Annotated in this window: 424 protein-coding genes, 6 tRNA genes, 4 rRNA genes, 1 other RNA gene and 2 pseudogenes (1 of these 437 running past the window's edge); 192 read left to right on the top strand and 245 right to left on the bottom strand. The window is 52.9% G+C overall.

Translation table 11 applies throughout. From position 1 onward, the window contains the following. Positions 1–155: 155 nt before the first annotated feature. The 3 genes from rpsU (at position 156) to rpoD (ending at position 4,558) form a co-directional block, all read left to right on the top strand. Positions 156–371: a 30S ribosomal protein S21 gene (rpsU, locus tag WHR59_RS03265; protein ID WP_001144069.1), complete on the top strand. Its 216-nt coding sequence runs from the start codon at positions 156–158 to the stop codon at positions 369–371. Between the two features lie 237 nt (positions 372–608). Continuing rightward, positions 609–2,354, top strand: coding sequence for a DNA primase (dnaG, locus tag WHR59_RS03260; RefSeq protein ID WP_003828467.1), 1,746 nt, complete (start codon positions 609–611; stop codon positions 2,352–2,354). Positions 2,355–2,713: 359 nt separating this feature from the next. Continuing rightward, a complete protein-coding gene (gene rpoD, locus WHR59_RS03255) occupies positions 2,714–4,558 on the top strand; it encodes an RNA polymerase sigma factor RpoD (protein ID WP_043017666.1) in 1,845 nt (614 codons plus the stop codon). Between the two features lie 45 nt (positions 4,559–4,603). Here rpoD and mug read toward each other — a convergent pair whose 3' ends face one another. Further along, a complete protein-coding gene (mug, locus tag WHR59_RS03250) occupies positions 4,604–5,110 on the bottom strand; it encodes a G/U mismatch-specific DNA glycosylase (RefSeq protein WP_047408510.1) in 507 nt (168 codons plus the stop codon). 125 nt (positions 5,111–5,235) lie between these two features. Between mug and WHR59_RS03245 the strand changes: the two genes are divergently transcribed. Then, positions 5,236–5,311 (top strand) — tRNA-Ile (locus tag WHR59_RS03245). Between the two features lie 475 nt (positions 5,312–5,786). Here the strand turns inward: WHR59_RS03245 and WHR59_RS03240 are convergent. Beyond that, entirely contained in the window at positions 5,787–6,455 is a 669-nt protein-coding gene (locus tag WHR59_RS03240; RefSeq protein ID WP_125461436.1) for a hypothetical protein, read from the bottom strand. A 473-nt stretch (positions 6,456–6,928) separates the two neighbouring features. On the opposite strand from WHR59_RS03240, the gene WHR59_RS03235 reads away from it, so the two are divergent. Further along, entirely contained in the window at positions 6,929–7,780 is an 852-nt protein-coding gene (locus tag WHR59_RS03235; RefSeq protein ID WP_032950251.1) for a hypothetical protein, read from the top strand. A gap of 74 nt (positions 7,781–7,854) precedes the next feature. Here the strand turns inward: WHR59_RS03235 and WHR59_RS03230 are convergent, their stop codons facing one another. The 9 genes from WHR59_RS03230 to WHR59_RS03190 all read right to left on the bottom strand — a co-directional run bounded on the left by WHR59_RS03230 (position 7,855) and on the right by WHR59_RS03190 (position 36,748). Further along, complete coding sequence (locus WHR59_RS03230) at positions 7,855–9,030, bottom strand: HlyD family type I secretion periplasmic adaptor subunit (RefSeq protein WP_032950253.1); 1,176 nt, start codon at positions 9,028–9,030, stop codon at positions 7,855–7,857. After that, entirely contained in the window at positions 9,027–11,219 is a 2,193-nt protein-coding gene (locus tag WHR59_RS03225; RefSeq protein ID WP_105179655.1) for a type I secretion system permease/ATPase, read from the bottom strand. Before WHR59_RS03225 ends, WHR59_RS03230 begins: the two co-directional genes overlap by 4 nt. Positions 11,220–11,397: 178 nt before the next feature. Continuing rightward, entirely contained in the window at positions 11,398–29,445 is an 18,048-nt protein-coding gene (locus WHR59_RS03220; RefSeq protein ID WP_338843575.1) for an Ig-like domain-containing protein, read from the bottom strand. Positions 29,446–29,573: 128 nt separating this feature from the next. Beyond that, positions 29,574–30,854, bottom strand: a complete 1,281-nt coding sequence (locus WHR59_RS03215; protein ID WP_051642772.1) for a TolC family outer membrane protein — start codon at positions 30,852–30,854, stop codon at positions 29,574–29,576. A 940-nt stretch (positions 30,855–31,794) separates the two neighbouring features. Continuing rightward, a complete protein-coding gene (locus WHR59_RS03210) occupies positions 31,795–32,118 on the bottom strand; it encodes a DUF1889 family protein (protein ID WP_338843574.1) in 324 nt (107 codons plus the stop codon). Positions 32,119–32,231: 113 nt separating this feature from the next. Further along, a complete protein-coding gene (locus tag WHR59_RS03205) occupies positions 32,232–34,043 on the bottom strand; it encodes a diol dehydratase reactivase subunit alpha (RefSeq protein WP_047408499.1) in 1,812 nt (603 codons plus the stop codon). 10 nt (positions 34,044–34,053) lie between these two features. After that, positions 34,054–34,482 carry a diol dehydratase small subunit gene (locus WHR59_RS03200; RefSeq protein ID WP_075145608.1) on the bottom strand — a complete coding sequence of 143 codons (429 nt, stop codon included), beginning with the start codon at positions 34,480–34,482 and terminating at the stop codon, positions 34,054–34,056. A gap of 2 nt (positions 34,483–34,484) precedes the next feature. Beyond that, positions 34,485–35,069: a propanediol/glycerol family dehydratase medium subunit gene (locus WHR59_RS03195; RefSeq protein WP_043017711.1), complete on the bottom strand. Its 585-nt coding sequence runs from the start codon at positions 35,067–35,069 to the stop codon at positions 34,485–34,487. Between the two features lie 11 nt (positions 35,070–35,080). Then, positions 35,081–36,748 (bottom strand): propanediol/glycerol family dehydratase large subunit, encoded by a 1,668-nt coding sequence (locus WHR59_RS03190; protein WP_043017712.1) that lies wholly within the window; start codon positions 36,746–36,748, stop codon positions 35,081–35,083. Between the two features lie 392 nt (positions 36,749–37,140). Here WHR59_RS03190 and WHR59_RS03185 point away from each other — a divergent pair, with 392 nt between their 5' ends. From WHR59_RS03185 to WHR59_RS03170, 4 genes are read left to right on the top strand one after another with little or no spacing between them, the layout of a single operon-like run. After that, complete coding sequence (locus tag WHR59_RS03185) at positions 37,141–37,569, top strand: heme-binding protein (RefSeq protein WP_338843573.1); 429 nt, start codon at positions 37,141–37,143, stop codon at positions 37,567–37,569. Between the two features lie 22 nt (positions 37,570–37,591). Beyond that, complete coding sequence (gene dhaT / locus WHR59_RS03180) at positions 37,592–38,755, top strand: 1,3-propanediol dehydrogenase (protein ID WP_043017714.1); 1,164 nt, start codon at positions 37,592–37,594, stop codon at positions 38,753–38,755. A gap of 16 nt (positions 38,756–38,771) precedes the next feature. After that, complete coding sequence (locus WHR59_RS03175) at positions 38,772–39,125, top strand: glycerol dehydratase reactivase beta/small subunit family protein (protein ID WP_047408493.1); 354 nt, start codon at positions 38,772–38,774, stop codon at positions 39,123–39,125. Further along, on the top strand, positions 39,126–39,656 hold the full coding sequence (locus tag WHR59_RS03170; protein WP_100193652.1) for a cob(I)yrinic acid a,c-diamide adenosyltransferase: 531 nt from the start codon (positions 39,126–39,128) through the stop codon (positions 39,654–39,656). It abuts the gene before it with no gap. Here the strand turns inward: WHR59_RS03170 and dhaR are convergent. Continuing rightward, a complete protein-coding gene (gene dhaR / locus WHR59_RS03165; RefSeq protein ID WP_043017717.1) occupies positions 39,634–41,559 on the bottom strand; it encodes a dihydroxyacetone kinase operon transcriptional regulator DhaR in 1,926 nt (641 codons plus the stop codon). The genes WHR59_RS03170 and dhaR overlap by 23 nt on opposite strands. 91 nt (positions 41,560–41,650) lie before the next feature. Next, positions 41,651–42,748, bottom strand: coding sequence for a glycerol dehydrogenase (locus tag WHR59_RS03160; protein WP_080626071.1), 1,098 nt, complete (start codon positions 42,746–42,748; stop codon positions 41,651–41,653). Between the two features lie 562 nt (positions 42,749–43,310). On the opposite strand from WHR59_RS03160, the gene WHR59_RS03155 reads away from it, so the two are divergent. Continuing rightward, entirely contained in the window at positions 43,311–44,969 is a 1,659-nt protein-coding gene (locus tag WHR59_RS03155) for a glycerone kinase (RefSeq protein ID WP_047408481.1), read from the top strand. Positions 44,970–45,062: 93 nt separating this feature from the next. Here the strand turns inward: WHR59_RS03155 and cfa are convergent, their stop codons facing one another. Then, a complete protein-coding gene (gene cfa / locus WHR59_RS03150; protein WP_087051150.1) occupies positions 45,063–46,217 on the bottom strand; it encodes a cyclopropane fatty acyl phospholipid synthase in 1,155 nt (384 codons plus the stop codon). Positions 46,218–46,284: 67 nt separating this feature from the next. On the opposite strand from cfa, the gene WHR59_RS03145 reads away from it, so the two are divergent. Further along, positions 46,285–47,133 carry a helix-turn-helix domain-containing protein gene (locus tag WHR59_RS03145; protein WP_043017720.1) on the top strand — a complete coding sequence of 283 codons (849 nt, stop codon included), beginning with the start codon at positions 46,285–46,287 and terminating at the stop codon, positions 47,131–47,133. Here the strand turns inward: WHR59_RS03145 and WHR59_RS03140 are convergent, their stop codons facing one another. Next, the gene (locus WHR59_RS03140; RefSeq protein ID WP_043017721.1) at positions 47,134–47,907 is read right to left on the bottom strand and encodes a siderophore-interacting protein; all 774 of its coding nucleotides are present in this window, start codon (positions 47,905–47,907) and stop codon (positions 47,134–47,136) included. It lies immediately after the preceding gene. A 236-nt stretch (positions 47,908–48,143) separates the two neighbouring features. On the opposite strand from WHR59_RS03140, the gene WHR59_RS03135 reads away from it, so the two are divergent. Then, positions 48,144–48,815, top strand: coding sequence for a PadR family transcriptional regulator (locus tag WHR59_RS03135; protein ID WP_167373421.1), 672 nt, complete (start codon positions 48,144–48,146; stop codon positions 48,813–48,815). A 53-nt stretch (positions 48,816–48,868) separates the two neighbouring features. Here WHR59_RS03135 and WHR59_RS03130 read toward each other — a convergent pair whose 3' ends face one another. Next, positions 48,869–50,389: a methyl-accepting chemotaxis protein gene (locus WHR59_RS03130; protein ID WP_043017723.1), complete on the bottom strand. Its 1,521-nt coding sequence runs from the start codon at positions 50,387–50,389 to the stop codon at positions 48,869–48,871. A gap of 430 nt (positions 50,390–50,819) precedes the next feature. Between WHR59_RS03130 and ygjG the strand changes: the two genes are divergently transcribed. Then, positions 50,820–52,199, top strand: coding sequence for a putrescine aminotransferase (gene ygjG / locus WHR59_RS03125; RefSeq protein ID WP_167373420.1), 1,380 nt, complete (start codon positions 50,820–50,822; stop codon positions 52,197–52,199). Positions 52,200–52,276: 77 nt separating this feature from the next. Here ygjG and WHR59_RS03120 read toward each other — a convergent pair whose 3' ends face one another. Continuing rightward, on the bottom strand, positions 52,277–52,609 hold the full coding sequence (locus WHR59_RS03120) for a tRNA-binding protein (RefSeq protein WP_043017725.1): 333 nt from the start codon (positions 52,607–52,609) through the stop codon (positions 52,277–52,279). 209 nt (positions 52,610–52,818) lie between these two features. Between WHR59_RS03120 and ebgR the strand changes: the two genes are divergently transcribed. The 7 genes from ebgR (at position 52,819) to WHR59_RS03085 (ending at position 64,806) form a co-directional block, all read left to right on the top strand. Continuing rightward, positions 52,819–53,802, top strand: coding sequence for a transcriptional regulator EbgR (gene ebgR, locus WHR59_RS03115; protein WP_043017726.1), 984 nt, complete (start codon positions 52,819–52,821; stop codon positions 53,800–53,802). Between the two features lie 207 nt (positions 53,803–54,009). Continuing rightward, on the top strand, positions 54,010–57,102 hold the full coding sequence (gene ebgA / locus WHR59_RS03110) for a beta-galactosidase subunit alpha (RefSeq protein ID WP_043017727.1): 3,093 nt from the start codon (positions 54,010–54,012) through the stop codon (positions 57,100–57,102). After that, positions 57,099–57,548 (top strand): beta-galactosidase subunit beta, encoded by a 450-nt coding sequence (locus tag WHR59_RS03105; RefSeq protein WP_003828536.1) that lies wholly within the window; start codon positions 57,099–57,101, stop codon positions 57,546–57,548. The genes ebgA and WHR59_RS03105 overlap by 4 nt, the downstream gene beginning before the upstream one ends. A gap of 65 nt (positions 57,549–57,613) precedes the next feature. Beyond that, entirely contained in the window at positions 57,614–59,047 is a 1,434-nt protein-coding gene (locus WHR59_RS03100) for an amino acid permease (protein ID WP_043017728.1), read from the top strand. An 81-nt stretch (positions 59,048–59,128) separates the two neighbouring features. Next, positions 59,129–60,190, top strand: coding sequence for a protein YgjJ (ygjJ, locus tag WHR59_RS03095; RefSeq protein WP_338843572.1), 1,062 nt, complete (start codon positions 59,129–59,131; stop codon positions 60,188–60,190). A gap of 16 nt (positions 60,191–60,206) precedes the next feature. After that, positions 60,207–62,558: an alpha-glucosidase gene (gene ygjK, locus WHR59_RS03090; protein WP_338843571.1), complete on the top strand. Its 2,352-nt coding sequence runs from the start codon at positions 60,207–60,209 to the stop codon at positions 62,556–62,558. Positions 62,559–62,787: 229 nt separating this feature from the next. Beyond that, positions 62,788–64,806 carry an FAD-dependent oxidoreductase gene (locus WHR59_RS03085; protein WP_043017731.1) on the top strand — a complete coding sequence of 673 codons (2,019 nt, stop codon included), beginning with the start codon at positions 62,788–62,790 and terminating at the stop codon, positions 64,804–64,806. Between the two features lie 53 nt (positions 64,807–64,859). Here WHR59_RS03085 and rlmG read toward each other — a convergent pair whose 3' ends face one another. Continuing rightward, complete coding sequence (gene rlmG, locus WHR59_RS03080) at positions 64,860–65,996, bottom strand: 23S rRNA (guanine(1835)-N(2))-methyltransferase RlmG (protein ID WP_043017732.1); 1,137 nt, start codon at positions 65,994–65,996, stop codon at positions 64,860–64,862. Positions 65,997–66,198: 202 nt separating this feature from the next. On the opposite strand from rlmG, the gene WHR59_RS03075 reads away from it, so the two are divergent. The 4 genes from WHR59_RS03075 (at position 66,199) to sstT (ending at position 70,495) form a co-directional block, all read left to right on the top strand. After that, positions 66,199–66,699 carry a M48 family metallopeptidase gene (locus tag WHR59_RS03075; protein ID WP_338843570.1) on the top strand — a complete coding sequence of 167 codons (501 nt, stop codon included), beginning with the start codon at positions 66,199–66,201 and terminating at the stop codon, positions 66,697–66,699. A gap of 72 nt (positions 66,700–66,771) precedes the next feature. After that, positions 66,772–67,770 (top strand): Gfo/Idh/MocA family oxidoreductase, encoded by a 999-nt coding sequence (locus WHR59_RS03070; protein WP_338843569.1) that lies wholly within the window; start codon positions 66,772–66,774, stop codon positions 67,768–67,770. A 271-nt stretch (positions 67,771–68,041) separates the two neighbouring features. Further along, a complete protein-coding gene (locus WHR59_RS03065) occupies positions 68,042–69,010 on the top strand; it encodes a TerC family protein (protein ID WP_043018010.1) in 969 nt (322 codons plus the stop codon). Positions 69,011–69,250: 240 nt separating this feature from the next. After that, complete coding sequence (gene sstT / locus WHR59_RS03060) at positions 69,251–70,495, top strand: serine/threonine transporter SstT (protein ID WP_043017734.1); 1,245 nt, start codon at positions 69,251–69,253, stop codon at positions 70,493–70,495. A 15-nt stretch (positions 70,496–70,510) separates the two neighbouring features. Here sstT and WHR59_RS03055 read toward each other — a convergent pair whose 3' ends face one another. From WHR59_RS03055 to uxaC, 3 genes are all read right to left on the bottom strand, one after another. Then, positions 70,511–71,065, bottom strand: coding sequence for a YgjV family protein (locus WHR59_RS03055; RefSeq protein WP_043017735.1), 555 nt, complete (start codon positions 71,063–71,065; stop codon positions 70,511–70,513). Positions 71,066–71,173: 108 nt separating this feature from the next. Beyond that, positions 71,174–72,661, bottom strand: a complete 1,488-nt coding sequence (locus tag WHR59_RS03050) for a UxaA family hydrolase (protein ID WP_047408444.1) — start codon at positions 72,659–72,661, stop codon at positions 71,174–71,176. 161 nt (positions 72,662–72,822) lie between these two features. Beyond that, entirely contained in the window at positions 72,823–74,235 is a 1,413-nt protein-coding gene (gene uxaC, locus WHR59_RS03045; RefSeq protein WP_338843567.1) for a glucuronate isomerase, read from the bottom strand. A 473-nt stretch (positions 74,236–74,708) separates the two neighbouring features. On the opposite strand from uxaC, the gene WHR59_RS03040 reads away from it, so the two are divergent. From WHR59_RS03040 to WHR59_RS02990, 11 genes are all read left to right on the top strand, one after another. After that, on the top strand, positions 74,709–76,010 hold the full coding sequence (locus WHR59_RS03040) for an MFS transporter (RefSeq protein ID WP_043017738.1): 1,302 nt from the start codon (positions 74,709–74,711) through the stop codon (positions 76,008–76,010). 134 nt (positions 76,011–76,144) lie between these two features. Continuing rightward, positions 76,145–76,921: a transcriptional regulator ExuR gene (gene exuR, locus WHR59_RS03035; protein ID WP_006687952.1), complete on the top strand. Its 777-nt coding sequence runs from the start codon at positions 76,145–76,147 to the stop codon at positions 76,919–76,921. A gap of 348 nt (positions 76,922–77,269) precedes the next feature. Continuing rightward, positions 77,270–77,932, top strand: coding sequence for a DedA family general envelope maintenance protein YqjA (gene yqjA, locus WHR59_RS03030; protein ID WP_003024820.1), 663 nt, complete (start codon positions 77,270–77,272; stop codon positions 77,930–77,932). A 3-nt stretch (positions 77,933–77,935) separates the two neighbouring features. Further along, positions 77,936–78,319 (top strand): EnvZ/OmpR regulon moderator MzrA, encoded by a 384-nt coding sequence (gene mzrA / locus WHR59_RS03025; RefSeq protein ID WP_043017739.1) that lies wholly within the window; start codon positions 77,936–77,938, stop codon positions 78,317–78,319. A 147-nt stretch (positions 78,320–78,466) separates the two neighbouring features. Continuing rightward, positions 78,467–78,835, top strand: a complete 369-nt coding sequence (locus WHR59_RS03020; RefSeq protein ID WP_043017740.1) for a DUF1090 domain-containing protein — start codon at positions 78,467–78,469, stop codon at positions 78,833–78,835. Between the two features lie 33 nt (positions 78,836–78,868). Continuing rightward, positions 78,869–79,174: a DUF883 family protein gene (locus WHR59_RS03015; RefSeq protein WP_003024832.1), complete on the top strand. Its 306-nt coding sequence runs from the start codon at positions 78,869–78,871 to the stop codon at positions 79,172–79,174. A gap of 2 nt (positions 79,175–79,176) precedes the next feature. Next, positions 79,177–79,572: a phage holin family protein gene (locus tag WHR59_RS03010; RefSeq protein WP_043017741.1), complete on the top strand. Its 396-nt coding sequence runs from the start codon at positions 79,177–79,179 to the stop codon at positions 79,570–79,572. Continuing rightward, positions 79,572–79,871, top strand: coding sequence for a YqjK-like family protein (locus tag WHR59_RS03005; protein WP_003024845.1), 300 nt, complete (start codon positions 79,572–79,574; stop codon positions 79,869–79,871). Before WHR59_RS03010 ends, WHR59_RS03005 begins: the two co-directional genes overlap by 1 nt. Before the next feature lie 175 nt (positions 79,872–80,046). Continuing rightward, positions 80,047–80,439 carry a DoxX family protein gene (locus WHR59_RS03000; protein WP_047408436.1) on the top strand — a complete coding sequence of 131 codons (393 nt, stop codon included), beginning with the start codon at positions 80,047–80,049 and terminating at the stop codon, positions 80,437–80,439. Between the two features lie 72 nt (positions 80,440–80,511). After that, positions 80,512–81,498, top strand: coding sequence for a glutathionyl-hydroquinone reductase YqjG (gene yqjG, locus WHR59_RS02995; RefSeq protein ID WP_172862419.1), 987 nt, complete (start codon positions 80,512–80,514; stop codon positions 81,496–81,498). Between the two features lie 125 nt (positions 81,499–81,623). Beyond that, on the top strand, positions 81,624–81,989 hold the full coding sequence (locus tag WHR59_RS02990) for a DUF805 domain-containing protein (protein WP_043017744.1): 366 nt from the start codon (positions 81,624–81,626) through the stop codon (positions 81,987–81,989). 108 nt (positions 81,990–82,097) lie between these two features. Here WHR59_RS02990 and yhaJ read toward each other — a convergent pair whose 3' ends face one another. Continuing rightward, positions 82,098–82,994 carry a DNA-binding transcriptional regulator YhaJ gene (gene yhaJ, locus WHR59_RS02985; RefSeq protein ID WP_003024855.1) on the bottom strand — a complete coding sequence of 299 codons (897 nt, stop codon included), beginning with the start codon at positions 82,992–82,994 and terminating at the stop codon, positions 82,098–82,100. Positions 82,995–83,098: 104 nt separating this feature from the next. Here yhaJ and WHR59_RS02980 point away from each other — a divergent pair, with 104 nt between their 5' ends. Beyond that, the gene (locus tag WHR59_RS02980; protein ID WP_043017746.1) at positions 83,099–83,800 is read left to right on the top strand and encodes a pirin family protein; all 702 of its coding nucleotides are present in this window, start codon (positions 83,099–83,101) and stop codon (positions 83,798–83,800) included. 26 nt (positions 83,801–83,826) lie between these two features. Further along, on the top strand, positions 83,827–83,976 hold the full coding sequence (locus WHR59_RS02975; protein ID WP_286518701.1) for a hypothetical protein: 150 nt from the start codon (positions 83,827–83,829) through the stop codon (positions 83,974–83,976). A 54-nt stretch (positions 83,977–84,030) separates the two neighbouring features. Here WHR59_RS02975 and WHR59_RS02970 read toward each other — a convergent pair whose 3' ends face one another. The 14 genes from WHR59_RS02970 to garP form a co-directional block, all read right to left on the bottom strand. Next, a complete protein-coding gene (locus WHR59_RS02970) occupies positions 84,031–85,341 on the bottom strand; it encodes a serine dehydratase subunit alpha family protein (protein WP_338843566.1) in 1,311 nt (436 codons plus the stop codon). Between the two features lie 24 nt (positions 85,342–85,365). Beyond that, positions 85,366–86,697, bottom strand: coding sequence for an amino acid permease (locus WHR59_RS02965; protein WP_087052410.1), 1,332 nt, complete (start codon positions 86,695–86,697; stop codon positions 85,366–85,368). Positions 86,698–87,078: 381 nt separating this feature from the next. Continuing rightward, the gene (gene tdcG, locus WHR59_RS02960) at positions 87,079–88,443 is read right to left on the bottom strand and encodes an L-serine ammonia-lyase (RefSeq protein WP_043017749.1); all 1,365 of its coding nucleotides are present in this window, start codon (positions 88,441–88,443) and stop codon (positions 87,079–87,081) included. Between the two features lie 87 nt (positions 88,444–88,530). Next, complete coding sequence (locus tag WHR59_RS02955; protein WP_003828585.1) at positions 88,531–88,926, bottom strand: enamine/imine deaminase; 396 nt, start codon at positions 88,924–88,926, stop codon at positions 88,531–88,533. A gap of 13 nt (positions 88,927–88,939) precedes the next feature. Further along, positions 88,940–91,234 carry a 2-ketobutyrate formate-lyase/pyruvate formate-lyase gene (gene tdcE, locus WHR59_RS02950; RefSeq protein ID WP_080626059.1) on the bottom strand — a complete coding sequence of 765 codons (2,295 nt, stop codon included), beginning with the start codon at positions 91,232–91,234 and terminating at the stop codon, positions 88,940–88,942. A gap of 28 nt (positions 91,235–91,262) precedes the next feature. Then, positions 91,263–92,471 carry a propionate kinase gene (tdcD, locus tag WHR59_RS02945; RefSeq protein WP_043017751.1) on the bottom strand — a complete coding sequence of 403 codons (1,209 nt, stop codon included), beginning with the start codon at positions 92,469–92,471 and terminating at the stop codon, positions 91,263–91,265. A gap of 31 nt (positions 92,472–92,502) precedes the next feature. Continuing rightward, positions 92,503–93,834 (bottom strand): threonine/serine transporter TdcC, encoded by a 1,332-nt coding sequence (tdcC, locus tag WHR59_RS02940; protein ID WP_100193668.1) that lies wholly within the window; start codon positions 93,832–93,834, stop codon positions 92,503–92,505. A gap of 22 nt (positions 93,835–93,856) precedes the next feature. Then, complete coding sequence (gene tdcB / locus WHR59_RS02935) at positions 93,857–94,846, bottom strand: bifunctional threonine ammonia-lyase/L-serine ammonia-lyase TdcB (RefSeq protein WP_003828594.1); 990 nt, start codon at positions 94,844–94,846, stop codon at positions 93,857–93,859. 98 nt (positions 94,847–94,944) lie between these two features. After that, complete coding sequence (gene tdcA / locus WHR59_RS02930; protein WP_047408417.1) at positions 94,945–95,883, bottom strand: transcriptional regulator TdcA; 939 nt, start codon at positions 95,881–95,883, stop codon at positions 94,945–94,947. Positions 95,884–96,739: 856 nt separating this feature from the next. Further along, positions 96,740–97,116, bottom strand: an RNA gene (gene rnpB / locus WHR59_RS02925) — RNase P RNA component class A. A 32-nt stretch (positions 97,117–97,148) separates the two neighbouring features. After that, the gene (gene garK, locus WHR59_RS02920; RefSeq protein WP_043018011.1) at positions 97,149–98,294 is read right to left on the bottom strand and encodes a glycerate 2-kinase; all 1,146 of its coding nucleotides are present in this window, start codon (positions 98,292–98,294) and stop codon (positions 97,149–97,151) included. Between the two features lie 65 nt (positions 98,295–98,359). After that, positions 98,360–99,250 carry a 2-hydroxy-3-oxopropionate reductase gene (gene garR / locus WHR59_RS02915; RefSeq protein ID WP_043017754.1) on the bottom strand — a complete coding sequence of 297 codons (891 nt, stop codon included), beginning with the start codon at positions 99,248–99,250 and terminating at the stop codon, positions 98,360–98,362. A gap of 28 nt (positions 99,251–99,278) precedes the next feature. Next, positions 99,279–100,049 carry a 2-dehydro-3-deoxyglucarate aldolase gene (gene garL / locus WHR59_RS02910; protein WP_005131731.1) on the bottom strand — a complete coding sequence of 257 codons (771 nt, stop codon included), beginning with the start codon at positions 100,047–100,049 and terminating at the stop codon, positions 99,279–99,281. 15 nt (positions 100,050–100,064) lie between these two features. Beyond that, a complete protein-coding gene (gene garP, locus WHR59_RS02905; protein WP_003024898.1) occupies positions 100,065–101,399 on the bottom strand; it encodes a galactarate/glucarate/glycerate transporter GarP in 1,335 nt (444 codons plus the stop codon). A 403-nt stretch (positions 101,400–101,802) separates the two neighbouring features. Here garP and garD point away from each other — a divergent pair, with 403 nt between their 5' ends. Further along, the gene (garD, locus tag WHR59_RS02900) at positions 101,803–103,374 is read left to right on the top strand and encodes a galactarate dehydratase (protein ID WP_043017755.1); all 1,572 of its coding nucleotides are present in this window, start codon (positions 101,803–101,805) and stop codon (positions 103,372–103,374) included. A 61-nt stretch (positions 103,375–103,435) separates the two neighbouring features. On the opposite strand, the gene WHR59_RS02895 is transcribed toward garD, so the two are convergent. Continuing rightward, positions 103,436–104,245 carry a DeoR family transcriptional regulator gene (locus tag WHR59_RS02895; protein ID WP_043017756.1) on the bottom strand — a complete coding sequence of 270 codons (810 nt, stop codon included), beginning with the start codon at positions 104,243–104,245 and terminating at the stop codon, positions 103,436–103,438. A gap of 267 nt (positions 104,246–104,512) precedes the next feature. On the opposite strand from WHR59_RS02895, the gene kbaZ reads away from it, so the two are divergent. The 12 genes from kbaZ (at position 104,513) to WHR59_RS02835 (ending at position 114,937) form a co-directional block, all read left to right on the top strand. Next, on the top strand, positions 104,513–105,790 hold the full coding sequence (gene kbaZ, locus WHR59_RS02890; protein WP_338844052.1) for a tagatose-bisphosphate aldolase subunit KbaZ: 1,278 nt from the start codon (positions 104,513–104,515) through the stop codon (positions 105,788–105,790). A 19-nt stretch (positions 105,791–105,809) separates the two neighbouring features. Beyond that, complete coding sequence (gene agaV, locus WHR59_RS02885) at positions 105,810–106,283, top strand: PTS N-acetylgalactosamine transporter subunit IIB (RefSeq protein ID WP_003024925.1); 474 nt, start codon at positions 105,810–105,812, stop codon at positions 106,281–106,283. A gap of 10 nt (positions 106,284–106,293) precedes the next feature. Next, on the top strand, positions 106,294–107,073 hold the full coding sequence (gene agaW, locus WHR59_RS02880; protein WP_003839998.1) for a PTS N-acetylgalactosamine transporter subunit IIC: 780 nt from the start codon (positions 106,294–106,296) through the stop codon (positions 107,071–107,073). Further along, positions 107,063–107,941 carry a PTS N-acetylgalactosamine transporter subunit IID gene (gene agaE / locus WHR59_RS02875; RefSeq protein ID WP_043017758.1) on the top strand — a complete coding sequence of 293 codons (879 nt, stop codon included), beginning with the start codon at positions 107,063–107,065 and terminating at the stop codon, positions 107,939–107,941. Before agaW ends, agaE begins: the two co-directional genes overlap by 11 nt. Positions 107,942–107,957: 16 nt before the next feature. Continuing rightward, entirely contained in the window at positions 107,958–108,392 is a 435-nt protein-coding gene (gene agaF / locus WHR59_RS02870; RefSeq protein WP_038634146.1) for a PTS galactosamine/N-acetylgalactosamine transporter subunit IIA, read from the top strand. After that, entirely contained in the window at positions 108,389–109,522 is a 1,134-nt protein-coding gene (gene nagA / locus WHR59_RS02865) for an N-acetylglucosamine-6-phosphate deacetylase (protein WP_043017759.1), read from the top strand. The genes agaF and nagA overlap by 4 nt, the downstream gene beginning before the upstream one ends. Before the next feature lie 300 nt (positions 109,523–109,822). After that, a complete protein-coding gene (locus WHR59_RS02860) occupies positions 109,823–110,977 on the top strand; it encodes an AgaS family sugar isomerase (protein ID WP_100193670.1) in 1,155 nt (384 codons plus the stop codon). A gap of 12 nt (positions 110,978–110,989) precedes the next feature. Beyond that, positions 110,990–111,865 carry a tagatose-bisphosphate aldolase subunit KbaY gene (kbaY, locus tag WHR59_RS02855; protein ID WP_043017761.1) on the top strand — a complete coding sequence of 292 codons (876 nt, stop codon included), beginning with the start codon at positions 110,990–110,992 and terminating at the stop codon, positions 111,863–111,865. Between the two features lie 180 nt (positions 111,866–112,045). Next, positions 112,046–112,522, top strand: a complete 477-nt coding sequence (agaB, locus tag WHR59_RS02850; RefSeq protein ID WP_043017762.1) for a PTS galactosamine transporter subunit IIB — start codon at positions 112,046–112,048, stop codon at positions 112,520–112,522. Between the two features lie 54 nt (positions 112,523–112,576). Next, entirely contained in the window at positions 112,577–113,383 is an 807-nt protein-coding gene (gene agaC / locus WHR59_RS02845) for a PTS galactosamine transporter subunit IIC (RefSeq protein ID WP_043017763.1), read from the top strand. Then, positions 113,373–114,164 (top strand): PTS galactosamine transporter subunit IID, encoded by a 792-nt coding sequence (agaD, locus tag WHR59_RS02840; RefSeq protein ID WP_047408388.1) that lies wholly within the window; start codon positions 113,373–113,375, stop codon positions 114,162–114,164. The genes agaC and agaD overlap by 11 nt, the downstream gene beginning before the upstream one ends. 53 nt (positions 114,165–114,217) lie before the next feature. Further along, entirely contained in the window at positions 114,218–114,937 is a 720-nt protein-coding gene (locus tag WHR59_RS02835; RefSeq protein ID WP_080626052.1) for a galactosamine-6-phosphate isomerase, read from the top strand. 141 nt (positions 114,938–115,078) lie between these two features. On the opposite strand, the gene rsmI is transcribed toward WHR59_RS02835, so the two are convergent. Next, positions 115,079–115,942 (bottom strand): 16S rRNA (cytidine(1402)-2'-O)-methyltransferase, encoded by an 864-nt coding sequence (rsmI, locus tag WHR59_RS02830; RefSeq protein WP_003024942.1) that lies wholly within the window; start codon positions 115,940–115,942, stop codon positions 115,079–115,081. A 63-nt stretch (positions 115,943–116,005) separates the two neighbouring features. Here rsmI and WHR59_RS02825 point away from each other — a divergent pair, with 63 nt between their 5' ends. The 4 genes from WHR59_RS02825 to dolP are packed head-to-tail and all read left to right on the top strand — an operon-like array spanning position 116,006 to position 119,617. Next, positions 116,006–118,054, top strand: coding sequence for a penicillin-binding protein activator (locus WHR59_RS02825; protein WP_338843563.1), 2,049 nt, complete (start codon positions 116,006–116,008; stop codon positions 118,052–118,054). After that, positions 118,012–118,407, top strand: a complete 396-nt coding sequence (locus WHR59_RS02820) for a YraN family protein (RefSeq protein ID WP_047408379.1) — start codon at positions 118,012–118,014, stop codon at positions 118,405–118,407. Before WHR59_RS02825 ends, WHR59_RS02820 begins: the two co-directional genes overlap by 43 nt. A 34-nt stretch (positions 118,408–118,441) precedes the next feature. Beyond that, positions 118,442–119,032 (top strand): DnaA initiator-associating protein DiaA, encoded by a 591-nt coding sequence (diaA, locus tag WHR59_RS02815; RefSeq protein WP_003024948.1) that lies wholly within the window; start codon positions 118,442–118,444, stop codon positions 119,030–119,032. A 9-nt stretch (positions 119,033–119,041) separates the two neighbouring features. Continuing rightward, positions 119,042–119,617, top strand: a complete 576-nt coding sequence (gene dolP / locus WHR59_RS02810) for a division/outer membrane stress-associated lipid-binding lipoprotein (RefSeq protein ID WP_043017769.1) — start codon at positions 119,042–119,044, stop codon at positions 119,615–119,617. 92 nt (positions 119,618–119,709) lie between these two features. Here dolP and WHR59_RS02805 read toward each other — a convergent pair whose 3' ends face one another. Beyond that, entirely contained in the window at positions 119,710–120,345 is a 636-nt protein-coding gene (locus WHR59_RS02805) for an NAD(P)H-binding protein (RefSeq protein WP_043017770.1), read from the bottom strand. A 128-nt stretch (positions 120,346–120,473) separates the two neighbouring features. On the opposite strand from WHR59_RS02805, the gene WHR59_RS02800 reads away from it, so the two are divergent. Beyond that, a complete protein-coding gene (locus WHR59_RS02800) occupies positions 120,474–120,992 on the top strand; it encodes a type 1 glutamine amidotransferase domain-containing protein (RefSeq protein WP_047408372.1) in 519 nt (172 codons plus the stop codon). On the opposite strand, the gene WHR59_RS02795 is transcribed toward WHR59_RS02800, so the two are convergent. Continuing rightward, complete coding sequence (locus WHR59_RS02795) at positions 120,972–121,415, bottom strand: YhbP family protein (RefSeq protein ID WP_047408370.1); 444 nt, start codon at positions 121,413–121,415, stop codon at positions 120,972–120,974. The genes WHR59_RS02800 and WHR59_RS02795 overlap by 21 nt on opposite strands. A 52-nt stretch (positions 121,416–121,467) precedes the next feature. On the opposite strand from WHR59_RS02795, the gene WHR59_RS02790 reads away from it, so the two are divergent. After that, positions 121,468–121,767, top strand: coding sequence for a GIY-YIG nuclease family protein (locus tag WHR59_RS02790; protein ID WP_043017773.1), 300 nt, complete (start codon positions 121,468–121,470; stop codon positions 121,765–121,767). On the opposite strand, the gene WHR59_RS02785 is transcribed toward WHR59_RS02790, so the two are convergent. Together WHR59_RS02785 and ubiT are read right to left on the bottom strand one after the other, a co-directional pair. After that, entirely contained in the window at positions 121,754–122,257 is a 504-nt protein-coding gene (locus WHR59_RS02785) for a GNAT family N-acetyltransferase (protein ID WP_003024966.1), read from the bottom strand. The genes WHR59_RS02790 and WHR59_RS02785 overlap by 14 nt on opposite strands. After that, positions 122,251–122,775, bottom strand: a complete 525-nt coding sequence (gene ubiT, locus WHR59_RS02780) for a ubiquinone anaerobic biosynthesis accessory factor UbiT (RefSeq protein ID WP_043017774.1) — start codon at positions 122,773–122,775, stop codon at positions 122,251–122,253. The genes WHR59_RS02785 and ubiT overlap by 7 nt, the downstream gene beginning before the upstream one ends. Before the next feature lie 220 nt (positions 122,776–122,995). On the opposite strand from ubiT, the gene ubiU reads away from it, so the two are divergent. The 10 genes from ubiU to WHR59_RS02730 all read left to right on the top strand — a co-directional run bounded on the left by ubiU (position 122,996) and on the right by WHR59_RS02730 (position 133,402). Then, positions 122,996–123,991 (top strand): ubiquinone anaerobic biosynthesis protein UbiU, encoded by a 996-nt coding sequence (gene ubiU / locus WHR59_RS02775; RefSeq protein ID WP_016154661.1) that lies wholly within the window; start codon positions 122,996–122,998, stop codon positions 123,989–123,991. An 8-nt stretch (positions 123,992–123,999) separates the two neighbouring features. Then, on the top strand, positions 124,000–124,878 hold the full coding sequence (locus WHR59_RS02770) for a U32 family peptidase (RefSeq protein ID WP_418221933.1): 879 nt from the start codon (positions 124,000–124,002) through the stop codon (positions 124,876–124,878). 512 nt (positions 124,879–125,390) lie between these two features. Further along, positions 125,391–125,948: a fimbrial protein gene (locus WHR59_RS02765; RefSeq protein WP_043017776.1), complete on the top strand. Its 558-nt coding sequence runs from the start codon at positions 125,391–125,393 to the stop codon at positions 125,946–125,948. Positions 125,949–126,128: 180 nt separating this feature from the next. Next, entirely contained in the window at positions 126,129–126,839 is a 711-nt protein-coding gene (locus WHR59_RS02760) for a fimbria/pilus periplasmic chaperone (RefSeq protein ID WP_338843561.1), read from the top strand. Between the two features lie 38 nt (positions 126,840–126,877). Then, a complete protein-coding gene (locus WHR59_RS02755) occupies positions 126,878–129,463 on the top strand; it encodes a fimbrial biogenesis usher protein (RefSeq protein WP_338843560.1) in 2,586 nt (861 codons plus the stop codon). A 506-nt stretch (positions 129,464–129,969) separates the two neighbouring features. After that, the gene (locus WHR59_RS02750) at positions 129,970–130,518 is read left to right on the top strand and encodes a fimbrial protein (protein WP_338843558.1); all 549 of its coding nucleotides are present in this window, start codon (positions 129,970–129,972) and stop codon (positions 130,516–130,518) included. Positions 130,519–130,538: 20 nt separating this feature from the next. Further along, entirely contained in the window at positions 130,539–131,060 is a 522-nt protein-coding gene (locus WHR59_RS02745; protein ID WP_051642752.1) for a fimbrial protein, read from the top strand. A 9-nt stretch (positions 131,061–131,069) separates the two neighbouring features. After that, positions 131,070–131,603, top strand: coding sequence for a fimbrial protein (locus WHR59_RS02740; RefSeq protein ID WP_172862431.1), 534 nt, complete (start codon positions 131,070–131,072; stop codon positions 131,601–131,603). Continuing rightward, the gene (locus WHR59_RS02735; protein WP_193145480.1) at positions 131,596–132,300 is read left to right on the top strand and encodes a fimbria/pilus periplasmic chaperone; all 705 of its coding nucleotides are present in this window, start codon (positions 131,596–131,598) and stop codon (positions 132,298–132,300) included. The genes WHR59_RS02740 and WHR59_RS02735 overlap by 8 nt, the downstream gene beginning before the upstream one ends. Before the next feature lie 94 nt (positions 132,301–132,394). Continuing rightward, a complete protein-coding gene (locus WHR59_RS02730; RefSeq protein ID WP_080626042.1) occupies positions 132,395–133,402 on the top strand; it encodes a luciferase-like monooxygenase in 1,008 nt (335 codons plus the stop codon). Positions 133,403–133,490: 88 nt separating this feature from the next. Here the strand turns inward: WHR59_RS02730 and mtr are convergent, their stop codons facing one another. The 12 genes from mtr to WHR59_RS02670 all read right to left on the bottom strand — a co-directional run bounded on the left by mtr (position 133,491) and on the right by WHR59_RS02670 (position 147,491). Then, the gene (mtr, locus tag WHR59_RS02725; protein WP_043017782.1) at positions 133,491–134,735 is read right to left on the bottom strand and encodes a tryptophan permease; all 1,245 of its coding nucleotides are present in this window, start codon (positions 134,733–134,735) and stop codon (positions 133,491–133,493) included. Between the two features lie 269 nt (positions 134,736–135,004). Continuing rightward, positions 135,005–136,933: a DEAD/DEAH family ATP-dependent RNA helicase gene (locus WHR59_RS02720; RefSeq protein WP_003828643.1), complete on the bottom strand. Its 1,929-nt coding sequence runs from the start codon at positions 136,931–136,933 to the stop codon at positions 135,005–135,007. Beyond that, complete coding sequence (gene yrbN, locus WHR59_RS02715; RefSeq protein ID WP_010723222.1) at positions 136,926–137,006, bottom strand: protein YrbN; 81 nt, start codon at positions 137,004–137,006, stop codon at positions 136,926–136,928. The genes WHR59_RS02720 and yrbN overlap by 8 nt, the downstream gene beginning before the upstream one ends. A gap of 106 nt (positions 137,007–137,112) precedes the next feature. Next, on the bottom strand, positions 137,113–137,997 hold the full coding sequence (nlpI, locus tag WHR59_RS02710; protein ID WP_003024982.1) for a lipoprotein NlpI: 885 nt from the start codon (positions 137,995–137,997) through the stop codon (positions 137,113–137,115). A gap of 109 nt (positions 137,998–138,106) precedes the next feature. Next, on the bottom strand, positions 138,107–140,239 hold the full coding sequence (gene pnp / locus WHR59_RS02705) for a polyribonucleotide nucleotidyltransferase (protein WP_338843557.1): 2,133 nt from the start codon (positions 140,237–140,239) through the stop codon (positions 138,107–138,109). A gap of 246 nt (positions 140,240–140,485) precedes the next feature. Next, positions 140,486–140,755 (bottom strand): 30S ribosomal protein S15, encoded by a 270-nt coding sequence (gene rpsO, locus WHR59_RS02700; protein WP_000059465.1) that lies wholly within the window; start codon positions 140,753–140,755, stop codon positions 140,486–140,488. Between the two features lie 273 nt (positions 140,756–141,028). Beyond that, positions 141,029–141,973, bottom strand: coding sequence for a tRNA pseudouridine(55) synthase TruB (gene truB / locus WHR59_RS02695; protein ID WP_043017783.1), 945 nt, complete (start codon positions 141,971–141,973; stop codon positions 141,029–141,031). After that, positions 141,973–142,377, bottom strand: coding sequence for a 30S ribosome-binding factor RbfA (gene rbfA / locus WHR59_RS02690; protein WP_003024988.1), 405 nt, complete (start codon positions 142,375–142,377; stop codon positions 141,973–141,975). Before rbfA ends, truB begins: the two co-directional genes overlap by 1 nt. Positions 142,378–142,523: 146 nt before the next feature. Beyond that, positions 142,524–145,214 carry a translation initiation factor IF-2 gene (gene infB, locus WHR59_RS02685; protein ID WP_003828710.1) on the bottom strand — a complete coding sequence of 897 codons (2,691 nt, stop codon included), beginning with the start codon at positions 145,212–145,214 and terminating at the stop codon, positions 142,524–142,526. 24 nt (positions 145,215–145,238) lie between these two features. Then, positions 145,239–146,726 (bottom strand): transcription termination factor NusA, encoded by a 1,488-nt coding sequence (gene nusA / locus WHR59_RS02680; RefSeq protein WP_043017784.1) that lies wholly within the window; start codon positions 146,724–146,726, stop codon positions 145,239–145,241. 28 nt (positions 146,727–146,754) lie between these two features. Next, positions 146,755–147,207: a ribosome maturation factor RimP gene (rimP, locus tag WHR59_RS02675; protein ID WP_003024996.1), complete on the bottom strand. Its 453-nt coding sequence runs from the start codon at positions 147,205–147,207 to the stop codon at positions 146,755–146,757. A gap of 207 nt (positions 147,208–147,414) precedes the next feature. Then, a tRNA-Met gene (locus WHR59_RS02670) sits at positions 147,415–147,491 on the bottom strand. A 334-nt stretch (positions 147,492–147,825) separates the two neighbouring features. Here WHR59_RS02670 and argG point away from each other — a divergent pair. Then, on the top strand, positions 147,826–149,169 hold the full coding sequence (gene argG / locus WHR59_RS02665; RefSeq protein WP_100193678.1) for an argininosuccinate synthase: 1,344 nt from the start codon (positions 147,826–147,828) through the stop codon (positions 149,167–149,169). 196 nt (positions 149,170–149,365) lie between these two features. Here the strand turns inward: argG and WHR59_RS02660 are convergent. The 3 genes from WHR59_RS02660 to WHR59_RS02650 form a co-directional block, all read right to left on the bottom strand. After that, positions 149,366–149,452 (bottom strand) — tRNA-Leu (locus tag WHR59_RS02660). Between the two features lie 9 nt (positions 149,453–149,461). After that, on the bottom strand, positions 149,462–149,794 hold the full coding sequence (gene secG / locus WHR59_RS02655; protein WP_003025000.1) for a preprotein translocase subunit SecG: 333 nt from the start codon (positions 149,792–149,794) through the stop codon (positions 149,462–149,464). 167 nt (positions 149,795–149,961) lie between these two features. Then, positions 149,962–150,855 carry a LysR family transcriptional regulator gene (locus WHR59_RS02650; RefSeq protein WP_043017786.1) on the bottom strand — a complete coding sequence of 298 codons (894 nt, stop codon included), beginning with the start codon at positions 150,853–150,855 and terminating at the stop codon, positions 149,962–149,964. A 148-nt stretch (positions 150,856–151,003) separates the two neighbouring features. On the opposite strand from WHR59_RS02650, the gene iadA reads away from it, so the two are divergent. Together iadA and dcuC (WHR59_RS02640) are read left to right on the top strand one after the other, a co-directional pair. Beyond that, positions 151,004–152,137, top strand: a complete 1,134-nt coding sequence (iadA, locus tag WHR59_RS02645) for a beta-aspartyl-peptidase (protein ID WP_043017787.1) — start codon at positions 151,004–151,006, stop codon at positions 152,135–152,137. A 10-nt stretch (positions 152,138–152,147) separates the two neighbouring features. Then, positions 152,148–153,614, top strand: a complete 1,467-nt coding sequence (dcuC, locus tag WHR59_RS02640; protein WP_338843556.1) for a C4-dicarboxylate transporter DcuC — start codon at positions 152,148–152,150, stop codon at positions 153,612–153,614. Between the two features lie 45 nt (positions 153,615–153,659). On the opposite strand, the gene glmM is transcribed toward dcuC (WHR59_RS02640), so the two are convergent. From glmM to rlmE, 4 genes are all read right to left on the bottom strand, one after another. Continuing rightward, positions 153,660–154,997 carry a phosphoglucosamine mutase gene (gene glmM, locus WHR59_RS02635; RefSeq protein ID WP_043017789.1) on the bottom strand — a complete coding sequence of 446 codons (1,338 nt, stop codon included), beginning with the start codon at positions 154,995–154,997 and terminating at the stop codon, positions 153,660–153,662. Further along, positions 154,990–155,838 (bottom strand): dihydropteroate synthase, encoded by an 849-nt coding sequence (gene folP, locus WHR59_RS02630; RefSeq protein ID WP_005121305.1) that lies wholly within the window; start codon positions 155,836–155,838, stop codon positions 154,990–154,992. Before folP ends, glmM begins: the two co-directional genes overlap by 8 nt. Before the next feature lie 98 nt (positions 155,839–155,936). Then, positions 155,937–157,871: an ATP-dependent zinc metalloprotease FtsH gene (gene ftsH / locus WHR59_RS02625; protein WP_043017790.1), complete on the bottom strand. Its 1,935-nt coding sequence runs from the start codon at positions 157,869–157,871 to the stop codon at positions 155,937–155,939. A 99-nt stretch (positions 157,872–157,970) separates the two neighbouring features. Continuing rightward, the gene (gene rlmE, locus WHR59_RS02620) at positions 157,971–158,600 is read right to left on the bottom strand and encodes a 23S rRNA (uridine(2552)-2'-O)-methyltransferase RlmE (RefSeq protein WP_003025015.1); all 630 of its coding nucleotides are present in this window, start codon (positions 158,598–158,600) and stop codon (positions 157,971–157,973) included. Between the two features lie 125 nt (positions 158,601–158,725). Between rlmE and yhbY the strand changes: the two genes are divergently transcribed. After that, the gene (yhbY, locus tag WHR59_RS02615; RefSeq protein ID WP_003025016.1) at positions 158,726–159,019 is read left to right on the top strand and encodes a ribosome assembly RNA-binding protein YhbY; all 294 of its coding nucleotides are present in this window, start codon (positions 158,726–158,728) and stop codon (positions 159,017–159,019) included. Between the two features lie 153 nt (positions 159,020–159,172). Here yhbY and greA read toward each other — a convergent pair whose 3' ends face one another. Next, entirely contained in the window at positions 159,173–159,649 is a 477-nt protein-coding gene (greA, locus tag WHR59_RS02610) for a transcription elongation factor GreA (protein ID WP_016154674.1), read from the bottom strand. Positions 159,650–159,897: 248 nt separating this feature from the next. Between greA and dacB the strand changes: the two genes are divergently transcribed. Beyond that, complete coding sequence (gene dacB / locus WHR59_RS02605) at positions 159,898–161,331, top strand: serine-type D-Ala-D-Ala carboxypeptidase (RefSeq protein ID WP_043017791.1); 1,434 nt, start codon at positions 159,898–159,900, stop codon at positions 161,329–161,331. A 105-nt stretch (positions 161,332–161,436) separates the two neighbouring features. On the opposite strand, the gene cgtA is transcribed toward dacB, so the two are convergent. The 4 genes from cgtA to rplU all read right to left on the bottom strand — a co-directional run bounded on the left by cgtA (position 161,437) and on the right by rplU (position 164,306). After that, on the bottom strand, positions 161,437–162,609 hold the full coding sequence (gene cgtA, locus WHR59_RS02600) for an Obg family GTPase CgtA (RefSeq protein ID WP_043017792.1): 1,173 nt from the start codon (positions 162,607–162,609) through the stop codon (positions 161,437–161,439). A 15-nt stretch (positions 162,610–162,624) separates the two neighbouring features. Then, positions 162,625–163,590, bottom strand: a complete 966-nt coding sequence (locus WHR59_RS02595; protein ID WP_043017793.1) for a DMT family transporter — start codon at positions 163,588–163,590, stop codon at positions 162,625–162,627. A 127-nt stretch (positions 163,591–163,717) separates the two neighbouring features. Further along, positions 163,718–163,975: a 50S ribosomal protein L27 gene (gene rpmA, locus WHR59_RS02590; protein WP_003025030.1), complete on the bottom strand. Its 258-nt coding sequence runs from the start codon at positions 163,973–163,975 to the stop codon at positions 163,718–163,720. A 19-nt stretch (positions 163,976–163,994) separates the two neighbouring features. Then, positions 163,995–164,306 carry a 50S ribosomal protein L21 gene (gene rplU / locus WHR59_RS02585; RefSeq protein ID WP_042325074.1) on the bottom strand — a complete coding sequence of 104 codons (312 nt, stop codon included), beginning with the start codon at positions 164,304–164,306 and terminating at the stop codon, positions 163,995–163,997. Positions 164,307–164,564: 258 nt separating this feature from the next. On the opposite strand from rplU, the gene ispB reads away from it, so the two are divergent. Then, positions 164,565–165,536 (top strand): octaprenyl diphosphate synthase, encoded by a 972-nt coding sequence (gene ispB / locus WHR59_RS02580; protein ID WP_043017794.1) that lies wholly within the window; start codon positions 164,565–164,567, stop codon positions 165,534–165,536. Between the two features lie 221 nt (positions 165,537–165,757). Beyond that, a complete protein-coding gene (sfsB, locus tag WHR59_RS02575; protein ID WP_043017795.1) occupies positions 165,758–166,042 on the top strand; it encodes a DNA-binding transcriptional regulator SfsB in 285 nt (94 codons plus the stop codon). 59 nt (positions 166,043–166,101) lie between these two features. On the opposite strand, the gene murA is transcribed toward sfsB, so the two are convergent. From murA to mlaF, 7 genes are all read right to left on the bottom strand, one after another. After that, positions 166,102–167,361: a UDP-N-acetylglucosamine 1-carboxyvinyltransferase gene (murA, locus tag WHR59_RS02570; RefSeq protein WP_003839949.1), complete on the bottom strand. Its 1,260-nt coding sequence runs from the start codon at positions 167,359–167,361 to the stop codon at positions 166,102–166,104. 53 nt (positions 167,362–167,414) lie between these two features. After that, positions 167,415–167,669, bottom strand: a complete 255-nt coding sequence (gene ibaG / locus WHR59_RS02565) for a BolA family iron metabolism protein IbaG (RefSeq protein ID WP_003025040.1) — start codon at positions 167,667–167,669, stop codon at positions 167,415–167,417. A 169-nt stretch (positions 167,670–167,838) separates the two neighbouring features. Beyond that, positions 167,839–168,132, bottom strand: coding sequence for a lipid asymmetry maintenance protein MlaB (gene mlaB / locus WHR59_RS02560; RefSeq protein ID WP_005121315.1), 294 nt, complete (start codon positions 168,130–168,132; stop codon positions 167,839–167,841). Then, positions 168,132–168,767, bottom strand: coding sequence for a phospholipid-binding protein MlaC (gene mlaC / locus WHR59_RS02555; protein WP_043017796.1), 636 nt, complete (start codon positions 168,765–168,767; stop codon positions 168,132–168,134). Before mlaC ends, mlaB begins: the two co-directional genes overlap by 1 nt. A gap of 18 nt (positions 168,768–168,785) precedes the next feature. After that, the gene (mlaD, locus tag WHR59_RS02550) at positions 168,786–169,343 is read right to left on the bottom strand and encodes an outer membrane lipid asymmetry maintenance protein MlaD (protein ID WP_003025050.1); all 558 of its coding nucleotides are present in this window, start codon (positions 169,341–169,343) and stop codon (positions 168,786–168,788) included. A 4-nt stretch (positions 169,344–169,347) separates the two neighbouring features. Next, positions 169,348–170,130: a lipid asymmetry maintenance ABC transporter permease subunit MlaE gene (gene mlaE, locus WHR59_RS02545; protein ID WP_003025053.1), complete on the bottom strand. Its 783-nt coding sequence runs from the start codon at positions 170,128–170,130 to the stop codon at positions 169,348–169,350. A gap of 7 nt (positions 170,131–170,137) precedes the next feature. After that, the gene (gene mlaF, locus WHR59_RS02540) at positions 170,138–170,950 is read right to left on the bottom strand and encodes a phospholipid ABC transporter ATP-binding protein MlaF (protein WP_006687865.1); all 813 of its coding nucleotides are present in this window, start codon (positions 170,948–170,950) and stop codon (positions 170,138–170,140) included. Between the two features lie 214 nt (positions 170,951–171,164). On the opposite strand from mlaF, the gene WHR59_RS02535 reads away from it, so the two are divergent. From WHR59_RS02535 to npr, 11 genes are all read left to right on the top strand, one after another. Beyond that, complete coding sequence (locus WHR59_RS02535) at positions 171,165–172,142, top strand: calcium/sodium antiporter (protein ID WP_043017797.1); 978 nt, start codon at positions 171,165–171,167, stop codon at positions 172,140–172,142. A 13-nt stretch (positions 172,143–172,155) separates the two neighbouring features. Beyond that, the gene (gene kdsD / locus WHR59_RS02530) at positions 172,156–173,142 is read left to right on the top strand and encodes an arabinose-5-phosphate isomerase KdsD (protein ID WP_043017798.1); all 987 of its coding nucleotides are present in this window, start codon (positions 172,156–172,158) and stop codon (positions 173,140–173,142) included. A gap of 20 nt (positions 173,143–173,162) precedes the next feature. Next, positions 173,163–173,729, top strand: a complete 567-nt coding sequence (gene kdsC, locus WHR59_RS02525) for a 3-deoxy-manno-octulosonate-8-phosphatase KdsC (RefSeq protein WP_047408330.1) — start codon at positions 173,163–173,165, stop codon at positions 173,727–173,729. Continuing rightward, positions 173,726–174,301, top strand: a complete 576-nt coding sequence (lptC, locus tag WHR59_RS02520) for an LPS export ABC transporter periplasmic protein LptC (RefSeq protein ID WP_043017800.1) — start codon at positions 173,726–173,728, stop codon at positions 174,299–174,301. Before kdsC ends, lptC begins: the two co-directional genes overlap by 4 nt. Beyond that, positions 174,270–174,818, top strand: coding sequence for a lipopolysaccharide ABC transporter substrate-binding protein LptA (gene lptA, locus WHR59_RS02515; RefSeq protein WP_032945118.1), 549 nt, complete (start codon positions 174,270–174,272; stop codon positions 174,816–174,818). The genes lptC and lptA overlap by 32 nt, the downstream gene beginning before the upstream one ends. A gap of 6 nt (positions 174,819–174,824) precedes the next feature. Continuing rightward, positions 174,825–175,550: an LPS export ABC transporter ATP-binding protein gene (gene lptB / locus WHR59_RS02510; protein WP_003828761.1), complete on the top strand. Its 726-nt coding sequence runs from the start codon at positions 174,825–174,827 to the stop codon at positions 175,548–175,550. Between the two features lie 46 nt (positions 175,551–175,596). Then, positions 175,597–177,030, top strand: a complete 1,434-nt coding sequence (gene rpoN, locus WHR59_RS02505; protein WP_043017801.1) for an RNA polymerase factor sigma-54 — start codon at positions 175,597–175,599, stop codon at positions 177,028–177,030. Between the two features lie 22 nt (positions 177,031–177,052). Then, a complete protein-coding gene (gene hpf, locus WHR59_RS02500) occupies positions 177,053–177,340 on the top strand; it encodes a ribosome hibernation promoting factor (RefSeq protein WP_003025078.1) in 288 nt (95 codons plus the stop codon). Between the two features lie 83 nt (positions 177,341–177,423). Then, positions 177,424–177,915 carry a PTS IIA-like nitrogen regulatory protein PtsN gene (ptsN, locus tag WHR59_RS02495; RefSeq protein ID WP_006687857.1) on the top strand — a complete coding sequence of 164 codons (492 nt, stop codon included), beginning with the start codon at positions 177,424–177,426 and terminating at the stop codon, positions 177,913–177,915. 45 nt (positions 177,916–177,960) lie between these two features. After that, positions 177,961–178,815 (top strand): RNase adapter RapZ, encoded by an 855-nt coding sequence (gene rapZ, locus WHR59_RS02490; RefSeq protein WP_003025085.1) that lies wholly within the window; start codon positions 177,961–177,963, stop codon positions 178,813–178,815. Further along, the gene (gene npr, locus WHR59_RS02485) at positions 178,812–179,084 is read left to right on the top strand and encodes a PTS phosphocarrier protein NPr (RefSeq protein WP_003828770.1); all 273 of its coding nucleotides are present in this window, start codon (positions 178,812–178,814) and stop codon (positions 179,082–179,084) included. The genes rapZ and npr overlap by 4 nt, the downstream gene beginning before the upstream one ends. A gap of 66 nt (positions 179,085–179,150) precedes the next feature. On the opposite strand, the gene mtgA is transcribed toward npr, so the two are convergent. The 4 genes from mtgA to WHR59_RS02465 all read right to left on the bottom strand — a co-directional run bounded on the left by mtgA (position 179,151) and on the right by WHR59_RS02465 (position 184,219). After that, positions 179,151–179,870 carry a monofunctional biosynthetic peptidoglycan transglycosylase gene (gene mtgA / locus WHR59_RS02480; protein WP_080626038.1) on the bottom strand — a complete coding sequence of 240 codons (720 nt, stop codon included), beginning with the start codon at positions 179,868–179,870 and terminating at the stop codon, positions 179,151–179,153. Beyond that, complete coding sequence (elbB, locus tag WHR59_RS02475) at positions 179,867–180,520, bottom strand: isoprenoid biosynthesis glyoxalase ElbB (RefSeq protein ID WP_043017803.1); 654 nt, start codon at positions 180,518–180,520, stop codon at positions 179,867–179,869. Before elbB ends, mtgA begins: the two co-directional genes overlap by 4 nt. Before the next feature lie 229 nt (positions 180,521–180,749). Further along, positions 180,750–183,086 (bottom strand): aerobic respiration two-component sensor histidine kinase ArcB, encoded by a 2,337-nt coding sequence (gene arcB, locus WHR59_RS02470; protein ID WP_043017804.1) that lies wholly within the window; start codon positions 183,084–183,086, stop codon positions 180,750–180,752. A gap of 203 nt (positions 183,087–183,289) precedes the next feature. Next, entirely contained in the window at positions 183,290–184,219 is a 930-nt protein-coding gene (locus WHR59_RS02465) for a TIGR01212 family radical SAM protein (RefSeq protein WP_221922887.1), read from the bottom strand. Between the two features lie 684 nt (positions 184,220–184,903). On the opposite strand from WHR59_RS02465, the gene gltB reads away from it, so the two are divergent. The 5 genes and pseudogenes from gltB (at position 184,904) to WHR59_RS02440 (ending at position 193,587) form a co-directional block, all read left to right on the top strand. Then, entirely contained in the window at positions 184,904–189,364 is a 4,461-nt protein-coding gene (gene gltB / locus WHR59_RS02460) for a glutamate synthase large subunit (RefSeq protein ID WP_123915741.1), read from the top strand. A 12-nt stretch (positions 189,365–189,376) separates the two neighbouring features. Then, a complete protein-coding gene (locus WHR59_RS02455) occupies positions 189,377–190,795 on the top strand; it encodes a glutamate synthase small subunit (RefSeq protein ID WP_003828781.1) in 1,419 nt (472 codons plus the stop codon). Between the two features lie 90 nt (positions 190,796–190,885). Continuing rightward, positions 190,886–190,948, top strand: a pseudogene (locus tag WHR59_RS02450) (hypothetical protein); the annotation flags it as partial. 118 nt (positions 190,949–191,066) lie between these two features. After that, positions 191,067–192,317 (top strand): cytosine permease, encoded by a 1,251-nt coding sequence (gene codB / locus WHR59_RS02445; protein WP_338843553.1) that lies wholly within the window; start codon positions 191,067–191,069, stop codon positions 192,315–192,317. Further along, entirely contained in the window at positions 192,307–193,587 is a 1,281-nt protein-coding gene (locus tag WHR59_RS02440; RefSeq protein ID WP_220771788.1) for a cytosine deaminase, read from the top strand. Before codB ends, WHR59_RS02440 begins: the two co-directional genes overlap by 11 nt. Before the next feature lie 58 nt (positions 193,588–193,645). On the opposite strand, the gene nanQ is transcribed toward WHR59_RS02440, so the two are convergent. The 5 genes from nanQ to nanR all read right to left on the bottom strand — a co-directional run bounded on the left by nanQ (position 193,646) and on the right by nanR (position 198,636). Next, positions 193,646–194,113 (bottom strand): N-acetylneuraminate anomerase, encoded by a 468-nt coding sequence (gene nanQ / locus WHR59_RS02435; RefSeq protein WP_338843552.1) that lies wholly within the window; start codon positions 194,111–194,113, stop codon positions 193,646–193,648. 2 nt (positions 194,114–194,115) lie between these two features. Then, positions 194,116–194,985, bottom strand: a complete 870-nt coding sequence (gene nanK / locus WHR59_RS02430; RefSeq protein ID WP_338843551.1) for an N-acetylmannosamine kinase — start codon at positions 194,983–194,985, stop codon at positions 194,116–194,118. Between the two features lie 105 nt (positions 194,986–195,090). Further along, on the bottom strand, positions 195,091–196,581 hold the full coding sequence (locus tag WHR59_RS02425) for an MFS transporter (RefSeq protein ID WP_043017810.1): 1,491 nt from the start codon (positions 196,579–196,581) through the stop codon (positions 195,091–195,093). Positions 196,582–196,691: 110 nt separating this feature from the next. Further along, positions 196,692–197,585: an N-acetylneuraminate lyase gene (gene nanA, locus WHR59_RS02420; protein ID WP_047408311.1), complete on the bottom strand. Its 894-nt coding sequence runs from the start codon at positions 197,583–197,585 to the stop codon at positions 196,692–196,694. Between the two features lie 259 nt (positions 197,586–197,844). Continuing rightward, positions 197,845–198,636 (bottom strand): transcriptional regulator NanR, encoded by a 792-nt coding sequence (nanR, locus tag WHR59_RS02415; RefSeq protein WP_075145571.1) that lies wholly within the window; start codon positions 198,634–198,636, stop codon positions 197,845–197,847. A gap of 359 nt (positions 198,637–198,995) precedes the next feature. On the opposite strand from nanR, the gene dcuC (WHR59_RS02410) reads away from it, so the two are divergent. Next, positions 198,996–200,363 carry an anaerobic C4-dicarboxylate transporter DcuC gene (gene dcuC, locus WHR59_RS02410; RefSeq protein WP_338843550.1) on the top strand — a complete coding sequence of 456 codons (1,368 nt, stop codon included), beginning with the start codon at positions 198,996–198,998 and terminating at the stop codon, positions 200,361–200,363. Positions 200,364–200,406: 43 nt separating this feature from the next. Here dcuC (WHR59_RS02410) and sspB read toward each other — a convergent pair whose 3' ends face one another. The 5 genes from sspB to zapE form a co-directional block, all read right to left on the bottom strand. Further along, complete coding sequence (sspB, locus tag WHR59_RS02405) at positions 200,407–200,910, bottom strand: ClpXP protease specificity-enhancing factor (RefSeq protein WP_043017814.1); 504 nt, start codon at positions 200,908–200,910, stop codon at positions 200,407–200,409. Between the two features lie 5 nt (positions 200,911–200,915). After that, the gene (gene sspA, locus WHR59_RS02400; protein WP_003025132.1) at positions 200,916–201,554 is read right to left on the bottom strand and encodes a stringent starvation protein SspA; all 639 of its coding nucleotides are present in this window, start codon (positions 201,552–201,554) and stop codon (positions 200,916–200,918) included. Positions 201,555–201,869: 315 nt separating this feature from the next. Then, complete coding sequence (rpsI, locus tag WHR59_RS02395; protein ID WP_003025138.1) at positions 201,870–202,262, bottom strand: 30S ribosomal protein S9; 393 nt, start codon at positions 202,260–202,262, stop codon at positions 201,870–201,872. Positions 202,263–202,277: 15 nt separating this feature from the next. After that, entirely contained in the window at positions 202,278–202,706 is a 429-nt protein-coding gene (gene rplM, locus WHR59_RS02390) for a 50S ribosomal protein L13 (protein WP_003025141.1), read from the bottom strand. A 218-nt stretch (positions 202,707–202,924) separates the two neighbouring features. Then, positions 202,925–204,052: a cell division protein ZapE gene (gene zapE, locus WHR59_RS02385; protein WP_075145568.1), complete on the bottom strand. Its 1,128-nt coding sequence runs from the start codon at positions 204,050–204,052 to the stop codon at positions 202,925–202,927. 192 nt (positions 204,053–204,244) lie between these two features. Here zapE and zapG point away from each other — a divergent pair, with 192 nt between their 5' ends. From zapG to degS, 3 genes are all read left to right on the top strand, one after another. Further along, positions 204,245–204,643: a Z-ring associated protein ZapG gene (zapG, locus tag WHR59_RS02380; protein WP_003025147.1), complete on the top strand. Its 399-nt coding sequence runs from the start codon at positions 204,245–204,247 to the stop codon at positions 204,641–204,643. Between the two features lie 168 nt (positions 204,644–204,811). Then, entirely contained in the window at positions 204,812–206,179 is a 1,368-nt protein-coding gene (gene degQ / locus WHR59_RS02375; RefSeq protein WP_043017816.1) for a serine endoprotease DegQ, read from the top strand. An 89-nt stretch (positions 206,180–206,268) separates the two neighbouring features. Next, positions 206,269–207,336 (top strand): outer membrane-stress sensor serine endopeptidase DegS, encoded by a 1,068-nt coding sequence (degS, locus tag WHR59_RS02370; RefSeq protein WP_003025154.1) that lies wholly within the window; start codon positions 206,269–206,271, stop codon positions 207,334–207,336. 146 nt (positions 207,337–207,482) lie between these two features. Here degS and mdh read toward each other — a convergent pair whose 3' ends face one another. Next, positions 207,483–208,418: a malate dehydrogenase gene (gene mdh, locus WHR59_RS02365; RefSeq protein ID WP_003025158.1), complete on the bottom strand. Its 936-nt coding sequence runs from the start codon at positions 208,416–208,418 to the stop codon at positions 207,483–207,485. Between the two features lie 436 nt (positions 208,419–208,854). Between mdh and argR the strand changes: the two genes are divergently transcribed. Both argR and yhcN read left to right on the top strand, forming a co-directional pair. Next, positions 208,855–209,325: a transcriptional regulator ArgR gene (gene argR, locus WHR59_RS02360; RefSeq protein WP_003025162.1), complete on the top strand. Its 471-nt coding sequence runs from the start codon at positions 208,855–208,857 to the stop codon at positions 209,323–209,325. A gap of 375 nt (positions 209,326–209,700) precedes the next feature. Next, positions 209,701–209,967 carry a peroxide/acid stress response protein YhcN gene (gene yhcN, locus WHR59_RS02355; RefSeq protein ID WP_003025165.1) on the top strand — a complete coding sequence of 89 codons (267 nt, stop codon included), beginning with the start codon at positions 209,701–209,703 and terminating at the stop codon, positions 209,965–209,967. A gap of 57 nt (positions 209,968–210,024) precedes the next feature. On the opposite strand, the gene WHR59_RS02350 is transcribed toward yhcN, so the two are convergent. The 4 genes from WHR59_RS02350 to aaeX all read right to left on the bottom strand — a co-directional run bounded on the left by WHR59_RS02350 (position 210,025) and on the right by aaeX (position 213,539). After that, positions 210,025–210,303, bottom strand: a complete 279-nt coding sequence (locus tag WHR59_RS02350) for a barstar family protein (protein ID WP_043017817.1) — start codon at positions 210,301–210,303, stop codon at positions 210,025–210,027. A gap of 119 nt (positions 210,304–210,422) precedes the next feature. Next, a complete protein-coding gene (gene aaeB, locus WHR59_RS02345) occupies positions 210,423–212,390 on the bottom strand; it encodes a p-hydroxybenzoic acid efflux pump subunit AaeB (RefSeq protein ID WP_199994675.1) in 1,968 nt (655 codons plus the stop codon). Between the two features lie 5 nt (positions 212,391–212,395). Then, positions 212,396–213,328, bottom strand: coding sequence for a p-hydroxybenzoic acid efflux pump subunit AaeA (gene aaeA, locus WHR59_RS02340; RefSeq protein ID WP_043017819.1), 933 nt, complete (start codon positions 213,326–213,328; stop codon positions 212,396–212,398). 7 nt (positions 213,329–213,335) lie between these two features. Beyond that, positions 213,336–213,539, bottom strand: a complete 204-nt coding sequence (aaeX, locus tag WHR59_RS02335; protein WP_003025177.1) for a p-hydroxybenzoic acid efflux pump operon protein AaeX — start codon at positions 213,537–213,539, stop codon at positions 213,336–213,338. A gap of 184 nt (positions 213,540–213,723) precedes the next feature. Here aaeX and aaeR point away from each other — a divergent pair, with 184 nt between their 5' ends. Continuing rightward, a complete protein-coding gene (aaeR, locus tag WHR59_RS02330; protein WP_047408302.1) occupies positions 213,724–214,638 on the top strand; it encodes an HTH-type transcriptional activator AaeR in 915 nt (304 codons plus the stop codon). 228 nt (positions 214,639–214,866) lie between these two features. Next, positions 214,867–215,481: a YagU family protein gene (locus WHR59_RS02325; RefSeq protein WP_043017821.1), complete on the top strand. Its 615-nt coding sequence runs from the start codon at positions 214,867–214,869 to the stop codon at positions 215,479–215,481. A 48-nt stretch (positions 215,482–215,529) separates the two neighbouring features. Here WHR59_RS02325 and tldD read toward each other — a convergent pair whose 3' ends face one another. From tldD to csrD, 8 genes are all read right to left on the bottom strand, one after another. Continuing rightward, positions 215,530–216,975, bottom strand: a complete 1,446-nt coding sequence (gene tldD / locus WHR59_RS02320; protein ID WP_003828819.1) for a metalloprotease TldD — start codon at positions 216,973–216,975, stop codon at positions 215,530–215,532. Between the two features lie 163 nt (positions 216,976–217,138). After that, the gene (yhdP, locus tag WHR59_RS02315; RefSeq protein ID WP_338843549.1) at positions 217,139–220,939 is read right to left on the bottom strand and encodes an AsmA2 domain-containing protein YhdP; all 3,801 of its coding nucleotides are present in this window, start codon (positions 220,937–220,939) and stop codon (positions 217,139–217,141) included. A 114-nt stretch (positions 220,940–221,053) separates the two neighbouring features. Further along, positions 221,054–222,523 carry a ribonuclease G gene (rng, locus tag WHR59_RS02310; RefSeq protein WP_003025190.1) on the bottom strand — a complete coding sequence of 490 codons (1,470 nt, stop codon included), beginning with the start codon at positions 222,521–222,523 and terminating at the stop codon, positions 221,054–221,056. Then, positions 222,513–223,106, bottom strand: a complete 594-nt coding sequence (locus WHR59_RS02305; RefSeq protein WP_080626033.1) for a Maf family protein — start codon at positions 223,104–223,106, stop codon at positions 222,513–222,515. The genes rng and WHR59_RS02305 overlap by 11 nt, the downstream gene beginning before the upstream one ends. 7 nt (positions 223,107–223,113) lie before the next feature. Further along, complete coding sequence (gene mreD / locus WHR59_RS02300) at positions 223,114–223,602, bottom strand: rod shape-determining protein MreD (RefSeq protein WP_003025196.1); 489 nt, start codon at positions 223,600–223,602, stop codon at positions 223,114–223,116. Beyond that, complete coding sequence (gene mreC, locus WHR59_RS02295; RefSeq protein ID WP_047408294.1) at positions 223,603–224,625, bottom strand: rod shape-determining protein MreC; 1,023 nt, start codon at positions 224,623–224,625, stop codon at positions 223,603–223,605. A 64-nt stretch (positions 224,626–224,689) separates the two neighbouring features. After that, on the bottom strand, positions 224,690–225,733 hold the full coding sequence (mreB, locus tag WHR59_RS02290) for a rod shape-determining protein MreB (RefSeq protein WP_000913396.1): 1,044 nt from the start codon (positions 225,731–225,733) through the stop codon (positions 224,690–224,692). A 306-nt stretch (positions 225,734–226,039) separates the two neighbouring features. After that, positions 226,040–227,980, bottom strand: a complete 1,941-nt coding sequence (csrD, locus tag WHR59_RS02285; protein WP_043017825.1) for an RNase E specificity factor CsrD — start codon at positions 227,978–227,980, stop codon at positions 226,040–226,042. 225 nt (positions 227,981–228,205) lie between these two features. On the opposite strand from csrD, the gene WHR59_RS02280 reads away from it, so the two are divergent. The 12 genes from WHR59_RS02280 to WHR59_RS02225 all read left to right on the top strand — a co-directional run bounded on the left by WHR59_RS02280 (position 228,206) and on the right by WHR59_RS02225 (position 238,679). Continuing rightward, positions 228,206–229,180: an MDR family oxidoreductase gene (locus tag WHR59_RS02280; protein WP_043017826.1), complete on the top strand. Its 975-nt coding sequence runs from the start codon at positions 228,206–228,208 to the stop codon at positions 229,178–229,180. Positions 229,181–229,299: 119 nt separating this feature from the next. Continuing rightward, positions 229,300–230,304 (top strand): protein-methionine-sulfoxide reductase catalytic subunit MsrP, encoded by a 1,005-nt coding sequence (msrP, locus tag WHR59_RS02275; RefSeq protein WP_043017827.1) that lies wholly within the window; start codon positions 229,300–229,302, stop codon positions 230,302–230,304. Further along, positions 230,305–230,904 carry a protein-methionine-sulfoxide reductase heme-binding subunit MsrQ gene (gene msrQ / locus WHR59_RS02270; protein ID WP_286518686.1) on the top strand — a complete coding sequence of 200 codons (600 nt, stop codon included), beginning with the start codon at positions 230,305–230,307 and terminating at the stop codon, positions 230,902–230,904. Positions 230,905–231,296: 392 nt separating this feature from the next. Next, positions 231,297–231,767 carry an acetyl-CoA carboxylase biotin carboxyl carrier protein gene (accB, locus tag WHR59_RS02265; RefSeq protein ID WP_003025210.1) on the top strand — a complete coding sequence of 157 codons (471 nt, stop codon included), beginning with the start codon at positions 231,297–231,299 and terminating at the stop codon, positions 231,765–231,767. A 10-nt stretch (positions 231,768–231,777) separates the two neighbouring features. After that, entirely contained in the window at positions 231,778–233,127 is a 1,350-nt protein-coding gene (gene accC, locus WHR59_RS02260; protein WP_043017829.1) for an acetyl-CoA carboxylase biotin carboxylase subunit, read from the top strand. 107 nt (positions 233,128–233,234) lie between these two features. Next, positions 233,235–233,477, top strand: coding sequence for a YhdT family protein (locus tag WHR59_RS02255; protein ID WP_087052973.1), 243 nt, complete (start codon positions 233,235–233,237; stop codon positions 233,475–233,477). Beyond that, positions 233,467–234,918 carry a sodium/pantothenate symporter gene (gene panF / locus WHR59_RS02250; RefSeq protein ID WP_047408282.1) on the top strand — a complete coding sequence of 484 codons (1,452 nt, stop codon included), beginning with the start codon at positions 233,467–233,469 and terminating at the stop codon, positions 234,916–234,918. The genes WHR59_RS02255 and panF overlap by 11 nt, the downstream gene beginning before the upstream one ends. 11 nt (positions 234,919–234,929) lie before the next feature. Continuing rightward, entirely contained in the window at positions 234,930–235,811 is an 882-nt protein-coding gene (gene prmA / locus WHR59_RS02245; RefSeq protein ID WP_043017832.1) for a 50S ribosomal protein L11 methyltransferase, read from the top strand. A 360-nt stretch (positions 235,812–236,171) separates the two neighbouring features. Beyond that, positions 236,172–237,137, top strand: coding sequence for a tRNA dihydrouridine synthase DusB (gene dusB / locus WHR59_RS02240; protein WP_043017833.1), 966 nt, complete (start codon positions 236,172–236,174; stop codon positions 237,135–237,137). A 25-nt stretch (positions 237,138–237,162) separates the two neighbouring features. After that, entirely contained in the window at positions 237,163–237,459 is a 297-nt protein-coding gene (gene fis, locus WHR59_RS02235) for a DNA-binding transcriptional regulator Fis (protein ID WP_000462905.1), read from the top strand. An 88-nt stretch (positions 237,460–237,547) separates the two neighbouring features. Beyond that, positions 237,548–238,432, top strand: a complete 885-nt coding sequence (gene yhdJ, locus WHR59_RS02230) for an adenine-specific DNA-methyltransferase (protein ID WP_043017834.1) — start codon at positions 237,548–237,550, stop codon at positions 238,430–238,432. 82 nt (positions 238,433–238,514) lie between these two features. Next, a complete protein-coding gene (locus tag WHR59_RS02225) occupies positions 238,515–238,679 on the top strand; it encodes a DUF2556 family protein (RefSeq protein WP_003025279.1) in 165 nt (54 codons plus the stop codon). Positions 238,680–238,725: 46 nt separating this feature from the next. Here the strand turns inward: WHR59_RS02225 and envR are convergent, their stop codons facing one another. Further along, positions 238,726–239,382 carry an acrEF/envCD operon transcriptional regulator gene (gene envR / locus WHR59_RS02220; protein ID WP_075145562.1) on the bottom strand — a complete coding sequence of 219 codons (657 nt, stop codon included), beginning with the start codon at positions 239,380–239,382 and terminating at the stop codon, positions 238,726–238,728. 413 nt (positions 239,383–239,795) lie between these two features. On the opposite strand from envR, the gene WHR59_RS02215 reads away from it, so the two are divergent. The 7 genes from WHR59_RS02215 to WHR59_RS02185 all read left to right on the top strand — a co-directional run bounded on the left by WHR59_RS02215 (position 239,796) and on the right by WHR59_RS02185 (position 249,191). After that, positions 239,796–240,956, top strand: coding sequence for an efflux RND transporter periplasmic adaptor subunit (locus WHR59_RS02215; protein ID WP_043017837.1), 1,161 nt, complete (start codon positions 239,796–239,798; stop codon positions 240,954–240,956). Between the two features lie 11 nt (positions 240,957–240,967). Beyond that, entirely contained in the window at positions 240,968–244,081 is a 3,114-nt protein-coding gene (locus WHR59_RS02210; RefSeq protein WP_105179654.1) for an efflux RND transporter permease subunit, read from the top strand. Between the two features lie 271 nt (positions 244,082–244,352). Continuing rightward, on the top strand, positions 244,353–244,574 hold the full coding sequence (locus tag WHR59_RS02205; RefSeq protein ID WP_043017839.1) for a lipoprotein: 222 nt from the start codon (positions 244,353–244,355) through the stop codon (positions 244,572–244,574). Between the two features lie 461 nt (positions 244,575–245,035). Beyond that, positions 245,036–246,061, top strand: coding sequence for an amino acid ABC transporter substrate-binding protein (locus WHR59_RS02200; RefSeq protein ID WP_047408269.1), 1,026 nt, complete (start codon positions 245,036–245,038; stop codon positions 246,059–246,061). A gap of 69 nt (positions 246,062–246,130) precedes the next feature. Next, positions 246,131–247,312: an amino acid ABC transporter permease gene (locus tag WHR59_RS02195; RefSeq protein ID WP_075145560.1), complete on the top strand. Its 1,182-nt coding sequence runs from the start codon at positions 246,131–246,133 to the stop codon at positions 247,310–247,312. Positions 247,313–247,321: 9 nt separating this feature from the next. Further along, the gene (locus WHR59_RS02190; RefSeq protein ID WP_338844051.1) at positions 247,322–248,425 is read left to right on the top strand and encodes an amino acid ABC transporter permease; all 1,104 of its coding nucleotides are present in this window, start codon (positions 247,322–247,324) and stop codon (positions 248,423–248,425) included. 7 nt (positions 248,426–248,432) lie between these two features. After that, a complete protein-coding gene (locus tag WHR59_RS02185) occupies positions 248,433–249,191 on the top strand; it encodes an amino acid ABC transporter ATP-binding protein (RefSeq protein ID WP_047408260.1) in 759 nt (252 codons plus the stop codon). Between the two features lie 256 nt (positions 249,192–249,447). On the opposite strand, the gene rrf (WHR59_RS02180) is transcribed toward WHR59_RS02185, so the two are convergent. From rrf (WHR59_RS02180) to WHR59_RS02150, 7 genes are all read right to left on the bottom strand, one after another. Beyond that, positions 249,448–249,563 (bottom strand): 5S ribosomal RNA (rrf, locus tag WHR59_RS02180). A 38-nt stretch (positions 249,564–249,601) separates the two neighbouring features. After that, positions 249,602–249,677: transfer RNA gene (locus WHR59_RS02175), tRNA-Thr, on the bottom strand. Between the two features lie 14 nt (positions 249,678–249,691). Beyond that, positions 249,692–249,807 (bottom strand): 5S ribosomal RNA (gene rrf, locus WHR59_RS02170). A gap of 98 nt (positions 249,808–249,905) precedes the next feature. Further along, positions 249,906–252,811, bottom strand: a 23S ribosomal RNA gene (locus WHR59_RS02165). A gap of 203 nt (positions 252,812–253,014) precedes the next feature. Then, positions 253,015–253,090, bottom strand: a tRNA-Ala gene (locus WHR59_RS02160). Between the two features lie 108 nt (positions 253,091–253,198). Beyond that, a tRNA-Ile gene (locus WHR59_RS02155) sits at positions 253,199–253,275 on the bottom strand. Positions 253,276–253,346: 71 nt separating this feature from the next. Beyond that, a 16S ribosomal RNA gene (locus WHR59_RS02150) occupies positions 253,347–254,888 on the bottom strand. The 16S, 23S and 5S rRNA genes sit together here with 3 tRNA genes alongside, the layout of an rRNA operon. A gap of 472 nt (positions 254,889–255,360) precedes the next feature. On the opposite strand from WHR59_RS02150, the gene WHR59_RS02145 reads away from it, so the two are divergent. Further along, positions 255,361–255,915 (top strand): gamma carbonic anhydrase family protein, encoded by a 555-nt coding sequence (locus WHR59_RS02145; RefSeq protein ID WP_043018529.1) that lies wholly within the window; start codon positions 255,361–255,363, stop codon positions 255,913–255,915. On the opposite strand, the gene WHR59_RS02140 is transcribed toward WHR59_RS02145, so the two are convergent. Genes WHR59_RS02140 through dprA form a run of 6 tightly spaced genes read right to left on the bottom strand, consistent with a single transcriptional unit; the run spans position 255,891 to position 259,683 of the window. Next, the gene (locus WHR59_RS02140; RefSeq protein ID WP_043018530.1) at positions 255,891–256,148 is read right to left on the bottom strand and encodes a DUF1488 domain-containing protein; all 258 of its coding nucleotides are present in this window, start codon (positions 256,146–256,148) and stop codon (positions 255,891–255,893) included. The two genes, WHR59_RS02145 and WHR59_RS02140, sit on opposite strands and share 25 nt — an antisense overlap. After that, the gene (gene aroE / locus WHR59_RS02135; RefSeq protein ID WP_043018531.1) at positions 256,145–256,966 is read right to left on the bottom strand and encodes a shikimate dehydrogenase; all 822 of its coding nucleotides are present in this window, start codon (positions 256,964–256,966) and stop codon (positions 256,145–256,147) included. The genes WHR59_RS02140 and aroE overlap by 4 nt, the downstream gene beginning before the upstream one ends. A 1-nt stretch (position 256,967) precedes the next feature. Further along, a complete protein-coding gene (tsaC, locus tag WHR59_RS02130) occupies positions 256,968–257,540 on the bottom strand; it encodes an L-threonylcarbamoyladenylate synthase type 1 TsaC (RefSeq protein ID WP_043018532.1) in 573 nt (190 codons plus the stop codon). Between the two features lie 4 nt (positions 257,541–257,544). After that, positions 257,545–258,087, bottom strand: a complete 543-nt coding sequence (locus WHR59_RS02125) for a DNA topoisomerase family protein (RefSeq protein WP_338843548.1) — start codon at positions 258,085–258,087, stop codon at positions 257,545–257,547. 26 nt (positions 258,088–258,113) lie between these two features. Further along, a complete protein-coding gene (gene smg, locus WHR59_RS02120) occupies positions 258,114–258,587 on the bottom strand; it encodes a DUF494 family protein Smg (RefSeq protein WP_003031162.1) in 474 nt (157 codons plus the stop codon). Beyond that, complete coding sequence (gene dprA, locus WHR59_RS02115; RefSeq protein WP_181634256.1) at positions 258,559–259,683, bottom strand: DNA-protecting protein DprA; 1,125 nt, start codon at positions 259,681–259,683, stop codon at positions 258,559–258,561. Before dprA ends, smg begins: the two co-directional genes overlap by 29 nt. Positions 259,684–259,812: 129 nt before the next feature. Here dprA and def point away from each other — a divergent pair, with 129 nt between their 5' ends. From def to mscL, 5 genes are all read left to right on the top strand, one after another. Beyond that, positions 259,813–260,322, top strand: coding sequence for a peptide deformylase (def, locus tag WHR59_RS02110; protein ID WP_003031159.1), 510 nt, complete (start codon positions 259,813–259,815; stop codon positions 260,320–260,322). 14 nt (positions 260,323–260,336) lie between these two features. Continuing rightward, a complete protein-coding gene (gene fmt, locus WHR59_RS02105; protein ID WP_075145559.1) occupies positions 260,337–261,284 on the top strand; it encodes a methionyl-tRNA formyltransferase in 948 nt (315 codons plus the stop codon). Positions 261,285–261,335: 51 nt separating this feature from the next. Further along, positions 261,336–262,625 carry a 16S rRNA (cytosine(967)-C(5))-methyltransferase RsmB gene (gene rsmB / locus WHR59_RS02100; RefSeq protein WP_043018536.1) on the top strand — a complete coding sequence of 430 codons (1,290 nt, stop codon included), beginning with the start codon at positions 261,336–261,338 and terminating at the stop codon, positions 262,623–262,625. A gap of 21 nt (positions 262,626–262,646) precedes the next feature. Beyond that, a complete protein-coding gene (gene trkA, locus WHR59_RS02095; RefSeq protein ID WP_003031153.1) occupies positions 262,647–264,023 on the top strand; it encodes a Trk system potassium transporter TrkA in 1,377 nt (458 codons plus the stop codon). Positions 264,024–264,164: 141 nt separating this feature from the next. Beyond that, on the top strand, positions 264,165–264,578 hold the full coding sequence (gene mscL, locus WHR59_RS02090) for a large-conductance mechanosensitive channel protein MscL (RefSeq protein WP_043018537.1): 414 nt from the start codon (positions 264,165–264,167) through the stop codon (positions 264,576–264,578). Here the strand turns inward: mscL and arfA are convergent. From arfA to rpsJ, 31 genes are all read right to left on the bottom strand, one after another. Then, positions 264,575–264,793, bottom strand: a complete 219-nt coding sequence (gene arfA / locus WHR59_RS02085) for an alternative ribosome-rescue factor ArfA (RefSeq protein ID WP_047408242.1) — start codon at positions 264,791–264,793, stop codon at positions 264,575–264,577. The genes mscL and arfA overlap by 4 nt on opposite strands. A gap of 57 nt (positions 264,794–264,850) precedes the next feature. Then, entirely contained in the window at positions 264,851–265,276 is a 426-nt protein-coding gene (gene zntR / locus WHR59_RS02080; RefSeq protein WP_043018539.1) for a Zn(2+)-responsive transcriptional regulator, read from the bottom strand. 10 nt (positions 265,277–265,286) lie between these two features. After that, positions 265,287–265,655, bottom strand: coding sequence for a DUF1992 domain-containing protein (locus tag WHR59_RS02075; protein WP_087052148.1), 369 nt, complete (start codon positions 265,653–265,655; stop codon positions 265,287–265,289). Between the two features lie 107 nt (positions 265,656–265,762). Beyond that, positions 265,763–266,146: a 50S ribosomal protein L17 gene (gene rplQ / locus WHR59_RS02070; protein WP_001216370.1), complete on the bottom strand. Its 384-nt coding sequence runs from the start codon at positions 266,144–266,146 to the stop codon at positions 265,763–265,765. Between the two features lie 40 nt (positions 266,147–266,186). Beyond that, positions 266,187–267,176, bottom strand: a complete 990-nt coding sequence (locus WHR59_RS02065; protein WP_003031139.1) for a DNA-directed RNA polymerase subunit alpha — start codon at positions 267,174–267,176, stop codon at positions 266,187–266,189. A 25-nt stretch (positions 267,177–267,201) separates the two neighbouring features. After that, positions 267,202–267,822 carry a 30S ribosomal protein S4 gene (rpsD, locus tag WHR59_RS02060; RefSeq protein WP_003031138.1) on the bottom strand — a complete coding sequence of 207 codons (621 nt, stop codon included), beginning with the start codon at positions 267,820–267,822 and terminating at the stop codon, positions 267,202–267,204. 33 nt (positions 267,823–267,855) lie between these two features. Beyond that, complete coding sequence (gene rpsK, locus WHR59_RS02055; RefSeq protein ID WP_003031137.1) at positions 267,856–268,245, bottom strand: 30S ribosomal protein S11; 390 nt, start codon at positions 268,243–268,245, stop codon at positions 267,856–267,858. 16 nt (positions 268,246–268,261) lie between these two features. After that, positions 268,262–268,618, bottom strand: a complete 357-nt coding sequence (gene rpsM, locus WHR59_RS02050; RefSeq protein WP_003031135.1) for a 30S ribosomal protein S13 — start codon at positions 268,616–268,618, stop codon at positions 268,262–268,264. A gap of 146 nt (positions 268,619–268,764) precedes the next feature. Next, positions 268,765–268,881: a 50S ribosomal protein L36 gene (gene rpmJ, locus WHR59_RS02045; protein ID WP_000868187.1), complete on the bottom strand. Its 117-nt coding sequence runs from the start codon at positions 268,879–268,881 to the stop codon at positions 268,765–268,767. A gap of 30 nt (positions 268,882–268,911) precedes the next feature. Then, a complete protein-coding gene (secY, locus tag WHR59_RS02040; RefSeq protein WP_001118864.1) occupies positions 268,912–270,243 on the bottom strand; it encodes a preprotein translocase subunit SecY in 1,332 nt (443 codons plus the stop codon). A gap of 7 nt (positions 270,244–270,250) precedes the next feature. After that, positions 270,251–270,685: a 50S ribosomal protein L15 gene (rplO, locus tag WHR59_RS02035; RefSeq protein WP_003031132.1), complete on the bottom strand. Its 435-nt coding sequence runs from the start codon at positions 270,683–270,685 to the stop codon at positions 270,251–270,253. Positions 270,686–270,688: 3 nt separating this feature from the next. After that, entirely contained in the window at positions 270,689–270,868 is a 180-nt protein-coding gene (gene rpmD / locus WHR59_RS02030) for a 50S ribosomal protein L30 (protein ID WP_001140434.1), read from the bottom strand. Between the two features lie 3 nt (positions 270,869–270,871). Beyond that, positions 270,872–271,375 carry a 30S ribosomal protein S5 gene (gene rpsE, locus WHR59_RS02025; RefSeq protein WP_003031131.1) on the bottom strand — a complete coding sequence of 168 codons (504 nt, stop codon included), beginning with the start codon at positions 271,373–271,375 and terminating at the stop codon, positions 270,872–270,874. A gap of 14 nt (positions 271,376–271,389) precedes the next feature. Continuing rightward, complete coding sequence (gene rplR, locus WHR59_RS02020) at positions 271,390–271,743, bottom strand: 50S ribosomal protein L18 (protein ID WP_000358960.1); 354 nt, start codon at positions 271,741–271,743, stop codon at positions 271,390–271,392. 9 nt (positions 271,744–271,752) lie between these two features. Further along, complete coding sequence (gene rplF / locus WHR59_RS02015) at positions 271,753–272,286, bottom strand: 50S ribosomal protein L6 (RefSeq protein ID WP_003031129.1); 534 nt, start codon at positions 272,284–272,286, stop codon at positions 271,753–271,755. Positions 272,287–272,298: 12 nt separating this feature from the next. Next, positions 272,299–272,691 carry a 30S ribosomal protein S8 gene (rpsH, locus tag WHR59_RS02010; RefSeq protein WP_003031127.1) on the bottom strand — a complete coding sequence of 131 codons (393 nt, stop codon included), beginning with the start codon at positions 272,689–272,691 and terminating at the stop codon, positions 272,299–272,301. A gap of 30 nt (positions 272,692–272,721) precedes the next feature. Continuing rightward, positions 272,722–273,027, bottom strand: a complete 306-nt coding sequence (gene rpsN / locus WHR59_RS02005) for a 30S ribosomal protein S14 (protein ID WP_003031125.1) — start codon at positions 273,025–273,027, stop codon at positions 272,722–272,724. A gap of 14 nt (positions 273,028–273,041) precedes the next feature. Then, on the bottom strand, positions 273,042–273,581 hold the full coding sequence (gene rplE, locus WHR59_RS02000; protein WP_003031123.1) for a 50S ribosomal protein L5: 540 nt from the start codon (positions 273,579–273,581) through the stop codon (positions 273,042–273,044). Positions 273,582–273,595: 14 nt separating this feature from the next. Beyond that, complete coding sequence (rplX, locus tag WHR59_RS01995) at positions 273,596–273,910, bottom strand: 50S ribosomal protein L24 (protein ID WP_003031122.1); 315 nt, start codon at positions 273,908–273,910, stop codon at positions 273,596–273,598. A 10-nt stretch (positions 273,911–273,920) separates the two neighbouring features. Then, the gene (gene rplN / locus WHR59_RS01990; protein WP_000613954.1) at positions 273,921–274,292 is read right to left on the bottom strand and encodes a 50S ribosomal protein L14; all 372 of its coding nucleotides are present in this window, start codon (positions 274,290–274,292) and stop codon (positions 273,921–273,923) included. Positions 274,293–274,455: 163 nt separating this feature from the next. Further along, complete coding sequence (rpsQ, locus tag WHR59_RS01985; protein WP_003031120.1) at positions 274,456–274,710, bottom strand: 30S ribosomal protein S17; 255 nt, start codon at positions 274,708–274,710, stop codon at positions 274,456–274,458. Continuing rightward, complete coding sequence (rpmC, locus tag WHR59_RS01980) at positions 274,710–274,901, bottom strand: 50S ribosomal protein L29 (RefSeq protein WP_000644742.1); 192 nt, start codon at positions 274,899–274,901, stop codon at positions 274,710–274,712. Before rpmC ends, rpsQ begins: the two co-directional genes overlap by 1 nt. Beyond that, a complete protein-coding gene (gene rplP / locus WHR59_RS01975) occupies positions 274,901–275,311 on the bottom strand; it encodes a 50S ribosomal protein L16 (RefSeq protein ID WP_000941208.1) in 411 nt (136 codons plus the stop codon). The genes rpmC and rplP overlap by 1 nt, the downstream gene beginning before the upstream one ends. Before the next feature lie 12 nt (positions 275,312–275,323). After that, a complete protein-coding gene (rpsC, locus tag WHR59_RS01970; protein ID WP_000529945.1) occupies positions 275,324–276,025 on the bottom strand; it encodes a 30S ribosomal protein S3 in 702 nt (233 codons plus the stop codon). A gap of 17 nt (positions 276,026–276,042) precedes the next feature. Next, a complete protein-coding gene (gene rplV / locus WHR59_RS01965; protein WP_000448832.1) occupies positions 276,043–276,375 on the bottom strand; it encodes a 50S ribosomal protein L22 in 333 nt (110 codons plus the stop codon). Between the two features lie 14 nt (positions 276,376–276,389). Continuing rightward, positions 276,390–276,668: a 30S ribosomal protein S19 gene (rpsS, locus tag WHR59_RS01960; RefSeq protein WP_001138115.1), complete on the bottom strand. Its 279-nt coding sequence runs from the start codon at positions 276,666–276,668 to the stop codon at positions 276,390–276,392. Positions 276,669–276,684: 16 nt separating this feature from the next. Then, positions 276,685–277,506: a 50S ribosomal protein L2 gene (gene rplB / locus WHR59_RS01955; RefSeq protein ID WP_000301869.1), complete on the bottom strand. Its 822-nt coding sequence runs from the start codon at positions 277,504–277,506 to the stop codon at positions 276,685–276,687. Between the two features lie 17 nt (positions 277,507–277,523). Next, positions 277,524–277,826 (bottom strand): 50S ribosomal protein L23, encoded by a 303-nt coding sequence (gene rplW / locus WHR59_RS01950; protein WP_000617546.1) that lies wholly within the window; start codon positions 277,824–277,826, stop codon positions 277,524–277,526. Then, positions 277,823–278,428 (bottom strand): 50S ribosomal protein L4, encoded by a 606-nt coding sequence (rplD, locus tag WHR59_RS01945; RefSeq protein WP_003031119.1) that lies wholly within the window; start codon positions 278,426–278,428, stop codon positions 277,823–277,825. The genes rplW and rplD overlap by 4 nt, the downstream gene beginning before the upstream one ends. A 10-nt stretch (positions 278,429–278,438) precedes the next feature. Then, positions 278,439–279,068 carry a 50S ribosomal protein L3 gene (gene rplC / locus WHR59_RS01940; protein ID WP_003031117.1) on the bottom strand — a complete coding sequence of 210 codons (630 nt, stop codon included), beginning with the start codon at positions 279,066–279,068 and terminating at the stop codon, positions 278,439–278,441. A 32-nt stretch (positions 279,069–279,100) separates the two neighbouring features. After that, a complete protein-coding gene (gene rpsJ / locus WHR59_RS01935) occupies positions 279,101–279,412 on the bottom strand; it encodes a 30S ribosomal protein S10 (RefSeq protein ID WP_001181005.1) in 312 nt (103 codons plus the stop codon). A 379-nt stretch (positions 279,413–279,791) separates the two neighbouring features. Between rpsJ and WHR59_RS01930 the strand changes: the two genes are divergently transcribed. Then, positions 279,792–280,259, top strand: coding sequence for a prepilin peptidase (locus WHR59_RS01930; protein WP_087050983.1), 468 nt, complete (start codon positions 279,792–279,794; stop codon positions 280,257–280,259). Here WHR59_RS01930 and bfr read toward each other — a convergent pair. The 11 genes from bfr to fkpA all read right to left on the bottom strand — a co-directional run bounded on the left by bfr (position 280,256) and on the right by fkpA (position 288,463). Further along, complete coding sequence (gene bfr, locus WHR59_RS01925) at positions 280,256–280,732, bottom strand: bacterioferritin (protein ID WP_003031113.1); 477 nt, start codon at positions 280,730–280,732, stop codon at positions 280,256–280,258. The two genes, WHR59_RS01930 and bfr, sit on opposite strands and share 4 nt — an antisense overlap. Before the next feature lie 71 nt (positions 280,733–280,803). Beyond that, positions 280,804–280,998, bottom strand: coding sequence for a bacterioferritin-associated ferredoxin (gene bfd, locus WHR59_RS01920; protein WP_003031111.1), 195 nt, complete (start codon positions 280,996–280,998; stop codon positions 280,804–280,806). A gap of 185 nt (positions 280,999–281,183) precedes the next feature. Further along, the gene (tuf, locus tag WHR59_RS01915; RefSeq protein ID WP_003031109.1) at positions 281,184–282,368 is read right to left on the bottom strand and encodes an elongation factor Tu; all 1,185 of its coding nucleotides are present in this window, start codon (positions 282,366–282,368) and stop codon (positions 281,184–281,186) included. A gap of 69 nt (positions 282,369–282,437) precedes the next feature. Further along, on the bottom strand, positions 282,438–284,552 hold the full coding sequence (gene fusA / locus WHR59_RS01910; protein WP_003023659.1) for an elongation factor G: 2,115 nt from the start codon (positions 284,550–284,552) through the stop codon (positions 282,438–282,440). A 96-nt stretch (positions 284,553–284,648) separates the two neighbouring features. Further along, a complete protein-coding gene (gene rpsG / locus WHR59_RS01905; protein ID WP_016154763.1) occupies positions 284,649–285,119 on the bottom strand; it encodes a 30S ribosomal protein S7 in 471 nt (156 codons plus the stop codon). Positions 285,120–285,214: 95 nt separating this feature from the next. Then, positions 285,215–285,589 (bottom strand): 30S ribosomal protein S12, encoded by a 375-nt coding sequence (rpsL, locus tag WHR59_RS01900; RefSeq protein ID WP_003023654.1) that lies wholly within the window; start codon positions 285,587–285,589, stop codon positions 285,215–285,217. Positions 285,590–285,714: 125 nt separating this feature from the next. Then, entirely contained in the window at positions 285,715–286,002 is a 288-nt protein-coding gene (gene tusB, locus WHR59_RS01895; protein WP_047408236.1) for a sulfurtransferase complex subunit TusB, read from the bottom strand. 7 nt (positions 286,003–286,009) lie between these two features. Continuing rightward, a complete protein-coding gene (gene tusC / locus WHR59_RS01890) occupies positions 286,010–286,369 on the bottom strand; it encodes a sulfurtransferase complex subunit TusC (RefSeq protein WP_047408233.1) in 360 nt (119 codons plus the stop codon). Continuing rightward, positions 286,369–286,755, bottom strand: coding sequence for a sulfurtransferase complex subunit TusD (gene tusD, locus WHR59_RS01885; protein ID WP_003023646.1), 387 nt, complete (start codon positions 286,753–286,755; stop codon positions 286,369–286,371). The genes tusC and tusD overlap by 1 nt, the downstream gene beginning before the upstream one ends. Next, on the bottom strand, positions 286,755–287,477 hold the full coding sequence (locus tag WHR59_RS01880; protein ID WP_003023643.1) for a helix-turn-helix transcriptional regulator: 723 nt from the start codon (positions 287,475–287,477) through the stop codon (positions 286,755–286,757). Before WHR59_RS01880 ends, tusD begins: the two co-directional genes overlap by 1 nt. Positions 287,478–287,644: 167 nt before the next feature. After that, a complete protein-coding gene (fkpA, locus tag WHR59_RS01875) occupies positions 287,645–288,463 on the bottom strand; it encodes an FKBP-type peptidyl-prolyl cis-trans isomerase (RefSeq protein ID WP_003023641.1) in 819 nt (272 codons plus the stop codon). A gap of 232 nt (positions 288,464–288,695) precedes the next feature. Here fkpA and WHR59_RS01870 point away from each other — a divergent pair, with 232 nt between their 5' ends. Further along, entirely contained in the window at positions 288,696–288,914 is a 219-nt protein-coding gene (locus WHR59_RS01870; RefSeq protein ID WP_003023639.1) for a protein SlyX, read from the top strand. A gap of 198 nt (positions 288,915–289,112) precedes the next feature. Here WHR59_RS01870 and slyD read toward each other — a convergent pair whose 3' ends face one another. The 4 genes from slyD to kefG form a co-directional block, all read right to left on the bottom strand. Then, a complete protein-coding gene (gene slyD, locus WHR59_RS01865; RefSeq protein WP_008786294.1) occupies positions 289,113–289,724 on the bottom strand; it encodes a peptidylprolyl isomerase in 612 nt (203 codons plus the stop codon). Positions 289,725–289,818: 94 nt separating this feature from the next. Further along, on the bottom strand, positions 289,819–290,019 hold the full coding sequence (locus tag WHR59_RS01860) for a YheV family putative zinc ribbon protein (protein WP_016154768.1): 201 nt from the start codon (positions 290,017–290,019) through the stop codon (positions 289,819–289,821). 8 nt (positions 290,020–290,027) lie between these two features. Continuing rightward, entirely contained in the window at positions 290,028–291,833 is a 1,806-nt protein-coding gene (gene kefB / locus WHR59_RS01855; RefSeq protein WP_286524353.1) for a glutathione-regulated potassium-efflux system protein KefB, read from the bottom strand. Beyond that, positions 291,833–292,384, bottom strand: a complete 552-nt coding sequence (kefG, locus tag WHR59_RS01850) for a glutathione-regulated potassium-efflux system ancillary protein KefG (protein WP_003023629.1) — start codon at positions 292,382–292,384, stop codon at positions 291,833–291,835. Before kefG ends, kefB begins: the two co-directional genes overlap by 1 nt. Positions 292,385–292,516: 132 nt before the next feature. Here kefG and WHR59_RS01845 point away from each other — a divergent pair, with 132 nt between their 5' ends. The 4 genes and pseudogenes from WHR59_RS01845 (at position 292,517) to WHR59_RS01830 (ending at position 296,800) form a co-directional block, all read left to right on the top strand. Further along, positions 292,517–294,418 (top strand): ABC transporter ATP-binding protein, encoded by a 1,902-nt coding sequence (locus WHR59_RS01845; RefSeq protein WP_003023627.1) that lies wholly within the window; start codon positions 292,517–292,519, stop codon positions 294,416–294,418. A 175-nt stretch (positions 294,419–294,593) separates the two neighbouring features. After that, positions 294,594–295,662, top strand: a pseudogene (locus tag WHR59_RS01840) (hydrolase). Beyond that, positions 295,659–295,877: a YheU family protein gene (locus tag WHR59_RS01835; RefSeq protein ID WP_003023615.1), complete on the top strand. Its 219-nt coding sequence runs from the start codon at positions 295,659–295,661 to the stop codon at positions 295,875–295,877. The pseudogene WHR59_RS01840 and the gene WHR59_RS01835 overlap by 4 nt, the downstream one beginning before the upstream one ends. A 53-nt stretch (positions 295,878–295,930) precedes the next feature. Beyond that, on the top strand, positions 295,931–296,800 hold the full coding sequence (locus tag WHR59_RS01830; RefSeq protein ID WP_087051958.1) for a phosphoribulokinase: 870 nt from the start codon (positions 295,931–295,933) through the stop codon (positions 296,798–296,800). 68 nt (positions 296,801–296,868) lie between these two features. On the opposite strand, the gene WHR59_RS01825 is transcribed toward WHR59_RS01830, so the two are convergent. Beyond that, positions 296,869–297,273, bottom strand: coding sequence for an OsmC family protein (locus tag WHR59_RS01825; RefSeq protein ID WP_043018552.1), 405 nt, complete (start codon positions 297,271–297,273; stop codon positions 296,869–296,871). A gap of 308 nt (positions 297,274–297,581) precedes the next feature. On the opposite strand from WHR59_RS01825, the gene crp reads away from it, so the two are divergent. Both crp and WHR59_RS01815 read left to right on the top strand, forming a co-directional pair. Then, a complete protein-coding gene (gene crp / locus WHR59_RS01820; RefSeq protein ID WP_000242758.1) occupies positions 297,582–298,214 on the top strand; it encodes a cAMP-activated global transcriptional regulator CRP in 633 nt (210 codons plus the stop codon). Between the two features lie 51 nt (positions 298,215–298,265). Further along, positions 298,266–300,353 carry a YccS/YhfK family putative transporter gene (locus WHR59_RS01815; protein ID WP_087051957.1) on the top strand — a complete coding sequence of 696 codons (2,088 nt, stop codon included), beginning with the start codon at positions 298,266–298,268 and terminating at the stop codon, positions 300,351–300,353. Between the two features lie 90 nt (positions 300,354–300,443). Here the strand turns inward: WHR59_RS01815 and argD are convergent, their stop codons facing one another. The 5 genes from argD to ppiA form a co-directional block, all read right to left on the bottom strand. Next, positions 300,444–301,661, bottom strand: a complete 1,218-nt coding sequence (gene argD / locus WHR59_RS01810; RefSeq protein ID WP_043018553.1) for a bifunctional acetylornithine/succinyldiaminopimelate transaminase — start codon at positions 301,659–301,661, stop codon at positions 300,444–300,446. Between the two features lie 85 nt (positions 301,662–301,746). After that, complete coding sequence (gene pabA, locus WHR59_RS01805; protein ID WP_043018554.1) at positions 301,747–302,310, bottom strand: aminodeoxychorismate synthase component 2; 564 nt, start codon at positions 302,308–302,310, stop codon at positions 301,747–301,749. A gap of 31 nt (positions 302,311–302,341) precedes the next feature. Further along, positions 302,342–302,944, bottom strand: coding sequence for a putative adenosine monophosphate-protein transferase Fic (locus WHR59_RS01800; RefSeq protein WP_338843547.1), 603 nt, complete (start codon positions 302,942–302,944; stop codon positions 302,342–302,344). After that, positions 302,934–303,101: a YhfG family protein gene (locus tag WHR59_RS01795; RefSeq protein ID WP_003827708.1), complete on the bottom strand. Its 168-nt coding sequence runs from the start codon at positions 303,099–303,101 to the stop codon at positions 302,934–302,936. Before WHR59_RS01795 ends, WHR59_RS01800 begins: the two co-directional genes overlap by 11 nt. 106 nt (positions 303,102–303,207) lie before the next feature. Further along, positions 303,208–303,780, bottom strand: coding sequence for a peptidylprolyl isomerase A (gene ppiA, locus WHR59_RS01790; RefSeq protein WP_003023595.1), 573 nt, complete (start codon positions 303,778–303,780; stop codon positions 303,208–303,210). A gap of 264 nt (positions 303,781–304,044) precedes the next feature. Between ppiA and tsgA the strand changes: the two genes are divergently transcribed. From tsgA to WHR59_RS01760, 6 genes are all read left to right on the top strand, one after another. Next, positions 304,045–305,226: an MFS transporter TsgA gene (gene tsgA, locus WHR59_RS01785; RefSeq protein ID WP_043018556.1), complete on the top strand. Its 1,182-nt coding sequence runs from the start codon at positions 304,045–304,047 to the stop codon at positions 305,224–305,226. A gap of 271 nt (positions 305,227–305,497) precedes the next feature. After that, positions 305,498–308,041 carry an NADPH-nitrite reductase large subunit gene (gene nirB, locus WHR59_RS01780; RefSeq protein WP_043018557.1) on the top strand — a complete coding sequence of 848 codons (2,544 nt, stop codon included), beginning with the start codon at positions 305,498–305,500 and terminating at the stop codon, positions 308,039–308,041. After that, positions 308,038–308,364, top strand: a complete 327-nt coding sequence (nirD, locus tag WHR59_RS01775) for a nitrite reductase small subunit NirD (protein ID WP_043018558.1) — start codon at positions 308,038–308,040, stop codon at positions 308,362–308,364. Before nirB ends, nirD begins: the two co-directional genes overlap by 4 nt. 183 nt (positions 308,365–308,547) lie before the next feature. Beyond that, on the top strand, positions 308,548–309,357 hold the full coding sequence (gene nirC / locus WHR59_RS01770; RefSeq protein ID WP_043018835.1) for a nitrite transporter NirC: 810 nt from the start codon (positions 308,548–308,550) through the stop codon (positions 309,355–309,357). A gap of 11 nt (positions 309,358–309,368) precedes the next feature. Further along, a complete protein-coding gene (gene cysG / locus WHR59_RS01765) occupies positions 309,369–310,742 on the top strand; it encodes a siroheme synthase CysG (RefSeq protein WP_043018559.1) in 1,374 nt (457 codons plus the stop codon). Between the two features lie 269 nt (positions 310,743–311,011). Further along, the gene (locus tag WHR59_RS01760) at positions 311,012–311,182 is read left to right on the top strand and encodes a YhfL family protein (RefSeq protein WP_003827690.1); all 171 of its coding nucleotides are present in this window, start codon (positions 311,012–311,014) and stop codon (positions 311,180–311,182) included. 69 nt (positions 311,183–311,251) lie between these two features. On the opposite strand, the gene WHR59_RS01755 is transcribed toward WHR59_RS01760, so the two are convergent. The 20 genes from WHR59_RS01755 to WHR59_RS01660 all read right to left on the bottom strand — a co-directional run bounded on the left by WHR59_RS01755 (position 311,252) and on the right by WHR59_RS01660 (position 329,010). Then, complete coding sequence (locus tag WHR59_RS01755; protein WP_338843546.1) at positions 311,252–312,346, bottom strand: aminotransferase class I/II-fold pyridoxal phosphate-dependent enzyme; 1,095 nt, start codon at positions 312,344–312,346, stop codon at positions 311,252–311,254. 13 nt (positions 312,347–312,359) lie between these two features. Beyond that, positions 312,360–313,664: a YhfT family protein gene (locus WHR59_RS01750; RefSeq protein ID WP_075145553.1), complete on the bottom strand. Its 1,305-nt coding sequence runs from the start codon at positions 313,662–313,664 to the stop codon at positions 312,360–312,362. Between the two features lie 11 nt (positions 313,665–313,675). Next, positions 313,676–314,029: a DUF2620 domain-containing protein gene (locus WHR59_RS01745; RefSeq protein WP_087051954.1), complete on the bottom strand. Its 354-nt coding sequence runs from the start codon at positions 314,027–314,029 to the stop codon at positions 313,676–313,678. Positions 314,030–314,039: 10 nt separating this feature from the next. Beyond that, complete coding sequence (locus WHR59_RS01740; RefSeq protein ID WP_043018562.1) at positions 314,040–314,918, bottom strand: phosphotriesterase-related protein; 879 nt, start codon at positions 314,916–314,918, stop codon at positions 314,040–314,042. After that, a complete protein-coding gene (locus tag WHR59_RS01735; RefSeq protein ID WP_227093520.1) occupies positions 314,915–316,141 on the bottom strand; it encodes a phosphopentomutase in 1,227 nt (408 codons plus the stop codon). The genes WHR59_RS01740 and WHR59_RS01735 overlap by 4 nt, the downstream gene beginning before the upstream one ends. Next, positions 316,141–317,304, bottom strand: a complete 1,164-nt coding sequence (locus tag WHR59_RS01730; protein ID WP_199995018.1) for a YhfX family PLP-dependent enzyme — start codon at positions 317,302–317,304, stop codon at positions 316,141–316,143. Before WHR59_RS01730 ends, WHR59_RS01735 begins: the two co-directional genes overlap by 1 nt. An 82-nt stretch (positions 317,305–317,386) precedes the next feature. Beyond that, the gene (locus tag WHR59_RS01725; RefSeq protein ID WP_003847975.1) at positions 317,387–317,749 is read right to left on the bottom strand and encodes a hypothetical protein; all 363 of its coding nucleotides are present in this window, start codon (positions 317,747–317,749) and stop codon (positions 317,387–317,389) included. Positions 317,750–317,764: 15 nt separating this feature from the next. Beyond that, positions 317,765–318,670 (bottom strand): GntR family transcriptional regulator YhfZ, encoded by a 906-nt coding sequence (yhfZ, locus tag WHR59_RS01720; RefSeq protein WP_043018565.1) that lies wholly within the window; start codon positions 318,668–318,670, stop codon positions 317,765–317,767. A 165-nt stretch (positions 318,671–318,835) separates the two neighbouring features. Next, the gene (trpS, locus tag WHR59_RS01715; RefSeq protein ID WP_043018566.1) at positions 318,836–319,840 is read right to left on the bottom strand and encodes a tryptophan--tRNA ligase; all 1,005 of its coding nucleotides are present in this window, start codon (positions 319,838–319,840) and stop codon (positions 318,836–318,838) included. Further along, positions 319,833–320,591 carry a phosphoglycolate phosphatase gene (gph, locus tag WHR59_RS01710; protein WP_047408202.1) on the bottom strand — a complete coding sequence of 253 codons (759 nt, stop codon included), beginning with the start codon at positions 320,589–320,591 and terminating at the stop codon, positions 319,833–319,835. Before gph ends, trpS begins: the two co-directional genes overlap by 8 nt. Further along, entirely contained in the window at positions 320,584–321,261 is a 678-nt protein-coding gene (gene rpe, locus WHR59_RS01705; protein WP_003023561.1) for a ribulose-phosphate 3-epimerase, read from the bottom strand. Before rpe ends, gph begins: the two co-directional genes overlap by 8 nt. 17 nt (positions 321,262–321,278) lie before the next feature. Then, a complete protein-coding gene (gene dam / locus WHR59_RS01700) occupies positions 321,279–322,115 on the bottom strand; it encodes an adenine-specific DNA-methyltransferase (protein ID WP_043018568.1) in 837 nt (278 codons plus the stop codon). 117 nt (positions 322,116–322,232) lie between these two features. After that, positions 322,233–323,531, bottom strand: coding sequence for a cell division protein DamX (gene damX, locus WHR59_RS01695; protein WP_227093522.1), 1,299 nt, complete (start codon positions 323,529–323,531; stop codon positions 322,233–322,235). A 96-nt stretch (positions 323,532–323,627) separates the two neighbouring features. After that, positions 323,628–324,716, bottom strand: coding sequence for a 3-dehydroquinate synthase (gene aroB, locus WHR59_RS01690; protein WP_043018570.1), 1,089 nt, complete (start codon positions 324,714–324,716; stop codon positions 323,628–323,630). Positions 324,717–324,773: 57 nt separating this feature from the next. Then, entirely contained in the window at positions 324,774–325,295 is a 522-nt protein-coding gene (gene aroK, locus WHR59_RS01685; RefSeq protein WP_003023552.1) for a shikimate kinase AroK, read from the bottom strand. A gap of 404 nt (positions 325,296–325,699) precedes the next feature. Further along, the gene (gene hofQ / locus WHR59_RS01680; protein ID WP_338843545.1) at positions 325,700–326,947 is read right to left on the bottom strand and encodes a DNA uptake porin HofQ; all 1,248 of its coding nucleotides are present in this window, start codon (positions 326,945–326,947) and stop codon (positions 325,700–325,702) included. Continuing rightward, positions 326,850–327,263: a HofP DNA utilization family protein gene (locus tag WHR59_RS01675; RefSeq protein WP_087050813.1), complete on the bottom strand. Its 414-nt coding sequence runs from the start codon at positions 327,261–327,263 to the stop codon at positions 326,850–326,852. Before WHR59_RS01675 ends, hofQ begins: the two co-directional genes overlap by 98 nt. Continuing rightward, positions 327,253–327,708 (bottom strand): hypothetical protein, encoded by a 456-nt coding sequence (locus tag WHR59_RS01670; protein WP_338843544.1) that lies wholly within the window; start codon positions 327,706–327,708, stop codon positions 327,253–327,255. Before WHR59_RS01670 ends, WHR59_RS01675 begins: the two co-directional genes overlap by 11 nt. Next, on the bottom strand, positions 327,692–328,231 hold the full coding sequence (locus WHR59_RS01665; RefSeq protein WP_043018574.1) for a PilN domain-containing protein: 540 nt from the start codon (positions 328,229–328,231) through the stop codon (positions 327,692–327,694). The genes WHR59_RS01670 and WHR59_RS01665 overlap by 17 nt, the downstream gene beginning before the upstream one ends. Continuing rightward, on the bottom strand, positions 328,231–329,010 hold the full coding sequence (locus WHR59_RS01660) for a DNA utilization protein HofM (RefSeq protein WP_338843543.1): 780 nt from the start codon (positions 329,008–329,010) through the stop codon (positions 328,231–328,233). The genes WHR59_RS01665 and WHR59_RS01660 overlap by 1 nt, the downstream gene beginning before the upstream one ends. Before the next feature lie 120 nt (positions 329,011–329,130). Between WHR59_RS01660 and mrcA the strand changes: the two genes are divergently transcribed. Then, positions 329,131–331,683 carry a peptidoglycan glycosyltransferase/peptidoglycan DD-transpeptidase MrcA gene (mrcA, locus tag WHR59_RS01655; protein WP_047408184.1) on the top strand — a complete coding sequence of 851 codons (2,553 nt, stop codon included), beginning with the start codon at positions 329,131–329,133 and terminating at the stop codon, positions 331,681–331,683. A 112-nt stretch (positions 331,684–331,795) separates the two neighbouring features. On the opposite strand, the gene nudE is transcribed toward mrcA, so the two are convergent. After that, a complete protein-coding gene (gene nudE / locus WHR59_RS01650; RefSeq protein WP_003827667.1) occupies positions 331,796–332,356 on the bottom strand; it encodes an ADP compounds hydrolase NudE in 561 nt (186 codons plus the stop codon). A gap of 322 nt (positions 332,357–332,678) precedes the next feature. Between nudE and igaA the strand changes: the two genes are divergently transcribed. The 5 genes from igaA (at position 332,679) to pckA (ending at position 339,060) form a co-directional block, all read left to right on the top strand. After that, positions 332,679–334,814 carry an intracellular growth attenuator protein IgaA gene (gene igaA, locus WHR59_RS01645; RefSeq protein ID WP_047408180.1) on the top strand — a complete coding sequence of 712 codons (2,136 nt, stop codon included), beginning with the start codon at positions 332,679–332,681 and terminating at the stop codon, positions 334,812–334,814. Between the two features lie 62 nt (positions 334,815–334,876). Then, entirely contained in the window at positions 334,877–335,545 is a 669-nt protein-coding gene (gene yrfG, locus WHR59_RS01640; protein ID WP_003023533.1) for a GMP/IMP nucleotidase, read from the top strand. Positions 335,546–335,555: 10 nt separating this feature from the next. Continuing rightward, positions 335,556–335,957 carry a ribosome-associated heat shock protein Hsp15 gene (hslR, locus tag WHR59_RS01635; RefSeq protein ID WP_019078146.1) on the top strand — a complete coding sequence of 134 codons (402 nt, stop codon included), beginning with the start codon at positions 335,556–335,558 and terminating at the stop codon, positions 335,955–335,957. Positions 335,958–335,981: 24 nt separating this feature from the next. Beyond that, positions 335,982–336,860, top strand: coding sequence for an Hsp33 family molecular chaperone HslO (hslO, locus tag WHR59_RS01630; protein ID WP_016157640.1), 879 nt, complete (start codon positions 335,982–335,984; stop codon positions 336,858–336,860). A gap of 577 nt (positions 336,861–337,437) precedes the next feature. Continuing rightward, on the top strand, positions 337,438–339,060 hold the full coding sequence (gene pckA, locus WHR59_RS01625) for a phosphoenolpyruvate carboxykinase (ATP) (RefSeq protein WP_043018578.1): 1,623 nt from the start codon (positions 337,438–337,440) through the stop codon (positions 339,058–339,060). Positions 339,061–339,134: 74 nt separating this feature from the next. On the opposite strand, the gene envZ is transcribed toward pckA, so the two are convergent. Together envZ and ompR are read right to left on the bottom strand one after the other, a co-directional pair. After that, positions 339,135–340,487: a two-component system sensor histidine kinase EnvZ gene (envZ, locus tag WHR59_RS01620; RefSeq protein WP_043018579.1), complete on the bottom strand. Its 1,353-nt coding sequence runs from the start codon at positions 340,485–340,487 to the stop codon at positions 339,135–339,137. After that, on the bottom strand, positions 340,484–341,203 hold the full coding sequence (gene ompR, locus WHR59_RS01615; protein WP_001157751.1) for a two-component system response regulator OmpR: 720 nt from the start codon (positions 341,201–341,203) through the stop codon (positions 340,484–340,486). Before ompR ends, envZ begins: the two co-directional genes overlap by 4 nt. Before the next feature lie 225 nt (positions 341,204–341,428). Between ompR and greB the strand changes: the two genes are divergently transcribed. The 6 genes from greB to WHR59_RS01585 all read left to right on the top strand — a co-directional run bounded on the left by greB (position 341,429) and on the right by WHR59_RS01585 (position 348,719). Further along, positions 341,429–341,902 (top strand): transcription elongation factor GreB, encoded by a 474-nt coding sequence (gene greB, locus WHR59_RS01610; RefSeq protein WP_016154802.1) that lies wholly within the window; start codon positions 341,429–341,431, stop codon positions 341,900–341,902. 98 nt (positions 341,903–342,000) lie between these two features. Continuing rightward, positions 342,001–344,334 (top strand): Tex family protein, encoded by a 2,334-nt coding sequence (locus WHR59_RS01605; RefSeq protein WP_181634241.1) that lies wholly within the window; start codon positions 342,001–342,003, stop codon positions 344,332–344,334. Positions 344,335–344,766: 432 nt separating this feature from the next. Further along, positions 344,767–344,994, top strand: coding sequence for a ferrous iron transporter A (gene feoA / locus WHR59_RS01600; RefSeq protein ID WP_003023519.1), 228 nt, complete (start codon positions 344,767–344,769; stop codon positions 344,992–344,994). An 18-nt stretch (positions 344,995–345,012) separates the two neighbouring features. After that, positions 345,013–347,331, top strand: a complete 2,319-nt coding sequence (gene feoB, locus WHR59_RS01595; protein WP_043018581.1) for a Fe(2+) transporter permease subunit FeoB — start codon at positions 345,013–345,015, stop codon at positions 347,329–347,331. An 11-nt stretch (positions 347,332–347,342) separates the two neighbouring features. Further along, the gene (gene feoC / locus WHR59_RS01590; protein WP_043018582.1) at positions 347,343–347,579 is read left to right on the top strand and encodes a [Fe-S]-dependent transcriptional repressor FeoC; all 237 of its coding nucleotides are present in this window, start codon (positions 347,343–347,345) and stop codon (positions 347,577–347,579) included. Positions 347,580–347,768: 189 nt separating this feature from the next. Further along, a complete protein-coding gene (locus WHR59_RS01585; protein WP_213733442.1) occupies positions 347,769–348,719 on the top strand; it encodes an Rpn family recombination-promoting nuclease/putative transposase in 951 nt (316 codons plus the stop codon). Between the two features lie 44 nt (positions 348,720–348,763). On the opposite strand, the gene bioH is transcribed toward WHR59_RS01585, so the two are convergent. Beyond that, positions 348,764–349,534, bottom strand: a complete 771-nt coding sequence (gene bioH / locus WHR59_RS01580) for a pimeloyl-ACP methyl ester esterase BioH (protein WP_043018584.1) — start codon at positions 349,532–349,534, stop codon at positions 348,764–348,766. Positions 349,535–349,571: 37 nt separating this feature from the next. Between bioH and gntX the strand changes: the two genes are divergently transcribed. From gntX to gntT, 3 genes are all read left to right on the top strand, one after another. Then, complete coding sequence (gene gntX, locus WHR59_RS01575; protein WP_043018585.1) at positions 349,572–350,255, top strand: DNA utilization protein GntX; 684 nt, start codon at positions 349,572–349,574, stop codon at positions 350,253–350,255. A 58-nt stretch (positions 350,256–350,313) separates the two neighbouring features. Further along, a complete protein-coding gene (nfuA, locus tag WHR59_RS01570; protein ID WP_003023509.1) occupies positions 350,314–350,889 on the top strand; it encodes a Fe-S biogenesis protein NfuA in 576 nt (191 codons plus the stop codon). Positions 350,890–351,262: 373 nt separating this feature from the next. Continuing rightward, positions 351,263–352,579 (top strand): gluconate transporter, encoded by a 1,317-nt coding sequence (gene gntT, locus WHR59_RS01565; protein ID WP_003023507.1) that lies wholly within the window; start codon positions 351,263–351,265, stop codon positions 352,577–352,579. Positions 352,580–352,668: 89 nt separating this feature from the next. Here gntT and malQ read toward each other — a convergent pair whose 3' ends face one another. Continuing rightward, on the bottom strand, positions 352,669–354,756 hold the full coding sequence (malQ, locus tag WHR59_RS01560; protein ID WP_047408156.1) for a 4-alpha-glucanotransferase: 2,088 nt from the start codon (positions 354,754–354,756) through the stop codon (positions 352,669–352,671). 9 nt (positions 354,757–354,765) lie between these two features. After that, entirely contained in the window at positions 354,766–357,159 is a 2,394-nt protein-coding gene (gene malP, locus WHR59_RS01555) for a maltodextrin phosphorylase (RefSeq protein WP_338843542.1), read from the bottom strand. A 611-nt stretch (positions 357,160–357,770) separates the two neighbouring features. On the opposite strand from malP, the gene malT reads away from it, so the two are divergent. Then, the gene (gene malT, locus WHR59_RS01550) at positions 357,771–360,476 is read left to right on the top strand and encodes an HTH-type transcriptional regulator MalT (protein ID WP_181634239.1); all 2,706 of its coding nucleotides are present in this window, start codon (positions 357,771–357,773) and stop codon (positions 360,474–360,476) included. Between the two features lie 37 nt (positions 360,477–360,513). Here the strand turns inward: malT and WHR59_RS01545 are convergent, their stop codons facing one another. The 3 genes from WHR59_RS01545 to glpE all read right to left on the bottom strand — a co-directional run bounded on the left by WHR59_RS01545 (position 360,514) and on the right by glpE (position 362,520). After that, positions 360,514–361,272, bottom strand: a complete 759-nt coding sequence (locus WHR59_RS01545) for a DeoR/GlpR family transcriptional regulator (protein WP_003023499.1) — start codon at positions 361,270–361,272, stop codon at positions 360,514–360,516. A 15-nt stretch (positions 361,273–361,287) separates the two neighbouring features. Next, positions 361,288–362,118, bottom strand: coding sequence for a rhomboid family intramembrane serine protease GlpG (glpG, locus tag WHR59_RS01540; RefSeq protein WP_043018837.1), 831 nt, complete (start codon positions 362,116–362,118; stop codon positions 361,288–361,290). Between the two features lie 75 nt (positions 362,119–362,193). Further along, the gene (gene glpE / locus WHR59_RS01535; RefSeq protein ID WP_003827629.1) at positions 362,194–362,520 is read right to left on the bottom strand and encodes a thiosulfate sulfurtransferase GlpE; all 327 of its coding nucleotides are present in this window, start codon (positions 362,518–362,520) and stop codon (positions 362,194–362,196) included. A 198-nt stretch (positions 362,521–362,718) separates the two neighbouring features. On the opposite strand from glpE, the gene glpD reads away from it, so the two are divergent. After that, positions 362,719–364,227: a glycerol-3-phosphate dehydrogenase gene (glpD, locus tag WHR59_RS01530; RefSeq protein ID WP_087050803.1), complete on the top strand. Its 1,509-nt coding sequence runs from the start codon at positions 362,719–362,721 to the stop codon at positions 364,225–364,227. A gap of 142 nt (positions 364,228–364,369) precedes the next feature. On the opposite strand, the gene glgP is transcribed toward glpD, so the two are convergent. From glgP to asd, 6 genes are all read right to left on the bottom strand, one after another. Continuing rightward, the gene (gene glgP, locus WHR59_RS01525; protein WP_075145537.1) at positions 364,370–366,817 is read right to left on the bottom strand and encodes a glycogen phosphorylase; all 2,448 of its coding nucleotides are present in this window, start codon (positions 366,815–366,817) and stop codon (positions 364,370–364,372) included. Positions 366,818–366,836: 19 nt separating this feature from the next. Then, positions 366,837–368,270 (bottom strand): glycogen synthase GlgA, encoded by a 1,434-nt coding sequence (glgA, locus tag WHR59_RS01520; protein WP_047408145.1) that lies wholly within the window; start codon positions 368,268–368,270, stop codon positions 366,837–366,839. Then, positions 368,270–369,565 carry a glucose-1-phosphate adenylyltransferase gene (gene glgC, locus WHR59_RS01515; RefSeq protein ID WP_043018592.1) on the bottom strand — a complete coding sequence of 432 codons (1,296 nt, stop codon included), beginning with the start codon at positions 369,563–369,565 and terminating at the stop codon, positions 368,270–368,272. Before glgC ends, glgA begins: the two co-directional genes overlap by 1 nt. A gap of 13 nt (positions 369,566–369,578) precedes the next feature. Next, positions 369,579–371,555, bottom strand: a complete 1,977-nt coding sequence (glgX, locus tag WHR59_RS01510; RefSeq protein WP_338843541.1) for a glycogen debranching protein GlgX — start codon at positions 371,553–371,555, stop codon at positions 369,579–369,581. Then, positions 371,555–373,738: a 1,4-alpha-glucan branching enzyme gene (gene glgB / locus WHR59_RS01505; protein ID WP_043018594.1), complete on the bottom strand. Its 2,184-nt coding sequence runs from the start codon at positions 373,736–373,738 to the stop codon at positions 371,555–371,557. The genes glgX and glgB overlap by 1 nt, the downstream gene beginning before the upstream one ends. Positions 373,739–374,011: 273 nt before the next feature. Beyond that, a complete protein-coding gene (gene asd / locus WHR59_RS01500; RefSeq protein WP_043018595.1) occupies positions 374,012–375,118 on the bottom strand; it encodes an aspartate-semialdehyde dehydrogenase in 1,107 nt (368 codons plus the stop codon). A gap of 190 nt (positions 375,119–375,308) precedes the next feature. On the opposite strand from asd, the gene yhgN reads away from it, so the two are divergent. Together yhgN and WHR59_RS01490 are read left to right on the top strand one after the other, a co-directional pair. Continuing rightward, positions 375,309–375,902: an NAAT family transporter YhgN gene (gene yhgN / locus WHR59_RS01495; protein WP_003023480.1), complete on the top strand. Its 594-nt coding sequence runs from the start codon at positions 375,309–375,311 to the stop codon at positions 375,900–375,902. 460 nt (positions 375,903–376,362) lie between these two features. Then, on the top strand, positions 376,363–376,809 hold the full coding sequence (locus tag WHR59_RS01490) for a hypothetical protein (protein ID WP_047408133.1): 447 nt from the start codon (positions 376,363–376,365) through the stop codon (positions 376,807–376,809). A gap of 95 nt (positions 376,810–376,904) precedes the next feature. Here the strand turns inward: WHR59_RS01490 and gntU are convergent, their stop codons facing one another. The 5 genes from gntU to WHR59_RS01465 all read right to left on the bottom strand — a co-directional run bounded on the left by gntU (position 376,905) and on the right by WHR59_RS01465 (position 381,992). Then, a complete protein-coding gene (gene gntU / locus WHR59_RS01485; protein ID WP_047408130.1) occupies positions 376,905–378,245 on the bottom strand; it encodes a gluconate transporter in 1,341 nt (446 codons plus the stop codon). Next, entirely contained in the window at positions 378,245–378,775 is a 531-nt protein-coding gene (gene gntK / locus WHR59_RS01480) for a gluconokinase (RefSeq protein WP_003023475.1), read from the bottom strand. Before gntK ends, gntU begins: the two co-directional genes overlap by 1 nt. Before the next feature lie 141 nt (positions 378,776–378,916). Then, the gene (gene gntR, locus WHR59_RS01475; RefSeq protein ID WP_016157654.1) at positions 378,917–379,912 is read right to left on the bottom strand and encodes a gluconate operon transcriptional repressor GntR; all 996 of its coding nucleotides are present in this window, start codon (positions 379,910–379,912) and stop codon (positions 378,917–378,919) included. Between the two features lie 223 nt (positions 379,913–380,135). Then, on the bottom strand, positions 380,136–380,831 hold the full coding sequence (gene yhhW, locus WHR59_RS01470; protein ID WP_003023472.1) for a quercetin 2,3-dioxygenase: 696 nt from the start codon (positions 380,829–380,831) through the stop codon (positions 380,136–380,138). Between the two features lie 123 nt (positions 380,832–380,954). After that, positions 380,955–381,992 (bottom strand): oxidoreductase, encoded by a 1,038-nt coding sequence (locus WHR59_RS01465; RefSeq protein WP_338843540.1) that lies wholly within the window; start codon positions 381,990–381,992, stop codon positions 380,955–380,957. A 416-nt stretch (positions 381,993–382,408) separates the two neighbouring features. Between WHR59_RS01465 and yhhY the strand changes: the two genes are divergently transcribed. Together yhhY and WHR59_RS01455 are read left to right on the top strand one after the other, a co-directional pair. Then, a complete protein-coding gene (gene yhhY, locus WHR59_RS01460; RefSeq protein ID WP_019078130.1) occupies positions 382,409–382,897 on the top strand; it encodes an N-acetyltransferase in 489 nt (162 codons plus the stop codon). 46 nt (positions 382,898–382,943) lie between these two features. Further along, positions 382,944–383,828: a hypothetical protein gene (locus WHR59_RS01455; RefSeq protein ID WP_043018599.1), complete on the top strand. Its 885-nt coding sequence runs from the start codon at positions 382,944–382,946 to the stop codon at positions 383,826–383,828. Positions 383,829–383,875: 47 nt separating this feature from the next. On the opposite strand, the gene ggt is transcribed toward WHR59_RS01455, so the two are convergent. Further along, positions 383,876–385,621: a gamma-glutamyltransferase gene (gene ggt / locus WHR59_RS01450; protein WP_043018600.1), complete on the bottom strand. Its 1,746-nt coding sequence runs from the start codon at positions 385,619–385,621 to the stop codon at positions 383,876–383,878. A 118-nt stretch (positions 385,622–385,739) separates the two neighbouring features. Between ggt and WHR59_RS01445 the strand changes: the two genes are divergently transcribed. Beyond that, positions 385,740–386,180: a DUF2756 family protein gene (locus tag WHR59_RS01445; protein ID WP_043018601.1), complete on the top strand. Its 441-nt coding sequence runs from the start codon at positions 385,740–385,742 to the stop codon at positions 386,178–386,180. Here the strand turns inward: WHR59_RS01445 and ugpQ are convergent. The 11 genes from ugpQ to livK all read right to left on the bottom strand — a co-directional run bounded on the left by ugpQ (position 386,177) and on the right by livK (position 396,635). Further along, positions 386,177–386,920, bottom strand: a complete 744-nt coding sequence (gene ugpQ / locus WHR59_RS01440) for a glycerophosphodiester phosphodiesterase (protein ID WP_080626003.1) — start codon at positions 386,918–386,920, stop codon at positions 386,177–386,179. The two genes, WHR59_RS01445 and ugpQ, sit on opposite strands and share 4 nt — an antisense overlap. Continuing rightward, the gene (locus WHR59_RS01435; protein ID WP_087050798.1) at positions 386,917–387,987 is read right to left on the bottom strand and encodes a sn-glycerol-3-phosphate import ATP-binding protein UgpC; all 1,071 of its coding nucleotides are present in this window, start codon (positions 387,985–387,987) and stop codon (positions 386,917–386,919) included. Before WHR59_RS01435 ends, ugpQ begins: the two co-directional genes overlap by 4 nt. A 1-nt stretch (position 387,988) precedes the next feature. Next, positions 387,989–388,834 (bottom strand): sn-glycerol-3-phosphate ABC transporter permease UgpE, encoded by an 846-nt coding sequence (ugpE, locus tag WHR59_RS01430; RefSeq protein ID WP_003023450.1) that lies wholly within the window; start codon positions 388,832–388,834, stop codon positions 387,989–387,991. Further along, the gene (gene ugpA, locus WHR59_RS01425; protein ID WP_043018604.1) at positions 388,831–389,718 is read right to left on the bottom strand and encodes a sn-glycerol-3-phosphate ABC transporter permease UgpA; all 888 of its coding nucleotides are present in this window, start codon (positions 389,716–389,718) and stop codon (positions 388,831–388,833) included. The genes ugpE and ugpA overlap by 4 nt, the downstream gene beginning before the upstream one ends. Positions 389,719–389,820: 102 nt before the next feature. Further along, a complete protein-coding gene (gene ugpB / locus WHR59_RS01420; protein ID WP_043018605.1) occupies positions 389,821–391,137 on the bottom strand; it encodes a sn-glycerol-3-phosphate ABC transporter substrate-binding protein UgpB in 1,317 nt (438 codons plus the stop codon). 248 nt (positions 391,138–391,385) lie between these two features. Then, positions 391,386–391,667, bottom strand: a complete 282-nt coding sequence (locus tag WHR59_RS01415; protein WP_075145532.1) for a hypothetical protein — start codon at positions 391,665–391,667, stop codon at positions 391,386–391,388. A 101-nt stretch (positions 391,668–391,768) separates the two neighbouring features. Then, complete coding sequence (gene livF, locus WHR59_RS01410) at positions 391,769–392,482, bottom strand: high-affinity branched-chain amino acid ABC transporter ATP-binding protein LivF (protein WP_087050797.1); 714 nt, start codon at positions 392,480–392,482, stop codon at positions 391,769–391,771. A gap of 17 nt (positions 392,483–392,499) precedes the next feature. Further along, a complete protein-coding gene (gene livG / locus WHR59_RS01405; protein WP_047408088.1) occupies positions 392,500–393,267 on the bottom strand; it encodes a high-affinity branched-chain amino acid ABC transporter ATP-binding protein LivG in 768 nt (255 codons plus the stop codon). Beyond that, positions 393,264–394,541: a branched chain amino acid ABC transporter permease LivM gene (livM, locus tag WHR59_RS01400; protein ID WP_043018609.1), complete on the bottom strand. Its 1,278-nt coding sequence runs from the start codon at positions 394,539–394,541 to the stop codon at positions 393,264–393,266. The genes livG and livM overlap by 4 nt, the downstream gene beginning before the upstream one ends. Then, positions 394,538–395,464 (bottom strand): high-affinity branched-chain amino acid ABC transporter permease LivH, encoded by a 927-nt coding sequence (gene livH, locus WHR59_RS01395; protein ID WP_221922606.1) that lies wholly within the window; start codon positions 395,462–395,464, stop codon positions 394,538–394,540. Before livH ends, livM begins: the two co-directional genes overlap by 4 nt. Positions 395,465–395,525: 61 nt before the next feature. After that, complete coding sequence (livK, locus tag WHR59_RS01390) at positions 395,526–396,635, bottom strand: high-affinity branched-chain amino acid ABC transporter substrate-binding protein LivK (RefSeq protein ID WP_221922605.1); 1,110 nt, start codon at positions 396,633–396,635, stop codon at positions 395,526–395,528. 422 nt (positions 396,636–397,057) lie between these two features. On the opposite strand from livK, the gene panM reads away from it, so the two are divergent. Further along, positions 397,058–397,441 carry an aspartate 1-decarboxylase autocleavage activator PanM gene (panM, locus tag WHR59_RS01385; protein ID WP_003827573.1) on the top strand — a complete coding sequence of 128 codons (384 nt, stop codon included), beginning with the start codon at positions 397,058–397,060 and terminating at the stop codon, positions 397,439–397,441. Between the two features lie 104 nt (positions 397,442–397,545). Here the strand turns inward: panM and WHR59_RS01380 are convergent, their stop codons facing one another. The 5 genes from WHR59_RS01380 to ftsY form a co-directional block, all read right to left on the bottom strand. Beyond that, on the bottom strand, positions 397,546–398,649 hold the full coding sequence (locus WHR59_RS01380) for a branched-chain amino acid ABC transporter substrate-binding protein (RefSeq protein ID WP_338843539.1): 1,104 nt from the start codon (positions 398,647–398,649) through the stop codon (positions 397,546–397,548). Between the two features lie 320 nt (positions 398,650–398,969). Then, positions 398,970–399,824: an RNA polymerase sigma factor RpoH gene (rpoH, locus tag WHR59_RS01375; RefSeq protein WP_003023425.1), complete on the bottom strand. Its 855-nt coding sequence runs from the start codon at positions 399,822–399,824 to the stop codon at positions 398,970–398,972. A 270-nt stretch (positions 399,825–400,094) separates the two neighbouring features. Further along, positions 400,095–401,153 (bottom strand): permease-like cell division protein FtsX, encoded by a 1,059-nt coding sequence (gene ftsX, locus WHR59_RS01370; RefSeq protein ID WP_075145530.1) that lies wholly within the window; start codon positions 401,151–401,153, stop codon positions 400,095–400,097. Then, positions 401,146–401,814, bottom strand: a complete 669-nt coding sequence (gene ftsE / locus WHR59_RS01365) for a cell division ATP-binding protein FtsE (RefSeq protein WP_003023420.1) — start codon at positions 401,812–401,814, stop codon at positions 401,146–401,148. Before ftsE ends, ftsX begins: the two co-directional genes overlap by 8 nt. Before the next feature lie 2 nt (positions 401,815–401,816). Next, positions 401,817–403,331 (bottom strand): signal recognition particle-docking protein FtsY, encoded by a 1,515-nt coding sequence (ftsY, locus tag WHR59_RS01360; RefSeq protein ID WP_338843538.1) that lies wholly within the window; start codon positions 403,329–403,331, stop codon positions 401,817–401,819. Between the two features lie 151 nt (positions 403,332–403,482). On the opposite strand from ftsY, the gene rsmD reads away from it, so the two are divergent. Next, positions 403,483–404,079 (top strand): 16S rRNA (guanine(966)-N(2))-methyltransferase, encoded by a 597-nt coding sequence (rsmD, locus tag WHR59_RS01355; RefSeq protein ID WP_043018614.1) that lies wholly within the window; start codon positions 403,483–403,485, stop codon positions 404,077–404,079. Beyond that, positions 404,069–404,344: a DUF1145 family protein gene (locus WHR59_RS01350; protein WP_043018615.1), complete on the top strand. Its 276-nt coding sequence runs from the start codon at positions 404,069–404,071 to the stop codon at positions 404,342–404,344. The genes rsmD and WHR59_RS01350 overlap by 11 nt, the downstream gene beginning before the upstream one ends. 100 nt (positions 404,345–404,444) lie before the next feature. Here the strand turns inward: WHR59_RS01350 and WHR59_RS01345 are convergent, their stop codons facing one another. Further along, the gene (locus tag WHR59_RS01345) at positions 404,445–404,804 is read right to left on the bottom strand and encodes a DUF2500 domain-containing protein (protein ID WP_075145527.1); all 360 of its coding nucleotides are present in this window, start codon (positions 404,802–404,804) and stop codon (positions 404,445–404,447) included. Positions 404,805–404,945: 141 nt separating this feature from the next. On the opposite strand from WHR59_RS01345, the gene WHR59_RS01340 reads away from it, so the two are divergent. Together WHR59_RS01340 and zntA are read left to right on the top strand one after the other, a co-directional pair. Beyond that, the gene (locus WHR59_RS01340) at positions 404,946–405,572 is read left to right on the top strand and encodes a lysoplasmalogenase (RefSeq protein WP_043018617.1); all 627 of its coding nucleotides are present in this window, start codon (positions 404,946–404,948) and stop codon (positions 405,570–405,572) included. A gap of 74 nt (positions 405,573–405,646) precedes the next feature. Further along, the gene (zntA, locus tag WHR59_RS01335; RefSeq protein WP_043018618.1) at positions 405,647–407,845 is read left to right on the top strand and encodes a Zn(II)/Cd(II)/Pb(II) translocating P-type ATPase ZntA; all 2,199 of its coding nucleotides are present in this window, start codon (positions 405,647–405,649) and stop codon (positions 407,843–407,845) included. A 94-nt stretch (positions 407,846–407,939) separates the two neighbouring features. On the opposite strand, the gene tusA is transcribed toward zntA, so the two are convergent. Then, the gene (tusA, locus tag WHR59_RS01330; protein WP_003827551.1) at positions 407,940–408,185 is read right to left on the bottom strand and encodes a sulfurtransferase TusA; all 246 of its coding nucleotides are present in this window, start codon (positions 408,183–408,185) and stop codon (positions 407,940–407,942) included. A gap of 168 nt (positions 408,186–408,353) precedes the next feature. Between tusA and WHR59_RS01325 the strand changes: the two genes are divergently transcribed. Both WHR59_RS01325 and WHR59_RS01320 read left to right on the top strand, forming a co-directional pair. After that, complete coding sequence (locus tag WHR59_RS01325) at positions 408,354–409,019, top strand: 7-cyano-7-deazaguanine/7-aminomethyl-7-deazaguanine transporter (RefSeq protein WP_019078120.1); 666 nt, start codon at positions 408,354–408,356, stop codon at positions 409,017–409,019. Positions 409,020–409,091: 72 nt separating this feature from the next. Then, positions 409,092–409,649 carry a DcrB family lipoprotein gene (locus WHR59_RS01320; RefSeq protein WP_016154847.1) on the top strand — a complete coding sequence of 186 codons (558 nt, stop codon included), beginning with the start codon at positions 409,092–409,094 and terminating at the stop codon, positions 409,647–409,649. A gap of 3 nt (positions 409,650–409,652) precedes the next feature. Here the strand turns inward: WHR59_RS01320 and WHR59_RS01315 are convergent, their stop codons facing one another. Further along, the gene (locus tag WHR59_RS01315; protein WP_047408076.1) at positions 409,653–410,870 is read right to left on the bottom strand and encodes an MFS transporter; all 1,218 of its coding nucleotides are present in this window, start codon (positions 410,868–410,870) and stop codon (positions 409,653–409,655) included. A gap of 133 nt (positions 410,871–411,003) precedes the next feature. Between WHR59_RS01315 and WHR59_RS01310 the strand changes: the two genes are divergently transcribed. From WHR59_RS01310 to nikR, 3 genes are all read left to right on the top strand, one after another. Next, on the top strand, positions 411,004–412,053 hold the full coding sequence (locus tag WHR59_RS01310) for an AI-2E family transporter (RefSeq protein WP_043018840.1): 1,050 nt from the start codon (positions 411,004–411,006) through the stop codon (positions 412,051–412,053). Between the two features lie 62 nt (positions 412,054–412,115). Then, the gene (acpT, locus tag WHR59_RS01305; RefSeq protein WP_043018620.1) at positions 412,116–412,694 is read left to right on the top strand and encodes a 4'-phosphopantetheinyl transferase AcpT; all 579 of its coding nucleotides are present in this window, start codon (positions 412,116–412,118) and stop codon (positions 412,692–412,694) included. 49 nt (positions 412,695–412,743) lie between these two features. After that, positions 412,744–413,145, top strand: coding sequence for a nickel-responsive transcriptional regulator NikR (gene nikR / locus WHR59_RS01300; protein ID WP_043018621.1), 402 nt, complete (start codon positions 412,744–412,746; stop codon positions 413,143–413,145). Positions 413,146–413,258: 113 nt separating this feature from the next. Here the strand turns inward: nikR and WHR59_RS01295 are convergent, their stop codons facing one another. From WHR59_RS01295 to hpaR, 6 genes are all read right to left on the bottom strand, one after another. Continuing rightward, entirely contained in the window at positions 413,259–413,618 is a 360-nt protein-coding gene (locus WHR59_RS01295; protein ID WP_087051931.1) for a type II toxin-antitoxin system HicB family antitoxin, read from the bottom strand. Then, positions 413,615–413,890, bottom strand: a complete 276-nt coding sequence (locus WHR59_RS01290; protein ID WP_003837806.1) for a type II toxin-antitoxin system HicA family toxin — start codon at positions 413,888–413,890, stop codon at positions 413,615–413,617. The genes WHR59_RS01295 and WHR59_RS01290 overlap by 4 nt, the downstream gene beginning before the upstream one ends. Before the next feature lie 77 nt (positions 413,891–413,967). After that, complete coding sequence (locus WHR59_RS01285) at positions 413,968–415,092, bottom strand: ABC transporter permease (protein ID WP_075145524.1); 1,125 nt, start codon at positions 415,090–415,092, stop codon at positions 413,968–413,970. Then, complete coding sequence (gene rbbA, locus WHR59_RS01280) at positions 415,092–417,839, bottom strand: ribosome-associated ATPase/putative transporter RbbA (RefSeq protein ID WP_338843537.1); 2,748 nt, start codon at positions 417,837–417,839, stop codon at positions 415,092–415,094. The genes WHR59_RS01285 and rbbA overlap by 1 nt, the downstream gene beginning before the upstream one ends. Beyond that, complete coding sequence (locus WHR59_RS01275; protein ID WP_043018624.1) at positions 417,836–418,903, bottom strand: HlyD family secretion protein; 1,068 nt, start codon at positions 418,901–418,903, stop codon at positions 417,836–417,838. The genes rbbA and WHR59_RS01275 overlap by 4 nt, the downstream gene beginning before the upstream one ends. 442 nt (positions 418,904–419,345) lie before the next feature. After that, positions 419,346–419,786, bottom strand: coding sequence for a homoprotocatechuate degradation operon regulator HpaR (gene hpaR, locus WHR59_RS01270; protein WP_043018625.1), 441 nt, complete (start codon positions 419,784–419,786; stop codon positions 419,346–419,348). A 283-nt stretch (positions 419,787–420,069) separates the two neighbouring features. On the opposite strand from hpaR, the gene WHR59_RS01265 reads away from it, so the two are divergent. From WHR59_RS01265 to WHR59_RS01215, 11 genes are all read left to right on the top strand, one after another. Continuing rightward, the gene (locus WHR59_RS01265; protein ID WP_043018626.1) at positions 420,070–420,702 is read left to right on the top strand and encodes a fumarylacetoacetate hydrolase family protein; all 633 of its coding nucleotides are present in this window, start codon (positions 420,070–420,072) and stop codon (positions 420,700–420,702) included. Continuing rightward, complete coding sequence (locus WHR59_RS01260; RefSeq protein ID WP_080625996.1) at positions 420,699–421,463, top strand: fumarylacetoacetate hydrolase family protein; 765 nt, start codon at positions 420,699–420,701, stop codon at positions 421,461–421,463. The genes WHR59_RS01265 and WHR59_RS01260 overlap by 4 nt, the downstream gene beginning before the upstream one ends. Continuing rightward, positions 421,460–422,926, top strand: a complete 1,467-nt coding sequence (gene hpaE / locus WHR59_RS01255; RefSeq protein WP_043018628.1) for a 5-carboxymethyl-2-hydroxymuconate semialdehyde dehydrogenase — start codon at positions 421,460–421,462, stop codon at positions 422,924–422,926. The genes WHR59_RS01260 and hpaE overlap by 4 nt, the downstream gene beginning before the upstream one ends. Position 422,927: 1 nt before the next feature. Further along, positions 422,928–423,785 (top strand): 3,4-dihydroxyphenylacetate 2,3-dioxygenase, encoded by an 858-nt coding sequence (hpaD, locus tag WHR59_RS01250; protein WP_075145523.1) that lies wholly within the window; start codon positions 422,928–422,930, stop codon positions 423,783–423,785. A 10-nt stretch (positions 423,786–423,795) separates the two neighbouring features. After that, the gene (locus tag WHR59_RS01245; protein ID WP_047408060.1) at positions 423,796–424,176 is read left to right on the top strand and encodes a 5-carboxymethyl-2-hydroxymuconate Delta-isomerase; all 381 of its coding nucleotides are present in this window, start codon (positions 423,796–423,798) and stop codon (positions 424,174–424,176) included. 107 nt (positions 424,177–424,283) lie between these two features. Beyond that, positions 424,284–425,087 carry a 2-oxo-hept-4-ene-1,7-dioate hydratase gene (gene hpaH / locus WHR59_RS01240; RefSeq protein ID WP_172862480.1) on the top strand — a complete coding sequence of 268 codons (804 nt, stop codon included), beginning with the start codon at positions 424,284–424,286 and terminating at the stop codon, positions 425,085–425,087. 10 nt (positions 425,088–425,097) lie between these two features. Continuing rightward, a complete protein-coding gene (gene hpaI / locus WHR59_RS01235; protein WP_043018632.1) occupies positions 425,098–425,889 on the top strand; it encodes a 4-hydroxy-2-oxoheptanedioate aldolase in 792 nt (263 codons plus the stop codon). 71 nt (positions 425,890–425,960) lie between these two features. Further along, positions 425,961–427,337 carry a 4-hydroxyphenylacetate permease gene (gene hpaX / locus WHR59_RS01230; protein WP_043018633.1) on the top strand — a complete coding sequence of 459 codons (1,377 nt, stop codon included), beginning with the start codon at positions 425,961–425,963 and terminating at the stop codon, positions 427,335–427,337. 9 nt (positions 427,338–427,346) lie between these two features. Then, positions 427,347–428,237 carry a 4-hydroxyphenylacetate catabolism regulatory protein HpaA gene (gene hpaA, locus WHR59_RS01225; protein WP_043018634.1) on the top strand — a complete coding sequence of 297 codons (891 nt, stop codon included), beginning with the start codon at positions 427,347–427,349 and terminating at the stop codon, positions 428,235–428,237. A gap of 179 nt (positions 428,238–428,416) precedes the next feature. After that, the gene (gene hpaB, locus WHR59_RS01220; RefSeq protein WP_087050786.1) at positions 428,417–429,979 is read left to right on the top strand and encodes a 4-hydroxyphenylacetate 3-monooxygenase, oxygenase component; all 1,563 of its coding nucleotides are present in this window, start codon (positions 428,417–428,419) and stop codon (positions 429,977–429,979) included. 19 nt (positions 429,980–429,998) lie between these two features. Continuing rightward, on the top strand, positions 429,999–430,511 hold the full coding sequence (locus WHR59_RS01215; RefSeq protein WP_043018636.1) for a 4-hydroxyphenylacetate 3-monooxygenase reductase subunit: 513 nt from the start codon (positions 429,999–430,001) through the stop codon (positions 430,509–430,511). Positions 430,512–430,654: 143 nt separating this feature from the next. Here WHR59_RS01215 and WHR59_RS01210 read toward each other — a convergent pair whose 3' ends face one another. Further along, positions 430,655–431,860, bottom strand: a complete 1,206-nt coding sequence (locus tag WHR59_RS01210; RefSeq protein ID WP_043018637.1) for an NAD(P)/FAD-dependent oxidoreductase — start codon at positions 431,858–431,860, stop codon at positions 430,655–430,657. A 229-nt stretch (positions 431,861–432,089) separates the two neighbouring features. On the opposite strand from WHR59_RS01210, the gene pitA reads away from it, so the two are divergent. Continuing rightward, positions 432,090–433,589 carry an inorganic phosphate transporter PitA gene (pitA, locus tag WHR59_RS01205; protein WP_043018638.1) on the top strand — a complete coding sequence of 500 codons (1,500 nt, stop codon included), beginning with the start codon at positions 432,090–432,092 and terminating at the stop codon, positions 433,587–433,589. Positions 433,590–433,653: 64 nt separating this feature from the next. Here the strand turns inward: pitA and uspB are convergent, their stop codons facing one another. Continuing rightward, the gene (gene uspB, locus WHR59_RS01200) at positions 433,654–433,989 is read right to left on the bottom strand and encodes a universal stress protein UspB (RefSeq protein WP_003023371.1); all 336 of its coding nucleotides are present in this window, start codon (positions 433,987–433,989) and stop codon (positions 433,654–433,656) included. 392 nt (positions 433,990–434,381) lie between these two features. On the opposite strand from uspB, the gene uspA reads away from it, so the two are divergent. Together uspA and dtpB are read left to right on the top strand one after the other, a co-directional pair. Beyond that, positions 434,382–434,819 carry a universal stress protein UspA gene (gene uspA, locus WHR59_RS01195; protein ID WP_003023368.1) on the top strand — a complete coding sequence of 146 codons (438 nt, stop codon included), beginning with the start codon at positions 434,382–434,384 and terminating at the stop codon, positions 434,817–434,819. A 281-nt stretch (positions 434,820–435,100) separates the two neighbouring features. Continuing rightward, positions 435,101–436,573 carry a dipeptide/tripeptide permease DtpB gene (gene dtpB / locus WHR59_RS01190; protein ID WP_043018639.1) on the top strand — a complete coding sequence of 491 codons (1,473 nt, stop codon included), beginning with the start codon at positions 435,101–435,103 and terminating at the stop codon, positions 436,571–436,573. An 86-nt stretch (positions 436,574–436,659) separates the two neighbouring features. Here dtpB and WHR59_RS01185 read toward each other — a convergent pair whose 3' ends face one another. Beyond that, a complete protein-coding gene (locus WHR59_RS01185; protein WP_003023361.1) occupies positions 436,660–437,163 on the bottom strand; it encodes an RrF2 family transcriptional regulator in 504 nt (167 codons plus the stop codon). Positions 437,164–437,395: 232 nt separating this feature from the next. Here WHR59_RS01185 and WHR59_RS01180 point away from each other — a divergent pair, with 232 nt between their 5' ends. Beyond that, a complete protein-coding gene (locus tag WHR59_RS01180; protein WP_043018641.1) occupies positions 437,396–438,595 on the top strand; it encodes an NAD(P)/FAD-dependent oxidoreductase in 1,200 nt (399 codons plus the stop codon). A 43-nt stretch (positions 438,596–438,638) separates the two neighbouring features. Here the strand turns inward: WHR59_RS01180 and rsmJ are convergent, their stop codons facing one another. Then, entirely contained in the window at positions 438,639–439,388 is a 750-nt protein-coding gene (rsmJ, locus tag WHR59_RS01175; protein ID WP_172862483.1) for a 16S rRNA (guanine(1516)-N(2))-methyltransferase RsmJ, read from the bottom strand. 8 nt (positions 439,389–439,396) lie between these two features. After that, entirely contained in the window at positions 439,397–441,439 is a 2,043-nt protein-coding gene (gene prlC / locus WHR59_RS01170; RefSeq protein ID WP_172862484.1) for an oligopeptidase A, read from the bottom strand. 214 nt (positions 441,440–441,653) lie between these two features. Between prlC and WHR59_RS01165 the strand changes: the two genes are divergently transcribed. Further along, on the top strand, positions 441,654–442,496 hold the full coding sequence (locus WHR59_RS01165; protein ID WP_043018644.1) for a 23S rRNA (adenine(2030)-N(6))-methyltransferase RlmJ: 843 nt from the start codon (positions 441,654–441,656) through the stop codon (positions 442,494–442,496). Positions 442,497–442,600: 104 nt separating this feature from the next. Beyond that, positions 442,601–443,953 carry a glutathione-disulfide reductase gene (gorA, locus tag WHR59_RS01160; protein ID WP_043018645.1) on the top strand — a complete coding sequence of 451 codons (1,353 nt, stop codon included), beginning with the start codon at positions 442,601–442,603 and terminating at the stop codon, positions 443,951–443,953. Positions 443,954–443,994: 41 nt separating this feature from the next. Here gorA and WHR59_RS01155 read toward each other — a convergent pair whose 3' ends face one another. Further along, on the bottom strand, positions 443,995–445,389 hold the full coding sequence (locus WHR59_RS01155) for a cytochrome-c peroxidase (protein ID WP_047408047.1): 1,395 nt from the start codon (positions 445,387–445,389) through the stop codon (positions 443,995–443,997). A 425-nt stretch (positions 445,390–445,814) separates the two neighbouring features. On the opposite strand from WHR59_RS01155, the gene WHR59_RS01150 reads away from it, so the two are divergent. Then, positions 445,815–447,464: an alpha,alpha-trehalase gene (locus WHR59_RS01150; RefSeq protein WP_043018647.1), complete on the top strand. Its 1,650-nt coding sequence runs from the start codon at positions 445,815–445,817 to the stop codon at positions 447,462–447,464. A 27-nt stretch (positions 447,465–447,491) separates the two neighbouring features. Here WHR59_RS01150 and WHR59_RS01145 read toward each other — a convergent pair whose 3' ends face one another. Beyond that, the gene (locus tag WHR59_RS01145) at positions 447,492–449,081 is read right to left on the bottom strand and encodes an STY4199 family HEPN domain-containing protein (protein ID WP_087050779.1); all 1,590 of its coding nucleotides are present in this window, start codon (positions 449,079–449,081) and stop codon (positions 447,492–447,494) included. 353 nt (positions 449,082–449,434) lie between these two features. Between WHR59_RS01145 and WHR59_RS01140 the strand changes: the two genes are divergently transcribed. Next, entirely contained in the window at positions 449,435–449,785 is a 351-nt protein-coding gene (locus WHR59_RS01140) for a glycoside hydrolase family protein (protein ID WP_043018649.1), read from the top strand. Between the two features lie 18 nt (positions 449,786–449,803). On the opposite strand, the gene WHR59_RS01135 is transcribed toward WHR59_RS01140, so the two are convergent. The 4 genes from WHR59_RS01135 to WHR59_RS01120 all read right to left on the bottom strand — a co-directional run bounded on the left by WHR59_RS01135 (position 449,804) and on the right by WHR59_RS01120 (position 454,180). Further along, positions 449,804–450,406 carry a helix-turn-helix transcriptional regulator gene (locus tag WHR59_RS01135; protein ID WP_043018650.1) on the bottom strand — a complete coding sequence of 201 codons (603 nt, stop codon included), beginning with the start codon at positions 450,404–450,406 and terminating at the stop codon, positions 449,804–449,806. 360 nt (positions 450,407–450,766) lie between these two features. Then, positions 450,767–451,615 carry an EAL domain-containing protein gene (locus WHR59_RS01130; RefSeq protein WP_338843536.1) on the bottom strand — a complete coding sequence of 283 codons (849 nt, stop codon included), beginning with the start codon at positions 451,613–451,615 and terminating at the stop codon, positions 450,767–450,769. 51 nt (positions 451,616–451,666) lie between these two features. Next, complete coding sequence (locus WHR59_RS01125) at positions 451,667–453,604, bottom strand: methyl-accepting chemotaxis protein (RefSeq protein WP_075145516.1); 1,938 nt, start codon at positions 453,602–453,604, stop codon at positions 451,667–451,669. A gap of 135 nt (positions 453,605–453,739) precedes the next feature. After that, positions 453,740–454,180 (bottom strand): winged helix-turn-helix domain-containing protein, encoded by a 441-nt coding sequence (locus WHR59_RS01120; RefSeq protein WP_043018653.1) that lies wholly within the window; start codon positions 454,178–454,180, stop codon positions 453,740–453,742. Positions 454,181–454,747: 567 nt separating this feature from the next. Between WHR59_RS01120 and WHR59_RS01115 the strand changes: the two genes are divergently transcribed. Beyond that, positions 454,748–455,542, top strand: a complete 795-nt coding sequence (locus WHR59_RS01115; RefSeq protein WP_051642800.1) for a winged helix-turn-helix domain-containing protein — start codon at positions 454,748–454,750, stop codon at positions 455,540–455,542. Beyond that, positions 455,529–455,993 (top strand): hypothetical protein, encoded by a 465-nt coding sequence (locus WHR59_RS01110; protein WP_338843535.1) that lies wholly within the window; start codon positions 455,529–455,531, stop codon positions 455,991–455,993. Before WHR59_RS01115 ends, WHR59_RS01110 begins: the two co-directional genes overlap by 14 nt. Positions 455,994–456,008: 15 nt before the next feature. Here WHR59_RS01110 and WHR59_RS01105 read toward each other — a convergent pair whose 3' ends face one another. Beyond that, the gene (locus tag WHR59_RS01105) at positions 456,009–456,767 is read right to left on the bottom strand and encodes an SDR family NAD(P)-dependent oxidoreductase (RefSeq protein ID WP_043018655.1); all 759 of its coding nucleotides are present in this window, start codon (positions 456,765–456,767) and stop codon (positions 456,009–456,011) included. 119 nt (positions 456,768–456,886) lie between these two features. Between WHR59_RS01105 and WHR59_RS01100 the strand changes: the two genes are divergently transcribed. The 3 genes from WHR59_RS01100 to WHR59_RS01090 all read left to right on the top strand — a co-directional run bounded on the left by WHR59_RS01100 (position 456,887) and on the right by WHR59_RS01090 (position 460,531). Continuing rightward, positions 456,887–457,786: a LysR family transcriptional regulator gene (locus WHR59_RS01100; protein ID WP_047408029.1), complete on the top strand. Its 900-nt coding sequence runs from the start codon at positions 456,887–456,889 to the stop codon at positions 457,784–457,786. A 47-nt stretch (positions 457,787–457,833) separates the two neighbouring features. After that, positions 457,834–458,859 carry an inner membrane protein YhjD gene (gene yhjD, locus WHR59_RS01095; RefSeq protein ID WP_047408025.1) on the top strand — a complete coding sequence of 342 codons (1,026 nt, stop codon included), beginning with the start codon at positions 457,834–457,836 and terminating at the stop codon, positions 458,857–458,859. A 349-nt stretch (positions 458,860–459,208) separates the two neighbouring features. Next, entirely contained in the window at positions 459,209–460,531 is a 1,323-nt protein-coding gene (locus WHR59_RS01090) for an MFS transporter (protein WP_087051921.1), read from the top strand. A gap of 43 nt (positions 460,532–460,574) precedes the next feature. Here the strand turns inward: WHR59_RS01090 and WHR59_RS01085 are convergent, their stop codons facing one another. Next, positions 460,575–461,373 carry the end of an AsmA family protein gene (locus WHR59_RS01085; RefSeq protein ID WP_043018658.1) on the bottom strand. The gene runs 1,262 nt beyond the window's last position, so the window shows 799 of its 2,061 coding nt (coding positions 1,263–2,061); its start codon lies off the right edge, out of view; its stop codon occupies positions 460,575–460,577.

Raw genomic sequence — 461,373 nt, 5'->3', positions numbered from 1 at the left:
CGCTCGTGTATACTCCTTGTCCTTATAAAAGTCCCTTTCAAAATCGCGTCGGTGCTTTACAAAGCAGCAGCAATTGCAGTAAAATTCCGCACCATTTTGAAATAAGCTGGCGTTGATGCCAGCGGCAAACCGAATTTATTAAAGGTGAGAGTTACATGCCGGTAATTAAAGTACGTGAAAACGAGCCGTTCGACGTAGCACTGCGTCGCTTCAAGCGTTCATGCGAAAAAGCAGGTGTTCTGGCGGAAGTTCGTCGTCGTGAGTTCTATGAAAAACCGACTACCGAACGTAAGCGCGCTAAAGCTTCTGCTGTGAAACGTCACGCGAAGAAACTGGCTCGCGAAAACGCACGCCGTACTCGTCTGTACTAATCCATTGAGAGCTAAAGCTCTCAATTCAGACTGAGTTGTAGTTGTAAGGCCGTGCTTCCGGAAGGAATGCGCGGCTTATTTTCGTTTATACACGTCATCATTCAAGCTGCCTCTGCGTTGGCTGCAGTCGTTCACCCCAGTCACGTACTTATGTACGCTCCTGAGGATTCGCTCCATTGCCGCCTTGATGCATCCTGAATGATTTTGTGTATATGAGTCATCAAAAAACAGGGGCTTATGGCTGGACGAATTCCTCGCGTTTTTATTAATGACCTGCTGGCAAGAACCGACATCGTCGATCTCATCGACGCACGGGTGAAGCTGAAAAAGCAGGGCAAAAATTATCACGCGTGCTGTCCGTTCCATAACGAAAAAACCCCCTCTTTCACCGTAAACGGTGAAAAACAGTTTTATCACTGCTTTGGGTGTGGCGCGCATGGCAACGCCGTCGACTTTCTCATGAACTACGACAAGCTCGAGTTTGTGGAAACCGTCGAAGAATTGGCCGCAATGCACAACCTTGAAGTGCCCTATGAAGCAGGCAGTGGCCCCAGTCAGATAGAGCGCCATCAACGGCAAAGCCTTTATCAATTGATGGACGGCCTGAACACTTTTTATCAACAGTCTTTGATGCAACCCGCCGCTACCCCCGCGCGCCAGTACCTGGAAAAGCGAGGATTAAGTAGCGACGTTATCACCCGTTTTGCTATTGGTTTTGCGCCCCCCGGCTGGGACAACGTCCTGAAACGGTTTGGCGGCAATGCTGAGAATCGCAAATCGCTGGTCGATGCGGGGATGTTGGTCACCAACGATCAAGGACGCAGTTACGATCGCTTCCGCGAACGGGTGATGTTCCCCATCCGCGACAAACGCGGTCGGGTCATTGGTTTTGGTGGACGCGTGCTGGGCGATGCCCTGCCGAAGTATCTCAACTCCCCGGAAACCGATATTTTCCATAAAGGTCGCCAGCTATATGGCCTTTATGAAGCCCAGCAGGATAACGCCGATCCGCAGCGCCTGTTAGTGGTAGAAGGCTATATGGATGTGGTGGCGCTGGCGCAATACGGCATTAACTACGCCGTGGCATCCCTTGGGACGTCAACCACCGCAGATCACATCCAGCTGTTGTTCCGCGCGACGAACAACGTAATTTGCTGTTACGACGGCGACCGTGCCGGACGCGATGCAGCATGGCGCGCGCTGGAAACCGCACTGCCCTATATGACAGACGGACGCCAGCTACGCTTTATGTTTTTACCTGACGGCGAAGACCCCGATACGCTGGTGCGTAAAGAAGGGAAAGAGGCCTTTGAAGCCCGGATGGAGCAGGCGCTGCCGCTCTCCGCGTTTTTATTTAACAGCCTGTTGCCGCAGGTAGATTTGAGTACCCCGGACGGACGCGCACAGCTCAGCACGCTGGCATTACCGCTGATTACTCAGGTACCAGGCGAAACGTTGCGCATTTATTTGCGACAGGAGTTGGGAAACAAGCTCGGCATTCTGGATGACAGCCAGCTTGAACGTTTAATGCCAAAACTGGCAGAAAATGGAGCTTCCCGTCCTGTTCCACAGCTAAAACGTACGACCATGCGTATACTTATAGGGTTGCTGGTGCAGAATCCGGGCCTCGCCCCGCTGGTTCCACCGTTAGGCGCACTGGATAGCAATAAGCTGCCTGGTCTTGGCTTATTCAGAGAACTGGTCAACACTTGTCTGGCTCAGCCAGGTCTGACCACCGGGCAACTTTTAGAACACTATCGTGGCACAAATGATGCTGCGACCCTTGAAAAACTGTCGATGTGGGACGATATAGCAGATAAAGATATCGCAGAAAAAACCTTCACCGACTCACTCAACCATATGTTTGATTCGATGCTTGAACTGCGCCAGGAAGAGTTGATAGCTCGTGAGCGCACACACGGTTTAAGCAGCGAAGAACGCCGGGAACTCTGGACGCTGAACCAGGAACTGGCCAAGAAATAAGCGAAAGACAAAACAAAGACAAAATCATTCGCGTTGTATCAAGGCAGCAAGTGAACGAACGCCAGGGAGTGTACATAAGTACATGACCAGGATGACAAATCCGCCGGGAGCGGATTTGAACGCTGCTTGCGGCGGCCCCGTAAGGGGCGAGGCTCAGGATGAGCCGAGTAACGAACGCAGCTAACGCAGAAACAACGTGAAAGATGAAGTATTTAACGGCTTAACTGCCGAATATCGATCGGGAAGCCCCCGACAGCCGCACGGAGAGGCAGCGGCAAAATATAAGTATGCCCTCGTTTTGCCGTTGGCGGTTTTACCGCCCAACACCAATCAAACGAATTAAGTGTGGATACCGTCTTATGGAGCAAAACCCGCAGTCACAGCTGAAGCTTCTTGTCCAACGTGGTAAGGAGCAAGGCTATCTGACCTATGCCGAGGTCAATGACCATCTGCCGGAAGATATCGTCGATTCAGATCAAATCGAAGACATCATCCAAATGATCAATGACATGGGTATTCAGGTGATGGAAGAAGCACCTGATGCCGATGATCTGCTGCTTGCTGAAACCTCCAACAGCACCGATGAAGACGCGGAAGAAGCGGCTGCCCAGGTTCTGTCCAGCGTTGAGTCCGAAATCGGTCGTACAACTGACCCGGTTCGCATGTACATGCGTGAAATGGGTACCGTTGAACTGTTAACCCGTGAAGGCGAAATCGACATCGCTAAACGCATCGAAGACGGGATTAACCAGGTTCAATGCTCCGTTGCCGAATACCCGGAAGCCATCACCTACCTGCTTGAGCAATACGATCGCGTAGAAGCTGAAGAAGCGCGTCTTTCCGATCTGATCACCGGCTTTGTCGATCCGAACGCGGAAGAAGACATGGCGCCAACGGCGACGCACGTCGGTTCTGAACTCTCTCAGGAAGAGTTGGATGACGATGAAGACGAAGATGAAGAAGAAGACGACGACAGCAGCGATGACGACAACAGCATCGATCCTGAATTAGCGCGTGAAAAATTTGGTGAACTGCGTACTCAGTACGAAATCACTCGCGACACCATCAAAGCGAAAGGCCGCAGTCATGCTGCCGCGCAGGAAGAAATTCAGAAGCTGTCTGAAGTGTTCAAACAGTTCCGCCTGGTGCCGAAGCAGTTCGACTACCTGGTAAACAGCATGCGCGTCATGATGGACCGCGTGCGTACTCAGGAACGTCTGATCATGAAGCTCTGCGTTGAGCAGTGCAAAATGCCGAAGAAAAACTTCATCACTCTGTTCACTGGCAATGAAACCAGCGAAACCTGGTTCAACGCGGCAATCGCGATGAACAAACCGTGGTCTGAAAAACTGCACGATGTAGCAGATGACGTTCACCGCGGCCTGCAGAAACTGCAGCAGATTGAAGAAGAAACCGGCCTGACCATCGAGCAGGTTAAAGATATCAACCGTCGCATGTCCATTGGTGAAGCGAAAGCCCGCCGAGCGAAAAAAGAGATGGTTGAAGCGAACTTACGTCTGGTTATCTCTATCGCCAAAAAGTACACCAACCGTGGTCTGCAGTTCCTGGATCTGATTCAGGAAGGTAACATCGGTCTGATGAAAGCGGTTGATAAGTTTGAATACCGTCGTGGTTACAAGTTCTCCACCTATGCAACCTGGTGGATCCGTCAGGCGATCACCCGTTCGATCGCGGATCAGGCGCGTACCATCCGTATCCCGGTACATATGATTGAGACCATCAACAAGCTCAACCGTATCTCCCGTCAGATGCTGCAAGAGATGGGCCGCGAGCCGACGCCGGAAGAACTGGCTGAACGCATGCTAATGCCGGAAGACAAGATCCGTAAAGTGCTGAAGATCGCTAAAGAGCCTATCTCCATGGAAACGCCGATCGGCGACGATGAAGATTCGCATCTGGGTGATTTCATCGAGGATACCACCCTCGAGCTGCCGCTGGACTCTGCGACCACCGAGAGCCTGCGTGCCGCAACGCACGACGTGCTGGCTGGCCTGACCGCCCGTGAAGCGAAAGTTCTGCGTATGCGTTTCGGTATCGATATGAATACCGACCACACGCTGGAAGAAGTGGGTAAACAGTTCGACGTTACCCGTGAACGTATCCGTCAGATCGAAGCAAAGGCGCTGCGTAAACTGCGTCACCCGAGCCGCTCTGAAGTACTGCGTAGCTTCCTCGACGATTAATCTCGCCGCATAAGCATAAACGCCACCGCAAGGTGGCGTTTTTCTTTATAGTCCTCGCCTGAGCAAGGCGTCATTCACTTCCCGATACGCCTCCACCAGTTTATCCAGCGTGATCCGGCTTAACCCGCTGGGATTCGGCAATACCCATATTTGCGTCGCGCCAATGGTCAACGTCTGTTTCCCCCACTGCGCCCCACGCTGGCTAAGACCCTGCTCAAATGCCTGCTTGCCAAGGATAGCGAGCGCCGCAGGCTGATACTCCTCAATTTTCTCAATGAGCAGACGACCGCCGCTACGCATCTCCTGCAGCTTCACCTCATTGGCTTGCACCGTTGGTCTGTCGACAAATTTAGTCACGCCGCAGCGGAAGTCCAGCAGGTGCTGTGCCTCTTCAGGTTTTAGCTGACGATCGGTAAATCCCGCCTGATGGATGACCTTCCAGAAGCGATTAGCGGGGTGTGCAAAGGGGAATCCTGTACCTGCGGAAGACAGCCCTGGGTTAATGCCGCAAAACACCACCCGTAGCCCCGGCGCCAGTATGTCCTTAACCATAATTACTCCGAACAATACATCAAGGGAACAAGTATAACGGACTGAAAATACATTGTTTATAAAAACAGCATCCGTACGCTTATGTCTGGATTGCAACGCAGAGTTACTTTATAATCCACCGCCACGGCCCCTTAGCTCAGTGGTTAGAGCAGGCGACTCATAATCGCTTGGTCGCTGGTTCAAGTCCAGCAGGGGCCACCAAACTTCAAGGACTTGCGAGAAATCGCAGGTCCTTTTTCTTTGGGTGCCATTTGGGTCAGGAAAGTTATTGCCTCCGAGTCCTGTTCATCTCGCTGCCAGCGTTCGCGTAAAGTGCAGGGCGATGATGTCATGCAGTTTATCGATAGGTACGTTGATGGCCCCGGCTTCTGCCGGCTCATACATGAATACTTTGAAGAATAATCTGTCGTCGGGTGAACGGAAGCAACGCCAGCGATTGTTCTATGATCTGCAGGCCGTCAGATTTATTCCTACGGGATCTCAGCGTGAAAAATCATTACGCTCCGGTAATGGACGTAGGGGATTCACAAAAATAATATCTATCTGATATTATTTTTGGTGCATATATAATCGTGATTACAAGCCCAGCGCTCTATCATCTCAGATAAAAAGATTGATAGAATCTGAATTTGTAGACAATACAAACAGGACCATGGTGTGACACCAGGCATTCATATTATTTGAAACTTTGTTTAGCACGTTCATTATTTAGCCATTGCTTAAGCGCTGTAAGCTTAGCCACACCATTTCTTCTATAGACGTATACAGACTTTGCCGGGAGTCCCAAAGTTTGAGAAAAATTTTTCACTGTCTCTCCTCGGTAGTAACGGATGGCGACAGCCAACTCCCTTAAAGATAACCTCTTGATTTTTCTGTTTTTATATTTAATCCCTTCACTGAGAATTGACTCAACTCTGATAAAGTCCTGACTCAGGAGCTGTTCACAGGATAAATTAGCATCCGTGCAAAAAACTTTTGACAAAAGGGTTTCATTATTAATCAGCGGGCTTAAAATAAAGCTAACCCATGCAGGAGGAAAATCAGAAATAATATATACTGATGAACTACACTTTGTGTTGCAAATAATACTCGCTGTTTTTTTCAGCGCACTAAGAATAGTATCAATATTACCATTCAGATACACAAAAATGCATACTTCACCACTCTCTGGAAACAATAGCAATTCATCACCGGAGAGATACTCCTGGTCACAGGATATTCTCTTAGGTGCCTCACTCTCATGCATGAAAAGTGCTGTGGCGCCTTCACAAGCATAACTACAACAAGAGATGATATAATAGTGATTATATTTTTTAATTGAAGGCAAAGATGAATTACAAATCATATTCATTCCCTATAATAATAGTTATAATGAAAAATTGAACAGGAATCTACCCAATAATAAAAATGTTACCTTTTTCTAATAAATGTAACAAAGCAATAATTTAAAACTTAATTCAAGCATAACAAACATAAAACAAGAGGACCACACAATTATCAACAAAAAACATCAAAAAAAGCCATTACCTTTAACCCTTAGTATAAAAGATAATAAAGATCACATCACTTATCATTATTTGCCATGTACATTTCTGATCTTATTTCGCTGCAAAATAAACCCAATAATCTACAGCCCATTTTTGGAAAGTTGGCATACCAGACTTCGTGTTTCCCGTATAAAATATCACCTTATGATCAGAATATGATTAGATATTAAAAGTATTATTATTATTCTCAATGTATAATAAGTGGCGACTAACCATCTGAAAGGACCAATATACCAACGTTATTTAAATAATTAAACATAGGGGCTACCATATGGAAACAAAAATTTCCCCAGAGGCATTGCTTCATCGAAGAAACCTTATAAAAGCTAACCCTAAATTTAAAGAAGCCATAAGAGAACACTATCAAATCAATGATAAAATTTATAAGAAACAACCTTTGTTCTACAAAGTAATGCTTCAGGAATCAAGATTCAACATCGCACTCTCAATGTGTTGTTTTGTTTTTGGTAACCAGGCATCATGTATATCAGAGATTAAAGAGCTCTGCTCCAGATATCAAATCGCCAGTCCTAATAGCGTTATTGCAATCATTACGCTATTAAAAACAACGAACAGAATTAAAACATGGCGTAGCCAGGAAGACAGAAGGAAAATCCTGATCACGCCAACGCAAAAAGGAATCGATGAACTTAAAAGATATATGTCTGGCGCGTTTTCGCCGTTGAATCTGCTCTACCCTGAATATAATATTTCAGTAGATTCACTGGATGATGAAGCGCCACGGTATGATTTTTTCAAACGCGCATCCCAATATCTTTTTCGCGGAGTAACCTTCAAAAAAATCCTGCCTGAAGTCGGGATATTTATTGAAAAAGATGGTGGGCGAATGATTATGCTTTATCTTTACTTGCAAGCTATAGAAAAACTGACCAGTCGTGGTGCAGTCATTAATTATTCATCAAATGTACTGGCCAAAGAATTCTTTGTGTCACGGATTCATGTCAGCAGGATTATAAAGGTTGCCCAGGACACTGGTTACCTGAGAGAAAGAGCAGACGGATTGATTGAGATTTATCCTTCATTTATTCAGCTTGTCGAAAACTATGCAGGTCTGTATTTTGCTTATGTCATGCACTATCTGAATATACATCCTGAAAAATAGTTAAATCACCCCCCATTCTTTCGTGCTAGCTTGTGGTAAGTTACAAGCGATCGATTTGCGTCGATCGCTTTTTTTTATCTTTCGCGTAACGCCTCTTTTGCTTTGTTCAATGGCTTTAACAAATAATCAAGAATCGATTTACTACCTGTTTTTATATCTACAGTTGCAATCATGCCAGGAAATATAGGAAACTCTTTACCCTGCTTATTTTCAAGATGATTAGTGTTTGTTCTGATATAGACACGATAAAAATAGACATCACGTTTTACATCATCCTGGATTGTATCCGGTGAAATCATCGTCACTTCACCCTGCAGACCACCATAAATAGAATAATCATAAGCGGTAATTTTAACTAACGCTTTCTGTCCTGGGTGAATGAATGCAACATCTCTGGGAGAGATTTTTGCTTCAATAACCATTTGGTCATCCAGTGGAACCAGAGTCATCAGTTTTCCATTCGGCGGAATAACACCACCGACTGTCGTCACATCGATATCTTTAACAATACTTCTCACCGGTGCATTGAAAGTCAGTCGGGTTAATGAATCCTCACGGCCTTTCATTACAGAACGTTGCGCTTCAATTTCGGCATTCGCTTTAGCTAATTCTTCGCGTGCGCGCACAACGTATTGATTCTGCATTTCTGTCACTTTATTATCTAATTCGTTCTTTTGCCGTTGCAGACGAAGAACTTCCACATTACTGGCAGCGCCCTGCTTTACCAAAGGCTGGGTGAGAGCCAACTCTCTTTGAATCAACGCCATCCCCTGACGCAATCCAGCAACCCCCTTTTCCAGACTTTCGCGGCGTGAAGTAAAAAGTGCTGTCTCTTGTCTGACCAGGTCGACATCATCATCCAGTTCAGCCGGAAAAGTAAGTTCTGTACCATTCACTTCGGCAGTCAAACGTGAAGCAGTTGCCAGCGCCGCATTTAACCGGGATTCACTTTCCAGAACACTGGATTCTGTTTTTGTGCGATCCAGTTGCGCAACCTGCTGCCCGCGTTCAACGATGTCGCCTTCCTGAACAAGCAATTTATGGATGATTCCACCTTCCAGCGACTGGATAACCTGCTCATGTGAAGAAGGCACTACTTTACCGCTTCCGGTTGTAACTTCATCAAGTTGAAACCACCCCGCCCATGCGATGAAAACAACAAGCATAGACACCACGCTCCATACCACCAGACTCGAGCGAGGAAGATGAGGCTCCTGAAGACGACTGTTAAAACGACTGAAATCGCTCATACGCCCTCCTCATTAACTACCGTTTTTTGAGAAGTGGCTTTTTTCATTGTTACCGTACGTTGGCCCGCTTTTTGTGGAGCCATACCATGTTCACGAAGAATGCTATCTCGTGGTCCATCCATAACAATTCGGCCGTTATCCAGCACAATGATGCGGTCAACCAGTTCAAGGATAGGTAAGCGGTGTGTAGCGACAATGAGTGTGCGCGTTTTTCCCAACCAGCCTTTCAGACTGCCGATAAACTGTTTCTCACTCACCTCGTCTAGCCAGGCCGTCGGTTCATCAAGCAGCAAAATATTAGGTGATGTTAAGAGTGCGCGAGTGAGCAATAGCGCCTGTCGCTGACCGCCAGACAGACCAGCCCCGCCTTCATTTACAATGTAATTCAGACCCATTTTCTGTTTACGAACGAAATCCAATGCTCCTGTTATCGCCAGCGCCTGATGGATCTCCTCATCAGTCGCTAAGGGATTGCCCATTATAATATTGTCGCGCACTGAGCCAAAGAACAGACGAGCCTGCTGGCTGAGTAGCTGCATGTCCCGGCGTAAATCAGCAGGATCAAGATGATTGAGTGAGATATCGTCAAGTAAGATGGAACCTTGCTGGGGTTCCTGCATACCCGCAAGAAGTTGCAGAAGCGTACTTTTTCCTGAGCCGTTACGTCCCAGCAGGGCAATACGTTCCCCGGCTTGAATTTGGAGACGTGATATATTTAATACATCAAGTTTTTCTTCCTCATCGTAATAGAAACTCACATCTTCCATGACGTAATTTCCACGCAGATGGGCTTTATGGACTTTCTTGCCGGATTGCGGATCGTCAATTGGCCGTTGCATCAGATCATCAAGCCCTTTGCGTGCAACTTTCGCTGACTGCCAGCGTGAAAGCACGCCGGAAATTTGCGAAAGTGGAGCAATTGTGCGCGATGCAAGGATAGAGGTACCCACTAACGCGCCGGTAGTCATATCTCCACTAATCACCAGATAACAACCTATCAGCAGCACCACAGCATAAACGATGGATTGAACCTCCTGGGTCCAGGTCAGGAGTAACCCCGTTAGCCAACGCTGTTTCATCGCCACATTAGCGGCGACATCATTGGTGTTATTCCACTGATTTTGAAAACGCTGCTCAGCACGCATCAGTTTGATATCTTCAAGGCCCTGTACCGCCTCTACCAATGTGGCGTTACGAATCGCCGACTCGCGCATCCCTTCGCTGGAGAGCCGTCCTAATGGACGTTGTACCAGCAGTCCAGGGATTAGCAGCAGCGGAACGGCCAGCAATACCACCAGCACAAGCGGCCCGCCGATCATCCAGAGGATAAAAACGAACAACAGGAAAAAGGGGAGATCGGAAATTGCCGCAATAGTCGTGGAGGTAATCAACTCTCGCACTGATTCCAGCTCGCGGATTTGAGCGATGAAAGAGCCCGTGGATTTTGACCGCGCACCATTTTTAATTCTCAGAGCATGAGCAAATACGCGTTCAGAGATCCGCAGGTCTGCGCGTTTACCAATTACATCTGAAAGATGGACGCGTAGCATACGCATGATGAACTCAAAGGTAATAGCCACCATGACCCCACCAAAGAGGACCCATAGCGTTGCTTCCGACTGTGACGGTACTACGCGATCGTACACCTGCATAGAAAACACCATGCCTGAAAGCGCCAGTACATTCGCGATCATCGCCACCAGCATGATATCGCCATAACGGCGCCAGTCTTTCAGCGCCAGCTGCCAGAACCAGTTTTTCTCATAAGGTTTGATATAGTCATCAACGCGTGCGTCCGGCGTTGACTCAAGAGGGCGAAGCACGAACCCCCCTAGCAGGCGCGTCGCAAGCTCCTCTCGCGTTAATACTGTTTCGAGACCGCTATCGCCGCTGAATTGAAGACTAACATTCCCCTCTTTATCCATCCGGTTGATAACTGCAATTTGACCGCCAGTAAACTCAGCAATCAACGGCAAACGCCAGGGATCGAGTAATTCGGCATTCACCGCAACTTTCCTCAATCCTAATCCCAAATGGCGAGCCATATCTTCGAGGACCAGTTGACGCGGTGACTGGCTTTCGTGATTAATCACCACCCGAACATGTTCTAACGAAAAATCAAGCCGGTAATGTTTCGCAATAATAAGCATGGCTTGTAACCATGGCTCATAAAGCGGATGAGTCTTCATAGTGCTACTTCCTATCCAACAACATTGTCACGCATAGAAATTATGTCATTTAATTGATATATCAATACGAACAGAATCCTAATAAAAATGAAAAAAATCTTTATTTTTCTGTTTGTTATCAATTTTTATGTAAAGAAATGAATAGCTGCGAGAGTTTCTCCCCTCGCAGCTCATTTGATTACGCTAATAACAATTGATGATTTGCCAACAACGTGGCCAAATCGGTTTGCACACCATTAAGCGTCACGACGGTGGTCGGGTCGAACTGGCTACCCGTACCATCTCTGTCGATCTGAATCTCAGTGTTGCTCCCATTTTGTACCACCCGGATATAGTCAGTGAGATTGCTCGCCCCACTGTCCAACGTCGCCACGCCATTCACATAGCTCGCCGATCCCGTGCCGGTATAGCCGCTATCGGAAAGCAGATCGCGCAGGTCAATACGGTCAGTATCCGCCGTCCCCTCCCAGGTACCGACGGTAAAGCCGTTGACCACATCACTGCCATTGCCCCCCGTGGCATCCGAAGCGTTGATCAGCTTATAAAGCAACGTATCGTGACCGCCGCTGCCTATATTGAAAGTGTCATTACCGCCGCGCCCTTCGAACTGGTTATCGCCGCTGTTGCCGGTAATAACGTCGTTGTAGTTGGAACCATTAATCCCTTCAATGTTAACCAGCGTCGCGGTATCGAAACCGGTACTTTGGGCCGTAGACCGCCCAAGATCGACGGTTACACCGGAAGTAGCATGGCGATAATCCACGACATCCATGCCGCCTGTACTGCTCCACGTGTCGTGTTCAGAGGTTGTCGTCCAGCCACCAGAACCGTTGTAGGTATAAGTACCCGCCTCAGCTATAAAGGTATCGTTGTATCCAGTACCTGTCAGGGTTCCGTGGTGTCCGCCTGTGGCAGCATCAGCCGTCAGGGAATAACTCTCTTTACCGTCTCCTGCCGTCAGTCCATCCCAGGTTGCATTACTTGAAACACCGTTAATGGCACGAACCAGCACCGCACGGTAAGTTTCACTGGGGTCTAAACCGTAAAAACTGATGAGTGACGAAGAATCATTTATGCCGATCCCGGACTGAGCATTGATGATTTCGCTGGCGACCAACTGACCTGCCGAGTTGTACAGTTGGACAGTGTTGCCAAAGAAGGCGTTAATGCCTTCGCTGTCGACGATCTTCAAATGCAATGCGGTTCCTGGCGCAACCGTATTGGTATTACGCTCCAGTAAAACCGTACCGTTTTGACGGAAAATCAGCAGGTCTTGTGCACCATCCCAGTCGTAATCCAGCAGAGCCGCTCCGGATACCTGGGTTGACGTAGCGGTACTGAACTTTGAAGCTGTAAAACTTGCTGTCCCCGCCAGTCCATCGTTGGTGTAAAGATAGGACTGCCCACTGTTCGCCAGTTTGATGATGTCCATGTTACCGTCGAGGTTCCAGTCCACCGCCACGCTGACGTTACCCACAAACTTATCCGTGGTCGCTGTTCCAACCGCAGTACCGGCAAGAAGGTTACCGCTACCATCGTTCAGCATTAACACGCCGCCCTGGCTGGTTCCGCTGGAGGTACGGGACATGCTCATATACAGGTCCATGTAACCATCACCATTAAAGTCGGCCCAGGTCATACTTACCGCACTGGAAGCCGCGCCAGAACCATAGCCGCTGTACATGGTATTGGTAAAATTTTGCCCCCATGTGAAAGAACCATTGCCCTGGTTAAACATGGTCGACAGCGCATTGTTGTTCCCCCCATTGGTCGTATGCTGGGCAATATCCACTTTTCCGTCGTTATTCAAATCCACACCGGACGCTTCAATCAGGCTGACGTAGTTACCTACCGTCGAGCCTGATACAAAGTTGGTGTATGCCCCGGCCTTAGAACTACCGGTCAGCACACCTTTGTTATTGAGCATGAAGGTGCTGGAGTCAGGCCCCCCCGCATCACCAATAACGAAATCGGTGTAACCATCTCCCTGAATATCAATGGCGACCACCGCGCCATACCACACCGCAGCGCCCATATTGGTCAGCGTACTGGAGGTGTATGTACCATCTCCATTGTTAGTTAGCTGCACCATGTACGAGTAGCTTGTCCCTTCAGCCAGCACGTCTGCCAGCCCGTCGCGGTTGATATCTGCGTAAGTACCCGTGGTGTAACTCCCCGTCATAGAGAAATTACCTGAAACGGTGTAAGAGTTACGGCTACTGGAGTTCGCCGAGGCGAACTGCTGATTAGCGATAATCGTCCACAGCCCATCCGAATCCAGCATATAACTGGAAGAATAGGAATAATTCGCGGCGGTAAATGACCAGGCTGGTGTCAATGAGGCTTCATTACCCACGACCAGGCTGCCGGTGGTCAAATCAGCAGTATTTCCGTTGCCGGCGCTACTTTTCACCTGTGCGGTGACATCATAATTCTTCACGCTCAGCGCATCGCTGTCCGGGATCTGCAAATACCAGGTGTTATTATCCGGATCGACCACTACCGCACCGCCTGATTCAGAGGTGTAAGTTTTACCGTTCACGTTGATAACGAGATACTCGCCGTTAGTCAGTTCCGCCGATACCAAACCACTCAGAATGGGGGTAGTGTCTGTCGTCGTTTGGGCGGTGATGCTCACAGTGGTAGTAGGGATGCGAGTGTCCACTTTCAACACGAAATTATCTGAATCGGTGTGGTTACCCGCCAGATCGGTGACACGCAGCGTATAGGTGTGATTACCGTCATTCAGACCACTGTCCTGGAAATACCAACTGGTGGCACCGCTCATCGTCACCAATCCCAGCAGCACACCATCACGATACAACTGCACAATCTCGCCATTGTCCGGCGCACGGTTAAGTGTCCCGTTAATGACTGGGGAACTGTCATCTGTTGCCACCGATGCGCCAAAACTGCCCTGGCGTTCGCCTTCTCCGTCGGTATAGCTGACGACTGTACCGACCGTGGCTGGCGGCGTGGTATCGACCGTCACCACCTGCGAAGAGGTCGAGCCGACGTTGCCTGCCTGGTCGACGATCCGCACCTGGTAAGTGTAATCACCGTCAGCCAGATCGCGGGTATCAGTGTAGCTCCAGCGCTGGTTAGTTACGGTTGTGTCAACCCAGGTATTGCCGCCGTCGAGGCTTATCTGCACGCGCTCATCGCTTGCCAGCGCGCTGCCCAGAGAACCGTTAATGGTCAGCGTGGTGTCCATGGTGATGAAGTCGCTGCTGGATTGCCCGGTATCTTCGCTAATGCTGTCAATAGTGATGCCATTCTGCGGTGCCACGGTATCGACAGTAACTACCTGAGAGGTCGTCGCCCCTACGTTACCGGCCTGATCCACCACGCGAACCTGATAGCGGTGATCGCCATCGCTGAGCGTGCGGGTATCGGTATAGCTCCAGCTTGTTCCATTCACCGTGGCGTAGGCCCATGTAGCCCCACCATCAAAGCTCACCTGGACATACTCATTTTTGCCAGGTTCCGCACCCAGCGTACCGTGCAGAGTGTATGACGTTGAGCTGGTCAGGAAATCATTATTATCGAAGCCAGTATCAACAGTAATGTTATCCACTGTTACTGTGATAGCCGCGTCAGGAGCGACCGTATCAACGGTCACCTGTTGATGCGCGGAAGCACCAATGTTTCCGGCAACATCCACTACCCTCACATAATAATCGTAGGTGGCGTTTTGCAGCGTGCGCCCATCAACGTAGTACCAACTGTTGCCAGTCACAATTACGTTCTGCCAGGTCACACCGCCATCAATACTGATCTGAACGTATTCATCAGCGGCCAGAGTCGCCCCCAGCGAACCGTGCAGCGTCAGCGAGGTATCGTTAGTGATAAAGTCGCTGCCGCTCAGGCCGGTATCGTCGCTGATGCTATCAATAGAGATCGTTTTGCTGGCGTCAGGTACGACGGTATCAATGGTGACCACCTGGCTTGTGGTCGCGCTGACATTACCTGCGTTATCAATAACTCGCAGTTGATAGTTGTAATCACCATCGGCCAGCGTACGGCCATCGACATACGTCCAGCTCAGACCACTGACGCTGACGTCAGTCCATGTGAGACCGCCATCCAGGCTAATCTGCGCGTGGTCGCCATTGCCCAGCGCCGCGCCGAGCGTCCCTTTCAGGCTGATCTGGTTGTCGCTGGTAATAAAGTCGTTGCCAGACAGTCCGGTATCCTGAATAACAGAATCCACAGTAATGGTCGTGGCCGCTGGCGCAGTCAGGTCAACCACCACGTCCTGGCTATCCGTTGCGCCAACGTTACCCGCATTGTCGATCACACGAACCTGGTACTGGTACGTACCGTCTGTCAGGGTGCGGCCGTCGGTGTAACGCCATTGCAAACCAGTAACGGTCAGATCAATCCAGGTCGTACCGCCATCAAGACTGATCTGCGCTTTCTCGTTATTACCAAGTTGTGCGGTCAGTGAGCCGTTAACGATGACCTTACTGTCGTTAGTGATGAAATCACTCGCACTCAGGCCGGTGTCGTTTTGCAGCGAATCAATGCCGATCCCCATTGATGGTGCGGTCAAATCAACTGTCACGGTGTGGTCGGCGCTGGCGCTGTTACCAATGGTATTGCTCACCACGGCATGAATCACATATGACCCGCCGTCTGCCAGCGCTGTCACGTCCGCGCTGCCAACGGTGTAGCTCCAGGTGCCGTCATTCTGCACAGTTGCGGTGTAGGTTTTGCCGTTGAGCGTAATGGTCACTGTCTGACCCGCAGGTGCGTCGGTGGTACCGCTGACGACCAGAGGCGTACCGTGCTCCGCCGCGCTAACGATGTCATCTTCAGCAAAGGTGTTAATAGCAATCGTCGGCACGTCACCGCTCAGCGTCACGTCGTGCGTGGCGCTGCCCGGGTTGCCCGCCTTATCGCTCACCGTCGCGGTGAGGGTGTAATCCCCATCGGTCAGGCCGAGGAAATCACGGCCCGGTACGAAGACCGACCACGCACCGTTCGCCGCCACGGTCGCCTGATAGCTATGCCCGTTGAAGGAGACCGTCACCGTCTGGCCCTGTTCCGCCGTAGTGGTACCACTGATGGTCTGGCCCGCCAACTGCTCGGCGTTGTTGACGATATCATCATCTGCCACAGTGCTGATGGTGACGGTTGGTGCCACGGTATCAACCGTCAGGGTATGCGTGGTCTGGCCGTTGTTACCGGCTTTGTCGTTCACCGACGCGCTGACGGTCAACGCGCCTTCACTCAGGTTGGCAAGGTCGGTTGCCGGAACATTGAGCGTCCATGTGCCGTCGTTTGCGACCGTCGCGGTATAGGTTTTGCCACCCAGCGTCACGGTCACCGTCTGGCCCGCTTCCGCGCTGGAAGAGCCGTGTACGGTCAGCGGCTGCTGCACCTCAGCCGCATTCAGAACATCATCACTGGAAATCGTGGCAATGCTGACGACTGGCGCCGTGGTATCCACGCTGATGCCATGCGTTGCCGAAGCACTGTTGCCTGCGCTGTCCCGCGCCGAAACAGAGACTTGATAGCTCGCGCCATCGGCCAGTGCGCCCACGTCTGCAGCCGGTACCGTTGTGCTCCAGGAACCGTCGTTTTGAATGGTGGCCGTGTAGTTCTTGCCGTTCAGGGTAACGGTCACCTGCGTGCCGCTGGCAAACTGCGCGCTGGAGCCATTAATCACCAGCGCATTGCCCGCTTCCGCCGCGTTGATCACGTCATCACCGCTGAGGGTGTTGACGGTCAGCGCCACGGAGGCGGTATTCACCACGACATTGTGTGTCTGGGTGCTGCTGTTACCCGCGCTGTCGGTGATAGTTGCGCTGATGGTTACGGTGCCGTCAGTCAGGGCAGAAATCACGCTGGCCGGTACGCCCACGCTCCAGTTACCACTGGCATCAACGGTGGTGGTGTACTGGTTTGAGCCAATGGTGATGACCAGCTTATCGCCGACGTTCGCGCCGGTTGCTGTCCCGCTGACAATCTGCGCCTGGGTATGCTCCAGACTGTTAATCACGTCATCGCCCGCCACGATATTAAAGCTGACGGTTGGCGGCGTAGTGTCGAGCGTAATCGCTTTATTCGCACTGCCGGTGTTACCTGCCGCATCGCTCACGCTCACCTGTACGGTGTAGCCGTTGTCCGCCATAGCCGTCAGGTCACCCGCTGGCACGTTAACGCTCCAGATACCACCCTGCAGAACCTGCGCGGTATAACTATTTCCGCCAAGCGTCACGGTCACCGTCTGACCAACTTCGGCCGTTGTCGAGCCGGAAATTGTGACACCCGTCCCCGCTTCACTGCTGTTGATCACGTTATCGCCCGCAACCGTATCGATAGTCACGGTTGGCGCAGTCGCATCCACGCTGTACTCACGACCCGCAGAGGCGATGTTGCCGTTCACGTTGGTGACACTCACCTGCACGCTGGCGTCGCCATCTTTCAGTCCGGTGAGATCGGCGGGCGGCACGGTTGCCGTCCAGTTGCCGTCGGCATCAACTTTCGCGGTGTAAGACTTGCCGCCAAAGGTGATGGTTACGGTCTGGTTTTCTTCCACGTTGGACGTGCTGCCCGAAAGCACCAGTTCCGCACCTTTTTCAGCCGCGTTGATCACGTCGTCGGTGGCAATGGCATCGATGCTGATGGCTACCGTCGCCAGGTCGACAGTGACGTCATGGCTGATAGTCACCGGGTTACCCGCCGTGCTCTGGCCTTCTACGGTAACGGTTACCGTCCCCGCAGTCAGGGCGCTGACATCTGCCGCCGGGATTGCCGCGCTCCAGGTGCCGTCTGCCAGCACGGATGCTGCATAGGTTTTGCCATTGATCGTTACGGTAAGCGTGGTACCAACAGCAAGACCGTCGCTGGAACCGGTGATGATCAGGTTTTGACCGTGCTCGATGCTGTTGATCACATCATCGCCCGCCACGGTGTCCACACGCAGACCCGGTAGATTAGCGTCGATAGTCACATCACGCTCGCCAGAACCGGTATTGCCGTGGCTGTTAGTGACGGTTGCTGTAACGGTCAGTTCGCCATTCCCCAGCGCCGTCAGGACGGCCTCAGGCACGTTAACGGACCAGCTCAGATCGCTCTGAACCGTTGCGATGTAATCATTCCCACCGATAGAAACCGTTACGCTACTGCCCGCCTCTGCGTTGGCGACTTTACCGCTAATAGTCTGGCCTGCAGCCACTTCGGAGGCATTGATAACGTTGTCACCCGCAATGGTATTGATGGTGACGGTTGGCAGCGCGGTATCCACCAGCAGGTTTGCGGTATTGCTGACGCTGTTACCCACCGCGCTAGTCGCCGTCGCGCTCAGAGTGTAATTTGCTTCACCCAGAGCAGTCAGATCCGCCGCCGGTACCGTCAGGCTCCAGCTTCCATTTGCAGCGGTTGTCGCCGTGTATTGTTTACCGTTCAGCGTCACTGTGATCAGAGTGCCTTCCGCCAGGTTGGCGCTGGTACCGCTCACGTTCAGATCCTGGCCTTTCTCCACTGCGTTCAGCACGTTATCGCCGCTGAGGGTGTCGAAGCCAACTGACGGCAGCCCGGTATCAACGGTCACATTGTGCGTACCGCTGCCGGTATTGCCCGCCGCGTCGGTCACTGACGCAGTGACGGTCACGCTGCCATCGCTGAGGCCGGCAATCACGCTCGCCGGAACGCCCACGCTCCAGTTGCCCGCCGCGTCCAGCACGGTGGTGTAAGTCTGGCCGCCAATGGTGACGGTGACTTTATCCCCCGCTGCCGCGCCGGTGGCGGAGCCGCTGATAATCTGTGCCTGATTGTGTTCAGCCACGTTAATGACGTCATCGCCCGCGATGGTGTTGATCGTCACCGCAGGCACGGTCACGTCCACCGTCAGGTTGTGGTCAACCGACGCCGGGTTCCCCGCCTTGTCACTGACGCTCGCGGTGACGGTCACGCTGCCGTCGGTTAATCCCGCCAGGTCCGCCGCCGGAACGTTCAGCGTCCAGTTGCCGTTAGCGCCTACGGTGGTGGTGTAGTTTTTACCGTTCAGGCTCACGGTCACCGTCTGGCCCGCCTCGGCGGTACTGGTGCCGGAGATGGCGAGGTCTGACTGCGCTTCCGTGGCGTTCAGGATATCGTCAGCCGCAAGGGTACTGATGGTCACGGACGGTGCGGTCGCATCCACGCTGTACTCGCGGCCCGCAGACGCGCTGTTGCCGTTGACGTTGGTCACGCTCACCTGCACGCTGGCATCGCCGTCTTTTATGCCCGCCAGGTCAGCCGATGGGATGGTCGCCGTCCAGTTGCCACTGTCATCAACGGTGGTGGTGTAGATTTTACCGTTCAGGCTCACGGTCACGGTCTGCCCGGCTTCGACGTTGGTCGTCGCGCCGGAAAGCACCAGATCAACACCTTTTTCAGCGGCATTGATCACGTCGTCGGTGGCGATGGCATTGATGCTGATCGCCACGCTCGCCAGATCGACGGTCACGTCGTGGCTGATGGTGATGGGGTTACCCGCCGCGCTGTCGCCGGTGACGCTGATTTTCACGGTGCCTTCCGGCCACGCGCCCACATCTGCCGCCGGAACCGCTGCGCTCCAGGTGCCGTCTGCCAGTACTGTGGCGGAATAGTCTTTCCCGTTCACGTTCACGGTCAGCGCGGTGCCGGGGGTCAGACCGTCGCTGGAACCGGTCACGATCAGGTTCTGATTGTGTTCAATACTGTTGACCACATCATCACCCGCCACGGTATCGACACGCAGACCCGGGAGGTTGGCGTCGATAGTCACATCACGCTCGCCGGAGCCGGTGTTACCGTGGCCGTTGGTCACGGTGGCGGTCACGCTCAGGCTGCCGTTGCCCAGCGCCGTCAGCACGTCAGACGGCACATTCACTGACCAGCTCAGATCGCCCTGCACCGTCGCGGTATAGGTGTTGCCGCCAATCGTCACGGTTACGGTGTTGCCCGCTTCCGCATGGGCCACGGTACCGCTCAGGGTCTGCCCCGCAGCCACTTCCGCCGCGTTGATGACGTTATCGCCCGCCACGGTATTGATGGTGACGGTTGGCAGCGCGGTATCGACCAGCAGGTTTGCGGTATTGCTCACGCTGTTACCCACCGCGTTGGTCGCCGCGGCGTTCAGGGTGTAGTTAGCTTCACCCAGGCCCGCCAGATCGGCTGCCGGTACCGTCAGGCTCCAGCTTCCATTTGCAGCGGTTGTCGCCGTGTATTGTTTACCGTTCAGCGTCACTGTGATCAGAGTGCCTTCCGCCAGGTTGGCGCTGGTACCGCTCACGCTCAGATCCTGGCCTTTCTCCACCGCATTCAGCACGTTATCGCCGCTGAGGGTGTCGAAGCCAACTGACGGCAGCCCGGTATCAACGGTTACATTGTGCGTACCGCTGCCGGTATTGCCCGCCGCGTCGGTCACTGACGCAGTGACGGTCACGCTGCCATCGCTGAGGCCGGCAATCACGCTCGCCGGAACGCCCACGCTCCAGTTGCCCGCCGCGTCCAGCACGGTGGTGTAAGTCTGGCCGCCAATGGTGACGGTGACTTTATCCCCCGCTGCCGCGCCGGTGGCGGAGCCGCTGATAATCTGTGCCTGATTGTGTTCAGCCACGTTAATGACGTCATCGCCCGCGATGGTGTTGATCGTCACCGCAGGCACGGTCACGTCCACCGTCAGGTTGTGGTCAACCGACGCCGGGTTCCCCGCCTTGTCGCTGACGCTCGCGGTGACGGTCACGCTGCCGTCGGTTAATCCCGCCAGGTCCGCCGCCGGAACGTTCAGCGTCCAGTTGCCGTTAGCGCCTACGGTGGTGGTGTAGTTTTTACCGTTCAGGCTCACGGTCACCGTCTGGCCCGCCTCGGCGGTACTGGTGCCGGAGATGGCGAGGTCTGACTGCGCTTCCGTGGCGTTCAGGATATCGTCAGCCGCAAGGGTACTGATGGTCACGGACGGTGCGGTCGCATCCACGCTGTACTCGCGGCCCGCAGACGCGCTGTTGCCGTTGACGTTGGTCACGCTCACCTGCACGCTGGCATCGCCGTCTTTTATGCCCGCCAGGTCAGCCGATGGCACGGTCGCCGTCCATTTTCCATCTGCATCCACGGTCGCGGTGTAGCTCTTACCGCCGAAGGTGATGTTGACGGTCTGGTTCTCTTCGACGTTGGAGGTGGTACCCGAAAGCACCAGATCCGCGCCCTTCTCGACAGCGTTAATCACATCGTCAGTCGCGATAGCATCAATGCTGATGGCCACGGTCGCCAGATCCACCGTCACGTTGTGGTCGATAGAGACCGGGTTACCGGCGCTGCTCTGGCCTTCAACGGTCACAGTGATAGTTCCCGCAGCTAAGGCACTCACGTCCGCTGACGGGATCGCCGCGCTCCAGGTGCCATCCGCCAGCACGGTTGCCGGGTAGGTTTTGCCGTTGACGGTCACGGTCAGCACTGTACCTGTGCTCAGGCCATTGCTGGAGCCGGTGATAATCAGATTCTGCGCATGCTCAATGCTGTTGATTACGTCATCGCCTGCTACCATGTCAACGCGCAGCCCTGGCAGGTTCGCGTCGATGGTGATATCGCGCTCCCCGGTACTGCTGTTGCCAATGCCGTTGGTTACGCTGGCGGTTACAGTCAGTTCACCGTTACCCAGCGCCGTCAATACGGATTCCGGGACGTTAACGGACCAGCTCAGATCGCTCTCTACCACCGTGGTATAGGTGTTGCCGCCAATCGTTACGGTCACAGTGTTGCCCGCTTCGGCATTCACCACTTTACCGCTGATGGTCTGGCCGTTCGCCAGCTCGGCGGCGTTGATCACATCGTCGCCTGCAATGGTGTTGATGGTCACGCCAGGCAATACAGACTCCACATTCACTGTGTGTGACGTGCTGGTGCTGTTGCCCACGCTATCCGTTGCCGACGCGGTGACGGTGTACAAGGCTTCACCCAGCGCTCCCACCTGGTCCGCCGGAACGGTGGTAGTCCACTGTCCGTTGATATCGACGGTGGCGCTGTAGGCTTTACCGTTGAGCATCACGGTAACGACGGTACCAACCGCCAGACCGGATGCCGTGCCCGAAAGGGTCAGTTCCTGCGTTTTTTCGGTACTGTTGATGACGTCGTCACCAGAAATTACGTCGATGGTCAGCACCGGCGCGGTCAGATTCACTTCCACGTCGTGTGTGGTGCTGTTGCTGTTACCGGCTTTATCGGTCAGCGCCGCTCTGATGGTGTAATCTCCGGCAGTCAACGCATTGACGTCTGCCGCAGGCACCCCCACACTCCAGTTGCCTGAAGCATCCAGGGTCGCGGTGTAATTTTTGTTGTTGATGGTGACAGTCACTACATCACCCGCTGCCGCGCCGGTCACAGAACCGGTGACAATCAGCGCCTGCGCATGTTCAGCGCTGTTGATAACGTCATCGTCAGAAACGGTATTGATGGTCAGTTTCGGCACCGTGGTATCGACCAGCACGTCGCGATCCGCCGAGGCCGGGTTGCCCGCTTTATCGGACACCGCTGCGGTGATGGTATAGTCGCCGTCAACAATCGAGCCGAGATCCGCAGAAGGTACGGTCACGCTCCAGCTACCGTTGGCCTGTACGGTGGTGGTGTAATTCTGGCCGTTCAGGGTCACGGTCACGGTCTGTCCGGCTTCGGCATTAGTCACGCCGTTAACAACCAAATCGACCTGTGCTTCTGCCGCATTGATGATGTTGTTATCGCTAATAATCTCAATAGACACCGTCGGCGCGGTCGCATCCACACTGTACTCACGACCGGCGGAAGCATTGTTGCCGTTCACGTTGGTCACGCTAACGTGTACGCTGGCATCACCGTCTTTCAGGCTGCCCAAATCTGCCATCGGCACGGTTGCCGTCCAGTTACCACTGGCATCTACACTTGCAGTATAAGATTTGCCGCCAAAGGTGATATAGACGGTCTGGTTCTCTTCCACATTGGTCGTTGAGCCAGACAGCACCAGGTCCGTCCCTTTTTCCACTGCGTTAATCACGTCGTCCGTGGCAATGGCATCAATGCTGATGGCAACTGTCGCCAGATCGACCGTGACGTTGTGAGTAATGGATACAGGGTTACCCGCCGCGCTCTCGCCTTTAACGGTGACCGACACGGTTCCCGCCGCCAGTGCGCTAACGTCTGCCGCCGGGATGGCTGCACTCCAGGTGCCGTCTGCCAACACCGTGGCGGCGTAGGTTTTGCCGTTCACGGTTACCGTCAGCGCGGAGCCTGCTGCAAGGCCCTCACTGGAGCCGGTGACGATCAGGTTCTGCGCGTGTTCGATGCTGTTGATCACATCGTCGCCCGCCACGGTATCAACGCGCAGGCCAGGCAGATTGGCATCAATGGTGATGTCGCGCTCGCCAGAGCCGCTATTGCCGTGGCCGTTAGTCACGCTTGCTGACACAGTCAGTAAGCCGTTACCGATAGCGGTTAAGACGTTCGCTGGAACATTTACCGACCAGCTCAGGTCATCCTGAACCTTCGCCGTGTACGTATTACCACCAATATTAATCGTGACAACATCACCACTCGCCGCGCCGCTGACTTTACCACTCAGAGTCTGCCCCGTGGCTACTTCTGCCGCGTTGATCACGTCGTCGGTAGCGATAGCGTTGATGGTTACCACTGGGATCGCGCTGTCCACCAGTACGCCATGGCTGGTACTGGCGCTGTTACCTGCGGTATCGGTCACGCTGGCCGTGACGCTGTAGTTCGCTTCGCCCAATGCGGAAACATTTGCCGCCGGAACGGTCACGCTCCAGTTGCCGCTGGCGTCAGTGGTGGCGGTGTAGTTAATGCCGTTCAGGGTCACCGTGATAGTGGTGCCGTCCGGCTGGTTGCTGGTTCCGGAGAGCTGAAGATCCTGGCCCTTCTCGGTCGCGTTGATCACGTCATCGCCCGCCAGGGTATTAATGGTAATCACCGGTGCCGTCAGGGAGACGTCAACGTCATGCGTTGCTGTGGTGCTGTTGCCCGCCTTGTCGGTGAGGGTTGCGGAGATCGTGTGGTCACCGTTCACCAGCGCGCCAACGTCAGAGGCTGGTACGCCAATGCTCCAGTTACCTGAACCACCGAGCATTGCAGTGTAATCTTTGCCGTTCAGGGTTACGGTGATGACGTCACCCGCCTGCGCGCCGCTCACGTTGCCGGAAACGATCAGCGCCTGGCCGTGCTCGGCGACATTAATGATGTCGTCGCCTGCCACGATGTTAAAGCTGATCTGCGGCACGGTGGTGTCGACCAGCACGGATGCGCCCGCGCTCGCCGGGTTGCCCGCTTTATCCGACACCGTCGCCGTTACCGCCGCATTGCCGTCGGCGATACCTGCCATGTCGGCTGCCGGAACGTTCAGCGTCCAGATACCGTTCGCCTGAACCTGCGCGGTGTACTGGTTGCCATTGAAGGTTACAGTGACCGTCTGACCGGCTTCGGCGCTTGAGGTACCGCTCAGGGTCAGATCCTGCGCCGCTTCAGCCGCATTCAGCATATTGTCGCTGCTGATGGTGTTGATGGTGACCGTCGGCGCGGCGGTATCGACGCTGTATTCCTGCGCGGAAGAGGCCGAATTGCCGTTCACGTTGGTCACGCTGACCTGCACGCTGGCGTCGCCATCTTTCAGGCCGTTCAGGTCTGCCGCTGGAACCGTGTAGGACCAGTCGCCACTGGCATCGACCGTGGTGGTATAGGTTTTACCGCCAAAGGTGACGGTGACGGTCTGCCCTGCCTCAACGTTGCTTGAGGTGCCGCTCAACACCAGGTCCTGGCCTTTTTCCGCCGCGTTCAGCACGTTGTCAGCGGTCACGCTGTTGATGCTGATTGCCACCGCGGAGAGATCCACATCCACGACGGTGCCGATGTTCACCGGGTTGCCGGAGGTATCCTGCGCACTGGCGCTGATGGTGAGCGAACCGTCCGCCCACTGGGAGACGTCCGCCGCCGGAACCGACGCCTGCCAGGTACCATCTGCCAGAACCGTTGCAGCGTAGTCTTTACCATTGATGGTCACGGTAACGGTGCTGCCCGCCGCAAGGTCGGTGCTGGTGCCTGACACAATCAGATTCTGCGCGTGTTCAATCACGTTGATCACGTCGTCACCGGCGACGGTATCAATACGCAGACCCGGCAGTTGGGCGTCAATGGTGAAGTCCAGGGAAGAAGAACCGGTATTGCCGTGTGCGTTAGTTACGCTTGCCGATACGGTCAGTTCGCCGTTGCCGAGCGCGCTTAACTGGCTCTCGGTTAACGGCAGGCTCCAGGTGAGATCGCCCTGCACGGTAACGGTGTACGTCTGGCCGCCGAGGATAATCGTAACGGTATCGCCCGCCGCCGCGTTGCTCACCTTACCAGTCAGGGTTTGCCCTGCCGTAACTTCCGAGGCGTTAACAATGTTATCGCCCGCGAAGGTGTTGATGGTCACTACCGGCAGCGAGCTGTCCACCAGCACGTTGTGGGTGGTCGAGGCACTGTTGCCAACGCTGTCGGTGACGCTGGCAGTCACGGTGTAGTTCGCTTCGCCAAGCGCGCTCACCGCAGACGCAGGTACGCTAACACTCCAGTTACCGCTGGCATCGGTGGTGGCGGTGTAGTTGATGCCGTTCAGGGTCACCGTGATAGTGGTGCCATCAGGCTGATTACTGGTGCCAGAGAGCAGCAGATCTTCGCCTTTCTCAGTGGCATTGATCACATCATCCGCCGCCAGGATATTGATGCCGATTTGCGGCGTCACGGTGTTAACGACAACGTCCAGCGAATTGCTGCCAGTATTGCCGGATTGGTCCGTTACGGAGACATCAATCGTCAGGGTACCGTCGGCCAGCCCCTGAACAACAGACGCTGGCAGACCGAGACTCCAGTTGCCCACCGCGTCTACCACAGTGGTGTAGTCGACGTTATTGATGGTGATGGTGACCAAATCACCCGCTGCTGCGCCGGTGACGGAGCCGCTGAGGATCTGCGCCTGAGAATGGGCGATTTGGTTAACGGTATTAGTATCGGTGACAAAATCGTTGATCGTCACCTGCGGCACGGTGGCATCCACCAGCCCCACGCGATCGGCGCTACTGCTGTTGCCCGCCACATCGCTCACAGTAGCCGTGACCGTCACCGTACCATCTACCAGCGCGCCTACGTCGGCGGCCGGTACATTGAGGGTCCAGGTTCCGTCCGTCTGGACGGTGGTCTGGTAAGATTTACCGTTCAGCGTCACGGTAACAGTCTGTCCCGCCTGGGCATTACTGGTGCCGCTGACCGCCAGATCCTGCTGCGCTTCCGCCGCATTGATGATGTTATCGGACGTCAGGTTGTCCAGCGTGATAGTCGGTGGCAACGTATCCACGGTGACGACGCGCGAGGCTTCTGCGCTATTGCCGTTCACATTGGTGACACTGACGCTCACCTGCGCACGTCCGTCGATCAGGGTTTCCATTGCGCTCGCCGGAACGGTCAGGCTCCAGGAACCATCCTGCTGCACCTGCGCAGTAAAGGTCTGGTCGGCAAATTTAACCACCACGGTCTGACCGGCCTCCACGCCCTGCGTCTGACCTGACAGCGTCACCTCAGCCCCTTTTTCGGCCGCGTTCAGCATGTCATCGCTGCTAATGATATCAATGGTGACCGCTACGGCGTTCAGATCCAGTTCGATGGGGTGCTCAGCAGAAACGGTATTGCCCCACGCGTCCTGCGCGCTAACGTTGACCGTAATATCCCCTGCCGTCCATGCCTGAAGATCGGACGCAGGAACACCAATTTGCCAGTTACCGCTGGCGCTCACCACGGCGGCGTAGTCAACGTTGTTGATGGTAACGGTAATCTGCGTGCCTGCAGCCAGATGGGTACTGGAGCCGGTGACGGTCAGATCCTGCTGCTGTTCGATGGCGTTGATCACGTCATCGCCAGAAATCGTGTTCACGCGCAGGCCAGGCAGCTCAGCGTTGACGTTGATATCACGTTCGCCGCTGCCGGTGTTGCCGTGCGCATTGGTGACCGAAGCGCTGAAGGTCAAATCGCCGTCGCCAAATGCCTTGAGATCCGCTGACGGGATAGTCACGCTCCAGGTCAGATCGCTCCCTACTGTGGCGGTATAGCTCTTGCCACCAACGGAGATAGAAACGGTATCGCCCGCCGCCGCGCCAGTGACGCGCCCACTCAGGGTTTGGTCCATCGCCACTTCGGCGTTGTTGACCAGGTTGTCGCCCGCAAAGGTATTGATAATCACCTGTGGCAGCACCGTATCGACCAGCAGGTTAGCGTCTGCAGAACCGCTATTACCCACGCTGTCCGTGCCGCTCACGCTGACGGTGTAGAGGGTATTTGCCAGATTCAGAACGTCGGAAACCGGCACCTGGACACTCCAGATGCCGTTTTCAACGGTGGCCGGATAGTTGACGTTGTTCAGTGTAACGGTTATGTCGCTGCCGTTCGGCAGATTGCTGGTACCGCTCAGACTCAGCGGCTGCATAGCCTCCTGAGCATTAAGAACATTGTCCTGGCTGATGGCGTCAATCGTGAATTCTGGCGGATTGCCGCTCAGCGTCACGCCGTGCGTCGCGCTGCCGGTATTGCCCGCGGCATCGGTAACGGAGACAGAAATGCTGTGGTCGCCCTCACCCAGCGCGCCGATGACGGAGGCAGGGACGCCAACGCTCCAACTGCCGTCGGCCTGTACGACACCGGTAAAGGTCTGGCCGCCCAGGGTAACCGTGACCACGTCGCCCGCTGCCGCGCCGCTCGCCTTGCCGGAGATAATTTGCGCCTGGCTCTGCTCGCTGGTATTGAGAACATCGTCGCCCGCTACGGTATCGATCGTAACTACGGGTGCGGAGGTATCAACGGTGAAATTGGCGGTGGTTGAAGAACCGTTACCCGCCTTGTCGCTGACGTTCACGGTCAACGAATGGTTGCCGTCAGCCAGCTCTTGTACTTCACTGGCAGGAAGCGTAACGGACCAGGTGCCGTCGCTGCCTACCGTTGCTGTGTGGTTTTTGCCGTTCAGCGTCACGGTTAAAATCTGGCCCGCTTCCGCGTTCGTTTTACCGGTAAGGGTCAGGGTCTGGTTGTGCTCTGCGGCATTGACGATGTTGTCCTGAGAAATCGCATCGACCGATAATGTCGGCTGCACGGTATCCACGCCAATCGTCTGACTACCGCTTACGGTATTACCCGCTGCATCTTTGCCGCTGACGTTGACCGTCCAGGTTCCATCACCCAGCGCCTGTGCGTCTGCTGCGGGCACCTTCACGCTCCATGCGCCATTTTCGCCCACTTCTGCGGTATAGGTTTTACCGTTTAACGTGACGGTGAGCGCCGTTCCCTGCGCGAGATTTTTGCTCGCACCGGAGAGGGTAAAGCCTGCGGACTGCTCACTGGCGTTAATCATGTTATCGCCTGCGGTGGTGGCGAGCGTAACGGCCGCGTCAGCCGTTGAGACAGTCACGGTAATGCTGCCTGCAGTCGTGGTTTTACTGCCGTCGATCTGCACCACGGACCAGGTGTGTTCTCCGTCCGTCTGCGTCGGAAGCTTTACCGTCCAGGTCCCGTCTGTACCGACCATGGCGCTGGCAATGGTGCTGCCGCTGCTATCTTTGATCTGAATGGTCGCACCAGGTTGCCCGGTACCGCTGAAGGTTGGGGTGTTATCATCCGTGACCTCTTTTGCACTCAGCACACCCTGCTTGTCACCCGCTTTGTCCGTTACCAAAAAGGTCGGCGTTGCGCTCTCAACTTCTTTGGTGTTATCAATGACTTTGGTTTTGCCATCACCACCATTTGCCAGCAATGCGCCAATCGCGCCGCCGCCTAATGCCGCGCCTGCAATCCAGCCCCAAGGCGCATCGCTCAGGGCACTGCCTTGCTCGAGAAAAGGTTCGATACTGGATATGGTTGTCGCATGAGAAGTCAGTTCAGTAGTCGCAAGCCCAGACGCTTCTCCGGTCTCAGCAAACGATATATGGGTAAGTTGATCCTCATTGTTGAAGACCAACTCTGAATGGTTTTTACCTTCAGGATCTTCCATGAAATAATTGTTGCAGCGGATCACGCTGCCATCTTTCATGTAAAGCAAGAGATCCTTACCCTGTCGCACGTAGCGTGCCACATCCTGTGCAGAACCATGGACTTCGATAACGCTGGGTGCAGAGACAGAAACAGAGAGGTTCCCTTCACCTGTCAGAACTGTTTTTTCAGCCGTCTTTCGGATAATGACATCAACAATTTTTACTGAACTCATATTTTTTCTCCTTACAGGCGCCCCCATCTTTCACAGATTGCCAACATTCAGATGTAGCAATCTCTGGGAAAGACTCCCATTGTCTTCAGTTTTTTTTCAGCAATTTTTGCAGCGTTTTCTTTTCGTTACTAACTTAGATCAGGTAATTTCGCCGCAGCATTTTTTTCAACACCTATAGCAGGCAATAAATTATCCAGGGCAGTGGCATAATTAATTGCGGCACTCCAGCTATCATATTCAGCCATTATTTTTGATAGCGTTGCTTGCCAGACGTCTTGTTCAACGCTTAGTAAGTCATTAATACTTCTTTTGCTAAGGGTATATTCATTTTTATAAACCTCGCGAGCACGCAGAGCGCTCTGCAATTGTATATTCCCGGCATTCATTCTACCGTGTGCTCCAGACCAGTCCGCCATAGCAACTGACGCTTTTTGTAGTACATCAAATCGAGCCTGATCGACTTGCGACATCGCCATTGTTCTTGCGCCTTCAGCCTGGTGAACTCGCGCTGAAACCGAACCGCCCTGGTAAATAGGGGCATCAATATTTAGCTGAATCTGATCGTCCCAATAGCTTCGGTTATCCGATTCATAACGCGTACGTCCACCTTTAAGGCTTAGAGTCGGCCAGTGCTGTGATTTTGCTTTTTCAACGGCATACTGAGCAGACGTTTCCATTGTCCTTGCGGCGAGCACAGATGGAATTAATGAATAATCAATATTATCAAGAGAATCCTCTCGAACGACTAATGCCTCAGGCACGGGTTGCAACTGCTCTGCATCAATACCGCTTAAAACAGCCAGTCTTGCCCGCGCGCTACTCAGCGCTGCATTGTATTGTTCAAACGTTGCCTGCATTCCCGCGACACGCGCTTGCGTCTGAAGCTCATCGGACGTAGAACTCAAACCAGCCTCTGCGCGCAATCGCGCCATATGCTGAACATTTTTAAGCGCAGTAATATTTTCTTTCGCTGCTTGTGTCAGTTCGGTATAGCGTCTGACTTCAACGTAGCTGAGAGCCGTTTTCTCAGCGACACCAGTCAATGTAGCCATAAGCTGGTACCGGTAACTATCTCGTTGTGCTTCAGACTGACTGATTGCGCTATTCGTTTTGCCAAAATCATAGACAAGCTGCGTCAGACTTAGCCCCCATGCTGCTGAGTTTTTTAGTGAGCCGCTTGAGTCTGTCGTCTGGCTATGCCCTGTATTGCCATTAAGTGATATTTGCGGCATCCAACCACTGCGTGCTTCGTCTATTTGCGCCTGGCCGATTCCCATTTGCGCGGCCTGCTGACTTATTGATGGGTCACGGTCAAAAGCAAAAAGAATACTTTCCTTCAGTGTCACAGACGCAACTCGGGCTGTGTTCGGTGTACCGTTATAGGCTTTCGCAGTACCACATACGATCATACCTGCAAATAAAAAATAAAATATTGTGTGCCTTAGGGGTACAAAAATCCGCACATGAGCCTCCATATTAATAGGGTAGATTCTCCTCCAGGATTCGTTTTTTAACCATTTGTCAAATAAGGAATAAATTTCCTTTCTCAACAATGAGCTCATTTATCAAGAAATGGTGAAATAGGATTTTCCCTAGTGAATATTATTAATTGACTTGGAGCATAACAAATACTGTACACCCTAACCATACCCACAATGTTAATGTGATGTTAATAGAATAAAGAATATTGCGGGATCTTTATAAAAGTCTGAAAGGTTGTTTTTTATACAAACATGAAAACTCTTTGTTATAAATAGGATTATTACCTCCCAGTAAATGAACATTTTTGCGTTAATTTCACAGCGTACTTAACACAAAGATTTTCAAACAAATGTCAATTTGTACCAAGACTATAGAATTTATTGACAAATATTTTTTGAATGGTCTTTTACTCAGGAGAGAAAAATAGTTGTAGATTTGATTGATACACATGGGCCACTATCGCTGAAGTGAAGGAAAATTGTGGGCTTTGGATTGAAAATAACAGGTGTGCTGGATGCTGCTGCTCGGGCTGCGAATGCAAATATTATTCAGCAACGGACTTGCTAATGACTATCAATAATCTGTGGAAAATTTAGTAATAAAAGAATATTTCAGTAAATATAATGAGGTTGACGCAATATAATTCTGATTATTGAGTCTTCTTTGTGAGGTGAGTCGCCACGGATAATCCAGGTACTACTGAGAAGTTGATAATATCTCTATGTGCAGGAGTTAAAGAAAAGCTATTAGATTACCTCGCTTTTGCGGTGCGAAACGCCTGCCTGGCAACAAGCATGTCACTAGCCCTCCTTTGGACGCCCCATCCAGAGATGGAAACGTCCGTTAGCGTTTGATTCGATAGTCAGCTCACACTAGCTCTTTGAGCTGCTCCTGCATATAGGTTGAAAAATACTCTGGATTCTTGATAAGGATGCGGTTACCGGAGGCGACTTTTTCTGCCCATCCGGCCACTTTTTTCGTGAACTCGGGATTCCATCCCTCCTGCTCACCTCGTGCCATTACAGCTTCCGGACTCGCTGGCACATTTAAGTCATGCAAATACTTTAAGATTCCCTTAGCGGTACTTTCGTCCATTGAATGGGGTACTGACGCCGAAGTGTTCATACCACCAATAAAATCCAATGCTTTCTCAATTGCTGTTGGCATGCTCTTATCCTTAAAATTAACCACGTGAGAGACACATTTATACTATGTACCCAACTTCGTCGGGATATCAAAGAGAACATCGCCTTTATTTGATTTACCCCGCAGCTAAACGCTTGCGGTGGCTGTTTTCTGCACGATTAATTCGCGATTCCGGCCAAAACCAGCCCGGTTGCCACCGCATTACGCGGCCCTTCGCTACCACGGATGTTGCCCTGTCCGGCGACAACGCCGTAGTGCGCCAGCGCATCGGTGATCATCTGCGGGATTTCGAAATCCAGCGAGGAGCCGCCCACCAGCACTACAAAAGCAATATCGCGAATGGAGCCACTGGGTGAAACCTGAAGCAATGCGCGCAGGCAGTTGGTCACAAAAACCTTCTCTTTGGCCTGTCGGCGCACCAGACGAATTTTTTCCAGCGAGGTGAGGTTATCTACCGGGATCAGCTCCCCCTCTTTCAGATACACCACTTTGGCGAAGACTGTCGGGCTGAGCGGTTCGCGGAAAAACTCTACCGCGCCGTTCTCATGGCGAATACTGAACAGGCTTTCCACTTTTGCCAGCGGGTATTTTTTAATCTCCTCCGCCAGAAACGCATCGTTTAGGCCCAGCTCAGTTTGAATTAACAGGCTAACCATATTTCCTGCACCGGCCAGATGCACCGCTCTCACTACGCCGTCGCTATTGATAATGGCGGCATCGGTAGATCCTGCGCCTAAATCGAGGATCGCCAGCGGTGCGGCGCATCCGGGCGTTGTTAGCGCCCCCGCTACGGCCATGTTGGCCTCCACGCCGCCAACTTCAACCGGCGTGTTTAACCGGGCGCTCAGCTCACTGGCGATGGCCTGCATCTGTAAGCGATCGGATTTCACCATTGCCGCAATGCCCACGGCGTTCTCCATTGAACACTCTCCAGCGATGCCGCCCTGCACCTTGCGCGGAATAAACGTATCGACCGCCAATAGATCCTGAATATGCACCGTGTTCATGTCATGACCGGTCAGTGAGGCCATCACCTTACGCACCCGCTCCAGCATGCCGCCTGCGTGCGTGCCTGCTTCACCACGAATATCGCACACGGGCGCACAGGCGCTTATCGCCTGCATAATGGCCTGCGCGCCTTGCGCTACGTCGGCTTCGCCGCCACGCTTTTCACCACGGATAAAGATCTTGCCCGCCGGGATCACCCTTGATCGCACATCACCCTGCGGGGTTTTCAGCACCACGGCGGAACGGTTGCCGATCAGCGCTCTGGCGATGGGGACGATAGTTTGCGTTTCCTCGGGCGTCAGGGCAAAGAAGGTCGCGATGCCGTAAGGATTCGACAATACCCGCACCACCTGCCCGGCGGCCGCCACTTCCACCGCCGCCAGCACCCCTTCCGGCACCTTCTCAAGTAAGGTGACTTCATCAACCACCGGCATTGGCCGACGCAGGCGATTGTTCACCAGCACGCCATCATCCTTTTTCAGGATCGCCGCCACCACGTTGATGCCGCGATCCAGCGCCGCATTGATAAGCCAGACCGCCTCGAGAAAATCCATTTCCTCGCCTACCAGCGGGATCCAGCCCTCGGCAAACCGATCCTCGCTTAACGCCGCCAGCTTCTCCACGGCGATAGTTGTCCCCATTCCCACGCCAACGCCGCCGGGCGTTTGCGGGTTATGGCCAATCATTGTCGATTCAGTAATGATGGTTTCAGTGATGGTTTCCATCGCCACATCGCCAATCACCGGCGCGGCCTCGTTGATGCAGATTTTCGCCACATCCTGAAGCGACCACGGGGTGCTATTCAGAGCCTGCTGCAGAGAAGCCACCACCCCGGCAATATTGTCCCGCGTGCCTTTCATACCGGTAGTGGCAACAATCCCGCTGGCGATAAAATGCCCATGCTGTGCCAACGCCACTTCGGTGGTGGCGTTGCCGATATCGATCCCTGCAATTAACGGCATGTTGCCTCCGTCACTGGCTGCCTTTACGCAGCTTGTTTCTCTGCTGATATATCTCTGCCGACTCGCGGACAAACCCGGCGTTCACCGTAGCGTGCCAGATATGCTCCAGTTCATCGGCAATAGCCTGCAGCTCAGCGAACGAAGAACGAAACGGGCGCAGCGCGTTGTAGATCTCCAGAATGCGGGCATCCGGGATCGCAATCAGCTCTGCCGCACGTCGGAAATTGCGCGCCACGGCATGACGCTGCATCTGTTCGGCAATCTGCGCCTGGTACTCCAGCGTTTGCTGAGAAATCCGCACATCCTGCGGTCCTACGCGGCCCGCCAGCACATTCTCAAGGGTAATGTCGGTTAGCGGCTTACCGCCAGGAGTCTGGATTTTCTCCGGGCAGCGGGTCGCTAATGGGTAATCCTGCGCGGTCATGATGTTGTCGTTCATGGTCATTCTCTTACCAGTGCAATATGCAGCGTGACGGGTGCAGCATCCTGCACCACGTGTTTGGTTTCTTTGATATGAAACAGCGCGGCCTTGGCCATAAATTTGGGCCGCACCATCTGGTCATTGACCACCGGCACCGGCGAAGGCGACTCTTTACGCGCATAGCGCGCGGCGTTTTTACCAATCTGGCGATAGGTTTCCAGCGTCAGCAGCGGAGCCTGAGAGAACAGCTCGAGGTTGCTCAGCGGCAGCAGATCGCGCTGATGAATCACCGTGGTTCCTTTCGACTGGATACCAATCCCGATGCCTGAACCGCTGAGATTTGCCGCATCCCATGCCATAAAAGAAACATCCGAGGTGCGCAGCACTCTCACCACTCGCGCATGCAGTCCCTCTTCTTCAATTCCGGCAACCAGCTCTTTCAAAATCGCGTTGTGCGGCATATCAATCAGGGTTTTATGCTGATACTTATCAAAGGCCGGGCCGACGCCAATCACCACCTCATCCACGCGTTCGTCCGCTTTAGCCGCCTCGCCTTCGCTCACCTGCAAGGTGAAAACCGGCTTACGTTCAGTTGTGTATTCCACTGTGTTCCGCCTTATTCGATCGAGCCGGGCTGAACCACGCCCGCAATATTTTTAATTTCCGCCCAGCGTTCGGCACTGATGCGATAGCCGGTACCGGGTCCCTGATAATCGTTAATGTCATTGACGGCGCTGACGACATCGAACTGGCGATCCAGAATCGCCGACGTTTGCAGATAATCCCCGGTGACGCGCTGCCTCAGCATGTTGAGGATATTGCTGGCGATATCTTCGAAGCCGCTGCAACTCAACGCGCTGACAATATCCAGCCCGGTGATATTGCGCTTCATCATCTCTTCCACGGCCGCCAGATCCTCCACCACATTGCGCGCGGGCATATCTTTGCTGCCGTGAGCATAAGTGGCGGCCTCCACTTCCTCATCGCTAATCAGCGGCAGGCCCAGTTCGCGGAACACCGCCTGAATGGCGCGTGCGGCCTTATTGCGAATGGCGATGGTTTCTTCTTCAGTCACCGGACGCAGACCGCCGTCAACCATCAGATCGCGTTGCAGAATGTTGTAATCATCGAAATCTTCAGCGTCGAAGTTCGACCCGGCAAACATGTTGTCGTAGTTGGGTACCGCGCTGTAACCGGAGAAAATAAAGTCGGTGCCCGGCAGCATCTGCATCAAGGTGCGGGCAGTTCGGCGAATATCGGAGTGGGAAAAGGTCTGATCATTGGCGGAGGCCACTTCAAGGTCGAGCATTGAGGCAATCAGGTTTTCCGCCAGCACCGCGCGGATCCCCGACGGCACAGCGCCGGTCATGCCGATACAGCTGACCGCGCCGTTTTGCAGCCCCTGTACGCCCGCGCCTTTGGTGATAAAAATGCAGCGCGACTCCAGATAAAGCATCGATTTACTTTCGGAGTAGCCCATCAGCGCTTCCGAGCCGGTGCCGGAGGTGTAGCGCATCTTCAGGCCACGCGACGCATAAGCCGAGGCGAGAAACGCTTTGGACCACGGCGTGTCATCGCCATCGGTAAACACCGATTCTGTGCCATAGACCGACACCGTTTCGGCGTAGCTGGTTAGCCCGCGCATTCCCAGCTCAAGCTCAGTGGCCTCTTCAACAGAACATTGCGTCAGCACACCGGGGCGACCACACTGGGAACCCACCAGCAGCGCCAGGGCGTTAAACGGCGCGTAGCGGGCGATCCCGACCGTCGTTTCCTGCTCGGAAAAGCCACGGATCCCCGCTTCAGCCGCGTCGGCGGCAATCTGTACCGGGTTATCTTTCAGGTTGGTGACATGGCACTGATTAGAGGGCGTGCGTCTGGCGCGCATTTTTTGCAGCGCCATCATCATCTCCACCACGTTCATTTGCGCCATTACCTCCACCGCTTTCGCTGGGGTGATAGCAGTGGTAATGGCAATTATCTCTTCCCGGCTGACGTGGATATCCACCAGCATTCTGGCGATCTCCAGCGCGTCGAGCTGCATGGCGCGCTCGACCTCGGCCACGTTAATGGCGTAGTCGGCAATGAAACGGTCAATCATGTCGAACTCGGCGCGACTTTTGCCGTCCAGCTCAACAATACGACCCTTTTCCACCTTCACCGACGAAGCCGGATCGTAGGGGCTTTCCATGGCGATCAGCCCCTCTTCAGGCCATTCGCCAATCAGGCCATCCTGATTTACAGGGCGCTTCGCAAGCACTTCGAATCGTTTTGATCTTCTCATAGTTTATGGACTCAAAAGATAAAAAATAGGGACGCCGGGCCGCATTGCCGGGGACACAACACCCAGCATTCGCCTTTCATCAGCAATGGCCGAACTCTAAATGAGCAGGACAATAAAAAAATAAAATTAATTTCGTTCCAATTTGGCACCGAATAAAAACGCATCGTTTCATATTGAAACGCAGCTCAGGAATATCCGCCGTGAATTGTGACGAGGTTAAATGATCATTATCAATAAACGTAAAAATGGGAAGATGAATTTAAATTTCCTGAAATGCATGCCCTATTGACTTAATAACGTGCGGCGAGAAAATAAGGTAAAGCCAATGATAAAAATAGCTGTCGCGCGATTTTTTTCGTGACCTCAGCCCTACAATATTTTCAGGAGAGACTGTGAATAAAAGCCAAAAAATCGCCACCATTACGCTGGCGGCTGCAAAGAAAATGGCGCAGGCCGTCGAGGCTAAAGCGTTTGATATCAACGTTCCGGTGGTCTTTTCTGTGGTGGATCGCGGCGGAAACACGCTGCTGATGCACCGTATGGACGACGCGTTTGTCACCAGTTGTGATATCTCTCTTAATAAAGCATATACCGCCTGCTGCCTGCGCCAGGGCACCCATGAAATTACTGATGCAGTACAACCTGGCGCTTCGCTATATGGTTTGCAGCTTACCAACCAACAGCGTATCGTTATTTTCGGTGGCGGTTTACCCGTCATGTTAAATGGGGAATTAATTGGAGCCATTGGCGTTAGCGGCGGCACCGTCGAACAAGACAGATTATTAGCAGAAACCGCGCTAAGTTGTTTCTCTGAATTATAATTTAAATCTAAGAAGGTATATTATGAGCTATCGTATGTTTGATTACCTGGTGCCAAATGTGAACTTCTTTGGCCCCAATGCTATTTCCGTTGTTGGCGAACGCTGCAAACTGTTAGGCGGTAAAAAAGCGCTACTGGTTACTGATAAAGGTCTGCGGGCTATTAAAGACGGTGCAGTAGATAAAACCCTCGCCCATCTGCGTGAGGCCGGTATTGACGTGGTGGTTTTTGACGGCGTTGAACCGAATCCCAAAGACACCAACGTGCGTGACGGTCTGGACGTCTTTCGCAAAGAGCATTGCGATATCATCGTTACCGTCGGCGGCGGTAGTCCACATGACTGCGGTAAAGGCATCGGTATCGCGGCGACCCACGAAGGCGATCTCTATAGCTATGCCGGGATTGAAACTCTGACCAATCCACTGCCGCCGATCGTCGCGGTGAATACCACTGCCGGTACCGCCAGCGAGGTCACCCGCCACTGTGTGCTGACCAATACCAAAACCAAAGTGAAGTTTGTGATTGTCAGCTGGCGCAACCTGCCGTCGGTCTCCATTAACGATCCGCTGCTGATGCTCGGCAAACCCGCCCCGCTGACCGCAGCGACCGGGATGGACGCCCTGACCCACGCCGTGGAAGCCTATATTTCCAAAGATGCCAACCCGGTTACCGACGCCGCCGCTATCCAGGCTATTCGTCTCATCGCGCGTAACTTGCGCCAGGCCGTAGCACTGGGCAGCAACCTGAAAGCACGCGAAAACATGGCCTACGCCTCTTTGTTGGCCGGCATGGCCTTTAACAACGCCAACCTTGGCTACGTTCACGCGATGGCGCATCAGCTTGGCGGTCTGTACGACATGCCGCACGGCGTGGCGAATGCCGTACTGCTGCCGCACGTGGCGCGCTATAACCTGATCGCTAACCCGGAAAAATTTGCCGATATCGCAGAATTTATGGGCGAAAACACTGACGGCCTTTCCACCATGGATGCCGCCGAACTGGCCATTCACGCCATTGCCCGTCTCTCCGCCGACATCGGTATCCCGCAGCATCTGCGCGACCTGGGCGTCAAAGAAGCCGATTTCCCGTACATGGCGGAAATGGCGCTGAAAGACGGCAACGCCTTCTCTAACCCGCGCAAAGGGAACGAGAAAGAAATCGCCGAGATCTTCCGTCAGGCATTCTGATAACCCAGGGGGCGCAATGTCACTTTCATCACCGGGCGTACATCTGTTTTATCACTCACGCTGGCAGGAGTCTCGCGTGCTTGATGAGCTGTGCTGGGGATTGGAAGAGCAAGGCGTCCCTTGCCGGACAATCTGTTGCGACGAGCATGACTGCGCGCTGGCCCTCAGCAAGCTGGCGGCTAAAAGCTCAACGCTACGCGTGGGTCTTGGGCTCAACGCCAGCGGCGATATTGCCTTAACCCATGCTCAGTTGCCCGAAGATCGGGCACTGGTCCGTGGGCATACTCACGCCGGGGCTGCCCAGCTCCGCACGCTCGGCGCCAATGCCGGTCAACTGGTTAAAGTTCTTCCCTTCAGCGAGATAAAATAAATGTACCGCATCTATACCCGAACCGGCGATAAAGGCACGACCGCGCTATTTGGCGGCAGTCGTATCGACAAAGACGACATCCGCGTTGAGGCCTATGGCACGGTGGATGAACTGATTTCCCAGCTAGGCGTCTGCTATGCCAGCACGCACCAGGCCGAACTACGCCAGGAGCTGCACGCCATGCAGAAGATGCTGTTTGTACTGGGTGCGGAACTCGCCAGCGATGAGAAAGGACTGACTCGCTTAAAACAGCGTATTGGCGAAGAGGATGTTCAGGCGCTGGAGCAGCTAATTGACCGTAATATGGCGCAAAGCGGCCCGCTCAAAGAGTTTGTTATTCCGGGGAAAAATCTCGCATCGGCACAGCTACACGTTGCGCGAACCCTGACGCGTCGGCTGGAGCGGGTCCTCATCGCGATGAGCAGAACGCTGACGTTACGCGATGAACCCAGGCGTTATATCAACCGACTGTCGGATGCGCTGTTCTCGATGGCGAGAATTGAAGAAACTACTCCAGATGTTTGCGCTTAAACTGGCTGGCATCAATGTCGTATTGCTTCATCTTGCGCCACAGGGTGGTGCGACCAATGTTCAGCAGCTGCGACATCTCCTGCACGCGCCCACTGGTGACGCGAGCGGCATGGATAATCGCCTCTTTTTCGATAGCGGTAAACGTCAGGCTGGCAGGCAGCAGTGAAGACGCCGTCTCCAGACCCGGACGTTCGGCAAACAGATAATCCGGTAGATTGCTCAGCCGAATATGGCCGTTATCACTGCTGATGGCGATGTTTTCGATAATACTGTTCAATTCAAAGTCATTGCCCGGCCACGAATAGGCCACCAGCTGTGCTAGCGCGTCGTCGTCGATCTTCAGACTGGATGAAAAGCGTTTTTTCAGGCTGTTCAGCCGTGTATAAATCAGCGAGGGAATACTGTTACGCCGCGCCCGCAGCGGTGGGATCACTATCTCAAAAGAGTGCAGCGCATAATACAGCTGGCGGCTAAAGCGGTTTTGCTCCACCAGATTGGCGAGATCAACCGTGGTGGTGGCGATCACTTTGACATCCACCGGGATCAGCCGGCGGGCATCCAGGCGGGTGAGTACCCCCTGCTTAATCACCTGTAACAACGCGGATTGCAGCTCCGGCGCCAGATATTCAATTTTTTCCAGAAACAGCGTGCCGCCGTTCGCCAGTTCAAGACGGCTCAGCCGACCGTTTTCATCATCGGTGGGCGCGCTGCCCATAAAATCCTGCCCCAGCACGCTGTTGGCATACAACTGACAGTTCACGGCAATATATGGTCCGCTGGCACGCTCGCTTTCGTTGTGAATAGCCTGACTCAGCAGCTCTTTACCAACACCCTCTTCTCCACACAGCAGGATCGGGAAACTTCCTCTCGCCGCCTGGCGCCCAAAATGGATCAAGCGGCGGGTTTCAGGATCGTCTGTCGACATCTGCTCAAAGGTATGGCTCACCTTGCCGAGCTGGCTGGTCATCAACTGGCGCATTTGCTCCACCGGATGCAGCAGCAGGATAAAGCTGTTGCCCTGCTCCTCAACAATCGGTTTCAGGGTAATGACGGCATCAACAAATTGATGCTGGCTTTCAAAAGTGACTTCAACGTGGTTCAGACCGCGGGCATGTTTGATCGCCCGGCGCAGCAGCATGGGTAGATTGAGCAGGTCGTGAATATTTTTCCCCTGACTGGCCTGCGCGTCAAGATGCAAAAGCAGCGCCGCGCGCGCATTGAGGAACTGCAAAACGCCCTGTTCGTTCCAGGCCATTACGCCATCATCCATGCTCTCCAGCAGGCCGTACATCTGGTTCAAATGTCGATTAGATTCAGCCAGCAGGCTGTCGGTCAGCAAAGAGTTACCGACTTCTCTGGCAATCGCCAGCGTCAGGGATAAATCAGAAACGCACTCATGTTCCACCAGACAGCACAGCGAGATGGAGCCGAACAGTCGACCATGGTTATCGAAGACCGGCGTCGAGCAGAACGACCAGGGATGCAGCGCCTGTTTAAAGTGCTGATCGCCAGAAGTTTTTGTCGGCTGCCCCGGCATCGTCGCCAGAGAAAGCGCACAGCTGCCAATAATGCTTTCGGCACAGTAACTGCCGTCGCGAAACCCAAGCTCCGCCAGCTGTTCAACCGTCTGCGGATCGCCGCAACGGCTGAGAATACAGGCTGACTCATCCAGAATCAGCAGCGCGCACGGACGGCCATCCATAAACTCCCAGGCATCTTCCAGCGCGGCCTGGGCAATCGTCAGCAGCGCCGTCTTGCGACGACAAATCGACTCAAAGGTCAGCCCTTGCGCCTGATGCGGCGCCTGCCAGGTTTCCCGCTGCATAAACTTGCTGCAACGATGCCATGACTGGGCAATGACCGAAGAGACTTCCTTCCCGATGCTATGCGTGTGCGCCGTCATATCCCTTTCCGCTGTTTAACCATAGACAACCCCTCCGGCAGAGACTGTCAGAGGGGGAGAAGATGCCGGATAAAAACCTACCGACGACTGATTAACGCGCCAGCCACTGCTGTCCCAGCAGGTCTGCCGTCAAAATAGCGGCATGTACGCTTTCAGGCGTTACCGGGAACGGCATATTGTGGATGGTTTCACCTTCTGCACAGGTCGCTTTTGCTACGGCCATGATCTTGCCGTCAACGTCTTCTTTCACGCCCATTTCCGCTAACGTTACCGGCAGGCCTACTTTCTGACAGAAATTCAGCACGGTTTCGATCTCTTCCATCGGGCTGTTTTGCAACACCAGTTGCGCCAGCGTACCAAAGGCGACTTTTTCACCGTGGTACAAATGGTGGCACTCTTCCAGAATCGTAAAGCCGTTGTGGATCGCATGCGCCCCTGCCAGACCGCTGCTTTCAAAGCCGATGCCGCTGAGGTAAGTATTAGCTTCGACAATACGCTCCAGCGCATCGGTCACCACGCCAGCCTGCGCGGCAAAGCGTGCCTTCTCGCCTTCCGCCAGCAGGGTATCATAGCACAGGCGCGCCAGGCTCAGCGCCGCCACGGTGGACTGTCCGCCCGCCATGCTGGTCGCTCTGGCGTCATAACAGGCTTTCGCTTCAAACCAGGTCGAGAGCGCATCGCCCATCCCGGCCACCAGCAGACGTACCGGCGCTTTAGCAATGATTGCGGTATCCATCACCACCATATCCGGGTTTTTCGGGTAGATCAGATACTCTTCAAACTCACCGGCTTCGGTATAGATTACGGACAGCGCACTGGTTGGCGCATCGGTAGACGCGATAGTCGGGATCACCACCACCGGCAGCTTCTGGTAGTAGCCAATCGCTTTGGCGGTATCCAGCGTTTTCCCGCCGCCAATCCCAACAACACCGCGGCAACCGTGCTGTTTCAAAATGGCAATCAGACGATTAATTTCAGCATGGCTGCATTCGCCGTTGAAGCGTTCCGCGTGGCAGCTAATGTCGTGGTTGTGCAGGCCGTTGAGTACTTTCTCTCCCGCCAGCTTCATCACGAAGTCATCCGCGATCACGAAAAAGCTGTCCGCCAGATTTTTAGCGTATTGACCAAACAAGGTGGAAGCGTCAGGACCCTGGAGATATTTGGCTGGAGATTGAATAACTTTTAGCATTCCTTTCATCCTCAAATAAGTACATGTTTTTACATGGTGAGCCCTGGCGTTAACCTGTTTGGCCTGATGCTGATGGCGAAAACGGGAGGTACCGGAGCGATGCAATAACTGTATGGCGAGGCGTGCACAAAAAGATCTTTCGTCTTTTTGTTCTGATATGAAACAGATAAAAACGGAGTACGTTTCATATTGGAACACTTATCCATAAAAAATATAAGGTTTGCGATCCTGATCCGTTCATTTACCGCCAAATATCCAGCACACATGAATCTCACTTTCTCTTTTACCCACTCGCTTGTCTTAAAATCCGCACAAAAAGGCTGATGGTGCCGGATAACCAGCGCCGTGCGCCGGTGAAAAAAGTCGAGCGAGCTCGCATTGTGATCGTTCCTTGCTTTTTTCAGTTTCATTTCGGAACAAAAAACAACAATCACGTTCCGTAATGAAACTCATTTTAAGGTTGTTTTTTTCCGCGCTGACTTCGCCAGAATCTCTTCATCGCCTCCGCACCATGACCTAAGTATTCGGGGGTTTGTCTTTCACTCAACCTCGAGGAGCCGTTATGTCTCAATTCTTTTTTAATCAACGCCCCCATCTCGTGAGCGATGTCATCGACGGTACGATTATCGCCAGCCCGTGGAATAACCTGGCGCGTCTGGAAAGCGATCCGGCCATTCGTATCGTAGTCCGTCGTGATCTCGATAAAAATAACGTGGCGGTCATTTCCGGCGGCGGTTCGGGACACGAACCCGCGCACGTTGGATTTATCGGTAAAGGCATGCTAACCGCTGCGGTCTGCGGCGACGTTTTCGCCTCCCCGAGCGTGGATGCGGTACTGACCGCCATTCAGGCGGTAACCGGTGAAGCGGGCTGTTTGTTGATCGTGAAAAATTACACCGGTGACCGTCTTAATTTCGGTCTCGCCGCCGAGAAAGCGCGTCGCCTTGGCTATAACGTTGAAATGCTGATTGTTGGCGACGACATCTCTCTGCCGGATAACAAACACCCACGCGGCATTGCGGGAACCATCCTGGTGCATAAAATCGCGGGTTACTTTGCCGAACGCGGCTACAACCTCGCCACCGTTCTGCGTGAAGCGCAGTACGCAGCCCACAACACCTTCAGCCTGGGCGTTGCGCTTTCCAGTTGTCATCTGCCGCAAGAAACCGACGCGACCCCGCGTCATCATCCGGGTCACGCGGAGCTAGGGATGGGCATTCACGGCGAGCCAGGTGCTTCGGTTATCGACACTCAGAACAGTGCACAGGTGGTGAACCTGATGGTGGATAAACTGCTGGCCGCCCTGCCTGAAACCGGCCGTCTGGCGGTGATGATTAACAATCTTGGCGGTGTTTCTGTTGCCGAAATGGCCATCATTACCCGCGAGCTGGCCAGCAGCCCGCTGCACTCGCGTATCGACTGGCTGATTGGCCCGGCCTCGCTGGTCACCGCGCTGGATATGAAAGGCTTTTCTCTCACGGCCATCGTGCTGGAAGAGAGCATCGAAAAAGCGCTGCTCACCGAAGTGGAAACCAGCAACTGGCCGACGCCGGTCCCACCGCGTGAAATCAGTTGTGTTCCGTCATCTCAGCGTAGCGCACGCGTGGAATTCCAGCCCTCGGCAAACGCCCTGGTGGCCGGGATTGTGGAGCTTGTCACCGCAACCCTTTCCGATCTGGAGTCCCATCTTAATGCGCTGGATGCCAAAGTCGGCGATGGCGATACCGGTTCAACCTTTGCCGCTGGCGCACGCGAAATTGCCAGCCTGCTGCATCGCCAGCAGTTGCCGCTGGATAACCTTGCCACGCTGTTCGCGTTGATTGGCGAACGCCTGACCGTGGTGATGGGCGGTTCCAGCGGTGTGCTGATGTCGATCTTCTTTACCTCAGCCGGACAGAAACTGGAACAGGGAGCAAATATTGTCGAAGCATTAAATACGGGCCTGGCGCAGATGAAGTTCTACGGCGGCGCAGACGAAGGCGATCGCACCATGATTGACGCGCTGCAACCGGCCCTGACTTCACTGCTCGCGCAGCCGCAAAATTTGCAGGCCGCATTCGACGCCGCGCAAGCGGGAGCCGAACGAACCTGTTTGTCGAGTAAAGCCAATGCCGGTCGCGCATCGTATCTGAGCAGCGAAAGCTTGTTGGGTAATATGGACCCCGGCGCGCATGCCGTCGCAATGGTATTTAAAGCGCTGGCAGAGAGTGAATTGAGCTAAGCCATAAATGCCTGATGCGCTTCGCTTATCAGGCCTACGAGTACAAACCTATGTAGGCCGGATAAGGCGTTTACGCCGCCATCCGGCAGAACGTTAACGATAAACGCGGATCCCGCCCTCTACGCCGCGGCTAAACAGTACCTGCCAAAGCTCGATATCTCGGGCGCGGAAAGCCCCGGCGCAGGCGCATAAATAGTAATTAAACATTCTTCTGAAGGTGGCGGAATAACGTGACGACAGCTCCGGCCAGGCCTGATTAAAGCGCTCGTGCCAGGCCATCAGCGTTTTATCGTAATCGCTGCCAAAGTTATGCCAGTCCTCCATCACAAACCGTGATTCGCTGGCCTCGGCAATATGGGAAATCGACGGTAAGCAACCGTTGGGGAAAATGTATTTGTTGATCCATGGATCGACGCTCATCCCTTTTTTATTGCTACCGATGGTATGCAGCAGGAAGAGCCCGTCCGGTTTTAAACAACGGTCGGCGATGCTGAAATAGGTATCGTAGTTTTTCGGCCCGACGTGTTCAAACATCCCCACGGAGACAATGCGATCGTAGTGTTTATCAAGGTCGCGATAATCCTGCAGCAGAATGTTAACGTCCAGACCTTCACAGCGCTGCTGCGCCATTTTCTGCTGCTCTTTGGAAATGGTAACGCCTTCTACCACCGCGCCATAATGACGTGCCGCATACTCCGCCAGCCCGCCCCAGCCACAACCGATATCGAGTAAACGCATACCCGGTTTAAGCTGCAGCTTCTCGCAGATCATTTTTAATTTGGCATTTTGCGCATCTTCTAATGTGGTCGCATCTTTCCAGTAACCACAGGAATATTGCATATGCGGATCAAGCATCAGCGCAAAGAGATCGTTACCAATATCATAATGTTCTTTGCCGACTATCCATGCCCGACTCCGCGACTGCAAATTAAACAGGCGCGCACAGGCAATGCGTAAAATATCTTTCAGATTTCCCGGCATCTGCTGGTCGAGTTTTGCTTTGAGGATTTTGCAGAACAGAATATCGAGCCGCTCACAGTCCCACCAGCCTTCCATATAGCTTTCACCAAGTCCTAATGAGCCTTGTTGCAATACCCGTTTAAAGAAACCGGTGTGATGAAGTTGAATGTCCCACGCTCGCGAGCCATTAATTCTGATATCCGCTTGCGAAAGCAGCTCTTTTCCCATTCGGGTCCAGTTATCATTTATTTCATTGACGATCACAGCATCTGAACAAAGCGAATTCATGGTATTTACCAAAAGTGGGCTAAAAATTCTTACACAAGATTATTATGGAAAAAAAGGTGTATGTATTATGATCTGCGGACAAGATCTATCGAGTAGCAGACACATCATCGGGATCATTGACGATTCATTTATGGAAACTCTCGCGCAAAAGCAGTGGAACTTCTACCCGGATAACTCCATGACGGAACTGCCGCAGGACGTGTACTTTCGCTCTTATGTCCTGGAAGCTAACCATCATGTTCCACAGCATTCACACTCTTTTATACAGTTTCATTTCGCCCGTAAAGGCAGTATGCGTATTGATGTTGCCGGTAAGTGCTGGATAATTCCGGCACATTATGGCATCTGGATTCCGAATAATACGGAGCATACGGTTTGGGCACTGGATGATGTGTATTTAGAAAATCTGGATATTAATCCGGGCTTTCTTGAAGAGAGCATTAATGAATGTAAAGTGGTGGCAATCAGTGATTTCGCCAGAGAGTTTATTCATTACGCCACGAATTCAATTTCAGGCCATTATGATAGCCAGTCAAAAGAGGGCAAGCTGGTCAGCGTCCTGGTCGACATTATTCTGCAGCTCCCGGAAGTCGCTTTTGTATTACCCTGGCCGCAGGATCGCGAATTAAACAAAGTTTGCCGAACCATACAAGAATCTCCCGCACTGGAGCATTCGGTTGAATACTGGTCGCAGCATCTGGGTATGTCTGCCCGTACCTTTTCACGCCATTTCAAAAAAGAAACCGGATTGCCTTTCAGCGTCTGGAAGCAAAAAATGCGTATTCTGGAATCCGTATTAATGCTGAAGAAAAATAAAAGCGTAACCGCCGTGGCGCTCGACGTGGGGTATTCAAGCACCGCGGCATTTAGCTACGCATTCCGCCAGGCGTTTGGCGTTCCGCCGTCTAATTACTGATTAACGGCGCTGATGCCAGTAAGCCGCTGCGCGAACCCGTTGCTGATCGAACGCCTCGGTTTCAAAGCGAGCACTCAGGTTTTTGACCACCTTCCCTTCGCCAGTGATCCAGATGTAATAATCGTCTGCTGGCACGCTTAGCCGCGATAAGTGTTCATTCACCGCCTGCTCGTCATGACCGATAAACCACTGAATAGTAAACCCGTCGAGGTGGGCAAAATAGTCCTGGTATGCTGCATCTTGCACGCTGACCAGCGCCGTGACGTGCGGACGTACCGCTAAACGACTGAGCGACTCCAGGCGTCGGCGCAGCGCGGGCATTCCCGATTCATCACACACATAAACCTGATACGCATAATCCTCTGGCACCACCAAAGAACCGCGCGGTCCGCCAATTGTCAGCTTGTCCCCCTCACGGGCATTCATCGCCCACGTACTTGCCACGCCACCGTCATGGATATAAAAATCCAGCGCCAGCTCATGGCGCGCTTCGTCATACAACGGCGTGTAATCACGGGATAACGGACGTACGCCATCAGCCCAGACAATGCCTTCATCGGTGACGACAGGCGGCACAAAATGGCTGCCCGGTTCAGGGAAAAAGACCTTGGTATGGTCGTCAAACCCGTGTGAGCTAAAACCGTCCAGAGCGTCCCCGCCCAGTACAATGCGCTGAAAGCCCGCGCTAATACGTTCTACGCGCAGGACGGTAAGTTCCCGAAAGCGCAGTTCATTACGAACGCGCTGGGGGTAGCGTGAGGTGTTTTTTGTCATTTTTTTCGCCTTGTGAAGATAATACGATATATCTAAATACATTTTTAAATGATAATGATTGCTAATCAAGAGGATTGCAAGCACTTTTTTGATATAGTCACCGTCAGATTAGACTGACAGCACCAACCAATAAAAACTGTTAATAATCATCACATTAAACAAAATACAATTTGTAGACTTGCAAGGTGACAATTTTTAGATATAAATTAGATATATCTAAACAACATCAGGAGACGATGATGCAAAACCATCATGAAGGTTGCTGCAAACATACTGAGCACCAACACGAAGGCTGCTGCAAGGGTGAAGGACATCACCACGAAGGCCGCCACAACGAGCACCATGCAGGTTGCTGCAAAGGTGAAGAACATCGCCATGAAGGCTGTAACAAAGAACATCACCACGAACAGGGTTGTGGGCACCGTCGCGGGGGCGGTGGTCGTCGCCAACGCTTCTTCGGTCACGGAGAATTACGCCTGGTCATTCTGGATATCCTGACCCGCGACGCCAGCCACGGCTATGAGCTGATTAAAGCAATTGAAACCCTGACTCAGGGTAACTATACCCCGAGCCCGGGCGTTATCTATCCGACGCTGGATTTCTTGCAGGATCAGGCACTGATCACCATCAGCGACGAGGAAGGTGGGCGTAAACAGATTGCGATCACGACTCAGGGCCAGCAATGGCTGGATGAAAACCGTGAGCATCTGGAACATATCCACGAACGTATTAAAGCCCGCTGCGTGGGTTTTGAATTACGCAAGAATCCGCAGATGAAACGCGCGCTGGAAAACTTCAAAGCCGTGCTGGACCTACGGGTTAATCATGGTGATACCAGCGATGCGCAGATCAAAAAAATCATCGGTATTATCGATCGCGCTGCGCTGGATATTACTCAGCTGGATTAATTTACACTGCAGGCGGGACCCGTTTGCCCGCCGTTCCGCCTGTAGGGTTTATATTAATGTAGCACCGTGACAGCATCTTCCAGTCGACCAGCGCGATGCTTCACCATCGCAGAAATCTGGGCGCTCTCTTCAACCAGTTCGGCGTTTTTCTGCGTAATATTGCTCAGTTCATTCACTGCCCGAGTCAGGCTGGAAAGGCCATCTGACTGCTCCAGCGTTGAGTGGCTGATTTGGGCGATCAGCTGAGTGACGTTTTGCACCTGCGCCACAATATCGTCCATCGTGCGCCCTGCAGCGTGAACCTGATCGGAGCCGGACTGCACTTTATCGGCGCTGGCATCAATCAGCTTGCGGATATCATTGGCCGCACTGGCGCTGCGACTGGCAAGATGACGCACTTCTCCCGCCACCACGGCGAACCCTTTCCCTTGCTCACCTGCCCGTGCAGCTTCAACGGCGGCGTTCAAAGCCAGAATGTTGGTCTGGAAAGCAATATCGTTAATCAGCGTCGTAATGGTGCCGATCCTCTGGGTGCTGTTGGCGATATCGTCCATGGTTTTGATGACGGTATCCATCGCCTCACCGCCGTGCGTTGCCGCGCTGCTGGCGGCGATGGAGAGTTTATCGGCTGCGGCGGCGGTCTCAGAGTTTTGTTTTACCGATGCAGCCATCTGATTCATGGTGGTCACCGTTTCCTGCACATTCTCTACGGTCTGCTGCGTATGCTTGTTTAAATCATCACTGCCTTTCGCCAGCGTTTCACTGTCGCTGCGTACACAACTCACCTGGCTGGAGACATCATGGATGAGCCAACGGCACATTAGCCCCAGTTGCCCGACCGCTCGCAGCATCAGGCCCAGCTCATCACTGCGGTTAAGATGCGACACGCTGTTCCGCTCACCGGTCGCCACTTTAAGCGCCTGACGGGCGACATTCTCAATAGGACGCACAATCTGCCATTCGAAAATAGCCGTTCCTAAAAGCATCACCAAGACGCTCGTCAGCAGTAACGGCCATTCGGCGCCCATTTGCTTCAGTGCGGCCGCCAGTAAAATAAACATAAACGCCATTACGCTGCGCACTCGCCAGCGAACCGGCAGCGCCGGGAGTTTGCCCAACCAGCCTTTGCGTACCACCAGGCCTTTATGAATTCGTCGATTGCAACGCCCTTCATTCAGCGCTTTATATAAAGGCTCTACCGCCGCAATCTCCTCGTCAGTTGCCCGGGTACGGATCGACATATACCCGGTTACACGCCCTTCCCGCACCATCGGCACCGCATTGGCCCTTACCCAGTAGTGATCGCCATTCTTACGCCGGTTTTTCACAATCCCGCTCCATGGCTCACCCTGCTTCAGGGTGTACCACATATCCGCAAACGCCGCTTTTGGCATGTCCGGATGACGAACCAGGTTGTGCGGTTTTTCGAGCAATTCATTTAGTTGATAGCCACTGACCTGGACAAAGGTATCGTTCGCATGGGTGATATAGCTTTGTAAATCGGTAGTCGACATGAGGGTGATATCATCATCCAGCGGTGTATTTTGCTGACTAACGTAGGGATGAGAAGACATGATTGCGTCCTGTGCAGGTTATCTGGTTGTTAACTCTTTCGGCTTATGTTATTTCGGCGATAATTTTTTTATCTTTAGTTGTTAAATTTGATTTAGATCGCAATTTGCGATTAAACCTCAAAATTTGTACGCATTCTAATCCATTGATTTAAAATACTTTCAATCAGTAACTATTCAATTCCACTTCTACCAATGCACCGTTACAGGGCGAGTATTGCTCATTTTTAGCGCAGAAAAGGGGTTTTCCGATCTGTTTTCTCAGTCTGAACGTGGGCAAAATGCCAGCAAATGTTAAAGATTGGCATTAAATGTTGCGCAAATAAGATGTTTCCTGGTGTTTATCCCGATTTTTGCTAAGCGCGCCGGAATGGCGCAATCCCTGCAATACTTAAATCAGTATCATGTGATACGCGAGCTCCGGGAGCATATTTTGAACAGGTTACCTTCCAGCGCATCGGCCCTGGCCTGCAGCGCACACGCACTGAATCTCATCGAAAAGCGCACGCTTGATCATGAGGAAATGAAATCACTAAACCGAGAGGTGATTGAATACTTCAAGGAGCATGTCAATCCGGGGTTCTTAGAGTATCGAAAATCTGTAACAGCAGGCGGGGATTACGGAGCCGTAGAGTGGCAAGCGGGAAGCCTGAATACGCTTGTCGACACCCAGGGGCAGGAGTTCGTCGATTGCCTGGGTGGTTTTGGAATTTTCAACGTGGGGCACCGTAATCCAGTCGTGGTTTCCGCCGTACAGAATCAACTCGCGAAACAACCTCTGCATAGCCAGGAGCTACTCGACCCTCTGCGGGCCATGCTGGCAAAAACCCTCGCCGCACTGGCCCCAGGTAAGCTGAAATACAGTTTTTTCTGTAACAGCGGGACCGAGTCGGTTGAAGCCGCTCTGAAGCTGGCGAAAGCGTATCAATCACCGCGCGGTAAATTTACGTTTATTGCCACCAGCGGCGCATTCCACGGTAAATCGCTGGGCGCGCTGTCCGCCACGGCTAAATCCACCTTCCGCAAACCCTTTATGCCGCTGCTGCCGGGTTTCCGCCATGTACCGTTTGGCGATATTAACGCGATGCGCACCGTGCTCAGCGAGTGTAAAAAAACCGGTGACGACGTCGCTGCCGTGATCCTCGAACCGATCCAGGGTGAAGGGGGCGTGATCCTGCCGCCGCAAGGGTATTTAACCGCCGTTCGTAAACTTTGCGATGAGTTTGGCGCGCTAATGATCCTTGACGAAGTGCAGACCGGCATGGGTCGTACTGGCAAAATGTTCGCCTGCGAACACGAAAACGTGCAGCCCGACATTATGTGCCTGGCTAAAGCGCTGGGCGGCGGCGTGATGCCCATTGGCGCAACCATTGCCACCGAAGAGGTATTCTCCGTCCTGTTCGACAATCCTTTCCTGCATACCACCACGTTTGGCGGCAACCCGCTTGCTTGCGCGGCTGCGCTGGCCACCATTAACGTCCTGCTGGAGCAAAATTTACCGGCTCAGGCGGAGCAGAAAGGCGATATGTTGCTGGATGGTTTCCGCCAGCTTGCGCGGGAATACCCGGACCTGGTACATGATGTACGCGGTAAGGGCATGCTGATGGCGATTGAGTTTGTTGATAATGAAATCGGCTACAACTTTGCCAGTGAGATGTTCCGCCAGCGGGTGCTGGTAGCCGGCACGCTGAACAATGCAAAGACGATCCGTATCGAACCGCCGTTGACGTTAACGATCGAGCAATGCGATCTGGTATTGCGAGCAACGCGCAAAGCCCTGGCAGCATTACGGGTGAGCGTGGAGCAGGTGTAACAACCTTACCCGGCCTATAAAAGACACCCTTTTGTAGGCCGGATAAGGCGTAGCCGCCATCCGGCAATTAGCCTAACTCAAACAATCCGCACACCCACTGGCATCACCCGTTCTGGCGTTAACAGCACGCTTTCGCTGCCATCATCCGTCTCAGCGCACAGCAGCATACACTCAGATGTTTCACCGCGCATTTTGGCCTTTTGCAGGTTACACAGCACCACTACCGTTTTCCCCATTAGCTCCTCTTCGCTGTAATAAGGAACCAGGCTGGTCACGGTTTGCAGCGTACGCTCTCCAACATCTACCTGTACGATATACAGCTTATCGGCATTGTCATGGCGCTTTACCTGTGCGATTTTTCCAACACGTATTTCCATTCGGGCAAAATCAGCAAATGCGACGATATCCATTGTTTTCTCCTCTGGTAAAATTTTACTAAATATTAGCAAAATATTTTCCAGGCATTGTTCTCAAAAGCGGGAAAATGACGTACTCATCACACTCTGAAAGCCCGGTTTTACCCCGAACATGTCAATTAAACATGCTTTTTTTACTGAAAACAGATGAATAGATAAGCACTTCATTTACAATGCGCAGGTAACTCAGGGAAAAGGTAAACATGGCAACACTTAAAGACATCGCAATCGAAGCTGGCGTGTCCCTGGCGACAGTGTCCCGGGTTTTAAACGATGACCCCACGCTGAATGTAAAAGAAGAGACTAAGCATCGCATTCTGGAGATCGCGGAAAAGCTGGAGTACAAAACCAGCAGCGCCCGTAAGAACCAGACCAATGCGCTCGGCCCCCAGCATATTCTGGCGCTCTACAGCTATCAGCAGGATTTGGAAATCAACGATCCTTACTACCTCGCGATCCGCCATGGGATTGAAACCCAGTGTGAGAAACTCGGGATCGAACTGACCAACTGCTATGAGCACAGTGGACTGCCGGAGAGCAAACACATTACCGGCATTCTTATTGTCGGCAAACCTTCTCCCGCTCTGCGCGAGGCGGCAACAGCGCTTACCGACAACATCTGCTTTATCGATTTCCATGAACCCGGCAGCGAATATGACGCCGTCGATATCGATCTGGCCCGCATCAGCAAAGAGAGCATCGACTTTTTCATTGCCCAGGGCGTCACCCGCATTGGCTTCATCGGTGGTGAAGACCAGCCGGGCAAGGCCGATATCCGCGAAGCCGCGTTTGTCGAATACGGTCGTCTGCAGCAGGTCGTTTCTGAACAGGACATCTATCGCGGCGGTTTCTCCAGTTCATCAGGCTATGAACTGGCTAAAGAAATGCTGGCAAAACCCGACTATCCCAGCGCCCTGTTTGTGGCTTCAGATTCGATTGCTATTGGCGTTCTGCGCGCCATCCACGAGCGTGGTCTTAACATTCCACAGGATATTTCGCTGATAAGCGTTAATGATATTCCAACGGCGCGTTTCACCTTTCCTCCGCTTTCCACCGTTCGCATTCATTCTGAAATGATGGGCAGTCAGGGCGTCAACCTGCTGTTCGAGAAAGCCCGCGACGGGCGTGCGCTTCCCCTGCTGGTTTTTGTTCCCAGCAAGCTGAAACTGCGCGGCACCACCCGCTAAAATCCCCCGTTAACCCGCCCGGTTTCTTCTGATGCCGGGCGCGCATTGTCATGCATTCTTTTCTGCGTCCGAATTATTTTCGTGATCCAGTTAAAGTAAATCACTTCATCCGCTATATTTTAGTAAAACTTTTACTAAAATCACCATCAATTACACTTACTCACCATTACAATGAATGGTTCCGATTTTTCTCCACCGGGAGGCCTTATGAATCGCTGGGAAAACATTCAGCTCACCCACGAAAATCGACTGGCGCCACGCGCATATTTTTTCTCTTATGACTCCGTTGCACAGGCTCGCTCGTTTGCCCGCGAAACCAGCAGCCTCTTTCAACTGTTAAGCGGTCAGTGGAATTTTCAGTTCTTTGAGCATCCGCTACAGGTGCCGGAAGCCTTTACGTCGCAATTTATGAACGACTGGGGCAGCATCACCGTCCCAGGCATGTGGCAGATGGAAGGACACGGTAAGCTGCAGTATACCGACGAAGGTTTTCCTTTCCCGATTGACGTCCCCTACGTTCCGACCAATAACCCCACCGGAGCCTACCAGCGCATTTTCTCCCTCAGCGAAGGCTGGCAAGGCAAACAGACGCTGATAAAGTTTGATGGCGTAGAAACCTACTTCGAAGTTTACGTGAATGGTCAGTACGTTGGCTTCAGCAAAGGCAGCCGCCTGACGGCCGAATTTGATATCAGCGCAATGGTGCGCACCGGTGACAACCTGCTGTGCGTTCGCGTAATGCAATGGGCTGACTCCACCTACGTTGAAGACCAGGACATGTGGTGGTCGGCGGGAATTTTCCGCGACGTCTATCTGGTAGGCAAACAGGCGACCCATATTCAGGATTTTACCGTTCGCACCGAGTTCGATGATGACTATCGCGACGCCACCCTCTCTTGCGACATTGCGCTGGAAAACCTGGCCGCCACGCCGGCGATAGCGTCGCTCGAATACACCTTGTTTGACGCTGAGCAGGCGCTGCATAGCGGCGTGATTAATACCCTGAAGGTGGATAAACAAACGCAGACCGCGTTTAATTTCAAGGTTAGCGCGCCGCAGCAGTGGTCGGCGGAATCGCCGTATCTCTACCATCTGGTGATGACGCTGAAAGATGCCAGCGGCAACATCCTTGAAGTCGTGCCACAGCGCGTCGGATTCCGCGATATTAAAGTTCGCGACGGTCTGTTTTACATCAATAATCGCTACGTGATGCTGCATGGCGTTAACCGCCACGATAACGATCATCTTAAGGGCCGCGCGGTCGGTATGGATCGCGTTGAAAAAGATCTGCTGTTAATGAAGCAGCACAATATCAACTCCGTACGCACCGCCCATTACCCGAACGATCCGCGCTTCTATGAATTGTGCGATATCTACGGTCTGTTCGTGATGGCCGAAACCGACGTTGAATCTCACGGCTTCGCTAATATCGGCGATATCAGCCGGATAACCGACGATCCGCTATGGGAAAATGTCTACGTTGAGCGCATCGTGCGCCACGTCCATGCGCAGAAAAACCACCCGTCGATCGTCATCTGGTCACTCGGCAACGAATCCGGATACGGCTGTAACATCCGCGCCATGTATCACGCTGCAAAAGCGCTGGATGACACGCGTTTGATCCATTACGAAGAAGATCGTGACGCCGAAGTGGTGGATATCATCTCCACCATGTACACCCGCGTGCCGCTGATGAATGAGTTTGGTGAATATCCGCATCCTAAGCCACGCATCATCTGCGAGTATGCGCACGCCATGGGTAACGGTCCCGGCGGGCTAACGGAATATCAGAACGTCTTCTATCAGCATGATTGCATTCAGGGGCACTATGTCTGGGAGTGGTGCGATCACGGGATTCAGGCCAAAGATGACGACGGCAACGTCTGGTACAACTATGGCGGCGACTACGGCGACTATCCGAACAACTACAACTTCTGCCTTGATGGCCTGATTTATTCCGATCAAACCCCAGGACCAGGACTGCAAGAGTACAAGCAGGTAATTGCGCCAGTGAAAGTACGCGCACAGGATCTGGCTCGCGGCGAACTGCGGGTAGAAAACAAACTGTGGTTCACCACGCTTGACGACTACACCTTGCATATTGAGGTTCGCGCCGAAGGAGATACGCTCTCTGTTCAGCAGATAAAACTACGTGACGTTCCTCCCAACAGCGATGCGCTCCTGCAATGCGCACTGCCGGAGCTGGATGCGCGCGAAGCGTTCCTTAACGTCAGTGTGACGAAAGATTCCCGCACGCTATACAGCGAAGCCGGGCATCACATCGCGACGTATCAGTTTCCACTGAAAGCCAGAACGGCGGCTACCGTACCGTTTAGTCTGCAAAATTCCACCCCTCTGACGCTGGAAGACAGCCGCCAGAGCTGCACCGTTCGCGGTTATAACTTCCATCTGACCTTCTCAAAGCTGACCGGTAAGCCGATCGCCTGGAACGTCAATGGCGAAGAGCTGATTACCCGCGAGCCGAAGATTAATTTCTTCAAACCGACCATTGATAACCACAAGCAAGAGTTCGAAGGCCTCTGGCAGCCGAATCATTTACAGATTATGCAGGAGCATCTGCGCGAGTTTACCCTTGAGCAAACCGATGATGCGCTGCTGATAACCAGCCAGACCATTATCGCCCCGCCGGTATTCGATTTCGGTATGCGCTGCACCTATCGCTGGCGCATTGCCGCGGACGGTCAGTTGAACGTAGAGCTTTCCGGCCAGCCTTACGGAGAGTACCGGGACATCATTCCTTGCATCGGCTTCACGATGGGCATCAACGGTGATTTGGGCCAGGTGGCATATTACGGACGTGGTCCCGGTGAAAACTATGCCGATAGCCAGCAGGCCAACATCATCGACATCTGGCGCAGCAGCGTGGATGAGATGTTCGAAAATTATCCGTTCCCGCAAAACAACGGCAATCGTCAGGACGTGCGCTGGGCAACGCTAACCAACCGCCACGGCAACGGTCTTCTGGTGGTTGGGCAGCGCCCTGTCAACCTGAGCGCCTGGCGCTATACGCCAGAAAATATCTTCGCCGCACAGCACTGCAACGCGCTACAGCGTAGCGATGACATCACCCTGAATCTGGACCACCAGTTGTTGGGACTAGGTTCCAATTCGTGGGGAAGTGAGGTGCTCGATTCCTGGCGCGTCTGGTTTACATCATTCAGCTACGGCTTCACGTTGTTGCCGTTTTCCGGCAGCGAGTCTGGCGCTCAAACCACCGCCAACCGCGCCTTTGGCACCGGATTCTTTTCCACGAATTTGCACAGCGAGAATACAAAATGAGGATCATCGACAACTTAGAGCAGTTCCAGCAACGCTATGCTTCGGGTCGGAAATGGCAACGCTGCGTCGAGGCTATTGAAAATATTGACAATATTCAGCCAGGCGTCGCCCACTCGATCGGTGATTCCCTGAGCTACCGCGTGGAAACAGACTCCGCGACCGATGCGCTGTTTACCGGCCATCGTCGTTATTTTGAGATCCATTACTACCTGCAAGGACAGCAAAAAATAGAGTATGCCGCCAAAGAGGATCTCCAGGTGGTTGAATACTATCGCGATGAAACCGATCGCGAATATCTGAAAGGTTGTGGAAAAACCGTAGAAGTGCACGAAGGACAAATGGTTATTTGTGACAACCATGAGGCCTATCGTTTTATTTGTAATAACGCAGTGAAAAAAGTCGTACTCAAAGTCACCATCGAAGATGGTTATTTTCATAATAAATAAAAACACAGGCGGCGCCGACGTTGCGCCGCCAGTACCCTATAATAATCAGGAATCGGAGATGTGCTATGTCTGATACCAAACGTAATACCATCGGCAAGTTCGGCTTACTTTCACTCACTTTTGCCGCGGTTTATAGTTTTAATAACGTAATCAATAATAATATTGAGCTTGGTCTGGCATCCGCACCGATGTTTTTCCTCGCGACGATTTTCTACTTTATTCCATTCTGTTTAATCATCGCCGAATTTGTTTCGCTGAATAAAAACTCCGAAGCCGGTGTCTACGCATGGGTAAAAAGTTCGCTGGGCGGACGTTGGGCATTTATTACCGCCTACACCTACTGGTTCGTTAATCTGTTCTTTTTTACCTCGCTTTTGCCCCGCGTTATCGCCTACGCCTCATATGCTTTTTTAGGCTACGAATACATTCTGACGCCGTTCGCGACTACCGTGTTAAGTATGGTGCTGTTTGCCTTCTCCACCTGGGTTTCGACCAACGGCGCAAAAATGTTAGGACCAATTACCTCAGTCACCTCCACGTTGATGCTGCTGCTGACGCTATCCTATATCTTACTGGCGGGTACTGCGCTGGTTGGCGGCGTACAGCCTGCTGACCCTATCACCGTAGACGCAATGATCCCGAATTTTAACTGGGCCTTCCTGGGTATCACCACCTGGATCTTTATGGCGGCAGGCGGCGCAGAGTCGGTGGCGGTGTACGTCAACGACGTCAAGGGCGGTTCCAAATCATTCGTGAAGGTCATTATCATTGCCGGGATTTTTATCGGCGTGCTCTATTCCATCTCCTCGGTGCTGATCAACGTCTTTGTCAGCAGCAAAGAGCTGAAGTTCACCGGTGGTTCGGTGCAGGTATTCCACGGCCTGGCGGCATATTTCGGCCTGCCGGAACTGGTCGTGAACCGCTTTGTCGGCCTGGTCTCCTTTACCGCGATGTTCGGCTCTCTGCTGATGTGGACCGCCACGCCGGTGAAGATCTTCTTCTCTGAAATTCCGGCGGGTATTTTCGGTAAAAAAACCGTCGAACTGAATGAAAATGGCGTTCCGGCCCGCGCAGCGTGGATCCAGTTCCTGATCGTTATCCCGCTGATGATTATCCCAACCCTTGGCTCCAATACCGTGCAGGATTTAATGAACACCATCATCAACATGACCGCCGCCGCATCGATGCTGCCGCCGCTGTTTATTATGCTGGCTTACCTGAATCTGCGCGCAAAACTGGATCACTTACCGCGTGACTTCCGTATGGGTTCACAAAAAACCGGCATTATTGTGGTCTCGATGCTGATTGTTCTTTTCACCATCGGATTTATCGCCTCTACCTTCCCGACCGGCGGTAACATCATAACCATTATTTTCTATAACGTTGGTGGCATTGTTATTTTCCTCGGCTTCGCCTGGTGGAAATACAGTAAATACATCAAAGGGCTGACCAAAGAAGAAAAAGCTATTGAGGCGGCCCCTGCTTCAGATATCAATTAATGACTAAAACATAATAACAATAAACAATATTCGCCAAGGCTATAACAATAAAAATTAAATTTTATTTGCTTAGGATAAAGCATGAAAAACATTAGCCATTGTTGCAGGGCAATTATTGCCCTGCCCTTTTTCTGCGTCTCCTCTCTGGGTGCAGAAGAAGTTCGCCCTGCAGAACACGACGACACGAAAACGCCCGAAATATCTTCCCCGTCATTTCGTTTTTATGGCGAATTGGGCATGGGTGGATATATGGATTTAGAAGGAAAAGATAAACATAAGTACAGCGATGGTACCTATATAGAAGGTGGCCTGGAGATAAAACACGGCTCGTGGTTTGGTCTGATCTACGGCGAGGGCTGGACCGTACAAGCGGACCATCAGGGCAATGCCTGGGTTCCTGACCATAGCTGGGGCGGATTCGAAGGCGGGATCAACCGCTTTTACGGTGGTTACCGCACCGATGATGGCACGGAGCTGATGCTCAGCCTGCGCCAGGACTCTTCGCTGGATGACCTGCAATGGTGGGGGGATTTCACTCCAGACCTGGGCTACGTCATTCCTAATACCCGCGACATCATGACCGCCATTAAGGTGCAAAACCTGACCGGTCCTTTGCGCTACAGCGTGACCGCGACGCCCGCCGGACACCACGACGAGAGCAAAGCCTGGCTGCACTTTGGTAAATACGATCGCTACGACGATAAATATACCTATCCGGCCATGATGAACGGCTACATCCAGTACGATCTGATCGAAGGCGTAACCTGGATGAACGGCCTGGAGATAATGGATGGTACCGGACAGTTGTTCCTGACCGGTATCCTCTCGCCCAACTTCGCCGCCCGCGCCTGGCACCACACGGGCCGCGCCGACGGGCTGGATGTGCCCGGCACCGAGACCGGCTATATGGTCAGCGCGATGTATGAAGCACTAAAAGGCGTTTACCTCTCCACCGCTTATAGTTACGCCAAACACCGACCGGATAGCTATGAGGACGAAACCACTTCCTTTATACAGTTCGGTATCTGGTATGAATACGGCGGCGGGCGTTTCGCTACCGCCTTCGACAGCCGGTTCTATATGCAGAATGCATCTGGCGACCCGAGCGACCAAATCTTCCTGATGCAATATTTCTATTGGTAACAAGGACCGGAACACCATGAACATGAAACCTCTTCTTACGCCGCTGGCCTGCATCCTGCTGATGAACGTCTCCGCGCATGCCGCCAGTGCTGACGACTTTAAAAACATCATTAATCGCACCGGTGCGCCGGGCTACATGCATGACTACGATCACGACGACCACCAGCGCTTTAATCCCTTTTTCGATCTTGGCGCCTGGCACGGTCATTTGCTGCCGGACGGTCCCGCCACGATGGGCGGCTTTCCGGGCGTGGCATTGCTGACCGAAGAATACATCAATTTTATGGCCAATAATTTTGACCGTCTGACGGTGTACCAGCACGGTAAAAAGGTCGATTTCGCACTTGAGGCCTACAGCATTCCGGGCGCGCTGGTGCAAAAGCTGTCATCTAAGCATGTGCAAATAGAGATGACGCTGCGTTTTGCCAGTCCCCGCACCTCGCTGCTGGAAACCAAAATCACCAGCGACACGCCGCTGGATCTGGTGTGGGACGGCGACCTGCTATCGAAGCTGGAAGCCAAAGAGGGAAAAGCGCTGTCAGATAAAACCATTGATGGCGAATTCCCTGGCTATCAGCGCAAAATCACCGCCACACACGATGGCCTGAAAGTCACCTTCGGCAAAGTGCGCTCAACCTGGGATCTGCTCACCTCCGGTGAGTCGGAGTATCAGGTGCATAAATCTGTCGCCATGAAAACGACGGTTAACGGTCATCGCTTCATGGGGAAGGCCCATATCAAAGGTTCAACCACTTTCTACACCACCTATTCTCATCTGCTTACCGCCGAGGATGTGGCGAAAGAGCAGCCGCAGATCCGCGATATTCTGGCGCGCCCGGCCTGGTATCTTGCGGCATCGCAAAAGCGCTGGGCAGATTATCTGCAAAAAGGCTTAACCAACCCGGATGCCACAACGGAACAAACCCGGGTCGCGGTTAAAGCTATTGAAACGCTGAACGGCAACTGGCGCTCGCCAGGCGGGGCGGTAAAACACAATACCGTGACGCCTTCGGTCACCGGCCGCTGGTTCTCCGGCAACCAAACCTGGCCGTGGGACACCTGGAAGCAGGCCTTCGCCATGGCGCACTTTAACCCGGATATCGCCAAAGAGAACATTCGCGCCGTCTTTTCATGGCAGGTTAAACCTGGCGATCCGGTTCGTGCGCAGGATGCCGGATTCCTTCCCGACCTGATTGCCTGGAATCTCAGCCCGGAACGCGGCGGCGACGGCGGTAACTGGAACGAGCGCAACACCAAACCCAGCCTGGCGGCCTGGTCGGTGATGGAGGTTTACAACGTCACCAAAGACAAGGCCTGGCTCGAAGAGATGTATCCAAAACTGGTGGCGTATCACGACTGGTGGCTGCGTAACCGCGATCACAACGGCAACGGCGTGCCGGAATACGGTGCTACGCGCGATAAAGCCCACAATACCGACAGCGGTGAAATGCTGTTTACGGTGAAAAAAGGCGACAAGGAAGAAACCCTCTTTGGACTGAACAACTACGCCGCCGTGATCGATAAAGGCCAGTATGACAGCCTGGAGATCCCGGCACAGGTTGCCGCCTCGTGGGAGTCCGGTCGTGATGATGCGGCAGTATTCGGTTTTATCGATAAAGATCAACTGGATAAATACGTCGCGAGCGGTGGAAAACGCAGCGACTGGGTGGTGAAATTTGCCGAAAACCGCAGTAAAGACGGTAAGTTGCTGGGTTACTCGCTAATGCAGGAGTCGGTGGATCAGGCCAGCTACATGTACAGCGACAACCATTATCTGGCGCAGATGGCGACCCTGCTCGGTAAACACCAGGAGGCGCAGCGCTACCGCCAGTTGGCGCAAAATCTCGCGGATTACATCAATACCTGTATGTTCGACCCTGACACCCAATTCTTCTATGACGTCAGGATCGAAGATACCCCGCTGGCAAACGGCTGTGCGGGTAAACCGATCGTCGAACGCGGCAAAGGGCCGGAAGGCTGGTCGCCGCTGTTTAACGGTGCGGCGACGCAGACCCATGCGGACGCGGTAATTAAGGTGATGCTCGACCCCAAAGAGTTCAACACCTTTGTCCCGCTTGGCACGGCGGCGTTGACCAACCCGGCTTTCGGCGCGGATATATACTGGCGCGGGCGCGTCTGGGTGGATCAGTTCTGGTTCGGGCTAAAAGGGATGGAGCGTTACGGCTATCGCGATGAAGCGTTAAAACTGGCGGATACCTTCTTCAGCCACGCCAAAGGCCTGACCGCAGACGGTCCGATTCAGGAAAACTATAACCCATTGACCGGCGCCCAACAGGGCGCACCGAACTTCTCCTGGAGCGCGGCGCATCTCTATATGCTGTATAACGATTTTCTTAAAAAACAGTAATCGGTAGCATTTTGCCGGATGACGTTTCGCTCATCCGGCCCACAAAGACACATTTTCACCGGCCGGGTTAGGTGCTTGCACCGACATTCGGCAAATTCATTCTCTGCTCCCACTCCTTTTTTGAATCCCATCACAATCACGGCATTCCCCTTTTCCCTTTTACGCGGCGACGGCTAAATTATTAACTCATCCGACCACATAACAATAATTTTACATACTGGACACCTTTATGAGCTATCCGTCGCTGTTTGCCCCGCTCGATTTAGGCTTCACCACGCTTAAAAACCGCGTGCTGATGGGTTCAATGCATACCGGGCTGGAGGAGTATCCCGACGGTGCCCAACGGCTGGCCGCGTTCTACGCCGAACGCGCCCGTCACGGTGTGGCTCTGATTGTGAGCGGAGGCATTGCGCCTGCGCTTTCCGGCGTAGGGATGGAAGGTGGCGCGATGCTCAACGACACCAGCCAGCTTGCACACCATCGTGTCATTACCGATGCCGTGCATGATGAAGGCGGCAAAATCGCCCTGCAAATTCTGCATACCGGGCGTTACAGCTACCAGCCGCATCTGGTGGCGCCTTCTGCCATTCAGGCGCCAATCAACCGCTTTACGCCGCATGAACTGACGCACGATGAAGTGCTGCAGTTGATTGAAGATTTTGCCCACTGCGCGCAGCTGGCACGGGAAGCGGGCTACGATGGCGTAGAAGTGATGGGTTCGGAAGGGTATCTCATCAACGAATTCCTGACTCTGCGTACCAACCAGCGCGATGACCAATGGGGCGGTGAGTATGCCAACCGCATGCGTTTTGCCGTTGAGGTGGTGCGAGCGGTACGCCAGCGTGCCGGGAATGACTTTATTATTATCTTCCGCCTGTCGATGCTCGATCTGGTGGAAAACGGTGGAACCTTCGACGAAACCGTCCAGTTGGCGCAGGCTATAGAAGCCGCCGGGGCCACCATTATTAACACCGGTATTGGCTGGCATGAGGCGCGTATTCCCACTATCGCTACCCCGGTACCGCGCGGCGCGTTTAGTTGGGTGACGCGTAAGCTAAAAGGGCATGTGACGATCCCACTGGTCACCACCAACCGCATTAACGATCCCCAGGTCGCCGATGACATTCTGGCCCGTGGCGACGCCGATATGGTGTCGATGGCCCGTCCGTTCCTCGCCGATGCCGAACTGCTGTCAAAAGCGCAGACCGGACGAGCAGATGAGATCAACACCTGTATCGGCTGTAACCAGGCCTGTCTCGATCAGATCTTCGTCGGCAAAGTCACCTCTTGTCTGGTGAATCCGCGAGCCTGCCATGAAACCAAAATGCCGATCGTTGCGGCAACTGTGCAGAAAAATCTGGCGGTTGTCGGCGCAGGCCCTGCCGGCCTCGCCTTCGCTATTAATGCTGCTGCACGCGGACATCACGTCACGCTGTTTGACGCGCATGGCGAGATTGGCGGGCAGTTTAATATCGCCAAACAGATCCCCGGCAAAGAAGAATTCTATGAAACCCTGCGCTACTACCGCCGGATGATCGACGTGACTGGCGTGACGCTAAAGCTGAATCACTTTGTCAGCGCACGCGATCTGCACACCTTCGACGAAGTGATCCTTGCCAGCGGGATCGAGCCGCGCATGCCGCCGATCGAGGGGATCGAACATCCTAAAGTGCTGAGCTATCTCGACGTCCTGCGCGATAAAACGCCAGTGGGCAAACGCGTGGCAATCGTTGGCTGCGGCGGGATCGGTTTCGATACTGCCATGTATCTGAGCCAGCCCGGCGATCCCACCAGCCAGAACATTGCGGAGTTCTGCGTGGAATGGGGGATCGACACCAGCCTGCAACAGCCTGGCGGTTTACGCCCGGAAGGTCCGCACTTATCCCGCAGCCCGCGCCAGATAGTGATGCTGCAGCGCAAAGCCAGCAAACCGGGACAAGGTTTAGGTAAAACGACGGGGTGGATCCATCGCACCACCCTGCTCTCACGCGGCGTAAAAATGATCCCTGCAGTCAGTTATCAGAAGATTGATGATGATGGGTTACACGTCGTGCTGAACGGTGAACCGGTGATCTTTAACGTGGATAACGTGGTGATTTGCGCCGGACAAGAGCCGCGCCGTGAGCTGGTCGATCCGCTCCATGCGGCAGGTAAAACGGTGCATCTGATCGGCGGCTGCGATGTGGCGATGGAACTGGATGCCCGACGTGCTATTGCGCAAGGCACCCGACTGGCGCTGGAAATTTAACAGGATGTAATTCGTAGGCCGGATAAGGCGTTAGCCGCCATCCGGCATCCCTGTTAGCGACGACGACCGGTTTTAACCGCCTTCAGCACCACAAATTTATTATTGGTGGCAATGGTTACGCAGTTGCCGAAAATCTTCTTCAGCTTGTGGAAGTAGTCGAGGTGACGGTTAGCCACAATGTACAGCTCACCGTTGATTTTCAGGCAGCGGCGGGCGTGGTGGAACATCTCCCAGGCAATGTTATCCGTCAGCGCGTGCTTTTGATGGAACGGAGGGTTGCACAGCACGGCGTTAAAGCGGAACGGTTCGACGCCAGACAGCGCGTTGTTGATCATAAACTCGCAGCGATCCAGCGCTTCAGGCATGTTACTTTCCACGTTCAAACGGCTTGAAGCCACCGCCATCGGCGATTCATCAACAAATACCACGCTGGCTTCCGGGTTCTTCGCCAGCAGCGTCATACCGATAACGCCGTTACCGCAGCCGAGATCCACAATCTCCCCCTCGAGGTTTTCCGGCAGATGCTCGATAAAAAAGCGCGCGCCGATATCCAGCCCGGTACGGGAGAAGACGTTAGCGTGGTTATGGATAGTCCAGTCGGTACCTTCCAGCTTCCAGCTCAGCGTTTGCGAGGCAGCGGCCAGCTCAGGTTTGCTGAATGTACAGTTGATTAGACGCGCTTTTTTCCACGCCAGCGTCGTGGTGGTTGGACCCAGCACTTTTTCAAACAGTTCCAGCGTCGAGGTATGCACATCACGCGCTTTTGCCCCAGCGATGATGCGCGTTTGCGGCGTTACCACTTCGCGCAGCGCGCGCAGCTGCTGCTCCAGCAGCGCCATGGTTTTTGGCAGCTTTATCAGCACCACGCCCGGCGCCTGCGGATACTCCGCGGTGCTGTCGAGGAATTTGACGCTCGACTCGGCGATATCGTTGTGGCGCAGGTTCTCGCGTGTGGCAAGCTCGCTGAGATAGGAGTCGCCAATGCTGTACGGCGTATGTTCCGCCAGCGCACAGCCCAGCGCGCCGAAGGTATCATTCAGGATCAGCACCGGGCCGCTAATCTCGGTATCGTCCAGCTGTTGCAGCAGATATTCATCCGCCGCTTCCCACGCCAGCAGCGGGTTAACGTCGTCCGTTTCCGGGAAACGTTTAAGTGTCAGTGAACGGAAACCGTTGTCTGTGTGGCTCATCGGCCCTCCTGAATGGTAAAATTTCGGCGTATCCCTGAAAAGGGTGCGTGAGTATACAACATTTTGAATACACAAAATCATTCAAGTTGCATCAAGGCGGCAAGTGAGCGAATCCCCGGGAGCGTACATTTAGTACGTGACTGGGGTGCGCGAACGCAGCCAACACAGAGGCAGTTTGAAGGATGAAGTGGATGGGACATGAATGAACCAACTAACTTACCTCCAGGGCTATCCGGAACATTTGCTTTCTCAGGTGAGAACGCTGATAGCTGAACAGCGCCTGGGCGCAGTGCTGGAAAAACGCTATCCTGGCACCCACAATTTCGCCACCGACAAAGCGCTCTGGCAATATACTCAGGATCTGAAAAATCAGTTTCTGCGCAATGCCCCGCCGCTGAATAAAGTCATGTATGACAGCAAAATCCACGTTCTGAAGAATGCGCTGGGACTGCATACTGCCGTTTCTCGCGTGCAGGGCGGCAAACTCAAAGCTAAAGCGGAGATCCGCGTCGCCACCGTCTTTCGCAATGCCCCGGAACCCTTTTTGCGTATGATCGTCGTTCATGAACTGGCGCATCTGAAAGAAAAAGAGCACGACAAAGCGTTTTACCAGCTGTGCTGTCATATGGAACCTCAGTATCATCAACTGGAGTTCGATACCCGCCTGTGGTTAACGCAACAATCGTTAAAGCAAACTGCGTAGTCGCGCACTGGCTTTGTCTTCAGGGCATGCTAAATTGACGAAAGAATCCCTTTTCGCAGCCTGAAGGCCTTTATGATACGTTTTGCAGTAATTGGCACAAACTGGATCACTCGCCAGTTTGTCGATGCCGCCCATGAAACCGGCAAATATAAGTTAACCGCAGTTTATTCCCGTAGCCTTGAGCAGGCGCAGACCTTCGCCAACGATTACCCCGTCGAGCATCTGTTTACTTCGCTGGAAGCGATGGCGCAAAGTGAGGCAATCAACGCTGTCTACATCGCCAGCCCAAACTCCCTGCACTTCCCGCAGACCGAGCTGTTTTTGCGGCATAAAAAACATGTTATTTGCGAAAAGCCGCTGGCCTCAAACCTGACGCAAGCCGAAGCCGCTATCTCCTGCGCGCGCGAAAATCAGGTTGTACTGTTTGAAGCGTTTAAGACCGCCAGCCTGCCTAACTTCCTGCTGTTGCAGCAATCGCTCCCCAAAGTTGGAAGAATCAGGAAAGCGTTTATCAATTACTGCCAGTACTCCTCGCGTTACCAGCGCTATCTGGACGGTGAAAATCCGAACACGTTTAATCCGGCATTCTCCAATGGCTCGATTATGGATATCGGTTTTTACTGCCTGGCCTCGGCGGTTGCGCTGTGGGGCGAGCCGCAGAGCGTTCAGGCCAGCGCCAGCCTGCTGGAAAGCGGCGTGGACGCTCACGGCGTGGTGGTGCTGAATTACGGTGATTTCAGCGTTACGCTCCAGCACTCAAAAGTAAGCGACTCGGTATTAGCCAGTGAAATTCAGGGCGAGTCGGGATCGTTGGTCATCGAGCATATCTCCGAGTGTCAGAAAGTGTGCTTCGTTCCTCGCGGGGGGAAAACGCAGGATCTGACGACGCCTCAACACATCAATACTATGCTGTATGAGGCAGAGGCTTTTGCTCATTTGGTTGAATCCGGCGAAGTGGATCACCCGGCACTGACCGTCAGTCGTATCACCGCCAAACTGCAAACGGAGATTCGCCGCCAGACCGGCGTGATTTTTCCGGCAGACGAAGCGGTAGCATCGCTGACTGCGTAAAGGTGTGTAAAACGAATGTTGCAGGCCATTGACTGAATGCATGGCCTGTAATATTTTGTAACCCGCAAAGGGGAGTAACTTCGTTGTCGGTTGATCGTCATTACGATGTGTGAAAAACCACATCCGGTCGCCGGGCGATAACAAAGGAATACGCCATCGTATTCCTTTGTTGTTGTAAGTGAGACCTTGCCGAATGGCAAGGTCTATGCATAAAAAGCAGCGGCTAATGCCATTCGGCGTTGGCCGTTTTTTTTATGCATGGGGAAATACAATGAATACTGTCGGCACACCGTTATTATGGGGTGGCTTCGCTGTCGTGGTGGTTATTATGCTGGCCATCGACCTGCTGTTACAGGGTCGTCGTGGCGCGCATACGATGTCGATGAAGCAGGCTGCGGCCTGGTCAATCGTCTGGGTAACGCTGTCGTTACTGTTTAACGCCGCCTTCTGGTGGTACCTGGCCCAAACCCAGGGCCGCGCCGTTGCCGACCCGCAGGCGCTGGCGTTCCTTACCGGCTATTTGATCGAAAAATCGCTGGCGGTAGATAACGTCTTTGTCTGGTTAATGCTGTTCAGCTACTTCTCCGTACCGCCTGCGTTGCAGCGTCGGGTGCTGGTGTATGGCGTGTTGGGCGCGATTGTTCTGCGTACGATCATGATCTTCGCCGGCAGTTGGCTTATCACCCAGTTTGAGTGGTTGTTGTACGTGTTCGGCGCATTCCTGTTGTTTACCGGCGTGAAGATGGCGCTGGCGAAAGAAGATGCCTCCGGTATTGGCGACAGACCGTTAGTACGCTGGCTGCGCGGCCATTTACGCATGACCGATACCATCGAAGATGAAAAATTCTTTGTGCGTAAAAACGGCCTGCTGTTTGTCACGCCGCTGATGCTGGTGTTGATTCTGGTTGAACTGAGCGACGTTATTTTTGCCGTCGACAGTATCCCGGCTATCTTTGCCGTCACCACCGACCCGTTCATCGTGTTGACCTCGAACCTGTTTGCTATTTTGGGTCTGCGCGCGATGTACTTCCTGCTGGCAGGCGTGGCGGAGCGTTTCTCCATGCTGAAGTACGGTTTGTCGGTCATTCTGGTGTTTATCGGTATTAAGATGCTGATCGTCGATTTCTACCATATCCCGATCGCTATCTCGTTAGGCGTGGTATTTGGCATTCTGTTTGTGACGCTGATTGTGAACGCGTGGGTCAACCACCAGCACGATAAAAAGCAGCAAATTCAGTAAGTTTCATCTGCTAGCTGAAAAGCCCGACAGCACACTGCGTGCGTCGGGCTTTTTGTTTATCATGTCAAAACAATGTTAATCCAAAGTTATAAAATATGATCTCAACGCGGAATCCAGGATATTTATCTTCCCGACCCCCGTTCTTTCCTTATACTCAGCCATGCAAACATTTGCCCCCCTGAAAGATGCGTCAACAGAACGCACAAAGGTAAGGCAACAACACAATCAAAGGATGACTACATGACTACGCAACGTTCATCGGGGCTATTCTCGCGTTTGGCGCAAGGGAGCCTGGTTAAACAAATTCTGATCGGTTTGGTACTGGGAATTTTACTGGCACTGGTGTCAAAACCAGCGGCAGAAGCCGTTGGTCTGCTGGGTACGCTGTTCGTCGGCGCATTAAAAGCTGTCGCGCCAATTCTGGTTTTGATGCTGGTGATGGCTTCTATCGCCAACCACCAGCACGGGCAAAAAACCAATATCCGCCCAATCCTGTTCCTCTATCTGCTCGGAACATTTTCCGCAGCGTTAGCAGCTGTTGTCTTCAGTTTCGCCTTCCCATCCACACTGCATCTTTCCAGCAGCGCCGGTGATATTGTGCCGCCGTCTGGTATCGTCGAAGTGATGCGCAGCCTGCTGATGAGCATGGTTTCTAACCCAATTGATGCCCTGCTTAACGCCAACTATATCGGTATTCTGGTATGGGCCGTCGGTTTGGGCTTTGCGCTGCGCCACGGCAATGAAACGACCAAAAACCTGGTTAATGATATGTCCAACGCCGTCACCTTTATGGTAAGGCTGGTGATTCGTTTCGCGCCGATCGGGATCTTCGGCCTGGTTTCCTCCACGCTGGCAACCACCGGTTTTGCCACGCTTTGGGGCTACGCTCAACTGCTGGCCGTGCTGGTAGGTTGTATGCTGCTGGTAGCGTTGGTAATCAACCCGCTGCTGGTATTCTGGAAAATTCGCCGTAACCCGTATCCGCTGGTGCTGGCTTGTCTGCGCGAAAGCGGCGTGTACGCTTTCTTTACCCGCAGTTCCGCGGCAAATATTCCGGTGAATATGGCGCTGTGTGAGAAGCTGAATCTGGATCGTGATACCTATTCGGTCTCTATCCCGTTGGGCGCCACCATCAATATGGCAGGCGCGGCGATCACCATTACCGTGCTGACGCTGGCGGCGGTGAATACGCTGGGTATTCCGGTCGATTTACCGACGGCGCTGTTACTGAGCGTGGTGGCTTCGCTGTGCGCCTGTGGCGCATCGGGCGTGGCGGGGGGTTCTCTGCTGCTGATCCCACTGGCGTGTAATATGTTCGGTATCCCGAACGACATCGCCATGCAGGTTGTTGCCGTTGGCTTTATCATCGGCGTATTGCAGGATTCCTGTGAAACGGCGCTGAACTCTTCGACAGACGTCCTGTTTACCGCTGCGGCCTGCCAGGCTGAAGACGAGCGCCTGGCAAATAACGCCCTGCGCGGCTAATCTCCGCTCCCTCCGTCATCGGGCGGAGGGGTTCTCTTCTTGTACGCTTTTTTCTATTTTGAATGGATCAATGCCGCGTTTTTGCATCCGCCGGAAGCGAATAATGTTCAGGCCGTTCATCACCAGAAAGCTACCTTCGATCATCGTCCCGCCAATCGACCCTAACCAAAAATTATGGATAACCCAGCAGGCGGTTGCGCACCACATTACGCAGCGCACGGTTAACCCCTGGCAGCGAAACAGCGCCCAGGTGCTGGCCAGCGTGCCGATTATCGGCAACAGTTCCATCGCATGCTGTAATTTCGCCAGCCCGAGAACCAGGGTGAGGATAATAAAAACGGTCATTACCCACAGTTTGCGGGTATGCATCGAGACGAGTGTGCGGATGGTGTTAAGCTCGGCACTCATTCCTGCAGGCCAGGCGCCCATCAGGAAAAAATGCACGCCAATGGTGGCGCTATAGACGGCGAGTTGCAGCCGGAACCGGCGCTCATCGCGATTGAAAAAGGTGGTAATGCCGATCAGAAAGGCGATGACACCTACGCCCTGGGCCAGCCAATACGCGGTCATGCAAGCAACCCCAATTCTATCTCGTAGGCCGGATAAGGCGAGTTCGCCGCCATCCGGCAACGGTTTGTGCCTGATGGCGCTGCGCTTATCAGGCCTACGTCTTTACAATTAAAGTGTTACGCCGCTTTTAAATATCGCTAACTCTCTAAAATCATTCCGCTCGTTGCAGGTTTGCTTGCCGTTAGCGAAATCGACGATGGTATCGACAAATTCTTCCAGTAACTGCGGCATCGCTTTGCCGTGGATCAGCTGTCCGGCGTCAAAATCGATCCAGTGCTTTTTCTTCGCTGCCAGTTCGCTGTTGGTGGCAATTTTCACCGTCGGCACAAAACCGCCGTACGGCGTACCGCGACCGGTACTGAACAGCACCATATGACAGCCCGCGCCCGCGAGAGCACTGGTCGCGACAGCATCGTTGCCCGGCGCGCTCAGCAGGTTCAGGCCGTGCGTCTTCAGGCGTTCGCCATAGCGCAGTACGTCCACCACCTGGCTGGAGCCCGCTTTTTGCGTGCAGCCCAGAGATTTGTCTTCCAGCGTGGTGATACCGCCCGCTTTGTTACCCGGGGATGGATTCTCGTAAATCGGTTGGTCGTGGGCAATGAAGTACTGCTTGAAGTCATTGACCATGGTAACCAGCTTGCCAAACGTTTCTTCGTCACGGCAGTGGTCCATCAGCAACTGCTCGGCGCCGAACATTTCCGGCACTTCGGTCAGCACGGTGGTGCCGCCGTTGGCAATCACGTAGTCGGAAAAACGGCCCAGCATCGGGTTGGCGGTAATACCGGACAGGCCGTCAGAGCCGCCGCATTCCAGACCAAACTTCAGCTCGCCCAGTTTACCTGGCTCACGCTTATCGTTACGCATCACGTTGTACAACTGATGAAGATGTTCAATCCCCGCTTCCACTTCGTCTTCCTGATGTTGGCAGACCATGAAGTGAACGCGCTCAGGATCGTACCCACCTAAGGTTTCACGGAAGGCATCAACCTGGTTGTTTTCACAACCAAGGCCCACCACCAGCACCGCACCCGCATTCGGGTGACGCACCATGTTTTGCAGCATGGTGCGGGTGTTAATGTGGTCGTCGCCCAGTTGCGAACAGCCGTAGGTGTGACTGAAAAGATGTACGCCATCGATACCTTCGGCGTCGTTGGTCTCTTTCAGAAAACGGTTCTGCATCTGACGCGCCATGGCGTTGACGCAGCCTACCGTCGGTAGGATCCACAGTTCGTTACGTACCCCGACATCACCGTTCGCGCGGCGATAAATCTGTACATCGCGATCCGCCGGTTGGGCAACTTCCGCCTGAAAATCAGGGTGGTAGCTATACGTGTCCAGGTCGCTCAGATTCGTGCGCGTGTTGTGGGCATGAATATGCTCACCCGCCGCAACGTCCACCAGCGTATGGCCAATTGGCAAACCGTATTTAATGACGTTTTCGCCTTTTGCAATATCGCGCAAAGCGAATTTATGGCCACGAGAGACCGCCTGACGCAGGGTTACCGCCTGCCCATCAACGGTGACTTCGGTTCCTTCAGCCAAATCAGCGAGCGCTACCACGACGTTATCCAGCGCATGGATCTTGATGTATTGCATATCAATCCCGGACCTTAGAGCCTATTTCAGTAGGCGTATATTGTCGCAGCCCGTTTGGACACGGACAGCGCGCAAAAACCGGAGCGTACACGTAGTACGTGAGGATTTTGAGCACTGCCCAGGTTCAAACTGGCAAGTAAAATAGCCTAATGGATAGGCTCTTAGTTCAGTTCAATGGCGAAGTAATCACGCGCATTGTTAAAGCAAATATTTCTGACCATTTCGCCCAGCAACTGGATATCTACCGGTGCTTCACCTGCCGCAACCCAACGGCCAATCATCTGGCACAGGATACGACGGAAGTATTCATGGCGCGTGTATGACAGGAAGCTACGGCTGTCGGTCAGCATGCCGACAAAACGGCTCAGCAGGCCAAGCTGGGCCAGTTGCGTCATCTGACGTTCCATCCCATCTTTCTGATCGTTGAACCACCAGCCGGAACCGAACTGCATTTTGCCCGGCATACCTTCGCCCTGGAAGTTGCCGATCATGGTGCCCAGCACTTCGTTATCGCGCGGGTTCAGGCAGTACAGAATGGTTTTCGGCAGCAGGTTCTGTTCGTTCTGCTTGCTCAGCAGTTTGGACAGCTCTTCGGCCATCGGACGGTCGTTGATGGAGTCAAAGCCAACATCCGCGCCCAGCAGTTTGAACTGACGCAGGTTGTTATTACGCAGCGCGCCGATGTGGTACTGCTGTACCCATTCGCGACGCGCGTATTCTGCGCCGAGGAACACCAGTACGGCAGTTTTAAACTGGGCAACTTCATGCTCGCTCAGGGTTTCACCCGCCAGGCGGCGCGCCAGAATACTATCCAGTTCAGATTCGTTAGATTCAGCAAACAGCACCACGTCCAGCGCGTGGTCAGAGACTTTACAGCCGTGAGCCGCGAAGTGATCCAGACGTTTGGTCAGCGCGGTCTGCAGGTCTGCGAAGCGACGAATGTCGGTGTCGGATACTTCGCCCAGCTTCGCCATATAGTCATTAAAGGTTGCCAGTTCGATGTTGAAAGCTTTATCCGGACGCCAGCTCGGCAGCACTTTCACATCAAAGCTTCCGTCTTTAGCAACGGCCGCGTGATGCTCCAGAGAGTCGATCGGGTCATCGGTGGTACCAACCATTTTCACGTTCATCTGCTGCATGATGCCGCGCGCGGAGAATTTATCCTGCGCCAGCAGTTCGTTGCATTGGTTCCAGATTTCGTCCGCAGTCGCAGGAGACAGCAGCTTACCTGTAATACCAAACGGACGACGTAGTTCGAGGTGGGTCCAGTGGTACAGCGGGTTACCGATGGTGTGCGGTACGGTCGCGGCCCAGGCGTCAAACTTCTCACGATCGGACGCATCGCCGGTACACAGGCGCTCAGCGACGCCATTGGTGCGCATCGCACGCCACTTATAGTGGTCGCCCTTCAGCCAGATGTCATACAGGTTATTAAAACGGTAGTTTTCAGCGATTTGTTGCGGTGGTAAATGGCAGTGGTAATCGAAGATCGGCTGGTCTTTGGCGTAATCATGATACAGACGGCGGGCAAATTCGGTGTCCAGCAGGAAATCTTCAGTCATAAACGGGGTCATTATCGTCTTCCTCTCAGCGAGTGCGTCAGATTGCTTATGTTTTGATGTTGACAAAGTTATCACACCAATTTCCATACACTGAAGATATTTTCGTGAGTTAGATCAACAAATGGTGACAAAAAAATTACTCTCAAAGAGGTAAATTACGCGTCAAGCCGCGCCAGTACTGGCTTTGCTGAATCGAAATAATGACCACACGAAGATTCACACTTTTGTGATGGCACTCACCTTTTAAAGCTGTATGACAAGTTATCTTTTGGCCGTCGCGATACATAAGCCGACGGAATGCAAATTACCGATGTATCACCATCGGATTGACCGGTACGGAAACCGAATTAGCACAATTATTGACATGGCAAAGTTCGGGGAGTGCCGGCTTTTTTTTCGGTTACCCCCTCGTAAAAGAACATCCTCCTCCCTGAACTGGAAGATGACCGCTCGTTCGCGGAAATAACAAAACGATGAGGTTTTACATGCGTAAAATTAAAGGGTTACGTTGGTACATGATCGCACTGGTGACGCTTGGCACCGTGCTGGGTTACCTGACACGTAACACTGTGGCGGCAGCTGCGCCAACTCTGATGGAAGAGTTACACATCTCCACTCAACAGTATTCCTATATCATCGCAGCGTATTCTGCTGCTTACACCGTAATGCAACCCGTTGCCGGCTATGTGCTCGATGTGCTCGGCACTAAAATTGGTTACGCGATGTTCGCCGTTCTGTGGGCCGTCTTCTGCGGCGCGACCGCATTGGCTGGCAGCTGGGGTGGACTGGCGCTGGCGCGTGGCGCGGTAGGTGCCGCTGAAGCCGCGATGATCCCCGCAGGTCTGAAAGCCAGCTCCGAATGGTTCCCGGCTAAAGAGCGTTCAATTGCCGTAGGTTACTTTAACGTGGGTTCTTCTATCGGCGCGATGATTGCTCCGCCGCTCGTCGTCTGGGCTATCGTCATGCACAGCTGGCAGATGGCATTCATTATTTCCGGTGCACTGAGCTTCATTTGGGCGATGTCCTGGCTGGTGTTCTACAAACACCCACGCGACCAGAAAAAACTGTCTGATGAAGAACGTGATTACATTCTGAATGGTCAGGAATCACAGCATAAAAACAGTACCGCGAAGAAAATGTCCCTCGGTCAGATCCTGCGTAACCGTCAGTTCTGGGGTATCGCGCTGCCGCGTTTCCTGGCAGAGCCGGCCTGGGGTACTTTCAACGCCTGGATCCCGCTGTTCATGTTTAAAGTCTACGGCTTTAACCTGAAAGAAATTGCGATGTTTGCCTGGATGCCAATGCTGTTTGCTGACCTGGGTTGTATCGTAGGGGGTTATTTACCGCCGCTGTTCCAGCGCTGGTTCGGGGTTAACCTGATCGTTTCGCGTAAAATGGTCGTCACCATGGGCGCATTGCTGATGATTGGCCCAGGGATGATCGGCCTGTTCACCAGTCCGTACATTGCTATCGCTCTGCTGTGCGTCGGCGGCTTTGCTCACCAGGCGCTGTCTGGTGCCCTGATTACGCTCTCTTCTGACGTATTTGGTCGTAATGAAGTGGCAACCGCAAACGGTCTGACCGGTATGTCCGCCTGGCTCGCAAGTACGCTGTTTGCACTGGTCGTTGGCGCGCTGGCTGACACCATCGGCTTTAGCCCGCTGTTCGCCGTACTGGCGGTATTCGACCTACTCGGCGCGTTAGTCATCTGGACGGTATTGCAGAACAAATCGGCCAGCGAGGTAGATTCGGGTTCACAAACCGGCGATCCCGCGACGCAAAATTAACCCGATGTTATTCATCAAGGGTATATAATGTGAAGCCGCCAGTTATCTGGCGGCTTTTTTGTCGCCGCGAGTGGAGCCGTATTCGCAAAAGTGGTATAACAAATATAGTCTGCCGTATCATGCCTGGAGCGCATATGGAAATCACCGAACCACGACGTTTGTACCAACAACTTGCCGCTGATCTGAAAGAACGCATTGAGCAGGGCGTCTACCTGGTGGGTGATAAACTCCCCGCCGAGCGCTTTATCGCCGATGAAAAAAATGTCAGCCGCACCGTGGTTCGTGAAGCGATCATCATGCTCGAGGTTGAGGGCTACGTTGAAGTGCGTAAAGGATCGGGGATCCACGTCATTTCAAACCAACCTAAACATTATGTCGCGCCAGATGAAAATCTGGAGTTCGCCAGCTACGGTCCTTTTGAGCTGCTCCAGGCTCGCCAGTTGATTGAGAGCAACATTGCCGAGTTTGCCGCCACTCAGGTGACCAAACAGGACATCATGAAGCTGATGGAAATTCAGGAGAAGTCGCGTAACGAAAAAAGCTTTCGTGACTCCGAGTGGGATCTCCAGTTCCATGTGCAGGTCGCGCTGGCAACGCAGAACTCTGCTCTGGCCGCGATTGTTGAAAAAATGTGGACTCAACGTATTCACAACCCCTACTGGAAGAAACTACACGACCACATCGACCTGCGTACGGTAGATAACTGGTGTGACGACCATGACCAGATCCTGCGGGCGCTGATTCGCAAAGATCCCCATGCCGCCAAACTGGCAATGTGGCAGCACCTTGAGAACACCAAACAGATGCTGTTTAACGAAACCAGCGATGATTTTGAGTTCAATGCTGACCGTTATCTTTTTACTGAAAATCCCGTTGTTCATCTCGATACGGCGGCTAACGGCGCAAAATAAACAATCTAAGCGATGCAGGCGCGACAAAGCGCCTGTTTCTGACGCTTGGTAAGCGTTAGGTATAAAGTGTCAGCCTGTGTAAATCCTCTCGCCTCCCTCCATTGCGATAAGCAAAATCACAGTTCAACAACCGTAATTTCTATAACGGACAACGTTGACCTTTGTTACAATTAGTTGTTATTTGAATTTTTGTGTTTGAGAGCTTGCTTACTTCACAACTTTACAGGGAATAGTTCAGGCCGTGAATTTGTGTCAGACCGCGATCCATGTAAAAAACACCAATTAAATTGCGGCGTTACAAACTCCAGAAAACCGGCATGACGACAACCGATTCTCCAGGAATATTGAATGGAACTACTGACTCAATTACTGAATGCTTTATGGGCTCAGGATTTTGAAACGCTGGCCAATCCTTCCATGATTGGCATGCTCTATTTCGTACTATTTACCATTTTGTTTCTGGAAAACGGACTGCTGCCAGCAGCCTTTTTACCTGGCGACAGTCTTCTGGTACTGGTCGGCGTACTTATCGCCAAAGGCGCGATGGGTTTCCCGCAAACAGTACTGCTGCTTACCACCGCAGCCAGCCTCGGTTGCTGGCTCAGCTATATCCAGGGGCGATGGCTGGGAAATACCCGCACCGTACAAAACTGGCTGTCCCATCTGCCAGCGCATTATCATCAGCGTGCGCATCATCTGTTCCATAAGCATGGCTTGTCTGCGCTGCTGGTCGGTCGCTTTATCGCGTTTGTCAGAACACTACTGCCGACCATCGCAGGATTGTCCGGCCTGAACAATGCGCGCTTTCAGTTCTTTAACTGGATGAGCGGACTGCTTTGGGTTCTGATTCTCACAACGCTTGGCTATCTGCTGGGCAAAACGCCAGTGTTTCTCAAATATGAAGATCAGCTGATGTCTTGCCTGATGCTGCTTCCCGTGGTGTTACTGGTGTTTGGTCTGGCAGGTTCACTGGTTGTGCTTTGGAAAAAGAAATACGGGAACCGAGGGTAAATTATGCTGAAATCACGCATAACGCTCCGACGACTTGCCTGGACCACTACCTTTATGCTTTTTATTGGCGCGCTGCTCCTGACCTGGTCGGTCATCCGCCAGCAGGAGTCAACGCTTGCCATTCGTGCAGTAAATCAGGGAGCCACCATGCCTGATGGCTTCTCTATCTGGCATCACCTGGACGCCAACGGTATTCGCTTTAAAAGCATTACTCCGCAAAATGACGCGCTGCTAATCACCTTTGATTCCAGCGCGCAGAGCGCAGCCGCAAAGGTCGTGCTGGACCGAACGTTACCGCATGGTTTCGTTATTGCCCAGCAGGATGATGATAATCAGGCGGTACAGTGGTTATCCCGCTTACGTGATAACCCGCACCGTTTTGGTTAATCTCCAGGATTCTGAATTAGATCACTCACTTTGGTGATTTCATCATTTAACGCCTATGATTAATAAACTGGGTTTATGACTCAACGCTTTATTACTCTGGAGCATCGGCCTTAGCCACCAGGTCGAATCACAATGGAAGGTTCAAGAATGAAATACCGCATCGCTTTAGCAATTAGTCTTTTCGCTCTCAGTGCCGGCAGTTACGCCTCCACCCTCTGTCAGGAAAAAGAACAGGATATTCAGCGGGAGATTAGCTATGCCGAAAAGCACAACAATCAAAACCGCATCAATGGCCTGAACAAAGCACTCAGCGAAGTTAGGGCTAACTGTACTGACAGCAAACTGCGCGCCGACCATCAGAAAAAAATTGCTGAGCAGAAAGACGAGATAGCCGAGCGTCAACGTGATTTGGCCGAGGCGAAGCAAAAAGGCGATGCGGATAAGATAGCAAAGCGCGAGCACAAGCTTGCTGAAGCTCAGAAAGAGCTGAAAGAACTCGAGACCCGCGATTACTAAGTACGGTAACTAGCCACTCAACTGGAGAAAACTATGTCGAAAGATAATGCTACGGAAAACCTGCGCGCTGAGCTGAAATCTCTTGCGGATACGCTTGAAGAAGTACTTAGCTCCTCTGGCGATAAGTCGAAGGAAGAGATGAGTAAAATTCGCAGCAAAGCCGAACACGCTTTGCGCGAGAGCCGCCATCGCCTGAGCGAAACCAGCGATGTGATTGCCAAACAGACCCGTGAGGCAGCGGCTAAAGCCGATAACTACGTGCGCGAAAACCCATGGACAGGCGTCGGCATTGGCGCTGCAGTCGGTGTGGTGCTTGGTGTACTGCTGTCGCGCCGTTAATAATGGCAGATTCTCAACACGCACAAGGTCCAGGCAAAGGCGTACTGGGTATTGGACAGCGGATCCTGACGATTCTCGTTGAGATCGTAGAGACGCGGTTGCGGCTGGCCGTCGTTGAGCTGGAAGAGGAAAAATCCAATCTCATCCAGATCCTGCTGATGCTTGGGCTTACCATGCTGTTCGCGGCGTTTGGACTGATGAGCCTGATGGTGCTTATCATCTGGGCTATAGATCCACAATATCGTCTGAACGCCATGATTGCCACCACCGTTGTGCTGTTGCTTTTAGCGCTTATCGGCGGGCTATGGACGCTGCGTAAGGCACGTAAAACAACGCTGCTGCGCCATACGCGCAATGAGCTCGCTAACGACAGGCGTGCCCTGGAGGATGATGCATAATGAGCAGTAAAGTCGAACGTCAACAACGTAAGGCGCAACTGCTTGGACAGATCCAGCAGCAACGGCTGGATCTGTCTGCCACTCGCCGCGACTGGCTGGAAGCCACCGAAGTTTACGATCGTGGCTGGAAAACGCTGTTGAACCTGCGTGGCTGGGTGTTAGTCGGGAGCAGCATTATGGCGGTTCGCACCATTCGTAACCCAAATCTGCTGGTACGCTGGGCCAAACGCGGTTTTAGCGTCTGGAGCATCTGGCGTCTGGTTAAATCCACCATCAGACAGCAGCAACTGCGTGGCTAAAACCCCTCTTTCCCCCCTAACCTCAAAATTTTTGAAAAATATTGACAGTTTTCCTTGCTAACAATTGTCACTAAGCACGTTTATGATTCTCTCCATCGACAGCAACGACGCGCTCTGCAGCGCCGATGCACAAAAAAACACAATAAGCCGCCTGAGTGGTTTCCTGGAGAGTATGATGAAGAAATTAGAAGATGTTGGTGTACTGGTAGCGCGCATTCTGATGCCAATCCTGTTTATTTCCGCAGGTTGGGGAAAAATCACCGGATATGCGGGTACCCAACAGTACATGGAAGCCATGGGCGTCCCAGGATTTATGCTACCGCTGGTGATTCTGCTTGAGTTTGGCGGCGGTCTGGCAATTCTGTTCGGTTTCCTGACCCGTACGACCGCGCTGTTCACCGCAGGCTTCACGTTGCTGACAGCGTTCCTCTTCCACAGCAACTTTGCGGAAGGTGTGAACTCTTTGATGTTCATGAAAAACCTGACTATCGCAGGCGGTTTCCTGCTGCTGGCTATCACCGGTCCGGGCGCCTTCAGCATCGACCGTGTACTGAATAAAAAGTGGTAAGCAAACTATACTGAACACATCAAAAAGCGAGGAGATATCTCCTCGCTTTTGCTATCTGAGGAGGCGAAAATCATGGGACAACTGATTGACGGCGTCTGGCATGACACCTGGTACGATACCAAATCAACCGGGGGAAAATTTCAACGTTCTGCATCGGCTTTCCGTAACTGGCTCACCGCGGATGGCGCGCCTGGCCCAACCGGTGAGGCTGGCTTTGCTGCCGAAAAAGATCGCTATCATCTGTACGTTTCGCTGGCCTGTCCGTGGGCGCATCGCACGCTGATTTTGCGAAAACTTAAAGGGCTGGAACCGTTCATTTCCGTTTCCGTAGTACATCCGTTGATGCTGGAAAACGGCTGGACCTTTGACGATAACTTCCCGGCGGCAACCGGTGATACCCTGTATCAGCACGACTTTCTTTATCAGCTCTATTTACACGCCGATCCTCACTACAGCGGACGGGTGACCGTTCCGGTGCTGTGGGATAAAAAGAACCACACCATTGTCAGCAATGAATCTGCAGAAATCATCCGCATGTTTAATACTGCGTTTGATGCGCTGGGCGCGAAAGCCGGGGATTACTATCCACCAGCCTTGCAAAGCAAAATCGATGAGCTGAACGGCTGGATTTATGACAACGTCAATAACGGCGTGTATAAAGCCGGATTTGCCACCAGTCAGGAAGCCTACGACGACGCAGTGGAAAAAGTCTTCCAATCGCTGGCGAGACTGGAACAAATCCTTGGACAACATCGCTACCTGACCGGCAACCAGTTAACCGAGGCCGATATTCGCCTGTGGACCACGCTGGTGCGTTTTGATCCCGTGTATGTAACCCACTTCAAATGCGACAAACACCGGATTAGCGACTATCTGAACCTTTACGGTTTCCTGCGCGATATCTACCAGATGCCAGGTATTGCGGAAACCGTCAATTTCGATCACATCCGCAATCACTACTTCCGTAGCCACAAAACCATTAACCCGACTGGTATTATTTCTATTGGGCCGTGGCAGGATCTAAGCGAACCTCATGGGCGTGACGAGCGTTTCGCATGATTTACACTGGCCCTCATCTGGGGGCCAAATAATTAATACCACAAATATTTACCATCATTTCATTCACGGCTATTCTTAATTTGATTGCTTTAAAAACAAGTAATTGAATGCAGAACGAGGCAAAAATGGATTGGTATTTAAACGTATTAAAGAACTACTTTGGTTTTGGTGGCCGCGCGCGTCGTAAAGAATACTGGATGTTTGTGTTGGTCAACATCATATTCACGTTCGTGCTGGGTATTCTGGACAGAATGCTTGGCTGGGAGCGCGCCGGGGGAGAAGGTATATTAACGACGATTTATGGGGTTCTGGTATTTATCCCCTGGTGGGCAGTGCAGTTCCGGCGTTTGCATGACACCGATCGTTCAGCCTGGTGGCTGCTGGTGCTGCTGATCCCGATCGTAGGCTGGTTGGTGATCATCATTTTCAACTGTCAAAACGGGACTCAGGGGAGTAACCGCTTTGGGCCCGATCCCAAACAGTTATCCTGACGTAGCATATGTAGATGCCTGATGGTGCTACGCTTATCAGGCCTACAACATACTCCGTCTTCCAGGCCGGATAAGGTGCTTAGCACCACATCCGGCGTAACAGTCCAGCTATTTACCTGCAAACAGCTTGGGGATTTCTCGCAGACACCAGGATTTCGCCTCGCCCATGCTGTCCCGACGCCAGGCCATAATAATATCAATTTCGCTTGTCGATTCCGGACTAACTACCCGCAGCCGACCAGCCGCAATATCCTCTTCCACCAGCGGGTACGGCATCGTCGCCACGCCAAGACCGGCCAACAGCGCCTGGCGTTTATCTTCTATCGTACTCACCGTCAGACGCGGCTGTTTATCCAGCAGTTGGACGGTCAGCACCGGACGTTCACGGGCGGTATCCGCCACCGCGATCCCGCGGTATTTCACGCGGGTGACTTCCGATAACGGTTCCGGCTCCTGATGGATGGGATGATCCGGGGCCGCTACATAGACGTTCATCAGCGAGTATAGCTTACGCGAGTTGATTTCTGAGGATGAGCGAAAATGCATATCCGGCGCAATCACGATATCCGCCCGCCCCTGCTCCAGACGCTCCCACGCCCCAGCCAGAACTTCGGTAATAACGGAAAGCTGGGTATTGGCCTTCCCGGCAAGCCTGTCAATCAACGGGAAAAATGCCGCCGTCGGCACCAGCGCTTCGGTGACGATGGTCAGATGCGTTTCCCAACCGCGAGCCAATGCTTCGGCATCGGTGGTCAGTTTATCCGCAGCTTCCAGCAGTACACGCCCACGCTCCAGCAGCATACGCCCGACGTTGGTGAATTTTGTGCGATGACCTGAACGGTCAAACAGCACCACGTCCAGCTCCTCCTCCAGCTTCTGCATGGTATAGCTGAGCGCAGAAGGAACACGCCCCAGTTCGTCCGCCGCTGCGGCAAAGCTGCCGCGTCGGTCTATTGCGTCCATGACGCGTAACGCTTCAAGCGTTAAAGCCCTTTCTTTGGCCATCTCGTTCTCATTCAGGAAATTTGAACATACCGGGCAGAATATCTGGCTAACAATGCAGCGTCTAGCCATTTAACATAAAAGGAAGTAAAGAGAGGTCAAGAACTATGATTACTACCCGTACAGCCAAACAATGCGGGCAAGCAGACTACGGCTGGCTGCAGGCCCGTTATACCTTCTCCTTTGGACACTATTTTGATCCTAAACTGCTGGGTTATGCCTCGCTGCGTGTTCTGAACCAGGAAGTTCTGGCACCGGGGGCCTCTTTCCAGCCACGGACCTATCCGAAGGTGGATATCGTCAATCTGATCCTCGAAGGGGAAGCGGAGTACCGCGACAGCGAAGGCAACCATATTCAGGCCAAAGCGGGAGAAGTTTTACTGCTCGCGACACAGCCAGGAATCAGCTACAGCGAACACAATATCAGCAAAGATAAACCATTAACCAGAATGCAGCTCTGGCTGGACGCCTGTCCGCAGCGCGAAAACGCCTGCGTACAGAAAGCCACGTTGAGCGCCGGTAAGCATCAGCTGTTGGCCTCGCCAGACGGTGAGCAAGGCAGCCTGCATCTGCGCCAACAGGTTTGGGTGCACCACGTTGAACTGCAACAGGGTGAATCGCTGAGTTTTCAGTTACATGGGCCGCGGGCTTACTTACAGTCGATTCACGGCAGATTCCATGCGGTAACATCTGGCGCCGAAAAAGAAGCGCTCACCTGCGGCGATGGCGCATTTATTCGTGACGAAACTAACATAACGTTAGTCGCTGATACCCCGCTGCGCGCTTTGCTGATAGATTTGCCCGTATAGTCAGGGAAAACAACGGAGTACGACTATTGGGCAAGAAATCATCAAAAAAACGCCAGCCGCAGACTGAGCCTAAAAAGCAGGAAACGGTTACCTTCGGTTATGAAGAAATGCTGACGGAGCTGGAAGCGATTGTGGCCGATGCCGAGCTACGGCTGGAAGACGAAGAAGCCGCCTGAGAAGGCGGCTCAGGCTGATGCCGGGTAGCGGCTGCGCCTTACCCGGCCTACAGATTAATGCGCTTTACTGGCCATGATCTCAATGATCTGCTTGTCGGTTTCCTGCATAGAACGACACGCCAGCGCGCACAGGTTACTGATAGATTGCTCCACGTTATGCGCCACAATCCCTTCATTGCCGGTTACAGCGGTATCATCCAGCGCCATCAGCACCGCTTTCCACGCCGCAGATGCACTGGTTGAGACTTTCATCGCACAGCTGTTCGAAGCGCCATCACAAATCATCCCGCTTACGTCGCCAATCATGCTGCTGATCGCCATCGCGATAGTGTTGTAGCGACCATCAACGATCCATGCCATCCCCGCCGCGGCGCCCATCGCCGCCGTGGTTGCCGCACACAGTGCAGACAAACGCGGGAGCTGATGATGGATGTAGATAGCACTCAGGTGAGACAACATCAGCGCACGCGCCAGTTTCTCTTCATCCGCGCCAAAGTGCTCGGCCACCACCATGACCGGAACGGTGGCGGTAATCCCCTGATTACCGGAGCCGGAGTTGCTCATGGCCGGCAGCGTCGCCCCGCCCATTCGCGCATCCGATGCCGCGCTAGTACGGATCAGAATAGAGGTGGAGAGATCGTTCGCCAGCAGGCCACGCGCACATTGCTTCTCAAGCGTGGTTCCGATGTGCAAGCCCCAGTTACCGCGCAGCCCTTCCTGAGACAGTGCACCGTTCAGTTTTGCCGCATCGAGAATGAAGCGGATTGACTCAAACGGTACCGCGTTCACGAACGCCAGAATCTCTTCCAGCGACGTGTGAGACAGTACCGCCAGCGGTGACTCCTGCTCCTCTTCCTCAGCGTTCTGTTCTGTGGTGAACACCACGCCTTTATTGGTCTCGATGCGCACAATGTTGGTATGACCGCCCACAATCGTTACGCACGCCCATCCTTCAGTGCCGTAAACCTTCGCGCGGGAAAAGAGGATATCCTCGCAAGGCTCCTGCAGCATCACAGCAACCTTCCCTGCGGTCAGCATCGCTTTCGCATCGGCGATCGCTTGTGGCGACGCGTCTTTCAGTACCTCTAAACCGGCGCGGGCATTTCCACCCAGCGCACCCAGCGCTGCCGCGACAGGCAACCCGACCATTCCGGTACCCGGCACGGTAACGCCCATGCCGTTTTTCATCAGGTTCGGTGAGACCCACGCATCAATGCGTTCAACCGCGCCGCCCAGCTCAGCGGCTGCGACCGCTGCCGCCAGAGCCAGAGAGATAGGTTCCGTACAACCCAGCGCAGGCTTAACTTCTTCCTGCACCGCGCGGATAAAACTATCCCATAATGGATTCAATGTAGTCTCAAACATAACAACAACCTTTGCTCAGATATCTCAGGAAAATGCCAGGAACGGAGAAATGCACAGCAGCAGGCCCGTGATAATAATCAGATACAGGGAAGCGCCTTTGTATTTGTGCAGTGCAGGAACTTTGTAAACCAGCCAGGCCGGGATCAGACAACCCACCATGCCGAAAATAGGGCTACAAATAGAGGTGAAGCTCAGTACCGGTGCATTCAGCACAATTGCGCTCCACGCCAACAGGATGGCGAAAACCATAATGCCGCGCTGAACCAGGGTCTCATTGATTTTCTCTGCTGGCATTTTACGACGCAGAATGTTCATCACGATCCCCTGAGTGGCTTCACGGAAACCTAAGTAAACGCCGAAGAAAGCGGTCATAACGGCGAAAATGTTCAGAATAACGCTAACAATTTTCACCCAGCCCGCACCCGCACCGTTGATAAACTGCGCGGCAATCGCCAGAGCGGAAATGTTCTGCTCGTAGGCTTTAACCGCTTCGTCATGGCCCATCGCCAGCGTGAAGGAAACGGCGTAGAAAAAGACGGTAACAAACAGGATACCGAACGCAATGTTCATAGCACGCAGGGCTTTATGGCGCGCCACTTCAATGGATTTATTGCGAGAACGGTATGAGATAACCATCGGGCTTAAGGTCTGAATAAACAGAATCGAGGTCAGCGTGAACGGCAGCGTGATGATCGCATTTTTGATCAGCAACGCCATCGGCGGCAGTGAACCTGCGTTATGCAGATGCCACATCCCCACCATTGATACGCCAAGCGCTGCAACCACCAGTAGCTTGGTCAGTACCATGCCAGTGGAGATTTTAAACAGCATTTGTTCACCGCGTGACGAGAGGGCAACCAGGATGCAAATCAGCACCAGTCCATAAAACGGGCTGTCGGACAGCAAACCTTCAGTAACGCCAAAAGTGTGCAGGTAGGAGGCGCTATCGTTGGTAATGGCGGTGGAATAAACAAACATCCAGATAACCAGCATCACAAAATACAACGCACCTAACAGGATGCCCCAGTTCTTACCCAGATAGCCGCTGATCACGCTCGGATAGTCTTTACACTCTGGGGACTCAGCCAGCGTATTAATAAACAGCCGCTGGAACAGATACATGGCTGGGTAGCCGATGATAGAGGAGAGCAAGAACACCCACAGCCCCATCAGCCCTACCTGGACAGGAAGAAAAACAATCCCCGCGCCAATTGCCATACCGATACTCATAATGACCCAGCCGGTGTCCGTGCTATCGAATTTAATGGCTTCGCGCCATTCACTTTCGGTCATTCCCGCCCGGCGAGCCGGAGCAGACGCGTCGAGTATTACGCTGTTATTTGTTGTTGTTTCCATAATTTCCCGCTCAATGTGTAGGTAGAGGTTTTTATATTTTTTTCGTACTGCCTCAATGCGATACGCAGTACTAAGGTGCAGGCGAGCTATTGGAGTAATGAGGAAATCATACGCGCAGGGTCAGAGAAAAACTTCACAAACAAACCCCTGTAATTTCTAAAAGTTAAGAAATAATTTCTCTTTTAAACTCACATAAAGAATTTAATTTCTAATTTTGAAGCCGATCACAACAAAAAAGGTGCACTAAAGTGCACCTTTTTATTCTGCTATGTTGATTAATTCATTCATGGCCGGATGGCGGCGCTTGCGCCTTATCCGGCCTACAAACGCGCGCAAACCATAGGCCTGAAAGCTGGGCGCCATCAGGCTCGGCTTTTAACCTCAGGTACAAACCACCTTAATCGCCAGGCCACCGCGTGACGTTTCACGGTATTTGTCGTTCATATCTTTGCCTGTTTCATACATGGTCTCGATCACCTTATCGAGCGACACGCGTGGCTCTGACGTCCGACGTAGCGCCATACGCGCGGCGTTGACGGCTTTTACCGCGTTGATCGCATTACGCTCAATGCACGGTATTTGCACCTGTCCGGCGACCGGGTCGCAGGTCAGCCCCAGGTTATGCTCCATGGCGATTTCAGCCGCAATACAAACCTGCGACGGGCTACCGCCAAGCAACTCTGTCAGCCCGGCTGCCGCCATTGAACAGGCCACGCCAATCTCACCCTGACAGCCCACCTCAGCACCAGAAATAGAGGCGTTCATCTTATACAGCGCGCCTATCGCCCCCGCGGCCAGCAAATAGCGGGCAATGGAGTTCGCATTCACCGGACGACGGAACTTGTCGTAATAGGCCAGGACAGCAGGGATAATCCCACATGCGCCGTTGGTCGGTGCCGTGACAACCCGGCAACCGGCGGCATTTTCTTCGCTCACGGCCAGCGCGAACATGTTGATCCAGTCAATCACGTTCATCGGGTCGCTGGACAAATTATCACTGGAAACCAGCAACCGACGTAATGCCACGGCGCGACGCGGAACGTTAAGCGGGCCCGGCAGGACGCCTTCGGTGTTCATACCGCGCTCGATCCCGGCGTGCATGACGTCCCAGATGGCGGCAAAGCCAGCATCAATTTCTTCTTTGCTGCGCATCGCCAGTTCGTTTTGCATCATCAGGCCTGAAACAGACAGCCCGTTGCGCTCACACAGTTTCAGCAGTTCGCTGGCGGAATGAAAATTGTAGGGCACGTGTGCTTCAACATCATGCGCCTGACCAAATTGTTCCTCTTCAACGATAAAACCACCGCCGACGGAGTAATAGGTTTTGCTTAGCAGCGTCTCGGTGCCGTTCCACGCGGTGATACGCATGCCATTTTCATGGCGCGGCAGCGTTTCGCTATGAAAGAGAATATTTTTATCTGGAGTGAAATCGACAACATGCGTGCCCTCTGCAACCGGTAAACGTCCGGTACGGGCCAATTCCTGAATAAAGCCAGCGATTGAATCTATATTAACGTTTTGCGGACTGTTTCCGGCCAGTCCCATTATGATGGCGACATCTGTCGCATGACCTTTTCCGGTCAGGGAGAGCGAGCCGTAAAGATCGACCACAATATGCGTGGTTCTGGGAAGTTCTCCGCTGCTGACCAACAGATCGATAAAGCTTTTACCAGCGTTCATTGGCCCCACGGTATGGGAGCTGGAAGGTCCAATGCCAATCTTAAAAATATCGAATGCGCTAATCATATCCACACCCTCGGATTGCCGTTCAGTGAAGACCAGGTTTCACACTCATTAAGGATCAGGGCGATCCTGCGATCGCCCCGCAAGGGATTACAGCGTGTCGCCACGTACGGCGATGGCTTCAATCTCGAGCTTCACATCCTTGGGTAAGCGGGCGACCTGTACGCAGCTGCGCGTAGGGTAAATTGCCTTATGCTCATCAAAGAACTGCTGGTACACCTGGTTAATGGTGGCGAAATCGTTCAGGTCGGATACGAAAACGGTCGTCTTCACGATATCGCTCACTTTCAAACCTGCGGACTCGACGATCGCTTTCACGTTTTCCAGGCTTTGACGCGCCTGATCGGCCACGTTTTCTGCCACTTCACCGGTCTGTGGACATACCGGGATTTGACCTGACGTCAACACCATACTGCCCAGATCCACACCCTGTACGTAAGGCCCGATGGCCCCTGGCGCACATTCGGTTGCAATAACTTTTCTCATAGTCCCTCCGGCGTCAGAGCGCCTGGGTGAAAGTACGTGAAATAACATCCTGCTGCTGTTCGCGGGTCAGCGCGTTGAAGCGCACCGCATAGCCAGACACGCGGATCGTCAGGTTCGGATAGTTTTCCGGGTGCTCAATGGCATCCATCAACATTTCACGGTTCATAACGTTAACGTTCAGATGCTGCCCGCCTTCCACATGCGCTTCATGGTGGAAGTAACCGTCCAGCAGACCGACCAGGTTGGTTTTACGCACCCCATCCTCTTTGCCCAGTGCAGCCGGCACAATGGAGAAGGTGTACGAGATACCATCTTTGGCATAGGTGAACGGCAGTTTGGCGACCGACGTTAACGACGCCACCGCACCTTTACGATCGCGGCCGTGCATCGGGTTAGCCCCTGGCGCAAACGGCGTACCAGCGCGACGTCCGTCCGGCGTGTTACCGGTTTTCTGTCCGTACACCACGTTGGAGGTGATGGTCAGAATAGACTGCGTTGGCACCGCGTTACGGTAGGTTGGCAACACCTTAATTTTCTTCATAAAGCGTTCGACCAGGTCGCAGGCAATACTGTCTACGCGCTCGTCGTTGTTGCCGTATTGCGGATAGTCGCCTTCGATTTCGAAATCAACGGCCAGACCATTTTCATCGCGAATCGGTTTCACGCGAGCATATTTGATAGCCGACAGAGAATCCGCCGCCACGGACAGACCCGCCATACCACAGGCCATCGTGCGATAGACATCACGATCGTGCAGCGCCATCAGCGAAGCTTCGTAGCTGTACTTGTCGTGCATGTAGTGGATGATGTTCAGCGCGCTGATGTACTGCACGGCCAGCCAGTCCATAAAGTGGTCCAGGCTCTCCATCACCGTGTCGTAGTCCAGCACGTCATCCATCAGCGGAGCCGTTTTCGGGCCGACCTGGATTTTCAGTTTCTCATCCACGCCGCCGTTGATTGCGTACAGCAACGTTTTGGCGAGGTTGGCACGCGCACCGAAGAACTGCATTTGTTTGCCGATAACCATCGGGCTGACGCAGCAGGCAATGGCATAGTCATCGCTGTCAAAGTCGGCGCGCATCAAATCGTCGTTTTCATACTGCAAAGATGAAGTGATGATAGACACCTGGGCGGCGTACTTTTTGAAGGCAATCGGTAGCTGCTCAGACCACAGTACAGTCAGGTTCGGCTCAGGCGCCGGGCCCATGGTGTGCAGAGTATGCAGGTAACGGAACGAGTTTTTCGTCACCAGCGTGCGGCCATCCAGCCCCATGCCGCCGATAACTTCGGTCGCCCAGATAGGGTCGCCTGAGAACAACGTGTCGAATTCCGGCGTACGCAGGAAGCGCACCATACGGATCTTCATAATGAAGTGGTCGATCAGCTCCTGCGCCTGCTGCTCGTTTAAGATACCCGCTTTGAAATCGCGCTCAATGTAGATGTCGAGGAACGATGCGGTACGGCCCAGCGACATAGCGCCGCCGTTCTGCGATTTCACCGCAGCCAGGTAAGCAAAGTACACCCACTGCACCGCTTCCTGCGCATTACGCGCCGGACGGGAGATATCGCAGCCGTATTTCGCCGCCATTTCCTGCATTTGCAGCAGAGCGCGGCGGTGCTCAGACAGTTCTTCGCGCAGACGAATCGTGGCTTCAAGATTCTGGCCCCACTCCAGGTTAGACTGGAGATCGGCAAACTGCAGTTCACGCTCGCGCACCAGGTAGCGGATACCGTACAGCGCGACGCGGCGATAATCACCGATGATACGACCACGACCGTAACCATCCGGCAGGCCGGTCAGCACGCCGGATTTACGGCAGCGCAGCATATCCGGAGAGTAGGCGTCGAATACGCCCTGGTTATGGGTTTTACGCAGTTCAGTAAACTGGTATTCAAAATCAGCATCCATCTCACGACCATAAGCATCAAAAGAGCTTTTGATCATGTTGATGCCGCCGAACGGATGCAGGGCACGCTTGAGCGGCGCATCTGTTTGCAGACCGACGATTTTTTCCAGTTCTTGTTCAATATAACCGGCGTCATGCGCGGTTATCGTGGTGGCAATATTGGTATCGAAATCAACCGGCGCATGGGTCGAGTTTTCAATACGGATGCCCGCCATAACTTTTTCCCACAACGCAGTGGTCGCAGGCGTAGCTTCGGCGAGGAAAGATTCATCCCCTTCATAAGGCGTATAGTTGTGCTGAATAAAATCACGGACATTAATTTCTTCTTTCCAGTCCGTACCTTTAAAGCCATTCCAGGCTTCGGCATACAGCATATCGCTGGTATCGATATTTACCTTCATGAAAAATAATCTCTCTGCTGAAAATTAATTATGCAAATTCTACTGGTGTATTAATTTTGCCTAACGCAATGGCATCACGCGCAATCATTTTCTCTTCATTTGTGGGAATTACCGCACAAATAACACGAGCATCTTTATTAGAGATAATTCTTTCGCCATGGGAATTTGGCAGGCTATTCATCTCGCTGTCGATATTCACCCCTAAAACGGCGAGGTGTTCAATAACCAGACGACGAATTAATACCGAGTTCTCACCGATTCCACCGGTGAAAATAATCCCATCAAGACGATGCAGTGATGCGGCATGTCCAGCGATATGACGTGCAATACGATGCACAAACGTTTTAATCGCCAACTGCGCACGCTCATGTCCCTCGTGCCAGGCTTTTTCTAACGTACGTAAGTCAGAGGACAAACCGGAAATACCCAGTAAACCGGACTCTTTATTCACTACACGCTCAAGGTCGCTCAGCGTCTGGTTGGTTTCGCTGGCAATCCACGCCATCGCGCCGAAATCGACGTCGCCGCTGCGTGTGCCCATCATCAGCCCTTCCAGAGGCGTCATGCCCATTGAGGTATCAACGCTCTGTCCGTTACGTACCGCACAAATTGACGCGCCGTTCCCCAGGTGCGCCACAACCAGACCTGAGTCATCGTGTTGCAGCTCGAGAAGCTCATGCGCTCGCTGAGAAACATAGCGGTGCGACGTGCCGTGGAAACCGTAACGACGAACGCCCAACTCCTCAAAATACTTCCACGGTAAACCGTACAGATAGGCCTCAGGAGCCATCGTCTGGTGGAAGCTGGTATCAAATACCGCGACCTGCTGCACGCCTGGGAAAAGGTGCTGAGCGGACTCGATCCCACTGAGGTTCGCATAATTATGTAACGGCGCTAAAGGCGATACCCGGCGAATATTGTCGATAACTTCCTCAGTAATAATTGCTGATTCGGTAAAGATATTTCCGCCGTGGGCAATGCGGTGGCCAATTAAGGCCACGCTGTCCATTAAATTACGTTTCTCCAGTTCAACGGCAATTGCTTTTAATGCGTCTTCGTAGCTGTGGTGAGCCAGCTTAGCTGGCTCTCCTCCATTAATTGCTATGAACGCATTTTCAGAGTTAATACCGTCTGCAATTCCCGCCATTAAAACGTCACAGTTTGCTGCATCCAGCACTGAGAATTTAATGGAGGATGAACCACAGTTAATAACCAGTACTACCGGAAACTCATTCATTTCACTACTCCGCTCATCCTGAGCTTAAGGATTAAAACAGTTTGTAGACGATGTTCAGGATGGTCAGCAGACCAATCGCGGTAACAAACACGTTATCCAGACGGCCACGGTATTTCGCCAGTGATGGCGCTTTACGGATGGCGTACATCGGCAGCAGGCAGAGCAGAGAGGCAATAATCGGCGCGCCCATTGCTTCAATCAGGTCCAGGATGTTCGGGTTGGCGTAAGCCACAACCCAGGTAGAACCCATGATGAAGATCATGCTGATGGTATTAAGTTTGCCGGCAGAAACTTTTGTTTTATCGCCTTTGTAACCAAACTTCAGCACCAGACCGTTCAGTCCTTCCAGCGTGCCCAGATAGTGGCCGAAGAAAGATTTGAAGATAGCAACCAGTGCGATGATTGAAGCACCGTATTCCAGAACGGTCGCGAAGGTGGACTTCGTACCGGACAGTGAAGCGAAGTGGTTTGCCAGGTAAGACAGTACCGGAATGTTTTGCGCTTTCGCATCCGCCATGTTTGCCGGAGACAGCGTGAACAGGCAGCTAAAGGCGAAGAACATAACCACGGCAACCATCAGCATACTGGCGCGGGAGATGATTTTAGAACACTTCTGCTCGGTGAACTCGCGACCAAAATCTTTCTCATACTCTTCACGTTTGGAGACCACGAAGGAAGAAACAATCGGTGAGAAGTTGAAAGAGAACACCATGATGGAAATACCCAGCCACACGGTAACCAGGATGCCGTCATGACCGGTCAGTGCGATATTGCTGAGATCAACCTGATCGATAACCGCAGAGTTCCAGTATGGGATCAAGGACAGAGAAATAAGCACTAGGCTGGCAATGAACGGCCATACCAGGTAGCTCATCACTTTAACCATCAGATCTTTACCAAACCAGATGACGAATGCCATCAACAGCAGCAGGAACAGTGCCACGAAGCCACGGTTTAACGCGGGCATCTGCAACTGGTTTTCCCAGAAGGTCATAAAGGTGTTGGTAATGGTGACGCCATAAATCCACAGCAGCGGACAAATCGCAAAGAAGTAGAGGAACGTGATAACCACGCCGCCCGTTTTACCAAAGTGCTCTTCAACCGTTTCTGTGATGTTACCGGAAGGATTAGAACCGGAAAGACACAGGCGTGCCAGCGCACGGTGGCAATAGAAGGCAATGGGGTATGCCAGCACCAGCATGATCAGAATGGGGATCAGTCCGCCAAAACCTGCGCGGATAGGGAAGAACAGCACCCCTGCGCCGATGGCTGTACCAAATAAACCCAGTGTCCAGGTGGTGTCCGATTTGCGCCAGGACGACTGTTTTGTCTGGCTGGATACAATGCTATCAGTAGTACTCATATCCTATCCTCAACGAAGTATATTAAGCGTCAACTAAACCAGTAATTTGAGATACACGAGAAAGGTCGATATTACCGCCAGAAATAATGCTGACTGTTTTTCTGTTCTGGATATAGCTATCTAATTTCCCGCTTAATAATGCTGCGCATGCCAGCGCGCCGGCACCTTCAGTCACAACTTTATTTCGCTGAATTAATGCCACCATGCTGTTGCGAATTTCATCTTCGCTGACCAGGACAATGTCATCCACCAACTCACGAACAATTTCATACGTTAAAGTACCCGGGCGGGAAACGTCACAACCATCCGCCAGGGTGCCGGTCGTTCGGTGCGTGGTTATTTCTCCAGCGTGGAAAGAAGCCGCCATGCCGTGAACGTTTTCAGACTGCACGCCAATAATTTTAATGGTCGGGTTAATAGACTTAATTGCCACCGCAATACCAGCAATCAGTCCGCCACCGCCAATTGGCACAATCACGTTATCGACATCGTACAGATCTTCCAGAATTTCCAGACCAATAGTCCCCTGACCAGCGATGACTTTCGGGTCATCATATGGCGGAATAAAGATACGGCCTTCCGTTTCCACAATCTCGCTAACCTTAGCGATGGTGTCGTTGAAGTTGTCGCCGTGCAGCACAACTTCTGCAGAATAATCACAGGTTGCAGCAACTTTAGACTTCGGCGCGCCTTTCGGCATCACCACTTTGCCGTCGATTCCGAGCATAGCGCAGGAGAGAGAAACGCCTTGCGCATGGTTACCTGCAGAGCAAGCCACCACACCCTTACATCTTTCAGCTTCGGTTAATGAACTGAGCTTGTTAAACGCGCCACGGATTTTAAATGAACCGGTACGCTGCATGTTTTCAAACTTGAGGAAAATTTCCCCTTTGCAACGTTCACTAAAATAGTTAGAGCGAGGCATTCCCGTTTTATAAATTTTCCCCGCCAGTCTTTTTTTCGCTTCGAGGATATCTTCAATTGCAACTGGGAGATCGTATGTAATGTGCATTAGAACCTCTTACTAGGGTATTAAAGTAAATAGATAGCCGTGACCATTGTCAGATATAGACAGATGGCGTTGATTTCGTGTTAAAACAAATTCAATCTTTAATCAATTTCAATTAATTGCCTTCGTCTCCGACAATTATATGATGAATATTCTTTGGCTAATTCCACCAAAATAGATGCTGCTTTTTTAATTCGATAATTTTTCGACCATACGGCGGCATAACGCGCGACGGGTAAGGTTTCTTCTACCGGGATAGTAATAAACTGGTTTGAGCCAAACGGTGTGGTCATATCGCAGGGAATTACTGTTAAGAAATCAGCACTGAGAACAAGATTATAAATCGTAACGACGGAGTCTGTATTAACGATGTTTTCACTGCTGATGCCATTATTCTGTAACGTGGTAAGAAGTTCGCTGTAGTAACCCATATTCGTTTGTGGCAACACCCACTGTTCGTTTTTCAACGCGCTCAGCGAGGTGATGCCGGTGCATGTTCGGGACTTGCTGGCGACCAGGATAAAGTCTGACTCAAAGAGCGGCTCAACGTGCAGATCGTGCAGTTTCATCTCATCACTCAGCGTACCGATGGCGAAGTCCAGACGTCCGTCACGAATCGCCGGTAAGAAGGAGGAGAGCTGAGCTTCATACATAGAAACCTGCGCTTTCGGAAACACTTCTTTGAATTTTTTAATCATGCCGGACATGATGGTGAAGGCAATCAGTGAAGGAAAGCCAAACGACACATCAACGACCGCGTTGCTCGTCATGCTGTTCATCTCATCAACCATGTTTTTCATTTCACGGGTAATAGATTCAGACCATGAGAGCATCACCTGACCTGCCTGAGTTAATGTCACACCAGTATTTTTACGTACAACTAACTCAATACCGAAATAAGCTTCTACATCATTAATGATTTTGCTGACAGCCGGTTGAGTTAAACCTAATTCTTTTGCAGCTGAGCCGATAGAACCACTTCTAATGACTTCCTGAAAGACCACTAAGTGCTGTGTTTTAGGGAGTGTAATAGTATTCATATCGACCTACGCTAATTACTTTGTTGACGGCAGGAAGTGTACCAAATTAAGCGAACAAGGATATGTGCTACCACTCACAAATCCCCTTGACTTACATTTTGTAAGACTATTATGAAAATTGAAATCACTTAATAATCATATAGATATGAAATATTGATCTCACTTTATCCTGACTTTAATCAAAAAAAGATGGGGGGATAACGATTTTTTATGGCTATAACGACATCATTTTCCCTGCTATTTCTTAAATCCATGAAAGGCTATATTTCAATCAATTACAGAGTAATTATCAGGCAAAACGGTGCTTAAATTTAATAAGCAATTTATCAAAAATAATTTGATTTTATTGTTTATAGTGATTAAATAACGTTATGCATCACGTTTTTTGGCCTTATTTGTTTGTAAAGAAACATTGCATTTATTAATATTTAAACCTAAACAAACAAACCATTATCACATGCAACATTGCATTAACAGTTATTTTGTGCAATTTATTAGCAAGTAATTTTGTGATGGCGATCGATTGCGTTCGATTATTCTCGATAAAAACGTATCGCTCAGCGTTTTGTGCTAGTCATCACAAAAAATGAAATATCCCACCAGACATTCCCTCAGATAAATGAAGTTCAGCGCGTAAATAAAGGTCAAATAAAGGTTAGATAAAGGGAAATAAACGCCATAACTGTGGTAAACCCAGCGTAACAACAGCCCAGAAAGCAAAAACCCCGCCGAAGCGGGGTTTTATAAAGAGTGAAGCTGATCGATAAGCCGCGTTCTTTTGAGCATAGCGTCGTGGACAGTCATTCATCCAACCTACCCAGAAAGCAAAAACCCCGCCGAAGCGGGGTTTTATAAAGAGTGAAGCTGACCGATAAGCCGGGTTCTGTCGTGGACAGTCATTCATCTAGGCCAGCAATCGCTCACTGGCTCAAGCAGCCTACCCGGGTTCAGTACGGGCCGTACCTTGTGAACCCCTATTTGGCCTTGCTCCGGGTGGAGTTTACCGTGCCACGGACTGTTACCAGCCGCGCGGTGCGCTCTTACCGCACCCTTTCACCCTTACCTGATCCCACTTACGTGGGCCATCGGCGGTTTGCTCTCTGTTGCACTGGTCGTGGGTTTCCCCCCCAGGCGTTACCTGGCACCCTGCCCTATGGAGCCCGGACTTTCCTCCCCTCCGCCCGTCTCCCCCGAAGAGGACGACGACGAAGCGGCGACTGTCTGGTCAGCTTCGGCGCGCAGTATAGAGGGTTTGCGGAGCAATGTCACCCCGCACTGCGTATTCCTATCGCCAACGTGGCGGCGATGTTTCTTGAAGCGCGATAAATATTATCAAATGCCCCACGGAAGGCCTCTTCCAGCGTGCCGATGCTGGTCAATACGCTAAACACCGCATCGATACCATATTGATGCACCACCTCTACATCGCGCGTCAGGCTGCCGCCAATACCAATGACTGGCTTGTGGTACTTCTTCGCGACGTTCGCCACACCCACCGGTACTTTGCCGTGAATGCTCTGGCTGTCGATCCGCCCTTCGCCGGTCACCACCAGCGTACAGTCGTGAATATGCTCTTCCAGATTGAGCGCCTGGGTCACAATCTCGATACCGCTGCGCAGCTCCGCGCCTAAAAAAGCCATTAACGCTGCGCCCATTCCGCCAGCCGCACCGGAGCCGGGCACGTCTTTCACATCAACTCGCAGAGACTTTTTAATAATGTCAGCATAGTGAGACAGATTACGGTCCAGTTCGAGAATGCGTTCTTCCGTTGCCCCTTTCTGCGGTCCAAAAATGCGCGAAGCGCCAGAATCGCCAATGAGTGGATTAGTCACATCGCAGGCCACGCGAATGGAACAGGTTTTTAAGCGCGGATCCAGACCCGAGATATCGATAGTATTCAGACTCATCAGGCTTCCGCCACCGTAGCCAATCTCTGTCCCATTGGCATCGCAAAGTTTCGCCCCCAGCGCCTGCACCATACCCGCGCCACCGTCGTTAGTCGCACTGCCGCCAATGCCTATAATGATGCTCTGCGCACCGCTATCCAACGCCTGCAAAATCAACTCCCCGGTGCCACGCGACGTAGTGACTAAAGGGTTGCGCTTTTCAGGAGGAACCAACGCCAGACCACTGGCTGCCGCCATTTCGATAAACGCGGTTTTACCGTCCCCGGACATGCCCCAGCAGGCATTCACTTTTTCGCCCAGCGGCCCCGTCACCCATGCTGAATGTTCACTCCCTTGCGTCGCGGCAATCATGGCTTCGACCGTTCCTTCACCGCCATCGGCAACCGGAACAGAAACATATTGCGCATCGGGGAAAATTTCCCGAAATCCTTTTTCTATCGCCTGAGCTACCTCGGTGGCAGAAAGGCTTTCTTTATAAGAGTCTGGGGCAATTACGATTTTCATAGTTATGTAGCCTGACTGTGCCGCGCAAGGCAAGAAATACAGGGCGCGCATCCGCGCCCTTCTTGTTAGCGAGTGACTTCCACTTTCGCCAGTTTTTCGTAGTAGCATGCGAGTGCGCTGTGATCGGCTGTCCCCAATCCATCTGCGCGGAGCGCCTGCATCATCTCCATAACTGCAGCAGTCAGCGGCAACTGGGCGCCAACGCCATGAGAGGTATCCAGCGCATTCGCCAGATCTTTGATATGCAGGTCAATACGGAAGCCTGGTTTAAAGTTGCGGTCCATCACCATCGGTGCTTTCGCGTCGAGCACGGTGCTTCCCGCCAGCCCGCCACGGATCGCCTGATACACCAGATCCGGGTTCACACCCGCTTTGGTCGCCAACGTCAGCGCTTCAGACATCGCGGCAATGTTCAGCGCCACAATGACCTGATTCGCCAGCTTGGTGACGTTACCCGCGCCAATTTCACCGGTATGCACCACGGAGCCTGCCATCGCTTTCAGCAGATCGTAGTACTTGTCGAAGATCGCTTTATCACCGCCAACCATCACCGACAACGTGCCGTCAATCGCTTTTGGCTCGCCGCCGCTGACCGGCGCATCCAGCATATCCACGCCTTTCGCTTTCAGCGCATCGCTAATTTCACGGCTGGCTAACGGCGCGATGGAGCTCATGTCGATAAGCACTGTGCCCGGCTTCGCCCCTTCAATAATGCCGCCTTCACCCAGCGCCACTTCTTTCACATGCGGAGAGTTCGGTAGCATGGTGATGATCACGTCGCACTGCTCGGCAATTTCTTTCGCCGTGGCGGCAGTTTCAGCGCCTGCGGCAATCACTTGTGCAATGGATTCCGGGTTACGGTCAGCAACCACCAGCGAGTAACCTGCCTTGAGGAGGTTTTTACTCATTGGTTTACCCATGATACCGAGGCCAATAAAACCAACTTTCATTGTCATATCTTTATCTCTCTACTGTCGATGGTGGTTATTTCTTAAAAGAATCAGCCAGTTTCTGCGTGGCTGAACGGAACACGCCAAGGTCGCTGCCAACGGCAACAAACGTCGCGCCCCACTCCAGATAACGACGTGCATCCGCCTCTACCGGGGCCAGAATGCCGCTTGGTTTGCCATGTGCTTTCGCGCGGGCAAAAATGTGCTGGATAGCTTTCTGCACATCAGGATGTGACGCATTGCCAAGGTGGCCTAGCGCCGCAGCCAGATCGCTTGGGCCGACGAAGACACCGTCGACGCCTTCTGTCGCCGCGATTGCGTCAACGTTATCAACGCCCTGCTGACTTTCGATCTGCACGATGATCGTGATGTTCTTATTCGATTGCGCAAAGTAGTCCGGTACGGTGCCAAACATATTGGCGCGATGGGATACGGACACGCCGCGAATACCTTCCGGCGGATAGCGGGTCGATGCCACGGCGTTTACCGCCTCTTCTTCTGTCTCAACGAACGGGATCAGGAAGTTGTAAAATCCGATATCCAGCAGGCGCTTGATGATTACCGGCTCGTTGGTCGGTACGCGCACTACCGGTGCGCTGGCGCTGCCTTTCAGCGCCATCAATTGCGGGATAAACGTCGAGATATCGTTCGGCGCGTGTTCGCCGTCCAGCACCAGCCAGTCAAACCCCGCCAGGCCTAAAACTTCAGTGCTGATTGGGCTGGCTAATGCAGACCAGCAGCCAATCTGAATCTGTTGCGCCGCGAGAGCCGCTTTAAACTTATTCGGGAAAATCGTGTTATTCATCGCCTATACCTTTGTTTATTTCTGCAATTCCATACGTTTAATGTCACCGACAATAAACAGGTAGCAAACCATTGCCATCAGCGCCGAACACCCTACAAACATCAGCGCAGCATTAAATGAGTGCAGCTCGCTCACCAGATACCCAATCACCAGCGGAGTGACGATGGAAGCCACGTTACCAAATACGTTAAATACCCCACCGCACAGACCGACAATCTCTTTCGGCGCGGTATCGGAAATCACCGGCCATCCCAGCGCCCCGAAGCCTTTGCCGAAGAACGCCAGCGCCATCAGTGCGACCACCAGGGTGGTGTTATCGGTGTAGTTACACAGAATAATGGTCGACGCGAGCAGCATGCCGAGCACAATCGGCAGCTTACGCGCCAGTGTGATACTGAAGCCACGTTTAATCAGATAATCAGAGAACACGCCGCCAAGCACACCACCGGCGAATCCGCACAGCGCCGGAATCGAAGCTACCAGGCCAACTTTGAGGATCGACATGCCTTTTTCCTGTACCAGGTAAATCGGGAACCAGGTGAGGAAAAACCAGGTAATTGTGTTGATAAAATACTGGCCGAAGAACACGCCAAGCATCATACGGTTAGTGAGCAACTGCTTGATATAATGCAGTTTAGGACCACCTGACTTCACATCGCCCGGCTTTTTGTGGTCCATATCCACGACCGCGCCGTTTTCCGAGATAAACTTCAGTTCTTCTTGCGACATACGCGGATGATCGGTTGGGTTATGAATAAACTTTACCCACAGCCCGGTGAGCACAAAACCAATCACGCCCATTACGGTAAACACGTGCTCCCAGCCCCAGGCGAAGGTCAGCCAGCCGAGCAACGGAGAAAACAGCGCCAGGGAAAAATACTGCGCGGAATTAAAAATTGCGGATGCCGTACCGCGCTCTTTCGTCGGGAACCAGGCCGCCACGATACGAGCATTCGCCGGAAAGGACGGCGCTTCCGAGAAGCCCAGCATAAAGCGCATGATGAACATTGAAATACCCGCCCAGGCCAGCGGGAACATGTCCACAAAGCCTTGCAGGAAGGTGAACAGTGACCAGAAGAACAGACTGTATGTGTAGACTTTCTTCGAGCCGAATTTATCCAACAGCCAGCCACCGGGGATTTGCATCAACAGGTAAGCCCAGCCGAAGGCGGAGAAAATGTAACCCATAGAGATGGCGCTGAGCTGCAACTCTTTCGCTACTTCCGTGCCGGCAATAGATAGCGTCGCACGGTCCGCATAGTTAACGGCGGTAACGATAAATATTATCAGCAATATTAAATAACGGGTGTGCGTACCTTTCTTTTTCTCGACAACTGTATCCAGAATCATTCTAATTACCTCGGGTACATTAAATTTTTATTATTATTGAGTAGATATTCCTGGTGATAAATTACTGATAATTAGAACGCATAATAATTTATCAGACGCTATAAAACCGTGATTCAGTATAATCAGCAGCGTAACGTTAATCATTGTGCAAGCGCTCATTTATAACGCGTTATTAAATTAATGTTTTGGGCATATGCCCACACGCATGGGCGCTAATGCACACATTTACGTATTGCTGCCCCTGGTAGCCCGGCCTTGCTGAGTTTAAGTGATCATCGTCACATTCTTGGCATTAAACTCCTGACATTCTTATTTCACGATATCGAATCTTTATTACTTACAATTAGATTCAAAATATAAATATTCACACTATTATCACCACCTTGTTGGAGAATACTGGACAATGGCCGACATCGAAATCAGACAAGAATCGCCAACGGCGTTTTATATTAAAGTTCACGAAACAGATAATGTGGCGATAATTGTCAATGACAATGGTCTGAAAGCCGGGACGCGTTTTCCGGACGGACTGGAACTCATTGAACATATTCCCCAGGGCCATAAAGTGGCGCTACTGAATATTCCTGTTCACGGCGAAATCGTGCGTTATGGCGAAGTGATAGGCTATGCCGTTCGCGATATCCCACGCGGCAGCTGGATTGATGAATCAATGGTTGAACTGCCCAAAGCTCCACCGCTGGAGACGCTGCCGCTGGCAACCAAAGTGCCAGAGCCGCTGCCGCCTCTGGAGGGCTATACCTTCGAAGGTTACCGCAATGCTGACGGTAGCGTCGGCACCAAGAATCTGCTCGGCATCTCGACCAGTGTGCACTGCGTGGCGGGTGTGGTGGATTATGTGGTGAAAATCATTGAGCGCGATCTGCTGCCCAAATACCCGAACGTTGATGGCGTGGTGGGGCTCAATCACTTGTACGGCTGCGGCGTGGCGATCAATGCCCCAGCCGCCATTGTGCCGATTCGCACCATTCACAATATTGCGCTTAACCCGAATTTTGGCGGTGAAGTGATGGTCATCGGCCTCGGTTGTGAAAAACTACAGCCAGAGCGCCTGCTCGAAGGTACGCACGATGTGAAAAGTATTCCGGTCGACAGCGCCAGCGTCGTCAGCCTGCAGGATGAAAAGCACATTGGCTTTCAATCGATGGTTGCCGATATTTTGCAGGTGGCCGAACGCCATCTGGCAAAACTCAATCAGCGACAGCGTGAAACCTGCCCGGCATCAGAACTGGTGGTCGGCATGCAGTGCGGCGGCAGCGATGCATTTTCTGGCGTGACGGCCAACCCGGCGGTGGGTTATGCCTCCGACCTGTTAGTACGCTGCGGCGCGACTGTGATGTTCTCTGAAGTTACCGAAGTGCGCGATGCCATCCACCTTCTGACCCCAAGGGCGATTAACGAAGAAGTAGGTAAACGCCTGCTCGAAGAGATGGCCTGGTACGATAACTACCTGGATATGGGCAAAACGGATCGCAGCGCCAACCCTTCTCCGGGCAATAAGAAAGGCGGTCTGGCAAATGTGGTGGAAAAAGCGCTGGGCTCTATTGCCAAGTCCGGCAAGAGCGCCATTGTCGAAGTATTGTCGCCGGGTCAGCGTCCAACCAAACGTGGTCTGATTTACGCCGCAACACCCGCCAGTGATTTTGTATGCGGTACGCAGCAGGTCGCTTCCGGGATCACCGTACAGGTGTTCACCACCGGTCGCGGTACGCCGTACGGCCTGATGGCCGTGCCGGTGATAAAAATGGCGACGCGTACTGAGCTGGCCAACCGTTGGTTTGACCTGATGGACATCAACGCAGGCACCATCGCCACCGGAGAAGAAACCATTGAAGACGTGGGTCTGAAACTGTTCGAGTTTATTCTCGACGTCGCCAGCGGACGTAAGAAAACCTTCTCAGATCAGTGGGGGCTGCACAACCAACTGGCGGTGTTTAACCCAGCGCCAGTGACTTGATTCCTGAAAGTTAAATTCGATTACAGGTCGGGGAAGTTCGCAAACTTCCCGGCCTTTTTTATCAGATACTCACCAGAACCACCTCAATCCCATGCTTACGTAATCCTTCCAGACTCTCCTCTGGAATACCTTCATCGACAATAATCATATCAATCCGCTGAGTATCAATGATCTTATGCAGGCTCGAGCGGTTAAATTTCGTCGAGTCGGTAACAACAATTATGCGCTCAGCCACTTCACACATCCGGCGGTTGAGGCGCGCTTCATCTTCATTATGAGTGCTCACACCACGTTCTAAATCGATAGCATCAACGCCAAGAAACAGCATGTCGAAGTGATAATTTTGTAGCGATTGCTCAGCCTGATCGCCATAAAACGATTGCGACTGACGACGCAAATGGCCACCAGTCATCAACAGCTCAACTCCTTCGGCTTCCAGTAACGCATTGGCGACATTCATACCGTTGGTCATAGCAATAACATTGGAATGCTGGCGCATCAGGCGGGCAATTTCATAGGTGGTGGTGCCGGAGTCAAGGATCACGCGGTGTCCCGGTTGAATCAACTCCGCGGCAGCTCTGGCAATACTGCGTTTGACCGCCGTATTGAGCGAACTCTTATCTTCAACAGAAGGCTCCGCAACCGGCGCATTACCTTCGCAAATCAGCGCTCCACCATAGGCGCGTACCGCAATTCCCTGCTTTTCCAGAAAAGCGAGGTCATTGCGAATAGTGACCGTGGAGACGCCAAAAAATAAGGAAAGATCGTTAACCTGAACGCTTCCCTGCTGCCGTAACCGCTGGATGATCTGCTCACGTCTTTCGCTGGTACCGATAACGCGCTTGTCTGCAGAAGACTCGGTGTTACTCATAAGAAATCCTTTAGTTGAATCTTTCGTTTTATTTCGTTTTGTCTATTAACGCCTTTCTTTTGTACGAATGCAAGCCCCGCAAGCAGGGAGGAGCCGGATGGACTTATGCTGAAACCTTTCATTGTGTTTCTTTTGTGAAACAGATCGGAAATCCATTATCTTTCGTTTTATTTTTATACCACCATCATGCAGTATTAAATGAAACAAAACGAAAGATTGATGTCGAAGTTATCTGACCTGGAGAGGAAAGTGAAACATCTAACTAAAATGGTCGAGCAGCATAAACGGGGGAAAGCAAACGGGATTTATGCCGTTTGTTCTGCGCATCCAGTCGTACTGGAAGCCGCAATACGCTACGCCCATGCCAATCATACACCGCTGTTGATCGAAGCAACCTCTAACCAGGTTGATCAGTTTGGCGGCTATACGGGTATGACACCAGCCGATTTTCGCGGTTTTGTCTGCCATTTAGCCGGCTCGCTTAATTTTTCTCAGGATATGCTGATTCTCGGCGGAGACCATCTTGGGCCAAACCGTTGGCAAAATTTGCCAGCAGAAGAGGCAATGGCCAACGCTGACGATTTGATTAAAAGCTATGTCATCGCAGGCTTTAAAAAAATCCACCTCGATTGCAGCATGTCTTGTGCTAACGACCCGGTTCCACTGACGGATGACATCGTCGCCGAGCGTGCTGCGCGCCTGGCAAAAATTGCCGAAGAAACCTGTATGGCACATTTTGGTGAGTCTGACCTGGTCTATGTGATTGGCACAGAGGTTCCGGTTCCTGGCGGCGCCCACGAAACGTTAACCGAGTTGGCGGTAACAACGCCGGATGCTGCACGCGCAACATTACAGGCCCACTATCACGCCTTTGAAAAGCGCGGGTTGGAAGGTATCTGGCCACGTATTATTGCCCTGGTGGTGCAACCTGGCGTTGAATTCGACCACACACACATCATTGATTATCAACCACAGAAAGCCGTGGCGCTCAGCAAAATGGTGGAAGACTACGACACGCTGGTTTTTGAAGCGCATTCTACCGATTACCAAACGCCACAGTCCTTGCGCCAACTGGTGATAGACCACTTCGCTATTCTGAAAGTGGGGCCTGCGCTGACCTTCGCCCTGCGCGAAGCGCTGTTTTCGTTAGCTGCCATTGAAGAAGAATTGCTGCCTGCAAAAGCCTGCTCAGGCCTGCGACACGTGCTGGAAAGCGTGATGCTTGATCGACCAGAGTACTGGCAGAGCCACTATCACGGCGATGGCAACGCACGCCGTCTGGCCCGCGGATATAGCTACTCCGATCGGGTTCGTTACTACTGGCCGGACAGCCAGATTGATGAGGCATTCGAACGTCTGGTGCGTAACCTGGCGGATGATCCCATTCCACTGCCGCTGATAAGCCAGTATTTACCTTTGCAATACGTAAAAGTACGCGAGGGAGGTCTCAGCGCTACGCCGCGAGAACTCATCATTAACCATATTCAGGACATACTGCAGCAATATCACTGCGCCTGCCTGGGTGCTCCAGATCGTAACGCATAACAAAAAAGAGAAAAATACCATGCCAAACATTGTATTAAGTCGCATTGATGAACGTCTGATTCACGGTCAGGTTGGTGTGCAATGGGTTGGGTTTGCGGGGGCAAACCTGGTGCTGGTCGCTAATGATGAGGTAGCAGAAGATCCAGTGCAGCAAAACCTGATGGAAATGGTACTGGCAGAAGGGATCGCGGTACGCTTCTGGTCACTACAAAAAGTGATCGACAATATTCACCGTGCCGCCGATCGCCAGAAAATTCTGCTGGTCTGCAAATCGCCAGCGGATTTCTTTCGTCTGGTCGAAGGCGGTGTTCCTGTTAACCGCATCAACGTTGGCAATATGCACTACGCCAACGGCAAGCAACAAATCGCCAAAACGGTTTCTGTAGACGCTGCCGATATTACCGCGTTCAACGGACTTAAAGCCGCTGGGGTGGAATGCTTCGTTCAGGGCGTTCCAACAGAACCCGCCCAGGACCTCTATAAACTTCTCTGAGGGATTCACAATGGAAATCAGTCTGTTGCAGGCTTTTGCGTTGGGTATTCTCGCCTTTATTGCAGGGCTGGATATGTTCAACGGGTTAACGCACATGCACCGCCCGGTTGTTCTCGGGCCGCTAGTCGGTCTGATTCTGGGCGACTTGCATACCGGTATTTTAACAGGTGGTACGCTGGAACTGGTGTGGATGGGTCTGGCCCCGCTGGCTGGAGCTCAACCGCCAAACGTGATTATCGGTACTATCGTAGGAACCACGTTTGCCATAACAACCGGAGTGAAACCCGAAGTTGCCGTGGGTGTGGCGGTACCGTTCGCCGTAGCGGTACAGATGGGAATTACCTTCCTGTTCTCAGTGATGTCAGGGGTGATGGCTCGGTGCGATCGCATGGCAGCGAATGCCGATACTGCAGGGATTGAGCGGGTCAACTATCTGGCGTTGCTGGCGCTGGGGACCTTCTATTTTTTATGCGCGTTCCTGCCGATTTACTTTGGTGCAGAACATGCCAAAACCGCTATAGATGTTCTGCCGACGCGTCTGATTGACGGCCTCGGGGTGGCAGGCGGCATCATGCCAGCTATCGGCTTCGCCGTACTGCTGAAAATCATGATGAAAAACGTCTATATCCCCTACTTCATCCTGGGTTTTGTTGCCGCAGCCTGGCTCAAACTCCCCGTGCTGGCTATTGCCGCAGCAGCACTGGCAATGGCGCTGATCGACTTTCTGCGTAAATCACCTGAACCTACAGCTCCTGCAGCACAAAAAGAGGAATTCGAAGATGGCATCTAATCAAACGGCTCTGCCGAACGTTTCCGAAACCGAAGAAACACTACTGTCCGGCACCAATGAAAACGTCTACGAAGACCAGAATATCGGTGCCGAGCTGACGAAAAAAGATATCAACCGTGTTGCCTGGCGTTCAATGTTATTACAAGCCTCTTTTAACTACGAACGTATGCAGGCATCAGGATGGTTGTATGGCCTGTTACCTGCACTGAAAAAGATCCATACCAACAAACGCGATCTGGCGCGTTCGATGAAAGGCCACATGGGCTTCTTCAACACGCACCCGTTCCTGGTCACGTTTGTTATCGGGATTATCCTGGCGATGGAACGCTCCAAGCAGGATGTGAACAGTATTCAAAGCACCAAGATTGCTGTAGGTGCGCCACTTGGCGGTATAGGTGATGCCATGTTCTGGTTAACTTTATTGCCTATTTGCGGCGGTATCGGGGCCAGTCTGGCGTTGCAAGGCTCTATTCTTGGCGCAGTTGTCTTTATTGTTATGTTTAACGTGGTTCATCTTGGACTGCGCTTTGGGTTGGCACACTATGCTTATCGAATGGGCGTTGCTGCCATCCCGCTAATTAAAGCTAACACCAAAAAGGTTGGGCATGCAGCATCCATCGTTGGGATGACGGTGATCGGCGCGCTGGTAGCAACCTATGTTCGTCTAAACACTACGCTGGAAATTACTGCTGGCGATGCGGTTGTGAAACTGCAAACAGACGTGATAGACAAGCTGATGCCTGCATTTTTGCCGCTGGTCTACACGTTGACTATGTTCTGGCTGGTCCGTCGTGGCTGGAGTCCTCTGCGCCTTATCGCCATTACCGTGGTGCTCGGCGTCGTAGGTAAGTTCTGTCACTTCCTGTAAACATAAGGGGTTGTAGATGTTAGGTATTATTTTGACGGGTCATGGCGGGTTTGCCAGCGGAATGGAAAAAGCGATGAAACAGATTTTGGGTGAGCAAACTCAGTTCATTGCCATCGACTTTCCTGAAACCTCAACCACTGCCTTACTCACCTCGCAACTTGAACAGGCGGTGAGTGAACTGGATGCTCAGCAAGACATCGTGTTTCTGACAGATCTGTTGGGCGGGACGCCATTTCGCGTCGCTTCCACGCTGGCCATGCAAAGGCAAGGCACTGAAGTTATCACCGGTACCAATCTACAACTGCTACTGGAGATGGTGCTGGAGCGCGACGGCCTGAGCAGCGAAGCGTTTCGTTTACAGGCGCTGGAGTGCGGACACCGGGGTTTAACCAGCCTGGTGGATGAGCTGGGACGCTGTCGCGAGGAAAAACCCGTTGAGGAAGGGATATGACACAGCAACTGCGTGCCAGACGTCTACTGACCGAACAGGGCTGGCTGGACGATCATCAATTACACATTGAAGACGGTATCATTGCTGCCATAGAGCCAATTCCTTCCGGCGTTATGGAACGCGACGCTGAACTGCTTTGTCCGGCTTACATTGATACCCACGTGCACGGTGGTGCGGGCGTCGATGTGATGGATGAGTCACCAGATACGCTCGACAAACTGGCGATGCACAAAGCGCGTGAAGGGGTAGCCAACTGGCTACCCACCACCGTCACCGCTCCACTACCGGATATTCACAAAGCGCTGGAACGTATCGCCCGTCGCTACCATTCTGGTGGGCCTGGCGCACAGGTGCTGGGCAGTTATCTTGAAGGCCCGTACTTTACGCCACAGAACAAAGGTGCGCATCCGCCTGAGCTTTTCAGGGAACTGGAACTCAGTGAACTGGATGAACTGATTACGATTTCCCAGCAAACATTGCGCGTCGTTGCGCTGGCGCCAGAAAAAACCGGTGCATTGCAGGCTATCGAACATCTGAAGCGGCGCAACGTACGGGTAATGCTGGGCCACAGCGCAGCCACCTGGGAACAAACCCGCGCGGCCTTTGACGCCGGTGCTGACGGATTGGTTCACTGCTATAACGGTATGACTGGCTTACATCACCGGGAGCCCGGAATGGTTGGCGCAGGGTTAACCGACCCTCGTGCCTGGCTGGAGCTTATTGCTGACGGACACCACGTCCACCCGGCGGCCATGAAACTGTGCTGCTGCTGCGCGAAAGACAGACTGGTGCTGATCACCGATGCCATGCAGGCTGCAGGAATGCCAGACGGGCGCTATACGCTCTGCGGCGAGGAAGTGGAAATGCGCAGCGGAATTGTGCGTACCGCGTCCGGTGGACTGGCTGGCAGCACGCTCTCGGTTGATACAGCAGTACGTAATATGGTCGAGTTGACCGGGGTAACGGCAGAAGAAGCAATTCATATGGCCTCTCTCCACCCCGCACGTCTATTGGGCATCGATCGCCTACTGGGGTCGTTAGCGGTGGGCAAACGTGCCGACGCGATCGCGCTAAATAGCGGGCTGCATTTACAACAGATTTGGATTCAGGGTCAGGCTCTCCCCCTTTGACCTTTCATTATATCTTCTATTGGCCTGCGGTCTTCGATCGCAAGGCCTTTCTTTTCCTTTCGCTTGAGTAAATGCCTGGCCACCTTTCAACAAATCTCATCCTTATAGATCAATAAGATAATCGCATCCTTCGTTCTCACGATCACAAATTTCGTTTTATTTCATTTCGAATCATTGCTCTTTCGATTTCTTTCCTATAGATTTTAATCAATCAACATGATGAACAAATGAAACGAAACGAAAGATGGCGATAAATCGCCAGTGTCTTAAGTGGAGTTTACGAGACTAAGGACTTAAGTTATGCCAGAAACCTATACCCCTGTTACTGCGGTAACAGGCACCTGGACCGAAGAAGAGATCCGTCAACAACCTGCCAGTTGGATCCGTTCTCTCACCAATATCGACAATATTCGATCCACCATTGATAGCTTTCTTGCGCCATTGTTGCGCAAAAACGATCTGCGGATCGTACTGACCGGGGCCGGGACCTCAGCGTTCATTGGCGACATCATCGCTCCGTGGCTGGCAAGCTATACCGGAAAAAATATAAGTGCTGTGCCGACCACAGACCTGGTCACCAATCCGATGGATTACCTGAGTCCCGCACATCCGCTGTTACTAGTTTCTTTCGCTCGCTCAGGTAACAGCCCAGAAAGCGTTGCGGCAGTGGAACTGGCTAATCAGTTTGTGCCTGAGTGTTATCACCTGCCGATCACCTGCAACGAAGCAGGTAGCCTGTATCAAAACGCAGTCGCAAGCGACAACGCCTTTGCTCTGTTAATGCCCGCAGAAACGCATGACCGCGGTTTTGCCATGACCAGCAGCATTACCACCATGATGGCCAGTTGCCTGGCAGTATTCGCCCCAGAGAAATTCAACAGTCAGACCTTCCGCGACGTGGCCGATCGGTGCCAAACGATCCTGACTTCCCTGGGCGATTTCAGCGACGGTGTATTTGGCAATGAGCCCTGGAAACGGATCGTCTATCTCGGTAGCGGTGGATTACAGGGGGTGGCACGAGAATCTGCACTGAAAGTCCTGGAGCTGACAGCGGGCAAACTTACTGCATTCTATGACTCTCCGACCGGTTTTCGTCACGGTCCAAAATCGTTGGTTGATAACGAAACGCTGGTAGTGGTCTTTGTTTCCAGCCACCCCTATACACGCCAATATGATCTCGATCTGTTAGCAGAGTTACGCCGCGATCGGCAGGCGCTGCGGGTTGTCGCGATTTCTGCACAAACCCATGAGGTGATTGAAGCTGGTCCACATATTTTGCTGCCGCCAGCACGCTCTTTCATCGATATGGAATTGGCGTTCTGCTTCCTGATCTATGCCCAGGTTTTTGCTTTGACGCAATCCATCAATATCGGCAATACACCAGATACACCTTCTGCCAGCGGCACTGTTAACCGCGTTGTACAGGGCGTTGTTATTCATCCCTGGAACGCCTAAAAGGATCGTTTTATGAGCATTATTTCTACTAAATATCTCCTGCTGGATGCACAAAAAAAAGGCTACGCCGTACCCGCCTTCAACATTCATAACGCTGAGACTATCCAGGCGATCCTTGAAGTGTGCTATGAAATGCAATCGCCGGTTATCCTTGCCGGAACACCGGGTACCTTTAAACATATCGCACTGGAAGAGATCTATGCGCTGTGCAGCGCTTATTCCATCAGCTACGGTATACCGCTGGCGCTGCACCTCGATCACCATGAGTCGCTGGACGATATCCGCCGTAAAGTAAATGCTGGTGTACGCAGCGCAATGATTGACGGCAGCCACTTTCCGTTTGAAGAAAACGTGAAACTGGTGAAATCCGTTGTGGATTTTTGCCATGCCAAAGATTGCAGCGTGGAAGCTGAGCTGGGCCGCCTCGGTGGCGTAGAAGATGATATGAGCGTGGATGCGGAAAGCGCCTTCCTTACCGATCCACAAGAAGCCAAACAGTTTGTTGAGCGTACCGGCGTAGACAGCCTTGCCGTTGCCATCGGCACTGCACACGGGTTGTATACCAAAACGCCCAAAATCGATTTCCAGCGACTGGGTGAAATTCGTGAAGTGGTGGATATTCCGCTGGTACTACATGGTGCAAGCGATGTCCCTGACGAATACGTTCGTCGCACGATCGAGCTTGGCGTGTGCAAAGTTAACGTTGCTACCGAACTGAAAATTGCCTTTGCCGATGCGGTCAAAGCGTGGTTTGCGGAAAATCCACAAGGTAATGATCCTCGTTATTACATGCGGGTCGGTATGGATGCGATGAAAGAGGTGGTGCGTAGCAAAATCAATGTATGTGGTTCTGCAAACAAATTGATGGCTACCTGCGAATTATCGTGATTATCATTATATTTCTTCGCGAGTGCTATCTGCATGATGTCAGGTAGCGCTCATCGTTAGAATAGTAGAGGATAATTATACCTTAATATCACATTGAATGAATTTATATATTTGATACTGCAATAATAATATATTTCAATAATCTATGTTATTCAATCTTTTTATGGCGAGGATTTAAATATGACTAGTCCAAATATTCTATTAACCCGCATTGATAATCGATTAGTACATGGACAGGTTGGCGTCACATGGACATCCACGATTGGCGCTAACCTGTTGGTCGTTGTTGATGATGACGTTGCTCAAGATGAGATCCAGCAGAAATTAATGGGCATCACTGCTGAAACTTACGATTTTGGCATCCGTTTTTTTTCCATAGAAAAAACCATAAACGTCATCGGTAAAGCCGCGCCACATCAGAAAATTTTTCTTATTTGTCGGACTCCGCAAACGGTAAGACGATTGCTTGAAGGCGGCATTAAACTTGACGACGTCAACGTGGGCAATATGCATTTTTCTGAAGGAAAAAAACAGATCAGCAGCAAAGTTTACGTTAACGGGCAAGATCTTGATGACCTTCAGTTTATAAAAAAACAGGGCGTTAACATTTTTATTCAGGATGTCCCTGGAGATCAAAAAGAACAGATTCCTGATTAAAAGACCATACAACTTTTTCATAATAAAAGGATTTATTTACTTGAGGTGATCTATATGCATGAAATAACCCTTATTCAGGGTATATCCCTGGCTGCATTAGTCTTCTTTTTAGGAATTGATTTTTGGCTGGAAGCCTTATTTTTATTCAGACCGATTATTGTATGTACTTTAACTGGCGCGATTCTGGGTGATATTCATATTGGCCTGATAACGGGTGGTTTGACCGAATTGGCTTTTGCTGGCCTGACCCCCGCAGGAGGTGTACAGCCACCCAATCCAATCATGGCCGGTTTAATGACCACGGTTATCGCATGGTCTACTGGCGTGGATGCCAAAACGGCCATCGGCCTTGGTTTGCCCTTCAGCCTTCTAATGCAATACGTAATATTATTCTTTTACTCAGCATTCTCTCTGTTCATGGCAAAAGCTGATAACTGTGCGAAAGAAGCAAACACAAGCGCATTTTCGCGTCTGAATTGGCTGACAACGCTGATTGTTGCTTCTTCATACGCCATCATCGCCTTCTTATGTACATATCTGGCCCAGGGCGCTATGCAGTCTCTGGTAAAAGCCATGCCCGCCTGGTTAACACATGGATTTGAAGTGGCCGGAGGCATTTTGCCCGCAGTCGGTTTTGGTTTGTTGCTCCGTGTGATGTTCAAAGCACAGTACATACCTTATCTGATAGCTGGCTTCCTCTTCGTTTGCTACATCCAGGTTAATAACCTTCTGCCCGTCGCGGTATTGGGCGCAGGCTTCGCCGTATATGAGTTTTTCAATGCGAAAGCCAAACAGCAGGCTCAACCTCAGCCTGTCACTAATAAAAACAATGAAGAAGAGGACTATAGCAATGGGATCTGAAATCAGTAAAAAAGACATTACTCGCCTTGGCTTTCGCTCGTCACTTCTTCAGGCCAGCTTTAACTATGAAAGGATGCAGGCAGGTGGTTTTACCTGGGCTATGCTCCCGGTACTGAAAAAAATCTATAAGGGTGATAAAGCCGGTCTCAGCGCGGCGATGAAAGATCATTTAGAATTTATCAATACCCACCCTAACCTGGTCGGTTTTCTGATGGGATTGTTAATCTCAATGGAAGAAAAGGGAGAAAACCGAGATACCATTAAAGGCTTGAAAGTGGCGCTTTTTGGACCTATCGCCGGGATCGGCGATGCCATTTTCTGGTTCACCTTACTGCCTATTATGGCGGGGATCTGTTCCTCTTTCGCCAGCCAGGGAAACATACTGGGTCCCATTTTGTTTTTCGCCGTTTATTTGATGATCTTTTTCCTGCGCGTCGGCTGGACGCATGTCGGTTATTCAGTAGGAATAAAGGCCATCGATAAAGTACGTGAAAATTCGCAGATGATAGCCCGCTCAGCAACGATCCTCGGGATCACTGTTATTGGCGGACTTATCGCATCCTATGTGCACATTAACGTTGTAACTTCTTTTGCGATCGATAGCACCCACAGCGTGGCATTACAGCAGGATTTCTTCGATAAAGTATTCCCGAATATTTTACCGATGGGCTACACGTTGCTGATGTACTACCTGTTAAGAGTGAAAAAAGCACATCCAGTACTGTTAATCGGCGTGACGTTTGTACTGTCTATTATCTCGTCAGCACTTGGCATTCTTTAAACGAAAAGAGGATGAAGCGGCCTGCAACATCCTCCTTCAAAAGGACTCGAAAAATGCAATATACCCAGTACTGCGACAATTATGACGTATTAAGCGATCGCGCCAGCGAACTGTTAATTACGCTGATACAGAACAAACCTGATGCAACCATCTGTCTGGCAACAGGAGGCACGCCGCTTCTCACCTATCGCTACTTTGTCGAGAAAATTAACCAACGTAAGATCGATCATGAGCAGGTGGTTTTCGTGAAACTGGACGAGTGGGTCGGTATTCCGTTGAACTCACCTGCAACGTGTGAATCTTTCCTGCAACAACACATCGTTCAACCATTGGGTTTACGAGCAGAACAGTTGGTCGGTTTTCAATCTGAAAATGTTAACGAGCAGGAATGCGAACGCGTCACAGAGATTATTGCCAGCCGGGGCGGCCTCGATTTATGTCTGCTCGGAATCGGAAAAAATGGTCATTTGGGGTTGAATGAACCGGCAAAGTCCCTGGAACCGTTTTGCCATATCAGCGTCCTTGACGAAGAAACGCGCCATCACGACATGTTAAAAACGGCTGCTAATCGCGTAACTCACGGTATTACGCTGGGTTTGAAGGACATCCTGAATGCAAAAGAGATCTTGCTGCTGATAGCAGGTGAAGGGAAGCACGACGCGGTAGAAAATTACCTGGCCGCCACCGTTACTACGACTATTCCTGCTTCATTTTTATGGTTACACCGCAATGTGAGTTGCCTGATTGACGGCTCACAATATCCTGATAAGTAGAATTTACAACACTTGCCACATCCCCCCTTTTGTCGCGCCAACGCGTTGCAGTTTGCCTTTTAGCTGCAACGCTTTCAGCGAGTTCTTCCGACATTTCTTCCGACATTTCTTCCGACAAGCCGACAATTAATACAGGCCCTCTTACTCCCCCTGCTGTTCCAGCGCGTGCTTGTACAATGCATTCTTCTTCACGCCATGGATTTCAGCAGCCAGCGCGGCGGCCTTTTTAAGCGGCAGTTCTGCCTGCAATAAGGCCAATGTACGGAGCGCATCGGCAGGAAGGTCGTCTTCTTGCGCTTTATGCCCTTCGACGATCAGCACCATTTCGCCTTTACGACGGTTTTCATCTTCCTTGACCCACGCCAGCAGTTCGCCAACCGGTGCGCCGTGAATAGTTTCCCAGGTTTTGGTCAACTCACGCGCCAACACCACGTAGCGGGATTCGCCCCAAACGGCAACCATGTCTTCCAGGCTATCCAGCAAACGGTGGGTGGATTCATAAAAAATGAGCGTACGTGGTTCGGCCTCAATGGCTTTCATCGCATCACGACGCCCTTTCGACTTGGCAGGCAGAAAACCTTCATAGCAAAAGCGGTCTGAAGGCAGACCAGCAGCGCTCAGGGCAGCAATCGCCGCGCAAGGGCCTGGTAGGGGAACAACGCGGATCCCCGCTTCGCGACAGGTACGCACCAGATGGTAGCCAGGATCGTTAATCAGCGGCGTTCCGGCATCGGAAACCAGCGCAATGTTTTGCCCTTCTTTGAGCTTTGCCACCAGCGTTTCAGCCTTTTGCTGCTCGTTGTGGTCATGCAGGGCGAACAATCGCGCGTTAATCGCGAAGTGTTGTAACAATAGTCCTGTATGACGAGTATCTTCAGCGGCAATCAAATCAACGGCTTGTAAAACTTCGAGCGCTCGTTGGGTAATATCAGCCAAATTTCCTATAGGAGTAGGTACAATAAAGAGTTGGCCTTGAGAATTATCCGCCGATTCGTGTTGTTTCATTGTGTCGTCCGTATTGCCGATTTAATATTGAGCATTGAGTAAAAAAATATCACTGGATACAGTATGGTACCCTCAACATTTTCTCGTTTGAAAGCCGCACGCGCGCTGCCAGTCATTCTGGCAGCACTGATTTTCGCAGGCTGTGGCACCCAGGCGCCAGACCAGAGTGCAGCCCATATGCAGGGCACTGCGCAGGCTGATTCCGGCTTTTATCTGCAACAAATGCAGCAAAGCTCAGATGATAGCAAGACCAACTGGCAATTACTCGCCATTCGTGCACTGCTGAAAGAAGGCAAGAGCCAGCAGGCCATCGAGCTGTTCAGCCAGCTACCGCAGAAACTAAGCGATACCCAGCGTCGTGAGCAGTCACTGCTGGCCGTCGAGATTAAGCTTGCGCAGAAAGATGTCGCTGGCGCACAGGCTCTGCTGGACAAACTCACCCCTGCCGATTTCGATCAAAACCAGCAGGCACGGTACTGGCAGGCGCAAATCGACGTCAACCAGGGTCGCCCGTCGTTGACACTACTGCGCGCCCTGATCGCCCAGGAACCGTTGCTGGCCGCGAATGCTAAGCAGAAAAACATGGACGCCACCTGGCAGGCGCTGTCATCCATGACCCAGGAGCAAGCGCAGGCGCTGGTCATCAATGCGGATGAAAACGTGCTGCAAGGCTGGCTGGATCTCCAGCGCGTCTGGTTCGATAACCGTAACGATCCGGACATGATGAAAGCCGGCATTGCTGACTGGCAAAAACGTTACCCACAGAACCCGGGGGCAAAACTGTTGCCAACGCAGTTGGTTAACGTGCAGAGCTTTAAGCCCGCCTCCACCAGCAAAATTGCGCTGCTGCTGCCACTGAACGGTCAGGCCGCTGTATTTGGCCGTACTATCCAGCAAGGCTTTGAAGCTGCGAAAAACATGGGCACTCAACCCGTAGCAGCCCCAGCTGTTGCCGCGCCTGCTGCAGATACAGCAGCCATGGCGACCACGGAACAGCCGCAAACGACTGACGGTGTTGCCAGCCCTTCTCAGGCGTCAGTAAGCGATCTAACCAACGAGACGTCAGCGCAACCAGAAGCTGCAGCCCCGCAGCCAACAGTGCCTGCACAGCCAACGACCGCCAGCGCGCCGGCGAATCCGTCCGCTGAGCTGAAAATCTATGACACCTCATCACAGCCGCTGAATCAGATCCTGGCTCAGGTTCAGCAGGATGGCGCCAGCATCGTGGTTGGCCCGCTGTTGAAGAATAATGTTGAAGAGCTGATGAAAAGCAACACGCCATTAAACGTCCTGGCGCTTAATCAGCCGGAGGCGGTGAAAAACCTGCCGAACGTCTGCTACTTCGCCCTGTCGCCAGAAGATGAAGCGCGCGACGCCGCGCGTCACATCCGCGATCAAGGAAAACAGACGCCGCTGCTTTTGACCCCGCGGAGTGCGTTAGGCGATCGCGTTGCCAACGCCTTTGCGCAGGAGTGGCAAAAGCTGGGTGGCGGCGTAGTGCTGCAGCAGAAGTTCGGCTCCACTGCTGAGCTGAAAATGGGCGTCAACGGCGGCTCGGGGATTTCCCTGACGGGCAGCCCGGTGGCCTCCTCTGTACCCACGCAGCCTGGTGTAACCATTGGCGGTCTGACGATACCGGCAGCGCCAACCGATGCGCAAATCACCGGCGGTGGTCGTGTTGATGCCGTGTATATTCTGGCGACGCCGGAAGAAATTGCATTTATTAAGCCGATGATCGCTATGCGTAACGGCAGCCAGAGCGGTGCCACGTTGTACGCCAGCTCCCGCAGCGCGCAGGGAACTGCCGGCCCGGATTTCCGTCTGGAAATGGAAGGCTTGCAGTACAGCGAAATTCCGATGCTGGCAGGCGCTAATGCGCCTCTTATGCAGCAGGCGCTTGGCGCGGTGCGTAACGACTACTCGCTGGCGCGTATGTACGCCATGGGCGTCGATGCCTGGTCGCTTGCCAACCACTTCTCGCAAATGCGTCAGGTGCAGGGTTTCGAAATTAACGGCAACACCGGGGCCTTAACCGCAACGCAGGATTGTGTGATTAACAGGAAGTTATCATGGCTCAAATACCAGCAAGGACAAGTCGTCCCCGCCAGTTAACGAGTAAACAGACCGGTGACGCGTGGGAATCCACCGCGCGTGACTGGCTGCAGAGCAAAGGACTGCATTTTATCGCCGCCAACGTGCGTGAACGTGGCGGCGAAATTGACCTGATAATGCGTGAAGGCAACACCACCGTATTTGTTGAGGTTCGCTACCGACGCTCAGACTTGTTTGGCGGTGCGGCGGCGAGTGTGACCCGGAGCAAACAACACAAATTATTACAGACCGCCCGCTTGTGGCTTGCGCGCCACAATGGGAGTTTTGATACTGTGGATTGCCGGTTCGATGTGTTAGCCTTCACCGGAAATGATGTTGAGTGGTTTAAGGACGCGTTCAACGACCGCTCATAGTTGAAGATTCAGAGCCTGGTTCTTAAGGATTAGCGTGTTAGATAGAATTAAAGTCTGCTTTACAGAAAGCATTCAAACTCAGATAGCTGCGGCTGAAGCTCTTCCGGATGCGATCTCCCGTGCAGCCATGACGCTGGTTCAGTCCCTGCTCAATGGCAACAAAATTCTCTGTTGTGGTAATGGGACGTCCGCTGCCAATGCACAGCATTTTGCTGCCAGTATGATCAATCGTTTTGAAACAGAACGGCCAAGTTTACCTGCGATTGCACTAAACACTGATAATGTGGTCTTAACTGCGATTGCCAACGATCGCCTGCACGACGAAGTTTATGCAAAACAAGTCCGTGCGCTGGGACATGCAGGTGATGTTCTGCTGGCAATCTCTACGCGTGGTAATAGCCGCGATATCGTAAAAGCCGTTGAAGCCGCCGTAACACGCGACATGACAATCGTCGCGCTGACCGGGTATGACGGAGGGGAGCTGGCCGGATTACTGGGGCCGCAGGATGTTGAAATCCGTATTCCCTCACACCACAGTGCCCGCGTTCAGGAAATGCACATGCTGACGGTCAACTGCCTTTGCGATCTCATCGATAACACGCTTTTCCCTCACCAGGATGATTAAGGAGTACACATGAAGGCATTTTCGCCGCTTGCTGTGATTATCGCTGCACTGCTGCTGCAAGGCTGTGTCGCTGCTGCCGTTGTCGGAACTGCTGCTGTCGGCACTAAAGCCGCGACGGATCCCCGCAGCGTCGGCACCCAGGTAGATGATGGAACCCTGGAATTACGCGTCAATACGGCGTTGTCGAAAGATGCCCAAATCAAGAAGGAAACGCGAATCAACGTGAGCGCGTATCAGGGTAAAGTGCTGCTGGTTGGTCAGTCGCCGAATAGCGAACTGTCTGCGCGGGCAAAACAGATTGCGATGGGCGTAGAAGGTACGACTGAGGTCTTTAATGAGATCCGTCAGGGCCAGCCAATTGGCCTGGGCGATGCGTCCAACGATACCTGGATCACCACCAAAGTACGTTCCCAGTTGCTGACCAGCGATCAGGTGAAATCCTCTAATGTGAAAGTCACCACCGAAAACGGGGAAGTGTTCCTGTTGGGTCTGGTAACTGAGCGTGAAGCGAAGGCGGCGGCGGACATCGCCAGCCGGGTAAGCGGCGTGAAACGCGTCACTACGGCATTTACGTTTATTAAGTAATACAGATGCCGGATAGCGACGCATGGGCGTCTTATCCGGCCTACAGGCATAATCGTTTGTAGGTCAGATAAACGCCAGCGCCATCCGGCATTTTATTTGGCCCTTTCGCGTAGCTCGGAAGAGGTCAGGATCGAAACCCCTTCATGCCCAGGCGCCAGTGCCTCCGCCAGCATTGCCCGCGCAACATCGCGTGCTTCAATCGACTTCCAGTTACCCGGCAGCAGCCTGAACAACGGCGCTAAAAACATCTCATTCGTCCGCTGTTTGTCCCTATCCCCCAGTAGCATTGAAGGTCGGACAATCGTCAGCCGTGGCCAATTCTGCGCGATCAGCGCCTGCTCCATTTCACCTTTCACCCGGTTATAGAAAAACGGTGAATTCGCATTGGCGCCCATCGAACTCACCACCAGCATATGCTGGGCGCCTAACCGGCGTCCCGTCAGGGCCGTATCCACCACCAGCGTATAGTCAGCATGGATAAACGCCTCTTTGCTGCCCGCTTCACGTCGGGTGGTCCCCAGGCAACAAAAGACAATATCGACCGGTTCGGTAACCTGCGCCAGAGCATCGGTTAGCTGCGGATCATGGGGGTTATAGATGCCAACCGTATCAGCCAGCGGTCGACGCGTTGGTGCCGTGATGGCATTGACCCGGGGTTCATTGAGCAGCATACGCAGCAAATTTCCGCCTACCAGCCCCGTTGCGCCCGTTATTAACACCTGACTCATCCTCGCTCCTTTACAGATTTGTCCGTCTTGCGCTCTCAGCCTCAGCGACCAGACTTAATAGTTCGTGAGGTAATTATCCATCAACATGGAAATTCTGCCTCATCCGCATGCCATTCAACGGAGGAAACATGAGCAAGAAAATTGCCGTTTTAATCACTGATGAGTTTGAAGATTCAGAATTTACATCGCCAGCTGCAGAATTTCGTCAGGCCGGGCATGAAGTCATCACCATTGAAAAACAGGCGGGCAAAACGGTGAAGGGGAAAAAAGGAGAGGCCAGCGTAACCATCGACAAAGCGATCGAAGATGTACGCCCTTCTGATTTTGACGCCCTGCTGTTGCCTGGCGGTCACTCACCGGATTACCTGCGCGGTGACGAGCGTTTCGTGACCTTTACCCGGGATTTTGTTAACAGCGGCAAACCGGTGTTTGCTATCTGCCACGGTCCACAGCTGCTTATCAGCGCGGATGTCATTCGCGGACGTAAGCTTACCGCTGTGAAGCCTATCATCATCGATGTGAAAAACGCCGGCGCCGAATTTTACGATCAGGAAATGGTGAATGATAACGATCAGTTGGTAACCAGCCGTACCCCAGACGATCTCCCGGCGTTTAACCGTGAGGCATTACGTATTCTCGGCGCGTGAGTCACGTAGCCAGAGCATCTTTTTACCGAAGCCCAGCGTGTTGTCCGTGAATTTGACTTCATCCAGTCGAATCTCCCACACGGGCGCAGGCAGCATTCTGGCGACGGGGAAACGGCGGTTGTAGGCCTTACGCGCAACTTCGCTCTCTTGCCCTTCAAGACGCCGGATTTCCCCTTTGAACTGTACGCCACGAATCAGGGCGACCGTTTTGGGCTGACCATTTACCGTGCCGGCAATCGGTGCGCGGGGTCCGGACATCTGCGCATGGCGCGTTTTCTCTTCAGTCAGCACATAGAACACCATCTTCTGCGCATCAAACAGGTAAAACGCATTGGCGCACCATAATTCACCTTCATGATGTACGCACCAGGTCACGACGTGCTGCTTTGCCAGCCAGCGGGTCACCGCAGTCAGTGTTTCCATTTCTGTTCTCTTTTATACTGTAGGCCTGAAAATTATCACGTCGATGGTGACAATGACACCCTGGTATCTGTACCTGATCCGTACCGCAGACAACGCCTTATACACCGGAATAACCACCGATGTGCAACGCCGCTATAAGCAGCATCAAAGTGGGAAAGGCGCGAAGGCGCTACGCGGAAAGGGGGAACTCACCCTGGCATTTGCGGCGCAGGTTGGCGACCGTTCGCTAGCCCTGCGCATAGAGTATCGCGTCAAACAGCTCACCAAGCGGCAGAAAGAGCGCCTTGTCGAAGGCGAAGGGTTTGAGGCGCTACTGAGCAGCCTGCAAACCCCGGAGCTTAAAAACGATTGAAGTGGTCGTGGTATTCCACAAGGCCCGTCACGCCTTCCAGCGCATCGTCCGCCAGGCGATGAACCTGGAACGCGCTTTCGGTGCCCGGCCAGCGGCAGCGCAGGTCATGATGTGCTGCCAGCTCAAAGCCAAAGCGGCTGTACAGTGCTGGATCCCCCAGTGTGACCACCGCGGCGTAGCCAAACTCGTTCAGTGAATCGAGTCCTTCATAGACCAGCTGACGCGCCAGCCCCTGCCCCCGGTAGTTTTCATCCACCGCGAGCGGCGCCATGCCGACCCATTGCAGATCTTCGCCCTGAACATCGACAGGACTAAACGCGACGTAACCCACTACCTGACCTTCGTCATCGGTCGCAACCAGACCCAGCGTTAAGAAGCCATCTTCACGCAGGTCGTGCACTAATTTCGCTTCCGCATCGCTCTCAAATGAACGGCGTAACAGCGCATCAATACCAGGGGCATCAATGGGAATTTCAACTCGAATCAGCATGGCTCACCTACCGAAGTCTGTTTGGTTTCTGGCGGCGTTTTCATCCCCGCCTCAACAAAATCCGCCAACTGCATCAGCATGACGCGCAACGCTTTAGGCATCTGATCCAGTTCGATGGCGTCCATCAGATTTTTTACATACAGCCCTAATTCTGTATCACCTTCAATCACCAGGCGACGCTGGAAGAAAAGCGTATCCGGATCCTGCTTGCGCGCCGCGATCATCAGCAGATCGCTGGCATCGGCGCTAAAACTTACATCCGCATCTGCATTCTGGCTGACAATAAGTTTATCGTTCTCAACAGAGGTATACCATTTGAGGCCAATGTCACGCACATGAATGCTCAGCCAGCGGCCGTCGAGAAACTCCAGCTCCCCATCGGCCAGCGCCTGACTAAACTGCCAGCTCAGGACCTGTTCCAGAACCTGGCGCTTTAGCGCAAAGGGCGTCAGTTTAACCGGTACACTCATCAGAGAAGGACCAAAATGTACTAAGCGTGAACGCAGTTTATCCAACACGAGCTTTACTCCCTGTTTCAATAGTCCTGCTATTTTGCCATATCAAATAAACGACATAGCGGCATAAATCAACAATTCGCTACGAAATTGTTACCTCTTTATTGGTGTCACCAATACGACTTTAACTGCCTCAAATCAAAAATTGTCTCAGCAAGGTTAACTAAAATCCCTCTTCGTTAACATTTCTGCGCCCTTCACGGCGCAACGTTCAGGATAAATTATGGAGCTGCTCTGCCCTGCCGGAAACCTCCCGGCGCTTAAGGCGGCCATCGAGAACGGCGCTGATGCTGTCTACATCGGGCTGAAAGATGATACCAACGCCCGTCATTTCGCCGGCCTTAATTTTACCGAGAAAAAATTGCAGGAAGCGGTGAGTTTTGTTCATCAGCACCGCCGTAAGCTGCACATCGCGATTAACACCTTTGCGCATCCGGATGGTTACGCGCGCTGGCAACGTGCCGTGGATATGGCGGCGCAACTGGGTGCAGATGCGCTAATCCTCGCCGACCTCGCCATGCTTGAGTATGCCGCAGAGCGCTACCCGCATATTGAGCGCCATGTCTCTGTTCAGGCATCTGCAACCAATGAAGAGGCGATTAATTTCTATCATCGCAACTTTGACGTCGCCCGCGTGGTGTTGCCGCGCGTGCTGTCTATTCATCAGGTGAAGCAGCTCGCTCGCGTCACGCCAGTTCCCCTGGAAGTGTTCGCCTTTGGCAGCCTGTGCATTATGGCGGAAGGCCGTTGCTATCTTTCGTCCTATCTGACGGGCGAGTCGCCTAACACGGTTGGCGCCTGTTCTCCAGCCCGTTTTGTACGCTGGCAGCAGACCCAGCAAGGGCTGGAATCCCGCCTTAATGAAGTGCTGATCGACCGCTATCAGGATGGAGAAAACGCGGGTTATCCCACGCTGTGTAAAGGCCGTTATCTGGTTGACGGCGAGCGCTATCATGCGCTGGAAGAACCCACCAGCCTGAATACGCTGGAGCTGCTGCCGGAGCTGCTGGCGGCCAATATTGCCTCGGTAAAAATCGAGGGACGCCAGCGTAGCCCGGCCTATGTTAGCCAGGTGGCGAAAGTGTGGCGTCAGGCGATCGACCGCTGTATGGCCGACCCGCAAAACTACGCCCCACAGGCCGCGTGGATGGAAACGCTCGGTTCAATGTCCGAAGGCACGCAGACCACGCTTGGCGCGTATCACCGTAAATGGCAGTGAGAGAAGCAATGAAATATTCCTTAGGACCGGTGCTGTGGTACTGGCCAAAAGAAACGCTGGAAGATTTTTATCAGCAGGCCGCCGTAAGCCAGGCCGACGTTATCTATCTTGGCGAAGCGGTATGCAGTAAACGCCGCGCCACCAAAGTGGGCGACTGGCTGGATATGGCGAAATCATTGGCCGGTAGCGGCAAGCAGGTGGTGCTTTCGACCCTCGCGCTGGTGCAGGCATCGTCGGAGCTGGGCGAACTCAAACGCTATGTTGAAAACGGCGATTTTCTGGTGGAAGCCAGCGATCTTGGCGTGGTAAACATGTGCGCCGAGCGTAAGCTGCCGTTTGTCGCCGGACATGCGCTCAACTGCTACAACGCGGTAACCCTGCGTTTGCTGCTCAAACAAGGTATGGTGCGCTGGTGTATGCCGGTAGAACTGTCCCGCGACTGGCTGGTAAATCTGCTCGACCAGTGTGATGAGCTGGGTATTCGCAATCAGTTTGAAGTAGAGGTGCTGAGCTACGGGCATCTGCCGCTGGCGTACTCTGCACGCTGCTTTACCGCACGCTCTGAGGACCGTCCGAAGGACGAGTGTGAAACCTGCTGCATCAAGTACCCGAACGGGCGCGATGTACTGTCGCAGGAGAATCAGCAGGTCTTTGTCCTCAACGGGATCCAGACCATGAGCGGCTATGTTTACAACCTTGGCAACGAGCTGACGTCGATGCAGGGGCTGGTTGATATTGTGCGTCTGTCCCCTTCAGGAACCGAAACTTTCGCCATGCTCAATGCCTTCCGTGCCAATGAAAATGGTACGGCCCCATTACCGCTTGCCGCCCACAGTGACTGCAACGGCTACTGGAAACGTCTGGCAGGGCTGGAGTTACTAACTTAAATTCAACAAGTTGCTGATAATTTAATCGTGCCGGATATTTAATATCTCAATATTTGGCACTATTTTAGTAAGCGTTATAAATACTTTCCTGCATATTATTTTAATTAATTAGGTCCTCTATTAATAACATTCTGACATTATTTTTTATTAGCCATCACCACGTAAATACATTCTAATAAAACATATAGCCCCCCACAGCCATCCACTCAACAAATACAACCGAAGCTGTGCACTGCCTTTATTGCGAGAAAAAACAATATATAACAACAACATAAGACATCCAATTAACACAAAAGAAATGAAATGTACAACCATTATTTTGACAATCGATATTAAGTTTAAATACGTTTATAAATATTACCATGCAAATAAAATCACCCAGCTTGAGATGTAATCTTAAACTTAAATTAGATTATTTAAGATTCTCGAACAGGAATGGAAAAGAATATTTAAATGGAAATACATATAATATTCAATCCTGGATGTATTTAATTCGTAGTCAGGAAATATCTATGAACAAGAAGTTAATTGCGACCGTATTTGCTACCTCTTTGAGTCTTTTTGGAATGACCTCTGCGCAAGCAGAAGAAACAGCGACAGATGTCACTGCACCGGGTGGTACTGTACATTTTGTTGGGCAGGTAGTGAATGCGGGCTGCTCTGTAGCCTCTGATTCTCTCGATTTTACCGTTTACCTTGACCAGGTTCGTGCAACGCATTTAGCCACAGCAGGCACCGCTGCCGGTCAGCCAAAAAGCTTTGAAATTCACCTGGTAGATTGCGACGCCAGCATTGTTAAAACTGCGGCCGTCACCTTCACCGGCCAGACTGACGCTGATGTACCGGCTGCACTGGCGAATACCGCAGGCGCAGGCGCGGCTAAACACGTTGCACTGCAACTGTACGGACCGGACAGCAAAGCCGTTGATATGGGCGTAAAATCAAGCTCTATCGCCGTACTGGATGGTGAAAACACCATTCCGATGAGCGTTGACTACATTGCCACCGACGCCGCAGGCGAAGCGGGTAGCGTAGAAGCCACCGCAACATTCCACATGAACTACGCGTAATGTAGTTCAGCCTTTGCCGCTTTGCGCAATGATGGCGCAGAGTGGCACTGACTCTCCCCATGGACCGAAGCGTTTTCTGTTATAGCGCCCCCGGATTTATTTAATCCATTCGCTTATACAGGCTTCGCGTCCATTTATATTGCACTTCTGAATGTTATTTTTGATATAAAGGAATATGTCATGGTTACCTCATTTGCTAATAGAAAGCAGACCGTTAAAATAGGTTTAGTCCACATGACCGTGGGCGCGTTATCAATAATTTCTTTTGCCGCCAGCGCCGGGGGCGTTTCACTTGGCGCAACGCGCATTGTCTACCCCTTGACTGCGCAACAGGTTTCACTGCCCGTCAGAAACTCTGATAGCCAAAATACGTTTTTAATTAAATCATGGGTGTCCAATCCGGATGACACTAAATCTGATGAATTTGTCGTAACGCCACCGCTTTTTTCCATTTCGGCAAAACATGAAAATATCGTACGTATCATGTATATCGGTAAACCACTACCGACCGATCGCGAAACAGTATTCTATTTTAACAGTAAAGCCATTCCACCGGTTGCCAAAGAAAAGATTAAGCAAAATACCTTACAGATTGCCACTCAAAGCACAATCAAACTGTTTATGCGCCCGGAAAACTTAGCCAGCGCGTCGGTAGATGCCCCGCGCACTCTGCGTTGTAGTATTGCAGGCGGAAAAGCCAGCATGAACAACCCTTCCCCCTATTACGTTACGCTGGTTAATTTCCGTATCGGCGAAAACAAAATCAAAAATACGATGTTGGCGCCGATGTCCACCAGCAGCGTCGACTTTTCCGGCAAGGGTGGCAGCATAAAATTTCAGACGGTAAATGATTTTGGCGCACTGACGCCAGAACAAACATGTAGCAGTTAAAAATAATATAACTATTTATAATGATGTGGCTGATATAAATGCAAAAAAACTTTTATATTAATAAATTTAAAATTGCACCTCTGACGACAGCACTCATCGCTGTCTTCACGTCATTCTTTACGGGGGCAGAGAATTATTTCAACCCGGCATTTTTTTCAGACGATCCGGACGCGGTAGCCGATCTCTCGCGTTTTACAAACAACGGCGCGCAAACACCTGGCACCTATCGGGTAGATATCTATCTTAATGAAACGTTTATCGGCACCCGCGACGTCGAGTTTAGAGAATCAAGTGATCCACAAAGCCATCAGCTACAGCCTTGTCTGTCGGTCGACTACTTGCAAAAAATTGGCATCAATAACAAATCACCCGGGTTTGCGTCGATAAAAGATGAGTCGTGCGTTGACCTCAGTATCGCTATCCCCGATGCTGTAAGCGAATTTGAGTTTGAAAAACTCCGCCTCAATCTTTCTATTCCGCAAATCGCACTAAGTAATAATGCCAGAGGATACATCCCGCCGGAGCAATGGGACGAAGGGATTAACGCCCTGCTGGTCAACTACAATTTTTCAGGCTCAAACAGTCGCGACGGCAGCGGAGAAAGCAGCGGCGCCAACAGTAACTATTTTCTGGCGCTAAACAGCGGAGCCAACATTGGCCCGTGGCGCTTACGCGATAACTCAACGTGGAGTAAATCGACCACCAGCAGCAAGTGGCAACATATTAATACCTACCTTCAACGTACCGTGATTCCCTTAAAAAGCGAACTCACTATTGGGGATGGTTACACATCATCAGAGCTCTTCGACAGTCTGAACTTTCGTGGCGCACAACTCTCTTCCGATGAGAATATGTTACCCGACAGCCTGAAAGGCTTTGCGCCAACAATACGCGGGATCGCGCAAAGTAACGCCCAGGTTACCGTCAGGCAAAATAATTACATTATTTATCAAACTTACGTCGCGCCAGGGGCTTTTGAAATTACCGATCTCTACCCTACTTCATCGGGCGGTGATTTGGTCGTAGAAGTGAAAGAATCGGATGGCAGAATATCCAGCTACAGCGTACCGTATTCAGCGGTGCCTCTATTACAGCGCGAAGGCAGGATCAAATATTCGGCGATTGTCGGACGCTCAAGAACAAACAGTTCGCAACAGGAAGAAACGGATTTCGGCCAGTTCTCTCTCAGTTGGGGATTGCCGCACGGTTGGACGTTATACGGCGGCGGTCAGCTATCCTCCACTTACACCGCGTCGGCACTGGGTTTCGGCGTCAATATGGGCGATTTTGGCGCCGTCTCGCTGGATCTGACGCATGCGCAAAGCGAACTGGCTGATAACAGTCGCCATACCGGGCAATCGCTGCGTTTTCTCTACGCAAAATCACTCAACAACATCGGCACTAACTTCCAGCTGTTAGGCTATCGCTACTCCACCTCTGGGTTTTATACCTTTAGCGATACCACCTATAAAAAGATGGATGGATACACATCCGACCCTGATGACGAAGATGACGATCAGCCTGTATGGGTAAATTACTATAACCTCTATTATTCAAAGCGAGGAAAGGTACAGGTTAATATCTCTCAGCAGCTAAACGGCTATGGCTCCCTTTATTTGTCCGGTAGCAAACAGAGCTACTGGCATACCGATGAAACCAACTCATTATTCCAGATTGGCTACAATACCCAATGGAATAATATGAACATCGGCCTGAGTTATAATTATACCCAATCGCCAGGCCAGCCAAATGCCGATCAAATTGTTGCGCTGAATATTTCCCTGCCGCTTGGCTGGTGGTTGAGCCCCGGCGGCGTTTCACCAACCCAGCGCACTAACTCCATGTTCGCCACACTTAGCACCAGTACCGATAAAGACGGACATACCACGCAAAACGCGGGGGTCAGTGGGTCGCTGCTTGAGGCCAACAATCTGAACTATAACCTGCAGCAAGGGTATGGCAACCAGGGAACCGGCGCCAGTGGAATGGCCAGCCTGGATTACAAAGGCGCGTATGGCGACGTTAACGTGGGATATAACTATAGTGATAACGGAAACTACCAACAGGTTAACTATGGGCTTTCAGGGGGCATTGTGGTGCATGCCGCAGGCATTACGCTCAGCCAGCCGTTGGGCAACACCAATATTCTGGTCGCTATTCCGGGCGCAGAAAATGTTCCGGTAGAAAACAACGAGGGCATAAAAACCGACTGGCGCGGCTATACGGTTATTCCGTATGCCAACGTCTATCGTCAGAACCGAATCGCCCTGGATATTAACGCTCTTGGCGATGATATGGATATCGATGATGCCGTCGTACAGGTTATTCCAACCCATGGCGCCTTAGTCAGAGCTGATTTTAAAGCGCGGATCGGACATCGGGTCTTGGTTACGCTGAAATACCACAATAAACCCGTTCCATTTGGCGCGACCGTGACCGACGACGACACTGAAAGCAGCAGTATCGTTGGCGATGACGGCGTCGTGTATCTTGCCGGGCTGCCGCCGCAAGGGGAGTTAAATGTGCAATGGGGAACCGGCAGCGATGCCCGGTGCCATGCAACCTATGCGCTTGATGTTAACGCTATTCGCCCCGTTAATAAAATTACCGCTCGGTGTATATAATGAAAAAATATCCTCTTCATCTCTTTCTAAAAATAACCGCAACGTTGTTATTTCTCGGCACCATCTCCGAATGCTATGCCGCATATCCAAACAATGCCTGCGGCCCGGCAAACGATAGCGCGACAAAAAGTTACGTATTTAATGTCAACTCAACCATCACCAATCCAGAGGACAACAGAGCGGGTGCCTTGCCACCTGTCACTGAATCCAGCAGCGGTCAATTCTCACTATATTGCCAATGTGATCCAACGCTGTATCCCAATGGGGTAGTCACGCATCAATGGACAACCAGCCCGTTGGACATCTATACCACAGCAAATGGATTAACTTTTTACAATATCAATGAATACATTGCGGCCGCGATAGAGATAAAAGATGAAGGTAATGGTACTTACTACCCTGTTCCATGGAACAACCATTATATTCCCAAAGATGACGGGACATATCCCTGTAACACAGCAGGCGATGAATATCATACCGGGAACCATGTCCGGGTAACGTTTTATATGAAGCGCTCCTTTGTCGGCCAGGTCAATATACCCTCAACCATTATGGCCCAGCTCTGGTATACCGTGACAGATACCTTTATTCCCGGTGAGGCAACAGCAAGCCTGTCAATAAATGGTACGGTGACCGTACCCGAAAGCTGCGAAATTAACGCCGGACAGATGCTTACCGTCGAGTTGGGTCAAACGTGGGCCGGTAGCTTTAAAACGCCGGGACAAAAGCCCAAGGGTTATACACCGAAAACCCTTTCCATCCCGGTGCAGTGTAATGATATGGCCTCAACGGCGAATCTGGAATGGCGTATGGTCGCCACCCCTTCGGCAGAATACCCGGATGCCATCCAGTCCAGTAACAGCGGGATAGCCGTGGTTGTGGCGGATATGCAGGGAACCACAATCCCACCGGAAACCGGCAAGATCCTGCTGACGCTGAATGATACCTACGCGACGACCATTAACGTGCAGGCCTGGCCAGTGAAAACCATTGAGGGCACCCCTGAAGCGGGCAGCTATAACGCGGTGGCCACCATGCGTATTGATTTTCAGTAACCCGCTACGGATAAGCAGAAATGAAAAAATGGATGATCTTTCTGGTCGCCGGTTTGGCCAGTACCGCGCAGGCGGAAAACGAAGTGCCAAACTTAACGTTTAACGGCTCGATTATTGCCGAAGGCTGCGATGTGGCGGTAGCCAGCGAAAATCAGACGGTACATATCGGCGACTTCTCAGTTGCCGTATTTTCCGGTACAGGCAGCGTAAGTTCAGCGAAGAATTTTGAGATTAATCTGGAAAACTGCGTTGGTAAAGGCAGTATTACTTTTTCAGGTGAGTCCAATACGGATAACGGCGCGCTCCTCGCACTCACCAACGCAACTGGTGAAGGCGACACGGCTTCAGGTGTGGCAATTGAAATATTGGATCTAAATTCAGGTGCACCGCAACCCCTGCCTCTTGGGCAAGCCAGCAGTTTATATACATTGAAGTCCGGTGATAACACCCTCCGCTATCAGTTGCGCTATAAGGCCACTCAGAATGTGGTAACGCCGGGTAGTGCCAATGCGGTGATGTATTTCGATATGCTCTATCAGTGAGGCAGAGGAATGACAAAATATCTTTTTATCCTGTTTTCTGCTTTAGCGCTGGGCCACATTTCAATTGCTTTCGCCGACGATCACAGCGGAACCATCAATATCACGGGTTCGATTAACGCCCATACCTGTGAAGTCGCTGCCGCATCGAAAGATTTTACCGTTGCCCTTGGGCAGTTTCATCCGCAAGATTTTCTTCAGACGGGTGCCGTAACCTCCATGCAGGCATTTATCATCACCCTGGAAAAATGTGCATATGAAGTCACGACGGCGACGGTCACATTCAATGGTGAATCCGACACCGACCGTCCGGAGCTGCTAAAAGTGGATGCTTCAGCCGAAAGCGCTACCGGGCTTGCTGTGGCAATTTTAGACAGCAACAGAGCGATTATCCCATTAAAAACCGAGAGCCCCGCTTATACGTTAAGTTCTAATTCGGTACAAATCTTCGATCTGCAATTTTATGCCCAGTATATCTCCACCCGCACGATTGTAACGCCGGGCGATGCCGGTGCCACCGCTACCTTCCAGCTGCACTATGAATAATTATTACGCCGTTATTGCTTTGCTACTGTTCGGGAGTAGCTGCAGTGGCCATGCTGGCGTCGTTGCTGGTGGCACACGGTTTATTTTTGATGCCGATGCCGGCAGTCTGTCCATCACCTTAAAAAATACCGACAGCGCAACCTGGCTGGTCAAAAGCACCATTAATAACACGCTACAATGGCCCGGGGCCAAACCGATCCACGGGATGACGCCTTTTACTGTAACGCCGCCCCTTTTTGCGCTTGCGGGAGAAAAAGAAAATAAAATTCGGATAGTTAAAACCGCAGAGGATTTACCCGTCGACCGTGAAAGCCTGTATGAATTGCTGATCACCGCCATTCCTTCTGGAAAAATGGAAAAGAACTCGGTACAGGTCGCCCTGCGCTCGCGTTATAAACTCATTTATCGTCCTACAGGGCTATCTGGGATCCCAGAGCAAGCATACCAGCAGATTCACTGGCAATGGCGACAGGACGGGTCGTTGGAGATCGGCAATCCAACCCCTTACTATGTGACGCTGACATCAGTGCGTGTGAATGGGCATATTGAAGAGAATGCCGGGGTTATCGCCCCATTTAGTCAGCGTTCTGTTTCCTGGTGCCAAAATACAACCCTATGCAAAGTACAGTGGCGAACGCTGGATGATGTGGGTAAAGAACTCACCGCAATGAATATCACATTGACACAAGCGCCATGATTAATCCCCAATGATAAACAGCTCACTTTGTTAACAACATTCGCTAATCTTTAATGCAGTATTAAAAGATTAACCGGTAACAAAGTGAGCCGTTATGACTGACAAAACTATTCCGTTCTCGGTGCTGGATCTGGCGCCGATCCCTGAAGGATCTTCGGCAAAAGAGGCCTTCACGCACTCGCTTGATCTCGCTCAACTGGCCGAAAAACGCGGTTACCACCGTTATTGGCTGGCAGAGCATCACAACATGACCGGCATCGCCAGCGCCGCTACCTCAGTGCTGATTGGCTATCTGGCTGCTAATACCACCACGCTGCATCTCGGGTCTGGCGGCGTGATGCTGCCCAACCATTCGCCGCTGGTGATCGCCGAGCAGTTTGGCACCCTGAACACGCTGTATCCGGGACGCATCGATCTCGGGCTTGGCCGTGCGCCAGGGAGCGATCAGCCGACGATGCGCGCACTGCGCCGCCATATGAGTGGTGATATTGATAACTTCCCACGCGACGTAGCTGAACTGGTGGACTGGTTCGACGCCCGCGATCCGAATCCCCATGTACGCCCGGTGCCTGGCTACGGGGAGCAGATCCCGGTCTGGTTATTAGGTTCCAGCCTGTACAGCGCACAGCTGGCGGCTCAGTTGGGTTTGCCGTTTGCCTTCGCCTCGCACTTTGCTCCGGATATGCTGCACCAGGCACTGCATCTGTATCGCAGCCAGTTCAAACCCTCAGCGCGGCTGGCAAAGCCGTATGCGATGGTGTGCATCAACATCATAGCCGCCGACAGCAATCGCGACGCCGAGTTTCTTTTCACCTCCATGCAGCAGGCGTTTGTGAAACTGCGTCGTGGCGAAACCGGCCAGCTACCGCCGCCGGTAGAGAATATGCATCAGCTGTGGTCCGCTTCTGAGCAGTACGGCGTACAACAGGCGCTGAGTATGTCGCTGGTTGGTGATAAGGCAAAAGTGCGGCATGGTCTCGAGGCGATTTTGCGTGAAACCCAGGCTGATGAGATTATGGTTAACGGCCAGATTTTTGATCATCAGGCACGTCTACATTCGTTTGATTTGGCGATGGATGTGAAGCAGGAATTGTTGGGGTAGTTCTATTTGTGCCGGATGGCGGCTACGCGTTATCCGGCCGACTCAATCTCTGTAGGCCCGGTAAGCATAGCGCCACCGGGCAATTGTTCTACTGGTATACCGGCAGCAGGTTAACGCTCGACAGAATATGGATAACCGCGTTACCGATACCGAACACCAGGATCAGCGCAATCATCGGCTTGCCGCCCCAGACGCGGAATTTCGGGCTACCGAAACGCTCGCGGGATTTACGTGCCAGCAGCGCCGGAACAATAGCGGCCCAGATGGTTGCCGCGAGTCCTGCATAGCCAATGGCGTACAGGAAACCGTTCGGCCACAGCAGGCCACCGATAATTGGCGGGACAAACGTCAGCAATGCCGTTTTAAAACGTCCCATTGCCGAGTCATCAAAGCCAAACAGATCCGCCAGATAGTCAAACAGACCGAGCGTAACGCCGAGGAATGAACTCGCCACCGCAAAGTTGGAGAACACTACCAGCAGCAGATCCAGACTGCGGCTGTTTAGTACGCCGCTCAGCGCCTGTACCAGCACATCAATGTTACCGCCTTGCTGTGCAATACCAATAAATTCCGGACGCGGAATATTACCCATCGTCCCCAGCAACCATACGGTATACAGCACCAGCGCCAGCAGCGTGCCGTACACCAGACACTTAACGATGGTCTTCGGATCTTTGCCGTAGTACTTCATCAGGCTCGGGACGTTGCCGTGATAGCCGAATGAGGCCAGACAGAACGGCAGCGTCATCAGCAGGTACGGCGTATACGAAGCGTTGCTCTGCGCCACATTAAACAGTGTTGCGGGCTGCACGTGCCCCAGCAGACTGCCGAAGGTCAGGAAAAAGGTAATCACCTTCGCGCCCAGCACAATTGCCGTCATGCGGCTAACCGCTTTGGTACTTAACCACACCACAAACGCCACCAGCAGCGCGAAGCCAAGACCTGCCGCACGCGCCGGAACGTTCAACGACAGCTCCGAGAAGGTGTGGTGCAGAATCGATCCGCTCGCCGAGATATACGCGTAGGTCAGGATATAGAGAACGAAGGCGATCGAGATGCCGTTCACAACGTTCCAGCCTTTGCCCAGCAGATCTTTCGTGATGGTGTCGAAGCTCGAACCAATGCGGTAATTGAGGTTAGCTTCGAGGATCATCAGCCCGGAGTGCAGCATGCAGAACCAGGTGAAGATCAGTGCCGCCATTGACCAGAAGAACCACGCCCCGGACATGACCACAGGCAGAGAAAACATCCCCGCGCCAATAATGGTGCCGCCGATGATCACCACGCCGCCGAGCAGCGAAGGTGACGTTTGGGTGGTGGTTAGTGTTGCCATTTAGCCATCTCTCCAGTGTATTTCCCCGTCATATTTCAAGCTGTAGATGCGTTGGCTGCACTCCGCCATCCCAGTCACTTACTTAAGTAAGCTCCCGGAATGTCCTCGTTTGCCGCCTTCCTACAACTCGAATTATTTAGGGTAACAATTAGCTAATACAGTTTAATGTGCTGCACTGTACCAGTACACGAGTACAAATGAAATAAAAAAAGCCCCAATCATTTCGATCGGGGCTGTATATATTACTTTACGCTATTAAACCGTGAGGCTTATGCGTCACCACCGAAACGACGACGGCCAGCTGAGTCATCACGACGCGGAGCAGAAGAATCGTCACGACGCGGGCCACGGTTGCCTTCACGACGTTCGCCGCTGAAACGACGACCATCGCCACGACCGCCTTCACGACGTTCGCCGCTAAAGTTACGACCTTCACCGCGACCGCCTTCACGACGCTCACCGCTGAAACGGCCACCGCCACGACGCTCGCCACCGGTGTGCGGAACTGCGTCGCCAACCAGCTGCATATTCATCGGCTTGTTCAGGATGCGAGTACGGGTAAAGTGCTGCAGCACGTCGCCCGGCATACCTTTCGGCAGTTCGATGGTGGAGTGGGAAGCAAACAGCTTGATGTTACCGATGTAACGGCTGCTGATATCGCCTTCGTTAGCAATCGCACCAACGATATGACGAACTTCAACACCGTCATCACGACCCACTTCAATGCGGTACAGCTGCATATCGCCAACGTCACGACGTTCACGACGCGGACGGTCTTCACCACCACGGTCATTACGGTCACGCGGGCCACGATCGTTGCGGTCACGCGGACCACGGTCATCACGGTCGCGGAATTCGCGTTTCGGACGCATCGGCGCATCTGGCGGCAGGATCAGCGGACGTTCGCCCTGAGCCATCTTCAGCAGTGCTGCTGCCAGGGTTTCGATATCCAGCTCTTCTTCCGGCTGCATTTTCGCCAGCAGAGCGCGGTACTGATCCAGATCGCTGCTTTCCAGCTGCTGCTGTACTTTAGCAGCGAATTTTTCCAGACGGCGTTTGCCCAGCAGGTCTGCGTTCGGCAGTTCTACTTCCGGAATAGTCAGCTTCATGGTGCGTTCGATGTTACGCAGCAGACGACGCTCGCGGTTCTCAACGAACAGCAGCGCACGACCCGCACGACCCGCACGACCGGTACGGCCGATACGGTGAACGTAAGACTCGGAATCCATCGGGATGTCGTAGTTAACAACCAGGCTGATACGCTCAACGTCCAGGCCACGGGCCGCAACGTCGGTTGCAATCAGAATATCCAGACGGCCATCTTTCAGACGCTCCAGAGTCTGCTCACGCAGAGACTGGTTCATGTCGCCGTTCAGTGCTGCGCTGCTATAACCGCTACGCTCCAGCGCTTCTGCCACTTCCAGGGTCGCATTTTTGGTACGAACGAAGATAATCGCCGCATCAAAATCTTCTGCTTCCAGGAAACGCACCAGCGCTTCATTTTTACGCATGCCCCATACAGTCCAGTAGCTCTGGCTGATGTCAGGACGGGTAGTAACGCTGGACTGGATGCGTACTTCCTGCGGCTCTTTCATAAAGCGACGGGTAATACGACGAATCGCTTCCGGCATAGTCGCGGAGAACAGAGCGGTCTGATGACCTTCCGGGATCTGCGCCATAATGGTTTCAACGTCTTCGATGAAGCCCATACGCAGCATTTCGTCAGCTTCGTCCAGCACCAGACCGCTCAGTTTGGAGAGGTCCAGAGTACCGCGCTTCAGGTGATCCAGCAGACGACCCGGCGTACCGACGACGATCTGTGGTCCCTGACGCAGGGCACGTAATTGCACGTCATAACGCTGGCCGCCGTACAGGGCAACCACGTTCACGCCGCGCATGTGTTTAGAGAAATCCGTCATGGCTTCTGCAACCTGAACCGCCAGTTCGCGGGTCGGTGCCAGCACCAGAATCTGAGGTGCCTTCAGCTCAGGATCAAGATTGTTGAGCAGCGGTAAAGAGAACGCTGCAGTTTTGCCGCTACCCGTCTGGGCCATACCCAGAACATCGCGGCCGCCCAGCAGATGCGGAATGCACTCTGCCTGGATTGGAGATGGTTTTTCGTAACCCAGATCGTTAAGGGCTTCAAGGATAGGAGCCTTCAGGCCCAGATCTGCAAAAGTGGTTTCGAATTCAGCCATGTAGTACGTGTGCCTCAAAATTAATGGCGGCCAGTCTACATAACTCATCATGAAATTGATCTGCAATTTTCATTGAAAAGTGTGAACCGGCTCAAAGTAGGTGTATTAACGAACAACAACGCCCTCACCCGTGAAGGTGATGGCAATCAAAAAAGATTACGGGCTGATGTGTACGTCAGCTATTGCTGGTCCGATTCTGCCAGGTCATCTTGGTCCTGGCCCAGGAGCGATAATTCCAACAATGCGTATCGGTGCTCAACAAAGTTATGAACGTTGTTAGCCACCGCCAGTTTGAACAATGCCGTAGCGTTGTCCAAATCCCCCAGACTTAGGTAGTACTTACCTAAATAGAAGTTGGTTTCACTGAGATGCTCAGCGAGCGAGGTGTTATCCGTTGCGTCCGCCTTCAGGCGTTCCATCAGCGTTGCTTCGCTAATGTTGCCCAGGTAGAACTCGACAATGTTCCATCCCCATTGCTCTTTATCCGATTTCTCAAAGCGTTGCTTCAACGCTTCTTTAGCCTGCTTCTCATCGAGCTTCTGCTCGGCAAGATAAAGCCACAGACTACGGAAAGGATCATTGGGATCGTCTTGATAAAACGCTAGCAGATCATCTTGCGCTAACTTGTCGCGACCGCCGTAATACAATGCGATACCGCGATTTAAGTGCGCGTAGTTGTAAGTTGGATCAAGCTCAAGTACAGAATCAAACGCTTCATAGGCAGCATCAAAATTACCTGCCTGCGTTAAATATATACCTAAGTAATTGAATACTTCAGGCATATCTGGTCGGATTGCCAGCGCTTGTGAAAAATCATTCCGCGCCAGTGCCCTCAGACCGAGACTATCATACAACACTCCGCGCTCATATAAAAGCTGTGCGCGTTCATCATCGGTTAAAGCCCGACTGGCAAGAATTTGTTCCATACGTGCCAGAATCACTTCCTGCTGCAAAGTCGGTTGCAATGGTACTGCGAGGACTTCACTCTTACGCCAGGCGGAATTACTGCATCCAGCCAGCGTGAGTGCTGTCGCAACGAAACACCAGCGCAAAAAAGGCTTCATTTCCCACTCCCGAAGACAACGATTGAATGAACGTCCAGGTTCCCCGGTTGCTAACAAGGCATCCTGCCGGGTTAAAAGCCCTCCGCTTTCACGGAGGGCAATGGCAACCTTACTCGCCCTGGCTTGCCGGAGCTTCCGGTTCGCCTGCAGGCTGAGACTGCTCAGTTGCTTCTTTAATGCTCAGACGTACACGGCCCTGGCGATCAACTTCCAGAACTTTGACCGGTACTTCCTGACCCATCTGCAGGTAGTCAGTCACTTTCTCTACGCGCTTGTCAGCGATCTGAGAGATGTGTACCAGACCTTCTTTACCGCCACCGATGGCAACGAATGCGCCAAAGTCAACGATACGGGTCACTTTACCATTGTAGATACGGCCTACTTCGATCTCTGCGGTGATTTCTTCGATACGACGGATAGCATATTTCGCTTTCTCGCCGTCGGTCGCAGCAATCTTCACAGTACCATCATCTTCGATTTCAATGGTGGTGCCGGTTTCTTCGGTCAGAGCACGGATAACAGAACCGCCTTTACCGATAACGTCTTTGATCTTGTCCGGGCTGATCTTGATAGTGTGGATACGCGGAGCGAACTGAGAAATGTCGCCACGCGGTGCGTTGATCGCTTGTTCCATCACACCCAGGATGTGCAGACGCGCACCTTTAGCCTGGTTCAGAGCAACCTGCATGATCTCTTTGGTGATACCTTCAATTTTGATATCCATCTGCAGTGCAGAGATACCATCGCGGGAACCCGCCACTTTGAAGTCCATATCGCCCAGGTGGTCTTCATCGCCCAGGATGTCAGACAGAACAACAAAGTTGTCGCCTTCTTTCACCAGACCCATCGCGATACCCGCAACGGCGGCTTTGATCGGCACGCCTGCGTCCATCAGCGCCAGGGAAGCGCCACACACGGAAGCCATAGAAGAAGAACCGTTAGATTCGGTGATTTCAGAAACCACACGCACGGTGTACGGGAATTTATCCAGTTCCGGCATTACTGCCAGTACGCCACGCTTCGCCAGACGACCGTGACCAATCTCACGACGCTTCGGAGAACCGACCATACCGGTTTCGCCTACGCAGTACGGAGGGAAGTTGTAATGGAACAGGAAGTTGTCAGTACGCTCGCCCATCAGTTCGTCGAGGTTCTGTGCATCACGCGTGGTGCCCAGGGTCGCAGTAACCAGCGCCTGAGTTTCGCCACGGGTAAACAGCGCGGAACCGTGGGTACGCGGCAGAACGCCAGTACGCACGTCCAGGCCACGGATCATGTCTTTTTCACGGCCATCGATGCGCGGCTCGCCTGCCAGTACGCGGCTACGAACAACATTTTTCTCGATAGCGTGCAGGATTTCACCCAGTTCGTTAGCGTCCAGGGTTTCGTCTTCAGCCACCAGAGTCGCGATGGTTTCAGATTTGATCACGTCAACCTGAGCATAACGCTCTTGTTTGTCGGTGATACGGTAAGCATCGCTCAGGCGAGCTTCTGCCAGTGCGGCAACGCGAGCATTCAGCGCTTCGTTGACGGCTTCTGGCTGCCAGTCCCAACGCGGTTTGCCGGCTTCTTTCGCCAGCTCGTTGATAGCCTGAATAACAACCTGCTGCTGTTCGTGACCGAATACTACAGCGCCCAGCATCTGGTCTTCGCTCAGCAGTTCAGCTTCGGATTCAACCATCAGTACGGCAGCTTCAGTACCCGCAACAACCAGGTCCAGCTTGCTTTCTTTCAGTTCGTCCTGAGTCGGGTTCAGTACGTACTGGTCATTGATGTAACCAACACGTGCAGCACCGATCGGGCCGTTGAATGGGATACCAGACAGAGTCAGCGCAGCAGATGCGCCAATCATTGCTACGATGTCCGGGTTAATCTGCGGGTTAACGGAAACAACGGTCGCGATAACCTGAACTTCGTTAACGAAACCTTCAGGGAACAGCGGGCGAACCGGGCGGTCAATCAGACGCGCGATCAGGGTTTCGCCTTCGCTCGGACGGCCTTCACGACGGAAGAAGCTACCCGGGATACGGCCAGCAGCGTAGGTACGCTCCTGATAGTTAACGGTCAGCGGGAAAAAGTCCTGGCCTGGTTTCGCTTTTTTCTGGCCAACAACGGTAACGAATACTGCGGTGTCATCCATGCTAACCATAACAGCGGCAGTCGCCTGACGCGCCATCATGCCGGTTTCCAGCGTAACGGTATGCTGACCGTACTGGAATTTACGAACGATCGGATTAAGCAAAATAATATCCTTTCTCTATTTTTTTGACGGCACATTTTGCGCCATCGTTAATACCCGATCTTCTGCGCATCCTCGCGACTAATGACAACCCTAACCCATAAGCATGAGTAAAGCCTCTCATTAGCCGCGCGAACCTCTGCAACGGAAGATCATTCATAGCAACAATACATTAGTTTCCAGCGAATTGCTGCCATCTGCTGGAAAAAAGGGGCCATGAAGGCCCCCTCTTTCTGAAACTCGAAAGAATTAGCGACGCAGACCCAGACGCTCGATCAGCGCGGTGTAACGTGCAACATCTTTACGTTTCAGGTAGTCGAGCAGTTTACGACGCTGAGAAACCATGCGCAGCAGACCACGACGGCTGTGGTGATCTTTTTTGTGCTCTGCAAAGTGGCCCTGCAGGTGGTTAATCTGTGCAGTCAACAGTGCAACCTGAACATCGGTAGAACCGGTGTCGTTTGCATCACGACCAAACTCAGAAACAATTTTAGCGGTAGCTTCAGTACTTAGAGACATTTTAAAACTCCAAAGTGTTAAGAATGAAAGGATGCCGATCTCTAATTCAGCTATCCCAGTGTATACACTTTATCCTTCAAACTGACTCTGCGTTGGCTGCGTCTGCTCACCTCAGTCACTTACCTAAGTAAGCTCCTGAGGATTCTCAGACTTGCCGCCTTGATGCAGCTCGAATGATTTTGTGTATACGTCGCGTAGATTGTTAAACAATTTACGCGACGTTAAGCGGCAGTATTCTACTCGCAGCGCCCTTTTATCGCAAGACAGAGAGCGCTATGCAGGATACTCAACCACCAGGCGACGGGGGGCGACACGACCTTCATCGTCCATCTCCCCCATGCCGATAAACTTGCCGTCATCGCCTTCCGTCACGCGCACCAGTCCTTCCAGCGGCGCGCCTGACGTCCGTACCGGGTTACCATTTTTAAAGTAAACCGAGGATGTTAAAGGCAAATTAACAACAGGATAGTCCGATGCTGGACTGTCCATTGGCATCAGCAAAGGATCAAGCAGCTGTGCCGCCGGAATGTTCTGCTGCTCGGCCTGTTCAACCAGGTCACGCAGATGTTCCAGCGTCACCATTCGATCCACCGGATACTTGCTGACCGTCAAACGACGCAGATACGTGACGTGCGCGCCGCAGCCCAACTTCTCACCGAGATCGTCAACAATGGTGCGAATATAGGTGCCTTTGGAACAGTGAACTTCCAGTTCCAGTTCGTTACCTTCATGGCGAATAAACAGCAGCTCATAGACGGTAATCGGGCGCGCTTCACGCGGCACTTCAATGCCCTGACGCGCATATTCGTACAGCTTCTTACCCTGATACTTCAGCGCCGAATACATCGACGGAATCTGCTCGATATCGCCGCGGAAAGTCTCCAGCGCGTTTGCAAGCTGCTCTGCGGTGAAGGTTACCGGGCGCTCCTGCACGATTTGCCCATCGGCATCGGAGGTATCAGTACGCTGGCCCAGACGGGCAACCACACGATAGCGTTTGTCGGAATCCAGTAAATACTGTGAAAACTTAGTCGCTTCACCGAGGCAGATAGGCAGCATGCCTGTCGCCAGCGGATCCAACGCGCCGGTATGTCCCGCGCGGTTGGCATTGTAGATGCGCTTTACTTTTTGCAGTACATCATTGCTGGACATGCCCTGCGGTTTATCCAGCAGCAGAACTCCGTGAATATCGCGACCACGACGACGAGGACGACTCATCAGTCCTCCTTGCTGTCGTCCGCTGGGTTCACACGACGCTCATCGTCATGTTTCACCACGCTGGTCACCAGATTGGACATGCGCATCCCTTCAACCAACGAGTTGTCGTAGAAGAAGGTCAGCTCAGGCACGATGCGCAGGCGCATTGCTTTACCCAGCAGAGAGCGGATAAAACCAGAGGCTTCCTGCAGTGCCTTAATGCCGTTTTTCACGGCAGCTTCGTCCTGATCGTTCAGGAAAGTCACGAATACTTTGGCATAAGCCAGGTCACGGGACATCTCAACGCCCGATACGGTGGTCATCATACCAACACGCGGGTCTTTGATTTCGCGTTGCAGGATGAGTGCGATCTCTTTCTGCATCTCTTGCGCGACACGCTGCGGGCGACCAAATTCTTTCGCCATAATAAATTCTCCAGAATAAAGACAAAAAAGGGGCCATAAGCCCCTTTTTAAATTTCTTGCCGGGTGGCGCTTCGCTTACCCGGCCTACACCTAATCATCTTCTAAGAATTTTGGGCTGCAAATTGCGGCCCAAAAAACGACGAAGATTAAGCGATGGTACGTTTGATCTCGATGATCTCGAACACTTCGATCATATCGCCAACGCGAACGTCGTTGTAGTTCTTCACGCCGATACCACATTCCATACCGTTACGGACTTCGTTGACGTCATCTTTGAAGCGGCGCAGGGATTCCAGCTCGCCTTCATAGATAACCACGTTGTCGCGCAGTACGCGGATTGGGTTGTGACGTTTAATCGTGCCTTCGGTAACCATACAGCCTGCGATAGCGCCGAATTTCGGTGATTTGAACACATCACGAACTTCAGCCAGACCAATGATCTGCTGTTTCAGTTCCGGAGACAGCATGCCGCTCATCGCTGCTTTAACTTCGTCGATCAGATGATAGATGACGGAGTAGTAACGCAGATCCAGGCTTTCTGATTCGATAACTTTACGTGCAGAGGCATCAGCACGTACGTTGAAGCCAACCAGAATCGCGTTGGATGCCGCAGCCAGGGTCGCGTCGGTTTCGGTGATACCACCTACGCCAGAACCGATGATCTTCACTTTTACTTCGTCGGTAGACAGTTTCAGTAAAGAGTCGGAAATCGCTTCTACAGAACCCTGAACGTCGGCCTTCAGGACGATGTTCACTTCGTGAACTTCGCCTTCGGTCATGTTAGCGAACATGTTCTCGAGTTTAGATTTCTGCTGACGAGCCAGTTTAACTTCACGGAATTTGCCCTGACGGTACAGTGCAACTTCACGGGCTTTCTTCTCGTCACGAACAACGGTCACTTCGTCACCCGCAGCCGGAACACCGGACAGACCGAGGATTTCCACCGGAATGGACGGACCCGCTTCCAGTACTTCCTGACCCAGTTCGTTACGCATCGCACGAACGCGGCCGTATTCGAAACCACACAGAACGATATCGCCCTTGTTCAGGGTACCTTCGCGAACCAGGACGGTAGCAACCGGGCCACGACCTTTATCCAGGAAGGATTCGATAACCGCACCGCTCGCCATGCCTTTACGCACAGCTTTCAGTTCCAGTACTTCGGCCTGCAGCAGGATAGCATCCAGCAGTTCGTCGATACCGGTACCCGCTTTCGCAGAAACGTGAACGAACTGGCTCTCGCCGCCCCACTCTTCCGGCATGATGCCGTACTGGGACAGTTCGTTTTTAACGCGATCTGGATCCGCTTCCGGTTTATCGATTTTGTTGACTGCAACAACGACCGGCACACCTGCCGCTTTCGCGTGCTGGATAGCTTCGATAGTCTGCGGCATCACGCCGTCGTCTGCTGCAACAACCAGAACAACGATATCCGTTGCCTGAGCACCACGAGCACGCATGGAGGTAAACGCGGCGTGACCCGGGGTATCCAGGAAGGTGATCATACCGTTGTCAGTTTCAACGTGGTACGCACCGATGTGCTGAGTAATGCCGCCCGCTTCGCCAGAGGCCACTTTCGTGGAACGAATGTAGTCCAGCAGAGACGTTTTACCGTGGTCAACGTGACCCATGATGGTCACTACCGGAGCGCGCGGTTCAGCCGCAGCACCGGTGTCACGGTCGCTCATTACCGCTTCTTCCAGCTCGTTTTCACGACGCAGGATAACTTTGTGGCCCATCTCTTCAGCAACCAGCTGCGCGGTTTCCTGGTCGATGACCTGGTTGATGGTCGCCATTGCGCCCAGCTTCATCATCGCTTTGATGACCTGAGAGCCTTTGACCGCCATCTTGTTCGCCAGATCGCCAACGGTGATGGTTTCGCCGATCACAACGTCACGGTTAACGGCCTGAGCTGGCTTCTGGAAGCCCTGCTGCAGAGCGGAACCTTTACGCTGCTTACCGCCTTTACCACCGCGAACCGCTGCACGCGCTTCTTCACGGTCAGCTTTAGATTCAGCGTGTTTGTTGCCTTTCTTCGCCGGACGCGCGGCTTTCGTGCTGCGAGTACGACCACGGCCGCCTTCGACTTCACGATCGTTTTCGTCTTCAGCCTGGCGAGCATGCTGGGAAGTGGTGACGTGATAATCGCTGGTATCTTCAACAGGTTCAGCGTTATTCACACCATTTTTCTCGTTTTCTTCCGCCATACGGCGAGCTTCTTCCGCTACGCGGCGCGCTTCTTCTTCAAGCTTGCGACGTGCTTCTTCTTCCGCTTTACGCTTCAGTTCTGCGGCTTCATTTTCACGGCGGGCTTTTTCGGCCTGGGCGGTTTTAGTCATATCGTCGGTCTGTTGATTGCTCACTTTGTCTTTTTCCGCAGCTTCACGTTTCGCTTTATCAGCGGCTTCACGCTTAGCTTGTTCTGCGGCCTCACGTTCGGCTTTTTGTTGCGCCTCGCGTTTGGCAGCTTCTTCTGCCTCACGACGGGCTTGCTCTTCCGCTTCACGCTGCGCCTGCTCTTCCGCGGCAAGGCGTTCAGCCTCTTGCGGATCGCGTTTCACAAAGGTGCGTGTCTTGCGGACTTCGATTTGTACCGATTTACTTTTTCCACCGGTACCTGGAATATTGAGAGTACTGCGCGTTTTACGCTGCAATGTCAACTTATCCGGCGCTGAGCCGTTCTCACGGTTCAGATGCGCCAGTAAGGTTTGTTTCTCTTGTGCGGACACAGAGTCGTCAGCAGACTTCGGGATACCAGCATCAGCAAATTGCTGTACCAGGCGATCCACGGAGGTCTGTATCTCTGCAGCCAGCGTTTTTACGGTTACATCTGTCATACTGTTCCTTCCTGCTACAGTTTATTACGCTTCGTCGCCGAACCAGCAAATATTACGGGCAGCCATAATCAGCTCACCGGCTTTTTCGTCGGTCAACCCTTCGATATCAGCCAGATCATCAATGCCCTGTTCAGCGAGATCTTCCAGCGTACAAACACCACGGGCAGCCAGTTTGAAGGCCATCTCACGATCCAATCCTTCCAGATTCAGCAGATCGTCAGCCGGTTTGTTATCACCGAGGCTTTCTTCCTGGGCCAGTGCCAGAGTGGTCAGTGCGTTTTTAGCACGCTCGCGCAGCGCTTCAACGGTCTGTTCATCCAGGCCGTCAATTTCCAGCAGCTCTTTCATTGGCACGTAGGCCAGTTCTTCCAGCGTCGCAAAACCTTCTTCAACCAGAACTGTCGCGAAATCTTCATCGATATCGAGATATTTGGTGAAAGTATCAATGGCTGCATGTGCTTCAGCCTGATGCTTCGCCTGCAGGTCATCAACGGTCATTACGTTGAGTTCCCAACCGCTCAGTTGTGAAGCCAGACGGACGTTCTGACCATTACGTCCAATCGCCTGAGCCAGGTTACCGGCTTCAACCGCGATATCCATGGTGTGTTTGTCTTCATCCACCACGATAGAAGCGACGTCTGCTGGCGCCATTGCATTAATCACGAACTGCGCCGGGTTATCATCCCACAGGACGATATCGATACGCTCGCCGCCCAGTTCGGTAGAAACCGCCTGAACGCGCGCACCGCGCATACCCACACACGCGCCGACCGGATCAATACGCTTGTCGTTGGTCTTAACGGCGATTTTCGCACGCGATCCCGGATCGCGAGCAGCCGCTTTAATTTCGATCACTTCTTCGCCAATTTCCGGCACTTCGATGCGGAACAGCTCAACCAGCATTTCCGGTTTAGAACGGGTTACGAACAGCTGCGCACCGCGCGCTTCCGGGCGAACAGAATACAGAACGCCACGAATACGGTCGCCTGGACGGAAGTTTTCACGCGGCAGCATGTCTTCACGCAGGATCACGGCTTCAGCATTGCTGCCCAGATCCAGAGAGATGTTGTCGCGGTTTACTTTCTTCACCACACCGGTGACGATTTCACCTTCGTGTTCGCGGAACTGATCAACAACCATTGCGCGTTCAGCTTCACGTACTTTCTGTACGATAACCTGCTTCGCGGTCTGGGTGGTGATACGGTCGAAGGTGACAGATTCAATCTGATCTTCAACATATTCGCCCACGTTCAGGCTTTCGTCTTCGAAGCGTGCCGCTTCCAGGGTAATTTCTTTGGTCGGCTGAGTAACTTCTTCTACGATTACCCAACGACGGAAGGTATCGAAATCACCGCTTTTACGATCGATTTCTACGCGAACGTCGATCTCTTGCTCATATTTTTTCTTTGTTGCTGTAGCCAGCGCACTTTCCAGCGCTTCAAAAATTTTCTCGCGTGGCAGCGCTTTTTCGTTGGATACGGCTTCAACAACAGCCAAAATTTCTTTGTTCATCGCGGGCTTTTCACCTCAATCCAGACTGTTAAAAGTGGGGAACCAGGTTCGCCTTCTGGATATTACTCAGCGCGAACACTTCATCTTTGCCTTCGACTGTGACCGTGATCATCTCACCGTCCACCGCTTTGATAACGCCCTGCCATTTACGACGGTTTTGTACCGCCATACGAAGAACCAGCGTGACTTCTTCACCCAGGAAACGCACGTAGTGTTCAGCTGTGAACAGAGGACGGTCGAGACCCGGAGAGGAAACTTCCAGGTTATAGGCAACGGTGATTGGGTCTTCGACATCCATCACGGCGCTTACCTGATGGCTCACATCAGCACAATCATCAACATTGATGCCATCTTCACTATCAATATAGATGCGCAGTGTGGATGTGCGACCACGAATAAATTCGATGCCGACCAATTCGTAGCCCAGGGCTTCAACTGGCGCTGTAATCATCTCTGTTAATTTTTGCTCTAATGTGGACAAGCCCACCCCCAAGACATAAAAAAAGGGCCTAAAGCCCAGTTATTCTGTAGTCAGATAACAAAAAACCCCGATAAATCGGGGCTTTAGATAACTGAACCCTATAACCGCACCTGCGGTTCGGAGAACCTTCCGAAAGAATTTTTTTCAAATCCAGCTACGAAGGCCTAAGTCTTCACAGTATATTTGAAAAAGAACTCTAAGGGAAAGTGGTTGCGGGGGCCGGATTTGAACCGACGACCTTCGGGTTATGAGCCCGACGAGCTACCAGGCTGCTCCACCCCGCGCCTGAAACGTGGCAAATTTTACTCGTTTTGGGTAAAAAATGCAAATACTGCTGGGATTTGGTACCGAGGACGGGACGTAAAATCTGCGCACAGTATATTGATTCACTATGCGTTATGTCAACCTTGTTACGACTATGCAAATCAATGAATGCTGACCAGCGCTTGTTCAGCAAGATAAATGTGCCACCCACGCCGTTATTTAACGAAATTATCACTAAACTCTTCCTGTCATCCAGAAAAGATGATTAAATGAAAACTCATTTATTTTGCATAAAAATGCAATTAGCATAATAAGCCGACCTCTTCACCAGTCTATCAAGCAGGGTTTTATTTTATGACGACGATTCTCAAGCATCTCCCGGTAGGTCAACGTATTGGTATCGCTTTTTCCGGCGGCCTGGACACCAGTGCAGCACTGCTGTGGATGCGACAAAAAGGGGCTGTCCCATATGCATATACTGCGAATTTGGGCCAGCCGGATGAGGATGACTATGACGCCATTCCTCGCCGTGCAATGGAATATGGTGCTGAGAATGCTCGCCTGGTAGATTGCCGTAAGCAGCTGGTTGCCGAAGGGATCGCTGCCATTCAGTGCGGTGCATTCCACAATACCACCGGCGGGCTAACCTACTTCAATACCACCCCGTTGGGCCGTGCAGTCACCGGCACCATGCTGGTTGCCGCCATGAAAGAAGATGGCGTGAACATCTGGGGTGACGGTAGCACCTACAAAGGTAACGATATTGAACGTTTTTATCGTTACGGTCTGCTGACCAACGCCGAATTGCAGATTTACAAACCATGGCTGGATACCGATTTTATCGATGAACTCGGCGGTCGCCATGAGATGTCCGAATTTATGATTGCCTGTGGTTTCGACTACAAAATGTCCGTTGAGAAAGCGTACTCCACAGACTCCAATATGCTCGGCGCGACCCACGAAGCTAAAGACCTCGAGTTCCTGAACTCCAGCGTCAAAATCGTCAACCCGATTATGGGCGTGAAATTCTGGGATGAGAGCGTGAAGATCCCGGCAGAAGAAGTTACCGTGCGTTTTGAGCAGGGTCATCCGGTTGCGCTGAACGGTCAAACCTTCAGCGACGACGTTGAGATGATGCTGGAAGCCAACCGTATCGGCGGCCGCCACGGTTTGGGTATGAGCGATCAGATTGAAAACCGTATCATTGAAGCGAAGAGCCGTGGCATCTACGAAGCCCCGGGGATGGCATTGCTGCATATAGCCTATGAGCGTCTGCTGACCGGTATTCATAACGAAGACACCATCGAGCAGTATCACGCGCACGGTCGCCAGCTGGGTCGTCTGCTGTATCAGGGCCGTTGGTTCGACTCTCAGGCACTGATGCTGCGTGACGGTCTGCAGCGCTGGGTTGCCAGCCAGATCACCGGTGAAGTGACGCTGGAACTGCGTCGCGGTAATGACTACTCAATCCTCAACACCGTGTCTGACAATCTGACTTATAAACCAGAACGTCTGACGATGGAAAAAGGCGATTCCGTATTCTCTCCGGACGACCGTATCGGTCAGTTGACCATGCGTAATCTGGACATTACCGATACCCGCGAGAAGCTGTTCGGCTATGCGCAGTCTGGCCTGCTGACCGCCTCTTCCACAACCGGCCTGCCGCAGGTTGAGAATCTGGAAAATAAGTCGAAGTAAAGATTCGCCATCTTAAGGCCGCGAAAGCGGCCTTTTTTATGCGCGGAATATAAGGTGTCTGTAGGCCTGATAAGCGTAGTGCCATCAGGCGTTGTAATAATGTCGGATGGCGGCGTTAACGCCTTATCCGACCTACAGGATAGCCACAAATACAGACGAAAAAAAAGACGCTTTTCAGCGTCTTTTTTTTGGAATTTGGTACCGAGGATGGGACTCGAACCCACAAGCCCGTTAGGGCACTACCACCTCAAGGTAGCGTGTCTACCAATTCCACCACCTCGGTACAGAATACTTAGCGTGGGATATCGCTGGTCGGCTGAGCCGGAGCAGCTGGCTGAGTTTGCTCGGTTTTCGCCGGTGCGCTCAGATTTTCCCACTCACTTCCTTTATTGGTCTTGTTGCTGTTCATGTTACCCAGCACCAGACTGATGATGAAGAACAAGGTTCCCAATACAGCTGTCATACGGGTCATGAAGTTACCAGAACCACTTGAACCAAACAGAGTACCAGAAGCGCCTGCGCCAAAAGAGGCTCCCATATCAGCGCCTTTGCCTTGCTGCAGCATGATCAAGCCTACCAGGCCAATTGCCACAATAAGGAAAACTACTAAAAGAGCTTCGTGCATAATCAACCTGTTCCTTGCGGAGTTGCCGCGTACAATGCTTCGACCATTAAAGCGGGAATATTTACTGTTTCCCACTGAAGCGGGTGTGAATACTAACCAAAGCGAATAACCTTCGCAAGGGCAATTTGTTAGCATTGTATCAACTGCGGAAAAAATCGCCATATCAATCAAAAACGCAGCAACTTCTCCCAGCATCTCTGCATAACGGCGCGTTGATCTTCAAGATTCGCCCATACCACAACGGGGATTTCACAAATCAGGTCTGTGTTTTCTGGCCAGCAATGAATAATTTGCTGGTTCACCAGCTCTTCCGCCACCATCGATTCGGGTAACCACGCCATTCCCATATGGCGCAGCACCATTTCTCGTATCGTTTCGCTTAAACCACTCTCAAACACTTTTTTCAGACGCGGGCGGACGCGTTGTTCTGCCGTCTCAATAATGCGTCTGACAAAGGTGTAGTCGCTGTAGCATAGCCACGGAATCGGCGCATGCGGATCGGTAAGCGCATCAGCCAGTTGGGCAGAAATAACCGGTATAAATCGCTCATACCGCCATAGTGAACGTTTCAACCCTCCGGCTATCTCCAACCCCGGCTGCGCAGAGGGTAAATCGTAGGTCACCAACAGATCGATTTGCCGGTCTATCAGGGCGTTAAAGTGGTTGTCTATCCCCTGAATACTGGCATTTACCGTAAAATTTAGCTGCGGTTCACTTTGTCGCAGATAGCTGATCATATCCGGCAGGATATTCACCGACAGTGTATGCAGGCTGACCATCACCAGCGTGTTATCCGTTGCTGGCGTCATCGCCGATAATTCGTGGCGCGCCTCTGTTAACGTACTGAGGACGTGTCGGGCATAGGGTTCAAAGCGTTCACCATAGCGCGTCAGCGTAACGGGAGTCGTGGTCCTGTCAAACAGCGGCACCCCCAGCACCTCTTCCAGCGCCTTTATACGCCGACTGAGTGCTGGTTGAGTAATATGCCGCTGCGCCGCCGCCAGGGAGTAGTTTCCATGCTGGCTCAATGCCAGAAAGTCCTCCAGCCACTTACAATCCACGTTGAATTCTCCACCATGCCATAACCGCATCCTCCAATAACAAATCGGTAATAGTCATAATTATAGTAATGGCTTTATGGTGACCATCATAACAACAATATTCCGTTTCACCTGCCGACTCTCACCCTCGACGTTTGACAGGACCGATATGTTTACTTTATTGACCAATGCCCGTGTTTTTTCTCCTGAGGATTTAGGCCTCTGCTCCCTGCTCATTCATGCCGACCGAATTGTGGCGGTAGAAAAAGATATTTCTCTGTTTGATGGCGTCGACGAGGTCATCGATTGTCGGGGCAAATGGGTTATACCAGGCATCATCGATCAACATGTGCATCTTACCGGTGGCGGTGGCGAAGCCGGGTTTGCCAGCCGAACGCCAGCCGTCAAGCTGCGCGATCTGATTCAGGCAGGCATTACCACCGTTGTCGGCGTATTAGGCACCGATGCCATCTCTCGTTCGCCCAAAGATCTTTACGCCAAAATGCAGTCTCTCAATCTTGAGGGATTGCGCGCGTTTATGCATACGGGAGCCTACGCCGTTCCCAGCCCAACCATTACGCGATCCATCCGCGATGATATGGCCTTCATTCCGGCGATCCTTGGCGTAAAAATAGCCCTCGCCGATCACCGTGGTTCTTACCCCTCTTTCCAGGAATTGCTGCGAATAGTCAGCGATATCCGCGTGTCTTCCCTGCTGGCAGGGAAAAAAGGGTTGCTGCATGTCCACCTGGGGAATCTACCGGAAGGGATGTCACCGCTTTTTGAGCTGTGTGATGCAGGCATTCCGATCCACCACATTTCACCGACCCACGTTGCGAGAACAGAGTCCTTGTTCGAACAGGCAATTGCTTTCGCTCATCGTGGGGGCCATATCGACGTTACGTCTGGTGGTAGTCGCTTTATGCCTCAGGAGCAGGCGATCCTCCACGCCCTGGAAGCCCAGGTTCCGGCCGATCGCATCACGATAAGCTCTGATGGTAATGGCAGCGTTCCGCGCTTTAACGCTCAGGGGATTGTGGAAGGCCTAAGCGCGGCGCCGGTCGCAGGTAACCTTAATCTGCTTCCTCGCCTGATTGATGTTGGTATTCCGGTGCCACAGGCAATTGCGATGTTGACGGCAAACGTGGCGCGCTCGTTGGGTATTTCCGGCGGCGTGCTCTGCGCCGGGGAACGTGCCGATATCTGTGTACTCAATGATGACCTCTCGCTGGCCCATCTGTTTGCTGCGGGTAAGCCGTTGCTGCGAGATGGCGAATGCCTGGTTACCGGCAACTTCGAGTAAGGGGGCCAAAATGTCATTATTACTGGCGCTACTCGCCATCATTTTTGCCGGACGTCTGATCCTCAAAAAATATCACCCCCAATCGGTACTGTTATTGACCGGGATTGTGCTGTTGCTTATCGCACATTTTAGCGGGATGACCTCACTCAGTGGCCTGGTGAAAAAGAGCACCGGATTTGGCCCTTTTGACGTCTTTGAGTTTATTCGCGATACCCTGAGCGTGCGTCTCGGCGGCCTCGGACTGCACATTATGCTGATTGGTGGTTTCGCCACGTATATGTCGGCCATTGGCGCAAGCCAGGTGCTGGTTCGGGTGACGTCTCGCCCTTTACAACGCCTGAACTCACCGTATCTACTGCTGGGGCTGGCGCTGTTGCTGGGGCAATTCCTGTCGCTGTTTATCAGCAGCGCCACCGGGTTAGGTCTGCTGTTGATGGCGACGCTGTACCCGCTGCTAACCCGCCTTGGCTGTAGCCGTGCCGCCGTTGCCGCCGTTATCGCCAGCACCTGTGCGGTTGAATTCGGCCCGGGTTCTGGTAACTCGGTTCTCGCCGCTAAAACCGCAGGTATCGAGGTGGTGAACTATTTCGTGCAGGATCAATTGCCGATCGTCGTGCCCGTCATTCTGTTCATCGCCCTGCTGCATATTGTTGTGCAACGCTTTTTCGACCGTCGGGAAAGTGGTGACAATGTGGCTCAGCAGATGCAGACATTAACGTCTACCGATGAAGCCGACGCACCTATCGCCTGGCTGTTTTTACCCATGCTGCCGCTGGTGTTGATGCTGGTGTGCAGTGATTTAGTATTCAGTTCGCTCAAGATTACGCTGGATACCGCCGTACTGATAAGCCTTGCCATTACCCTGGTATGTGAATACTGCCGTCATCGTAAGGCGCGCGAGGTGATGGCTGGCGTACAAAAAGTCTTCGACAGCATGGGTAGCGTTTTTGCTACCGTCGTGACGTTGATTATCGCCGGTGAAGTCTTTTCAGCCGGACTGAAAGCCATTGGCGCCGTTGACGCGCTGCTGTCGCTTTCCGGTGAATTTGGCCTCAGCGCCGCCTCGATTATCTTGCTGATGACGCTTATCACCTTCGCAATTTCAGCGCTGATGGGCTCCGGGAACGCGGCCTTTTTCTCCTTCGCCCCAATGGTGCCGGACATCAGTCGTCATATCGGAAGCGATATCGCAGTCATGATGCTGCCTATCCAAATCTCGGCGGGTATTGGTCGTACGTTATCGCCCATTGCCGGCGTCATCATTGCTATCGCGGGAATTGCAGGCGTTTCGCCTGTGGATATTGTTAAGCGCACCGCGATTCCGATGCTGGGCGGTTGGTTACTGATGATTGCGCTGACCTTTGCCCGGTCTGGGCATCTGCTGGCGGTTCTGCCGTGGCTGGCAGTCCTTGTACTACTGATGGTCGGCGGTTACGTCTGGCAGCGCCGACGTAAACAGCCGCTTGCCGTACAGTAAAAAAAAGCCGGAGTCTCAGACTCCGGCTTTCACTGTCTAAGGTGATTACACCGCTTTCACGGCATCGGCAATACGGTGAGCGAATTCAGTCACCTGCGCTTCATCTTCACCTTCAACCATCACGCGAATTAACGGTTCGGTACCAGACTTACGCAGCAGAACGCGTCCACGGTTACCCAGCGCCGCTTCAACCTCAGCCATCACCGCCTTCACGTTTTCATGTTCCAGCGGATCGCCGCTACCTGCGGTATAACGTACGTTAACCAACAGCTGTGGGAACATTTTCATGCCGCTGCACAGGTCGTGCAAACTCATATGGTTACGCACCATCGCCGCCAGTACCTGCAGACCTGCCACGATGCCGTCACCGGTGGTGGTTTTGTCCAGCAGGATCACATGACCTGAGTTTTCAGCACCGATACGCCAGCCTTTTTCCTGCATTTTTTCCAGTACGTAGCGGTCGCCGACTTTCGCACGGGCAAACGGAATACCCAGCTGTTTCAACGCCAGTTCGAGGCCCATGTTGCTCATCAACGTGCCTACCGCGCCACCGCGCAGCTGCCCCTGACGCAGGGCTTCACGGGCGATGATGTACATGATCTGATCGCCATCGACCTTATTGCCTTCGTGGTCAACCATAATGACGCGGTCGCCGTCGCCGTCCAGCGCAATACCCAGATCGGCTTTTTCTGCGATCACGCGGGCCTGCAGGGCACGGACGTCTGTGGCGCCGACTTCTTCATTGATGTTCACACCGTTTGGCTCACAGCCAATGGCAATCACGTTTGCGCCCAGCTCACGCAGTACATTTGGCGCAATGTGGTAGGTCGCGCCGTTAGCACAATCCACTACGATTTTAAGCTCGCTCAGGCTTAACTCATTCGGGAAAGTGCCTTTGCAAAACTCGATATAGCGACCGGCAGCATCAACGATACGGGTAGCCTTACCCAGTTCCGCCGAGTCCACGCAGGTAATCGCTTTTTCCATTTCGGCTTCGATAGCTTCTTCAACCGCATCAGGCAGTTTGGTCCCGTCGATGGAGAAGAATTTAATCCCATTGTCATAGTACGGGTTGTGCGAGGCGGAGATAACAATCCCAGCTTCAGCGCGGAAGGCGCGCGTCAGATACGCAACGGCGGGTGTTGGCATTGGGCCCGTAAAAGAAGCCGACAATCCGGCGGCAGCCAGACCCGCTTCCAGCGCGGACTCCAGCATATAGCCGGAAATACGCGTATCTTTACCAATAATAATTTTACGTGAACCATGACGTGCCAGCACTTTACCTGCCGCCCAACCCAGCTTGAGCACAAAATCAGGGGTAATTGGGGCGTCGCCTACGCGACCACGGATCCCATCAGTGCCAAAATATTTACGATTACTCATAGCGTTTATTTTCCTTTGCAGACAATGTGGCTTCCACCACACGCATCGCTTCTACGGTTTCTTTGACGTCATGGACACGAACGATCTGCGCCCCCTGCATTGCGGCAATGACCGCACACGCAAGGCTACCGCTCAGGCGTTCGGATGGCCCCACATTCAGCAACTGACCAACCATTGATTTTCGTGACATCCCAACCAACAGCGGCAGATTAAAATGATGAAACTCAGCCAGGCGTGCCAGTAATGTATAGTTGTGAGTGAGATTTTTACCGAATCCGAATCCCGGGTCGAGCAACAATTTATCTTTTGTGATTCCGGCCCGCTCGCAGCGTGCTATTTGCTCAACAAAGTAACGATTTACCTCAGCGAACACATCCTCGTACTTTGGCGCTTCCTGCATGGTTTTCGGCTGCCCCTGCATATGCATCAGACAAACCGGCAGTCCAGTTTCTGCTGCAGCCTCCAGCGCCCCAGGCTCCGAGAGTGAGCGAATGTCATTAATGATATGTGCGCCGACTCTCGCGCATTCGCGAATCACTTCTGGTTTTGAGGTATCGACCGAAATCCACACTTCAAAGCGCTGAGCAATCGCCTCCACCACCGGGATCACTCGCTGCAACTCTTCTTCCACGCTCACATCGGCCGCGCCTGGGCGCGTGGATTCACCACCCACATCAATGATAGTTGCCCCGGCGTTAATCATCAGGTTTGCGTGTTTTACCGCCTCAACCAGAGAGTTGTGCGCCCCGCCATCGGAAAAAGAGTCTGGCGTAACGTTCAAAATCCCCATGACGTGTGGATGGCTGAGATCCAGTGAAGAACCCTGAGCAAAGAGTTTCATAGTTTTATCCCTGGTAAAGTCTTGAATATGCAGATAAGAAAAACCCCGGAGCAAGCCCCAGGGTTTTCAATTAGAACACGGTCATCATCAACGATAACTTATTTGTCGCCCAGTTGCTCTGACATGGTGCCAGAGTCCGGCGCACGCGGTTCATCAACCGGACGCGGCGCGCTCGGCTTGCCGGTGCTGCCAGAGTTGTTGTTAGAAGAACCCGGTTCTTCCCAACCCGCTGGTGGACGCACGTCGCGGCGAGCCATCAGATCGTCAATCTGCGGCGCATCGATGGTCTCATATTTCATGAGCGCATCTTTCATCGAGTGCAGAATGTCCATGTTTTCGTTCAGCAGACGACGTGCACGGTCATAGTTACGCTCAATCAGCAGTTTAACTTCCTGATCAATAATGCGAGCCGTTTCGTCGGACATATGTTTAGCTTTCGCCACAGAACGTCCCAGGAACACTTCGCCTTCTTCTTCAGCGTACAGCAACGGACCGAGTTTCTCGGAGAAGCCCCACTGAGTAACCATGTTGCGCGCCAGGTTAGTCGCGACTTTAATGTCATTCGACGCACCGGTAGAAACATGTTCAACACCGTAGATGATCTCTTCAGCCAGACGACCGCCGTACAGCGTGGAGATCTGACTTTCCAGTTTCTGACGGCTGGCGCTGATTGCGTCGCCTTCAGGCAGGAAGAAGGTCACACCCAGCGCACGACCGCGTGGGATAATCGTCACTTTATGCACCGGATCGTGTTCCGGCACCAGGCGACCGATAATCGCGTGGCCTGCTTCGTGGTACGCGGTAGATTCTTTCTGCGCTTCCGTCATCACCATGGAGCGACGTTCCGCACCCATCATGATTTTGTCTTTCGCCTTCTCAAACTCAACCATCGATACCACGCGCTTGTTGCCGCGAGCAGCAAACAGCGCCGCTTCGTTCACCAGGTTCGCGAGATCCGCACCGGAGAAGCCAGGCGTACCACGTGCAATGATTGCCGCATCGATATCCGGAGACAGCGGTACGCGACGCATATGCACTTTCAGGATCTGTTCACGACCGCGAACGTCCGGCAGGCCAACCACAACCTGGCGGTCGAAACGGCCTGGACGCAACAGCGCAGGGTCAAGAACGTCCGGACGGTTAGTTGCTGCGATAACGATAATACCTTCGTTACCTTCAAAGCCGTCCATCTCAACCAGCATCTGGTTCAGCGTTTGCTCACGTTCATCGTGACCACCACCCAGACCAGCGCCACGCTGGCGGCCTACGGCATCGATTTCATCGATGAAGATGATGCACGGTGCCGCTTTCTTGGCTTGTTCGAACATGTCACGCACACGAGATGCACCAACACCTACGAACATTTCCACGAAATCAGAACCGGAAATTGTGAAGAAAGGAACCTTCGCTTCACCTGCAATAGCTTTCGCCAACAGGGTTTTACCCGTACCCGGAGGACCGACCATCAGGACGCCTTTCGGGATTTTACCGCCCAGCTTCTGGAAACGGCTCGGTTCGCGAAGATACTCAACCAGTTCAGCAACTTCTTCTTTTGCTTCGTCGCAACCGGCGACGTCAGCAAAAGTGGTTTTGATCTGATCTTCCGTCAGCATGCGCGCTTTGCTCTTACCGAACGACATGGCACCTTTGCCACCACCGCCCTGCATTTGACGCATGAAGAAGATCCAGACACCAATCAGCAGCAGCATTGGGAACCAGGAAATGAAGATAGAAGCCAGCAGGCTCGGCTCTTCAGGCGGCTCGCCAACAACCTTGACGTTTTTGGTCAGCAGGTTATCAAGCAGCTTCGGATCGTTAACCGGAATGTAGGTCGTGTAACGGTTACTATCTTTCTTGGTAACGTTAATCTCACGTCCGTTGATCTTCGCTTCACGAACCTGGTCCTGATTGACCTCTTGCAGGAAGGTAGAGTAATCAACCTTACGGCCATTAGACTCGCTGGGCCCAAAGCTCTGGAATACTGACATCAGCACAACGGCAATGACCAGCCAGAGAATTAGGTTTTTCGCCATGTCACTCAAGGGATTAACCTCATATTACAACTGTGTTAAAAACAGCGTCAGGATACTCTATATCCAGTTTCTTTCAAACTTTCGTTTGAAATCTACCGGTTATGGTTTACGCCCGGTCGCTACAATATACACTTCACGCGAACGGGCGCGGGAAGAGTCCGGCTTACGAACTTTGACCTTCGTAAACAGGGAGCGAATCTCTCTTAGATACTCATCGAAGCCTTCGCCCTGGAACACCTTCACTACAAAACTACCACCTGGCGCTAATACATCACGAGCCATTCCAAGCGCCAGCTCTACCAGATACATGGCCCGGGGAATATCCACCGCCGGTGTTCCACACATATTTGGCGCCATATCAGACATGACAACTTGTACTTTACTGTCACCTACGCGCTCAAGTAACGCTTTCAGGACTAATTCATCACGAAAGTCGCCCTGAAGGAAGTCCACACCAACGATTGGATCCATAGGTAAAAGATCGCAAGCGATAATGCGGCCAGTGTTGCCGATCTGCGTAACCGCATATTGCGACCAACCACCGGGTGCAGCACCGAGATCAACAATCGTCATCCCCGGTTTAAAAATTTTGTCACTTTGCTGTATTTCATCAAGTTTAAACCAGGCACGGGAACGTAACCCCTTTTTCTGCGCCTGTTGAACATATTTATCGCTAAAGTGTTCCTGAAGCCAGCGACTCGAGCTGGCAGAACGCTTTTTACCTGTCATTTCACATTCCCAAAGGGCAGTTCATCGTAACCAATGGTGTAAATTTCTACACAGCTATTTGGTGATATATGGGAGATGGCGGTAGAATGACCCGTTTTCAATCCCAACGTAAGCAAAAATATACGATGAATCTGAGTACTAAACAAAAACAGCACCTGAAAGGTCTGGCACATCCGCTCAAGCCTGTAGTTATGCTTGGCAATAATGGTTTGACCGAAGGGGTACTGGCCGAGATTGAACAAGCGTTAGAGCACCATGAACTTATCAAGGTGAAAATCGCCTCGGAAGATCGCGATACTAAAACCTTGATCGTGGAAGCTATCGTACGCGAAACCGGCGCCTGTAATGTACAGGTCATCGGCAAAACGCTGGTACTGTATCGCCCGACTAAAGAACGTAAAATCTCGCTGCCGCGCTAAGAATATCCCAAAGTTGCACACGAAGTTTGTGTAAAACGCGGGATTTTCCGCTAGCAGGAGAGCAAAATGCCACGCTCTCTTCGTTGATAAAAGGCCGCTATGCGGCCTTTTTCCTTTCTTTACAATGTATCAACATCTTAACCAAGATGCGAATTACAGGTATTCTACCTTCGTTACTTCATATTCCACTTCGCCGCCCGGCGTTTTAATAACCACCACATCATCTTGCTCTTTACCGATCAGGCCACGAGCGATAGGCGAATTCACCGAAATCAGGTTCTGTTTAAAATCGGCTTCATCATCACCGACAATACGCCAGGTCTGCTCTTCGTCGTTATCGAGATTCAGCACGGTCACCGTCGCGCCGAAAACTACACGACCATTGTTTGGCATTTTAGTGACGTCGATAACCTGCGCGTTGGACAGTTTAGCTTCAATATCTTTAATGCGTCCTTCGCAGAAACCCTGCTGTTCGCGCGCCGCGTGGTACTCCGCATTTTCTTTCAGGTCACCATGCTCGCGCGCATCTGCGATAGCGGCAATAATTTCAGGACGGCGCACAGATTTCAGAAAATCCAGCTCTTCGCGCAGTTTTTCAGCACCACGTAAGGTCATCGGGATAGCTTGCATTTGTTATACCTCTTGAACATTCCTGTAGGGGGTGGTTGCTCTCACCCCGGCTGCTAAGCCCACTCTGGCATACGCCATGCCAGAGTCAGAAGCAAAAAAATACCGACCCGGGGCTCAGGGTCCCAGGTCAGCTACAATTCTCTATTTGATGATCATTTTACCCTGGAGTTCCCTATGGGTCATCGTTTACTTTTTGGGGCGTTGCGCCGTAGTATGACGGCCTGTTTCCAGGTTGTTAGCGCGAGATTATGCGATTTTCCAGATTTACCATCGGATTGACTGCCAGTATAGCGTTCAGCGTTCAGGCTGCGAACGTCGACGAGTATATCAATCAGCTCCCTGCCGGGGCCAACCTCGCCCTTATGGTACAGAAGGTTGGCGCACCTGCACCCGCTATTGATTTTCATAGCCAGCAGATGGCGCTGCCGGCCAGTACCCAGAAAGTGATCACCGCGCTGGCGGCATTGATTCAGCTCGGGCCTGACTTTCGTTTTACCACCACGCTTGAGACTAAAGGCAACGTGGAAGGCGGAGTATTGAAAGGTGACTTAGTGGCGCGATTTGGTGCCGATCCGACGCTAAAACGCCAGGATATTCGCAATATGGTGGCGACCCTGAAAAAATCAGGCGTGACGCAAATTGCCGGAAATGTTCTGATCGACACCTCTATTTTTGCCAGTCATGATAAAGCGCCAGGTTGGCCCTGGAACGACATGACGCAGTGTTTTAGCGCACCGCCCGCAGCGGCCATTGTCGATCGTAACTGTTTCTCAGTGTCACTTTACAGCGCGCAAAAACCCAACGATCTCGCTTTTATCCGCGTGGCCTCTTACTACCCGGTCACCATGTTCAGCCAGGTGCGTACTCTCGCGCGTGGCTCTGCCGAAGCGCAATATTGTGAACTGGATGTGGTTCCCGGCGATCTCAACCGCTATACGCTGACCGGATGCCTGCCCCAACGTGCCGAACCCCTGCCGCTGGCGTTCGCCATTCAGGATGGCGCCAGCTATGCCGGAGCGATTATTAAAGATGAGCTAAAACAAGCAGGTATAACTTACAGCGGTACTCTGCTGCGCCAGACGCTGGTGAACGAGCCGGGAACCATAGTCGCCAGTAAGCAGTCGGCACCGCTGCATGATCTGCTTAAGATTATGCTGAAAAAATCGGACAATATGATTGCCGATACCGTTTTCCGTATGATTGGCCATGCGCGATTTAACGTGCCAGGCACATGGCGAGCAGGTTCTGATGCTGTGCGCCAGATTTTGCGTCAGCAGGCAGGCGTTGATATCGGCAACACCATTATTGCCGACGGTTCTGGTCTCTCCCGCCATAACCTGATTGCCCCTGCGACCATGATGCAGGTGCTGCAATACATCGCTCAGCACGATAACGAGCTGAACTTTATCACTATGCTGCCGCTGGCGGGCCACGACGGCTCCCTGCAATACCGTGCGGGTCTGCATCAGGCTGGTGTGGATGGCAAAGTATCGGCGAAGACAGGCTCGCTGCAGGGGGTCTATAACCTTGCTGGCTTCATCACCACGGCAAGCGGCCAACGCATGGCATTTGTGCAGTATTTGTCTGGTTATGCGGTAGAGCCGGCTGACCAGCGTAATCGCCGTATTCCTCTGGTACGCTTCGAGAGCCGGTTGTACAAGGATATTTATCAGAACAATTAGATGGGGTGTTTGATTGCCGGATGGCGGCACTAACGTGCCTTATCCGGCCTACAGAGAGACCAGGAAACAACAACCCCGGCAACATGGCCGGGGTTTTTAATGCGATTAACGCTTGTAGATGAACTCAACGCCTTCGTCGTCTTCTTCATCCCAATCGTCATCCCAGTCATCTTCCGCTTCGTCTTCGACTTCAGCGAGCTGCTGGCGGTGATAATCATCCCACATAAACTCAACTTTCTCAGGCTGCTTCGCTTCTTCAGCCTGAACAATCGGGTTCTCGATGATAAAGGTCATCACATCCCAGCAGAGATCTTTCACGCCCAACTGGCTGGCGGCGGAAATCAGGTAATATTTACCTTCCCAACCCAACGCTTCGGCGATCGCTTTCGCTTTCTCTTCCGCTTCAGCCTTGTCCAGCAAATCAATTTTGTTGAACACTAACCAGCGCGGTTTAGATGCCAGATCCTGACTGTATTTTTCCAGTTCGCCAATAATGATACGGGCGTTTTCTACCGGATCGGAACCGTCAATCGGATCGATATCAATGAGGTGCAGCAGCACGCGGCAGCGTTCCAGGTGTTTCAGGAAGCGGATACCCAGGCCTGCGCCTTCAGCTGCGCCTTCAATCAGTCCCGGAATGTCGGCAACAACGAAGCTCTTTTCGTTGTCCATACGCACCACACCCAGGCTCGGTACCAGAGTGGTAAACGGATAATCAGCGACTTTCGGCTTCGCCGCGGACACTGCACGAATAAAGGTCGATTTACCGGCGTTTGGCATGCCCAGCATACCCACGTCCGCCAGCAGCATCAGCTCCAGCATCAGATCGCGCTTATCGCCCGGCGTACCCATCGTTTTCTGACGCGGAGTACGGTTGACCGAGGATTTGAAACGGGTGTTACCCAGACCGTGCCAGCCGCCTTTAGCGACCATCAGACGCTGACCGTGCTTGGTCATGTCGCCCATGGTTTCGCCCGTGCCCTGATCGATAACACGCGTACCGACAGGCACTTTAATCGTGACGTCTTTACCACGCTTGCCGGTGCAATCACGGCTTGCGCCATTCTGACCACGTTCCGCACGGAATGATTTTTCAAAACGGTAATCGATCAGCGTGTTCAGGTTTTCGTCGGCTTCCAGCCAAACGTCACCACCATCACCACCGTCACCACCGTCCGGACCGCCTTTTGGGATGTACTTTTCACGGCGGAAGCTGACGCAACCATTACCGCCATCACCTGCAACGACCAGAATCGATGCTTCATCAACAAACTTCATTTTACTCTCCGTAAATCATTCGCCTGAGCGGGGTTGCGAAACCACCGTTTCATGCTTACGTAAACCGCCCCAAATTCGATGACCAATGGCGGAATACATCGCGCCCGCAACCACGATAAACGCACCGAGATAACCTAATAGGTTTAGCATCGGTCTGGCGAAGAAATCGGGCCAGGCCAGTGATAATAAATCTGAAAATAACAACGTAAACAGCGGTGTGAGCGTGATAATGGCGCTCACCTGCGCCGCCTGCCAACGCGCCATCGCTTCCGCGAGAGCGCCATATCCTACCAGCGTATTCAGGCCGCAGAATACCAGGCATGCCAACTGCCAGTCGCTGAGCTGCGTGATGACACCGGGTTTTGCCAGCGGCAACAACGCAATCGTACATAAAGTGTACAGTAAAAACAGGATCTGCGGTGATGCCAGTCGGCGCAATAACACCTTTTGCGCGACCCCATAGCTCACCCAGACCATCGCCGCACCAACACCAAAGATAACGCCCCAGGTGTAATCGGTGAGTCGGGTAAAAATTTCGATCAGACTGGTATTAAAAAACAGGACCAGACCGCTCAGAAGCATAACGGCGCCAATAACCTGCGTGCCGCGCATCTTTTCTTTCAGGATAAAGACGCTGGCTACCATCATACCAACCGGTGACAGCTGACCGATAACCTGCGAAGCCGTTGGGCTCAAGTATTGCAAGGATGAACTAAACAGAATGAAGTTACCGAACAGCCCACCGGTAGCGATAGCCAACAGTATCAACCAACGCGCTTTGCGAAAAATACGCAACGGAGGGAGCTTTTTTTTAACCGCAAGAATAGCGCCAAGGCCAATACTTGCCATTAAAAAACGGTAGAACACCACGGTAGGAGGCTCCATCACCTCCAGCACTTGCTTCATTGCTATTGGCAAAGCGCCCCAACATACTGCCGTTGTGAGTGCTAACAGAATACCAATGCCTGCCTGCTGCTTCATGCCGTATTCCCTGCAAGGGCTCGTTTCCGGGTTGTCACGGCGCGACGAGCGTATTTACCGGCCGTCGAATGTAAAAAGCCCCGCAACGTGTTGCGGGGCTTTTATCCGTTACCGGGACGCGAAAAACTTATTCAGCAACGATGCTGATGAACTTACGGTTTTTCGGGCCTTTCACTTCAAATTTCACTTTACCGTCTGCTTTAGCAAACAGAGTGTGGTCTTTGCCGCAACCAACGTTGGAGCCAGCGTGGAATTTAGTACCACGTTGACGAACGATGATGCTACCAGCCAGAACTGTTTCACCGCCGAAGCGTTTTACGCCCAGACGTTTAGCTTCTGAATCGCGACCGTTACGAGTCGAGCCGCCAGCCTTTTTATGTGCCATTTAATCTGCTCCCCTTAACTTAAGCGCTGATGCCAGTGATTTTCACATCAGTGAACCACTGACGATGGCCCTGCTGCTTACGGTAGTGTTTACGACGACGAAACTTAACAATTTTAACTTTCTCGCCACGACCGTGAGCAACAACTTCAGCTTTGATAACGCCGCCATCAACGAAAGGAACGCCGATTTTGACTTCTTCACCGTTTGCGATCATCAGAACTTCAGCGAATTCAATAGATTCGCCAGTTGCGATGTCCAGCTTTTCCAGGCGAACGGTCTGACCTTCGCTTACTCGGTGTTGTTTACCACCACTTTGGAAAACCGCGTACATAAAAAACTCCGCTTCCGCGCACACCTTTTTGATGATTCAGAGTGCGCTATAAATATTCACAATAGGGCGCGAATATTACGCAAAACGCGAGCCTTTGACAAGTGCTACCGTCAATACATGAAGAAAAAAAACACAACATGTACGGTAACGTTTATCTACGGCGTTTTTTCAGTACAATCAGCATATATTTATAACCCTAAACCCGACGTTACCTTCTCATACAGTAAGGTAATCGGGGCGAGAAGCCCGGCTTTTGCGATGAATTTAGAAAAAATCAATGAGTTAACCGCGCAAGATATGGCGGGGGTCAATGCGACAATCCTTGAACAGCTCAATTCCGACGTTCAGTTGATCAATCAACTGGGGTACTACATCGTTAGCGGCGGCGGCAAACGCATTCGCCCAATGATCGCCGTACTCGCAGCGCGTGCCGTTGGTTACCAGGATAATGCGCACGTTACGATTGCGGCTCTCATCGAGTTTATCCACACCGCGACCCTGTTGCACGACGATGTTGTGGATGAGTCCGACATGCGCCGCGGGAAAGCCACGGCGAATGCAGCCTTTGGCAATGCGGCCAGCGTGCTGGTCGGCGATTTTATCTATACCCGCGCTTTTCAAATGATGACCAGCCTCGGTTCGCTGAAAGTACTGGAAGTCATGTCGAAAGCGGTCAACGTCATCGCCGAAGGTGAAGTCTTGCAGTTGATGAACGTCAACGATCCGGACATCACCGAAGAAAACTATATGCGCGTTATCTACAGTAAGACCGCGCGTTTGTTTGAAGCGGCGGCCCAATGTTCTGGCATTCTGGCAGGTTGCAGCGAAGAACAAGAGAAAGGGTTGCAGGATTATGGCCGTTATCTCGGTACCGCTTTCCAGTTAATTGACGATTTGCTGGATTACAGCGCTGATGGCGAGCAACTGGGTAAAAACGTCGGCGATGACCTCAACGAAGGTAAACCAACGCTGCCGCTGCTGCATGCCATGCGCCACGGCTCGCCGGAGCAAGCGCAAATGATCCGCCAGGCCATTGAGCAAGGTAATGGGCGTCACCTTCTGGAGCCAGTTCTGGATGCAATGAACGCCTGTGGTTCCCTGGAGTGGACTCGCCAACGTGCAGAAGAAGAGGCTGATAAGGCCATCGCTGCGCTGCAGGTGCTGCCTGATACGCCATGGCGAGAAGCGCTGATTGGTCTGGCGCATATCGCCGTACAGCGCGACCGTTAATTCCTTTCAGCGTCCTCCCTCATCCCGTGCTCTGCGCGGGATGTTCTTATAAGCTCTAATAACAACTTTCAAGTTCCCCACAAACAAGCCATAACCTTGGCATATTCTGAATATACTCACACTTTACGTGAACATTTTAGAACATTCGTTCTCCGGGCGTTATAGTGTCGCCACAACCTATCGTGGAACCGTACGTCGTTAACCAAAGGAGAGATGAGTGTATGGAAAGCAAGCTGATTGACTGGCATCCGGCCGATATCATCGCCGGACTGCGCAAGAAAGGGACCTCAATGGCCGCTGAATCGCGCAAAAATGGATTAAGTTCATCAACGCTGGCCAATGCGTTAACCCGACCATGGCCAAAAGGGGAATTGATTATCGCCCGGGCGCTGGGAACCGATCCCTGGGTGATTTGGCCGTCACGCTACCATGACGCAAAAACGCATGAATTCATCGACAGAACACGAATGATGCGAGGACGCAGAGAGAAACAGAGTTCTGAATGAACACCGATGAGGAGTAACCCCCAGCCGACAGAACTGGGGGTTACAAGCGATGTTGACGGTTACTCGCCTTTCACGCGCTCAATGTTTGCGCCCAGCGCGCGCAGTTTATCTTCGATGCGCTCATAGCCGCGATCGATGTGATAAATACGATCGACTACCGTCGTACCTTCAGCAATACACCCTGCCAGCACCAGGCTTGCGGATGCGCGCAGATCGGTCGCCATAACCTGTGCGCCAGAGAGCGTTTCCACACCGTGACAAATCACGGTATTGCTTTCGATTTCTGCATGAGCGCCCATACGGCTCAGCTCAGGCACATGCATAAAGCGGTTCTCAAACACGGTTTCCGTGATGAAGCCCGTCCCTTCTGCCACCAGGTTCAGCAGCGTGAACTGGGCCTGCATATCGGTCGGGAACGCCGGGTGCGGCGCAGTGCGCACATTGACCGCTTTCGGACGTTTGCCGTGCATGTCGAGGCTAATCCAGTCGTCGCCGACTTCGATATCCGCACCCGCATCACGCAGCTTCGCCAGAACGGCATCCAGCGTATCTGGCTGTGCATTACGGCAGATAATTTTACCGCGAGAAATTGCCGCTGCGACCAGGAAAGTACCGGTTTCGATACGGTCTGGCAGAACGCGATAGACACCGCCGCCGAGGCGCTCAACGCCTTCGATGGTAATACGATCGGTACCCTGCCCCGTGATTTTTGCGCCCAGCGCAATCAGGAAGTTCGCGGTATCCACGATCTCCGGCTCGCGCGCGGCGTTTTCGATGATGGTAGTGCCTTCGGCAAGCGTTGCTGCGCACATGATAGTGACCGTCGCGCCGACGCTCACTTTGTCCATGACGATATGCGCACCTTTCAGACGGCCATCAACGGACGCCTTCACATAGCCTTCTTCCAGCTTAATTGTCGCGCCTAACTGCTCCAGACCGGTAATGTGCAGGTCAACCGGACGCGCGCCAATGGTACAGCCGCCCGGCAGTGAAACCTGGCCCTGACCAAAGCGGGCAACCAGCGGCCCGAGCGCCCAGATGGACGCACGCATGGTTTTCACCAGATCGTACGGCGCACAGAAGACGTTCACGTCACGCGCATCAATGTGCACGGAACCATTACGCTCAACTTTCGCACCCAGCTGGCTCAGCAGCTTCATTGAGGTGTCAACGTCCTTCAGTTTCGGGACGTTTTGGATCTCTACAGGTTCTTCAGCCAGCAGCGCCGCGAAAAGGATCGGCAGTGCGGCATTTTTAGCGCCTGAAATTGTGACTTCGCCCTGGAGCTTGGTTGGCCCCTGAACACGAAATTTATCCATTATTCTGTTCTCTGTTAAGAATTTATCTTCGCTACCGGCACGTCACCCGTAGCTCAAAAACCGTTAAGTTTGCGATCGCGTGCCCATTCCGCTGGGGTAAACGCCTTAATCGACACGGCATGAATGCGGTTGTCCGCAATGTACTCCATCAACGGGCCATAGACCGATTGCTGCTTCTTGACCCGGCTCATGCCTTCAAACATCTCACCCACGGCAATAACCTGAAAGTGACTGCCGTCGCCAGAAACGTGGACTTCCTGGAGGGAGAGTGCATTCATCAGCACGCTCTGAATTTCATTATTTTCCATGGGATCTTCATTCGTCAGATAGTGAAAACAGCCCAACATCTTAGAGCAAAGTGGCGCTGTCATAAATAAGCAAAAAGCCCCGCTGATAAATCAGACAAGGCTTTAGTGGCAGATACCCCGCAAAGGGGTTGCCGGATAGCATTACAAGACCTTATCCGGCTTACAAAAATTAACGCGGAAGAACGTCGTCAGGCAAATTGTAAAGCTGCGCCAGCGTATACACTTTATCGTTAACGCCAGCGAGCGAAACGCTGTTCCCCTGCTGCTTGCCCTGGTTAATCAGGTGCAGCAGTAATGCCAGACCACCGGTGTCCACCCGGGATACCTGGTTCAGGTCGATGCAGGATACCCCTTTCATCGCCTCAACTCGCGCATCCCATAATGGGTTTAACACGTCCTGATCCAGTTCTCCCACCAGCACCAGCTTGTCGCCTTCACGCGTCCAGGTGAGTGACTGCGTCATTATTTTTTCTCTTCCAGGGTGATTTTCTGCTGAGAAATAGATTTCAGCTGTGCCGTCAGGCCATCAATACCTTTCGTACGCAGCAGGTCGCTCCACTCATTCTGTTTAGTGGTGATCATACTTACGCCTTCGGCAATCATGTCATACGCCTGCCAGTTACCGGTCTGGGAGTTTTTACGCCACTGGAAATCCAGACGTACCGGAGGACGACCGTTTGGATCGATGATGGTTACGCGGATAGGCACGATGGTCGCATCACCCAGCGGCTGCTCAGGGGCAATCTGATAGGTCTGCCCGTGGTACATCGCCAGCGCCTGACCGTAAGCCTGCTTCAGATATTCACGGAAGGCAGCGAAATAGGCGTCACGCTGAGCCGGTGTCGCATCTTTGTAGTAACGGCCGAGCACCAGCGCACCGGCATACTTAACCTGCACATAAGGCAGCAGTTCCTGATCGACCACCTGACGCAGATAATCCGGATTGGAACGGATTTTGGGTTGCTCGTTCTTCAGACGGTCAAAGGTCTTCTGCGCCGCCTCATTCATCAGTTTGTACGGGTTCGTCTGGTCGGCTGCGGTTGCCGCGCTAAGTGGGGCAATCACCAGCATAGCCACCATCATCAATCGTTTAAACATACGTCGATTCTCCTGAGATTATTTCGTTGCGCCCGCAGGCGTAGTGGCTTCATTATTGCCTTCCGTTGCGGCTGGCGCATCGCCAGAATTCTTATTGTCATCACCTTTACTGTTGCTGTTGTAAAGGAACTGACCAATCATGTCTTCCAGCACCATCGCGGATTTCGTGTCCTGAATCGTACCGCCATCTTTGAGGATAGACGTTCCCAGCTCAGGATCTTCAAAACCCACATTCAGCGCCAGATACTGTTCGCCCAGCAGACCGGACGTACGGATGCTCAGAGAACTGGTGTCAGGAATATGGTTAAAACGCGATTCGATTTCCAGCGTCACGCGCGGCAGGTACGTTTTCGGATCTAACGAGATGTCCGATACGCGTCCAACTACCACCCCGCCAATCCGCACCGGAGAACGCTCTCTCAGGCCACCGATATTATCAAAGGTCGCATAAATCGTATAAGTCGGCTCAGTACGCATTGAGGTAACGTTCGCCGCCTTCAGGCAGACAAACAGCGCAGCCAGCAGCGCAACCAGCAGGAATAACCCGACCCAAATTTCATTTTTTTTCGTTTGCATGAACTCAATTCCCAAACATCAGTGCGGTCAGCACAAAATCCAGCCCCAGAACGGCAAGAGAGGCGTGCACTACGGTGCGTGTCGTTGCCCGGCTAATCCCGGCAGAGGTCGGGATCGCATCATAACCATTGAACAATGCAATCCAGGTGACCGTAATGGCGAACACCACGCTCTTAATCAGACAGTTGACCAGATCCAGACGCCAGTCGACGGCATTTTGCATCGCCGACCAGAAAAAGCCGGCATCAATACCTTTCCAGCTTACGCCAACCAGCGAACCACCCCAGATCCCCACCGCGACGAATATAATCGTCAGCAGCGGCAAAGAAATGACACCGGCCCAAAAACGCGGGGAGATAACCCGGCGCAGAGGATCGACGGCCATCATTTCCAGGCTGGAAAGCTGTTCGGTCGCCCGCATCAAGCCAATCTCTGCGGTTAAGGCCGACCCCGCCCGCCCGGCAAACAGCAGCGCCGCAACAACCGGTCCTAGCTCACGTAACAATGACAGTGCCACCAGCATACCGAGGCTGGTTTCCGCGCTGTAGGTCGTCAGCACCAGGTATCCCTGCAACCCCAGCACCATACCGATGAACACGCCAGAAACTATAATGATCAGCATCGATAAGACACCGACATTATAGAGCTGGCGTATCAGCAGCGGCGCATGTTTGCGAAACTCCGGCTTGCCGACAACCGCATTGAACAACATTAATCCGGCTCGCCCGAACGTCCTGAGGGTTTTTATTCCCCGATGTCCGAGTGATGCCAGCGCATTTAACAACATGGGTGGCTTAACTCCCTGTTTTGAGTAAATCGATGTGGTAGTCGCCCGCCGGATAACGGAACGGAACCGGCCCATCGGCAATACCATCGAGGAACTGACGCACTCGCGGATCGGCATTTTCTTGCAGCGCCTGAGCACTACCGTAGGCCACTATTTTTTTATCCGCCATAATATAGGCGTAATCCGCAATACTCAGCACCTCTGGCACGTCATGGGAAACTACCACGCAGGTGACGCCCAGCGCGCTGTTCAGTTCTGAAATCAGCTTCACCAGCACGCCCATGGTGATGGGATCCTGGCCGACGAACGGTTCATCAAACATGATGAGGTCTGGCTCCAGCGCGATAGCACGAGCTAACGCGGCGCGACGCGCCATCCCACCGGATAATTCAGAAGGCATTAATTTAGCCGCGCCCCGCAGGCCCACGGCCTCAAGCTTCATCATTACCGTGCTTTTCAGTAGCGGCGCAGGCAGCGTTGTATGCTCACGCAACGGGTATGCGACGTTGTCAAACACGTTCATATCGGTAAACAGCGCACCGGATTGAAACAGCATGCTCATGCGCTTACGCACGGTAAATAAACGCGAACGGGACATGGCGGGGACGTTTTCGCCGTCAAACAGGATCTCGCCCTTATCCGGGGAGATTTGTCCGCCAATCAGACGCAACAGCGTTGTCTTGCCAATGCCTGATGGCCCCATGATCGCCGTTACCTTACCGCGCGGCACCGTCAGGGAAATATTATCAAAGATGCAGCGGTCGCCTCGGGAAAAGCTGACATCGCGCATATCGACTAGATTCGCCACAGACTGACCCATTGATTCATCCTTTACTATTGCCTCGTTAATCGAAGAGTTTGGCGCTCAATTTAGCCCTGAACCCAACATATTTACAGATTATTGCCTGTCCTGGTTAGCGAAAGCTGGCATTTGTTTTACTTTTTAGCCGCATAAAGTCAAAATTAAGAATTCGTTACGGCTTCCAGAAATCCTTCAAGTGGACCGGCGAGTATACCTGAAGAAAGGACTTTAGATGCTTTTAGCGACGGCGCTGTTAATAATTGGTTTACTTCTGGTGGTCTACGGTGCCGACCGTCTGGTGTTCGCCGCATCCATTTTATGTCGAAACTTCGGTATTCCCCCCATTATCATCGGGATGACCGTGGTCAGCATGGGGACATCGTTACCCGAGATAATTGTCTCGGTTGCCGCATCAATAAATGGACAACTCGATTTAGCCGTCGGTACCGCCATCGGCTCTAACATTACCAACATCCTGCTTATTTTAGGCCTGTCGGCGCTGATTCATCCTTTTACCGTGCATTCTGATGTTCTGCGTCGTGAATTACCGCTAATGTTGCTGGTAAGTATTTTAGCCGCATCTGTCCTGTATGACGGGCAGTTGAGCCGCAGCGATGGATTCTTTCTTCTGCTTCTGGCCGTGCTATGGCTGCTATTCATTGTTAAAATCGCCCGCCTGGCCGAGCGACAAGGCAACGACAGCCTGACCCGCGAGCAGATTGCGGAGTTACCGCGCGAAGGCGGGTTACCGGTCGCATTTTTGTGGTTGGGCATTGCGCTGATTATTATGCCAATGGCAACGCGTATGGTGGTAGATAACGCAACCGTACTGGCGAACTACTTCGCCATGAGCGAACTCACCATCGGGCTAACGGTGGTCGCCATTGGTACCAGCCTGCCGGAGCTGGCAACGGCGATTGCGGGTCTGCGTAAAGGTGAGAACGATATTGCCGTCGGTAACATCATCGGCGCGAACATTTTTAATATTGTTATCGTCCTCGGGCTACCGGCGCTAATTACGCCGGGTGAAGTCAACCCGATGGCCTTCACCCGTGACTATAGCGTCATGCTGCTGGTGAGCGTAATTTTTGCACTACTCTGCTGGCGACGCCCGCGCCAGATTGGTCGCGGCGCGGGTGCGCTACTGACCGGCGGTTTTATCATATGGCTGGCGATGTTGTATTGGTTATCGCCACTTCTCGTTGGATAACTGGAAACGCATTATGTCGCACTTAGAGTTGCAACCGGGTTTTGACTTTCAGCAAGCAGGCAAGGAAGTCCTGGCAATTGAACGTGAAGGCCTGGCGGAGCTTGATCAGTACATCAACCAAAATTTTACTCTCGCATGCGAAAAAATATTCAGCTGCCCGGGCAAAGTCGTGGTGATGGGGATGGGGAAATCAGGACATATAGGACGGAAGATGGCGGCCACATTTGCCAGCACCGGTACCCCCTCATTTTTCGTACATCCTGGCGAAGCCGCACATGGCGATCTGGGTATGGTCTCGCCGCAGGATGTGGTTATCGCCATCTCTAACTCCGGTGAATCCAATGAGATAGCAGCGTTGATCCCGGTATTAAAACGTCTTCATGTACCGCTTATCTGCATGACCGGTCGTCCGGAAAGCAGCATGGCGCGTGCGGCAGATGTGCATCTGTGTGTTAAAGTGCCCAAGGAAGCTTGTCCGTTAGGCCTGGCGCCGACCAGCAGCACAACCGCCACGCTGGTAATGGGCGATGCGCTTGCCGTGGCATTATTAAAAGCGCGTGGTTTTACCGCGGAAGATTTTGCATTATCTCATCCCGGCGGCGCACTGGGCCGTAAGCTTTTGCTGCGCGTTAACGATATTATGCATACGGGAGATGAGATCCCGCATGTGACTAAAAGCGCCAGCCTGCGTGACGCCTTACTTGAGATCACGCGTAAAAATCTCGGCATGACCGTCATTTGCGATGATGCCATGAAGATTGACGGTATTTTCACCGATGGCGATTTACGTCGCGTTTTCGATATGGGCGTTGATGTACGCCAGTTAGGCATTGCCGATGTGATGACCCCTGGAGGCATTCGCGTGCGTCCGGGTATTCTTGCCGTCGATGCCCTGAACTTAATGCAGTCCCGCCATATCACCTCGGTAATGGTTGCTGATGGCGACCAGTTACTCGGTGTGTTACATATGCATGATCTGCTGCGTGCAGGTGTAGTGTAAGAAACTCAAGGATAACGAAAATGAGTAAAGCAGGTGCGTCGCTTGCGACCTGTTATGGACCCGTCAGCGCAGACGTTATCACCCGGGCAGAGAACATCCGTTTGCTGATCCTGGATGTGGATGGCGTACTGTCTGATGGTCTGATTTATATGGGCAACAACGGTGAAGAGCTGAAGGCTTTTAACGTCCGCGATGGTTACGGAATTCGCTGTGCGCTCACTTCCGGTATCGAGGTTGCCATTATTACCGGACGAAAGGCTAAACTTGTAGAAGATCGCTGTGCCACATTGGGGATCACGCATTTGTATCAGGGGCAGTCAGACAAACTGGTCGCCTTTAACGATCTCCTTAGCAAACTGGCAGTCGCGCCTGAAAATGTCGCGTACGTTGGTGATGACCTGATCGACTGGCCGGTGATGGCGCAAGTGGGATTAAGCGTGGCGGTGGCGGATGCGCATCCTCTGCTGATCCCACGCGCCGATTATGTTACCCGCATCGATGGGGGACGTGGCGCGGTGCGTGAAGTCTGCGATTTATTACTCCTGGCGCAGGGCAAACTGGACGAGGCCAAAGGGCAATCGATATGAGCAAAACCAGACGTTGGGTTATCATTCTACTGTCGCTGGCTGTCCTTGTGATGATTGGTATTAATCTGGCTGACAAAGACGACGCCGCTCAGGTCGTCGTCAATAACAACGAGCCAACCTATAAGAGCGAACATACTGATACCGTTGTGTATAGTCCGGAAGGCGCACTGAGCTATCACTTGATCGCGCAAAACGTTGAATATTATTCGGAGCAAGCGGTTTCGTGGTTTACTCAACCAGTATTAACCACGTTTGATAAAGATAAAGTACCGACCTGGACGATCAAGGCTGATAAAGCCAAATTGACCAACGATCGGATGCTGTATCTGTACGGCCATGTTGAGGTCAACGCCCTGGTGCCCGACTCTCAACTACGCAGAATTACCACCGATAACGCGCAGATTAACCTGGTGACACAAGATGTCACTTCCGATGATCTCGTCACGTTATATGGCACAACATTTAACTCCAGCGGACTGAAGATGCGCGGCAACTTACGCAGCAAGAACGCCGAGCTGATTGAAAAGGTTAGAACCTCATATGAAATCCAAAACAAACAAACTCAGCCTTAATCTTGTGCTTGCCAGCTCACTTCTGGCCGCCAGCATCCCGGCATTGGCCGTTACCGGCGATACCGAGCAGCCGATTCACATTGAGTCGGACCAGCAGTCCCTGGATATGCAGGGCAACGTGGTGACGTTTACTGGTAACGTGATTGTGACTCAGGGCACCATTAAAATTAACGCCGATAAAGTCGTCGTAACCCGCCCTGGCGGTGAAGACGGTAAAGAAGTGATTGATGGTTACGGTGATCCCGCCACCTTTTACCAGATGCAGGACAACGGTAAGCCGGTGAAAGGCCGCGCCTCACACATGCACTATGAACTGGCAAAAGACTTCGTCGTTCTTACCGGTAAGGCTTACCTGGAACAGCTCGATAGCAACATCACGGGCGATAAGATCACCTATCTGGTAAAAGAGCAGAAAATGCAGGCCTTCAGCGATAAAGGCAAACGCGTCACCACCGTTCTGGTTCCGTCGCAGTTGCAGGACAAAAACAAGGCTCCGGCAGAGAAAAAAGGTAACTGATTCGTTATGGCAACATTAACTGCAAAGAACCTTGCAAAAGCCTATAAGGGCCGCCGTGTAGTGGAAGATGTCAGTCTGACCGTCAACTCCGGGGAGATTGTCGGTTTGCTCGGGCCTAACGGTGCGGGTAAGACAACGACCTTTTACATGGTAGTCGGCATTGTCCCGCGCGATGCGGGCAACATTATCATTGATGACGAAGACATCAGCCTGCTGCCTCTGCATGCGCGCGCGCGTCGCGGCATCGGCTATTTGCCGCAGGAAGCGTCTATTTTCCGTCGCCTGAGCGTGTTTGATAACCTGATGGCGGTGCTGCAAATTCGCGACGATCTGACCAGCGAGCAGCGCGAAGATCGCGCTAACGAGCTGATGGAAGAATTCCACATCGAACACCTGCGCGACAGCTTAGGTCAGTCGCTCTCCGGTGGTGAACGACGCCGCGTGGAGATCGCCCGGGCACTGGCGGCTAATCCGAAATTTATCCTGCTGGATGAACCGTTTGCCGGTGTTGACCCGATTTCCGTTATTGATATCAAACGGATCATCGAACACCTGCGCGACAGCGGGCTTGGGGTGCTGATTACCGACCATAACGTTCGCGAAACGCTGGCAGTGTGTGAGCGCGCCTATATCGTGAGTCAGGGCCACCTGATCGCGCACGGCACGCCAACAGAAATACTGCAGGATGAGCACGTTAAGCGCGTATACCTTGGGGAAGACTTCAGACTCTGATAGGGTAGAAGACTTCACGTCACCGCAGGAGAGAATAACTCTGAACATGAAGCAAGGTTTGCAACTCAGGCTTAGCCAACAACTGGCGATGACGCCTCAGCTACAACAGGCTATCCGTCTGTTGCAGCTGTCCACGCTGGAACTTCAGCAAGAACTTCAGCAAGCGCTGGAAAGTAACCCACTGCTCGAGCAAACCGATCTTCACGACGAAATTGATACCCAGGAAAAACAGGACAGCGAATCCCTCGACACCGCAGATGCTCTCGAACAAAAAGAGATGCCAGAGGAACTACCGCTTGACGCCAGTTGGGATGAAATTTACACCGCCGGTACGCCTTCTGGCACCAGCGGAGATTACATCGACGACGAACTGCCTGTGTACCAGGGTGAGACCACGCAATCGCTGCAGGATTACCTGATGTGGCAAGTGGAGCTGACCCCGTTCTCGGATACCGATCGCGCCATTGCGACATCCATCGTTGATGCGGTAGACGAAACCGGTTATCTCACCGTAACCCTGGACGATATTCTCGAAAGCATGGGCGATGACGACGTCGGTATGGACGAAATCGAAGCCGTGCTTAAACGCGTTCAGCGTTTTGATCCCGTGGGCGTAGCGGCCAAAGATCTCCGCGACTGCTTACTGATTCAACTTTCACAGTTTGATAAAGCCACGCCGTGGCTGGAAGAAGCGCGCCTGATCATCAGCGATCATCTCGATCTGTTAGCCAATCATGACTTCCGCACGCTGATGCGCGTGACCCGGCTGAAAGAAGATGTGCTGAAAGAAGCCGTCAACCTCATCCAGTCGCTCGATCCCCGCCCAGGACAGTCGATCCAAACCGGCGAACCGGAATACGTCATCCCGGATGTGTTGGTGCGTAAGCATAACGATCGCTGGGTGGTCGAACTCAACGGCGACAGTATTCCACGGCTGCAGATTAACCAGCATTACGCCGCCATGTGCAACAGCGCGCGCAACGATGCTGACAGCCAGTTTATTCGTAGCAATCTGCAGGATGCGAAGTGGCTGATTAAAAGCCTGGAAAGTCGCAATGATACGCTGCTGCGCGTCAGTCGCTGCATCGTTGAACAGCAGCAAGCCTTCTTTGAGCAAGGCGAAGAGTTTATGAAACCGATGGTGCTGGCGGATATCGCCCAGGCCGTCGAGATGCACGAATCGACCATTTCCCGAGTGACCACGCAAAAGTATCTGCACAGTCCGCGCGGCATTTTTGAATTGAAGTATTTCTTTTCCAGTCACGTTAACACTGAAGGCGGAGGCGAAGCCTCGTCCACAGCTATCCGTGCGCTGGTGAAGAAATTAATTGCTGCGGAAAACCCCGCGAAACCGCTGAGTGACAGCAAGTTAACCTCTATGCTGTCAGAACAGGGTATCATGGTGGCACGCCGCACCGTTGCGAAGTACCGAGAGTCTTTATCCATTCCGCCGTCTAACCAGCGCAAACAGCTGGTCTGACCCAACCGATAAGGAAGACACTATGCAGCTCAACATCACTGGAAACAACGTCGAAATCACGGAAGCCCTGCGCGATTTTGTGAATACAAAATTCGCCAAGCTTGAACAATATTTCGACCGAATTAATCAGGTCTATATTGTGTTGAAAGTGGAGAAGGTTACACATATCTCGGACGCAACACTGCATGTGAACGGTGGCGAAATTCATGCCAGCGCGGAAGGTCAGGATATGTACGCCGCCATTGACGGTTTAATTGATAAACTGGCTCGGCAGTTAACAAAACATAAAGATAAACTGAAACAGCACTAACTTGTCCGGGCAGTTAGCGGGTGCAGGACGGCCTGTTGTGTAGCACAACAGGCCATTTGTACAGTTAGCGCTTAGGTGAAATTATGACAAATAACGATACGACTCTACAACTGAGCAATGTTCTTAACCAGGAATGTACACGCGCGGCCGTTCACTGCCAAAGCAAAAAACGCGCACTGGAAATCATCAGTGAACTGGCGGCAAAACAGCTCAGCTTGCCCTCTCAGGTGGTATTTGAAGCCATTCTGACGCGTGAAAAAATGGGCAGTACCGGCATCGGTAATGGTATTGCTATTCCGCACGGAAAGCTGGAAGAAGACACGATGCGCGCGGTTGGCGTGTTTGTGCAACTTGAAACGCCTATTGCTTTCGACGCCATTGATAATCAACCCGTCGATCTGCTTTTTGCTCTACTGGTTCCGGCAGACCAAACCAAGACGCATTTGCATACGTTGTCACTGGTCGCCAAACGTCTGGCAGATAAAACCATCTGCCGCCGCCTGCGCGCCGCACAGAGTGACCAGGAGTTGTATCAAATCATCACGGACACCGAAGGTGGACAGGATGAGGCATAACAACCCAATGGCATCCTTTTTTGTCGTTGTGAGGAGAAACAGTACATGGTACTGATGATCGTCAGCGGTCGTTCGGGGTCAGGTAAATCTGTCGCCCTGCGTGCGCTGGAAGATATGGGTTTTTACTGCGTGGATAACCTTCCCGTAGTGCTGTTGCCCGATCTGGCTCGTACTCTGGCCGATCGCCAGATTTCTGCGGCCGTCAGCATTGATGTGCGCAACATGCCTGAGTCCCCGGAAATTTTCGAGCAGGCGATGAACAACCTGCCTGAAGGCTTCTCACCGCAGTTGCTGTTCCTTGACGCCGATCGCAACACCCTGATTCGCCGCTACAGCGACACCCGTCGCCTGCATCCGCTTTCCAGCAAGAACTTATCTCTGGAAAGTGCTATCGATAAGGAAAGCGATTTGCTGGAGCCCCTGCGCTCTCGTGCTGACCTGATCGTTGATACCTCCGAAATGTCCGTGCACGAACTGGCGGAAATGTTACGTACCCGACTGCTGGGCAAGCGTGAACGCGAATTGACGATGGTATTCGAATCCTTTGGTTTCAAACACGGTATCCCGATTGACGCGGATTACGTCTTTGACGTGCGCTTCCTGCCTAACCCGCACTGGGATCCGAAGCTGCGCCCGATGACCGGTCTTGACCGCCCCGTCGCTGCCTTCCTCGACAGGCACACAGAAGTTCACAATTTTATCTACCAGACTCGCAGTTATCTTGAGCTATGGTTACCCATGCTGGAAACCAACAACCGCAGCTACCTCACCGTAGCCATCGGCTGTACCGGCGGGAAGCACCGTTCGGTGTATATTGCAGAGCAGCTGGCAGACTACTTCCGCTCACGCGGTAAAAACGTGCAGTCACGCCATCGCACGCTGGAAAAACGTAAATCATGACCGTGAAGCAAACCGTTGAAATCACGAATAAGCTGGGTATGCATGCTCGCCCAGCCATGAAACTGTTTGAATTGATGCAGGGCTTCGAAGCAGAAGTGTTGCTGCGTAATGATGAAGGAACGGAAGCTGAGGCCAACAGCGTTATCGCTCTGCTGATGCTGGATTCCGCCAAAGGGCGTCAGATAGAAGTTGAAGCCACGGGTCCACAGGAAGTTGAAGCCCTGGCAGCGGTAATTGCCCTGTTTAACTCAGGCTTTGACGAAGATTAATCGAGTACACAGAACGTAGCCAGTAGGCCGGATAAGGCGTTTACGCCGCATCCGGCAATAACTCCGCTAATACAGCTTATGTTCCCGCATAAACGACTCACCGCCTAACTGGCGCATTTGGCGCATAATCCACGCCTGACGACTACGTACATAACCAGAAGGCGCATCCGCCTTAAAACGCATAGGATTGGGTAACACCGCCGCCAGTAAGGCCGCTTCAGACAAACTCAGCCGGCTGGCTGGCTTATGGAAATAGCGCTGCGCAGCGGCCTCCACGCCAAAAATTCCATCGCCAAACTCCGCAACGTTCAGATAGACGGTCAGAATACGTTTCTTGCTCCAGACAGTTTCCATACCCAGCGTTAGCCCAGCTTCAAGGCCCTTACGCACCCAGCTACGTCCATCCCACAGAAAGAGGTTTTTCGCCGTCTGTTGCGATAACGTCGACGCCCCGCGAATACGGTTCTCATTACGTTCGTTGTGCGCCAGCGCTTTCTCTATGGCGGAGACATCAAATCCCCAGTGCTCGGGAAACTTCTGGTCCTCTGCGGCAATCACCGCCAGCCCCATCCACACAGAGATCTCATCCATGCTCACCCAGTCCGAGTGCGCCACATAACCGAAATCACCAGACAGCCATGCACCCAGTTGCCGCTCGACCATTACCGCCGAGAACGGCACCGGCATCACGCTGAAAAGTGCGATGCCCCCGCCCCAGAATACGGCGAGGACAACGACCGTCCGCAGAAAGATACGCCGCAGAAAAGCGGTAACGCCTTTTCTCATTCAGCCAGCACCAGTACACGCGATACCAGTTTATCGATACCACTCGCAGCCTGAGCGATATCCTGCGCCAGCATATAGGCAGGCGTAGTGACAATTTTGTTGTCTTCATCGACGACAATGTCATCAACCGGACAAGGCACATGCTCAGCGCCCATCTCTTCCAGCACCTCTGCCGTATCGATATCAGTACCGATGGTCAGACGCAGCGGAAAGTCAAAAATTTTAGGTAACATGGCGGGCGCAATGCACATAAATCCCAGTGGCTTACCCGCCTGATGCATCGCCAGCGCCAGCGCAGCTAAATCACTGTCAACCCGGCATTCACTGCCCTGACTGGCAAAATTGCTCAGATTTTTAGCCGCGCCAAACCCGCCAGGCACTATCAACGCGTCCAGTTCCGTTGAGACTGCCTGAGCCAGCGGGCGAATCTCGCCGCGTGTAATACGTGCGGCTTCAATCAGCACATTACGCGTTTCCTGCATCGGCTCGCCGGTCAGATGATTAATCACATCCGCTTGTTGTTTATCCGGTGCGAAACAGACAGCCTGAGCGCCGTTGCGGGCAATGGCCAGAAGCGTGAGAACCGTTTCATGGATCTCTGCGCCGTCATACACGCCGCATCCGCTGAGCACTACACCCACTTTTTTCATCGCGATACTCCTTTCTAAGCTGGCTGAAACATATTAGTTATTATGATTTAAATGCTACGCTTCACACATTTAACTGATTCATGTAACAAATTATTTAAGATTTGCTATCTTAACTGCGTGCGGCCTGAAAATTAGGGCTGCGCCCTTGTAAATAATGATAATAATTTACGGCGCAGCCACGATTTCCCTGGTGTTGGCGCAGTATTCGCGCACCCCGGTTAAGCCGGGGTCATTTTTTTTCCACGCTCGCCACCCAGGCCTTCAATACCGCCACATCGTGCTGCCACTCCTGCTTCATCTCTTCAATCCATTCAGCAACATTATCTTCCCAGGCAGGAAGATCCGGCGACTGGATCTGCTGGCCTAACTGTTGCAGGTGGCGCAGCCCAACAGAACCTGCCGCGCCTTTAATTTTATGGCCTTCCTCAACAACGCCTTTTTTGTCCCGAGCGGTCAGATTTGACTCCAGCACGCTCAAATATCCCGGCATCATCTTCTCAAACACCGCCAGCCCGTCGGTAATTAACTTCGGTCCCACCAGCTCGAGGTATTGTTCCAACATAGGAATATCTAACAGCGCTTGCGATTTACTGCTCTCTTCAGATGTCACAGTGCTCTCCTCTTTGTTTCGGGTATCCCAGTATTTTTTAATCATGGCGGTTAACGCTGGAACCGACAGCGGCTTACTCAGCACGTCGTCCATTCCCGCGTCCAGATACTCTTTTTTATCTTTCAGGACGTTGGCGGTAAGCGCAACCAGCGGCGGCAGGTCCTCACGGGCATATTTTTGCGTCAGCTCGCGCGAGATATCCAGGCCGGTCATATCCGGTAGCTGAATATCCAGCAGCACCAGGTCATATTCGCCCGGCGTGAACATTTCCAGCGCGGCTTTCCCGGTCATGGCGACATCCACGCTGTTGCCCAGTTTTTCCAGCACTGAACGTGCGACAATAACGTTCAGTTCAATGTCTTCCACCAGCAGCACATTCAGGGCGGGCAGCGGCATATCATCGTCTTCAAAAGCGTCTTCAATCTCTTCCGCTACCGCAGGCGCATGCACGGTCAGCGTAAAAATGGAACCTTTGCCAGCCTGGCTTGAGACCGTAATATCACCGCCCATGTTTTTCGCCAGACGCTTCGATACGGCCAGTCCAATCCCGGTTCCCGTTGCCGGTTTGCCGCCGTTGCTGTCCTTAACCTGATAATACATGGCGAAGATTTTATCCTGCTCATCCTGCGGAATGCCGATCCCGGAATCTTCAACCTCGAAATGCAGCATGTTCCCCTGGTCATAGCGCGCGCGCACGGTCACCTGCCCCTGCTGGGTAAACTTCACGGCGTTGCTGATAAGATTCCACAGAATCTGTCGCAAACGCGTGCCGTCGGTAATGACCTTATGCGGCAGCGGCAGCGTTGGTTCAAGCACAAAACGCAGCCCCTTTTGCTGCGCCTGCAGGCCAGAGAGGTTTTCCAGATCCGCCATAAAACTGGTGAAATCAACAGGCTGGTTATCGAGCTGGACTTTACGTCGCTCCATCTTATCCATATCGATAATATCGTTGAAAATATTCCCCAGCGTCACGGCAGAGACGTGGATAGTTTTCAGGTATTTTTCCTGCTCAGCGGTCAGGTCCGTATCCAACAGGATCCGGCTTAAGCCGACAATGCCGTTAAGCGGGGTGCGCAGCTCGTGACTGATAGTAGAAATGAAGGTGGTCTTATCGCGGCTGGCGCGCTCAAGCGCGTCCTGATAACGCTTACGCTCGGTAATATCACGCCCAAAGCCCATCAGGCCATGTCGCTTACCTACGCGGTCATAGTAAGGCACCTTGCGAATTTCAAAGCAGGCTTTGCGTCCGTCCGGGTAGTCCAGCCACTGTTCGTAGGTGAGCGAAACGTTATGACGGAATACCTTCTCGTCGGTTTCAATAACCTTTTCAGCCGCCTCAGGGGAGTAAACATCAGCAGGTTTTAAATTCACCAATTGCTTTTCGCTTTTGCCGGTCAGCAGCTCCATGGCGCGGTTACAGCCGGAAAATTCTTTATCTTCATTACGATAAAAAACCAGATCCGGCGAGGCATCGAGGAAAGAGCGTAAGAAGGAAGACTGTTGCTCAAGCTGGATCTGCGCTTCCTCACGCTCTTTAATTTCGACCTTCAGCTGCTCGAACGTTTCCTGGCGCTCCGCTTCGGCTTTTTCGCGCTCAACAATTTCCTGATTGAGCTGGGCAATATTGTCTTTCAACTGCACATTGAGCTTGAGATCGCGCTCGCGCATCTCTTCCAGCTTTTGTACCAGTCGTGACAGGCGCTGCCGGGACTCTTCCAGTTGCTCCACCACCACTGACAGGAAATAGACGGCCCAGGGAGTAATTAACAGACCAAAAAAGATAGAGCGGATAACATCAATGCTTTCTACCTGGCCATGCAGCACCATGGTGACAGCCATCTGCACCACAATTGCCAACACGACCAGAGCCAGCGCCAATAGCAGCGAAAAGCGCACCAGACCCAACTTCATCATCAGGTCGACGTAATATTGCGCCAGCATACGGATTTGCTTCATAGAGAGTTCCTTCACGACAACTTGGCACAATAATACTCAATTCTCGGCGTGACGTTGAAGATTGTGCAAGAAATGCGGAGGTTATCGGTGAAATGACCGGGGAGTGGTTCATCGTAGGCCTGATAAGCGAAGCGCCATCAGGCAAGCAGACGCAGATTGCCGGATGCCGGATTTGCCTTATCCGGCGTCCGACCTACAGAAGATTAGCTCTCCGGCTGCACCCACGGCGTACCCAGCGCCGAGCCTTGCACGCCATGCTCGTTAAGGTATTTGTCCAGTTCGACCATCCCGGTCCAACGGTTTTCGCACCAGAGAGGCGCCAACAGCGTTGGGCGGCGCGCGCTGGCAGAAATGCGATGATAAATCACCTCTGGCGGCGTATGGCGGATCATCTCCCCGGCGGTAACCGTATAGTCGTCCAGCTCAATTCCGTTCAGTCGCCCGGCCTCCCAGGCTTTCGCCATCGTACTCCCTTTCACAATATGCAGCGGATGCAGCTTAATACCGTCAACGCCCGTCTCCACCACACGTTCCATGGTTTGCAGACATTCCGCCTGCCCCTCTCCCGGCAGACCAACAATCAAGTGTGAGCAGACCTTCAGCCCGCGCTCGCGTGCCAGCCGCGTGGTGTTCTGGTAGCAAGCGAAATCATGGCCGCGGTTAATGCGGTGCAGGGTTTTGTCATACGCAGTTTGCAGACCGAGCTCCAGCCAAACCTCATAGCCGAGGTCTTTATACTCGCAAAGCAGGTCGAGTACCGCATCCGGCACGCAGTCGGGACGTGTGCCAACGCATAACCCGACAATGTTGGCCTGGCTGATCGCCTGTTGATACATCGAACGCAGCACCTGCACTTCAGCAAAGGTGCTGGTATAGGCCTGGAAATAGGCCAAATAGCGTTTCGCGCGATTGACCAGATGTGCCTGATGCTCAAGCTGCTCAGCAATGGAATGGTGCTGCTGCGCTTCATCAGCAAATGAGGCCACATTACAGAAAGTGCATCCGCCGCGACCGATGGTGCCATCACGATTTGGACAGCTAAAACCGCCGTGTAGCGTGAGTTTATGAACCTTTTGCCCATAACGGCGAGAAAGATCCCCACCAAACATATTGACTAATTTCTGTAACTGCATAATCTGGTAGACCGCGCCTTGAAAAGAGGCCAAAGCCTGCCATTTTTTACCCCAGTCGGCGATGACCTGGATCAATCGCCCTGGTGAGCCTTTATTTATTGCATAACAAATCAAAATAATCGGAATTTCATTCACTCGAAATATAATTACTTTTCCTTATATCCGGCAGTTTTTTTTATCTTCTTATACTCTCAGCGTAAAAACAGTATCTTTAAGACGCCAAAACTTTAAAAACCAGCATAAAATGCCAAGCATCTCGATAAACAAAGGCAGGACGAGAGATATCCGGCCTTTCTGACAGTGAGACAGATCACACTTCCCAGGGCATTCTCCTCAGGTTAAATCAATGTAAAAACCCCTTTTATTTCAATAAATTCATAAATTTAATTACCCCATAGCACATTTTTGCATAAATAAGATTGCCATTTGACCTGTGTGTGGATTCCCGATAACTTGGAAATCCGCTGGAAGCTTTCTGGATGAGCAGTCTGCTCATCATATTTATGCAGTAATTGAGATTTCCTCTGAAGCAAGTCCTCAAACTTGTTTGACCTGTGCGAAAAGGATAAAGAGGGCGAATGCGAGGTAAGCGTATGACACGCAAACCCCGTCGCCATGCTCTTGGTGTGCCCGTGCGCAACGGTCCAGATGGGAATCCCGCAGAGCCTGGGGAGGTTCACTGATATGTTGTACGATAAATCCCTTGAGAGGGATAACTGTGGTTTCGGCCTGATCGCCCACATAGAAGGCGAACCTAGCCACAAGGTAGTGCGTACCGCCATACACGCACTGGCCCGTATGCAGCACCGTGGCGCAATTCTTGCCGATGGAAAAACCGGCGATGGTTGCGGCCTGCTGTTACAAAAACCGGACCGCTTTTTCCGCATCGTGGCGCAAGAGCGCGGCTGGCGTTTAGCCAAAAACTACGCCGTCGGCATGATCTTTTTAAATAAAGACGCTGAGCTGGCCGCGGCTTCTCGTCGCATTGTTGAAGAAGAATTACAGCAGGAGACCCTGTCGATTGTCGGCTGGCGCGACGTGCCGACCAACGAAGGTGTTCTCGGTGAAATTGCGCTCTCCTCCCTGCCTCGTATCGAGCAAATTTTTGTCAACGCCCCTGCGGGCTGGCGCCCGCGTGATATGGAACGCCGCCTGTTCATCGCGCGCCGTCGTATTGAAAAACGTCTCCAGGAAGATAAAGACTTTTACGTCTGTAGCTTGTCGAACCTGGTCAATATCTATAAAGGTCTGTGTATGCCGGCGGATCTGCCGCGCTTTTACCTGGACCTCGCGGACCTGCGTCTGGAATCGGCCATCTGCCTGTTCCACCAGCGTTTCTCCACTAACACCGTACCACGTTGGCCGCTGGCGCAGCCGTTCCGCTACCTGGCGCACAACGGTGAAATCAACACCATCACCGGCAACCGCCAGTGGGCACGCGCACGTACCTATAAATTCCAGACGCCTTTGATCCCGGATCTGCACGACGCTGCGCCGTTCGTTAACGAAACCGGCTCCGACTCAAGTTCAATGGATAACATGCTGGAACTGCTGCTGGCAGGCGGGATGGACATCATCCGTGCCATGCGCTTACTGGTGCCGCCGGCCTGGCAGAACAACCCGGATATGGATCCGGAGCTGCGCGCATTCTTTGACTTTAACTCCATGCACATGGAGCCGTGGGATGGCCCGGCTGGCATCGTCATGTCCGACGGTCGCTTTGCCGCCTGTAACCTCGACCGAAACGGCCTGCGTCCGGCGCGCTACGTCATCACCAAAGACAAGCTGATTACCTGCGCTTCTGAAGTTGGGATCTGGGATTATCAACCGGATGAAGTGGTTGAGAAAGGCCGTGTCGGCCCTGGCGAGCTGATGGTTATCGATACCCGCAGCGGGCGCATTCTGCACTCTGCCGAAACCGATGACGATTTGAAAAGTCGCCATCCGTACAAAGAGTGGATGGAGAAGAACGTCCGCCGTCTGGTGCCGTTCGAAGATCTGGCTGACGATCAGGTCGGCAGCCGTGAACTGGACGATGACACCCTCGCCAGCTACCAAAAACAGTTTAACTACAGCGCCGAAGAGCTGGATTCCGTAATCCGCGTGCTCGGCGAAAATGGTCAGGAAGCGGTCGGTTCAATGGGTGATGATACCCCGTTTGCCGTGCTCTCCAGCCAGCCGCGCATCATTTATGACTACTTCCGCCAGCAGTTCGCGCAGGTGACTAACCCGCCGATCGACCCGCTGCGTGAAGCGCACGTTATGTCGCTGGCCACCAGCATCGGTCGTGAGATGAATGTCTTCTGCGAAGCCGAAGGTCAGGCACACCGCCTGAGCTTTAAATCGCCGATCCTGCTGTACTCCGATTTCACCCAGCTGACGACCATGAAAGAGGAGCATTATCGCGCCGATCGCCTGGATATCACCTTCGACGTGACCGAAACCACGCTCGAAGAGACCGTCAAAGCCCTGTGTGATAAAGCCGAACAGATGGTGCGTAACGGCACCGTACTGCTGGTGCTCTCTGACCGTAACATCGCCAAAAACCGCCTGCCGGTTCCGGCGCCGATGGCCGTGGGCGCAGTGCAAACGCGTCTGGTTGAACAAAGCCTGCGTTGCGATGCCAACATCATCGTTGAAACTGCCAGTGCCCGCGACCCGCACCACTTCGCCGTCCTGCTCGGCTTTGGCGCGACGGCCATTTATCCGTATCTCGCGTATGAAACGCTGGGACGGTTGATCGACACTCAGGCGATTGCCAAAGATTACCGGACTGTGATGCTGAACTACCGCAACGGCATCAACAAAGGTCTGTACAAAATCATGTCCAAGATGGGCATCTCGACCATCGCCTCTTACCGCTGCTCGAAGCTGTTTGAAGCCGTTGGTCTGCATGATGATGTCGTTGCGCTGTGTTTCCAGGGCGTGGTCAGCCGCATCAGCGGCGCAGGGTTTACCGACTTCCAGCAGGATCTGCTGAACCTCTCCAAACATGCCTGGCTGGCGCGTAAACCCATCAGCCAGGGCGGTTTGCTGAAATACGTCCACGGGGGCGAATACCACGCCTACAATCCGGACGTGGTACGCACGCTGCAACAAGCGGTACAAAGCGGTGAATACAGCGACTATCAGGAATATGCCCGGCTGGTCAATGAGCGTCCAGCGGCCACGCTGCGCGACCTGCTGGCGATTACGCCTGGCGATGAAGCCGTAAGCATTAACGAAGTCGAACCTGCAACCGAACTGTTTAAACGCTTTGATACCGCAGCCATGTCCATCGGCGCATTAAGCCCGGAAGCACACGAAGCGCTGGCCGAAGCTATGAACAGCATCGGCGGTAACTCGAACTCCGGTGAAGGCGGCGAAGACCCGGCGCGCTACGGCACTAACAAGGTGTCGCGGATTAAGCAGGTTGCTTCTGGTCGCTTTGGCGTAACCCCGGCGTATCTGGTCAACGCCGATGTTATTCAGATTAAAGTCGCTCAGGGCGCGAAGCCTGGCGAAGGCGGTCAGTTACCAGGTGATAAAGTCACCCCGTACATCGCCAAACTGCGCTATTCGGTGCCGGGGGTGACGCTGATCTCCCCGCCGCCGCACCACGATATCTACTCTATCGAGGACTTAGCGCAGCTGATTTTCGACCTCAAACAGGTCAACCCGAAAGCGATGATCTCGGTCAAGCTGGTTTCCGAACCGGGCGTTGGCACCATCGCCACTGGCGTGGCGAAAGCCTATGCGGACCTTATCACCATTGCTGGCTACGACGGCGGCACCGGCGCAAGCCCGCTCTCCTCCGTGAAATATGCGGGCTGTCCGTGGGAACTGGGTCTGGTGGAAACCCAGCAGGCGCTGGTGGCTAACGGCCTGCGTCACAAGATTCGTCTGCAGGTCGATGGCGGTCTGAAAACCGGCGTCGATATCATTAAAGCGGCGATTCTGGGTGCGGAAAGCTTTGGTTTCGGCACCGGTCCGATGGTGGCGTTGGGCTGTAAATACCTGCGTATTTGCCACCTGAACAACTGTGCAACCGGCGTGGCGACTCAGGACGACAAACTGCGTAAGAACCACTATCACGGCCTGCCGTTCAAAGTGACCAACTACTTTGAATTTATCGCCCGCGAAGTGCGCGAGCTGATGGCCGAGCTGGGCGTGAAACGTCTGGTGGATCTTATTGGTCGTACCGACCTGCTCAAAGAGCTGGAAGGATTTACCGCCAAACAGCAGAAGCTGGAGCTGTATCGTCTGCTGGAAACCGCTGAACCACATCCGGGTAAAGCGCTGCATTGCACCGAGAACAACCCGCCGTTTGATAACGGCGTACTGAACGCCCAACTGTTACAGCAGGCGAAACCGTATGTCGACGAGCGCCAGAGCAAAACCTTCTGGTTCGATATCCGCAACACCGACCGTTCAGTCGGCGCGTCACTGTCGGGCTATATCGCTCAAACGCATGGCGATCAGGGGCTGGCATCTGACCCGATCAAAGCGCACTTCAGCGGTACCGCAGGCCAGAGCTTCGGCGTGTGGAACGCAGGCGGCGTGGAGCTGTATCTGACCGGCGATGCCAACGACTATGTCGGTAAAGGCATGGCGGGCGGCCTGCTGGCAGTGCGTCCTCCGGTTGGCTCCGCTTTCCGTAGCCATGAGGCGAGTATCATTGGTAACACCTGTCTGTACGGCGCCACCGGTGGCCGCCTGTTTGCTGCGGGTCGTGCGGGTGAGCGCTTTGCAGTACGTAACTCCGGGGCTATCACCGTGGTTGAAGGTATTGGCGACAACGGCTGCGAATATATGACCGGCGGCATCGTCTGTATTCTCGGCAAAACGGGCGTCAACTTCGGGGCGGGTATGACGGGCGGATTCGCCTACGTGCTCGACGAAGACGGTGAATTCCGCAAACGCGTGAACCCGGAACTGGTAGAAGTGCTGAGCGTGGACTCGCTGGCTATTCACGAGGAACACCTGCGCGGTCTGATTACCGAGCACGTCCAGCATACCGGCTCTTCACACGGCGAAGAGATCCTGGCTAACTGGCCAGCATTCTCTGCGAAATTCGCGCTGGTAAAACCAAAATCCAGTGATGTGAAAGCACTGTTGGGTCACCGTAGTCGTAGCGCAGCAGAGCTGCGTGTGCAGGCGCAGTAAGGGGTAGCAGCAATGAGTCAGAACGTATACCAATTTATCGACCTGCAGCGTGTTGATCCGCCGAAGAAGCCGCTGAAGATCCGTAAGATCGAATTTATCGAGATCTACGAGCCGTTTTCTGAAGGTCAGGCCAAAGCACAGGCAGACCGTTGCCTGTCTTGCGGCAACCCGTACTGCGAGTGGAAATGCCCGGTGCATAACTACATCCCGAACTGGCTGAAGCTGGCAAATGAGGGACGTATCTTTGAAGCGGCAGAACTGTCGCACCAGACCAACACCCTGCCGGAAGTCTGTGGTCGTGTGTGCCCACAGGACAGACTGTGCGAAGGATCCTGTACGCTGAACGATGAGTTCGGCGCAGTGACCATCGGCAACATCGAGCGCTATATCAACGATAAAGCGTTCGAAATGGGCTGGCGTCCGGATATGACCGGCGTGCGCCAGACTGACAAGCGCGTAGCGATCATCGGTGCGGGTCCGGCGGGTCTGGCCTGTGCCGACGTGTTGACCCGCAACGGCGTGAAGGCGGTGGTATTTGACCGTCACCCGGAAATCGGCGGCCTGCTGACCTTCGGTATCCCGGCCTTCAAGCTGGAAAAAGAGGTCATGACCCGTCGTCGTGAAATCTTCACCGACATGGGCATCGAGTTCAAACTGAATGTGGAAGTGGGCCGCGATGTGCAGCTCGACTCCCTGCTGAAGGATTACGACGCCGTGTTCCTTGGCGTAGGTACCTATCAGTCGATGCGTGGTGGGCTGGAAAACGAAGACGCTTCCGGCGTATTTGATGCCCTGCCGTTCCTGATCGCCAATACTAAACAGTTGATGGGCTTTGGCGAAAGCAGCGATGAGCCGTACATCAGCATGGAAGGCAAACGCGTCGTCGTTCTCGGCGGTGGCGATACCGCGATGGACTGCGTGCGGACCTCGGTTCGCCAGAACGCAGCACACGTCATCTGCGCCTATCGTCGTGACGAAGAAAACATGCCGGGTTCTAAGCGCGAAGTGAAAAACGCGCGCGAAGAAGGTGTAGAGTTCCAGTTCAACGTCCAGCCGTTAGGCGTGGAAGTGAATGCCAACGGTAAAGTATGCGGCGTGAAAATGGCGCGTACCGAAATGGGCGAACCGGATGCGAAGGGCCGTCGCCGCGCGGAGATCGTCGCCGGTTCCGAGCACGTTGTTCCGGCTGATGCGGTGCTACTGGCGTTCGGCTTCCGCCCGCACAGTATGGAGTGGCTGAAAGAGCACAGCGTCGAACTGGATTCTCAGGGTCGTATTATTGCGCCGGAACGCAGCGATAACGCCTTCCAGACCAGCAACCCGAAAATCTTCGCCGGTGGCGACATCGTGCGTGGTTCGGATCTGGTAGTTACCGCGATTGCCGAAGGTCGAAAAGCGGCGGACGGTATCCTGAACTACCTGGAAGTGTAATACTTCTGGCTCCCCTGCCACAGCCTGACGCTGATGGATGGGGAGCCAATATTTCTCCGCAAAATACATGCGGAATCATTCTTCGAAAACCGCTCGCAAACCATGCTGGAAACTCAACTCGCACGCGGTGGTTCACTGACGACGGAGAAAAACCAGCGAACCATTAACCCCACAAATAATTATCAAGAAAACATCACACGGAAACGTTTGCTTTATTCTGAGAACTGTATATTATGCGGCGGATTTTTTGGGCAAAATTCATGGAGGCGTTGTGTCGCAGGACAACAATTATAGCCAGGTCCCCGTCCCTCTGGCGGCGCGGAAAGGCGTGATTCCACTAACGTTTGTCATGTTGGGGCTCACATTTTTTTCCGCCAGTATGTGGACCGGTGGCACACTCGGTACCGGTCTTTCTTATAATGATTTCTTCCTGGCAGTTCTCTTCGGTAATCTTCTCCTCGGTATTTACACTGCATTTCTCGGCTTTATCGGCGCAAAAACAGGGCTCTCAACCCACCTTCTGGCGCGTTACTCATTTGGTTTGAAAGGTTCATGGCTTCCTTCACTGCTGTTAGGCGGCACACAGGTGGGCTGGTTTGGCGTGGGTGTAGCCATGTTTGCTATCCCGGTCGGCAAAGCGACGGGGCTTGACGTCAATATCCTGATTGCGGTTTCCGGTCTGTTGATGACCCTGACCATCTTTTTTGGTATTTCGGCCCTGACCGTTTTATCTATCATCGCCGTACCTGCCATCGTCATTCTTGGCAGCTACTCCGTCTGGCTGGCGGTGAGCGATGTTGGCGGTTTAGATCATTTAAAAGCGATAGTGCCGCAGACGCCGCTTAATTTCTCCACCGCGCTGGCGCTGGTGGTCGGCTCGTTTGTCAGCGCTGGGACGTTAACTGCCGACTTTGTTCGCTTTGGCCGCAACGCCAAAGGCGCGGTGCTGATTGCCATGGTGGCGTTTTTCCTTGGCAATTCGCTGATGTTTATTTTCGGCGCAGCGGGTGCCGCCGCTGTTGGACAGGCAGATATCTCTGACGTGATGATTGCCCAGGGACTGCTGCTGCCCGCAATTGTGGTGCTTGGCCTGAATATCTGGACCACCAACGACAATGCGCTATACGCCTCAGGCCTTGGATTTGCCAATATTACCGGCCTTTCCAGCCGTACGCTGTCAGTGGCTAACGGAATTATCGGCACACTGTGCGCGCTGTGGCTTTACAATAACTTTGTCGGCTGGCTGACATTTCTGTCGGCAGCAATTCCCCCAATTGGCGGGGTGATTATCGCCGACTATCTGCTGAACCATCGCCGGTATGCCGACTTCCGCAAAGCGCAATTTATTTCCGTAAACTGGATAGCTATCCTGTCCGTTGCACTGGGCATTGCCGCCGGCCACTATATCCCCGGCATCGTGCCCGTCAACGCCGTACTCGGCGGCGTATTCAGCTATATCCTGCTGAATCCCCTTTTCAATCGCAGCCTTGTTAAATCACCAGAGGTCAGCCATGCAGAATAATAACATCACCATTCGTCAGGCGCGTTTACAGGGACGCGAAGGATTGTGGCAGCTCACGATTGAAGACGGGCGCTTCAGCCGGATTGAGCCTCAGGACGCAGCTACGTTGCCACAGGGTGAAGTGCTTGATGCCGAAGGTGGTCTGGCAATTCCCCCGTTTGTTGAGCCACATATCCATCTCGACACCACGCAAACCGCGGGGGAGCCGAGCTGGAACCAGTCTGGTACATTGTTTGAAGGCATTGAGCGCTGGGCCGAACGTAAGGCAATGCTCACTCACGAAGACGTCAAAGCGCGCGCCATGCAGACCCTGAAGTGGCAAATGGCCAACGGCATTCAGTATGTCCGTACTCACGTTGACGTTTCCGACCCTACGTTGACGGCGCTAAAAGCCATGCTGGAGGTGAAGCAAGAAGTCGCTCCGTGGGTAGAACTGCAGATTGTGGCGTTCCCGCAAGAGGGTATTCTTTCTTACCCCAACGGTGAGGCGTTATTAGAGGAAGCCGTGCGTCTGGGTGCCGATGTCATTGGCGCGATCCCCCACTTCGAATTCACGCGTGAATATGGCGTGGAGTCGCTGCACAAAATTTTCGCCCTCGCGCAAAAATACGACAGGCTTATCGACGTGCACTGCGACGAAATTGACGATGAGCAATCACGCTTTGTTGAAACCGTCGCGGCGCTGGCGCATCGCTACAATATGGGCGAACGCGTGACCGCCAGCCATACCACGGCAATGCATTCCTATAACGGCGCGTATGCTTCCCGTCTTTTCCGCCTGTTGAAAATGTCCGGCATTAACTTTGTCGCCAATCCACTGGTGAATATTCACCTGCAAGGGCGCTTTGACACATATCCTAAACGCCGCGGCGTAACGCGCGTCAAAGAGATGCTGGAGGCGGAGATCAACGTCTGCTTCGGTCATGATGACGTCTTCGACCCGTGGTATCCGCTGGGTACCGCGAATATGCTGCAGGTGCTGCATATGGGGTTACACGTGTGCCAGTTGATGGGGTACGGGCAGATTAACGATGGGCTGAACCTGGTCACCACCCACAGCGCGAAAACCCTGCACCTGCAGGACTACGGTCTGAACGTGGGGAATTCCGCGAATCTGGTGATTTTACCGGCAGAGAATGGATTTGATGCAGTTCGTCGCCAGACGCCTGCCCGTTATTCCATTCGTCACGGGCGAGTCATTGCCGAGACTGTGCCAGCTCGGACTACGCTGCATCTGACCCAGCCAGAAGCGGTGACGTTTAAACGCTAGGTCGTTATATTCCATGTCGGATGGCGCAAGCCTTGCCATCCGACACGGTCTCTCATCGTCAGGCTTGTAATAAGCTGGCGCGCACCTTGATCACCAACTTTTTGATATCCATCGGGGCCTGCGCCACACAACCCGGTTTATGCGGCTCGCCTGGCATAAAAATCACAAATCTTCCCGGCTTCAGTACCATAGCCTGCTCATCGGCAATCTGGCTGCACAGCTGATAATCATCCTCAACGTGCATCTCTTCGCACTGACGAGCAGAATCGGCCATCCCAAACAGAATACGTTCTTCGCCGGATAGCAGCACCTGAATGTCAATGTACTGCTGATGCAGCTCCGCTTTCTTGTGCTCTGGGCTCTGCGTTGCAAATTGCATGACATTCATAAAAATATTATCGCCCTGCAACTCGTATCGCCCAGGCATCTTCTCCTGCGGATTCGCCGCAACGGCAAGCGTTAATGCCTGCTGCAAGACCGGATGTAATCCGGCAGAAGGCAGTGAACGCAACTCATCTGACATCATAATCAATCTCCCTGGGCCAACAGCGCGGCCCCCAGTAATCCAGCGTCATGACGGTAATGCGCCGCCAGTAATTCCACGTGATAGGCCAAAGGCTCTTGTGCCAGATAATGTTCCACCAGCGCCAGATACCCTTCAGCCAACCCAACGCTGCCGCCAATCACCACGATCTGGCAATCGGTCGTGGCCTTAACATCGGTGACAAGCCTTGCCAGGGTCCGCGCTGAACGATGGATCAACCGGCTTGCTTGCTCATCCCCCTGCCCGGCGCGGCTAAAAATGGTTTTGGCGTCGCATCCAGCAAGCGCGCCTTCGGCTGCCGCCGCTATTCCACGTCCGGAAGCGATCGCCTCAACGCAGCCCACACGCCCGCAGCCGCAAACAGGCCCATGCGGATCAGCCAGCGTATGTCCCAGATGCCCGGCCAGACCGCCGCTGCCGGTCAGCAGTTTTCCTTCGCTGACCACCCCACCGCCCACACCGGTGGAAACGGTAATAAACACCATATCGCGGTACTCGCCGCCAAGCGCATGATACTCAGCCCATGCCGCTGCCTGGGCATCATTGACTGCCAGCGTCGGCAACGCGGTGAGATCTTTTAGCGTTTGTACCAACGGAAAATGCAGCAGCCCGCCGAGATTGTACGGATTCAGCGCCAGCAGAGAACCCTCGCGGATAATCCCCGTCGAAGCGATCGCCACCCGCGTTGCCTGCCCCTGTAACGGCGCAATCAGAGCATATAACGCGGCGCGCAGTGCATCCGGCGTTTTGCTGGCAGGCGTTGGCAATTCACGCCGCTCGCGGATTTGCAGATTACTGTCTATCAGCGCGGCAGCCAGTTTGGTGCCGCCGATATCAATCGCCAGCGTGGTCATGACACAGCCTTCTGCATCGCGGTGATAATCTTTTTATCCTGTTGCTCAAATAACGACATCGTTCTTCCCTTACGTCATTGCCCGGTTTAGCGCCGGGCAACCCAATTAACTTTTGGATTTCACCATGGTGCTTTTGTCACCGCCGAACGGCACGGCCCCGCTAAACGGTCGACCATCAATGGCATCATGCGTACGCAACGCTTCAGGGCGCAGCCAGCGCTGTACGCGGGACGGCATATCGAGACCAATCAGCAGGATCACCACAAATGTCAGACCGAAAGAGAGCGAGCCCAGCGCGGTACCGAGATCCAGACGCTGGGCAATCAGCGCGCCGATGATCGGCGCCAGTGCCCCGCCCAGTGCGCCCACGTTGTAGGTGAAGCCCAGGCCCGCCGCACGCTGGTCGGTATCGAAATAGCCACCGATCAGTTTTGGTAAGATCCCGGAGATCCCTTGACCAAGCATTTGCTGGAAAAACAACAATAAACCCAGTACCCAGACGTTTGAGCCGCCAATCGCGAACACTGGAATAATCAGCAGTTGCGAAGCCAGTAGACTGCAGACATAAGCTTTACGCGTGCCCAGCCAGTCACCGAGAAAACCACCGACGCAACAACCGACCGCCGCGCCAAAGCCGCTAAAGAAGAGCACTCTGGCAACCGTTGAGGGGTCATACATGAGTTCGGTTTTCAGATATGTAGGCAGCAGCGCCTGAATCGGCCACGAGTACAAGAAGGCGAATAGCACGACCACCATCAGCATGACGCCCGTCGGCCAGCGTTTCCCGCTGCTTTGCACCATAAAGCTAATGAAGATAAACGCGCAGATCAGTCCAAGAACCGCCACGATAGCCGCATTTTGCAGGTTGCCAGCAAAGCAGAACCACAGCGCGGTTGCGGCGGCGAGCGTCATCAGAATATTTATTACCCGATGCTCACCCCGGTAGAGAATGTCCACCATCGTGCGTACCGGCGCTTTGCCTTCGTGTTTCTCTTTCCAGTCTTCCGCTTCCGGAATATTTTTACGCAGCCAGAGGGCGAAGATAATGGGCAAAATGCCGATGAAGAACAGCGCGCGCCACCCCCAGATCGGGACCACCAGGCTGTAAACCTGGGCGGCGATAACTGCGCCAACGGAGAAGCCGGAAATCAGGAAGCCGCTGGCTTTGTTTCGCAGGTGTTTTGGCCAGCTTTCAATAACATAGGTTGCGCTGGAGCCGTACTCACCCGCCATTCCCATACCGATAACCAGGCGGGCGATAAACATGGTGGTGTAGCCCGGCGCGAAGCCGCAGGCCAGCGTCCCCACGGAGAACAGAATGATGCTGGTGACCATCGCCAGGCGGCGTCCGTAACGATCGCCCATCGCCCCCAGCATTAATCCGCCAAACCAACGGGAGATAAAGGCGGCCGAGATCAGGCTGGCAGCCTGCACCGTCGTCAGTCCGAATTCACCTTGTACTTCAGTTAGCACAAGGGCGATTAATACAAAATCAAAACCATCAAGTAAATATCCCAGCCAGGCGGCGGAAAATGCCCGCCATTGCGCCCGATTGAGATGGCGATACCACGGGATGCTCTGGGTAGAAGTACTCATTTTACTCTCCCGACGATTTTTGTTGTTGTGCCGGACGGCGGCTTTGCCCTATCCGGCCTAAAGTCGAAAAATCCAGGCCGGGCAAGCGAAGCGCCCCCGGCGACCCGCGATTACGCCTTTTCCGCCAGCAGTTGGTTTGCCAGCGCTTTCAGTTCCGGCAGATATTGTTCATCTACCGGGGCAAATGGTTTACGGCACAGTGGGACAGAAACCACATCCATATAGTGCAGTACCGTTTTCAGGCCGCGGAACACGCCAACCTTAATAAGCAGATCGATAACTTTATTGCACTCGGTTTGCAGCTTTTGCGCCGTCCGGATGTCGCCTTCTTTGAGCGCTTTCACAATTCCCTGATAACGCCATCCCATGATGTTGTAAGTGCTACCGATACCGCCATCTGCCCCCGCAAGCAGACCAGAAGCGAAGATCTCGTCATAGCCGTTATAAAGCACCAGATCGGGGTGAGCGCGGCGGATCTGTTCCATCTGATAGAGATCGCCTGAAGTTTGCTTCAGCGCACCAACGCCCGGCAACGTCACCAGCGTGTTGATCTGATCCAGCGTCAATTTCACACCGCTCAGCGCCGGAATGTTATAGACCACCATCGGTAAACCATCAGCGGAATCAATAATCGCGCGATAGTGATCGCAATGCTCTTCAAAGCTGAACGGATAGTAAAACGGCGTGACCGCCGAAACCGCATCAAAGCCGTAGCGATGCGCGGCGCTCGCCAACTGTTGGCTCTCTTCGGTGCTTACCGTGCCAACGTGGGCGATAAGCGTCACCTTGCCTTTCGCTTCTTCGGCAACAATTTCCAGTACCTGCTCTCTTTCAACGCGGTTTTGAACAAAGGCCTCACCCGTTGAGCCACCGACATAGAGCCCATCTACACCTTGACCAATGTTGAAACGAACCAGGCGGCGCAGACTCTCGATGTCCAGTCGCTGTTGATTATCGAATGGGGTTAACAATGCTGGCATTACGCCTTTTAAATCTCTTGCCATAACGACCTCTGACGATGATTAGTGTTATCTGACTGCATACCTTTATACCTGTTATACCAGATCAAATAAGCAGCAATACAATACAGAACGCTTATAGTGCGATCTACTTCACTAAACACTTCATTCTTCAAGCTGCCTCTGCGTTAGCTGCGTTCGCTCACCCCTGTCACATAGTTACCTATGCTCCAGGGGGCTCGCTCTCTTGCCGCCTTGATGCAACTTGAATGATTTTGTGTTTAAACGATCGTCAGGATCGCGATCACTTACGCAATTTTTTACTTTTGCTGAAGGCGTGCCAGGTCGCGGAAACGCTGTTGAGGTGTTCTTGCAGTGCGCGGTCCGCTTCTTCAGGATCGCGCTGGCGAATTGCGTCGACAATAGCTATATGCTGCTGATAACTCACGTTATTGTGCTCATACAACTCTTGATCGGCGACGGCCGGACGAGCTGCAATCAGCCAGTCTAACAGCGCAACATGGATGGCCATAAAGATGGGGTTGCCCGGGATCTCCGCCAGCACACGGTGAAAATCAACGTCCGAGCGAATGAACAACGCATTGTCATCGAGCGACTGGCTGTTGATCTCCAGCGCTTTCGCCAGTCTGTCGATTTGCTCGTCCGTCGCATGTTCGGCGGCGTATCGGACCAGGCTTGATTCAAAGAACAGTCGCAACTGTTCGAAGTGGGCAATGCCGCCGGGATGCGCGAGGAAATCTTTCGCCATACCGGACAGCTCGCTGATAATAGTATCAGCCGAAGGACGCGAAACGCGGGCGCGCTCGCCGTTGTTGATTTGTACCAGACCTTTGCGTTTTAACGCTGCCAGCGCTTCTCGTACAGAAGGACGGCCCACGTTAAAGAAGGCCATCAGCTCCCGCTCAGACGGCAACTGTTCGCCCTCGCCAAATTCCCGACGACGAATCATCTGCTCCAGTTCTTCTTCAACCATCTCAGACAGTTTTTTACGCGCCAGCGGGCGATTGCGTAAGCTACGGCCAATGGTGGATGGAGAGTCTTCAGCTTGCGAATCAAATGCGTTCATAGGGTCCATTCAGCTAAGTCGTGGTGACAAACAACAGCAGGTTTATCCTAACACAGGATCGAAAGCAGGGTGAAATGATGGTCAATCGGGCTGGGCGACTTATTGGTAATATCTATCTTCAGGATATTTTATTATGTTTAATCATTACGCTTTTCTTTAATTAAACAGCATCATATTCGCTTCATGAAATTTATGAATATGAACGTGATAAATTATCATAACATTCTATTTTATAACGATAAATAATTTAAACATCGAATTAAAAATAAGATATTCACTCCATAAAAAGCACCCGAAAAAATATAACATCCGTTTTGACAACAGCATTATTACCGGATTTATCTTCTTCTCTGGCATGGAGTGAAACAATGTTCGGCATCATTATCTCTGTCATCGTTTTATTAACGATGGGTTACCTGATCCTCAAAAACTACAAGCCGCAGATCGTGCTGGCCGCCGCCGGGATCTTCCTGATGATCTGCGGCGTCTGGCTGGGCTACGGCGCGCTGGTTGCTGACGACAAGAGCAGCGGCTATCTGCTGGTCGATATTTACAACGAAATTCTGCGGATGCTTTCCACCCGGGCGGCCGGACTGGGGTTATCAATCATGGCGGTCGGCGGTTATGCCCGTTATATGGACAAGATGGGAGCCAGCAGAGCGATGGTTAGCCTGTTAAGCCGCCCATTAAAGCTAATCCGCTCACCTTATGTTGTTCTTGCTGCCACCTATGTGATTGGTCAGATCATGGCTCAGTTCATTACCAGCGCTTCCGGTTTAGGCATGCTGCTGATGGTGACGCTGTTCCCGACGCTGGTCAGTCTTGGCGTTAGTCGTTTATCCGCGGTGGCGGTCATTGCCACCTCGATGTCAATTGAGTGGGGCATCCTGGAAACCAACTCAATTTTTGCCGCGCAGGTCGCAGGCATGAAAATCGCTACCTACTTCTTTCAGTATCAGTTACCCGTCGCATCGTGCGTGATCGTTGCCGTCGCTATTGCGCATTTTTTCGTTCAGCGGCAGTTCGATAAAAAAGCATTCCCGGAAAGCAACGGATTCGCTGAACAAAAGACGCTGGAAAACGTACCTCCACTCTATTACGCCATTCTCCCCGTTATGCCGTTGCTTCTGATGCTGGGATCGCTTGCCCTTGCACATATGGGGCTAATGAAAGCAGAGCTGAATCTGGTGGTGGTGATGCTGATGAGCATGACGCTGACCATGTTTGTAGAATTCCTGCATAAACATAATCTGCGCGAAACGATGGATGATGTGCAGGCTTTTTTTGACGGCATGGGGACGCAGTTTGCCAACGTTGTCACGCTGGTGGTCGCCGGTGAGATCTTTGCGAAAGGGTTGACGACTATCGGGACTGTCGACGCCGTAATAAAGGGCGCAGAGCATTCCGGTCTCGGCGGCATCGGCGTGATGATCATCATGGCCGTGGTTATTGCCGCTTGTGCGATCGTTATGGGGTCAGGCAACGCGCCGTTTATGTCTTTTGCCAGCCTGATTCCGGATATAGCCGCCGGACTACATATTCCTGCGGTAGTGATGATTATGCCGATGCATTTTGCTACTACGCTGGCCCGGGCGGTGTCCCCCATTACTGCGGTAATTGTAGTGACATCGGGTATTGCCGGCGTATCGCCCTTTGAGGTGGTAAAACGTACGGCTATCCCGATGGCGGTGGGATTTGTGGTGAATATGATAGCCACCATCGCACTGTTTTACTGACCCCGAAGCCAGAAAACAGAACAGGCCCCAAAGGGCCTGTTTTTTATTTCACTACGCGTAGCGCTGGGCGCCCACCGCGAGGCGGCGGCGGCGTGTCATCCGGATCGTTGTCGTCGCCATTATCAGGCTTATCGCCATCAATAACCGACATAACCGGTTCACTCTCAAAACCAGGCGCGTCGTTGTCGTCATCATTTAAGCTGGCGACATCTTCGTCGTAGGCGGCTTCCGGTTCGAACATAGTACCGGCGCCATTTTCACGAGCATAAATTGCCAGAACTGCCGCCAGCGGTACAGAAACCTGACGCGGCACACCACCGAAGCGCGCGTTAAAACGCACTTCATCGTTAGCCAGCTCCAGGTTACCCACCGCACGCGGTGCAATGTTCAGAACAATTTGCCCGTCACGCGCATATTCCATCGGAACCTGCACGTCCTGAAGCGTCACATCCACCACCAGATGCGGCGTGAGCTGGTTGTCTAACAACCACTCATAGAATGCGCGCAGCAGATACGGACGGCGTGGTGTTAGCTGTGGCAAATCCATACAGGTTAACCCCGGCCCAGACGCATTTCACGTTCAGGCTCAGTCAGAGAAGCCAGGAAAGAGTCACGCTCAAAGACGCGAGTCATGTACCCTTTCAGTTCTTTCGAACCTGCACCGTTGAATTCAATACCCAACTGCGGTAAACGCCACAGCAGCGGCGCCAGGTAGCAGTCTACCAGGCTGAACTCATCGCTCAGGAAGTAAGGTTTCTGGCCAAATACTGGCGCAATTGCCAGCAGTTCTTCGCGCAGACGCTTACGCGCGACTTCGGCTTCAGAAGCAGAACCGTTCACGATGACGTTCATCAGCGTGTACCAGTCTTTTTCAATACGCTGCATGTACAGGCGGCTTTCACCACGCGCAACCGGGTAAACCGGCATCAGCGGCGGATGCGGGAAGCGCTCATCCAGGTATTCCATAATGATGCGAGATTCCCACAGGGTCAGCTCACGATCCACCAGTGTCGGTACGCTCTGATTCGGGTTGAGGTCGATCAGATCCTGAGGTGGATTGTCCTTCTCCACATGCTCAATCTCGAAACTAACACCTTTCTCAGCCAGCACAATGCGGACCTGATGGCTATAGATGTCAGTAGGACCAGAAAACAGCGTCATTACCGAACGTTTGTTGGCAGCGACAGCCATGAAAACCTCCAGGTATATTCAGAATTTTTACTGCTACCAGCCACTCAGTGGCCAGCCAGAAGTGATGTCACCCAGATTCGGAAAAGCCATTACTGTTCAAAATACAAACAAAAAATGAACGATACCGGACATTTGGGCAGAAAATTGGATGATAGTTTACCAGATTTTGTGACCTTTGTGGTGAGTCGATTCTTGAAATGGGGAAAAAGAGGTGGCAATCAGCGGATTACCGTGGATCTACGGGGAGAAAAACGATAAAAAAACCCGCCGAAGCGGGTTTTTTCGCAAATTGTTGTCTGCCGAAGCAGAGTACAATTAACGTTTGGAGAACTGAGGACGACGACGTGCTTTACGCAGACCGACTTTCTTACGTTCAACCTGACGAGCATCACGAGTAACGAAGCCAGCTTTACGCAGTTCGCCACGCAGGGATTCGTCGTACTCCATCAGAGCGCGGGTGATACCGTGACGGATCGCACCAGCCTGACCAGAGATACCACCACCTTTAACAGTGATGTACAGATCCAGTTTCTCAACCATGTCGACCAGTTCCAGCGGCTGACGAACTACCATGCGGGCAGTTTCACGACCGAAGTACTGTTCCAGAGAACGTTGGTTGATTACGATTTTACCACTGCCCGGTTTGATGAAAACGCGAGCTGCGGAACTTTTGCGGCGACCAGTGCCGTAGTATTGATTTTCAGCCATTGCCTATAATCCCGATTAGATGTCAAGAACTTGCGGTTGCTGTGCCGCGTGGTTGTGCTCGTTGCCAGCGTAAACTTTCAGTTTACGGAACATAGCACGACCCAGCGGGCCTTTTGGCAGCATGCCTTTAACCGCGATTTCAAGCACACGCTCAGGACGGCGAGCAATCATCTCTTCAAAGGTCGCTTGTTTGATACCACCGATGTGACCGGTGTGGTGATAGTACACTTTGTCAGTACGCTTGTTGCCGGTTACAGCAACTTTGTCAGCGTTCAGAACGATGATGTAATCACCGGTATCTACGTGCGGAGTGTATTCCGCTTTGTGCTTACCGCGCAGGCGCAGAGCCAGTTCGGAAGCCAGACGGCCCAGAGTTTTACCGGTCGCGTCAACAACATACCAGTCGCGTTTTACGGTTTCTGGTTTAGCTGTAAAAGTTTTCATTAAAAGCTTACCCAAATAAATAAGTTACACGTTGGTGAACACCCAAACGTTTTGTCAGTTGAGGTTCACACGACATTGTCCAGCAAACCTACCCCTTCGAATAGCCTATGCCGGCGCATAGAAAGTTTTGGGAAAAAAACTCTCTCGTAACGTGGGGTCGCAAGATTATAGAGAAGTCAGGGTCAAAGATCGACCCCTTTATGTGATTTGTGGCAGGTTTAACCGGCTAAATGTTCCCGCTTCAGATACTCTTCGCTTTGCATCTCCTGCAAACGCGACAAACAGCGCTGAAATTCAAACTTCAGACGCTCGCCCTGATAAATTTCATAGAGTGGTGATGCCGCACTGATCACCAGCTTGACATGGCGTTCATAGAACTCATCCACCAGCGCGATAAAACGCCGCGCTTCGCTTTCCATCAGCGAGGTCATGACCGGCACATCAAACAACAGCACCGTGTGAAACAGACGCGACAGCGCAATGTAGTCATGTTGGCTACGCGCATCGACACAGAGCGTGGTAAACGACACCGCCAGCGTTTGGTTTTCGACGGCCAGCGTCTGCATCGGACGATGATTGATCTCCAGCGTCGGCGCATGTTCACCTTTGGTTCCCGCTAATGCCAGCCAGAGTTTATCCATCTGCTGGCGGGTTTCCTCATTCAGTGGCGACAGCCACAAATGCGCCTGCGTTAAGGTGCGCAGACGATAATCGACGCCAGCATCAACATTCATGATGTCGCAATGCTGTTTGATGGCATCGATGGCAGGAAGAAAGCGCGTGCGTTGCAAACCGTTACGATACAGCTCATCTGGCGGAATATTGGAGGTCGCCACCAGCGTAATACCACGGGCAAAGAGCGCTTTCATCAAGCCGCCGAGCAGCATGGCATCGGTGATATCGGAAACAAAAAATTCGTCAAAGCACAGCACGTCGGTTTCGGCCTTAAAACGGTCGGCAATGATTTCCAACGGATCGCTCTGCCCCTGTAAGGCAGTAAGCTCTTCATGGACGCGCAGCATAAAACGGTGGAAGTGCAAACGCTGTTTACGTTCGCCCGGCAGGCTATGGTAGAACAGATCCATCAGCCAGGTTTTTCCGCGCCCAACCCCGCCCCACATATACAAACCACGCACCGGCGCGTTGGTCGGTGACTCACGCTTGCCCAGCAATTTGCCAAAACGCGCCATCAGTCCGCTCTCCTGCGGTGCAGGACGTGTCGGCGTCGTAAGCGCCTGGAAAATTGTTTCCAGTCGATTCACGGCTTCTAGTTGTACATTGTCGGGTTGATGACTGCCGTCTTTGAGTGCTTGCTGGTAACGCGATGTCGGGGAAAGGCTTTGCATGATGTTATTGTTATTCCTTGAGAATCGATGTGCCGTCGCTCACGGTTGACGAAAAAAAGGCCGTTCTACATTACGTGATATAAACACGGGATTCCACTTCTACGGGATTAGCGGTTATAGTGGCATAATCAGGCGCGGGCATGGAGCCTAAAGCCAACACCCTACGGAAACACAAGACAACGGGAGATGTTCATGACCTGGGAATATGCGCTAATTGGGTTAGTCGTCGGTATCATTATTGGTGCTGTAGCCATGCGTTTTGGTAATCGTAAATTACGCCAACAGCAGGCATTGCAGTACGAACTGGAAAAAAATAAAGCTGAGCTGGAAGAGTACCGCGAAGAGCTGGTGAGCCACTTTGCCCGCAGCGCTGAATTGCTGGATAACATGGCGGACGATTATCGTCAGATCTACCAGCATATGGCGAAAAGCTCCAGCAACCTGCTGCCGGGTATGTCGCCAGAAAACAACCCGTTCCGTAATCGTCTGGCAGAGTCCGAAGCAGGCAACGATCAGGCGCCGGTTCAGATGCCGCGTGACTATTCTGAAGGGGCATCAGGCCTGCTGCGTAGCGGCGCAAAGCGCGACTAACCGCACATCGTTAAGAAATTTATTGGGCGCAGCAATTGCGCCCTCCGCTTCTCTTCCCGTCCCAGCTATTATTTAGTCGTTAGCCTCATTGTGACCAAACCGAAAATTCAATAACATCAAACTGTTTTGAATCATCTTCCGTTTACTCAAGGTACGAGAGCAGGATCCATGAAAAAACAAACCCAGCTGTTGAGTGCATTAGCGTTAAGTGTCGGGTTAACTCTCTCGGCGCCATTCCCGGCCGCAGCGTCAATTCCCGGCCAGGTTCCCGGTCAGGCTGCGCTTCCCAGCCTCGCCCCGATGCTGGAGAAAGTGTTACCTGCCGTGGTGAGCGTAAGGGTCGAAGGCACCGCCACTCAGGGACAGAAAGTCCCGGAAGAGTTCAAAAAGTTTTTTGGTGATGAACTTCCCGATCAACCTTCTCAACCTTTTGAAGGGCTGGGTTCAGGGGTCATTATTGATGCTGCCAAAGGCTACGTCCTGACCAATAACCACGTCATTAACCAGGCGCAAAAAATCAGCGTTCAGCTTAATGATGGCCGTGAGTTCGACGCTAAGCTTATCGGCAGCGACGATCAGAGCGATATCGCTCTGCTGCAAATTCAACATCCCAGCAACCTGACACAAATTGCTATTGCCGACTCCGACAAACTCCGCGTGGGTGATTTCGCGGTGGCCGTGGGTAACCCGTTTGGTTTGGGGCAAACAGCCACCTCCGGCATCGTATCGGCGTTGGGTCGCAGCGGGTTGAACCTGGAAGGTCTGGAGAACTTTATTCAGACCGACGCCTCCATCAACCGGGGCAACTCCGGCGGCGCGCTGCTTAACCTCAACGGTGAGCTGATTGGAATTAACACCGCGATTCTGGCCCCGGGCGGCGGCAGTATCGGCATTGGCTTTGCAATCCCGAGCAACATGGCGCGCACGCTGGCGCAGCAGCTGATGCAGTTTGGTGAAATTAAACGTGGCCTGTTGGGCATTAAAGGTACCGAGATGACCTCCGACATCGCCAAAGCGTTCAAACTGGACGTGCAGCGCGGCGCGTTTGTCAGCGAGGTTCTGCCTAACTCCGGTTCCGCAAAAGCAGGAGTAAAGTCCGGCGACGTCATTACCAGTCTCAACGGCAAACCGCTCAACAGCTTCGCCGAACTGCGTTCACGCATTGCGACAACCGAACCAGGGACCAAAGTCAAACTGGGTCTGCTGCGTAACGGTAAACCGCTGGAGGTTGAAGTCACCCTGGATACCAGTACATCATCGTCCGCCAGTGCGGAGATGATTGCACCTGCGTTACAAGGGGCTACGCTCAGCGATGGTCAGCTAAAAGACGGCACCAAAGGCATCAAAATTGATAACGTTGAAAAAAGCAGTCCAGCCGCGCAGGCCGGTCTGCATAAAGATGACGTTATTATTGGCGTTAACCGCGATCGCGTAAACTCGATCGCCGAAATGCGCAAAGTGCTGGAAGCGAAACCGTCGATCATTGCTCTGCAGGTGGTTCGCGGAAACGAAACTATCTACCTGCTCCTGCGTTAACGCCTGCAACCGGACATCAGCCCCCCGTGTGATGTCCGGTAAACTCGTGATATGCTGCTGCCGTTCCCTTTATTAATGACGCCGCCATCATGTTTGTGAAGCTTTTACGTTCGGTCGCGATTGGTTTAATCGTCGGCGCTATTCTGCTGGCCGCGATGCCCTCTCTGCGCAAAATAAATACACTTACCGCACCGCAGTTCGACAGTGCAGATGAAACACCCGCCAGCTATAACCCGGCGGTTCGCCGTGCAGCGCCTGCCGTCGTGAACGTTTATAACCGCAGTATGAACAGTACCGCGCACAACCAGCTTGAGATCCGCACGCTCGGCTCAGGCGTTATCATGGATCAGCGCGGCTATATCATTACCAATAAGCACGTCATTAATGATGCCGACCAAATCATCGTCGCACTGCAGGATGGACGTGTATTTGAAGCACTGCTCGTGGGTTCTGATACGTTAACCGACCTTGCGGTGCTGAAAATCAACGCCACTGGCGGCCTGCCGACAATCCCAATTAATAATAAACGCGTGCCGCACATCGGCGATGTGGTTCTCGCCATTGGTAACCCGTACAACCTTGGGCAAACCATCACTCAGGGGATTATCAGCGCCACCGGCCGTATTGGCCTGAACCCGACTGGGCGGCAAAACTTCCTGCAAACCGATGCCTCCATCAACCACGGTAACTCTGGCGGCGCGTTGGTTAACTCGCTGGGCGAGTTAATGGGTATTAACACGCTGTCATTTGATAAGAGCAACGATGGCGAAACCCCGGAAGGGATCGGCTTTGCCATTCCGTTTCAGTTGGCGACTAAAATCATGGATAAGCTGATTCGTGACGGGCGCGTGATTCGTGGCTACATCGGCATCAGCGGTCGTGAAATTGCCCCACTGCACGCTCAGGGTGGCGGAATGGATCAAATTCAGGGGATTGTGGTTAACGAAGTAGCGCCGGACGGTCCGGCAGCGCAGGCGGGCATTCAGGTTAACGATCTGATTATCTCGGTCAATAACAAACCGGCGGTATCTGCGCTGGAAACGATGGACCAGGTGGCAGAGATTCGCCCTGGTTCGGTTATCTCCGTCGTAGTGATGCGTGATGACAAACAGCTGACGCTGCAGGTAACGATTCAGGAATACCCGGCCACCAATTAACGTCACGTCTGGCTGTCCACTTACCATAAAAAAACCGGAGCACATTGGCTCCGGTTTTTATTAGGCGATATCGTAGGGAGTTAGCACGTAATGCCTGATGGCGCGCAGCTTTCAGGCCAACAAATACACGCAGGCCTCTCTTCGGCTTACTTAACGAACTCTTCGCCCAGAGTGATATCTTTCTTCAGCGTATCCAGCATACCTTCCAGCGCAGCTTGTTCAAACGCGCTCAGCTTGCCGATAGACTGACGTTCTTCTACGCCGTTTTTGCCCAGCAGCAGCGGCTGAGAGAAGAAGCGAGCATACTGACCGTCGCCTTCAACGTAAGCACATTCAACCACACCTTTTTCGCCGCTCAGTGCGCGAACCAGTGACAGGCCGAAACGAGCTGCAGCCTGACCCATAGACAGGGTTGCAGATCCGCCACCAGCTTTAGCTTCCACAACTTCAGTACCCGCATTCTGGATACGTTTGGTCAGGTCAGCGGCTTCTTGCTCGGTGAAGCTTACGCCAGGAATTTGTGACAGCAGCGGCAGAATGGTCACGCCAGAGTGGCCGCCAATAACCGGGACTTCAACGTCGCCAGGCTGCTTGCCTTTCAGTTCCGCAACAAAGGTGTTGGAGCGGATGATGTCCAGCGTGGTCACGCCAAACAGTTTGTTCTTATCGTATACGCCTGCTTTTTTCAGCACTTCTGCAGCGATAGCGACGGTCGTGTTTACCGGGTTGGTGATGATACCGATACACGCTTTCGGACAGGTTTTAGCAACCTGCTGCACCAGGTTCTTCACGATACCCGCGTTGACGTTGAACAGGTCGGAACGATCCATACCCGGTTTACGTGCGACACCCGCAGAGATCAGTACCACATCAGCACCTTCCAGTGCAGGGGTAGCGTCTTCACCGCTGAAGCCTTTGATTTTCACAGCAGTAGGGATATGGCTCAAATCAACGGCCACACCAGGCGTTACTGGAGCGATGTCGTACAGGGAGAGTTCTGAACCTGAAGGCAGTTGGGTTTTTAACAGTAATGCTAGCGCCTGACCGATACCACCAGCAGCGCCGAGGACTGCAACTTTCATCCTAAACTCCTTATTATATTGATAAGCAAAGTGTCTATTGCTCCGCGGCGGCGACCTTAATTCACAAATCCAACGAATACAACAACCACGCTTCAAGAATGCGTAGTCACGCAAATTTGGCTTTTATGCATTTAACTTACGTAAAATAAAACCTAAGTTACGTAATTCAAAACCACCCGCACAGTAGAGCAACTTTCCAACAGGTGCTGACAATATACCCTACCCACCTCTCAAAACAACATCAATTTGATAACATTTAATTTACTTTTAAGCTTATTTGCGAGCCGTGACACAGGCATGTTTCTTGATAACGAAATTTGATAAAATTCCGCTCTTTCATAACATTATTTCAGCCTTGAACAAGGCAGACTGTTTGCATAAAAATTCATCTGTATGCACAATAATGTTGTTTCTACCGCCATATTACGGGTGACTTATGCGAAGCTCGGCAAAACAAGAAGAATTAGTAAAGGCGTTTAAAGCGCTGCTTAAAGAAGAAAAGTTCAGCTCTCAGGGCGAAATCGTCCTCGCGTTGCAGGATCAGGGCTTTGATAATATCAATCAGTCCAAGGTTTCTCGCATGCTGACCAAGTTTGGCGCCGTGCGTACCCGCAATGCGAAAATGGAAATGGTGTACTGCCTGCCGGCAGAGTTAGGAGTACCTACTACCTCCAGCCCGCTGAAAAATCTGGTACTGGATATCGACTATAACGATGCGGTCGTGGTTATTCATACCAGCCCTGGCGCTGCTCAGTTGATCGCACGTCTGCTGGATTCATTGGGTAAAGCGGAAGGTATTCTGGGTACGATTGCCGGTGACGATACCATCTTCACCACCCCAGCTAAGGGCTTTACGGTAAAAGATTTGTACGAAGCCATTCTGGAACTGTTCGAACAAGAGCTGTAATGTCTCCTCCCCGTCGCTTCGCGGCGGGGAAAAACCTCTGATTCCTCCCTCCTTCCTCTACTTTCCACTGTCATTCATTTAACAAATGGTGCGTTTAACCGTCAAAAGTCATTCACGTAGTGAATGTGCATGTTCAAAAGCGCACATTTTGCAAAATTTTATATCTGCATGATTTTATTGCATTTACTCAACAACCGGCGTTTATAACTCTCTTTTTAATTCCATTTGGTTATAAAAAATATTTTTCTTAACACTTAATACGTCGCGAAACAATTAGCGTGGTATTAATTTATCGCGTGATTAGTGTATACTTGATTTTGTGATGAGGGTCACGAAACGCAGACCCCTATAAAAGAATTCGACGAGGTAAATATCATGAAAATCAAAACTACTATTGCAACCTTAAGCCTTCTTTCTGTTCTCTCTTTCGGCGCAAGCGCCGCGGTTACTCAGGTGAACTCACAAGAAGCACAGAACCTGCAATCCATGGGCAGCATCTCCGTATCTCAGATCGGTAGCTCACCAATGGATATGCGTCAGGCCATCGCCGCTAAAGCTGAAAAAGCGGGCGCCAGCAGCTATCGCGTCACCGAACTCCGTGAAGGCGCTCACTGGCACGCAACTGCAGAACTCTACAAATAAACCCTCGTCGTCTAAGTCCGACGACTTGCCCCCGCCTGCCGGGGGCTTTTTTATGCCTTACGTTGAGTGGCGAACGTTAAAGCGCAGCTGTCCTTCCAGCTCTTCTTCCGCTTCATCGAACAGTAAAATCAGCGCGCCGTATCGCCTGCGCAGCTTGTCCGGTAAATGGACAAATTCAATCTCCAGCGGCAGCGGTAAAACTTCCCCGATAACCACCTCCCACAGAGAATCTAAATCAACCACCTTTTCCCGGGCGAGACCGAACGTGCGCGTAAACTCGCGATAGAAATCACCCTGGTCTTCTATCTCGTCAAAATCAAATGTATAGATGTTCATCTATAGCCACCATCCCGACGCCAGCCACTCTACAGACCGCCAATATGCAAGGGTCTCTCGTATTTTCAGCTAAGTATAGCCATAAAAAAACCGACGCTTTTAGCGTCGGTTTTCAACTCTTAATTACTGACCAGCGCATGCTGGTATTTATGCAGCATCCCACTGAGCCGTTTTACCGGTTCGGTCACCTGCGGTGGAGCTTGCCAGATGATTAATTTTTCCTGGTAGATATCAAGCTCCTCCAGCAACTGGCTAAAATAGCGTCGGCGCTTGTCGTCGTTTCCTGCGGAAATCACGCGATCGGCAGTACGGCGAAGCTGACGGTGGAATGCGGATAAATCCTCGTTCACCGGTACCGGCGCATCGCGCAGGCGCTGATGTGCGATGATCATTGTCAGCGCCAGGCGAAACTTCGGCAGATCGCCAGGAAATTTGTTCATCAGTAAAAACAGCTGCTGATAAAGCGCCGGGAGGTGGTTTTCTTTACGACGTACCACGTTGGTGGTCATTGCTGAAACCGCCGCCGAGACAAACTGGTTGAGCAACACACGCCCCGTTCTGTCACGAGAGTTATCGCGCACCAACATAATGACAATAAACGCCAGCACACAGCCAACAATCTGCCCCAACGCACTGTCAAGGAACTGGCTAAAGTGGAAGGTCATCGGGTTATCCAGCACAATGATATTAATGGTGCTGGCCAGCGCTCCCATCGAACCCAGTCGTCGTTTCTGTACCTCAATCCCCAGAAAGAATCCCAGCACCGCCAGGCTCAGGCACAGTAACAGCATACTTTGCTGCGTATTGGGGATGATCACCAGGAAATAGAGCGCCCCAAGCGGTAACGCCGCCAACGTACCGTAAATAAAGTCTATCGCCACCATGCGAGGGTTGGGCAAACGCATTGCCAGCGAGGTGACAACCGCAATCATCACCATTGCGCCGCTGCCAGAGGTCCAGCCGGTCCACAGCCAGAATAAGGTTCCCAGCACACAAGAAAGCGTGGTGCGCCAGAAGTTGACCATTGCATGATGGCGCTCGGCAGACTCCACTTTCACCACCGGCTCGCCTTGCAGGATCTCTTCTTCCGTAGCGCTAATCTTGGTATTACTCACCACACCGCGTTTGAGCAGCAGGTAGCGCGTCGCAGCGCCTGCCCAACTATATATCGTAACCGGCGTTTCGCGCTCGCCGGTCCAGGCAATCACACGACGCATCCGCTTCAGCTGTTTATGGACATCCTGCACCGTTTCAACCGGTGTATCGAACAACTCGCGGAAGGTGTCAGTGATCAGTTCCGGTCGGGTGTTCTGAATAAGATAGGTTTCGCAGGACTGCGTGATAAGCGTGAGCGACAACGTGTTCAATGCTTTCAGTCTGCGGTTAGCGCGCACCCAGCGTGAGGACTCCATGTTCAGGTTACTGCGCATACCTTCCAGCGCCGCCGTACGCCGGACTAAATCGCCCCACGCTTTGTCAACTTCCTCACTGTCGCCATGCTTTATGCACAACTGCATAAGCTGATACTGCGCCACCAGCAGACTGTCCAGTTCAACATCAATCTCTTGTTTCACCGAACGGGGCGAAAAGAGCAGATCGGCCACAATGGCGCAGACAATCCCCATCACAATTTCACTACAGCGTTCGAGCGCAAATTGTGGCGTCAGCAGCGGTTCAGCCTGGATGGTAATGACGATGATCAGCGCCGTATAGCCCGAAAGTCCCCATGCGTAGGAGTTTTCGATCTTCACTAGCGATGAGATCCAGGTACAAAAACCGGCCCAGATACAACACACCAGAATCATCAATAACGGGGCGCGGATCATGCTGATGATAATGATCAGTGCGGCAATACAGCCAATAAATGTCCCGACAATACGCAGCATGCCGCGATAGCGGATAGCGCCTGAATAAGGTTCTCCGCCGGCGGCAAAAGCCGGGCCCGCCGCCACAATGGCTGCAGTCAGCACCGCCCAGCGCGGGGTCTCAAGTTGGAAGTGAAAACCAACGAACAGCGCCAGTACAATCGCGCACGCCAGTTTTACCGCAAAGCGGATATGCTGGTTGGAAATGGAGAAAATACCCATCGCGATTAACCAAACTCGCGCAGGCGGTGCGCCATTTTACGGAAGAAGGATTCCTGGCTTGCATCGCGATCCCGCTTGCCGGTAATAACGACGGTAGCCGTAGTCCCGGCAGGCCACAGGGTTCCCTGCTGCTCATCAAGACGAATTCGCACCGGCACACGCTGTGCCAGACGCACCCATTCAAGATTGGAATCAATGGTTGCCATACCCTTTGCATCCCGCGTACTGCTGGCATTCGTTACGCCAGCCGCAACGCTATCAACAGTGCCCTTCAGTACATTATTACTGCCAAGCGGGGTGATCTCGGCGCGATATCCAGGGCGAACGCCTTCCAGTTTGGTTTCTTCCATATAGGCCAGCACATAGAAAGAATGCTGTTTGACCAACGCCACCGCCGTGGAGCCACGCGTAATAAATTCGCCGCTATAGACATTCAGGTTAGTCACCCAGCCATCTGCTGGCGCGCGAATCACGGTACGTTCCAGATCTAATTTTGCCAGATCGCGGGTCGCCTGCGCCTTCGCAAGCTGGTGTAATACGGTTTGCAGGACGTTGTTTGACTGGTCAATCTCTTCACGAGACATGGCCTGTACGCCCAGCCGGTTACGACGACTGGCCTCCTGGCGTTTTTCCTGCGCCAGAACCTGGTAATAAGAGACATCAGCTTCAGCCTGCTCAAGGGCTTTTTTATAACGAGGCTGATCGATAGTGAACAGGATCTGATCCTTTTTCACCAGTTGGTTATCATGGATGTTAACGTTGGTAATAAGACCCGCCACGTCCGGCGCAATGGCAACGACATCGGCGCTGAATCGGGCGTCACGCGTCCACGGCGACTCGGTGTAGAACACCCATGCGCGGAAAATGGCAATGAAGGCCAGAATGACCAGTACGAGAGTCGTGGCCGTACGGGAGAGTTTTTTTGTTAGTGTTTTCACTTCAACCTCAAACGAACAGGCGCGTTATTAAATAGAACAGACAGCAATACAGCGCGGTGTTAAACAGAGCCGGATGCCAGACAAAATCATAGATGCCAGTCGGAACCAGTACCCGGCGCACCAGCCAGAAAATCGCCAGTGACAAAAGTAATTCGAAAAAAATCGGTGGGAAGGACAGACCAAACACCACGATAACGGGAAACAGACTCATGTTGACCTTGGTAGCTTAAGAGAGTGCAGATGATAGATTTTCTAGCGTATGTCACCGCAGAGAAGGGCAAGGATGAGCCAGGCGAGAGCGACATAGCTGTTATTTGAATAATAATATATTAACGTAACTGTTATGCTGTTATCTATATTATGTGATCTAAATCACTTTTAAGCCAGAGTGAACAATGGAACGATTAAAACGTATGTCGGTGTTTGCCAAAGTTGTCGAACTGGGCTCCTTCACCGCCGCCGCAAGACAGCTACAAATGAGCGTATCATCGATAAGCCAGACGGTCTCTAAACTGGAAGATGAGCTACAGGTCAAGCTGCTAAACCGCAGCACACGCAGCATTGGGCTAACCGAAGCTGGAAAAATTTATTATCAGGGCTGCCGCCGAATGCTGCACGAAGCACAGGATGTTCACGAGCAGCTTTATGCCTTTAACAACACCCCCATCGGCACCCTGCGCATTGGCTGTTCTTCAACCATGGCACAAAATGTCCTCGCTGGGTTGACCGCAAAGATGCTGAAAGAGTATCCAGGATTGACCGTAAATCTGGTAACCGGCATCCCGGCACCGGATTTAATCGCCGATGGTCTGGACGTGGTTATTCGCGTCGGCGCGTTGCAGGACTCCAGCCTGTTTTCACGTCGCCTGGGTGCTATGCCGATGGTGGTCTGCGCCGCTAAAAGCTATCTCGCGCAGTTTGGCGTCCCGGAGAAGCCCGCCGATCTCAGCAACCACTCGTGGCTGGAGTACAGCGTGCGCCCGGATAATGAGTTCGAGCTTATTGCTCCGGAGGGGATCTCTACCCGGCTGATCCCAGAGGGGCGATTCGTGACTAACGATCCGATGACGCTGGTTCGCTGGCTGGCCGCAGGCGCGGGCATCGCCTATGTGCCGTTGATGTGGGTGATCAATGAGATCAATCGTGGCGAAGTGGAGATCCTGCTTCCCCGCTATCAGTCGGATCCGCGTCCGGTCTATGCGCTGTATACCGAAAAAGACAAACTGCCGCTCAAGGTCCAGGTGGTGATTAACTACCTGTCGGATTATTTTGTCGATGTGGTCGGCGTTTTTCAGGGCGTCCGAGGATGACGAAAGGAATAATTAAAACATCCCGAGAAGAATATTTCTCATGAATATTTCCTGGATTGTCCTCTGACAATTCAGAATTCACTCCAGCACCCTATCAAAAATAGATAATTGACACCACCGCCACTCACCATTTACCGTGTAAGTGGCCTGACATACAGGCAGTTATTTTATTGTTAGCAGCATGAATAATAATATATTTTTCAGGATGTCTTAAAGCAAGGATCAGAAATGAATCTATTTGAACAAACACAACCTTCGCGCAGGCGCTACGGGCTTGCCGCGTTTATTGGCTTGATTGCAGGGATCGTCTCCTCTTTCGTCAAATGGGGAGCAGAGGTTCCCCTTCCTCCACGCAGCCCTACTGATTTATTCACCGGCGCATGTGGACCGGAACAATTAATAAGAGCGGCCAGCCAGATTGATTGCTCACGCAACTTCTTAAATCCTCCCTATATATTTTTACGCGACTGGTTGGGCGTTGTCGATCCTAACGCCGCTGTATATACATTTGCCGGGCATATATTTAACTGGGTTGGCGTGACGCATATTATTTTCTCTATCGTCTTTGCCGTAGGTTATTGCATCGTTGCAGAAGTCTTCCCTAAAATTAAGCTTTGGCAGGGTTTACTGGCTGGCGCGTTAGCTCAGCTTTTTGTCCATATGATCTCGTTCCCGCTGATGGGGCTGACGCCTCCGCTCTTTGAACTGCCGTGGTACGAGCACGTATCTGAAATCGCAGGGCATCTTATCTGGTTCTGGTCGATCGAAATTATTCGTCGTGATTTGCGTAACCGCATCACTCACGAACCAGACCCTGAAATTCCGCTGGGCAATATACGCTAAAAAAAATGGCGCTACCCAAGAGTAGCGCCATTTTCATACCCTTTCAGTTCAGGCGGTGCCACCTACGGTCAGGTTATCCACCTTCAGCGTCGGCTGGCCCACGCCCACTGGCAAGCTCTGCCCTTCTTTACCGCAAACGCCAACCCCGTTATCCAGTTTCAGGTCGTTACCTACCATCGAAATTTGCTGCATCGCTTCGATACCGGAGCCAATCAGCGTTGCGCCTTTCACCGGTTTGGTCACTTTACCGTTTTCAATCAGATACGCTTCGGACGTCGAGAATACGAATTTCCCGGAGGTGATATCCACCTGGCCGCCGCCGAAGTTAGGCGCATAAATACCGTATTCAACGGATTCGATGATTTCCTGCGGCGTGGATTTCCCCGGCAGCATATAGGTGTTGGTCATACGCGGCATCGGCAGGTGCGCGTAAGATTCACGGCGACCATTACCCGTTGGCGCCACGCCCATCAGACGCGCATTCAGTTTGTCTTGCATGTAGCCTTTCAGAATGCCGTTTTCGATCAGCACGTTGTACTGACCCGGCGTACCTTCGTCATCGATAGCCACGGAACCACGACGATCCGCCATTGTGCCATCATCCACAACGGTACACAGTTCTGACGCGACCAGCTCACCCATATGACCGCTGAATACCGAGGTGCCACGACGGTTAAAGTCACCTTCCAGACCATGACCGACCGCTTCATGCAGCAAAACGCCAGGCCAGCCAGCGCCGAGTACCACCGGCAGCGTACCCGCAGGGGCTGCAACTGCAGACAGATTGACTAACGCCATGCGTACGGCCTCTTTTGCCCACGCGTCGGCACGAACCTCACCATCAAGGTCACCAAGGAAATAGTCATAGCCAAAACGACCACCGCCACCGCTGGCGCCGCGCTCACGCTTACCATCCTCTTCGACCTGTACGCTTACGGACAGGCGTACCAGCGGGCGGACGTCAGCGGCCAGCGTACCGTCAGTCGCTGCCACCAGGATCAGTTCATAAACACCGGTCAGGCTGGCGGTCACTTCCTGGACGCGTTTGTCGGCGGCGCGGGCCACGCTGTCTACGCGGCGCAGAATATCCAGTTTCTCTTCACGGCTCATGCTCTGTAACGGATCAACCGAGGTGTAAAGCGCCTGATGCTCTACCGCCCCCAGCGTTTTTACTTTGCCGTCACCGTTATCACGAACGATAGTTCGCGCGGCATGGGCGCTTTGCTCCAGCGCCAGCAGGCTAATCTGGTCTGCATAAGCAAACCCTGTTTTTTCGCCGCTGATGGCGCGCACGCCAACGCCCTGATCGATATTGTAAGAACCGTCTTTAATGATGCGGTCTTCTAAAACCCAGGATTCGTGATAGCTCGACTGAAAATAGAGATCGCCGTAATCAAGACGGCGTTCGGCCAGTTGGCCCAGAATGGCAAACAGATCCTGATGTTTCAGGCCATTCGCCGCTAGCAATTGTTCACTTACCAGGTTCAGACTCATCGTTTTGGTACTCATTAGTTTCTGTTGTAGGCCTGATAAGACGCGCCAGCGTCGCCATCAGGCACTTCAATGCCGGATGGCGGCGTGAACGCCTTTTCCGGCCTACGGACTGCGGTAGAAGATCACTGTACTGAGATTGGGGCAATTACTCGCCCCCGTCAAATCATTGCTGGCTTTCTTTGCGCGGCTGACGCAGAACTTCGTTAATCTGCGGCTTATCGACCGGACCGGTGATGCGATAACGCAGAATCGAGACTTTGCTCCACAGCGGTCCCAGAACCTTACTGGCGGCAAACACCGCCGCACCCACAATCGGGTTGACGGCAAACGCGGCGGCAACCCCTACGGTAGCTGAGATTTCTGGTGCGACGATGGCTTCCATATCCAGCTCCCGGCGCACCAGGTTTACTGAGCCTTTCATCGCAATGTCGGCTTCCAGACCGTCCACCAGCGTGTCATCGGTATGCATCACGCCATCTTTGATCCACGCCGTGCTGCGAATCGAGTCGAAATAGAAGCCTTCACTGAAGGTGTCGCTGAAATCAAAACGCAGTTTACGCAACAACGCATCAAAGCTCAGCAGGCGTAATAGCTGCCCCGCATGTCCGGTACTGAGTTCGGTTATCTCACCTTTGCCCAACCGGGCACGCAAAATGCCATTCAGCGAGGCTTCATCTGGATCCCACGGCGGGTTACGCCAGTGCAGATCGTACTCCACGTTGAACGAAGAATTGCGAATCGGCGTTGATACGCCAAAGAAGCCGGCCGCGGAGTCAATTTTACTGCCGCTCAGTTTACCTTTCAGCGACGTCCGCTCCTTGCCCGGCGTATTCACCCATACGCCGTCGGTGGTCAGTCTGGCAAAACCGGTATCCAATAGACCGTTATTCAAGGTGAGCGTGTCGCCTTTAATCGCCACATCGGCGTCAATGCGCCCGTATTTCTGTCCCCACATCCAGCATTCTGCACAGCGTAGCTGAAGGTCCGGCCAGCCACGGAAGCTGACGTTGTCGATGGCGGAGAACGGCGAGGCAGGCGTGCTATTCGGTGACGGTTTTGCCGCGCTTGGGTTGTAATAAAGATACTTAATATTGGCCAGCCACGGCGCATTATTGCGCATCGCCAGCGTGGCGTTAATTTCACGACCCTGCGCCTGCACGATGGAACCGTTGCTCGCAGGCTCAGAGACGATACTCAAATTATTCCACTGCTGACCACCCAGGGATAACGATGGCGTCCGCACCGTGATCCGTTGAGGGAAGTTGGCGTTGGTACCAACATTATCTGCAGCGCCTTTCTGGAACAACGCCAGCCACTGCGCGCCATCCATAGGGGGAAGGTTAAGCTCAATGCCTTGCTGATCGGGTAACGCGGGCACGGTGCGGCTTTCCGACGTCCAGATTGCGCGGTCAAGCGTCAGTTTCTGATTCAGTAGCCAGCGGCTGTTAAAGTGATTCTTACTGCCAGCGTTGCCGGTCAGATCAAAGCTGCGCAGATTGCCCCTGGCCTTAACGTTCACCGGCAACGCCTCACCGGTAGCTTTATTCAGCGGAGCAGGTAAGTGACTACTTACATTCTTAAGGTCGCCCTTTAGCTCAATGTCGTAGGTCGGCCCGGCATGATACGGAAGATCGATTCCCACTTTGCCATTCCACGCCATGCTTCCGCTCAACGCGTCGTTGACCTGCGCCGGTAAAATCCCCATGTGGGTTGGCTGCCAGTCACCTTGTAGATTCACAGCGACCTGGTAGGCTTTCGCTCCTTCGGTCGTAGAAAAGTCGACGTTCAGCGGCTGATTAAACCAGTTCGCCGTCATCGGCTCACTTTGCAGATCGCCGTTGATAAAGCTGAATTTGCCGTTCAAATTCTTCAGCGTGCTGTCGAGCGGTTTAATAAACAAGCTGTTATTACGCAGGTTGACGTCGCCTTTAGCGGTAACCAGCGAGCCGTCCAGCGGAATATCAAGATGTAAGCGAGCATTCACATCGCCGTCAATTTGCAACTGCTCGAGCGTGGCGCCGAGAGAATCCTTTAATGGCGTCTCATCAAAATAAGGTCCGACCGCCTTGCCCGGCCCGTTGATATCGGCATCAATCAGCAGTTTTTCTTTTGCATAGTCGGGGATGTTGGCCGTCAGATTACTGGCCTTCACACCACCCAGATTAACGCTATCCGTCTTCATCCACAGACCGTCGTTAATGAAGTTCAGTTCAATATTGAGGTCAGTCAGCGCGGGCCAGTCGGGCTGGAAAGCAAACTTCGCATTGCGAAGCGGCACCAGGACCTGAAACTGCCCTTCATTATGGAGATAGGGGAACAGATGTGGGTTGCCGCCATACACCAGCGTGGCGTTATCCGCTTCGCCGCCCTGAATAGCGCCACTGAGATAGTCAACCAGCTCTTTGCCCATCAGGTTTTCCGGGAAATAACGCCAGGCCTGAGAGCCATCGTCGGTGCTGATGCCTGCCAGAATGCCCAACCATGGCTCATCACCGGCGGGCTGCAGATAGCGAAAACCGCCGCGCGCGCGTACCGCTTTCGCTTTAACATCGATGTTGCGTCCATCTAACTGAAAGCCTTTATCATTTTTCAGCCAGCTTAGCGTCGCCACGCCGTTCTCTATTTCCAGCGGTGCGCGAAAGACGGTTTCATACGGCATTTTGGCTTGCGTCATGGAAGCGGTTAGCGCCCCATCTTCAACGCTTCCCGCAAGCGTACCGGAGAAGTGTTCTGCCCCTGGCAGCAGCTTCCACTGTTTCCAGGCCAGATCGGTCCACGAGGACTGGAAGCGGGTTTTTTCTGTCGCCTGTAACGGGATATCCAGTGCCAGCACATTTATCTTGCCGCTCGGCTGCGTAGCTCGCCAGATATCCCCCAGCGCAGGAGATAGCCTGGATGCCATCGGACGCAGCCCTTCTAACCCGGCCAGATCCAGATTGCTGGCACGAATGCGAAGCTCGTCGCTGCGTTTGTTATTCTCACCACCGACTTCCTGTTCTGGTATCCAGGCCAGCGTTAACGCCCCGCTCGGCCAGGGTTTATCATCCATGGTGATACGGGTATCGGGAATAGAGAATTGCCAGCCCGGCCCTTCATGGCTGATGTGCGCCGTCAGATTATCGACGGCGAGCGTGTGCGTACGATTTTCACCCAGCCAGCTTGCCCCGCCTTTTTTCAGCCAGACATCGCCGCCGGAAACCACGCCTTTGCTGATCGTCATCCATGCTTCCAGGCTAAAACGCGCGGTCTGCAGCGCAACGTTATCCTGCATCCATTTATTCAGCCACGGCTTGACGTCGATGTCGTCGGCCTGTAGCCAGACCCGACCGTTATTCAATAGTCCGTTGTCGTCACGCAGATCCATACGCACCTGCATAACGCCGTGCTGCCCGGTCAGACTGGAGAGACTGACCTGCCCCTCAGCGCGATGCCGGTTTTTACCGTTCAGCCAGGTAAGCTGTGGGATCGCCAGTTCAGCACGCTGGCCTGAGAGGGTTAAAAAGCTAATCTGACTGTCGCGCAGATCGAAATGATCAAACTGGCGCAGGAAGAGATCGCTGAGGTGATCTGCTTCAATTCCATCACCGCTTTCGCTGCGCTGGATGGGGGTATTGGTGCGCAGTTGTAACTGCCAGAAGGTGAGATCGCGAAACTGCCAGCGCATGTGCAGCAAGCTTTGCCAGACATCCAGCGCTAACGTGACGCGCTTGACCGAAAATTCCCCACCGTCTTTCAGCTGCGCATGGATATCGCGCGCTTCAAGCGTAGGACCGAAACTTTGCCAGTTAGCGGAAAGTTGGCTGGCGGAAACGGGCAGGCCAGTGGCGGATTCAATCTTGCTAAGGATCGCCGGGCGCCAGCTATCAAGATGAGGTAGCGCAAGGCGCAGTCCACTGACCAGCAGCGCTGCGATGACAACGAATGCGGCTCCAGTGAGCAGTAATATCCCCGGCAATCGCCTCACGCGCCTCTCCTTGTCTACCAAAAAATGTGACTCACAAAACCGTCTTGCCGGATGGCGGCGTGAACGCCTTCTCCGGCCTGCAAAGTATCGCCATTTGGCGTCTACCAGGCCAGATTACATCATAACGACGTCGAACTGCTCCTGGTTATACAGCGGTTCAATTTGTACTTTGACCTGTTTGCCGACAAAGATTTCGACTTCCGCCAGCGCATGTGACTCTTCACCTTTCAGGGTCTCAGCTACTGCCGGTGAAGCATAGACCAGGAAACGATCGGAATCATATGCATGGTGTACCCGCACGATTTCGCGCATGATTTCATAGCATACGGTTTCCACCGTTTTCACCGTACCACGCCCGTGGCAGGTCGGACACTCGTTGCACAGCACATGCTCCACGCTTTCACGCGTGCGTTTGCGCGTCATCTCTACCAGACCCAGCTGTGAAAAACCGTTGATACTGGTTTTAACGCGATCCTTGCTCAGAGCCTGTTCCAGAGAGTGCAGCACCCGGCGACGGTGATCTTCATTATTCATGTCGATAAAATCGATAATGATAATGCCGCCGAGGTTTCGCAGACGCAGCTGACGAGCGATAGCCTGCGTTGCTTCAATATTAGTATTAAAGATAGTGTCGTCGAGATTACGATGCCCAACAAACGCGCCGGTGTTGATATCGACGGTGGTCATCGCTTCGGTTTGATCGATGATCAGATAACCGCCGGACTTCAGCTCTACTTTGCGTTCCAGCGCGCGCTGGATTTCATTCTCAACGTCAAAGAGATCAAATATGGGCTGGCGTCCGCTGTAATGTTCCAGCTTGCTGGTCATTTCGGGGATATATTCCGCCGTAAATTCCAGTAACGCTTCATAGGTCAAACGGGAGTCGACGCGGATCCGGTCAAGCTGCGCATCGGCAAAATCACGCAACACACGCTGCGCCAGCGCCAGTTCGCCATACATCTGATAGCGCGTTTGCGGGCGCTTTTTACGCTCCATGACTTTCGTCCAGACGCGCTTCAGGTAGGCAGCATCCGAGGCCAGATCCTCTTCACAGACGCCTTCCGCCGCGGTACGAATAATGAATCCGCCCTGCTCATCGCAGTAATCCGCTACCACTTTTTTAAGGCGCTCGCGTTCGGTTTCGCTTTCAATACGTTGGGACACGCCGACGTGCGAAGCACCCGGCATAAAGACGAGATAACGGGAAGGAAGCGTGATGTCCGTCGTCAGACGTGCGCCCTTAGTACCCAACGGATCTTTTACCACCTGCACCATGAGATCCTGGCCCTGGCGCACCAGTTCAGATATGTCGCGCACGGTGAACTGTTTTTGTTCTTCACCCGCCACGCATTCAGTGTGCGGCATGATGTCTGAAGCGTGAAGAAATGCGGCTTTATCCAGCCCAATATCTACAAAAGCCGCCTGCATACCCGGAAGTACACGACTTACACGACCTTTGTAGATATTGCCTACGATTCCGCGTCGCGCCTCACGTTCAATATGAATTTCCTGCAGAATACCGCCATCAATGTAAGCCACCCGAGTTTCCGATGGCGTTACGTTTACCAACAATTCAGCCGTCATGTTTATCCCTTTTCTCACGCAGTGCGTTAAAATTGGTCAGCAACTCATACGTTTCTACCAGCGGTAAGCCGACTACGGCGTGATAGCTGCCATTTATCTTCCTGACAAAACAGCCACCCAACCCTTGAATACCGTATGCACCTGCTTTATCCATTGGTTCACCGCTGGCAACATAGCCCGCGATGTCCTCATCGGTTAGTGCTCTGAACGTCACTTCCGTCACCACCAGACAGTCCAGACTGTGCTGGCGGTCGGCCAATGCCACAGCGGTCATGACCTGATGCGTTTTGCCCGACAGTTTGCGCAGCATGGCTGCAGCATGAGCGGCGTCGCGGGGTTTTTCCAGCACTTCGCCATTAAGGATAACAATGGTATCCGCCCCCAATACCGGCAAATCGCGCTGGGCCAGCGCCACACCAGCCTGCGCTTTTTCGCACGCCAGACGCGAAACGTACTGCTGCGCGCTTTCCTGCGGGTGCCGCTGCTCTTCAATCCCAGGCACCAGTCGTTCAAAAGTAACACCAAGCTGAGCGAGCAGCTCCTGACGACGTGGAGAACCTGAAGCAAGATACAGAGTATTCATATCAACCTTATTGCACCGCAAACTGCTGACGGACTTTACGCATCAGTAAGAATAGCCATGGCCAAAGCACACCATTCACTACACTACTCCAGAACACTTCGGGTCTGAAAGAGACATTGATCACTAAAAACTCGGCCCAGAAAACAATAATATCCACGACCAGTGATAACAACATGACCACCAACGCCTGCTGCCAGAGCGCGAGGTTGCGGAATAGCTGGAATTTCAGCGCGACCAGATAAGCAATGATACTCATAGACAATGCGCGCACGCCAAGCGTAGAGCCGCTGATGAGATCCAGTATGGCACCCACCACAAACCCTGTACCCACATTTACGCGATGCGGCAGCGCCAGGATCCAGTACAACAAGATGAGCAGCACCCAGTTTGGCCGGAAAACCAGAATGTCGTCCGGCCAGGGCATGACCTGCAGCAACAGTGCAATAAGGAACGAGAGCCAAATCACCCAACGTCCCTGGCTACGATAGCTTGCCACTTACTGTCCTCCCGGCTTACGCGGAGCAGATTGTGGCGAGGTGGTATCCGCAGGCGCTGGAGTCACGCCTGTTGCGGGAGCTGGCACTGGCGCAGGCGGCCCCATGGCATCTGGTGCCGGCAGAACTTGCGGCATCATTTGCATCAGACGTTCATTGGCAACGCGGTGCACTTCTTCTGGCGTCATCGGATTTGCGCCATTACGATCGGCGCCCCACAACAGCAGCAGATAGCGCAGACGTTGCAGACCCGCGGTCGGGCGTGCCTGAATCACAGTATAAGCGCGCTGAGTATCCAGCTTAACGGAAGAAACAACAGCAACCGGATAACCCTCAGGGAAACGGCCACCCAGGCCCGAGGTAACCAGCACATCGCCAACGCGAATGTCGGTATTGGCCGGCAGGTGTTCGAGCTGAAGATCGTCGGTGCAACCGTTACCGGCAGCGATCACGCGAATATCGTTACGCAGTACCTGAATAGGCAACGCATGTGTTGCATCGCAAATCAGCAGCACACGGCTGGTCAGTTTAGCCACCGCAACGACCTGACCTACTACGCCTTTGTCGCTAATAACCGGCTGACCTTCGTAGACGCCGTTAACGCTCCCTTTGTCGATAACCACCTGATCGCTGTAAGGGTCATTAACCGTTGAGATGACCTGCGTCACCATCTTTTGTTCGTCCTGGCGCAGCGGCGATCCCAGCAGCTCACGCAAACGCGCGTTCTCCTGTTTATATTGCCCCAGCATCAGCAGTTCGCTATTTTTCAGCAGCAGTTCCTGACGCAACGCCCGGTTTTCAAGTTCGAGTTGGTCACGCGAAGCCAGCGTTTGCGAAACGCCGTCGAGTAATTCACGGGGACCATTTGAGATAAAGTAGAAAGGACTGACGGCGGTATCCATGTACGTTCGGATTTGACTGAACGTCCCCAGGCGGCTGTCGGCAATAATAACGCCGAGCGCCACCAGCACCGCCAGAATAAGGCGAATCTGTAGCGACGGGCCACGGCTAAAAATTGGCTTCATAGTCTATGCGTATTCTCGTATCAGAGCGGAAGGGTAACCCGCTGGCTACCCTACCTGCATCCGATTACTCTTCGCTGAACAGGTCGCCGCCGTGCATATCGATCATTTCCAGTGCCTTGCCGCCACCACGCGCCACGCAGGTCAGCGGATCTTCAGCAACAACAACTGGAATACCGGTTTCTTCCATTAACAGACGGTCAAGATTACGCAGCAGCGCGCCGCCACCGGTCAGTACCATGCCGCGTTCGGAGATGTCAGACGCCAGCTCTGGCGGGCACTGTTCCAGTGCAACCATGACTGCGCTCACAATACCGGTCAGCGGTTCCTGCAGAGCTTCCAGAATCTCGTTGGAGTTCAGGGTAAAGCCGCGCGGAACACCTTCAGCCAGGTTACGACCGCGAACTTCAATTTCGCGCACTTCGTCACCCGGATAAGCGGAACCGATCTCGTGTTTGATACGTTCTGCGGTAGCTTCACCGATCAGAGAACCGTAGTTACGACGAACATAATTAATGATCGCTTCGTCGAAGCGGTCGCCGCCAATACGTACAGAAGAAGAGTAAACCACGCCGTTCAGAGAGATAACGGCAACTTCAGTAGTACCACCACCGATATCCACAACCATAGAACCGGTTGCTTCAGAAACTGGCAAACCCGCACCGATCGCAGCCGCCATCGGCTCTTCAATCAGGAAGACTTCACGGGCGCCTGCGCCCTGAGCGGATTCACGGATCGCACGGCGCTCAACCTGAGTTGCTCCAACCGGTACACACACCAGTACGCGCGGGCTTGGGCGCATGAAGCTATTGCTGTGCACTTGTTTGATAAAGTGCTGGAGCATTTTTTCAGTCACGAAGAAGTCAGCGATAACGCCGTCTTTCATTGGGCGAATTGCAGCGATATTGCCCGGTGTACGACCCAGCATCTGCTTCGCATCATGACCTACTGCAGCCACGCTTTTCGGCGAACCGGCACGATCCTGACGAATGGCCACAACAGAAGGCTCATTCAATACGATGCCTTGTCCTTTTACATAAATAAGGGTATTCGCGGTACCCAGGTCAATGGACAGGTCATTGGAAAACATGCCACGAAATTTTTTCAACATACTAAGGGATAATCCTGAAAGCTGGGGCGGAAAACAAAATCCGCTTACTTTACCAACCACACGCAGCAGCGACAAGGCGCAAAAATCATCTGCTACGGTGAAAATTAGTGCAGTTCGTTTCCTTTGTTACAAAACCGGCCTGAGTCCATCAGGGCTGAATAAATCAGCAGCATTCCTCGCTTTTGTTTGCAACCTGTCAAAGGTCATTCACCTGCATGTTTGCTGTTACAACCTGGCGAGCAGACAAGCACACCCCCAGAAGGCACAGCGCGCGTTATTCTACGTGAAAACAAATTAAACGGCAGGTTAAACCGAGTATCTTTGCGAATATTTTTTCACGTTAGTGTCAAGTGGCTGTGATGCGGCAAAAAAATCCCCTTGCCCACCCGCAACTCCGCGTTCCGTCAGCGTATGCCACTCGCTACGCGAACGAACGCCCGTGGCGTAAACCTGCGTTGGTGTTCCAGAACAGGCTTCCACCAGGCTTTGAACCAGGAGCTGGTTTTCAGTCCGCTTTTCAATATTCCTCACCAGGCTTGGATGGAGCTTCAATAACTCAACGTTAAGCTCTTTGATCCAACTGGTGCTCACCAGCGTTAATCCCGCCTGCGTAACGGCAATTCGCACACCCAGCGCATTCATCAATCTGATGACAGGCTGTAACCGGCTGATATGTTGACAGACATCTGCCTCCGCAAGTTCAATAATTATGCGTTTACGTAATGATTTTTCGCACTGCATCAGCGTATCACGTAGCCAGCGCTGAAAACGTGGGCGAATTAGCGATTCAACCGTTGTCTGCATCGCCAGGTTTTCCTGCGGCCAGTAGCCCAACAGTAGGATCAGACGGCTGATTTGCAGGCGGTCATACTCTTCAGCCAGGCCAAACTGCAGCACCATCGGCATATATTCCGCCGAGATGACCTCTTCGCTGCCATCAAAAATCCGGCACATCAGCTCCCGATGGTGTACCCGACCTTCGCGTGTTACCGCAGGCTTTTGATAAATTCTTGGTCCGCCCCGGCTGAGCATCTGTTCGATCAGCGTTCGCCAGCGTACGTTTCCCCGCCCTTTTTCCGGCAGTGAGTCATCATAGACCGACCAACTGTTTCCGCCCTGCAATACCGAATTCCGCGTAGCCGCTTCGGCGTGATCCATTACTTGTTCCGTCGACTGTCCGCTGCGGCAAACGCAAATACCGATATGAACCATATCGGCACGATCGATCATTTTATTAGCCGGAAGCGCATCTACCGCTTTTAATAATTGCCCGGCGATGCTTTCCGCCTCCTTCAGCGTGCGGTGTGGCAGCAGGATGGCAAAATCGCTACGGTGGTAGCGTGCCAGCAACGCGCCCGGATAGCGCGTCATGAAAGTCGACAACAAATTAATTAACGTCGAAATTTGTTCTTCCGCGAGGGTGATTCCCCAGCTATCGCGCAGCAGAGTAAAGTCCGGCAGACGCACCATCATCACGACGCCATGCGATCCCACTTTTTCCTGATCTTCCAGCAGCGTTGCCAGTTGGTTATCAAAGAACAGGCGGTTGCTCAGTCCGGTTTTTGTATCCTGCGCCACATAGGAGCGAATCAGCGTATCGAGGCGGCTGCGTTGTTCGCGAGCATTTTGAATTTCGGTCAGTAACATATCGAGTGCGCTACTGGTACGCGCTGGCCATTCATAGACTGTTCCCCGCACGTTCGGTCCACGTTCGCCATTCAGAATGCGCGTGGAACGAATCTCCAGCAGTTCCTGACCTGAAAGTTGACGCTGAAGCCAGCGCACCGACAAAAAGAGCATCAGTATAATGAAAGCAATCGCCAGCGTGAGTGGCGCGGTGGTCATCAGCGAATGGAAATAGTTGCCCATCGGATCCTGATAAACCAGGCGCAGCGACATGCCAGGATGTTTGACCAGCGGGACGGTGATGTCACGATACAGATTGTTCGTCCCCGCCGGGCGATAACTGCTGGTACGGGAGTGGTCATACACCACGTTTTCGCCCTGTAGCAGTTCAACGCGCACGATATCAGCAGAAACCATCAGTTCATCGATTTGCGGGGTTAACGCCACAACATCGCGGGAAACAAGGTGCGTATCAATCGCCGTCGCCACCGCCTGAACACGGGTAGTGAACTTATATTGAATCGCGTTATAGAAACTCAGCGAGCAGCCGATCAGAGTCACGAAGATCGTTAACCCAGTAAGCAGCGTGACAAAAGCTGAAAATTTCGTCGTTAATCGCATCCTTGTGTTAACTCCGACAGTTATGAAACGGGCATGAAAGTGATAAAGCGACCCAAAAATGCAAAACTGAACGCAAAATCCGTCCATTTATACAAACAGTGTGGGCATACTACCAAATCAGGTATATCTGGCAATTTATTGCGCAGAATCGGCATCATGTTTTGATTAGCGAGTATAGTCTTCATTAATAATTTTCCAATCCACTATACGAATTGAGGACAGGTTATGCAGGCTTTGATCTTAGAACAGCAGGACGGAAAAACCCTCGCATCCGTTCAACCCCTCGACGAAAATCAGCTACCTGAAGGCGATGTGACGGTGGATGTCCACTGGTCGAGCCTGAACTATAAAGACGCTCTGGCTATCACTGGCAAGGGTAAAATCATTCGTAATTTTCCGATGATTCCTGGTATCGATTTCGCCGGTACCGTGCGTGCAAGCGAAGATCCCCGTTTTCATGCGGGTCAGGAAGTGTTACTGACCGGTTGGGGCGTGGGTGAAAATCATTGGGGTGGACTGGCAGAACGCGCACGCGTGAAAGGCGACTGGCTGGTTGCCCTGCCAAAAGGACTGGATGGGCGTAAAGCCATGGTCATCGGCACCGCCGGCTTTACCGCTATGCTGTGCGTAATGGCGCTTGAGGATGCAGGTATTCGCCCGCAAGACGGTGAAATTGTCGTCACCGGCGCCAGCGGCGGCGTGGGCAGCACAGCCGTTGCGTTACTGCATAAGCTGGGTTATCAGGTTGCGGCGGTTTCGGGCCGTGAAAGTACCCACGACTACCTGAAGAGCCTGGGCGCCAGCCGTATTCTTGGTCGCGATGAGTTTGCAGAATCACGCCCGCTGGAAAAACAGCTGTGGGCTGGCGCGGTTGATACCGTTGGCGACAAAGTTCTGGCAAAAGTTCTGGCGCAGATGAACTACGGCGGCTGCGTTGCCGCCTGCGGCCTGGCTGGCGGTTTCGCTCTGCCAACCACGGTGATGCCATTCATTCTGCGTAACGTTCGTTTGCAAGGAGTGGACTCGGTGATGACCCCGCCAGCACGCCGGGCAGAGGCCTGGGCGCGTCTGGTTAAGGATCTGCCGGAATCTTTCTATGCTCAGGCCGCCACGGAGATTACGCTGGCGGATGCGCCGAAGTTCGCCGATGCCATCATCAATAACCAGGTGCAAGGCCGTACGCTGGTGAAGGTGAAGTAACAGGCGCTGGCGCAGATATTTACACTTAATTAACGAAATTTCGCGGCATATTTCCAGACTCCCTGCCATATTAACTACGCGTCCCCTGTCAGTTATGACGCGTAAGCCGGGAGTCTGTTATGAAGAAACTACGTCCATTTACAGAAGCCGACGTCACTGACGAGTCGGCTTTTTTTATGCAGCGTCGCCAGGTACTGAAAGCATTAGGGATCAGCGCTGCCGCATTGTCCTTGCCCCACTCTGCGCAGGCTGACCTTCTTAGCTGGTTTAAAGGGAACGACCGCCCACCCGCGCCCGCAGGTAAGCCACTTGATTTCAGTAAACCCGCCGCCTGGCAAAATTCGCTTCCTTTAACGCCAGCGGATAAAGTTTCTGGCTACAACAACTTCTATGAGTTCGGTCTCGATAAGGCAGATCCGGCAGCCAACGCAGGTAGCCTGAAAACCGATCCGTGGACGTTGCAAATCAGTGGCGAAGTGGCAAAACCACTCACCCTCGATCACGATGCGCTGACCGCCCGTTTCCCGCTGGAAGAACGGATTTACCGGATGCGTTGTGTGGAAGCCTGGTCAATGGTTGTGCCGTGGATTGGCTTTCCGTTATATAAACTGCTGGCACAGGTTGAACCCACCAGCAACGCAAAGTATGTCGCGTTCGAAACGCGCTACGCGCCGGATGAGATGCCAGGACAAAAGGATCGTTTTATTGGCGGCGGGCTGAAGTATCCCTATGTTGAAGGCCTGCGTCTGGACGAAGCGATGCATCCACTCACGTTGCTTACCGTGGGGGTTTATGGAAAAGCCCTCCCGCCACAAAATGGCGCGCCCATTCGTTTAATTGTGCCGTGGAAATACGGATTTAAAGGCATTAAGTCGATTGTGAGTATCAAACTCACCCGCGAACGCCCGCCGACCACCTGGAACCTGGCCGCCCCCAATGAATATGGGTTTTATGCCAACGTGAATCCGCATGTCGATCACCCCCGTTGGTCCCAGGCCACCGAGCGTTTCATTGGCGCTGGCGGTATTCTGGACGTTCAACGCCAACCCACGCTGCTGTTTAACGGTTACGCCGATGAGGTTGCATCACTGTACCGTGGTCTTAACCTGCAGGAGAATTTTTAGGTGCGTCTGACTGCGAAACACATTACCGGGCTGAAAGTTTGCCTGCATCTTGCCGGCTTTTTGCCGTTTGTCTGGCTATTTTGGGCGGTAAATAACGGCGGCCTGAGCGCCGACCCGATCAAAGATATCCAGCACTTTACCGGTAGGACAGCTCTGAAATTCTTACTGGCGACCTTGCTGGTCTCTCCTCTTGCGCGCTACGCTAAACAGCCATTATTGATACGCACGCGTCGCCTGTTAGGGCTATGGTGTTTCGCCTGGGCAACGCTGCATTTAACCAGCTACGCGCTTCTGGAACTGGGTATTAATAATCTGGCGCTGTTAGGACGCGAATTAATCACACGACCTTATTTGATGCTGGGCATTGTCAGTTGGGTCATATTATTCGCCCTCACATTAACATCCACGCAGTTGGCGCAGCGAAAGCTGGGTAAAAATTGGCAGTATCTGCACAACTTCGTCTATCTTGTGGCGATCCTGGCACCCATACATTATCTGTGGTCGGTAAAAATTATCTCCCCGCAACCGATCATTTATGCCGCACTCGCTGCGGTGCTGTTAGCCTGCCGATACAAGAAGTTTCGCCAGTGGTGGCGGTAGTTTCACGATATGTGCAGTACGTTGCAAAATGCGGACGATCCGATTTTCTTTACATGTTAACGGTTGATTATCTTCCCTGATAAGACCAGTATTTAGCTGCCAATTGCTACGAAATAGTTATAATGTGCGACTTTGCTATCCCCGGTAGCGTTTTTAGAGCGCGGAAAGGGTGACATTCGCATGTTGAAGGTATATTTTGTCTTTTACCCGAAAATGGCAGAAGATAGCCGCACAATGACTAACAAGTCTGGCAATCTCACTTAATGGCAACCGCACCCAGTGCAACGCCTGAGATGCGTGGCATCTTGTCACTCACTGTTATAAAAATGCTATACAGACGGCGGTAAAACGCTTGTCACAATCTCACTAAACAAAGAGTACGGAACCCACTCATGGATATTCGTAAGATTAAAAAACTGATCGAGCTGGTTGAAGAATCAGGCATCTCCGAACTGGAAATTTCTGAAGGCGAAGAATCTGTACGCATCAGCCGTGCGGCGCCAGCTGCAAGTTTTCCAATGATGCAACAGGCTTATGCTGCACCAGTGATGCAGCAGCCAGCTCTGTCTAACGCTGTCGCACAAACTGCCTCTCCAAGTATGGAAGCTCCGGCAGCAGCGGAAATCAGTGGTCACATCGTACGCTCCCCAATGGTTGGTACGTTCTACCGCACCCCGAGCCCGGATGCGAAAGCGTTCATCGAAATCGGCCAGAAAGTGAATGCGGGCGATACCCTGTGCATCGTTGAAGCCATGAAAATGATGAACCAGATCGAAGCCGACAAATCCGGTGTCGTTAAAGCGATTCTGGTAGAAAGCGGTCAACCGGTAGAATTTGACGAGCCGCTGGTCGTCATCGAATAACGAGGCGAACATGTTGGATAAAATTGTTATCGCCAACCGTGGTGAGATTGCCCTGCGTATTCTTCGTGCCTGTAAAGAACTGGGCATCAAGACTGTCGCGGTGCACTCAAGCGCGGATCGCGATTTAAAACACGTATTGCTGGCGGATGAGACGGTTTGTATTGGCCCGGCTCAGTCCGTAAAAAGCTATCTGAACATCCCGGCTATCATTAGCGCTGCTGAAATCACCGGCGCGGTGGCAATTCACCCGGGCTATGGCTTCCTTTCTGAGAACGCCAACTTTGCTGAGCAGGTAGAGCGTTCCGGCTTTATCTTCATCGGCCCGAAAGCCGACACTATCCGCCTGATGGGCGACAAAGTGTCCGCAATCACCGCGATGAAGAAAGCTGGCGTACCGACAGTCCCTGGCTCTGACGGCCCGCTGGGCGATGACATGGACGCTAACCGCGCTCATGCTAAACGCATCGGCTACCCGGTTATCATCAAAGCCTCCGGCGGCGGCGGCGGTCGCGGTATGCGCGTCGTGCGCAGCGATGCCGAGCTGGCGCAATCCATCTCCATGACCAAAGCGGAAGCGAAAGCGGCTTTCAACAACGACATGGTCTACATGGAGAAGTACCTGGAAAACCCACGCCACATCGAAATTCAGGTGCTGGCAGACGGTCAGGGTAACGCGATTTATCTGGCAGAACGTGACTGCTCCATGCAGCGTCGTCACCAGAAAGTCGTCGAAGAAGCACCAGCGCCGGGCATTACACCGGAACTGCGTCGCTACATCGGCGAGCGTTGCGCCAAAGCATGCGTTGATATCGGCTATCGCGGGGCGGGTACTTTTGAGTTCCTGTTTGAAAACGGCGAGTTCTACTTCATTGAGATGAACACCCGTATTCAGGTTGAACACCCGGTAACCGAAATGATCACCGGCGTTGACCTGATCAAAGAGCAACTGCGCATCGCAGCGGGACAACCGCTGTCCATCAAGCAGGACGAAGTTGTGGTTAAAGGCCATGCGGTAGAATGCCGTATCAACGCCGAAGACCCGAACACCTTCCTGCCAAGCCCGGGCAAAATCACGCGTTTCCACGCGCCGGGTGGCTTTGGTGTGCGTTGGGAGTCCCATATTTACGCAGGCTACACTGTACCTCCGTACTATGACTCAATGATCGGTAAGCTGATCTGCTATGGCGAAAACCGCGACGTAGCGATCGCCCGTATGAAAAACGCATTGCAGGAACTGATCATCGACGGTATCAAAACCAACGTTGATCTGCAGATCCGCATCATGAATGACGAGCATTTCCAGCACGGTGGAACCAATATCCACTATCTGGAGAAAAAACTCGGACTTCAGGAAAAGTAAGCGTGCGTTAACCGAAAAGGCCGGAAATTCCGGCCTTTTGTTTTTCTCCCCTCCCGCACGTGCCATAAGGTACAATCCCCGCTTTCTTTATCCACAAGGGACAAAAAATGGACGCTCGTTTTGTTCAGGCCCATAAAGAGGCGCGCTGGGCGCTGTGGCTGACCCTTTTATATCTTGCCACATGGTTAGTGGCCGCTTACTTACCAGATTCCACGCTCGGCTTTACCGGCTTACCGCACTGGTTTGAAATGGCCTGTCTGCTAACGCCACTGGTTTTCATCTTACTGTGCTGGGCGATGGTGAAGTTTATCTATCGCGACATTCCATTGGAGGATGACGATGCAGCTTGAAGTTATTTTGCCGCTGGTCGCCTACCTACTGGTGGTCTTCGGTCTTTCTGTTTACGCCATGCGTAAGAGAGTGACCGGTACTTTCCTGAATGAATATTTCCTCGGCAGCCGCTCCATGGGCGGGGTCGTGTTAGCCATGACGCTAACGGCAACCTATATTAGCGCCAGCTCATTTATTGGTGGTCCTGGCGCCGCTTACAAATACGGGCTGGGATGGGTACTGCTGGCGATGATCCAGTTGCCTGCGGTATGGCTCTCTTTGGGGATTCTTGGTAAGAAGTTCGCCATTCTGGCGCGCCGCTATAATGCCGTTACCCTCAACGATATGCTGTTTGCGCGCTACCAGAGCCGCCTGCTGGTGTGGCTGGCGAGCCTCAGCTTACTGGTCGCGTTTGTCGGGGCGATGACCGTACAGTTTATTGGCGGCGCACGTTTGCTGGAAACCGCTGCGGGTATCCCTTACGAAACGGGTCTGCTGATTTTTGGCGTCAGTATCGCTTTATATACGGCATTCGGCGGTTTTCGCGCCAGCGTACTGAACGACACCATGCAGGGCATGGTGATGCTGATTGGTACTATCGTTTTGCTGGTCGGTGTCGTTCACGCTGCCGGAGGCCTCAGCAACGCGGTAGTAACTCTGCAAACCATCGATCCTAAACTGGTTTCGCCGCAGGGCGCTGATGACATTCTGTCACCCACTTTCATGACCTCATTCTGGGTACTGGTGTGCTTTGGCGTCATTGGCCTGCCGCACACGGCGGTACGCTGCATCTCTTATAAAGACAGTAAAGCAGTGCACCGCGGCATTATCATCGGCACCATCGTGGTGGCGATCCTGATGTTTGGTATGCATCTGGCGGGGGCGTTGGGGCGTGCGGTGATCCCTGACCTCACGGTACCGGATCTGGTTATCCCTACGCTGATGGTCAAAGTGTTGCCGCCGATAGCTGCCGGGATCTTCCTCGCGGCCCCGATGGCCGCGATCATGTCGACGATCAATGCCCAATTGCTGCAAAGTTCCGCTACGATCATTAAGGATTTGTACCTGAACCTTCGTCCGGAACAGCTGAAAAACGAAACCCGGCTGAAGCGTATGTCGGCAGTCATTACCCTGCTGCTCGGCGCATTACTGCTGCTGGCCGCCTGGAAACCGCCAGAGATGATTATCTGGCTTAACCTGCTGGCGTTTGGCGGGCTGGAAGCCGTTTTCCTGTGGCCGCTGGTGCTGGGCCTGTACTGGGAGCGGGCAAACGCGGCTGGCGCATTGAGCGCGATGATTGTCGGCGGCGTACTTTATGCCGTCCTCGCTACCTTTAACGTTCAGTACCTGGGCTTCCACCCGATTGTGCCCTCGTTACTGATAAGTTTGCTGGCTTTCTTGATTGGCAACCGTTTCGGTTCCGCCGTCCCGCAAGCCGCCATATTGACTACTGATAAATAAAGAGTTTTGCCATGCCATGGATCCAACTGAAACTGAACACGACCGGCGCCAACGCTGAAGAGTTGAGCGATGCGCTGATGGAAGCGGGCTCCGTTTCCATTACTTTCCAGGATACGCATGATACGCCGGTGTTTGAACCTCTGCCGGGCGAGACTCGCCTGTGGGGAGATACCGATGTGATCGGCTTGTTCGATGCAGAAACCGACATGAAAGAAGTGGTTGCCATCCTGGAGCAACATCCGCTGTTGGGCGAAGGCTTCGCGCATAAAATCGAACAGCTCGAAGACAAAGACTGGGAACGCGAATGGATGGATAACTTCCACCCGATGCGCTTTGGCGAACGTCTGTGGATTTGCCCGAGCTGGCGCGATGTCCCGGATGAGAATGCCGTCAACGTGATGCTGGATCCGGGTCTGGCATTTGGCACAGGTACTCACCCTACCACCTCTCTGTGCCTGCAATGGCTGGACGGTCTCGATCTCAACGGCAAAACGGTTATCGACTTTGGCTGTGGCTCCGGCATTCTTGCCATTGCGGCGCTGAAGCTGGGTGCGGCGAAAGCTATCGGCGTGGATATCGATCCGCAAGCGATTCAGGCCAGCCGGGATAACGCCGAGCGCAATGGCGTTTCCGAGCGTCTGGAGTTGTACCTGCCAAAAGACCAGCCAGAAGCGATGAAAGCCGACGTGGTGGTCGCTAACATTCTTGCCGGCCCATTACGTGAGCTGGCGCCGCTAATCAGCGTACTGCCCGTTGAGGGCGGTTTACTGGGGCTTTCTGGTATTCTTGCCAGCCAGGCGGAAAGCGTTTGCGAAGCCTATGCCGATCTCTTTACGCTCGATCCGGTTATCGAGAAAGAAGAATGGTGCCGCATCACCGGTCAGAAAAAATAATCCCTTCTCGTTACCGTTGGTAACGCAATAATCGCTCTTTTTTTCGCAAAAGGATTTGCGGAAATGGGAGCGAGATCGCATTACAAAGTCACTATTTGCTCACAAAAACAGCTTTTTATCCTGATATGTTGAGTCTGGCCGTAATAAAAAAAGAGAAGTTTTTGGAATTTATAAACGGATGAAAAATTAGCACAATATCGTATCCAAATGATTATTAAAGATTTTAATTTGAAACTGTGTACTTAACCAGCAATTCATTGATCCACCTCAGTGGATTGGTCAAAGTTTGGCCTTTCATCTCGTGCGAAAAATGCGTAATATACGCCGCCTTGCAGTCACAGTATGGTCATTTCTTAACTCATGCGCATCGGACAATATCAGCTCAGAAATCGCCTGATCGCAGCACCTATGGCTGGCATCACTGACAGACCATTCAGGACGCTGTGCTATGAGATGGGAGCCGGATTGACGGTATCCGAGATGATGTCTTCTAACCCGCAGGTTTGGGAAAGTGACAAGTCTCGTTTACGGATGGTGCACGTTGATGAGCCAGGAATTCGCACGGTGCAAATTGCCGGTAGCGACCCTGTTGAGATGGCCGATGCCGCACGTATTAACGTGGAAAGCGGCGCCCAGATTATTGATATCAATATGGGGTGTCCGGCTAAAAAAGTGAATCGTAAGCTCGCAGGTTCAGCCCTCTTGCAGCACCCGGACTTAGTGAAATCAATACTAACCGAGGTCGTCAATGCAGTGGACGTTCCTGTCACACTCAAGATTCGCACCGGCTGGGCTCCGGAACACCGTAACTGCGTAGAGATTGCCCAACTGGCTGAAGACTGTGGCATTCAGGCTCTGACCATTCATGGACGCACCCGCGCCTGTTTGTTCAATGGAGATGCTGAGTACGACAGTATTCGGGCAGTTAAGCAGAAAGTTTCCATTCCGATTATCGCGAATGGCGACATTACTGACCCGCATAAAGCCAGAGCTGTACTCGACTATACGGGGGCGGATGCCCTGATGATAGGACGTGCAGCTCAGGGAAGACCCTGGATCTTTCGGGAAATCCAGCATTATCTGGACACTGGGGAGCTGCTGCCCCCGCTGCCTCTGGCAGAGGTGAAGCGCTTGCTTTGTGCGCACATTCGGGAACTGCACGACTTTTACGGTCAGGCAAAAGGGTACCGAATTGCGCGTAAACACGTATCCTGGTATCTCCAGGAACACGCTCCGGATGACCAGTTTCGGCGCACATTCAACGCCATTGAAGATTCCAGCGAACAGCTGGCGGCGTTGGAGGCATACTTCGAAAATTTTGCGTAAACAGAAATAAAGAGCTGACAGAACTATGTTCGAACAACGCGTAAATTCTGACGTACTGACCGTTTCTACCGTTAACTCTCAGGACCAGGTAACTCAAAAGCCCCTGCGTGACTCGGTTAAACAGGCACTGAAGAACTATTTTGCTCAATTGAATGGTCAGGATGTTAACGATCTCTATGAGCTGGTACTGGCTGAAGTAGAACAGCCCCTGTTGGACATGGTGATGCAATACACCCGCGGTAACCAGACCCGTGCTGCCCTGATGATGGGCATCAACCGTGGTACGCTGCGTAAAAAACTGAAAAAATACGGCATGAACTGATACTAATCAGCGAAATGTTTGTTTTAAAAGGCGCTACTCGGCATGGGGAAGCGCCTTTTTTATTAACGTCACACGGGAGGCTTTGGCGATGAACGCAAGATGTGAACCTGTCTATTTTGGCGATGAGTCTAAAAAGATAATCCTGGGTGATGCGCTGACCGAACTGAAAAAGCTGCCGTCTGAAAGCATCGATCTCATTTTTGCCGACCCACCTTATAACATCGGTAAAGACTTTGACGGGATGGTGGAATCCTGGGATGAAGAGGCTTTTCTGGCGTGGCTCTTTGAGTGCATTGACGAATGCCACCGCATTCTCAAACCGCACGGCACCATGTACATCATGAACAGTACGGAGAACATGCCGTACATCGACCTCAAATGCCGCCAGATCTTTACCATCAAGAGCCGTATCGTGTGGTCATATGATAGCTCCGGCGTACAGGCTAAAAAGCACTTTGGGTCGATGTATGAACCGATCCTGATGATGGTAAAAGATCAGAAAAACTACACGTTTAATCGTGATGATATTCTGGTGGAAGCTAAAACAGGCGCTCAACGCGCGCTGATAGACTACAGAAAGAACCCGCCTCAACCTTACAACCAGAAAAAAGTGCCGGGCAATGTCTGGGAGTTTCCACGCGTTCGTTATCTGATGGACGAATATGAAAATCACCCGACGCAAAAGCCCAAAGCCCTGCTTGAACGCATCATTCTGGCTTCCTCCTGCCCAGATGACAGCGTGCTGGATCCGTTTGCCGGTAGTTTCACCACCGGTGCCACCGCCGTGGAATTAGGCCGCAAGTTTGTCGGGATTGAAATCAATGCCGAGTACGTAAAAATGGGACTCAGAAGAATGAGTATTGGCTCTCATTTTTCAGAGATTGAACTTGCAAAGGTAAAAAAGCGGAAGACAAAAAACCTGTCTAAAAAGAGTCGATTAACGGCAAAGAACGGCGATCTTTCAGCAAAGTAAAAGCATTGTAAGTCTGCTTTTCAGCCTACAGATTTCGTGTATATTCCCTGCACGCTTGGGCATGAATACACAGGGCTTGGTAATGATTCGCAAGTATTGGTGGCTGGTTGTTTTTGCGGTCTTCGTTTTTCTTTTTGATGCGCTGCTCATTCAGTGGATAGAGCTGATGACAACGGAGCACGACAAGTGTCGGAATATGAATTCAGTGAACCCTCTTAAGCTTGTCAACTGCGTCGATCTCGAATAGCACGACGGGTAGTACTTCGACAGTCGTCAGGCCCTGGCGGCCAACTCTACCCAGGCTGATTTTCACTCTGCATTAATTGCATTACGCAGCCGTCCGGGCTTAACATTTTTAATACGTTATCAACTAATACTGGCGCTTGCCCATACAAATCATAACTCACTGGATTCATTAACCAGTTTTTTATTATTCCGCTAAAGCTACCGTGCAAAATAATGATGATGACATCTAAATCCAGACTGGTGGCAATCAGATTTTCATCCACGCACTTCTGCAGAGCGTCACGAATGCTTTGATGACTGAGACCTATTTTATCGCGAATAGCCAGCTCTGATATCATATCATTATGGAATTCACATTTATGATATAAAATCTGCATTAATGCCTGCTGGCGAGGATTCTGCGCAATATATTGTAATCCCACCACAAACTTTTCACGCAGTCGCTGTAAAGGATTATCCCCCCAACGTCCAATAAGCTGGTCCTGAATAAGATCGCGCAATGGAGGTTGTTGTAACCATAGCTCATTAAACAGTTGCGTCTTGTTTTCGAAATGCCAATACAGCGCCCCCCGCGTCACGCTGGCGGCATCCGCAATGTCGTTTAACGTCGTATTGCTAACGCCGCGCGCGGCAAACTGCACAATCGCTGTATCTATCAGGTGCTGTCGTGTTTTGAGAGCATCAGCTTTCGTTTTTCTGGCCATGGTTTCGACTGTCTGGGGTAGAGTAGAGAATGATTAACTTTCTTATCTAATATTTGCTATACGGAACAAATGTATCACTTAGCATTTATTTAAACGAGGTCTAACCGCGTTAATTGCAGACATTACACACGAATAAACAAAACAAATAACAATCATAAATATATTCACCAATTCAATATCTATTTCAATATGTGTTTATGCGCATCATAGTATTGCTATTAACGCCATAATGAAACGGCAGTAGATTAATCTTTTTTTGTTTTTACGTGCCGTGTATTGAGCTTATAAATAAGTATTGCTTACATCGCAAGCTAATAATTTGTAGGATAGCCAACTATTATTTTTTCTTGTGCGCGTTATCGCCTCTGCGTTACCCGGTTAATAACGAGCGTTCGGTTTTTTAAGGAATAGAAATGACGAAAAATGCCAGGTTTTCACTCCTGCCCTCATTCATCATCATCTCCGCAGCATTACTCGCCGGTTGTAACGATCAGGGAGAAACACAAGCTCATCCCGCAGAGCCGCAGGTGACTGTTCATGTCGTCGAAAAGGCGCCTTTAGCCGTGACGACTGAACTACCTGGACGCACAACGGCATTTCGTATTGCTGAGGTCCGTCCTCAGGTCAGCGGGATTGTTCTTAAACGGAATTTTACCGAGGGGAGCGATGTTGAAGCCGGTCAGTCGCTTTATCAGATCGATCCCGCGACTTACCAGGCGGACTATGACAGCGCCAAAGGCGAACTGGCAAAGAGTGAAGCGGCTGCCGCTATCGCGCATTTAACGGTAAAACGCTATGTCCCGCTGGTTGGCACCAAGTACATCAGCCAGCAAGAGTACGATCAGGCGATTGCTGATGCCCGCCAGGCCGATGCCTCCGTAATCGCGGCAAAAGCGGCGGTCGAAAGCGCACGTATCAACCTGGCCTACACCAAAGTGACATCGCCCATTAGCGGACGTATCGGTAAATCTAACGTCACCGAAGGCGCATTAGTCACGAATGGTCAGGCAACTGAGCTTGCTACCGTGCAACAGCTTGATCCTATTTACGTCGACGTAACACAGTCCAGTAATGACTTTATGCGCCTCAAGCAATCCGTTGAGCAAGGAAGCCTGCATAAAGACAGCGCCAGCAGTACCGTCGAACTGGTGATGGAAAATGGTCAGTCGTACCCGCTGAAAGGCTCATTGCAATTTTCTGACGTGACGGTTGATGAAAGCACCGGATCCATCACCCTCAGGGCCGTATTCCCTAACCCACAGCACACGCTACTGCCGGGCATGTTTGTGCGCGCGCGCATTGATGAAGGCGTCCAGCCAAATGCCATTCTCGTTCCGCAACAGGGTGTGACGCGCACGCCTCGCGGCGATGCCACCGTGATGGTCGTTAACGACAAGAGTCAGGTTGAGTCTCGCGCAGTCGTCGCCGCACAAGCCATTGGCGACAAGTGGCTCATCAGCGAAGGTCTGCAACCGGGTGACAAAGTTATCGTGAGCGGCTTACAAAAAGCACGCCCTGGCGTTCAGGTTAAAGCAACTGCCGATACCGAAACCCCTGCCACGAAAGCCCAATAAGGTAACCGGACATGGCTAACTTTTTTATCAGGCGTCCTATCTTTGCCTGGGTGCTGGCTATCATTCTGATGATGGCGGGCGCTTTGGCAATCATGCAACTGCCTGTGGCGCAATACCCAACTATCGCCCCCCCTGCGGTCGCCATTTCCGCCACCTACCCAGGTGCGGATGCACAGACGGTACAGGACACCGTTACGCAGGTTATCGAACAGAACATGAACGGTATCGATAACCTGATGTATATGTCCTCCACCAGCGATTCCGCGGGGAGCGTGACCATCACGCTGACCTTCCAATCCGGTACCGACCCCGATATCGCGCAGGTTCAGGTACAAAACAAACTGCAGCTCGCCACGCCACTCCTGCCGCAAGAAGTTCAGCAACAGGGGATTAGCGTCGAGAAATCCAGCAGCAGCTTTTTAATGGTTGCGGGTTTTGTTTCTGATAACCCACAAACCACGCAGGATGACATTTCCGACTACGTCGCCTCGAACGTGAAAGACTCGATCAGCCGTCTTAATGGCGTAGGTGACGTGCAGTTGTTTGGTGCGCAGTACGCCATGCGCATCTGGCTGGATGCAAACTTGTTGAATAAGTACCAGCTCACGCCGGTTGATGTGATCAACCAGTTGAAGGTGCAGAACGATCAGATTGCCGCAGGTCAATTAGGGGGTACGCCTGCATTACCAAATCAGCAGCTTAACGCCTCTATCATTGCGCAAACGCGACTGAAGGACCCTGAAGAGTTCGGCAAAGTGACTTTACGTGTGAACAGCGATGGTTCAGTTGTTCACCTGAAGGACGTTGCACGGATCGAATTGGGTGGTGAGAACTACAACGTCGTGGCGCGTATTAACGGTAAGCCTGCTTCCGGCCTCGGTATTAAGCTGGCAACCGGGGCAAACGCGCTGGATACCGCTAACGCCATCAAAGCTAAGCTGGTTGAGCTGCAGCCGTTCTTCCCTCAGGGAATGAAGGTAGTCTATCCGTACGACACGACGCCGTTTGTAACCATCTCGATTCATGAAGTGGTAAAAACGCTGTTTGAGGCGATCGTACTGGTGTTCCTGGTCATGTATTTGTTCCTGCAAAACATCCGGGCGACGCTCATTCCAACCATCGCTGTCCCCGTCGTATTGTTGGGCACATTCGCCGTACTTGCCGCGTTTGGCTACTCGATAAACACCCTGACGATGTTCGGGATGGTGCTCGCCATCGGTCTATTGGTCGATGATGCGATAGTGGTGGTGGAGAACGTGGAACGCGTGATGATGGAAGATCATCTGCCGCCTAAAGAGGCGACGGAAAAGTCCATGTCACAAATTCAGGGGGCGCTGGTCGGTATCGCCATGGTGCTGTCTGCGGTCTTTATCCCCATGGCCTTTTTTGGCGGCTCAACCGGGGCTATCTATCGGCAGTTCTCCATTACCATCGTTTCCGCCATGGCGCTTTCTGTACTGGTCGCGCTGATCCTGACTCCTGCACTTTGTGCAACGCTGTTGAAGCCGGTATCGGCTGAGCATCACGAGAAAAAAAGCGGTTTCTTTGGCTGGTTTAATGCCAAATTCGATCACAGCGTTAATCACTATACCAATAGCGTCAGCGGTATTGTGCGTAAAACCGGGCGTTACCTTGTCGTCTATCTGATCATCGTGATCGGAATGGCGGTTCTGTTTATGCGCCTGCCGACCTCCTTCCTGCCAGAGGAGGATCAGGGTGTGTTTATGACAATGATTCAACTTCCGGCAGGAGCGACGCAAGAGCGCACCCAGAAAGTACTGGATCAGGTTACTCAGTACTACCTGACCAAGGAGAAAGCTAACGTCGAAAGCGTCTTCACGGTTAACGGTTTTAGCTTCAGCGGTCAGGGGCAAAACTCAGGTCTGGCATTCGTTAGCCTCAAGCCCTGGGATGAACGTAGCGGTGAGGAAAATAGTGTTGAAGCGGTCATTGCTCGCGCTACACGCGCGTTCAGCCAGATCCGCGATGGGTTAGTCTTCCCCTTCAATATGCCCGCTATTGTTGAACTGGGTACCGCAACCGGCTTCGATTTTGAACTGATCGATCAGGGCGGTCTGGGGCATACGGCGTTGACGCAAGCGCGTAACCAGCTGCTGGGGATGGTGGCTAAACACCCCGATCTGTTGGTTCGCGTTCGTCCTAACGGACTTGAAGATACTCCGCAGTTTAAGCTGGATGTTGATCAGGAGAAAGCACAGGCACTGGGGGTTTCGCTGTCGGATATCAACGAAACTATCTCCGCATCACTGGGCGGCTATTACGTTAACGACTTTATTGACCGTGGCCGCGTGAAGAAAGTTTACGTCCAGGGGGATGCAAAATACCGCATGCTGCCAGCGGACATTAATAATCTGTATATCCGCAGCGCCAATGGCGAAATGGTTCCGTTTTCCGCGTTCAGTGCATCACATTGGATTTATGGTTCACCGCGCCTGGAACGTTACAACGGTATGCCATCCATGGAAATACTGGGCGAAGCGGCACCAGGGCGAAGCACTGGTGAAGCAATGGCGCTGATGGAAAGCCTGGCGGAAAAACTGCCAAACGGTATTGGTCATGACTGGACGGGTATGTCCTATCAGGAACGACTGTCGGGTAACCAGGCGCCAGCGCTGTATGCCATCTCGCTAATTGTCGTTTTCCTTTGCCTTGCAGCACTGTATGAGAGCTGGTCGATCCCCTTCTCGGTCATGCTGGTTGTGCCGCTTGGCGTGGTTGGCGCGCTGTTAGCAGCGTCGCTACGTGGGATGAATAACGACGTCTACTTCCAGGTGGGCCTGTTAACTACTATTGGCCTCTCGGCTAAGAACGCCATCCTGATCGTCGAATTTGCCAAAGACCTGATGGATAAAGAAGGCAAGGGCTTGATTGAAGCTACTCTGGAAGCGTCACGCATGCGTCTTCGTCCAATCCTGATGACATCTCTGGCGTTTATTCTGGGGGTTATGCCTCTGGTTATCAGCCACGGTGCCGGGAGTGGTGCGCAAAATGCGGTCGGAACAGGCGTAATGGGAGGCATGCTGACCGCGACACTGTTGGCAATCTTCTTCGTCCCCGTCTTCTTCGTTGTCGTCAGACGGCGTTTTAGTCGGCACAACGATTAATTTGTAAAATAAAGGCGTCTTCGGACGCCTTTTTCACCGATGATGCCCCTCTTTATTTATTAATAAGATAGCTATTTATTTGTTTTTAACCTCTCCTGAAAACCCGCCCGCCACCTTTCTTTTTATCCATTATTTTTACAATCCACATGAATTGAGATTATTCCTCATGTCAGTCTTTTTTTAAGAGGTGGTAAAATAATCCCCGAGTTCGCAGATGGCTTAGCGTTTGTCTTTGCTCGATTAGCGAAACGCTTATATTTGAGGTAACACCATGAAAAGATTAATATCCGTTGCATTGCTTACCGCATTGCTGGCCGGCTGTGCACACGATTCTCCTTGCGTACCTGTATACGACGATCAGGGACGCCTGGTTCATACCAATACCTGTATGAAAGGCACCACTCAGGATAACTGGGAAACAGCCGGTGCCATCGCCGGTGGCGCAGCAGCCGTTGCCGGGCTGACGCTTGGGATAGTTGCCCTGACCAAATAAATCTTCATAAAAGCGCGGTGGGTACCGCGCTTTTTGCAATAAGAATTAAATCTTCATATAAGACAAAACGTTGGTATATAGCACTCAACGTATAATAAAATTATTATAGATTCCCCTCACATATCCACGATTTGAAATTAGCATTTTTTCAGTTCTTCGTAACACCGTGTTTTCTTTTCATTATTCTCACGCCATCAATATTAACGTACGAAATCGTTATCACGCGTTCGGTTTGAATTTTAAATTTTTTGCGCCGAAATGTGGCTTACGTTTCAATTTTGCACCACTTCAGGGCGCTGCATTTATTTATTCCTGTCTACACTCTGCATATTGCGTCGAATAATCGTGCGCAAAAAACCTGGCACTACCTTTGCTTAAAAGAGTATGGCCATCGCCACAGACAGGTAAAAGACGTTTTAAGAACGTTTCCATAACAATAATTCCTCCACACAGGATGCTCTATGAAAAAGATGATAATAGCCAGCCTGGCTGCGGCCGGCGTGCTGCTTGCGGTTACAAATCAGGCTCATGCCGGCGCAACACTTGATGCCGTAAAGAAAAAAGGTTTTGTGCAGTGTGGGATCAGTGACGGGTTGCCTGGCTTTTCTTACGCCGATGCAAGCGGTAAGTTTTCAGGTATTGATGTCGACGTATGTCGTGGCGTTGCCTCCGCCGTATTTGGCGATGATAGCAAAGTAAAATATACCCCGCTTACCGCTAAGGAACGCTTCACCGCGTTACAATCTGGTGAAGTCGACATGCTCTCTCGTAATACCACATGGACCTCTTCTCGTGATGCCGGTATGGGTATGTCTTTCACGGGCGTGACGTATTACGACGGCATTGGTTTTCTTACCCACAATAAAGCAGGTCTGAAGAGCGCTAAAGAGCTGGATGGCGCAACGGTTTGTATTCAGGCAGGAACAGATACCGAACTGAACGTGGCTGACTACTTTAAAGCCAACAACATGAAGTACACCCCCGTCACTTTTGACCGCTCGGATGAATCCGCTAAAGCTCTGGAATCTGGACGCTGCGACACGCTGGCTTCCGACCAGTCTCAGCTGTACGCCCTGCGAATCAAGCTGAGTAATCCGGCTGAGTGGATTGTCCTGCCAGAAGTTATCTCTAAAGAACCACTGGGACCTGTCGTGCGTCGTGGGGACGATGAGTGGTTCTCCATTGTTCGCTGGACGCTGTTCGCCATGTTGAATGCGGAAGAAATGGGCGTTAACTCGAAAAACGTTGATGAAAAAGCGGCTAATCCTGCAACGCCGGATATGGCACACCTGTTAGGTAAAGAAGGGGATTATGGCAAGGATCTGAAGCTTGATAACAAATGGGCTTACAACATTATCAAGCAGGTTGGTAACTACTCGGAGATCTTTGAGCGTAACGTTGGATCGGAAAGCCCACTGAAGATCAAACGTGGACAGAACAACCTCTGGAATAACGGCGGCATTCAGTATGCGCCACCGGTGCGCTAATGCGTAGTGATGTAACGGGCGCCGCAACTGCGGCGCTCAGCCCAGAGTCATAGTTACTGAGGTTTTCTTATGTTCCATCGCCGCTCAACCGTAAAAGGATCGTTATCCTTTTCTAACCCTGCGGTCCGCGCCTGGTTATTTCAAATACTCGCCGTCATTGCGGTTATCAGCATTGCGGTGTATCTCATTCATAACACGATAAATAACCTGAACAATAGCGGTATTACCTCGGGATTTTCTTTTCTCGATCGCAGCGCCGGATTTGGTATTGTCCAGCATCTGATTGATTACGAGCAAGGCGATACGTATGGCCGTGTCTTTATCGTTGGCCTGCTCAATACACTATTAGTTTCAGCACTGTGCATTGTTTTCGCATCAATTCTCGGTTTCTTTCTCGGACTGGCACGCCTGTCAGATAACTGGTTATTGCGAAAGCTCTCAACGATCTACATCGAAACGTTCCGCAATATACCGCCGCTGCTGCAGATCTTCTTCTGGTATTTCGCCGTATTACGTAACCTGCCAGGCCCACGTCAGGCCGTTAACGCGCTGGATTTGATGTTCCTGAGCAACCGGGGGCTCTATATTCCTGCGCCGCAAATGGGAGAAGGTTTTTTTGCCTTTTGCGCCGCTGTCATTATCGCTATCGTCATCACCATCGGGTTATTTCGCTACAACAGAATGCACCAGACCAAAACCGGTCAACTACGCCGGACCTGGCCTACGGCTCTGGCACTGATCGTACTTTTACCGTTGATTGCACAGTGGATGTTTGGTGCTGCACTTCACTGGGATATCCCCGCGCTTCGCGGTTTTAATTTCCGTGGCGGTATGGTGCTTATACCTGAACTAGCGGCTCTGACGCTGGCGCTTTCAGTGTATACCTCAGCGTTTATTGCAGAAATTATTCGGGCGGGAATTCAGGCTGTTCCATATGGCCAACATGAAGCCGCACGCTCGCTGGGTCTGCCAAATCCAGTGACGCTGCGTCAGGTGATCATCCCGCAGGCGCTGCGCGTCATCATTCCTCCATTAACCAGCCAGTATCTGAATATCGTCAAAAACTCCTCACTTGCGGCCGCCATTGGCTACCCGGATATGGTTTCACTGTTTGCCGGCACGGTACTTAATCAAACAGGGCAAGCCATTGAAACTATCGCCATCACGATGTCGGTGTACTTGATCATCAGCCTGAGCATTTCTTTATTGATGAATATTTATAACCGCCGTATTGCACTGATTGAGCGCTAAGGAGCCATGATGACAAAAGCACTGCTGTCTCACCCCTCGCGCCAGAGCAGTAACCCGGCAAGTCGCAGTCTACTCTGGATGCGTAAAAACCTGTTCTCCAGTTGGTCAAACAGCCTACTCACACTGCTGTGCGTCTGGCTGATTTGGTCATTTCTTCCGCCATTGTTGAACTGGGTATTCTTTCAGGCCAACTGGGTCGGTTCAACCCGAGCAGACTGCACCAAAGCCGGAGCCTGCTGGGTGTTCATTCATGAACGCTTTGGGCAATTCATGTATGGACTTTATCCCCACGATCAGCGCTGGCGCGTAAATCTGGCCCTGATAATTGGTTTGCTGTCTATCGTTCCCATGTTCTTGAAAACAATCCCGCATCGTGGCCGCTCTATCGCCGTCTGGGCCGTCGTTTATCCAGTGGTGGTTTGGTGGTTGATGTACGGTGGTTTTTTCGGGCTGGAGCGCGTAGAAACCCGGCAGTGGGGTGGATTAACACTGACGCTTATCATCGCATCCGTGGGGATTGCGGGCGCGCTTCCGTGGGGCATTTTACTGGCGCTGGGACGTCGTTCTCATATGCCAGTCGTGCGGATTTTATCCGTCATTTTTATTGAGTTCTGGCGCGGTGTGCCGTTGATTACCGTTCTGTTTATGTCTTCGGTCATGCTTCCTCTGTTTATGTCCGAAGGGACCAGTATCGACAAACTTATCCGAGCGCTGGTCGGCGTTATTCTTTTCCAGTCAGCCTATGTCGCAGAAGTAGTTCGCGGAGGGTTACAGGCCCTACCTAAAGGTCAGTATGAAGCCGCTGAATCACTGGCATTAGGATACTGGAAAACACAAGGGCTGGTCATTCTCCCGCAAGCCCTCAAGCTGGTTATCCCGGGTCTGGTTAACACGATTATCGCCTTATTCAAGGATACCAGCCTGGTCATCATCATCGGCTTATTTGATCTCTTCAGTAGCGTGCAGCAGGCCACTGTGGACCCCGCGTGGTTGGGTATGTCGACGGAAGGATATGTTTTCGCCGCTCTGGTTTACTGGATCTTCTGTTTCAGCATGTCGCGTTATAGCCAACATCTGGAAAAACGTTTTAACACCGGGCGTACACCGCACTGAGGAATTTATGAGTCAATTATTAATGCAGTCTACTGACGCGATGATTACGCTGGAAAACGTCAACAAATGGTACGGACAGTTTCATGTCCTGAAAAACATCAACCTGAAGGTAAAGCAGGGCGAGCGCATCGTATTGTGCGGTCCTTCCGGTTCGGGTAAATCAACAACTATTCGCTGTATCAACCATCTGGAAGAGCATCAGCAAGGACGTATTGTGGTGGATGGGATAGAACTCAATGAAGACATCCGCAATATTGAGCGCGTCAGACAGGAAGTTGGCATGGTCTTTCAGCACTTTAATCTCTTTCCTCATTTGACGGTCCTGCAAAATTGCACGCTGGCGCCAATCTGGGTGCAAAAGATGCCGAAAAAAGAGGCTGAGGTACTGGCAATGCACTACCTTGAGCGAGTTCGCATTGCGGAACATGCGCATAAATATCCCGGGCAAATCTCTGGTGGACAGCAACAGCGTGTAGCCATTGCGCGCTCGCTGTGCATGAAACCCAAAATCATGTTGTTTGATGAGCCCACATCAGCGTTAGATCCTGAAATGGTAAAAGAAGTGCTGGATACCATGATAGGTCTGGCGCAATCAGGCATGACCATGTTGTGTGTTACTCATGAGATGGGCTTTGCCCGCACAGTGGCCGACCGGGTGATCTTTATGGATCTTGGCGAGATTGTGGAACAGGCACCACCGGATGAGTTTTTTGCTCACCCCAAATCCGAACGCACCCGCGCGTTTTTATCGCAGGTTATTCATTAAAGCCACACGCCGGATACAGTTCCGGCTTTTTCCCACGTATAAACGTGAAAAGGCCATCCTGACGGATGGCCTTTTCACTTATTTGATGTCTGGCAGTTTATGGCGGGCGTCCTGCCCGCCACCCTCCGGGCCGTTGCTGCGCAACGTTCAAATCCGCTCCCGGCGGATTTGTCCTACTCAGGAGAGCGCTCACCGACAGACCACAGATAAAACAAAAGGCCCAGTCTTTCGACTGAGCCTTTCGCTTTTATTTGACGTCTGGCAGTTCCCTACTCTCGCATGGGGAGACCCCACACTACCATCGGCGCTACGGCGTTTCACTTCTGAGTTCGGCATGGGGTCAGGTGGGACCACCGCGCTACAGCCGCCAGACAAATTCTTTTCTAAGTGCCGAACTTTAACCGAAAAACTGGTGCTGATACCCAGAGTCGAACTGGGGACCTCACCCTTACCAAGGGTGCGCTCTACCAACTGAGCCATATCAGCACACTAAATTTGATGCCTGGCAGTTCCCTACTCTCGCATGGGGAGACCCCACACTACCATCGGCGCTACGGCGTTTCACTTCTGAGTTCGGCATGGGGTCAGGTGGGACCACCGCGCTACAGCCGCCAGGCAAATTCTGTTTATCAACACACCTCTTGGGCATGTCGATGTAATCTGTATCAGGCTGAAAATATCTTCTCAAATCCGCCAAAACATCTTCGGCGTTGTAAGGTTAAGCCTCACGGTTCATTAGTATCGGTTAGCTCAATGTATCGCTACACTTACACACCCGACCTATCAACGTCATAGTCTTTAACGTTCCTTCAGGAGACTTAAAGTCTCAGGGAGAACTCATCTCGGGGCAAGTTTCGTGCTTAGATGCTTTCAGCACTTATCTCTTCCGCATTTAGCTACCGGGCAATGCCATTGGCATGACAACCCGAACACCAGTGATGCGTCCACTCCGGTCCTCTCGTACTAGGAGCAGCCCCCCTCAATTCTCCAGCGCCCACGGCAGATAGGGACCGAACTGTCTCACGACGTTCTAAACCCAGCTCGCGTACCACTTTAAATGGCGAACAGCCATACCCTTGGGACCTACTTCAGCCCCAGGATGTGATGAGCCGACATCGAGGTGCCAAACACCGCCGTCGATATGAACTCTTGGGCGGTATCAGCCTGTTATCCCCGGAGTACCTTTTATCCGTTGAGCGATGGCCCTTCCATTCAGAACCACCGGATCACTAAGACCTGCTTTCGCACCTGCTCGAGCCGTCACTCTCGCAGTCAAGCTAGCTTATGCCTTTGCACTAACCTCCTGATGTCCGACCAGGATTAGCTAACCTTCGTGCTCCTCCGTTACTCTTTAGGAGGAGACCGCCCCAGTCAAACTACCCACCAGACACTGTCCGCAACCCGGGTAACGGGTCTACGTTAGAACACCAGCCATTAAAGGGTGGTATTTCAAGGTTGGCTCCACGCAGACTGGCGTCCACGCTTCAAAGCCTCCCACCTATCCTACACATCAAGGACCAGTGTTCAGTGTCAAGCTATAGTAAAGGTTCACGGGGTCTTTCCGTCTTGCCGCGGGTACACTGCATCTTCACAGCGAGTTCAATTTCACTGAGTCTCGGGTGGAGACAGCCTGGCCATCATTACGCCATTCGTGCAGGTCGGAACTTACCCGACAAGGAATTTCGCTACCTTAGGACCGTTATAGTTACGGCCGCCGTTTACCGGGGCTTCGATCAAGAGCTTCTCCTTACGGATAACCCCATCAATTAACCTTCCGGCACCGGGCAGGCGTCACACCGTATACGTCCACTTTCGTGTTTGCACAGTGCTGTGTTTTTAATAAACAGTTGCAGCCAGCTGGTATCTTCGACTGATTTCAGCTCCATGAGCAAGTCACTTCACCTACCATCAGCGTGCCTTCTCCCGAAGTTACGGCACCATTTTGCCTAGTTCCTTCACCCGAGTTCTCTCAAGCGCCTTGGTATTCTCTACCTGACCACCTGTGTCGGTTTGGGGTACGATTTCGTGTTACCTGATGCTTAGAGGCTTTTCCTGGAAGCAGGGCATTTGTTACTTCAGCACCGTAGTGCCTCGTCATCACACCTCAGCGTTAATAAGGTACCGGATTTACCTGGAACCTCCGCCTACATGCTTAAACCGGGACAACCGTCGCCCGGCTAACATAGCCTTCTCCGTCCCCCCTTCGCAGTAACACCAAGTACAGGAATATTAACCTGTTTCCCATCGACTACGCCTTTCGGCCTCGCCTTAGGGGTCGACTCACCCTGCCCCGATTAACGTTGGACAGGAACCCTTGGTCTTCCGGCGTGCGGGTTTTTCACCCGCATTATCGTTACTTATGTCAGCATTCGCACTTCTGATACCTCCAGCATGCCTCACGACACACCTTCAACGGCTTACAGAACGCTCCCCTACCCAACAACACATAGTGTCGCTGCCGCAGCTTCGGTGCATGGTTTAGCCCCGTTACATCTTCCGCGCAGGCCGACTCGACCAGTGAGCTATTACGCTTTCTTTAAATGATGGCTGCTTCTAAGCCAACATCCTGGCTGTCTGTGCCTTCCCACATCGTTTCCCACTTAACCATGACTTTGGGACCTTAGCTGGCGGTCTGGGTTGTTTCCCTCTTCACGACGGACGTTAGCACCCGCCGTGTGTCTCCCGTGATAACATTCTTCGGTATTCGCAGTTTGCATCGGGTTGGTAAGTCGGGATGACCCCCTAGCCGAAACAGTGCTCTACCCCCGAAGATGAATTCACGAGGCGCTACCTAAATAGCTTTCGGGGAGAACCAGCTATCTCCCGGTTTGATTGGCCTTTCACCCCCAGCCACAAGTCATCCGCTAATTTTTCAACATTAGTCGGTTCGGTCCTCCAGTTAGTGTTACCCAACCTTCAACCTGCCCATGGCTAGATCACCGGGTTTCGGGTCTATACCCTGCAACTTAACGCCCAGTTAAGACTCGGTTTCCCTTCGGCTCCCCTATTCGGTTAACCTTGCTACAGAATATAAGTCGCTGACCCATTATACAAAAGGTACGCAGTCACCCCATAAAGAGGCTCCCACTGCTTGTACGTACACGGTTTCAGGTTCTTTTTCACTCCCCTCGCCGGGGTTCTTTTCGCCTTTCCCTCACGGTACTGGTTCACTATCGGTCAGTCAGGAGTATTTAGCCTTGGAGGATGGTCCCCCCATATTCAGACAGGATACCACGTGTCCCGCCCTACTCTTCGAGTTCACAACATATGCACTTTTGTGTACGGGACTATCACCCTGTACCGTCGGACTTTCCAGACCGTTCCACTAACACACATGCTGATTCAGACTCTGGGCTGCTCCCCGTTCGCTCGCCGCTACTGGGGGAATCTCGGTTGATTTCTTTTCCTCGGGGTACTTAGATGTTTCAGTTCCCCCGGTTCGCTTCATTACGCTATGTATTCACGTAATGATAGTGTGACGAATCACACTGGGTTTCCCCATTCGGAAATCGCCGGTTATAACGGTTCATATCACCTTACCGACGCTTATCGCAGATTAGCACGTCCTTCATCGCCTCTGACTGCCAGGGCATCCACCGTGTACGCTTAGTCGCTTAACCTCACAACCCGAAGATGTTTCACTTCTGATTGCGAAAATTTGAGAGACTCGAACACACCATTTTTCATTTCTTATTACGGAGAAATGAAACAGTGTGTCGTTTCAATTTTCAGCTTGATCCAGATTTTTAAAGAGCAAAACTTCGCAGTGAACCTTTTCAGGTACACTCTGAAGTTTTCTTGTGTTGTTGCAGTAAGTAAAGGATGGTGGAGCTATGCGGGATCGAACCGCAGACCTCCTGCGTGCAAGGCAGGCGCTCTCCCAGCTGAGCTATAACCCCATCGTAAATACTTATCTCTGTACCCTAATTCGTTTCCGGGCAAGGCGCGGTGGTGCGAAGCATACTGAAGTATGCGAGCATCGCCGTAACACAGCACGGAGGCGAATTTGGTAGGCCTGAGTGGACTTGAACCACCGACCTCACCCTTATCAGGGGTGCGCTCTAACCACCTGAGCTACAAGCCTGCAGAGATTTTCTTACTGCTAATTTTCATCAGACAATCTGTGTGAGCACTACAAAGAACGTTTCTTTAAGGTAAGGAGGTGATCCAACCGCAGGTTCCCCTACGGTTACCTTGTTACGACTTCACCCCAGTCATGAATCACAAAGTGGTAAGCGCCCTCCCGAAGGTTAAGCTACCTACTTCTTTTGCAACCCACTCCCATGGTGTGACGGGCGGTGTGTACAAGGCCCGGGAACGTATTCACCGTGGCATTCTGATCCACGATTACTAGCGATTCCGACTTCATGGAGTCGAGTTGCAGACTCCAATCCGGACTACGACATACTTTATGAGGTCCGCTTGCTCTCGCGAGGTCGCTTCTCTTTGTATATGCCATTGTAGCACGTGTGTAGCCCTACTCGTAAGGGCCATGATGACTTGACGTCATCCCCACCTTCCTCCAGTTTATCACTGGCAGTCTCCTTTGAGTTCCCGGCCTAACCGCTGGCAACAAAGGATAAGGGTTGCGCTCGTTGCGGGACTTAACCCAACATTTCACAACACGAGCTGACGACAGCCATGCAGCACCTGTCTCAGAGTTCCCGAAGGCACCAAAGCATCTCTGCTAAGTTCTCTGGATGTCAAGAGTAGGTAAGGTTCTTCGCGTTGCATCGAATTAAACCACATGCTCCACCGCTTGTGCGGGCCCCCGTCAATTCATTTGAGTTTTAACCTTGCGGCCGTACTCCCCAGGCGGTCGACTTAACGCGTTAGCTCCGGAAGCCACGCCTCAAGGGCACAACCTCCAAGTCGACATCGTTTACGGCGTGGACTACCAGGGTATCTAATCCTGTTTGCTCCCCACGCTTTCGCACCTGAGCGTCAGTCTTTGTCCAGGGGGCCGCCTTCGCCACCGGTATTCCTCCAGATCTCTACGCATTTCACCGCTACACCTGGAATTCTACCCCCCTCTACAAGACTCTAGCCTGCCAGTTTCGGATGCAGTTCCCAGGTTGAGCCCGGGGATTTCACATCCGACTTGACAGACCGCCTGCGTGCGCTTTACGCCCAGTAATTCCGATTAACGCTTGCACCCTCCGTATTACCGCGGCTGCTGGCACGGAGTTAGCCGGTGCTTCTTCTGCGAGTAACGTCAATCACCAAGGTTATTAACCTTAATGCCTTCCTCCTCGCTGAAAGTACTTTACAACCCGAAGGCCTTCTTCATACACGCGGCATGGCTGCATCAGGCTTGCGCCCATTGTGCAATATTCCCCACTGCTGCCTCCCGTAGGAGTCTGGACCGTGTCTCAGTTCCAGTGTGGCTGGTCATCCTCTCAGACCAGCTAGGGATCGTCGCCTAGGTGAGCCGTTACCCCACCTACTAGCTAATCCCATCTGGGCACATCCGATGGCAAGAGGCCCGAAGGTCCCCCTCTTTGGTCTTGCGACGTTATGCGGTATTAGCTACCGTTTCCAGTAGTTATCCCCCTCCATCGGGCAGTTTCCCAGACATTACTCACCCGTCCGCCACTCGTCACCCAAGGAGCAAGCTCCTCTGTGCTACCGTTCGACTTGCATGTGTTAGGCCTGCCGCCAGCGTTCAATCTGAGCCATGATCAAACTCTTCAATTTAAGTTTGATGCTCGTGAATTAAACTTCGTAATGAATTACGTATGTTCACTCAGGAGACTTGGTATTCATTTTTCGTCTTGCGACGTTAAGAATCCGTATCTTCGAGTGCCCACACAGATTGTCTGATAAATTGTTAAAGAGCAGTTGCGACGCGCTTTAGCGCTCTGTCGCGAGGTGGCGTATATTACGCTTTCCTCTTTCAGAGTCAACCCTCATTTTCAGGTTTTTCTCTTCAACCGAACCGGCTGTTTGCGTGAAGTGATTCACATCTGCCGTGTCGATGGAGGCGCATTATAGGGATCCCATTTTTTAGCACAAGTGTTTTTTGGATCTTTTTTGCTGAATGCTTGTTTTTCACCCCTTTCGCTACATTCCTGCGCAATTTGGCTGATTTTTGATAGCTAAATCACTTGCACAGTCTCAATAATCCAACCAAAGTCTTCATTACCGCTCTATTTTCGTTGAGGTAAACATGTCTGATGTATTACGTCCTTATAAGGATCTTTTCCCACAGATCGGAAAACGCGTGATGATCGACCCCAGCAGCGTCGTCATTGGTGATACTCGTTTGGCTGATGATGTTGGGATTTGGCCATTGGTTGCGATTCGTGGCGACGTGAATTATGTACAAATCGGCGCCCGTACGAACATTCAGGATGGCAGCGTTTTACATGTCACGCATCAATCCACATCGAATCCGCAGGGTAATCCATTGATCGTGGGTGAGGATGTGACGGTCGGTCATAAAGTCATGCTACACGGCTGCATCATTGGCAACCGCGTATTGGTCGGTATGGGATCGATTGTATTGGACGGCGTAGTGGTAGAAGACGACGTTATGATTGGGGCTGGAAGTCTGGTTCCGCAAAACAAACGCCTGGAGAGTGGATATCTGTACCTGGGAAGCCCGGTAAAACAGATCCGCCCATTAAGCGATGAAGAGAAAGCAGGCTTAAAATACTCAGCTAACAACTATGTTAAATGGAAAGATGAGTATTTAAGTCAGAGTAACCAAACCCAACCCTGAGAATCTTCCTGCTGATCCTGGATCAATGCTTCGGCCTCTTCCTCCAGGTCCCAGCGATACTGTTGAAAAGTTTCCAGCCACTGTTCAGGCGTGCTGCCACCAAAGCGGGACGCCAACCTTTCTCCTGAAATAGCACATGTTAGCTGCATACCATGAACCATCGCCGGAAAAACCACGGCGCTGACATCCGTGCGCCATTCTTCTCGATCGGGAAACTGGATCGCCTGATTCATGCCGACAATTCCTGTTGCATGCTTTTAATGACGGGTTCAATCTGCGGCAAAACCCCATGCCAGAGTAAAACGGCGTGCGCGGCCTGACCCACCAGCATCCCCAGGCCATCGGCATACTGTTTCGCCCCATGCTCAGCACACCAGGAAAGGAACGGTGTATTCCCTTGCTGATAAAACATGTCATAACAATAGACAGAGGAGTGGATAAGTGATGTCGGAATAGCGGGTACCTCACCGCTAATTCCGCTAGACGTCGCGTTAATGATCAAATCAAAACTGTAATTATCAAGCTCGTCCATACCCACTGCCTGCACGCTGCCGGTATGAGAGAAGAGTTGAGCCAGTTCTTCAGCGCGCGAAGCTGTACGGTTAACGATAGTCACCGCGCAATCCATAGAAAGAAGAGGTAATAAAACCCCACGGGATGCGCCACCAGCCCCGATCAGTAGAACTCGCGCTCCAGGACGAATGAAAGATAAACGTTCAAGATCGCTTAATAAGCCAATGCCATCCGTGTTGTCTCCCAATAAACGCCCATCCTCTAATCGTTTAAGGGTATTAACCGCTCCAGCAAGAGATGCCCGCTCCGTTAGTTCATCGGCACGTGCAAACGCCTCTTCTTTAAAAGGTACGGTGACATTTGCCCCCTTCCCGCCCTCAGCAAAAAAAGCGTTCAGCGTATTCACAAAATCATTGATGGGCGCCAGTACACGCCCATAGGAATGATCAATCTTCAACTGCTCTGCAAATTGCTGATGAATAAAAGGCGATTTACTGTGCGCTATCGGATTACCAAAAACAGCATAGGCTTCTTTCATATTACCCCTGTCGAAACTGTTCACCCGTCAGAGCATCACGGATCTCCGAAGGATTCAAACGCCCTCCGGTCTCTCCTTCAACTACGGGAAAGTCTGTACCAAACTGCGCGCGGACTTCCTCTACCGTTCTGCAAGGCGGTAAGCCACTCAAATTAGCACTGGTGGAGACTAACGGTTTGCCATAAGCCTGGCACAATGCAACCACCAGCGGGTGATCGGTGACACGCACGGCCAGCGAATCAAAACGACCGGTCAACCAACGAGGCGTTGTCGCAGGCGCCGGGAATACGAAGGTGACAGGACCAGGCCAGCGGGCGAACACCGCCTCACGTTGGGCATCAGTAAGCGTGCTATCGTCAATGTAAGGCTTAAGCTGGTCAAAGTTTGCCGCAATCAAAATTAAGCCTTTATCGACCGGGCGTTGTTTTAGCTCCAACAGACGGGTAACAGCCGTTTCGCTGTCGGGATCGCAGCCGACGCCAAATACAGCTTCTGTTGGATAGGCGATGACTTTTTCTTGTTTCAGAACCGCTATCGCCGCAGCGATAGGGCCTGTGGGCAGGTTATTATTCACTTTTTTATTCCGCCGGGATCGGCTTTCCACATTGTTTACTGGCACAGAAATGTTTCACACCCTGCGCGGTTTTCTTTTCTAAGAGTAGCGGATAATGACACTCAGGACACTCTCCGGCTAACGGTTTGAAGTTAATGACAAACTGGCACTCCGGATAGCGATCGCAGGAGTAAAAGGTTTTGCCATAACGGGAACGCCGCTGGACAAGGTGGCCAGTCTGGCATTGAGGACAGACAATTGCTGTTTCATCAGGCTTGTCGATAAGTTCCGTGTGTTCACACGTCGGATAATCACTGCATCCAATGAACATACCGAATCTTCCCTGTCTCAGAACCAGTTCAGCGCCACATGCAGGGCAAAATTTACCCTCCAGAACTTTGACAATATGTCCGTCCGCTGAAGATTTTAGCGGACGGATGTAATCGCATTCTGGATAGTGTGAACAACCGAGAAACGGACCGTGTTTCCCGGAACGAATAACCAGTTCAGCCCCGCATTGTGGGCAGGGCTCGTTTTTACGCACCGTGAACAGTGCTGATTTAGCCATAACAACTCATACTGAATGAAGATTGATTAATGCAGCATACCTTCATTCACTTCAAAGAGTAATTCTTCCATTTGCTGATAGGCATTTTCACAACCTGGAATGTTGAATAGCACCATCAGGATCACCCACTTCAGGTCTTCCAGATCGAACTCTGCCGTATCCAGCGCGAGTACACGCTCAATAACCATTTCTCGCGTTTCGAGGTTTAGCACCTGAATCTGCTCCAGGAATAGCAGGAACCCTCTACAGCTTGCATCCAGTCGATCGCACTCTTCTGCAGTATAAATACGTATAGAAAGAGGGTCAGATGCCAGCTGCATAGGTTCAGCAAGCCCATCCTGATAATCAGCTAGCTTTTCCAGCCAAAGTAACGCGTTGTAAATGTCTTCACGATCAAAACCAGCGTCGGTAAGATCCCGTTCCAGTTTGTCCTGATCCACACGCAGCTCAGCTTCGTTATGGATATATGTCTCAAACAAATACATTAGTACGTCGAACATGGCATGCCCTCCTCAATCGGACATAGCCGCCGGGTACAGCTGCGATCCATCCTGCTAACTCCAGTTCGAGCAGTTGAGCCACTACCTCTGGCACAGGTTGGCCGGCACGTTCAGCGACGACGTCAACAGGTGTTACCTCATCTCCTACGTTAGCCAGGAGCTCCGGAAATGGCAATGCCACCTCTTCGTGATCTGGCGAATAAATTGATTTTTCAGGTTCATCTGGCAGCCAATGCAGCCCATATTGCAAATTTTCCAGAATTTCCTCTGGAGCGGTCACAAGCATGGCTCCCTGCTGAATAAGCCAATGTGGGCCTTCGCTTCCCGGACTCCCTATCGGTCCAGGCAAAGCAAAAACCTCCCGTCCTTGTTCCAGCGCGCAGCGCGCAGTGACCAGTGACCCGCTACGCTGGGCTGCTTCAACAACCAGGACACCTTTACTTAGACCACTAATAATGCGATTTCGTCGGGGAAAATTGCGCGGTAAAGGGAGCGTATCTAATGGGAACTCAGACACCAGTGCGCCTCCAGCATCAATCAGCCGTTCAGCCAGACGGACATGCTGTCGTGGGTGAATGGTCTCAAGCCCGTTACCCAGCACTGCTATACTCGTGCCCTGACGGTTTATCGCAGCATTGTGCGCCACGCCATCAATCCCCCGGGCCAGACCGCTGGTGATCGTCACGCCGCATGCTGCAAGCTTTTCACAAAACAACCGTCCCCAGCGTTCGCCATACCAGGAGTGCTGTCTGCTGCCGACAACGGCCACCTGGAACGAGCGGAGGCATGCGGGGTTTCCTGCGACAAAAAGCACCCCAGGATAATCCTCAATCGCACGGAGCAATGGCGGGTAATGATCGCTGTCGGCAACCACAAAATGGTGGTTTGGCTGCTCAAGCCAGCGCAGCGTTTTTTCCAGCGTCTGCTGTGAAAAAGTTAAAAATCGTCGGGCCTGACGGGGAGAGAATCCTGCCTGCAGGAGTACCGCATTGTTAATGCACGGTTGAGTATTAAGCCAGTGGGCAATGCGCACCATCTCATCACCATACAGTTCATTCACTTGCGCTAAACGTAGCCAAATTTCGATTTGGGTCATCCCTGTTCCCCTGCCACAAGCAGTCCTGGCAATCTTTGCGATTGGTCACTGATGCTGTCAATCAGAGGGGGTTTTGTCTAGAATAGAGGTAATAATCTTTTCAACTCCTGAACACAACTCTGGATAACTATGTCAGTTTTGCAAGTGTTACATATTCCGGACGAGCGCCTTCGCAAAGTCGCAAAACCGGTCGAAGAAGTGAATGCAGAAATTCAGCGTATCGTTGATGATATGTTCGAAACGATGTACGCCGAAGAAGGTATCGGTCTGGCAGCAACACAGGTCGATATTCATCAGCGCATCATTGTTATTGATGTCTCTGAAAATCGCGACGAGCAGTTGGTACTTATTAACCCAGAGCTGCTGGAGAAAGACGGCGAAACCGGCATTGAAGAAGGCTGCCTGTCAATTCCTGAACAGCGTGCGTTAGTACCACGCGCAGAGAAAGTAAAAATTCGTGCGCTCGATCGCAACGGCAAATCTTTTGAACTGGAAGCCGATGGCCTGCTGGCTATCTGCATTCAACATGAAATGGATCACCTGGTCGGTAAACTGTTTATCGATTATCTGTCTCCGTTGAAGCAACAACGCATTCGTCAGAAAGTTGAAAAACTCGACCGCCTGAACGCCCGAGCTTAAGGACAAGAATCAACGTGTCAGACTCACTACGTATTATTTTTGCGGGTACACCTGACTTTGCAGCGCGTCATCTCGACGCGCTGTTGTCTTCTGGACATAACGTCGTTGGCGTGTTTACCCAACCGGACCGCCCAGCGGGACGCGGTAAAAAGCTAATGCCCAGCCCGGTAAAAGTACTGGCAGAAGAAAAAGGGATACCGGTTTTCCAACCCGTCTCTCTTCGCCCTCAGGAAAACCAGCAGTTGGTTGCTGATTTACGCGCAGACGTGATGGTAGTGGTGGCATATGGCCTGATTCTACCAAAAGCCGTACTGGAAATGCCGCGTCTGGGTTGTATTAACGTTCACGGTTCACTGCTGCCACGCTGGCGTGGCGCGGCACCGATCCAGCGCTCACTGTGGGCTGGCGATGCCGAAACCGGTGTGACTATCATGCAGATGGATGTTGGCCTCGACACCGGTGATATGCTGCTTAAGCTGTCCTGCCCGATTACGGCAGAGGATACCAGCGGCTCGCTATACGACAAGCTGGCAGATTTGGGGCCTCAGGGGCTGATTGAAACGCTAAAACAGCTGGCTGCCGGCACGATAAAACCAGTGGTACAAGATGAATCACTGGTTACGCATGCAGAAAAACTCAGCAAAGAAGAGGCCCGCATCGACTGGTCACTTTCGGCTGCTCAGTTGGAACGTTGCGTCCGCGCCTTTAACCCATGGCCCATGAGCTGGCTTGAAATCGACGGTCAGCCAGTGAAAGTCTGGCAAGCTTCGGTTATTACAGCAAACACCCAGGCCGCGCCAGGCACTATTCTTGAGGCGACAAAGCAGGGTATTCAGGTCGCAACAGGCGACGGCATCCTGAATCTCGTCTCTTTGCAGCCTGCCGGTAAAAAAGCCATGAGCGCGCAGGATCTGCTTAATTCGCGCCGGGAATGGTTTATACCCGGTAACCGTCTGATCTGACGGTTCATCTCTTTAAGCCCGGTATCTCCGGGCATTTTTATTTTTGCGCTTATGAAAAAACATCTTAATTTACGCAGTATGGCGGCCCAGGCCGTCGAACAGGTTGTCGAAAAAGGGCAATCATTAAGCAACGTGCTGCCTGCCATGCAGCAAAAAGTTGCCGATAAAGACAAAGCGCTGCTGCAGGAGCTTTGCTTCGGCGTATTGCGCACACTCTCCCAACTGGAGTGGATGATCCAGCAGTTGATGGAACGTCCAATGACGGGCAAACAGCGCACCGTTCACTATCTGATCATGGTGGGCTTCTACCAGCTGCTGCATACCCGTATTCCACCGCACGCTGCGCTGGCTGAGACCGTAGAAGGCGCAGTTGTCATAAAGCGTCCGCAGCTCAAAGGGCTGATCAACGGCGTGTTGCGCCAGTTTCAACGCCGTCAGGATGAACTGTTGGCCGAGTTCGCGCAAAGCGATTTACGTTTTTTACACCCCTCCTGGCTAGTGAAACGTATTAAGAGCGCGTATCCGCAGCAATGGGAAGCCATTCTTGAAGCCAATAACCAGCGACCGCCGATGTGGCTTCGTGTCAATCGTATTCACCATACGCGCGATGCCTGGCTGGACCTGCTTACCGAAGCGGGATTAACCGGTTTCCCGCATCCGGACTACCCGGATGCAGTACGTCTGGAAACGCCGGCCCCTGTACACGCTCTCCCTGGTTTTAGTGAAGGCTGGGTAACCGTCCAGGACGCTTCCGCTCAAGGATGTGTAACTTATCTGTTGCCAGAGAACGGTGAACAGATCCTCGACCTGTGCTGCGCGCCGGGAGGGAAAACCACTCACATTCTGGAAGTTGCTCCGCAAGCTAACGTCATGGCCGTCGATGTCGATGAAAAACGCCTGTCACGCGTTTACGACAATCTGAAACGCCTGGGCATGAAGGCAACCGTAAAACAGGGTGATGGCCGCTATCCACAGCAGTGGTGCGGTGAACAACAGTTTGACCGTATTTTGCTGGACGCTCCATGTTCTGCCACCGGGGTGATACGTCGCCATCCGGATATCAAATGGCTGCGCCGCGACCGGGATATTGCCGAACTTGCCCAATTACAGGCTGAAATCCTGAATGCAACCTGGTCACACCTTAAACCTGGCGGCACGCTGGTTTATGCAACGTGCTCTATCCTGCCAGAAGAAAATCAGCAGCAAATTGCCGCCTTCCTGGCACGCACGCCAGATGCGGTATTAAGCGAAACCGGTATACCGGAAAAACCCGGGCGTCAGAATTTACCGGGTGCGGAAGATGGCGATGGCTTCTTTTACGCTAAGCTAATCAAAAAGTGATGAGATAACGGGTCGCGACTGATGAAAATTATCATTCTGGGCGCAGGTCAAGTTGGCGGTACGCTGGCTGAAAACCTGGTCGGAGAGAACAACGATATCACGGTAGTCGATACCAATGGTGAGCGCCTGCGTAGCTTGCAGGACAAGTTTGATCTCCGCGTCGTGCAAGGGCATGGTTCGCATCCCCGCGTTTTGCGTGAAGCTGGGGCCGACGATGCCGATATGCTGGTTGCCGTAACCAGCTCAGATGAAACAAATATGGTTGCCTGCCAGGTAGCTTATTCACTGTTTAATACGCCTAATCGCATCGCCCGAATTCGTTCACCGGATTACGTTCGTGATGCCGACAAGCTGTTTCAATCCGATGCGGTACCTATCGATCACCTGATTGCGCCTGAGCAACTGGTTATCGATAGCATTTATCGGCTGATTGAATATCCGGGTGCATTGCAGGTAGTAAATTTTGCCGAGGGTAAAGTCAGCCTTGCTGTGGTGAAAGCCTATTACGGTGGGCCGCTGATTGGTAACGCACTGTCGACAATGCGTGAGCATATGCCGCACATTGACACCCGCGTGGCGGCGATTTTCCGTCATGACCGACCGATCCGCCCGCAAGGTTCTACCATTGTTGAAGCGGGTGATGAAGTCTTCTTTATCGCAGCATCGCAGCATATTCGCGCCGTAATGAGCGAATTACAGCGTCTGGAAAAACCGTACAAACGCATTATGTTAGTGGGTGGCGGTAATATCGGCGCTGGTCTGGCACGTCGTCTGGAAAAAGATTACAGCGTCAAACTGATCGAACGTAATCAACAACGCGCATCGGAGCTTGCGGAGAAACTGCAAAATACGATCGTCTTTTTTGGTGATGCCTCGGATCAAGAGCTGCTGGCAGAAGAACATATCGATCAGGTTGATCTGTTCATCGCGGTGACCAACGATGATGAAGCGAATATCATGTCGGCGATGCTTGCCAAACGGATGGGCGCCAAAAAAGTAATGGTGTTGATCCAACGTAGAGCATACGTCGATCTGGTACAAGGCAGCGTGATCGATATTGCGATATCACCGCAGCAAGCGACCATCTCTGCACTGCTCAGTCACGTGCGTAAAGCTGATATTGTCGGTGTATCTTCACTGCGCCGTGGCGTTGCGGAAGCCATTGAAGCCGTCGCACACGGTGATGAAACGACGTCACGGGTTGTAGGGCGTTCAATTGATGAAATTAAACTTCCACCAGGAACCATCATTGGCGCCGTTGTGCGTGGTAACGATGTGATGATTGCCAATGATAACCTGCGCATTGAGCAGGGCGATCACGTAATTATGTTCCTGACAGATAAAAAGTTTATTACCGACGTCGAGCGATTATTCCAGCCAAGTCCTTTCTTCCTGTAATAATTTGGGCGCTAATACAGCGCCCTTTTTATTTCCCTTTATTTTTCATGGTCTAATAAATTTTCCTTTCGGCAATACATAAATGGAAATTGCCTAAACATTTGTTAAACTTATAAACGTCAGCTGCATAGGGAGAATAAAATGAGCATTATTAAAGAGTTTCGCGAATTCGCGATGCGCGGGAATGTTGTCGATTTGGCAGTGGGTGTCATCATTGGTGCGGCATTCGGTAAGATTGTTTCATCACTGGTTGCCGATATCATTATGCCGCCGCTGGGGCTGTTAATTGGTGGAATTGATTTTAAACAGTTTGCTGTAACGTTACGTGATGCGCAGGGAGATATCCCGGCTGTCGTCATGCATTACGGTGTATTTATTCAGAACGTCTTCGATTTCATTATCGTTGCGTTTGCTATCTTTATGGCAATCAAACTGATCAACAAACTGAACCGTAAAAAAGCGGAAGAGCCGGCAGCACCGCCAGCTCCGTCGAAAGAAGAAGTATTGCTGAGTGAAATTCGTGACCTGCTGAAAGAACAGAATAACCGCTCTTAAGCACTTAGTGAAACAAGAAGGCCAGTGGTAAAAAAGTGAATGACTTTCTTGCCACTGGCCTCCCAGTTACCCCGATTGCCATGTTTACCTTTACGTAGATAACTTCCTTTCCCTTTCTTATTTTTCTCGACGCGCTGTCTGAAAAGTGGATCGTGCAAAAGCGCCTCAATAGCGTTGTCCTTTATCTGCCCTTTGGTGTGCTGATAACGACTCATAATATCTCCAGTGTGTAGTAATTTACGCCGCGAGTGTAGACCTGACCGTTCAATAAATCAACAGCCTGATGCTGAGCCGCTGGCGCCCTGCTCAAGTGCTTCAAGGATAGAGCAGTACACGCTGCTGTGTGCTTTTCCACAACACGCGTCATTCAATCTCTGCAGCGACCGTTGCATCGCCTGAAGCTCCGCTATTCGTGCTTCGACCTCCTGCAATCTTTCCTGGACGATCCCTTTTGATTCCTGGCAGGTATGATGTTCGGGATCGATGCGGATCGACAGCAGCTCGCGGATCGATTCCAGAGTAAAACCAAGCTGACGGGCATATCGAATAAACTTCAGACGCTGAAGATCGCTTTCCGTATAGAGGCGAAACCCGCCTTCTGTACGTATTTCATGTTCCATCATCTGCTGCTTTTCATAGTAACGGATAGTATCAGGCGTTACGTCAGCCAGTTTCGCTAATTCACCAATACGGTACATGCTCTCTCCGCTAATCGTCGTTGATCTTCTGTAGCAGCTTATCTGCATATTCGCCGCGTAAAAACTCGGTACTGAGTCCAGCCTGCCGAAGTTTGAGTTCCAGTAGTGACAGTCTTCGACTCACCTCCGGATAACTGGGATCATCTTTGCGGATCCCTGCGAGTATTTCAAGCAACTGTATTGCCTCTCTGCGCTGCTCAAGCTCAGGAGGAAGACATCCAGCATTCTTTAATAGACGGAATCCGGCACGAAGTTCAGGCGAGACATGAGAATCATCGTCAAGGATCAGCGGCTCACCTGTACCAGGTAAACCATCAAACTCACCTTTAGACTGTGCTTCAATAATATGGCGCTCTGCCCACTGGTCCAGTAACCACATACAACACTCCAGGGGATGAACAAAAAGAGTACAGATATTGTAGGTAATTGGGGATATGACGGATATAAAAAAACCCGCCGAGGCGGGTTTTTTTACGTTACTACAGATTACTCTGCAGCAGCTTCTGTTTTCTCTGAACGATCAACCAGCTCGATGTATGCCATCGGCGCGTTGTCGCCTGCACGGAAACCACACTTCAGAATGCGAGTGTAACCACCGGCGCGGCTCGCGAAACGCGGGCCCAGTTCGTTAAACAGTTTTGCCACGATCTCGTTATCACGAGTACGGGCGAATGCCAGACGACGATTAGCTACGCTATCAGTCTTGGCAAGAGTAATCAGCGGCTCAACTACGCGACGCAGCTCTTTCGCTTTCGGCAGAGTCGTCTTGATGATTTCATGACGAACCAGTGAACCTGCCATATTGCGGAACATAGCCTGGCGATGGCTGCTGTTGCGGTTCAGTTGACGACCACTCTTACGATGGCGCATGACCTTATCCTTCTCAGTAAAACCTTAACCTGTGATCCGGTTACTCGTCAGCGATGCTTGCCGGTGGCCAGTTTTCCAGGCGCATGCCCAGAGACAGTCCACGGGAAGCCAGCACGTCTTTAATCTCGGTAAGAGATTTTTTACCAAGGTTAGGCGTCTTAAGAAGCTCAACCTCAGTACGCTGTACCAGATCACCGATATAGTGGATAGCTTCTGCTTTGAGGCAGTTAGCAGAGCGGACAGTCAATTCCAGATCGTCAACAGGGCGCAGCAGGATCGGATCGAATTCTGGTTTCTCTTCTTTAACTTCCGGCTGACGTACATCACGTAAGTCAACGAAAGCTTCAAGTTGTTCAGCCAGAATGGTTGCCGCACGACGAATCGCCTCTTCAGGATCGATTGTGCCGTTGGTTTCCATTTCGATGACCAGCTTGTCCAGGTCGGTACGCTGTTCTACACGCGCTGCTTCAACATTGTAGGCAATACGCTCTACAGGGCTGTAGCATGCGTCGACCAGCAGACGGCCGATTGGGCGCTCATCTTCTTCCGAATGAATTCGGGTAGAAGCCGGCACATAACCACGACCGCGCTGAACTTTGATACGCATGCTAATAGATGCGTTCTCATCGGTCAGGTGGCAGATCACGTGCTGTGGCTTGACGATTTCGACATCACCATCATGGGTAATGTCGGCTGCAGTCACAGGGCCAATGCCAGATTTATTCAAGGTAAGAATAACATCATCTTTACCCTGAACTCTCACCGCCAGCCCTTTCAGGTTGAGCAGGATTTCCAGGATATCTTCCTGAACGCCTTCTTTGGTGCTGTACTCATGTAGTACACCATCAATCTCAACCTCGGTCACCGCGCAACCCGGCATCGATGAGAGCAGAATACGGCGCAGTGCGTTACCCAAAGTATGGCCAAAGCCACGCTCTAAAGGCTCAAGGGTCACCTTGGCGTGCGTCGAACTCACTTGCTCGATATCTACCAGGCGCGGTTTTAGAAACTCTGTCACAGAACCCTGCATTGTGTCCTCTCTTTGGTACTAAGCTTTACTTGGAGTAAAGCTCGACGATCAGGTGTTCGTTAATGTCCGCAGACAGATCAGAACGCTCCGGCTTACGCTTGAACGTACCTTCCATCTTGCCAGCATCAACTTCCAGCCAGGTTGGCTTTTCACGCTGCTCAGCCAGCTCCAGAGCGGCTTTCACGCGAGACTGCTTCTTCGCTTTCTCACGAATGCTAACAACGTCATTCGGACTAACCTGATAAGAAGCGATGTTAACAACACGACCGTTTACCATAATTGCTTTATGGCTGACCAGCTGACGTGCTTCTGCACGAGTGGCACCGAAGCCCATACGGTATACAACGTTGTCCAGACGACCTTCCAGCAGACCCAACAGGTTTTCACCGGTGTTGCCTTTCAGACGTGCTGCTTCTTTGTAGTAGTTACGGAACTGACGCTCCAGCACACCGTAGATACGGCGAACTTTTTGCTTTTCACGCAACTGCACACCATAGTCAGACAGACGCGGTTTACGCGCACCGTGCTGGCCAGGAGCTTGTTCAATTTTACACTTGGTATCGATCGCGCGAACGCCAGACTTAAGGAATAAGTCAGTGCCCTCACGACGGCTCAGCTTGAGCTTAGGACCCAAATATCTTGCCATTTTCTTTCTCCAACAATCCTAGAAACGACAGCGTTATACGCGACGTTTTTTCGGCGGACGACAACCGTTATGAGGGATCGGAGTCACATCAGTAATATTAGTGATGCGGAAACCAGCGGCGTTCAGAGCACGAACAGTAGATTCGCGACCTGGACCCGGTCCTTTGACCATAACTTCCAGATTCTTGATACCGTATTCTTTTACGGCTTCAGCGCAACGCTCTGCTGCAACCTGAGCTGCAAACGGAGTGGATTTGCGAGAACCACGGAAACCGGAACCACCGGCTGTTGCCCAACCCAGTGCGTTACCCTGACGATCAGTAATGGTAACGATGGTGTTGTTAAAAGAAGCATGGATATGAGCCACGCCGTCAGAGACTTGTTTTCTTACACGTTTACGTGCACGAATTGGTGCCTTTGCCATTATTCAATCACCCCGATTATTTCTTGATCGGTTTGCGCGGACCCTTACGGGTACGTGCGTTGGTCTTGGTACGCTGACCGCGAACCGGGAGACCACGACGATGACGCAAACCGCGATAGCAACCAAGGTCCATAAGGCGCTTGATGCTCATGCTAACTTCACGGCGCAGATCACCTTCAACGACAAATTTGGCAACTTCGTCACGCAGCGTGTCGATTTGTTCTTCAGACAGCTCACTGATCTTAACATCTTCAGCGATACCCGCGGCAGCCAGAATGGCTTTAGAACGGGTCTTGCCGACGCCGTAGATCGAAGTTAATGCGATCACAGCATGTTTCTGATCAGGAATGTTAATGCCTGCTATACGGGCCACTATGCACTCCTACTATTTAATATGTACGCACCATGCTGAAAAGCCCGTTTTCAGGATACTCAAATGGAAACGCACAGACATACAAAAGATTGGCTGGCTAATCTAGCCAGCTCAACCCAACTTTGCAAGAAAAATATGCGAATAAATCAGCCTTGGCGCTGTTTATGCTTCGGCTCGGCACTGCAAATCACACGGATGACACCATCACGCTTAACGATTTTGCAGTTACGGCATAATTTCTTGACGGAAGCACGAACTTTCATTTTTACTCTCCGTAACTTCTCGGGCGACTGTTAACGGCCGTAGCCTTTCAGATTCGCCTTCTTCAATGCAGACTCGTACTGACTTGACATCATCAGAGTTTGCACTTGAGCCATAAAGTCCATAATCACGACAACAACGATAAGCAGTGAGGTCCCACCGAAGTAGAACGGTACTTTCATTGCATCACGCATGAACTCCGGGATCAGGCAGATAAAGGTAATGTAGAGCGCACCAACCAAAGTCAGGCGGGTCATTACTTTATCGATATACTTCGCCGTTTGCTCTCCCGGACGAATTCCTGGTACAAATGCACCGGACTTCTTCAGGTTATCTGCTGTTTCACGCGGGTTGAAAACCAACGCCGTGTAGAAGAAACAGAAGAATATGATTGCAGACGCATAGAGTAACACATAAAGCGGTTGCCCAGGCTGCAAATACAGCGAAATTGTTGTCAGCCAGTTCCAACCAGTCCCGCCCCCGAACCATGACGCGATGGTTGCCGGGAACAGAATAATACTGGAAGCGAAGATTGCCGGGATTACCCCCGCCATATTCACTTTCAGCGGTAAATGTGTGCTCTGTGCAGCATAGACACGACGACCTTGCTGACGTTTCGCGTAGTTTACCACAATGCGGCGTTGACCACGCTCAACAAATACAACAAAGAACGTCACTGCGAATACTAATACTGCAACCAACAGCAACACGAGGAAGTGCAGGTCGCCTTGACGCGCTTGCTCGATAGTATGGGCAATGGCTGGCGGGAGTCCCGCGACAATACCGGCGAAGATAATGATTGAGATACCGTTGCCGATACCACGTTCAGTAATCTGTTCGCCCAACCACATCAGGAACATTGTCCCTGTAACCAGACTTACAACAGCGGTGAAATAGAATGCAAAGCCTGGGTTCATCACCAGGCCCTGCATACCAGGCATATTCGGCAGACCGGTAGCAATACCGATCGACTGGAATATTGCCAGCACCAGAGTACCGTAGCGGGTGTACTGGCTGATCTTACGACGACCAGACTCCCCTTCTTTCTTAATTTCTGCCAGCGTTGGATGAACCACCGTCAGCAGCTGGATAATGATCGACGCCGAAATATACGGCATGATCCCCAGAGCAAAGATAGAAGCACGGCTGAGAGCACCACCAGAGAACATGTTAAACATTTCAATGATGGTGCCTCGCTGTTGCTCAAGCAGTTTGGCAAGTACAGCGGCATCAATACCAGGGATCGGAATGAAAGAGCCAATACGGAACACAATCAGCGCGCCGATTACAAACAGCAGTCTGCGTTTCAGCTCGCCTAAGCCACCTTTGGCACTTTGAAAATCTAATCCCGGTTGTTTAGCCATCTGCTACTTATTCCTCGATTTTACCGCCAGCAGCTTCGATAGCAGCACGAGCGCCTTTAGTAACACGCAGGCCACGAACAGTTACCGGAGTAGTGACTTCACCAGCCAGGATCACTTTCGCGAACTCGATCTGGATACCGATAATGTTAGCTGCTTTCAGCGTGTTCAGGTCTACAACACCGCCTTCAACTTTAGCCAGGTCAGACAGACGAACTTCGGCTGTAATCGCTGCTTTACGTGAAGTGAAGCCGAATTTCGGCAGACGACGGTACAGAGGCATCTGACCACCCTCGAAACCGCGACGTACGCCACCGCCAGAACGAGACTTCTGACCTTTGTGACCACGACCACCGGTTTTACCGAGGCCAGAACCGATACCACGACCCAGGCGGCGAGCCGCTTTTTTAGAGCCTTCGGCCGGAGACAGAGTATTTAAACGCATCTCTTACTCCTCAACTTTAACCATGAAGGAAACCGCGTTGACCATACCACGAACAGCAGGAGTATCCTCGCGCTCTACGGTGTGACCAATACGACGCAGACCCAGGCCAAGCAGCGTTGCCTTGTGTTTCGGCAGACGACCGATTGCACTGCGGGTTTGAGTAATTTTAATAGTCTTTGCCATGGTTTATTTCCCCAGAATTTCTTCAACGGATTTACCACGCTTGGCAGCGACCATTTCCGGAGATTTCATATTTTCCAGACCATCGATAGTTGCACGAACCACGTTAATCGGGTTGGTGGAACCATACGCTTTAGCCAGAACGTTACGAACTCCAGCGACTTCCAGAACGGCGCGCATTGCACCACCGGCGATGATACCGGTACCTTCGGAAGCCGGCTGCATGAATACACGAGAACCCGTGTGAGTACCCTTAACCGGGTGCTGCAGGGTGCCGTGGTTCAGCGCGACGTTAATCATATTGCGACGGGCTTTTTCCATCGCTTTCTGGATCGCTGCTGGAACTTCACGCGCTTTACCGTAACCAAAACCAACGCGACCGTTACCATCACCAACTACAGTCAGAGCTGTGAAGGAGAAAATACGACCACCTTTTACGGTTTTAGATACGCGGTTAACCGCGATCAGCTTTTCCTGCAGTTCGCCAGCTTGTTTTTCGATGTGAGCCATCTTACACCTCTACCTTAGAACTGAAGGCCAGCTTCACGGGCAGCATCTGCCAGTGCCTGGACACGACCATGATATTGGAACCCGGAACGGTCAAAAGAAACATCTTTGATGCCTTTTTCCAGAGCGCGTTCAGCAACAGCTTTACCTACAGCTGCAGCAGCGTCTTTGTTACCGGTGTACTTCAATTGTTCAGCGATAGCTTTTTCTACAGTAGAAGCAGCTACCAGAACTTCAGAACCGTTCGGTGCAATTACCTGTGCGTAAATATGACGCGGGGTACGATGTACCACCAGGCGAGTTGCACCCAGCTCCTGGAGCTTGCGGCGTGCGCGGGTCGCACGACGGATACGAGCAGATTTCTTATCCATAGTGTTACCTTACTTCTTCTTAGCCTCTTTGGTACGCACGACTTCGTCGGCGTAACGAACACCCTTGCCTTTATAAGGCTCAGGACGACGGTAGGCGCGCAGATCTGCTGCAACCTGACCGATCAGCTGTTTATCAGCGCCTTTCAGCACGATTTCAGTCTGAGACGGACATTCTGCAGTGATACCCGCAGGCAGCTGATGGTCAACTGGGTGAGAGAAACCTAAAGCCAGGTTTACTACATTCCCTTTAACCGCTGCACGATAACCTACACCAACCAGCTGTAGCTTCTTAGTGAAGCCTTCGGTAACACCGACAACCATTGCATTCAGCAGGGCACGCGCGGTACCAGCCTGAGCCCATCCATCTGCGTAACCATCACGCGGACCGAAGGTCAGTGCATTATCTGCATGATTTACTGCAACAGCATCGTTGAGAGTACGAGTCAGCTCGCCGTTTTTACCTTTGATCGTAATAACCTGACCGTTGATTTTTACATCAACGCCGGCAGGAATAACGACCGGTGCTTTAGCAACACGAGACATTTTTTCCTCCGATTAGGCTACGTAGCAGATAATTTCGCCACCAAGACCAGCCTGGCGCGCTGCACGATCAGTCATAACACCTTTAGAGGTAGAAACAACTGCGATACCCATGCCAGCCATAACTTTCGGCAGCTCGTCTTTACGCTTATAAATGCGCAGACCTGGGCGACTGACACGCTGAATGCTTTCTACAACAGCTTTACCCTGGAAATACTTAAGAGTAAGTTCCAGTTCCGGCTTGGTGTCGCCTTCAACTTTAAAATCTTCAATAAAACCTTCTTCCTTCAGCACGTTGGCAATTGCCACTTTCAGCTTGGAGGAAGGCATGGTGACCGCAGCTTTATTCGCGGCCTGACCGTTACGGATACGGGTCAGCATATCCGCGATCGGATCTTGCATGCTCATCTGTCTTTACTCCCGTGATTCAATTGGTAATTACCAGCTAGCCTTTTTCAAGCCTGGTACTTCACCGCGCATGGCGGCTTCACGCAGTTTGATACGGCTCAACCCGAACTTGCCCACATAGCCATGCGGACGACCTGTTTGACGGCAGCGGTTACGCTGACGGGACGGGCTGGAATCACGCGGCAGAGACTGCAGCTTGAGAACTGCGTTCCAACGATCTTCGTCGGTCGCGTTCACATCAGAGATAATAGCTTTCAGTTCAGCGCGTTTTGCGAAGTACTTATCAGCTAAAGCTACGCGCTTTACTTCGCGTGCTTTCATTGATTGCTTAGCCATTCAGTAACCCTACCTTACTTGCGGAACGGGAAGTCAAAGGCAGCCAGCAGAGCACGGCCTTCTTCGTCAGATTTCGCAGTAGTGGTAATGGTAATATCCAAACCACGCACGCGGTCGACTTTATCGTAGTCGATTTCTGGGAAGATGATCTGCTCACGGACACCCATGCTGTAGTTACCACGACCGTCGAAAGACTTAGCGGACAAGCCACGGAAGTCACGGATACGTGGAACAGCAATAGTGATCAGGCGCTCAAAGAACTCCCACATGCGTTCGCCACGCAGAGTTACTTTACAGCCGATCGGATAGCCCTGACGGATTTTGAAGCCTGCAACTGATTTGCGTGCTTTGGTGATCAGCGGTTTTTGACCGGAGATTGCTGTCAGGTCAGCTGCTGCGTTATCCAGCAGTTTCTTGTCAGCGATCGCTTCACCAACACCCATGTTCAGGGTGATCTTCTCGACCCGAGGGACTTGCATGACAGAATTGTAGTTAAACTCAGTCATGAGTTTAGCGACTACTTCGTCTTTGTAGTAATCATGCAGTTTCGCCATCGTACTACTCCAAATTACTTGATAGTTTCGCTGTTAGATTTAAAGAAACGGACTTTTTTGCCGTCTTCGAATCTAAAGCCTACACGGTCAGCCTTGCCGGTTGCCGCGTTGAAGATAGCAAGGTTAGAGATCTGAATAGCTGCTTCTTTCTCTACAATGCCGCCTGGTTGGTTCAGGGCCGGAACCGGCTTCTGATGTTTCTTAACCAGGTTGATACCTTCAACAATGACCTTGCCGGAAGACAGGACATTCTTAACTTTACCGCGTTTACCTTTATCTTTACCGGTTAACACGATAACTTCGTCATCACGACGGATCTTCGCTGCCATGATTCGCTCCTTAGAGTACTTCTGGTGCCAGAGAGATAATTTTCATGAACTTCTCGTTACGAAGTTCACGAGTTACCGGCCCAAAAATACGCGTACCGATAGGTTGCTCGCTGTTATTGTTTAAAATAACGCATGCATTACCATCGAAGCGAATGACAGAACCGTCCGGGCGACGAACACCCTTCTTGGTGCGCACCACTACCGCCTTCAGCACATCACCTTTTTTGACCTTACCACGCGGAATTGCTTCCTTGATGGTGATCTTGATGATATCGCCGACGCCTGCGTAGCGACGGTGCGAGCCACCCAGAACCTTGATACACATTACGCGACGTGCACCGGAGTTGTCGGCGACGTTCAGCATAGTCTGTTCTTGGATCATTTTAGTGCTCCGCTAATGTCAACTACTACTGAGACCCGAAAATCAGGTCGTTAAAAAAGCCCCATATCGGGGGCGCGGCATTATAACACCGCTTCAACGATATGGGTAGAAAAAATAAACGGCTCATCGCTGAGCCGTTTATTCGTTGAGAATGCCTACTGTATTACAGAACGGCTTTCTCTACAACGCGAACCAGCGTCCAGGACTTAGTCTTGGACAGCGGACGGCATTCGCGGATTTCAACCACGTCACCAGTACCGCATTCGTTGTTCTCGTCATGTACGTGCAGTTTGGTCGTACGCTTAATGAATTTACCGTAGATCGGGTGTTTCACAAAACGTTCGATAGCAACAACGATGGATTTCTCCATTTTATCGCTAACAACGCGACCTTGCAGAGTACGGATTTTATCGGTCATTACGCACCCGCCTTCTCAGTCAGTAAAGTCTTAACGCGTGCGACGTCACGACGCACTTGCTTCAACAGGTGAGACTGTTGCAGCTGGCCACTTGCAGCCTGCATACGCAGGTTGAACTGCTCACGCAGCAGATTCAGCAGCTCGGTGTTCAGCTCTTCAACACTCTTCTCACGCAGCTCTTTTGCTTTCATTACATCACCGTCTTAGTTACAAAGGTGGTTTTAATCGGCAGTTTCGCTGCTGCCAGCTTGAATGCTTCACGGGCCAGCTCTTCCGGTACGCCGTCCATTTCATACAGGACTTTACCCGGCTGAATCAAGGCAACCCAATACTCCACGTTACCTTTACCTTTACCCATACGCACTGCCAGCGGCTTTTCAGTGATCGGTTTGTCCGGGAATACACGGATCCAGATCTTACCTTGACGCTTAACTGCACGGGTCATAGCACGACGTGCTGCTTCGATCTGACGGGCAGTCAGACGACCACGGCCAACAGCTTTCAGACCGAAGCTGCCGAAGCTAACATCCGCGCCAGCAGCCAGACCGCGGTTACGGCCTTTGTGCATTTTACGGAATTTTGTACGCTTTGGTTGTAACATCAGCGACGCTCCTTATTTACGGCCTTTACGCTGCTGCTTTTTAGGTTGCGCAGCCGGTTTTTCCGGTTGTTCAACAGCAGCCATACCACCCAGGATCTCGCCTTTGAAGATCCACACTTTAACGCCGATTACACCGTAAGTGGTGTGCGCTTCAGAGGTGTTGTAGTCGATGTCAGCACGCAGAGTGTGCAGAGGTACGCGACCTTCGCGGTACCATTCGGTACGTGCGATTTCCGCGCCGCCCAGACGGCCGCTAACTTCAACTTTGATACCTTTAGCGCCCAGACGCATTGCGTTCTGTACAGCACGCTTCATAGCACGACGGAACATAACGCGACGTTCCAGCTGAGAAGTGATGCTGTCAGCAACCAATTTTGCGTCCAGTTCAGGCTTACGCACTTCGGCGATATTGATCTGAGCAGGAACGCCAGCAATATCCGCTACGACTTTGCGCAGTTTTTCTACGTCTTCGCCTTTCTTACCGATAACGATACCCGGGCGAGCGGTGTGAATGGTCACACGGATGCTCTTAGCCGGACGCTCGATAACGATACGAGATACAGACGCTTTAGCCAGTTCCTTAGTCAGGTACTGACGTACTTTAAAATCGCTGTCCAGGTTGTCAGCGAATTCTTTGGTGTTCGCAAACCAGGTTGAGTTCCATGGTTTTACAATACCCAGGCGAATACCATTAGGATGTACTTTCTGACCCATTGCTAGTCTCCAGAGTCTCAGCGATCGGACACAACCACAGTAATGTGGCTGGTGCGCTTCAGGATGCGATCTGCACGACCTTTTGCACGCGGCATAATGCGCTTCATGCTCGGGCCTTCGTCTACGAAAATTTTCGTAACTTTCAGATCGTCAATGTCAGCGCCATCGTTGTGTTCAGCGTTAGCAATGGCAGATTCCAGGACTTTCTTAACCAGTACAGCCGCTTTCTTATTGGTGTAGGTCAGAATATCCAGAGCCTGCGACACTTTCTTACCGCGAATCAGGTCTGCAACAAGGCGAACCTTCTGAGCAGAAGAACGAGCATGGCGATGTTGAGCTAAAGTTTCCATCTCTTCCTCCTACCTTATTTCTTCTTCGCTTTTTTATCAGCAGCGTGGCCGCGATAAGTACGAGTCGGTGCGAATTCACCCAGTTTGTGACCGACCATTTCGTCGGAAACAAATACCGGAACGTGCTGACGACCATTATGGACAGCGATGGTCAAACCGATCATGTTAGGAAAGATCGTTGAACGACGGGACCAAGTGCGCAGGGGCTTCTTGTCTCCGCTTTCCACCGCTTTCTCTACCTTCTTCAGCAAGTGCAGGTCAATAAAAGGACCTTTCTTGAGAGAACGTGGCATGGCTTATCCTCTAAAATTATTTGCTACGGCGACGTACGATGAATTTATCAGTACGCTTGTTGCTGCGGGTCTTCTTACCTTTGGTCTGAACGCCCCACGGAGTTACCGGGTGCTTACCAAAGTTACGACCTTCACCACCACCATGTGGGTGGTCGACTGGGTTCATCGCAGTACCGCGAACGGTAGGACGAACACCACGCCAGCGTGCAGCACCTGCTTTACCCAGAACGCGCAGCATATGCTCAGCATTGCCAACTTCGCCCAGAGTTGCACGGCAGTCTGCTTCTACTTTACGCATTTCACCAGAACGCAGACGCAGGGTGACATAAGCACCATCACGAGCAACGATCTGAACGTAAGTACCAGCGGAACGTGCCAGCTGACCGCCTTTACCTGGTTTCATTTCTACGTTATGAACGGTAGAACCAACCGGGATATTGCGCATCGGCAGGGTGTTACCTGCTTTGATTGCAGCATCAACGCCAGATTGAATCTGGTCGCCAGCTTTCAGGCCTTTAGGGGCCAGGATGTAACGGCGTTCACCGTCTTTGTACAGAACCAGCGCGATGTTCGCGGAGCGGTTCGGATCGTACTCAAGACGTTCAACAACTGCCGGGATACCGTCTTTGTTGCGTTTGAAGTCAACAATACGATAAGCCTGCTTGTGACCACCACCGATGTGACGAGTGGTGATGCGGCCATTGTTGTTACGACCACCGGATTTGCTGTTTTTTTCAACCAGCGGAGCAAAAGGTTTGCCCTTGTGCAGCTCTGGGTTGACCACTTTAACAACGTGGCGACGACCCGGAGATGTCGGTTTACATTTAACAACTGCCATTGTATTACTCCTCCGACTTACTCAGCGCCGCCGACGAAGTCCAGATTCTGGCCTTCCTTCAGGGTGACGTAAGCTTTTTTCCAGTCGCTACGACGACCGATACGCTGTCCGTGACGTTTAACTTTCCCTTTAACTACCAGGGTGTTAACGACTTCGACTTCGACTTCAAACAGTTTCTGCACAGCAGCTTTGATTTCTGCTTTGGTCGCGTCTTTAGCAACTTTGAGAACGATGGTGTTAGTTTTTTCCATCGCAGTAGACGCTTTTTCAGAAACGTGCGGTGCGCGCAGCACTTTCAGCAGACGTTCTTCACGAATCATGCCAGCATCTCCTCAACTTGCTTAACAGCATCAGCAGTCATTACGACTTTGTCGAAGGCGATCAGGCTAACCGGGTCGATACCAGTTGCATCGCGTACGTCAACCTTGTGCAGGTTGCGCGCAGCCAGGAACAGGTTTTCGTCCAGCTCACCGGTGATGATCAGCACATCTTCCAGAGCCATGTCTTTCAGTTTCTGTGCCAGCAGCTTAGTTTTAGGCGCTTCTACAGAGAATGATTCGACAACGATCAGACGATCCTGACGTACCAGTTCGGACAGAATGCTTTTCAGCGCGCCGCGGTACATCTTTTTGTTAACTTTTTGACTGTGGTCCTGTGGACGAGCAGCGAAGGTCACGCCACCTGAACGCCAGATCGGGCTCTTGATAGAACCTGAACGCGCACGGCCGGTACCTTTCTGGCGCCACGGCTTTTTGCCTGAACCAGTTACTTCAGCACGAGTCTTCTGAGCACGAGTACCCTGACGAGCACCAGCTGCATAAGCAACAACAACCTGGTGAACCAGCGCTTCGTTGAAATCACGACCGAAGGTAGTTTCGGAAACAGTCAGCGCGCTCTGCGCGTCTTTCAATACTAATTCCATTGCTATCCCCTTACGCCTTCACAGCTGGTTTAACGATCAGGTCGCAACCGGTCGCACCCGGAACACCACCTTTAACCAGCAGCAGGTTGCGCTCAGCGTCAACACGTACTACGTCCAGGCTCTGAACGGTTACACGTTCGTTGCCCAGCTGACCTGCCATTTTCTTGCCTTTGAACACTTTGCCCGGAGTCTGGTTCTGACCGATAGAACCCGGAACGCGGTGAGACAAGGAGTTACCGTGAGTAGCGTCCTGGGTACGGAAGTTCCAGCGCTTAACGGTACCAGCGAAACCTTTACCTTTAGAGGTACCGGTTACGTCAACTTTTTTAACGTCAGCAAACAGTTCAACGCTAATGTTCTGACCAACGGTGTATTCTTCACCATCTGCCAGACGGAACTCCCACAGGCCGCGGCCAGCTTCTACGCCAGCTTTAGCAAAGTGGCCAGCTTCCGGCTTAGTTACGCGGTTAGCTTTTTTAGCACCGGTGGTAACCTGAACAGCGCGATAGCCATCGTTAGCCAGATCTTTAACCTGAGTAACGCGGTTTGCTTCAACTTCGATAACGGTTACTGGGATAGATACGCCATCTTCAGTGAAGATGCGGGTCATACCCACTTTTTTACCGACTAAACCAATCATTGTATCAACCTCTCAATCGCTCGATGACCTGATTAACCCAGGCTGATCTGCACGTCTACACCGGCAGCCAGGTCCAGACGCATCAGAGCATCAACGGTTTTTTCAGTTGGCTCAACGATGTCAACCAGACGCTTGTGAGTACGGATCTCGTACTGATCACGCGCGTCTTTGTTGACGTGCGGGGAGATCAGAACGGTGAAACGCTCTTTGCGGGTCGGCAGCGGGATCGGACCACGAACCTGCGCACCAGTGCGCTTGGCAGTCTCGACGATTTCCGCGGTTGATTGATCGATCAGACGATGATCAAACGCTTTCAAACGGATACGGATTCTTTGGTTCTGCATGAGACCAGAGCTCCAATTATTTTATAGACGAAATAGTTACTCCTCAAACCCATTACGATTGATGGGAGAGTGTAACCGTTCTTACAGAGTTCCCCGATTGGGAACATTGTCTGGTATTGCTTTCGCAGTACCGGTGGCTCATATCGAACCGCTGTCAATATTAGACAAGCCCGCGCATTATACGTAAATCTCAGTCTTAAGCAAGTGCCGCGTAGAAATTAATCACTCGTTCACAAATGCGGGTCCCCTTCCACTCTGATTGTATGTCCTGTGGTGCAACGCGTTTTCCCTGGAAGAGAGCAAACATAACCCACATCCCGGACTTGTAGAGCCGCCGGGTTTACCCGAGGGTAAACGCTTTTCCAGATGAGGCTTGCCCATGTACATCGATTTTCCCTTTCTGCTGATTTATGTTTCGCTATCAGGGTTGCTCTTAGTCCATGACCTACGTACCGGACTGCTGCCCGACAAATTTACCTGCCCTCTTTTGTGGGGCGGTCTTATTTATCATCAGTGCTGCAGACCGACGCAGTTATCCGACGCGCTTTGGGGTGCCGTAGCGGGGTATGGGGTATTTGCTTTGTTCTACTGGGGGTATCGTCTGATATGCCGTCAGGAAGGGTTAGGCTTTGGTGATGTCAAATTTCTTGCCGCGCTAGGCGCATGGCATCGCTGGGAATCATTACCACTGTTGGTTTTACTTGCCGCAGGCATGGCCTGTTGCCTCACCGGGATTTCCTGCGTCCGGTGCGGGAGACAGGTACTAAAAAACCCGCTGCCGTTTGGGCCATATCTGGCGGCTGCGGGTTTTGTCATTGGCCTGGTAAGTATGATACAGGGCAGTTAGTCGCTGACTTTAATTTGCGATTGCAGATAGTTTTGCAAGCCAAGTTTTGCAATCAGGTCCAGCTCTGTTTCGAGCCAGTCAATATGCCCTTCTTCTTCAGTCAGGATCTCGATCATCATATCCCGGCTGACATAGTCATGAACGCTATCGGCATAGGCAATGGCTTCACGTAAGTCTTTAGCACCATCGAGTTCGAGTCGAAGATCGGATTGCAGCATCTCTTCAACGTCTTCGCCTATACCCAACTTACCAAGGTCCTGTAAGTTTGGGAGCCCTTCTAAAAATAAAATACGCTCAATATATTTATCAGCGTGCTTCATCTCATCGATAGATTCATGATACTCAACATCATTGAGGCGAGTCAGTCCCCAGTTTTTAAACATACGGGCATGGAGAAAATACTGGTTGATTGCGACAAGCTCATTTCCCAATAGTTTATTGAGATAATTTATGATTTTAACATCACCTTTCATTTTATAGTCCCTCCGCTTCCACTATTAGAGCGTAGATGGGGCTACAGGGATGTCAAAAAAAAGAGTGTGACTTAGGCGATCTCTTTAAATTCTGGCATTTGCGTTAATTCATCCTGCATGACTTCACGGGCGGCACGAATACACTTACCACATTGATTTCCAACAGGAATAAATTTACGTAATTGTTGAAAGGACTGAGGATGAAACTGGCGAACAGCCTGACGTATTTTTTTATCACTTATCGCATTACACAAACAAACGTACATGATCGCTCCCGTTCAATTTCTGCGCAAAGTGTAAATGAGAATAGTTATGATTACAATAGCACAACGCTATTTACGCGGCGGGAGAATGAATAAAAAATGCGAATAAATATGACAATCGCTAAATAGCAGGCAGCAAAAAGGGCGCCGAAGCGCCCTTTTTAAGCTCAAAGCTAATTAACTAATAATTAGCTCATTACTTTAGCAACAACGCCCGCACCAACAGTACGGCCGCCTTCACGGATTGCGAAACGCAGACCGTCGTCCATCGCGATTGGGTGGATCAGGGTAACAACCATTTTGATGTTGTCGCCCGGCATTACCATCTCAACGCCTTCCGGCAGTTCGATGGTACCAGTCACGTCAGTAGTACGGAAGTAGAACTGCGGACGGTAGCCTTTGAAGAACGGAGTATGACGGCCGCCTTCGTCTTTGGACAGAATGTACACTTCAGATTCGAACTTGGTGTGCGGCTTGATAGAGCCCGGCTTAGCCAGTACCTGACCACGTTCGATTTCTTCACGTTTGATACCACGCAGCAGAACACCAACGTTCTCACCAGCACGGCCTTCGTCCAGCAGTTTGCGGAACATTTCAACGCCAGTACAGGTAGACTTAGCAGTCTCTTTGATACCAACGATTTCAACTTCTTCACCAACTTTGATGATACCGCGCTCTACACGACCGGTAACAACGGTACCACGACCAGAGATGGAGAATACGTCTTCGATAGGCAGCAGGAACGGCTTGTCAATCGCACGCTCTGGTTCTGGGATGTAAGAATCCAGGAAGCCAGCCAGTTCGATGATTTTCGCTTCCCACTCTGCTTCGCCTTCCAGCGCTTTCAGAGCAGAACCACGAACGATCGGAGTGTCGTCGCCCGGGAAATCGTACTGAGACAGAAGTTCACGAACTTCCATTTCTACCAGTTCCAGCAGCTCTTCGTCATCAACCATGTCGCATTTGTTCAGGAACACGATGATGTACGGAACGCCTACCTGACGACCCAGCAGGATGTGCTCACGAGTCTGCGGCATCGGGCCGTCAGTCGCAGCAACAACCAGGATCGCGCCGTCCATCTGCGCAGCACCGGTGATCATGTTTTTAACATAGTCGGCGTGGCCCGGGCAGTCTACGTGTGCGTAGTGGCGAGTCGGGGTGTCATATTCAACGTGAGAAGTGTTGATGGTGATACCACGAGCTTTTTCTTCCGGCGCGTTATCGATCTGGTCGAATGCACGAGCAGCACCGCCGTAGGTTTTAGCCAGTACGGTAGTGATTGCAGCGGTCAGGGTAGTTTTACCGTGGTCAACGTGGCCGATGGTGCCGACGTTAACGTGCGGTTTTGTACGTTCAAATTTTTCTTTAGACACGGCTATATTCCTTACTATAGTGCTCTCCCCTTTGGAGAGAGCACGGGACTTAGGTTTTAATCCTGTGGATTATTTACCACGGGCTTCAATAACGGCCTGAGCAACGTTGTTCGGCGCATCGTCGTACTTCAGGAACTCCATGGAGTAAGAAGCACGGCCTTTGGTCAAAGAACGCAGCTGGGTTGCATATCCGAACATTTCAGACAGCGGAACTTCAGCATGGATAACAACGCCAGTGACGTTGGATTCCTGACCACGAAGCATACCACGACGACGGCTCAAGTCACCGATTACGTCACCGGTGTTCTCTTCCGGAGTCTCTACTTCAACCTTCATGATAGGCTCAAGCAGAACTGGTTTCGCTTTCTTAAAGCCATCTTTGAAGGCGATAGAAGCGGCCAGTTTAAACGCCAGCTCAGAGGAGTCAACGTCATGGTAAGAACCGAAGTGCAGACGCACGCCCAGATCAACAACCGGGTAACCAGCCAGTGGGCCGGATTTCAGCTGTTCCTGGATGCCTTTATCAACGGCCGGGATGTATTCGCCAGGAATTACACCACCTTTGATGTCGTTGATGAACTCGTAGCCTTTCGGGTTTGAACCCGGCTCCAGCGGGTACATGTCGATAACAACATGACCGTACTGACCGCGACCACCAGACTGCTTAGCGTGTTTACCTTCGATATCGGTAACTTTCGCGCGAATCGCTTCACGGTAAGCAACCTGAGGTTTACCGACGTTCGCTTCAACGTTGAATTCACGCTTCATACGGTCAACGATGATGTCGAGGTGCAGCTCACCCATACCGGCGATAATGGTCTGGTTAGATTCTTCGTCAGTCCAAACGCGGAATGACGGGTCTTCTTTAGCCAGACGGCCCAGAGCCAGACCCATTTTTTCCTGGTCAGCTTTGGTTTTCGGTTCTACCGCGATGGAAATTACCGGCTCAGGGAATTCCATACGTTCCAGAATGATCGGGTGATCCGGGTCACACAGAGTGTCACCAGTGGTCACGTCTTTCAGACCGATAGCAGCAGCGATATCGCCCGCGCGAACTTCTTTGATCTCTTCACGTTTGTTAGCGTGCATCTGTACGATACGGCCAAAACGCTCGCGTGCAGTTTTCACTGAGTTCAGGATGGTGTCACCGGAGTTAACCACACCAGAGTACACGCGGAAGAAGGTCAGGTTACCCACGAACGGGTCGGTAGCGATTTTGAATGCCAGAGCAGCAAACGGCTCATCATCGCTAGCGTGACGCTCAGCCGGAGTATCTTTACCGTCGTCCAGAATACCGTTGATCGCAGGTACGTCGACTGGGGATGGCAGGTAATCAATTACCGCATCCAGCATCGCCTGAACACCTTTGTTCTTGAACGCAGAACCACAGGTTACCAGGATGATTTCGTTGTTCAGAACGCGCTGACGCAGAGCTTTTTTGATCTCTTCTTCAGTCAGTTCTTCACCACCCAGGTATTTCTCCATCAGCTCTTCTGAAGCTTCTGCAGCGGACTCGATCAGGTTCTGGTGCCATTCTTCAGCCAGTTCCTGCATGTCAGCCGGGATATCTTCATAAGTGAAGGTTACGCCTGCATCTTCTTCGTTCCAGTTGATGGCTTTCATTTTCACCAGGTCAACAACACCGGTGAACGCTTCTTCAGCGCCAATTGCCAGCTGCAGCGGAACAGGGTTCGCGCCCAGACGGGTTTTGATCTGACCAACAACTTTCAGGAAGTTCGCACCCATACGGTCCATTTTGTTAACGAACGCAATGCGTGGAACTTTATATTTGTTTGCCTGACGCCATACGGTTTCAGACTGAGGCTGAACACCACCAACTGCGCAGTAAACCATTACTGCACCATCAAGCACACGCATGGAACGTTCTACTTCGATAGTGAAGTCAACGTGCCCCGGGGTGTCGATGATGTTTACGCGATGCGGTTCATACTGCTTAGCCATACCAGACCAGAATGCAGTAGTCGCTGCGGAGGTGATAGTAATACCACGCTCCTGCTCCTGTTCCATCCAGTCCATGGTGGCTGCGCCGTCATGAACTTCACCGATTTTGTGGTTTACACCGGTGTAGAACAGAATACGTTCGGTAGTAGTGGTTTTACCGGCGTCGATGTGCGCACTGATACCGATGTTACGGTAGCGCGCGATGGGTGTTGTACGAGCCATTTGATTCCTCGTTTATCTTTTAGGCGTTCAATTTAAGTAGCCCAAAGCGGGCTGCTTACTAGAAGCGCCCGCCTGGTGACTAAAACTCCGAAGGGATTACCAACGGTAGTGTGCGAACGCCTTGTTGGCTTCTGCCATACGGTGAACGTCTTCACGTTTCTTAACTGCAGTACCTTTGTTTTCTGCAGCATCAGAAAGTTCGTTCGCCAGGCGCAGAGCCATGGATTTATCACCGCGTTTACGAGCAGCTTCAACGATCCAACGCATTGCCAGGGCATTACGACGAACCGGACGGACTTCAACTGGAACCTGATAAGTAGAACCACCAACGCGGCGAGACTTAACTTCGACAGTCGGACGCACGTTTTCAAGGGCTACTTCAAAAGCTTCCAGGCCATCTTTACCAGAACGCTGAGCCAGGGTCTCCAGCGCGCTGTATACGATGGTTTCTGCAGTAGATTTTTTACCATCTACCATCAGGATATTTACAAATTTAGCCAGCAGCTCTGATCCGAACTTAGGATCCGGCAGAATTTTACGCTGACCAATGACGCGACGACGTGGCATGGGAATACTCCGTTGTTAATTCAGGATTGTCCAAAACTCTACGAGTTTAGTTTGACATTAATATAAAACGTTTGGCCTTACTTAACGGAGAACCATTAAGCCTTAGGACGTTTCACGCCATACTTGGAGCGTGATTGCTTACGGTCTTTAACGCCGGAGCAGTCAAGCGCACCGCGAACGGTGTGGTAACGAACACCCGGGAGGTCTTTTACACGACCGCCACGGATCAGGATCACGGAGTGCTCCTGCAGGTTGTGACCTTCACCACCGATGTAGGAAGTCACTTCAAAACCGTTAGTCAAACGCACACGGCATACTTTACGCAGTGCGGAGTTTGGTTTTTTAGGAGTGGTAGTATATACACGAGTACATACACCACGTTTCTGCGGGCATGCTTCCAGTGCAGGCACGTTGCTCTTTGCAACTTTGCGTGCGCGTGGTTTGCGTACCAGCTGGTTAACTGTTGCCATTAAATAGCTCCTGGTTGTAGCTTTCGCTTCGTAAACACGTAATAAAACGACCTCATACAATATGAGGACGCAGAATTTTAGGTCGGTGTCGAAAAGGTGTCAAGAAATATACAACGATCCCACAATTACCAGGACATCTGGCTGGGATGCTTCACCGTAAGTCTGACGAAGTCAGTATAGCTAACCCTGACGACACTGTCTGAAATTTGACCACATAAGCCGCGAGCTTGAATGTCTTCTTCCAGTACATAGACCTTAATGGAGGCATTTTGCAGACTTTCAAGGAAACGGCTTCCTTCTACTGCCGCGGTCACACCATCCTGGAGCAATAAAAGTTCATCGTCTTTATCAATCAGGCGGAGAAGAGAGGAGAAATCGGTAAGCCACGCAGAGCGATGTAATGTGTGCAGCATGAGTATCTCAAAACCTTAAAATGACGTCATAGTTGCCTAGCTCACGGCGTAAATCTTCCGGTTCTAACGCTGTCGCATCGACCACAAAATTAACACCCTGCTGAAGACCCCGCTCGCGTAAAGAGGCGGCACAAAGCCAACATTGCTCAATATCGTACAATTCCAACAGTTTGAAGGTTGCGATGTAGTCTCGCGCCAACACAACATCCGGCTGTTGTCCCTGAAGGATTTGAAAAACGCCATCGCCGATAAAAAATACGCCGAGGTCTTCCGTTAATGCCGATGTCGCCAGCAAGGCATCTAATCCTTCACGGCCAGACGCGCTGCCGTGCGGCACGGTAGAAAAGACAAAAGCAACACGTTTCATTAAAACTGCACCACGCGATCGCAGGTCAGGGACGCCTCAGCCAGCGAACCCAGCCCGCTGAGGTTAAAACCTGATTGTAAATTAGCGCCTGCCAGGCCCAGACGTTTCGCTTCAGTTTCATCAACTACGCCGCGACGCAACGCCGCCGCCACGCAAATATTCAGCGTCACGCCATGCTGCTGGTTCAGCTGTTGCCAGGCCCGTACCAGATCGTATTCATCACTGGCAGGCGAAGTCAGTAAGTTGGCGTTATACACACCTTCACGATAGAAAAAGACGCTACTTAGCTCATGCCCTTCTTTGAGTAGCGCATGAGCAAATTGCAACGCGCTGCTCGCCTGCTGCGTACCATAAGCCGGCCCCGTCACCATGATGGCAAAACGCATTACTTGTCTTGCCCCTGGAAATCGCCGCTTTTGAACTGACGAATATAGAGGTAGACCGTGTGCTTGGAGATGTTCAGCCGATCGGCAACCTGGTTGATGGCATCTTTAATATCGAAGATACCTTTCTCATACAGATTCAGGACAATCTGACGATTCTTGGCGTTGTTGGAAACATTGCGATCGGCGTTCACTTCTTCGATCGTGAATTCCAGCGTTTGGGTAACCAGGTCTTCCACCGAAGAAGCGAAGTTGACGGCAGAACCCACTTCCGGGGTTTCCGGTGGGATAAAGGTATTCATTATCTGCGAGAATGGGACATCAAGGTTCATATTGATGCACAGCAGACCAATCACGCGATGCTCACGGTTGCGAATAGCAATCGTCACCGACTTCATCAAGACACCGCTTTTCGCACGTGTGAAGTAACACTTCGACACGCTGCTATCCGCACCCGTCATATCATGCAGCATACGCAATGCAAGGTCGGTAATCGGCGAGCCAATTTTGCGGCCCGTGTGTTCACCGTTAGCAATGCGGATAGCCGAGCATTTCAAATCCTGCAAAGAGTGCAATACGATTTCACAATGGGAACCAATGAGCATCGCCAACCCGTCCACAACCGCTTCGTAGGATTTGAGGATATCGAAGTCAGTTTGATCGAAAGGACGTTGATCCAGTAAATCTAGCTCACTGGTTTCGTTGGTTAAAAGCGACCTGGACATGAAAAAAAGCACTCCTTTTCAGGAGCCTGTCGTTATGTTGTCAGGGCAGGCTCATCACTATTATAGGGGCATCTAAAGTAATACAGCGCACAAGGCGCTTTCCAGTATTAATTATATCCTGTCGATAATAAAAAACCGCCGCCCTGTGGGCGGCGGTTTCTGGTCACTTATTTTTTGCTGCTGTCTGCAGCTTTATCTGCCGGTGCAGCATCTGGCTGCGCATCGGCCTTCGGCGCCGGTTTGATGTCTAACAGTTCAACATCAAAGACCAGCGTAGAGTTGGCCGGAATGCCCGGTACGCCAGTTTTGCCGTAAGCCAGATCCGGTGGGATAACCAGCTGGATTTTGCCGCCTTTCTTGATGTTTTTCAGGCCTTCAGTCCAGCCCGGGATTACCCCGTCAAGACGGAAAGAGAGCGGCTCACCGCGGGTATAAGAGTTATCAAACTCTTTACCATCAATCAGCGTACCTTTGTAGTTGACTACCACGGTATCGCTGTCTTTCGGCGCAGCACCAGTACCTTCTTTCTCTACTTTGTAGACCAGGCCAGTAGCAGAGGTTTTAACGCCTTTCTCTTTAGCAAATTTCTCGCGGTAAACTTTACCTTTGGCTTCGTTATCAGCCGCGTCTTTTTCCATTTTCGCCTGAGCGGAGCTCTTCACGCGCGCTTCAAACGCCTGCAGAGTTTGTTCGATTTCCTGGTCAGACAGCTTGCTCTTGTCTGCAAACGCATCCTGAACGCCAGCGATCAGCTGATCTTTATCCAGTTTGATGCCCAGTTTTTCCTGCTCTTTCAGAGAGTTTTCCATATAACGACCCAGGGACGCGCCCAGCGCGTAAGCGGCTTTTTGGTCGTCATTCTTGAATGCTGCTTTGCTGTCAGCAGTAGCGGCTGGTTTCGCAGCATCAGCAGCGAAGGTGATCGGGGCATGCAGAGCAACAGCCATTGTGGTCGCCAGCAGCGTTACTTTAAACAGTGATTTCATCCATATCTCCAGGGCCGGGGCATCTCACCCCAGGGTTAGCTAAAACAAAAATGTACTATAAAGCGTTGTAGAACAAATCAACATACGGGCACGCCCTATTATCACCACATTTCAGACTCTTTTTGTTTAAATTAGTTTCGTGACCGAAGATTGAGTGCTGTGCAAACAGGCAAAGTTAAGTAGAATTCGCCGCAGTCCGCGATCTGCCGGAGAAAAAAGAAAGAGGTGAATCATGCAGGATACAACAATGGAAACTCGCCTGGCTGAACTGGAAAGTCGCCTGGCATTTCAGGAGATAACCATTGAAGAGCTCAACGTGACGGTGACCGCGCATGAACTGGAAATGGCCAAACTCCGCGACCATCTGCGTTTACTGACAGAAAAGCTCAAAGCAACACAGCCGTCCCACATTGCGTCGCAGTCTGAAGAGACCCCGCCGCCACATTATTGAGACGTAAAAAAAGCGGGAATATCCCGCTTTTTTTGTGCCCGATGGCGCGAACGCTTATCGGATCTACTCACATATACCCAAAGGATTTCAAATCACAGCAAGGCGGCAAGCTTGGGGAATTCCCAGGAGCATAGATAACTATGTCACCGGGATTCGAAAGCGCAGCCAACACCGCTGTGGGTTGAAAGACGAAGGGTATTAGTGGCAACCGCAGCCGCCGCCGTTACCTTTACCGCCACCGCCGCAGCAGCCTTCGCCACCGTGCTCGTGACCATGGTCGTGACCGTGGCCATGACCACCGCAGCAACCGTCATGACCGTGGTCATGATCGTGGTCGTGACCGTGCGCGCCGTGAACGTGGCCGTGAGCCAGTTCTTCTTCGGTCGCTTCGCGGATAGCAACAACTTCTACGTTGAATTTCAGGTTCTGGCCAGCCAGCATGTGGTTACCGTCAACGACAACGTGATCGTCTTCCACTTCGGTAATTTCTACCGGTACTGGACCCTGATCGGTTTCAGCCAGGAAACGCATGCCAACCTGCAGTTCGTCAACGCCCATGAACACGTCTTTAGGAACGCGCTGCACCAGGTTTTCGTCGTACTGACCGTATGCGTCGTTTGCGCCAACAGCGACATCGAATTTGTCGCCAACTTCATGACCGTCCAGCGCTGTTTCCAGGCCAGAAATCAGGGAACCGTGACCATGCAGGTAGTCCAGCGGCGCACTCACCGGAGACTCATCAACCAACACACCGTCTTCTGTACGTACCTGATAGGCCAGGCTGACCACCAGGTCCTTTGCTACTTTCATGATATCTCCTGAGCATGGAAAGAATAGTGGCGCAGATTGTAGCGGAATTCTGCACCCGTGTACCCTCTAGCTTAAAAAAAGCTGCGCCATATCGCTAGTCCGGATGAAAAATCCCGATCACTTGCTCTTCTTTGCGAACGTGCTCGCGCGCCTCTTTATCCGCTTCCCGCATCTGATGGCCGCACTTAACACATTCAACAATATCGATATTATTTTCGCGCCACATTGCCAGCGTATCCTGCGCCTGGCAGGACGGACATTTTGCGCCTGCAATAAAACGTTTACGAATTGCCATGATTACCTCTACTCAAATTCATCCCAGCCATCCAGCTGACGCCGCTCTTGCTGCATCTCTCGTTGGAAAATTTCCTCCAGCTCGCGCCGGGCTTCCCTGGCTCGAGAGATTTGTACGGTATCCGTATGCATGGGGATCAGCTCCCGCAGCATGCGCATATCCAGCCGACGAAAATGCAGCTGAGCGCGCTGAGCCTGGTGCGGATGCATCCCCAGTGTAACCAGCGTTTTACGCCCCAACTCCAGCGCACTGGAGAACGTTTCGCGGGAAAACTGCGTCACACCAGCTTGTAATAACTCATGCGCCTCTACACGTCCGCGCGCACGCGCAAGAATATGCAAATGCGGAAAATACTGTTGGCACAGTTCCACCAGTTTCATGGTGTCTTCAGGCTCATTACAGGTAATAACAATAGACTGTGCCGCCTCCGCACCCGCAGAACGCAACAGATCCACCTGCGTGGCATCACCGTAGTAAACCTTATAGCCATATTTACGCATCAAATTCACCGCGCTGATATCCCGCTCCAGAACGGTAATCCGCATTTTATTGGCCATCAACAGGCGACCAATAACCTGACCAAAGCGCCCAAACCCCACGACAATCACCTGCGGTTTATCATCCTCCACCCAGGGTTTTTCATCTTCGTCATCCGGGCCGTTAAACTGACGGGAGAGCCATTTATCAATCAGCTTCATCACCAACGGCGTGGTCATCATCGACAGCGTGACGGTCACCAGTAGCAACGCCATTTGGTCGCCCTGAAACAGCCGTTGCGAGGATGCCGTTGAAAACAGCACGAAAGCGAATTCACCGCCCTGACTCAAAACCCCGGCAAACTGCATCCGTTCTGAGCTTCTCATGCCGTTAAGACGCGCCAGCACATACAGCACCAGCATTTTTACAACCACCAGTACTATCACGCTCGCCGCCACCCACAGAATATGGGTATAGAGCACGCCAAGATTGAGTGACATGCCTACGGAGATAAAAAACAGGCCGAGCAGCAGGCCTTTAAACGGATCGATTGCCGTTTCCAGCTCATGTCGGTATTCGCTTTCCGCCAACAGCACGCCCGCGATAAACGTTCCCAGCGCCATCGACAGCCCCAGCGCATCCATAAATAAAGCCGAACCCAGCACCAGCAACAGCGTCGCGGCGGTAAATACTTCCCGCACGCCAGAATCCGCAATAAAGCGGAAAACCGGACGCAGCAAATAGCGCCCGCCAATCAGCATGCCGGCAAAGGCCAGCACCTTCATTCCCACTTTGATCCAGTCAAAATGTTCGTCAGCAGACCCCGCCAGCAGTGGAACCAGCGCCAGGGCAGGGATCACCGCCAAATCCTGAAACAGCAGCACCGAAAAACCCAGTTGTCCGGATTCACTGCGGTTCATGCCTTTTTCGCGCATCAACTGTAGCGCCATGGCGGTCGATGACATCGCCAGACCAATGCCGCCAACCACTGCCGCCTGCCAGGAGAACGCAGTGAGCATCAATAATCCTGCCAGCACTACTGCACTCAGCATTACCTGCGCGGCGCCGACGCCAAAAATTGAACGCCGCAACTGCCACAGCTTGGCTGGATTAAGCTCCAGCCCAATGATGAACATAAGAAAGACCACCCCCAGCTCGGAAAAGTGCAGAATTTCATCCACATCGCTGATGAATCCTAATCCCCACGGGCCGATAGCAATACCCGCCAGCAAGTAACCCAGCACCGGACCGATACCCAGCTTTGAGGCCAGGGGGACTGCAGCCACCGCCGCGAAGAGGAACAACACTCCCGCCGTCAATAAATCAGAACCTTCCATCAGCGGCCTCCCACAGGGATCGGATTTGCCAGCCAGTCACCATACGCTTTCGCATGGCTGTCCAACTCCTGCTTCGTTTGCCGCCTGGCCCAGTAGACGATAATAGGGCTCATCCAGTGCATGCGGCACATACCGGCCGTTAGCTCAAAAGGGCGCAGTACATCGCTCATTGGATAACGATTTAGCGCGTCATAGCGGTAGGCGCTTTCCGGTTCTCCGGTCGTGATAACGCTCCGCCAGTACTTTCCCGCCAGTTGGTTCCCTCCAGGGCCGCTGGCAAATCCGCGGCTCAGTACGCGATCAAGCCATTCCTTTAACAGCGCCGGACAGCTATAGGTGTAGAGCGGATGCTGAAAAACAATCACATCATGCTCACGCAGTAGCGCCTGCTCATGCGGAATGTCGATAAAAAAATCAGGATAGTGCGCGTAAAGGTCGTGCACGGTAACATTGCTAAGCTGCATGGCCGGTTTAAGCAGAACCCGGTTCGCGACCGAGTCCTGAGATTCCGGATGGGCATACAGCAGCAAGACTTTCGCTGGCTGGAACATCATCCCCCTCCCGGTTTTGTCTTTTGTCTATTTTCGACGTTTTGGGCTACCATTGCGCCTCGGTGCGGCAAATGGCCCACACATTACATTATCATAATGATAAATTAACATAGTCTGAACATACGGCGCCTTATGATTGTTTTCTCATCGTTACAAATTCGTCGCGGCGTGCGCGTCTTGCTGGACAATGCCACGGCCACCATTAATCCAGGGCAGAAAGTTGGTCTGGTAGGTAAAAATGGCTGTGGTAAATCTACCCTGCTGGCATTGCTGAAAAATGAACTCAGCGCCGACGCCGGAGGATTTACCTATCCGGGAAACTGGCAGCTTGCGTGGGTGAATCAGGAAACGCCAGCATTGCCGCAGCCCGCGCTGGAGTACGTGATTGACGGCGACCGCGAGTATCGTCAACTGGAAGCGCAGTTGAACGATGCCAACGAACGTAACGATGGACACGCTATTGCCACCGTCCATGGCAAACTGGATGCCATCGACGCCTGGACCGTGCGCTCACGCGCCGCCAGCCTGCTGCATGGTCTCGGTTTCTCCAACGAACAGCTTGAGCGCCCGGTCAGCGACTTTTCCGGTGGCTGGCGTATGCGTCTCAACCTGGCCCAGGCGCTGATTTGCCGTTCAGACCTGCTGCTGCTCGATGAACCCACCAACCACCTCGATCTCGACGCGGTAATCTGGCTGGAAAGATGGCTGAAAAGCTACCAGGGCACGCTGATATTGATCTCCCACGACCGCGACTTCCTCGACCCGGTGGTGGACAAAATTATTCATATCGAACAGCAAACCATGTTCGAGTACACCGGCAACTACAGCGCGTTTGAAATCCAGCGTGCGACCCGCCTTGCGCAGCAACAGGCAATGTACGAAAGCCAGCAGGAGCGCGTGGCGCATCTGCAAAGCTATATCGATCGTTTCCGCGCTAAAGCAACCAAAGCAAAGCAGGCGCAAAGCCGTATCAAAATGCTGGAACGCATGGAGCTGATTGCCCCGGCACACGTGGACAACCCGTTCCACTTCAGCTTTCGCGAACCAGAAAGCCTGCCGAATCCACTGCTGAAGATGGAAAAGGTCAGCGCTGGCTACGGCGATCGCGTCATTCTCGATTCGATCAAACTGAATCTGGTGCCGGGTTCCCGCATCGGCCTGCTCGGTCGCAACGGCGCGGGTAAATCGACGCTGATCAAGCTGCTGGCCGGCGAACTGGCCCCCATTAGCGGCGAGATTGGCCTGGCGAAAGGTATCAAGCTGGGCTACTTCGCGCAGCACCAGTTGGAGTTTTTACGCGCCGATGAATCGCCTATTCAGCACCTGGCGCGCATGGCGCCGCAGGAGCTGGAGCAGAAACTGCGGGACTACCTCGGCGGATTCGGCTTCCAGGGCGATAAAGTCAGCGAAGAAACTCGCCGCTTCTCCGGTGGTGAAAAAGCGCGTCTGGTGCTGGCGTTGATCGTCTGGCAGCGCCCGAACCTGCTCCTGCTTGATGAACCGACCAACCACCTGGACCTTGATATGCGCCAGGCGCTGACCGAAGCGTTGATCGATTTCGAAGGCGCGCTGGTCGTGGTCTCGCACGACCGTCACCTGATTCGCTCCACCACCGATGACCTCTATCTGGTGCACGACAAAAAAGTCGAGCCGTTTGACGGCGATCTGGAGGATTATCAGCAGTGGCTGAGCGATGTGCAAAAACAAGAAAACCAGAGCGACGAACCGGCAAAAGAGAGCGTTAACAGCGCCCAGGCGCGTAAAGACCAGAAGCGTCGCGAAGCTGAATTGCGCACCCTGACGCAGCCGCTGCGTAAAGAGATTACCCGTCTGGAAAAAGAGATGGAGAAACTGCACGCACAGCTGGCGCAGGCGGAAGAAAAACTCGGCGACAGCGAACTGTATGACCAAAGCCGCAAAGCCGAACTCACCGCATGCCTGCAGCAGCAGGCCAGTGCAAAATCCGGACTGGAAGAGTGCGAGATGGCCTGGCTGGAAGCGCAGGAACAGCTTGAGCAGATGCTGGCCGAATAGTCATGAGTGCCTGATAAGGCGAAGCCGCCATCCGGCTCCTGAGCCGAAAATGCCTGATGACGACGCTCGCGCGTCTTATCAGGCCTACGTTTCGTTTATGTAGTTGTGGCCCAGGCTCGCGTAACCTGCTGGCTGACTAGCGACAAAATCACATATTGGCTAACCCGCACGCGCTGTGCGCGGTATAGTTATTCTTTCCGATTATTAATTGCTCTGGTGTTATGGTTGAAATCACGTCCACAGAAATGACCCCACCTACCGACGATTCGCGAGAATTCCGCCCGATGCGCGGTATCAGTAACCGCCATCTGCAGACGATGCTGCCGCGCTTAATTCGCCGCAAGGTGAAGTTCGACGCCCACTGGCAGCGTCTGGAATTGCCCGATGGTGATTTTGTCGATCTGGCGTGGAGTGAAGATCCGCAACAGGCGAAACACAAACCGCGCCTGGTGGTTTTTCACGGTCTGGAAGGTAGTCTGAACAGCCCGTACGCACATGGCCTGATTGAAGCGGCGCAAAAGCGCGGCTGGCTGGGCGTGGTAATGCATTTTCGCGGCTGCAGCGGTGAACCCAATCGTCTGAACCGCATTTATCATTCGGGCGAAACAGAAGATGGCACCTGGTTTTTACACTGGCTGGAGCGTGAGTTCGGTCGCGTGCCGACCGCAGCGGTGGGCTATTCGCTCGGTGGCAACATGCTGGCCTGCCTGCTGGCCAAAGAAGGCAACGAGATTCCAATTGATGCCGCCGTTATCGTCTCCGCGCCTTTCGTGCTGGAAGCCTGTAGTTACCATATGGACAAGGGATTCTCTCGGGTCTATCAGCGCTACCTGCTCAATCTGTTGAAAGCCAATGCCTCGCGTAAGCTTGAGGCCTATCCAGGCTCGCTGCCGGTAAGTCTGTCCCAATTGAAATCTCTGCGTCGCATTCGCGATTTTGACGATCTGATCACCGCCAAAATCCACGGTTTCGCCGATGCTATAGACTATTATCGTCAGTGTAGCGCCATGCCGTTGCTCAACCAGATCGCCAAACCCACGCTGATTATCCATGCCAAGGACGATCCGTTTATGGATCATCACGTGATCCCGAAACCGGAAAACCTGCCTTCGCAGGTGGAGTATCAGTTGACTGAACACGGTGGCCACGTCGGATTCATTGGCGGCACGGTACGCCATCCTGAGATGTGGCTGGAATCCAGAATCCCCGACTGGCTGACAACGTATCTGGAGGTCTCATCATGATCATCCCCTGGCAAGATATCTCCCCGGACGCGCTGGACAATCTGATTGAAAGCTTTGTCTTGCGTGAAGGCACCGATTATGGTGAACATGAACGTTCGCTCGAACAAAAAGTCGCCGACGTCAAACGCCAACTACAATCAGGTGAAGCCGTGCTGGTGTGGTCTGAACTGCATGAAACGGTCAATATTATGCCGAGGAAGCAGATTCACGAGTAATCCGTAGCCGCCGGCCGACTTTACTATAATTATAACCATTTCATGGAGTTGTTATGTCTGCCAAACATCCGGTGATTGCGGTAACAGGATCCAGCGGCGCGGGGACCACCACCACCAGCCTCGCGTTTCGTAAAATTTTCGCGCAGTTAAATCTGCGTGCCGCCGAGGTGGAAGGTGACAGTTTTCATCGCTATACCCGTCCGGAAATGGACATGGCGATTCGCAAAGCGCGCGATGCCGGGCGGCATATCAGCTATTTCGGCCCCGAAGCTAATGACTTCGGTCTGCTGGAACAAACTTTCATCGAATACGGTCAGACGGGCAAAGGCCAGTCGCGAAAATATCTGCACACTTACGATGAGGCCGTACCGTGGAACCAGGTGCCAGGGACTTTCACGCCCTGGCAGCCGCTGCCTGAACCGACGGATGTCCTGTTTTATGAAGGACTGCACGGCGGCGTCGTCACCCCACAGCAAAACGTGGCCCAACATGTCGATCTGCTGGTTGGCGTGGTGCCGATCGTAAACCTGGAATGGATCCAGAAACTGACTCGCGATACCAGCGAGCGTGGACACTCGCGTGAAGCGGTGATGGACTCGGTGGTGCGATCAATGGACGATTACATCAATTACATCACGCCGCAGTTCTCCCGGACGCATATTAACTTCCAGCGCGTACCGACCGTCGATACCTCTAACCCCTTTGCCGCCAAGAGTATCCCGTCTCTGGATGAAAGCTTTGTCGTGATTCATTTTCGTAACCTGGAAGGGATCGACTTCCCGTGGCTACTGGCCATGCTGCAGGGCTCATTCATTTCCCACATCAATACATTGGTCGTGCCGGGCGGCAAGATGGGCCTGGCGATGGAATTGATTATGCTGCCGCTGGTCCAGCGACTGATGGAAGGCAAAAAGATAGGGTGAGGCGTGGAAAGTGCCCGATGGCGCTTCGCTTATCGGGCCTACGAATCAACATTATCCGGCGTCAGGGATTACGCGGCAACCACTTCATAGGAGTGGGTAATGTTCACCGCCTTTTCCAGCATCAGTGCCACGGAGCAATATTTTTCCGCTGAAAGGTCGACTGCGCGTGAGACTGATGCATCTTTCAGATCGTTACCCGTTACGATGAAATGCAGGTTGATGTGGGTAAACAGGCGCGGCGCTTCATCACGACGCTCTGAGGTCAGTTTCACTTCGCAGTTGGTCACATCCTGACGACCCTTTTGCAGGATCGATACCACATCAATTGCGCTACAACCGCCCGCCGCCATTAATACCATTTCCATCGGGCTCGGCGCTTTATCACCGGAGTTACCGTCCATCAGAATTTGGTGGCCAGAGGCGGACTCACCGAGGAAGGTTAACCCTTCAACCCACTTTACACGCGCTTGCATATTTCGTAACTCCAATGTTTCAATTTTCCTGACAGATTACGCGCACATAACAATTCTCGCAATGGAAGGCGACCTGCGTCATGCTGAAGCGAGACACCAGGAGACACACGGCGAAAGCTATGCTAAAACAGTCGGGATGCTACAGTAATACATTGACGTACTGCATGTATGCAGAGGACATCACATTACAGGCTGCAGTATATTTTTAGTAGCCCCCTTCCCAGGTAGCGGGAAGCACATTTTTGCAAACCCAGAGGCAGCGTCGTTTTCTGGCTCTGGAGACAGCTTATAACAGAGGATAACCGCGCATGGTGCTTGGCAAACCGCAAACAGACCCGACTCTCGAATGGTTCTTGTCTCATTGCCATATTCATAAGTACCCATCGAAGAGCACGCTGATTCACCAGGGTGAAAAAGCGGAAACGTTGTATTACATCGTTAAAGGCTCAGTGGCAGTGCTGATCAAAGATGAAGAAGGGAAAGAAATGATCCTTTCTTATCTGAATCAGGGCGATTTTATTGGTGAATTAGGCCTCTTCGAAGAAGGTCAGGAACGTAGCGCCTGGGTACGTGCCAAAACCGCATGTGAAGTCGCTGAAATTTCCTACAAAAAATTTCGCCAATTAATCCAGGTCAACCCGGATATTCTGATGCGCCTGTCTTCTCAGATGGCTCGTCGTCTGCAGGTCACGTCTGAAAAAGTCGGCAACCTCGCCTTCCTCGACGTAACTGGTCGTATCGCGCAGACTCTGCTGAATCTGGCGAAACAGCCTGATGCGATGACCCACCCGGACGGCATGCAGATTAAAATCACCCGTCAGGAAATCGGCCAGATCGTTGGCTGCTCCCGTGAGACCGTCGGCCGTATTCTGAAGATGCTGGAAGATCAGAACCTGATCTCCGCACACGGTAAGACTATCGTCGTCTACGGCACCCGTTAACCCCATCGAAGTGGCGCGTTACCCAGTAATGCGCCACTTTTGTTTGCACCGATGTGGCGAAGACTGATATACCACCCAGAGATCAACTACGCACTACGGCAGACGCTGGTGCTATGTTTACCTGTGGCTGTTGGTCTGATCATCGGTCAGCTTCATCTGGGCCTCCTCTTCTCCCTGGTCCCTGCCTGCTGCAACATTGCCGGTCTTGATACCCCGCATAAGCGCTTTTTCAAACGTTTAGCTATTGGCGCGTCTTTGTTTGCCGGATGCAGTTTGATCATGCAATTACTGCTGGCAAAAGATATACCACTGCCGCTTATCCTCACCGGCCTGACGCTAATTCTTGGTGTAACCGCCGAGTTGAGCCCTTTGCATGCGCGACTATTGCCTGCCTCACTTATCGCAGCGATTTTCACGCTAAGCCTGGCCGGCAACATGCCCGTCTGGGAGCCGCTGCTGATCTACGCGCTGGGCACGTTATGGTATGGCCTGTTCAACTGGTTCTGGTTTTGGATGTGGCGCGAACAGCCGCTCCGTGAATCGCTCAGCCTGTTGTATCGTGAATTAGCCGATTACTGTGAAACTAAGTACAGCATGCTGACCCAGCATGCCGACCCAGAAAAAGCGCTGCCTCCCCTGCTGGTTCGCCAACAAAAGGCAGTGGATCTGATTACCCAGTGTTATCAGCAAATGCATATGCTGTCGGCGCATCGCAACAACGATTACAAGCGCCTGCTGCGTGCCTTTCAGGAGGCGCTCGATTTACAAGAGCATATTTCCGTTAGCCTCCACCAGCCGGAAGAGGTGCAAAAGCTGGTCGAGCGTAGCCATGCGGAGCAGGTGATTCGCTGGAATGCGCGTACCGTAGCCGAACGCCTTCGGGTACTGGCCGATGATATTTTGTATCACCGTTTGCCGACCCGTTTCTCGATGGAAAAACAGATTGGCACACTGGAGAAAATCGCCAGGCAGCATCCGGACAACCCGGTGGGACAATTTTGCTACTGGCACTTTAGCCGTATTGCCCGCGTGCTACGCACCCAGCGCCCGTTGTATGCCCGTGACTTGATGGCTGACAAGCAGCGTCGGTTGCCGTTGATCCCAGCCCTGAAAAACTATCTGTCGTTGAAATCTCCAGCGCTGCGCAATGCCGGACGCATCTGCGTTATGTTGAGTATCGCCAGCCTGATGGGCAGCGCCTTACACCTGCCAAAGCCCTACTGGATTTTAATGACTATTCTGTTCGTCACGCAAAATGGCTACGGGGCGACCCGGGTACGCATCTTACATCGGTCGGTCGGTACGCTCGTTGGGCTGGTGATTGCCGGCGTCACGCTGCACTTTCATATTCCGGAAGGTTTCACGCTGGCAGCCATGCTGCTGATAACCCTGGTGAGCTATCTGATCATCCGTAAAAATTACGGCTGGGCTACCGTCGGCTTTACGGTCACGGCAGTTTACACCCTGCAACTGCTGACGCTGAACGGGGAACAGTTTATCGTGCCGCGGTTTGTCGATACGATCATTGGCTGCCTAATCGCCTTTGGCGGCACGCTCTGGCTGTGGCCACAGTGGCAGAGCGGTCTGTTGCGTAAGAACGCCCACGACGCGTTAGAAGCCGACCAGGAGGCCATTCGCCTGATCCTCAGCAACGATCCGCAGGCCACGCCGCTGGCGTATCAACGCATGCGGGTTAACCAGGCGCAGAACACGCTGTTCAACTCACTGAACCAGGCGATGCAGGAGCCAGGATTCAACTCGCACTACCTTGCGGACATGAAACTGTGGGTCACGCACAGCCAGTTCATCGTCGAACACATTAACGCGATGACCACGCTGGCAAGGGAACATACGATGCTGACGCCGGATTTGGCGCAGCGGTATCTGGAATCCTGTGAAATTGCGCTTCAGCGCTGTCAGCAGCGGCTGGAGTATGACGGACCGGGAAGCTCGGGCGATGTGAATATTCTCGAAGCGCCGGAGATGCTGTCCCACGGTCCGTTAAGCACTCTTGAGCAGCATCTGCAACGGGTTCTTGGGCATCTGAACACCATGCATACCATTTCGTCGGTAGCATGGCGTCAGCGACCGCACCACGGGATCTGGCTGAGCCGCCGACTACGGGACATGAAGGGTTAAAAGATTTGCCGGATGCGCTACGCTTATCCGGCCTACGAATCACACCTTACCCTGTAGGCCGGATAAGGCGCTCGCGCCGCCATCCGGCAATCAGCCCACCACCTTCGCGACAGCCTGCGCGAAACGCTGCATCCCTTCATCGATATCCGCCTGCTCTACCACCAGCGACGGCGCGAAACGCATTACGTCCGGCCCGGCGTTCAGCACCATCACCCCTTCGTGCGCGGCGGCATAGAGGAAATCGCGCGCCCGGCCTTTAAACTGCGGCTTCAACTCGGCGCCAATCAGCAGCCCCATCCCGCGAATATCGCTGAAAATGTCGAACTGTTGATCAATCTTGTGCAAATGCTGGACAAACGTCTGACGTTTGGCCTGAATGCCTCCCAGCACTTCCGGCGTGTTGATGATATCAAACGCTGCACCCGCTACCGCGCAGGCCAGCGGGTTACCGCCGTACGTGGAACCGTGCGACCCCACGTGGAACGCGGAGGCAATCTCCTGAGTGGTCAGCACCGCGCTCACCGGGAAACCGCCGCCGAGCGCCTTCGCGCTGGTGAGGATATCCGGCGTCACGCCGTAGTGCATATAGGCAAACAAATCGCCGGTACGCCCCATCCCGCTCTGCACTTCATCAAATACCAACAGCGCCTGGTGCTGGTCACAGAGTTCGCGCAAACCTTGCAGGAATTCCGGCGTAGCCGCAGTGACGCCGCCTTCTCCCTGAATTGGCTCAACCACCACCGCGCAGGTGTGATCGTCCATCACCGCTTTTACCGCATGCAGATCGTTAAACGGGACATGGATGATATCTGCCGGCTTTGGTCCAAAGCCGTCGGAGTATTTCGGCTGCCCGCCAACAGAAACGGTAAACAGCGAACGGCCGTGAAACGCATTATGGAAGGCAATGATTTTGGTTTTGAACGGGCTATGACGCACACAGGCATAGTGGCGCGCCAGCTTAAAGGCGGTTTCGTTGGCTTCCGTACCTGAATTCATGAACAGCACGCGCTCGGCGAAGGACGCATCAATGATTTTACGGCCTAAACGCAGCGCAGGTTCATTGGTGAAAACGTTGCTGGTATGCCACAGGGTTTCCCCCTGGGTTTTTAACGCCTCAACCAGTGCCGGATGGCAATGCCCTAGCGCGGTAACTGCAATGCCGCCCGCGAAATCAACATACTCTTTGCCCTGTTGATCCCAGACTCGACTCCCTTTTCCTTTTACCGGGATAAACTCAGCCGGTGCATAAATCGGCAGAATCACTTCATCGAATGTCGCGCGTGTAATAGCAGTTTGTTCAGTTGCCATGTCATTACCACCCTGTTAAGCAGAAATGCTAGTGAAATTATAATCACAAAATATGAATAAAAAATCACTGAATAGCAACCACAATTCAGCGATTGAGGAAATTAGCCAGCAGCTGATGCCCCTGTTCGCTGAGAATACTCTCCGGGTGAAACTGCACCCCTTCCATATCCCACTCACGGTGACGAATGCCCATAATCTCCTGCGTTTCACTCCAGGCCGTCACTTCAAAGCAGTCAGGAAGCGTTTCGGGGGCAACCACCAGAGAATGGTAGCGCGTCACCGTTAATGGGTTGGCGAGTCCCTGAAAAACGCCCTGCCCGTTATGCGTAATCGGCGAGGTTTTACCGTGCATCACTTTTGCCGCCCGAACCACGCTCGCGCCAAAGGCCTGCGCCATCGCCTGGTGACCGAGACACACGCCCAGCAGAGGGATGTTGCCCGCGAAATGGCGAATTACATCCAGCGAGATACCGGCGTCATCCGGCGTGCAGGGTCCTGGGGAAATCACGATTTTTTGCGGGCTCAACGCATCGATTTGCGCCAGCGTCAGCTCGTCGTTACGCCTGACAAGGACATCAGCGCCCAGTTCGCAGAAGTATTGGTACAGGTTCCAGGTAAAAGAATCATAGTTATCAATAAGCAGGATCATGGCGGCTCCGGTACATAAGAACCGCGCTATTCTACTCAGTTTCCGGGGCTTCGCTTACCACTTTACGAAATATCGCCTGCAGCGCAGACAAGTCACCCATCGCCCCGCTCTGATTAGCCAGATTCCACTCCTCAACCGGGATGTCATCCCAGCTCAGCATATACCCGGCATGAATCGCTAATTGTTCGAAGAAAATACGCTGCGCCAGGCCGCTGCCAATACGAAACGGATGCAGCACGTTGATTTCGCAATAATAGTGTGCAAGACGATCGACAAACTTGTCTTCCGGCAACCCCACCAGCCAGGACTCATCTTCCAGGTCCTGCATCAACGTATTGCCCTCTTTCTCGATATAAGCGAAATGGCAAAAACGGGTATCGCCCTGGTAGATATCGACTTCCCGCAGATGTCCCGCCCAGTCAAAAATATCCCGATACAGCTGGCGATGAATGGCGCACAGATGCGGCAATCCCCGTTTAAGCGGGCCCAGCTCGATAGTGGCCGCACGCAGCGCCGTCAGTTCATAGGCCGCCAGCGTCAGTCGTTGCGCCTGATGGATCCCCAGACGGTTACGCATGACATTCAGGCCCGGATACAAATAGGGGTCGCGTCCATCACCGAATTTATCGCTCATAGTGCCTCCTCAACTCTTCAAGACGCGCCAGGGCGTCTTCAGCACTCAGAGTAACCCGTGGAATATCCACACCTTCCAACCGCCGACTGGCCTGGAAATTGGCATTTCGTCGTTGTTCCCAGAGCCGGGACTTTTGTTTATCGGTGAGTTTTTTCACATGACCTCCCTGAATGAGCCGACACTTGCCACAAGTATAAGCAGCAATTTCGGGTTACGCAGAGAAGGGAGAGAACGCGGGCGAGAACTGCCCGCGCAAAATACGGTTATGGCAGGACTTTAGCAGACAGGATAACAATCGGTTTTGACGGAACATTCTGGTAAGGACCGACATCATGGGTCTGTACCTGAGAGATCTTATCCGCGACATCCATACCTTTCACAACTTTACCGAAGACAGCATAGCCAAAGTCGCGCTGGCCGTGATCGAGGAACGCATTGTCCGCAATGTTGATAAAGAACTGGCTGGTCGCGCTGTCTTTATCCGCTGTACGCGCCATAGCAATCGTGCCGCGGGTGTTACGCAGTCCGTTATCGGCTTCATTCTTGATTGGCGGGTTAGGTTTCTTCTGCTGCATCTGCTCGGTAAAACCGCCGCCCTGCACCATGAAGCCAGGGATCACGCGGTGGAACGTAGTGTTGTTATAGAAACCGCTGTTGACATAATCGACAAAGTTTTGCACTGAAACCGGGGCTTTCTGACTGTTCAGCTCCAGCTCAATGTTACCGGCAGAGGTTGTCAGCAGGACATGCGGGTCACCTTTTGCTGCCAGTGCTGCGGGAGAAAGAGCAGAAAGAGCGAGAACAGCTGCAACAGCCGCCAGAGTCGATTTGAGCATGAGAATTCCTTAACAAGAGCAGAAATGAAGCAAGTGAATTGATTCTAAAGAGCCTTCAAGAACAAGGCCATCCCTTTACTTAATTTTACGTACTTGAAACAAATGTAACCTTATAGCCCCAAGCCTCAATGCGATCTAGATCACATAAAAAAATGTAACGGAGCTGGTAATTGCCAATAAACATTTAAATGCATCACTAAAACGCCTAAAATCTGCCCGCTCACGGCGCAGTCAATGCGCCTCCCACTTCTATACAGGCCAGTCATGACTAACAGCAATCGCATCAAGCTCACATGGATTAGCTTTCTCTCCTACGCCCTGACAGGCGCGTTGGTAATTGTCACCGGGATGGTGATGGGAAACATCGCAGAGTACTTCCATTTGCCCGTTTCCAGTATGAGTAACACCTTCACCTTTCTGAATGCCGGCATTCTGATCTCTATCTTCCTGAATGCCTGGCTGATGGAAATTGTGCCCCTGAAAACCCAATTGCGCTTTGGCTTTATCCTGATGGTTCTGGCGGTCGCCGGACTGATGCTCAGCCATAGCCTGGCCTTGTTCTCAGCCGCCATGTTTGTACTGGGTCTGGTGAGCGGTATCACCATGTCGATTGGTACGTTTCTGGTGACTCAGATGTACGAAGGCCGCCAGCGCGGTTCTCGTCTGCTGTTTACTGACTCCTTCTTCAGCATGGCTGGCATGATTTTCCCGATGGTGGCCGCGTTCCTGTTAGCGCGCAGCATCGAATGGTATTGGGTCTATGCCTGTATCGGCCTGGTATACGTCGCCATTTTCCTGCTGACCTTCGGCTGCGAATTCCCGGCGCTGGGCAAACACGCGCAGCAACCGGACGCGCCGGTAGTGAAAGAAAAATGGGGTATTGGCGTGCTGTTCCTGGCGATCGCCGCACTGTGCTACATCCTCGGTCAGTTGGGCTTTATCTCCTGGGTGCCGGAATACGCCAAAAGCCTTGGCATGAGCCTGAACGACGCAGGTAAACTGGTCAGCGACTTCTGGATGTCTTACATGGTTGGCATGTGGGCGTTTAGCTTTATCCTGCGTTTCTTCGATTTGCAGCGCATCCTGACCGTACTGGCGGGTCTGGCCACCGTCCTGATGTATCTGTTCATCACCGGTACGCCGGAGCATATGCCGTGGTTTATTCTGACACTGGGCTTCTTCTCCAGCGCGATTTATACCACCATTATTACTCTCGGCTCCCAGCAGACGAAGGTCGCATCACCTAAACTGGTTAACTTCGTTCTGACCTGCGGCACCATTGGTACTATGCTCACTTTCGTGGTAACCGGCCCTATCGTGGCGCACAGCGGACCGCTGGCAGCATTACAGACGGCCAACGGCTTGTATGCCGTGGTATTCGTGATGTGCTTCATCCTTGGGTTCGTCACGCGCCATCGCCAGCATAACGTGCCAGCAACGCATTAATCTCACTGCCGGATGGTATCTGCGCTATCCGGCACATTCTCACTCCATCTGCCTTTCACTGGTCATGTAGGCCAATTCTTACAAAAGCCCCTTAAATTGTATGCTTTTTATACAAACACGAAAAGTCAGTTAATTCCGTTACTTATAAAAATGCTGACAAATCAGTTATATACCTCTTAAGGAGTATATAAAGGCGAATTTGATTTGCATCAATAAGCGGGGTTGCTGAATCGTTAAGGTAGGCAGTAATAGAAAAGAAATCGAGGCAAAAATGAGCAAAGTCAGACTCGCTATTATCGGTAATGGTATGGTCGGCCATCGCTTTATTGAGGATCTTCTTGATAAATCCGACGCTGCCAATTTTGATATTACCGTCTTCTGTGAAGAACCCCGCAAAGCGTACGACCGTGTACACCTGTCCTCCTACTTCTCCCACCACACCGCCGAAGAGCTTTCTCTGGTGCGTGAAGGATTCTACGAGAAGCACGGCGTTAAGGTGTTAGTGGGCGAGCGCGCAATTACCATCAACCGCCAGGAGAAGGTGATCCACTCCAGCGCGGGTCGTACGGTCTATTACGATAAGTTGATCATGGCGACGGGCTCTTACCCGTGGATCCCGCCGATTAAAGGTTCGGAAACCCAGGACTGCTTCGTTTACCGTACCATCGAAGACCTCAACGCCATTGAGTCTTGCGCACGCCGGAGCAAACGCGGCGCCGTCGTCGGGGGTGGCCTGCTGGGCCTGGAAGCCGCCGGCGCGCTGAAAAGCCTCGGCGTTGAAACCCACGTGATTGAATTCGCCCCAATGCTGATGGCTGAACAGCTGGATCATATGGGTGGCGAGCAGTTACGTCGCAAAATTGAAAGCATGGGCGTGCGCGTGCACACCAGCAAAAACACCAAAGAGATCGTCCAGGAAGGCACCGAAGCGCGCAAAACCATGCGTTTTGCCGACGGTAGCGAACTGGAAGTCGATTTCATCGTCTTCTCTACCGGTATTCGTCCACGCGACAAACTGGCCACCCAATGCGGCCTGGACGTCGCTCCGCGCGGTGGTATCGTGATTAACGACACCTGCCAGACTTCTGACCCGGATATCTATGCCATCGGCGAATGCGCCAGCTGGAACAACCGCGTGTATGGTCTGGTCGCTCCAGGCTACAAAATGGCGCAGGTTGCCGTTGACCATATTCTCGAAACCGAAAACGCCTTTGAAGGCGCGGATCTGAGCGCCAAGCTGAAGCTGCTCGGCGTTGACGTCGGCGGGATTGGCGACGCACATGCGCGTACGCCGGGTGCCCGTAGCTACGTCTATCTCGACGAAAGCAAAGAAGTCTACAAACGCCTGATCGTTAGCGAAGATAACAAAACCCTGCTCGGCGCAGTTTTAGTCGGCGACACCAGCGATTACGGCAACCTGCTGCAGCTGGTGCTGAACGCCATCGAACTGCCGGAAAACCCGGATTCACTGATTCTGCCAGCACACGCGGGTAGCGGTAAGCCGTCTATCGGTGTCGATAAACTGCCGGACAGCGCGCAGATTTGCTCCTGCTTCGATGTCACCAAAGGCATGCTGATTGCCGCTATCAACAAAGGCTGCCACACCGTTGCAGCGCTGAAAGCTGAAACCAAAGCCGGTACCGGCTGTGGCGGGTGTATCCCGCTGGTAACGCAGGTCCTGAACGCCGAACTGGCGAAACAGGGTATCGAAGTTAACAACAACCTGTGCGAACACTTCCCGTACTCACGTCAGGAACTGTTCCATCTCATCCGCGTAGAAGGCATCAAAACCTTCGAAGAGTTGCTGGCAAAACACGGGAAAGGCTACGGCTGTGAAGTGTGTAAGCCGACCGTCGGTTCTCTGCTGGCTTCCTGCTGGAATGAGTACATCCTCAAACCGCAGCACACGCCTCTGCAGGACACCAACGACAACTTCCTGGCGAACATCCAGAAAGACGGTACCTACTCCGTGATCCCGCGCTCTGCGGGTGGTGAGATTACCCCTGAAGGGCTGGTGGCCGTGGGCCGTATCGCGCGTGAATTTAACCTGTACACCAAAATCACCGGTTCTCAGCGTATCGGCCTGTTTGGCGCGCAAAAAGACGACCTGCCGGAAATCTGGCGTCAGCTGATTGAAGCGGGCTTCGAAACCGGCCACGCGTACGCCAAAGCGTTGCGTATGGCAAAAACCTGCGTGGGCAGCACCTGGTGCCGTTACGGCGTCGGCGATAGCGTCGGCTTCGGCGTAGAACTGGAAAATCGCTACAAAGGCATTCGTACCCCGCACAAAATGAAATTCGGCGTCTCCGGCTGTACCCGTGAATGTGCCGAAGCACAGGGTAAAGACGTGGGTATCATCGCCACAGAGAAAGGCTGGAACCTGTACGTTTGCGGTAACGGCGGGATGAAACCTCGTCATGCGGATCTGCTGGCGGCGGATATCGATCGCGACACGCTGCTCAAGTACCTTGACCGTTTCATGATGTTCTACATCCGTACCGCCGACAAACTGACCCGTACCGCACCGTGGTTAGACAATCTGGAAGGCGGTATCGAGTATCTGAAATCTGTCATCATCGACGACAAGCTGGGTCTGAACCAGCACCTGGAAGAAGAGATGACCCGTCTGCGTGAAGCGGTGGTCTGCGAATGGACAGAAACGGTTAACACCCCATCCGCGCAGGTTCGCTTCAAACACTTTATCAACAGCGAAAAACGCGATCCAAATGTCCAGGTTGTGCCTGAACGTGAACAACATCGTCCGGCCACGCCTTATGAGCGTATTCCGGTGACTCTGGTGGAGGAAAACGCATGAGCCAGTGGCAAAACATCTGCAAAATCGATGACATTCTGCCTGCAACAGGCGTCTGCGCCCTGTTAGGTAGTGAGCAAGTTGCGATTTTCCGCCCGTATCACAGCGACCAGGTGTTTGCGATCAGCAACATCGACCCGTTCTTTGAGTCCAGCGTACTTTCTCGTGGGCTGATTGCTGAACATCAGGGCGAGTTGTGGGTCGCCAGCCCGCTGAAAAAACAGCGCTTTCGTTTAAGCGACGGCCTGTGCATGGAAGACGAACAGTTCTCCGTGAAACATTACGAAGCGCGAGTGAAAGACGGCACGGTACAACTGCGCGGTTAATAAATTTTTGGGAGGCGCAACGCCTCCCCTTTTTTGACGTATTTGCAGGTCTTTTATTGGTAGGCCTGATAAGCGTAGCGCCATCAGGCAATTGCAAAAGCACATTGCCGGATGGCGGCATAAATGCCTTATCCGGCCTACGGTTACGATTTTTTTTATTTTTTGTACTTCAAGGATAATCAAATGTTTACTGACACTATCAATAAGTGTGCGGCTAATGCTGCGCGCATCGCACGCCTGTCGGCTAATAATCCGCTCGGATTCTGGGTCAGTTCGGCAATGGCAGGGGCTTATGTCGGTCTCGGCATCATCCTTATTTTCACCCTCGGCAATCTGCTCGACCCGTCCGTACGTCCTCTGGTGATGGGGGCAACCTTTGGCATCGCTTTAACGCTGGTCATTATCGCCGGTTCGGAATTGTTTACCGGTCACACCATGTTCCTGACGCTCGGCGTCAAAGCGGGTACCATCAGCCACGGCCAGATGTGGGCTATCCTGCCGCAAACCTGGCTGGGTAACCTGGTCGGCTCCGTGTTTGTCGCCCTGCTTTACAGCTGGGGCGGCGGCAGCCTGCTGCCGGTTGATACCAGCATCGTCCATTCGGTTGCGCTGGCGAAAACGACCGCGCCTGCAACGGTGCTGTTCTTCAAAGGCGCGCTGTGTAACTGGTTGGTTTGTCTGGCAATCTGGATGGCAATCCGTACCGAAGGCGCGGCAAAATTCCTCGCTATCTGGTGGTGTCTGCTGGCGTTTATTGCTTCCGGCTACGAGCACTCGGTTGCCAACATGACGCTGTTTGCCCTCTCCTGGTTCGGTCACCACAGCGAAGCTTATACCCTGTCAGGAATTGGTCATAACCTGCTGTGGGTGACACTCGGTAATACTTTGTCCGGTGTCGTATTCATGGGATTGGGTTATTGGTATGCTACGCCAAAATCGGAGCGTCCTGTTCCGGCAAAAATCAACCAGCCAGAGGCTGCTGCCAATAATTAAGGGGTAATGTCGTGGATCATTTGCCTATATTTTGTCAACTACGTGACCGCGACTGCTTGATCGTCGGCGGTGGTGATGTCGCAGAACGCAAAGCGCGCTTACTGCTGGAAGCGGGCGCACGTTTAACGGTTAATGCGCTGGCGTTTATTCCGCAGTTCAAAGTATGGGCAGATGAAGGCATGCTGACGCTGGTTGAAGGGCCATTCGATGAGTCTCTGCTCGACGCCTGCTGGCTGGCTATCGCCGCCACCGATGACGATACCGTCAACCAAAGCGTCAGTACCGCCGCAGAATCACGCCGTATATTCTGCAACGTGGTCGATGCGCCAAAAGCAGCCAGTTTTATCATGCCCTCCATTATCGACCGCTCGCCGCTGATGGTGGCGGTCTCCTCCGGCGGGACATCGCCGGTGCTTGCCCGTCTACTGCGTGAAAGACTTGAATCCGTATTGCCTCAGCATCTGGGCCAGGTCGCGCAGTATGCCGGCAAGTTGCGTTCCCGAGTGAAGCAACAGTTTGCCAGCATGGGAGAGCGTCGTCGCTTCTGGGAAAAATTGTTCGTGAATGACCGCCTGGCGCAGTCGCTGGCGAACAGTGACCAGAAAGCCGTCGAGGAAACCACCGAGCAGTTGCTTAGCGAACCGTTGGATCATCGCGGGGAAGTGGTGCTGGTTGGCGCCGGTCCTGGCGATGCCGGACTGCTGACGTTGAAAGGACTACAGCAGATCCAGCAAGCAGATGTCGTGGTCTATGACCGTCTGGTGTCCGACGACATCATGAACCTTGTACGCCGCGATGCGGACCGGGTCTTCGTCGGTAAACGCGCGGGCTACCACTGCGTACCGCAGGAAGAGATTAACCAGATCCTGCTGCGTGAAGCGCAACAGGGTAAACGCGTCGTGAGACTGAAAGGTGGCGATCCGTTCATCTTTGGCCGCGGCGGCGAAGAGCTGGAAACCCTGTGCCACGCCGGTATTCCATTCTCCGTTGTGCCGGGTATTACCGCTGCTTCCGGGTGTTCCGCCTATTCCGGCATTCCGCTGACCCATCGTGATTACGCCCAGAGCGTACGTCTGGTTACCGGACACCTGAAAACCGGCGGAGAGCTGGACTGGGAAAACCTGGCGGCAGAGAAACAGACGCTGGTGTTCTACATGGGTCTGAACCAGGCGGCCACCATTCAGGAAAAACTGATCGAATTTGGTATGCAACCCGATATGACTGTCGCGTTGGTAGAAAACGGTACTTCTGTGAAGCAACGCGTCGTCAACGGGGTACTGACGCAGCTCGGCGAACTGGCGCAGCAGGTTGAAAGCCCGGCGCTGATTATCGTCGGTCGTGTGGTAGGCCTTCGCGATAAGCTGAACTGGTTCTCGAACCATTAATCTAGTTTCTGAAGATGCCCTGATATTCAGGGCATCTATTTATCCCCCAGCAGAAATAAATAAAAAACGAACCGCGCTATATACTCTCCTCAATAATCCGACTATTAATCATTAATTAAAATATAAGCATCCAGCAATCTAATTCATTAATTATATAAAGCTTATCATGTCCTTATCCGGACTACTTAAAGTTTATTTTAGTTGATATCTTAACCGCCGAGAAATGGATTTCATCCATTTAAAAATAGATCTCTTACAAGGATTTTAACATGCTGAAATTTGCAAAAATCACCCTCGTTGCTGGTGTTCTGGCTACGCTGACCGCGTGTACTGGCCATATCGAAAATACAAAAAATAACTGCAGCTACGATTACTTCCTGCATCCAGCGATTTCAATTTCTAAAATTATTGGTGGCTGTGGTCCGGCTGCAAACCAGTAATAAAAGCGATTGCGCAGATACAAAAAAAACCGGGAATTTCCCGGTTTTTTGCATTTATAGATTAGATGCTCATTCACATGCTATCGCACTCACGCTCTCGCGCAGAATACGTAGCACGGTCTGTTCTCCACTTCGGTTTGGATTAATACGAATCGCATAATCACCCAGCAACGGATTCGCTTCGCGAAACGTCCCCGAAAGGCGATAGAACAGCGGAGGGATCTCATACTTCGACTCAGCTCCCACCGGGTATGGCAGCGCGCCTCTCTCTTGCGCCGCTTTCAGCACGCGGGCGGCAATCGGCTGATGAAACTCCACGATCAGCACCTTCGACTGGGCATTGGCGATGACGGCCTTTTTCACCTCGGGTAGCGCTCCGCTATTAAGCATCGTCAGCAACCGTTCAGCAACGCCAGCCTGTACCGCATGCATCACCGGCGCGAAAACCAGACCACGAAGCACCTCCAGCGCCTGCGCCCCCTGAATCTGGCTGCCGCCGGAATAAAGCGTCGCGCGGATTTTCGCGATAGCTTCCGCCTTGCCGACCACCGCCCCGACGCCCTCCGGGCCGAAGAGTTTAAAGCACGAAAAAGTAGACAGCGTCGCCCCAAATTCACAGCCAATACCGTCAACTTTCATCACCGCGTAGTTGTCATCGGTTAACGTCGGTACGCCGCACCGCGCGATTTCCGCCAGCACCTCGGCTAACACGTAACAATCCTGCGGTTGCTGACGCGTATGCTGCACCAGCGCGGCGTCAGGACGATGCTGCGTAATCGCCTGGGTGATTGCCGGGAGGCAGTTAAAATCCGCCCTCACCAGGGTAATGCCCATCTGCTCGACAAGCACCTGGGTTGTAGGATACACAGGCGCATCGTGAACTAACAGCCGCTGGCCGGGTTTGAGCAGCGCAGCCAGCCCGGCGCGAATAGCCCCGGTGCCTGCGCCCTGAACCAACGCTGCGGCCTCAGCGTGAAACGCCTCGGCTAGCACCTTTTCCACGCGTTGCGTCACCCGAGGCTGATTCAGCCCCGGGGCCAGCCCTATATCACCACCGGCCAGAAAATCAGCGCCAGGAAAGTGAAGGCAAAGCGTATCCACCAGCGCAAACTGCTTTTGCTGTGCCTGCGCAAGCGTCAGGCTTTGCAGAGGGAACGTCTTCATGTTTTACGCCTCCTCAAGCCGGAACAAACAGACCAAACCAGTAAAGAATATTCAGCACAATACCGGTGATCATTACCGCTACGACCGGAGCCGCCATCTTCTGAACCGGACGCCCTATCGATTCGTTGAGGAAGTAAATCGCTACCGCAATTGAGAAACCGGTGTAGCCTGCCATCTTGATGGCGGCAAAAATCGAGCCTACCAGCAGCGCCATTTCCATCAGCATATTCATCGCATTACGAATATTGTCCGATGCGTTACGCACTGACGGATAACGTCCCAGCCATTTGCCAATAGAGCGCAGCAGCAACACTTCCGCTGAAATCACGATAGCGCCAAGGATTGCCGCTATCCACGGGTTCGGCGCCAGGTAACCTACGGAGAACACGAAGGTAAAACCCGCTACCGCATACACGCCCGTCGCCAGCGCGGTTGTCGCAATCATCGGTACAAAACCCAGCCCGCGCATAAACTCCGCCAGGGCCGCCTGATTCACCAGCGTCTGCGACTGCTCCGGCGAAATCCCAGCCGAATACGCTTTTTCCAGCGTAAAAATTGAAACCTCGCTGCCAGCGAAAATCTTCATACTGGCGACGGCGGCAATCAACGCGCCGACAATGGCGATATACGGCAGGTTTTTAATAATCCGCGAGGTTCGTTCTTCAAAGACCGATAGCCCGCTGGCATCCATCTCGTCATCGCCGCGGTGGCGAATATCATGCGTAATGGCGATCGCCAGCAGCATCATCATCCCCACAAAAATCTCAATTGATTCCGGGTTCAGGTGTGGGAAGTAACGCACCACCACCACGCGGGTCATCAGTACCACCACCGCCGCGATAATGCTGTGCTTCCAGCCAAACTGGTAGAAAATCGCCACCAGCGGGAAGAGTGCGAATGCGGAAACCACCGGAGAACTCAGTTCACCGAGGCTACCCAGTACATCAACCGGCAGCGCCGTGAGCAGATGGTTCACCGGCAGCAGGCAGGTCAGAATCAATACGCCCCAGATAGCGCCCAGACCGAACGCCAGCAGGCTGTTCATCGCCAGCACGCCGAGAATATCCGTCGGCAGGAACAGCAGCCAGGCGTTGAGCAAGCCGGTTTTGAGGGTAAATGAGATCCCCACCGACGCCACAAAGCCGATACTCAGACCAAACGCGATACTCCCCGCCTCACGGCGATTCATGTACCCCTCGATCAGCTGCGGCAGAATCGGGCGGATACCGTCATGAAAGACGGCCGCCGAGCGATGTGCCAGAAGTGACGTCATGCCGGTCAGGCAGGCCACCACCACAATCTGAATATACAGATCCATAGTCATGCCTTTTATTTCAAATGGTTAACCAGCATCGGAATCGCATGTTCAACATGTTCGACGGAGAGACCAAAAGCCACTTTCCCTTCCGCAACCATTTTTGCGATATGTTCGTCTTTCGCCTTAATACCCGGCCTGGCGATAGTGCAGCTTTTGTTGTAGCCAATCACCGCGATGGCAATCGACAGCGCCGCGCCCGCGCCGGTGTTACAAGCGCCGATGTAGTAATCCAGCAGTCCGGATTTCACTTTCATCGCCGCTTCCATGTCGTTATGAATGGATACTTCAAAGCAACCCGGAGCTGCGGTTTCAATGGTCTTTTTAATCTGCTCACGCTGTAAGCCAGCAACGCCAATCTTTTTCATGATTCTGTCCTTATTGGAAAAATTTTGAGGGGTTATCACGTAACATCGTGTCCACATCGGCCTGGCTGAATCCTGACTGGCGCAACTGTGGGATAAAAGTGGTTAACAGATAGTCGTAGCCATTGCCGCCATTGGCTTTTAAATGCGAGCGGCGGGTAATGTCCATGGAAAGCATCACGCGATCAAGCAGCCCGCGATTGCGCAGCGCATGGAGCATGCCAATGCGTTTCTCGTCCGGGTAATAGTTGTTTTTACCGATGGTATCGAACTGCACATACGCGCCGAGATCGATCATGCGTAAGATATTGTCGAGATTATCTTTCAGGTCGCAGTGACCAACGGTTACGCGAGAAAGGTCAACGCCGTGCGCCTGCAGCAACACCAGCTGTTCCAGGCCCATGGTACTAAACGAGGTGTGGGTGGAGATGGGACGTCCGGTTTCGATGTGCGCCCGCGCCGCGGCAATAAACACCTTCTCTTCAAGCGGCGTAATCACCCCTTCGCTGGAGCCAATTTCCGCAATAATTCCGGCCTTCAATTCAGTACCATCAATACCGATGACTATCTCATCGACCATCTCCTGCGCGAGCTGTTCCACGCTGCGAGCCGCGACATGTTCAGGGAAAAACGCATCCTGGTAATAGCCAGTGCAGGCCATGACGTTGATACCGGTATCGCGCATCAGGTCGAGCATGAATTGTGGATTACGCCCCATATAGCGGTTGGTCATCTCAATAATATTGCTGACGCCTGACGCCCGGAGATCCTTCATCTCCTGACAAATCAGATCGTACTGATCTAACCGGCAGTCGAGGTTATTTTTGAACCCAGAGAGATCGATATGCAGATGTTCGTGGACCCAGGTATAGCCCGTCGGATCAAAGTTCATAAGGTGTCTCCTGTAAGGCGCAATGCCGAGAGAAAAGAGCAGCCATTTTGTGGCGCCGCCGCGCCGAAAAATTCACACACCGTCGCGCCAACATCGGATAACGTCGCCCGGATGCCTAATTGCGCAGGCTCCAGCCCCTGTTGATACACCAGTACCGGCACAACTTCCCGGGTATGATGGCTGTGACCGATGGTCGGATCGTTGCCGTGATCGGCCATGACCACCAGACAGTCACTTGGATCCATAGCGGCCAAAAGGCGTGAAAGATTAAGATCGACAAGCTGCAACCGTTCGGCATACCGCGCTACGTCTTCAGCGTGCCCGGCAAGATCGGTTTCCTGAATGTTGGTACAGATAAATACCGTCGGCTCAGCGTTAAATTCGTTAAGCGTGATATCCATGATCTGCTGGCTATCCACCAGGTTTTGCCAGCTGCGCCCGTGCGGATTGGCAACGATGTCCGCCACTTTACCGACCAGCACGGTAGGGATTCCGACGTCATGCAGTTTTTGTGGCACCTGTACCTGCTCATCTACGCCAAAACCCATATGCCTGACCTGGAAGCCATTTTCATAGGCACCGGAGCGTGGAGCGTTAATGCCGATAAAGCGTCCTTCTTTGGTCTCGGCTGCATCCAGAATGCGCTGGCTGTCTTTAAGCTGACCGCCAAACGCGATCACGCGCCCGACCTGAACCTGCTCACGCACCACACGGCCTATTTTTAGCACCTCATCAAATGGGATAACGGCAAGATTGGCGGTAATGTTGTAGACCTGACCTAAATCCGCTTCGAGGTTATCGCCCACTGCGACCGCATTGTTGACCCAAAGAAACGCCAGATCGCCGCCGCGGCGTTCCACCTGCCAGCCCGCGGCTTTCAGCGCTTGCTCAACGCCATTGATGACGTCGCTAAATGGCATCCGCAGCGGAGCCTGAGGTCGTGTGCCTAAAATCTCCTGATGGCCCATAAAGGTATCTCCCCCTTCATGCTGCAGCTCTGCAACGCCCCAAACCGCCGATGCTGAAGGTTTCATCACGCCAGGCGCAAAGCCCAGAGCGTTAATCAGCCCCAACTTTTCCAGCGTTGGCAACCGTAACTGCGGGAGTTCGCCCAGGATATGGCCGCAGGTATTCGCTCCCGCATCCTGCGGCCTGACCAACGTGACGTCTTTCATTGCGCCAACACCAAAACTGTCGATCACCAACACGACGAATCGAGCCATTAGTCCTCCAGAATATTGCCGAGACTGTCATAACGCGCGACGATTTCAGCCGCGCCGCGCTGAATGCCCGACACCAGCACCACGTCGCTACGCGTCACGAAGATCTGGGTGCGAAAACAGAAGATCACCGCGCTGCTCACCGGAAATTCGCCGGCTACAGGCAGGTAGTAGTCAATGCTGCTGTCGTCCACGGGTTTAAGCTTTGCGGCTATTGGGGCGCCATTTTCCGGCGTAAAGACCAGCGCGTTTTGCGCGTGACCACGACGGTAATAGCCCCCGCCATAGCAATAACTGTCCCCACGAAACGTGTGCGAAACCTCGCTTAACCACAGCATCGCAATGCGTTCCGGCTGGTCGCCTTTTTGGTTACAAGGAATGGTGCCGGTCAGCGCATGACCCGGCTCAGCATGGGTGACGCCATATTCCGCCAACAGGGGAAGTGACGCGCAGCTACTGGCTGACGGCGCATTAAGCTGCTCAATGGCAATCCCGGCTTCCGCCAACTGACGTCGGGCGCTCACCAGCGTGTGCAGATTAGGCGTCGGCATCGTCTGCGCTGATTTTTCATCCCATAACAGGCAGGGGAAATGGGTTAACCCGCACAGACGCAGGCCCGGCAGGCTGCGGATTTCATTGACCACATCCGTCAGATACTTCAGCGGAAATCCGCTTTCCTGCCCCGGATAGAGAAAATCATCCTTGTCATACACCTTCAGCATCACGTTCTGTTCACAGCCGGCCTTCACCGCCGCAGCCGAAACTTCGCGCGCTTTCTCCAGCGAGAACAATGTGATGACCTCAGTGCCTTGCGCCACTGCCTCATTGACCAGCCGCGACGGGATCTGCACCAGATGTCCCTGATGCGCAACCGGTAACCCGGCGCGGCGCATGACGCGGCTCTCCTTGTAATCGACAACCACGATACCTTCATAGCCAAGCTGCAACAGTTTCTCTGCTAGCCACGGGTTACGTCCTACCTGTTTGGTCATCAGATATAGCGAGATGCCATGTTGCCTGGCGACATCCAGCAGGCGTTTGCCATTCTCAATGACCTGATCAACATCAATGACCCAACTGTCAGGCGCGATCTTCCCTTGCTGCCACAACGCGATAGCGGCCGAGATAAGTGCGGGGTTCTGGCGTTTCAATGCATCTATAAACATTTCTCTGCCTCGTTCTAATCCTTCAGTTAAATATTCATTTTTTTGAATATTTAGGGTGCAATAAGCTCATTGCCCATTGATTTCAGACGCCTTCGTTCGCCGCCATCCACAATCCGTACAGGTTAGCCAACATATAGCCTTCTTCATTCGCGTGCGGCGTCACCGTGAACTCTTTCAGCAGCGCCTGATGTACCAATAAAATAGTTGGCCACAGATGAGATTGCGCCAACTCCTCCAACAGCTCACCATCCAGTGCTTCAATCACTTCCCCCTGGCGACTGCGCATTAACGCGCTCGCCATATGGGTCATCGCCATGGTCCCTTGCTCGCTATAAACCGGCAAACACCACTCTTCATCCAGCCGCCTGACCACCTGCAGCATGCCGCTACAAATATCCTTGTCGATAACGCCCGCTTCACACAGCAGGTTAAGCCTGTTTTCCATATCGTTCGCCTTCACTTAATAACTGGGTTCCTGTTCACCGTTCGCCACACGCTGTTGGTGGGCAAGCAGCGCCTCTTTATTGACGACCGCTCGTAGTAGCTGTTGCATCGGATAATCCTCCGCCCGGGTCAGCACTACCGCCTCCGTGGCCTGCAGAAATCGCGGATCGTTGGTGAGCGGCGTGGCTTCTAATCCCAGTACCGCCAACTCGGCCTCTGCAACCACGTTCCAGATAACCGCATCCACATCCCCTCTCGCGATACGCTGCAAGCTTTCGTGATAAGGCATATCGATCAATTCAACGTCACGGTCGCCAAAACAGGCCTCGGTCATGATTTTCTGATCCGCCGAACGGTTATCGAGCCCGACACGTTTTACATCTGCGGATTCGCCCTTGCGACAAATCAGCTGATGCTCGCCGACGTAGGTATGCGGTCCCAGCGCCAACGTAATGCGCAATCCATCCTGGGCAAGGTAACTTTCCGCCGCCAGGCGGGAAACTACCGCCATGTCATAGACGCCGTTCAGCAGGCATTCCACGCGAATATCAGCCCCACGCATGTGTGCGTAATAAAACGGGATCCCATCGAATTGAGCCTTAAGCCCACTCGCCAGTCCTTCATATAAACGGGTGTAGGGCAGCGGCATCGCGCAGACCACGTTATTAATATCCACATGCTTTAGCAGCGTACGGTTATCCATCTCCACCAGATAGCTACCGTTACGCCCGCGGCGCTCAATACGGATCGCCCCGGAGGATTCCAGCGTTTTCAACGCGGCCTGGGTTAACCCTACCGATGAGTGACACTCGGCAGCCAGTTCATCGATAGTTTTCAGTCTGTTACCACACTTCTCACCGAGCAGGTAACGGGCCAGGGTTGTCAGCACAACCCCCTCTTTCTTGATAAATGTCCGACGCATTTTATATTTTCAGTAAAGTGAATATTTATATCTTCATTAAAGTGAAGATATAACGCAATGAGGAAATGTGCAAACGGCGAGGCGCCTCACATTTTTTGAGATTTACCAACGAACAGGCGAAAAAAAACCGGGCGTAACCCGGTTTCTTCAACAACGCAGAGCGCATTACGGCTTGGCCACAAAACCAATCGCTTCGTAAACGGCTTTCAGCGTAACAGACGCGCGGGCGCTGGCTTTCTCCGCACCGTCTTTCATCACTTTCTGCAGGAAAGCTTCATCGTTACGGAAACGGTGATACCGCGCCTGAAGCTCGGTCAGCATGCCGGAAACGGCCTCTGCGACTTCACCTTTCAGATGACCATACATTTTGCCTTCGAAGTGCTGTTCCAGCTCCGGAATGCTCTGGCCAGTGACGGCAGAGAGGATATCCAGCAGGTTGGAAACACCTGCTTTGTTCTGCACGTCGTAGCGAACAACCGGCGGCTCTTCGGAGTCGGTCATCGCTCGTTTGATTTTCTTAACCACGGATTTCGGATCTTCCAGCAGGCCGATCACGTTGTTGCGGTTGTCATCCGACTTGGACATTTTCTTCGTCGGCTCCAGCAGCGACATCACGCGCGCACCGGATTTAGGAATGAACGGCTCAGGCACTTTGAAGATATCGCCATACAGGGCGTTGAAGCGCTGGGCAATATCGCGGCTCAGTTCCAGATGCTGTTTCTGATCTTCGCCAACCGGCACCTGGTTGGTCTGATACAGCAGGATGTCTGCCGCCATCAGCACCGGATAATCAAACAGACCGGCGTTGATGTTCTCCGCATAGCGCGCGGATTTGTCTTTGAACTGGGTCATACGGCTCAGTTCGCCGAAGTAGGTGTAGCAGTTCAGCGCCCAACCTAGCTGGGCATGTTCCGGTACGTGAGACTGCACGAAAATGGTGCTTTTTTCAGGATCGATTCCGCATGCCAGATACAACGCCAGCGTATCCAGCGTTGCTTTACGCAGTTGCTGAGCATCCTGACGAACGGTGATGGCATGTTGGTCTACGATGCAGTAGATGCAATGGTAGTCATCCTGCATGCTCACCCACTGACGCAGCGCACCCATATAGTTGCCAATGGTCAATTCACCTGAGGGCTGTGCGCCACTAAAAACGATGGGCTTAGTCATTTTTTAATTCCTGATTTTCGCTATGCGGAAGCCCGAGAGCGGGCAGTAGTTCATTAATACGGTCGTAAATAACGTCGGGCTGGCTCAGCGCGATCGACTCGCCGTAGTTGTAGCCATAGGTCAGGCCAACGGACGGACAGCCAGCAGCTTTTGCCGCCTGAATATCATTGCGTGAATCCCCTACGAAGAGCATTTGCTCGGGCTTGATGCCAAGCTTGCTTGCCACCAACAGCAGCGGATCCGGATGCGGTTTTTTATTCTGCACATCGTCACCACCGATGACCACGCTAAAGTATTTGGCGATATCCAACGCCTCGAGCAATGGCGCGACAAACGGGGTCGGTTTATTGGTCACCAGACCCAGCGGCAATCCTTTCGCATGCAGCGCGCCCAGCGTATCGGCAACATCAGGGAACAGGAATGTTCCCTCTTCTGCGACATCGCCGTAGTATCTGTCGAACAGCTTACGCAAAATACGTACCTGTTCCTCGGCGGGAATATCATCATCAACGGGGGGTTTACCCATCGTTTTGCGTAAAGTTGCGCGCTCCTGACGAGACCACGCCAGCGCGCGCTCCATCAGTACATCTGCACCGTTACCAATCCAGGTGATAACACGTTCTTCACCGGCAACCGGCAGTTCCAGCGCATACAGCGCCATATCCACCGCAGCGGCTAATCCCGGCGCGCTGTCGACCAGCGTGCCGTCGAGGTCAAATGCAGCGCCCCGAATATCCTGAAACTTATCCATGACTTACCTTCGCCAGTTCATTGCGCATTTCATCAATGACTTTTTTGTAATCTGGTTGGTCGAAAATAGCTGAGCCTGCGACAAACATATCTGCGCCTGCCGCGGCGATTTCACCAATGTTGTTCACTTTGACGCCGCCGTCCACTTCCAGACGAATGTCATAGCCAGATTCATCAATGCGGCGACGCACTTCGCGCAGCTTATCCAATGTTTGCGGAATGAAGGACTGCCCGCCAAAGCCTGGGTTAACGGACATCAGCAGGATCACGTCGAGCTTGTCCATGACGTAATCCAGATAGCTCAGCGGCGTTGCCGGGTTGAACACCAGGCCCGCTTTACAACCATGCTCTTTGATCAGCTGTAAAGTGCGATCGACATGCTCGGAGGCTTCCGGATGAAAAGTAATGATGCTGGCGCCAGCGGCGGCGAAGTCCGGGACAATACGATCGACCGGTTTCACCATCAGGTGAACATCAATCGGGGCGGTGATGCCATATTTACGCAGCGATTTCAGGACCATCGGTCCGATGGTCAGATTCGGTACGTAGTGATTGTCCATGACGTCGAAGTGCACAACGTCGGCACCGGCAGTCAGCGCTCTCGCGGTGTCCTCACCCAGGCGGGCAAAATCAGCCGACAGAATTGAGGGGGCGATCAAATACTGTTTCATCCGCTTCTCCTTGAGAATTATTTCTTCGCAGGCGTTACAACTCCTGGTTTATACAGTGCCAGCAGTTCGTTCACCTTTTTACGCGTGCCGCCATTGCTGCTAATGCTGCGCCGCACTTTGACCTGAAAATGTTTCGCCGATCGGTACCACTCACGGGTATCGGGCGTGTCATGATTCGAAATTAACACCGGGATCTGCTTACTGACCAGCTTTTCTGCCATTTCGGCCAGATGCGCCTGCTCTTTTGGGCTAAAGCTGTTGGTATGATACGCGGTGAAATTTGCCGTCGCCGAAAGCGGTGCATAAGGCGGGTCACAATAGACCACAGAGTTGCTATCCGCACGATCCATGCACTCTTCATAGGAGAGGCAATGAAACTCCGCATTCTGCGCTTTTTCAGCAAAATGGTACAACTCGGCTTCCGGGAAATACGGTTTTTTATAACGACCAAACGGCACGTTAAACTCGCCGCGCAGGTTATAGCGACACAATCCGTTGTAACCGAAGCGGTTCAGATACAAGAACAGCACTGCACGGCGGAAGGGGTCCTGGCTGGCATTAAATTCTTCTCTGAACCGATAGTACACCTCAGCCTGATTGGTTTCAGGCATAAACAGCTCACGTGAAGCCTGCACATACTCATCGGTACGCGTCTTCACGATGTTATAGAGACTGATGAGGTCGCTGTTGATATCGGCAAGAATATAACGAGAAAAGTCGGTGTTAAGAAACACCGACCCGGCACCCACGAAAGGTTCAATCAGGCATTCACCCTTAGGTAAATGCCGTTTGATATCATCAAGCAGGGGGTATTTTCCCCCTGCCCATTTCAAAAAAGCGCGATTTTTTTTCATGCTGACTAACTAATTACACCTTCTCCGGCTGTGGAGAAAGCTCCGACAGCATCCTGCGCTTTAGTCTTTGTCCCGCAATTGGGCGAAACAGCAAACCATTGCAGAACATATCCTATCTTACTTCAAATCGGCCTGAACCTGGTGCAGCGGTTTTGCCCACGGGTTTTTCGCCTGAATATCGGCGGGTAACGTAGACACTGCACGTTTAGCATCTTCTTTAGACGCATACACGCCCGTCACCAGAACATACCACGGTTGACCGTTGCGCGTCGTCTGATACACCACGTAGTTCTTCAGGTTTTCTTTCTTCGCCCAACCGTTCAGGTTGTCGTAGTTAGAAGAACTGCTGAGCTGCAGCGTGTAATGACTGGACGGCGCAGATTTTAACGCTCCAACATTTCCTGCACTTTTCGCTCCGCCGGCAACAGGCGTTGACGTTGTTGCGGTTGGCGCAGGCGTTGCGGTCTGAGCAGGCGTGGTAGTCGCGGTTGCTTTCGGCTCAGCCGTCGCCTTCGGCGTAGCGGTAACCACAGGTGCTTTGGTTGTGGTCGTCGGCGCAGTTGCGGTTGGTTTTGCCTGAGCAACAGGTTTCGGCTCTGTCGGCGTCGCTTTCACCGTAGTTTGCGGTTTGCTCTTCGGTTCAATGACGGCCTGTTTACGTTCCTGATGCGTAGCCACAGGACGTTCCGTCGTTTCCGTTTTCGCAGTCTGGCGCGCAGCATTACCATTACGCATCGGCGCAACGGTCGCAGGCTCGGTCGGCAGCGTAGAGTTAACCACGACGTTGTTAACCTGCTCCTGACCTTGCGGCTGCGTCAGAGCGTTGTTCAGATCGCCCTGCACTTCAACACGCTGCTGGCCTTCAGTTGCCGCAGGCGTCTGACCTTGAGTTGGGGTTGAGGAAATCGGCGGCAGGGAAACATCCTGCTGGGTATTGCCAGCGGTCTGCTCAGCGCCCGTTGCAGGCGTAGTCGTACCCGCCTGATCCGTCGCGTTGCTGCCAGAAAGATCGATGCTCTTCTCGCCAGATGCAGTAGGCTCACTGGAAGAGGATGAGGGGGCTTTCAGCGCAGAACCGATACCGATGATCAGCAGCAACAGCACCAGAACACCGACACCCATCATCATATACTGACGAGAGGCAGGCTTACTGGCGGCTTTCTTACGCTTGCGCGGACGACGTTCTACACGCTCTTCATCCACGCCATCGTCATCAGATTCATACTCTTCTTCAATGTCCCGCTCTTCTTCACGCTCTTTACGCGTGCGCGCAGGACGGCGATCGTCAGCATCCAGATCAACATCATCAAAATTGATTTGCGGCTCATTATCGCGTTCAGACGATTGACGAGAACGACCAGTACGACGATCGCTGGGATCGGGTTTCAGCTCGTCTTCTGGTTTGAATTCATCCATTTAACACCCCACTCAAAGGTTAATGCTTACGACTTTGCACATAACCTGAAGCTAAAAGACCTACGTTTTGCAACGTAAGCCAGACCTTTCTTGTTGTTACGCCTGCTGGCAATCAGCAATAGCGTTAAGAACCACCTCGTGCGACACTCCGCCGCGCACTTCACTCTTCCCTATGGCCCGCGGAAGCACTAAACGAATCTCTCCCGCTAACACTTTTTTATCTCGCAGCATATGCGGCAGATAAGCTTCAACAGACATCTCACGCGGCCCATTAACCGGTAAGCCCGCTCGCTGCAGTAGCGTAATGATGCGCTGCGTATCTGCGGAGGTAAACTGCCCAAGGCGTTCTGACGTACGAGCAGCCATTACCATACCTGCTGCGACTGCTTCACCATGTAACCAATTGCCATAACCCATTTCAGCTTCGATCGCATGGCCAAACGTGTGTCCCAGATTCAGTAAAGCACGTAAGCCCATTTCGCGCTCGTCTGCTGCGACAACTTCTGCTTTCAGCTCACAACAACGGCGAATACAGTACGCCATCGCCGGGCCGTCCAGACGCAGTAACGCATCCAGATTGTCTTCCAGCCAGCTGAAAAATTCACCGTCAAGAATGATGCCGTATTTGATTACTTCCGCCAGCCCCGATGCCAGCTCACGCGCAGGAAGCGTTTTCAGACAATCGAGATCCACCACCACGGAGGCCGGTTGGTAAAACGCGCCAATCATGTTTTTACCGAGGGGATGGTTTACAGCGGTTTTGCCGCCAACGGAGGAGTCGACCTGTGACAACAGGGTTGTCGGGACTTGAATAAAACGCACACCACGCTGATAACTGGCTGCCGCAAAACCGGTCAGATCGCCAATCACGCCGCCGCCAAGTGCGACTAACGTGGTATCACGACCGTGCGGTTTTTGCAGTAACGCGGTGAAAACCGTATCCAGAACCGTCAGGCTTTTATACTGCTCGCCATCGGGAAGGATAACGCTATCAACGTTAACACCCGCCTGTTCAAGTACGCCGCGAACCTTATCGAGATAAAGGGGAGCCAGGGTTTCGTTGGTCACCAACATAACCTGATCGCCCGATTTCAGCGGTAAGAATGAAGCTGGCTCATTGAACAAACCAGCCGCGATGGTGATAGGGTAACTACGTTCCCCGAGAGTGACTGTGATCCTCTCCATTACGCGACATCCACCTTAGTTACTTGTACCCGCAGACGAGTGTGTATTCAGCCAGAATTAGTTGCTTTCCAACATATGAATAATCTGGTTTGCTACGACTTTTGCGCTCTGATCGTCGGTGCGAATGGTCACGTCAGCAATCTCTTCGTACAGAGGATTGCGTTCGTCAGCCAACGCTTCCAGAACTTCACGAGGCGGTGATTCTACCTGCAGCAGCGGGCGTTTCTTGTCGCGTTGAGTACGCGCAAGTTGTTTTTCAATTGTCGTTTCAAGATAGACCACGACGCCACGCGCGGAGAGACGGTTACGTGTTTCACGTGATTTTACAGAGCCACCGCCAGTTGCCAGCACAATACCCTGTTTTTCCGTCAACTCGTTGATGACTTTTTCTTCGCGATCACGGAAGCCGTCTTCACCTTCTACATCGAAGACCCAGCCCACATCAGCTCCGGTTCGTTTCTCAATCTCTTGATCAGAATCGTAAAATTCCATATTGAGTTGTTGAGCTAACTGGCGCCCAATAGTGCTTTTTCCGGCACCCATAGGCCCAACCAGAAAGATATTGCGTTTCTCTGCCATTTTTTCGGTACTACTAAGACTATTCGTTAATGATAAACCCGCTTCGCAGACACCCAGCGCAGCAGGACATGAACTGAAACCTCATAAGATATTGCGAGAGTCAGACTGAAAATTATCTCAATACTCAAGCGGGTTTGGCAACTGAATAAATCACCAAACCTTACGCATTTCTGGTCGTGGCAGGCATGCTACCCTGCAAACATCAGACCTGGCGACGTATCGCGCAGCCAAATGACACCAAATAAGCCTATGACACACCACCAGAAAGGCAAAGCGTATTTACTGCCGCATAAGTAAAGAAAAGCACCGACGCTCAAATCGGTACTCCTTGTATGCTAAATACACCCGCACGTCAAATCCCTGAAACGTGTTCAGTGCAAAAACAACGGCTTTTCATGCATAAGTTATTGCGCTGAAACCAGTCTGGGCGTAATAAAAACCACTAATTCGCGCCGTTCGTCTTCTTTACCATCATGGCGAAAGAAAGTGCCAAGCCAGGGAATGTCGCCTAACAGAGGCACGCTGTCGGCTGCGGATTTATTCTTATGTGAAAAAATTCCGCCCAGCGCAATCGTCTCGCCGCTTTTTACCTCGACCTGGGTTTCAATCTCCTGCTTATCAATAGCCAGAACCTCGCCATCCGCCTGCTGTAGCACCTGCCCGGGAACATTCTGGCTGATATGCAGTTTCAGTCTGATGCGCCCTTTCTGCAATACGGTGGGCGTTACCTCCATCCCCAGTACCGCTTCCTTAAACTCGACGGATGTCGCGCCGCTTTCACCGCTGGAGACCTGATAAGGGATCTCGCTACCCTGCTTAATACTGGCAGGTTGCAGGTGAGAAGCCAGTAGGCGAGGGCTGGCAATGATATCCAGTTGCTGTTTTTGCTCCAGCGCAGACAGCTCCAGCTCAAGTAAACGGCCGTTAATACGGCCAATGTTAAATCCCACACGTGATGTGGCGGCGGATACAGAGAGATCGCTGGCAAGCGTTGTGACGTTCCCTACCGTCCCCGGTTGCTGTGCGTCAGCCAGCGACCACTTAACCCCCAGCTCACGCAAACTTTTTTCATTAATCGTGACGATATGCGCCGCCAGTTCGACCTGGGCAACCGGCAAATCCATTTGCGCCACCCATTTTTCCAGTGCATTAAGCGCAACGCTATTGTCACGCAGCAGTAAGCGGTTGGTTCGTTTATCCACCGTCATGCTTCCTTTGGCGCTAAGCAGCTTTTCTCCGGCTTTGGCCAGCTCGGCGGCATCGGCATATTGCAAAATAATGCTGCGCTGCTCCAGTGGCAAACTGGCCTGAACCCGTGCCTGCTCATTGTCCTGGCGGGCCGCATTTTCACTCTGCCATTGGACAGAATGTACATGCAGAATATTGCCCTCCTGACGTAATACCAGCCCGGCGCTTTTCACCACCGTTTGCAATGCCTGTTTCCAGGGGACATCCGTCAAATGCAGCGACAGCACGCCGCTCACATCCGGTGAAACGACCAGGTTTTTCTGCTCCTGTTCAGCCAGCGCCTGCAATACCTGTGCAACCGGTACATCATCGACCACCAGCGTCACGTTTTGTGGTTTTCCCGCCAGCGCGCTCGTTATTCCAACCGCCAGCGCGAAGAGTATCCACGCTATCCATCGCTTCATTTACCGCTCCTTGTCGTTGCCACTGCCACCGCGGCGGCTCGCAGTTTTTCCCTGTGTCGAGCGTTACGCTCTGGGCCGTAATCTGTGTAATCGTCCAACCGTTTTTCAGGAGGTCATTTCGCTCAATCCGTCGCCATTTTTTCTGGCTATCCTGAACAATGCCGATAGGTCGTGCGCCCTGGCTCACCATGCCCTGAAAACGCCATGTCGGCAGCTCAGCAATTTGGCAACGGTCCTCCGGCGGCAGAAAGGGATTACGCATACCAGTGAGCATCAGTACGCTTACGCATACCAACAGCCAACGTTCAACCGTCATTCAGGCGCTCCAGTTGTAGCGTTAGCAGCAGATCCGAACCTTCAGCGCTAAGCGAAAACCGGCTGACGTTCATCCCCTGATCCGCCAGTAGGGCAAACATCGGCGGGATGGCATCCCAGGCGGGCTTCAGCGTCATCTCTCCGCCCTGTGCAGAGGGCTGCCAGTGGAGAAGACGTGCCAGAGGAGTCTGAAACCGCAGCGGGGAAAACGGAATCAACGTCTCTTCAGGCTCTCCTGGCGATGCCGCCAACAGATATAAATTTCGCCATTGCGCCTGAATGGCCGCGCGTTGCTGGCTTAGCGCCTCTTGCTGCATAACCCGTTTCTGCCAGGGGGAGTTGAGGCATAGCAAGACGGCGATGAGCAGTCCCAACATCCAGGCGCACCAGCAGAAAACTCGAAAACGTGGCGACTGCGCTAACCAGCTATCACAGAGCGTTATCATGCGCACCGCTCCGCGTCAGTCGATAGTGGAATTGCCAGCGTCCCTGCGCATCCTGCAGCGTTTCACCAGGACTGCCCAATGTAAACAGCGGTTGCTGGCGTAATTGCGCTTCCAGCGCCCTCAGCGCGGTAAAGTTCAGCGTGTTTCCCGTCAGTTCCAGCGTCTCCTGCTGCCAGGTGATTTTTGTTAGCCACGCCTGCTCCGGCAGTAATTCCGCCAGTCCTTGCAAAACCTGCTGCCAGTTTCGGGTCTGCTCGCGCTGTTTGTTCCGCGCCTGAACCTGTAGCCATCGTTGCTGGCGCTGCTGCATATGCGGCTTTAGCGCCATTAAGGCCTCGGCCCGCGTCTTTTCGGCATCTGCCAGCAGTAATTCAGCCCGGTTTTCGACGTTTATCATGCTGTAACCGCGCAATAACACGCCGATACTGAGCAGGATTGAAGCGCTAAATAAAACACACCAGAAGCGCAGGCAGGCGCGGCGTCGCGTTTGGCGCCAGGGCAGAAGGTTGATAGTCGCTATCATTAGCATGCGCCTCCCATAGCGAGTCCCAGAGAAATGGCGAAGCGATGGCCTGGCGTTGGAATTGGCGGCTGGCGTACAGACACCACGCTTAACGGATCGAAGCCGCCGGGACCGCATAGCGCAATGGCTGTCGTGGGAAGCGACAATGTCGCGGCAAGCTCGTCGATACTGTCAATATCGCCTGTTGATTTACGTCCCCATGCCGAACGGGTCGCCCATAGCCACTGGGCGTCATCACGCCATGCCAGACACTGATGATGTTCGGGCAGGTAGGGCATAAATCGCTGTAATGCGCTGGCATCCGGCGTAATCGCCGTAACGTGTACCTTCAACGTTTGGATAAGCGTCAGAAGCGCTGAAATCTCTTTGCTTTGCGCAGCCGTGACGTTAAACGCCGGGCTCAACGTGTCTTCGCTATAATCAAAATGCAGCGCATCCGGCGCCATATCCAGTTCTCGCGCCATCGAGCCGGACAACCAGACGGTTTGCTCCGGCTCACGCAACGTCATTTCCGGACGAGGGTACTTTTTTTGTAACGTCCTGTTGGCGGGAAAGGAGAGATGAATATGGTGTCGGCGAGGAAGCTCCCGGCTCCACGGCAATAGCGCTGCGACAAGCTGTTCAGGCTCGCGAATGTGGCCATCGACGATAACCTGGGGCGTCAGCGGTATACGCCACCAGCGCTGGAGAAACCAACCGGATGCGTCGTGAACAGCGGCGACAGCCAGCGCTTCATGTTGCTGAATATGCAAACCAATTTTCCAGATATTGAAAGCCATTGCTGATGATCTCCTTATCACCCGTTGCTTTAACGGGTATATCAATGCGTCTGGCTTGCCTTTATACTACCGCGCGTTTGTTTATAAACTGCCCAAATGCCACTAAATGGGAAATCTCCAGTGAAGTTCGTAAAGTATTTATTAATCCTTGCAGTATGTTGCATCCTGCTGGGAGCAGGCTCGATTTATGGCCTCTATCGCTATATTGAGCCGCAATTACCTGACGTCGCGACGCTCAAAGATGTGCGTTTACAGATCCCGATGCAGGTTTACAGCGCTGACGGCGAGCTGATCGCGCAATATGGCGAGAAACGTCGAATTCCGGTTACGCTGGATCAAATGCCGCCGGTGATGGTTAAAGCCTTTATCGCCACAGAAGACAGTCGCTTTTATGAGCACCATGGGGTAGACCCGGTGGGGATCTTCCGTGCAGCCAGCGTCGCGTTGTTTTCCGGCCACGCATCGCAAGGGGCGAGTACCATTACCCAACAGTTGGCGAGAAACTTCTTCCTCAGCCCGGAACGTACGCTGATGCGTAAGATCAAGGAAGTGTTCCTGGCGATCCGCATTGAACAACTGCTAAGTAAAGATGAGATCCTCGAACTGTATCTGAACAAGATCTATCTGGGGTATCGCGCCTATGGCGTGGGTGCTGCCGCTCAGGTCTATTTCGGTAAGACCGTAGATCAGCTGAGCTTAAGTGAAATTGCGGTGATTGCCGGTCTGCCAAAAGCGCCGTCAACCTTCAACCCCCTCTATTCGATGGACCGGGCAACCGCGCGACGTAACGTCGTGCTGTCGCGTATGCTGAGCGAAAACTACATCACGCAGGCCCAGTACGATCAGGCACGCGGCGAGGCCATTGACGCCAACTACCATGCGCCGGAAATCGCCTTCTCCGCGCCGTATCTGTCTGAAATGGTGCGCCAGGAGATGTATAACCGTTATGGCGAGAAAGCCTATGAAGACGGGTATCGCATCACCACCACCATTACGCGCAAAGTACAGCAGGCAGCCCAGCAGGCGGTACGTAACAACGTGATGGATTACGACATGCGCCACGGCTACCGCGGCCCGTCGAACGTGCTGTGGAAAGTGGGCGAAAGCAGTTGGGACAGCAAGAAAATCACCGATACGCTGAAAGCACTGCCGACTTATGGCCCATTGCTTCCGGCGGTTGTTACCAGCGCTAATCCGCAGGAAGCCATTGCCACGCTGGCGGATGGTACCTCCGTGTCATTACGAATGGATGGTATGCGCTGGGCGCGTCCTTACCGCTCGGATACCCAGCAAGGCCCAACGCCGCGTAAAGTGACCGACGTAGTACAGACCGGCCAGCAAATCTGGGTACGCCAGGTTGGCGATGCCTGGTGGCTGGCGCAAGTGCCGGACGTCAACTCCGCACTGGTGTCCATCAATCCGCAAAACGGCGCGGTGCTGGCGCTGGTCGGTGGTTTTGACTTCAACCAGAGCAAGTTTAACCGTGCAACCCAGGCGCTACGCCAGGTGGGTTCCAACATCAAACCCTTCCTGTATACCGCTGCAATGGATAAAGGTCTGACGCTGGCGAGTATGCTCAACGACGTACCGATCTCCCGCTGGGATGCCGGTGCCGGTTCCGACTGGCAGCCGAAGAACTCACCGCCGCAGTATGCTGGTCCTATTCGCTTACGTCAAGGGCTGGGCCAGTCGAAAAACGTGGTGATGGTACGCGCCATGCGCGCCATGGGCGTGGATTACGCGGCAGAGTATCTACAACGTTTTGGTTTCCCGGCACAGAACATTGTGCACACCGAGTCGCTGGCGCTGGGTTCGGCCTCGTTCACGCCGTTGCAGGTGGCGCGCGGTTACGCGGTGATGTCTAACGGCGGCTTCCTGGTCGACCCGTATTTCATCAGTAAGATCGAAAGCGATATGGGCGGCGTTATCTTCGAAGCGAAGCCGAAAATTGCCTGTCCGGAATGCGATATTCCGGTGATTTACGGCGATACCCAGAAATCTAACGTGCTGGAAAACAGTAACGTAGAAGATGTCGCCGTCTCGCAGGAACAGCAAAATGCCGCCGTGCCAATGCCGCAGCTTGAGCAGGCCAACCAGGCGCTGGTCGCACAAAGTGGAACGCAGGAGTACGCCCCACACGTGATCAACACGCCGCTGGCCTTCCTGATTAAAAGCGCACTGAACACCAATATCTTTGGTGAGCCAGGCTGGATGGGAACCGGTTGGCGCGCAGGTCGTGATTTACAACGTCACGATATCGGCGGGAAAACCGGGACCACCAACAGCTCTAAAGATGCGTGGTTCTCCGGCTACGGGCCAGGGGTGGTGACGTCAGTATGGATCGGCTTTGATGACCATCGTCGCAACCTTGGCCACACGACTGCTTCCGGGGCGATCAAAGACCAAATCTCCGGCTACGAAGGCGGCGCGAAGAGTGCGCAGCCTGCATGGGATGCCTACATGAAGTCCGTGCTGGAAGGCGTGCCTGAGCAGCCGCTGACGCCGCCGCCGGGTATCGTGACGGTCAACATCGATCGCAGCACCGGTCAACTGGCAAACGGCGGCAACAGCCGCGCAGAGTACTTCATTGAAGGCACACAGCCGACGCAACAGGCGGTGCATGAGGTGGGGACTACCATTATCGATAATGGTGAGACGCACGAATTGTTCTGATCGATTGCCGGATGGCGCTTCGCTTATCCGGCCTACATTTTCGGCGTAATCATTTGATATTGCTGGATGTTGTAGGCCGGATAAGGCGTCAGCCGACATCCGGCAACATAAACTACAATCGTCCCTGCCCTTTCAGCCATTCGCGTACGAGGAACAGCGCACTGACATTACGCGCTTCGTGAAAATCAGGATCTTCCAGCAGGTCCATCAGATGCGCCAGCGGCCAGCGTACCTGCGGTAATGGCTCAGGTTCATCACCCTCCAGCGATTCAGGATATAAGTCCTCTGCCACCACGATGTTCATCTTGCTGGAGAAATAAGATGGCGCCATGCTGAGTTTCTTTAAAAAAGTCAGATCCTTTGCGCCAAACCCCACTTCTTCTTTTAACTCCCGATTCGCCGCCTCAAACACGCTTTCGCCAGGATCGATTAATCCCTTGGAAAAACCCAGTTCGTAAGATTCAGTCCCAACCGCGTATTCGCGGATGAGGATCAGGTGGTCGTCCACAATCGGCACAATCATTACCGCTTCACGCGTGGACGGACGCATACGTTCATAAACGCGGCGCACGCCATTGCTGAACTCAAGGTCCACGCTTTCGACTTTAAACAGCCGGGATTGGGCGACGGTTTCCACTTTCAAAATCGTGGGTTTCTGTAATGATTTGCTCATTGTGAGGATCTTTGCTGTGAAATCTGGGGTTATTGTGCGATATACCGCACGGTTTCGGCAATGTGAATTGCCGTTTATTTACATTTATGCAACGTACTAAAAGTTAATCCCTATTTCAAATTAAAAGTCAATAGGTTGAAATAACTCCAGGAATTTGCTGATATTCCATTTTTGGTGATTTTGCTATGATTCGCATTTACTGGGCTGTACTTAAAGATGCTCAAGTTCGACTCCACACTTGCCGATAGCCAACCACAGAATCACGAATATTGAACAGGGTGCGACTGGCCACGCCTGACAGACTAAGTAAGATGGGGAAAGCATGAGCACCATTCTGATTTTTTTAGCTGCTTTGCTGGCCTGCTCATTGCTTGCAGGATGGCTACTCAGAACGAAATCCAGACGGAAAAATTTACCCTTGAGCAACGTCTTCTCAGACGCCTCAAAGCGTAAACTCACGCCTGAAGAGCGCAGTGCAGTTGAAAACTATCTCGAAAGCCTTAGTCAAATTCAGCAGGTGCCGAGTCCCACGGGCGCCAGCTCCGCGCCGGTATCGTTAACGCTGAATGCCCAAAGTAATAGCGTCATCGTACTGACGCACGCGATTACACGTTACGGCATTACTACCGACGATCCTAACAAGTGGCGTTACTATCTCGATTCCGTTGAGGTACATCTTCCCCCTTTCTGGGAACAATACATCAATGACGAAAACAGCGTTGAGTTAATCCACACCAATACGATACCGCTGGTTATCTCTCTGAACGGCCACACGCTGCAGGAATATATGCAGGAAGCGCGTGGCTATGCGCTACAGCATACCGCCTCTACCCAGGCGTCCATTCGCGGTGAAGAAAGCGAGCAGATCGAACTGCTGAATATTCGCCAGGAAACCCATGAAGAATACGCACTCAGCCGCCCGTCGGGATTGCGCGAAGCGCTGCTGATTGCCGCATCATTCCTGCTGTTCTTTTTCTGCTTAATCATTCCGGATACGTTTGCTCCGTGGGCCGTTGGTGGCGCGGTGCTGCTACTGGCGGCAGGTCTGTGGGGACTGTTCGCCCCGCCGTCTAAAACCGCCCTGCGGGAAATTCATTGTCTGCGCGGTACGCCGCGTCGCTGGGGACTGTTTGGCGAAAATGATCAGGAGCAAATCAATAATATCTCGCTAGGCATTATTGATCTTATTTATCCCCCTCACTGGCAGCCTTACATCGCACAGGATCTTGGCCAGCAAACGGATATCGATATTTATCTCGATCGCCATGTTGTCCGCCAGGGGCGTTTTTTATCCCTGCATGATGAAGTGAAAAACTTCCCGTTACAGCACTGGCTGCGCAACGCCGTCATCGCGGGCGGCTCATTGCTGGTACTGCTGATGCTGCTGTTTTGGATCCCTCTGGATATGCCGATAAAGCTAACGCTTTCCTGGATGAAGGGCGCGCAAACTATCGAAGCCACCAGCGTAAAACAGCTCGAAAACGCGGGCGTTCGCGTGGGTGACACGCTGCACCTGAGCGGTACGGGTATGTGTAACATTCATACCCAGGGGAGCTGGAATGCGCAGCCTGCCACGCCGTTTATGCCTTTCGATTGCACGCAAATTATCTGGAATGACGCGCGCGCATTGCCGCTACCTGAGTCCGATCTGGTAAATAAAGCTACCGCGCTCACGCAGGCCGTGAACCGCCAGTTGCATCCCAAAGCTGATGATGACTCTCGCGTCAGCGCATCGTTACGCTCGGCCATCCAAAAGTCCGGCATGGTGTTACTTGACGATTTTGGCGAGATTGTCCTGAAAACGGCCGATCTGTGCGCAGCCAAAGATGAATGTGTACGTTTAAAAAATGCGCTGGTAAACCTTGGTAACAGTAAAGACTGGACCGCGCTGGTGAAACGAGCAAACGCAGGCAAACTGGATGGAGTGAACGTGCTGCTGCGTCCGGTAAGCGCGGAGTCGCTGGATAATTTGGTGAATACCTCTACGGCGCCGTTTATTTCACGCGAGACTGCGCGAGCGGCCCAGGCGCTGAATAGCCCTGCTCCCGGCGGTTTCCTGATTATCAGCGACGAAGGCAGCGATCTGGTCGATCAGCCGTGGCCGACGACCTCGTTATATGACTATCCTCCCCAGGAACAGTGGAACGCCTTTCAGCGCCTGGCGCAGATGCTGATGCAGACGCCGTTTCGCGCGGAGGGGATCGTCACCAATATTTCGACTGACGCCAATGGCACCCAGCACATTGGTCTGCACCGTATCCCGGATCGTTCAGGATTATGGCGCTACCTTGGCACGACGCTGCTGATGTTCTCCATGCTCGGATGCGCTGTCTACAACAGCATACAGGCATTCAGACGCTATCAGCGTAACCGCACCCGCATCGCGGAAATTCAGAGCTACTACGAAAGCTGCCTGAATCCAACGCTGATTGACGACCCGGAAAGCCTGATTCGATAACACGCTCGCGCGACAGGATATGCTACTCTGTCGCGCATCATGTTTTCTTCTGGGGAGTTTCCATGCATATCAATATTGCCTGGCAGGATGTCGACACCGTGTTGTTAGATATGGACGGCACGCTGCTCGACCTGGCATTCGATAACTATTTCTGGCAAAAGCTGGTGCCGGAAACCTATGGCGCGAAGCAGGGTATCTCTCCCCAGGAAGCCCAGGACTATATTCGTCAGCAGTATCATGCCGTGCAGCATACGCTAAACTGGTACTGCCTGGATTACTGGAGCGAGTGCCTGGATCTGGATATTTGCGCCATGACTACGGAACAGGGACCGCGCGCCGTTTTGCGTGAAGATACCGTACCGTTTCTTGATGCCTTAAAAGCCAGCGGCAAGCGCCGTATTTTGCTCACCAACGCGCATCCGCATAATCTGGCGGTGAAGCTTGAGCATACCGGTCTGGCCTCACACCTTGATTTATTACTTTCCACCCACACATTTGGTTATCCCAAAGAGGATCAGCGGTTATGGCACGCTGTGGCTGAAGAAACGGGAATGAGTGCAGAGAAGACGCTATTTATTGACGACAGCGAACCCATTCTCGACGCCGCTGCCCTGTATGGTATTCGTTACTGCCTCGGCGTAACCAATCCCGACTCTGGCATTGCGGAAAAACAGTACGCACGCCATCCGTCATTGAATGACTACCGCCGACTGATCCCCTCACTGATGTGAAGGAGACGCCATGAAAGAAAAGCCCTCTACTGAAGTCAGGCTGGATAAATGGCTGTGGGCGGCACGCTTTTACAAAACGCGTGCGCTAGCCCGCGAAATGGTTGAAGGCGGTAAGGTGCATTACAACGGCCAGCGCAGCAAGCCGAGCAAAATTGTTGAGCTGAACGCCACCCTCACCCTGCGCCAGGGAAATGACGAACGAACGGTCATTATCAAGGCTATTACCGAGCAGCGTCGCCCGGCCACGGAAGCCGTTACGCTGTATGAAGAAACCGCGGAAAGCGTGGAAAAACGCGAAAAAGTGGCGCTGGCGCGTAAACTTAACGCGTTAACCATGCCGCACCCGGACAGGCGACCGGACAAGAAAGAGCGCCGCGACCTGTTACGATTTAAACATGGCGACAGTGAGTGACTGTCACCTGCAAGAGAGATGATTATGCCGCAACATGACCAATTACATCGTTATCTGTTTGAAAACTTTGCCGTGCGCGGCGAGCTGGTGACCGTTTCGGAAACTCTGCAACAGATCCTCGAAAATCATACTTACCCGCAGCCGGTCAAAAACGTGCTGGCTGAACTGCTGGTCGCCACCAGCCTGCTCACCGCCACGCTGAAGTTTGCCGGTGATATCACCGTGCAGCTGCAGGGTGATGGTCCGCTGAGCCTGGCCGTCATTAACGGCAACAACAATCAGCAGATGCGCGGCGTGGCCCGCATGCAGGGTGATATTCCTGAAGGCGCGGATCTGAAAACGCTGGTAGGCAACGGTTACCTGGTGATCACCATTACCCCGGAAGAAGGCGAACGCTATCAGGGCGTGGTCGGTCTGGAAGGTGACACGCTGGCCGCCTGTCTGGAAGATTACTTCATGCGTTCTGAACAGCTGCCGACACGCCTGTTTATCCGTACTGGCGACGTCGATGGCAAACCTGCTGCTGGCGGAATGCTGCTGCAGGTAATGCCGGCGCAAAACGCGCAGGCCGATGATTTCGATCACCTGACCGCCCTGACCGAAACCATTAAAACCGAAGAGCTGTTGACGCTGCCGGCCAACGAAGTGTTGTGGCGCTTGTACCACGAAGAAGAGGTCACCCTCTACGATCCGCAGGACGTTGAGTTCAAATGCACCTGTTCACGCGAACGCTGCGCTGGTGCACTGAAAACGCTGCCGGACGAAGAAGTGGACAGCATTCTGGCGGAAGAAGGCGAGATCGATATGCACTGCGATTATTGCGGTAGCCACTATCTGTTTAACGCCATGGACATTGCTGAGATCCGCAGCAATGCATCCCCGGCAGACCCGCAGGTACATTAAATCACTAGCCCGGTAGTTTGCTCTACCGGGCTAAATTCCGCTTACTCTGCGTAATACTGCATCTTTATCCGTGCACCGTGAATGACAATATACGCCACGCTCTGAACGCTGAATCCAGTTGCTCATTCGCCCCCGTCTGCCGCAGAGCAATAGATCTCATGCTCCAGTAAGTGATTCGTGAACGTTCAACACTATGCATGTCGTCATCCAGCATCACGAGAAAGCCTCATAATCGCATCAACTTCACAATTTTGAGCATTGATGGACCGAAGTCAGACCACCGCCACGGGAAGTGAATCGATATTGTTTATGTATGAGTTACGTTATTTTCTTACGTGAATGCGATTACACTCACAAGATTCCCGCCAAAAACACTCTCTATTAACGTTTTAAGAACATTTTCCACAACAAAAAAGGGTTTCCTGCCATAATATCCGCCTCTTTGTGACAGGAGTCGCAGCGCATTCGGTTACCCGTGATTTTCCCGGATGCGTAAATCTATGAGCCTTGTCGCGGTTAGCAATCCCTAAAAAACCTTACTATTCCAGGTAATACATATTGGCTAAGGAGCAGTGAAATGCGTGTGAACACCAGTTTAACCCCGCAAGATCTCAAGGCTTATGGTATCAATGACGTTCAGGATATCGTTTACAATCCAGACTACGACACACTTTTCCAGGAGGAACTTGATCCTTCCCTGCAAGGTTATGAGCGTGGCGTGTTAACGAACCTGGGCGCCGTTGCAGTTGATACCGGTATCTTTACCGGACGTTCGCCAAAGGATAAGTACATTGTCCGTGACGACACCACGCGCGACACGCTCTGGTGGTCAGACAAAGGTAAAGGTAAGAACGACAACAAACCGCTCTCCCAGGAAACCTGGCAGCATCTGAAAGGATTAGTCACCCAGCAGCTTTCAGGCAAGCGTCTGTTTATCATTGATGCTTTCTGCGGCGCTAACGCCGATACCCGCCTTTCCGTACGCTTCATTACCGAAGTTGCCTGGCAGGCGCATTTTGTCAAAAACATGTTCATCCGCCCAAGCGAGGAAGAGCTGGTTGATTTCAAACCTGATTTCATCGTGATGAACGGCGCTAAATGTACCAACCCACAGTGGAAAGAGCAGGGTCTGAACTCCGAAAACTTCGTAGCTTTCAACCTGACTGAGCGTATCCAACTGATTGGCGGAACCTGGTACGGCGGCGAAATGAAGAAAGGTATGTTCTCCGTAATGAACTACCTGCTGCCGCTGAAGGGCATTGCCTCCATGCACTGCTCGGCAAACGTCGGGGAAAAAGGTGATGTGGCGGTCTTCTTTGGCCTGTCCGGCACCGGTAAAACCACGCTGTCCACTGACCCGAAACGCCGCCTGATTGGCGATGACGAACACGGCTGGGATGACGACGGCGTGTTTAACTTCGAGGGTGGTTGCTACGCGAAGACCATCAAACTGTCTAAAGACGCCGAGCCGGAAATCTACAACGCGATCCGTCGTGATGCGCTGCTGGAAAACGTCACCGTGCGCGAAGATGGTTCCATCGATTTCGATGACGGTTCCAAAACTGAAAACACCCGTGTGTCCTACCCGATTTATCACATCGAAAACATCGTTAAGCCGGTGTCGAAAGCGGGCCACGCTACCAAAGTTATCTTCCTGACCGCCGACGCGTTTGGCGTGCTGCCGCCGGTTTCTCGCCTGACGGCAGACCAAACCCAGTACCACTTCCTGTCTGGTTTCACCGCCAAACTGGCCGGTACCGAACGTGGCGTCACCGAACCAACCCCAACCTTCTCTGCCTGCTTCGGCGCAGCATTCCTGTCGCTGCACCCAACGCAGTACGCAGAAGTGCTGGTGAAACGCATGCAGGCGGCAGGTGCGCAGGCATATCTGGTTAACACTGGCTGGAACGGTACCGGCAAGCGTATCTCTATCAAAGATACCCGCGCGATTATCGATGCCATCCTGAACGGTTCGCTGGATGACGCGGAAACGTTCCGTCTGCCGATGTTTGACCTCGCTATCCCTACCGAGCTGCCGGGCGTAGACACTCGCATTCTCGATCCGCGTAATACCTACGCGTCTCCGGAGCAGTGGCAGGAAAAAGCCAATGCACTGGCGAAACTGTTTATCGAGAACTTCGAGAAATACACCGACACCCCTGCGGGTGAAGCGCTGGTTAGCGCCGGACCGAAGCTGTAACGAAAAGTGCCGGATGGCGGTTTCGCCTTATCCGGCCTACAGCAACAAAAAGGGAGGCATTTCGCCTCCCTTTGTTATGCGTCTTTCGTGTTACCCGGCGCGCGAGTGAAGGGCACCGGAAGCCAGGCGCGAATCGACAACCCTCCTCGCTCGCTGGTACCAATTTCCAGCATACCGTTATGGTTATCGATAATACGCTGCACAATCGCCAGACCCAGCCCTGTGCCGCTGGTACTACGCGCGCTGTCGCCGCGGACAAACGGCTGGAACAGATGCTTACGCTGCTCAGGCTTGATGCCCGGACCATCATCCTCTACCTGGAACCAGGCGCGATGCGTCTCCGTACCGCTGCTGACCTTAATCCAGCCGTTGCCGTAGCGGGCGGCGTTAACCACCATATTGGCAACCGCACGCTTGATCGACAGCGGGTGCATCTTCACCTGAATGCTGCCAGGCAGTAGCGCGGTTTCGATTTCACGTTCATAGCCGCTTTCCGCCGCGACCACTTCGCCTAACACCGAATTCAGATCCGCCATCTCCATCGGCATCTCCTGACCGGTACGCAGGTAATCGATAAACTGCTCGATAATGGCGTTACATTCTTCGATGTCCTTATTGATGGATTCCGCGAGATAACCGTCCTCTTCGCCCATCATTTCGGTCGCCAGACGAATGCGCGTCAGCGGAGTACGTAAATCGTGGCTCACACCCGCCATTAACAGCGTACGGTCATCGGCCAGTTGCTTCACACCTGCGGCCATATGGTTAAAGGCTCGGGTTACGGAGCGCACCTCTGAAGCGCCATACTCACGCAACGGCGGCGGAATGATGCCTTTCCCCACCTGCAGCGCCGCATGCTCCAGATCCACCAACGGTCGGTTCTGGATACGAATAAACAGCCATGCCCCACCGATAGCCAGCAGCATAATCGCCAGCGTATAGCGGAACAGCGGTGAGAAATCGCCCTGGTGGATTTCGGTCAGCGGTACGCGTACCCAGATATTGGGCGACAGCCAGGTTTTCAGCCAGACGACCGGCGAGCTTTTGTTCACCTCAACGCGGACTTCCGTTGGGCCCCCCAGCTGCTGCGCCATCTGATGGCTTAAGAATTCATAGTGTTGCGCCCAACGCAGCCCGGCTTCTTCAGCGGCCTCGTTGGAATAGAGGGAAATGCCCAGCTCACGGTAAATTTCCCGGCGGAATGCGGGCGGCACCACCAGTTGCGTACCGTCCTCCAGCTGCAGTTTATCGGTCATCAGCATACGAACTTCGTAGGCCAGGACCTTATTAAACTGCTGGAGGCTCGGCAGAATCGCGAAGTTCAGCACTACCAGGTAAGTCGTCACCAGGCTGGCAAACAGCAAGGTGACGATGAGCAATAACGTGCGGGCAAACGAACTTCGTGGCGAGAAGCGCATTCGCCTCATGCTTTAGAACCGTCCGGAACAAAGACGTAGCCCAGACCCCATACGGTCTGAATATAACGCGGATGCGCCGGATCTTCTTCCACCATACGACGCAGACGGGAGATTTGGACGTCGATAGAACGCTCCATCGCCGAGTATTCACGGCCACGGGCCAGGTTCATCAGCTTGTCGCGGGACAACGGTTCACGCGGGTGACTTACCAGCGCTTTCAGTACCGCAAATTCCCCGCTGGTGAGCGGCATTGGCTCATCTTCGCGGAACATTTCACGCGTACCGAGGTTCAGTTTGAACTTACCAAACGCAATGACCGCTTCTTCCTGAGAAGGCGCGCCCGGCAGTTCGTTCGCCTGACGACGCAGTACAGCGCGAATACGCGCCAGCAGTTCACGCGGGTTAAACGGTTTCGGGATGTAATCGTCAGCGCCGATTTCCAGCCCTACGATACGGTCAACTTCTTCACCCTTCGCGGTGACCATAATGATCGGCATCGGGTTGCTCTGGCTGCGCAGGCGACGGCAAATAGACAGACCATCCTCTCCCGGCAGCATTAGATCCAGCACCATCAGGTGGAAGGACTCACGGGTCAGCAGACGATCCATCTGCTCAGCGTTTGCGACGCTTCGAACCTGGAAGCCCTGCTCGGTCAGATAACGCTCCAGAAGCGCACGCAAGCGCATGTCGTCATCGACCACCAGAATCTTATAGTTCTCTTGCATTGTTATTACTCCCAAAGGTTCGCAACAATTAAGTGTATATTCTTAAGAAAGCTAACGTGAGTCACCAGCGAATTCTGGTATGAATTCCAGGCTAAATTGTTACAAAGCATATTAAACAGCAGCTTAAGTATACAATGTTTCTCGCAATACATTATTTATTCTGTTGATATGCTCACGTAATACCAATTGTGCGCATCATCACAGAGTCGAAGGTAAAACAATAAGATGAAAACGCCCCTGATAACCCGTGAAGGGTATGAAAAACTTAAACAAGAGCTGAATTATCTCTGGCGTGAAGAGCGCCCGGAAGTCACCAAAAAAGTTACCTGGGCCGCAAGTCTGGGTGACCGCAGCGAAAATGCCGACTACCAGTATAATAAAAAGCGCCTGCGTGAGATCGACCGCCGCGTCCGTTATTTGACCAAGTGCATGGAGAATCTGAAAATCGTCGATTACTCCCCCCAGCAGGAGGGCAAAGTCTTCTTTGGCGCATGGGTTGAGATCGAAAATGACGATGGCGACATCCGCAAATTCCGCATTGTCGGCTACGATGAGATATTCGGTCGTAAAGATTACATCTCTATCGACTCGCCGATGGCGCGGGCGCTGCTGAAAAAAGAGGTCGGCGATCTCGCGATAGTAAACACTCCCGGCGGTGAAGCCAGCTGGTACGTGAACGAGATTGAATACGTGAAGTGAGGCCGGAACAATCCGAAGCCCCCGTAGATGACTGGCATTTTTGCCAGTCAATCCGTATAACTATCCCCTGATTTTTTATCCTATAGACGAAGCTATCCATGATGAATGATTCTTTCTGCCGCATTATCGCAGGTGAAATTCAGGCTCGTGCTGAACAGGTAGAAGCTGCCGTTCGCCTGCTTGATGAAGGGAACACCGTGCCGTTTATCGCACGTTATCGTAAGGAAATCACCGGCGGTCTGGACGATACGCAACTGCGTAATCTGGAGACCCGTCTGGGATATCTGCGTGAACTGGAAGACCGCCGTCAGGCAATCCTGAAATCTATCGGCGAGCAAGGCAAACTGACCGACGATCTGGCGAACGCGATCAACGGCACGTTAAGTAAGACCGAACTCGAAGATCTCTATCTGCCGTACAAACCTAAGCGCCGCACCCGTGGGCAGATCGCTATTGAGGCCGGACTGGAGCCACTGGCAGACCTGTTGTGGAACGAACCATCCCACGACCCGGAAACGGAAGCCGCAAAATATCTCAATGCCGAAAACGGCGTGGCGGATACCAAAGCCGCCCTCGACGGCGCCCGCTACATTCTGATGGAGCGCTTCGCCGAAGACGCCGCGCTGCTAGCCAAAGTGCGTGATTATCTGTGGAAAAACGCCCACCTGGTCGCCACCGTGGTCAGCGGTAAAGAAGAGGAAGGCGCTAAGTTCCGCGACTACTTCGATCACCACGAGCCTATCTCCACCGTGCCATCCCACCGTGCCCTGGCCATGTTCCGTGGTCGTAATGAAGGTGTGTTGCAGCTTTCACTGAACGCCGATCCGCAATTCGATGAGCCGCCAAAAGAGAGCCACGGCGAGCAGATTATCCAGGATCACCTGGGACTGCGCCTGAACAATGCACCTGCCGACAGCTGGCGTAAAGGCGTGGTTAGCTGGACGTGGCGCATCAAAGTGCTGATGCACCTTGAAACCGAGCTGATGGGTACCGTGCGCGAACGTGCGGAAGATGAAGCGATCAACGTCTTTGCCCGTAACCTGCATGACCTGCTGATGGCCGCCCCGGCCGGACTGCGCGCCACCATGGGGCTCGATCCTGGTCTGCGTACCGGTGTAAAAGTGGCGGTAGTTGACGGTACCGGCAAGCTGGTCGCGACCGATACCATTTATCCGCATACCGGCCAGGCCGCCAAAGCCGCTGTTGCCGTTGCGGGGTTATGCGAAAAATATAACGTTGAGCTGGTGGCGATTGGTAACGGTACGGCGTCGCGCGAAACCGAGCGTTTCTTCCTCGACGTACAGAAGCAGTTCCCGCAAGTGACCGCACAGAAAGTGATCGTCAGTGAAGCTGGGGCATCGGTTTACTCTGCTTCCGAGCTGGCGGCGTTGGAGTTCCCGGACCTCGACGTTTCGCTACGCGGTGCGGTGTCTATCGCCCGTCGTCTGCAGGATCCGCTGGCTGAGCTGGTGAAAATCGATCCGAAATCTATCGGTGTGGGCCAGTATCAGCACGACGTTAGCCAGACGCAGCTGGCGCGTAAGCTGGATGCGGTAGTGGAAGACTGTGTGAACGCCGTCGGCGTCGATCTGAATACCGCCTCCGTACCACTGCTGACCCGCGTTGCCGGCCTGACGCGCATGATGGCGCAAAACATCGTCGCCTGGCGCGATGAGAACGGTCAGTTCCAGAACCGTCAGCAACTGCTAAAAGTCAGCCGTCTGGGGCCTAAAGCCTTTGAACAGTGCGCGGGCTTCCTGCGTATCAACCACGGCGATAACCCGCTGGATGCCTCTACCGTTCACCCGGAAGCTTATCCGATTGTGGAACGCATTCTGGCCGCCACCGAGCAATCGCTGCGCGATCTGATGGGCAACAGCAGCGAACTGCGCAATCTGAAAGCCGCCGATTTTACCGACGAACGCTTCGGGGTGCCGACCGTCACCGACATCATCAAAGAGCTGGAAAAACCGGGCCGTGACCCACGTCCTGAATTTAAAACCGCGCAGTTTGCTGATGGCGTCGAAACCATGAACGATCTGCTGCCGGGAATGATTCTGGAAGGGGCTGTCACCAACGTCACCAATTTCGGCGCGTTTGTTGATATTGGCGTGCATCAGGATGGTCTGGTGCATATCTCTTCGCTGTCGAATAAGTTCGTCGAAGATCCACACACCGTGGTGAAAGCGGGCGACATTGTGAAGGTGAAAGTGCTGGAAGTGGACCTGCAGCGTAAGCGTATCGCGCTGACCATGCGTCTGGACGAGCAGCCGGGTGAAACCAATGCGCGTCGCGGCGGCGGGAATAACGATCGCACTCAGAGCAATCGCCCGGCGCCGAAAGCCGCGAAACCGCGTGGTCGTGACGCCCAGCCTGCGGGCAACAGCGCCATGATGGATGCGCTGGCGGCGGCAATGGGTAAAAAGCGCTAAGTTTAAACCGTGTGCCGGATGGTGGAGTAAACACCCTCTCCGGCCTGGTTGTCGCCATTAATTTGTAGGCCGGATAAGACACATGAGCGTCGCCATCCGGCATATTTAATCTATTTCCCGCTTTGCTCCACAATATATTTATCACTTCATTAACAGATGAAACCTTAATTAAACATTAAGATCCCCACTAATTACTTCCGTGAATCCTTCATGCCCAACCAGAATAAATATTGAGGAATATCAAAATTGGCTCAAATTATTATCCAATTGTACATTCCGTCACATTTATTCTATTGATGATAGAAACCATTCTCATTATCATTGATTTGTTGATTATTTACTCTTTCCTTACGTTGGCTAATCATCTGGTCTCATGCCGCCCTTTCGCCCCATGAGGTAATCATCCAGTTAGCGAGATATAAGTAGGTCCCTATGCAATTCACTCCTGACAGTGCGTGGAAAATTACCGGTTTTGCCCGTGAAATCAGCCCAGCTTATCGTCAGAAACTGTTGTCACTTGGCATGCTACCCGGCTCATCCTTCAACGTGGTACGCGTCGCCCCGCTCGGCGATCCTATCCATATCGAAACGCGTCGCGTAAGTCTGGTATTGCGTAAAAAGGATTTGGCGTTATTAGAAGTGGAAGCGGTTTCCTGTTAATACAGTGAGTCTATAAAAATGAAAAAACTAACCATTGGTTTAATTGGTAATCCTAATTCCGGCAAGACAACTTTATTCAACCAGCTCACCGGCGCACGCCAGCGTGTAGGCAACTGGGCTGGCGTTACCGTTGAGCGTAAAGAAGGTCATTTCGCCACAACGGACCATCAGGTCACACTGGTCGATTTACCCGGCACCTATTCTCTGACGACAATCTCATCGCAAACCTCTCTCGATGAGCAGATTGCCTGCCACTATATTTTAAGCGGAGACGCGGATCTCTTGATCAACGTGGTCGATGCTTCAAACCTTGAGCGCAACCTCTACCTGACGTTGCAACTGCTTGAGTTGGGCATCCCCTGCATCGTCGCGCTGAACATGCTGGATATCGCTGAGAAGCAGCAAATCCGTATCGATATCGACGCCCTCTCCGCTCGTCTTGGCTGCCCGGTGGTTCCGCTGGTTTCCACCCGCGCTCGCGGCATTGAAGCGCTGAAGCTGGCGATCGATCGCTATAAAGAAAACGACACCGTCGAGCTGGTCCATTATGCCCAGCCGCTGCTGCAAGAAGCGGATTCCCTGGCCGACGCGATGACCAAAGATATGCCGCTTAAACAGCGTCGCTGGCTGGGCCTGCAGATGCTGGAAGGCGATATCTACAGCCGTGCTTACGCCGGCGATGCCGCGCAAAACCTTGATGCCGCCATTGCGCGCCTGAGCGAGACCATGGACGATCCGGCGCTGCATATCGCCGATGCGCGTTATCAGTGCATTGCCGCTATCTGCGATACCGTCAGTAACACCCTGACGGCAGAGCCAAGCCGTTTCACCACCGCTGTAGATAAAATCGTCCTTAACCGCTTCCTTGGTCTGCCGATTTTCCTGTTCGTGATGTACCTGATGTTCCTGCTCGCCATCAACATTGGCGGCGCGCTGCAGCCCTTGTTTGACGTCGGCTCCGTGGCGCTCTTTATCCATGGTATTCAGTGGATTGGCTACACGCTGCACTTCCCGGACTGGCTTACCATCTTCCTGGCCCAGGGCCTTGGCGGCGGGATTAACACCGTGCTGCCGCTGGTACCGCAAATCGGCATGATGTACCTGTTCCTCTCCTTCCTTGAAGACTCCGGCTACATGGCGCGCGCCGCGTTTGTGATGGACCGACTGATGCAGGCGCTGGGACTGCCGGGCAAATCGTTTGTCCCGCTGATCGTCGGCTTTGGCTGTAACGTACCGTCTGTAATGGGCGCACGTACGCTGGATGCCCCGCGTGAGCGTTTGATGACCATCATGATGGCGCCGTTTATGTCCTGTGGCGCACGTCTGGCGATTTTCGCCGTCTTCGCCGCAGCGTTCTTTGGTCAGAATGGCGCGCTGGCGGTCTTCTCACTGTACGTGCTGGGTATCGTTATGGCGGTGTTGACCGGTCTGATGCTCAAACACACCATCATGCGTGGTGAAGCAACGCCGTTCGTGATGGAGCTGCCGGTGTACCACGTGCCGCACATTAAGAGTCTGATCATTCAGACCTGGCAACGCCTGAAAGGCTTCGTTCTGCGCGCGGGTAAAGTCATCATCATCGTCAGCATTTTCCTCAGCGCGTTTAACAGCTTCTCGCTGAGCGGAAAAATCGTCGACAACATCAACGACTCTGCTCTGGCCTCCGTTAGCCGCGTTATTACCCCTGTCTTTAAGCCGATTGGCGTTCACGAAGATAACTGGCAGGCAACCGTAGGTCTGTTTACCGGCGCGATGGCGAAAGAAGTGGTTGTCGGTACGCTGAACACGCTCTATACCGCAGAAAACATTCAGGAAGAAGAGTTCAATCCGGCAGATTTCCACCTCGGTGACGAACTGCTCGGCGCGGTGGATGAAACCTGGCAAAGCCTGAAAGACACCTTCAGCCTGAGCGTGCTGGCTAACCCTATCGAAGCCAGCAAGGGCGACGGTGAAATGGCGACAGGCGCAATGGGCGTGATGGGCGAGAAATTTGGCAGCGCCGCCGCCGCGTACAGCTACCTGATCTTTGTTCTGCTGTATGTACCGTGCATTTCAGTGATGGGCGCAATCGCACGTGAATCCAGCCGTGGCTGGATGAGCTTCTCGATTCTGTGGGGTCTGAACATCGCCTACTCTCTGTCGACGCTGTTTTATCAGACGGTCAGCTACAAAGAACACCCGACCTACAGTCTGGTGTGCATTTTAGCCGTCATCCTGTTTAACATCGTGTTGCTGGGCCTGCTGCGTCGAGCTCGCAGCCGCGTGGACCTCGCGCTGCTGGCAACCAACAGGACGGCAAGTTCCTGTTGTTCAAGCACCACTGGCGATTGCCACTAAGGTTATCGACGATGGCATCGCTTATTCAGGTTCGTGATTTATTGGCTTTGCGGGGGCGCATGGAGGCGACACAAATTAGCCACACGCTGCATACCCCGCAGCCCATGATTGACGCCATGCTGAATCAGTTAGAAAAGATGGGCAAAGCGATGCGGATTCAGGAAGATGCCGACGGGTGTCTCTCCGGAAGCTGCAAAAGTTGTCCGCAAGGTAAAGCCTGCCTGCGCGAGTGGTGGGCTTTACGCTAGTTCGATGCCGGATATAGCGTTTAAGCTGATATCCGGCTTTTTGCGTAATGGATTCCACAAAGACCTCTCTGTTTTCAGCAAAACAGATCTATCCTCCAGCCTGCCGCGCATCGTTATCAACTCGTGGATGATTACTGCCGACCAGAGAAGTAGAGTCCCGTCATCTTGTTTCTCAGGTGACGGATCGCCATGAATACTGACACGACAGCTACACCGCATGACGCGATTTTCAAAACGTTCTTAAACAACCCTGCGACCGCACGCGACTTTATTCAGCTTCATCTTCCAGCCTCTTTGCAAAAACTTTGCGATCTTAAAACGCTGCAACTGGAATCCGGCAGTTTTATTGAGGACGATTTGCGCGCCTACTATTCCGATGTGCTGTGGTCGTTAAAAACGCGCGAAGGCGATGGCTATATTTACACCATTATTGAGCATCAGAGCACCGCCGATAGCCATATGGCATTTCGGCTGATGCGTTATGCCATTGCGGTAATGCACCGCCATTTAGCGGCAGGCCATAAGAAACTCCCGCTGGTGATCCCCATGCTTTTTTATCATGGCTCAGCAAGCCCATACCCCTACTCACTTTGTTGGCTGGACGAGTTTGATGACCCTGAATCCGCCAGACAACTTTATAGTACCGCGTTTCCACTGATCGATATCACCGTCGTGCCCGATGACGAGATCATGCAGCATCGTCGGATGGCGCTGCTGGAACTCATCCAAAAACATATTCGTAAACGCGATTTGATGGGGCTGGTAGAAAAGCTGGCCATCCTGCTTGTTAAAGGACACGCTAATGACAACCAGTTGAAAGCCCTGTTTAATTATTTACTGCAGGCCGGGGACACCGCACATTTTGGCGAGTTCCTATATGAAGTCGCCGAACGTTTACCCCAACATAAGGAAAAGCTGATGACTATCGCCGAAAGATTACGACAAGAAGGGCACTTTAATGGTCTTCAGGAAGGTCATAGGAAAGGGCTACAAGAGGGGTTACAAACAGGTCTGCAACAAGGCAAACGAGAGGAAGCTTTACGAATTGCATCAACCATGCAGGCTGATGGTATAGACCCGCTGACCATCTTCAGAATTACCGGTCTGACCGCTGAGGATCTGGCTGCGCGCAGTCATTAATCTCAAGCCCGGCAAGCGTGGCTGTGCCGGGCAACGCAACGAATTTATAGCCGCTGCTTCAACGCCACCAGCGCTGCGCAGAACTCAGCAGGATGCGAGATAAATGGCGCATGCGCCGCCTTAGCAAACACCAACGACTCGCTCTGGGGCCACAGGGCATCCAGCATCGGGATAACTTTGCGCGGAACCAGCCCGTCAAGATAACCATACATCCGCAGGAAAGGCATATCCACCGAGCACAGCGGCTCACGCAGATCGACTGTTTTCAGGATCTCCAGCCCGCCATTAAGCACCTCGACTTCCGGCATGGGTAAAGCCAGCACCGTTTTCTTCAACGCTCGCGCATCCTGACGCGCGGTTTCCGTACCCATCGTTTGCAATGCCAGAAAACGCTCCACCGTACGCTGAAAATCTTCGCTCAACTGCTGCTGGAAGCCTGCCAGCACTTCTGGCTTGATACCCGGCCACTCGTCTCGCGCGCTAAAGCAAGGGGAAGACGCCACGGTCACCAGCGCCTGAACACGGCCAGGATGCGTTAACGCCACCTGGCTTGCAACCAGCCCGCCCAGACTCCAGCCGAGCCAGATAGCGTTCTCCGGCGCCTGTTTTAATACCCGCTCAGCCATCTCTTCCAGCGACATTGCACCAAAACCCTGGCTGCGGCCAAATCCCGGTAAGTCGACAAGATGCAGCGTGAAATGCGAGCTCAGTTCCTCACTTATGCAATTCCAGACTTGCGCATTCAGTCCCCATCCGTGCAGCAGCACAAGATGGCAATTTCCCGAACCCTGGGTCTGCCACCAGATGTCATTCATCAGTTATTGTTCTCTTTTAGCCTGAAAGGATGCTTCTATGCTAACAGTACCGGGATTGTGCTGGCTATGCCGAATGCCCCTGACGTTGGGGCATTGGGGGATTTGCTCTGTTTGCACGCGGGCAACGCGTCAGCGCGGCAGCCTGTGCCCTCAATGTGGCCTCCCTGCCGCTCATACCGTCATTCCCTGCGGGCGATGCCTGCAAAAACCACCACCGTGGCAGCGACTGGTCACGGTCAGCGACTACATTCCACCGTTGAGCGGGCTTATCCACCAGCTCAAGTTTTCGCGACGCAGCGAAATGGCCTGCGCCCTGTCACGTTTACTGTTGCTGGAGGTATTACAGGCCCGGCGCGCCAGCGGCCTTCCTCTGCCGGACAGGCTGGTCAGCGTCCCGCTCTGGCAACGCCGACACTGGCGCAGAGGATTTAATCAGAGCGATTTATTGTGCCGCCCTCTGGCGCGCTGGCTGGGCTGCGACTGGAACAGCCAGGCCATCACGCGGGTTCGGGCGACGGCGACGCAGCACCATCTCAGCGCCCGATTACGTAAACGTAACCTGAAAAACGCCTTTCGCCTTGAATTGCCGGTGCGGGGACTCCATATGGTTATTGTGGATGATGTCGTCACTACCGGAAGTACCGTCGCGGAAATCGCGCAGCTGCTTTTACGCAACGGCGCGGCGACTGTCCAGGTATGGTGCCTGTGTCGAACCTTGTAGAGCCTCGATGATGGGCGTATTATAACCAAGTAAAATAGTCAACTATTAGGCCATTACTATGATCCATATTTCCGATGCTGCACAAGCGCACTTTGCCAAACTGCTGGCAAATCAGGAAGAAGGGACACAAATCCGCGTATTTGTGATTAATCCCGGCACGCCTAACGCTGAATGCGGCGTTTCTTATTGTCCGCCGGACGCCGTGGAAGCAACCGACACCGCCATTAAATTTGACCTGCTGACCGCATATGTTGATGAACTGAGCGCACCGTATCTGGAAGATGCAGAAATCGATTTCGTGACCGACCAGTTAGGCTCTCAACTGACTCTGAAAGCGCCAAACGCCAAAATGCGTAAAGTTGCCGATGATGCGCCGCTGATGGAACGCGTGGAGTACATGCTGCAATCGCAGATCAACCCTCAGTTGGCTGGCCACGGCGGTCGCGTCTCTCTGATGGAAATCACCGATGAAGGCTACGCCATTCTGCAGTTTGGCGGCGGCTGTAACGGCTGTTCAATGGTAGATGTCACGCTGAAAGAAGGTATCGAGAAACAGCTGCTGGCTGAATTCCCTGAACTGAAAGGCGTTCGCGATTTAACCGAACACCAGCGCGGCGAGCACTCTTACTACTAACGCCCAAACCTGTAGACTTTCTATAGCCCGATAAGACGCCCCGCGTCGCCATCGGGCATTAACGCCGGATGGCAGCGTAATCGCGGTCTCCGGCGTCCCCCTCTGTCCTGGCATCTATCCTGCAACAATCCCCCTCATAATTTGACCAGCCTCTCATAATTTAAATTTTGCCTGCCCAGGTGATTTTCAAGCGCCACATGTTACCCGTATCATTCGTATCAGCACCTAACACACACATAATAGCCAGCTAAACTGATTAGTTTTGAAGGCAACCAGCATTGGTGCTGAGAATACTCTGTTCCCGTTCGGGACAATCGGAATTTGTCATCTAAACACTGACGTTACCCATAACAAAGTAAAGGCCAGGTAAATCATGCCATTAGTCATCGTTGCTATCGGTGTAATCTTGTTACTCCTCCTGATGATCCGTTTCAAAATGAACGGTTTCATCGCTCTCGTCCTGGTGGCGCTTGCTGTCGGATTGATGCAAGGGATGCCACTGGATAAAGTCATCGGTTCGATTAAAGCCGGCGTCGGCGGAACCCTTGGCAGCCTCGCCCTGATTATGGGTTTTGGCGCCATGCTGGGCAAAATGCTGGCGGACTGCGGCGGCGCACAGCGCATCGCAACCACCCTGATTGCTAAATTCGGCAAAAAACATATCCAGTGGGCGGTGGTATTAACTGGCTTCACCGTCGGTTTTGCCCTGTTCTACGAAGTCGGCTTCGTGCTGATGCTGCCGCTGGTGTTCACCATCGCCGCTGCTGCCAATATCCCGCTGCTGTACGTTGGCGTACCGATGGCTGCTGCGCTGTCCGTAACACATGGCTTCCTGCCGCCACACCCGGGTCCAACCGCTATTGCCACCATTTTCCACGCAGATATGGGTAAAACCCTGCTGTTTGGTACGATTCTGGCAATCCCAACCGTTATTCTCGCCGGTCCGGTGTACGCTCGTTTCCTGAAAGGCATCGATAAGCCAATCCCGGAAGGTTTGTACAGCGCGAAAACCTTTACTGAAGAAGAGATGCCTGGCTTTGGCGTCAGCGTCTGGACCTCTCTGGTACCGGTTATCCTGATGGCAATGCGCGCCGTGGCGGAGATGATTCTGCCAAAAGGTCATGCTTTCCTGACGGTTGCAGAGTTCCTCGGCGACCCGGTCATGGCAACGCTTATCGCAGTGCTGATTGCGATGTTCACTTTTGGTCTGAACCGTGGACGTTCGATGGATCAGATTAACGACACGCTGGTATCCTCAATCAAAATCATCGCAATGATGCTGTTGATCATCGGTGGTGGCGGTGCCTTCAAACAGGTCCTGGTTGATAGCGGCGTGGACAAATACATCGCTTCAATGATGCACGGCTCTAACGTGTCTCCACTGCTGATGGCATGGTCTATCGCGGCGGTACTGCGTATCGCACTGGGTTCCGCGACCGTTGCTGCGATTACAGCAGGTGGGATTGTAGCGCCGTTGATTGCAACGACCGGCGTAAGCCCAGAGCTGATGGTTATTGCGGTTGGTTCCGGTTCCGTCATTTTCTCCCACGTGAACGATCCAGGCTTCTGGCTGTTCAAGGAGTACTTCAACCTGACCATCGGTGAGACCATCAAGTCATGGTCAATGCTGGAAACCATTATCTCCGTCTGCGGTCTGGTAGGGTGTCTGCTGCTGGGTATGGTGGTTTAAACGAGACGGCTCGTAGGCCGAATAAGGCAAAGCTGCCATCCGGCCCTACGAGCTATCACCATAAAAAATCCGGGGAAATCCCCGGCTTTTTACTTCTTCTTCGCGGCCGCTTTGCGGCGCTTATCCAAATCCTTAATCAGCTTATTCACGCCCTCATCGGCAAACATCTGTTCCAGCGTGGCGGTGAGCTTACGCCGCCAGTTTTTGTACTGGTCGCTGGTCCCCGGAATGTTGACCGGCTCAGCCATATCCAGCCAGTCTTCCGGTTGCAGGCCCAGCAACGCACTGTTGCTGTCAGCGATGTAGCGTTGCATACCGCGATTAAGAATCGGCGTCATCGACATCAGGGACGCCTTGTGACCAGCACGTTTTGGCAGGCAACCGTATTTGTGCAGCGCGTCCAGCAGCCCCTGTTTCGCCAGTTCTCTGTCCTGATACAACCCACGCAGCACGACTTCATCCGGGTACAGGCCCAGCGCCTTACCGAGCGTCAGATCGCCGCTATCCCAATAACCTTTAAGCGTAGGAAGGTCATGCGTCGCCGCGACTGCCATTGATTGTTCCGGGTACGCTTTCGGCGCACGGAAGTTCTTCTCATGGTCATTCTCAAAATAAAGTACTTTGTAGGAATAGACACCACTGTCACGCAGCTTGCTGACGATCTCCACCGGCACGGTACCCAGATCTTCACCAATCACCATGCAGTGATGACGTTTACTTTCCAGCGCCAGAATGGAAAGCAGATCATCTACCGGATAATGCACGTAGGCACCGTGATCGGCTGTTTCTCCGTAAGGGATCCACCACAGACGCAGCATCGACATAACATGGTCGATGCGCAGCGCGCCACAGTTCTGCATATTGGCGCGCAGCAATTCGATAAACGGTTCGTAAGCGCGTGCCGTGATGATGTGCGGATCCATCGGCGGCAGTCCCCAGTTTTGTCCGAGCGGACCGAGAATGTCCGGCGGTGCGCCCACCGAGGCTTTCAGGCAGTACAGCTCGCGGTCGCACCAGGTTTCCGCCCCACCTTCGGCCACGCCAACCGCCAGGTCGCGATACAGTCCAATCGGCATCGCAAAGCCCTGGCTGGTTTTCCAGCAGTCAGCAAACTGGCTATACGCCAGCCACTGCAACCACAGGTAGAAATCCACATCATCACGATGTGTTTCGCAGAAGCGTTTTACCTCTGGCGAGTCCACCGACTGGAATGCCTGCGGCCACACCGGCCAGCCCCAGCGCAATGCGTCCTCTTTCACCTGATTGGCATGCAACGCGTCAAAGGCCGCCTGCCAGTAGAGGCTATCCCCTTCCTGAGTCACAAACTGGCGGAATGCCGCCATCTGCTCATCATCGCGCGCAGAGAAGCTTTTCCACGCCATACGTAGCGCCGTCATCTTCAGTGCGGTAACGGCAGAATAATCAACCCACTCAGCATCGCGCGCGCGTTGCAAAGCTTGCTGCGTCGCAGGTTTCTGCCACCAGGCCTGTGCCTCTTTACTCAGGTGGAAATCATCGACTGCGTTAACATCAATATAAATAACGTTCAGCCAACGACGTGACGATGGACTATACGGGCTGGCGCTCTCCGGGTTCGCCGGATACAGTGCGTGAATCGGATTAAGCCCGATAAACGCGCCCCCGCGTTGCGCCACATCCACCAACATGGTGCGGAGATCGCCAAAATCGCCGATCCCCCAGTTTTTTTCCGAGCGCAGGGTGTAGAGCTGAACGCATGCGCCCCACAGCTTCTGCCCGGCAAGCAGCGCCTGTGGCTCATAGCAGCGTTTCGGCGCGACGATGATGCGGCAATGGGTGCGCAGCTCGCCCTGGGTCAGAGTCAGCGTGTGATACCCCTCCGGCAGCCTGGCTGGAAGGTTAAAAGATTTACCGCCGACGGCATGCCCTTTGTGCTGCACGCCCTCTTCGGTAGTCAGCAGCCAGTTAAACTCCCCGCTTCCCTCAACCGCCAGCGGCATTTTCTTACCAGCGGTATAAACCATGACATTCGGCACCGGCGTCACCGCCACCTGAACGGCGGCGGAGGTGCGATGCATGGCGTCAAGCAAACGCCGCTTGGTTTCGGCGCCAATAGACTGCGGTTTACCGTGGGCATTAATGTAATTGGGGCTGATCCCCGCCGCCAGCGCGGCATTATCCAGACGTTTGCTTTCCATCGCGATCCCTTAACGTTTCTCCTGCCAGATACGAGCCTGATAATCGCGGATGGAGCGATCCGAACTGAACATGCCGCAACGCGCGGTATTCAGAATCGCCGCCCGGGTCCAGGCTTCCTGGTCACGATACAACACGTCAACCTGCTTCTGAGCTTCAACGTAGGCCGCGAAGTCCGCCATCACCAGATACGGGTCACCGCCCTGCTTGCCAATACTGTGCAACATCTGGTCGAAGGCATGTTTGTCGCCATCGCTGTATTTCCCGCTTTCCAGCTCTTTCAGGACAGCATCCAGCACTTTGTCTTTCTTACGCCATTTCACCGGATCGTAGCCTTTGGCTTTGAGCGCCTTCACCTCTTCCACGGTATGACCAAAGATGAAGATATTCTCGTCACCCACCTTCTCGGCGATTTCGACGTTTGCGCCATCCAGCGTACCGACGGTTAACGCACCGTTCAGCGCCAGCTTCATGTTACCGGTGCCGGAAGCCTCTTTCCCTGCGGTTGAGATCTGCTCAGAGATATCCGCCGCCGGGATCAGCATTTCCGCCGCAGAGACACAATAATCCGGCAGGAAGACAACCTTCAGTTTGTCACCCACTTGCGGGTCGTTATTGATGGTTTGCGCAACCTTGTTGATGGCGAAGATGATATTTTTCGCCAGGTAGTAACCCGGCGCGGCTTTTGCGCCAAACAGGAATACGCGCGGCACGCGATCGGCCTGTGGGTTCTCACGAATTTCTTTGTACAACGCCAGAATGTGCAGCAGGTTGAGGTGCTGACGCTTGTACTCATGCAGACGTTTAATCTGAATATCAAAAATCGCGTTGGTCGTTATCTCAATACCGGTACGCGCTTTAATAAACTTAACCAGTCGCTCTTTGTTCGCCAGCTTGATGTCACGATACTGCTGACGAAACTTCGCATCGTCGGCGTATTTTTCCAGGTTAATCAACTGGTCGAGGTCGTTGGCCCACTCTTTTTTCAGCGATTTATCCAGCAGAGCGGCAAGCGCCGGGTTGCACTGCTTAATCCAGCGACGTGGGGTAATCCCGTTGGTGACGTTATGGAATTTATTCGGCCAGAGCTGGTGATATTCCGGGAACAAATCTTTCACCACCAGATCGGAGTGCAGCGCCGCCACGCCGTTAACCGCAAAACCGCTGACCACACACATGTTAGCCATGCGCACCTGTTTGTTGTGCACCACCGCCAGTTTCGCCCAGACTTCAGCATCACCCGGCCAGGTTTTATCGACCAACGTCTTAAAGCGGTCGTTAATCTCTTTGATGATTTGCATATGGCGCGGCAGAAGCGCTTTCACCAGCTTCTCGTCCCAGCACTCTAACGCTTCCGGCATCAGGGTATGGTTGGTGTAAGCAAAGGTTTTACTGGTAATCGCCCACGCATCGTCCCAGCTCATTTGGTGCTCATCAATCAGCACGCGCAGCAGCTCTGGGATCGCGATGGTCGGGTGAGTATCGTTAAGCTGAATCACTTCGTAATCAGCCAGCTCATGCAGTTTGCGCCCTGCCAGATGATGACGACGCAGAATGTCGGCTACGGAGCAGGCGCACTGGAAATACTGCTGCATCAGGCGCAGCTTTTTACCCGCGGTGTGGTTGTCGTTCGGGTACAGCACTTTGGTCAGTTTTTTGGCGTCAATGCCCTGCTGCTCTGCCCGCAGGAAATCGCCGTCATTAAATTTGGTCAGGTTAAACGGATGCGTGTGGCTGGCCTGCCACAGACGCAGCGGCTGGGCCACGCTGTTGCGATAGCCAAGAACCGGCAGATCCCAGGCCTGACCAGTGATGATAAATCCTGGTTCCCAGTGCCCTTCTTTGGTGACTTTGCCGCCAATTCCAACCTGCACATCCAGCGCCTCGTTGTGGCGGAACCACGGATAGCTGCCGCGATGCCAGTCGTCCGGGGCTTCCATCTGTTGCCCATCGGCAAACGACTGACGGAACAGGCCGTACTGGTAGTTGAGACCGTAGCCCGTCGCCGACTGGCCGACCGTCGCCATCGAATCAAGGAAGCAGGCCGCCAGACGCCCCAACCCACCGTTACCTAACGCCGGATCGATCTCTTCTTCCAGCAGGTCGGTCAGGTTGACGTCATGCGCTTTTAGCTCATCGCTCACCGCCTGATACCAGCCGAGATTAAGTAAGTTGTTGCCGGTCAGACGACCAATCAAAAACTCCATCGAGATGTAGTTAACGTGACGCTGATTTTTTGCCGGTTTTGCCGCAGGCTGGGCGCTGAGTAACTCAGCCAACGCCCCACTCACTGCTTGCCACCACTGGCGCGACGTCATTTCTTGAGCCGACAGTAAACCGAAGCGCTGCCACTGACGTGTCAGGGCAGCCTGAAATTGATCTTTGTTGAAAGTAGGCTGTGACATAGGGGTTCCAGATCCTTAGGTAATAAAACAACGTTATCGCTAGTTTGCCTGGCTCGTTGTTGACATTCCTCATCCTGGCACGGATTAGGCAGGGAGGAGGAGCGGGGATGAGCATAAAAATGTGATCGCTGCCACTTAAAGGTAGCGTAATCGCCCGTAAATTCGCGTAATCCCGCATAACGGACGACGCATTAATAGCAAGGGATAAATCGACAATATCAAATAGTGGGGTGACGGTGGGGAAACAATGTGTAAACAGAGAAATAGTTTCTAACCTGAAATACCTGGGCCAGATAAGATAATTCACATGAAACTTTTAAGTCGGCCACAAGATTCGGTGCTTTACATTAACTCACTGAGTAGCCTTATAAAAAATGAGGCATTTTTCGGCGCAGTCAAAATAACGACGGATCCAGTCGCCACGCCTGTTGCGACTCTTTAAACCAATTAATGTAATAGATGTATAGATTTGTGACATAGTGCAAAATCAGACACACAAAAAGTCCGCTTAGCTTGCATAAAACTCTAATCTGGCCGACCTTATATCCATTAATTACGAAGCGCAAAAAAAATCACTCTTCCCCATTTTCACACAGTGAAGTGACTAACTTATGTTGATTCCGTCTAAATTAAGTCGTCCGGTTCGACTCGACCATACGGTGGTTCGTGAGCGCCTGTTGGCTAAACTTTCCGGCGCGAACAATTTCAGGCTCGCCCTGATAACAAGTCCTGCTGGGTATGGAAAAACGACGCTGGTTTCACAATGGGCGGCGGGGAAGAACGACTTAGGCTGGTACTCTCTGGATGAAGGCGATAATCAGCAAGAACGTTTTGCGAGCTATCTGATCGCCGCCATCCAGCAGGCAACCGGTGGACATTGCACCACCAGCGAAGCGATGGTGCAAAAGCGCCAATACGCCAGCCTGACGTCACTGTTTGCCCAGCTATTTATCGAACTGGCCGAGTGGCACCGCCCGCTCTACCTGGTGGTGGATGATTATCATCTGATCTCTAATCCGGCTATTCACGAAGCGATGCGGTTTTTCCTGCGTCACCAGCCTGAGAACCTTACGCTGGTCGTGCTGTCGCGCAACCTGCCGCAGTTGGGCATTGCTAACCTGCGGGTACGCGATCAACTACTGGAGATAGGCAGCCAACAGTTAGCCTTTAACCATCAGGAAGCCAAACAATTTTTCGACCGACGTTTGTCCTCCCCCATTGAAGCGGCTGAAAGCAGCCGGATGTGTGATGACGTTGCTGGCTGGGCCACAGCGTTACAACTGATTGCCCTTTCCGCCCGCCAGAACAATAACTCTGCTCACCAGTCGGCACGTCGCCTCGCCGGGATCAACGCCAGCCATTTATCTGATTACCTGGTTGATGAAGTGCTGGACAGCGTCGACCTCGGCACCCGTCACTTCCTGCTGAAAAGCGCCATTCTGCGCTCCATGAACGATGCGCTGATCGTCCGCGTTACCGGGGAAGAAAACGGCCAAATGCGGCTGGAGGAGATTGAGCGCCAGGGCTTATTCCTGCAGCGTATGGATGACGTTGGCGAGTGGTTCAGTTATCACCCGCTGTTTGGCAGCTTTTTACGCCAGCGCTGTCAGTGGGAGCTGGCGAGCGAACTGCCCGAAATACACCGCGCTGCTGCGGAAAGCTGGATGGCGCAAGGTTTCCCCAGCGAAGCTATCCACCACGCGCTGGCGGCAGGCGACGCCCATATGCTCCGCGATATCCTGCTTAATCATGCGTGGGGACTGTTTAACCACAGCGAGCTGACGCTGCTGGAAGAGTCGCTGAAAGCTCTGCCGTGGGAAAGCCTGCTGGAAAATCCGCGTCTGGTTCTGCTCCAGGCCTGGCTGATGCAAAGCCAGCACCGCTACGGAGAGGTTAATACTCTGCTGGCGCGCGCTGAGCAGGAAATAAAAGGCGACATGGAGCCAACGCTGCACGCCGAATTCAACGCCCTGCGGGCGCAGGTAGCGATTAACGACGGAAACCCTGACGAAGCCGAGCGTCTGGCGAAACTGGCGCTGGATGAGTTACCCATCGCCTGGTTCTATAGCCGTATCGTCGCCACCTCGGTGCACGGCGAAGTCCTGCACTGTAAGGGCGATCTCACGCGCTCTCTGGCGTTGATGCAGCAAACCGAGCAAATGGCCCGCCATCATGACGTCTGGCATTACGCGCTGTGGAGCCTTATCCAGCAAAGCGAGATTTTGTTTGCCCAGGGCTTTTTACAGGCCGCCTGGGAGACTCAGGAAAAAGCGTTTCAACTGATCAAAGAGCAGCATCTGGAACAACTGCCGATGCACGAGTTCCTGGTACGTATTCGCGCGCAGCTACTGTGGGCATGGGCGCGTCTGGACGAGTCCGAAGCGTCTGCCCGCTCGGGTATTGAACTGCTTTCCACTTTCCAGCCGCAGCAACAGCTACAGTGCCTGACATTGCTGATTCAGTGTTCGCTGGCGCGGGGCGATCTGGACAATGCGCGTAGCCTGCTTAACCGTCTGGAAAACCTGCTGGGCAACGGCCACTATCACAGCGACTGGATCTCAAACGCCGATAAGGTGCGGGTGATTTACTGGCAAATGGTAGGCGACAAAAACTCGGCCGCCAACTGGCTGCGCCACACGCCGAAACCGGAATTCGCCAATAACCACTTCCTGCAAAGCCAGTGGCGCAACATCGCCCGCGCGCAGATCCTGCTCGGCGAGTTTGAACCGGCTGAAATTGTGCTGGAAGAGTTGAATGAAAATGCGCGCAATCTGCGTCTGATGAGCGATCTGAACCGTAACCTGCTGCTGCTTAATCAGTTGTACTGGCAGGCAGGGCGCAAAAATGACGCCCAGCGCGTATTACTCGATGCGCTGCAGCTGGCGAACCGCACCGGGTTTATCAGTCACTTTGTTATTGAAGGCGAGGCCATGGCGCAACAACTGCGTCAGCTGATTCAGCTCAATACCTTACCGGAGCTCGATCAGCACCGCGCCCAGCGCATTTTGCGCGAGATTAACCAGCACCACCGCCATAAATTCGCCCACTTCGATGAAGGATTCGTTGAGCGTCTTCTTACTCATCCGGAAGTGCCGGAGCTTATCCGCACCAGTCCGCTGACCCAGCGCGAATGGCAGGTTCTGGGACTGATTTATTCGGGCTACAGCAACGAGCAGATCGCCGGAGAGCTGGCCGTCGCGGCAACGACCATCAAGACGCACATCCGCAATTTGTACCAAAAACTTGGTGTCGCACATCGTCAGGATGCGGTGCAACATGCGCAGAAGCTGCTGAAGATGATGGGATATGGAGTTTAGTTAATGCCTGATGCGCTACGCTTATCAGGCAATTATCTCAGCACAGCTCTAACTGAATATGATGGTCCGCGATAACCTGCATCACGCCAGCGGGCGGCAGCGTGTCGGTATACACCGCATCCACCATGCTGATACTGCCCATATTCACCATCGCGTTACGCCCAAATTTCGAGTGATCCACCACCAGCATCACATGCCGTGAATTCTCAATAATCGCGCGTTTGGTGCGAACTTCGTGATAATCAAACTCCAGCAGAGAACCATCGCTGTCGATGCCGCTGATCCCTAAGATGCCGAAGTCCAGTCGGAACTGAGAAATGAAGTCGAGGGTCGCTTCGCCCATAATACCGCCGTCGCGGCTACGCAGTTCGCCACCGGCGAGGATTATGCGGAAATCCTCTTTCGCCATCAGCGTATTCGCCACATTGAGGTTGTTGGTCACGATACGTAAATTGCTGTGATTGAGCAGCGCGTGAGCCACCGCTTCCGGCGTAGTGCCGATATCAATAAACAGCGTAGAGCCGTTCGGGATCTGCGTGGCAACTTTGCGTGCAATGCGCTCTTTTTCCGCCGTCTGCGTCGCTTTACGGTCATGCCACGGGGTGTTGACCGAGCTGGATGGCAGCGCCGCCCCGCCGTGATGGCGCAAAATCATGTTCTGATCGGCCAGATCGTTAAGATCGCGGCGAATCGTCTGCGGGCTAACGGAGAAATGCTCCACCAGCTCCTCAGTACTGACGTATCCCTGTTTTTTTACCAGTTCAATGATCGCGTCATGTCGTTGTGTTTGCTTCATTATGGTTCCCTGAAATTACGTTCGTTTTCGCACATGAATAGTATCGGCAAACGCCATTGCCAGACCCACGGCCAGCCCGGCGATATGTGCGCCATTCGCCATCGACATGCCAAACAGATCAAACCAGCCGGCAACAATCCAGATCAAAGCAAAAATAATCAAACCACGCTGCAGGAAAATACCGCTCTGCGGATCGCGCTCGCCGCGCAACCACACATAGCCCATCAGCGCATATACCACGCCAGACAGTCCACCAAACCACGGACCGCTAAATTTCTGCTGAACATAACCGCTCAGCAGGGCGCTGATCACGGTAATGACTATCAGTTTTCCGCTACCCAAACGCTTTTCAACCGCACCGCCGAGATACCACCACCACAGCAGGTTGAACAGAATATGCATCAGCGAGAAGTGCATAAAAGCGTGGGTAAAATAACGCCAGAATTCAAATTTCAGCGTAGGGTCAAACGGCCATGCCAGCCAGAGCATCACCGCCTGGTCGCCCAGCACGTTCATGGCGATAAACACCACCACACATGCGGCCATCACCGCCCACGTTACCGGGCCTGCGCGTTCGCGCAATGTGGCCAGGAACGGATAACGTTGGTAGCGCAGACCGCTATCGGTCTGGCCTGACTGCCAGCTTGCCGCGAGGTAACGCGGGTCGCCCGGATTCTCCAGAAATCGCGCCAGTTCAGCACGCACGCGCTCGGCCTGGGACTCATCCGCCAGCCAGACATCCGTTTGCTGATGTTGTTGAATCGTCAGGATAACGCCCTGTGTCGCCATATAATCAACAAATGCCTGCGCCACGCGGGGGTTAGCAAAAGAGGTAATCATCAACATGGTTGCTGTCGCTTATTCCACACAAAAGAGCACAGTATATATATCCTGCCCGTTTCAGGCTGCATCTTTGTTAGCTTACGAACCGTATGCCACTTCTGCCGGAAAGTGTCGATGCCAGGCGTCGAAGCCGCCATCAACGCTGTAAACCGCGTCATAGCCTTGTTGAAGAAGATATTGCGCCGCACCTTTACTGCTGTTGCCGTGATAACACATCACCAATACGGCGGTGTCGAAATCATGCTCGCGCATAAACGACCCCAGCGTGTCGTTCGTCAGATGAAACGCCTGCGGGGCATGACCCATCGCATAGCTTTGCGGATCGCGGATATCCACCAACACCGCGCTCCCCTGATGCAGCTTCTGATGCGCTTCTTCGACATTAATACATTCAAACTGATCCATTGCTCTCTCTTCTTTATATAGCAGGTGACGCTTTTCGGACATGTTACTTCTTAGTGTACGTCCCGACGGCAGTTAAACGCCATAATGTTATATGTATCACTGTAAATTGTTTATCCGATGTTACCAATGGCGCGAATCTTTGCTATTATGCTCGATAACGAACATTAATGAGCTATAACGAAAGTGCGAGAGGCCAGCATGGAAACCAAAGATCTGATTGTGATAGGTGGAGGCATCAATGGTGCCGGTATCGCGGCAGATGCCGCTGGACGCGGTTTATCCGTGCTGATGCTGGAAGCGCAGGATTTAGCCTGCGCAACCTCCTCCGCTAGCTCCAAACTCATTCACGGTGGCCTGCGCTACCTGGAACATTACGAATTTCGCCTGGTGAGCGAAGCGCTGGCCGAACGTGAAGTGCTGTTGAAAATGGCACCGCATATCGCCTTTCCTATGCGCTTTCGTCTGCCCCATCGCCCGCACCTGCGCCCGGCCTGGATGATCCGCATTGGTCTGTTTATGTACGATCATCTGGGCAAACGCACCAGTTTGCCGAGTTCTACCGGTTTGCGTTTTGGCGCAGACTCCGTACTGAAACCTGAGATTGTGCGCGGTTTCGAATATTCTGACTGCTGGGTAGACGATGCGCGACTGGTTTTGGCAAACGCCCAAATGGTTGTACGCAAAGGCGGGGAAGTATTAACCCGCACGCGTGCCACCTCCGCTCGCCGTGAAAATGGTTTGTGGATTGTTGAAGCTGAAGATATCGATACTGGCAAAAAGCACACCTGGCAGGCACGTGGGCTGGTCAACGCCACCGGCCCGTGGGTGAAAGAGTTCTTCGACGACGGCATGCATCTGCCATCGCCGTATGGCATTCGCCTGATTAAAGGCAGCCACATTGTGGTTCCGCGCGTACATACCCAGAAGCAGGCTTATATTCTCCAAAACGAAGATAAACGCATTGTGTTTGTTATCCCATGGATGGACGAATTCTCGATCATCGGGACGACCGACGTTGAATACAAAGGCGACCCGAAAGCGGTGAAAATTGATGAGAGCGAAATCAATTACCTGCTGAAGGTCTACAACGCGCACTTTAAGAAACAGCTTGGCCGTGACGATATCGTCTGGACATATTCGGGCGTACGTCCGCTGTGCGATGACGAGTCCGACTCGCCGCAGGCTATCACCCGTGATTACACGCTGGATATCCACGACGAAAATGGCAAAGCGCCGCTGCTGTCGGTCTTTGGCGGTAAGCTGACCACCTACCGTAAGCTGGCTGAACACGCGATGGAAAAACTGGCGTCGTACTATCAGGGCATTGGTCCGGCGTGGACGAAAGAGTGCATTCTGCCAGGTGGTGACATTGGCGGCGATCGCGAAGATTACGCGGCCAAACTGCGCCGTCGCTACCCGTTCCTGACCGAGTCGCTGGCACGCCATTATTCCCGCACCTACGGCAGCAACACCGAATGGATTATCGGCGAAGCCACCTCGCTTGCCGAGTTAGGTGAAGACTTCGGCCATGAGTTCTATGAGGCCGAGCTGAAATATCTGGTCGATCACGAATGGGTTCGTCGTGCGGAAGATGCGCTGTGGCGTCGCACGAAAGAGGGTATGTGGCTGAACGCTGAGCAGCAGTCGCGCATGTCCCAGTGGTTGTCGGAGTACATTGAGAAGCACCAGCTGTCGCTGGCGTCGTAAGCAAGTACACGAACGTAGGCCGGGCAAGCGAAGCGCCCCCGGCAACGAGCGCCCTGTAGGCCCGGTAAGCGTCAGCGCCACCGGGCTTTTTGCCGGATGGCGGCTAGCGCCTTATCCGGCCTACAGTTAACCCTATCCCTTGTTACAACCGCACCGAATCAATATGCCAGATGTTTTCGGCGTACTCTTTAATCGTCCTGTCCGACGAGAAGTAGCCCATGTTGGCGATATTAATCATCGACCTGGTGGTCCACTCTTCCGGGTGACGATACAGTTCATCAACCTTATCCTGGCAGTCAACGTAGCTGCGATAATCCGCCAGAACCTGATAGTGGTCGCCAAAGTTGATCAGCGAGTCCACCAGGTCACGATAGCGTCCCGGCTCCTCAGGGCTGAATACACCGCTGCCGATCTGCGTCAGCACCTGGTGTAGCTCTTCATCTTTCTCGTAATACTCACGCGGCTTGTAACCCTGGCTGCGTAAAGCCTCGACCTCTTCCGCCGTATTACCAAAGATAAAGATATTCTCTGCGCCCACGTGCTCCAGCATCTCTACGTTGGCGCCGTCCAGCGTCCCGATGGTCAGCGCGCCGTTGAGGGCAAATTTCATATTACTGGTACCAGAGGCTTCAGTTCCGGCCAGAGAAATCTGCTCAGACAGGTCGGCAGCAGGAATAATCACCTGCGCCAGGCTGACGCTGTAGTTGGGGATAAACACCACTTTCAGCTTGTCGCCAATTTGCGGATCGTTGTTGATCACCTTCGCGACGTCGTTGATCAGGTGAATGATGTGCTTCGCCATATAATAGGCCGAAGCCGCTTTACCGGCGAAGATATTCACACGCGGCACCCACTCGGCGTCAGGATCGGCCTTAATGCGGTTGTAGCGGGTGATTACATGCAGCACGTTCATCAACTGGCGTTTGTATTCGTGAATACGCTTGATCTGCACATCAAACAGCGATTTCGGGTTCACCACCACGTTAAGCTGCTGGGCAATGAGCGTGGCCAGACGCTTTTTATTCTCGAGCTTCGCACGGCGCACCGCCTGATTTACCAGCGGATAATCGCAATGCTGCTCAAGCTCGCTGAGCTGGCTGAGATCGGTTCGCCAGGTGCGGCCAATATTCTCATCCAGCACTTCAGAGAGCGACGGGTTAGCCAGCGCCAGCCAGCGGCGCGGCGTCACGCCGTTGGTGACGTTGCAAAAACGAGTCGGGAAAATCTTCGCAAAATCAGCAAACAGCGACTGCACCATCAGGTTGGAGTGCAGCTCGGAAACACCGTTAACCTTGTGGCTCACTACCACCGCCAGCCATGCCATACGTACGCGGCGACCGTTAGATTCATCGATAATCGACGTCCGCCCCAGCAGGCTGGTATCGTTCGGGTACTGTTCCTGCAAGGTCTTAAGGAAGTAGTCGTTGATCTCGAAAATAATTTGCAGATGGCGCGGCAGAATTTTGCCCAGCATATCGACGGGCCAGGTCTCCAGCGCTTCGCTCATCAAGGTGTGGTTGGTGTACGAGAAGACCTGGCAACAGACCTCAAACGCATCGTCCCAACTGAACTTGTGCTCATCGATCAGCAGGCGCATCAGCTCAGGGATCGACAGCACCGGATGGGTGTCGTTGAGGTGAATGGCGATTTTATCCGCCAGGTTGTCGTAGGTTTTGTGCAGCTGGTAATGACGGCTCAGGATGTCCTGCACCGTGGAGGAGACCAGGAAATACTCCTGGCGCAAACGCAGTTCGCGTCCCGAATAGGTGGAGTCGTCCGGGTACAGTACGCGGGAGACGTTCTCGGAGTGGTTTTTATCTTCCACCGCCGCAAAGTAGTCGCCCTGGTTAAATTTACCGAGATTGATCTCGCTACTGGCCTGGGCATTCCACAGGCGCAGCGTGTTGGTGGCGTCAGTGTCGTAACCAGGGATAATCTGGTCGTAAGCAACCGCGAGGATCTCTTCGGTTTCTATCCAGCGCGTTTTCTTGCCTTCCTGCTGAATACGCCCGCCAAAACGCACTTTGTAGCGCGTGTTGTGGCGTTTGAATTCCCACGGGTTACCGTATTCCAGCCAGTAGTCCGGCGACTCTTTCTGTCGGCCATCAACAATGTTCTGCTTGAACATGCCGTAGTCATAACGAATACCGTAGCCGCGTCCCGGCAGGCCCAGCGTTGCCAGTGAGTCGAGGAAACAGGCCGCCAGGCGCCCGAGACCGCCGTTGCCAAGACCCGGGTCGTTTTCTTCGTCGATCAGATCTTCAAGATCCAACCCCATACCTTCCAGCGCATTTTTGACATCGTCATAAATACCCAACGATAATAGTGCATTGGAAAGCGTGCGGCCAATCAAAAACTCCATGGACAGGTAATAGACCTGGCGAGTTTCCTGTGACAATTGCGCACGGTTAGAACGCAGCCAGCGCTCCACGAGACGATCGCGCACCGCGAACAACGTGGCGTTCAGCCACTCATGTTTATTGGCAATGACCGGGTCCTTACCAATCGTAAACATCAGCTTATAGGCGATAGAATGCTTAAGTGCCTCTACGCTGAGTGTGGGCGATGCATAAGTAAATGGAGCATTCATATAGGTGATTCCTGGATATCTATTTCAAGCGATAGTAAAGCTCACGGTATGACTTCGCCGCGACTTGCCAGCTAAAATCCATGGTCATGGCCTGACGTTGTACAAACCGCCACAGCGAAGGCCGGGACCACAATACGAAAGCACGCCGGATCGCGCGTAGCAGCGACCAGGCATTACTATCTTCAAATACAAACCCACTGGCGATACCGTCCGCCAGGTTTTCCAACGAACTGTCAGAGACCGTATCAGCCAGCCCACCGGTGCGCCGCACCAGCGGCAGCGTACCGTACTTCAGTCCATACAACTGCGTTAAGCCACACGGCTCGAAACGGCTGGGAACCAATATGACATCGGCACCCCCCATAATGCGGTGCGAGAAGGCTTCGTGGTAACCAATCTGCACGCCCACTTGCCCTGGATGTTCCGCCGCCGCGGCGAGGAAACCTTCCTGTAAAACCGGATCGCCCGCGCCAAGCAATGCCAGCTGCCCACCCTGCTCTAATAACCCCGGCAGCGCTTCCAGCACCAGATCCAGCCCTTTCTGACTGGTCAGGCGGCTGACGACTGCAAACAGCGGCACTTTATCGTTAACCTTAAGTCCCATCGCTATCTGTAGCTGACGTTTGTTCTCCGCCTTCTCCTCCAGCGTGTCGCGCGTATATCGCGATGCCAACAGCAGATCGGTTTCCGGGCTCCAGATTTTTTCATCAACGCCGTTCAGCACGCCGGAAAGACGTCCTTCACGATGACGTTGCTGCAACAGACCTTCCATGCCGTAGGCGAATTGCGGCTCGGTAATTTCCCGCGCGTAGGTCGGGCTGACTGCCGTAATGTGGTCGGCGTAGTACAATCCGGCCTTCAGGAACGAAATCTGTCCGTTAAACTCCAGTCCGTGCACATTAAAGAACGACCATGGCAATTGGATGTCATCCATATGCTTTGCATAAAACATGCCTTGATACGCCAGGTTGTGTACGGTAAACACCGATTTCGCCGGATGGCCGCGCGCTGCCAGATACGCCGGGGCCAGTCCGGCATGCCAGTCGTGCGCATGCACCACATCCGGGCGCCAGAATGGGTCAAAGCCGCAGGCCATTTCACAGCCGACCCAACCCAGCAGCGCAAAACGCAGTACGTTATCCGTATAGGCAAACAGGTTAGTGTCGTGATACGGGCTACCGGGACGGTCATAGAGATGCGGCGCGTCAATCAGGTAAATACCCACGCCGTTGAAATGCCCGAAAAGCAGCGTGATACGTCCGGCGAAGGTATCCCGACGCGTCACGACCTGCGCATCGGGAATGCCGCGACGAATATCAGGAAACGCCGGGAGCAACACGCGGGCATCCACGCCGTCCGCTATTTGCGCTGCGGGTAACGCCCCAATAACATCCGCCAGTCCCCCGGTTTTTAACAGGGGGAACATCTCTGAACAAACGTGTAAAACCTGCATTATCGCTCCTGTTTGATCTGCAGTTTGCGCAGCATTTCACGCGTGACCAGCACAATACCTTCCTCTGAACGGTAGAAACGACGTGCATCTTCTTCCGCGTTTTCACCAATTATCATGCCTTCAGGAATAACGCAGGCACGGTCGATAATGCAACGACGTAAGCGGCACGAACGTCCCACCCACACTTCAGGTAACAACACTGCCGAATCAATGTTACAGAATGAATTCACCCGCACTCGCGGGAACAAAACGGACTGCACCACCACCGAACCAGAAATAATACAGCCGCCGGAAACCAGCGAGTTCAGCGTCATACCGTGGCTACCGGAACGGTCCTGCACAAATTTCGCCGGTGGCAGAGACTCCATATGCGTACGGATTGGCCAGTCCTGGTCGTACATATCCAGTTCAGGGGTCACCGAAGCCAGATCGAGGTTCGCTTTCCAGTAGGCTTCCAGCGTTCCCACATCGCGCCAGTACGGCTCGGATTCCGGGTCAGACTGCACGCAGGACAGCGGGAATGGATGTGCATACGCCATGCCAGCTTCAGTGATTTTCGGGATAATGTCTTTGCCGAAATCGTGACTGGAGTTTTCATCGAGGTCATCTTCCGCCAGCAATTCATACAGGTAGTCGGCGTTAAAAATGTAGATCCCCATACTGGCAAGGGATTTGGTCGGATCGCCTGGCATAGCTGGCGGGTTGGCAGGTTTTTCAACGAACTCGATAATTTTATCAGTGTCGTCCACGTCCATCACGCCAAACGCGCTGGCCTCTTCAATAGGCACTGGCATACAGGCCACGGTGCAACGCGCGCCTTTCTCGACGTGGTCGATCAGCATGCGTGAGTAGTCCTGCTTGTAGATATGATCGCCCGCGAGGATCACCACATATTCCGCTTTATAGCGTCGAATGATGTCCAGGTTTTGGGTCACCGCATCCGCCGTGCCGCGATACCAGTTTTCACCCTGCATTCTCTGCTGGGCAGGTAGCAAATCGACAAACTCATTCATCTCTTCGCTAAAGAACGACCAGCCGCGCTGAATGTGCTGCACAAGCGTGTGGGACTGGTACTGGGTGATCACGCCAATGCGACGGATCCCGGAGTTAATACAGTTGGATAAAGCAAAATCGATAATGCGGAACTTTCCACCAAAGTGCACGGCGGGTTTGGCACGTTTGTTGGTTAAATCTTTCAGGCGGGTGCCGCGGCCACCGGCCAGGATCAGGGCAACAGATTTTAATGGCAGCTGGCGCGCCAACATTACACGATCGTTCTTCTCTAAACTCACCATGACTAACTCCTTTTTATCTTCTCTGGAACACACACAGTCCGTGCGCAGGTCCCTGCCAGACAGCCGTAAGCACCGGATTATCCTCTCCGGCAAATGGGGGAATAGCGTGCCATTCCCCTTCAGGTAAAACGATATCTGTCACCTCAAGCGTGGCGTTTATTGCAATCAGGAAACGGTCTGAAAGCAGAATTTGCATCTGCCTCGGGCCGTTTTGCCACTCATCCGCACTTAAGGGTTGTGCGTACTTATTCAGCCAATGCACATTGCCGTCGCCCTCTTCCCACCAGCGATCACCTGTTAATGCAGGTATTTGTCGGCGCAGATGAATCAGCGCGGCGGTAAATGTGGTTAGCCCACTGTTTGCCTGCTGCCAGTCCAGCCAGGTTAAGGCGTTATCCTGGCAGTAAGCGTTATTGTTGCCGTGCTGGCTATGACCATGCTCATCGCCCGCCAACAACATCGGCGTCCCCTGTGAGAGCAACAGCGTGGTTAACAGCGCATGAATGCTGTCGCGCCGCCGCTCAATCAGGTCCAGCGTGCCGCCTAATCCTTCTTTACCATGATTGTCGCTGTAGTTATTGCTAGTGCCGTCGCGATTTTCCTCACCATTCGCTTCATTGTGCTTATTTGTGAAGCAAACACAGTCGCGTAGCGTAAAACCGTCGTGCGCAGTCACCAGATTGACCGTAGCGCTGGGTTTGCGGCCCTGGCGTTTAAACACGTCGCTGGATGCGGCAAAACGGCCGGCAAACTCGCCCAACGAGAGATTACGCTGGAGCCAGAAGCGTCGCGTCGCATCACGGAAATGATCATTCCACTCGGCAAACGGCGGGGGGAAATTCCCCACCTGATACCCGCCTTCACCAATATCCCACGGTTCCGCAATCAGCTTAACGCGTGAGAGCAGCGGACAGTTTTGGATCGCGGTAAACAGCGGCGCATCCTGACGAAACGTAGGTGTACGCCCCATGACGGAAGCCAAATCAAAACGAAAACCATCCACATGACAGGTTTCAACCCAGTAGCGCAGGCATTCGCATGCGTATTCCACAACGCCTGGATGGCTCAGGTTGAGGGTGTTCCCACAACCGGTCCAGTTGTAGTAATCACCATCGTCCCTGATCCAATAATAGCTACGGTTATCAATTCCGCGCAGCGAGAAGACGGGCCCTTCGAGATCAAGCTCGGCGCTGTGGTTCAAAACGATGTCGAGAATGACCTCAATCCCCGCTTTGTGCAGCGCTTTTACCGCATCGCGAAACTCATCAAGCGCACTCTCCGGTGAGCAGGCATAAGCCGGATGCAACGCGAACATCGCCACCGGGTTGTAGCCCCAGTAGTTCGACAGGCCCAGCCGCTGAAGCCGCGGTTCGCTGGCAAAATGCGCCACCGGAAGCAGCTCCAGGGCGGTAATGCCGAGGCGCTTGAAATAGTCGATCATCACCGGATGTCCCAGCGCCTTGTAGGTTCCGCGAATCTCTTCCGGCAGGTCAGGATGCAAATACGTCAGCCCTTTAACATGCGCTTCGTAAATCACGGTACTGCCCCACGGCGTGCGCGGCGGGGCGTCATCCTCCCAGTCATAACGGTCGGACACCACAACGCCCTTCAGCGCAATGGCGGCGTTATCATGATTATCCGGTTCATTTAACCCGCCGTGCAGCAGCGGGTTATCTTTTAACTCGCCATCCACCCGACGCGCGCAAGGGTCAAGCAGCAGCTTCGCCGGATTAAACCGGTGGCCCTGCTGCGGTTGCCATGGACCATGTACACGATAACCATAGCGCAGACCTGGACGGGCGTTGGCCAGATAGCCGTGCCAGACATCGCCGCTACGCCCCGGCAGGTCATAGCGGAGTTCGCAGCCTTGCTCATCGAATACGCATAATTCAACGCGTTCAGCGTGGGCCGAGAAGAGTGTGAAATTGACGCCATGGCCGTCATACGTTGCACCATGGGGGGTGGCGTTGCCGGTTGCCAGTTGCGTCATTACCCCTCCCGAACCAGCCAGACCGTTGCCAGCGGCGGCAACGTGAGGCTCAGTGAGTGCTGACGACCATGACTGGCGATTTCATCGCTGTGCACCGCGCCGCCGTTGCCGGTATTACTGCCGTGGTAATGCGTCGAGTCGGTATTGAGGATCTCGCGCCATTTGCCCGGCTGGTTGATACCGAAGCGATAGCCGTGGCGAGGCACTGGCGTAAAGTTGCTGATAACGATGATTTCATTACCAACTTTGTCACGACGAACGAAAGCCAGCACCGAACGTTCTTTGTCATCCACCACCAGCCATTCAAAGCCATAGGCATCAAAGTCGAGCTCGTGCAGCGCTTTGTGGTGGCGATAGGTAAGGTTCAGATCGCGTACCAGACGCTGTACACCGTGGTGCCAGTTATCACCGCCCTCCAGCAGATGCCAGTCGAGGCTGGCGTCATGGTTCCACTCACGCCCCTGAGCGAACTCATTACCCATAAACAGCAGTTTCTTGCCCGGGAAGGCCCACATCCAGCCGTAATAGGCGCGCAGGTTGGCGAACTTCTGCCATGCGTCTCCCGGCATGCGGTCGAGAATGGATTTTTTACCGTGCACCACTTCATCGTGCGACAGCGGCAGGACGAAGTTTTCGGTGTAGTTGTACAGCATGCCGAAGGTCAGCTTGTCGTGATGGTACTGACGATGAATCGGATCCAGCTTCATGTAGTCCAGCGTGTCGTGCATCCAGCCGAGGTTCCACTTATACCAGAACCCTAAACCGCCCATGTCCTGCGGCCTTGAGACGCCGGCAAAGTCGGTAGACTCTTCCGCCATGCTCACCGCACCTGGCACCTGCTCGCCAAGAATTCGGTTGGTATTGCGTAAAAACTCAATGGCTTCGAGGTTTTCACGACCGCCAAATTCGTTCGGGACCCATTCCCCTTCTTTACGGCTGTAGTCGCGATAAATCATCGACGCCACGGCATCCACGCGTAGCGCATCGATACCAAAGCGTTCAATCCAGTACAGGGCGTTGCCCACCAGGTAGTTGCTGACTTCACGGCGACCGTAGTTGTAGATCAGCGTGTTCCAGTCCTGGTGATACCCTTCTCGCGGGTCGCTGTGCTCATACAGGTTGGTGCCATCAAACTCTGCCAGACCAAAGTCGTCCGACGGGAAATGGCCCGGCACCCAGTCGAGAATGACGTTCAGTCCGGCCTGATGCGCGGCATTCACAAAATAGCGGAAATCATCACGCGTCCCAAAGCGACGGGTCGGCGCATACATGCCGGTAGGCTGGTAGCCCCAGCTACCGTCGAACGGATGCTCGTTAATCGGCAACAGTTCGAGATGAGTAAAGCCCATCCACTTGGCGTAAGGCACCAGTTGATCCGCCAGCTCACGGTAGCTTAGCCAGAAGTTGTTATCGGTATGACGACGCCATGAACCCAGGTGCACTTCATAGATAGAGATCGGCGCATCAAACTGGTTGGCTTTTTTGCGCTCCTCGCTTTGCACCACTTTTTCCGGCAGGCCGCAGATAAGCGACGCGGTTTCCGGGCGCATTTGCGCTTCGAAGGCGTAAGGATCCGCTTTGATTCGCAGCTTACCGTTCGCATCGATCATCTCGTATTTATACAGCTGACCCTGTTGCGCACCGGGGATAAACAACTCCCAGATACCGCTTTCTTTGCGCAGGCGCATCGGGTGGCGACGGCCATCCCAGTAGTTGAACTGCCCAACCACTGACACACGTTGAGCGTTAGGCGCCCAGACGGAGAAGCGCGTACCTGTTACGCCATCCATGGTATCCGCATGCGCGCCCAGCGTTTCGTAAGGTCGCAGGTGCGTACCTTCAGATAACAGCCAGGCATCCATATCCTGGATCAGCGGGCCAAAACGATAAGGGTCATCAATCAGATTCTGTTGTCCATGCCAGACAACGGCCAACTGATAGCGAAAGAAATTTTTACGGCGGGGAAGTACAGCACAGAAAAAACCGCGAGAGTCGAGGCAATCCAGCTTGCCGACTTTACGTCCGGTTTTGGGTTCGATCACCCACACTTCGGTGGCGTCAGGTAATAGGGCGCGGACTTCAAGTCCAGCATCAGTTTGGTGCATACCGAGTACGGAAAAAGGATCCGCAAAATGGCCTGCAATTAGCGCATTAATCACGTCTCTATCGATACGAACGGACATGGTTGTCATCCTGTTTTATGGTGTCACCCCTTCCAACTGATTTTCGACATCAGGTAGTGACACTTTTTTTGACCTGAACGGCGCAGCACAATTGTGCATCCTCTCTGCGTCGTCCCACCTTCAGGCAACAACTTAATACCTCCGGTACTAAGTCACCCTTAAAGAATAGCCAATGCTTTATCTTACTCCTGGTAAAAAATGAAACATCTGCGCTTACTCCTGTATTACGCAAAAAAAGGGGTGATTCCTCACCCCTTGATCGTTAACAAACTATTACGCCAATTGGCGCAGCATACGGCGCAATGGCTCCGCAGCCCCCCACAGCAACTGGTCGCCTACGGTAAAGGCTGACAGGAACTCCGGTCCCATATTCAGCTTACGCAGACGGCCTACTGGCGTGGTCAGCGTGCCGGTAACGGCCGCCGGGGTTAACTCACGCATAGTGATATCCCGATCGTTTGGCACGACTTTGGCCCACGGATTGTGCGCCGCCAGCAGTTCTTCCACGGTCGGAATAGACACATCTTTTTTCAGTTTAATGGTGAACGCCTGGCTGTGGCAGCGCAGCGCGCCGACGCGCACGCACAGACCATCGACCGGGATCACAGAAGACGTATCAAGAATTTTGTTGGTTTCGGCCTGTCCCTTCCACTCTTCACGGCTCTGACCGTTATCAAGCTGTTTGTCGATCCACGGAATCAGGCTACCGGCCAGCGGTACGCCAAAGTTATCAACCGGCAGTTCACCGCTGCGGGACAGGGCCGTCACTTTGCGTTCGATATCGAGAATAGCAGAGGAAGGGGTCGCCAGTTCATCGGCCACATGGCCATACAGATGACCCATCTGGGACAACAGTTCGCGCATATGACGCGCGCCGCCGCCGGAAGCCGCCTGATAGGTCGCCACGGAAACCCAGTCAACCAGGTCATTGGCAAACAGGCCACCAAGGGACATCAGCATCAGGCTAACGGTACAGTTTCCGCCGACAAAGGTCTTAATTCCTTTATTCAGGCCGTCAGTAATGACATCCTGGTTAACCGGATCGAGAATGATGATGGCATCGTCTTTCATACGCAGCGAAGAGGCCGCGTCAATCCAGTAACCCTGCCAACCGCTTTCACGAAGCTTTGGATAGATTTCGTTGGTATAATCGCCGCCCTGACAGGTCACGATGATATCGAGCGCCTTCAGCGCGTCCAGATCAAAAGCGTCCTGAAGCGTGCCGGTCGCGGTTCCACCGAATGTCGGTGCCGCCTGCCCGAGCTGGGAAGTAGAAAAGAAAACAGGGCGAATGGCGTCGAAGTCACGCTCCTCAACCATGCGTTGCATGAGTACAGAGCCGACCATACCGCGCCAGCCGATAAAACCAACATTTTTCATAGCGTTTTTTCCTGCAGAGATGTGTGCTGTGTATGCTAACCAGTATCCTACTGGCCTATCCTTCACCATACAAAAAGCAGCCAAAGTCGCAAGTGAAATTAATCAATGATAGCGAAGCCATCAGTAATGCGACTTATCCCGCTGCGCAAGCAAGCAGAAAGTCCGCGGTAATTATCAGGGAATTTGAGTTATGAATGAAATCATTTCAGCGGCAGTTTTATTGATCCTGATTATGGATCCGCTCGGAAATCTGCCCATTTTCATGTCCGTATTGAAACATACCGAACCAAAACGCCGTCGCGCGATTATGATTCGCGAGCTGTTCATTGCGCTGTTGGTGATGCTGATATTCCTGTTTGCGGGCGAGAAAATTCTGGCATTTCTGAACCTGCGCGCGGAGACCGTGTCGATCTCCGGGGGCATTATTTTATTCCTGATCGCCATCAAGATGATTTTCCCCAGCGCCACCGGGAATAGCACCGGACTTCCGGCAGGCGAAGAGCCGTTTATCGTGCCGCTGGCGATTCCGCTGGTCGCCGGTCCGACAATCCTGGCGTCATTAATGCTGTTGTCACATCAGTATCCGAACCAGATGGGGCATCTGGTGATTGCGCTGCTGATCGCCTGGGGCGGGACGTTCGTGATTTTGCTGCAGTCTTCGCTGTTTTTACGCCTGCTGGGGGAGAAAGGGGTTAACGCGCTGGAGCGCCTGATGGGATTGATTCTGGTGATGATGGCAACCCAGATGTTCCTCGATGGCGTACGGATGTGGATGAAGGGGTAACGCACTCACTTTACGCCGGGTGGCGGCTTCGCCTTACCCGGCCTACGGTGTTGATATGTTGCTCGTTTGTAGGCCCGGTAAGCGCTAGCGCCACCGGGCAATCAGCGCCGTGAATGTGTTTATGAGAAACACCTCAATCATTTAAGTCTCTGAAAAAGCGTATTTTCATTTCTGCGAAGCGCCTTCCGGAATGCCCTCTTGTCAGCATCACGGATAAGCATTATCTTCTCGCTGCACCTGCAAAATCAGGTGCCAGAATTAGCCTTCTGAACTCCTTCATCGGTGACGCAAGTATTTTTGTGTCGCACGCTTAGGTACACTCCAATGGTGGACCGGGCGGGGGCGTCGCAAGACGCGCCGGTATCCGATGAGGCCGGTAAGGCTAACCCTGTTCGGCTCCACCTCCAGTGAGATTAGCCTCTCCAGTGGTGGATGAAAATCACTCATCGGAGGCTGCCCTATGGCAACGACCCCTCTCTTTTCACACTCTTTATTTACCCTACCCTTTAGCCATGCCACGGACTTCACCGAGTTGGCGGATAACTGTGAGCGTTTTGTCGAAGGGCTTGTTGAATGTCATGACCCTGTTGAAAAACTGGCGATTTGTGCGCGCCTGTCGGCCTGTCTGGCACTACTGCAACCAACCTTAACGGAGCCTGTACCGCAGCATCTACAGGCCAGCCTGACGGTAGAAACCTTACCGACCCGCTCTCCCCTCTTTGAACCCGAACCAGATCAGATGGGGCGTTACTGCCAGCTTTTGACGCATTTACTGATGAGTAAAACGCTGTCTGACGAGATGGAACGCGTGGCGGGTGATTTACTGCAGGATTTAGTGGGCTATTTCGCCGATACGCTAAAAGCGCCGCGTTGGTTGAAAACCGAGGATGGTGTGATGGTGCTGTAAAAAAGCCGGGTGGCGGCTTCGCCTGACCCGGCCTACGGTGTGGATATGTGCTCGTTTCCAGGCCCGGTAAGCGCTAGCGCCACCGGGCAATACCATCAGCTTAACAGCTGGAAAGCAATCATACCGACAATCGCACCGACCGTGCCGAGGATGGTTTCCATCATCGTCCAGGTCTTCAGGGTTTGCGCTTCGGTCGCGCCGGTAAATTTACCGAACAGCCAGAAACCCGCGTCGTTAACGTGACTGACGACGATAGAGCCACCCGCGATACAGATAGACAGCGCTGCCATCTGGGCCCCGGAGTAGTTCAGTTGCTCAATCACCGGCATCACCAGACCGACCGCCGTTAAGCAGGCCACGGTCGCGGAACCCTGAATGATACGCACCGCCGCCGCCAGCACGAAGCAGGTGATGGCAATCGGCAAGCCCATACCGGTTAACGCTTCGCCCAGCGCCGGACCCACGCCGGAATCCACCAGTACCTGTTTGAACACACCGCCCGCACCAATCACCAGCAGAATAATTCCCGCTGGCTGCAGCGCATGCCCGCAGATCTCCATCACGCGGTCTTTTGGCATGCCCTGGCGAATCGCCAGACCGTAAATCGCCACCAGACACGCCACCAGAATCGCGGTAAACGGGTGACCGATAAACTCGAACCATTCGTAGGTTGAAGAACCGACCGGCACAAAGCGTGCGGCGATAGTTTTCAGGCCAACCAGCACCAGCGGCAGCAGGATAAGCGATAAACTGAAGCCAAAGGATGGCATTTTGCCTTCACCCAAATGCGGCTCGGTAATGTCTTCCGGTACGTGCAGCTCAACATAACGGCTGATGAAATTACCCCACAGCGGCCCGGCGATAATCATGCCCGGAATCGCGGCGCACAGACCAATCAGGATCATCCAGCCAAAGTCGGCGTGCATCTGAGAGGCCAGCAGCATTGGCGCAGGCCCCGGCAGCAGGAACGCTGCGGCAGCCGCCACGCCCGCAAACAGCGGAATGACCAGCTTTACAAGGTTAGTACCGGTGTGGCGCGCCATTGAGAACGCCACGCTAATCAGCAGCACAATTGCCACCTCAAAGAACAGCGGCAGCGCGCAAATCAGACCGGCCAGGCCAATCGCGTAATGCGCGCGGCTGTGACCGAAAGATTTCAGCATTTTGACGGCAATCTGATCGACCGCGCCCGTCTCATGCAAAATCTTGCCGAACATCGCCCCCAGCGCCACAACAATCGCCAGAAAACCGAGCGTGCCTCCCATCCCTTTTTCCATGGTCGCAGCGATTTTATCGAGCGGCATACCGGAAAAGAGACCTGCACCAATGGATACCACCATCAAAGCAACGAAAGCGTGCATACGCGCCTTCATCACTAAAAACAGCAGTAATAAAACGGACCCTACTGCTGTTAAAACAAGCGTTAATGTACTCACTACTTACTGCCCTGGTTAATAACCTCAATGGTGCTGGCGACCACACCGTCCAGTGGTTGATCGATATCGACCACCAGTACATCGTTTTCATTCGCACCCGGTTCTTCCAGCGCTTCAAACTGGGTCACCAGCATCTGCGTTTTGAAGAAGTGGCCTTTACGCGCCTTCAGGCGGCTTTCGATAACGTCAAAATCCCCTTTCAGATAGATGAAAGAGAGGTTTGGATTACCGTCGCGCAGCTGGTCGCGGTAGACTTTTTTCAGGGCGGAACAGACGATCAGCGAAACTTTATTGGTCCGCTGCATCGCGAAGGCGGCGTCATTCAGCGCCTGTAACCACGGTTTACGGTCGTCATCGTTAAGTGGCTCACCGGAAGCCATTTTCATGATGTTGCTGCGCGGATGGAGAAAATCGCCATCAAGAAACGCGGCCTGCAGTTGATGCGCCACTTCGCTGGCGACAGCAGATTTACCGCTGCCCGATACGCCCATCAGAACGTAAACGTGGTGATCATGATTAGTCGTGCTCAAAGCGTTGCCCCCACTGGTACAAGAATCAGGAAATTGTTACGGGTAACTGTTATCGGTAACATTGTCCAGCCGGATAAATAGAGAAGCAATATCCATTCGTGCTCGAAGTGTATAAGTGTGAGCTACTTCAAAGTTGTTGGCTTAAATAGATCCGCCCGGTGACAAGGTGAAACCTAAATCTAACATTTTAGGTGTGACTGCTTCACCACGAATGCGCGCCAGCAGGCGCTCTGCGCCAATGCTGCCCATTCGCTCACGCGGCGTGAGCACGCTCGCCAGACGCGGCTCCATCACCTGTCCGATGTCGTGACCGTGGAATCCGGCAATCGCCATATCATCAGGGATTTTCAGCCCTAAACGCTGACATTCGAAAGCCGCCCCTACCGCCAGGTCATCGTTGGTACAGAAGACGCCATCAAGCTGCGGGTATTCACGTCGCGCCTGACGAATGAGTTCAATACCGGATGAGTAGGAAGAAGACTGCTCCACCATCACGCTATACGGCACCAGGTCAGCATCGCGCATTGCCTGCTCGTAGCCTCTCTGTTTGATGATAGTACGTTCATCAAGACGTGCGCCAAGATAGGCAACATGACGGTGCCCACGGGCGATAATAGCGGCGGTCATCTGGCGCGCGGCCTCGAAGTTGTCGAAGCCGACGGCAATATCCAGACACGGTGACTGGCTGTCCATCAGTTCAACCACCGGGATACCCGCAACCTCAATCATTTTCAGCGTACGGGGCGTATGGCTACGTTCGGTGAGGATTAGGCCATCAATATTCCACGACAGCATCGACTCCAGGCGCTCTTGTTCCATCTCAGGCTTATAGCCGTAGTGCGCGAGCATAGTTTGATAACCATGGGCGTCGGTGACGGCCTCAATGCCGCGTAGCACTTCAGCAAAAACCTGGTTAGTAAGAGAGGGTAACAGCACGCCGATCGCGCGGCTGGTGGCGTTAGAAAGGATATCAGGAGCGCGATTGGGAATATAACCCAGCTCATCAAGTGCAGCGGCAATTTTGCCCCGCAGCGCCACGGAGACCTGCTCCGGGTTACGCAAAAAGCGACTGACCGTCATTTTGGTCACGCCCACGCGGTCGGCTACATCCTGAAGTACGGGTCTTTTCTTTTTCATCGTCCTGAAGCGTTAAAAAGGGATAGATTCCCCCAGTTTACCACGGACGTGCGTGAACCTTCGCAGAGAAAAAAAGGAGTTTTTTATTGTGAGAAATACACAAAATCATTCGAGTTGCATCAAGGCGGCGACGCAGTAAATCCCCGGGAGCGTACATTAAGTACGCGACCGGGGTGAGCGAGGAAAGCCAACACAGATGCAGCTTGAAGGATGCCGTGTATTTTTAGACTGGCGGCAGGTCAAACAGTAACACTTCACTATCGCTGTCGGCATGAATCGAAATTGCCTGTTCATCCCAGATGGCCAGACCGTCGCTGGTGGTCGCTTTGGTGCCATTAATGGTGACATTGCCTTTTACCACCTGGATCCAGACGCGGCGTTCAGCGGCAATTTGATGCACCGACTGCTCATCTTTGACCAGCGCCCAACGGTACAACTCCATATCCTGGTAAACTTTCAGCGAACCATCACGGGCATCCGGCGACAGCACCAGTTGTTTACCCTGGGCGGCATCGAAACGGCGCTGTTCATAGCGCGGCGTAATACCGTTTTCCTGCGGCATGATCCAGATCTGATACAGATGCAGTTTCTCAGTATTGCTCGGGTTATACTCCGAGTGACGGATCCCCGTCCCGGCGCTCATAATCTGAAACTCACCGGCAGGAACCTGCTCTTTGTTGCCCATGCTGTCCTGATGCTCCACTGCACCTTCCAGCACATAGGTCAGGATTTCCATGTCTTTATGGGGGTGAGTGCCAAAGCCCTGGCCTGCGTCGATTACATCATCGTTAATCACGCGCAGTGCCGAGAACCCCATAAAGTTCGGGTCATAGTAGTTGGCAAAAGAGAAGGTATGCCAGGAATCGAGCCAGCCATGATTAGCGTGGCCACGGTCATTAGCTTTGCGTAAATAGATCATTGTGTTCACCCCCAGATGTTTTCGATGGAGTAAGTGTGGACTCAATCCGTGTGGGATCATAGAGGGTGAAAATTGACTCCTCTGTTCAAAAAATATGAACAAGCCCAGAGGAGTCTGTGCAGGCTATTTGGCGAGGGTTATCGTGGCAGGCGTTGCCTGTTCAAAGGCGGGTTCGAGGATTTCCAGGTTGGTAAGAACTTCAGATTCCTTGACGTAATTAGGCGTACCGGCCGTCAGCGTCTGGTACAGCGCATCATAGACGCGACCGTAGTCTCCCACTTCCGGCTTCACCTCTTCTTTCACCGTGATGCCGTCATCGTTGACATATTCCAGCATTCCAATGGAATCATCGGCAGCGAAACCTGGCTCACCTGGCATGATATTAGCCTTCAGGCTGGTTTCCTGCTGGTCGATGCCGTACTTCACAAACGAGCCTTTGGTGCCATGGACGATAAACTTCGGATAGTCGATTTTCACCAGATGACTGGTTTTAACAATGGCTTTCAGGTCGCCGTAAAACAGCTGCGCTTCAAAGGTATCGTCCGGGTTCGCTTTGTTGCGTAGGCTGCGGATGTCATAGGCCACATGATCGGGGCGTCCGAACAGCGAGATAATCTGATCCATGGTGTGTACGCCCAGACCATAAAACGCGCCGTCCTGCGGCAGCCCCGGCTTGGTTTCTGCTTCGGGACGGTAGTAATCGAAATGGCTTTCAACTTCAACAATCTTGCCGAGCTTGCCGCTCTCAATCGCTTTTTTAGCGGTGAGGAAACAGGAGTCAAAACGACGATTCTGATACGGCGTAACGGTCAGTCCTTTGCTTTGCGCTAGCTCAAACAACTCTTTTGCTTGCGCAAGCGTCGGGGTGAAGGGTTTCTCAACCAGCACATTTTTACCCGCTTCCAGCGCGCGTTTGGCGTATTCAAAATGGCTGTCAGCATGGGTACAGACGATCACCAGCTTCACCTGCGGATCGTTTAAGATCTCGTCGAGGTCACTGGTGAAGTGAATATGGGAATACTGCGGCGCCTGCTCTTCCGGCTTGGCGTTGCGGCGGAAAATGTGCGCAACGTGCCAGCTATTTTTGCGATTGAGGACGTACGGCAAATGGTAGCGAGTGGTGCTTTTACCAAAACCAATAAATGCGCAGTGTAAGGTCATGAGACGATCCTTTTGAAAGTGATTGTCTACACCATAGCGCAAAGCGGCTGGAGACTGAATGTTGGATTCTTTGCCGGATGGCGGCGGAGCCTTATCCGGCCTACAAAACCCAGGTCTCAGCTGTAGGCCGGATAAGCGCAAGCGCCATCCGGCATCATCCCGGGGACAAAATGACAAGTAAGCCAGGCAGAAACAAAACCAAAAAAAAAGCCAGCGCAAGGCTGGCTAAAGTAATACTGGAAGCAATGTGAGCAATGTCGTGCTTTCAGGTTCTCCGTAGGGGTTCCCCTGAACGCAGAGCAATAATAATCATTCTCATTCGCACTTGTCTACTTCTTTTTGCAAAAAAATGCAGTTGACGGGATTTTCTTTCTCAGCGAGTGTAAATACACAATTAACCCTGCAGGAGATAAGGAATGAGTGAAATAGTGATACGCCACGCTGAACCAAAAGATTACGACGCAATTCGTCAGATCCACGCTCAGCCGGAGGTGTACCACAACACGCTACAGGTTCCTCATCCTTCCCTCGAGATGTGGCAGGCGCGGCTAACCGAGCAAGCCGGGGTTAAACAACTGGTTGCCTGCATTGACGATATCGTCGTGGGGCATCTCTGTATTGAGGTTGCGCAGCGCCCGCGCCGCAGCCACGTGGCCGATTTTGGTATCTGCGTGGATGCCCGGTGGCACAATCGCGGCGTTGCCAGCGCGCTGATCCGCACGATGATCGACATGTGCGACAACTGGCTGCGCGTCGAGCGTATTGAGCTAACGGTATTTGTTGATAATGAGCCTGCCGTGGCGGTGTATAAGAAATACGGCTTTGAAATCGAAGGCACCGGTAAGAAATACGGCCTGCGCAACGGTGAGTACGTTGATGCCTACTTTATGGCACGCGTGAAATAAATTTAAGGGCGAGTCGTATCGCCCTGCTTATTGAAAGGACGCAATAGTGAAAAAGTACCTTCCCCTGGTGTTGCTGGCAACGCTCTCCCCTGCTTTTGCCACTACCGTACAAAATCTCGATTCCGTACCCAGCGCCATTCAACACCCGGAAGGTAAACAGATTTTCGCTGAACAAATGGCGGGAGCAACACCCGCGAAAGGATTTGGCGAGCTTCCGCAGGGATTATCCGAGGACCAGTGGATTGCCTGGGTTGCGCCGAATGAGGATCCTGACAACCTGATCCTCACGGGTGCCAAAGCCTGGGGCAAAGACGGCAAATATATTGGCGTCGCTTGTTTCGCTGACAATCAGGCGGATGCCGGGCAGGCAAAGAAATACGCGGATAACACCTGTCCTGAAAACTACAGCAACGGGCGCGCTAATAAATTATATCTCGGCGTTTTTTCCTGGCAGAACCAACGGCTAACGCCGATTGCACGTTCGGAAAAACCGTTAAACCAACTCTCGGAGTGGAATAAAGCCGCCGAAAAAGAGAGCGATGATGAGTCCGTCAGACCGCTGGCTTATTATACAAAACTGGATCTGGCACCGTACCGGATCGCCCCCGATACCCTGGCGTTCGGGGTGCGTGGTGGATACTCTGATGCGTATTCCGGCGGCGGCGCATTTTACGAAGTGCTGGAGCTCTATACGATCAAAGACAACAGGATAATCAACGTGTATTCCGACCTTGTTTATCAATATACGGACATCGCCGGAGACTGGAATAAAGACGGCACAAGGCAGCACGACATCAGCGAAAGTAAGTACATTCTCAAAATGCGCTCGGCAAAGACACACGGATTTTATGATTTAGAACGCGTTAACCTGCAGGATAAAAGCAGCCAAATATTCCGCTGGTCTGAGTCACTGCAGGGATATGCGCCATAACCAACCAGTCAGGCCTACACCACTTAGAACGCTGTAGGCCATTATTCTTAGTATCCCGCCGTTAAATCATCCACGGAACGCGGGTCAGACGCGCCATACAGTGCGCCATCCGGTCCAACCATAATGCTCTGCGTGCTGCCCATCGCCTCTTTCAGCGCGACTTTCTGTCCTTTTTGCTCCAGCAGCTTGATTGTATCCGGGCTGAATCCCTTCTCGATGCGCAGTTCATCCGGTAACCACTGATGATGGAAGCGCGGCGCGTTGGTCGCTTCGGCGACGTTCATCCCAAAATCAATGCTGTTGACAACCATTTGCAGCACGGTAGTGATAATTCGACTCCCGCCAGGGCTACCGGTAACCAGCCAGGTTTTCCCGTCTTTAACCACGATAGTCGGTGACATCGACGACAGCGGGCGCTTCTTCGGCCCAACCGCGTTAGCATCGCCGCCCACCAGTCCATAAACGTTTGGCACGCCCGGCTTGGCGGAGAAATCATCCATTTCATTATTGAGCAGAATACCGGTGTTACCCGCCACGATGCCGGTCCCGAAGGTGGTATTCAGGGTATAGGTCACCGCCACGGCATTGCCGTCTTTATCCACCACCGAGAAGTGAGTGGTCTGGTTGCTTTCATACGGGGCGAGCTTGCCTGGTTTGATCTGGCTGGAAGGCTTAGCCTTGTTGATATCAATTTGATCCGCAAGCGTTTTAGCATAGGCTTTGTTGGTCAGTGCCTGCCACGGCACTTTCACAAAATCCGGGTCGCCCAGATACTCTGAACGGTCGGCGTAAGCATATTTCTCCGCTTCAGCCATGACCTGCATGGCGTCGGCGCTGCCAAACCCGTACTTCTTCATGTCGAAGTTTTCGAGAATATTGAGGATCTGCACGATGTGAATACCGCCAGAGGACGGCGGCGGCATGGAGAAGACCTGATACCCGCGATAGTCACCGCTAATCGGCGTACGCTCCACGGCTTTATAGCTGGCTAAATCCTCTTTGGTCATCAGCCCGCCGTTCTTCTGCATTTCCCCGGCAATCTGATCGGCAATCGCCCCTTTATAAAACGCGTCCGGACCGTTCTCGGCAATCATCTCGAGGCTTTTCGCCAGATTCTTTTGCACCAGCTTGTCGCCCTTTTTCAGCGGCTCGCCGTCTTTCCAGAAAATGGCTTTGCTGTTCTCGTGATTAGGGAGCACTTCGCTGCCATAGGTTTTCAGATCGTCGGCCAGCGCATCGTTAACCACAAAGCCTTCTTCCGCCAGCTTCATTGCCGGGCGCACCACTTTGTTCAGCGGCATCGTGCCGTATTTCTCCAGCGCCAGCGAGAAACCCGCCACGGTACCCGGCGTACCGGATGCCAGATGCGACGTCAGCGACTTTTTCGCATCGGCGTTGCCCTGCTCATCGAGGAACATGTCACGGGTCGCGCCAGCAGGCGCCATTTCACGAAAATCGATCGCGGTGGTGTTACCGTCTTTAGTACGCAGCAGCATAAAACCACCACCGCCCAGATTGCCCGCCTGAGGATGCGTTACCGCCAGCGCGTAGCCAACGGCCACGGCGGCATCGACGGCATTCCCCCCCTGTTTGAGAATATCCACCCCAACCTGGGTGGCCAGCGCATCCACGGAGGCCACCATCCCCTGTTGCGCGCGCACAGGATGGAACACATCTTCCTCAACACCGTACGATACCGGCGGTGGCGCAGCCGGCGCGGCAGCAACGCTAAAACAACTTCCTGAGAGCAGAGCAGCAATGGCTACCCGGCGTAAAAACGTCGGTTTTATCATCGTTATTCTCCAGATGTATGGGGGTCGGCCCCCAATAAGCCTGGTGCATAACTCTGAAATAATCATCGTAACGGCGAGAAAGGAGTAAACTTAAACGATCCCCGAGAGGAGAAAAGCGATGAAACGACTCTTACTTTTAGCCATGCTGTTGCCGTTTGCAGGCTTTGCACAGCCTATCAACACCATGAATAACCCGAACCAACCCGGTTATCAGATCCCGAGTCAGCAGCGTATGCAGACGCAAATGCAATCGCAGCAGATTCAACAGAAAGGGATGCTCAACCAGCAGTTGCAAACGCAGACGCGTATGCAGCAACAGCATATGGAAAACCAAATCAACACCAACTCACAGCGAGTCCTTCAGTCTCAGCCTGGCGAGCTGAATTCCGGTCAGCAGCAGATGCTGTCCAACAGCAACGGTGGGATGTTGAGTGGAACCCGTAACCCGGACAGCTCGCTGAATAAGCAACATATGCTGTCAGAGAAAAAGAACGGCGACATGCTGAAGCCCTCCAGCACGCCGCAGCCTAACGTTCCGTTAAAAACGATTGGACCTTAACAGGGCTGGAAATCCGGACCAATCGTATCAATAGCATCGGTACAGATACAGTCCACTCCCCAGCGTAGCAGTTCCGCCGCGCGCTGGGGTCGGTTGACGGTATACACCAGTATCCGTAGCCCCGCGTCGCGCAGCGCATCCACGCGAGCTTCATCCAGCAGCTTGTGATTAAGATGAATAGAGACGCAGCCAAGCCGCGTTGTCAGCTCACGCCAGTCTTCGCGCCATTCATCCAGCAGCAAACCTCTCGGCAGTTCAGGCGCCGCCTGCTGCGCCGCTTCAAGCGCATCAATTTCAAAGGATGACAACAGTGGTGGCGTCATTTCCGCCCACAGTTCCCGCGCGGCCAGCGCCACGACTTTGCCGGTTAAGGTTCCGGTGCCGGTTGTGGGTTTAATTTCAATATTCGCCATCATACCGTGCTGACGGCAGCGCTCGGCCACTTGCGAGAGCAGCGGCAGCGGTTCACCTTTAAACTCACCGCTAAACCAGCCGCCGGCGTCCACGCGCAATAAATCCTGCCAGTTCAGCTCGCCTGCCACGCCCCAGCCGTTACTGGTTCGCTCCAGGTTGTCGTCATGCAGCAAGAAGATCTCACCGTCTTTCGACAATTTAGCGTCAAACTCGATCATGGTATGCCCATATCGCGCCCCCACGTCGATCGCCGCCAGGGTGTTTTCCGGTGCCAGCTTACCGCCGCCACGATGAGCGACAATATGGGGGTAAGGCCAGTAACTCATACGCGTTGTCCTGTTTCGCCATCAAAAAGATGCAGATGATTTTCTGGCAGATGCAGCCACAGCGTGCTGCCTGCCGTCGGGCGATGCTGATGCGCCAGTCGCACCACCAGCTTTTGCTCACCCCAACGTCCATGTGCCAGGTTATCCGCTCCCAGCATTTCCAGCGTGTCGACGACCAGCGGCACGCCGCCTTCGGCCTGCGAGCTTAGCGCAATATGCTCCGGGCGGATACCCAGCGTCATATTACGCCCACCAGACACTCTGGCGCTTCTGCCGATCGGCAACGTCATACCGTCGTCAAGCTCAAAATGGGTACCCGCGGCGCTGATGTGCCCGTCCAGCAGGTTCATCGCCGGGCTGCCGATAAAACTCGCCACAAAGCGGCTGGCTGGTTTTTCATACACCTCAACCGGCGTACCTACCTGCTCGGCAATGCCTTTGTTCATCACCATCACCCGCTGGGCGAGCGTCATCGCTTCAACCTGATCGTGCGTCACGTACAGCGAAGTGGTTTTCAGGCGGCGATGCAGATGTTGTAACTCGAGACGCATCTGTACGCGCAGCTTGGCATCGAGATTGGAAAGCGGTTCATCAAACAGGAATACCGCCGGGTCGCGGACAATCGCCCGCCCCATCGCCACGCGCTGGCGCTGTCCGCCGGAAAGCTCGCGCGGACGACGCTTGAGCAGTTCACCCAGCTCAAGAATACGCGCCGCCTCTTTCACCCGTTCGGCAATATGCTCCTTACCCATCCCGCGGATTTTCAGCCCCCAGGCCATGTTTTCTTCCACGCTCATATGCGGGTAGAGCGCGTAGTTCTGAAAGACCATCGCAATGCCGCGATCCTTCGGCTCCATCTCGGTGACGCGCTTATTATCAATCCAGATATCGCCGCCGCTCACCCGCTCAAGCCCGGCCACCATCCGCAGCAGCGTAGACTTTCCGCAGCCGGATGGCCCAACCATCACGATAAATTCCCCGTCCGCGACGTCCAGCGTCAGCGGTTTAATCACCTGGGTTTTGCCGTCCCAGCTTTTGGTTACTGCTTGTAGTTTGAGTCCTGCCATTTTATTTCTCACTGTCCACTAAACCACGTACAAACGCGCGCTGCATGGCTAACACGATGATTACCGGAGGGATAAGCGTTAGCAGCATGGCTGCCATTACCTGATTCCATTGGGTGGTACCTTCACCGGTGGCAATCATGCCTTTGATACCCGCCACCGCAGTGCCCAAATTGACGTCGGTAATAATTAACAACGGCCACAGATACTGGTTCCAGCCGTAGATAAAGGTGATAACGAACAGCGCCGCCAGGTTGGTTTTTGACAGCGGTAGTACGATATCGCGGAAAAAACGCATCGGTGACGCACCGTCAATACGCGCCGCCTCAACCAGTTCATCCGGCAGGGTCATAAAGAACTGCCGAAACAAGAAGGTCGCAGTAGCCGATGCCATCAACGGCAGCGTCAGACCCGCATAGCTGTCGAGCATTTTCAGGTTGGCAATAACCTCCACCGTCGGGAAAATACGCACCTCAACCGGCAGCATCAGGGTGATAAAAATCATCCAGAAGAACAGGTTGCGCAGCGGAAAACGGAACCAGACGATGGCGAATGCGGAGAGCATAGAAACGGTGATTTTGCCTACCGTAATACTGAACGCCATAATGAAACTGTTGAGCATCATCAGCCAGAACGGCGCGCTATTAACGCCCACGCCGTTGACCCAGATGTATTTCATGTTTTCCAGTAGCTGTGTGCCGGGCACCAGCGTCATCGGCGTTTCAAACACCGCTTTGTTGTCCAGCGTCGCCGCGACAAACGCAACGTACAGCGGAAACAGGATCACCATGATCCCCATAATCAACATGGCATGGCTGAATATTGTCAGCCCACGACGGTTCTCAATCATTGGTAACGCACCTTACTTTCCACATAGCGGAACTGCACCACCGTCAAAATAATGACCAGGAACATCAGCACCACCGATTGCGCGGCCGAAGCGGAGAGATCCAGCCCAACAAACCCTTCGCGATAGATCTTATAAATCAACGTAGTGGTCGCCTGTACCGGGCCACCCGCCGTGGCGGCATCGATCACCGGGAAAGTATCAAAGAAGGCATAAACCAGATTCACCACCAGCAGAAAGAAGCTGACCGGGGCTATCAGCGGCAACGCCAGCTTAAAGAAGCGGCGAACCGGCCCTGCGCCATCAATCGCGGCGGCCTCAATCAGCGACCGCGGAATAGACTGCAGTGCGGCAAAGAAGAACAGGAAGTTGTAACTAATCTGCTTCCAGACCGACGCAAACACCACCAGGAACATCGCCTGACCGCTGTTTTGCGCATGGTTCCAGTCATAGCCAAACTCACCGAGAAAATGGGTAATCAGTCCGCGTCCTGGGTTAAACAGGAAGATCCACAATACGGCGGCGACGGCGGGCGCGACGGCATAAGGCAACAGCATCAGCGTCTGGTAAAAACGACTGCCACGCACCACGTAATTCACCAGCGCCGCAAAAAACAACGACACCAGCAGACCGCTTACCGTGACGAACGTACTGAACTTAATGGTGGTCCAGAACGAATCAAGGTAGTACGGGTCATGAAACAGCGCGACAAAGTTCTCCAGTCCGACAAACTGGCTGGAAAGACCAAACGGATCAACGGATTGCAACGAATACCACAGCGCTTCACCGGCGGGCCAGATAAAGAAAATAACGGTGATAACCAGCTGCGGAGCCACCAGCAAATAGGGAAGCCAACGCGAGCGGAATACCGGACGGGATGAAGACATGTAGACTTTTCCTGGAAGGTGCCGGATGGCGGTGCAGGCACCTTATCCGGCCTACAAACGCTGTAGGCCTGATAAGCGCAGCGCCATCAGGCACTTATACACTTAAGACTTGGTCGATTGCTCAAAACGACGCAGTAACTGATTGCCACGTTCAACGGCGGTATCCAACGCCTGCTGCGGGGTTTTCTTCCCGGTCCAGACGCTTTCCAGCTCTTCATCCACGATAGTGCGGATCTGCGGCATGTTGCCCAGACGCAGCCCTTTGGTGAACGGCAACGGCGGCTTGTTCAGCATCTGGCGAGTGGCGATATCAGCCCCTGGGTTCTTATCATAGAAGCCCTGCTCGCGGGTCAGGTCGTAGGCAGCAGTGGTGATGGGCAGATAGCCGGTCTTCTGGTGCCATTCGGCAGCAATTTCAGGCTTCGCCAGGAAGTTGAGGAACTGCGCCACGCCTTCGTAAGTTGCTTTGTCTTTACCCTGCATAACCCACAGGCTGGCCCCACCGATAATCGCATTCTGCGGTGCGCCCTTCACGTCGGCATCGTACGGCATCATTCCGACGCCATAGTTGAATTTAGCGTAGTGACGGATGTCAGCCAGAGAACCAGAAGAGGCGGTGGTAATGGCACAATCCCCGTTATAGAACTTCTCGGTGGACTCATCTTTACGCCCAAAGTAGCTGAAATCCCCTTTTTTGTTCAGCTCTTCCAGCAGGGCGATATGTTTCACCTGTTCCGGTTTATTGAACTCCAGCACCGCGTCAGTACCGTCAAAACCGTTGTTTTTGGTTGCTACCGGCAGACCGTTCCAGGCGCTGAAGTTTTCAATCTGAATCCATCCCTGCCACCCGCTGGCGTAACCGCACTTCATTCCTGCGGCTTTCAGCTTCGCGGTGTATTCCGCCAGATCCTGCCAGGTTTTCGGCGGCTGCTCCGGGTCTAAACCGGCTTTTTTGAAGGCATCTTTGTTGTAGTACAGCACCGGAGTGGAGCTGTTAAACGGCTGGGAGAGCAAGTGCCCACTTTTAGAGTCGGTGTAGTAACCGGAAACGGTCGGTACGAACTGAGACTCATCGAAGTTAATGCCGGCCTCTTTGAAGACTTCATAGACCGGTTTAATGGCTTTCGAGGCCATCATTGTTGCCGTACCCACTTCATAAACCTGCAACAGCGCAGGCGCGTTTCCGGTACGGAAGGCGGCAATACCTGCGCTCAGGCTTTGCTCGTAGTTGCCTTTGTACTGCGGAACAATTTTGTAGTCGGGATTGGCGGCATTAAAACGTTGCGCCAGTGAGTCAACTTCTTTACCCAGTTCGCCTTCCATTGAGTGCCAGAACGGGATAGTGGTGACCGCCAGTGCCTGACCTGCAAATGCCAGGCTAAGTGCCAGTCCTAAAGCTGTATGTCGTAACGATATCATCGGTTATCTCTCTTGTTGTGCCGGATGCGCGATATCACGCGTTTTATGCTCGCGGGGGTAACATGACATGCTCGAATGACAGAAAAATAACTTTTTTATTACAAAAAAAAGATAGTAAGGCGACAAACAGATGGCAAGGCGGTGAAAGCGTAGTGACAGGAAAATGCGGGGTGGTGCACAACAAAGCCGGGTAGCGCTATGTCTTACCCGACCAGGATGCTGTTATCTGTTACTGCCAGCAAGGAACATTAATCTTTACGCCAGCGTCGTTCATATTCATTCTGTAAACGCTGCTGTTCACGCCGCTCGCGTTCGCGCTGGATATCCGATTTCTCATCTTCCCAGCCCGGACATACTGAGCTGGTGAAGACTTCGCAGGGCGAGTTGGACTGCGCTAACGGGTTGTCCGGTTTCTCTTCCCAGATTGATGGGTCGCGCGGGTCGAACGCTGGCGGCGCTGAGGCCAGGGTATTTAATGAAAGCGTCAAAAACAAACTACCAATCATCATGCAGGTACCTGAACGAATCATCCTTTCTCCATGTTCATTTTTATTATTGATAACTATTCTCAATAATAACATAGAGCAATAAAAAGGGGCCACAGCGGGCCCCTTGTCTATTCAGAGAATGGTTAACCGCCCAGATACGCGCTGCGCACCGCTTCGTTAGCCAGTAACGCATCACCGGTGTCTTCCAGCACCACATGACCGTTTTCCAGCACGTAGCCGCGATCGGCGAGCTTCAGTGCCTGGTTAGCGTTCTGTTCAACGAGGAAGATGGTCATCCCCTGCTCACGCAACTGCTCGATGGTGTTAAAAATCTGCTGGATGATAATCGGTGCCAGACCCAGCGACGGTTCATCAAGCAGTAGCAGCCTCGGCTGGCTCATCAGCGCACGACCTATCGCCAGCATCTGTTGTTCACCGCCGGACATCGTTCCCGCACGCTGAATTCGACGCTCATGCAGGCGAGGAAACAGGTCATACACCCATTTGATGCGTTCCTGAAACTGGTCCTTTTCGGCAAAGAAGCCGCCCATCGCCAGGTTCTCTTCGACCGTCATGCGGGAAAACACGCGACGCCCTTCCGGAACAATCGCGACCGCTTCGCGCATGATTTTCGCCGTCTGCCAGTCGGTAATGTCTTTACCATCAAAGACAATTCGCCCGCTGGTCGCACGCGGATCGCCGCATAACGTACCGAGCAGCGTGGTTTTTCCCGCGCCGTTGGCGCCAATCAGGGTAACGATTTCACCCTGGTTGATATACAAGCTGACATCGTGCAGCGCCTGTATCTTGCCGTAGTGGGCGCTGACTTTGTCGAACGATAACATCACGTTATCCATATTATGCCTCGCCCCCATTATGCTTCTCCTAAATAGGCGCGGATAACATCCGGGTTATTACGAATCTGTTCCGGCGTCCCGTTCGCCAGCGGCGTGCCCTGGTTCACCACGTAAATACGGTCGGAAATCCCCATCACCAGCTTCATATCGTGCTCAATCAACAAAATGGTAGTGTTGTGATGGTTACGCAGTTCAGCAATCAGCTCGTCCAGTTCTTTGGTCTCTTTCGGGTTGAGGCCTGCGGCGGGTTCGTCGAGCATCAGGATTTCCGGCTGGGTCACCATGCAGCGGGCAATCTCCAGACGGCGCTGATCGCCGTAGGCCAGGTTACTGGCCTGCCGGTTGGCATGCTCCAGCAAACCAATACGCGCAAGCCAGGTGGCGGCGCGATCCAGTGCTTCGCTCTGCGCGCGCTTGAACGACGGGGTTTTGAGCAGGCCGGAGAAGACGCCGGTTTTGAGCTGCTGATGTTGCGCCACCAGCAGGTTTTCAATCACCGTCATTTCGCGAAACAGACGCACGTGCTGGAAAGTACGCACCACGCCCATACGCGCGATTTGCTGACCCGGCAGCCCTTCCAGGTGCTGGTCGCGCAGCTTAATCGTGCCGCCGGTCGGCTTATAAAAACCGGTCAGACAGTTAAAGACCGTGGTTTTCCCCGCGCCGTTTGGCCCGATTAACGAGACGATTTCCTGCGGACGCAGTTCCAGCTCAACGTTGTTTACCGCCAGCAGACCGCCGAAGCGCATCATCAGGCCGTTAACGGATAATAATGGCTGACTCATGCCTGCTCTCCTTTCGCTTCCCCGTTTTTCAGCTTCAACTGCGGACGGGTCATCGGCAACAAGCCCTGCGGACGCCAGATCATCATCAGTACCATTAAACCACCCAGCATTAACATGCTGTATTCGTTGAAATCACGCATTAGCTCACGTGACACCACCAGCAGGATAGCCGCGAGGATCACCGCAAACTGTGAGCCCATTCCGCCCAGTACCACAATCGCCAGCACAAAGGCCGACTCGGCAAAGGTGAACGATTCCGGGCTGACAAAACCCTGGCGCGCAGCAAACAGCGTACCGGCAAAACCCGCGAACGCAGCGCTGATGGTAAAGGCGGTCAGCTTGATGCGCGTAGGGTTTAAGCCCAGCGAGCGACAGGCAATTTCATCTTCACGCAGCGCTTCCCACGCACGGCCCAACGGCATACGCAGCAGACGGTTGATGACAAACAGCGAGAAGACCACCAGCAGCAGCGCCACCAGATAGAGGAAAATGACGCGGTCAGACGGATCGTACTTCACATTAAAGAAGTTGCTGAAAGTATCCCAGCCGCCTTCACGGGCGGTACGGCTGAACTCCAGACCGAAAAAGGTGGGTTTCGGGATCTGGCTGATACCATTTGGGCCACCGGTCACTTCGGTGTTGTTGAGCAGCAGGATACGGACGATTTCGCCGAAGCCTAACGTCACAATCGCCAGATAATCACCGCGCAGGCGCAGTACCGGGAAGCCGAGCAGGAAGCCCGCAGCAGCGGAAACCAGCCCTGCCAGCGGCAGACAGGTCCAGAAGCCGAGTCCGTAATAATGGTTCAGCAGTGCGAAGGTGTAAGCGCCGATGGCATAGAAGCCGCCGTAGCCCAGCACCAGCAGGCCGGAAAGCCCCACTACCACGTTTAAGCCGAGGCCGAGGATGATATAAATCATCGTCAGCGTGGCGATATCCACCGTTCCGCGCGACACCATAAACGGCCACGCCACGGCAATCACCAGCAGCGCCACCAGGAACAGCTTCTGTTTAACGGTGGAGCCATCAATCGCCGGCAGAATAAACTTCGGTCCGGAGACGCTCTTCAGCCCCTTCTGGAAAGCCGGACGCAAAAGTTGGAACAGAAAGACCACGCCAGTGCCGATAAACACCCACTGCCAGCGGATATCCGCAGCGGTATCCACCACCAGTTTGGTGCCGTCAAGTTCCAGTTGAACGCCCATAAAGACGCCCGCCAGAATGAAGAACATAGCGGCGGAAAGCAGCGCCATTGCAAAATGCATCGGTTTCATACTTTCTCTACCTCCGGGCGACCCAGAATACCGGTCGGCATCACCAGCAGCACCAGAATCAGCAGCGCGAACGACACCACGTCTTTGTATTCGGTACTCAGGTACGCAGAGGAGAGCGCCTCGGCAACGCCCAGAATCAGGCCGCCGATCATCGCCCCAGGAATGCTGCCGATGCCGCCCAGTACCGCCGCGGTAAAGGCCTTCATCCCGGCCATAAAGCCGATGTACGGGTTAATTACCCCGTAGAATTGACCGAGCAGCACGCCTGCTACCGCCGCCATTGCCGCGCCAATCACAAAGGTCAGCGCAATCACGCGATCGGTGTTAATACCGAGCAGGCTGGCCATCTTCAGATCTTCCGCACAGGCGCGACAGGCGCGACCCATACGCGAATAGCGGATAAACAGCGTCAGCGCCAGCATCGCCAGGAAGGTTACAATCCAGATAACCAACTGCATGGTGGTGATAGACGCAGAGAAGTTTTCGCTACTGCCGATAGTCCACTGGCCGTTGAACAGGCTGGGCAGCGCCACATCACGCGAACCTTCGGTGAGGCTGACGTAGTTTTGCAGGAAGATAGACATCCCGATGGCGGAAATCAGCGCAATCAGGCGCTTGGAGCTGCGCACGGGCCGATAGGCCACGCGTTCAATACTCCAACCGTAGGCGCTGGCAATCACAATCGCGCCGACGAAGCCCGCCGCGACCAGTAGCCAACTGGAATCAATACCCATCATCATTAGCGCAGCGATGATCATAAAGGAAACATAGCTGCCGATCATATACACCTCGCCGTGGGCGAAGTTGATCATGCCGATAATGCCGTACACCATCGTATAACCGATAGCGATCAGCGCGTAGGTGCTTCCCAGCGTGACGCCGTTAAACATCTGCTGCAAGAAATAGAGGAACTGCTCGGACATAAGGTAACCTTTCTTAACCCGCCCGTTTTGTACGGGCGGTGGGATAACTCGTCTTCAGCGATTACTTCGCGACGGTCGATGATCCGTCCGCGTGCCACTGGAAGACACCAAACTCAAATCCCTTCAAATCGCCTTTTTCGTCCCATTTCAGCGGCCCAATCACGGTATCAGCCCCGTGAGCTTTCAGATCTTTCACCAGGTCCAACGGCTCTTTGCTACCGCTGCGATCCATTGCAGTTGCCAATGACTGGACGGCTGCATAAGTGATCCACACGTACGGACCGGTTGGATCTTTCTTGTCAGCTTTGAGCGCATCAACGATAGCTTTATTCGCCGGATCCTGGTCATAGTGTTTTGGCATGGTCACCAGCATGCCTTCAGCGGCATCACCGGCGATATTAGACAGCGACGCATTGCCGACGCCCTCTGGTCCCATAAACTGTGTTTTCAGCCCGACAGAACGCGCCTGGCGCAGCATTTGCCCCATTTCCGGGTAGTAGCCGCCGTAATAAACAAAGTCGATATTTTCTTTTTTCAGGCGGGCGATCAGCGCAGAAAAATCTTTTTCCCCGGCGGTGATCCCATCGAAGAAGACGATGTTGCCTTTGCCCGCTTTCAGGCTGTCCTGAACTGAACGCGCCAGGCCTTCACCGTATTGCTGTTTATCGTGAATGATGGCGATGCGCTGCGGCTTCACTTTCTCCAGGATGTATTTCGCGGCGGTCGGCCCCTGAGAGGAGTCCAGACCCGCTGTACGCATAATGTGTGCATAACCGCGCTGGGTCAGTTCTGGATTGGTTGCGCCAGGAGAAATCATCAGAATGCCTTCATCTTCATAGATATCTGATGCAGGCTGCGTAGAAGATGAGCACAGATGACCAATAACGTACTGAATGCCGTCGTTGACGATTTTGTTCGCTACCGCAACGGCTTGTTTTGGATCGCAAGCGTCGTCATATTCCACAGCGACCAGTTTGTCGCCTTTGACTCCACCTTTGGCATTGATATCTTTTATGGCCTGACGTGCGCCATTAAATTCCATATCACCCCACTGCGCGACCGGACCTGACATCGCGCCAACAACAGCGACCTTGATATCTTCCGCCATGACCGCATGCGACATTGCCAGTGCTATCACCCCTGCGATGATTGTTTTCGCATTCCGTTTCATTTCTGAATCCCCATTCGTGACGTAATTAATATTTTGTATTTATGTGGTTAAAAAGCAGACTGTGCTTTTTTTGCGCTGTGCTATTTTTACCAGTCTCATTAATGGGTTAGCACAGTTTTTTAAGCAAATTACGGCTAAAAGCTCTATTTTTCAGTCGATTAAGAAAAGATAATATTCTGCTTTTCACTATAGATAAACAAAAAAAAGCGCGTTTGTCAGCATAAAATAATGGCACAAAGAGCGGAATAAAATGCTGCATTCCAGGGGATTATCCTGCCTGTTTTTCAATCTCTACTGTTTCAATCTGTCATTACCGTTGTTACAAAACTATTAACCTGGTGAATCACGTAAAAAAGAGAAAGCATCCGGGCGAATTATTTCGGTACACTGATTCCATCTTTTGTGATTTGGACATGCTGTTAATGAAGCTGACCATCGTTCGTTTAGATAACTTTAGCGACCAGGACCAGATTGATCTGGGTAAAATCTGGCCGGAATATTCCGCCTCATCGTTAAGCGTAGATGAAACGCACCGGATTTACGCCGCGCGCTTTAACGAGCGTCTGTTAGGCGCAGTTCGCGTAACCCTGAGCGGCACACAAGGCGCGCTGGATTCATTGCGCGTGCGCGATATCACCCGCCGTCGCGGCGTCGGGCAGTATTTGATCGAAGAAGTGATCCGGGAAAACCCTGACGTGAGTTCATGGTGGATGGCCGACGTCGGCGTTGAAGACCGCAGCGTGATGGCCGCGTTTATGCAGGCGTTAGGGTTTACAGCCCAGGAGAATGGCTGGGAGAAGCGCTAAAAGAAAGCCGGATGGCGCTGGCGCTTATCCGGCCTACGAAGTGCTCGTTGTAGACCTGGTAAGTATGTAGGCCGGGTAAGGCGAAGCCGCCACCCGGCACTCAATTACTTGGCGTCTGTCGCCGTCCCGTTTGCGTGCCAGTCAAACACGCCGAACTCGAAGCCTTTCAGATCGCCCTTCGCATCCCATGACAGCGGCCCCATTACGGTTTCCACTGAGTTTGCTTTCAGGTATTTGGCAATTTCAGCCGGATCGTCAGACTGGTTCAGGCCGGCCTGCAAGGATTGCAGCGCGGCGTAGGTGGTCCAGACGAATGCGCCGCTCGGATCCTGTTTCTTGGCTTTAATAGCATCTACGATGAGTTTGTTCGCCGGAACCTGATCGTAGTTCTTCGGTTTCGTCACCAGTAAACCTTCCGCAGACTCGCCCGCGATGTTAGACAGCGATACGTTCGCTACCCCTTCCGGTCCCATAAACTGGGTTTTCAGGCCAGCAGCGCGCGCCTGACGCAGAATCTGCCCCATTTCCGGGTGGTAACCACCGTAGTAAACGAAATCAATATTTTCTTTCTTCAGACGCGCCACCAGCGTAGAGAAATCTTTTTCGCCGGCGGTGATACCGTCGAAGAACACCACATCAGCGTTGGCTTTCTTGAGGTTGTCCTGCACGGAGCGCGCCAGGCCTTCGCCGTACTGCTGTTTGTCGTGAACGATGGCAATGCGCTTCGGTTTCACTTTATCGACGATATATTTCGCCGCAGTTGGGCCCTGATCGGAATCGAGACCGGTGGTACGCAACACCAGATTATAGCCGCGCGCGGTCAGTTCTGGCGCCGTTGCCGCTGGGGTGATCATCAGAATACCTTCGTCTTCATAGATATCTGATGCAGGCTGAGTGGAAGAAGAGCACAGGTGACCAATAACGTATTTAATCCCGTCGTTGACCACTTTGTTAGCAACCGCTACCGCTTGTTTCGGGTCACAGGCATCGTCATATTTCACCATGACCAGTTTGTCACCCTTCACGCCGCCCTTGGCGTTGATATCTGCGATCGCCTGCTCTGCACCAGTAAATTCCTGATCGCCATACTGCGCTACCGGACCGGACATCGCGCCGACAACGGCCACTTTAATATCCTTAGCAAACGCCATATTGCTCAAAGACAGGGCGATACATCCTGCCAATAACGCTTTACCCTTCATATTCATCCTGACAATCCCCATTATTGTGGTTATTACGTGTGTTGTGATGTTGTTGTTCAGCACTTTATTTCGATTATTGGATAGCCACCCGTGCTTTAGCAGCATACTCTGCTAAAACATACCCGATTTTTATTATTTTGGAATAGCTAAATTTACATCCAGATAACAAATTCGTGTCTGTGGAGGGGAGGAAAGGTCATAGGCCCGATAAGCAAAGCGCCATCGGGCAAAGGTGTTGCCGGATGGCAGCGTAAACGCCTTATCCGGCCTACAAAAAACAAAACCCCCGAATTCACATTCGAGGGTTCATTGGCAATGCGCGAAGATTACGCTTCGATCGCCGCACGCAGTTTTTTCATGGCGTTCTTTTCAAGCTGACGAACACGTTCAGCGGAAACGCCGTAGCGATCGGCCAGCTCCTGTAACGTCGATTTGTTGTCTTCGTCCAGCCAACGGGCACGAATGATGTCCTGGCTACGCTCGTCCAGGCCTTCCATTGCGTGGGTCAGTTTGTTCGCGGCCTGATCTTCCCAGTTATCTTCTTCAATGCCGTCGGCAAAGTTAGAAGATTTATCCTGCAGATACAGCACCGGAGCCATCGGCTGGCTGTCAGACTCATCGTCTGAAGACATGTCAAACGTCATGTCCTGCGCCGCCATACGGGATTCCATTTCGCGCACGTCTTTGCTGGAAACACCCAGTTCGCGAGCAACCATTTCGACTTCATCCTGATTAAACCAGCCCAGACGCTGCTTGGTTTTACGCAGGTTAAAGAACAGTTTACGCTGCGCTTTGGTGGTCGCGACTTTAACGATACGCCAGTTACGCAGGACGTATTCGTGGATCTCAGCTTTGATCCAGTGCACGGCGAAAGAAACCAGGCGCACACCCACTTCCGGGTTGAAACGGCGCACGGCTTTCATCAGGCCGATATTACCTTCCTGAATCAGATCCGCCTGCGGCAGGCCATAGCCCGCATAATTACGAGCAACATGAACAACAAAGCGCAGGTGAGACAGGATCAGCGTTTTAGCTGCTTCCAGATCGCCCTGGTAATGCAGCTTTTCAGCCAGTGCCCGCTCCTCGTCAGCCGACAACATCGGCCACGCGTTCGCAGCCCGGATGTAAGATTCCAGGTTACCAACAGGGGCTAAAGCTAAATTTTGCATTTCTTTGGTCATTCAAATCCTCTCAATCTTTTCATCTGGCGCATTGGCTAAAAACTAATTAACAAAAACCAGTAGCAACAACCATGCCAGAGCTTATGAGCAACGAGAATATCATTCAATCTTTTATCAGACAGTGATTTTATCCACAAGTTCCATGTCGTAATGTGTATAGATTACGCACAAAATGTGACATCACAATGAATACGCCGGGAAGAGACAACAGGGACTCTTTCCCTGCAGAGCGAACTACTCAGTGCAGGGAAAGATTATACCAGAGATTTTTTAATCGGGGGTAAAGTGGCGTAAATGTTGAACCGTGGCAAGCCAGGCTGCCACCCAGCCAATCATCGAGCACACCAGCAGCAATAACAGGCATTCGTCGAATGATAAGCCGTTGATATCAAACTTGGTTCCAAAAACCTGCGCCACTTCAGTTACCGCTGACGACAGACGCATCACCAAAATTTCTGACAAAATCAGTGAAAGAAATGCGCCGGAAAAACCGAGCAGTGCACCACCATAAAGGAACGGACGCAGGATAAATCCATCCGTCGCGCCAATCAGTTTCTGCACGTTAATGGTATCGCGACGCGCAAAAATACTCAGACGTACGCTGTTACCAATGACGAGGAAGACCGCCGCCACCATCAGCACGCCAATCATCGCGGAAACGCGTCCAACAAGGCCCGTCAGCGCCGCCAGGCGAGCGAACCAGCTGTCATCCATCCGCACTTCATCAATACCGTTGATTTGTGCGATGCGGTCACGCAGCGTGTTCAGCGACTCCGTCCCCTGGAAGTCCAGTTTAGGGATAACCACCGCCACGGCCGGCAGCGGGTTCTCTTCCAGCATATCCAGCGCGCCGCCAAAACCAGACCAGTTACGGAATTCACCCAGCGCGTCGTCACGGGAAAGATAATTCACTTTCTCCACGCCCTGCTCGGCCTGCAACTGACCCACCACCCGCGCCGCCGCATCATCATCCAGCGTTTTTTGCAGGTAAACGGTGATCTGCGGGGACGGATAATACTGGCTTGCCGCATGGTCTACGTTCTTATAAACCATGTAGCACACGCTTGGCAGCGTCAGGGAGATGGCAATAACCATCACCGTCAGAAACGTCGCCAGCGGCTTGCTTTTCAGGTCCTGCAACGCGCCCTGGAACGCATAACGTACCTGCTCGTTAAAGACATTGGTTTTACGCGAGTTCGGCTTTGGCGCAGTTTTCGCCCGCTTTGGCGCATTGCGACCGCCGTCTCCCGGCGCACCGCCCGATTTACGAAAGCGATCCAGTCGGCCACCGAACTGCTTGATTTGATTAATAGCGTCACGTCTATTCATGCGCCAGGCCTCCATGCAGATGTCCATCGCTCAGAACCATTTGGCGATAGGAGCGACGGGAGATCAGGCCAATATCGTGCGTGGCCATTAATACCGTGACCCCGACGCGGTTAAACTCTTCGAACAGGCGAAGGATTCCTTCTGACAGCGCGTCATCCAGGTTCCCCGTTGGTTCGTCCGCCAGCAGTACCGCAGGTTTGTTCACCACCGCACGAGCGATGCCCACGCGCTGTTGTTCACCGCCGGAGAGCTGAATCGGGAAGTTTTTCGCTTTGTCCAGTAGCCCGACTTTATCCAGCGCCGCTGACACGCGACGACGAATATCGTCCCCGCTGGCGCCCGCGATGATCAGCGGGATTGCCACGTTGTCAAACACGGTTCGGTCCATCAACAGGTGGTGATCCTGAAAAATCATGCCAATCTGACGACGCAGAAACGGCACTTCACGGTTTTTCAAACGGCTGATGTCATGCCCGCTGAAGTAGATTTTCCCGGCGCTGGGCCGTTCAATTCCACAAATCAGCTTCAGCAGGGTACTTTTCCCCGCGCCGGAGTGGCCGGTCAGAAACGCCATCTCGCCAGGCTGCATATGGAAGGTCACTCCCTGCAGCGCTTGTCTCCCACCGAGATAGGCCTTGCTGACATGTTCAAAGCGAATCATTGTTAATCCTCTCGGGCAAAAAGTGCCTCTATAAAATCGTCCGCTTTAAACGGACGTAAATCCTCGATACGTTCGCCCACACCGATATAGCGGATAGGGATGCCAAACTGATCGGCAACCGAGAAGATGACCCCGCCCTTCGCCGTACCGTCCAGCTTGGTCAGGGTGATACCGGTTAAGCCCACCGCTTCATGGAACAGTTTGGCCTGGCTTATCGCATTCTGCCCGGTGCTGGCGTCGATAGTCAGCATAACTTCATGCGGCGCATCTTCGTCCAGCTTCTTCATGACGCGAACGATTTTTTTCAATTCTTCCATCAGGTGCGATTTATTCTGCAAACGCCCTGCGGTATCAGCGATCAGCACGTCTACGTTACGCGCCTTCGCCGCCTGGATGGCATCAAAGATAACGGACGCAGAATCCGCACCGGTATGCTGAGCAATCACCGGGATATTGTTACGCTGACCCCAGACCTGCAGCTGTTCTACCGCCGCCGCACGGAAAGTATCGCCCGCCGCCAGCATGACCGATTTACCCTGTTGCTCAAACTGACGCGCCAGCTTACCGATAGTGGTGGTTTTGCCCACGCCGTTGACGCCAACCATTAAGATAACAAAGGGTGTTTTGCCATCAACATTCAGCGGTTCGTCAACCTTCGCCAGAATCTCGCCCATCTCGTCTTTCAGCAAACCGTACAGCGCTTCCGCGTCTTTAAGCTGCTTGCGACTGGCGCCTTCCGTCAGATTCGCAATGATCTTGCGGGTCGTTTCTACGCCCACGTCGGCGATGAGCAACTGCTCTTCCAGCTCTTCAAACAGATCATCGTCGATCTTTTTACCACGGAACAGACTGATAAATCCGGAACCGAGGTTTTCTTTTGTTTTCAGCAGGCTGCGTTTCAGGCGCGCAAAGAAACCTTCTTTAGTTGGTTTTTCCTGCTCCTGGACTGCCTCTTCTTTTACCGGTTCTTCAACGGCTGGTTCTTCTACCGGCACCACCATGACGGCTTCTTCAGCAGCCTCGGCGGCCAGCGCCTGTGCTTCCAGCTCTTCGTCGGTCAGTTGCGGTTCGTTTTCAGCTTCCTCTTCAGCCGCCTCAACGATTTCCACGGTTTCCGCTTCGGCCTGCCACTCTTCGGCAGAAACATCTTCGGTTTTAACCTCTTCCGGCAGCGGCAATTCTTCGCGTTCGATGACCACCGCTGCTGGCGTTTCCACAACGGGTTCAGCAACCGGCTCAATTTCCGGCTGTGGTTGTTCGGCGACAGGTTCTTCTTCCGGCTGCAGTTTTTCGATTTCCGCAACCTGTTCAGTCACTTCAACGACTTCAGCTGCAAAGGCTTGCGTTTGTGCTTCGCTACGGGTTTCCTCGGCGCGCGGCGGTTCGTCAACGACGGTAGCTTCTTCCGCAACCGGTTGTTGTTCTTCGTTTTTTACTTCTGTCTCGTTTTCCGGTGCCTGCTCTTTTTGACCAAAGCCCAGCCAGGAAAAAAAGCCACGTTTTTTCTCTTTCGCCATTTGCGACTACACTCCCCCGCTGTTGCTTCATGGCACAGCGTCAACGCTATGTACATAGCAGCTAAAAAAATGATGAAATAGTCTATCACTTAACTTAACTCACATCACCGCCTGGAATGACACGTCAGCAGCGGATTGAGCAATAATTGAAATGAAAAAACCGAATCACTCTGGTAGCGGCCAGATTCGCATTATTGGCGGGCAATGGCGTGGCCGTAAACTCCCGGTTCCGGACAGCCCTGGCCTGCGTCCGACCACTGACCGTGTACGCGAAACGTTGTTTAACTGGCTGGCCCCGGTAATGGTCGATGCCCACTGCCTGGACTGCTTCGCCGGCAGCGGCGCGCTGGGTCTGGAAGCTCTCTCTCGCTATGCGGCAAATGCGACGCTTCTGGAGATGGATCGCGCGGTATCTCAGCAGCTACAAAAGAATCTCGCCACGCTGAAAGCCCCCCATGCCCGCGTCGTCAATACCAATACGCTGACATTTTTGGCCCAGACGGGTACGCCGCATAACGTGGTATTTGTTGACCCGCCGTTCCGCAAAGGATTACTGGAAGAAACATTAACTCTTCTGGAAACTCATGGCTGGCTGGCAAATGAAGCGTATATTTACGTTGAAAGCGAAGTAGAAAACGGTTTGCCGCCGGTTCCGGTAAACTGGTCGCTATACCGTGAAAAAGTCGCCGGACAGGTCGCCTATCGCCTGTACCAACGTGAAGCACGAGGAGAACACGATGCTGATTAACCTGGGACGCCTGCTGATGCTGTGCGTCTGGGCATTTTTACTACTGAATATTTTTCAACCCTTTCCACGCCCACTTAACATCTTCGTTAACGTCGCACTGATATTTATGGTGCTGATGCATGGCATGCAGCTGGCGCTGCTAAAAAGCACCATGCCCAAAGATGGCCCGCAGATGACCGGTGGAGAGAAAATCCGTATTTTTCTGTTCGGCGTTTTTGAACTGCTGGTGTGGCAGAAGAAGATTAAAGATCAGTTGAAGAAGTAACTGCGCTCTTTTCGCCCGGCGGCGCGTTGCGAGCCGGGGCGACAAAATTTGTAGGCCGGATAAGGCGTAAGCAGCCATCCGGCATCAGTCAGATGAAATCTTAGCGTTCAGCCGTAAAATCAATAAAACGCGAACCTTTGTAACTCAGCGTGCCTTTATCCCCAACCGTTAACGCATGGTACTGGCGGGCGTCCAAACGAAAGGTTTGCTCGAGGCCGCCGCTTTGTGGCTTAAAGCTGGCTTCATAGCGCATGCTGGTTCCTGCCGGGCTCACTTCCTGCTGACGGGATCGCCGATCGTTAAGCGGTTTTTCCCGTTTGTTACTCACCACCACCTGCTTTTGCACCAGCGGCGCAGCATCATTATCGGCTTTTTCACGCCGCTGCTGGACAAAACGAAACGACGCGGCGACAACGATTAAGATAATGATAATAATGAAAAAAAGTGGTGGTTTGCTCATGTTATTAACCCATCAGAAAATGCGGAAATAAGCATACATTGCCTGTTATGGTGTTGTCATCTGGCTGTGTCGGCCTCTACACTGGACAGTAGAGCCGTGAGCACCCCGCTTACGAAAAAATAACGAATTCAAGGAACTAAGATGCTTTGGTCGTTTATCGCTGTCTGTCTTTCCGCATGGTTGTTCGTGGATGCTTCCTATCGTGGGCCTGCATGGCAACGCTGGGTCTTTAAGCCCCTGACATTGCTGCTCCTGGCGCTGCTGGCCTGGCAGGCGCCAATGTTTAACGCTATCAGCTATCTGGTACTGGCTGGCCTGCTTGCCTCACTGCTGGGTGATGCGCTTACGCTGTTACCGCGCCAACGCCTGCTGTACGCCGTGGGAGCATTCTTCCTGTCGCATCTGCTGTATACCATCTACTTCGCCAGCCAAATGACGCTGTCGTTTTTCTGGCCTCTGCCGTTGGTGCTGGTCGTAATGGGGGCGTTGCTGATTGCCGTGATCTGGACGCGTCTGGAAGAGCTGCGTGTCGCTATCTGCACCTTTATCGGCATCACGCTGATGATGGTCTGGATGGCCGGAGAGCTGTGGTTCTTCCGCCCGACCGCGCCGGCGCTGTCGGCATTTATGGGCGCATCGCTCCTGTTCATCGGCAACATTGTCTGGCTGGGTAGCCATTATCGTCGCCGCTTCCGCGCCGATAACGCAATTGCCGCCGCCTGCTACTTCGCCGGACATTTCCTGATTGTTCGTTCGTTGTATCTTTAAAACGCTTGACTCTGGAGTCGACTCCAGAGTGTATCCTCCGGTTAATACGAAATGATTATCAACCGGAGGATGCCATGTCGACACCCGATACCCGTGGCAAAAAGGTCCCACAATTCTCTTCTTTCAAGCCAGTGCCTGCGCCACAAAAGGTGGATGACTGCTGCTGCGAAGGAAGCTGCTCTACCCCACCGCCCGTATCCGATACCGTACAAGGTACCCGCTATTCCTGGAAAGTGGCGGGCATGGACTGTGCGGCCTGCGCCCGAAAAGTAGAGAATGCGGTCCGCCAGGTCAGCGGCGTCAACCAGGTCCAGGTTCTGTTCGCCACTGAAAAACTGGTAGTCGATGCCGGTTCCGATATCCGTCAGCAAGTTGAAAACGCGGTGCAGAAGGCAGGCTATACCCTGCGCGATGAGCACGCGTCGGACGCCGCTCCCGAGTCACGCTTTAAAGAGAACCTGCCGCTGATTTCGCTGATTATCATGATGGCGATTAGTTGGGGGCTGGAGCAGTTCAATCACCCCTTTGGTCAGATAGCGTTTATCGCCACCACGCTGGTTGGTCTGTATCCCATTGCCCTTCAGGCTCTGCGCCTGATGAAAACCGGCAGCTACTTTGCCATTGAAACGTTGATGAGCGTGGCCGCCATTGGCGCACTGTTTATCGGCGCTACGGCGGAAGCCGCCATGGTGCTGTTGCTGTTTTTAATTGGCGAACGCCTGGAAGGATGGGCCGCCAGCCGCGCCCGCAAAGGGGTCAGCGCGCTGATGGCGCTCAAACCGGAAACCGCCACACGCTTGCGTAATGGCGAGCGCGAAGAGGTGGCTATCAATACTCTCCGGCCTGGCGATGTTATTGAAGTTGCCGCAGGTGGACGTTTACCTGCCGACGGCAAACTGGTCTCTGGTTTTGCCAGCTTTGATGAAAGCGCCCTGACCGGCGAATCGATCCCCGTTGAACGCGCCACCGGCGAGAAAGTCCCGGCCGGCGCCACCAGCGTGGACCGTCTTGTAACGCTGGAAGTACTCTCCGAGCCGGGTGCCAGCGCCATTGATCGTATTCTGAAGCTGATTGAAGAAGCGGAAGAACGCCGTGCCCCCATTGAGCGCTTTATTGACCGTTTCAGCCGGATTTACACCCCGGCCATTATGGCGGTTGCGCTGCTGGTCACCCTCGTACCGCCGCTGCTATTTGCCGCATCCTGGCAGGAGTGGATTTACAAAGGACTGACGCTGCTGCTGATTGGCTGTCCTTGCGCTCTGGTGATTTCAACACCCGCAGCCATTACTTCTGGTCTTGCCGCCGCGGCGCGTCGTGGCGCGTTAATCAAAGGCGGGGCCGCGCTGGAACAGTTGGGTAGAGTCACGCAGGTGGCGTTTGATAAAACCGGCACCCTGACCGTCGGTAAACCACGCGTCACGGCGATTCATCCGGCAAGCGGTATTGGTGAGGCTGAACTGCTGGCGTTGGCAGCGGCTGTAGAGCAGGGCGCGACGCACCCGCTGGCACAAGCGATTGTTCGGGAAGCACAAACGCGCGAGCTGACTATTCCTGTCGCAAAAGAGCAACGGGCGCTGGTTGGCTCTGGAATTGAAGCGCTGGTCAACGGCGAACGCGTGCTGATTTGCGCGGCCGGTAAGCAGCCTGCCGATGCCTTTGCCGGACAGATAAGCGAGCTGGAAAGCGCGGGCCAAACGGTGGTGCTGGTGCTGCGTAACGATACCGTTCTCGGCGTGCTGGCCCTACAGGACACGCTGCGAGACGACGCTCGCAGCGCCATCAGCGAGCTTAATCAGATTGGCGTGAAAGGGGTGATCCTGACCGGTGATAACCCACGTGCGGCGGCCGCCATTGCCGGTGAACTGGGCCTCGAATTCAAAGCGGGTCTTTTGCCGGAAGATAAGGTACAGGCCGTTACCCATCTTAACCAACAGTCACCGCTGGCGATGGTCGGCGACGGCATCAACGACGCTCCGGCAATGAAAGCGGCCACAATGGGTATTGCGATGGGAAGCGGGACCGACGTCGCGCTGGAGACTGCCGATGCCGCCCTGACCCACAACCGTCTGCGTGGTCTGGTGCAAATGATTCAGCTGGCGCGCGCCACCCACGCCAATATTCGCCAGAACATTGCGATTGCGCTGGGCCTGAAGGGGATTTTTCTCGTTACCACGCTGCTCGGGATAACCGGGCTGTGGCTGGCGGTGCTGGCCGATACGGGGGCGACGGTACTGGTGACCGCTAACGCGTTGCGGTTATTGCGTAAAGGATAATGTGTGCGCCGGGTGCGGCGTTGCCTTATCCGTCCTGGAGGTTACACCGTCTTTGTAGGCCGGATAAGCGTTAGCGCCATCCGGCATAATAAGATTACTGGCCTTTGCGCACCAGATAGCGGTACGGCAGAGAGTCAGTCTCTTTGGCCACCAGCTCATGTTCCATAAAGGTACAAAAGCCGGGAATGTCACGGGTTGTTGCCGGATCGTCGGCGACAATCAGCAGCGTTTCACCCGCCTGCATGCCGCGCACGGTTTTACGTACCATCATTACGGGTTCCGGGCAGCGCAACCCCTGGGCATCAAGAGTATGGTCGGGAGAGGTAAACAGATCGCTCATCGTAGTCTCGTTCATTCAAAAACGGCGTTATTTTACGCTCTGTTGTGGCGTAAGCCAATCAGGTTAACGATTGCGTGAAAAACAACCATTGCAATGTGCTCTTAAAGCAGTATCATGCGACGGTTTTTTATTGGGTTCCCTCACCCCATCCAACAAAAAGGTCACAATATGACTCCGTTTACACAATCTCAGCGCGTAAAAGCGTTGTTTTGGCTATCGCTATTTCATCTGCTGGTGATCACCTCCAGCAACTATCTGGTGCAGCTCCCGATCTCCATTTTTGGTTTCCATACCACATGGGGCGCTTTTAGCTTTCCGTTTATATTCCTCGCGACCGACCTGACCGTGCGTATTTTTGGCGCGCCGTTGGCACGTCGTATCATCTTTGCGGTAATGATCCCTGCGCTGCTGATCTCTTATGTCGTTTCATCCCTGTTCTATATGGGATCGTGGCAGGGCTTCGGCGCGTTGCTGCACTTTAATCTGTTTGTCGCCCGTATCGCCGCCGCCAGCTTTATGGCTTACGCGCTGGGACAAATTCTGGATGTGCATGTCTTCAACCGCCTACGTCAGAACCGGCGCTGGTGGTTGGCGCCGACGGCTTCCACGCTGTTTGGCAACATCAGCGATACATTGGCCTTCTTCTTTATCGCCTTCTGGCGCAGCCCAGACGCCTTTATGGCCGAGCACTGGATGGAAATCGCGCTGGTCGATTACTGCTTCAAAGTGCTGATCAGCATTATTTTCTTCCTGCCAATGTATGGCGTACTGCTGAATATGTTACTGAAAAGGCTGGCAGATAAATCCGAAATCTCTGCATTGCAGACGAGTTAAAGGTTCATTTTCCGAGTTGTGATAAGATGAACGAATGAGCCGTTATGGCCGTTTATCGAAAGGAAGAAGTCAATGCGCAATCTGGTTAAATATGTCGGTATTGGCCTGCTGGTTATGGGGCTTGCGGCCTGTGATAATAGCGATACAAAAGCGCCAGCAGAGGGTGCTGCCGCGGAGAGTAGCGCCACCGGACAACCGGTCAGCCTGCTGGACGGCAAACTCAGTTTTTCCCTGCCTGCGGATATGACCGATCAGAGCGGCAAGCTGGGCACTCAGGCGAACAATATGCACGTATATTCTGACGCAACCGGCCAGAAAGCGGTGATTGTGATTGTTGGCGACAATACCAACGAAGATCTTGCCGTACTGGCAAAGCGCCTGGAAGATCAGCAGCGTAGCCGCGACCCGCAACTGCAGGTCGTCACCAATAAATCTATTGAGCTGAAAGGCCACACGCTGCAGCAGTTAGACAGCATCATCTCGGCCAAAGGTCAGACCGCTTACTCTTCCGTAGTGCTGGGTAAAGTGGACAACCAACTGCTGACTCTGCAAATCACGCTGCCTGCTGACGATCAGCAAAAAGCGCAGACGACCGCAGAAAATATCATTAACACGCTGGTTATCCAGTAACGGTTAAGACGATGACGCGGCCTCCGGTGACACCACCTGAGGCCGTTTTTTTAACCGCCAGGTCAGCAACAACGCCACCGCTACCAGCCCGGCTGCCGCCAGATAGATAACCGGCACGCCCGCCCACGTCATGACCAGCCCGGCCAGCGGCCCGGTAACCCCCAGTGACAAATCCATAAACACCGTGTAGGTCGCCAGCGCAGCGCCCTGATTTTGCTGCGGAACGGCTTTTACCGCCACCACGCCCAGCGCCGGGAAGACCAGCGAGAACCCAGCGCCGGCCAACAGAACACCGATTTTCGCCATCCACGGCATGGAAGCCATCCCGACCAGCAGCAGCCCAACAATCTCGACGCTAAAGCAGATCATTGCCACATTCAGTCCGCCTAAGCGGTTGATGCCGTTTGGGAACAGCAAACGCGTGCCCACAAACGTGCAGCTAAAAAGCGTCAGCGCGAATGCGGCGCCATCCCAGCCTTTGGCATCATAAAACAGGGTAATGAAGGTAGCGATTACCCCAAATCCAGCGGAGGCCAGGGCCAGCGCCATACCGTACAACCAGACGCGCCCAAGTACCGCGCGAAACGGCAATGGTTTGCCTTTACTGGCTTTCACCGCCGGACGAGGGAGCGCCAGCAGTATCGCCAGCAACGCCACGCCCATCACGGTCAGCGCCAGCCCCCGTAAGCCTCCCCAGGCATAAAACAGAACGCCCAGCGGAGCGCCTATCGCCATCGCGCCATAAGTCACGATGCCGTTCCACGAAATCACCCGTCCGATGTGCATTGAGCCAACAACCCCCACGCCCCACAGCGTAGAGCCGGTTCCGGCAAAGCTTTGCCCGATGCCAAGAATCACGCGCCCCAGGCATAGCAGCAGCAGACTGGCCAGCGGCCAGCCGTTCGTTGAGCCCGCCAGTAAATAGCCCAGCCCACTTAAAAAGCAGCCGCACAGCCCGAATACCACAATCTTCTTTGGTCCCAGCAGGTCGGCATAGCGACCTGCATGAGGACGGCTCAGCAGCGTAGCGAAATATTGCAGGCTGATGACCAGACCTGCCCAGAAAGCGCTAAATCCCATCACGTCATGGACGTAGCCAGGCAATACCGCGAGCGGCAGGCCGATGGTCAGGTAGCTGGCGAAATTAAACATCACCACAGAAACAATACGCAGATTCAGGCGTAAACCGCTAAGCGTCGGTTCAGCGACGGGTTCGGGCATGGAGGGTCACCACATTTTCACAACAGTGTTTCATTTCTACCATGTTGCAGACTATAAATCAGCAGCCAGTTTAGGAATAACAGACGCAAGCCAACCGCTACACTTAATGCAAAAACGCAAACAGGAAGAAAACATGACAACCGCTCAGCCCGATAAAACGGGTTTGCACATTTTGCTCAAACTGGCCGCTCTGGTGGTGATCCTCGCAGGTATCCATGCCGCGGCGGATATCATTGTGCAACTGCTACTGGCTCTCTTTTTTGCCATCGTATTGAATCCACTGGTCACCTGGTTTATTCGCCGGGGGGTACGTCGCCCGGTAGCCATTACGTTAGTGGTCGTGGTGATGCTGATCGTTCTTACGGCGTTGGTCGGCGTTCTGGCGTCGTCAATCACTGAATTCATGGACCTGCTGCCAAAATACAATAAGGAGCTGACGCGCAAAGTTCTGTATTTGCAAGAGATGGTGCCTTTTCTGAATCTGCATATGTCCCCAGAACGCATGCTGCAACGCATGGACTCCGACAAGCTGATGACCTTCACAACCACGCTGATGACAAGTCTATCCGGCGCCATGGCCAGCGTCGTCCTGCTGGTGATGACGGTGGTCTTTATGCTGTTTGAAGTGCGTCATGTCCCCTATAAACTGCGCTTTGCGCTGAACAACCCACAAATCCATATTGCAGGACTGCATCGGGCGTTAAAGGGTGTATCTCACTATCTGGCGCTGAAAACGTTGCTCAGCCTATGGACCGGCGCTATTGTCTGGCTGGGGCTGGCGCTGATGGGTATTCAGTTTGCTCTGATGTGGGGCGTGCTGGCATTCCTGCTAAACTACGTGCCCAATATTGGCTCGGTCATTTCCGCCGTCCCGCCCATGATCCAGGCGCTGCTGTTCAACGGCGTTTACGAATGCGTGCTGGTCGGCGCGCTGTTTCTGGTGGTGCATATGGTGATTGGCAATATCCTCGAACCCCGCATGATGGGGCACCGGCTGGGATTATCGACGCTTATCGTCTTTCTCTCTTTGTTAGTGTGGGGATGGCTGCTTGGTCCGGTTGGTATGTTGCTCTCCGTGCCGTTAACCAGCGTGTGTAAAATCTGGATGGAAACGACCACAGGCGGCAGTAAGCTGGCAATTTTGCTGGGGCCCGGCAGGCCCAAAAGCCGATTACCGGGATAAACTTGCAAACGGCATGTGAAGAATGGTACACAACCCCATTATTACTAAAGGTTAGCCGTGATATGTACCGGATTGTTCTTGGGAAAGTTTCTGTTTTAAGCACTGGCGCGTTGCCTGCCGCACTGAGTGATCAGGCCCCGCAAGGTGCTCACCGTGCGCGCTGGCTGGCAGGTCGCGTGCTGCTTTCCCATGCGCTTTCGCCATTACCGGACATTGTCTACGGAGAACAAGGAAAACCGGCCTTTTCCGCCGACACGCTGCTGTGGTTCAATCTCAGCCACAGCGGCGATGATATCGCCCTGTTGCTCAGCGACGAAGGGGAAGTCGGCTGCGATATTGAAGTCGTGCGCCCGCGCGATAACTGGCAGACGCTGGCAAACACGGTGTTCAGTCTCGGAGAACATGCCGAAGTTGAGGCCGAACGCCCGGAGCAACAGTTGGCGGCGTTCTGGCGCATCTGGACGCGTAAAGAAGCTATTGTGAAACAGCGTGGCGGCAGCGCCTGGCAAATTGTCAGCGTCGATAGCACCGCACTAACCTCCTCACTCTCTGTCAGCCAGTGCCAGCTCGACGCCCTGAGTCTGGCGGTCTGTACCCCCACGCCGTTTACCCTGACCGCAGACGCCGTGCAGCGTCTGTAACGCCCTCATTCCCGTGCGCCACCGCGCCATATCGTAAGGTTGAAATCGGATGCAACGTATCACCATTACCCTCGATGATGATTTACTGGAAACGCTCGACGGCCTGAGCCAGCGCCGTGGCTACAACAACCGTTCCGAAGCGATCCGCGATATTCTGCGCGGCGCACTGGCGCAGGAAACCACTCAGGAGCATGGCACTCAGGGCTTCGCGGTGCTCTCGTATGTTTATGAGCATGAGAAACGTGACCTGGCGAGCCGCATTGTTTCTACTCAACACCACCACCACGATTTATCGGTCGCCACGCTGCACGTGCACATCAACCATGACGACTGTCTGGAAATCGCCGTGCTGAAAGGCGACATGGGCGAGGTGCAACATTTTGCCGATGACGTGATTTCCCAGCGCGGCGTGCGCCACGGTCATTTGCAGTGCCTGCCGAAAGAAGAGTAATTGCCTGTTTCGTTGCCGGATGGCGGCTGCGCCTTATCCGGCCTACGTCCGTTACCGTCTGTAGGTCGGGCAAGCGAAGCGCCCCCGGCAATGATGAGCAAACCAGCTAGCAACTATGCCTGTTTGAGACTTTTGCTGAGCGTTTCGATGATCCATGTATTGACTGATACCTGTTCTTCCGCTGCCGCAAAACTTAAACGTTCTCCGAAAGACTCTGGATAGCGCAGAGTAAATGTCTTCAGCTTTTCCGGGTTTGCGTAAGGTTCTATCCCTGCGGCAGAGCAATCATCAAGATAATCTCGTAAGGAGATCTCTCCCTCTTTTTGCAGCCCCTGAATGCTGTCAGAGACAAAATCACAATAGCCTGACAATCCCAGGAACTTACCGCGAAACGCATTAAGCTCAGGGACATAATTAATCACCGCAGGTTGACCGGCGATTTCCATTGAGTTTGGCGTTTTGGGTTTGATCATGGTTTTACCCCTATACTTGTTAACCAGTCACGTACGTTTTCGACCGCGCCTTTATCTGTATCCGGAGAAGGATGTGGTCTATGAAAACTCGCAATGCTCTTATTTAAAAGAAATTTACACCGTGAGCCTCGTCCTTCTTTGATTTCGCCACCTAACGCCTTGATCAGTGACTCAATTTCCGACCACTTGATTCCCTGCGGCGTCGGTGCTTTAAAAAGCTGATCCAGCGTGTTCTTTTGCTTTTTGCGTAAAGACAACACTTTTTCCTTCATCGCATGTCCTTATGACTTCATCCTTTGAAGTCATATTATAACAGCACACAATGCAGTCAAGATATGAAGCCAACCCATTACGCCATCGTACCAATCGTCTTTCGAAAGCGTAGTAGCGCTATCAGGAAAAACGCGCTGCCGATCGCCAGCAGCGTCAGAAACTGCGGCCAGACGATGCTAAACCCGGCTCCGCGATAAAGTATCGCCTGCGCGAGACTGACGAAATGGGTAGTCGGCATCGACAACATAATGTCCTGCACCGCCTGCGGCATACTTTCACGCGGTGTAGAACCTCCGGAGAGCATCTGTAACGGCAGCAGCACCAGAATCATCAGCAGCCCCAGTTGCGGCATAGAACGTGCCAGCGTGCCCATAAAAATGCCGATCGAGGTGGTGGCGAACAGGCTCAGCGCCACGCCCAGCATAAACAGCGGTATTGAGCCTTCAATCGGTACCCCGAGCACGCCTTTTACCATCAGCATCAGCGACAGACCGGAAACCACCAGCACCACCAGCCCCATCGACCAGATTTTTGCCATCATGATCTCAAACGGCGTCACCGGCATCACCAGCAGATGCTCAATGGTTCCGTGCTCGCGCTCGCGAATCAGCGCCGACCCGGTAAGCACGATCGCCAGCATGGTGATGTTGTTGATAATCGCCATTACCGCGCCAAATCGAGCAGGCTCCAGATTAGGGTTAAAGCGCATGCGCATTTCCAACGCCACCGGCGGCTCGCTGTTATCACGGTAACGTGCCACAAAGCTGTTCACCTCGCCGCTGATGATATTCTGGATATAGCTGTTGCCGGTAAAGGCCTGGCTCATCCGAGTGGCATCGACGTTCACCTGTATATCCGGTTGTCGTCCGGCCAGAACATCACGCTGAAAATCAGGCGGAATGTTCACGGCGAAGGTGTAGCGTCCGGCATCCAGCCCGGCATCCATCTCATCGGCAGTAATCATCTCCGGAGGTAAAAACCACGGGCGATAAAAGCTGTTCACAATCCGATTCGACAACTGCGACTGGTCCATATCGGCAATGGCAATCGGCGCCAGATGCAGCGAACCCGGGAGGACGGTCGCGGAAGAGTAAACCGAAATCGTGAAAGCGAAGACGATCAGCGTCAGCATCGCTTTGTCACCCAGCAAACTGCGTAACTCTTTGATGCCGAGGTTGTAAATATTGCGTAATCGGCGCATCACCCCTCCTGTTTTTTCAGCAGTAATACGCTCAGACCAATCACCACCGGAATGGCCACCGCCAGCGGAATAAACAGCGGCCAGAGATCGGTCAGATCCAACGCTTTAGAGAACGTCCCACGCGCGATAGTCAGAAAATGGCTGGTCGGGTAAATTTCACCAATCCACCGTCCCGGCCCTTCCAGCGAGGCGACCGGATCGATCATCCCGGAAAACTGCGTCGCCGGGATCAGCGTTATAATCGCCGTACCAAAAATGGCGGCGATCTGGCTTTTCATAAACGTAGAGATTAATAAGCCCAGCCCGGTGGCAATGGTGACGTACAGCAGCGCAGCCAGCGTCAGGGTCACAAAGCTCCCCTTATGCGGGACCCCGAACACAAACACCGACAGCGCGCACAGCAGCAAGAAGTTCAGCATGCCCAGCACGATGTAAGGCAACTGTTTGCCGAGTAAAAACTCGCTGCGGGTCGTGGGCGTAACGTACAGGTTGATAATCGACCCCAGCTCTTTCTCACGTACTACGCTGAGGGCACTGAGCATGGAAGGGATCATCATTAATAGCAGTGGGATCACCGCCGGAACAATCGCCGGCAGACTTTTCACATCCGGGTTGTAACGATAGCGAGTTTCAATGGTCATCAATCCGTTTTGCCCACTGGCATTGGGTTGACGCGCCATCACATCCTGCAGCCAGGTCTGGTGCATCGCCTGCACATAGCCCCTGACCGTTTCAGCACGGCTCGGCATTGCGCCATCGATCCAGACGCCAATCTTCACCGGTGTTCCGCGCGCAATATCGCGGCCAAAATTTGGCGGGATTTCAATTGCTACCGCGACTTCGCCCGAACGCATCCGTTTGTCCAGCTCGTCATAACTGGCGAGAGGCGGCTGCTCGATAAAATAGCGCGAGCCCGCCAGATTCAGCGTCCACGCCTGGCTGCTGACGGTCTGGTCACGATCGAGCACCGAAAACCACAGGTTTTCCACATCCATGCTAATGCCATAGCCCATGATAAGCATCAGGATCACCGTGCCCATCAGCGCCAGCGTTGAACGAACCGGGTCACGCCGCAGCTCCAGCGCTTCGCGGCGGCTGTAGCTGAACAAGCGCCGCAGGCTAAAACCCTGCCGCGGCGGGTTATTGTTTTCATGCACTGCCGGAACATTGGCTGGCGCTAACTGAGCTTCCGGCGCCGGACCAGCCGCTTCCTGTAACCAGGAGATAAACGCCTCTTCCAGGCTGGCGGCGCCGCGCTGTTTCACCAGTTCCTGCGGCGTGCCGCTGGCCAGTACTTTTCCGGCGTGCATCAGCGACATCCTGTCACAGCGCTCCGCTTCGTTCATAAAGTGGGTGGAGATAAAAATGGTCACTTTGTCCTGGCGCGACAGATCAACCATCAGTTGCCAGAACATGTCCCTCGCCACCGGATCGACCCCGGAGGTCGGTTCATCGAGAATCAACATCTCCGGGCGATGGATAACCGCCACCGCCAGCGACAGGCGTTGACGGATCCCCAACGGCAGCGCGCCGGGCAACGCGTCTTCGACATCGGTCAGCGAAAAGCGCTCGCTCATCTCCTGTATCCGCCCCGGAATTTCTGCTTCGGGGATATGGAACAGCCGCGCGTGTAGTTCGAGGTTTTGCCGGACGGTCAGCTCGCTGTAGAGCGAAAACGCCTGTGACATATAGCCTACCCGGCGGCGGGTATCGATATTTTTCGGGTCAACCGCTTGCCCAAACAGCCACGCCTCGCCCTCGCTTGCGGGCAGCAGCCCGGTGAGCATTTTCATGGTAGTGGATTTACCGCATCCGTTAGAGCCGAGAAAACCGAAGATTTCCCCGCGCGGAATACGGAAGTTAACGTGGTCCACCGCCACAAATTTACCGAAGCGCATGGTCAGGTCTTTCGCCTCGATGGCAATCTCTTCCTGCTCAGCGTGATACGGCGGGATCACCACCGGTTTATGCGCCTGGCGCTGGGCTTCGGGTAACAGCGCGATAAATGCCTGCTCCAGCGTGTCGCTGGCGGTTTGTTCACGGAGCTGCTGCGCGCTCCCGGTGGCTAACACCTCCCCGGCGTTCATCGCCACCAGCCAGTCAAAGCGCTCGGCTTCTTCCATGTAGGCGGTGGCAACCAGCACGCTCATGTTGGTCTGTCGCTGGCGGATGCTGTTAATCAGATCCCAGAACTGGGCGCGGGACAGCGGGTCGACCCCGGTGGTGGGTTCATCAAGAATCAACAGTTCCGGGTCGTGGATTAACGCGCAGCACAGCCCCAGCTTTTGCTTCATGCCGCCCGAGAGTTTCCCGGCAGGACGATCGCGAAACGGCGCCAGTCCGGTGCTGTTCAGCAGCTCGGTAATCCGTGCTTCGCGCTCCGCTTTGTCATGACCAAACAGCCGGGCAAAGAAATCGACGTTCTCATACACTGACAGCGTGTGGTACAGGTTTTTCCCCAGCCCCTGCGGCATCCAGGCAATTCGCGGGCAGACATCCCGGCGATGCTTCGGGTCGCGCATATCGCCGCCCAGTACCCTCACGTTGCCGTGTTCAATAACCCGAGCCCCGGATATGAGAGACAGCAGGCTCGATTTTCCGACGCCATCCGGACCAATCAGCCCCACCATGCAGCGGGCGGGGATATCCAGCGTGATATTGTTCAGCGCTACCGTATTCCCGTAATGCTGACTCACGCCGTCAAGGTGCGCCACGGGAGGAACGGGAACCAGCGCCAGATGCGTCATTGCGGCAACCTCACCACCAGGTCGTCAGGCCAGGCGCGATTTTCATCAACACGCACCCACGCCATACCCGGCAGACCGGTTTTCACGTACTCAAGATGCTGCTGTAACAACTCTGGGGGGATACGCGCTTTGACGCGAAACATCAGCTTCAGCCGTTCATCGCTGGTTTCGACCGTTTTCGGCGTGAACTGCGCCACGCTTGCCACAAAGCTGATGGTCGCCGGAATACGCAAATCCGGTGCGGCATCCAGCACCAGGCGCGCTTCACCGCCAATCTTCAGTAAGCCAGCCTGCTCGGTAGGCAAGAAGAACGTCATGTAGACATCGCTGAGATCGACCATATTCAGCACGCGCCCACCCGCAGAAAGTACCTCGCCCGGTTCGGCTACGCGGTACTGCACGCGACCATCGCGCGGGGCTTTCAGCTCGCTGTCATCAATATCAGCCGCAATACGACGTTCGGTGGCTTGCGCGGCTTCTACGCGGGTTTGCGCCTGAATAATGCTGGTGCGAGCGGCTTCAATGGCGGCTTTTGCCGCAGAGACCTGCGCCTTTGCGGATTCCAGCGCAGCGCGTGCGCTTTCTGCCGCAGCCCGATCGTCATCCAGTTGTTGCTCAGATACAGCCCCACGCTGGGATAGAGAACGAGAACGCACGTGGCGTTTAGAGACCGACTGCAGTTCCGCCTCGCGCTGTTTGACCACCGACTGCGCGGCGCGCATTTCACTTTGCCGCTGTTCTAACAGCGCCCGCGCCGCCGCCACCGCGCTTTCAGCTTCTTTGATTTGGGCGACCGCTTCCAGCCGCTGCTCCTGCAGCACACGGGTATCCATTTTCGCCAGCACTTCGCCCTGACGAACGAATTGCCCTTCTGACACGAGGATCGTGTCAATTCGTCCGGCAATCTTGGTGGCAATATCCACTTCCGTGGCCTCAATTCTGCCGTTGCTGGCTGCGAACCCTTCCGGTATTCCGGCAGGGCGGAGCATCCACCACGCTATCGCGGCCACCACGACCAGGAGGCCCGCGCCCCACCACATCAAATGACGCTTCAACTTATCCATATTCGACCCGCCGTAATCCCTGTTTTCAAACGATGCGTGTCACAAAGCCCACTAAATAGCTATTCAGCGGGAGATTCCATCCGGGATGAGAAGGAATGAGAAACAATGGCCAGAGAGCGGACAGGCGCTAAGGCAACCTGCACCGCGCAGGAAGTGAATGACGAAAGTGCTGTGAGATCGGGTAGTAATGTTGTCATCATCAGCGTTCCTGGCCGGAAATGAAACACGCATACTCATAACTGCTGTCTATTGAATACTAACACCTGGATTTAATATGTCTATTCGGTTGTAGCACGGATGTTGCAGGCAAAAAATCGTGCCCGGCAATCCATTTGCCGGACAAACGTTCTTCTTAGAAGGTTTGCTGGATGACTAAGGTAACGCACTGAAAGTACCATTTTTTGTATGGCGTCCAGAACGTTACTTCTGGCTCTGGAACGCCTTAAGATCCCTCTTCCTCTGCCCGCGCTCCATTGCCCAGGGAAATAAACTCTTCCAGCAGCATGGTAAGTTGCTGCATTTTTTCGACGGTAAAATCGGCTTCTATCAGGCGATAGGCCTCTTCCACCTGGACCTGCGCACTTTCATAAAGTTTTGAACCGGCCGGGGTTAGAGAAACGTACAGCTTGCGCTGATCGTTAACTGGCTTGAGGCGCAGAACCAGGCCATCGCGTTCCATGCGGGTCAGGATGCCCGTCAGACTCGGGCGTAAAATACAGGCGCGAAAAGCCAGATCGTGAAAATCCATCGACGGGTTTTCGGCAAGGATACGCACGATACGCCATTGCTGTTCGGTAAGATTGTGGCGTTTAACGATCGGGCGAAAGTGGGCCATCGCCGCTTCCCGCGCCTGTAGTAGCGCGATAGTTAATGAATCATGCATGACTGACCTCTGAATCACACCTTCATTTGTTAATAAGTTAATAATTAGCGTTAATCACACCAGAACGCAACCGGTTTCTGTCTCTGAAAAGTACAGGTCGAGATAAGAAGATAATCTTATATATTGATTTATAAGAAATAAAAACAAAATCTGTAAATTTATTGTTAATCAGATCACAAATCATTCACTTCTGTTTGCCAAACCTTTCTGCAAAGCATAAAAAATGATCATTAATATGTTAATGAAATGATCGTATCCGAAATCAGAATCAGAGGAGTGGTGAATGAAAGGTACCATCTTCGCCGTGGCGCTTAACCACCGCAGCCAGCTCGATGCCTGGCGCGAAGCGTTCCAACAGGCCCCCTACAAAACGCCGCCAAAGACCGCGGTGTGGTTTATCAAACCGCGTAATACCGTTATCGGCAACGGAGATAGCATCCCCTTCCCGCAGGGTGAAACCGTGCTAAGCGGAGGGACTGTGGCCCTGATCGTCGGTAAAACCGCCCGTAAAGTAACTGCAGAAAAAGCGGTTGCTTACATTGCCGGATATGCGCTGGCTAACGACGTAAGCCTGCCGGAAGAGAGCTTCTATCGCCCGGCAATCAAAGCCAAATGCCGCGATGGCTTCTGCCCGATTGGCGCACTTTCTACGCTCAGCGACGTCGATAACCTGACCATTATCACCGAAATCAACGGTCGGGAAGCTGACAGTTGGAACACTGTTGATCTCCAGCGCTCCGCCGCCGAGTTGCTAAGCGCCCTGAGTGAATTCGCGACCCTCAACCCTGGCGACGCCATTCTGATCGGCACCCCGCACAACCGCGTAACCCTGCGACCAGGCGATCGCGTACGTATTCTTGCCGCAGGCCTCCTGCCGCTGGAAAACCCGGTGGTTACCGAAGGAGAACTGGCATGAAACAAGCACGTATTGAGTGGCAGGGACAACAACACAACGTCCAGATCGATGAACGCGAGCAGGTTCGCCTGGCTGACGGCAGACTGCTAAAAGAAGGCGAATTTCGTTGGCTGCCGCCCGCCGACGGCACGCTGTTCGCGCTGGGTCTGAACTACGCCGATCACGCCAGCGAGCTGGAGTTTAAGCCGCCCACCGAACCGCTGGTGTTTATCAAAGCGCCAAACACCTTTATCGGCCACCAGCAGGAATCGGTACGCCCGGATAACGTTGAGTACATGCACTACGAAGCCGAACTGGTGGTGGTGATCGGCAAAACCGCGCGTAAGGTCGCCGAAGCCGACGCCATGGAGTACGTAGCCGGATACACCGTCTGCAACGACTACGCCGTCCGCGACTATCTGGAAAACTACTATCGCCCCAATCTGCGGGTAAAAAGCCGCGACACTCTGACGCCAATAGGCCCCTGCATCGTCGACAAAGCGGATATTCCTGACCCGCACACCCTGGCCCTGCGCACCTGGGTCAACGGCGAACTGCGCCAGCAGGGCACCACCGCCGATCTAATCTTCAGCATCCCGTTCCTGATCGCTTATCTGAGCGAGTTTATGACCCTGCAACCGGGCGACATGATCGCCACTGGTACGCCAAAAGGGCTGTCAGACGTGGTGCCGGGCGATGAAGTGATCGTCGAAGTGGAAGGCGTCGGCCGTCTGGTCAACCGCATCATCAGTCAGCAGGCATATGAGGAGAAGCTGTCATGAAAAAGATTAACCATTGGATCAACGGCAAAAACGTCGCGGCTACGGAGTATTTTCACACCACCAACCCGGCAACCGGTGAAGTGCTGGCGGAAGTGGCCTCCGGCGGTGCCGACGAAGTGAATCAGGCGGTGGCGGCAGCGAAGGAAGCGTTCCCTAAATGGGCCAATCTGCCGATGAAAGAGCGTGCACGCCTGATGCGCCGTCTGGGCGACCTGATCGACCAGAACGTCCCTGAAATTGCCGCCATGGAGACCGCCGACACCGGCCTGCCGATCCACCAGACCAAAAACGTGCTGATCCCTCGCGCGTCGCATAACTTCGAATTTTTCGCCGAAGTGTGCCAGCAGATGAATGGCAAGACCTATCCGGTCGACGACAAGATGCTCAACTACACCCTCGTACAGCCGGTCGGCGTTTGTGCACTGGTGTCGCCGTGGAATGTGCCGTTTATGACCGCCACCTGGAAAGTCGCGCCGTGCCTGGCGCTGGGCAATACCGCTGTGCTGAAGATGTCCGAGCTTTCGCCACTGACTGCCGATCGTCTGGGTGAACTGGCGTTAGAAGCAGGCATTCCGGCAGGCGTATTGAACGTGGTTCAGGGCTACGGCGCAACGGCAGGCGATGCGCTGGTACGCCACCACGACGTACGCGCGGTGTCGTTTACCGGCGGTACCGCCACCGGGCGCAATATCATGAAAAATGCCGGGCTGAAAAAATACTCCATGGAACTTGGCGGTAAATCACCGGTGCTAATTTTTGAAGATGCCGATATTGAACGTGCTCTTGATGCCGCGCTGTTTACCATCTTCTCGATCAACGGCGAACGCTGCACCGCTGGCTCGCGCATTTTTATCCAGCAGAGCATCTACCCCGAATTCGTCAAACGCTTTGCTGAACGCGCCAACCGCCTGCGCGTCGGCGACCCAGCCGACTTGAACACTCAGGTAGGCGCGCTGATTAGCCAACAGCACTGGGAGAAAGTCACCGGTTATATCCGCCTCGGCATTGAAGAAGGGGCGACCCTGCTGGCGGGCGGCCCGGATAAACCCGCCGACCTGCCTGCACATCTGAAAAGCGGCAACTTCCTGCGCCCAACGGTGCTGGCGGATGTCGACAACCGCATGCGTGTCGCGCAGGAAGAGATATTTGGCCCGGTAGCCTGTCTGCTGCCGTTTAAAGACGAGGCGGAAGGTCTGCGCCTGGCCAACGATGTGGAGTACGGCCTCGCCTCTTATATCTGGACCCAGGACATCAGCAAAGTGCTGCGCCTGGCACGCGGCATTGAAGCCGGAATGGTGTTCGTCAACACGCAGAACGTCCGCGATCTGCGTCAGCCGTTTGGCGGCGTGAAGGCTTCTGGTACAGGCCGTGAAGGCGGCGAATACAGCTTTGAAGTGTTCGCCGAAATGAAAAACGTCTGCATCTCGATGGGCGACCATCCGATCCCAAAATGGGGAGTCTGATATGGGAAAGTTAGCTTTAGCTGCAAAAATTACACACGTTCCGTCGATGTATCTCTCTGAACTGCCGGGGAAAAACCACGGCTGTCGTCAGTCAGCCATCGATGGACATAAAGAGATAAGCAAACGCTGCCGCGAAATGGGCGTCGATACCATCATTGTGTTCGACACCCACTGGCTGGTCAACAGCGCCTACCACATCAACTGTAGCCCCCATTTTGAGGGGAACTACACCAGCCACGAACTGCCGCACTTTATTCGCGACATGGCCTACCGCTACGAGGGAAACCCGGAGCTGGGCCAATCAATCGCCGATGAAGCCGTCAAACTGGGTGTGCGTGCTCAGGCACACAATATTCCCAGCCTGACGCTGGAATACGGCACTCTGGTACCGATGCGTTATATGAACGAAGACAACCACTTCAAAGTCGTTTCCATCTCAGCATTCTGTACCGTGCATGACTTCGCGGACAGTCGCAAGCTGGGTGAAGCAATTCTTAAAGCTATCGAGAAATACGACGGCACCGTGGCGGTCCTGGCCAGCGGCTCACTGTCGCACCGCTTTATCGACGATCAGCGTGCGGAAGAAGGCATGAACAGCTACACCCGCGAGTTCGACCATCAGATGGACGAGCGGGTCGTGAAGCTGTGGCGTGAAGGTAAGTTCAAAGAGTTCTGCACCATGCTGCCGGAGTACGCCAACTACTGCTACGGCGAGGGCAACATGCACGACACGGTGATGCTGCTCGGCATGCTGGGCTGGGATAAATATGACGGCAACGTTGAATTTATCACCGAGCTTTTCGCCAGTTCCGGCACCGGCCAGGTCAACGCCGTCTTCCCGCTGCCTGAGCAGGTTTAAGGAGTTCAGAATGCCGCACTTTATTGCCGAGTGTACCGACAACATCCGCGAACAGGCCGATTTACCGGGTCTGTTCGGCAAAGTGAACGAAGCGCTGGCGGCGACCGGCATCTTTCCCATCGGCGGCATTCGCAGTCGCGCCATCTGGCTGGATACCTGGCAGATGGCCGACGGCCAGCATGATTATGCCTTCGTGCATATGACGCTGAAAATCGGCTCCGGGCGTAGCCTGGAGAGCCGTCAGGACGTGGGTGAGATGTTGTTTGCGCTGATTAAGGCCCATTTCGCCACGCTGATGGAGAGCCGCTATCTGGCACTGTCGTTCGAAATCCAGGAGTTGCACCCGACGCTGAACTACAAACAGAACAACGTGCACGCGTTATTTAAATAATGTGCAAATTGCCCGGTGGCGCTGTGCTTACCGGGCCTACACCGGCCATGAATTGTAGGCCGGATAAGCGAAGCGCCATCCGGCAATGCAATGCCACAGGAACCACTATGCTCGATAAACATACCCATACTCTGATCGCCCAGCGTCTAAACCAGGCGGAAAAACAGCGCGAACAGATCCGCGCTATTTCGCTGGATCACCCGACGATCACCATCGAAGACGCCTACGCCGTTCAGCGCGAATGGGTAAAAATGAAAATCGCCGAGGGCCGCGTGCTTAAAGGCCACAAAATCGGTCTGACCTCCAAAGCGATGCAGGCCAGCTCGCAGATTAGCGAACCGGACTACGGCGCGCTGCTGGACGATATGTTTTTCCACGATGGCAGCGATATTCCCACCGACCGCTTTATCGTTCCGCGCATTGAAGTGGAGCTGGCCTTCGTGCTGGCCAAACCGCTGCGCGGCCCGAACTGCACCCTGTTCGACGTCTACAACGCTACCGACTATGTGATTCCGGCGCTGGAGCTTATCGACGCCCGCTGCCACAACATCGACCCGGAGACCCAGCGCCCGCGCAAGGTCTTCGACACCATCTCCGATAACGCCGCCAACGCCGGGGTGATCCTCGGCGGTCGCCCCATCAAACCCGACGAACTGGATCTGCGCTGGATCTCCGCCCTGCTCTATCGCAACGGCGTGATCGAAGAGACTGGCGTGGCTGCAGGGGTACTCAATCACCCAGCCAACGGCGTGGCCTGGCTGGCGAACAAGCTTGCGCCGTATGACGTCCAACTGGAAGCCGGGCAGATTATTCTCGGTGGCTCCTTTACCCGTCCGGTTCCGGCGCGCAAGGGCGACACTTTCCACGTTGACTACGGCAACATGGGCGCGATTAGCTGCCGGTTTGTTTAGGAGAAACATGATGAATAACGCCTTTAAAGATGCCTTAAAAGCCGGTCGCCCACAGATTGGCCTATGGCTTGGACTTACCAGCAGCTACAGCGCAGAGCTACTGGCCGGGGCAGGGTTCGACTGGCTGTTAATTGACGGAGAGCATGCGCCGAACAGCGTGCAAACGATACTGACCCAACTGCAGGCGATCGCCCCTTACCCCAGCCAACCTGTGGTGCGACCATCATGGAACGACCCGGTGCAAATTAAACAATTGCTGGATGTGGGTGCGCAGACTCTGCTGGTGCCGATGGTACAAAACGCTGACGAAGCGCGACTGGCAGTGAAGGCCACCCGCTACCCGCCCGCAGGTATTCGCGGCGTAGGTAGCGCGCTCGCCCGCGCCTCACGCTGGAACCGCATCCCCGAATATATCCATCAGGCCAACGACGCAATGTGCGTGCTGGTGCAAATTGAAACCCGCGAAGCGCTAAAAAATCTGCCACAGATCCTCGACGTTGAGGGCGTGGACGGCGTGTTCATCGGCCCGGCCGATCTCAGTGCTGATATGGGATTTGGCGGCAATCCGCAGCACCCGGAGGTGCAGGCTGCCATCGAACAGGCCATCGCGCAAATTCGTGCAGCCGGTAAAGCGCCGGGGATCCTGATGGCTAACGAACAGTTGGCGAAACGTTATCTGGCGCTAGGCGCACTGTTCGTTGCCGTCGGCGTTGATACCACTCTGCTGGCCCGTGGCGCAGAAGCGCTGGCGGCGCGGTTTGGGGGGGAAATAAACGCGCCGGGTTCACCAGGCGTCTACTAGTGCCCGGTAAGCGCAGCGCTACCGGGCAAAATAGCCGTACCCTACAAAATTCCCATTAGAGGAAAATGACAATGAGCGATACATCATCTGCCATCCCGGAAAAGTTCGATCCGGCTAACCAGCATAAACAGCTGACGGCGCAGCAGCAGTCAGTTATCAACAAACTGTTCCGTCGCCTGATCGTATTTTTGTTCGTACTCTTTATCTTTTCGTTTTTAGACAGGATCAATATCGGCTTTGCCGGACTGACCATGGGGCAGGATCTGGGACTGAACGCCACCATGTTCGGCCTTGCCACCACCCTGTTTTACGTTACCTACGTGATTTTTGGCATACCCAGCAACGTGATGCTCAGCATCGTCGGCGCTCGCCGCTGGATTGCCACCATCATGGTGCTATGGGGCATCGCCTCTACCGCCACCATGTTCGCCACTGGGCCGAACAGCCTCTACATCCTGCGGATGCTGGTGGGGATTACCGAGGCCGGTTTCCTGCCCGGCATCCTGTTGTATTTGACCTTCTGGTTCCCGGCCTTTTTCCGCGCCCGCGCCAACGCGCTGTTTATGATTGCGATGCCGGTGACTACCGCGCTGGGGTCGATCGTTTCTGGATATATTCTGTCTATGGACGGCATGCTTAACCTGCGCGGCTGGCAATGGTTGTTCTTGCTGGAAGGCTTCCCGTCGGTGCTGCTCGGCGTTATGGTCTGGTTCTGGCTCGATGATTCACCGTCGAAGGCGAAATGGCTGACGGCAGAAGACAAAAAGTGCCTGCAGGAGATGATGGATAACGATCGCCTCATGCTGGTACAGCCGGAAGGGGCGATCAGCCATCACGCCATGCAACAACGCAGCCTGTGGCGGGAAGTATTTACGCCGATCGTGCTGATGTACACCCTGGCCTACTTCTGCCTGACGAATACACTCAGTGCGATCAGTATCTGGACGCCGCAGATCCTTAAAAGCTTTAACGAAAGCAGCAGCAACATCACTATCGGCCTGCTGGCGGCAATCCCGCAGATTTGTACCATTCTCGGAATGATCTACTGGAGCCGTCACTCTGATAAACATCGAGAGCGTAAGCATCATACCGCTCTACCTTTTCTGTTTGCCGCTGCAGGCTGGCTGCTGGCTTCAGCCACCGATCACAACCTAATCCAACTACTGGGGATCGTGATGGCCTCCACCGGCTCCTTTAGCGCCATGGCCATCTTTTGGACCACCCCGGATCAGTCGATCAGCCTACGCGCCAGAGCGATCGGTATCGCGGTGATCAACGCCACCGGCAATATCGGATCAGCAGTAAGCCCATTAATGATCGGCTGGCTGAAAGATATTACTGGCAGCTTTAGCAGTGGTCTGTGGTTTGTTGCCACCCTGTTGGTCATTGGCGCGGTGATTATCTGGGCTATTCCGATGAAAGGATCGCGTCCTCGCGCGACGCCGTAAGGAGCCGCTATGTGTCAGAGCTCTATCGCCAATATCGATATCAACAAAGAGTACGATGAGAGTCTGGGAACGGAAGATGTGCATTATCAGTCGTTTGCCCGCATGGCTGAGTTCTTTGGCCGCGATATGCAGGCGCACCGTCACGACCAATATTTTCAGATGCACTTTCTTGATACCGGGCAGATTGAGCTGCAGCTTGACGAGAGTCGTTATTCAGTACAGGCACCGCTGTTCGTTCTGACACCGCCGTCGGTGCCGCACGCCTTTATCACTGAGTCTGATAGTGATGGGCACGTACTGACGGTGCGGGAGGATTTGGTCTGGCCGCTGTTGGAGGTACTTTATCCCGGCACACGGGAAGCCTTCGGCCTGCCGGGTATCTGCCTGTCGCTGGCCGATAAGCCCGAAGAACTGGAGGCACTAACGCACTACTGGCGGCTGATTCAACGTGAGTCGACCTCGCAATTACCGGGACGTGAACACACACTGATGCTATTGGCGCAGGCGGTGTTCACCCTACTACTACGGAATGCGAAGCTTGACGATCATGCCGCCAGCGGGATACGCGGCGAGCTAAGGCTGTTTCAACGTTTTAACCAGCTAATCGATAACCACTATCACCAGCACTGGACGGTGCCGGACTACGCCTACGAGCTGCATCTGACCGAATCCAGACTGACCGATATCTGTCGCCGCTTCGCTAACCGCCCACCAAAAAGGCTAATTTTCGACAGGCAGTTGCGCGAAGCCAAGCGGCTATTGCTGTTTTCCGACAGCGCGATCAACGAAATAGCCTGGCAATTGGGTTTTAAGGACCCAGCCTATTTCGCTCGCTTCTTTAACCGCTTAGTCGGCTGCTCACCGAGCGCGTTCAGACTGAAGAAAGTGCCCGTGTCGTGACTCTGCTTACCCTTTCATTCTAAATGACGTCTGGATCACAGAACGTTATCTCACCTGAAAAGTACCCACAGATGACCTAAAAGTCTCTTCACGAAAACCTTCTTAACCGCTTCAATTGAACAACAAAAACAAAACATAAATTTAACATCACAATCCAATTAATACTGAAGAGGTCCCCTATGAAACCTGAAAATTTCCGTGCAGACGCTAAACGCCCGTTAACTGGTGAAGAGTATTTGAAGAGCTTGCAGGACGGCCGCGAAATCTATATTTACGGTGAGCGTGTTAAAGACGTGACTACGCATCCAGCTTTTCGCAACGCAGCCGCTTCTGTCGCCCAAATGTACGATGCGCTGCACAAACCCGAACTGCAGGACACCTTGTGCTGGGGTACCGACACCGGCAGCGGCGGCTATACCCACAAGTTTTTCCGCGTCGCGAGAAGTGCCGATGACCTGCGCCAGCAGCGCGATGCCATCGCCGAATGGTCGCGCCTGAGCTACGGCTGGATGGGGCGTACTCCGGACTACAAAGCCGCGTTTGGCTGTGCGCTGGGTGCTAACCCAGAATTTTATGGTCAGTTTGAGCAGAACGCCCGCGACTGGTACACCCGCATTCAGGAAACCGGCCTGTACTTTAACCACGCCATCGTCAATCCACCGATCGACCGCCATAAGCCAGCGGATGAAGTGAAAGACGTCTATATCAAGCTCGAGAAAGAGACCGATGCTGGGATTATCGTCAGCGGTGCAAAAGTGGTGGCGACCAACTCTGCGCTGACCCACTACAACATGATTGGCTTCGGCTCCGCGCAGGTGATGGGCGAAAACCCGGACTTCGCGCTGATGTTCGTCGCGCCGATGGATGCCGAAGGGGTCAAACTTATCTCGCGCGCCTCCTACGAACTGGTCGCCGGAGCAACCGGATCGCCATACGATTATCCGCTCTCCAGTCGCTTCGACGAAAACGATGCGATCCTGGTCATGGATAACGTGCTGATCCCGTGGGAAAACGTGCTGATTTACCGCGACTTTGACCGCTGCCGCCGCTGGACGATGGAAGGTGGCTTCGCCCGTATGTATCCGCTGCAGGCCTGCGTACGTCTGGCGGTGAAGCTCGACTTTATCACAGCCCTGCTGAAGCGCTCGCTGGAGTGCACCGGTACCCTGGAGTTCCGCGGCGTACAGGCCGAGCTTGGCGAAGTCGTGGCCTGGCGCAATATGTTCTGGGCGCTGAGCGACTCAATGTGCGCCGAAGCAACGCCGTGGGTCAACGGGGCATATCTGCCGGATCACGCCGCGCTGCAAACCTATCGCGTGATGGCGCCGATGGCTTACGCCAAAATCAAAAATATTATCGAGCGCAGCGTCACCAGCGGCCTGATCTATCTGCCGTCCAGCGCACGCGATCTCAATAACCCGCAAATCAACGAATATCTGGCGAAATACGTACGCGGATCGAACGGTATGGATCACGTCGAGCGCATCAAGATCCTCAAACTAATGTGGGACGCCATCGGCAGCGAATTTGGTGGCCGCCACGAGCTGTATGAAATCAACTACTCCGGTAGCCAGGACGAAATCCGCCTGCAGTGTCTGCGCCAGGCACAGAGCTCCGGCAACATGGACAAAATGATGGCGATGGTCGATCGCTGCCTGTCCGAGTACGACCAAAATGGCTGGACGGTTCCACATTTGCACAACAATTCCGATATCAACATGCTGGATAAGCTGCTGAAGTAACCAGCAGCGGGAGGTCACAATGCAATTAGATGAACAACGTCTGCGTTTTCGCGATGCCATGGCCAGTCTGTCGGCCGCCGTTAACGTCATCACCACCGAAGGCGAAGCGGGCCGCTGCGGGATCACCGCTACGGCAGTCTGTTCGGTGACCGACTCGCCACCGTCGGTGATGGTCTGTATCAACGCCAATAGCGCAATGAACCCGGTGTTTCAGGGCAACGGCAAGCTCTGTATCAACGTGTTGAACCACGAGCAGGAAGTGATGGCCCGCCATTTCGCCGGGATGACAGGCATGGCTATGGAAGATCGCTTCAACCTTTCATGCTGGCAGAAAGGCGCGCAAGGCCAACCGGTACTGAAAGGATCGCTGGCAAGCCTCGAGGGTGAGATTAATCAAGTGCAGACTATCGGCAGCCATTTGGTCTATCTGGTCGAAATCAAGAACATTACCCTCAGCCAGCAAGGCCACGGGCTGATTTACTTCAAGCGCCGTTTCCATCCGGTGATGATGGAAATGGAAGTGGTCGCGTAGTGATCATATAGGGTTTACCTGGCCGCAAACCGGGTAAACCCTAAGTGAGGTTCTGTTCCCGCTAACGGCCTGAATAACGATAGCGATTGAGCACACTGCTAATTGATTCCATTCATAAAATGCTGACTTCTTGCTGGTAAAATCTACTGTGTTTTTACCCCAGAGGCTAAATCCTGTGCGCACGCCCAGGCGCTCGACCACGCCCACTGGAAGTTATAGCCGCCCAACCAACCGGTGACGTCCATAACTTCGCCGATAAAATACAGCCCCGGCACTTTGCGCGCTTCCATCGTGCGCGATGACAGCTCGTTGGTATCGACGCCACCTAACGTGACTTCAGCGGTACGATACCCTTCCGTACCGTTCGGCTGCACCCGCCACTCGGTCAGCGTTTCAACCAGCGTTTGCTGATCGCGTACGTTAAGCTGCTTCAGCGAGACATCCGGAATTTGCCCTAACTGCTGTAAGCATTCCACCAGACGCTTTGGCAACTGCATCGCTAACGTGTTCTTTAAGCTTTGATTAGGGTGTGCGCTTCGTTGGTCATCGAGGAAGCCCGCGAGGTCAACATCCGGCAACAAATTAATGCTGACAAATTCACCTGGCTGCCAAAAACTGGAAATCTGCAGCACGGCCGGACCAGAAAGCCCGCGGTGCGTAAAGAGCAGGTTTTCACGAAATACGGTGCCGTCCTCGGCGGTGATAACGGAGGAAACCGATACGCCAGAGAGCACCTGAAGCTGCTCCAGTAGCGGCTTATGTAAAGTGAACGGCACCAGACCTGCGCGGGTCGGCAACACGTTCAGGCCGAACTGTTCGGCAATTTTATAGCCAAACGGCGTTGCGCCCAGACCCGGCATAGAGAGGCCACCGGAGGCGATAACCAGCTTTTTCGTGCCGACAGTCATCCCATTCAATTCCAGGATAAAATCGTCACCATCGCGCTCAACGCTCAGGACTTCGCTACGTAACCGCATAGTTACGTTACCTTTTTCACACTCGTCCACCAGCATATCGACAATTTGTTGGGCGGAATCGTCGCAGAAAAGCTGACCTAGCGTTTTTTCATGCCAGGCAATGCCGTGCTTGCCCACCAGATCGATAAAATCCCACTGCGTATAACGCGCCAGCGCCGATTTGCAAAAATGCGGGTTTTGGCTCAAATACGCGGCCGGTTCGACATAAAGATTAGTAAAGTTGCAGCGGCCCCCGCCAGACATGAGAATCTTGCGCCCTGGCTTTTTACCATTATCGATCAGCAGTACGCGACTACCTGCTTGTCCTGCCTGCGCGGCACAAAACATACCCGCTGCGCCAGCGCCTATAATAACGGTATCAAACCTTTCCACGTTGCGATCCTCTCTAAAAAGCGGGAGTGAATTGTAAAGATTCCTCAGTGGTCGCACCAGCACCAAACTACCGATAAAGGGTATTTATCTGAAATATATAGGATAATTCTTTAGTGGTGTAAAACAAAGCAGGAGACAAATCAAAAAAACTCTATATTTCACTTTGCCCGCGCCGCCAAAGTCACTGATAATGCGCCGCGTTCATGTCCTCAAAATGGCGTAACGTCCTATGCTACATTTGTTTGCTGGCCTGGATTTACATACCGGGCTTTTACTATTGCTTGCTCTGGCTTTCGTGCTGTTCTACGAAGCAATTAACGGCTTCCATGACACAGCCAATGCTGTCGCAACCGTGATCTACACCCGCGCAATGCGTTCGCAATTGGCGGTGGTCATGGCTGCGTTGTTCAACTTCTTTGGTGTTTTGCTGGGCGGTCTCAGCGTGGCGTATGCCATCGTGCATATGCTGCCAACGGATCTGCTGCTAAATATGGGATCGTCACATGGCCTCGCCATGGTGTTCTCCATGCTGCTGGCGGCAATTATCTGGAACCTGGGTACCTGGTACTTTGGTTTGCCTGCATCCAGCTCCCACACGCTGATTGGCGCCATTATCGGTATTGGTTTAACCAATGCGTTGATGACCGGCACCTCGGTGGTGGATGCACTTAACATCCCGAAAGTTATCGGTATTTTTGCCTCGCTAATCATCTCGCCAATTGTCGGTCTGGTGGTTGCAGGTGGTCTTATTTTCATTCTGCGTCGCTACTGGAGCGGTACGAAAAAACGTGCCCGTATCCACCTGACGCCGGCAGAACGTGAAAAGAAAGACGGTAAGAAAAAGCCGCCGTTCTGGACGCGTATTGCACTGATCCTCTCCGCAATCGGCGTGGCGTTCTCCCACGGTGCGAACGATGGTCAGAAAGGCATTGGTCTGGTGATGTTGGTGCTGATTGGCGTAGCGCCTGCAGGTTTCGTGGTGAATATGAATGCTTCCGGTTACGAGATTACCCGTACCCGTGATGCAATCAATAACGTCGAAGTCTTCTTCCAGCAGCGCCCTGACCTGCTTAAACAGGCCACAGGCGTAGACCAGTTGATTCCGTCACCGACGGACGCGGCACCCGCGACGGCGACAGAGTTCCATTGCCACCCGGCGAATACCATCAACGCGCTGGAACGCGCGAAAGGTATGCTGGCGAATCTGGAAACTTACGACAAGTTAAGCGTCGAGCAGCGTGGTCAGCTGCGCCGTATTATGCTGTGCATCTCTGATACCACCGATAAAGTGGTTAAGCTGCCTGGCGTAAGCGCTGACGATCAGCGTCTGCTGAAGAAACTGAAAGCTGACATGCTGAGCACCATTGAGTACGCGCCTATCTGGATCATTATGGCCGTCGCACTGGCGCTGGGTATTGGTACGATGATTGGCTGGCGTCGCGTAGCCACCACCATCGGCGAGAAAATCGGTAAGAAAGGTATGACCTATGCCCAGGGGATGTCGGCGCAGATGACTGCCGCAGTCTCTATCGGTCTCGCCAGTTACACCGGTATGCCCGTTTCCACCACTCACGTTCTTTCCTCTTCCGTTGCGGGAACGATGGTTGTTGATGGCGGCGGTTTGCAGCGTAAAACAGTGACCAGCATTCTGATGGCCTGGGTCTTCACCCTGCCGGCTGCGATTATTCTTTCCGGGGTGCTGTACTGGCTCTCCCTGAAGCTTATCTAAGCGAATGCACGGTAAAAAAGCGGGTCAGGAAACTGGCCCGCTTTTTTTGTATCTGTCGTTGGAATCAGTGCCAGATAATCAGCGCAACCATGCTGATTAACACCAGGCCGCATAGCGCGCTGGTGAGAATGAACTGACCGCGAACCCGCTCACAGCGGCGAATAAATTCATCATCATGATGATCGCGGTAACGCTGAGCGTAGATATACCACACCAGACGCATCTGCTTATTCGGTTGCCCATGCGAGGTAAAAAAGCCTCCTCCATCTACATACTGGTAAAGCAATGGATCGCAACCACGAAGTACCACTAACAGTGCGCGTAGCGAAGAAAAATAGCGCGCCATATTAACAATGCAAACGACACATAAAGCCCAGAACAATGCAATGGTGCTTATCATACCTCCTCCCCGGCGACCCGCCCACGGAACTCCTTTCCGGGACTACCGCTCCCCGATACCCTGCCAAACCATTCAGTGAAGAGTACAGCCGAAACCGTTCGTATTAGTATCACGCATCCGAACGCCTCTCTAGATAGTGTAGGAGATTAGTTAATTTTTTTGCCAGAAGGTTAATCGCTATCAATGCAATTAACTAAAAAATTTGTTTAACTGCTTGGCAAGCAAGGCGGATTGACGGATTATCCTGGTCGCTATAATGTAAGGATAGTCCTTATATGGTACGTTTTTACGACTGGGCTAGCCCCGCGCGCAAGGTTCGCAGGACGCGGATGACGCGGCGGCAGATAACGCCAGCAGGCTAGTCATCGACAACTTATGGAAGGAGTAACACTATGGCTTATAAACACATTCTTATCGCGGTTGATCTTTCTCCGGAAAGCAAAGTTCTGGTTGAAAAAGCGGTCTCTATGGCGCGGCCTTACAATGCTAAAGTCTCCCTTATCCACGTTGACGTAAACTATTCCGACCTGTACACCGGGCTTATCGACGTGAATCTGGGCGACATGCAGAAACGCATTTCTGAAGAAACCCACCACGCGTTAACCGAGCTGTCCACCAATGCAGGCTACCCTATCACCGAAACCCTGAGCGGTAGCGGCGATCTGGGTCAGGTTCTGGTTGATGCCATCAAAAAATACGACATGGATCTGGTCGTTTGTGGTCACCACCAGGATTTCTGGAGCAAACTGATGTCCTCCGCGCGCCAACTGATCAACACTGTCCACGTCGACATGTTGATTGTTCCGCTGCGTGACGACGAAGAAGCATAAAATGCTTACCGCCGGAACATAACCCGGCCCGCAGCAAGTCGCTTAGCCTGTAAACGCCCGCCTGTGCGGGCGTTTTTGTTTTTATCATTCGGACACAATTAGTACATCAATCCAACAAACAAATCATAATTAGTGTGATCAACTAATTGGATCGAAAACCATCTCTATAATACTCTACCCTCGCGGCCAATAACCGCAGTCTATAACAAAATAAGACTTTTTCGGCGCGTTTAAGCATACGCGTTCATACTTTTCGGGATGGCTTTGAAAGGCGATGGAATATGAATAAAACTGCACCTACGGGCTTGCTGCAGCAACCTCGTCCGTTCTTCATGATCTTCTTCGTAGAATTATGGGAACGATTTGGCTATTACGGCGTTCAGGGCATCCTGGCGGTATTTTTTGTTAAGCAGCTCGGATTTTCACAAGAACAGGCATTCGTCACCTTTGGTGCCTTTGCCGCGCTGGTTTACGGCCTGATTTCGATCGGCGGCTACGTCGGCGACCACCTGCTAGGCACCAAGCGCACACTGGTACTCGGTGCCATTGTACTGGCCATCGGCTACTTCATGACCGGGATGTCGCTGCTTAAGCCCGATCTGATCTTTATTGCTTTGGGTACCATTGCCGTTGGTAACGGGCTGTTTAAAGCCAACCCGGCAAGCCTGTTGTCAAAATGCTATCCACCGAAAGACGCCCGTCTGGACGGTGCTTTCACCCTGTTTTATATGTCGATTAACATCGGTTCGTTGCTGTCGCTGTCGCTGGCGCCAGTGATCGCCGATAAGTTTGGCTACGCAGTGACCTACAACCTGTGCGGTGCCGGGCTTATCGTCGCGCTGCTGGTCTACTTTGCCTGTCGTGGCATGGTGAAGGATATCGGCTCTGAGCCAGACCATAAGCCGCTGAGTTTCCGTAATCTATTCTGCGTGCTGGCCGGTACGGTAGTGATGGTATTTATCTGCGCCTGGCTGATGCACAACGTGCAGGTTGCCAACCTGGTGCTGATTGTCCTGTCGATTGCCGTGACGATCATCTTCTTCCGTCAGGCATTCAAACTGGATAAAACCGGGCGCAACAAGATGTTCGTGGCCTTTATCCTGATGCTGGAAGCAGTGGTGTTTTACGTTCTGTACGCGCAGATGCCGACATCGCTGAACTTCTTTGCTATCAATAACGTGCACCATGAAATTCTCGGTTTTGCCATCAACCCGGTGAGCTTCCAGGCGCTGAACCCGTTCTGGGTGGTACTGGCAAGTCCGGTGCTGGCCGCTGTCTATACCCGTCTGGGAAACAAAGGCAAAGACCTGACCATGCCGATGAAATTTACGCTCGGTATGTTCCTGTGCTCGCTGGGCTTCCTGACGGCCGCCGCTGCCGGGATGTGGTTTGCCGATGCGCAGGGGCTGACGTCACCGTGGTTTATCGTGCTGGTCTACCTGTTCCAGAGTCTGGGTGAACTGCTGATTAGCGCCCTGGGACTGGCGATGGTCGCCGCTCTCGTGCCACAGCACCTGATGGGCTTTATTCTCGGGATGTGGTTCCTGACCCAGGCTGCGGCCTTCCTGATGGGGGGTTATGTCGCCACCTTCACCGCCGTACCAGAGAACATCACCGACCCGCTGCAAACGCTGCCTATCTACACCAACGTCTTCAGTAAGATTGGCCTGGTCACTCTGGCAGTAACGGTCGTGATGGCGATTATGGTGCCATGGCTGAACCGCATGATTAATACGCCAAGTACCGAGCAATAATCATCAGTGCCGGATGGCGGCTATTGCCTTATCCGGCCTACATTCAAAATGCCCGGTAGCCTGGCGCCATCGGGCATTTTCAATCGCTACCCTTTGCGTGCGTCAATCCACTCCTGAACTTCAACGACAAAAGTGTCCGGCGCTTTGCGATACATTTTGCGCGCCAAATCGAGGATCGTATGCTGGCCGAGCGCTTCTTCCATTCGCTGCTGGGCCATATCCATTACCGAGCGCACACCACAAATGCCTTCACAGGCCCACTCTGGCGGATGCTCCTCAAATACCGCCAGCCGCTGGCGAATTTCGCGACATTCGAAGATGCGCTTGTCGCCATCGATGGCATTCACCACGTCCAACACCGTGATATGTTCAGCGGGTTTAGCCAACTGGAAACCGCCGCCCTTGCCCTCAATACTGCGTACCAGGCCCGCTTTCGATAAACGGGTAAAAATTTTCGCCAGATAGTCATACGGCACGCTTTGCAGCTCGGCAATTTCACGCACGCTCATATCCCGCGCGTCGCCCTTGCTGTCGACCATACACATCAGGCTATGAATGCCGTACTCAACCCCGGAACTGTAGAATGCCATTCTCTTATCTCAGCCAAAATGAATCTGAGTTTATTGTAGCTTTTTCGTCTCATTCATTCCAGACAGCAAAGTGAAGCCACTTTAAAATATAATTTTAAATACATATTTATCAAATAGATATTAAATAACCCCCACCCTTTTCGGTAAAAAGGAGTTTGATCGCATTGCAATTCTTAACTACGACAAATAAAATCCGAGTAAATAATTCGTAGTCACCAGTGAGAAAACCCTAATGCGTAAACAAATTCTGATCGTGGGCGCCGGCTTTGCCGGTATGTGGGCAGCATTAAGCGCCGCACGACTGGCGGATAAACATCAGCAGGCCATTGATATTACCGTAATTGCGCCACAACCAGAGCTGCGTGTTCGTCCACGCTTTTATGAAAGCGCCGTACAAACCCTGGTCGCCCCGCTGCAGCCGTTGTTTGACGTTACTGGCGTCAACTTCCTGCAAGGCCACGTAGAGCAGATCCTCCCGGACTCTAAAGAGATAAGCTGGAAAGATGCCAACGGTGAAATTCATCTGCGCCGCTATGACCGCCTGGTGCTCGCCAGCGGCAGCCACGTAAACCGCGACATTGTCGCCGGCGCCGCTGAGCACGCGTTTGACCTCGACCAGCTCGAGAGCGCCGCCGTACTGGAGCAGCACATTAAGGATCTCGCATTACAACCGGAAAGTGAGGCCCGCAATACGGTCGTGGTCTGTGGTGGCGGCTTTACCGGGATTGAGATGGCGCTGGAATTACCGGGGCGTTTGCGCGAAATATTGGGCGCTGATGCTAAGACCAGAGTTGTCGTAGTTGAACGCGGCGCTCAGCCAGGCGGCCGCTGGAGCCAGGAATTACGTGACGTCATTATCGAAGCCTCCGCTGAACTGGGCGTCGAATGGCTGGTCAATGCGGAAGTAGAGTGCGTGGATGCCTCCGGCGTCACGCTGAAAGATGGTCAGATGATTGCTTCGCAGACGGTTATCTGGACGGTCGGCGTACAAGCGAATAGCCTGACAGCACAGATTAACGCTCCGCGCGATCGCCAGGGCCGTCTGCATGTAAATACCCATCTGCAGGTTGTGGGTCACGATGATATCTACGCCACCGGCGATGTGGCCTATGCCGCCACCGACGACAAAGGCAACCATGCGTTAATGACCTGCCAGCACGCAATTTTATTGGGCAAGTTCGCCGGGAACAACGCCGCAGCAAGCGTGCTGGACGTGGCGCCGCTGCCGTACCGCCAGGAGATGTACGTCACTTGTCTGGATCTGGGAGCCTGGGGCGCGGTATATACCGAAGGTTGGGACCAACAGGTGAAACTGACGCGCGCAGAAGCGAAGAAGCTGAAGGTGTCGATTGTCAGCGAGCTGATTTACCCACCGAAAGCAGACCGCGCGGTAGCGTTTGAGATTGCCGATCCGCTGGCACCGTTTGTTTAAGCCGTAATGCCGGATGCGGCTACCGCCTTATCCGGCCTACAAACTATGCTGTCCCTGAGTAGATATCGAACCGATGCCCTTTCGTGACTACCGCATTCGGCGTGGCGACATCCGCCAGCGGCGGCGCGTAGTCCGGGCGTTTCACCACTACACGTTTGGTGGCCAACTGACGCGCAGGCTCCAGCAGGCCGTCCGCATCCAGATCCGGTCCTACCAACGACTGAAACACCCGCATCTCTTTTTTCACCAGCGCGCTTTTCTGCTTATGCGGGAACATCGGGTCGAGATATACCACCTGCGGGCGCGGGGTGATATCGGTTAACGCCGTCAGGCTGGAGGCATGGATTAGTTGTAAACGTTCCTGCAGCCACGGGCCGATTTCCGGGTCGGCATAGCCGCGCGCCAGACCATCATCAAGCAGCGCCGCCACTACCGGGTTACGTTCCAGCATTCGGACGCGGCAGCCTACCGAGGCCAGTACAAACGCATCGCGCCCCAGCCCGGCTGTCGCATCGACTACATCCGGAAGGTAATCGCCTTTAATGCCAACCGCCTTCGCCACCGCTTCACCGCGGCCACCGCCAAACTTGCGCCGATGGGCCATTGCACCGCCCACGAAATCAACGAAGATACCGCCAAGTTTAGGTTCGTCACGTTTGCGCAGTTCCAGATGTTCCGGCGTCATCACCAGCGCCATCAGGTTATCTTCATCGTGTTCCAGTCCCCAGTGGGCGGCCAGAACAGATAAGGCGCCGTCTCCGGCGCCTGTTTCATCCAGTAAACAAATTTTCACGCGAACAATCAGCCCTTGATGCCGTAATGCGCCAGCATGGCATCCAGCTGCGGCTCACGGCCGCGGAAGCGTTTGAACAGCGTCATCGGCTCTTCCGAACCACCACGGGTGAGGATGTTATCGAGGAACGATTGTCCGGTTTGGCGGTTGAAAATCCCTTCATCTTCAAAGCGAGAGAAGGCATCTGCCGCCAGCACGTCGGCCCACAGATAGCTGTAGTAACCTGCCGCATAGCCACCAGCAAAAATGTGGCTGAAGGCATGTGGGAAGCGGCCCCACGTTGGGCCCGGCACCACGGCAACCTGCTTTTTAATTTCCGCCAGTGTGTCGAGGATTTTCGCCCCTTGCTGCGGGTTAAACTCCGCGTGCAGACGGAAATCAAACAGGCCGAACTCCAGTTGACGGAGAATAAACAACGCCGCCTGATAGTTTTTCGCCGCCAGCATTTTATCCAGCAGTTCCTTCGGCAGCGGCTCACCGGTCTCAAAGTGACCGGAGATAAATGCCAGCGCTTCTGGCTCCCAGCACCAGTTTTCCATAAACTGGCTCGGCAGTTCGACCGCATCCCACGGCACGCCGTTGATGCCGGAAACCCCCGCGGTTTCGATACGAGTCAGCATATGGTGCAGACCATGGCCGAACTCGTGGAACAGGGTAATCACTTCATCGTGGGTAAACAGGGCGGGTTTGCCGTTCACCGGACGGTTAAAGTTACAGGTCAGGTAGGCAACAGGCTTTTGTAGCGTACCGTCGGCTTTACGCATCTGCCCGACACAGTCGTCCATCCACGCCCCGCCACGTTTATGCTCACGGGCATACAGGTCAAGATAGAAGCTGCCGCGCAGTTCGTTGTTTTCGTCATACAGCTCGAAGAAACGGACTTCCGGGTGCCAGACGTCAACATCGGTGCGCTCTTTGGCGGTGATGCCATAAATACGTTTAACCACTTCAAACAGGCCGTTAACGGCTTTGTTTTCCGGGAAATATGGGCGCAACTGCTCGTCGCTGATGCTGTAGAGGTGCTGTTTTTGTTTCTCGCTGTAGTAAGCGATATCCCACGGCTGCAGCTCATCAACGCCAAATTCCGCTTTTGCGAAGGCGCGCAGCTGGGCTAACTCTTTCTCACCCTGCGGACGGGCGCGTTTCGCCAGATCGGTCAGGAAGTCGAGCACCTGCTGCGGGTTCTCCGCCATTTTGGTGGACAGCGATTTAAAAGCGTAGCTTTCGAAACCCAACAGCTGTGCCAGTTCGTGGCGCAGCGCGAGGATCTCTTCCATTATCGGGCTGTTGTCCCATTTGCCAGCGTTTGGTCCCTGGTCAGACGCGCGAGTGGAATAAGCGCGATACATCTCCTCACGCAGTCCCTGGTTGTCGCAGTAGGTCATGACCGGCAGGTAGCTTGGGATATCCAGCGTTAACAGATAGCCGTCCTGCTCTTTAGCTTCAGCCTGGGCTTTTGCGGCGGCCAGCGCGCTCTCCGGCATGCCGGAGAGTTCCGCTTCATCAGTCACCAGCTTAGTCCAGCCCATGGTGGCATCCAGCACATTGTTGCTGTACAGATTACCCAGTTCAGACAGGCGGGTAGCGATCTCGCCATAGCGCTGCTGTTTTTCCTTCGGCAGACCAATACCAGAAAGTTCAAAATCGCGCAGTGCGTTATCGACCGCTTTTTTCTGTGCGGTGTTCAGAGTGGCGTAATGATCGCCATCACGCAGATCGCGGTACGCCTGATACAAACCTTCATGTTGCCCAACCCAGGTGCTGTATTCAGACAGCAGCGGCAGCGTTTGCTCGTAGGCTTCGCGCAGTTCCGGGCTATTTTTCACCGAGTTCAGGTGACTAACAGGAGAGAAAATACGCCCCAGCACATCGTCAACTTCTGCCAACGGCTGGCAGAGATTTTCCCAGGTGTACGGCGCGCCCTGCGCAACCACTCGCTCAACGTTTTCGCGGCAATCATTCAGCGCCTTAGTGACGGCAGGCACAACGTGCTCAGGCTGAATTTTAGAAAACGGCGGCAGTTCGAAGGGAGTCAGCAATGGATTGGTCATTAGCGCGGTCCTGTTGAAAAGAGTGAATGAAGCGCGTATCCGGCGCTGTGCATATTAATTTGTACAATGGGGTTAAGTGTAGAGGATTTCAATGCCAGGCGTTGCGCTTTCGCGGCAGTGACGAGTTTTCTGTATACTGTGGCGATACGCTTTATTTTCGCCCGATATCGCGCTGTTTTCGGGCCTACGTTTATAACCTGGAACACGTTTACCCATGCTCAGTTATCGCCACAGTTATCACGCTGGCAACCACGCCGACGTCCTTAAACACACCGTTCAGAGCCTGATCATTGAATCGCTCAAAGAGAAAGAAAAACCGTTTCTCTATCTGGACACCCATGCTGGCGCAGGCCGTTATCAGCTGAGCAGTGAGCATGCCGAACGTACCGGTGAATATCTTGAAGGGATCGCCCGTATCTGGCAGCAGGACGATTTGCCTGCCGAGCTGGAACCCTACATTGGTGTGGTGCAGCACTTCAACCGTAGCGGTCAGTTGCGCTACTACCCGGGCTCTCCGTTAATTGCTCGCCAGCTGCTGCGCGAACAGGACAGCCTGCAATTAACTGAACTGCACCCGAGCGACTTTCCTCTGCTGCGCGGCGAATTCCAGAAGGATGAGCGCGCTCGCGTGGCCAAAGCCGATGGTTATCAGCAGCTAAAAGCAAAATTACCGCCAGTTTCCCGTCGCGGGCTGATCCTTATCGATCCACCATATGAAATCAAAAGTGACTACCAGGCGGTGGTAACCGGTATTAACGAAGGCTACAAGCGTTTCGCGACCGGCACCTATGCGCTGTGGTATCCGGTGGTTTTGCGCCAGCAAATCAAGCGCATGGTCCACGATCTCGAAGACACCGGCATCCGCAAAATTCTGCAAATTGAGCTGGCGGTACGCCCGGACAGCGATCAGCGCGGCATGACGGCGTCCGGCATGATTGTGATTAACCCGCCGTGGAAGCTGGAGCAGCAGATGAACAACGTTCTGCCGTGGTTGCACAGCAAACTGGTACCGGCAGGAACCGGCCATACCTCGGTAAGCTGGATCGTGCCGGAGTAATCGCAGCCATCGGTGGAACCTTTTAATATCAGGTATACAATCGCGAATATTTTGGCGGATGGCGTAACGCTTCTCCGCCCTACAATGAACATGAAGGAGCGGTCATGACCAAGCACTATGATTACATCGCTATTGGCGGCGGCAGCGGCGGTATTGCCTCCATTAACCGTGCAGCAATGTACGGTCAGAAATGCGCACTGATTGAAGCCAAAGAGTTAGGCGGCACCTGCGTTAACGTTGGCTGCGTACCGAAGAAAGTGATGTGGCATGCCGCACAGGTCCGCGAAGCGATCCACATGTACGGTCCGGATTACGGTTTCGACACCACCATCAATAAGTTCGACTGGGATAAACTGATCGCCACGCGTACCGCTTATATCGACCGCATTCATACCTCGTACGACAACGTGCTGGGCAAAAATAATGTCGATGTGATTAAAGGCTTTGCCCGCTTTGTAGATGCCAAAACCATTGAAGTGAACGGAGAAACCATTACTGCCGATCATATTTTGATTGCTACCGGTGGTCGCCCGAGCCATCCGAGCATTCCGGGTGTGGAATACGGTATCGACTCCGATGGCTTCTTTGAACTGCCAGCGCTGCCAAAACGCGTGGCTGTTGTTGGCGCAGGCTATATCGCCGTTGAGCTGGCGGGCGTGATAAACGGCCTGGGTGCCCAAACGCATCTGTTCGTACGTAAACACGCGCCGCTGCGCAGCTTCGATCCAATGATCGTCGACACGCTGGTTGAGGTGATGAACGCCGAAGGCCCGACTCTGCATACTCATGCAATTCCGAAAGCAGTCGTTAAAAATGCTGACGGCAGTCTGACCCTGCAACTGGAAGATGGCCGTAGCGAAACGGTAGATTGCCTGATTTGGGCAATTGGTCGTGAACCTGCTACCGACAACTTCAACCTGGCGGCGACTGGCGTGAAAACCAACGAAAAAGGCTACATCGTCGTTGATAAATATCAGAACACCAGCGTGCCGGGAATTTATGCCGTCGGCGATAACACCGGTGCCGTTGAGCTGACGCCGGTTGCTGTTGCCGCGGGCCGTCGCCTGTCCGAGCGTCTGTTTAACAACAAACCGGACGAGCATTTAGACTACAGCAACATCCCGACCGTGGTCTTCAGCCACCCGCCAATTGGCACCGTGGGCTTAACCGAGCAGCAGGCTCGCGAACAGCACGGCGATGACCAGGTGAAAGTGTATAAATCATCGTTTACCGCGATGTATACCGCTGTCACCACGCACCGTCAGCCGTGCCGCATGAAGCTGGTTTGCGTCGGTCCGGAAGAGAAGATTGTCGGTATTCACGGCATCGGTTTTGGGATGGATGAAATGCTGCAAGGCTTCGCGGTGGCTCTGAAAATGGGCGCAACCAAGAAAGACTTTGATAACACCGTTGCGATTCACCCAACGGCAGCAGAAGAGTTCGTTACCATGCGTTAAGCAATTAAAAACCGGATGGCGCTTTGCCATCCGGTTTTCTCTTATTTACCCTGCATATACGGCGTATACACACCGTTCAGACTCTCAAGAAACGCCACGATATCGTCGATATCTTCCTGCGGCAGTTCTTTACCCACCTGATAACGCAGCATCAGTTTTACCGCACCGTCGAGCGTTGGCACATCACCGCGATGGAAATAAGGCGCGGTCAGCGCAACGTTACGCAAGCCAGGGACTTTTTGACGCAGCTTGTCACGTAATTCATTGGTGACGTTCATGCGGCCAATATCTGCGGCAGTGACCTCGCCGAAATTAAAGTCCTTTTTCAAACCCAGTGGTTCAAATGAACGTCCGCCTAAAATAATACCGCCATGACAGGTCGCGCACTTATTATCTTTAAATAACTGATAGCCATGTTTTTGCTGGGCCGTTAACGCGCCTTCATCACCACGCAGCCATTTATCAAACGGCGAATTTGGCGTGATCAGCGTTTTCTCAAACTCGGCAATCGCATCGGTAATATTATCCCCGCTGAATCCCTGCGGATAAACAGCGATAAACTCTTGCTTCAGGGTCGGGTCTTTATCCAGTTTCTGGATGATTTCATCCCAGGATTTAGACGCCATTTCAATTGGATTGAGCGGTGGACCACCCGCCTGCGCCTGCAGTGTTGGCGCACGGCCATCCCAGAATTGTTCTACGTTAAAGACCGAGTTAAATACCGTTGGCGCATTAATAGGCCCAACCGCGCCGCCTACGCCGATTGATGTTTTCCGGCCATCCACGCCGCCCGCATTCAGGGCGTGGCAGTGGGCGCAAGAAATTGTGCTATCGCCGGAAATACGCGGGTCGTGGTAAAGCGTAAAGCCCAGCGCCACTTTGCGGGCATCGGTCGGGATACTTTCCGGTATCGGCTGCACAGGTTCGTTACGATGCTGTGCGGCGGTATCGTTACTGGCGTAGTACTGCTCACGCTGTTTCGCAATCCAGCCCAGGATCTCGTCTCGCTCCGTATCGCTTACCTTGCCAGCCCAGTGCAATGCGGTATAACGCGTCGGTGGCATGGTGTCGTACTGCATCACCCATTCAATTTTATTCAGGTCGCTTTGCGATACGGGTTTATCCCCGACCAGCGCCGCACGAACGGCCTCAAGATTGAATGATTTGTATCCCAGTTGAATGTCGTAATTCATCAACTGTTTAGCGACAGGAAAAGAAGAATAGAAAGGTAATTCGGCTGAAGGGGTGTGACAATAATCGCATCCTTTTTCGCGTAAGAACCCTAATACTTTATTATTTTCTTCCAGCGTAGAGGCCTGAACATCAGCCTGTTTGCTACGTTGATTATCGTGATACCACACATAACCGGATAATCCAAAATAACAAATCGCGATGCCAGCTATAGCAATCGCGGTAAGACGGGTAATGATTTTCATTATTTTTACCCTCACCGTTGTGAGTTATTGTGACCCAGAAAATAGACTAATTAACACACAGTCTTTGTCGGACCTGACCATCATAGGAAATGAGGGGATTACTATTTTGATAAGTATCAAGCAATTACATGGGGGAGAACTATCGATAGAATAGCCTGTGCCTATTATAGAGATAAGACGTTACCTGTTTTGTTCACACCTCGTTGCAATCGAATGTTCTGAAAATGGAATATCTTCAGGTCGCGCAGAATTCTGAATTATTCATTATTTTCATTGGGATAGTTTTATTTTTTAAATATTGCCCAGCATTAAAACGTGATCGACCGCACGCTTTACTCACCAGACACCGAAGCGAATGTCTACGCTTAACTGACGAGCGGGCAATAGCCTTAATCTTTCAACGTCCATCGGAGGTCTTTCTCATTATGCTCAACCAGAAACTACCCCACGCCCCTTCTGAAGAAATGACGATCGACATCGATCTGCTTTATGAAATGGATCCGTGCGAGTTAAAGCTGGATGAAATGATTGAGGCGGAGCCTGAACCGGAGATGATTGCAGGGTTACCCGCCTCAGATGCGTTAACCCCCGCCGATCGTTACCTCGAACTGTTCGAACACGTTCAGTCGTCAAAACTGTTTGCAGATAGCAAAACCTTTCCCGATTGCGCGCCCAAAATGGACCCGCTGGACATTTTAATCCGCTATCGCAAGGTTAAACGCCACCGCGACTTTGATCTGCGACGCTTTGTCGAGAACCACTTCTGGCTCCCGGAAACGCCCTCCAGTGAATACGTTTCTGACCCGGAAAATTCGCTGAAAGAGCATATTGATCAACTGTGGCCAGTACTGACGCGCGAGCCACAGGATCACATCCCCTGGTCCTCCCTGCTGGCATTACCGCAGTCATACATTGTGCCCGGCGGACGTTTTAGCGAAACCTACTACTGGGACTCCTATTTCACTATGCTGGGCCTGGCCGAGAGCGGTCGCGAAGACCTGCTGAAATGTATGGCGGATAACTTTGCCTGGATGATTGAAAACTATGGTCACATCCCGAACGGTAACCGTACTTATTACCTGAGTCGCTCGCAGCCGCCAGTTTTTGCGCTGATGGTGGAACTGTTTGAAGAGGATGGCGTACGCGGCGCGCGTCGTTACCTTGATCATTTAAAAATGGAGTACGCGTTCTGGATGGATGGCGCTGACTCCCTGGTGCTTAACCAGGCCTACCGTCACGTGATCAGAATGTCTGACGGCTCTCTACTCAACCGCTATTGGGACGATCGCGACACGCCACGCGATGAGTCGTGGCTTGAAGACGTCGAGACCGCTAAGCATTCGGGTCGCCCACCCAATGAGGTGTATCGGGATTTACGCGCGGGCGCGGCCTCCGGCTGGGATTACTCCTCGCGCTGGCTACGCGACGCAGGCCGCCTTGCCAGCATACGCACCACTCAGTTCATCCCGATTGACCTGAACGCATTCCTCTACAAGCTGGAGAGCACTATCGCCAATATTTCGGCACTGAAAGGCGACAAAGAAACTGAAGCGCAGTTTCGCCAGAAAGCCAGTGACCGCCGCGATGCGGTGAACCGCTATCTCTGGGACGATGAAAACGGCTGCTATCGTGATTACGACTGGCGACGCGAGCAAATGGCCCTGTTCTCTGCCGCCAGTATTGTGCCGCTGTATGTCGGCATGGCAACCCATGAACAAGCCGACCGACTTGCCAATGCGGTGCGTAGCCGCCTGCTAACGCCTGGCGGGATTTTAGCCACGGAGCATGAAACCGGTGAGCAGTGGGATAAGCCCAACGGCTGGGCGCCGCTGCAGTGGATGGCGATCCAGGGTTTCAAACTGTACGGAGACGATCATCTCGGAGATGAAATCGCACGTAACTGGTTGAAAACGGTGAATCTCTTTTATCAGGAACACCATAAGATTATCGAAAAATACCACATTGCGGATGCCGCGCCGCGCGAAGGCGGCGGCGGGGAATATCCGTTGCAGGACGGCTTTGGCTGGACCAATGGCGTGGTGCGCAGACTCATCGGTCTGTATGGCGAGCCCTAGCGGCTGACGGTCTGAATCATCAGGCTGTCAGTTAATCGCATCATACAGTTCGGCGTGAATTTTCTGCCATTTCTTGTTTTCCGGGCTTGGCTGGGCGCGAACGCGCAGCTCGGCCTGTTCAAGATCATACTGCTGACGTGCGACGACCGCAGGCACTGAGCAAAAACTTTGCAGATAACTTTTGTGCAGCGAAGTGAGCGACGCCCCATTCGACATCGCATGGCTGAGCGTGGTCATAAACTGTCGGCATGGTTTGCTTTCGTCCATTTGCGAAGGGTAACGCAGCAGCAGCCTCAACACCTCGGTATTGCCCGCCGAGAACGCCTGCTCCGTCCATGCCAGCTTCCAGTCCATTCCGCCCTGCAGGAACAGAGACGTCACGCGGGTGTCATTGCGATCGATAGCCGCGCGCATGTTAAAGGCATCCCAGGTGATCCCCATTCGGGTTACCGCCTCCCGCGCGCTGGGGGCGTCACGTCGCGGTTCTTCCTGCACAATTTCAACGGATTGCCCGGATGGCGCCTGTGGCGCTGGCGCAGTGAATAACCAGAACGCACCCAGCGAAATCGCCAGCACCATCACGCCTACCGCGACCCACAACATGCCGGAAATTAGCTGCTCACGTTCTTCCGCCGTGCGTTTGGTCCGCTTCTCCGGCGGATCGATACTGTCTGCGATTTCTTGTTTATCACCACCCGCCTGCTCGTCTTTTTGCTTTGCGGCTTCCCAAAACTGGCGAACCGTCGCCTCATCTGACTCCAGATACGACGCAGGATTAATGCGCGTACGCCGTTCTTCAAATGCTCGCTGCACAGAGTGAGTAATCTGACGGTACTGGTAATCCAGCAGCAGCAGTTGTACTGAGGTTAGAGGTTGCTGCGCGATAACACAGTTACGGGCGAGGCGGCAATCATCCAGGAACATCCGCAGCGTGATACGTGGCTCAACAAACGACATGAGCACTGAGGTATCGTTAAAAATCTGGGTAAAGTGGCGTACGAATAATTTCTTATCGACGACCATCAGCGCCAGTTCGCTAAACATCATGCCGTCCAGCGCATCCCGGCTTTCCCCCAGCTTTAACCAGCGACGCAAGCGTTCACCGCCAAAGTGCTGTTTCAGGAAGCTGTTGAGCGGATGTTGATCCGGCCATACCCGCGCAATCAGGGATTTGAGGGTTAATTCTATTGCGCGAAGCTGACGCTGCGCCCGCATCTGTGCATCCGGTTCTGCACGTTCAATATCGGTTGAATACTTCAGGATGGGCTGTTGCTGGCGCAACTGTTCCAGAGAGGCGACAAAACGCAGCGCAGAAATCAGTTGGTTTTCACTGACGTCCTGACCATTTTCATATTGGGGTACGCTCTGCTGAAGATGACGCAGGCGCAAAGTGAACTGGCTCAATTGCGCATCATTCATCTGCAACCGTCTGGCGACAACTCCCCAACCGCCCAGATTCAGTCGTGCCTGGTCAAGCTGCTCGAGAAACCAGCGTGGATCTTTCCCCTCTGCTACGTGCACACCCAGCATCAGCAATATTTCTACCGACGCCTGGCGGATTATCCCCAAACAATGTTCAAATGGTGTACATGTCGCCTGTAATGCGCTATTGGTCATTATCTTCCCTAAAAGGCCCCAAAAAGTACGGTCTCACAATGGTATGTAGTTATCTTTTTATAAACGCAGCGCTGTGACGCCGACCAAAACATATTCATATAGTAAATAAAAGTGTTTTACAGTGACTTCCGCACAATCATTGCAAATTATTCAGGGGATAAGCCAGTGCCTGTACTGCACACCTCGCGTCTCATCAGTCAACCGCTGCAAGATGATGACTGGATTTTTGGCCTGTTAAAACATGAATATCAGCCGCCCGCGCCATAAGGCATATTGCTGTAAAAACTGGCTGGGTGGCAACTGGCGTAACGGTGAGCATTACTTAGAATAGGTCTCTTTGCACAGAGATTATTATGCCGCTGCGTTCGACGCCTTTCACGCCCGCCTGTGTCACATTTATTAAGCAATGGCAGGGCCTGTCGCTGGAAAAGTATCAGGACAAAAAGGGAATTTGGGTTATTGGCCACGGGCATGAAATCACCGCAAACGAAACCTTTGCTACCCCAATAACAGCGATGCAGGCAGAAACATTACTGCTCGCGGATATGCGTATCTGCGAGGCATTCATCCATAAGGAAATGCCGCAAATAAAAGACAGGTTTCAGCTGGAAGCATTAATTATATGGATATTCAGCGTGGGGATTGCCCGATTTTGCGCTAAAGAAATCTGGCCGGTGGCTATTTCACAGCCAGAAACATTCTGACTGTGAAATATGTGCCCATTACATGGCGTCGTTTAACATCATTGCCGCCTGGGTACGGTTTTTTACCTCCAGGCGCTGATACAGCGATTCAAGATGGGCTTTTACCGTTCCGGTGCTGATATTTAACAATCGACCAATTTGTTTATTAGATTCTCCGGCGGCCAGCATCGTCAGAATCTCCCGCTGACGCGCGCTGAGCAATCTGATATTTTGCCCACCGCTTTCGGTAGCAGTTATGCAATCTCTGGGGATAAACATCATCCCCATCGCGACGCTATTGAGAGCCAGCGTGAAGGTTTCCGCGTCCGAATCACGCGGAACAATGGCCAGCACATTTAATTGCGTGACCTCCTGCAGCCACTTTTTACGGCAATCCGTTGCGGTTACCAGCACTTTTACCGTCGCAAAGCGTTCTGCTATCTGTTGCAGTAAGCTACGGCAGAACTCTGCATCAAGGTCGCCATCCAGCATAACCAACGCATCAGGGCTGTCTTCCAGCATCTGCCAAAGGTCATCTGCCTGACTGACACCCTGAACATCCACTCCTGGAATATGCTCTTGCAAACTTACATTCATTCCATGAATAAATATTGACTGCCTGTCAAACATTATTACCTGCATTATTTATCTCCGTCTGAATAAGATATTAGCCTTAACACGCGGAAGGGTATTACCCGGGGGGTAAAATAAGAAGTCACCATTTGGCGGAGGCCATTTTACCGATAGACGGAAAAGAAAAAAGGAGAAGTTATGAATAGTTACAGCTCAAACCAAAGAATCACACAAAGGATCAAAAACGGGGTCCAATATTAAGAAAATCCTTAATACTGGACGTTCAAAATCGGAACGTTAATATTAATTTTCAGAGTCTATATTCTTAGCTAAAAATAAGGAACTCACAATAACAGACAAATATGTTACAAAACGAAATGTCGCATCAAATGATCATCACCTGTGGTTTACCCGGGCAGTATTGCCGTATCAATCGACGCTAAAGATTGCAGGTGATTGCATTACTCCAATCAGCCCTTCAAGCGGAACGGGTCTGCATAAATAATACCCTTGTAAAAAATCACAGCGTTTTACGCGCAGATAGTCAGCCTGAGCCCGAGTCTCAACGCCTTCGGCAATCATGCGCAGATTCATCTTTTGCGCCAGCTCAATAAGCGTATCGATAATCCTGGTATCACCTCCCTCGCCAATCTGGCCGACAAACAGTTTGTCTATCTTGATGAACTCCGGTTCCAGCGCGTGGAGGTAACACAGATTCGAGTACCCCGTCCCAAAGTCATCTAACGCCACGGCGATATTGGATTTTCTCAACGAGGCAAACCACTCGCTTAACTGAGGGGTAAAGTGCAGAGGGCGTCTTTCGGTAATTTCGATAACCAGTTGAACCTGACCCGGGGCAAGTTTTTGCATGAGCGCCACGGCGTCCGATTCAAAGCGCGGATCGAGGCAGTTTTCGGGGCTCAGATTCAGGTTAAGGTAAAGTCCATTGGGGAAAAGAGGGAGTCGTGGCTGCAGATCGGCAATGACCTGCTGGATAAGTTGATGCGTCAGCGAGGCAATCAGGCCATGCTCCTCCGCCAGGGGAATAAATACATCAGGGGGAATAGTGCCATACTGTGGATGCGTCCATCGGGCGAGCACCTCAATACCTGCTATTTTACCCGTCTGGCTGTTAAAAATGGGCTGATACACCGGTCTGAACTGGCGCTGAGCAATGGCTGTCTTCAACGCTTTTACCGGCGCACAGGTAAGGAAACGGGCCAGCAAGCCACTGGCGTCAGAGAATAATGTCGGGAGTTGCCTGGTTATGGTAATCATCACGAGCCTCAAGCGTGCGGCAGCCGGTCCAGAACAGCCGCACGGCAATCATCAGAACTTGACCCAGTCGTCCTGGTCGTTAGAGGAAGGACGTACCATCGAGGTCTGCCTGACGGTGTTCCCACCTTTTACCTTGTGGTTTCGCGCAATGGCGCTTTGATCGTTCGACACGCGGAAGATCGACACCACTTTTTCAAGTTGTACGGCCTGTTCCTCCAACGAACTGGCCGCTGCTGAAGACTCTTCAACCAGAGCGGCGTTTTGTTGGGTGGTGGTATCCATCTCCGCCATGGCCTGCGCAATTTGCGAAATCCCGCGGCTTTGTTCATCGGTCGCGGCGGCAATTTCATTCATGATATCGCGCACCTGAGACACGGAAGTCTCAATCCTGGTCATCGCAACGCCCGCGCTCTCCACCAGGTGAAAACCGTTATCCACATACACCACGGACTCATTAATCAGGTTTTCAATCTCTTTTGCTGACTGAGCGCTGCGTTGGGCAAGCGTACGCACTTCAGCCGCAACCACGGCGAAACCTTTCCCCTGATCGCCCGCACGGGCAGCTTCTACCGCGGCATTGAGCGCCAGAATGTTAGTCTGGAAAGCAATACTGTTAATGACGGTGGTGATTTCAGAAATACGGTGCGAACTGTCGCGCACGCTCTTCATAGTCTCAATCACCTGCAGTGAGATCGTGCTTCCTTCCGTCGCGTTCTGTGAGGCTTCATCCGCCAGCAGTCGCGCATGGTTAGCATTTTCAGCGTTCAGCGCGACGGTCGAGGTGAGCTCTTCCATACTGGCGGCAGTTTCCACTACCGCGGCAGACTGTTGCTCAGTGCGGGCCGATAAATCCATATTCCCCGCCGCAATTTCTGAGGACGACCTGGCAACACTATCCACGCCGTCACGCACATCGTTAATGATGTTTTTCAGGTTGCTGTTCATGGTGGAAACCGCCTGCATGAGCAGGCCCGGCTCATCACGACGCGTACTGGTCAGGGTGCTGGTTAAATCCCCCCTGGCGATAAGCTCCGCCACGCGCAGGGTTTCGTTCAGCGGACGAGTAACGGATAAGGTAATCCCCATTGCCAGCAGGACGCCCAGCGCGATACCAATAACGGCGACTATGCCCATCTGCAGTTGGACGCTCTCTACCGTATCGGTGACCTTTTTCTGCTGCATGCTAAATAAGGTCTGAATCGCCTGGGTCAGCGTGACCGCTTTGCCGGTCAAGGTATCGGAGAGCGCTGCCTGTTGATCCCAAACGCTTTTGTAATTGACCAGCTCAGCCGCTACGCTCTGCATGTTTTCACGCCCGGACTGCAACCAGACCTTTTGATCTTCAGAAGCAACCAACAGCAGTTGCCCGGTATCGGACTTTGCCGTCTCCAGACGTTTGCGGATCCCATTCATTAACTCATCTGTCGGATGCTGTTTATACAGCGACATCTGTGAGTCAATGTCACTCATGATAAATGCGATTTGCGCCGCAACAAGCGCATGTTGGGCGTCCAGCGTACCATTCCGGCTCAGCGTTGAAGCCAGCTCAGAGTTATCGCACAGTCCCTGGGTATTCAGTTTTTGTTCGCTGATTTTCTTTTCAGAAAGCGCTTTCGTAAAGGGTTCAAGGCTCGCAACGTAGCTATTGACTGCATTTACCGTATCGTCCAGCGCCTTTTTCCCCTCCTGGGACCAGGACAACGTATCCATCTCAACGGCAATACCCTGCATGCGTTTGGTGGCGGCGTTGATTTGATCCAGATATTTCTGGTCCAGCGTATACTGAAAATTCGTGCGTCCCAGGCGTACCTCGGACAGCGCGTTAAACAGATCGGTGGTATGTCCGTTTTTTCTCACTTTGTCCTGGATATTTGCCAAACCAAGCAAACCCGAAACCAGAATAGCAAGCGTAACAAGCAGGACGATTGAAAATCCAAAGAATAATTTCTTACTGACTTTTAAATTGGTAAACCGATTAATTATGCCCATATATTACCCCAGAGTCGGTATATACCGAACAACAATGCTATTTAACGAACATTAATAGAAAATAGATATAGAAAAGGTAACGATAAAAAAAAGCCCCTCACACCTGCGTGCTCAGGGCAAATACCTGGGTTGACATCACTCACTCAGGTTATCTGTCTTCTCCCTTTTTTTAACGGCGTGAGTCGGGAGTTCGCTCACTCTATAATAAACGGGGATGACATCAGGATAATTGATAATATACCCCCGCCCTCTTATATTAAGAATAAAATCCCTGGGTAACCCCAGCAGGCTAAGTTTATTATTAAGATTGTGCAGAACCTGCCATAATCTTTGCGTGGAGGGGCTCAGACTGTGCGCCTCCCAGATTTTTTCAAATAACTCTTCTTTCGTTACCGGCTGGCTCCTGGCATTCATTAATAAATACAGGAAAAGCCTTAACATTGTTTCATTAAAATAAATTGACGCAAAAGCGAGGCTTTTCTCGGTATGGCTACCTGTAAGCCGATACAGTCGGCGATTAGAAATGTCAAAATGAATTTCATCACCGATCATAAATCCATATAGACGATAGCCCATATCTTATACCCACGTTAAATGAAGACTAACATGCACCTCTACATATAAGCGTTGAGATAATCCATACCGTTTATGTGGTGGATTATATGGCTGCTATGAATGCTTTCCAATCCACAACCCGATGTACTATAAGGAACCGGTCGTTTAGCATTCGTTTATGGTAGATTAGAAGTTATAAATTAAATTCACGGTTTATTATTCTTCATATGTGAAATTTTCAGAGTATGTACCCTGTTTGCGCATAAGCGATCGAACACTCAACTTTTAATGTCGAATTTTTATAATTCTAAAGAATTAAATCCTTAACCCCCTGACTCGCTGTATCGTCTGCTCCCTTTATCACATTGACGCCACGATAAGAGCAATCGGCCACAAGAAGCAGTGATATTTTTTGATTTATACTGAATCATAGCGCACAACTTGAGGGGAAACGCGTGAAACACGCTGACAGATATAACGATAATTATTTGATTTACAAACTAAAAAATCTGAATCAGAAGTTTTACGCGCAAGCCAGTTAAACATCGCGGACAATCCGGCCCCTGAACGGCCGCAAATGGTCATGTCATGAATAAAGTGTTTCTGATAAACGAAACGGTAATATTTGAACCGGAACTTCGCCGCCTTGGGTCATTAGCGAGTTACCCGGAACGCGCGGTCACTCTGCATGGCCCGGTAAATGAATGCCTGGCGCAACTACTTGAACACAATGGAGAAGTACTTACACAACGTTATCTTTTCTCTGCCGTATGGGAAAAGCAGGGAGCGGTTGTCACGACCAATGCGCTTTATCAGACGATTTCATCCATCCGCAAAGCGCTGAAGGCGGCGGGTCTGGCTGATGATGTGGTAAAAACGCTGCCCAAGGCGGGCTTTAAGTGTATCGCCCGGGTTGTTGCGGGTGAGCGGGACAATTTTATTAAACCGCAGAAAATATCTGCCGACCCCGTTTTAATCGCACCATCATCTGAACAAACAGAAGCATTTGTCGAGGCCACTAAAACATCACCAAAGCGTTTGTGGCCGTACTGGGTAGCTCTCCTGCTGTTTATTCTCTCCTGCAGCGTCCTTTATCAGACCTGGAAATATGAAGAGCCCATTTTTGCTCGCTATCACCCTGTTGGCCAAATGAACGGATGCACGGTTTTCTCTTCCTGGTACGATCGTGACAAAAGCCAAAGCGCATTTGAAGCGTTGTCCGGTCGCTATCCATTCAGTTGTCATGAAGGCGAAAATGCTTATTTAACCCTCAACCATGCGCAGCGTGGTGTAACGGTGTTAATTTGCGATAATAACCCACAAAAGAGCGCCACACGTTGCCGCTCCATTTATTACAAGCAGCAATATAATGAAAATAAATAAGGGTCTTCTAATCTGGTCGCTGATTGCTCTGGCGATTGCGGCACCGCTATTGGCCGCCATTTATATTCAACATCAGCGAGCGAATTTTAGCTGTGAGATCCACACCGCCATTGTATATGACAATTCGGTACTGGATATGATCCTGGACTTTAATCTTAATAACGGTATTGGTAACTATGAAGCCGTGGGGGAATATACAGAAGATGGCGCTCAGTCTCAGTCCGTCAGTAATAAAGTGACGTTTAAATACTGGCATGAGGATGGGGAAGTGATCATGGTTTCTGATGAAACAAATCCACTCCCGAAGAAGAATGAACTCTTCAGAACGTTTATCCCCGATTTCTTTCAGCACCGCGATCGCGGGATCAGATTTCAGATAATACCGGCAAACGCCACCAGCTATATTTTTAACTATGATGGCGCGCCAGTTTTCTATTGCTCCAAAGGCTGACCAAAAGAGGGTCGATTACAGGAACATCCCGCCAGAGACTTCGATACGCTGCGCCGTCATCCAGGCCAGCTCATCGCTGAGCAACGCAGCAATAGCGTCGCCAATATCATCCGGTAACCCAACGCGCCCCAACGCCGTTTGCGATGCGATGTACGCATTCAGTTGCGCATTATCCCGCACGTTTCCGCCGCTAAAATCCGTCTCTATTGCGCCAGGCGCTATAATATTCGCCGTAATACCGCGCTCGCCCAGCTCTTTTGCCTGATAACGGGTTAACACCTCCATCGCGCCTTTCATGGCAGCGTAAGCGCTGTAGCCTGGCAGCGCAAAGCGCGCCAGCCCGGTCGAAACATTAAGGATCCGCCCACCGCTGTTGATCAACGGCAGCAGGTTCTGCGTCAGGAAAAAAGGACCTTTAAAATGGATGTTCAAAAGCTGGTCAAATTGCGCTTCGGTGAACGCCGGATACGGTGCGTTAATGCCAATCCCGGCATTGTTCAATAAATAATCAAAGGTGTCGCTTTGCCAGTGCGTCCGTAGGGTTTCCTGCACCTGTTTAACAAACTGTGGGAAAGTCGAAATATCGCCGACATTCAACGGCAATGCCGCTGCTTTACTGCCAGATTGGCGGATCTCCTCCACAACCTGCTGCGCTTCTTTTTCATTGCTGTTCCACGTCAGGATGATACCAATTCCTTTACTCGCCAGCTTCAGCGCCGCGTTTTTACCGAGTCCACGGCCGCCGCCGGTCACCAATGCGATACGTTGCGTCATAAGAAACCTCATTTCAGGTGTTGTGAAGATTGAGACAAAGCTTATTAGGTGGTAGAAAAACAATAAATACCGCTGACTGCGCATTACTGTTTCATTTAGAACAACAATAGGGCATGAGAATGGATAAAATTCACGCAATGCAGTTGTTCATCCGCGTCGCAGAACTGGAGAGCTTTTCGCGCGCGGCAGACACCCTCGGACTTCCTAAAGGTAGCGTATCGCGCCAAATCCAGGCCCTGGAAAATCATCTGGGCACGCAGTTGTTGCATCGCACTACCCGTCGCGTTCAGCTCACGCAAGACGGCATGATTTATTACGAACGTGCGAAAGATCTGTTGAGCAACCTGGATGAACTGGATGGGCTATTTCATCACGATCCGACCAGCATCAGCGGCAAGCTGCGCGTCGATATGCCGGTTGGCGTGGCGAGAAATCTGGTGATGCCCCGCTTACCGACCTTCTTGCATCAATATCCGGGCCTTGAGCTCGAACTCAGCAGCAGCGACCGTCTGGTGGATTTGATCCGCGAAGGCTTCGACTGTGTAGTACGCGTGGGAACGCTGAAAGATTCAGGGTTGATTGCACGCCCGCTGGGAAAACTCACCCAGATTAACTGCGCCAGCCCACAATATCTCGCCCGCTTTGGTTATCCGGAAAGCCTCGAAGATTTAGCCTCCCATGCGGTGGTGCACTACTCGGTCAATTTGGGAACGCGTGCGCAAGGCTTCGAAGTGGCGACAGACAACGGTGCTAAATGGGTTAAAACCGGCGGTATGCTGACGGTGAACAGTACCGAAACGTATCATGCGGCATGTCTTGCCGGTCTGGGCATTATTCAGGTACCGCGCGTGGGTGTACGTGAAGCCCTGCGCGCCGGTACACTGGTCGAAGTATTGCCGCAATATCGCGCCGAGCCATTACCGGTTTCATTGCTCTATCCGCATCGCCGCAACCTCTCCCGCCGGGTACACCTGTTTATGGAATGGTTGACCGGCGTGATGAAAGACTACGTGGACTGACAAGCTATACTGTCTTGAGAATGAATAAAACAAGGATTACTGCCCTGATGACGCAGGAAAAAGAAATTAAACGCCCCATTCAGGAACTTGAGCACGCACCGATCCCAAAAATTGAGACCCAGGAGCGTAAAAAAACAGAAACCGACGGTACGACCAATCAGGCGTTGAAAACCGCCCTGACCTTCGCCGATAAAATTCAACGTCAGCCCGTCATCGCCCATATGATTCGTGCCGCAGAGCGTTTTAATGACCGCATGGGAAACCAGTTTGGCGCCGCCATCACCTACTTCTCGTTTCTGTCGATGATCCCCATTCTGATGGTGTCGTTTGCCGCCGCAGGTTTTATTCTCGCTTCGCACCCTACGCTGTTGCAGGATATCTTCAGCAAAATTCTGCTCAACGTCAGCGACCCGACGCTCGCCTCTACGTTGAAAAACACCATCAATACCGCCGTTCAGCAACGAACCACCGTGGGTCTGGTAGGGCTTGGCATTGCGCTCTATTCCGGAATTAACTGGATGGGAAACCTGCGCGAAGCGATTCGTGCCCAGTCGCGGGATGTCTGGGAGCGTACCCCACAGGATCAGGAAAAAATTTGGGTCAAATATCTGCGTGATTTTGTGTCCTTGATTGGCTTATTGATTGCGCTGATTGTTACTCTGTCCATTACCTCCATCGCCGGTTCCGCCCAGCAGATGATTATCTCTGCGCTGTATCTCGACGGTATCGACTGGTTGAAGCCCGCCTGGCGACTGATCGGCCTGGCCATTTCTATTTTCGCCAACTACCTGCTGTTCTTCTGGATTTTTTGGCGGCTACCGCGTCACCGACCGCGTAAGAAAGCGCTCATTCGCGGTACGTTTATCGCGGCGCTGGGGTTTGAAGTCATCAAAATGATCATGACGTACACGCTGCCATCGCTGGTCCAATCACCGTCAGGCGCGGCATTTGGTTCCGTGCTTGGACTGATGGCATTTTTCTACTTCTTCGCCCGTCTGACGCTGTTTTGCGCAGCCTGGATTGCGACAGCGGAATACAAAGATGACCCGCGAATGCCGGGTAAAACGCAATAGCCACCGCCGGATTAGTTGTGAATTGCCGGATGGCGACGCACTCGTCTTATCCGGCCTACGGGTGAGTTTGTAGGCCGGATAAGCGCAGCGCCATCCGGCAATTATAATGCCGCCTGTTCTTACTGATTTAGTGAATAAATCCAGTCCGTAACTTTTATTTAACCAAAAACCAGTTTTATCATCCAAGTTTTAAATTTTGTGAAGCATTTCATGGAAGTGAAATCTCCAGCCTAAAAATTATCCCCTTTTTGCTCCATTTTTGACCAACGCCAAGGTTTGTTACAGATTGAAATGTCTCTTTTGCTGTGCGTAATATGACCTTTCGTTCGACCTAAAATAAGAAAATATTATGCAAGCAACAGCCACAACGCTCGACAACGAACAGGAACATACCCCGGTCAACTCGCGCAATAAAGTCGTCGTCGCCTCGCTCATTGGCACCGCCATTGAGTTCTTCGACTTCTATATTTACGCCACCGCTGCGGTAATCGTGTTCCCGCATATCTTCTTCCCCCAGGGGGATCCGACCGCTGCTACGCTGCAGTCGCTCGCCACCTTTGCTATCGCCTTTGTCGCACGGCCGATCGGTTCCGCTGTGTTCGGCCATTTTGGCGATCGCGTAGGGCGCAAAGTCACGCTGGTTGCTTCGCTACTCACCATGGGGATCTCGACGGTTGTCATTGGCCTGCTGCCGGGCTATGAAACTATCGGCATTTTCGCCCCGCTGCTGCTGGCTCTGGCGCGTTTTGGCCAGGGGTTAGGTCTGGGTGGTGAATGGGGTGGTGCTGCGCTGCTGGCGACGGAAAACGCACCGCCGCGTAAACGCGCGCTGTACGGATCATTTCCGCAGTTGGGCGCGCCTATCGGCTTCTTCTTCGCCAACGGCACTTTCCTGTTGCTCTCCTGGTTGCTGACCGACGAGCAGTTTATGAGCTGGGGTTGGCGCGTGCCGTTCATCTTCTCTGCGGTGCTGGTGATTATCGGTTTGTACGTACGCGTCTCGCTGCATGAATCTCCGGTCTTCGTCAAAGTGGCTGCGGCGAAAAAACAGGTGAAAATCCCGCTGGGAACCCTGCTGACAAAGCATGTCCGCGTGACGATCCTCGGCACGTTCATCATGCTGGCGACCTATACGCTGTTCTATATCATGACCGTCTATTCGATGACGTTCAGCACCGCTGCAGCGCCTGTAGGACTTGGCCTGCCGCGTAATGAAGTGTTGTGGATGCTGATGATGGCGGTTATTGGCTTTGGCGTTATGGTGCCGGTGGCGGGTCTGCTGGCCGACGCGTTTGGTCGTCGCAAGAGCATGCTCATCATCACCACGCTTATCATTCTGTTTGCGTTGTTTGCCTTTAAACCACTGCTCGGCTCTGGCAATCCGGTGCTGGTTTTCGCCTTCCTGTTGCTGGGCTTGAGTCTGATGGGACTGACATTTGGTCCGATGGGCGCGCTGCTGCCGGAGCTGTTCCCGACCGAAGTGCGCTACACGGGGGCATCGTTTTCATACAATGTTTCATCGATTCTTGGCGCTTCCGTTGCCCCTTACATTGCCGCATGGCTGCAGGCGAATTACGGTCTGGCGGCGGTCGGTACGTATCTGGCATCGATGGCGGCGTTAACGCTGATTGCGCTGCTGTTAACCCACGAAACCCGCCATCAGTCATTGTGATTCTATTGCCGGATACGGTGTAACCACCGCATCCGGCCAGACGTCACTTCTTCATCTGCGACAGGATCGTCCGGCACTGATTCGCGTCACTCTCTGACGGCGAGATTAGCGCCAGCAAGGCCGCCGCTGGCGTCACCAGTGTTGCCAGCGCAGCAGCAACCGCACCGCGCGCAATCAGCGGCCCGGCCTTCACGCCAGCCTGCGGATCCTTAAAGGTGCCGCGAACATACAGCGGCGAACGCAGCGTAATAATACGAATGCCTTTGCTCTCTGGATCGATGGTTAAATCCAGTTGCTCCGACGCAAAGCTCGCCGTACCGGTGACATTGATGACCGCGTTTTCCGTGTCGAAAGCAAAAATCTGCGGACGCGCCACGCCGTTCACAATATCCAGATTCGCCGCCGCGCAGTTCACCCGCACCTCGTCATCACCAAATATCTGCCCGACGATATAGTTACCCAGATTCAAGCCAACAATTTCCATCAGATTCCGGCTGATCAAACCATCGTTCATCAGTAGCTTGAGGTTGCCATTGCTGTTACCAAGCAGCGCAGCGACTGAGTTTCCGCTCCCACTAAACCTGGCGTCACCATTCATTTCACCAAGCGTTTTTTGCATCAGTTCCACATCCGGCATCAGCGCTTTAAGCTTCAGGCGGCGAGCCTGGATATCCGCCTGCCCCCGCATCGGCTTTTTATCCCCTTCCAGATGGATGCTGGAAACAATGCTGCCGCCCGCAAGACCGAATTTCAGCGGCTGCAGGCGCAGGTCGGCATTTTTCAGGATGATATGGGTGGAGAGATCGCTGATCGGCAGGCTGCTGCCGTGCTCAATACGCCGT

This window comes from Citrobacter europaeus, from assembly GCF_037482245.1.
In the GTDB taxonomy this organism is placed as follows: domain Bacteria; phylum Pseudomonadota; class Gammaproteobacteria; order Enterobacterales; family Enterobacteriaceae; genus Citrobacter; species Citrobacter europaeus.
This window is presented reverse-complemented; position numbering and strand designations above follow the sequence as displayed.

Coding starts and splice junctions, on each gene's coding strand:
- rpsU (WP_001144069.1), top strand. CDS start 156: ATGCCGGTAATTAAAGTACGTGAAAACGAGCCGTTCGACGTAGCACTG.
- dnaG (WP_003828467.1), top strand. CDS start 609: ATGGCTGGACGAATTCCTCGCGTTTTTATTAATGACCTGCTGGCAAGA.
- rpoD (WP_043017666.1), top strand. CDS start 2,714: ATGGAGCAAAACCCGCAGTCACAGCTGAAGCTTCTTGTCCAACGTGGT.
- mug (WP_047408510.1), bottom strand. CDS start 5,110: ATGGTTAAGGACATACTGGCGCCGGGGCTACGGGTGGTGTTTTGCGGC.
- WHR59_RS03240 (WP_125461436.1), bottom strand. CDS start 6,455: ATGATTTGTAATTCATCTTTGCCTTCAATTAAAAAATATAATCACTAT.
- WHR59_RS03235 (WP_032950251.1), top strand. CDS start 6,929: ATGGAAACAAAAATTTCCCCAGAGGCATTGCTTCATCGAAGAAACCTT.
- WHR59_RS03230 (WP_032950253.1), bottom strand. CDS start 9,030: ATGAGCGATTTCAGTCGTTTTAACAGTCGTCTTCAGGAGCCTCATCTT.
- WHR59_RS03225 (WP_105179655.1), bottom strand. CDS start 11,219: ATGAAGACTCATCCGCTTTATGAGCCATGGTTACAAGCCATGCTTATT.
- WHR59_RS03220 (WP_338843575.1), bottom strand. CDS start 29,445: ATGAGTTCAGTAAAAATTGTTGATGTCATTATCCGAAAGACGGCTGAA.
- WHR59_RS03215 (WP_051642772.1), bottom strand. CDS start 30,854: ATGATCGTATGTGGTACTGCGAAAGCCTATAACGGTACACCGAACACA.
- WHR59_RS03205 (WP_047408499.1), bottom strand. CDS start 34,043: ATGCCGTTAATTGCAGGGATCGATATCGGCAACGCCACCACCGAAGTG.
- WHR59_RS03200 (WP_075145608.1), bottom strand. CDS start 34,482: ATGAACGACAACATCATGACCGCGCAGGATTACCCATTAGCGACCCGC.
- WHR59_RS03190 (WP_043017712.1), bottom strand. CDS start 36,748: ATGAGAAGATCAAAACGATTCGAAGTGCTTGCGAAGCGCCCTGTAAAT.
- dhaT (WP_043017714.1), top strand. CDS start 37,592: ATGAGCTATCGTATGTTTGATTACCTGGTGCCAAATGTGAACTTCTTT.
- WHR59_RS03175 (WP_047408493.1), top strand. CDS start 38,772: ATGTCACTTTCATCACCGGGCGTACATCTGTTTTATCACTCACGCTGG.
- WHR59_RS03170 (WP_100193652.1), top strand. CDS start 39,126: ATGTACCGCATCTATACCCGAACCGGCGATAAAGGCACGACCGCGCTA.
- dhaR (WP_043017717.1), bottom strand. CDS start 41,559: ATGACGGCGCACACGCATAGCATCGGGAAGGAAGTCTCTTCGGTCATT.
- WHR59_RS03160 (WP_080626071.1), bottom strand. CDS start 42,748: ATGCTAAAAGTTATTCAATCTCCAGCCAAATATCTCCAGGGTCCTGAC.
- WHR59_RS03155 (WP_047408481.1), top strand. CDS start 43,311: ATGTCTCAATTCTTTTTTAATCAACGCCCCCATCTCGTGAGCGATGTC.
- cfa (WP_087051150.1), bottom strand. CDS start 46,217: ATGAATTCGCTTTGTTCAGATGCTGTGATCGTCAATGAAATAAATGAT.
- WHR59_RS03145 (WP_043017720.1), top strand. CDS start 46,285: ATGATCTGCGGACAAGATCTATCGAGTAGCAGACACATCATCGGGATC.
- WHR59_RS03140 (WP_043017721.1), bottom strand. CDS start 47,907: ATGACAAAAAACACCTCACGCTACCCCCAGCGCGTTCGTAATGAACTG.
- WHR59_RS03135 (WP_167373421.1), top strand. CDS start 48,144: ATGATGCAAAACCATCATGAAGGTTGCTGCAAACATACTGAGCACCAA.
- WHR59_RS03130 (WP_043017723.1), bottom strand. CDS start 50,389: ATGTCTTCTCATCCCTACGTTAGTCAGCAAAATACACCGCTGGATGAT.
- WHR59_RS03120 (WP_043017725.1), bottom strand. CDS start 52,609: ATGGATATCGTCGCATTTGCTGATTTTGCCCGAATGGAAATACGTGTT.
- ebgR (WP_043017726.1), top strand. CDS start 52,819: ATGGCAACACTTAAAGACATCGCAATCGAAGCTGGCGTGTCCCTGGCG.
- ebgA (WP_043017727.1), top strand. CDS start 54,010: ATGAATCGCTGGGAAAACATTCAGCTCACCCACGAAAATCGACTGGCG.
- WHR59_RS03105 (WP_003828536.1), top strand. CDS start 57,099: ATGAGGATCATCGACAACTTAGAGCAGTTCCAGCAACGCTATGCTTCG.
- WHR59_RS03100 (WP_043017728.1), top strand. CDS start 57,614: ATGTCTGATACCAAACGTAATACCATCGGCAAGTTCGGCTTACTTTCA.
- ygjJ (WP_338843572.1), top strand. CDS start 59,129: ATGAAAAACATTAGCCATTGTTGCAGGGCAATTATTGCCCTGCCCTTT.
- ygjK (WP_338843571.1), top strand. CDS start 60,207: ATGAACATGAAACCTCTTCTTACGCCGCTGGCCTGCATCCTGCTGATG.
- WHR59_RS03085 (WP_043017731.1), top strand. CDS start 62,788: ATGAGCTATCCGTCGCTGTTTGCCCCGCTCGATTTAGGCTTCACCACG.
- rlmG (WP_043017732.1), bottom strand. CDS start 65,996: ATGAGCCACACAGACAACGGTTTCCGTTCACTGACACTTAAACGTTTC.
- WHR59_RS03075 (WP_338843570.1), top strand. CDS start 66,199: ATGAACCAACTAACTTACCTCCAGGGCTATCCGGAACATTTGCTTTCT.
- WHR59_RS03070 (WP_338843569.1), top strand. CDS start 66,772: ATGATACGTTTTGCAGTAATTGGCACAAACTGGATCACTCGCCAGTTT.
- WHR59_RS03065 (WP_043018010.1), top strand. CDS start 68,042: ATGAATACTGTCGGCACACCGTTATTATGGGGTGGCTTCGCTGTCGTG.
- sstT (WP_043017734.1), top strand. CDS start 69,251: ATGACTACGCAACGTTCATCGGGGCTATTCTCGCGTTTGGCGCAAGGG.
- WHR59_RS03055 (WP_043017735.1), bottom strand. CDS start 71,065: ATGACCGCGTATTGGCTGGCCCAGGGCGTAGGTGTCATCGCCTTTCTG.
- WHR59_RS03050 (WP_047408444.1), bottom strand. CDS start 72,661: ATGCAATACATCAAGATCCATGCGCTGGATAACGTCGTGGTAGCGCTC.
- uxaC (WP_338843567.1), bottom strand. CDS start 74,235: ATGACCCCGTTTATGACTGAAGATTTCCTGCTGGACACCGAATTTGCC.
- WHR59_RS03040 (WP_043017738.1), top strand. CDS start 74,709: ATGCGTAAAATTAAAGGGTTACGTTGGTACATGATCGCACTGGTGACG.
- exuR (WP_006687952.1), top strand. CDS start 76,145: ATGGAAATCACCGAACCACGACGTTTGTACCAACAACTTGCCGCTGAT.
- yqjA (WP_003024820.1), top strand. CDS start 77,270: ATGGAACTACTGACTCAATTACTGAATGCTTTATGGGCTCAGGATTTT.
- mzrA (WP_043017739.1), top strand. CDS start 77,936: ATGCTGAAATCACGCATAACGCTCCGACGACTTGCCTGGACCACTACC.
- WHR59_RS03020 (WP_043017740.1), top strand. CDS start 78,467: ATGAAATACCGCATCGCTTTAGCAATTAGTCTTTTCGCTCTCAGTGCC.
- WHR59_RS03015 (WP_003024832.1), top strand. CDS start 78,869: ATGTCGAAAGATAATGCTACGGAAAACCTGCGCGCTGAGCTGAAATCT.
- WHR59_RS03010 (WP_043017741.1), top strand. CDS start 79,177: ATGGCAGATTCTCAACACGCACAAGGTCCAGGCAAAGGCGTACTGGGT.
- WHR59_RS03005 (WP_003024845.1), top strand. CDS start 79,572: ATGAGCAGTAAAGTCGAACGTCAACAACGTAAGGCGCAACTGCTTGGA.
- WHR59_RS03000 (WP_047408436.1), top strand. CDS start 80,047: ATGAAGAAATTAGAAGATGTTGGTGTACTGGTAGCGCGCATTCTGATG.
- yqjG (WP_172862419.1), top strand. CDS start 80,512: ATGGGACAACTGATTGACGGCGTCTGGCATGACACCTGGTACGATACC.
- WHR59_RS02990 (WP_043017744.1), top strand. CDS start 81,624: ATGGATTGGTATTTAAACGTATTAAAGAACTACTTTGGTTTTGGTGGC.
- yhaJ (WP_003024855.1), bottom strand. CDS start 82,994: ATGGCCAAAGAAAGGGCTTTAACGCTTGAAGCGTTACGCGTCATGGAC.
- WHR59_RS02980 (WP_043017746.1), top strand. CDS start 83,099: ATGATTACTACCCGTACAGCCAAACAATGCGGGCAAGCAGACTACGGC.
- WHR59_RS02970 (WP_338843566.1), bottom strand. CDS start 85,341: ATGTTTGAGACTACATTGAATCCATTATGGGATAGTTTTATCCGCGCG.
- WHR59_RS02965 (WP_087052410.1), bottom strand. CDS start 86,697: ATGGAAACAACAACAAATAACAGCGTAATACTCGACGCGTCTGCTCCG.
- tdcG (WP_043017749.1), bottom strand. CDS start 88,443: ATGATTAGCGCATTCGATATTTTTAAGATTGGCATTGGACCTTCCAGC.
- WHR59_RS02955 (WP_003828585.1), bottom strand. CDS start 88,926: ATGAGAAAAGTTATTGCAACCGAATGTGCGCCAGGGGCCATCGGGCCT.
- tdcE (WP_080626059.1), bottom strand. CDS start 91,234: ATGAAGGTAAATATCGATACCAGCGATATGCTGTATGCCGAAGCCTGG.
- tdcD (WP_043017751.1), bottom strand. CDS start 92,471: ATGAATGAGTTTCCGGTAGTACTGGTTATTAACTGTGGTTCATCCTCC.
- tdcC (WP_100193668.1), bottom strand. CDS start 93,834: ATGAGTACTACTGATAGCATTGTATCCAGCCAGACAAAACAGTCGTCC.
- tdcB (WP_003828594.1), bottom strand. CDS start 94,846: ATGCACATTACATACGATCTCCCAGTTGCAATTGAAGATATCCTCGAA.
- tdcA (WP_047408417.1), bottom strand. CDS start 95,883: ATGAATACTATTACACTCCCTAAAACACAGCACTTAGTGGTCTTTCAG.
- garK (WP_043018011.1), bottom strand. CDS start 98,294: ATGAAAATCGTAATTGCCCCAGACTCTTATAAAGAAAGCCTTTCTGCC.
- garR (WP_043017754.1), bottom strand. CDS start 99,250: ATGACAATGAAAGTTGGTTTTATTGGCCTCGGTATCATGGGTAAACCA.
- garL (WP_005131731.1), bottom strand. CDS start 100,049: ATGAATAACACGATTTTCCCGAATAAGTTTAAAGCGGCTCTCGCGGCG.
- garP (WP_003024898.1), bottom strand. CDS start 101,399: ATGATTCTGGATACAGTTGTCGAGAAAAAGAAAGGTACGCACACCCGT.
- garD (WP_043017755.1), top strand. CDS start 101,803: ATGGCCGACATCGAAATCAGACAAGAATCGCCAACGGCGTTTTATATT.
- WHR59_RS02895 (WP_043017756.1), bottom strand. CDS start 104,245: ATGAGTAACACCGAGTCTTCTGCAGACAAGCGCGTTATCGGTACCAGC.
- kbaZ (WP_338844052.1), top strand. CDS start 104,513: ATGGTCGAGCAGCATAAACGGGGGAAAGCAAACGGGATTTATGCCGTT.
- agaV (WP_003024925.1), top strand. CDS start 105,810: ATGCCAAACATTGTATTAAGTCGCATTGATGAACGTCTGATTCACGGT.
- agaW (WP_003839998.1), top strand. CDS start 106,294: ATGGAAATCAGTCTGTTGCAGGCTTTTGCGTTGGGTATTCTCGCCTTT.
- agaE (WP_043017758.1), top strand. CDS start 107,063: ATGGCATCTAATCAAACGGCTCTGCCGAACGTTTCCGAAACCGAAGAA.
- agaF (WP_038634146.1), top strand. CDS start 107,958: ATGTTAGGTATTATTTTGACGGGTCATGGCGGGTTTGCCAGCGGAATG.
- nagA (WP_043017759.1), top strand. CDS start 108,389: ATGACACAGCAACTGCGTGCCAGACGTCTACTGACCGAACAGGGCTGG.
- WHR59_RS02860 (WP_100193670.1), top strand. CDS start 109,823: ATGCCAGAAACCTATACCCCTGTTACTGCGGTAACAGGCACCTGGACC.
- kbaY (WP_043017761.1), top strand. CDS start 110,990: ATGAGCATTATTTCTACTAAATATCTCCTGCTGGATGCACAAAAAAAA.
- agaB (WP_043017762.1), top strand. CDS start 112,046: ATGACTAGTCCAAATATTCTATTAACCCGCATTGATAATCGATTAGTA.
- agaC (WP_043017763.1), top strand. CDS start 112,577: ATGCATGAAATAACCCTTATTCAGGGTATATCCCTGGCTGCATTAGTC.
- agaD (WP_047408388.1), top strand. CDS start 113,373: ATGGGATCTGAAATCAGTAAAAAAGACATTACTCGCCTTGGCTTTCGC.
- WHR59_RS02835 (WP_080626052.1), top strand. CDS start 114,218: ATGCAATATACCCAGTACTGCGACAATTATGACGTATTAAGCGATCGC.
- rsmI (WP_003024942.1), bottom strand. CDS start 115,942: ATGAAACAACACGAATCGGCGGATAATTCTCAAGGCCAACTCTTTATT.
- WHR59_RS02825 (WP_338843563.1), top strand. CDS start 116,006: ATGGTACCCTCAACATTTTCTCGTTTGAAAGCCGCACGCGCGCTGCCA.
- WHR59_RS02820 (WP_047408379.1), top strand. CDS start 118,012: ATGGCTCAAATACCAGCAAGGACAAGTCGTCCCCGCCAGTTAACGAGT.
- dolP (WP_043017769.1), top strand. CDS start 119,042: ATGAAGGCATTTTCGCCGCTTGCTGTGATTATCGCTGCACTGCTGCTG.
- WHR59_RS02805 (WP_043017770.1), bottom strand. CDS start 120,345: ATGAGTCAGGTGTTAATAACGGGCGCAACGGGGCTGGTAGGCGGAAAT.
- WHR59_RS02800 (WP_047408372.1), top strand. CDS start 120,474: ATGAGCAAGAAAATTGCCGTTTTAATCACTGATGAGTTTGAAGATTCA.
- WHR59_RS02795 (WP_047408370.1), bottom strand. CDS start 121,415: ATGGAAACACTGACTGCGGTGACCCGCTGGCTGGCAAAGCAGCACGTC.
- WHR59_RS02790 (WP_043017773.1), top strand. CDS start 121,468: ATGACACCCTGGTATCTGTACCTGATCCGTACCGCAGACAACGCCTTA.
- WHR59_RS02785 (WP_003024966.1), bottom strand. CDS start 122,257: ATGCTGATTCGAGTTGAAATTCCCATTGATGCCCCTGGTATTGATGCG.
- ubiU (WP_016154661.1), top strand. CDS start 122,996: ATGGAGCTGCTCTGCCCTGCCGGAAACCTCCCGGCGCTTAAGGCGGCC.
- WHR59_RS02770 (WP_418221933.1), top strand. CDS start 124,000: ATGAAATATTCCTTAGGACCGGTGCTGTGGTACTGGCCAAAAGAAACG.
- WHR59_RS02765 (WP_043017776.1), top strand. CDS start 125,391: ATGAACAAGAAGTTAATTGCGACCGTATTTGCTACCTCTTTGAGTCTT.
- WHR59_RS02760 (WP_338843561.1), top strand. CDS start 126,129: ATGGTTACCTCATTTGCTAATAGAAAGCAGACCGTTAAAATAGGTTTA.
- WHR59_RS02755 (WP_338843560.1), top strand. CDS start 126,878: ATGCAAAAAAACTTTTATATTAATAAATTTAAAATTGCACCTCTGACG.
- WHR59_RS02750 (WP_338843558.1), top strand. CDS start 129,970: ATGAAGCGCTCCTTTGTCGGCCAGGTCAATATACCCTCAACCATTATG.
- WHR59_RS02745 (WP_051642752.1), top strand. CDS start 130,539: ATGAAAAAATGGATGATCTTTCTGGTCGCCGGTTTGGCCAGTACCGCG.
- WHR59_RS02740 (WP_172862431.1), top strand. CDS start 131,070: ATGACAAAATATCTTTTTATCCTGTTTTCTGCTTTAGCGCTGGGCCAC.
- WHR59_RS02735 (WP_193145480.1), top strand. CDS start 131,596: ATGAATAATTATTACGCCGTTATTGCTTTGCTACTGTTCGGGAGTAGC.
- WHR59_RS02730 (WP_080626042.1), top strand. CDS start 132,395: ATGACTGACAAAACTATTCCGTTCTCGGTGCTGGATCTGGCGCCGATC.
- mtr (WP_043017782.1), bottom strand. CDS start 134,735: ATGGCAACACTAACCACCACCCAAACGTCACCTTCGCTGCTCGGCGGC.
- WHR59_RS02720 (WP_003828643.1), bottom strand. CDS start 136,933: ATGGCTGAATTCGAAACCACTTTTGCAGATCTGGGCCTGAAGGCTCCT.
- yrbN (WP_010723222.1), bottom strand. CDS start 137,006: ATGAAAATTGCAGATCAATTTCATGATGAGTTATGTAGACTGGCCGCC.
- nlpI (WP_003024982.1), bottom strand. CDS start 137,997: ATGAAGCCTTTTTTGCGCTGGTGTTTCGTTGCGACAGCACTCACGCTG.
- rpsO (WP_000059465.1), bottom strand. CDS start 140,755: ATGTCTCTAAGTACTGAAGCTACCGCTAAAATTGTTTCTGAGTTTGGT.
- truB (WP_043017783.1), bottom strand. CDS start 141,973: ATGAGTCGTCCTCGTCGTCGTGGTCGCGATATTCACGGAGTTCTGCTG.
- rbfA (WP_003024988.1), bottom strand. CDS start 142,377: ATGGCGAAAGAATTTGGTCGCCCGCAGCGTGTCGCGCAAGAGATGCAG.
- infB (WP_003828710.1), bottom strand. CDS start 145,214: ATGACAGATGTAACCGTAAAAACGCTGGCTGCAGAGATACAGACCTCC.
- nusA (WP_043017784.1), bottom strand. CDS start 146,726: ATGAACAAAGAAATTTTGGCTGTTGTTGAAGCCGTATCCAACGAAAAA.
- argG (WP_100193678.1), top strand. CDS start 147,826: ATGACGACGATTCTCAAGCATCTCCCGGTAGGTCAACGTATTGGTATC.
- secG (WP_003025000.1), bottom strand. CDS start 149,794: ATGCACGAAGCTCTTTTAGTAGTTTTCCTTATTGTGGCAATTGGCCTG.
- iadA (WP_043017787.1), top strand. CDS start 151,004: ATGTTTACTTTATTGACCAATGCCCGTGTTTTTTCTCCTGAGGATTTA.
- dcuC (WP_338843556.1), top strand. CDS start 152,148: ATGTCATTATTACTGGCGCTACTCGCCATCATTTTTGCCGGACGTCTG.
- glmM (WP_043017789.1), bottom strand. CDS start 154,997: ATGAGTAATCGTAAATATTTTGGCACTGATGGGATCCGTGGTCGCGTA.
- folP (WP_005121305.1), bottom strand. CDS start 155,838: ATGAAACTCTTTGCTCAGGGTTCTTCACTGGATCTCAGCCATCCACAC.
- ftsH (WP_043017790.1), bottom strand. CDS start 157,871: ATGGCGAAAAACCTAATTCTCTGGCTGGTCATTGCCGTTGTGCTGATG.
- rlmE (WP_003025015.1), bottom strand. CDS start 158,600: ATGACAGGTAAAAAGCGTTCTGCCAGCTCGAGTCGCTGGCTTCAGGAA.
- yhbY (WP_003025016.1), top strand. CDS start 158,726: ATGAATCTGAGTACTAAACAAAAACAGCACCTGAAAGGTCTGGCACAT.
- greA (WP_016154674.1), bottom strand. CDS start 159,649: ATGCAAGCTATCCCGATGACCTTACGTGGTGCTGAAAAACTGCGCGAA.
- dacB (WP_043017791.1), top strand. CDS start 159,898: ATGCGATTTTCCAGATTTACCATCGGATTGACTGCCAGTATAGCGTTC.
- cgtA (WP_043017792.1), bottom strand. CDS start 162,609: ATGAAGTTTGTTGATGAAGCATCGATTCTGGTCGTTGCAGGTGATGGC.
- WHR59_RS02595 (WP_043017793.1), bottom strand. CDS start 163,590: ATGAAGCAGCAGGCAGGCATTGGTATTCTGTTAGCACTCACAACGGCA.
- rpmA (WP_003025030.1), bottom strand. CDS start 163,975: ATGGCACATAAAAAGGCTGGCGGCTCGACTCGTAACGGTCGCGATTCA.
- rplU (WP_042325074.1), bottom strand. CDS start 164,306: ATGTACGCGGTTTTCCAAAGTGGTGGTAAACAACACCGAGTAAGCGAA.
- ispB (WP_043017794.1), top strand. CDS start 164,565: ATGAATTTAGAAAAAATCAATGAGTTAACCGCGCAAGATATGGCGGGG.
- sfsB (WP_043017795.1), top strand. CDS start 165,758: ATGGAAAGCAAGCTGATTGACTGGCATCCGGCCGATATCATCGCCGGA.
- murA (WP_003839949.1), bottom strand. CDS start 167,361: ATGGATAAATTTCGTGTTCAGGGGCCAACCAAGCTCCAGGGCGAAGTC.
- ibaG (WP_003025040.1), bottom strand. CDS start 167,669: ATGGAAAATAATGAAATTCAGAGCGTGCTGATGAATGCACTCTCCCTC.
- mlaB (WP_005121315.1), bottom strand. CDS start 168,132: ATGACGCAGTCACTCACCTGGACGCGTGAAGGCGACAAGCTGGTGCTG.
- mlaC (WP_043017796.1), bottom strand. CDS start 168,767: ATGTTTAAACGATTGATGATGGTGGCTATGCTGGTGATTGCCCCACTT.
- mlaD (WP_003025050.1), bottom strand. CDS start 169,343: ATGCAAACGAAAAAAAATGAAATTTGGGTCGGGTTATTCCTGCTGGTT.
- mlaE (WP_003025053.1), bottom strand. CDS start 170,130: ATGTTGTTAAATGCGCTGGCATCACTCGGACATCGGGGAATAAAAACC.
- mlaF (WP_006687865.1), bottom strand. CDS start 170,950: ATGGGTCAGTCTGTGGCGAATCTAGTCGATATGCGCGATGTCAGCTTT.
- WHR59_RS02535 (WP_043017797.1), top strand. CDS start 171,165: ATGCTTTTAGCGACGGCGCTGTTAATAATTGGTTTACTTCTGGTGGTC.
- kdsD (WP_043017798.1), top strand. CDS start 172,156: ATGTCGCACTTAGAGTTGCAACCGGGTTTTGACTTTCAGCAAGCAGGC.
- kdsC (WP_047408330.1), top strand. CDS start 173,163: ATGAGTAAAGCAGGTGCGTCGCTTGCGACCTGTTATGGACCCGTCAGC.
- lptC (WP_043017800.1), top strand. CDS start 173,726: ATGAGCAAAACCAGACGTTGGGTTATCATTCTACTGTCGCTGGCTGTC.
- lptA (WP_032945118.1), top strand. CDS start 174,270: ATGAAATCCAAAACAAACAAACTCAGCCTTAATCTTGTGCTTGCCAGC.
- lptB (WP_003828761.1), top strand. CDS start 174,825: ATGGCAACATTAACTGCAAAGAACCTTGCAAAAGCCTATAAGGGCCGC.
- rpoN (WP_043017801.1), top strand. CDS start 175,597: ATGAAGCAAGGTTTGCAACTCAGGCTTAGCCAACAACTGGCGATGACG.
- hpf (WP_003025078.1), top strand. CDS start 177,053: ATGCAGCTCAACATCACTGGAAACAACGTCGAAATCACGGAAGCCCTG.
- ptsN (WP_006687857.1), top strand. CDS start 177,424: ATGACAAATAACGATACGACTCTACAACTGAGCAATGTTCTTAACCAG.
- rapZ (WP_003025085.1), top strand. CDS start 177,961: ATGGTACTGATGATCGTCAGCGGTCGTTCGGGGTCAGGTAAATCTGTC.
- npr (WP_003828770.1), top strand. CDS start 178,812: ATGACCGTGAAGCAAACCGTTGAAATCACGAATAAGCTGGGTATGCAT.
- mtgA (WP_080626038.1), bottom strand. CDS start 179,870: ATGAGAAAAGGCGTTACCGCTTTTCTGCGGCGTATCTTTCTGCGGACG.
- elbB (WP_043017803.1), bottom strand. CDS start 180,520: ATGAAAAAAGTGGGTGTAGTGCTCAGCGGATGCGGCGTGTATGACGGC.
- arcB (WP_043017804.1), bottom strand. CDS start 183,086: ATGAAGCAAATCCGTATGCTGGCGCAATATTACGTCGACCTGATGATG.
- WHR59_RS02465 (WP_221922887.1), bottom strand. CDS start 184,219: ATGCAGTTACAGAAATTAGTCAATATGTTTGGTGGGGATCTTTCTCGC.
- gltB (WP_123915741.1), top strand. CDS start 184,904: ATGTTGTACGATAAATCCCTTGAGAGGGATAACTGTGGTTTCGGCCTG.
- WHR59_RS02455 (WP_003828781.1), top strand. CDS start 189,377: ATGAGTCAGAACGTATACCAATTTATCGACCTGCAGCGTGTTGATCCG.
- WHR59_RS02440 (WP_220771788.1), top strand. CDS start 192,307: ATGCAGAATAATAACATCACCATTCGTCAGGCGCGTTTACAGGGACGC.
- nanQ (WP_338843552.1), bottom strand. CDS start 194,113: ATGATGTCAGATGAGTTGCGTTCACTGCCTTCTGCCGGATTACATCCG.
- nanK (WP_338843551.1), bottom strand. CDS start 194,985: ATGACCACGCTGGCGATTGATATCGGCGGCACCAAACTGGCTGCCGCG.
- WHR59_RS02425 (WP_043017810.1), bottom strand. CDS start 196,581: ATGAGTACTTCTACCCAGAGCATCCCGTGGTATCGCCATCTCAATCGG.
- nanA (WP_047408311.1), bottom strand. CDS start 197,585: ATGGCAAGAGATTTAAAAGGCGTAATGCCAGCATTGTTAACCCCATTC.
- nanR (WP_075145571.1), bottom strand. CDS start 198,636: ATGGACCCTATGAACGCATTTGATTCGCAAGCTGAAGACTCTCCATCC.
- dcuC (WP_338843550.1), top strand. CDS start 198,996: ATGTTCGGCATCATTATCTCTGTCATCGTTTTATTAACGATGGGTTAC.
- sspB (WP_043017814.1), bottom strand. CDS start 200,910: ATGGATTTGCCACAGCTAACACCACGCCGTCCGTATCTGCTGCGCGCA.
- sspA (WP_003025132.1), bottom strand. CDS start 201,554: ATGGCTGTCGCTGCCAACAAACGTTCGGTAATGACGCTGTTTTCTGGT.
- rpsI (WP_003025138.1), bottom strand. CDS start 202,262: ATGGCTGAAAATCAATACTACGGCACTGGTCGCCGCAAAAGTTCCGCA.
- rplM (WP_003025141.1), bottom strand. CDS start 202,706: ATGAAAACTTTTACAGCTAAACCAGAAACCGTAAAACGCGACTGGTAT.
- zapE (WP_075145568.1), bottom strand. CDS start 204,052: ATGCAAAGCCTTTCCCCGACATCGCGTTACCAGCAAGCACTCAAAGAC.
- zapG (WP_003025147.1), top strand. CDS start 204,245: ATGACCTGGGAATATGCGCTAATTGGGTTAGTCGTCGGTATCATTATT.
- degQ (WP_043017816.1), top strand. CDS start 204,812: ATGAAAAAACAAACCCAGCTGTTGAGTGCATTAGCGTTAAGTGTCGGG.
- degS (WP_003025154.1), top strand. CDS start 206,269: ATGTTTGTGAAGCTTTTACGTTCGGTCGCGATTGGTTTAATCGTCGGC.
- mdh (WP_003025158.1), bottom strand. CDS start 208,418: ATGAAAGTTGCAGTCCTCGGCGCTGCTGGTGGTATCGGTCAGGCGCTA.
- argR (WP_003025162.1), top strand. CDS start 208,855: ATGCGAAGCTCGGCAAAACAAGAAGAATTAGTAAAGGCGTTTAAAGCG.
- yhcN (WP_003025165.1), top strand. CDS start 209,701: ATGAAAATCAAAACTACTATTGCAACCTTAAGCCTTCTTTCTGTTCTC.
- WHR59_RS02350 (WP_043017817.1), bottom strand. CDS start 210,303: ATGAACATCTATACATTTGATTTTGACGAGATAGAAGACCAGGGTGAT.
- aaeB (WP_199994675.1), bottom strand. CDS start 212,390: ATGGGTATTTTCTCCATTTCCAACCAGCATATCCGCTTTGCGGTAAAA.
- aaeX (WP_003025177.1), bottom strand. CDS start 213,539: ATGAGTCTGTTTCCCGTTATCGTGGTGTTTGGTCTGTCCTTCCCACCG.
- aaeR (WP_047408302.1), top strand. CDS start 213,724: ATGGAACGATTAAAACGTATGTCGGTGTTTGCCAAAGTTGTCGAACTG.
- WHR59_RS02325 (WP_043017821.1), top strand. CDS start 214,867: ATGAATCTATTTGAACAAACACAACCTTCGCGCAGGCGCTACGGGCTT.
- tldD (WP_003828819.1), bottom strand. CDS start 216,975: ATGAGTCTGAACCTGGTAAGTGAACAATTGCTAGCGGCGAATGGCCTG.
- rng (WP_003025190.1), bottom strand. CDS start 222,523: ATGACGGCTGAATTGTTGGTAAACGTAACGCCATCGGAAACTCGGGTG.
- WHR59_RS02305 (WP_080626033.1), bottom strand. CDS start 223,106: ATGAATACTCTGTATCTTGCTTCAGGTTCTCCACGTCGTCAGGAGCTG.
- mreC (WP_047408294.1), bottom strand. CDS start 224,625: ATGAAGCCAATTTTTAGCCGTGGCCCGTCGCTACAGATTCGCCTTATT.
- mreB (WP_000913396.1), bottom strand. CDS start 225,733: ATGTTGAAAAAATTTCGTGGCATGTTTTCCAATGACCTGTCCATTGAC.
- csrD (WP_043017825.1), bottom strand. CDS start 227,980: ATGCGATTAACGACGAAATTTTCAGCTTTTGTCACGCTGCTTACTGGG.
- WHR59_RS02280 (WP_043017826.1), top strand. CDS start 228,206: ATGCAGGCTTTGATCTTAGAACAGCAGGACGGAAAAACCCTCGCATCC.
- msrP (WP_043017827.1), top strand. CDS start 229,300: ATGAAGAAACTACGTCCATTTACAGAAGCCGACGTCACTGACGAGTCG.
- accB (WP_003025210.1), top strand. CDS start 231,297: ATGGATATTCGTAAGATTAAAAAACTGATCGAGCTGGTTGAAGAATCA.
- accC (WP_043017829.1), top strand. CDS start 231,778: ATGTTGGATAAAATTGTTATCGCCAACCGTGGTGAGATTGCCCTGCGT.
- WHR59_RS02255 (WP_087052973.1), top strand. CDS start 233,235: ATGGACGCTCGTTTTGTTCAGGCCCATAAAGAGGCGCGCTGGGCGCTG.
- panF (WP_047408282.1), top strand. CDS start 233,467: ATGCAGCTTGAAGTTATTTTGCCGCTGGTCGCCTACCTACTGGTGGTC.
- prmA (WP_043017832.1), top strand. CDS start 234,930: ATGCCATGGATCCAACTGAAACTGAACACGACCGGCGCCAACGCTGAA.
- dusB (WP_043017833.1), top strand. CDS start 236,172: ATGCGCATCGGACAATATCAGCTCAGAAATCGCCTGATCGCAGCACCT.
- fis (WP_000462905.1), top strand. CDS start 237,163: ATGTTCGAACAACGCGTAAATTCTGACGTACTGACCGTTTCTACCGTT.
- yhdJ (WP_043017834.1), top strand. CDS start 237,548: ATGAACGCAAGATGTGAACCTGTCTATTTTGGCGATGAGTCTAAAAAG.
- WHR59_RS02225 (WP_003025279.1), top strand. CDS start 238,515: ATGATTCGCAAGTATTGGTGGCTGGTTGTTTTTGCGGTCTTCGTTTTT.
- envR (WP_075145562.1), bottom strand. CDS start 239,382: ATGGCCAGAAAAACGAAAGCTGATGCTCTCAAAACACGACAGCACCTG.
- WHR59_RS02215 (WP_043017837.1), top strand. CDS start 239,796: ATGACGAAAAATGCCAGGTTTTCACTCCTGCCCTCATTCATCATCATC.
- WHR59_RS02210 (WP_105179654.1), top strand. CDS start 240,968: ATGGCTAACTTTTTTATCAGGCGTCCTATCTTTGCCTGGGTGCTGGCT.
- WHR59_RS02205 (WP_043017839.1), top strand. CDS start 244,353: ATGAAAAGATTAATATCCGTTGCATTGCTTACCGCATTGCTGGCCGGC.
- WHR59_RS02200 (WP_047408269.1), top strand. CDS start 245,036: ATGAAAAAGATGATAATAGCCAGCCTGGCTGCGGCCGGCGTGCTGCTT.
- WHR59_RS02195 (WP_075145560.1), top strand. CDS start 246,131: ATGTTCCATCGCCGCTCAACCGTAAAAGGATCGTTATCCTTTTCTAAC.
- WHR59_RS02190 (WP_338844051.1), top strand. CDS start 247,322: ATGACAAAAGCACTGCTGTCTCACCCCTCGCGCCAGAGCAGTAACCCG.
- WHR59_RS02185 (WP_047408260.1), top strand. CDS start 248,433: ATGAGTCAATTATTAATGCAGTCTACTGACGCGATGATTACGCTGGAA.
- WHR59_RS02145 (WP_043018529.1), top strand. CDS start 255,361: ATGTCTGATGTATTACGTCCTTATAAGGATCTTTTCCCACAGATCGGA.
- WHR59_RS02140 (WP_043018530.1), bottom strand. CDS start 256,148: ATGAATCAGGCGATCCAGTTTCCCGATCGAGAAGAATGGCGCACGGAT.
- aroE (WP_043018531.1), bottom strand. CDS start 256,966: ATGAAAGAAGCCTATGCTGTTTTTGGTAATCCGATAGCGCACAGTAAA.
- WHR59_RS02125 (WP_338843548.1), bottom strand. CDS start 258,087: ATGGCTAAATCAGCACTGTTCACGGTGCGTAAAAACGAGCCCTGCCCA.
- smg (WP_003031162.1), bottom strand. CDS start 258,587: ATGTTCGACGTACTAATGTATTTGTTTGAGACATATATCCATAACGAA.
- dprA (WP_181634256.1), bottom strand. CDS start 259,683: ATGACCCAAATCGAAATTTGGCTACGTTTAGCGCAAGTGAATGAACTG.
- def (WP_003031159.1), top strand. CDS start 259,813: ATGTCAGTTTTGCAAGTGTTACATATTCCGGACGAGCGCCTTCGCAAA.
- rsmB (WP_043018536.1), top strand. CDS start 261,336: ATGAAAAAACATCTTAATTTACGCAGTATGGCGGCCCAGGCCGTCGAA.
- trkA (WP_003031153.1), top strand. CDS start 262,647: ATGAAAATTATCATTCTGGGCGCAGGTCAAGTTGGCGGTACGCTGGCT.
- mscL (WP_043018537.1), top strand. CDS start 264,165: ATGAGCATTATTAAAGAGTTTCGCGAATTCGCGATGCGCGGGAATGTT.
- arfA (WP_047408242.1), bottom strand. CDS start 264,793: ATGAGTCGTTATCAGCACACCAAAGGGCAGATAAAGGACAACGCTATT.
- zntR (WP_043018539.1), bottom strand. CDS start 265,276: ATGTACCGTATTGGTGAATTAGCGAAACTGGCTGACGTAACGCCTGAT.
- WHR59_RS02075 (WP_087052148.1), bottom strand. CDS start 265,655: ATGTGGTTACTGGACCAGTGGGCAGAGCGCCATATTATTGAAGCACAG.
- rplQ (WP_001216370.1), bottom strand. CDS start 266,146: ATGCGCCATCGTAAGAGTGGTCGTCAACTGAACCGCAACAGCAGCCAT.
- WHR59_RS02065 (WP_003031139.1), bottom strand. CDS start 267,176: ATGCAGGGTTCTGTGACAGAGTTTCTAAAACCGCGCCTGGTAGATATC.
- rpsD (WP_003031138.1), bottom strand. CDS start 267,822: ATGGCAAGATATTTGGGTCCTAAGCTCAAGCTGAGCCGTCGTGAGGGC.
- rpsK (WP_003031137.1), bottom strand. CDS start 268,245: ATGGCAAAGGCACCAATTCGTGCACGTAAACGTGTAAGAAAACAAGTC.
- rpmJ (WP_000868187.1), bottom strand. CDS start 268,881: ATGAAAGTTCGTGCTTCCGTCAAGAAATTATGCCGTAACTGCAAAATC.
- secY (WP_001118864.1), bottom strand. CDS start 270,243: ATGGCTAAACAACCGGGATTAGATTTTCAAAGTGCCAAAGGTGGCTTA.
- rplO (WP_003031132.1), bottom strand. CDS start 270,685: ATGCGTTTAAATACTCTGTCTCCGGCCGAAGGCTCTAAAAAAGCGGCT.
- rpmD (WP_001140434.1), bottom strand. CDS start 270,868: ATGGCAAAGACTATTAAAATTACTCAAACCCGCAGTGCAATCGGTCGT.
- rpsE (WP_003031131.1), bottom strand. CDS start 271,375: ATGGCTCACATCGAAAAACAAGCTGGCGAACTGCAGGAAAAGCTGATC.
- rplR (WP_000358960.1), bottom strand. CDS start 271,743: ATGGATAAGAAATCTGCTCGTATCCGTCGTGCGACCCGCGCACGCCGC.
- rplF (WP_003031129.1), bottom strand. CDS start 272,286: ATGTCTCGTGTTGCTAAAGCACCGGTCGTTATTCCTGCCGGCGTTGAT.
- rpsH (WP_003031127.1), bottom strand. CDS start 272,691: ATGAGCATGCAAGATCCGATCGCGGATATGCTGACCCGTATCCGTAAC.
- rpsN (WP_003031125.1), bottom strand. CDS start 273,027: ATGGCTAAGCAATCAATGAAAGCACGCGAAGTAAAGCGCGTAGCTTTA.
- rplE (WP_003031123.1), bottom strand. CDS start 273,581: ATGGCGAAACTGCATGATTACTACAAAGACGAAGTAGTCGCTAAACTC.
- rplX (WP_003031122.1), bottom strand. CDS start 273,910: ATGGCAGCGAAGATCCGTCGTGATGACGAAGTTATCGTGTTAACCGGT.
- rplN (WP_000613954.1), bottom strand. CDS start 274,292: ATGATCCAAGAACAGACTATGCTGAACGTCGCCGACAACTCCGGTGCA.
- rpsQ (WP_003031120.1), bottom strand. CDS start 274,710: ATGACCGATAAAATCCGTACTCTGCAAGGTCGCGTTGTTAGCGATAAA.
- rpmC (WP_000644742.1), bottom strand. CDS start 274,901: ATGAAAGCAAAAGAGCTGCGTGAGAAGAGTGTTGAAGAGCTGAACACC.
- rplP (WP_000941208.1), bottom strand. CDS start 275,311: ATGTTACAACCAAAGCGTACAAAATTCCGTAAAATGCACAAAGGCCGT.
- rpsC (WP_000529945.1), bottom strand. CDS start 276,025: ATGGGTCAGAAAGTACATCCTAATGGTATTCGCCTGGGTATTGTAAAA.
- rplV (WP_000448832.1), bottom strand. CDS start 276,375: ATGGAAACTTTAGCTCAACATCGCCATGCTCGTTCTTCTGCTCAGAAG.
- rpsS (WP_001138115.1), bottom strand. CDS start 276,668: ATGCCACGTTCTCTCAAGAAAGGTCCTTTTATTGACCTGCACTTGCTG.
- rplB (WP_000301869.1), bottom strand. CDS start 277,506: ATGGCAGTTGTTAAATGTAAACCGACATCTCCGGGTCGTCGCCACGTT.
- rplW (WP_000617546.1), bottom strand. CDS start 277,826: ATGATTCGTGAAGAACGTCTGCTGAAAGTGCTGCGCGCACCGCACGTT.
- rplD (WP_003031119.1), bottom strand. CDS start 278,428: ATGGAATTAGTATTGAAAGACGCGCAGAGCGCGCTGACTGTTTCCGAA.
- rplC (WP_003031117.1), bottom strand. CDS start 279,068: ATGATTGGTTTAGTCGGTAAAAAAGTGGGTATGACCCGCATCTTCACT.
- rpsJ (WP_001181005.1), bottom strand. CDS start 279,412: ATGCAGAACCAAAGAATCCGTATCCGTTTGAAAGCGTTTGATCATCGT.
- WHR59_RS01930 (WP_087050983.1), top strand. CDS start 279,792: ATGTACATCGATTTTCCCTTTCTGCTGATTTATGTTTCGCTATCAGGG.
- bfr (WP_003031113.1), bottom strand. CDS start 280,732: ATGAAAGGTGATGTTAAAATCATAAATTATCTCAATAAACTATTGGGA.
- bfd (WP_003031111.1), bottom strand. CDS start 280,998: ATGTACGTTTGTTTGTGTAATGCGATAAGTGATAAAAAAATACGTCAG.
- fusA (WP_003023659.1), bottom strand. CDS start 284,552: ATGGCTCGTACAACACCCATCGCGCGCTACCGTAACATCGGTATCAGT.
- rpsG (WP_016154763.1), bottom strand. CDS start 285,119: ATGCCACGTCGTCGCGTCATTGGTCAGCGTAAAATTCTGCCGGATCCT.
- rpsL (WP_003023654.1), bottom strand. CDS start 285,589: ATGGCAACAGTTAACCAGCTGGTACGCAAACCACGCGCACGCAAAGTT.
- tusB (WP_047408236.1), bottom strand. CDS start 286,002: ATGCTGCACACATTACATCGCTCTGCGTGGCTTACCGATTTCTCCTCT.
- tusC (WP_047408233.1), bottom strand. CDS start 286,369: ATGAAACGTGTTGCTTTTGTCTTTTCTACCGTGCCGCACGGCAGCGCG.
- tusD (WP_003023646.1), bottom strand. CDS start 286,755: ATGCGTTTTGCCATCATGGTGACGGGGCCGGCTTATGGTACGCAGCAG.
- WHR59_RS01880 (WP_003023643.1), bottom strand. CDS start 287,477: ATGTCCAGGTCGCTTTTAACCAACGAAACCAGTGAGCTAGATTTACTG.
- fkpA (WP_003023641.1), bottom strand. CDS start 288,463: ATGAAATCACTGTTTAAAGTAACGCTGCTGGCGACCACAATGGCTGTT.
- WHR59_RS01870 (WP_003023639.1), top strand. CDS start 288,696: ATGCAGGATACAACAATGGAAACTCGCCTGGCTGAACTGGAAAGTCGC.
- slyD (WP_008786294.1), bottom strand. CDS start 289,724: ATGAAAGTAGCAAAGGACCTGGTGGTCAGCCTGGCCTATCAGGTACGT.
- WHR59_RS01860 (WP_016154768.1), bottom strand. CDS start 290,019: ATGGCAATTCGTAAACGTTTTATTGCAGGCGCAAAATGTCCGTCCTGC.
- kefB (WP_286524353.1), bottom strand. CDS start 291,833: ATGGAAGGTTCTGATTTATTGACGGCGGGAGTGTTGTTCCTCTTCGCG.
- kefG (WP_003023629.1), bottom strand. CDS start 292,384: ATGTTCCAGCCAGCGAAAGTCTTGCTGCTGTATGCCCATCCGGAATCT.
- WHR59_RS01845 (WP_003023627.1), top strand. CDS start 292,517: ATGATTGTTTTCTCATCGTTACAAATTCGTCGCGGCGTGCGCGTCTTG.
- WHR59_RS01835 (WP_003023615.1), top strand. CDS start 295,659: ATGATCATCCCCTGGCAAGATATCTCCCCGGACGCGCTGGACAATCTG.
- WHR59_RS01830 (WP_087051958.1), top strand. CDS start 295,931: ATGTCTGCCAAACATCCGGTGATTGCGGTAACAGGATCCAGCGGCGCG.
- WHR59_RS01825 (WP_043018552.1), bottom strand. CDS start 297,273: ATGCAAGCGCGTGTAAAGTGGGTTGAAGGGTTAACCTTCCTCGGTGAG.
- crp (WP_000242758.1), top strand. CDS start 297,582: ATGGTGCTTGGCAAACCGCAAACAGACCCGACTCTCGAATGGTTCTTG.
- WHR59_RS01815 (WP_087051957.1), top strand. CDS start 298,266: ATGTGGCGAAGACTGATATACCACCCAGAGATCAACTACGCACTACGG.
- argD (WP_043018553.1), bottom strand. CDS start 301,661: ATGGCAACTGAACAAACTGCTATTACACGCGCGACATTCGATGAAGTG.
- pabA (WP_043018554.1), bottom strand. CDS start 302,310: ATGATCCTGCTTATTGATAACTATGATTCTTTTACCTGGAACCTGTAC.
- WHR59_RS01800 (WP_338843547.1), bottom strand. CDS start 302,944: ATGAGCGATAAATTCGGTGATGGACGCGACCCCTATTTGTATCCGGGC.
- ppiA (WP_003023595.1), bottom strand. CDS start 303,780: ATGCTCAAATCGACTCTGGCGGCTGTTGCAGCTGTTCTCGCTCTTTCT.
- tsgA (WP_043018556.1), top strand. CDS start 304,045: ATGACTAACAGCAATCGCATCAAGCTCACATGGATTAGCTTTCTCTCC.
- nirB (WP_043018557.1), top strand. CDS start 305,498: ATGAGCAAAGTCAGACTCGCTATTATCGGTAATGGTATGGTCGGCCAT.
- nirD (WP_043018558.1), top strand. CDS start 308,038: ATGAGCCAGTGGCAAAACATCTGCAAAATCGATGACATTCTGCCTGCA.
- nirC (WP_043018835.1), top strand. CDS start 308,548: ATGTTTACTGACACTATCAATAAGTGTGCGGCTAATGCTGCGCGCATC.
- WHR59_RS01760 (WP_003827690.1), top strand. CDS start 311,012: ATGCTGAAATTTGCAAAAATCACCCTCGTTGCTGGTGTTCTGGCTACG.
- WHR59_RS01755 (WP_338843546.1), bottom strand. CDS start 312,346: ATGAAGACGTTCCCTCTGCAAAGCCTGACGCTTGCGCAGGCACAGCAA.
- WHR59_RS01750 (WP_075145553.1), bottom strand. CDS start 313,664: ATGGATCTGTATATTCAGATTGTGGTGGTGGCCTGCCTGACCGGCATG.
- WHR59_RS01745 (WP_087051954.1), bottom strand. CDS start 314,029: ATGAAAAAGATTGGCGTTGCTGGCTTACAGCGTGAGCAGATTAAAAAG.
- WHR59_RS01740 (WP_043018562.1), bottom strand. CDS start 314,918: ATGAACTTTGATCCGACGGGCTATACCTGGGTCCACGAACATCTGCAT.
- WHR59_RS01735 (WP_227093520.1), bottom strand. CDS start 316,141: ATGGCTCGATTCGTCGTGTTGGTGATCGACAGTTTTGGTGTTGGCGCA.
- WHR59_RS01730 (WP_199995018.1), bottom strand. CDS start 317,304: ATGTTTATAGATGCATTGAAACGCCAGAACCCCGCACTTATCTCGGCC.
- WHR59_RS01725 (WP_003847975.1), bottom strand. CDS start 317,749: ATGGAAAACAGGCTTAACCTGCTGTGTGAAGCGGGCGTTATCGACAAG.
- yhfZ (WP_043018565.1), bottom strand. CDS start 318,670: ATGCGTCGGACATTTATCAAGAAAGAGGGGGTTGTGCTGACAACCCTG.
- trpS (WP_043018566.1), bottom strand. CDS start 319,840: ATGACTAAGCCCATCGTTTTTAGTGGCGCACAGCCCTCAGGTGAATTG.
- gph (WP_047408202.1), bottom strand. CDS start 320,591: ATGGATAAGTTTCAGGATATTCGGGGCGCTGCATTTGACCTCGACGGC.
- rpe (WP_003023561.1), bottom strand. CDS start 321,261: ATGAAACAGTATTTGATCGCCCCCTCAATTCTGTCGGCTGATTTTGCC.
- dam (WP_043018568.1), bottom strand. CDS start 322,115: ATGAAAAAAAATCGCGCTTTTTTGAAATGGGCAGGGGGAAAATACCCC.
- damX (WP_227093522.1), bottom strand. CDS start 323,531: ATGGATGAATTCAAACCAGAAGACGAGCTGAAACCCGATCCCAGCGAT.
- aroB (WP_043018570.1), bottom strand. CDS start 324,716: ATGGAGAGGATCACAGTCACTCTCGGGGAACGTAGTTACCCTATCACC.
- aroK (WP_003023552.1), bottom strand. CDS start 325,295: ATGGCAGAGAAACGCAATATCTTTCTGGTTGGGCCTATGGGTGCCGGA.
- hofQ (WP_338843545.1), bottom strand. CDS start 326,947: ATGAAGCGATGGATAGCGTGGATACTCTTCGCGCTGGCGGTTGGAATA.
- WHR59_RS01675 (WP_087050813.1), bottom strand. CDS start 327,263: ATGACGGTTGAACGTTGGCTGTTGGTATGCGTAAGCGTACTGATGCTC.
- WHR59_RS01670 (WP_338843544.1), bottom strand. CDS start 327,708: ATGATAACGCTCTGTGATAGCTGGTTAGCGCAGTCGCCACGTTTTCGA.
- WHR59_RS01665 (WP_043018574.1), bottom strand. CDS start 328,231: ATGATAGCGACTATCAACCTTCTGCCCTGGCGCCAAACGCGACGCCGC.
- WHR59_RS01660 (WP_338843543.1), bottom strand. CDS start 329,010: ATGGCTTTCAATATCTGGAAAATTGGTTTGCATATTCAGCAACATGAA.
- nudE (WP_003827667.1), bottom strand. CDS start 332,356: ATGAGCAAATCATTACAGAAACCCACGATTTTGAAAGTGGAAACCGTC.
- igaA (WP_047408180.1), top strand. CDS start 332,679: ATGAGCACCATTCTGATTTTTTTAGCTGCTTTGCTGGCCTGCTCATTG.
- yrfG (WP_003023533.1), top strand. CDS start 334,877: ATGCATATCAATATTGCCTGGCAGGATGTCGACACCGTGTTGTTAGAT.
- hslR (WP_019078146.1), top strand. CDS start 335,556: ATGAAAGAAAAGCCCTCTACTGAAGTCAGGCTGGATAAATGGCTGTGG.
- hslO (WP_016157640.1), top strand. CDS start 335,982: ATGCCGCAACATGACCAATTACATCGTTATCTGTTTGAAAACTTTGCC.
- pckA (WP_043018578.1), top strand. CDS start 337,438: ATGCGTGTGAACACCAGTTTAACCCCGCAAGATCTCAAGGCTTATGGT.
- envZ (WP_043018579.1), bottom strand. CDS start 340,487: ATGAGGCGAATGCGCTTCTCGCCACGAAGTTCGTTTGCCCGCACGTTA.
- ompR (WP_001157751.1), bottom strand. CDS start 341,203: ATGCAAGAGAACTATAAGATTCTGGTGGTCGATGACGACATGCGCTTG.
- greB (WP_016154802.1), top strand. CDS start 341,429: ATGAAAACGCCCCTGATAACCCGTGAAGGGTATGAAAAACTTAAACAA.
- WHR59_RS01605 (WP_181634241.1), top strand. CDS start 342,001: ATGATGAATGATTCTTTCTGCCGCATTATCGCAGGTGAAATTCAGGCT.
- feoA (WP_003023519.1), top strand. CDS start 344,767: ATGCAATTCACTCCTGACAGTGCGTGGAAAATTACCGGTTTTGCCCGT.
- feoB (WP_043018581.1), top strand. CDS start 345,013: ATGAAAAAACTAACCATTGGTTTAATTGGTAATCCTAATTCCGGCAAG.
- feoC (WP_043018582.1), top strand. CDS start 347,343: ATGGCATCGCTTATTCAGGTTCGTGATTTATTGGCTTTGCGGGGGCGC.
- WHR59_RS01585 (WP_213733442.1), top strand. CDS start 347,769: ATGAATACTGACACGACAGCTACACCGCATGACGCGATTTTCAAAACG.
- bioH (WP_043018584.1), bottom strand. CDS start 349,534: ATGAATGACATCTGGTGGCAGACCCAGGGTTCGGGAAATTGCCATCTT.
- gntX (WP_043018585.1), top strand. CDS start 349,572: ATGCTAACAGTACCGGGATTGTGCTGGCTATGCCGAATGCCCCTGACG.
- nfuA (WP_003023509.1), top strand. CDS start 350,314: ATGATCCATATTTCCGATGCTGCACAAGCGCACTTTGCCAAACTGCTG.
- gntT (WP_003023507.1), top strand. CDS start 351,263: ATGCCATTAGTCATCGTTGCTATCGGTGTAATCTTGTTACTCCTCCTG.
- malQ (WP_047408156.1), bottom strand. CDS start 354,756: ATGGAAAGCAAACGTCTGGATAATGCCGCGCTGGCGGCGGGGATCAGC.
- malP (WP_338843542.1), bottom strand. CDS start 357,159: ATGTCACAGCCTACTTTCAACAAAGATCAATTTCAGGCTGCCCTGACA.
- malT (WP_181634239.1), top strand. CDS start 357,771: ATGTTGATTCCGTCTAAATTAAGTCGTCCGGTTCGACTCGACCATACG.
- WHR59_RS01545 (WP_003023499.1), bottom strand. CDS start 361,272: ATGAAGCAAACACAACGACATGACGCGATCATTGAACTGGTAAAAAAA.
- glpG (WP_043018837.1), bottom strand. CDS start 362,118: ATGTTGATGATTACCTCTTTTGCTAACCCCCGCGTGGCGCAGGCATTT.
- glpE (WP_003827629.1), bottom strand. CDS start 362,520: ATGGATCAGTTTGAATGTATTAATGTCGAAGAAGCGCATCAGAAGCTG.
- glpD (WP_087050803.1), top strand. CDS start 362,719: ATGGAAACCAAAGATCTGATTGTGATAGGTGGAGGCATCAATGGTGCC.
- glgP (WP_075145537.1), bottom strand. CDS start 366,817: ATGAATGCTCCATTTACTTATGCATCGCCCACACTCAGCGTAGAGGCA.
- glgA (WP_047408145.1), bottom strand. CDS start 368,270: ATGCAGGTTTTACACGTTTGTTCAGAGATGTTCCCCCTGTTAAAAACC.
- glgC (WP_043018592.1), bottom strand. CDS start 369,565: ATGGTGAGTTTAGAGAAGAACGATCGTGTAATGTTGGCGCGCCAGCTG.
- glgX (WP_338843541.1), bottom strand. CDS start 371,555: ATGACGCAACTGGCAACCGGCAACGCCACCCCCCATGGTGCAACGTAT.
- glgB (WP_043018594.1), bottom strand. CDS start 373,738: ATGTCCGTTCGTATCGATAGAGACGTGATTAATGCGCTAATTGCAGGC.
- asd (WP_043018595.1), bottom strand. CDS start 375,118: ATGAAAAATGTTGGTTTTATCGGCTGGCGCGGTATGGTCGGCTCTGTA.
- yhgN (WP_003023480.1), top strand. CDS start 375,309: ATGAATGAAATCATTTCAGCGGCAGTTTTATTGATCCTGATTATGGAT.
- WHR59_RS01490 (WP_047408133.1), top strand. CDS start 376,363: ATGGCAACGACCCCTCTCTTTTCACACTCTTTATTTACCCTACCCTTT.
- gntR (WP_016157654.1), bottom strand. CDS start 379,912: ATGAAAAAGAAAAGACCCGTACTTCAGGATGTAGCCGACCGCGTGGGC.
- yhhW (WP_003023472.1), bottom strand. CDS start 380,831: ATGATCTATTTACGCAAAGCTAATGACCGTGGCCACGCTAATCATGGC.
- WHR59_RS01465 (WP_338843540.1), bottom strand. CDS start 381,992: ATGACCTTACACTGCGCATTTATTGGTTTTGGTAAAAGCACCACTCGC.
- yhhY (WP_019078130.1), top strand. CDS start 382,409: ATGAGTGAAATAGTGATACGCCACGCTGAACCAAAAGATTACGACGCA.
- ggt (WP_043018600.1), bottom strand. CDS start 385,621: ATGATAAAACCGACGTTTTTACGCCGGGTAGCCATTGCTGCTCTGCTC.
- WHR59_RS01445 (WP_043018601.1), top strand. CDS start 385,740: ATGAAACGACTCTTACTTTTAGCCATGCTGTTGCCGTTTGCAGGCTTT.
- ugpQ (WP_080626003.1), bottom strand. CDS start 386,920: ATGAGTTACTGGCCTTACCCCCATATTGTCGCTCATCGTGGCGGCGGT.
- WHR59_RS01435 (WP_087050798.1), bottom strand. CDS start 387,987: ATGGCAGGACTCAAACTACAAGCAGTAACCAAAAGCTGGGACGGCAAA.
- ugpE (WP_003023450.1), bottom strand. CDS start 388,834: ATGATTGAGAACCGTCGTGGGCTGACAATATTCAGCCATGCCATGTTG.
- ugpA (WP_043018604.1), bottom strand. CDS start 389,718: ATGTCTTCATCCCGTCCGGTATTCCGCTCGCGTTGGCTTCCCTATTTG.
- ugpB (WP_043018605.1), bottom strand. CDS start 391,137: ATGATATCGTTACGACATACAGCTTTAGGACTGGCACTTAGCCTGGCA.
- WHR59_RS01415 (WP_075145532.1), bottom strand. CDS start 391,667: ATGATTCGTTCAGGTACCTGCATGATGATTGGTAGTTTGTTTTTGACG.
- livF (WP_087050797.1), bottom strand. CDS start 392,482: ATGGATAACGTGATGTTATCGTTCGACAAAGTCAGCGCCCACTACGGC.
- livG (WP_047408088.1), bottom strand. CDS start 393,267: ATGAGTCAGCCATTATTATCCGTTAACGGCCTGATGATGCGCTTCGGC.
- livM (WP_043018609.1), bottom strand. CDS start 394,541: ATGAAACCGATGCATTTTGCAATGGCGCTGCTTTCCGCCGCTATGTTC.
- livH (WP_221922606.1), bottom strand. CDS start 395,464: ATGTCCGAGCAGTTCCTCTATTTCTTGCAGCAGATGTTTAACGGCGTC.
- livK (WP_221922605.1), bottom strand. CDS start 396,635: ATGAAACGGAATGCGAAAACAATCATCGCAGGGGTGATAGCACTGGCA.
- panM (WP_003827573.1), top strand. CDS start 397,058: ATGAAGCTGACCATCGTTCGTTTAGATAACTTTAGCGACCAGGACCAG.
- WHR59_RS01380 (WP_338843539.1), bottom strand. CDS start 398,649: ATGAATATGAAGGGTAAAGCGTTATTGGCAGGATGTATCGCCCTGTCT.
- rpoH (WP_003023425.1), bottom strand. CDS start 399,824: ATGACCAAAGAAATGCAAAATTTAGCTTTAGCCCCTGTTGGTAACCTG.
- ftsX (WP_075145530.1), bottom strand. CDS start 401,153: ATGAATAGACGTGACGCTATTAATCAAATCAAGCAGTTCGGTGGCCGA.
- ftsE (WP_003023420.1), bottom strand. CDS start 401,814: ATGATTCGCTTTGAACATGTCAGCAAGGCCTATCTCGGTGGGAGACAA.
- ftsY (WP_338843538.1), bottom strand. CDS start 403,331: ATGGCGAAAGAGAAAAAACGTGGCTTTTTTTCCTGGCTGGGCTTTGGT.
- rsmD (WP_043018614.1), top strand. CDS start 403,483: ATGAAAAAACCGAATCACTCTGGTAGCGGCCAGATTCGCATTATTGGC.
- WHR59_RS01350 (WP_043018615.1), top strand. CDS start 404,069: ATGCTGATTAACCTGGGACGCCTGCTGATGCTGTGCGTCTGGGCATTT.
- WHR59_RS01345 (WP_075145527.1), bottom strand. CDS start 404,804: ATGAGCAAACCACCACTTTTTTTCATTATTATCATTATCTTAATCGTT.
- WHR59_RS01340 (WP_043018617.1), top strand. CDS start 404,946: ATGCTTTGGTCGTTTATCGCTGTCTGTCTTTCCGCATGGTTGTTCGTG.
- zntA (WP_043018618.1), top strand. CDS start 405,647: ATGTCGACACCCGATACCCGTGGCAAAAAGGTCCCACAATTCTCTTCT.
- tusA (WP_003827551.1), bottom strand. CDS start 408,185: ATGAGCGATCTGTTTACCTCTCCCGACCATACTCTTGATGCCCAGGGG.
- WHR59_RS01325 (WP_019078120.1), top strand. CDS start 408,354: ATGACTCCGTTTACACAATCTCAGCGCGTAAAAGCGTTGTTTTGGCTA.
- WHR59_RS01320 (WP_016154847.1), top strand. CDS start 409,092: ATGCGCAATCTGGTTAAATATGTCGGTATTGGCCTGCTGGTTATGGGG.
- WHR59_RS01315 (WP_047408076.1), bottom strand. CDS start 410,870: ATGCCCGAACCCGTCGCTGAACCGACGCTTAGCGGTTTACGCCTGAAT.
- WHR59_RS01310 (WP_043018840.1), top strand. CDS start 411,004: ATGACAACCGCTCAGCCCGATAAAACGGGTTTGCACATTTTGCTCAAA.
- acpT (WP_043018620.1), top strand. CDS start 412,116: ATGTACCGGATTGTTCTTGGGAAAGTTTCTGTTTTAAGCACTGGCGCG.
- nikR (WP_043018621.1), top strand. CDS start 412,744: ATGCAACGTATCACCATTACCCTCGATGATGATTTACTGGAAACGCTC.
- WHR59_RS01295 (WP_087051931.1), bottom strand. CDS start 413,618: ATGATCAAACCCAAAACGCCAAACTCAATGGAAATCGCCGGTCAACCT.
- WHR59_RS01290 (WP_003837806.1), bottom strand. CDS start 413,890: ATGAAGGAAAAAGTGTTGTCTTTACGCAAAAAGCAAAAGAACACGCTG.
- WHR59_RS01285 (WP_075145524.1), bottom strand. CDS start 415,092: ATGCGCCGATTACGCAATATTTACAACCTCGGCATCAAAGAGTTACGC.
- rbbA (WP_338843537.1), bottom strand. CDS start 417,839: ATGACGCATCTGGCGCTGGTTCCCGTTCCTCCCGTGGCGCACCTTGAC.
- WHR59_RS01275 (WP_043018624.1), bottom strand. CDS start 418,903: ATGGATAAGTTGAAGCGTCATTTGATGTGGTGGGGCGCGGGCCTCCTG.
- hpaR (WP_043018625.1), bottom strand. CDS start 419,786: ATGCATGATTCATTAACTATCGCGCTACTACAGGCGCGGGAAGCGGCG.
- WHR59_RS01265 (WP_043018626.1), top strand. CDS start 420,070: ATGAAAGGTACCATCTTCGCCGTGGCGCTTAACCACCGCAGCCAGCTC.
- WHR59_RS01260 (WP_080625996.1), top strand. CDS start 420,699: ATGAAACAAGCACGTATTGAGTGGCAGGGACAACAACACAACGTCCAG.
- hpaE (WP_043018628.1), top strand. CDS start 421,460: ATGAAAAAGATTAACCATTGGATCAACGGCAAAAACGTCGCGGCTACG.
- hpaD (WP_075145523.1), top strand. CDS start 422,928: ATGGGAAAGTTAGCTTTAGCTGCAAAAATTACACACGTTCCGTCGATG.
- WHR59_RS01245 (WP_047408060.1), top strand. CDS start 423,796: ATGCCGCACTTTATTGCCGAGTGTACCGACAACATCCGCGAACAGGCC.
- hpaH (WP_172862480.1), top strand. CDS start 424,284: ATGCTCGATAAACATACCCATACTCTGATCGCCCAGCGTCTAAACCAG.
- hpaI (WP_043018632.1), top strand. CDS start 425,098: ATGAATAACGCCTTTAAAGATGCCTTAAAAGCCGGTCGCCCACAGATT.
- hpaX (WP_043018633.1), top strand. CDS start 425,961: ATGAGCGATACATCATCTGCCATCCCGGAAAAGTTCGATCCGGCTAAC.
- hpaA (WP_043018634.1), top strand. CDS start 427,347: ATGTGTCAGAGCTCTATCGCCAATATCGATATCAACAAAGAGTACGAT.
- hpaB (WP_087050786.1), top strand. CDS start 428,417: ATGAAACCTGAAAATTTCCGTGCAGACGCTAAACGCCCGTTAACTGGT.
- WHR59_RS01215 (WP_043018636.1), top strand. CDS start 429,999: ATGCAATTAGATGAACAACGTCTGCGTTTTCGCGATGCCATGGCCAGT.
- pitA (WP_043018638.1), top strand. CDS start 432,090: ATGCTACATTTGTTTGCTGGCCTGGATTTACATACCGGGCTTTTACTA.
- uspB (WP_003023371.1), bottom strand. CDS start 433,989: ATGATAAGCACCATTGCATTGTTCTGGGCTTTATGTGTCGTTTGCATT.
- uspA (WP_003023368.1), top strand. CDS start 434,382: ATGGCTTATAAACACATTCTTATCGCGGTTGATCTTTCTCCGGAAAGC.
- dtpB (WP_043018639.1), top strand. CDS start 435,101: ATGAATAAAACTGCACCTACGGGCTTGCTGCAGCAACCTCGTCCGTTC.
- WHR59_RS01185 (WP_003023361.1), bottom strand. CDS start 437,163: ATGGCATTCTACAGTTCCGGGGTTGAGTACGGCATTCATAGCCTGATG.
- WHR59_RS01180 (WP_043018641.1), top strand. CDS start 437,396: ATGCGTAAACAAATTCTGATCGTGGGCGCCGGCTTTGCCGGTATGTGG.
- prlC (WP_172862484.1), bottom strand. CDS start 441,439: ATGACCAATCCATTGCTGACTCCCTTCGAACTGCCGCCGTTTTCTAAA.
- WHR59_RS01165 (WP_043018644.1), top strand. CDS start 441,654: ATGCTCAGTTATCGCCACAGTTATCACGCTGGCAACCACGCCGACGTC.
- gorA (WP_043018645.1), top strand. CDS start 442,601: ATGACCAAGCACTATGATTACATCGCTATTGGCGGCGGCAGCGGCGGT.
- WHR59_RS01155 (WP_047408047.1), bottom strand. CDS start 445,389: ATGAAAATCATTACCCGTCTTACCGCGATTGCTATAGCTGGCATCGCG.
- WHR59_RS01150 (WP_043018647.1), top strand. CDS start 445,815: ATGCTCAACCAGAAACTACCCCACGCCCCTTCTGAAGAAATGACGATC.
- WHR59_RS01145 (WP_087050779.1), bottom strand. CDS start 449,081: ATGACCAATAGCGCATTACAGGCGACATGTACACCATTTGAACATTGT.
- WHR59_RS01140 (WP_043018649.1), top strand. CDS start 449,435: ATGCCGCTGCGTTCGACGCCTTTCACGCCCGCCTGTGTCACATTTATT.
- WHR59_RS01135 (WP_043018650.1), bottom strand. CDS start 450,406: ATGCAGGTAATAATGTTTGACAGGCAGTCAATATTTATTCATGGAATG.
- WHR59_RS01130 (WP_338843536.1), bottom strand. CDS start 451,615: ATGATTACCATAACCAGGCAACTCCCGACATTATTCTCTGACGCCAGT.
- WHR59_RS01125 (WP_075145516.1), bottom strand. CDS start 453,604: ATGGGCATAATTAATCGGTTTACCAATTTAAAAGTCAGTAAGAAATTA.
- WHR59_RS01120 (WP_043018653.1), bottom strand. CDS start 454,180: ATGGGCTATCGTCTATATGGATTTATGATCGGTGATGAAATTCATTTT.
- WHR59_RS01115 (WP_051642800.1), top strand. CDS start 454,748: ATGAATAAAGTGTTTCTGATAAACGAAACGGTAATATTTGAACCGGAA.
- WHR59_RS01110 (WP_338843535.1), top strand. CDS start 455,529: ATGAAAATAAATAAGGGTCTTCTAATCTGGTCGCTGATTGCTCTGGCG.
- WHR59_RS01105 (WP_043018655.1), bottom strand. CDS start 456,767: ATGACGCAACGTATCGCATTGGTGACCGGCGGCGGCCGTGGACTCGGT.
- WHR59_RS01100 (WP_047408029.1), top strand. CDS start 456,887: ATGGATAAAATTCACGCAATGCAGTTGTTCATCCGCGTCGCAGAACTG.
- yhjD (WP_047408025.1), top strand. CDS start 457,834: ATGACGCAGGAAAAAGAAATTAAACGCCCCATTCAGGAACTTGAGCAC.
- WHR59_RS01090 (WP_087051921.1), top strand. CDS start 459,209: ATGCAAGCAACAGCCACAACGCTCGACAACGAACAGGAACATACCCCG.